This window comes from Massilia sp. Root418 (assembly GCF_001425265.1).
Taxonomy (GTDB): Bacteria; Pseudomonadota; Gammaproteobacteria; order Burkholderiales; family Burkholderiaceae_D; genus Rugamonas.
This window is the reverse complement of record NZ_LMEC01000024.1, coordinates 1-383,187: the sequence shown is the minus strand read 5'-3', so window position 1 is coordinate 383,187 and position 383,187 is coordinate 1. Positions and strand designations below refer to the sequence as shown.

The window sequence follows — 383,187 nt, the reverse complement described above, 5'->3', positions numbered from 1 at the left end:
CCTGGAAAAGATGCGCGCAAGACTCATCGATCGCAGCGCGCAGCTTTACCTGATCCACGCCCAGCACAACGCCACCGCGTTTGCGCACGCGCCCGCCGATGATGACAGTATCGATATTGCTGCGCTCAGCCGCGTGCACCACAGTCCCGATGGCGTTATTGACAGGGTACAAATTGAGATCGCCAGTGCGGATCAATACCAGGTCAGCCTGCTTGCCCGGTGTCAGGCTTCCGATGCGCTCCTCCAGTCCTGCGCATGCAGCGCCGTCGATCGTCGCTGCCTCCAGCAAGCGGAACGCATCGGTTGGCGCTGCGGCATGGTGATGACCATGGAGGCGCTGGCTCTGCGCCATCACCCGTTGCAGGTAAAAGGCCACGCGCATTTCCATGAACATGTCGCCGCTATACGAGGTCTCGTTGTCGACACTAAGCCCAGGCCGAATGCCATGGTGAAGTGCCGCTTGCCAGGCGTACATGCCATCCTCGATACCGTAGTGGGCATCCGAACGCGGGCATACGTTGACGCGCACACCTGCCTTGCGCAAAATTTTCCAACCAGAGTCCGGCAGGCAGGTGCAGTGGTTGAAGATGTTGTCGCTGCCGAGCATCCCCTGTTGGTGCAGGTGTTCGAGCTCGACTGCCATGGCACCGCCAAAAAACTCGGTCACGATGGGAACACCCAGTTCCCGCGCGACTGCCCACTGCTCGGGTTCAAGCTGCGCCATCATGGCCAGCGTCACCAGGCTGTCAGGATTGGTGAAATATTTGGCCTGCAGGCGTGCCAGGTTGCCCGGCCAATGCGCCTCGTCCCATACGCCCGACACGGGCGCCCCGGCTGCGTGCACCGCGCGGATGCCAGTATCCAGCAGTGCTTCGACTGCCGCGTCCGAGTGCGCTGCAGTGCGGCTGTTGTGGGAGTTGTCGATGACGGTCGTGATGCCGGCGTCGATGCAGCCCAATGCCGTGAGCAGGTTGCCAACATAGATGTCGCGCGGCCGGTAGTATTTGGCAAACGAGAAATGCGTGGCGTTGCAATAGTCTTCCAGCGTTGCCGCGTTCGGATTGATGCGGCGAAGCTGGCCTTCCCAGGAGTGGCGATGGGTATCGACCATGCCCGGAATGGCAATCATATCGGCTGCATCGATCACTTCGGCGCCGTCTGCCTGCAGATGTAATCCGATGGCGGCAATGGCGCCATCGGCTATCAGGATGTCGCCCTTGGGCAAGTTACCAACATCGCCATCCATGCTGATAATGGTCGCGCCGCGAATGAGAATCTGGTGTGGGGCCGGCGCCAGCGGCGCGAGCAGACGGTCTTGATCGGACATTCGTGATTCCTGCTGTAGTGATGGACTGCGCGCAGTCTAGTGCAGGCAAGCACGTGGAAAAAGTAGCGCCGGACGTTTTCATCATGCAGAAAATCCGAACAATGTTACGTTATAGTGCGGTTTCCTTTAGCCTCGCCCGGACAAGACATGGATCGCGTACAAGCAATGCAAGTATTCCTTCGCGTGGTCGAGAGCAGGAGTTTTGTTCGCGCGGCAGAGACGCTGGGCTTACCGGCATCGTCGGTCACCGGCATCATCAAGCGGCTGGAACAACATCTGCAGACGCGCCTGCTGAACCGTTCCACCAGAAATCTCAGCCTGACACCCGAAGGCGAGCGCTACTTCCACCGATGCCGCGACATACTCGACCTGATAGACGACACCGAATCCAGCCTGCAAGGTTCTGTCGAGCGCCCGCAAGGACGCCTGCGGGTGGATATGCCTGGCGGCATAGCCCATGCCCTGGTCCTGCCGCAGTTGTGGCAGTTCCAGCAGCGGTATCCGGACATCTATCTGATGATTGGCGTAAATGACCGCCAGGTGGACTTGATCCAGGAGAGCGTCGATTGCGTTATCCGCACCGGCAACCTGAACGACTCGACGCTGGTGGCGCGCCGCTTGGGCGAACTGCGCTGGATCACCTGCGCGGCGCCGTCCTACCTGGCCAAACAAGGGGTGCCCGAGGTCCTGGAGGATTTGCAACGGCACCGGGCGGTCCATTACTTTTCCAGCGCCACGCGGCGGGGGAGCGATCTGCATTTTGTGGAAGAGGGCGCCGGCATCGCTGTGCCGGTCTCTGGCGCGGTAGCGGTGAACGAGACTGAGCTGTACATCAAGCTTTGCCTCGACGGCCACGGCTTGATGCAGTTGGCCGAAGTGCTGGTGACCCAGCATTTGCAGACCGGGGCCTTGGTCGAGGTGCTGGCTGACAAGCGGCCGGCGCCGGTGCCGGTATCACTGCTTTACCCGCATCACCGGTATCTCTCTCCGGCGATGCGGGCGTTTACCGACTGGACTACTGAGCTGTTCAGCAGCGCCGGGTTGGCGCGGTCCCCCGATAAAATCAAGGCCCCTTCAACTGACCGATAACACTCGCCACCTTGGTGGTAATCATGTCAACAGCCGGGCCGTTGGCGCCATGGGGAATAATGACATCCGCGTTGCGCTTGGTCGGTTCGATGAACTGCTTGTGCATCGGCCGTACCGTTTCCAGATACTGGCTGATGACGCTCTCCACCGAGCGGCCGCGTTCGGTGATATCGCGCTGCATGCGGCGGATGAAGCGAATGTCGGATGCGGTGTCGACGAAGATCTTCAGCGACATCATGTCGCACAGCTCCGTGTCGTACAGCGCAAACAGGCCCTCGATCACGATGACGGGCGCCGGCTTGACCGGAATGGTGCGGTCGGAGCGGTTGTGGAGCGTGAAGTCGTACTCCGGCATTTCGATCGCCTCGCCATTGCGCAAGGCCTGCACATGCTGCACCAGCAAGGGCCATTCGAAGGCCTGCGGATGGTCGTAATTCTTCTGGCTGCGGACTTCGGGGCTGAGATGGGTTTGGTCGCAGTAGTAATCGTCCTGCATCACGACCGAAACCATCTCGGTGCCGAACGCAGCGAGGACTTTCTGGGACACAGTGGACTTGCCACTGCCGCTACCGCCTGCGACGCCAATAATAAACGGTTGGAAGGAATTCGTGTTCATACCGAATGATACCGGAACCGCGTCCACCCCGGCCAGGAAGCGGCCTGCAACGGCATGAACAAGCCCTTACCGTTCCTTCGCCACCGCCGGCAATTGTTCAGCCCACAAGCGCCCCGACGCATCCAGCGCCTGCCTGCGCTCCGCCGCCACCAGCGGCATCAGCCGAGCCCGCGCGCTGCGGGCGGACGCGCAGCCGGCCTTGCTGTCGCGCCGTCCAAACTGCCGTTTCAGCACGCAGTCAAACTCATACACTGCCGCCGCGTCCCCGTACGCCGTTTCCAGCTGCTGCGGCAGATCCGACGCATACCGCACCACCAGCTCGGCCGCCGCGCCCCTTAGTCCCACATCGAAAGCGCCAGCCTGATGCCCATACTTTACGGCCTGGTTCAGCGCCCGCCATGCCGCCGGCTGCTTGCGGATATCGGTGATGCCGGGAGGCAGATGCGTCTCCGACGTGCCGTCCGACGCGGTCATGGTCATGCCCCAGCCGGCATCGCCGGTGAGCTTTTCCTCGTGACAGGCGAGGCGGTTGTGCGCCTCGATTGCGCGCAGGCGGATCGCCTCGCGGACGCCCGCTTCGGCTTGCGCGTGGTTGTCCTTGAGCCAGCCCTTGTAGGCGGCATTGGATTTTTTACCGATCAGGATATCGCAATCGCTCAGCTCCAGACTGGCGGCGTGCGCGCCGGCGCAGCCCAGCGCGGACAGAAGCAGGGCGCACAACAAACGGCGGGTGCTTTTCATCGTAGTCATTTATCGTCTTCTAAACAGTCAGTGTTCAATCAGTGTTTTTCAAACTGCATTTCGCGGCCGCCGCGCTCCAGTATCAGGCTGCCGTCCTGCACGTCGAGCGTAAAGTTGAAGCCTGCCTGCGCATCGGCCGGCGGCTGGAAGTCCAGCCGGTAGCTGCCGCGCTGCGCGTCCGCCGGGGGCACGGCGTACACCATCCATTTGCTCCGATTGACTTCCGGATGGCTCACGGCGATGTGCCGCACCGGCCCGCTGAACGCCGTTCGCCAGCCTTCGGCACCGGTGCGGCCTTCGGACTTGAGCGGCGCATCGCCCAGGACAGCGACCTTGAAGCCCGGGATGCTTTTGCCCTGGTAGCGCAGGTCCACCAGCACCTGTCCCACCGGCAGGCTCACAGCCTGCGCGCCGGCCGCCGGCTGCAGCGGCGCGGCAGGCGCCGGGGCGGTCTCGGAGCGGAACACCACCTGCTGGTTCCAGACCGTCCAGCTACCTTTGGCAAATTCATCTACCGCGCCATAAGCCATCGAGTATTCGAACGTGCCATCCGGCCGCAGTAGGATTTCGGCGCCCACCTCCCGCACCCCGGTCAGGTAGTAGTGACCGGGCAGTTTGGCTTGCAGCGCCAGATCGGCTGCCTTGTCCTGTTGCGGTTCCGCTTCCTCCACCACGTGCCGGCCGGCCGGGGCCTGCCAGCCGGCCTTGGCAAGCAGTGCCACCAGCGGCTCGTTCCCGCCGGCGGCAATAGCCGCCCACGTCCCGGCGCCGAAGCTTTCGCGGCCCGGCCCAAGCTGCGGCAGGCGTTCCGCCAGCTGCTGGCCTACCCATCCTTCCAGCAGTTGGCCGCGCGTCTCGGCCAGGTGAAGCGCCAGCCGTTCCTGTATGCCGGCGCAGGTGCTGCCGGTGGCGAAGCGGTGCTCCCGCAACAAGGACCAATAGCTGGCTGGCGATTCCAGCACTACCCTGGCCAGCTGGGCAGAGGCCTTGAGGCAGGCCTGCTGCAAGGGCAGGGTGAAGTCCTTGCTCACCATGCGCAGCATATCGGCGTTGAGGGAAGCGACAGCGCGGTCTAGCGCCGTCCCCCAGGGCTGCACGGTGGACGTGTCGATCACGCCGCCATGCGCCAGCAGCACGGCGAGGGCTTCCGTCCTCCCCTGCGAAATGGCGTAGTCCACTGCGCTGGGCTGCGCGCTACCGTCACGCAGTGCGGTGCGCTGATTCGGATCTTCGCCGCGCGCCAGTATGGACGGCAGCAGATCCGTGCGGCCCGTGCGTATGGCGAAGAACAGGAAGCGCGGCTCGCCGGCTTCGGCCGGCGCGCTGCGCTGGACCAGCAATGCCGCCAAGCTGCGGTCCGGCGCGGCGAACGCGGCATCGATGGCGTCCCTGCTCAAGTGTTCCAGGGACGCGCCGGCATCGAGCAGCTTGCGCACGCGCGGCATGCTGATTGCGTCCGGCTGGGTCAGCGCGGCTTCCAGCGGCGAGGGACGGATCTCCACCAGCGATTTCTTCTGCACCTGCACGATGTGATGGAGCAGCAGGTCCAGCATGGCATCCTTTCCTGCGGGGTCCTTGAGCGCCTGTTCCAGTGCCGACTCGTTGCCGTCCAGCGGATCGGCGCCTTGCGCCAGCAGGGCTTGCGCGCTGTCGATATCGTTGTCGCGCACGGCGCCGACCAGCTGGCCCACGCTGCCGCCTGTATTGACGGGCGCGCCCAGGGCGGCCAGTTTCGGTATCCATTCCAGGCGGCGCGCGCCGGTGGCGTGATTGAGCAGCGTGCCAGTGCCAACACGCGCGCTGCCGCCGTAGAGCGTGCGGTGGCTGCGGCTGAAGCTTGCTTCCTGAGGCCCCTGCTGGCTCCAGTCCATGCCCTTGACCAGCAACTGCGCCAGCACCTTGTCGCGTCCGGGGGCGCTGCTGTGCATGGCCAGCATGGCCGCATCGAGCCAGTGGTCGCGTTTTTGCTTGCCGTAGCGCGGCAGGCGCTGCTTGAGCCAGGCGATGGCGTCGGCATTGCCCGCTTCGGCCGCGTAGTCGAAACAGGTTTTGCCTTCGCCGTCTTCGGCGGGAGCGGTGCCGGTCTTCAGCAGCGCGTCCAGCACCGCCGTGCCGCGCGTCAGGGCCAGCGCGTTGGGCCACATCATGTAGTCGGCAAATGGGCGCTCGATTTTCGGTTCGCCATCCTTCTTGCTGCGCTTGCGCTCATCGTAGCGGATGTAGGGACGCAGCGCGCCAGCCTGCAGCAGCGCCAGGATATTCCCGGTGCGCTGCTCCGGCGTGATCAGCTCCGGCAAGCCCTGCCCGTACTCTTGCTGCTCCAGTGCGAATTCGAGCGGCGCCAGCGACTTGTTCTGGCCGCCGTACTGGCGCGGATCGGCGCCATGCTTGAGCAGCAGCCGCACCATCTCGGGCGTGCCGAACATGGCGGCCAGGTGCAGCGGCGCGGCGTGGTCGCGTTCAGTGCCTTCGTTGACGCCGGCGCCGCGTTTCAGGGCCAGGGCCAGCATGCGGGTCTTGGCGGGCAGCAGGGCCGCGTGGCGGGCCTGCTGCGCGTGCCAGTGGGCGGTGTCGCGGGTGTCTTTGCGCGCCTCGCGCCACGTGCCGGCTTCCTCGCGCAGGCTGAAGGCAGGCCGCAACAACGCGTGCAGCAGCTTTTCGTTTTCCACCAGGTAGTCATCGACGTGGTCCACCCTGGCCAGCAGGCGGGTGAATTCCGCTTCCTCGCCTTCGCTGGCGGCCTTGAACAGGGCCAGCACCTCCGGCGTCGGCGTGAGCTTGCCCTGTGCATCGTCGACGTAGTTAACCTTGCGCTGCATGCCGTAGCGGGTCGCCTCAGGGAAGGCCTCGCCCTTTTTCCAGCTGGCCACCAGCGCATTTCTTTCGCCCAGCTGTTGCGCGGTCAAGGCCTCGTCCCAGCCATCCTCGCGCGCGGCCGCTTCCTTGCTGCCTCCCTTCACGGCCAGCCGGTACAGGGCAGACGCCAGCACATAGTCCTTCGGCACGCCGTATCCCATCGTGTACAACTGGCTGAGCTGGTATTGCGCATCGGCGATGCCGCCTTGCGCGGCTTTGCGCAGCCAGAACGCGGCCTGCTCGGGCTGCGGTTTCAGGCCGTAGCCGAACTTCCAGTACAGCGTGCCGGCCTTGTGGGCGGCCTGGATATCGCCCGCTTCGGCGGCAGCCTTGTACCAGTCGCGCGGGTCGCGCTGTCCGGTCGTGGAAACTTCCGGCAGCGGCGTGCCGGCCTTCCACGCCGACGCCAGGGCTGCGGCCTCGGCCAGCTGTTCGGGCGACATCTCCGCCGCGTTGCGCTCGATGGCCTTGGCCAGTTCTCCGCCGTCGTCCTTGGTCACACGCTGGCTGGCCAGCAGATTAAAGGCGTGGGCCAGCACGCGGTCGTGCGGCACGCCTTCGGCGCGCTCATGCCGCGTGGCCAGCCGGGACAGGTCGCTGGCGCCGCCCAGCGCCGCCACCCTGGCTATCCAGAACGTGGCCTGCACCGGGTTGCTGGTCTTGTAGCTGTACTCGTAGAAGTCGATCAGCTGGCGCTGCGCGGCCACGTTCCCCGCACGGGCGGCAAGCACGTACCAGGTTTCCGCTGCCGGCACATTGCGCCCTTTGTCCCGGCAGCGCTCCTCGTCATTCAGATAAAGATCGCCCAGCGCCTTCTGCGCGGCCGCGTCGCCCGCTTCCGCAACCGGCGTGAGGGTCTTGATGGCCTCTTCGCAGCGGCCCGCCTTGTAGGCAGACAGGCCGCCGGCGAGATCGGCGTGGGCGGGGCTTGCCAGGCCGATTCCGATGCCCAGCAGGGCCAGCGCGAGGGCGTTTTGCTTCATGTCTGCTTTCAGCGTGCTGCGGCAAGGCCGCGAAGGCCGCATGATAATCTGAAAACATACATTTATGGCAACACTATTGAAACCTACTGGAAACATTGCCGGACGCGTCGAGGGCGCCGCGCCTACTTGCGGGACTGCGGGAAGCGCGCTTCGAAGCCGCATCCCTTGCCTTGCAGGCCAGGCACGAGCCGGACGCTGCCGCCAAGGCGTGCGGCGGCTTGCCTGACGATGGCCAGGCCCAGGCCGGAACCCGGCGCGTCGTGGCCGCGGCCCCGGTAGAAGCGGTCGAAGATATGCTCGCGCTGGTCTTCCGGAATGCCGGGGCCGTCGTCGGCGAAGGTCAGGGTCAAAGCGCTGTCGTCGCCCCGCAAGGATACCTGCACGCAGCCGCCTGCCTGCACATAGCGCAGGCTGTTGTCGAGCAGGTTGCCGGCGATGGACTGGAAGGCGGCCACCTCCAGCGGCCAGTGCAGCGCGTCCGGCGCGTCGAGCGACAGGTCCAGGCGGCGCGCCAGCGCACGCGGCATGTGCTGTGCCAGCAACTGGCGCACCAGGCCTGCGGCGTCGGCCTGCTCGCAGCCGGCCGGCGCCGTTTCATCCAGCGTGGCAAGGTCGAGCAGCTGCTGCGTCAGGTGCGAGGCGCGCGCGATGGCCTGGTTCAGGCTGTCTTGCGCCTGCTGGCGCTCGGCCGCGTTTTCCGTGCGCGCAATCACGTGCGCCTGCGTGGAGATCACCGCCATTGGCGTGCGCAGTTCGTGCGCTGCATCCTGCACAAAGGCGCGCTCGCGCTGCGCCCGGCTGCGCAATTTGGCCAGCATGTCCTCGAACGCGGCCACCAGCGGCCGCAGCTCGGCATATTGGGGATCCATCCCTATCGGCGACAGGTCCTCGCGCGGCCGCGCCGCGATGCGCTCGGCCAGCAGCCGCAGCGGCCGCAATCCCTGGCGCACGGCGATCCACAACGGCACCAGCACGCAAGGCAGGGCAATCAGCAGATAGGGCAGCAGTCCCCGTCCCAGCCCGCCCAGCGTGGCCGAGCTTGCGGGCTTGGGTTCCGCGATGCGCAGCGACCACGCCGCCGTGTCTTGCCGGTACACCCAGAAATCGCCGCCGCTGGCGGTCCAAGCCTGCGCCGCTGCGCCATCCTTCGCTGCGCGCGAGGAATACAGGATTTTCCCGTGGCGGTCCCACAGCTCGAACACCAGGTCGCCAGGGAGCTGGTTCGCGTCATGGCGCAGCGTGTTGAGCCATGCGGCGGTGGTGGCGACGGCCGCCGTCACCTGGTCCGGCCGCTCCAGCTTGAGCAGCGCGCCAGACAAGGCCGTGCCGAGTTTCTGCACGCCTGAGTGCTGTTCCGTTTCCTGTTGCAGCTGAATGAATTCATACGCCAGCAGCATGAGCCAGACCAGCAGGAATGCCATGCCAAGCGCGGCAAGCACGCGCCGCGCAAGGGTGGGGCGCAGCCAGCGCGTCATGGCAGCAGCACGTAGCCGATGCCGCGCGCGGTGTGGATACGCTCCGCGCCTATCTTGCGGCGCAAATTGGAGATGTGCACTTCGATGGCGGCAAAGTCGACCGGCTCACCCAGCGGCTCCAGCCGCTGCGACAGGGCGCCCTTGGCCACCACGGCGCCCGGTTCGCGCGCCAGTTCCACCAGCAGCTGGAATTCGCGCGGCGACAATTTGACTGGCTGCTCGCCGAGCCGCGCCAGATGCCGGCGCGGCTCTATCGTCAGCTCGCCGATCACCCACTGCTCGCTGGACTGGCGCGCACAGCGCCGCAACACCGCCCGGATGCGCGAGATCAGTTCCTCGGTCGCGAAAGGCTTGACGATGAAATCGTCCGCGCCGCCGTCCAGGCCTGCGAGCCGGTGCTCCAGTCCGGCGCGCGCCGTCATCACGATGACCGGCACCGCGTCGGCGGTGCGCCGCCAGCGCGCCAGCAAGTCCAGGCCGCAGCCGTCCGGCAGCGACAGGTCCAGCAGCACGCAGCTGAACGCCGTGCCGTGAAAGTTCTGCGGGGCGTCGCTGGCGCGGCGCAGCCATTCGCTGCTGATGCCCTCGGTCCGCAGCGCGCCTTGCAGGGCGCGTCCGAAATCCAGGTCATCTTCAATGAGTAGTAGGTGCATGGGCCGATTATACCGAGCCCTACCTTAACGCCAGCCAAAGGCCGCCGGCGCCGGTCTTTGGCAAGCGAAAAGGTTGGCCTTCGCATAATGCGCAGGCTGCTCCCGCCTGCGTCGGCATGCGGCCGGCGGCAATCCAGCCCTTTCACTACCTACCGGAGACACCATGCGCCACGCAATCCCATCCTCACTATCCCCGGCCCTGGCGGCCGCCTTGACGGGCTTCCTCGCCAGCGTGCTGGCCGGCTGCGGCGGCTCGTCCTCCGGCCAGGGGACGGCCGAACCGCCTGCCGGACGCGGCACGCTGCTGGGCAATACATCGTCGCGCCTGCTGTCGCTGGATGCGGCCGGTGTTGAATCGCAGCTCAAGAAAAGCGGCCCCCATTGGCTGGCGATCGCCGGCACGCCCAAATGCGGCATCGACTTCCACCACATCCAGTACAGCACGGTGGGTGCGGCAGGCGAAGCGGCCACCGCCTCGGCGGCGCTGCTGGTGCCCACCGGCGCCGATGCGGCCTGCAGCGGCAAGCGCCCAGCGCTGCTTTATGGCCACGGCAGCTCTTTCCAGCGCAAGCTGAACATGGCCAACATCACCGATCTGGACAACGAGGGGGCGGGCAGAATCAGCGCACCGGCGGCCCTGTACGCCGCGCAGGGATATATCGTGGTCGCGCCGAACTACGCCGGCTACGACACTTCCAGCCTGGGCTACCACCCGCACCATATCGCCGAGCAGCAGTCGAAGGACATGATCGACGCGCTCAGCGCCGCGCGCACCGCGCTGGCGCGGCTGCCCCGGCCGGTCAGCGAGAACGGCAAGCTGTTCATTACCGGCTATTCGGAAGGCGGCTACGCCGCGATGGCCACGCACCGCGCCATGCAGGCGGCAGGCATCAGCGTCACCGCCTCGGCGCCGCTGAGCGGCAGCTATGCCGAGAGCCTGAGCTTCGAAGCGCTGGGCAGTCCTGGCGCACTGGATGACCCGCGCGCCTTCCCGCTGGACCTGCAGCTGCAGCTGGTAATGCAGATCACCGCCTGGCAGAAGGCATACGGCAATCTGTACCGAGCACCGGATGAGGTCTATTCCAGCGCATTCGCGGGCGCGATGGAGTCGCTTTTGCCGACAAACACGGCCCCCGGCACGCTGGTGGGCGCCGGAAAATTCCCGCAATACTTCCTCAGCAGGGACATGGCCAACTACGCCGGGCTGAGCGCCGAGCAACAGCGCTACTTCGGCACCCCGTCGCAAAGCCTGATGAACGCCGCCTACCTGGACAGGCTACTGGCCGATGTCGCCGCCCATCCCTGTCCGGTGACGTCGGCGCTGGCGCCGCTGGCCTGCGCGCCGTCCCATCCCATGCGCGCCGCCTGGCTGAAAAACGACTTGCGCACCTGGGCGCCGAGTGCGCCGATGCTCATGTGCGGCGGCAACGGCGACCCGGAGGTGGCTTTCGACAATGCCCGCCTGACGCAGGCCTACTTCCAGGCCCACGGCGCCGCTGCGCAGCTGCTCGATGTGGACTCGCCTGTCGCGCCGAACGATCCGTATGCGCAGCCGAAAGCAGTATTTGCCGCGATCAGGCAGGCCGTGGTCAACGCAGGCGGCGACCCCGCCACGGCTGAGAATTACCATGGTGCCATGGCCAACGTGGCGTGCGAGATGGCCGCGCGCGATTTCTTCAGCCGGTTCTGAGGGCGCCGCTCCGGCATGCGGCGCCGGTCCGATATGGTTGCCGGCGCCGCCATTGCTGTGCTATTTTTCTGCGACCAACTTTGCACACTGAGAGCCATGCCGACCGCGCCATTATTTTTTTCCGATCCCAGCAAATTCCGCGCGTGGCTGCAAGCCAACGCCGCCACCGCGCCCGAGCTGCTGGTGGGATTCCACAAGGTGGGCAGCGGCAAGCCCAGCATGTCGTGGTCCGAGTCGGTGGATGAGGCGCTGTGCTTCGGCTGGATCGACGGCGTGCGCCGCCGCATAGACGACAACACGTATTCCATCCGCTTTACGCCCCGCCGTGCCACCTCCATCTGGAGCGCGGTCAATATCGAGAAGATGGCCAAGCTGCGCGCGGAAGGGCGCATGACGCCGGCCGGTGAGCAGGCCTTCGCGCTGCGCTCGGAAAAGAAGTCTGTCGTGTATTCCCACGAACAGGCTGAATCGGCAGAACTGTCACCGGCTGAGCGCAAATTGTTCAAGGCCCGGCCGCAGGCATGGCAGTTCTTCGACGCCACGCCGCCCAGCTACAAGAAGCGCCTGCTGCATTGGGTGACCGGCGCCAAGAAAGAAGAGACGCGCGCATCGCGTCTCGCCAAACTGATCGAAGCTTGCGCCGCCGGCGTGCGCCTGGACTGGTCCAGCAAGCCTGAAAAATAAGGGAAGAACAGCATGCCAGCATACACGCCAGCGGAATTTGTCAAAGAAGAGAATGTCGCCGACGGCGCCGCCGCCCCCAACCAGACCTTGTGGATTTCCGAAGCGGGCGGCCTGACGCAGTTCGGCGCATTCGTGGAAGTGCTCCAGCCGGGCACCCGGTCATCGATCAAGCACTGGCACAGCGCGGAAGATGAAATGGTGTACGTGCTGGAAGGGCAGGTCACGCTGGTCGAAGGCGACAGCGAGACCTTGCTGCACCCCGGCGACGCCGCTACCTTCCGCGCCGGCGCGCCCGTCGGCCACTGCCTCTGGAACCGCAGCGCCGCGCCAACGCGCTGCCTGGTGGTGGGCACCCGCGCGCCGGTGGACAACATCACCTATCCCGACCACGACCGCGTATGCCACCGCGACCGGTCTTTGCCCGATGACATCTGGCTGAACGGCGCCGGCGAGCCGGCTTCGAGCCCCTACTAAGCCGGGAAAGCGAGCGCTTACTTGCTGGAGAAGTGAGAAATTGCATACTGCTGAGTGAGGTTTCCTCGCGCAAACGTGCAGAGGGCCGCGCATTGCTGCCGCTATAGTGATCGGTGTCCAATACATCCCGTTCCAGATACACTGAATGCGCGCTCATATTTACCGTGGTTTTGAAATTAACTGTGTGGTAGCAAAAGCAGAGACCGGCAAGCCCAGCGCCCGATGGCATTGCGCGCTCACAATAAGAGCGCTTGATGAGCCGGAGCCCCTGCATTACGAAATCGACTTGAACGCATGGACGCCCGCCGGGGCGCGCAATCTGTGCATCCAGTACGCCAAGCAGCACGTGGATGAGTCCAAGGGGCCGGAACATTACGCCGGCCCGCCGCAGCAATGTCCACCCAGTTCGCCCCTGCGCAAGAAGAGCGGGTAAGGGATTGACGCCGGAGTTGAAGCCGGGTTAAAAGCCGAGGCCGCGGCAAGCGCCGGGACGGCAGATCGCGCCTTGGCCAATCACGTTGAACAGCGCCACCGAGGCCAGCGCCGCCAGCAGCGCCCAGGCCGCCACCTTGGCGCCCTGCAGCGGCACGTGCCGCCGGCTCTGCTTTACCAGCAGCACAAGCAGCAGCACGCTGCTCAGCAGTAGCGCGATGGACATCATCAGCATGCGCAGCATCACGCCACCTACCGACAGTTCGTAGCCCTGCGCCGGCAGAATCTGGGAAACGAAAAACAGGTCCAGCAGCGGGCTGGCGGCGCAGTAGATCAGCGCGCCGAGCAGGGCGTCGCGCCGCGTCAGGGAGTTGTTGGTTTGGCTGTGCATGGGGCGATTCTAGCGCAATGCTGCGGCAGAGCAAGGCACGCTAACGTGCTACCATGCAACGTATGAAGCATAGACTCTTTCTTTTCGACTTAGACGACACGCTGCTCGACTTCAAGGCTTCCGAAAAGCTTTCGTTCACGCGCACCATGCACGAGCTTGGGCTGCGCGACGGCCTGGACGCGCTGTTCACGCAGTACCAGGTGATCAACGTGGGGTTGTGGCGCAGCTTCGAAGCCGGCGCCGTTTCCAAGGATTTCCTGAAGGTGGAGCGCTTCCGCAAGACCTTTGCGGACAACGGCATCGAGCTCGATTCCGAACTGGCCAGCCGCCTCTATCTCGACTCCCTGCCGGACACGGTGGTGCTGGTCGACGGCGCCAGGCAGCTGTGCGAGACCTTGTCCGGCATCGGCGAAGTGGGCATCATTACCAACGGCATGGAGCAGATCCAGAAGCGCCGCATCGCCAGTTCCGGGCTGCGCGATTACATCTCCTTCGTGTCCACCTCGGAGGCAAGCGGCTACGCCAAGCCGGATGTGCGCTTCTTTGAGTATGCGTCGAAGATGGCGCGCTCGTTCAGCAAACCCGATTCGATCATCGTCGGCGACCGGCTCGATGCCGACATCCTCGGTGCCAACCGCTACGGGATTGAAAGCTGCTGGTTCAACCCGGAGCGCGTGGCCAACGAGTCCGAAGCCATCCCTAGCTACGAAGTGGGCAGCCTGCACGACATCGTGCCGGCGCTCGCGGCCTAGGCCAATTCGGCGCGGCGCTGTTCGGTAAAGCGCACCAGGTCCGGGAAGAAGCGCTCGAAGCCGTCGGCGATGGCGGCGTAGTGCAGGCGCAGGTCCAGCAGGCCTTCGCGCATCAGGTGGCCGTTGCGGCTCAGGCGCGTGGAGATGCGGTTGACCGCCATTTCCACGCCCGCCAATTCCTCATAGCCCGCCAGCCATTGCTGCTCGATGATGCGCGGCGCGATGGCTTGCAGTTTCTCGGGCAGGATGTCCATGTGGGCGCGCAGGGCGCGGTGGAAACGGGCGATCAGCTCGTGGCGGGGCAGCTCGCTGTACTGGTCCCAGCGCTGCGTGAGCAGGTGGTCGTAGAACACATCGAGCACGATGCCGCCGTAGCGGCGGCGCGGCCCTTGGAACAGCTGCACGGCTTCCTTCACCACGGGGTGGCTGTCGGTGTAGCTGTCGATATAGCGGTGCAGCATGATCTCGCGCTCGATCTCCGGCGTGTACACGCCGCTCACATTGGCCTTGGCGAAATCGCCCAGTATGGCGCCTATCATGGCGGCGTCGCTCTGGCGGGCGAGGAAGATGTGCGCAAGGTAGTTCATGGCGCCCATTGTAGCCCGGGGCTATACTTTCACGCGCGGGCCATCCGCGCGGACCACATTGATCAAGGAGCGGGGCACTATGCGGATAGCGGCAATTTCGGACATACATGGCAACCTGTGGGCGCTGGAGGCGGTGCTGGCGGATATCGCGCGGCGCGGGGCGGACATGACGGTGAATCTGGGCGATATCCTTTCCGGGCCGCTGCTGCCGCGCGAGACGGCGCAGCGGCTGATGGCGCTGCAGCTGCCCACCATCGCCGGCAACCACGAGCGCCAGGTGCTGACCCATGATCCGGCGCGCATGGGCGCATCGGACCTGTATGCGCACCAGCAGCTGGACGAGGACCAGCGCGCGTGGATAGGCGCGCTGCCGGCCGAGCTGCGGCTGGTGCACGAGGTGCTGCTGGTGCACGGCATTCCGGGTAATGACCTGGTGTATTTCATGGAGACGGTGACGGAGCAGGGGCAGCGGCCGGCCACGCACGGCGAAGTGCTGGAGCGGGCGGGGGATGTGCGCGCGTCGCTGATCTTGTGCGGGCATACGCACGTGCCGCGCAGCGTGCAGCTTGATGATGGGCGGCTGATCGTGAATCCGGGCAGCGTGGGGCTGCAGGCGTATGACGATGCGCATCCGTTTCCGCACAAGGCGGAGAATTACACACCGCACGCGCGCTATGCGCTGGTGGAGCGCACGGCGCTGGGCTGGCAGGTGGAGCAGGTGGCGGTGCCGTATGATTGGGACGCGGCCAGCGCGCTGGCGGCGCGCAATGGCAGGGCGGATTGGGCGTTTGCTTTGAGGACGGGGCGTATGCCGGTTTAACGTTGGCGGGTTTGGCGGCGCTGTTGGCGGCGCTGTTGGCGGGTTACGCGCTGCGCGCTAACCCGCCCTACGGTCTGGCGGTTTGAGCTGCGGGTGAGGGGGCGTAGGGCGGGTTAGGCGGGCGGGCCCGCCGTAACCCGCCGTTCAGGCGCTGGCGATTTCCGCGCCTGCCAGGAAGCCGGCCAGCAGCGCATTGACCACCGCGGCGTGCGTGATGGGCGCCATGTGGCCGCCCTTGGTCTGCATGGCCGCGCCGTTGGGCAGCGCGGCGGCCAGGCACTCGGCCACGCGGCGCGTCGATTGCGGGCTGCGTTCGCCGGACAGCACCAGCGCCGGCATGTCCAGCGCCGCCATGTCGGCCAGCGTGGCCGCTTCGCCCAGCAGCGCCTGGAAGTCCAGCTTCACCTTGGCGATCTGCGCGGCGAAGCGCTGCTGCTGCGCTTCCGGCAGCGCGTCGAAGGCGCCGGCGCGGTTCCAGTAGTCGATGAAGGTGCGCGCCGCGTCCTGCGCGCCAGCGGCGCAGTGGATGTCCGCCACCACGTTTTCAATCTCCAGCCGCGCCGCGTCGTCCTCCGGCAGCAGGTGGAACGCCACCGGCTCGAACACCGCCAGCGACAGCACGCGCGCGCGCAGCTGGCGCGCCATGCGCAGCGCGGTGGCGCCGCCGTAGGAATGGCCGATCAGGTGGAAGCACTCGTCCGGCGCCAGCTTGCCGGCGATGGCGGCGTTCACAGCATCCACCTCGTGCCCCAGCGAGAAGTCCGCTTCGGCGCCGGCCGGGAAGGGCGATTTGCCGTAGCCGAGCAGGTCGACGGCGATGAAGCGGTAGCTGCTGTCGTGCTGCGCCATCAGCTCGGCCCACTGGCCCTTGGAACTCATGGAACTGTGCAGCAGAACGACTGCCGGACGGGTGTCCGGCACGGTGTTAAATGTGGTCATGTCGACTTACGCAAACGGCAAAACCCGCGATTATAGCGCGCGCACCGGGATGCAGATGTCGCAGATCATGTCGCCGGTGGCCGGATCGAAGCTGCCGGCCGGGTCGAAGCGCTCGAAGCTGGGGCGGTCGTCGCACTGCAGGCCGCTCGACGCCAGCCATTCGCGGGTGAGCCACATCCACGCATTGCCGATGGTCTGCGGCTGGCCCTTGAAGCGGGCCACCGCGTAGCGTCCGCCCGGCAGCGTGGCGAGGCTCACCGGCCCGGTCGGAAGAAAGCCTTCCGGTACGGTGACGCAGGCGTCGTAGCGGCATTTGTCGGGCGGCGTGACGCTGGGGTCGTCGTGGCCGACGCCGTAGCACAGCTGGCCGTCCAGGCCGTGCGACTGCATCCAGGGCGCCATGGTCTGGCGCCAGAACACGCCAATCTGCGGGCCGTAGGGCCCGATCAGGCGCTGGTAGGCCACGCGCACGGCGGGCAGGTCGGCAATGTGTACGTCCATTTCGGTTTCTCCGTAAAGGGTTAAGGAGCCGTCATGGTCGCCCGGCGGGCGCGGACGCGCCTGACCGGCGTTGCTGTGGACCTGATCAGGATTGCTATGCAGCGCCGCCAGCAGGGCCGCTGCGCGCTGCGGGGCGCCGGCGCGCCATTCGCTGGGAGTGCAGCCGAACTGCTGCTTGAAGGCGCGCGCGAACGCTTCGCCGGAGCCGAAGCCGCAGGCCAGCGCGATCTCCAGCACCGGTTCGCCGCTGCCGCGCGCCAGCCGCGAAGCGGCCGTTTCGAGGCGCCGCCGGCGCGCATAGTCGCCCAGGGTTTCGCCCATCCAGGCGGCGAAGATGCGGTGGAAGTGGAAGCGCGAGAAATTGGCCACGTCGGCCAGCTGCGCCAGGTCGAGCGCCTGGTCCAGGTGCTGGTCAATGTAGTCCAGCACCCGGTTCATGCGGCGCGCATATTCCGCGCGGCTGGCGCGCATGCGCGCGTCGGGCGGCAGTTCTCCGGCCATGTTTCGCTTTAGAGATACAGAGCGCCGCTGTCGGCTACGCCGACCAAGCCAACCGGCGGCAGCGGGCCGGTGTTGCCGTCCAGCTTGTCGATCAGCGCCGGCAGCGCGGCCATGGCGCTGGCCAGGCTGGCGTCGTCCTTCACACTATCGATCCAGGCGCGCACCATAGGCCAGTTGAACTGGCTCTGGCTGTAGGCCGCTTCCAACGCGGGCGTGTTCAGCGCCGCCGTGAATTCGGCTGCCGCTACGGCCTTGTCGGCGAGCGCCAGCATGTCGTTGCCCTGGGCGCCGCGCGTCATGCCCAGCGCCATGCTGGCCACCGTCAGCTTGCCGCTGTCCAGCGCAGATGACCAGTACTCCAGGCCGGCCGGCTCGGGCGCGCGGCCGAACAGATTCTGGTACAGCTCGGCGGTGATCTGATGGCTGTCCTTGCCCGCGAACTGCTCGCTGAATTCGCGCGCCAGTCCAATGGCGTTCGCCAGCACGTCGATGCTGCCGGTGTGCTGCCAGAAGGTCTCGCCCTGTGGCTCGGCGGGACGGTGCAGGAAGGCGAGGTAGAGTTTGGCGATCTCCAGCGCACTGACGTCCGGCACGTTGGCGCCGCTGTTGGCGGCGTCGATGGCGGCCTGGTCCGAGGCGGTGGCGGGATCGATGTCGCCGAGGTGGATGGCGGGCGTGCTATCGGCCAGCGCCGCACCCAGGTAGGACGACAGCAGCGTTTCCGGGTGGCCGCTGGCCATGGCCGTTGCCAGCTTGGGGGACAGCGTGCCTTGCAGGAGCGAGCTGGCCTGGCCGATATGGGCCAGACCGCCGTAGATGCCGCCGCTGTCCGCAACGCCCGCTTCGATATTGTCCACGGCCGCTTCCAGCAGCAGGCCGAATACGGCCTTGGCCTGGGCACTGATGGCCGCTGCCGCCGCGGTCAGCCCGGTGTTGGCGGCCTTGACGACGCTGCTGTCGAACAGGGCGTTGATGAAATCTGCACTGCCCAGGTCGCTCACACCGCTGGCGTGCGCCAGGGTATCGGCCAGCGCGCCCGAGACGGCGCGCAGCGCCTGGGCCTCGTTCAGTTTGGCGCTGCCGCCAGCCAGGCTGACCAGCGTCTGGGCGATGGCCAGCTGCAGGCTGTCCACGCTGGCCACGGCTGCCTGCTGTTGCAGCGCGGACTTGATGGCAGCCGGCGACAGGGCGTCGGCGTCGAAGGCGGCGAACAGCGGATTGTTCTTGCCCACGTCGGCGCCGTTCAGGGTCAGCGCCTGGTCCAGGCGCGCGCTCGCCTGGCTGGCGCTCAGGCCTTGCTGCACCAGCAGCGCATGCAGCGACGACAGGGCGTTGACGGCCTTGGTTTCCAGGCCGACCGTATAGCTGCCGTGGTGCGCCAGTCCGGTAGTGGCGTCGGTGCCGCCGGTGGCCACCAGCTGCCGCGCGGACGGCCCGCTGGATGGGTAGTCGCCCAGGCCGTCGATCAGCACGTAGCGGCCCTGGTTGTCGGTGAGCACGCCCAGTTCGTTCTGGTCCTGCACGCCGTTGCCGTTGGCATCGCGGAATACCGTGGCGCCTTGCAGGTAGCCGGCCGCTTGCAGCTGGCCGGAGCGCACCAGGCCGCTGTGGCCGTCGGCGACATAGGACACCATTTCAGGAATGAGTGCTTTGAAGGCGATGAGCGAGGCCGCGTCGCTCACGCGGTCAAAATACGGCACCAGGGCCGTACCCAGCGGGGATTGATAGCCGAGGATTTCGGCTGGCGTGTCCAGCTCGTTGGTGAAGGCCAGCGCGGCGGCGGCCTTGTATTCCAGTGAGTCGATGTCGCCGCCTTGCGCGCCGAGCGCGAGCCGGGCCGGCAGAGCATCGCGGGAGACGGCACCGCTGTCGAGCAGGCCGCTCCAGTATTTCACGCCTGCGGTTTCCGCTGCGCGGCCAAACACGCTGTGATAGATAGACTGCACCAGCTGCGCATTGCTCTGGCTGGCGTGCAGGCTCTTGAATTCGGAGGAGGCGCCGAACGCGGCGGCAATCTCGCTGCTGTCGCGTTCGGACCAGAAGATCAGGCCGGCACTGTCGGGCGCCCGGTTGAAATACGCGATATAGAGTTTAACGACGTCGAGCGGCGAAGTAGCCATGGATGGACCCCCTTGTAGTGGAGTTTTAAGATTAGCAACATTGCTAACTTTAAAATGTGTCGGCCGTCACATTTTGGTCCATCCAGGCCTGCGGTCTAGAACTTATATTTCAGGTTCAGGTAGAACTGGCGTCCGGACACGTCCAGTTTCTGCGGCTCCTCTTCGCTGTAGCGGTACTGCGCGCGCACCTGGTTCAGCAGGTTGGTGGCGTCGAAGGTCACCTGCCAGTTCTTGGCGAAGGTGTAGTTGGCCGAGAATGCCAGGGTGGTCACGCCGGCCGCCATGGTGGGGGCGGTCGGCATGGCCACGCCGTTGATGACGGACTGGCCCTGGCTGTTGGCGGTGGGCGAGGGCGCGGTGCTGCTGTTGACGTATTTGCCGCGGTAGTTGGCCACCAGGCGGGTGCTGAACACGTCGTTCTCGAAATAGGCGCCCAGGTTGCCCGCCCATTCGGACGCGCCCACCATCGGCCGGCCGTCGTCGACCTTGGTCTTGGCGCGGCTGACGTTGCTCTGGAAGCCGAAGCCGCCCCAGATCGGCTGCTCGTAGGACAGCTCGATGCCGCTGATCTTGGCGCCCTGCTGGCCGGACGAGTTGATGGAGAAGGTCTTCACCTGCGAGTCGCGCGGGTCGATCAGCTGCACGGTGGCGCCGGTGGGGTTGCCGCCGGTTTTCACGTAGCCGTCGATTTTCGAGTGGAACAGGTTGACCGCCACCAGCGAGCGCGGCTTGAAGTACCAGGCCCAGGACAGGTCCACATTGTCCGAGGTGAGCGGCTTCAGGTCCGGGTTGGGGCCGGTCACGGCGCAGCCGCTGGCGTCGCAGGTCGGCGTGCCGAAGCCGGTGCCCAGCACGTTGTAGTTCTGGCGGCCGATGGTGCGGCTGGCGCCGAAGCGGGCGATCATGTCCTTCTGCAGCTCGTAGCGCAGGTTCAGGCTGGGCAGCAGGTTGTTGAAGCTGCGGTCGGTGGCGGTCTTGTAGTACAGGATGCCGCTCTTCGGATTGAAGGGCACGCCGTCGTAGTAGGCCTGCGCTTCGCCGGCGGTGGTGATGGCGCCGGGGAAGGCGGCGCAGGTGGTGGCCGGCTTGCCGGGCTCGGTGCGGTCGCAGGCGCCGGCCGGGATCGGGGTCGGGATCTGCGCATTGATCCGGGTGCGCACCCAGCGCAGGCCGAGATTGCCGGACCAGCGTTCGCCTTCCAGGTTGCCCATCAGGTAGGCCGCCGTCTGGCGCTCGCGCATGTCGATCTCGGTGGCCACGCGGCGCTCCCACTCGGGCGTGGTGGTCTTGGTGTTGGCCGCCATGTAGGCTTGCAGCGCTTGCGGGGTGAAGCTGAAGCCGGTGTTGTCCCAGTTGCCGCCGCCCAGGTCGTTGCCGAAGTCGCCCGGGTAGGGCACGATGCCGCTGCCGGACGGCTCGGCCACCGAGGCACCCTTGAAGGCCGGGTTCCAGCGCCCGCTCTTGCGTTTGTGGTCGGCAAAGCGCACGCCGCTTTCCAGCGATTGCAGGATGCCTTTGTCCACCTTGTATTCGGCGTCCAGCGCGCCGCTGCTTTCTTTGTCCACGGTGCGGATGCCGGAAATGGTGCGGCCTACCAGCTTGTAGCCGCTGCCGTCCGGGTTCAGGCCCACGGTGTTGCTGCCGGCGCCGATGTAGTGCGAGTCCGGTGCGTCCTTCAGGCCGTTGAGGCTGTAGGAAATGCCGGTGCCGTAGCGGGCGTAGGTCAGGCCCTGGTCGGCCTGGGTGGTGCCCACGCCGCGGGTGATGCTCAGCAGGGTCTTCAGGGTCAGGGCGCTGCTGGCGCGGTATTTGGCGTCCAGGTCCAGGAAGCCGCTGGTGGCCTTGGCGCCTTCGCGGAAGAAGCCCTCCGAGTTGCCCACGTACTGGGGCGTGGTGCCGTCCGGGAACACGATGTCCGCGCTCTTCAGCACGCGCAGCGGGTGGCCGTACATGGTGGTTTCGTTGACGATGACCGGGTTGCGGATCTGCGCGTACACGCGCTGGCCGTTGGAGCTGGTGTTGGCGCTGGTGGCGGCCACGCCGCCCAGCGGATCGTTCTTGCCCAGCAGCATGCTGTACATGGCGCCGGAGGTCAGGCGGCCGTTGTTGTTGGCCTTCATTTCCGAGTAGAAGCCGGTGGCGGTCACGTCCAGGTCGGCGTTCGGCTTGTACTGCAGCGACAGCAGGCCGCCCGAGCGGTCGCGCACGCCTTCCACGAATTCCGAGCTCATCGAGCCGGGCATGCGCACGCCGTTCAGGTCGGCCGCCTTGAGGCCGGTGCCGGCCAGCGAGGCGTCGGTGATGCCCAGCATGGTGCTGGTGTTGATCACGTCCCAGCCGCTGCTGGCGCCGTAGGCGAAGCGCGACACCGAGTCGCGCCGGCTGTAGCGCTTTTCCTTGAAGCCCTGCACGATCACGCCCAGGGTGCCGTCGGCGTTTTTCCAGTTGAAGGTGGCGTTCAGGTCGGGCGAGGTCTTGTCCGGCAGCTGGGCGTAGGTCAGGCCGGCGCTGATCACGCCGCCGAAGTTCGCTTTTTGCTGCAGCGGCTTGCGGGTGGTGACGTTGATGGTGCCGGCCATGCCGCCGTCCACGATGTTGGCTTGCGAGGTCTTGTAGACGATGGCCTGGTTCAGCACCGAGGACGGCATGAGCGACAGGCTGGTGCTGCGGCTGCTGGAGCCCTGGTCGGCCACGTACCAGTCGCCGCCGGAGACGGTGTGGCCGTTGAACAGGATGAGCGACATGTCCGGATTGGTGCCGCGCATGGACACTTTTTCCGCTTCGTCGTAGTCGGTGCGCACGGCCACGCCGGCCAGGCGCTGCAGGGAGTCGGCCAGGTTCTTGTCCGGCATCTTGCCCACGTCCTCGGCGGTGATGACCTCCACGTTGGCCGTGGCGTCCTTCTTCACGCCCAGCGACTTGGCCAGCGAGGCGCGGATGCCGGAAACCTCGACCTTCTGCATGGCTGGCTCTTCGGCCTGCTGTGCCCAGGCCGGCGCCGCCATGGCGCCCAGCGCGATAGAAATGGCTGCCGCCACCGGTGTCTTCTTCACGTTCATGCCTTGCTCTCCCTGTTATTAATTGGTATGCAAGTGGCAGTATTGATGAACAGGGCCGGGCTGAACAATGAGTTCTGTTGTTGGAACTATAACCTTGAGGAATGAGCAGGCGAATCGGGCCGTGGCTCAGCGCCGCAGCCAGCGGCTGAACGGCGCCAGGTCGGTACCCGGTTCCACGTACCACGCCTTGCGCGTCCAGTCGAATCTGGCGCCAAGGGCCTTGACCTGCTGCGCTTCATGGATGGTGGCGCTCAGGTAATAGCGCTCGGGCTGCTGCAGCGACTGTTGTTGCGCAGCCTCAGTATTGCGCGCGATGGCCTGTTCGGCCGCAGCGGCGGTGGGGCCGAGCCGCATGCGGGCCAGGTAGGCGCTGCGCTGGCCGGCCTCCGCAGGCGACAGCAGCGTGAGGCGGACCTTGGCGCGCGTGGCGGCCACGTAGAACAGGTTTTCCTCTTCGCTGGCGGCGAACATGGGGTTGGGGAATTCGCCCGCTTCCAGGAAGGGCAGGATCACGTGCTCGAATTCCTTGCCCTTGGCGTTGGCCGCGCAGTCCAGGGTCACGTAGTCCTTGTCCCGCTTGCGGCTGGCGAAGGCCTCGGCCGCGTTCAGCGTCTGCCAGAATTCGGCCAGGGTCTGGCCGGTCTGTTCGGCGAAGGCCAGGAAACCGGCCACCGACTTGGACACCACGCTGGCCTCGTAGGGGCGCACGAAGATGCGCTTGGCGGACTGCTCCAGGTTCATCTGGCCGCAGATGGCGCGCAGCGCTTCGGCCGCGCTGGTGGCGGGATCGAGCGCGGCGGCGTAGTCGATGGCGGCGGCGATCACGCCGCGCATGGCGCTGGTGCCGCTGCTGCCGTAGTTGCCGCCGTCGCCCTCGATGTACAAGGTGTAGAAGTCGCCCAGCAGCGAGGGCGTGCGCGCCACTTCGCGCTTGGCCATCTCCAGCCGCTGCGGGGACAGGGTCACTTCGCCGAACACGGCCAGCGCCTCGACGATGGCGGCGCGCACCTCCAGCGATTTCACCGCTTCCAGGTCGCGCAGCGCGATCGCCACCATGCCGCGCAGGAAGAGGATCTCGTCGCGCTGCAGGTAGCCTGCCATGGCGGGCGTGCGGTAGCCGATTTTCGCCTTCAGCAGCGCGTTTTCCACGGCGATGGACTGGTGCCGGTCGCGCAGCAGGATGGCGCAGCCTTCCAGCGGATATCCGTCGCGTTTCCAGGCCTTGATGGCGGCCACCACCTGCTCGCCGCAGGCATCGGCGTCAGCGTAGTGCGCCTGCCGGATTTCCGTGTGCAGCGGCAGGCTCGATTCCACCGGCTTGTTCTTGAACTCCTTCATCGCGTAGGCCAGGTGCGGCCCGTGGCGGTAGGTGTAGGTCAGCGGGTAATGCTTCAGGCCGGGGTAGTTGCGGGCGAAGCGGTGCTCCAGGAATTCCTGGCTGGCGCCCAGCTTGGAGTAGATCACCTGGTCCTTGTCGCCGGCGCCGACGAAATAGCAGTCCGGCCGCGCCAGCAGCGCGTTCAGGATGCGGAAGGCCGCTTCGTTCAGGTCGTGCAGCTCGTCGCACACCACCACCCGGTAGGCCGGCAGCGCCTGCGCATTCTCGGATGATTGCGACAGCATGCAGGCCAGGTCGTAGGTGGCGTCGAACGGTCCCCGGAACTCGGCGCCCTCGTCGCCGCCCAGGCGCATGGTTTCGTATTCGCAGGTGGTCAGGTAGTCGGTCAGCGGCACCTTGAGCAGGTCGGCCGCTTCCTCCAGTTCCATGAACTCCAGGTCCGCGTCCAGCGCCATGGTGGCCTTGAGCGTGAGCTGGATGTCGAGGAATTGCGACAGCGCGATATTGTGGGTGCGGATGTCGAGATAGTCCACCTGGCCGGTATAGCGTTCGCTCACCCGTTCCAGCGCGTGCAGCACATAGGGCTTGAGCTGGCGCGCCTGCGCCAGCCGTTCGGCGCCGCCGCTGCCGCTCTGGGCCAGCATGCGCGCCGAGAAGTCCTCGAAGGTGGCCACGTCCACCCGCGCCGCGCTGGCGTAGGGGATGCCGATGTCCAGCAGGCGCTGGCGCATCACGTCGCGCGCTTCGGGCGTGAACACCAGCGCCAGGATCTGCTCGGGCGCCAGCTTGCGCGCCAGCGCCTCGCCGATGCGCAGGGCCAGCGTGGTGGTCTTGGCGGCGCCTGCGTTGGCGTCGATCAGCACCACCTTGTTCTGGGCCAGCTGGATGGCGGTCTGCTCAGGGGTGCGTATCAGGCCTTGCGGGGTGAAGCGGGGCGTATTGGATTCGGTCATCCCGCCAGTATACATCGTGGCTTGCGGCCGGCTTGCCTTCATTCCTAGCGCACGGTCTCCACCTCGGCCGTGAATACGTAGCCGGCGCCGCGCTCGGTGCGGATGAAGGGCTGGGCGCCGTCCGGCTCCAGCTTCCTGCGCAGGCGGCCCACCTGCACGTCGATGGCGCGGTCGTACACTTCGTCGTTGTGCAGGCGCGACATGTCCAGCAGCTGCTCGCGCGAGAGCACGCGCTGCGGCGCGGCCAGGAAGGCGGCCAGCAGGTTGAATTCGTTGTTGGTGAGCGCCACGGGGGCGCCGGCGGGCGTGCTCAGGCGGCGCTGCCGCACATTCAGCACCCAGCCGGCAAAGCGGTAGGCGCGCACCCGCGCCAGGCCCTCGGCCACCGACTGCTGGGCGCGCGCGCGGCGCAGCAGGGCGCGGATGCGGGCCAGCAGCTCGCGCGGCGAGAAGGGTTTGGTCAGGTAGTCGTCGGCGCCCAGCTCAAGGCCCATCACGCGGTCCGCCTCGTCCTTGCGGCCGGTAAGGATGATGATGGGCAGGTTGGAATGGTCGCGCAGGCGGCGGGCGATGTGCATGCCATCCTCGCCGGGCAGTTTCAGGTCCAGGATCAGCAGGTCGATCACTTCCTCGGCCATCACGCGGTCCACCCCGCTGCCGTCCGGCAGGGCGGTGGTGCTGATGTCATGGTCGCCCAGGTAGTCGGCTATCATCTGGCGTATGCCAGCGTCGTCATCCACTACCAGCACGTGCGCTTCGCCTGCCATGGTGGGCGGTTCCTGTTGGAAGAACGGCATGTCGCCGCCACAGGATTGTAACAGGATAGTTACCGGCGTCTTCCATGTCAATTGACACATTCCCTGGCCGCCGCAGCATACTACTGCTTTGACCGCAGTGCATAACTGTGACACAGTTTCGTCTACTTCCGCCGCCACGCCATGGACCGTCCAACCGCCAGCAAACCTGTCCCGCTCTCCGGCCCCGGCCCCAGTCCCGGCCCCAGTTCCGCCCCGGCGCGGGCGGAGGCGGACGTGCCGGCGCTGCTGCTGGCCGGCGAAAAGCGCCTGCTGGAGATGATTGCGCGCGCCCAGCCGCTGGCCGGCATCCTGGACGCCTGCTGCCGGCTGTTCGACGACCTGGCCGACGATGCCGTCAGCTCGGTGCTGCTGCTGGACGAAGGCGGCACGCTGCTGCGCCCGGGCGCGGCGCCCAACCTGCCGCCGGGCTTCATGCTGGCGCTGGAAGGCTCGGCGCTGATCGGGCCGGCCGAGGGCTCCTGCGGCACCGCCGCCTGGCGCCGCGAGCCGGTATTCGTGGCCGACATCGCCAGCGACCCGCTGTGGGACAAATACCGCCGCCTGCCGCTGGAATATGGCTGGCGGGCTTGCTGGTCCATGCCCATCCTGTCCAGCAGCGGCAAGGTGCTGGGCACCTTCGGCGTGTACGCGCGCCGCGCCCGTGCGCCCACCGCCCTGCAGTGCAACGTGATCGCGCGCTTTTCCGACCTGGCCAGCATCGCCATTGAACGCAGCAGCTCGATGGCGGCCCTGCGCCGTTCCGAGGAGCGCTACGAACTGGCCGTCGATGCCGCCGGCGACGGCCATACCGACTGGATCGTGGCCAGCGACACCTTCTACGCGTCGCCGCGCTTTCTTGCGCTGTGCGGCATGCCGCCCGAGACGGTGTTCGCCAACCGCGCCGATTTCACCGCGCGCTTTCCCTTCCATCCGGAAGAGCGGCAGCGCGTGATCGACCAGCTGGGCGAGCACTTCGCCGGCAGCACCATCCGCTTCCAGCTGGAGCTGCGCATCCTCGTGCGCGGGGAAGTGCGCTGGCTGCAGCTCACCGGCCTGTGTTCGCGCGACGCGCAGGGGCGGCTGGTGCGCTGGAACGCGGCCACCACCGACGTCACCGACCGGGTGCGCAGCGAGACAGCGCTGCGCGCCTCCGAGCAGCGCTATGCGCTGGCCATGAGCGCGGCCGAGGAAGGCCACTGGGACTGGGACATCCAGCGGGACGAGTTCTACGGCTCGCCGCGCATGCTGGAGATGTACGGCTTCCCGCCCGACACCGTGTTCGCCGGCCGTGCCGATTTCCTGGCGCGCTTCCCCTTCCACCCGGAGGACAAGCCGAAGTGGGAGAAGGCGGCGGCCGAGCACTTCGCCGGCCGCAGCGCGCGCTTCGACCTGGAGATCCGCATGATGCCGCGCGGCGAAGTGCGCTGGATCCACCTGACCGGCATCTGCCAGCGCGACGCGGCCGGCACTCCGGTGCGCTGGACCGGCGCTGTCAGCGACGTCACCGAGCGCCGCCGCCTGGAGGAGCAGCTGCGGCTGGCGCAGCGGCTGGAGGCGATGGGCACGCTGGCGGGCGGCATCGCGCACGACTTCAACAACATCCTGGCTTCGATCCTGGGCTACGGCGAAATGGCGCTGCGCGATGCGCCCGAGGGCAGCCGGCTGCGGCGCGACGTGGGCCAGATCGTGGCGGCCGGCGAGCGCGGGCGGGCGCTGGTGGACCGCATCCTGGCGTTCAGCCGCAGCGGCATGGGCGAGCGGGTGGCGGTGCACGTGGAGGCGGTGGCGCGCGAGGCGCTGGACCAGCTGGCGTCCCAGCTGCCGGACGGCGTGCAAGTGAGCGCCCGCTTGCAGGCCGGGCGCGCGGCCATGCTGGGCGACTGCACCCAGGTGCACCAGGTGCTGAGCAACCTGATGCTCAACGGCGCGCAGGCCATGGAGCACGGCGGCCTGCTGCGGGTGGCGCTGGAGACGCGCAGCTATCGCGAGCGCTCGCTGGCCACCATCGGCAGTATCGCGGCGGCGGACTACATCGTGCTCACCGTCAGCGACAGCGGCGCCGGCATCCCGCCGGCCATCCTGGGACGCATCTTCGATCCCTTCTTCACCACCAAGCAGGTGGGCGTGGGCACCGGGCTGGGGCTGTCGATGGTGCACGCCATCGTGACGGAACTAGGCGGGGCGGTCAGCGTGGCCAGCACCGAGGGCCAGGGCAGCACCTTCACGGTATTCCTGCCGCGCAGCGGCGACGCGCCGGCCGACGGCGCCGCCGGCACGCAGCCCGCCGCGCCGCGCGGCCGTGGCCAGCGCGTGCTGGTGGTGGACGACGAGGAAGCGCTGGCGCGGCTGGCCGGCGCCATGCTGGACGACCTGGGCTACGGGCATGACGCCTTCACTTCCCCGGCGCTGGCGCTGGCCGCGTTCTCGGCGGCGCCGGAGCGGTACGACGCGGTGATCACCGACGAGCGCATGCCGGGCATGTCCGGCTCGGAGCTGATCCGTGCGCTGCGCGCGCTGCGCGCCGGCATTCCCGTGGTGCTGGCCAGCGGCTACTCGGGGGCGGCATTGGCCCGGCAGGGCGGCGCCGGCGGCGTGCTGCGCAAGCCGTATTCCGTGATGGAGCTGGCATTGGCGCTGGAGCAGATTTTCGGGCCGCATGTCAATTGACACAATTGGAGGGGTTCGCGTCATGCCGGGGACACGCTTAGCTGGCATACTGCAAGTTCGAACGCGCATTGCATTACAAGAGGACAGCATGTTTTACGACGCCACAGACGCTAGCGAGCCGGTGTTGGCCTTTCATTCCTTCCGTTTTTTTCCGGCACGCCGCACGCTTTACGAGGACGACCGCCCGCTGCGGCTGGGCAGCCGCGCCATCGATATCCTGCACGTGCTGCTTGAGCGCGCCGGCGAAACCGTGACCAAGGACCAGCTGATCGCGCGCGCCTGGCCCAACACCGTGGTCGAGGAAGGCAATCTGCGTGTGCACGTGGCCGCGCTGCGCAAGATGCTGGGCGAGCGCCATATTGAAAACGTGGTCGGGCGGGGCTATTGCTTCATTACGCCGGTGGTGCGCAGCGACGCGGGGGCCATTCCCCACGCCTCCGCCACCGGGCCCGACGCCGCCAGCGCGGCCGCCGGCGGGCAGTCCAGCACCGTCTATCTGCCGCAAAGCGACGGCTTGCCGCCCTGCGCCACGCGCATCTTCGGGCGCGACCAGACCGTGGAAGCGCTGCGGGAGCAATTGGCGGAGCGGCGCTTCGTGACCATCGTCGGCACCGGCGGCATGGGCAAGACCACGGCCGCGCTGGCGGCTGCCGAACGCATGCAAGGCCATTGGCGGCAAGGCACGGTCTTCGTCGACCTGGCCTCGCTGACGCATCCCGGGCAAGTGCCGCAGGCGCTGGCCGCCGCGCTGGTGATGGAGCATCCGGCCGCCATGAGCGCGGCCGACATCACGGCCGCGCTGCGCAGCCACCACATGCTGCTGATACTGGACAGCTGCGAACACGTGCTGGAAGCGGTGTCGCTGCTGGCTGAACAGATCCTGCACGGCGCGCCCGGCGTGCGCCTGCTGGCCACCAGCCGCGAACCGCTGCGGGCCGAAGGCGAGTGGGTGCACCGCTTGCCGGCATTGGAACTGCCGCCCGAGCCGGCCCCGGACGCGCCGCCGCTGACCATGGCGCAAGCCCTGTCCTATGCCTCGGTGCAGCTGTTCGCCGAGCGGGTGCAGGCCAGCGCCGCCGGGCTGGCGCTGGGCGACGCGGAAGCGCCGCAGATCGCCGACATCTGCCGCCGCCTGGACGGCATTCCGCTGGCGATCGAACTGGCCGCCGCGCGCGTGGAACTGCTGGGCATACGCGGCCTGGTGGCGCGCCTGGACGACTGCTGCTACCTGCTCAAGGGCGGGCGGCGCACGGCCAAGGTGCGGCACCGCACGCTGGAGGCAACGCTGGACTGGAGCTACGCGCTGCTGGGCGAACGGGAGCGCAACCTGCTACACCGGCTGTCGGTGTTCCGGCGCCGCTTCTCGCTGGAGGAGGCGCTGTCCATCGGCGCGGACAGCCGGGAGGGCCTGGAGGAGGCGATGGATGCGCTATCGAGCCTGGTGAGCAAATCGATGCTGGCCACCGTGGCCGATACCGGCGCGGCGCGCTACCGCATGCTGGAGACCACGCGCAGCTACGCGGCGGCCAAGCTGGCCGAGAGCGGCGAGCACGACGTGATCCTGGCGCATTATGTGGCGCTCAGCGGTCCGCCGCGCTGAGGGCCGTTCCGAGGTCCGATCCAAGGCCGCTCCAAGGCCGGCTCTAAGGCACGCTCAAAGGCCCGCTCCGGGACGCCCCTGCGCCTGCCTGCGCGCGCGTCTCCAGCAGCCGGGCCCATGCCGGCACCGCCTCGTGCCAGAACGCCTGCACGCTGCCGGCCTGGATATCCAGGCCCAGGAAGCGGGCCGCCGGCAGCAGGGCGGACTGCAGCAGCTCATCCAGCGGCGCGCCGTTGTCGAAGGCTTGCGCGCCGGTCTGCTTGGACAGCTTCTCGCCGTCCGCATTGGCCACTACCGGCACGTGCAGATACCTCGGCTGCGCCAATCCCAGCAGCTCCTGCAGGTAGATCTGGCGCGGCGTCGAGTCCAGCAAGTCCGCGCCGCGCACGATGTCCGTGATGCCTTGGGCGCCGTCGTCCACCACCACCGCCAGCTGGTAAGCCCAGAAACCGTCGGCTCGCCGTATCACGAAGTCGCCCACCTCGGCGGTCAGGTCCTGGCATACCTGGCCGTGCCAGCGGTCCTGGAAGCAGATCACGCGGTGCGGCTCCTGCGGCGTGCGCAGCCGCAGCGCGCGCGCCACCTTGCCCGGCGCCAGGCCGTTGCGGCAGGTGCCCGGGTACACCAGCGCCGATGAGGCATGCCCCATGCGCAGCTGCGAGTCCTGGATCTCCTTGCGCGAGCAGGCGCAGGGATAGACCGCGCCCGCGTGGCCCAGCTGCGCCAGGGCCGCCTCGTACAGGTCCGTGCGCAGGGTTTGCCACGTCACTTCGCCGTCCCACTGCATGCCGCAGCGCTGCAGCGAGGCCAGGATGTGCTGGTCCACGCCGGCCACGTTGCGGTCGCGGTCCAGGTCCTCGATGCGCACCAGCCACTGGCCGCGGTGCGCCTTGGCGTCCAGATAGCTGGCCATGGCGGCCACCAGCGAACCGAGGTGCAGGGGGCCGGTGGGGGAGGGCGCGAATCGGCCGATGTAGGGAGGGCGGGCTGACGTCATGTGAAAAGTATCCCCGACCGGTGCAGTGCCCGTCAACCGCCGCTTGCTGCAGCGCGCAACGGACCTGTGGGAAAGTTCGCATACAATGCTCGGCGCGGCGATGTGGCCGCCTTCACGACTTCCCATAAGAACACCATGCAGAAACTGATCCCGTCCGTTCTCGCCGCCGCCCTCTCCGCATCGCTGGCGCTCACCATCCCGGCGCATGCCGCCGCGCCCAATGCCGCCAACGCCGCGCAGCAGAAGCAGCCCAAGGTGCAGGAAGCGCCGCTGCGTGCGCACCTGGCTTTCCTGTCCAGCGACCTGCTGGAAGGGCGCGGCACCGGCCAGCGCGGCGGGGACCTGACGGTGGCCTACCTGGAAACGCAGGCGCTGGCCGCAGGCCTGAAACCGGTGTTGGGCAAGAGCTTCCGCCAGGCGGTGCAGATCGCGGGCGTGAAGTCGCTGCCCGCCGACAGTTCGCTGCGCCTTGAAGTGAACGGTGCGGCGCTGCCGGCCGCTTTCGGCAAGGACTGGGTGTGGGCGCCGGGCGATGCCCAAGCTGCGCATGCGCTGGACGCGGAACTGGTCTTTGTTGGCTACGGCACGGTCGCGCCGGAAGAAGGCTGGAACGATTTCAAGGGCCAGGACATGAAAGGCAAAGTGCTGGTGATGATGGTGAACGACCCGCAGCCGAGCGCCGGGCAGCCCGGCCGCTTTGGCGGCCAGGCGCTGACCTACTACGGACGCTGGACCTACAAGTTCGAGGAAGCCGCGCGCCAGGGCGCCGCCGGGGTGCTGCTGATCCACACCACGCCCAGCGCGTCGTACGGCTGGAGCGTGATCCGGAACAGCTGGGACAACGTGGAGCGCTTCCAGCTGGCGCAAGGCGCCACCGGCACCGGCCTGCAAGGCTGGCTGACGGACGACACCGCGCGCAGCCTGTTCAAGGCCGCCGGCCAGGACCTGGACGCGCTCCGTGCCGCCGCCGAAAGCAAGGACTTCCGGCCGGTGCCGCTGAAAGCCCGCGTGGCAGGCGAGATGAAGGCCGCCGTGCGCCGCCTGGAACAGTTCAATGTGGCCGGCGTGGTGCCGGGCACCGATCCCAAGCTGAAGGATGAGGTGGTGATCTACAGCGCCCACTGGGACCATCTGGGCAGGCAGGGCAGCGATGGCGGCGGTGAGGGCCACGCCGCGACCGATACCATCTTCAACGGCGCCGTCGACAATGCCTCCGGCAGCGCCGCGCTGCTGGCCATGGCGCAGGAGGCGTCGCAGCATCCGGCCCGGCGCAGCCAGATGTTCCTGTGGGTGGCAGCCGAAGAGCAGGGCCTGCTGGGCAGCGAAGCCTACGCGACGGCGCCCCTGTGGCCGCTGGCCAAGACCGCTGCCAACCTGAACCTGGACAGCCTGAATTTCATCGGCGTCACGCGCGACATCGGTGCGGCGGGCAGCGAGCGCACCGAGCTGGGCAAGATGGCGCAGGCCGCCGCCAAGGCGATGCGGATGGTGGTCTCGGAAGCCAAGCCGGACCTGAGCGGCGGCTACTTCCGCAGCGATCACTTCAGCTTTGCCAAGGTGGGCGTGCCGGCCTTTTCCATCACCGGCGGCCGCGACTACCTGGGCGACAAGGCGGCCGCCAAGGCCAAGGCCGAGGCTTACAGCAAGCGTTACCACCAGGTGTCGGACGAATACGATCCCGCATGGGACATGGCCGGCATGGTGCAGCATGCGCAGTTCGCGCTCAATCTGGGCCGAATGGTGGCGGACGCGCCCCGCATGCCCGAGTGGCAAGCGGGCGACGCCTTCGGCAAAGCCCGCGCCAAATAAATGGCAGCGGCGCGCCTGACGTCCCTGGACGCGTTCCGGGGCTTCACCATCGCCAGCATGCTGCTGGTGAATAATCCCGGCGACTGGAGCCACCTGTATTCGCAGCTGGCGCACGCGCACTGGAACGGCTGGACCTTCACCGACTGGATCTTTCCCTTCTTCCTGTTCATCGGCGGCATCTCGATGGCCTTCTCGCTGGGGCGCGCGGCGGACGCGGGCGCGGACAAGGGCGCCTTGCTGCGCAAACTGTTCAAGCGCGCGCTGCTGATCTTCCTGATCGGCTTCCTGCTCAACTACATTCCGCGCTTCGACCTGTCCACGGTGCGCATTCCCGGCGTGCTGCAGCGGATCGCGCTGTGCACCTTGCTGGCCGCGCCGCTTGTGGTGTACTTCAACTGGCGCCAGCTCATCGCTTGGATTGCCGGCCTGCTGGCCTTCTACAGCGCGGTGATGCTGCTGGTGCCGGTGCCGGACGTGAACGGCGTGGTGGGCGCCGGCGTGCTGGAACCTGGCCGCGACTTCGGCGCCTGGCTGGACCGCCAGTTCCTGGACGGCCACATGTGGGTGCAGTCGAAAACCTGGGACCCGGAAGGCCTGTTCACCACCGTCCCCGCCTTGTGCAGCCAGCTGATCGGCGTGCTGGCCGGGCGCTGGCTGATGTCGGGCGTCGAGCGCGCCGCCAAGACCGCGTGGATGATGCTGGCCGGCCTGGCGCTGCTGCTGGCCGGCGCCATGCTGGACGTGGTGCTCATGCCGATCAATAAGAGCTTGTGGACCACGTCCTACTGCCTGTTCATCAGCGGCTGGGCGCTGCTGATGTTCTCGGCCTTCTACTGGCTGCTGGACGCCAACCCCTCGCAGCGGCTGCGCGCCAGGGCGCAGGGCGCGGCCACGTTCTTCGTCATATACGGCATGAACGCGCTGTTCATCTTCGCCTTGTCCGGCCTGGTGGCCAAGATGCTGGGCTTTATCAAGTTCGCGCAGGAGGACGGCACGCAGCGTTCGCTGGGCGCCATGCTATACGCGCCCATCAAGGCCCTGCCGCTGCAGCCGGAAGCAGCTTCGCTGCTGCACGCGCTGCTGTTCAATGCCGCCATGTTCGCCGTGGCCTGGTTCATGTGGCGCCGGCGCTGGTTCGTGAAAGTGTGACGGTTGTCAAATTGAGATATATAAAAGATAATCTTCGTTCCTCAACTTCCGGCCCCGGCTCCCATGGAAAGCAGCAATCCCTACCAGACACCGCAAACCGTTTTCAATGGCAGCGAGGCCGCCGCGCGGCCGGGTGAGCTGCAGTATGCGGGCTTCTGGCGCCGCTTCGGTGCGTTCTGGCTCGATGCGCTGTGCCTGGCGCCGCTGACCGGTATTGTGCTTTTCCTCAGCACCACCACGCGCTACTTCCACGCGCTATGGCTGGTGCCCGGGCTGCTGTTCGCCTTGTGGTTCAACGTCTACCTGGTGAAACGCTACGGCGGCACGCCGGGCAAGCTGATGCTGAAGATCCGGATCGCCATGGTGGACGGCGCGGCGGTCACCGGCAAGGCGGCCATGCTGCGCTATTCAGTCATGTTCATCTTGAGCGCCCTGGTGTCGCTGGCGCTGGTGATGGCCAGCCTGGCCATGAGCGACGATTTGTACCTCTCGCAGGGTTTCATGCGCATGAATATGACGCTGGTGCAGCACACGCCGGGCTGGTATCCGGGCGTGAACACCGCCATGCAGATCTGGATCTGGAGCGAGTTCATCTCCATGCTGTTCAACAAGCGCCGCCGCGCCGTGCATGACTACATGGCCGGTACGGTGGTGGTGCGCACCTTGAAGGCCTGAACCTTATTGCGCGCGGCGCTGCGCCTCGCCGCGCAGCGCTTCCAGGGTGGCGGGCAGGCTGCGCTTGCTCATGATGTCGACGATCCAGCCCAGGCCGAAGGGCACGGGGCCGGGATCGGCGTAGACCACATACTCCACCAGCGACGCGGCCTCGTTCGCGGGCTGCGCGCTGAACCGCCAATAGCCGGTGGTATCGGCGATGGTGTCTTCCGGCTTCAGGTCGTCGCGCGGCACCAGCTTCCAGGACAACTGGCAGGCGGCGGCGCTGGCCTTGCTGTCCAGCTGCAGGCGGTAGCGCTTCACTTTTCCCAGGGGCAGATCCAGCGTCATGTCGACCAGGGCCTGGCCGGGCTGCGGCGCGGCCACCAGCACGGCGCTGCGCGTGTTGGGCATGTAGCGGCCGTAGGAGGCGTAGTCCTGCACGATGGCGCACAGCCTGTGCGGCGGGGCGTCCATGGCGGTGGTGGCCGAGAAGGTCTTGCCGGTGAGGGCAGCCTGCGGTAGTTCGTTTACCACGACGACCGGCTCCCCATGGGAGGGCGCTGCCGCCAGCAGCATGGCTGCGCCCAGCATGGCCGCGCGCAGCGTAGCGGTGTGGGCGCGCATCAGTGCCGGAACGCCAGCGAGATGACCGTACCCGTCAGGTCGATGCCCTTGATGCTGATGCTGCCGAAGCTCGGCCCTTCCGACCCTCGCACGCGGATGTTCTGGAAGCTGATCTCGCCAATGGAAGTTGGCAGGTTCAAGGTCAGCGAGCCGTCCTTGGCGATGGTGGCGGCAGCCTTGCCGGGATCGTAGACCACGTTCTTCATGCTGGTATCCGATTCGAGGAAACCCAGCACGGGATTGAGCGCCTTGGCCAGGTCGCCGATCACTTCCACGCCGTTGCTGTTGATCTGCTGCTTCACGTGCTGCACCAGTTCCTCGTTCAGGCCCTGCGCCGAGGTGGCGCCCAGTTCCTCCTCCGTCAGCGGCTGCATCAGCGGCGCCGTCGCCGCCACGGCGGGCAGCGCAGCGGCGGCGTAGGACTCCAGCGGCGCCAGCAGGGCGGCGACCACCGCCGCAGCCATGCGCAGGTGGCGTTGCCTGCGCAGCGCTTCCTGCACGTGCTGCTGCGTGACCAGGTTCCATTCCGCGAAAATGTCGCCCAGGCGCTGGCCGGTGGCGCGCTGGTGTTCGATTGCCCGCGCCAGCTGCTCTTGCGAAATCAGCTTCTGCTTCACCAGCAGCTGGCCGAGCAGCGCCTTGTTGTGATCCTGTTTGAACCAGGCCATGCAGTTCTCCTTTCAGGTGGACGACGCCGGCCCGCGCGGCGGCGCGTGGTTGACGATGTCGGACGGGGTCATGCCGAACCAGCGCTTGCAGGCACGGTAGAAGGCGCTGGGTTCCGAGAAGCCGAGCTGGAAACTGAGCATCTTCAGCGACAGCTCGCCGGTGGACAGCGACTGCCGCGCCAGTTCGCGCCGGGTGTCATCCACCAGGGTGGTGAAGCTGGTGCCTTCCTCGGCCAGCCGCCGCTGCAGGGTGCGTTCGCTCATCATCATGTGCGCGGCCACGTCCTCGCGGTGCGGCGGGCCTTTCGGCAGCATCACCGCCACCATGGCCTGCACCCGCGCGGTGATGGTGGGCGGCTGCGCGTGCGCCAGGCCGGCCAGCACGCCGTTGCCGCCCCGGTAGTCGGGCAGCGCCGCCACCAGGTCGGTGTCGGCGAACTCCATCACGTTGCCGGGACGGCCGAAATGCACCGGGCAGCCGAAGGTCTGCGCGTACAGTTCGGCGTTGGCCGGTTCCGGGAAGGCGTATTCCACCAGTACCGGGGCGGCGTCGTCGCGGCCGGCCGCGCTGCGCAGGCTGCGCAGCAGCACGCACCAGACGAAGTCGTAGCGCTGCTGCGGCACCACGCGCTGCGAACCGGGCAGCACCAGGCCTACCCGCGTGTGGCCGTGGCAGCGCTCGATGGTGCTCTGCACCGTGGGCGACACCAGCATGATGTGGCCCATCACGCCCAGCCAGCCCAGACGGTGCGGCGTGGATACCTTGAGGCCGATCAGCGGGTCGCCCGAATGCTCCACCAGCAGCGACCACAGGTGGCTCAGTTTGTCGGACAGCGTGAGCGCGTCGCATGCCAGGCCGTCGCCTTCGTCCAGGCCGGCCTGCTGGAACAGCGCTTCGGCCTGGACGCCGGAGTGGGCCAGGCGCGACTTCACGCCGCGCACCAGATGCAGGGCAGAGGAGTAAGCCATGCCGCCTCCTGCGCTCACGGCGTAACCGCGCTGCGCAGGCGCAGGCCGATGCGCTGTTTCAGGTCCTGCAGCTTGGGGTTGATGACCGGGCCGGTGTCGGCCGCCACTCCCTCGCCCAGGCTCTTTTGCAGCTCGGGCAGCAGCTTCTCGAACTTCTGCTTGACCGGCGATTCGAGAATGGCCACCATCTGCCGCAGCTCGTCTTCCGTGAAGCGCTCCGCCAGCAGCGGCGCCACTTTGGACGGGATCAGCTTCTGCGCGCTGGCGCGCACGGTGGGCGTGGCCTCGTCCATGAACTTCTGCGCTTCGCCCACGATCTCGGTCATGGCGGCGTCGCGCCGGTCGGCCGAGGCGCGGCCTTGCAGCATGGCGCGCGCCTGGGCCACTGCGTCGCTGACGGGGGCCTGCAGCATGGACTGGCCGATGCTGTCCATGTGCCACAGCGACAGCATCCTGTCGATCAGCGCCTGCTTGGCGGGAGGGATGGCGGATGCGGCCGCCGGGGCGGATGCCGCCGCCAGCGCAGGCCCGCCCGCGCACAGGGCCATCATGAATACGGTGTTGCGTAGTACAGACATGATTGATCTCCTAAAAACGCTTGTTGAGATTGAATCCGACATAGCGGACGTGGATGTCGCCGGCCACATCGAGCCCGGCGTAAGGGTTGTAGATCACGTTGAGGAAGGTGTTGCAGTTCAAATTGCAGTCGCTGTTGGCCGGCGCGCTGAAACGGCCCTTCATGTAGGAGCCGGTCAGGCTCACGTCGATGTTGTTGCTGAACTTGTAGGCCAGGCCCAGGCCATACAGCCTTGTGTCCGGCAGCGGCGCGATCAGGTCCAGCTTGTCCGCCGGGACCGAAGACTTGCGCGGCTCGTAGCCGAAGCGCAGCGTCAGTTTGTCGGTGGGGAAGAGCTGCAGGCCGTAGCCGAAATTGACCAGGCTCTTATAGCCGCGCGGGATCTTCAGCTTGCCCGAATCCGGAATGCCGTACAGGCGCGCCACCTCCAGCAGCTTCACGCTCTGGTCGAATTCGAAGGTGAGCGAATTCCAGTCGCCCCAGGTGGCGTAGCTGGCGTCCACATTGAGCTGCACGTATTTGACGGGGCGCAGCTTGATGCCCAGCTGGACGTGGGTGGGGAAGGGAATGGTGGCGCTCAGGTTGCCCTTCTGCTGCACCGGGATCTCGCTGGGAAAACCGAGCACCGCGCCGGCGATGGGGCCGAGCAGGCCGGAGTTCAGGCCCTTGATGAAGTTGCGCAGCATCGGCTCGGTGTTGAACTCGTAGGTGCCGGAGTAGCGCGTCTTGGCGCCGCCCTGGTAGACCGCGCCCAGCGCCAACCATTTGGTGGGTTCCCACAGCACGCCCAGGTTGATGGTGGGATCGAACGGCGCCGTCATCGACAGGCGCATGTTGGCGGCCTGCTTGAAGGGATTGACCATGCCCTCCTTGCCGCCGCCGCACAGGCCGAAGCCGAAGGTGTCCAGGATGTTGCCGCCGCTTTCGGGGCACCAGCCCTGCTGCAGCTTGCCGAACACGCCCAGCAGCTCGTTGGGGAAGCGCATGTGCGTGTCCACCACGAAGGCCGAGTGGGCGATGGGCACGGCCACGCCGAAGCTCAGCGTGTCCGAGTATTTGTAGCCGACCGAGGGCGAGGCGTACACCAGGCGCTGCAGCTGGATCTGGCGGCCGTCGAAGCGGCCGGGATCGTTCACGTCGGTGCTGCGGTCGATGCTGATGGCTTGCGCCATGTAGACTCCGGTGCCGAAGGTGAATTTCGAGTCCGGCTTGTTGAACGCGAAGCCCAGGCCGGGGATGACCACGCCCGGCAGGCGCCAGCCCGGCATGCCGTAGCCGGGAATGTACATGGCCTGGCGCACTGGCCCGGTGCGGGTGCCGGCTACCGGGTCCTGGGTCCAGCCGCCCACGTCGAAGCCGTCCGGCTGGTGGAAGCTGGCGGCGGTGCGGATCGAGGCGCCGAAGGCGTTGTGGCTTTCCATGTCGCCCCGGATGCGCGCCAGGCCGGCCGGGTTGAAGTGAATGGAATCGATGCCCGGCGGGTCGGCCGTGACGGCGTTCCCCAACGCCATGGCGGTGACGCTGGTGGTAAGGTTCTCCACCAGCGCCGCGTGCGCGGGCAAGCCGGCGGCGAGGCCGGCGCAGGCCAGCAAGGTGGCGGGAGCGCTGCGCCGCATGTCAGAACGCCAGCGGCAGGTTCATGCCCACCGACAGGTTGGGCGAGTCCGGCGTGACGCCGATGCCTACCGAGAGGTTGACCGTGGTCTTGGGCGACACGCGGTAGCCCAGGCCCAGGTTCAGCATGCCCGACGTCTGCATGCTGGTCTTGGCGTTCAGGCCGTCGGCGAAGCGCAGCTTGGAGCCGGCCGATATCGCTTCCTGGAAGGAGATGGTGGTGGAGATGCCGTAGGACAGAGCGTAGGCGAAGCCGATGCCGAAGCCCACGCTGTGGCCGGGCGCCACGCGCGTCAGCGTGCGGCTGCCGTTCAGCTGGTAGAGGTCCTTGGCGGGCAGGCTGGCCGTCACGCTCAGGGAGCCGAATAGCGCCACCGGGTCGACGATGCGGTTGATGTTCAGGCCCGCCGAGAAGGCGGTGACGCCGCCGCCGGTGGCCTGGCCGCTGCCGGCGATGATCTTGAACGGGCTGCGGCCGGTGGGCAGGCGCACGTTGCCGGTGACCGTCATGTTCGGCTTGTCGCGGCGCGCCTCCATCGGCTGCCAGCGCGCGCCCAGCGCGATGTCGCCGATGGAGTTGGACACGCCGCTGTGGCCCTTGGCTTCGGCGTACTTGGAGATCAGGGGCAACGTGATATTGCCGGTCAGGTTGTTGAGCAGGCCGTAGTCGGCCGACAGCGTGTTGGTGACGGTGTGCGAACTGACGTTCTCGATCTCGAACAAGGTGAGCCCGCCGGCGCCGATGTCGGTGACGATCTTTTCCTGGCCGATGTAGCTGTAATTCAGGTCATAGCTCACCTGCACCTGGCCGCGCCGTATCAGGCTGTATTGCTTGTCGACGGCGGTCAGCGTCTGCTTCAGCAGGGCGCTCTGGTCTCCTTCGCCTTCCTTCTTGGCCAGCGCGTCGCGCGCGGCCTCGGCGCTGGCCGGCGTGCTCTGCGCCAGCGCCGGCAGTGCATGCGACAGGAATGCGGCAGCCAGCATGGCGGGCAGGGTACATACTTTCATGGGCAAGTCCTTAGCTAGGTTTCAGAAATCAGTGGCGGTGCATCCAGGTGCCGGAGACGCCGGAGTTGAGCGCGCGTTCGAGCAGCTGGGCGCTGTTGTTGATGCCGCCCAGGCGGCCGCGGTCGGTGATGCGGTCCATGTCGGCCACGCCCAGTTCACGGTCGGTCAGGGCCAGCAGCGCCAGGGCCGGTTTGTCCTTGGGCGGCGACAGGATGAAGAGGGTGTTCTTGTCCCACAGGGTGGCGAATTCCTCGACCGAAAAGGCGATGTTGCCGGCCGAGGGATCGGCGATGTAGACCACGCCGTCGCGTATGCCGCGCAGTACCACGAAGTGCTTGGCGCCGGCGTAGTCGATCGGCACGATGGCCGGTTCGGCCAGCGCCATCAGGTCCTTCACCTCGGCGCGGAAGCCGGCGCCGTTCACGCCAAGCGAGGCCGCGTAGCGCTTCATGTCCAGCAGCGAGAAGCCGCGCCGTTCGATGATCTTTTCCTTCTCGCCCTTTTCCAGCATGCCTTCCATGGCCTGCTGCTCGTTCACGTCCAGGCCGATGTGGTAGTTCAGGATGGTCACCAGCGCGGCCGAACCGCAGCTGTAGTCGTAAGCCTGGCGCACGATGTGGCGGTACTTGAGCTGCGAGTGCGGCTCCATGGCGACCGCCTGGCTGTAGCTGCCGCCGCCGAGCAGCGCTTGCGGCATCTCGTATTGGCCCTGCGGACGGTCTTGCGGTGCGTGGCGCGACACCATGCCGGTGCCGCCGATCAGGACGGCCACCACGCCGAGCAGTAGCATCAGCATGGCTGCACCTGTCCCTGGGGCGTCCCGCGCCCCAACAGTGATTTCTTCATTGGCCCATGTCTCCGTTGCGAACGACCGTGCTTATTTTTGACGGTTCGCTCTTTGTCTTTTTTGTAATTTATTAACGCATGAAAGTTCCCGGCTCGGCAGTAAAAAAATTAGATTTGTTCCTCTATCGTGCAGGGAAGACGGTGGTGCTAAGGGCATCCTAGCGCATGCGGCACGCTTGCAACACAGCGCTCATTGGGAGTGGCTCTCCAGGCCCGGCGGTTGGCTTTTTCGGTCAACACGTTGCGATGGACCGCGGCACGGCGCGGCCCATATCATAAATTTAATTAATATTCGCACAATATTAAGAGCACCCGCAGCGCATCCATCCATACCAACCACAATACTGGAGATACACCATGAAACTGATCCAAACCGCTGTTGCAGCTGCCCTGGCTACCCTGGCTTTCTCGGCTTCCGCCATGACCCCGATCCAGGACGCTGAACTGAGCGCCGTGACCGGCCAGGACGGCGTGTCGATTGCCGCCAACCTGAACGTGAAAATCGATTCCTTCGTGTACACCGACACGGACGCGGTCGACACCACCACCGGCCTGGGCGGCGGCTCGGTCAGCTTCAACGGCATCAAGGTCAACGGCCTGATCGCCGCCAGCATCGACATCCTGTCGAAAGCGTCTTTCCTGCAAGCGGCGGGCGCCGCCGGCGTGACCAACCCCGGCACCTTCTACAACCCTGCCACCGGCGGCGACGTGGTGCAGATCGCCATCCCGGCCGACGTGCAGGTAGCCGCCGGCAAATTCCTGAACGTGTCGGTTGACGCGATCAAGATGGGCAACAACGCAGCGTCCTACGGTTCGATGGCCATGAACCAGATCGACCTGCGCGGTACCCAAGTCTGGATCTGGGCGCACTAATCCCCAGCCATCCCGGCCAGCGGCGGACGCGCTACCCGCGTGTCCGTCCGCCTGTTCCCACCTTGCAGGACATCCCATGACCATCACGTTTCCGGCGCGCCGCGCCGCAGCCTTGCTGCTTGCCTCGTCCGTCTTCCTTGCGCTGGACTGCCGCGCGCAGATGCAGCCGCTGACGGAAGACGAACTGTCGCGCACGCGCGGCCAGGGCCTGATCGCCATGAGCAACACCAGCCTGGGCGGCTACGACTTCTCGCGCATCGCACTCGATGCCGACGTCACGCTCAGCGCCAATTTCCGCACCATGCGCCTGGGCGAATACAGCTACGCCGCGCGCAACGGCCTGGGCGCCGACATCGACATGCCGCTGCTGCAGTTCGGCCGCAGCGACGGCACCGACGCGCAGCGCCTGGTGCGCATCACCAATCCCTACATGGAGTTCGTCTACAAGCCCAACGTGGACGGCGGCGCGCGCGAAGTGGTCGGCATGCGGTTCGGCTTCGATGGCATCAGCGGCGATGTGGGCCTGAAGATCAACAGCCTGTCCGGCTCCCTGCGCGTGGCCGCCAATGCGCCCGACGGCAGCGGCCTGCTGCTGGACTCGCGCAGCGACGCGCTGGGCGGCAAGCGCTGGGACGGCGCCTGCACCGCGCCCTGTCTGCCGATGGTGCAGCTGGGCGGCGTGACGGCCGGCGACGCTTCCGGTCCCAGCCGCGACTTCTGGATCTCGATCCTGAAAACCGGCGTGCAGTTTGCCGCCCCCGCCGGCGGCACGGCGCCGGACATGGCGCAGGCCGGCGTGTGGCTGAACTGGCGCGACAAGCTGACCGCGCTGTCCACCAACGGCATGGCGCCGCCCAACCTGCCGAAGGGGCGCTGAATGGCCGCCCGCAGCAGGCCAGGCCGCGCCGCGGCGGGCCCGGCGCCGGCGCGCGCCGCAGGCCGCATCGGCAAGCCTGCGCTGGCGTTGGGTCTGAGCCAGTGCCTGAGCTTGTGCCTGAGCTTGGGCGTCTGCGCGCAGGCGATGGAACCGCTGCCGGACGCCGCGCTGTCCGCCGTGCGCGGGCGCGACGGCGTGAGCTTCGACCTGTCCGGTTTCGCCATGAGCGGCGACGTGCGCATGCGCTACACCACGGCCAACGGCGCCAGCATCTACAAGGAAAAGCTGTCCGCATCGCGCAGCGACAGCAGCAGCGCATTCGCCGATCCCTACAAGCTCGACATCGTGTCCGGTGCCGCCGGCCTGGCCGACGTGATCCAGCTGGCCTTTCCCGTGAACGCACTGGGCGAGCAGAAGTGGCAGCTGGCGTACGACTGGGGCGTGAACGCGGACGGCATGGCACTGAACAACGGCAGCGTGGCCATCCGCGACCTGGCCTGGTACGGCGGCGGCCTGCAATTCTCCACGCCGCAAGGCTACGACGGCATCGCTTTCGGCGTCGGCCTGCGCATGGACATCGGCCAGCTCGCGTTCCGCCCCAATGGGCGTGCGGACACGGGCGAGCAGATGGCCCTGAGCGGCATCCGCATCGGCGCGGTGGACGCGGACGGCAATATCACCAGCCGCCCGTGGCAGCTGGCCGACGTGGCGGCGCAGCCGGGCGTGCTCAATGCGCTGAACGACGACAGCGGGCCGCGCCTGCACATCGGCATCGGCTGGCCGGACGCGCGCAACGGCAGCGGCATGGCGCCGGCGGGCGGCCTCCAGATCGACAACATCGCGTTCACCAGTCCGGGCAAACCGGTGGTGGACCTGGGCTCGTCGCGCATCGGCGCGATCGAGATCCAGTACCTCGACATCAAGTTCCGCCGATGAAGAAGACCTTATTCCCTTTGCTGCTGTGCTGTGGACTGGCGCAGGCCGCACCGCCGCTGCGGGCGCTGGATGACCAGGAACTGGGGCAGGTATCGGCGCGCGACGGCATCGCGTTCGCGGCGCACATTGTCATCAACGACCCGGCGCTGGTGGGCGCGGTGGCGGACAGCCGCTTGTCGCTGGGTTTCGGGGGAGATGGGCCGAACCGCTACGTCGTCATCAAGAACGTGCGCGGCGTGATCGACATGTTCGGCGTGGGCCTGAGCGTGGAGCGCAAGCCCGACGGCGGAGACTACGTGGCGCTGACCCTGCCGGGCTACGTGAAATACACCAACTTCGGCTTCGAATCGCTTAGCGTGCAGAACGACCCGCAAGCGCCGGTGACCAGCAGCATGGGCAGCGTCAACATCAACGGCAGCATGTGGATGCAGGGCCAGTTGCGCATCTGGGCGCATTGAGGCCGGCGGGTTACGTGCTGCGCACTAACCCGCCCTACGGCGGCGCGCGCAGGCGCGGCATAACGCACCCAAAACATCGTAGGGCGGGTTAGGCGCAGCCGTAACCCGCCACTGCATTACTTGCCGCCTTCGTTCGCGTGCTCGCCCAGGATCTGCTTGGCGTAGCGTACACCGATGCCGTACGCCGAGTGGGCCTTGAAGATCTCCATGCAGCCGTCATAGGTCTCACCGCGCGCCCAGTCGCGCTGCAGTTCGCACATCCATTGCAGCGAGTTGGTCGGCGTGGCGCCGGCCTGGATCATGCGCTGCACGGCGCGCTCGTGCGCCTCCACGGTGGTGTCGCCGCAGGCGTCGGTCGGCACGAAGATCTCGTAGCCTTCAGCCAGCATCTGCAGCGTGGGGAAAGTCACGCACACTTCGGTCCACAGGCCGGCGATGATCACGCGCTTGCGGCCGGTGGCCTTGATGGCGTCCTTGAAGTTCTGGTCTTCCCACGAGTTCATGGAGGTGCGGTCGATCGGCTTCTGGTCCGGGAACACGGACTGGATTTCAGGGACCAGGTGGCCGCTGAAGGTTTCGGAAGCGATGGTGGTGAGAATGGTCGGCACGCCGAACAGCTTGGCCGTCTTGGCCAGGATCTGCGCATTGTGCAAGAGGGCGGTGCGTTCGTGCGACATGGTGCCGAACAGCATCTGCGGCTGGTGGTCGATCAGGGCCAGCACGCAGTCTTGCGGGTTGAGCAGGGTGTTGTAGGACATGGTTCTCTCCTTGAAAAGTAGGGGTGGCAAAGTACGTTCGCACTTTGCCAGCTTTGCCCTGTCCGCACGTCTGCTATAAGGACTGCCCTTGCTCTTGCTTAGGGGAGAGCGCTATTCCTTGCCGAGAAACTCGGTGGCGTAGACCAGCGACGCGGCCAGCGGAAAAGCGAGGCCGGTCAGCAGCACGCCGTGCCAGCCGTGGTGCGCATACATCCACGCGCCCAGCGAGGAGCCGATGGCGCCGCCGCAAAAGAAGATGGCCATGTACAAGCCGTTCAGGCGGCTGCGCACGTCTTCGCCCAGCGCGAAGATGGCGCGCTGGCCGGTGACCAGGCTGGCCGATACGCCCGCGTCCAGCACAATGGAGGCGGCCACCAGCAGGCCCAGCTCGAACACGCGGCCGCCCTCCATCAGCAGCGGCGCGCCAAAGGCGACCAGCGCGGCGGCCAGCGCCATGACGGTGGTGGAGCGGCTCTTGCCGTGGTCGGCGCGCCGGCCCGCATAGGGCGAGGCGACCGCGCCGGCCACGCCGGCCAGCGCGAAGACCGCGATGCCGGTCTGCGACAGGTTGAACTGGCGGGCCAGCACCAGCGGCACGGTGGTCCAGAACAGGCTGAAGGCGCCGAACATGCAGGCTTGGTAGGCCGCGCGGCGGCGCAAAATGGGGGTACTTTTCAGCAGCTGCCACAGCGAGGCCAGCAGCGCGCCGTAGCGCATCGACGACACCGGCTGGCGGCGCGGCAGCTTGTAGTGCAGCAGCACCGCCAGCAGCGCGGTGCCGATGGCCGACAGCACGAAGATGGCGTGCCAGTTCAATGCGTCCGTGACCAGGCTGGACACCGGCCGCGCCAGCATGATGCCCAGCAGCAGGCCGGACACCACCTTGCCCACGATCTGGCCGCGCATGTGCGGCGGCGCCAGGTGGGAGGCGAACGGCACCACCACTTGCGCGGCCACCGAGCCGAGGCCGATGCACAGCGCGGCGGCCAGGAACAGTCCGGCGTTGCTGGTGCTGGCGGCCACCAGCAGCGCGGCCGAAGTGGCGGCCAGGCAGGTGACAATGAGGCGGCGGTTCTCCAGCAGGTCGCCCAGCGGCACCACGAACAGCATGCCGAGGCAATAGCCGATTTGCGTGAGGGTGACAATCAGCCCGGCGGCGCCGGGCGACAAGCCGGTGGCCTGGCTGATGGGGCCGACCAGCGGCTGGGCGTAATACAGGTTGGCGACGATGAGGCCGGTGGCGCTGGCCAGCAGCAGTACCATGCCCGAAGAAATGCCGGGCGCGGCGACGGTGGGATTGGTGGTCAAAAGGACTCCTGGATGCGGGACGACAAGTGCCTGCGCCCTGCTTGAAAAATGGCGGGCGCGGCCGGACAAACATTGTAGTGTGGAATCTCGATCCCTGCTGGCGGCGGCCGGATATAGGCGCTATATCCGGCGGCTGCACCCGGAGCTGCCCGGCGGCTATACCGGGCCATACATGCGGGTGGGCTTACAGCGTGCGCAGGAAGGCGGTGAGGTCGGACTTTTCGGCGTCGCTGAGCCGGGTCTCGAGGATGAGGTTGAAGAACTCCACGGTGTCCTCCAGGGTCAGCAGGCGGCCGTCGTGCAGGTAGGGCGGCGATTCCTTGATGCCGCGCAGCGGGAAGGTCTTGATGGGGCCGTCGGCGGTGGCCATCATGCCGTTGACCATGCGCGGCTTGTAGAAGCGCTCCGCCTTCAGGTTGTGCATCAGGTTGTCGGTGTAGTAGGGCGCCGCGTGGCAGCTTGCGCATTGCGCCTTGCCGAAGAACAGCGCCTGGCCCCGCAACTCGCTCTCGCTTGCCATTTTCGGGATGAGCTTGCCGGTGATGCCCAGCTTGGGTGCGGGCGGGAAGTCCAGCAATTCCTGGAACTCGGCCATGAAGTGCACCTGGCTGCCGCGTTCGAGCGGGTTGACACCCTTCTTGGTGGCGATCACCGGGTCGCCGTCGAAGTAGGCGGCGCGCTGCTCGAATTCGGTGAAGTCTTCCACGGTTTTCAGCGCGCGCTGGGAACCGAACAGGCGCTGGATATTGAGGCCGCGCAAGGTGGGCGTATCGATGCGGTGACGGAAGATCTGCGGGCGGATGTCGCCCACCAGGTGGGTGGCGCCGTTGCTGTGGCCGTTGGCGTGGCAGTCCAGGCAGGCCACGCCGCGGCTGGGACGCTCCGAGCGGCGGTCTTCGGTCTGGTTGAACTGCTGCTGCGGGAAGGGCGTGAGCAGCAGGCGCAGGCCTTCGAGCTGCTTGGGATTGAGCAGGCCGTTGAACATGCCGTGAAAGTTGTCGATGGTGAGCAGCTTGCCGCCGGAGACGTCGCCCAGGTCGGGCCGGGTGGTGAGGAAAATGGGGGCGGGGAACTCGGGCAGGAAATGGTCGGGCAGGTCGAAGTCGAGGTCGAAGCGGGTCAGGTCGCGCTGTTCCTGGCGCTTCAGTTCATCGATCTCGAACTGCGGGAACAGCATGCCGCCCTCGGCGTGGTTGGGGTGCGGCAGCGGCAGGAAGCCGGCCGGGAACAGGTCGCGCGCGCGGATCTCGTCGGGGCCGAGCTCGGCCAGGCGCTGCCAGCTGAGGCCTGCGGGCAGCCTGACGCGCACGCCGCCCTGCACCGGCTTGCCCCGGAACATGCTGGCGCCGCTGGGCCGGTTGCCCAGGTCGTAGCGCTGGGCCAGCAGCGAGCGCTGGCGCTGCATCAGCCCGGCGCGCGCGGCGCGCATGCGCGCCAGGGTGACGCTGAAGTCCTCGGTGATGTCCACCTTCATGTAGCTGGTGGGATGTTCCGCCGGCGGGCCCGGCGGATGGCCCGGCGTTTCCCCGGGCGGCTGGGTCGGCGGCGCGGCGGGAGCGCCGGCGTTCGCGCCGAAGGCGGCCGCCGCGACGGCTGCGGCGGCGGCCAGCGTGGCGGTGCGGATGGCAAATGCTGTAAAGGCGGCAAAGCTGCCGCCGCTGGTGGTGGGGCTGTTCATGGCGCTCTCCTGCTGCGTGGCCGGGCAGATTGCCCTGTTCCAGTTAAGCAGGCAGGAGCGCTACCGCTATGCTTACGGCGTGCCCGCTTGCGCTGGCTCAAGCCGCTTGTGTATCTCCGCCGTGATCTCGTAGGAGCGCAGCCGCTTGGCGTGCTCGAAGATCTGCGAGGTGATCATCAGCTCGTCCGGGCGGGCGCTGTTGATGAAACCCTGCAGCTGCCGCGCCACGGTGTCGGGCGAGCCGATCGCCGAGCAGGACAGCACCGAGTCGAGCATGGCGTTTTCCTGCTGGCCCAGCGTGCCGCGGTAGTTGGCCAGCGGCGGCGGCAGCTGCGACGGCCGGCCGGTGCGCAGGTTGACGAAAGCTTGCTGCATCGACGTGGCCAGCAGCTGCGCTTCCTCGTCGCTGTCGGCGGCGAACACGTTAAAGCCCAGCATCACGTACGGCTGGGCCAGCTGCGCCGAGGGCTTGAAGTTGGCGCGGTACAGCGCCACTGCCTGCATCATTTGCGCCGGCGCGAAATGGGAGGCGAAGGCGTAGGGCAGGCCGAGGTGGGCCGCCAGCTGCGCGCCAAACAGGCTGGAGCCCAGTATCCACAGCGGCACCTTGGCGCCCTTGCCGGGCACGGCCAGCACCTGCTGGCGTGGCGCGTCGGACAGGTAATCCTGCAGTTCCAGCACGTCCTGCGGGAACTCGTCCGCGTCCGACGCCAGGCTGCGGCGCAGGGCGCGCGCGGTGGTCTGGTCGGAGCCGGGCGCGCGGCCCAGGCCGAGGTCGATACGGCCCGGATGCAGCGCTTCGAGCGTGCCGAACTGTTCGGCGATCACCAGCGGCGAGTGGTTGGGCAGCATGATGCCGCCGGCCCCCACGCGGATGGTGCTGGTGCCGGCAGCCACGTGCGCCATCACCACCGAGGTGGCGGCGCTGGCGATGCCGGGCATGCCGTGGTGTTCCGCCAGCCAGTAGCGGTTGTAGCCCCAGCGTTCGCCGTGCTGCGCCAGGTCCAGCGTGTTGCGCAGGGACGCCGTAGCATTGCTGCCCTGGGCGATGGGGGAGAGGTCGAGTATGGAAAATGGAGTCATGGTCGGGATATGGCGGCGGCAAGCCGGGTTTCAATGAAGGCCCTGACGCGTGCATGGCCTTTCCGCTACACTTGCAAAACCATAACACAGGGGACACCAGAGACGTCATGCTTAAAAAAATTGCCTTGATGACCATGCTGGCGCAGGCCGCGCTTTATCCGAGCGCCCGGGCCGCTGCGCTGAGCGACGCGGCCACCACTACCGCGCGTTACGCCGTTGAAACGTATCCGCAGCAAATGACTGCCGCGCTGGCCGCCATGGTCAGCTACAACACGGTGGCCGACCCGGCCGTTCCGGCCGACAAAAACCCGCAGCACATCGCCTTTAAGCAACTGCTGAAGGAGGAGGCCGCGCGCCTGGGCCTGGACTATGCGGACCACGGCTACGTGGCGGTGATCGGCCTGGGCGAGAGCGCCGACCGGGTCGGCATCATCACGCACGGCGACGTGCAGCCGGTGAACCCGGCCAAGTGGGCCAAGTCGCCGTTCGAGCTGGACAGCACCAGCGAACCGGGCCGCCTGATCGCACGCGGCGCCGAGGACGACAAGGGCCCGATCGCCACCGCGATGTATGCGATGAAGGCCATCAAGGACCAGAAGGTGGTGCTGAAAAAACGCCTGGAGCTGTACGTCTACATGGCCGAGGAATCGGACTGGGCGCCGCTGGAAGCTTTCCTGAAAGACCACACGCCGCCGCAGATGAACATCACGCTGGACGCCGAGTATCCGGTGGTGACTGCCGAGAAGGGCTGGGGTGCGGTGAAGGTGACCATGCCTGCCTTGCCGGCGCCGGCGGCTGCGGCCAAGGGGCCGCTGCTGCGCGAATTCGCGGGCGGCTTTTTCGGCAGCCAGATTCCCGAGGACGCCAGCGCCGTGATCGCCAACGCCACGCCGGCCTTGGAAAAGCAGATCCGCGCGCGCGCCGCCGCCCAGAAGGGCATGCGCTACCAGTACGCCTGGCAGGGCCGCGAACTGAAGATCACCGCGCTGGGCGTGTCGGCGCACTCGTCCAAGCCTGAAGACGGCGTCAACGCCATCAGCATGCTGGCCGACGCGCTCAAGGTGCAGCCATGGAAAGCCACGGCCGCCGCCGGCATGGTGACCATGCTGAACGACCTGGTCGGCACCGGCATCCACGGCGGGCGCTTCGGCAAGGTGGCCTACAGCGACGACTTCATGGGCCCGATGACGGTGGCGCCCACCGTGCTCAAGCAGAATGATGGCGCGATCGAACTGAACATCAATATCCGCCGGCCGAAAGGCAAGCCCGGTGCCCAGCTGCAGGCCGAGTTCCAGCAGGCCTTCGACGAGTGGAAACGCACCCATGTGCCGCAAGCATCCATCGCCATGCAGATCGGCGAGCCGTGGGTGCAGGCCGACGCGCCGCAAGTGCCCGTGTTGCTGGACGTGTTCTCGCACTACACCGGCATCCGGGATGCCAAACCGACATCGATCGGCGGCGGCACCAACTCGCGCCTGTTCCCGAAAGCCGTGGCCTTCGGTCCCGCCATGCCGGGCACGCCCTACACCGGGCATTCCGAGCATGAGTTCATCACCACCAAACAATTGCTGCTGAACCTGCAGATGTACACGGCTGTGCTGGTCGAACTGGCACGTTAACCCGCTTTTAGTATCACCTTGTTATCGGCGCGGCGCCCCTTTGTTGGTGCGCCGCGCTTTTTTTGCTCAGTACGCCGCACTGGGTATTCCCTCGCGGAAAAATAAACCTTACTATCAGCAGCAATAAGGCTTACTTTCACGCCGCTCCTTACCGAAATCTCATCTTTTCAACCTCGCTACCAGGGATGCCGGATCGTCAACGATCCCGGCAGGGGACTTTGCATGCCACGTAAATTATTGTCTGTTTGTGCACTGCTGTTTGCTGTTTGCCAGCCCGCTTTCCAGTCCGTGTATGCGGCCGACATGGAGCTGAGCGCGCACGCGCAGCCGGTGGGCGCCATCGCCGCTTCCATGGAAGAGGCCGCGCCGCGCCGTGGCGCGCTGTTCAAGGTGCAGCATGACGGCCGTACCAGCTATCTGTTCGGCACGGTGCATGCGGGCAAGCAGGCCTTCTTCCCCCTGGAGCCGCAGGTCACGCGCGCGCTGGCCGACTCCAACGCGCTGGTGCTGGAACTGGACGTGCGCGCCAGCGAACCGTTCCAGCTGGCGCTGACGGCCCACGGCCGTTATCCCAAGGGCGATTCCATCCGTAACCACCTGTCGCGCGACACGCTGGCCGTGCTGCAGCAGGCGCTGGCCCGGGCCGGCATGTCGCTGGACAACCTGGAGCAATACCGGCCGTGGCTGGTGGCCAATCTGCTGATCGGCGCGGAAATCGAGCGCAACGGCTATATGCGCAGCCAGGGCGTGGAGCAGTTCCTGTTGAAGGAAGCCGCGCAGCACGACAAGCCGCTGCGCGAACTGGAGAGCGCGGATTATCAGCTGGGCCTGTTCGCCGCGATGAGCGACGCGCAGCAGGAAACCTATCTGCGCGAGAACCTGGCCGAGCTGGCCAGCGGCGTGTCGCTGAAAAAGACGGCCAGCCTGATCGACGCCTGGAGCAAGGCGGACGCGCCCGGCATCAACGCGGCCTGGCAGTCCATGGTCAGCGGCGACAGCGTGTCCGCCGCCTTCATGGACCGCACGCTGCTGGGCAAGCGCAATCCCGAGATGGCGGCCTCGATCGAAAACATCATGAAGGCGGACCAGACCGCGTTCGTGGGTGTCGGCTTGCTGCATCTGCTCGGCGAGCAGGGCGTGCCCGAACTGCTGCGCCAGCGCGGCTACCAGGTGGAACAGATCTACTGACCCTGCCTTACCGGGACTCGCGCGCGACCGTACCGTTGGCGTAGCGCACGCGGTCGCCGCTCTTGTAGCTCGGCATGCTCTCGGCCAGCACGGTTTGCATGGTGCCGTCGTCCATGCGCACCGTTACCCGGTAGACCTTGTCGCTGGGTGAGCCCAGGCTGCCGCCCGCCGCTGCTGCGCCGGTGGACAAGCCCATCGAGGTGGCGTCCTGCCGCGTGATCTGGTCGATGGACTGGATCACGCCGCTGCCCGAGGTGCCGGCCTGGGCGCTGCTGCCGGTTCCCATGCTGCCGGTACTGCGGCTGTCCTGCGCCCCGGCCGTGGAGGAGGACTGGCTGCCGCTGCCGGCACTTGTGCCACTGCTGCCCAGGCTGCTGCTCGCGCTGGTGCTGCCGACGTTGCTGCCGGTGCCGGTACTGCCGCTGCCGGTACTGCCCAGGCTGCTGCCGCTGCTGCCCATGCTGCTGCCACTGCCGCTGCCGCCGGTCCCCATGGTGCCGGTGTCGGATGCGCAGCCTGCCAGCGATAGCAGGGCGCAGGCCAATAAAGTGCTCTTTATCTTCATGATGATCTCCGTTATGACGAGCGACCGCTCGAATAGCTTTGAGCGCCGCTGAGCCTTGCCGTTCCGGCTGAAGCGCGCACACTTGACGCAAATCAAACGATTACCTGAATTGCGTGGCCATAATTGCGTGTCAGAAACTCATAGGAAATGGCTATGTTTAAGCGCAGGACGGACAAGGTAATTGAGGATTTGGTGGCAGCTACCTGCGGGCTGCAATCGGGCAAGCGCCAGCGCCATGTGTATGCGCAGGCGCTGTATGGTTTGGTGCGCCTGGCGAAAGCCGAGCAACTGCTGGAGATGCGGCTGGACTCGGAACGCGCCACCGGCAGCCTGGCCAGCGTGAGCCGCAGGCGGCAGACGCGCGCCATCCTGCGCAAGATCGGCATGGACGTGCGCAACCGCCAGAGCGAGCTGGAATTCGGCCAGCAGTACCCGGAAGGGAAAGACGATAACGCCTAGGCGGCAACCTTGTTGCGGCTCCACAGCAGCCACATGATGCTGGCAGTAAGGAGGGCGGCGGCGGTATCCACCGCCCAATCCGCCACCGCGCCGTGGCGGTAGGGCAGGAAGCTCTGCACCACTTCATCGAGCGCGCCCATGGACATGATGGTCAGCACCGCCTTGATGGCGCGTGCTGCCGCGCTGCCGGTGCTGCCGGTGAACAGCAGGAACGTCAGGCCGGCGTAGGCGCAGGAATGCAGCACCACGCCCGGCGCCACCGCGCCGATGTCGCTGCGGGCGCCGGGGATCGAGCCAAGCACCAGTATCATCAGGTAGAGCACCAGGGCCGTGCGGTAGCGCAGGTTGGCGTGGACGGAGGTCAGGACGACTTGCTGGAATAAGGAACGCATGGCGCAAGGATAGCATGAGGCAAAAAAAATGCCCGCTGGTTAAAGCGGGCCGAAAAACCCATATCCGGGTCAAGAGAGCAGAGAATTCGGGTGGTGCGCACTGGGCGCACCTTCTGCACGCCACGCATATCGGTTGCATGTGCCGCAGATGAAGCAAAGTTTATAGGCACCATGTGACGACACCATGACATATCACAAGAGGGCGGATAAAAATTTTGGGCAAAAAAATAGCCCGCTGGTAAAAGCGGGCTTTAAAACTATTATCTTGGAGGAGAATAGTGGAGACAGGTGTAATTATGCTGCGCTACAGCATATATGTCTAATTTTCATTTTCGATATCAGTAATAAGTTTTCGGTATAACTCACTCCTGCACTGGCACGGTGTAGTTCAGCGCGAGGCGGCCGCCGTCCACGAACAGGGTCTGGCCCGTCATATAGCTGGCGTCGTCGCTGGCCAGGAACGCGGCGATGGCGGCCACCTCCTCCGGCTCGCCGCAGCGGCCCATCGGCGTGCGCGACAAAATGGTATGGCGCGCTTCCGGGCTGCCCAGCACGGCCTTCTTGGCCAGTTCGGTCAGGATGGTGCCGGGGCCGATGCCGTTCACGCGCACGCCGTGCGGCGCCAGGTTCAGCGCCATCACCTTGGTCAGCTGATTGATGCCGCCCTTGGATACCACGTAAGGTACCTGGTCGGGAATGGCCAGTTCCGAGTTCACGCTGGACATATTGATGATGCAGCCGCTGTGCTGCTTGACCATCTCGCGCGCCACGGCCTGGCTGCACAGGAACATGGATTTCAGGTTGATGCGCATGACGCGGTCGAAGTCGTCTTCACTCAGGTCCAGGAAAGCGGCCTTGTGCGTCACGCCGGCGTTGTTGATCAGGATGTCGATGCGGCCGAACACGGCCATGGTCTCGGCCACCAGCGCGTCCACATCGGCCTTCTGGCTCACGTCGGCCGTGTAGAACCGGGCCTGGTCGCCCAGCGCTTCGGCCGCCTGCGCGCCTTCCGGCTTGATGTCCACCAGCATGACCTGGGCGCCCTCGGCGATCAGCCGCTGGGCGCAGGCCAGCCCGATGCCCTGGGTGGCGCCGGTGACGATGGCTACTTTTTGGGAGAGTTTCATGGTGTGGTTCCTGGGGGAGATCGATGGAGCGAATTTTACTTCACGTTATAATGGCGGGTTTGCATTTTATTAGGAGGGGCCGCCATGAATTTTATTAACAAGCTCAATGCCGCATGGACGGCCAACGACTCCCTGCTGTGCGTGGGCCTCGATCCCGACATGGCCAAGCTGCCGGCCCAGTTCCAGCAAGACCCGAACGGCATCTTCAACTTCTGCAAAGAAATCATCGACGCGACGGCCGACCTGGCCTGCTCCTTCAAGCCGCAGATCGCCTACTTCGCGGCCCTGAGCGCCGAGCGCCAGCTGGAAGAGATCTGCGCCTACGTGCGCCAGCATTACCCGCACATCCCGCTGATCCTCGATTCCAAGCGCGGCGACATCGGCGCCACGGCGCGCCAGTACGCGCGCGAAGCGTATGACCGCTACGGTGCGGACGCGGTGACCGTCAGCCCGTACATGGGTTCGGATTCGGTGGAGCCGTACATGGAGTGGGCGGACCGCGGCGTTATCGTGCTGTGCCGCACGTCGAACGCGGGCGGCTCGGACCTGCAGTTCCTGAACGTGGACGGCAAACCGCTGTACCAGCACGTGGCGCGCCTGGTGGCCGAGAAGTGGAACGCCAATGGCCAGTGCGCGCTGGTGGTGGGCGCCACCTTCCCTGAAGAGCTGGCGCAGGTGCGCGCGATTGTGGGCGACATGCCGCTGCTGGTGCCGGGTGTCGGCGCGCAGGGCGGCGACGTGGCAGCGACCGTGAAATCGGGCCGCAGCGCGAACGGCACCGGCATGATGATCAATTCCTCGCGCGCCATTCTGTACGCGGCGCCGCAGGCGGGCGAAGATTTCGCCATGGCTGCGCGCCGCGTGGCCCAGGAAACCCGCGACGCGATCAACGCGCACCGCGCGGGCTGAGCGCGGCGGGTTACGGCGCGCCGCGCCTAACCCGCCCTACGCACCGGGCCGTCTCCGGCCCGCCGGCACCACGCACCGGGCGGACGCCGGCCCGCCGGCACCACGCACGGGGCCGACACCGGCCCGCYGGCACCACGCACCGGGCGGACGCCGGCCCGCCGGCACCACGCACCGGGCGGACGCCGGCCCGCCGGCACCACGCACCGGGCCGTCTCCGGCCCGCCGGCACCACGCACCACGCCGACACCGGCCCGTAGGGCGGGTTAGCACGCAGTGCGTAACCCGCCAGCACCGCCGCCAGCCTCGTTAGTACCGCTGCGGCGCCACCATCTCCGCATAGTCATACAGCGCCCCGAGTATCTCCTCACCCCGCTCGTCCGCGGTTTCCGACAACTGATCGATCTCGCCGAACAGCTGTTCCACCGTCCGCGCGCCTGCCGCGCCGTCGAACAGGCGCGCGGCGCGGTGCGCCTCCCAATGCTCGGCTTCCTGCTCGCTCAAGGTCTGCGGGAAGTTGCGCGCGCGGTAGCGGAACACCAGCTCGCCCAGGCGCGCGTCGTCGAACGGCGGCGTCATCATGGCCAGCTTGGCCGGCGTTTCCTTGCGCATGGCGTCCAGCAGGCGGCGGTCGTCCTTGCCCACGAAGCCGCCATACAGATCCTCATCCACGTCCGTTTCCTCGGCCGCGCCGGGACGGTGATACACCTGCGCCCACAGCGCGCCCAGGTCCGGCCCGGCTGCGGCGGTCTGCGCATGGCGCTTCGCCTCCTCCACGTCAATGCCCCAGCGCGCCGCCATGGCCGGCGACAGGGTCTTCAGGTTGGACACCAGCATGGGCGACTTGTTCAGGTGCACGCTCTTGATCGGCAGCCGCGTCATGCCTTCCGGCAGTTCGCTGCTGCGGGTGAACATGCGCATGCGCACGGTGTCCGCATCCAGCCCGTACAGCTCGCTCGGGTCGTAGGCGCAGTCCCAGACGATGATTTCGTTCTTGTTGGTGGGATGCGTGCCCAGCGGCCACACCAGGCCGATGCAGCCGCGCTCGGCCGGGAACATGCCCGACACGTGCAGGAATGGCTGGCGCAAATGCGGCAGCAGGTGCATGCCGATCTCGTCGGCCACGCGGTCCTTCTTGTGCAGCGCGAAGCAGAAGTCCCACAGCTTGGGCTGCTTCTGCTTGATCAGGCGCGCCAGCGCGATGGTGGCGCGCACGTCCGACAGCGCGTCGTGCGCGGACTCGTGCAGCAGGCCGTTGGCGGCCGCCAGGTGCTCCAGCCGGAAGCTGGGCTTGCCGTCCTCCCGCGCCGGCCACTCGATGCCTTCCGGGCGCAAGGCGTAGGTCATGCGCACCACGTCCAGCAGATCCCAGCGGCCGCACTGGTTTTGCCATTCGCGCGCATACGGGTCGATCAGGTTGCGCCAGAACAGGAAGCGTGTCACCTCGTCATCGAAACGGATGGTGTTGTAGCCCACGCCCACCGTGCCCGGCTGCGAAAACGCCTGCTCGATGGTGGCGGCGAACTTGTGCTCCGGCACGCCCCATTCCAGGCATTGCTGGGGCGTGATGCCGGTGATCAGGCAGGACTGCGGGTCGGGCAGGAAGTCGGGCGCCGGCTGGCAGTACAGCATGATAGGCTCGCCTATCTCGTTCAGGTCGGCATCGGTGCGGATGGCGGCAAACTGGGCTGGGCGGTCACGGCGCGGCTGCGCGCCGAAGGTTTCATAGTCATGCCAAAGAAAAGTTTGCTGGCTCATGGATTTGTTCTATCGGTGGGAAGGTTTGGCTACTGTCGGGCTACAGTTCGCCGCTTTCTGGCCGATATGATAAAGGGGAATGGCGCAAACAAGGAGAGTGATTATGGTAAATCCTACTTCGCTGAAGTCCGGCGGCAAGGCTGCCGACTTGCCGGGCGCGGGCGACACGGCGCGCAGCGGGGCGGTTGCCGCGCCGCCGCGCGTGCAGGCCAGGCAGCAGCTCAACACGGCAATCGTGCAGGCGTCCATGTCGGTGGCCATCAGTTCCGGCAACGAACCGCTGGCGCTGCTGTACAAATCGGCATTGACCGGCATAAACGAGGCGCTGGCGCCGGATTTCGGCCCGGACGCCATCCAGAACGCGATGGGGCAGGACAATACGCCGGAAGGGACGGCAGGCCGCATCGTGTCGCTCAGCACGGCGTTTTTCGACGCCTTCAAGGCGCAGAACAAGGGCATGGACGAGGAAGCCGCGCTGCAGAAGTTCATGGACACCATCCAGGGCGGTGTCGAGCAGGGCTTCAAGGAAGCGCGCGGCATACTGGAAGGCCTGCAAGTCCTGAAGGGCGACATCGCCGGCAACATCGACAAGACCTACGAGCTGGTGCAGCAAGGCTTGCAGCAGTTTGCCGACAGCAAGCGGGCCCCGCCCGCCGCCGCCAACGACACCAACAACACCAACGACATCGCGTAGGGCGGGTTAGGCGGCACGCCGTAACCCGCCGCTGCGGGCATCAAGAAAACAGCATCTCCTGCACCGCCACCCGGTCGCGGCCGCCATCCTTGGCGCGGTACAGCGCCGCGTCGGCGGTGGCGATCAGGCCGTGGTCGTCCTGGCCCGGCAGCAGGCTGGCCACGCCCAGCGACGCGGTCAGGTGCGGCAGCGGCAGCCGCATGTCGCGGAACACCACTGCCTGGCGGATGCGTTCGCACAGGCGCTCGGCCACCACCACGGCTACCTTGTCGCTGGTGTCCGGCAGCAGCACCATCATTTCCTCGCCGCCATAGCGCACCGCGCAGTCGGAGGGCCGCAAGGCCCCGCTCAGCACTTGCGCCGCCGCGCGCAGCGCCTGGTCCCCGGCCAGGTGGCCGTGGGTGTCGTTGAATTGCTTGAAATGGTCCAGGTCGATCATGATCAGCGACAGCGGCTTGCCCGCGCCGTGCGCACTGGCCACCATTTCCGGCAGCAGATCGTTCAGCCAGGCGCGGTTGTACAGGCCGGTGAGCCCGTCTATCATCGACATCTGGCGGTAGAACTCGCCCAGCTTCTGGCGCCGGCGCAGCTGCGCGTTGGCGGCGCGGATGCGGAAGGACAGCAGGCGCAGCAGGTTGCGCGCAACGCCGTTCGATTCGTCGATCAAACGCCACACAATCTCCGCTTCCACCACCAGCAGTTCACTGGACTCCAGCGCCGTCATGGCCGACAGGTTGGCTTCCTCGTCCAGCACCGACTGCTCGCCCACGCTTTCGCCGGGCAGCACCTTGCTGACGGTGCCGTCGGCCATGCCGGTGCGGGTGTCGGCGGTGACCGACAGCGCGCCGCTCAGCACAATGTACAGGCGCGCGCGGCTGGTGTCGGTGACGGATTCGCCTTGCTGCAACTGCACCACGGGGCAGTGCGCCAGCGAGCGCGCCGCCAGGGCGGCGTCGGAATCGCGGAACAGCTGCAAGTCGTCGACCCGGTAGATGGACTCGGCAAAGGTGGTGATCTGCTTCAAGTTAAGATCCGAAAAAAAAGATTAAGTACCGTGAGGCAAATCATAGCGCAAACGGTGCGCGCGCTAGCACTGCACGGGCGGCTGTGTTTCAATACTGCGACGAACCAACTGCCAACATAGACAAATGATTTACACCGACGCCCTTGGGCAAGCGCATCCCGCCGATCCCGGCGCCCGCATCGTGTCGCTGGTGCCGTCCATTACCGAGCTGCTGTGCGAGCTGGGACTGGCGGCACAGCTGGTGGGCCGAACCGGATTTTGCATCCACCCGGCCGACACGGTGCGCGCGATTGCCAAGGTGGGCGGCACCAAGGACGTCAACCTGGGCAAGATCCGGGCCCTGGCGCCGACCCATGTGATCGCCAACATTGACGAAAACGAAAAGCCTACCGCCGATGCGCTGGCCGAGTTCGTGCCGCACGTGGTGGTGACCCATCCGCTGGCGCCGCGCGACAACCTGGCGCTGGCGCGGCTGATGGGCGGCATCTTTTGCACGCAGGAAAAAGCCGAGGCCTGGTGCGCTGCTTTCGAGGCCGAATACGCGGCGCTGCAGGCGCTGCGCCAGGCCGCGCCGGCGCCCGGGCAGACCGTGCTGTACTGCATCTGGCAAGACCCGTGGATGAGCATCTCCAGCGACACCTATATCGCGCGCATGCTGGCGGAAATCGGCTGGCGCGTGCCGCAACTGGGCGGCGGGCGCTACCCGCGTTTCGACTGGACGCCGGAACTGCTGGCGCAGGTCGACCAGGTGCTGCTGTCGTCCGAACCCTACCGTTTCACGGAGGCGCACGTGGACGCGCTGGAGCGCCAGATCGGCAAGCCGGTGCAGCTGGTGGATGGGGAACTGCTGTCGTGGTATGGCAGCCGTGCGCTGCAAGGCCTGGGCTACCTGCGCCGGCTGGCGCAACAGTAGGCGGTGCGCTGCCTGCTGTCGGCGGGCCGGCGGCCTATGCTGGGTTTATTCCGTGGTTTCTTCGTCGGCGGCTTCCGACACCGCTTGCGACAGCGGCACGTTGCGCTTGTCGTACAGGCGGCCCAGGGCGCTGTCGATGGCGCGCTTGAGCTTGTCGGCCGCGCCGTTGATGGCCTGGTGCAGGCTGGCCGCATGATCGCTCACGGCGATTGGCTGGTAACCAGTGATGCGCGCTTCCATGAGGCAACGATTGTCGCCGTCTACCGATTTCTGGCTGTTGTTGTCGCTCAGGTGGACTTCGACGCGGGTGATGTGTTCGGCAAAGCGGCTAATGGCTGCGGTGACGACGGTTTGAACATGGTCATCCAGGCCCGCATGACGTTCGATGGTCTTATCGGTGTTGACATTGATCTGCATATACTGCTCCCGTTTGTTCATCAAAGCGTACCGGGGTACGCGATTTCATCTTACTCCTTTTGCCGGGGCTTGCCAGTCTATTGCCGCCCGGAATATATTTATTTTCAGTTATTCATCAAGCCTGCTGCAATATTGACGGACAGCCCCAATATGAAGAGGTTGAAGAAGAAGCTCAGCACCGACTGACCCAGCACCAGCTTGCGCAGCGCCGCGCTGCGCACCACCACGTCCGAGGTCTGCGCGGCCACCGCGATGGTGAAGGAGAAGTACAGGAAGTCCCAGTAATCGGGCTCGTGGTGCTGGCCGGGAAACTGCAGCGGGCGGGCGTTGGGCGTGGCCTGGTAGTACAGGTGCGCGTAGTGGAAGCAGAACAGCGTGCCGACCAGGAACCAGGAGCCGATCAAGGTCAGGCCCACCAGCGCGTATTCCAGCACATGGCCTTCGAGCGGCTGGCCGTGCAGCGCGGCCAGTTCCGAGACGATGGCCAAGAGGCTCACCATCGCCGCCACGCACAGCACGGCCAGGATCACGGGACCGCGCTCGTCCTCTTTGGCCGCCACGCGCTTGACCTTGCGGTGGTCGGCCCGCATCATCATCCAGCCCATGGTCACCAGGTAGGCCCACACCGCCACGTCCCAGCCGGCCAGGATGCGGGTCACGGTGCGCCAGCCGTCCGGCAGGAAGGGGCCGCTCAGCGCGCCCAGCGCGATGGCCAGGGCGAGGTGGGGGCGGCGGTGTATCAGGTCCGGAAATATTTTCATCCGGACATGATATCAAGCGGCCTTGTCTTGTGCTTCGCGATCCGCGTGCGGGAAACGGTCCATGCGCGACAGTACCGGGAACAGCACGCTCCACAGGCCCGTCACGGCCAGGGTGGCCGCGCCGCCGAATACCACCGCGCGGGTCAGGCCGAACCAGCCGGCGGTGACGCCGGATTCGAACTCGCCCAGTTCGTTGGAGGCGCCGATGAACACTGCATTCACGGCGCTCACGCGGCCGCGGATGGCGTCCGGCGTTTCATACTGCACCAGCAGGTGGCGTACGTAAACGCTGATCATGTCGCCCGCGCCCATCAGCAGCAGGGCCAGCAGCGCCAGCACGAAGCTGGTGGTCGAGCCCAGCAGCACGGTGCAGGCGCCGAACAGCGCCACGCCGCCGAACATCCACAGCCCCACGCGGCGCGTGATAGGGAAGAAGGCCAGCGCCACCGAGCACAGCGCGGCACCGACGCCGGGCGCGGAACGCAGCAGGCCCAGGCCGCTCGGGCCCACGTGCAGCACGTCGGCCGCCAGCGCCGGCAGCAGGGCGGTGGCGCCGCCGAACAGCACGGCGAACAGGTCCAGCGACATGGCGCCCAGCACTACCGGGCGCGACATCACGAAGCGCAAGCCTTCCAATACGCTGTGCCAGCTGGCCGGCTCCTTGTTCACCGCCTGCGGCGCGGCCTTGGTCATGCACATCAGCACCACCGCCACCACCAGCAGCGCGGACGCGGCCAGGAATACCGTGGTGGCGCCGTAGAAATACAGCAGGCCGCCCAGGGAGGGGCCCACGATGACGGCGATGTGGAAAGTGGACGAGCTGAGCGCGACGGCCTTGCTGAAGTCCCCGGCCGGCACCATGTTTACCAGCACCGCCTGCGTGGCCGGCATCATGAAGGCGCGCGCGCTGCCGAACAGCGTGAGGATGAGGAACACGGGCCAGACGATGCCGGTCCCGGCCAGGGTAAAGCCCAGCAGCAGCAAGCCGCACAGCAGCTGCGCGGCGAGGCAGAGGGCGATGATGTTGCGGCGGTTGTAGCGGTCGGCCACGTGGCCGGCGGGCAGGATCAGCAGCAGGAAGGGCGCGAACTGCGCCAGGCCGATCAGGCCCAGGTCGTACAAGTTGCCCGTCAGCGCATAGACATGCCAGCCGATGGCCACGTGCTGCATTTGCACGGCCAGCGTGCCGAGCACGCGGGCGGACAGGTAAAAGGCGAAATTGCGGTGCTTGAGGACGGAAAAACCGTTGGCTGCGGAGGAGGACATGGGCACGATGACAGGCTGGCGTAGCCCGACATTGTGCCAGATGCCGGGCCGGTCCGCAGACCAGCCCGCAGGCCGGCCCGCAGCCGCGGCCCAGGCCGTCAGGATTTGGCGAGGTCGGCTTCGGAAGTGAAAGCGTCCGCGTAGAACTCGTCTTCCGGCAGGCCGCAGCGCGCCACGAAGTCTTTCTTTGCCGATTCCACCATGACGGGGGCGCCGCAGGAGTACACCTGGTAGCCGGACAGGTCGGGCAGGTCGGCCATCACGGCATGGTGCACAAAGCCGCTGCGGCCGTTCCAGTTGTCTTCCGCCTCGGCGTTGGACACGACGGGCACGTACTGGAAATTGGGCAGGCTGGCGGCCCACTCGCGGCACAGTGCGTCCATGTACAGGTCCTGCGGGCGGCGGCCGCCCCAGTACAGCACCATCTTGCGCTGCGAGCCGGTCTGCACCAGGTGCTCGACGATGGCCTTGATCGGCGCGAAGCCGGTGCCCGAGGCCAGCAGCACCATGGGCTTGTCGCTGTCGTCGCGCACGAAGAAGGTGCCCAGCGGCCCTTCGAAGCGCAGGATGTCACGTTCCTTCATGGTGGAAAACACCTGGTCCGTGAACAGGCCGCCCGGCATGTGGCGGATGTGCAGCGTCAGCGGGCCGTTGTCCGGCGCGGTGGCGATGCTGTAGCTGCGGCGCTTGCCGTCGCGCAGCAGGAATTCGATGTACTGGCCGGCGCGGTATTGCAGCGTTTCATTGGCGGGCAGCTGCAGCGAGATCACCACCACGTCCGGCGCCACTTTTTCGATGGTGGACACGCGCGAGGGCATCTTCTTGATCGGGTAGTCGCCGCTGCCGGCCACTTCGCGCGCCTCGATCACCAGGTCGGCGTGCGGCACGGCGCAGCAGAACAGCGACATGCCGGCCGCTTCCTCCTCCGGCGTGAGCGCGCGCGCCTGGTGCGGCTTGTGCGTCACGCTGCCGGAAACCACCTTGCCCTTGCACGAGCTGCAGGCGCCGTTCTTGCAGCCGTACGGCAGCCCGACGCCCGCGCGCATGGCCGCCGCCAGGACGGTTTCGTCCGCATCACAGGCAAACTGGTGGCCGCTGGGCTGAACAGTAATCTGGAAAGTCATACAATCCTTCAAATGAATATCTTGGAAACCACTATCTTGCACACTAAAAAAATCTCCCGCCCGCGCTTGCTGGTGCTCGGCTGCGGCGACGTCGGCATGCGCCTGCTGCCCCTGCTGCGCGACCGTTTCCGCGTGTTTGCCGTCACCAGCCAGCCGGATCGCCGCGCCGAGCTGCGCGCAGCCGGCGCGGTGCCGCTGGTGGCCGACCTGGACGATCCAGCCAGCCTGCGCCGCTTGCGGGGGCTGGCACAGTACGTGGTGCACCTGGCGCCGCCGCCCGCCGAGGGCCTGCTGGACCGCCGCACCCGCCGCGTGGCCGCCATTTTACCCGAGGCCGGACGCGTGGTTTACATTAGCACCACCGGCGTTTATGGGGATTGCGGCGGCGCGTGGTTCGACGAAAGCCGTCCGGTGGCGCCGCACAATGCACGCGCGCGGCGCCGGGTGGACGCGGAACAGGCGCTGCGGCGCTGGGCCGTGCGCAGCGGCGGCACCTTGTCCATCCTGCGCGTGCCCGGCATTTACGCGGCCGACCGGCTGCCGCTCAAGCGCCTGGAGCTGGGCACGCCGGCACTGCTGGAACAGGACGATGTATACACCAACCATATCCACGCGGACGACCTGGCCCGCATCATCGCGCGCACGCTGAGCAAGGGCAGGGCTAACCGGGTGTACCACGCGGTGGATGATAGCGACATGAAGATGGCAGCCTATTTCGACGCCGTGGCGGACGCATTCGAGCTGCCGCGCCCGCCGCGCCTGCCGCGCGCCGAACTGGCGGCGGTGGTCACGCCGGCGCTGCTGTCGTTCATGTCGGAATCGCGCCGCATGCGCAACACGCGGCTCAAGCGCGAACTGGGCGTGCGCTTGCGTTATGCGCGCGTTGTGGACTGCCTACAACAGCTGCGCACCGTAGGCGCCAACTGAAAGCCAGTCGTAAGAAAAAACGGACATAATAAATAGATAAGGTTTCAGCAGGAGACACCATGCATGCCCGTCCGCACCCCAGCAAGGAACAAGTTCGCGCTTACATGATGCAGCGTTGCCGGGCCCAGCTGCCACCGCCGCCGCCCGATGAAATCCAACGGCAGGTGGGCTGGCGTTGTCAATGCAGCCACTGCCAGCCCTGCCTCGCCTTCCCCTCCCCGCAGTTCACCTTCGACCTCCCCGGAAACCTGGCCCAGCTCAGCGCCCTGCTGACAGTGGAATGGCTGTTCCTTGCAGCCGGCTACAGCGTTGCTCATTAACTATGTCTTTGTCGGGAAAGCATGTTTAACATTTCCTAGCACATGATGTAGTCGAGAAATCTATCTAATTCTCACTTTTTTCGTGTCCAATTGGCCTTTGGGCAATAAAAGCGTGTATCATACGGCTTAGATGCTATAAAACATAGCAATCGCTCTATGTACGCTAGTGTCATTCTTGTACTTTTCCGGTAAATATTTTGTCAATGTGTCGTTTTTTCACTACGAAGACGACCCGAACCTGAACGAATCCGATGACGTCTCTCAAAGAAATTACTGCTTCGGCAACTTACAACCCGAACCGGGTCCTCGACGCAATTATCGAAAAATTGCAATTGAAGAACGATGCGGCCCTGTCGCGCGCGCTCGAGGTGGCCCCTCCCGTGATCAGCAAGATCCGCCACAACACGCTCCCGATCGGCGCCACCATCCTGATCCGCATGCATGAAATCAGCGATTTCAGCATCCGCGAACTGCGCGAAATGATGGCAGCCTGATCAGTGGATGCCAAACGCAATGGCCCCCGCCTGTCGCCAGGAGGGGGCCATTTTCGTTTGCGCCGGGTGATGTCGGCGGCAGGCTTCTGAGCTTACGCTTCAGGCGTCAGGCGGGGCCGGACCGTGTACATGGCCGACGGGGCTGCTTGCTGCTGCTGCGCTGCGCCCGAGTAGGCTACCTGGGCGCCGGAGTAGGCGGTTTTGCCCGTGGCCGCGCCGGAGTAGGCGGTTTTCGCTTGCACGGCGGCGCCGGAGTACGCGGTCTGCCCTGCGGTTGCACCCGAATAGGCGGTCTTCGCCTGCACGGCGGCGCCGGAATAGGCGGTCTTGGCTTGCACGGCCGCGCCGGAGTACGCGGTCTTGGCTTGCACGGCCGCGCCCGAGTAGGCTGTCTGGCCTGCGGTCGCACCCGAATAGGCGGTCTTGGCCTGCACGGCCGCGCCCGAATACGCCACGGCGGCGCCCGAGTAGGCGGTCTGGCCGGCCGTTGCGCCGGAGTAAGCAGTCTGCGCCTGCTTGGCGGCGGCGCCCGAGTAGGCTACCGCAGCGCCTGAGTAGGCGGTGTCGGCGCGCAGATAGTCTTCGCCAAAGGTGGCTTCATACAATTCCTTCATGCGCTCGCCCACGCGGTGGTGGGCCGCCTCGTCGTCCTCGCCGCGCAGGCCGATGTAAGGGAAATGGTGCAGGAAGTAGCCGAATACGGCGTCGCAGTCGGCCGCGTATTTCATGGTGTCCAGGATGTGGTAGTGCCAGAACGTGTCGACGTCCATCAGCGGCGCCGTCTGCTCCTGGGGGAAAGTCTTCATCAGGTACAGGAAGCGGCGGTATTCGAATTCCACGGCGTTGGCTTTTTGCAGCGACCAGCCTTCCCCGGATTCTTCATGCATCAATTTGACTTTGATGGGTTCCAGGTCGAGGTCGGCAATAGCTTGGAAGCTTTCAGCAGAAATCATGAGTGACATCCCTTTACTGAGTGGCGGAGTTATGTTGAGACACGCTATGTTTGGGCCAGGGGCGGCGGGCTTGATCGTTCGGAGTTGGGAACGAGTGTTGATTCGGATCAACGAAGCCAAGTATATGCAAGCTACTGCTGATTGCAAGTTAAGTTTTTCTATCGTGCGCGGCTTGAAGCTTAAAAGAAGCAGGGGCCGCGCGGCCCCTGTTGTTACTATTAAAACGCAAGTAAATCAGGTACTTGCGGCCAGGCGGGGGCGTGCAGTGTAGAACTCGGCGATAGCGTTCTTGCTGGCAGCGGCGCCGGAGAAGGCCGTGCTGGCGGGACTGGCGGCCACGCCCGAGAAGGCGGTGCCGGCAGTGGCGGCCACGCCCGAGAACGCTGTCGTGGCTGCAGCGCCCGGGAATGCCTTCTTTGCCGTAACGCCGGAGAAGGCGGTCTTGGCAGCGGCGGCACCCGAGAACGCAGGCTTGGCCGTGACACCGGAGAACGCGGTCTTGGCGGCAATGCCGGAGAAGGCGGTCTGGGCGGCCACGCCGGAAAACGCGGCTTCGTTCGCGGCGCCGCGCAGGTAGTCTTCGCCGAAGGTGGCTTCGTACAACTCCTTCATGCGCTCGCCCACGCGGTGGTGGGCGGCGGCATCGTCCTCGCCGCGCAGGCCGATGTAGGGGAAGTGGTGCAGGAAGTAGCCGAACACGGCCTCACAGTCGGCTGCGTACTTCATGGTGTCCAGGATGTGGTAGTGCCAGAAGGTGTCCACGTCCATCAGGGGCGCGGTCTGTTCGTGCGGGAATTTCTTCATCAGGATCAGGAAGCGGCGGTATTCAAACTCGATGGCATTGGCGCGTTCCAGCGACCAGCCCTCGCCGGATTCCTCGTGCATCAGCTTAACCTTGATCGGTTCCAGGTCCAGTTCAGCAATAGCCTTGAAGTCGTCGTTCGAATTCATGGGGTCGTTCCTTTCTTAGGTGGAAGGGGTGTTGCAGGAACGATTTTTGATCAGTTGCATGGCCTTGCTGTTGAGAAATCTCAAGCTTTTGTACGGAAATTCCTATTCACAACAGTAATGTCCTAGACGAATGTTCAGACAGTTCCTAACCGGTGCGGAAAGGCCGGTGCGCTGTGGCTGACCGGCACGGTGACCAGGATGGTAGTGCCGGCATTGGGCGCGCCGCTGATGGTGCAAGTGCCGCCCAGGATGCTGACGCGCTCTTCGATGCCGACCAGGCCAAAGGAGCCGAATTTGTTGCGGCTGCGGTCGTGCAGGCCGACGCCGTTGTCGCTGATGCTCATGCTCAGGTTGCCTTCCTGGCGCCGCAGCTCCACCCGCACCAGGCTGGCGTGCGCGTGCTGCAGGATGTTGCTCAGCGATTCCTGCAGGATGCGGAAGTAGGCGATGGCGCATTTGTCGTCGATGCCCAGGTCGATGTCGGCGCCGGTTTCGATCAGTTCGCATACGATGCCGCTGCGCTGGCGGAACTGGGCGATCTGCCATTCCACCGCCGCGCTCAGGCCGAGGTCCAGCACGTTGGGCCGCAGGTCGTTGATGATCTGGCGCACGCTCTTGATGGTGTTATCGATCTGCGCCAGCGTGCAGCGCGCGCGCTCGTGCAGGCGCGAATGGCGGTGGCTGGTGCGGGTAGTGAGCACGTCGGCCTCGATGCGCAGCGCCAGCAGGTTCTGGCCCAGGTCGTCATGGATTTCACGCGCGATGCGCTTGCGCTCTTCCTCCTTGATCTGCTCGGCGTGCGCGGCCAGCCGGCGCAGCTTGTGGTGCGACAGTTGCAGCTTGGCCTGGCTCTCGCGCAGTTCGCGCGTCATGGCCTTGGCCATGCGGATGGCGCGCAGGCGCGACGACGACAGCGTGTGGAACAGCGCGTAGATCAGCATGGTGCCGGCGAAGCCGGTGAGCAGCGCCAGCCAGGGCAGGAACACGTCCACCCGCGAGTAAAGCGAACTCATGGGCGCGGTGAAGCGCGCCTGCCACTGGCGGCCGTTGAAGTCGATCGGCAGCAGGCAGGTGATCAGGCGTTCGCCGCCGGCGGCGGCGGCCTCGGTGTCGGCACTGTCGTACAGCAGCGCGCCGCTGGCCGGCGTACCTTCGCTCACGTCCTGCAGGGTCAGGCGCGCGTTGCGCACCGGTATTTCTGCCAGCGCCTCGGAGACCAGGCGGTGCACGCTGAAGCCGATGCCGACCGAGCCCACATAGGCGGCGCGGCGCTCGGCCACGGTGGAGGTGGGCATGTCCGGCCGGTACACGGGCAGGCGCATGGCCAGCGCCTGGCGGTTGGGCAGGGTGTCGAAGCCGATCGGCAAGCCGGACGCGCTCAGCATGCCGGTGTCGCGCGACAGCGCCAGTGACTCGGCCACCGCCGGCCGGGCCGCGATGTCGACCCCGAATTTCTGCTCCAGGCCGGCCATGGGCTCGATCAGCGACAGGATGGCCGCGTCGGACGGGTTGGCGCTGGGCTTGAGCACCAGCTCCGGATAGCCGTCCACGCCCGGCCGGGCAGTGCGGCGCATGTGCTGCTCGAACGCGGCGCGCTCGCCGGCCGGTACGTGCTGGGCAAAATTGATGCTGACAATGGCGGGGAAGTTGTGGTGCAGGTCCAGCCCCTGCACGTAGCGGTGGAAATTCTCGCGCGTGATGCTGTCCACCGACTGGAAGAAGCTGGCGCTGCCGCGCAGCACGTCGGTATAGGCCTTGATGCCGGTGGCAATGTTGAACTGGCTGCTGCGCGCCTGCGTGCGGAAGCGCTCGCTGGCTTCGGCCTCCAGGGAATTGGAGGTGAACGCGTGCAGCGCCACGCCCACGCCGAGCGACAGCAGCAGTCCTGTCCACCACAAAGGCTGGGTTGGGGAAAACAGTTTTTTTCTGGCGATCAAAGCGCGCATTTCCCCAGGCTGCCACATGAAAAAGTTAATTAAATATATAGATCGCTAATTGATTCCGTCAAGTATCTTTTCTTGCTTTTCGGGCCGTTTGTTCTCCGACGCAACAAAAAAAACCGCCCGAAGGCGGTTATTTTTAAACAGGTATGCAGTTGGTATCTATTTTGCGGACCAGCTGTCTTTCAAGGTCACAATCCGGTTGAACACCGGTTTGCCCGGCTGGAAATCGACCCTGTCCGCGACAAAGTAGCCGTGGCGCTCGAACTGGAAGCGCTGGTCGGCCACCGCGTCCTGCATGCCAGGCTCCAGGTAGGCGGTAACGGTTTCCAGCGCGTTCGGGTTCAGCGCGGCCATGAAATCCTTGCCGCCGGCGTCGGGCTGCGGGTCGGTGAACAGGCGGTCGTACAGGCGCACTTCGGCTTCCAGCGCGGTGGCGGCGGACACCCAGTGGATGTTGCCCTTGACCTTGTAGGTGTCCGACCCCGGGGTGCCGGACTTGCTGTCCTCGAAGTACTTCACGCGCACGGCGGTGACCTTGCCGTTCTCGTCCTTGTCGTAGCCGGTGCACTCGGTCACGAAGCCGTGGCGCAGGCGCACGCGCGAGCCGGGCTGGTCGCCCACCGGCGGGTAGTAGCGGAAGTAGCCCTTGCTTGGCGCTTCCAGGAAGTCCTCTTCCTCGATCCACAGTTCGCGGGTGAACGGGAAGGTGCGCACGCCCATTTCCGGGTGGTGCGGGTGGACCGGCGAGGTGCATTCTTCGCTCTGCCCCTCAGGATAGTTCTCGACGATCAGCTTGAGCGGGCGCAGCACGGCGGTGGCGCGCGGCGCTTTCGGGTCCAGGTCTTCGCGCAGGCAGCCTTCCAGCGTGCTCATGTCGATCCAGCCGTCCGACTTGGTCACGCCGATGCGTTCGCAGAACAGCTGGATGGCTTCCGGCGTGTAGCCGCGGCGGCGCAGGCCGACTATGGTGGGCATGCGCGGGTCGTCCCAGCCGGTCACCACTTTTTCGTCCACCAGCTGGCGCAGCTTGCGCTTGGACGTGATCACATAAGTCAGGTTCAGGCGCGAGAATTCGTACTGCTTCGGCACCGGCAGCTTGAAGAAGCCGCCTTTGGACAGGGTTTCCAGCAGCCAGTCGTAGAACGGGCGGTGGTCCTGGAATTCCAGCGTGCAGACCGAATGGGTGATGTTTTCCAGCGCGTCCGAAATCGGGTGCGTGTAGTCGTACATCGGGTAGATGCACCAGGCGTCGCCGGTGCGCACGTGGTGCTCGTGGCGGATGCGGTAGATCGCCGGGTCGCGCATGTTCATGTTCGGCGAGGACATCGCGTCTTCGCTGATCTTGGCGCGCAGGATGTGCTCGCCGTTTGCGTACTTGCCGGCCTTCATGTCGCGGAACAGCTGCAGCGATTCCTCGCGCGGGCGGTCGCGGAACGGCGAGTTCTTGCCGGGGGTGTTGAAATTGCCCCGGTTGGCCGCCATGTCCTCGGCGCTCTGGCTGTCCACGTAGGCGTAGCCTTGCTGGATCAGGTACTCGGCCATTTCATAGAGCTGGTCGAAGTAGTCGGACGCGTGGTGCAGGTGGTGCTCCACGCCGGACGGGCCCTGCCAGTCCCAGGAAAAGCCCAGCCATTGCACGCTGTCCTTGATGGTGTCGACGTATTCCTGTTCTTCTTTTTCCGGATTGGTGTCGTCGAAGCGCAGGTGGCAGCGGCCGTTATAGTCGCGCGCCAGGCCGAAGTTCAGGCAGATGGACTTGGCGTGGCCCACGTGCAGGTAGCCGTTCGGCTCCGGCGGGAAGCGGGTGATCACGCCGGGCAGGCCTTCGCGGGCGTGCGCGCCGGAAGCCAGGTCGGATTCGATGATGGCGCGCAGGAAATTGGACGGCAGCGCCGGTGCAGCAGGGGCGGTATTTTTTTTGTCGTTGCTCATGTAAGAGGCGGAGAAAAGGAGGCTGATTTTGGGCATTTTACCGTACCGCAGCGGCCCGGCGGGACGGCGAGTGCTTTTCTATAGGATAATTCGTCTTTACAGCTCGGCATACAACCCTACGGAGTTTCCCATATGGAAAATTTATACAACGTGCTGGGTGTGGCGCCTAACGCCTCTGACGAGGAAATCAAGAAGGTTTACCGGTCGCTGGCCATGCGCTACCACCCGGACCGCAACCCCGCCCCCGGCGCGGAAGTGCGCTTCAAGGCCATTACCAAGGCGTATGAAATCCTGTCTGACCCGGTCAAGCGCGAGGAATACAACCAGAGCGTAAACCACCGCATCATTATCGACCCGGAAGCTGAAGCTTACCAGCTATGGCGTTCCGTGTTCGGCCTGCACGGCGTGACCCTGCCGGCAGCGTAGTTTAGAAAAGAGAACAACATGAGCAGAAGAGTACATCCCGAATTCGCCTACCAGTCGCGTGAGCTGGAAGGCCAGATCGAGGGCATCCTGGGCGACCCGCCCGACCACAAGAACTACAAGATGATGCTGAACGCGCTGATGTCGGAATACGCCGGCGGCGGCGGCATCGAGGACGTGAACATGATGGCGTTCGCGCTGGTGGACGTGATCAAGTTCGACAACCCGAAGGCGCTGCTGGCCGAGGCCCAGGACTACGAAGACGGCGACCCGGCGCGCGTGTTCGCGCTGGTGTCGGCGCCGGACGGCGAACCGGCCAAGATGCTGGCCGCCATTGAACAGAAATTCCCGGACATCGGGCGCCAGGCCATCATCACGGCCTGCCTGCACAAGCACCCGCGCCTGTGGGACGACGACGACACCTCGCTGGAGCAGCTGGCAGCCGGCGACGACGGCGACGATGAAGACGAGTACGACGAAGCAGGCGAGGCAACCGACGACTTCGCCCAGATGTTCGACCAGGAAGGAGAACACTAATGTCAGAAAAAAATCTGCCCGCCCTCAGCAAGCAGGTCACCGAGCTGGTGCTGGCCGGCTCGCTGGGCCATGCCGAACAGGCTTTCGCCGAAGCGGCCGACCAGTTCGGCGACTACGCGGTGGCCGAAGTACTCAACACCATCCCGCCGCAAGTGACGGCGCTGCACCTGGCCGGCTTCGACGGGGGCAAGATGTCGCTGGCCACCCTGCTGGTGCCGCCCAAGGCCTGGGCCGACAGCCTGGCCTTCTTCGCCGCCACCTTCCCGGACGACCTGATCGAGGACGACCCGGAGCGCCTGGCCGAGCAGCTGTTCGCCCACATCCATGGCGTGGTGTTTTCCACCGAGGATGAAGCGAGGCGCGAAGAGCTGCTGCAGGCGGCCTCGGCCACCGACCATGGCTGCACCGCCTTTGCCGTGCTGTTCTCGATGGCGCCCAAGGAAATCCTGGAAGTGGCCGGCGAGATCATCTCGAAAGGCCCGTACGTGAGCGGCCTGACCTCGTCCGACAACGACATCGTGCCGCTGGCCGTGGCCCTGGCGCAAGCCAGCGAAGACGGCTGGGACCGCGCGCTGTTTGAGCTGTTCCCGGACTTCCGCCACAGCGCCGACCTGGCCGACGCCGAGTTCAGCGACGACCCGGACGAGGAACCGAAATTCCTGCAGCGCAGCACCAAGGAGCTGCTGTACCGCCTGCGCAAGCAAGTGCCGAGCACCCGCAGCGCGCCGAAGGCGGCCAGCACGCGCCGTTCCATCGGCACGGGGATCTTCTCCTGATGCTGCCGGCTTTAGTCAAGGAAAGCCTGCCGCGCCTGGTGCGCGCCATCAAACTGCTGCCGGGCGACGAGCGCCCGGACGCAGCCGTGATCCTGGCCGACGAGCTGACCGGCATCACCGCCATGGTGGCCGAGAAGTTCACCAACGACCGCACCGCCGACGGCATCGCGCGCGCGCTGCAGCTGGCGGTGGGCGGCGTGTCGCTGGGGCTGGAGCAGGTGCTGACGGTGGACAGCGACCAGGCGGCGCTGGATTTCCTGGTCGATAACGGCGCCGAGGCGGCCTTCCAGGCCGGTTTCCGCCTGATCAAGGACTTGTCGGCCATGCCGGAAGACTCGCTGGTGGGCGAATACGACCAGGACCCGGTGTACGCCCAAAGGCGCTTGCGCGACTTGTTTGTCGATATCTGCCTGGCCGACCCGAACCAGAACTGGAACGGGCACGAGCGCTACCAGGTGCTGCTCAAGCAGCGCAAGGAAGTGCAGGCCATCGTGCGCCTGGCGGGCTGGCTGCGCCGCCACCATGACGCCGGCCCGATCGCCGACACGGACCTGAACGCCGAAGGCGTGATCGCGCTGGCCATCATCTTTGCGGTGGAAGGCGGCGGGCGCATCGTGGCGCGCACCGGGCAGAAAGAGTTCGAGCGCTTCGTGAAGGCGGTGCGCAAGACCAAGCCGGACTTTGAAGCGGGCTGGGCCGCCCTGGTGGCCAAGGTGCCGGTCCAGCACCACGCGGTGCTGCTGGACCGCATCGCCGCCTACCGCAGCAGTTGCACGGTGCTGCAGCACATCCCCGGCCGCACCGCCATGAAGACGCTGTTCGCCGAACTGGAGAACTACGCCGGTTCCGAACTCGAAGCCGACTACGGCTGAACCATGAACCGTGGCCTGGGCCGTGCGCGCCTGTTGCCGAGCTTGCTGCTCATGGCTGGCCTGGCGGCCCCGGCCGGACCCGCATGGGCAGCCGTGGCAACCATGGGCACCGTGCCAGCCGGGGCGGCGCAAACCGTGCGGCACCAGACGCCGCAGAACACTTTCGACGCCGGCTTCGTGCGCATCCTCGCGCTGGCGCTGCAAAAGGCGCCCGGCGCCTATGCGCTGGAGGAATGGGGCGGCAGGATGGAGCGCGGCCGTTCGGTGCAGGAAGTCATGCGCGGCACCAACCTGGACGTGCTGTGGGCGGTCACCACGCGCGAGCGCGAGCGGCAGATGCTGCCGATCCGCATACCGCTCGACAAAGGCCTGTCCGGCTGGCGCATCGCCCTCATCATGCGGCAAAACAGCGCCAAATTCGCTGCCGTGCGCCAGCTGAGCGACCTGGCTGCCTTCACGGCGGGGCAGGGCTACGGCTGGGCGGAAGGCCCCATCCTGCGCGCCAACGGTTTGCGCGTAGTGACCGGCAACAGCAGCGAAAGCCTGCACGCCATGCTGGGCGCCGGCCGCTTCGATTATTTCCCGCGCGCGCTGGGCGAGGCGGTGCGCGAGTCCGACCAGTTCGCCGCGCGCGGCATCGTGGCCGCGCCGGGCTTCGTGCTGCACATGCAGTCGGCGGTCTACTTCTTCGTCAACACCAGCAACCGCGCGTTGGCGGCAGCCATCGAGCAGGGCTTGCGCGCCGCGCTGCAGGATGGTTCCTTCGACAAGCTGTTCCGCGAGCTGAACGAGAGCAGCATCGAGCGCGCCCGGCTGGACCAGCGGCGCGTGATCGAACTGGCCAATCCCGACTTGCCGCCCGAAACGCTGCTGGCCGAGAAAAACCTGTGGTTCGTCCCCGAGCGCCCGGCGCGCGAGGCGGTTAACGAGGTTCGGCCTCCTCGGCAGCGGCCCGCGCCAGCGCAATAAACCCTTCCACCAGCGCGCTGTGCGCGTCCTTGCGCTGCGCCAGGGAGAGCACGGTGTTGGCGTCCGGATCGGCCAGCGGCCGGTAGCAGGCACCCTCCATGTGGATGCTGTCGAACGAGCCCGGCAGCACGGTAATGCCGCAGCCGGCTGCCACCAGGCCGATCATGGTGGACGCTTCGCCCGCCTCCATGGCGATGTCCGGCACGAAGCCGGCTTCCTTGCACAGCCTGAAAATCTGCGGATAGATGCCGGTGCCGGCCGTTTTCGGATACATGATGAAGGGCTGGTCGCGCAGGTCGCGGATGGCCACTTTTTCCTGGCGCGCCAGCGGCGAGCCCGCCGGCAGCACGGCAATCAGCGGATCGTGCCGCAGGACGGTCAGGCTGACCGCATCCGGGATGGCGGTCTCGGGCGGGCGCACGAAGCCCAGGTCCAATTCCCGGTTTTCCAGCATGGTAATTTGCGGCAGCGTGGCCAGTTCGCGCAGGGTCAGCAGCACGTCCGGGTAGCGCGCGCGGTAGCGGTTGATGACGGTGGCGAACAGGGGCGTAAACGGCGTGGAAAAAGTGAAGCCGATGCGCAATTCGCCCGCCTCGCCGCGCTGCGCCCGGCGCGCGGTCAGCTTGGCCTGCTCGGACAGCGCCAGCACGCGCCGCGCGTCGTCCAGGAACAAGCTTCCGGCAGCCGTCAGCCGCACCCAGCGCTTGGAGCGCTCCAGCAGCTGCGCGCCGACTTCCGCTTCCAGTGCCTGGATTTGCTGGCTCAGCGGCGGCTGGCCGATGTGCAGCCGTTCGGCCGCGCGCGTGAAGCTTAGTTCTTCGGCGACGGCGACGAAGTAACGCAGGTGGCGCAGTTCCATGTTATCTGTTCTAAGTATTACTAACGCCTTAAATATATATTGGACAGTAATACTGCGCAATCCTAAGATGAGGCCATCATTCACCAGCCAGGCCGTCATCATGGGCATCGCAGCAGGTATTTCGGCACATTCGCCGTCCTTCAAACGCACCAACCGCGCCCTGTTCTTCAGCGGTTTTTCCTGCTTCGCGCTGCTCTACAGCGTGCAACCGCTGATGCCGCTGCTGGGCCGCGAGTTCGCGCTGACGGCGGCGCAGAGCAGCCTGGCGCTATCGGTGTCGACGGCGGCGCTGGCCGTCTCGCTGCTCTTGTCCAGCCTGTTATCCGACCGCATCGGCCGCAAGCCGCTGATGGGGGCCGCCCTCACCATTGCCGCGCTGATGACCCTGCTGTGCGCGGCGGCGCAGAATTACGGCCAGTTCCTGGTCATGCGGGCGCTGCTGGGCTTCGCACTGGGCGGCATGCCGGCCGTGGCCATGACGTACCTGAGCGAGGAAGTGGAGCCGGGTTCGCTGGGCCTGTCGATGGGTTTGCTGATCAGCGGCAACGCCTTCGGCGGCATGGCCGGGCGCATCCTGGTGTCCTTCATGAGCGACTTCTTTTCCTGGCGCGTGGCCATGGCAGCCATGGGCGTGGCCGGGCTGCTGGCGGCCGCCGAGTTCTACCGCAGCCTGCCGCGCTCGCGCAATTTCCGGCCGGCCGAAGGCGGCTTGAGCGAACTGGGCAACGGCCTGCGCCGCCAGTTCACCGACGACGGCATGCCCTGGCTGTTCGGCATGGGCCTGCTGCTGATGGGCTGCATGGTCAGCGCCTACAACTTCATCGGTTTCCGCTTGCTGGGGGAGCCTTTCGGCTTGCGCCAGAGCGTGGTGGGGGCGATTTCCCTGCTTTATCTGCTGGGCATTTATAGCTCGGTGTGGGCTGGCCGCCTGGCCGACAAGCTGGGCCGCCGCCGCGTACTGTGGTGGCTGCTGCTGGCCATGCTGGCCGGCATGCTGGCCACGCTGAGCGGCAAGCTGGTGCTGATCTTTGCCGGCCTGGCTCTGTTCACTTTCTGCTTCTTCGCCTCGCATTCCGTCACCAGCAGCTGGGTGGGGCGGCGCGCGCAATCGGCTTCGGCGCTGGCGTCCGCGCTGTACCTGTTTTTCTATTACCTGGGCTCGGCCGTGATCGGCTGGCTGGCCGGGGTGGCTTGGGGCTTTGCGGGCTGGACCGGCGTGGTGGCACTGCTGGGCAGCGCGCTGGCGGGCGCCTTGCTGATCGCCCTGCGCCTGCGCAATCTGGCCCCGGCCGCGCCCGCCGAACCGGCGCGGCTGGCGGCGGCCTGACTGCTCAGGGGCAGTTGCTGTAAAGCGGGCCGCGCTGGGTGCCGCTACCGCCACTGCGGCTGGCGTCCGCCACCGTGATGCAATACGTCCCCAGTGCCGTGCGGATCTTGTAGACACGGGTGAGCGAACCCGGTGCTGAAATCTCCGAGACCTTGGCGGCCTCGTACCACTTGGGTTTGACGGCCTGGTGCGCCGCTTCGAATGCGGCGTCGATTTTACCGCGTAGCGTGTCCTTGGCCGGCGGCAGCGGCGCCAGCTTGCCCTGGCGCAGTTCATTGTCGACCTTGCCGGCGTTGTACAGGGTCAGGCGCAGCAGGTCGGCAGCCGGCATCGGCGGCGCTGCAGGCTGGGCCGACAGGTCTCCAATGACGGGTTCGCCGCTTGTCTCTGCCGTATGCGGCGTGTCTGCCGGGGCGGCGGCTGCGGTGGCTTGCTGCGGCGGCAGCGCCGCCGGGGAAGGGGCTGTGCTGGCGGCAGGACGCGGCAGGGTAATAGCCGCCGCTGTCCGGCCAGCGGCAGGTGGCGCAGGTGGGCGAGGTGCGGGCGCTGCAGCCTGCGTGCGGGCGGCCTTGGGTGCTGCCGGCAATATCCACGCGATGGAAGACCTGTCCGCACTGCGGGCCGGCACGGCGGCATGCTGGCGCGAGAGCAGGGCGGCGAGCAGTGCCACGTGCAACAGCGTGGTCAGCAGCAGGGCGGGGCGGGAGCGCGTCATGCTTGATGCGTCATGCTTTATTTCTCACGGGGGCATTCCTTGCTGTGGTACGGCGAGCCGTCCGCCGGGTAGTAGATGCAGTAGCGGCCGCCGGCATGCCTGACTTCATACACCCGCGCTCCACCCATGCTGGTCACGGGCACGGCCAGTTCGCGTATTTGCGGCGCGTTATACCACTTGTGGGAGGCGATGCTTGCCCTGTCGAAGGTCTGGTCCAGCTTGTTTTGGCGGCGCTCGTCCGGCTGCAGCGCGGGTGTTTTTCCCTGGCGCAGCTCGCGGTCGGCGCGCGCGGCGTCCTGCCGTGCCAGGCGCAGCAATTCATCGGCGCCGCGCGCGGCCTGGAGCGGGGCGGGCGCTTCGTCCTCGGCGCCCGGCGTACCTGCGCTGCCCGGCGGCGTGCGCGGCGCGGCCGAAGCATCGTGCGGGGGGACGGCGTCGGCCGTTTCGCCCGGGCTGGCGGCCTGCGTTCGAGGCGCAGAGTAGTGTACGACCGGGGCTGCCTGCAGGGGCTGCGCCGCCTTTTCGGCCAACGGCGCGGCCTGCGCGAGCGGCTGGGTCGCGTGCGGGAGCGTGACCGCTGGAATGTCGGCCCGCGTTGCGAATGGCTGCAGCCAGACCATGGCCGGGCGGCCGTCGTCCGGCGCCTCCGTGCTGTGCTGAAGGGGCGCTGCCGGCCGTGCGAGCACGGCCCACAACAGTGCCAGATGAAGCGACAGGGTCAGCAACAAGCCAGACTTGTCGCGCGGTAATCTTATCATTTACAAAATGTAGCGTGGCCAGCCGCGACCTTACCATATTTGTAACATGTGCTTACACCTTGACCGGGAGCGGCGGCTTGAGGCCGCTCAAGCGGCGGGCGGCAACTTTAGGCTGAGATCGCTGTCCAAAGCGGACAGGCACGCCGTGCCTGCTCACCGCAAGGAGGAGACCATGCTGCAAGAGTACGAAATACGGCAACGAGTGATACGGGTGGGGCGCGCCATCGGCGAGGCTGCGCAAGCGTGCTCGGCGGAGCGTAATCTGCCGGGCGAATTGCGTGATTGCATCCACAAACTGGACCGGCAGGCCGATTCCGCCCAGCAGGTGCTGGAACCGTATGACGTGGCGCGGTTGCGCAAGCTCGTCGACGATCTGGGGGTGCTGGGCGAGCGCGCGCAGCGCGTATGCCGCAATATGCCCGCGTTGACGGCGCAGATGCGCAGCGCGGTCCAGCATGTGCACGACGAGCTGGCGGAGCTGAAGCACGATTTGCGGTGAGGGCCGCTGATGCGGCGGGTTACGCTGGCGCTGGCGCGCCATCTAACCCGCCCTACGCGCCGCCGCTAAGCAGAGCGTGGCTGGCTTACAGCACGCCCTTGGCTTTGAGCGCGCCGATTTCCTCGGCGCTGCGGCCCAGCAGGCCGCGCAGCACTTCCTCGGTGTGCTGGCCCAGCAGCGGCGGGGCGCTGCCGCCGCCGGTGGGCGTGGCGGACAGCCGCATCGGGCTGCGCACCAGTTTCACCTTTCCCGCCGTGGGATGCGGCGCTTCGGTCACCATGCCGCGCGCCTGCACTTGCGGGTTGCGGTACACGTCGCCGATGTCGTTGATCGGCCCGCAGGGCACGCCCACCGCCTCCAGCTGTTCTATCCATTCCGCGCGCGACCTGGTCTTCACCATCCCGGCCAGGATGGGCACCAGCTCGTCGCGGTTCTGTACCCGCAGCGGATTGGTGGCGTAGCGTTCGTGGAAAGCCAGGTCCGGGCGCCCGCCGGCCTCGACGAATTTCTGGTACTGCCCGTCGTTGCCGGTGGCGACGATGATGTAGCCGTCGCTGCAGGCGAAGGTCTGGTAGGGCACGATGTTGGGATGGGCGTTGCCCCAGCGCTTGGGGGGCTTGCCGCTGTTCAGGTAGTTGCTGCCCATATTGGCCAGCATGGCCACCTGCACGTCGAGCAGCGCCATGTCGATGTACTGCCCTTCGCCGCTGCGGTCGCGGTGCATCAGCGCGGCCTGGATGGCGATGGTGGCGTACATGCCGGTCATCAGGTCCACCAGCGCCACGCCGGCCTTCTGCGGGCCGCCGCCGGGCAGGTCGTCGCGCTCGCCGGTGACCGACATCAGCCCGCCCATGCCCTGGATCAGGAAGTCATAGCCCGCGCGGTGCGCATAGGGACCGTCCTGGCCGAAGCCGGTCACCGAGCAGTACACCAGGTCCGGCTTGACCGCCTTCAGCGATTCATAATCCAGGCCGTAGCGCTTGAGCTGGCCCACCTTGTAATTTTCCAGCACCACGTCCGACTGCGCCGCCAGTTCGCGGATCAGCTGCTGGCCCTCGGGGCTGGCGATGTCCACCGTCACCGAACGCTTGCCCCGGTTGGCCGCGAGGTAGTAGGCCGCTTCGGTGGTGTCGCGGCCGTCCGCGTCGCGCGCATAGGGCGGGCCCCAGGCGCGGGTGTCGTCGCCGCTGCCGGGGCGTTCGATCTTGATCACGTCCGCGCCCAGGTCGGCCAGGTTCTGCGAGCACCACGGGCCGGCCAGCACGCGGCTCAGGTCCAGTACGCGGATGTGGCCCAGGGCCTTGGTCACAGTCATCACTTCACCTCGTGGCAGTTAGCAAGAGCGCCAGCTTAACGTCTTGTGGTATGTTTTGAATACAAGAGAAGCGACATGCGTTTTCAACATCAACCGAGGCTTTCATCATTCACTTATCATCCATGTGGCCCTATCCCAAAGTTCTCGCCCACCGGGGCGGCGGCACGCTGGCGCCGGAAAACACCATCGCCGCGCTGCGCTGCGGCCTGGCCTACGGCTACAAGGCCGTGGAATTCGACGTGATGCTGTCGAAAGACGGCATCGGCGTCATCATGCATGACCCGGATTTCGGCCGCACGGTGGCGGGCGAGGGCAATGTGGCGCGCACGCCGGCCTCGGACCTGGTGCGCAAGGACGCGGGTGCCTGGTTCGGGCCGCAGTTCGCGGGCGAAACCGTGCCGCTGTTTACCGAGTACATCGACTATTGCCGCTCGCAGGGCATCTGGATGAATATCGAGATCAAGCCGGTGCCGGGCTTCGAGGCCGAGACCGGGCGCTGTGTGGCGCAGAAGACGCGCGCGCGCTTCAGCCAGGAGCTGCGCGCGGGGCAGACGGCGGCGGTGCCGCTGCTGTCCTCGTTCAGCATGGCGGCGCTGGCGGCCGCGCGCGAGGCCGCGCCCGAGGTGCCGCGCGCCTGCCTGTTCGACACGCTGCCGGAAGACTGGCGCGCGCAGGCTGCCGCGCTGGAGGCGGTGGCCATCCACACCAACCAGAAGCACCTGGGCCCCGAGCAAGCGCAGGCCGTAAAGGCGGCCGGCTTTGGGCTGTTCTGCTATACCGTCAACACGCCGGAGCGCGCCGCCGAGATCCTGGCCTGGGGCGTGGACGGCTTTTGCACCGACCGCATCGACCTGATCGGGGCGGGGTTTGCGGAGCACGGCGGGTTACGCGCTGCGCGCTAGCCCGCCCTACGTCCAAACGTCCAAACGTTCAAACGTCCAAACGTTCGGCCGCGCTGCACCGATCTTCGTAGGGCGGGTTAGCGCGACGCGCGTAACCCGCCGCCTCGTCGCCGCCCTCAGAACCGCTCAAAGCTGCCCTGGTCCGGTTCCCAGTCCGCCTCCTGCATGGCCGCCGTCGCGCGGCGCGGCGTCGGCACATGCTGCGGCTGGCGCGCCGGCTTGCGTGCGGGCTTGCCGCTGCCGGTATTGAAGAAGCCCATGGTGCTTTGCAAGTCTTCCGCCTGCGCGCTCATTTCCTCCGCGGTGGCGGCCAGCTGCTCGGAGCCGGCGGCGTTCTGCTGGGTGGCCTGGCTGAGCTGGCTGATCGCGGAATTGATCTGCGCCAGCCCGGTCGACTGCTCTTCCGATGCCGCGCTGATTTCCTGCACCAGGCCGGAGGTGCGCTGGATATTGGGCACCATCTGGTTGAGCAGCTTGCCGGCCCGTTCGGCCAGGTCCACGCTGCTGCCGGCCACCTCGCCGATTTCCTGGGCCGCCACCTGCGAGCGCTCGGCCAGCTTGCGCACCTCGGCCGCCACCACGGCGAACCCTTTCCCGTGTTCGCCCGCGCGCGCCGCTTCGATGGCCGCGTTCAGCGCCAGCAGATTGGTCTGGTAGGCGATGTCGTCGATGATGACGATCTTTTTAGCGATCTGGCGCATGGCGTCCACCGTGCCGCCCACGGCGTTGCCGCCTTCCACCGCCTCGGCCGCCGCCTGGCTGGCCATGCCGTCGGTGACGCGTGCGTTCTCCGTGTTTTGCGCCACCGACGCGGTCATCTGCTCGACCGAGGCGCTGGTTTCTTCCACGCTGGCGGCCTGCTCGGTGGCGGCCTGCGACAGCGACTGCGCCGTGCCGCTCACCTGTTCCGAAGCGCTGGCCAGCGCGTCGGCGCTGCTGTTGACGCGGCCCACCACGTCAGCCAGGCGCTCGACCATGTTCTTCATGCTGTACAGCAGGCTGCCGTGGTCGCTGGCGCTGGTTTCGATCTGCACCGTGAGGTCCCCCTGCGCCACCCGGTTGACGATGCCAGCCGCGTAGCCGGGGTCGCCGCCCAGCTGTTTCAGGGTGTTGCGCAGGATCAGCGTGCCCAGTGCCAGCACCACCAGCGCGGCCGCGCCAAAAATGATGGCCATATTGCGCTGGGACGCGGCGATGGCTTCGCCGGCCTCGGCGTTGGCCTGCTCGGCCACCTTCACGTTCAGGGTGATCACCTTGTCCAGCGCGACCTGCACTGCGGCCACGTGCGGCGCCACGTCGGCAGCGGCCTGCGTGAATTCGTCGGCAGCCGATTTGACGGCGGCCGCGTCGCCGCCGCGCGCCAGCCGCTCGGCCGCCGCCAGCACGCGTTCGCCGCCTTTCAGGCGCAAGTCCCAGGCCGCCAGGAATTCCTTGTACAGCACGGCTTCCTCGGCGGTCTGCGGCAGCGGGTCGTAAATCTTGCGGCCGGCCGCCACTTCGGCGAAGCCGGCCCGCATCACGTCGGCCTGGCCGGCGATCTTGGGCACGGTGGCGGGATTTTCCATCAGGCGGAACACGGTTAGCGCGCCCAGCCGCACTTCGCGGTTGCCCAGTTTCATCTGGTACAGGCCCACCAGCGAGGGCAGGCGCACGTCGGCCACTTCGGCGAAGCCGGCGCGCGCGCTGCGCAGGCCGCTCAGGCCGGCCGCCCCCACCAGGGCCACCGCGAGGATGGCGAGCACCAGCAGCAAAATCAACTTGGTCCGAAGCAGGAGATTGTTCAGCATGGCGGCCTTTCGCAGAGGGGGGAGGGCATGGGTGGACGGAATTCAGTATAAGGACTATTGGCCGCGGGGAGCGGCCGCTTTGTTGCTGTTGTCGCAAGGCGGCAACGCCTGGCCACCCGTCCGCCGGTCCGCCACATCACGTATAATCAACCCTTTGCACCAGCCAGCAACCTAACCAATACGACATGAAATCATCTGAAATCCGCGAGAAGTTCCTTAAATTCTTCGAGTCCAAGGGTCACACGATCGTCCGTTCCAGCCCGCTGGTGCCAGGCAATGACCCAACCATGCTGCTGACCAACTCCGGCATGGTCCAATTCAAGGACGTGTTCCTGGGCCTGGACACGCGTCCGTACTCGCGCGCCACCACCGTGCAGCGCTGCGTGCGCGCCGGCGGCAAGCACAACGACCTGGAAAACGTCGGCTACACCGCGCGCCACCACACCTTCTTCGAAATGCTGGGCAACTTCAGCTTCGGCGACTACTTCAAGCGCGACGCCATCCAGTACGCCTGGGAACTGCTGACCAAGGTCTACCTGCTGCCGGCCGACAAGCTGACCGTCACCGTCTACATCGAGGACGACGAAGCCTACGACATCTGGGCCAATGAAATCGGCGTGCCGAAAGAGCGCATCATCCGCATCGGCGACAACAAGGGCGCACGCTACGCCTCGGACAATTTCTGGCAGATGGCCGACGTCGGCCCATGCGGTCCGTGCACCGAGATCTTCTACGACCACGGCGCCGACATCTGGGGCGGCCCGCCCGGCTCGCCCGACGAAGACGGCGACCGCTTCATCGAAATCTGGAACCTGGTGTTCATGCAGTTCAACCGCGACGAAGCGGGCGTGATGCACAAGCTGCCGAAGCCGTGCGTCGACACGGGCATGGGCATGGAGCGCCTGGCCGCCGTGCTGCAGCACGTGCACAGCAACTACGAGATCGACCTGTTCCAGAACCTGATCAAGGCCGCCGCGCGCGAAACCGGCGCCACCGACCTGGAATCGAAGTCGCTGCGCGTGATCGCCGACCACATCCGCGCCGCCTCCTTCCTGATCGTCGACGGCATCATCCCCGGCTCGGAAGGCCACGGCTACGTGCTGCGCCGCATTATCCGCCGCGCGCTGCGCCACGGCCACAAGCTGGGCCAGACCAAGCCATTCTTCTACAAGCTGGTGGCCGACCTGAACGCCGAGATGGGCACTGCCTATCCCGAGCTGAACGAGGCCGCCGCCCGCGTGGCGCAGGTGCTCAAGGCCGAGGAAGAGCGTTTCGGCGAAACGCTGGAACACGGCATGAAGATCCTGGAAGCGCAGCTGGCCAAGGACGCCAAGAACCTGGACGGCGCCACCGCCTTCACGCTGTACGACACCTACGGCTTCCCGCTGGACCTGACCGCCGACATCTGCCGCGAACGCGAAGTGACGCTGGACGAGGCCGGCTTCCACGCTGCCATGGAGCAGCAGAAGAAAACCGCGCGCGCGGCCGGCAAGTTCAAGATGGCCGCCAACGTGGAGTACACCGGCGAGAAGACCAAATTCGTCGGCTACGAGCAGCTGGCATTCGACGCGAAAGTGATCGCCCTGTACGCCAACGGCGCGCCGGTGCAGGAACTGAAAGCGGGCGAGCAGGGCATCGTGGTGCTGGACACCACGCCGTTCTACGCCGAGTCCGGCGGCCAGGTGGGCGACCAGGGCGTGATCCAGAGCGCTTCCGCGAAGTTTGAAGTGGAAGACACGCTGAAGATCCAGGCCGACGTGTTCGGCCAGCACGGCGTGCTGGCCACCGGCACCCTGAAAGTGGGCGATGCCGTATCGGCGCAAGTGGACGAAGAGAAGCGCGGCCGCACCATCCGCAACCACTCGGCCACCCACCTGATGCACAAGGCCCTGCGCGAAGTGCTGGGTTCGCACGTGGCACAGAAGGGCTCGCTGGTCGACCCGGACAAGACCCGCTTCGACTTCAGCCACAATGCCCCGCTGACGGCGGAAGAGATCGCCAAGATCGAAACCATCGTCAACAAGGAGATCCTGGAAAACCACGCCACGCAGGCGCACAACATGTCGTTTGACGACGCGGTCAAGCATGGCGCCATGGCGCTGTTCGGCGAGAAGTACGGCGACGAAGTGCGGGTGCTGGACATCGGCTCGTCCAAGGAACTGTGCGGCGGCGTACACGTGCACAGCACCGGCGACATCGGCCTGTTCAAGATCATCGGCGAAGGCGGCGTGGCCGCCGGCATCCGCCGCGTGGAAGCGGTGACGGGCGAGGGCGCGCTGGCGCTGGTGCAAGGCATGGCGCGCAAGCTGAATGAAGCTGCCGCCGCGCTGAAGGCCAATCCGGAAGAGCTGACCGCCAAGATCGTGCAGGTGCAGGACCACGTGAAGGCGCTGGAGAAGGAACTGGCCGCGCTGAAATCGAAGCTGGCATCCGGCCAGGGCGACGAACTGGCCACCCAGGCCGTAGAAATCAAGGGCATCAAGGTGCTGGCGGCAACGCTGGAAGGCGCCGACGTGGCCACCCTGCGCGAGACCATGGACAAGCTGAAAGACAAGCTGAAAACAGCCGCCATCGTGCTGGCCAGCGTGGCCGACGGCAAGGTTTCCCTGATCGCCGGCGTGACTGCGGATGCCACGTCCAAGGTCAAGGCAGGCGAGCTGGTGAACTTTGTTGCACAGCAAGTGGGCGGAAAAGGCGGCGGACGCCCCGATATGGCGCAGGCCGGCGGCACCGATGCTGCGGCCCTGCCGGGCGCTTTGGCTGGCGTTGCAGCATGGGTTGAGCAGCGCGCCTAAGAGCGAAAAGCAAGCAGGCATGCGGCCCGCGCGCGAGCGCGGGCCGTTAATTTAATGACTTCCCTCGTTGTGAACTTGCAACGAGAGAGGAACTATTTTGGTGCACCGCGTCACGACAGCCGAATTGGAGTAGACTGTGCAGAACTGGTCAACCAATTTGCGGGATTTTGATGAGCGACACACTAGTTGAAACCGAAATCATGGAATTTCAAAAAGAACTCGACGCGCGGGGCTTGAACTGCCCGCTGCCGATTCTGAAGGCCAAAAAGGCCCTGGCCGAACTGCAGAGCGGAGAAGTGCTGCGCATCATGGCGACCGATCCGGGCTCCGTGCGCGACTTCCAGGCCTTTGCCAAGCAAACCGGTAATGCGCTGCTGTCGCATGCGCAGTACGGTACGGAATTTGTCTTTCTGATGCAACGCAAGTAAGCTGTACTCTTTCAATGCGGGGAGCCGGGCTGGCTCCCCTGTCGCAGGCTCTTTCCTCGATTGTGGGTGCAAGATGAAAATTAGACGTTTTCTACTACCAAAAAAACGCACGATCGTGCTTTAATTCAGCCTGGTGATTGAATTTCTCATATAATCTAGCCCACATATCAGTTCACACTTTATTAATTTTTCCAAAGGCAGAGCTATGAAAGTCTTGGTACCCGTCAAACGCGTGGTCGACTACAACGTCAAGGTGCGCGTCAAATCCGACGGCACTGGCGTGGATATCGCCAATGTCAAAATGTCGATGAACCCGTTCGATGAGATCGCTCTGGAAGAAGCGACCCGCCTGAAAGAAGCGGGCAAGGTCACCGAAGTGGTGGCTGTCTCCTGCGGCGTGGCTCAGTGCCAGGAAACCCTGCGCACCGGCATGGCCATCGGCGCCGACCGCGGCATCCTGGTGGAAACCGCCACCGAACTGGAACCGCTGGCCGTGGCCAAGCTGCTGAAGGCGCTGGTCGACAAGGAACAGCCGCAGCTGGTCATCCTGGGCAAGCAGGCAATCGACGACGACTCCAACCAGACCGGCCAGATGCTGGCTGCCCTGCTGGGCTGGCCGCAAGCGACCTTCGCCTCGAAAGTGGTGCTGGAAGACGGCAAAGCCACCGTGACCCGCGAAGTGGACGGCGGCCTGGAAACCCTGGCCCTGACCCTGCCTGCCATCATCACCACCGACCTGCGCCTGAACGAGCCGCGCTATGTGACCTTGCCAAACATCATGAAGGCCAAGAAGAAGCCGCTGGACACCGTCAAGCCGGAAGACCTGGGCGTCGACGTGACCCCGCGCCTGAAGACCTTGAAAGTGGCCGAGCCAGCCAAGCGCTCCGCCGGCATCAAGGTACCGGACGTTGCCACCCTGGTCGCAAAACTGCGTACTGAAGCCAAAGTCATCTAATTAATAGCGCGCCAGGCGGCCGTAGGGCGGGTTAGCGCGGAGCGCGTAACCCGCCTGAGCCGCCGGCATGCACACAAAGGAATAATCATGGTCGCATTAGTTATCGCTGAACACGACAACGCCAGCCTGAAGGGCAGCACCCACCACACCGTGACCGCGGCCGCCCAGTGCGGCGGCGAGGTGCACGTGCTGGTGGCCGGTTCCAACGCCGCCGCCGCCGCTGCGCAAGCCGCGCAGATCGCCGGCGTATCGAAAGTGCTGCTGGCCGACGCCGCCCACTTCGCCGACGGCCTGGCCGAGAACGTGGCCGAGCAGGTGCTGGCGGTTGCCGCTGCCTACTCGCACATCCTGGCGCCAGCCACCGCCTACGGCAAGAACATCCTGCCGCGCGTGGCCGCCAAGCTGGACGTGGCCCAGATCTCGGAAATCACCAAGGTCGATTCGCCCGACACCTTCGAGCGTCCCATCTACGCCGGCAACGCCATCGCCACCGTGCAGTCGTCCGATAAAGTCAAAGTCATCACCGTGCGCACCACCGGTTTCGACTCGGCCGCATCGGCCGGCGGTTCGGCTGCCACCGAAACCATCGCCGCTGTCGGCGACAACGGCAAGTCGGCTTTCGTCGGCCGCGAGCTGGCCAAGTCCGACCGTCCTGAACTGACCGCCGCCAAGATCATCGTGTCCGGCGGCCGCGGCATGGGTTCGGGCGAAGCGTTCAAGATCCTGGAACCGCTGGCAGACAAGCTGGGCGCCGCCATGGGCGCCTCGCGCGCCGCCGTGGACGCGGGCTACGTGCCGAACGACTGGCAGGTTGGCCAGACCGGCAAGATCGTGGCGCCGTCGCTGTACATCGCCGTCGGTATCTCCGGCGCGATCCAGCACCTGGCCGGCATGAAGGATTCGAAGACCATCGTCGCCATCAACAAGGATCCGGAAGCGCCGATCTTCTCCGTGGCCGACTACGGCATCGTGGGCGATCTGTTCGACATCGTGCCTGAACTGGTCAAAGAACTGGGTTAATCCACACGTTTAGTATTAGAGGCCACGCTGGCGAGGCATCGCGCCGCCGCGTGGCCTTTTTCTTGGAGAGAAGAAGATGAGCTATCAAGCCCCCCTGAAAGACATGCTGTTCGTGATGAACGAACTGGCGAACCTGCAAGCCGTGAGCCAGCTGCCGGGCTGCGAGGACGCCACGCCTGAAACCGCCGAAGCCGTGCTGGAAGAGAGCGCCAAATTCGTGGCCGGAGAAATCGCGCCGCTGAACCATGCCGGCGACAAGGAGCCGAGCTACTGGAAGGACGGCAACGTCTTCACCTCCAAGGGGTTCAAGGAAGCGTTCAAGCAGTTCGCCGAAGCAGGCTGGCAAGGCTTGCAGCATCCGACCGACTTCGGCGGCCAGGGCCTGCCCAAGCTGGTCGGCACGCCATGCGTGGAAATGCTGCACGGCGCCAACCTGGCGTTCGCGCTGGTGGCGCTGCTGTCGGACGGCGCGATCGAAGCGCTGCTGACCGCCGGCAGCGACGAGCAGAAAGCCACGTTCCTGGAGCCGCTGGTGACGGGCAAGTGGACCGGCACCATGAACCTGACCGAGCCGCAAGCCGGCTCCGACCTGGCCGCCGTGCGCACCCGCGCCGTGCCGCAGGAAGACGGCACCTACAAGATTTTCGGCACCAAGATCTTCATCACCTACGGTGAGCACGACATGGCCGAGAACATCATCCACCTGGTGCTGGCGCGCACGCCGAACGCACCGGAAGGCGTGAAGGGCATTTCGCTGTTCATCGTGCCCAAGTTCATGGTCAACGCGGACGGCTCCCTGGGCGCGCGCAACGACGCGCACTGCGTGTCGATCGAACACAAGCTGGGCATCAAGGCCAGTCCGACCGCCGTGCTGCAGTTCGGCGACAACGGCGGCGCCATCGGCACGCTGGTGGGCGAAGAGAACCGCGGCCTGGAGTATATGTTCATCATGATGAACGCGGCCCGCTTCGGCGTCGGCATGCAGGGCATCGGCCTGTCCGAGAACGCCTACCAGCAGGCCGTGGCCTTCGCCAAGGACCGCGTGCAGTCGCGCGACCTGGCCGGTTCCGCCGGTCCGGTGTCCATCATCCACCATCCGGACGTGCGCCGCCTGTTGATGAATATGCGTTCGCAGACCGAGGCGGCGCGCGCGCTGGCCTACGTCGGCGCCTCGCTCTACGACGCGGCCCATCACCATGCGGACGCGGCCACCCGCGCCGAGAACCAGGCCGTGTATGAATACCTGGTGCCCATCATCAAGGGCTGGTCCACCGAGCTGTCGCAGGACGTGGCGCGCGACGGCGTGCAGGTGCACGGCGGCATGGGCTTCATCGAAGAAACCGGCGCCGCGCAGCACTACCGCGACGCCAAGATCCTGACCATCTACGAAGGCACCACCGCCATCCAGGCTAACGACCTGGTGGGCCGCAAGACCGTGCGCGACGGCGGCAAGGTGGCCAAAGGCCTGATCGCGCAAGTGCGCGCGACCGAAGCCGAACTGGCCAAGCTGGACGGCGCCGACTTCGCGGCCATCCGCAAGCACCTGGCGCAAGGCGCGGCCGACCTGGAAGCAGTGGTGGAATACGTGGCCGGCAATATGAAGACCGACATCAAGGCCGTGTTCTCGGGCAGCGTCACCTATCTGAAGCTGGCCGGCATCGTGCTGGGCGGCTGGCAGATGGCGCGCGCCGCCGTGATCTCGCAGCAGAAGCTGGGCGCCGGCGGCGGCGACGCCAGCTTCTACAAGGCCAAGATCGCCACCGCGCGCTTCTTCGCCGACCACTTCCTGACGCAATCGTCCGGCATGCGCGCTTCCATCATCGACGGCAGCGCCGGCGTGCTGGCGCTGAGCGAAGACCAGTTCTAAGCGGACGGCGGCCCCGCGCGGGGCAGCGCATCCAGGGGCAGCTTCGGCTGCCTTTTTTTCGCCTCGTTGACCCAGCCCAAACATCCCGCGCATCGCGGGCGTGGCCGGCGCGCGCCGCTACTACACTGTGCGGATGCGCGCCGACCACGACACTGGATACAAGCAGCTGTTTTCCCATCCCGAGATGATGCGCGACCTGCTGCGCGCCTTCATGCCGCAGCCGTGGGCGCAGGCCCTGGAGCTTGCGGCCTTCGAACGCGTCAATGCCAGCTATGTCGGCGGCGCCGGCGTGCAGCGCCATGACGATATGGTGTGGCGCTTGCAGGTCGGCGGCGAATGCGTCTACGTATACCTGCTGCTGGAATTCCAGTCTTACGACGACCGCTGGATGGCGCTGCGCATGCAGGTTTACGTCGGCCTGCTATACCAGGACCTGGTCAAGCAAGGCAAGCTCGGGCGGCGCGGCAAGTTGCCGCCGGTGCTGCCCGTCGTGCTGTATGCCGGCGGGCGGCCATGGCGCGCCAGCAGGTCTGTGTCGGGCCTGGCGCTGGTGCCGCCGGAAGGGCTGGAGTTGCTGCAGCCCGAGCAGCAGTACCTGCTGATCGACCAGAATCGCAGCGCCGTGTCTGCCTCCGGCCGCAATCTGGTGGCGGCGCTGTTTGGCCTGCAGCATAGCCGTTCCCGTCAAGCCTGCTCACACCTTGTCAACTTGCTGACGGAGTGGCTGATGGAAGAACGAAATCAGCTATTGCGCGACAGCCTGTCGAGCTGGATTTCGCGCACCATGCAGCATAAGCTGGGAAGGACGCATGGCGCGGATAGAAAGGGGAAGGCCATGAAAGCCGAGGTATTAGAGGATAAAGAATTCGACTCGTGGGAAGAGTGCTTGTATGACTTGCTCGTTAATCACAAGGAGCTGCTGCGCGAGGATGCGCGAAAGCTGTGGATTTCAAAGGGCCTCGAAGAAGGTCGAGCGGAAGGTATAAAAAGCGGCTTGGAAGAGGGAAGGGAGCAGGGCAGGGAGGAGGGGCGGAAGCAAGCTGCTCGGGATCTGCTGCGCCGCTTGCTTGCCCGCCGGGCGGTGGAGGTCCCGCCGGAATGGGTGCGGCGGATAGGCGAAGCGGACGAGGCTGAGCTGGAGCGGTGGCTCGAACAGTTGTACGACGGTGTGCCGCCATCGGAATTATTTTCGGCGTCCACATCCGATGATTGAGCCGTGGGACAGGACGTGGTTAGAATAGGGATCGAATTCAAGGAGCCGGTCCCATGGAACTTTCCACGCTTGCGCTGTTTGTCCCCGCCTGCTTCGCGCTGAACATGGCGCCCGGGCCGAACAATCTGCTTTCCATCAGCAACGCCACCCGCTACGGCTTTCGCCAGGCATGCACCGCCGGGGCGGGCCGCCTGCTCGCGTTCGGCGGCATGATCGCGCTGGCGTCGGCCGGGCTGGCGGCGGTGCTGCACACCTCGGAGCTGCTGTTCTACGGCATCAAGACGGTGGGCGCAGCGTACCTGTTCTACCTGGCGTTCCAGCTGTGGCGCGCGGCGCCGGGCGCGGAAGCCGAGTCTGCAATGCCTTCAGTGGGCTTGATGCAGCTGGCGCGCCAGGAGTTCCTGGTGGCGGCCGGCAATCCCAAGGCCATCCTCATCTTCACTGCGTTCCTGCCGCAGTTCGTCAATCCGGCCCAGCCCATGGCGTTGCAGTTCGCCGTGCTGGGCGCGCTGTTCCTGGCGCTGGAGATGGCCGCCATTGCCATCTACGCGTGGATGGGCACGCGTTTGCGCGGCTGGTTTGCGCAGCCGCGCGGCAAACGCATCTTCAACCGCAGCTGCGCCGGCCTGCTGGCCAGCGCGGGACTGGGCCTGCTGCTGTCGCGCCGGACCTAGTACTTCAGTTCGTCCGGCACGTTATAGCTGTAGCTCTTGGTGTCGAACATGAGTTTCCAGCTTTTCGCTTCCACCGCGCTGCCGTTCATGCTGCCGCTGACGCTCACCGTGAACGGCACCGGCACATTGCCGCTGACGGTCGCCGTGCGGTAGCTCCAGCGCCGCTTCTCGCAGCGCAGCGGCTCTTCGTATTCCGCTTCGGTGTGCGGGTCGTCGGCATCGGTGGCGGCGGCTGCCGCCGCGGTTTGCTCGGCCTGGTAGCGGTCGTAGCGGGCCTGCGCCTCGGCGCAGCCGTCGGGTGGCGTGTGTTCTGCGGCGGCCAGGAATTCGGCCAGGGTGGCGATCTGGTCGCCGTGCGGCGCCAGCACCACGTTGCGCGTCACGGCGCGCACGTCGGCGGGGTTTTCGCCGTCGCGGGTCTTGACCACCCAGCCCCACAGATTTTCACTGAGCGCTTCGAAACGCACATCCTCCGGCTGCACGGCGCGCGTGCCGGCGTGGATGGCAGGGTTGCTGATCTCCGACAGGCCGTCGCCGGCGGCGTTGGGGCGGACATAGAACACGCCGTACAGGCCGACTTCGTCGCCCTCGGTGGTGGAGGCGCCGCTGGCAATGAAATACAGCTCGTCGCCGTCGGCGCCGTCCTGCAGGCGGGCCTGCTGCACCACCCGCATCAGATAGGTGCGGTTGTCCTCGCCGACGTAGAGCCAGCCCTTCTTGGCGATGGAGTATTTACCGTAATTGCTGGCCATCACGCTGTCGATCACAGCGGCTTCGTCGATGGTGATGCGTTCCTTGGGCGCGGGTGCCTTGAACATGGCGTAGCCGACGATGCCAGGAAGAGCAGGCCGCAGGTGGCCAGCAGGTAGAGCAGCGCGCTGACCCAGCGCTTGCGGCGCGGCGGCGTGGCAGTGGGCGGGCTTTCGGCAGTGGTGACTGCGGCGGGGACGGCAGGGGAGGGAGCAGAGGCTGCGTTGGCCTCGGAGTCTTTCAGGTCTTCCATGATTACCTTGTCTTGTGGAAATTATCAAATCGTACACAAGACAAGGGATTCCCGGCGCGCAATTGCGCGCGCGGGAGAGACTGCGGAAATGCGGGGGTAGCTTAGCGGCGTACGATGGTGCCGTTGGCGCTCTTGACCAGGTCGCCGTTCGCGTAGCCAGGGTCTTTGTCGAAGGTGAATTCGCCCTGGGTGCCGTTGTCGTACTGGACTTTCACGTGCCATACCTTGCTGGACTTGACGTGTTCCTCCACCTTGTTGCCGGCGTAGGCGCCGCCGGCCGCGCCGGCGATGGTGGCCAGCTTGCGGCCGCCGCCGCTGCCCACCTGGTTGCCCAGCAGCGCGCCTGCCACGCCGCCGGCGATCACGCCCACCGCGCTGCCTTCGCCTTTTTTGTCTTCCACGTTGACTGCGATCACGCGGCCGCAGTCATTGCAGGCGGCCGGCTTGGCGTTGACGTTCTTCAGATCGGCCTTGGCGGCGGCGAGCGCCTTGTCGTATTCGGCCTTGGCATCGCGCTGGCATTGCATGCGGGCGCTGGAGCTGCTTTCCTCGGCGCACAGCTTCTTGTCTTCCGCGTAGCGGGAGGCGGCCTGCTTGGTGTCGGCCGCGTATTGCGCCTTGGTGTACGGCTGGGCGGACACCGCACTGGCCATGCCGGCCAGCATCAGTGACAGGGCGATGGTGCGGACGTTCGTGCGGACTTTCATGTGGTTCTCCGGTGACTGGGTTATTTCTCCAGTATAACCGGTGGAAATGGCTTTACAGCAATTGTTCGTTTGAATCGTGCTCAACCGCATTGCGGCCGGCCTGCTTGGCGCGGTACAGGGCGGCGTCGGCGCGCGCCACCAGGGTGGCCAGGGTTTCCTCCGGGCCCAGCGCCGCCACGCCGAAGGAGCAGGTTTTGCGGCCCACCTCGGGGAAGTCGGCGGCGGCGATGCGCAGGCGCAGCATCTCGGCCAGGGCGCGCGCGCCGTCCAGCTCGGTCTGCGGACAGATCACCATGAATTCCTCGCCGCCCCAGCGGCCCACGCTGTCGATGCTGCGCGCGCCGCTGCGCAGGATGGCGGCCACCGCCGCCAGCACCCGGTCGCCGGCGGGGTGGCCGTAGCTGTCGTTGGTGTGCTTGAAATGGTCGATGTCGAGCAGGATCACGGACAGGCCGCCGCCGTAGCGGTGCACCCGTTCCACTTCGTAGCCCAGCACCTCGTCCAGCTTGCGCCGGTTGTGCAGGCCGGTGAGCATGTCGGTGCTGGCCACGCGCTGCAGTTCGCTGGTGCGCTCGGCCACCTGCGATTCCAGGGTGCGGTTCATTTCCTTCAGCTCGGCGTACAGCGTGGCGTTTTCGGCCACCGACTTGCGCAGGGTATCGGCCATCTGGTTCAGCTTGTCGGTCAGCTGGTGCAGCTCGTGCTTGCCCTTGTCCTTGAGCACGAAGTGACGGTCGCCGATGTTGTCGATGTTGAGCTGGCCGACGAAGTCGCTCATCTGGCGCAGCGGCTGGCCCAGGGTGCGCTTGATGACGTACAGGAAGATGAACCACAGCGCCAGCGTCTTGATGACGGAGTTCACCAGGATAAGGAAGAAGCCGTACGCCACCTGGCGCACCACCACCTGCTGGCTGGAATACACGGTCCAGCGGCCCACCGGGTGGCGCTCGCCGGCTTCGTCCACGTAGACGGCGGGGAAGCTGCGGCTGAAGATGTGGTCGAACAGCAGGGCCGGCGCGGCGGCCGGCACCAGGGCGCCGTTCGCGCCGGCTTCCAGGCGGCGCCCGGCTGCGTCGTCCACCGTGCCGATGGCGCGCAGCAGCTTGCCCTGTTCGTCCTCGACCTTGACGCCGATGACAATGGGCAACGCCTTCACGCCGGTGACGATGCTGGCCAGCACCTCGCCGTTGAAGCGCCACAGCGCGCCGGTGATGCCGGGGCCGAAAGTGTGCTGCATGGCGCCGATTTCCTCGCTCAGGCGCTCCTGCGTGTGGCGGTATTCGGCCGCCAGCTGCACGCAGGTGACCACCAGCGTGACGATGAAGTAGCAGCCGAAAATGATGCGCAGCAGGCGCGCCGCCAGGTTGCTCTTCATTCGGATTTCAGGATCTGGGTGGGGTAGATGGCGCGGATCACGCGCAGCGATTCCTCGTCGGACCAGCGCTCGACGATGGCGCGGTAGCGCGCCGTGCCGCGCTGCGCCTGCAGCACCGCGTTGACCTTGCCGATCACTTGCCTGCCCCATTCGGTGCGCGGGCACATCACGCGGTTCACCGTGGGGTCGGCGTGCTCGCGGATGGTGAGCGCGGCCAGTTCGCCGTCGCGGCCCAGCTGGCGCGCGGAGTAGGTGCTGATGATGGGCAGTTCCAGCAGGTAGTCCAGGCGCCGCGCCAGCAGCATCTGCAGCGCTTCGTTGAATTCCGAGTGGTACTGGCGGTTGGGATGCTGCTCCAGCAGCGCGTTGATCTGCGGCGAGAACGAGCGTCCGCGCAGATAGCTGGTGCGCACGCCGTCCTTGGCCATCAGCTCGGCCAGCGAAATGCTGGCGCCGGGGCCCGCACTGCCGCTGAATTCGGCCAGCCGGTCGCGCCGCACCACCACTTTAAAGGGCAGGAACACCGCCACCGGGACCGAAAAATAGGCCAGCGCCTCGCGCTCCGGATTCTTCACGCCGCCCACGAAGCACCACGGGTTGCCGTTCCTGATCTCCTGGAAGATGCGCGGAAACGGCGCCTGCACGTCCTTGTGCTCATAGCCGGGCAGCTCGTCCTTGAGCAGGGTGCGGATCTGGTCGAAGATACCCATGCCCTTGTCCGGCCCCTCGGCAATCATGTAGGGGGCGGCGTTGAACCAGCCCCAGTTCAGGCGGTCGGTGGCGTGGGCCTGGAGGGCGGCAGCGGCCAGGGTGGCGGCGAGGGCGCCGCGCAGCAGGGCGGAAAGGCGAAACGTCATCTGGTCGTTGCGGTGGGAAAGCGGGGGTCAGCCGTAAGCGCCCCCAGTGTACAGCAAGTCAAACAGCCGGGATATCGTGGCGATCAGGCTGGCGCAGCCCACCAGCATGGTCGCCACCAGGATCACGGCCAGCGGCCAGCGGGTTTCCGAGCGGCGGCCCGAGCCGGCATTGAAAGTGGCGTCCCACTTCTCGTCGGACATCAAACCCAGCACCAGCGCCTGCAAGAAGCCGGCCAGCATGGACAGGAACAGCGGCAGCAGCTTGAAATAGATGTCGGCGTCCGGGGCGGCGGCCATCACCAGGCCGATAGCCGGCACGCTGGCCGCGTGCACCCAGCCCCATGTGTCGTTTACGCCACGCAGGTAGAAGCTGTGGGCGCCGATGCCGCCCAACAGGAAGGCCAGCAGGGCGGCGAAAGTCTTGTTCTTATGCTTAGAAGTCATGTAGTGGCGGCAAAAACGGGGGAGCGGCCAGTATCGGTCAAAATGGGCGCGCGGCCCAGCCCTTTTTGCAGACAATGCTTGCCCTGCTGGACAGAGTGGGGGATAATCTTCGATTGCCCCAAACCCACCCCAATTGTTATTAATGCTTGCTGGCGGAAGAGAAAGCGCGCTATAATTTGCGGCTTTTTCCGTCTCAGCACACTTTTTGGAAATATTATGGTCGTTATTCGTTTAGCTCGTGGAGGCGCCAAGAAGCGCCCATTCTTCAACATCGTTGCAACCGACTCGCGCAATCGCCGCGACGGCCGTTTCATCGAGCGCGTTGGCTTCTACAACCCGATGGCTTCCGGCCAGGAAGTGCCGTTCAAGATCACCGAAGACCGTCTGGCTCACTGGATCGGCGTAGGCGCACAGCTGTCCCCAGCCGTTGCTCGCCTGGTCGCGTCGAACAAGAAAGCAGCCTAATTCGGCGTTCAGGTTTTGGCAGATAAATTGGCATCCGGGGTGCAACTCCCCGACGATCTGGTGCAAGTGGGCTTTGTGTCCGGCGCTTACGGCGTAGCAGGTGGAATCCGGGTTCGCCCCTTTTCCGACGATGCGGATGCCTTGTTGCATGTTAAGACCTGGTGGCTGGATAAACCCAGCCTGCACGAAGTGCATGTGCGCCGTGCGAAGCTGCACGGCGGCGACGTCGTGACCCAGCTGGACGACCTGACGGACCGGGATCTCGCGGAGGCGCTGAAAGGCACCGGCGTGTATATCCCGCGCAGCCAGTTCCCCACGCTGGACGACGGCGAGTTTTACTGGTCCGACCTGATCGGACTGGTAGTAGAGAATCTGCAGGGTGAAAGCCTGGGTACTGTCGCCGACATGATGAGCAATGGCCCGCAGTCGATACTGCGCGTTACCGCTCCGGTCAGCGCCGAATCCGGCGATGCCGAGTCCGCGGCGCAAGAGCGCCTGATTCCATTTGTGGACCAGTTCATCATTACGGTGGACAAGGAAGCGAAAAAGATCACGGTGGACTGGGGCCTGGATTACTGATCCGGGAGCCTGTATGCAATTCGACGTAGTCACGCTGTTCCCTGAAATGTTTGCCGCGCTGACGCAATCGGGCGTGACCCGCCGTGCGTTCGAGCAGCAGAAGTGGAATTTGTCGCTGTGGAATCCACGCGAGTTCACCACCGACAATCACCGCACCGTGGATGACCGCCCCTATGGCGGCGGCCCCGGCATGGTGATGCTGGCCAAACCGCTGGAGGCAGCCATCGCTGCCGCCAAGCAGCGCCAGGTCGATGCCGGCTTGCCGGCGCCGCGCGTGGTGTTCATGTCGCCGCAAGGCAGGCAGCTGACGCACGAACGCGTGATGCAGCTGAAAGCCGAGCCCGGCCTGGTGATCCTGTGCGGCCGCTACGAAGCGGTGGACCAGCGCCTGATCGACCGTTGCGTCGATGAGGAAATCAGCCTGGGCGACTTCGTGCTGTCGGGCGGCGAATTGCCGGCCATGGCACTGATGGACGCCGTGGTGCGCCTGCTGCCGGGCGTGCTCAACACCGAGGCGTCGGCGGTCGAAGACAGCTTTGTCAACGGCCTGCTCGATTCGCCGCACTACACGCGGCCGGTGACGTATGAAGGCGAGGATGTGCCTGCCGTGCTGATGGGCGGCAACCACGCCGAGATAGAAAAATGGCGCCGCCAGCGCATGCTGGAAGCGACTGCGCGCAAGCGCCCGGATTTATTGCCCAAGGCGCGCGAAGCAGGTTTGCTCACGCGCCAGGACGAGAAATTTTTGGCCGGTTTAGAAAAACCGGCGCTGTAGCAAAGCAGTAAAGACGAGAGGCATGTCGCCTCTTTGTTCAACCCCATCCTCTACCGGGTTTCGTACGCGCCGGCATGATGGTAATTGGAGTCATCAAATGAACCTGATTCAACAACTCGAGCAAGAAGAAATTGCTCGCCTGGGCAAAAACATCCCTGAATTTGCACCTGGCGACACCGTGATCGTCAACGTTAACGTAGTCGAAGGCACCCGCAAGCGCGCCCAGGCTTACGAAGGCGTGGTCATCTCCCGTCGTAACCGTGGCCTGAACTCGAACTTCATCGTTCGCAAGATCTCGTCCGGCGAAGGCGTTGAGCGTACCTTCCAGCTGTACTCCCCGCTGATCGCTTCGATCGAAGTGAAACGCCGCGGTGACGTACGTCGCGCCAAGCTGTACTACCTGCGCGACCGTTCGGGCAAATCGGCACGTATCAAAGAAAAACTGCCAAACCGTCGCCCAGCAGCGGCAAAAGCAAGCGCTTAATCGCGTTTGGGTTTGGGGCAGGGGCGCCTGGGTGGCGTCCCTTCAAAAGGGCGCCGCTGGCGCCCTTTCGCTATTTGGAGATGGTATGGCCAAGCTTTTATTCGACCCGCAGCAACTCCCGATCGACGCCATTGCCGGCGAGCCGGCCGTCCCGGCCGAGCGCCTGGCGGCGGACTGGCTGCGCGCGCGCTTTGCCGCGCCGCCCGCCTGGCAGCCGGAAGACTCCGAAACCAGTTTCACGCCGCAGCTCTCGCCCAAGCCGGCCGCCGTGCTGGTGCCGCTGGTGCAGCGCCCCGAAGGACTGAGCCTGCTGCTCACGCAACGCACGGACCACCTGAGCAGCCATGCCGGCCAGATCAGCTTCCCCGGCGGCCGCGCCGAGCCCTACGATGCCGGCCCGGCCGACACCGCGCTGCGCGAAGCGGAGGAAGAGATCGGCCTGGACCGCCGCCACGCCGAGATCATCGGCACCCTGCCGGTCTACTACACCGGCACCAACTACAGCGTGACCCCGGTGGTGGCCCTGCTGCACCCGCCGTTCGAGCTGCGCGCCGACCCGGGCGAAGTGGCCGAGATTTTCGAAGTGCCGCTGGCCTTCCTGATGGACGGCTTGAACCACCAGCGCCTGTCGGCCGAACTGGCCAGCGGGCGGCGCAGCTTCTACGCCATGCCCTACCAGGGCTATTACATCTGGGGCGCTACCGCCGGCATGCTGCGCAATCTGTTCCATTTTTTAAGAGCGGAATAAGTTTGATTCCAGAGCGCTGCTGCGCTATCGTAGCGGGCATTGCGGCAATGCCAATCTTAAGGACGTTTAATGACTTTTCTTTCCATTCTTTGCGCACTGCTGATCGAGCAGATGAAGCCCCTGCGGGCGGATAATCCCATCTACGCCGAGATCAAGAGTCTGGCGGTGCGCATGGAAGCATGGTTCAACGCGGGCGATTCCCGGCATGGCCGCATGGGCTGGTTCCTGATGATGTTCGCGCTGATGGCGCCCACCATGCTGATCTACTGGGTGCTGATCCGCTATGACTGGTTCCTGGCCGCCTTCGCATGGAATGTGCTGATCGTCTACCTCACGCTGGGCTTCCGCCACTACAGCCACTATTTCACCTCCATCCAGCTGGCCCTGAACGCGGGCGACGAAGCGGCCGCGCGCGCGCTGCTGGCCGAATGGACCAAGCTTGATACCGTGGGCATGGAGGCCGGCGAAATCTCCCGCATCGCCGTCGAAAAAGCCCTGATCACCACGCACCGCAACGTGTTCGGCGTGTTCTTCTGGTTCCTGATGCCGCTCGGCCCGGCCGGCGCGGTGCTGTACCGCGTGTCCGAATACCTGGCGCGCGCCTGGAACGAACCCGAGCACATGCGCAACGAGGCTTTCGGCGAATTCGCCACCAGGGCCTTCTACTGGATAGACTGGATTCCCGTGCGCCTGACCGCCGTGGCCTTCGCCGTGGTGGGCAATTTCGAGGACGCCATCTATGCCTGGCGCAATTTCGCCCACCGCTGGGCGGACGAGGCGCGCGGCATCATCCTGGCCGCCGGCGGCGGCGCCATGGGCGTACGCCTGGGCACGCCGCACGAAAACGCGGCCCGCGTGCTGCCGGCCGATGCGGGCGTGGTCGACAGCGGCGACATGGAATCGGAAGCGATGCCGGGCGAGGAGCCGGGCGTGCGCGCACTGCAGAGCACGGTGGGCCTGGTATGGCGCGCGCTGCTGCTGTGGATGATGCTGCTGCTGTTGCTTTCCGGCGCTGTCTGGCTCGGCTGAAAGAAATCCGACAGGCGGAACGCGTTACAATATCGGGATTGGCGGCTGCGAACCAGACAGCGCAGCCGCCAATGCGTGTTTCAAATCAAGTACTTACCTCCTTAGGTCTTCTATAAGATATAATACCTAGGATTTTTCACGCATCCAGGTCCCGCGAGTCATCTATGGCCGAGTCAGCTCAATCCCCCAAAGAACTGGCCAACGAGTTCTTTATCCTTGGCATCACTGCCGATGGCAGGCAATTCCGTCCCAGCGACTGGGCCGACCGCCTGTGCGGCGTCATGTCGTGCTTCCGTCCGGAAGGCACCAGCGGCCGAGATTCCCACCTCGGTTATTCCACCTTTGTGCGCCCGACCCATATCAATGGCGTCAAGGCAGTGGTGGTGAACGAAGCGCTGCGCGATTTCGAACCCATGGCCTACCATTTCGTCCTCAACTTCGCCAAAGACAACGGCTTGCAAGTGGTGGACGCCTGCTTCCTGCCGCTGCCCGGAGAAAAATAGGGGTAGGATAGGGCTCTCATCAATCTTGCGAGCCCTGCCAGTGCCTATGAATTTTTCCAAGCCCGGTTTTGTCGTCACGCTGCTGCTGTGCAGCGCCTCATTTCTTCCCGCCGCCGCCGCCCCCACGGTCCCGGCCATGCCCATGCCGGCCGGCGTCGTCAAAGGCCCTTCGGTGGAGGGCATCACCGAGTACCGGCTGCCGAACGGCCTGAAAGTGCTGCTGTTCCCGGACGCCTCCAAGCCCACCGTCACCGTCAACGTCACCTACCTGGTCGGCTCGCGCCACGAGAACTACGGCGAAACCGGCATGGCCCACCTGCTGGAGCACATGCTGTTCAAGGGGGCGCCGAAGAACCGCAGCATTCCCCAGCAGTTCGCCGACCGCGGCATGGAGTACAACGGCACCACCTCGTACGACCGCACCAACTACTACGAAGTATTCCAGGCCGGCGGCGACAACCTGAAATGGGCGCTCGACATGGAGGCCGACCGCATGGTCCATTCCTTCGTGGCGAAGAAGGACCTGGACTCGGAAATGACGGTGGTGCGCAACGAATACGAGAGCGGCGAGAACAGCCCCTTCGAAGTGCTGCTCAAGCGCATGCAGAGCGTGGCCTACGACTGGCACAGCTACGGCCGCTCCACCATCGGCAACCGCAGCGACATCGAAAACGTCAAGATCGAGAACCTGCAGGCCTTCTACCGCACCTACTACCAGCCGGACAACGCGGTGCTGCTGGTGGCCGGCAAATTCGAACCGGCGCAGACGCTGGCCTGGATCTCCAAGTCCTTCGGCGCCATCCCGAAACCGAAGCGCAAGCTGCCGCCTTTCTGGACCGTGGAGCCGACTCAGGACGGCGAGCGTTCCTTCATCGTGCGCCGCAAGGGCGATATCCAGATTGTCGCGCTGGGCTACAAGATCCCGGCCGCCCTGCATGACGACAGCGATCCGCTTGCCTTCATGTCCGAAATCCTGAACGACACCCCGAACGGCCGCCTGCACAAGGCGCTGGTGGAAACCGGCAAGGCTGCGCAGGTGTTCAGCTTCGCCCAGACCGGCTATGCGCCGGGCTTGCAGCTGATCGGCGCCGTGGTGAAGGCCGGCCAGCCGATCGAACCGGTGCGCGACGAACTGATCGCCGCCGTCGAGGGCTTCGCGAAAACGCCGCCCACCGAGGAGGAAATGGAGCGGGTGCGGCGCAATATCGGCAACAGCATCGAGAAAGCGCTCAACGACCCGCAGAAGGTGGGCGTGGCGCTGTCCGAGCAGATCGCGCTGGGCGACTGGCGCCTGCTGTTCCTGGGCCGCGACAGCCTGGCCAAGGTGACGCCGCAGCAGGTGGCCAAGGCCGCCGCGCATTACCTCAAGCGCGACAACCGCACCGTCGGCAGCTTCGTGCCGGAGGACAGCGTGCAGCGCGCCGAGATCACCGCCGCGCCTTCGATCGAAAAGGTGATGCAGGACTTCAAGGGCAAGGAGGATACGCTCAAATCCGAGGTGTTCGACCCGAGCCAGGCCAACATCCTCAAGCGCACCGAACTCAAAACCATCGGCGGCCTGAAGGTGGCGCTGCTGCCGAAGCAGAACCGGGGCGAAACCGTGTCGGTGGACCTGCGCCTGCACTGGGGCGACGAGAAGAACCAGTTCGGCAAATCCGTGGTGGCTGCCGCCGTCAATCACATGCTCACGCGCGGCACCGGCAAATACAGCCGCGCGCAGCTGGCGGACGCGATGGAAAAGCTGAAGATGTCCGGCAGCGTGTACCGTTTCGATACCACGCGTAGCAACCTCGCTGCGGCGCTGCGCTTGGCCGCGCACGTGCTCAAGGAGCCGGCTTTCGACGCTGCCGAATTCGAGCAGCTGCGCCAGCAATGGCTGGTGGGCGTGGAAGCGTCGCGCAACGAGCCGCAGGTGCTGGCCACCAACGCGCTGGCCAAGCACTACAACAATTACCCGAAAGGCGACGTGCGCTATGCCATGAGTACGGATGAACAGATCGAAGCCATCAAGGCCTTGACGCTGGACCAGCTGAAGGCCTACCACCGTGACTTCTACGGTGCTTCGCACGGCGAACTGGCCATCGTCGGCGACTTCGATTCGCCGGCCGTGCAGGCGGTGGTGGCGGAGGAATTCGGCAACTGGGCCAGCAAAGAGAAGTACGCGCGCATCCTGAACGTGAACGTGGAGCGCCCGCCGCTGCACGCGGTGCTCAACACGCCGGACAAGGAGAATGGCTTCTATGCGGCACAGGTGAACATCGACATGAACACGGAAGACCCGGACTACGTGGCGCTGGAGCTGGCCAACTACATCCTCGGCGAGGGCGGACTGAAGTCGCGCCTGATGGACCGCATCCGGCAGAAGGACGGCCTGTCCTACGGCGGCAGTTCCAGCCTGTCGGTGAGTGACGTGGACCGCGCCAGCAACCTGTCGATTTCGGCCATCGCGGCGCCGCAGAATTTGAAGAAACTGGAGGCGGCCATCCACGAGGAGGTGGCGCGCGCGCTGAAGGACGGCTTCACTGCGGCCGAAGTGGCGGGTGCCAGGTCCGGCATGCTGCAGCAGCGCATCCAGAACCGTTCGCAGGACAATGTGCTGGCCGGGGGCTGGGCCAATTTCCTGTACCTGAACCGTACCTATGCGTGGAGCCAGGCTTACGAGGACAAGCTCAAGGCGCTCACGCCGGCACAGGTGAACGCGGCCTTCCGCAAGGCGGTGGATATTAGTAAGCTCAGTGTCGTCGTCGCGGGCGACCAGGCCAAGGTTAAGTAAGCGGCGGAGCATGGCGGGTTACGCTTCGCTAACCCGCCCTACGAATGACGAATCCCAAGTGGCCGTGGGCCGTGGGCCGTAGGGCGGGTTAGGCGCCGGGGCGCCGTAACCCGCCAGCGTCACGGCGTACTCAGTTCGGCCACGAAATCATACATGTCGCCCCTGAAGTAAGAGCGGCAGAACTCCACCGCCCGCCCATCGCGCAGAAACCCGAGCCGCTCGACCGCCAGCCCGGCGTCGCCCTCTTTGGCCTGCAGCAGCGCGGCCTGCTCGCCCGTGAGCAGCAGCGCGCTCAATCGCTGCAGCGCGCGCACCGGCCGGTTGCCGGCCTGCTCCAGCGCCTCGTACATCGACACGTCCACCGCCTCCAGCGAGGGCAGGGCGCCCGCCACGATGGTGGCGTATTCCAGGCACATCGGTATGTCGTCCGCATAGCGGATGCGGTTGAAGCGGTACACCGGCGCACCGGGGCTGAGCCGCAGCCGCAGCGCTTCCTCCGGCGTCACCGTCCCCTCCGAACGCTTCAGCCACACGCTGCGCGGCGTGCGGCCGCGCGCCCGCATGTCCTCCGAAAAAGAGGTCAGCTTGGCGAAGTTCTTCTCTATCCGCGTGTTGATGAAATTGCCCGAGCCGGCGCGGCGCACCAGCAAGCCTTCATCCACCAGGCCGTCGATGGCCTTGCGCACGGTGATGCGGGAAATCGACAGGTCGTTGGCCAGCTGGCGCTCGGCCGGCAGTGCCTCGTCCGGGCCGAAAATGCGCTTGTCGATCGCTTCGCGCAGCGCCCGCTGCAACTGCTGGTAAAGGGGCTGGCTGCTGGTCTGCCCCAGGTGCTGCATGATCTGTGCAAGCGATGTCATGTCTCGTCCCCTGTCAATTTTTATGTGCCGCGTGGCGCGGCTTTATGCGATCCGATAATACCAAAAAAAGACCGGCACGCTAGCGGTTTGCATGCCCCAGGACCAGCCACAGAGGGAGGTAGCGCTAACGGGCGTGAAATATTGGCAAAGTGGTCTGTGTGGTGCAAACAACATGTGAAAAAAATACGAAAATTGGTAGTGTTCTGGTATTGGATGGGAGTATATTGGCGTTGAATTGGTTTTGTTAGTGGTTGTATAGATGGATCGGTGGGGCGTTGCGGGGAGCGCGGCGGTCTGCAAGAGGATCTACTTAAAACGGACGGGCCTTCGACGAAGGCCACAATCAAGGGGGAGTACATGAAGCGCAATTTGACACCGATCGCCACTGCGGTCGCCATCCTGGTTACCAGCACCGCCGCCATGGCGCAGGATGCATCCAAGACGCCCGACGCGGTCGTGACCGTGACCGGCGTGCGTGCCGCATTGGCGCAGTCGATCAACCAGAAGCGTAACGCCGATTCGCTGGTGGAGGTGATCACCGCCGAAGACGTGGGCAAGATGCCGGACAAGAGCGTCGCCGACTCGCTGCAGCGCGTGCCAGGCGTGTCCGTCGCCACGGCCGGCGGCGCCGAAGGCGGCTTCGGTGAGAACGACCGCGTGAGCCTGAAGGGCACGCCCTCCAACCTGACCCTGACCACGCTGAACGGCCACACCGTCTCGAGCGGCGACTGGTACATCTCCAACATCACCGGCGGCGGCCGCTCGGTCAGCTACTCCATGTTCCCGTCCGAACTGATCGGCCGCGTGACCGTGCATAAGAGCTCGCAGGCCAACCTGACCGAGGGCGGCGCGGCCGGCAACGTGGACATCGAAACCCGCAAGCCGCTCAGCTTCAAGAAGCCACTGACCCTGATGGGTTCCATCGAAGGCGCCTACGGCGACGCGGCCAAGAAGACCGACCTGCAGGTGAGCGCGCTGGCCAACTGGAAGAACCAGGAGAACAACCTGGGCGTGCTGGTGCAGGTATTCGACGAGAAGCGCACGCTGCGCCGCATGGGCCAGGAATTCCTGTGGTGGGACAAGCTGACCAAGGGCTTCGCGCCTGACTGGATCGCCAAGAATCCGGAAGTGGAAAACAAATACCTGTCGATGCTGACCGGCTCCTCGCTGTTCCAGCAGAAGCGCGAGCGCAAGGGCGGCATGGTGGACGTGGAAGTGAAAGTCAACAATGACTTCAGCTTCGACGTGAGCGGCCTGTACACCCGCCTGGACGCGGACAACATCAACGCCAACTTCATGCTGGCGCCGTACCAGCCACTGTCCAACAACTGGTCCGGCGTGGGCGGTGTGGTGCCGTCGGCCTATACCATCACCGGCAACCAGATCACTTCGATCACCTTCCCGAAAACCTGCCCGGTGGCCAGTTGCGCCAACATGGGCCCCTCGGTACAGGACATCATCGCCCGTCCGGGTTCGTACAGCGATTCCAAGTTCGTCAACGTGGACTTCAAATACCGCGTCAACGACGACCTGAAATTCACCGGCCAGGTGGGCACCACGCGCGGCACCGGCTATGCGCGCGACTATGGCTACGAAGCCTGGCTGGCCTATGCCGGCAACAGCCTGACCATGAACGGCATGTCGCCGGCCACCGTCACCGTGGACAACGCGGGCACCTTCAATCCGCGCACCGGCGCCGACTTCTTCGGCGGCTGGGCGTCGGATACCACCGCCAAGGACAAGGAAACCTACGGCCAGGTGGATGGCACCTACAAGACCCCATGGGACCTGGTGCCCACCATCCGCATGGGCCTGCGCACCGCCAAGCATGACCGCCAGCTGACCTGGCTGGCCGGTACCGTGGCGCCCGCCGGTTCGCTGCTGGCCAACCGTCCCACCGGCCTGACGACCTACCCGACCAGCCCGCTGGACAACGTGCTGCAGAACCCATGGACCTTCACCGCCGGCTCGATGAAGGAATGGGGCGACAAGTACGTGGCCTTCGACAGCCACGCCTACCAGAACGAGTTCCAGATCGCCGAGAAGGCGCATGCCGCCTACGCGATGGCGGACCTGAACGTGGGCGCGGTCAGCGGTAACTTCGGCGTGCGTTTCGTGAAGACCGAGATCAACGTGGCCAACGGCTCGCCGAACACGGTATGGAACCCGGTCTACACCTCGAAGACCTATAACGACTTCCTGCCCAGCCTGAACCTGCGCACCGACCTTGCCAGCAACGTGGTGCTGCGCGGCGCGGCCAGCCGCACCCTGGCGCGTCCGGACTTCGGCGCACTCGGTTCGCTGAGCCTGAACGACCTGACCTTCTCGGGCACCGGCGGCAATCCGAACCTGAAGCCGATCTACTCGAACAACGTCGACGCCGGCATCGAGTGGTACTTCATGCCGAAGTCGCTGATCGCGATGAGCGTGTACGACATGCACCTGGGCTCCTACGTCACCTTCGGTTCCTCGGTGGCGCAGTTCTTCAACCAGTCCACGCACTCGATCACCAACTACAACATGAGCTCGGCCCTCAACACCAAGGCCCGCGTGAAGGGCGTAGAGTTGCAGTACTCGCAGGACCTGGGCAACGGCTTCGGCGCCAGCGTGAACTACACCTACGCGGACGGCAAGGAAACCGGCAAGGCGCCAAAATCGGCCTGCGCGGACCTGGGCGATTGCAGCATGATCGGCACCTCGAAGAACTCGTACAACGCCAGCGTGTTCTACGAGAACGACAAGTTCAGCGCGCGCGTGAACTACAGCTTCCGCTCGGCCTTCCTGAATGGCCTGGACCGCAACAGCGCGATCTACCAGGACGACGTGGGCACCGTGTCGCTGGCGCTGAACTACAACCTGACCGAGAACCTGACGCTGTCGTTCGAAGGCAAGGACCTCAACGATCCGCTGCTGAAGTCCTACGCCACCACCCGCGAGCAGCCGCGCGCCTTCTACAAGAACGGCAAGCAGTTCTTCCTGGGCGTGCGCGGCAAGATGTAATGCCCGCTGAAGTCTGACGCAACACAGGGCAGGGCTTCTTCGGAGGTCCTGCCTTTTTCTTTTTGGAGCGGGAATGCACTATCTGATGAAAACGGCGCTGCTGGCGGGCGCCATCTTCGGCTCGGCCCACCCGGCCAAGGCGGCCGACGCGGCCGGCGCGGCAGGGGCTGCGCCGCGCGTGGTCTACAGTCCTTACAAGCACCTGGCCCTGCACAACGACCCGGCCAGCAACGTCATTACCGTAGCACCGCAGGGCAAGCGCCTGCCCTACCTGGAGCACAGCAGGCAGCCCCTGACCTGGGCCTTCGCCAGCGGAGAATGCGGCGAGGAAAACTGGGGCGGGCAGCCGGCGCAGGCAGTGGCGGACGCCAACGTGGCGGCGTTTGCTTCGGCCGGCGTGGATTACATCATCTCCACCGGCGGGCAGGGCAATGTGTTCACCTGCGGCAGCGAAGAAGGCATGGAGCGCTTTATCCAGCGCTACGCGTCGCCGCAGCTGATCGGCATCGACTTCGACATCGAAGCCGGGCAGACGCCGGAACAGGTGGACTCGCTGGTGCAGCGCATTGTTGCGGCGCAGGCGAAGCATCCGCGGCTGCGCATGAGCTTTACGGTGGCCACGCATGCAGCCTCGGACGGCAGCCGCCGCAGCCTGAACGGCATGGCGGAGACGGTGCTGGAATCCGTACGCCGCAACGGCCTGCAGGACTATGTGCTGAATATCATGGTGATGGACTACGGCCCTGCCGCGAAAGCCGTGTGCGTGCTGCGCAAGGGCCGCTGCGACATGGGCGCCTCGGCGCTGCAGGCCGCGCGCAACGTGCACGAGAAGTACCGGGTGCCATACCGGCAGATCGAGCTGACCGCCATGATAGGCGTGAACGACGTGGTGGAAAACATCTTCACCCTGGCCGACATGGAGGCCATGGCGCGCGGCGCCCGCAAGCTGGGGCTGGGCGGCCTGCATTTCTGGTCGGTGGACCGCGACACGCCGTGCCGCACCGACGTGAAGGGCGCCGACGCCGCCTGCAGCGGTATGCGCGGCGTGCCCCCCGGCGCCTATGCGCGCGCGCTGGCCCGGGCTGCCCGGGCTGCGGAGGCGGGCAGGTGAGGGCGGCGGCAAGCCGCTACCTGTCGCTGGACGTGCTGCGCGGCCTGACGGTCGCGCTGATGATCGTGGTGAACACCCCGGGCGACTGGAACGCCGTGTTCGCGCCGCTGCTGCACGCCCAGTGGCACGGCTTCACCCCCACCGACTGGGTCTTTCCCACCTTCCTGTTCGTGGTCGGCAACGCGCTCAGTTTCGCGCTGCCCAAGTATGCGCGGATGGGCAACGGCGCCGTGCTGGCCAAGGTCGGCAAGCGCAGCGCCATCATCTTCCTGCTTGGCTTCCTGCTGTTCTGGTTCCCCTTCGTGGCGCAGGACGGTGCCGGCAACTGGGGCCTGATTCCGCTGTCCGGCACGCGCATCCCCGGCGTGCTGCAGCGCATTGCCCTATGCTTCGGCCTGGCCTCGCTGATCCTGCACTTCTGGAAGGAACGGGGCGCGCTGGCCTATAGCGTGCTGGCGCTGCTGGGCTACTGGCTGGTGCTGGCGCTGGGCGGCGACTATACGCTGGCCGGCAATGCCCCCGCCAGGTTCGACCTGTGGCTGCTGGGAGAACGCCACCTGTACCACGGCGAGGGCCTGCCGTTCGACCCTGAAGGGCTGCTCGGCACCATCCCCGCCACCGTCAACGTCATCGCCGGCTACTTCGCCGGCAGGCTGATACTGGCGCAGGGCGCCAACTACGAAACGCTGGCGAAACTGATGATGGCGGGCGTGCTCTGCCTCGGCGCCGCGCTGTGCTGGGACCTGGCCTTCCCGATCAACAAGAAGCTGTGGACCAGCTCCTACGTGCTCTACACGACAGGGCTGGACCTGCTGGTGCTGCCGCTGCTGATCTACGTGATCGAGATGCGCGGACAGCGCGGCTGGACATACTTCTTCGAAGTGTTCGGCAAGAACACCCTGTTCATCTATTTGCTGTCCGAGCTGGCGGTGGTGATCCTGGTGAAGACGCCGGCCGCAGCAGGCAACGGCTACGACTGGCTCTACGCGCACACCTTCCAGTCCCTGGCGCCGCCGAAGGTGGCCTCGCTGCTGTTCGCGGTGTGCTTCATGCTGGCCTGCTGGGCGGTCGGCTACGCAATGGACCGCCGCAGGGTCTATATCAAGGTGTAATCAGAACTTGAGGCGCAGGCCGGCACGGTTGGCCAGCGCCGTCAGTCCCATCATGGCCACGGCCAGCACGGCGGCGTTCAGCAAGCCCGGGACGCCGCCCGATTCCAGGCAGGGCCACCACCAGCGCGGCAGATGCAGCACCGCCGCCAGCTGCTCCCACAGGTCCGGCGCGATATAGGCGAACAGCGCGTTCGCCCCGGCCGGCATCAGCAGCGCGCTCCACGCGCGCCATTGCAACACGTCGATCAGCACGTAGAACAGCAGGAACAATGCCAGCACCAGTCCGGAGCACACCAGCGTGTAGGACTCGGTGGCCTGGATCTTGTTAATGCCGTGCAGTGGGCGCAGCAGCATGCCGGCGCCGAACAGTGCAAGCGCGAAGGCACCCATCAGCACAATGCGGCGGCGGTGGAGGGCGGCCGGCGGGGCGGCGGCGGCGTCGGGCGGCAGGCCGGCGTCCGCGCGCGGCGTGCGGCGCAGGAACAGCGTGCCGGCCAGTGCCCCCGCCAGCACGTTGGCCGACGTGGAGCCCAGCACCTGCGGCACGTTGACCAGCGCATTCAAGGCCGGGGGCAGCGGCAGCACGCCGGCCGTGCCGGCCAGGTAGAGCACGATCAGCAGCACCAGCGCCGCCAGCAGGGCAGGCTGCAGCGGCACACGCTTGTTGTCCACCGCCACGTAGATCACGCTGCACAGCAGATAAGCCCAGCCTATCATGCCGAGGATGCCCCACCAGGTGTGCTGCAGGTAGACGCTGCTGAATTCCGCATTGAGCTGCCCCCGGAACGACAGCAGCAGGAAGGCCATCAGCGCCAGCCCGGCCCAGAAGGCCGCGCCGCGCTGCGCCGTCTGCCGCCACAGCAGAATCATCGCCACGTAAAACAGCACAAAGTAGACCGCGCGCGGCAGCAGGGCGGCGGTGGCGTCGTAGCGGTAGGCATTGGCCAGCACCACGCCGGCCACCATCAGGCTGCCGGCGCGCCACAGAAAGCGGCCAAGCAAGGCCGCGCTGAAGCGCCCGCCTTCCTTGTTCAGCGCCAGCGGAATGGCGATGCCCACGATGAACAGGAAAGCGGGGAACACCAGGTCGGGCACGGTAATGCCGTCCGCCTTCGGCCCCGTGTGCTCCAGCCAATACGGAATGCCCGGCATGCCGGCAATATAGTTCACCCAGATCATGGCCAGGATGACGAAACCGCGGAACGCGTCGAGACTGAGGAGACGTGGCATGGATAAAAAATGGGGTCAGGGTTAATTAAATAATTAACCCTGACCCCATTTAGCAGTGGAGCGGCTTACTTGGCGGCGGATGCGGCGGCTGCCGAGGTGCTTGGGCGGTTAACCCACAGGATCCAGTAGCGGGCCAGGTCGGCGCGGCCGTCGGCGCCTTGCACGGTTTCCAGTACCTTGATGGCTTCTTCCTTCTTGCCGGCCATGGCGTAGGAGTAGCCCAGGCGCAGCTTGGCGTCGTCGGCGTTTTTCAGGCCGCCCTTGGCGATACCTTGCTGGATCAGGTCGATACCCTTGTCGAACTGTTCCAGCGTCACGTAGGCGTAGCCCAGGTTGACCAGGCCGGTGCCGTCCTTCGATTTCTTGGCCGACGCTTCGCCGCTGGCGATGTTTTTCACGTCGTCCGCAGCCTGCTTGTCGGCTTGCGCCTTAATCTTCTTGTGCTTGTCCGCGTTGCCGCCGGTGCCCAGCACGCCGGCTGCATAGCCCGCGTCCATGGCTTTCTTGGCTTCGATCGGCTGGCCGGCCAGCAGCGCCAGTTCAGCCATCTCCATGTAGTCTTCCTGGGACATTTTCGAGACGGCGGCTTTCTCCAGGCGGTACACGTCCAGCGCGAAGCGGGTCGAGTAGGTGGCCTTGCCCTGGGTGCGGCTCAGCAGGTCGATCCAGTAGTCGTCGGTCGGGTAGAACTGCACCAGCTTCTCGACGGCAATCAGGTAGGTGGCGGTGTCCTTGGACTTGGCGCCGGTGTTGGCCAGCAGTTGCAGCTCTTCCAGCGCGGGCGTCTTGCCGGCCTTGGTGTTCGCTTCCAGGTCTTTCAGCAGCTCGGCTTTCGCGGTGGCGAAGTCGTTGTTGAAGTAGTAGGCGCGCAGCACGTAAGGGCGCAGCTTGGTGGCGTCGCCGGTCACTTCGGCGTATTTATTGAAGGTGGCGATGGCCTTCGGATAGTCTTTGGTGTTGTAGTACAGATTGCCCAGCGCCTGGATGAAGTCGCCCTGGTCGGCGGCCGGCAGCTTGCCGGAGGCCAGTACGGCTTCCAGGCCCTGGATGGTCATGGCGTTGTTCTGGGTGACGGAGCCCAGCGATACTTTCATGCGGTTCAGCACGAATACTTCGTACGGCGTCAGGTTCGGCAGCGCTTCGGCCTGGGTGATGCGGCTCTGGACTTCGGCGTAGTTCTTGGCCGTCATCAGTTCCTTGATCTGGGCCGGGTCCATCAATTTGAAGAGTTCAGGACGCACGCTGTCAGGCTTCGGTGCTTCCGGGGCGGGCGCCGCTTTTTCAGCGGCGTGCACGCCAGCCAGCAGGGCCGGTGCGAAATTCAGGCCGAGTGCGGCAACGATCAGGCTGGTACGTGCGAAACGAAACTTGGACATGGATAATCCTTCAATCTAGATAAAGACAAACGCATATTCTCCCATAAAAAGGGACGCGCGCCGGGTTTCAAAAGTGCGTGAATTGTAACCGCAGTTACATGGCACGTGCGTAAGCTTGACCGTCGGAATCAAATAGCAGGCAGCGCCCGGCCGGCAGGTGCAGGCGCACCGCGCTGCCGGGTGCCGGCTGCAGGCCCTCGGCCGCCTGCTTGACGGCCACCATGTCGTCCACGCCCGGCAGGGCCGCGTAGACGATGGACAGGTCGCCCAGGTACTCCACGTGGCCCACCGTGGCCTGCAGCAGGTTGTCCTCCTGCGGCTTGAGCTGGTCTTCCAGCACGGCAGCCGGGCGCAGCGCCATGTGCTCGGCGCGGATGCCGATGGTGACGCGCTCGCCGCGCTGCGCTTCGCCGCCCTGGGCCGCCACTTCGATGACCGCGCCGCCGGCCGCCATCACCGCCACGAAGTGCGGCCCGGCCGCCATCACTTCGCCGGGGATGAAGTTCATCTTCGGCGAGCCGAGGAAGCCCGCCACGAACAGATTGGCCGGATTGTTGTACAGCGCCAGCGGCGCGCCGACCTGTTCGATGCGGCCGCCGTTGAACACGGCGATGCGCTCGCCCAGCGTCATCGCCTCCACCTGGTCGTGCGTCACGTAGATCATGGTGGTGTTCAGTTCCTGGTGCAGGCGGCTGATCTCCACCCGCATCTGCACGCGCAGGCTGGCGTCGAGGTTGGACAGCGGTTCGTCGAACAGGAACACTTCCGGCTTGCGCACGATGGCGCGGCCGATGGCCACGCGCTGGCGCTGGCCGCCGGACAGCTCTTTCGGTTTGCGCTTGAGCAGGGGCGTGAGCTGCAGGATGGCGGCGGCGCGCTCCACCATCTGCCTCACCTCGTCCGGCTTGTGACCGGCCAGCTTGAGGGCGAAGGCCATGTTGTCGTACACCGTCATGTGCGGGTACAGCGCATAGGACTGGAACACCATGGCGATGCGGCGCTCGGCCGGCGCCACGTCGTTGGCCAGGCGCTCGCCGATATGCAGCTGGCCGGCGGTGAGGTCCTCCAGCCCCGCGATCATGCGCAGCAGCGTGGATTTGCCGCAGCCGGACGGGCCGACGAAGACCATGAACTCGCCGTCGCGGATGTCGAGGTCCACGCCGTGGATGACGGGGTGCTTGGCGCCGTAATGCTTGACGACGCCTTTCAGGCTGACACTGGACATGGACTTAGCTCGCGGTGGCCGGTGCTTGCGCCGGGGCAGCCGGTCCCGCCTTGGCGGCGCGCGAGGTCATGGGGATGAGCTGCGACAGCACCAGCACGGGAATGGCAGAGAGCAGCACCCAGATGAAGAACTTCTGGTAGCCGAGCGCCAGCTGGATATTGCCGCTCACGTATTTGAACAGCACGAAGCCCAGCTGCATCACGCCGGTGGAGAAGGCGTAGTGCGCGGTCTGGTATTTGCCGGGGGCGACCACCTGCATCATGTAGAGGATGATGCCGACGAAGCCGAAGCCGTAGCCGAACATCTCGGCGCTCAGGGCCGCGCCGATCACGGTGAGGTCGGTGGGCTGGTAGGTGGACAGGAAATAGAACGCCAGGTTGGGCAGGTTGACCGCCAGGATCAGCCACAGCATGGCGCGCTTGAGGCTCAGCCAGGAAGTGAAGTAGCCGCCCGCGATGGAGCCGATGATGAAGGCGATGGTGCCGGTGGTGCCGTACACGGCGCCCACTTCGGACGTGGTGAGCCCCAGGCCGCCGAGGTGGCGCGCTTCGCGCAGGAACAGCGGGCCGATGGTCTGGATCTGCGCCTCGCCTGCGCGGAACAGGATGATGAACAGGATGGAGACCCAGATGCCAGGCTTGTTGACATAGTCGATGATGACGTCCTTGAGCGTGCGGGCGATGCCGGCCGCCGTGGTGTCCGGCGTCACCACGTTCCAGGCCGGCGGCAGCGCCCAGCTGTGGTACAGGCCCAGCGCCACCATGGTGGCGGCCAGGATGCAGAAGATGATGGTCCAGGCGGGCACCACGCCCTGCGATTTTTCCAGGTAGCCGGCCAGGATCACCAGCCCGCCCAGCGAGATGAAGCGGCCGGCGTTGAAGAAGGTGCCGGTCCAGCCGGCATATTCGGCCTGCTGCTTTTCAGTCAGGCTGGCGATGTACAGGCCGTCGCAGGCGATGTCGTGGGTGGCCGAGCAGACCGCCACCAGGGCCAGCACGGCCACGCAGGCGGACAGCCAGAACGGCAGCTGCAGCGCCAGCGCCACCAGGCCGAGGCACACGCCGCCGGCCAGCTGGAAACCGACCACGATGAGTTTTTTGCTGCCTGCCAGTTCCAGGAAGGGACTCCACAGCGGCTTGAACACCCAGGCGAAGCCGATGTAGGCGGTCCAGTGCGCGATGTCGTCGTTCGGCACGCCCATTGACTTGAGCATCAGGCTGGCGATCAGCGCCACGGCGAAGAAGGGCAGGCCCTGCGCAAAGTACAGCGTGGGGACCCAGGCCATGGGGCTGCGGGTGGTGGTCTTTTCCATTATTGCGTCATCCTGTTGTTATATGTGTGCGCGTCGGTCTGGCGGGTTACGCGCTGCGCGCTAACCCGCCCTACGGGATGCGGCGGCCGGCGCCGTCTGTTGCTTCGTCAATCGAAACCCGGCACCGGGCAGCGGCCCTGCGCTTCCAGTTCGCCGGACAGCCAGGCGTTGACCGCCTCCAGCGCGGGCGCGGCGAAGCCGTAGGTCATCAGCGCGGGCGCGGCGATGTCCAGCGCCTGGTAGGGATTCCACAGCGCCAGGTGCAGGTCCGGTGTCCACGTGGCGCGCGGCCCGGCGCCGTAGCGCAGGCGCGAGGTGGAGGCCAGCACCGTGTAGCGGCCGTCCTGCGGCAGCGCGGACCAGTCGAAGGCGTCGGCGTCCGAATAGGTCACCAGCTCCACGTCGTATAGCCGGCCCAGCGAGGCCGCCACCGCGGCGGCCGGCACGCCCGCTTCGGATACGCCGTCGCTCACCACGTCCTGCCGCGCCACCAGGCGCACCCTGGCGCCGGCAGCCGGGCGCTGCGGGTCGCCGCGCGCGGTGAGGGCGCGGCGCCAGCCTTCGGCCATCACTTCGCGGTCGGCCGCGTCTTCCTTGTAGGAGCGCGGCTTGCACGGGTAGGCTTGCGCCAGCGCCGTCAGGCGCGCCAGGCGCTGGTCCACGCCGGCCTGCGGCAGCGAGCCTTCGGCCAGCGCGGCCGCGATGGCGTTCAGGGTCTCGTCCTGCGTTTCCGGGGTGCCCAGCGCCATCACCATGTCGGCGCCGGCCATCAGCGCGCGCACGGCGGCGTTGCCCACGCCGTAGCGGCCGGCGATGGCGTGCATGTCCATGCCGTCGGTGATGATCACGCCACGGTAGTGCCACTGCTTGCGCAGCAGGCCGTCCAGGATGGCGGGCGACATGGTGGCCGGGTTGCCGGCGTCGATGGACGGGTAGACGATGTGCGCCGTCATCATCGCGGGCGCCGTGGGCGCGGCCAGCTTGAAGGGCTTGAACTCGAAGTTCTCCAGTTCGGACAAGGGCTTGTCCACGGTGGGCAGGTCGCGGTGCGAATCGACGTGGGTGTCGCCGTGGCCGGGGAAATGCTTCACGCAGCAGGCCACGCCTTCTGCGTGGCTGCCCGCCATCCAGGCCATCGCCAGCTCGGCGGCGCGCTGCGGCTCGGCGCCGAAGGAGCGCTCGGCGATCACCGGGTTGTTGGGGTTGTTGTTCAGGTCCAGCACCGGCGCGAAGTTCCAGTTGAAGCCCAGCGACTTGACCGCGCGCGCCACGGCGGCGCCGGTGCGGTAGGCCAGGTCGGTGTCGTCGGCCGCGCCCAGGCCCATGGCGGCGGGCGGCGCCGGCACCCAGGTGGAACGCACCACGGCGCCGCCTTCCTGGTCGATGGCGATCAGCGCGTCCGGGCCCATCACGGCGCGCAGGTCGGCGGTCAGCCTGGCCAGCTGTTCGGAATCGCTCATGTTCCCTCGGAACAGGCACACGCCGCGGATGCTGTTGGTGCGGATGAAATCGGCGGTGGCCTCGTCCAGCACGGTGCCGGGGAAGCGGATCATGATCAGCTGGCCGGCGATTTTTCGAAGTTCCTGGTGGTTCATTTGACTGCTCCGTCCATGCCGCGCATGAAGTAACGTTGGGTGAAAAGGAAAGCTGCCAGCGTGGGCAGGATGGTGAGCACCGTGCCGGCGGCGATCACCCGGGTGCTGCTGCCGAAGGTGCCGCGCAGGTACAGCACGCCCACCGACAGCGGAAACTCGTCCGGCTTGCTCATCACGATGGAAGGCCAGATGTATTCGTTCCACGCCTCCACCGCCGTCAGGATGCCCACCGTGGCCAGCCAGGGCGCGATCAGCGGCAGCATGATGCGGGTGAAGATGATCCATTCGGAAGCGCCGTCCACGCGCGCCGCGTCGATCAGGTCCTGCGGCACTTCCTCGAAGGCCTGCTTGAGCAGCAGGATGGCGACCGCGGTCACCACGTTGGGCAATATCACGCCGGCGTAGGTGTCCACCAGGCTCAGTTTTGTCACGGTGATGAAGTTGACCAGGAAGTTCACCTCGGAGGGCAGCACCAGGGTGGCCAGGATCAGCCCGAACACCAGCTGGCGTCCCTTGAACTGCATGCGCGCCAGCGGGTAGGCGGCCATGGAGCACAGCGCCAGCTTCCAGAACACCGTGAACGCGGCGATCAGGATGGAGTTCTTGAAGAAGGCCAGGAAGGGAATCACGCGGAACGCTTCCTCAAAGTTCGCCAGCGAAGGCGACTTGGGCCAGAAGGTGGGCGGGAAGGCGAAGATGTTGCCTTCGGTGGAAACGGCCGTCACCACCGTCCACCAGAACGGGAACACGCACACCAGTGCGATGGCGCACAGCACGGCGTAGTGCAGGGCGGTGCGCGCTTTCAATTTTGCCTCGGCTTCAGGTAGCGCAGGCACAGCATGGCGATGCCGACGCAAAATACGGAGACCACGAAACTGGCGGCCAGCGCGCGCGGCAGCTTCAAATGCTTCAGCCCCTGGTCGTACGAGTAGTACAGCGCGGTGAAGGTGGAGTTCATCGGTCCGCCCTGTGTTAGCACGTCCACCTCCTGGTAGGCCTTCAGCGCGGCCAGCACGGACAGGATGGTGCACACCATGATGGTGGGGCGCAGCATGGGCACGGTGATTTTCCAGAAACGCTGCCAGCGGCTGGCGCCGTCGAGGATGGCGGCTTCCTGCATGTCCGCCGGTACGGCCTGCAGCGCGGCCAGGTACATCACCATATACCAGCCCAGGCCGCGCCACAGCGTGACGAACATGATGCAGAACAGCGCCAGGGTATCGTTCGACAGCCAGCCGATGGGGGCATCGGCGAAGCGCATCGCCATCAGCACATAATTGAGCGCACCCTGCTCGTGGAACATGAAGCCCCACATGATGCCGACCACGGACACGGTGGTCACCACCGGCACGTAGAAGGCGGCGCGGAACAGGCGAATGCCCGGCAGGCGGTTATTCACCAGCACCGCCAGGCCCAGCGCGCCGACCTGCACGAAGGGCACCATCAGCAGGAATACCAGCGAATTTTTCAAGCCGGTGACGAACATCTCGTTATCGAAGATGTAGCGGAAGTTATCCAGCCCCACCCATGAGGTAGGCCGGATCAGGCTGTAATCGGTGAAGGCCAGGTAAGAGCCGAAGCCGACCGGCCAGAACGAAAACGCCGCCAGCAAAACCAGCGCAGGCGCCAGGAACAGCCACGCCGCCAAAGTGGTCCGCCGCGTGCTCACAGCACCGCCCCCGCAGTCGTTGCCTGCGCCGGCTGTAGCGTCAAGTAGGGCGGGTTAGCCGCAGGCGTAAGCCGCCAAGCGCTGCGCGGCTGCCGGCCCAGCTTCTTGTTCCAGACAGCGGCAGCCGCATCCAGCGCCTGCTTGATATCCTGCCGTCCGGTCACGCCGGCTTCGACCGCCTTCACCAGCGAGCGCCGCAACTCGTCATAATCCGTCACCCCCGACACGTACAGCGTATGCGAATGCGGCATCGACACCGCCCCGGCCGACACCGCCTTCTCCGCAGCGCCCGCATTGGCCGGCACCGCCAGGAAAAACGGATCGCGCGACGCTTCGGCCGCCGCCGGGTACACGCTGGCCTGTTTGGCGAAAGCCAGCTGGTTCGCATCGTTGGTCAGATAGCGGGCGAACTCGCCGATCTGCGGCAGCAGCTTTTTGTCCACCCCGGCAGGCACGGCAAAGTGCACCAGCCAGCCGCCGTCGGCAATGCCGGTCGGGCCGAGCGGCGCGGGCGCCACGTCGGTCTTTGCATAGATGTCCCTGGCGTCCGTTTCGATGCGCTTGACGGCGGTCGGCGGCGCCAGCAGCATGCCGAGCCGGCCGCCCTTGTAGGCGTCGATCGCGGCGGGGAAGTTGTCCTCGGCGAACAGGCTGTCCTTTAGCAGGCCGCCGGCCTTGTAGGTCTCGGCCAGCTTGGCAATCAGCGCCACGTGCGCCGGCGAGTTGAAGGCTGCGCGGCCGTCCTTGATCACCGGCAGGCCTTGCTGCATCATCAGGCCGTCGATCTTGGCCAGCGCGGGGCACAGGCCGGCCTTGCCGGTGCGCTGGGCGATCTGGCGCGCGAACGCGAGCTGCTCGTCCAGGCTGCGCGGCGCGCGCGCCAGGCCGGCGGCCTTGAAGATCTCGGTGTTGTAGCTGATGACCGCGACGTTGCTGTACATGGGGAAGCCGTACGTCTTGCCGCTGAAGGTGAGGTCTTCCAGCGCGCTGGCCAGGTAGCGCTGGCGGGCGCCCTGCAGCAGCGCATCGACCGGCGTGAGCAGGCCGTCGCGTGCGAATTCATCGGCCCAGGGCACATTCAGGTTGACCAGCGCGGGCGGCGTGCCGGCCACGATGCGGGTGACCAGCTTGGTCTGGATGATGTCCCATGGGAAGTCGACCCATTCGACCTTCACGCCGGGGTGGCTGGCTTCGTAGTTGCGCGCCAGGCCCTCGAAGTAGGGTGTGAATTTGGGTTTCATGCTGAAAGTCCAGAATTCGATTTTCTGGACCGGCGGCGCGGCGAAGGCGCACGTTGCGGCGCCCAGGGCCATCAATGCTGTCAGTAGTGATGTGATGTTCATCGATGGGTCCTGGGACGGCGGGTTACGCTGCGCTAACCCGCCCTACACAGCGTATCGCTGCAACGTAGGGCGGGTTAGGCGCAGCCGTAACCCGCCGGCATTTAGTTGGTCTTGGTGACTTTGCTCAAGTGGCGCGGACGGTCCGGGTCCAGCCCGCGCGCGGCGGACAGCTTCGCCGCCATCACGTAGAAGGCCTGGATGGCGACGATAGGGTCGAGGTCCGGCGTGGCCGCCACCGGCAGCGTGAGGTCGCGCTGGGCCACATCGTCCGGCGCCGCCAGCAGCACGCGCGCGCCGCGCCCGCGCATCTCGTCGGCCAGCGCCAGCAGGCCTGCCTGGGTGGGGCCGCGCGTGGCGAAGATCAGCAGCGGATAGCCTTCTTCGATCAGCGCCATCGGGCCATGCTTGATCTCGGCCCCGCTGAACGCTTCGGCTTGCAGCGCCGATGTTTCCTTGAATTTCAGCGCGGACTCCAGCGCCACCGGGAAGCTGATGCCGCGTCCCACCACCATGATGTTCTTGGCCGGCGCCAGCACGTCCAGCGCGGGCGACCAGTCGGCTTCGGTGGCTGTCCGCAGCGATTCGGGCAGGGCTTGCAGGCCGTCCAGCAGCTCGGGGTCGTTCTGCCATTGCGCCACCAGGCGTGCGCCGGCCACCAGCGAGGTGATGAAGCTCTTGGTGGCGGCCACGCTCTGCTCTTTGCCTGCGCGCAGCGGCATGGACCACTCGGCCGCTTGCGCCAGCGGGGAATCGATGTCGTTCACCAGCGCCACGGTGGTGGCGCCGCCGTCGCGGAAGTAGCGGATCGGTTCCACCACGTCCGGGCTCTGGCCCGATTGCGACACCGCGATGGTCAGCGTGTCCCGGGTGATCAGCGGCGACTTGTGCAGGGTCACCAGCGACATCGGCAGCGAGGCCACCACGCGCCCCAGGCGCGCCATGATCAGGTAGGCGATGTAGTTGCAGGCGTGGTCCGAGCTGCCGCGCGCCACCGTCAGCGCGGTCGAGAAGGGCGTGCTCCTCAATTTGCGTCCCAGGTCCGCGTAGCGGTCCGCGTCGTTCGCCAGTTGCAGCGCGACGCATTCCGCAGCGGACAGGGCTTCTTTAAGCATCATTGAGGTCACAACGTTCTCCTTCGATATAAACGGCTTTGAGTTTGAGATCGCGATCCAGTACCACCAGATCGGCATACGCGCCCGGCGCAAGGCGGCCGCGTTCCTGCAGGCCGAGGTAGTCGGCCGCGTTGGTTGAGACGCGGGCCGAGGCGTCCGCCAGGTCCAGTCCGAGTCCGACCAGGTTGCGCAGCGCCTGGTCCAGTGTGAGGGTGCTGCCGGCCAAGGTGCCGTCGGGTAGCCGCACGCCGCCCATGCATTTGTGGACCACGTGCCGGCCCAGCATGTATTCGCCGTCCGGCATGCCGGTGGCGGCGGTGGAGTCGGTGACGCAGTACAGGCGCGGGATGGCGCGCAGGGCGGTCTTGATGGCGCCCGGGTGCACGTGCAGCAGGTCCGGTATCAGCTCGGCGTATTCGGCATGCGCCAGCGCGGCGCCCACCATGCCGGGCTCGCGGTGGTGCAGGCCGCTCATGGCGTTGAACAGGTGGGTGAAGCCGGCCGCGCCGTGCTCCAGCGCGGCCACGCCGTCTTCGTATGAGCCCAGCGTGTGGCCGATCTGTACCCGCATGCCTTCGTTGGCCAGTTCGCGCACCAGGCCAAGGTGGCCGGCGATTTCCGGCGCCACGGTGATCACGCGCAGCGGCGCCATCGCTTCCAGGCGCTGCACTTCGGCCAGCGTGGCGGCGCGCGCGAAGTTGGGCTGCGCGCCGAGCTTGCCGGAGTTGATGTAAGGGCCTTCGAGGTGGGCGCCCAGCACCCGCGCTTCGTTCTTGCCGCGCTGGCGCACCGCCTTGCCGATGGCGGTGAGCGCGATGTCGATGTCTTCCGGCGGCGCGGTCATGGTGGTGGCCAGCAGGCTGGTGGTGCCGTGCTGCGCGTGGATGCGCGCGATGGTGTGGATTGCGTCGCCGCCTTCCATCACGTCCTTGCCGGCGCCGCCGTGCACGTGCAGGTCGATAAAGCCGGGGATGACGTAATCGTCGCCGTTCTGCCGCGGGTCCACCGCGGCGCCGTCGATGCCGGCGATGCGTTCGCCGAAGGAGATTGCGCCGCCCAGCCAGCCGGCCGGGGTCAGGATATTGCCTTGGATCGTTACACCGCTCATCTGCGCGACTCCGCTACAAATTCATAATAATCGCTGCGGCAGTAGGAGTGCGTAAGCTCCACCGCTGCGCCGTTTTCGAGATAACTCACGCGCGTGATATGCAGCATGGCTTCGCCGGGCTGGATGTTCGCCAGTTTGGCTTGTTCCGTGGTGGCGTTGACCGCGCGGATGTGCTGCAGCGCGCGCATCGGCACCGTGCCGTTGGCTTCCAGGAAGCCGTACAGGGATCCGGTTACGCTATGCGGGTTCGGCATATAGCTGGCCGGGATGGTGGTGGTTTCGATGGCCATCACCACGTCGTCGGCGGTGCGCAGGCGCTTCAGGCGTGCCACCGGCATATTGGGCGACAGGCCCAGCGACAGCAGCTCCAGCGGCGCCGCTATGCCGATCTCGCGCTGCAGCCAGCGCGAACCTGCCGTGAAGCCGCGCTGGCGCAGCTCTTCGGAGAAGCTGGTCAGGCGCGACAGCGGCTGTTCCAGTTTCGGCGTGATGTAGGTGCCGGAGCCGCGCTTGCGGGTCAGCATGCCGCGGTCGCACAGCATGTCGATGGCCTTGCGCGCGGTGACCCGCGAGATGTCGAGCATTTCCGAGAGCACGCGCTCGGACGGCAGCGCCTCATTGGCGCGCCAGTCGCCGCTGGCGATGCCGTCGGACAGCTTGTTCGCCAGCTGCATGTACAGCGGCGTGTCGCTTTCATGGTCTGGCCTGAAATCGCTCAACTGGTCTAGCACGGGTGGCTCCTTGCTCAGGGTTGGGAGAGGTCTTGATTCTGCTGCTGCGCATGCAGCATCTGCTGCAGATGCTGCTGGATCAGCCGCAGGCCGCCGGCCGCCGAATCGCCTTGCGGCGCGACGATGCGGCGCAGCAGCTCGGACGGCAGGTAGGCGCGCAAGGGCTCGCCCAGGCCGCCACACAGCGCGATCGGCAGCTTGCCGGAGGCGTCCAGCGCCTGCGCGATCAGGGCCACCTGGCGGCCCGCTTCAAGCAGGATGGAACGCGCCACCTCGTCCGTGTCCGCATGCTGGAGCACGATGCGCGCCAGGTGCGCGTAATGGGTCTGCGTGGCGTTGGCCAGCCAGACCTGGATGGCGTTGCGTTCGCCGCCGCAGGCGTTGATGACGGTGGCCGCGAAGGCGCCGCCTTCCGCGCGCCCGTCGATCACCTGCTGGATATGGTTGATGGCGCGCAGGCCGATCCAGGCACCGCCCGCTTCGTCGCCGGCCGGGAAGCCCCAGCCGCCCACTTCCTTACGGCTGCCGTCGGCCAGCAGGATTTCGCCCACGCTGCCGGTGCCCAGCGCGATGATTGCGCCCGGCTGGCCCTGGTGCGCGCCCAGCACCGTGGTGTAGGCGTCCGTTTCCAGCGCCACCGCCGCGTAGCCGGGATTGGCCGCCACGAAGTTGGCTGCCCATTGGCGGTTGTGCACGCCCGCCAGGCCGAGGCCGATGGCGATGCGCTCGCGCGCCGGGACGTCCAGGCCGCTGGCCTTGAAGGCCTTGGCCGCTGCATCCTCCACCGAGGACCAGGCGTTCTTGATGCCGTGCAGCAGGCCGGACGGGCCGCTGTCGCCTTCGCCCAGCGCTGCGCCGTTGCTGCGCATCAGGCGCACCCGGGTGCCGCTGCCGCCGCCGTCGACGCCGATTAAGAATTCGATCATGTTCATGTGTGTGTGAGGAGCTGTGGGGCACTATATGGTTGCCCAACCAGCTTGTCAACAGGTATTTAACTGGTATTGTATTTGGGTGAAGTGGACTTGCTTTCCAGTGCGACAATCGATTGCTAAGTCTTTGTTTGTGAAGAGAAAAATATTTGCGGGCCTTGGTATGGGATCTGGTCTGGCATAAGGCCAATTTTTGCCGGCGCAGCGTGCCTGCGGACGTCACGCAAAAGCAAAACGCCCGGCTCGGGGCCGGGCGTTCGGGTAAGTCTGGCTGGGCGGACCCGCGGGCCCGCCCCCACCGTCAATTGTCGCGGCTTGGTTTCACGCCGCTGCGATCGATCATCACCATGCGCGAGCCCTCGACGCTGGACGGTTTGCCTTCCGCGTTCAGCTTGCCTTGCACATGGACCCAGGCGGCGCCCGGACCGCGCACCACCACGTCGGCCTGCTTGGCCACCAGGCCGCGCGCTTCCAGGTTGCCGGAGCCGGACAGGCGCGCATTCAGGTTGGCGGTGTTGCCGTCCAGGTGGACCTGGCCGGGACCGGTCATGGTCACTTTCACATCCTTGCATTCGGCCCAGGTCTTGAGCTCGCCCGAACCGCGCACTTCGGCGTCCAGCGTGTCGCTCACCTTTTTCAGGTAGATGTTGCCGGGGCCGCGGTTGCGGGTGACGGCGCGCGCCACCACCAGGCCTTTGGCGTCCAGGTCGCCCGAGCCGTTCACCTCGGCGCTCAGCGTATTGCTGGTGCCGGACAGTTCCACGTTGCCCGAACTGTCCAGGATCACGCGCACATTGTTGCTGGCCAGGCCGCGCGCGCTCAGGTCGCCCGAGCCGTGCACTTCGGCGTCGAATTTCCTGATGTTGCCGGCGATGCAGGCGTTGCCCGAACTGCGCAGCATGGCGCTGGCGTTTTCCACCGCCAGGCCGCACGCCGCCAGGTCGCCCGAGCCGGTGATCTCAGCGCGGATTTCCTTGCTGCTGCCGCCCAGCGTCACGCTGCCGGAGCTGTGCATCAGCGCGTTGACGGTGTTGGTGTGCAGCTCGTGTGCTTCCAGGTCGCCCGAGCCGCTCAGTTCGGCGTTCAGGTCCATGCTGATGGCGCCGGCCTGCACGTCGCCGGAACCGTTCATCTGCAGGTTCACGCTGCCGCTTTTCAGCTGGCGCATGTCCAGGTCGCCGCTGCCGCCGGAGCGCACCACCAGGTTGCCGACGGCGCCGCTGGCTTCCACGTCGCCGGAACCGCTGGCGGTGAGGGCGAACTGCGGACCCTTGAGCTGGTCGGCGCGCACGTCGCCGCTGCCGCCGGCCAGCAGGCTTTTCAGGCCGGCCGCGCTGATGCGCACCGTGGGCCGCTCGGCGGTCTTGCCGAAATGGAAGGAGAAGCCGTTGCGTTTGACGGGGCGCACGATCAGCGTGCCGTTTTCCACCACGGTTTCCAAATTGTCCAGCTGCTTGCGCGTGCCGCGCACTTCCACTGCGCGGCCGCCGTCGTCCTTGATCACCACGTCGTAGGGACCGGCCAGCTCGATGGCCGTGAAGGCCGCCACGGGACGCGATTCCGTGGCCAAGGCATTGGCCGGGGCCGGTTCTGCGAAGCTTGCCTGGGAGATGGCGCCGCCTGCCAGCAGCAGGGAGGCGAGGGCCGTATGTTTGATCAGCTTATTCATATAGTTTTCACACTGTGGTTTTGCCCGGGCGGGCGGGAAGTGTGTGAACGATATGATAAAAAATAAGCGGCGGTGGGCGGAAAGGGACGAAACTGCAAAATCACGGGATCAACTGCAAAATCGCGGCGCTGAAATGCAGGCGGCCCGCACGCGGGCCGCACAGGCCAGGCCGGCCGCTTACCTGGCGCTTATTTGGCTTACTTGGTATAGAAGCTCAGGTCCTGGGACAGCGTGCTTTCATGGTTGCGCACCGCTTCCACGGCTTCGCGCCGTACGTCCGCGCGGGAGCGGCCGGCGTCCTTCTTCGGGGCGGCGGCGACTGCCGCGACTGCGGCACCAGCGGCACCAGCGGCAGCCGGCGTGGCAGCGCTGGCCAGCAGCACCGGTGCCGGCTTGGCGTCGGCAGGCGCATCGGCCTTGGGCGCATCGGCCGCGAATGCAGAGGTAGTGGTCAGGACCGCGAGGGCGGCGATCAGTTTCAGGGTTTTCATGGTCTGGCTCCTAGATGGAAGAGGGATAAAGTGTTTCCACATCAATATGAAGCCAGTGTATACAGCGGCATTGGGCTGAAAAAGACGCATAATCGCAATGCACAATTTCAGAGTCGGCAATTATGATCGCCCTACAGGATGCGCTCTTCATGCCGTTAACTTGTGTAGCGGCATAGCCACGGCGAAATAGCGATGCCCGGGCGTAGAGCTGTCATAATGGTTGCAGAGCGACGCCGGCAGAGCCAACGCCAAGCCGGGAAGGAGGAACAGGATGATTAAATACATAGGGACCAAGAAAACCAGCGAAGGCGGCACCCTCTATGTTTTCCTGATTAATGGCTTGCAGAAAGAGGTGCGCGAGAGCGCGCTCAAGCAGTATCCCGGCTGCTACGATGCCTTGCCCGCTGCGGCCAAGGCCAAGATCAGCGCCAACCGCGCCTGGATGTCCAAGATCTAGCAATGCGGTCTTATATTCCCCGTTTGCCGGCTGCCCTGGCGCTGAGCATGCTGCTGGCTGCCCCGGCCGCGCAAGCCGCGCCCCCCACCACCTTCGGCACCGTCATCGGCGGCGGCCTGCTGTGCCGCGACGAAACCAGCAACCGTTACTACTACGACTACATGGTCAAGTTTTTCGGGCCGCCATACAAGCGCGAAGGCGGCGCATGGTGGTTCCGCACGCAGGACGCGCGCCTGTGGGGCACCGAGATCGTGGAAGTGATCGTCAGCGACGACAGCTGGCCCATGGTGTTCGTCGGCGCGGTGGCCGAAAGCACGCCGGAAAAGCTGGAGGAAGCCATCATCGCCCAGGATGGGCTGCGGTATGCGAAAATTGACAGTTCGCGCTATCCGGTGCGGGAGGCCAAGCCTGGCAGCCGCATCGTGTATGCCGACCGCAGGGCCAAGATATACTGCGCCAAGTTCAAGCCCCTGCCGCCCGCCTTGCGCTGACGGCGCGGCCGCATCGCGGGCTTGGCCGGGCGTTCATCCAGGGACTACATGTACACGCAATTTTTCAACCTGAAACAGCCGCCGTTCTCCATCGCGCCCGACCCGCGCTATCTGTATATGAGCGAACGCCACCGCGAAGCGCTGGCGCATTTGCTGTATGGCGTGAACAGCGGCGGCGGCTTCGTGCTGCTGACGGGAGAAATCGGCGCGGGCAAGACCACCGTGTGCCGCTGCTTCATGGAGCAGATTCCGGAGAATTGCCAGCTGGGCTATATCTTCAATCCCAAGCTGACCGTGGAAGAGCTGCTGCTGTCGGTGTGCGATGAATTCCGCATCACGCTGGCGCCGCAGGGCGCGGGCGCGGTCAGCGTCAAGGGCTATGTGGACGCCATCAACCGGCACCTGCTGGAGAGCCACGCGCAGGGGCGCAACAACGTGCTGATCATCGACGAGGCGCAAAACCTGTCGGCTGACGTATTGGAGCAGCTGCGCCTGCTCACCAACCTGGAAACCAGTGAACGCAAGCTGCTGCAGATCATCCTCATCGGCCAGCCGGAGCTGCGCGCCATGCTGGCGCGGCCCGAGCTGGAGCAGCTGGCGCAGCGCGTGATCGCGCGCTACCACCTGGGATCGCTTTCGGTGGAAGAGACCGGCAGCTATATCGGCCATCGCCTGGCGGTGGCGGGCGCGGCTGGGCCGGCGCCGTTTCCGCGCGGCCTGATGCAGCAGGTGCACCAGCTAACCAAGGGCGTGCCGCGCCGCATCAACCTGCTGTGCGACCGCGCCATGCTGGGCGCTTACGTTGAAAATGCGCAGCAAGTCACGCGCACCATCCTGCGCCGTGCGGCTGCCGAGGTATTCGCCGGCGAGGCTGGCCCGGCGGCCGGACGGCGCGTGTGGCCCGCCATTGCCGCCGGCGTGCTGGCTGGCGCCGCCGTCACCGCGACCGCCGCCTGGCAGCTGATGCCGCGTTCCGCGCCCCCGGCCGTGCCAGCGGTGCCAGCCCTGGCGCTCGCCGGGCCGGCGGCCGACAAGATCCGCCCTGGTGCTGCTGTTGCTGTGGTGGGCGCCAGCGATGCCCGGCTTGCCGGTGCCGCAGGCGCTGCAGCTATTGGCACGCCTGCGTCCGCTGCGCCCGGCGCGGCGGGCGGCGCTGCGGCGCAGCCGGCTGTGGCTGCGACATCGGACGCCGCCTTGCGGCAAATGGCGTTGTTGTGGGGACAGACGGTGGCGGCGGGCGATTTCTGCCCGGCGGCGGCGAAACAGAACTTGCGCTGCCTGTTCGGCAAGGGCGGCCTGGACGACTTGCGCCTGCTGGACCGCCCGGCGGTGCTGAAGCTGATCGACGATCCGGTGGCGCCGCGCTTCGCGGTGCTCACGGCAATGGACGGGCAGGGCGCCACGCTGGAGCTGGCCGGCAGGCGCGAGACGGTGGGGCTGCAGGCCCTGGCGAGCCGGTTCGACGGCAGCTTCATCACACTGTGGCGCACGCCGCGCGGCTGGCGCGACGAGATTTCCGCAGGGGATCACGGGCCGGACGTGGACTGGCTGGCCAAGCGCCTGGCCGCGCTCAGCGGTGCCTCGAAACCGCAGGAAAACCGCCCCATGGACGCGCAGACCCAGCGCCTGCTGCGCGAATTCCAGCTCAGCCAGAATCTAAAGGCGGACGGCGTGGCGGGACCGAAAACTTTTATCAGGCTGAACCAGTTGGGCGGGGTAAACGAGCCGCGTCTGCTGGCGGCCAAGCCCGGCGTGGCCGTGGCGGGGAAATAAGATGTCCTACATACTTGAAGCGCTCAAGAAGGCGCAGGCGGAACGCCAGCTTGGCGCCACGCCCACCATCCATGCGCCCACGCTCGATGTGGCCAGTGCGCGCAGCACGGCTGGCAAGCCATGGAAGCCCATGGCGCTGGCCGCCGGCGCGGTGCTCATCGCCGGCGCCGCCGCGCTCGCGTGGCGCCAGCAAGCCGCGCCCGCAGCGCCTGCCACGCCTGCTGACACGCTCCCGGCTGCCGTCTCCGCATCCGGACCAGCGGCATTGGCCGCGCCCGGCGCGCCTGCGCCCCAGGCCGTGGCGCCTGCCGCCCCCGCCGGCCCCGCCGTAGCTGCTGCCGCAGTCGCCGGACCAGGCGTGGCCGCCGGATCCGCCGCTGGAGCCGCCGCCGCTCCGGCCCCCGCCCGCGCTGCACCTGCGCCTGCTTTGCCAGCCATGGCAGCCGCGCCCGCTGGCCACGCTGCGCCGCTTGCCGGTTCCAAGCCCACGCCTGCCGAGCCGTCCCCGACGCGCGCCGCGCCCCAGGCGCCTTCGATGCAAGCGGCCGGCGATCCTGCCAAACCTGCGCCGCAGCCAGCGAAAGCCGCGCCAGCCCCTGCCGCCGAGCTTGCAGAAGAACCCGTGCAGTTGCTGCGGGAACTACCCGAGCCCATCCAGCGCAGCATTCCCCCCATCACCACGGGCGGTTATATGTACTCCAAGAATCCCGCCGACCGCCTGGTGCTGATCGACAAAATATTGCGCCGCGAAGGGGAGGAGGTGGCACCCGGCCTGGTGCTGGAAAAACTCCTGCCCAAAGCAGCTATTTTCACCTTCAAGGGCTACCGCTACCGCGTGCCATACTGAAAGACATCCCGATGGACCACGATCTCCCCGTCTTGCCCCGCAACGTCATCGGCATCGTCGGCACCTCCGGCAGCGGCAAGACCACGCTGCTGGAAGTGCTGGTGACGCAGCTGGCCGCGCTGAATTTGCGGGTCAATATCATCAAGCACAGCCACCACGACCTGGAACTGGAACCGCCGCGCAAGGATTCCGCTCGCCTGCGCCTGGCCGGCGCGGCCGAGGTGCTGGTGGCGTCGCCTTACCGCTTTGCCATCGTCCACGAACTGCGCGGCGCCCCCGAACCCACGCTGGACGAGCAGCTGGCCCGCATGGGCCCGGCCGACCTGACCCTGGTGGAAGGCTTCAAATCCTACCCTTACGACAAGCTGGAAGTGTACCGCCTGGAAAACGGCCGTCCGCCCCTGTATCCGGACGACCCGCGTATCGTGGCGGTCGCCTCCGATCTGCCGCCGCCGGCCGCGCTGCGCGACGGCCTGGCCTGGCTGGACCTGAATAATCGCCCGGCCATCCTGGACTGGCTGCGCCAGCGCGTGAAAATAAATTCGCCCCAGCCCTAAAGCCGGCAAAAAAACGTCCGTAAACAGGGGATAGCCCAGAGTGGAGGAAGTCATGGACGTTTCAGCAATTGCACGCGCAGCAACTAGCATCGCCGACACCGGCCTCAAACAGGACGTGGCCCTGGCGGTGCAGAAAAAAGCCCAGGATGTCCAGGCCTCCAGTGCACAAGCGCTGATCGAAGCCATTCCTCCTGTGCCCAAGGCATCGAACCTGCCTTCCAATCTCGGCAACAACATCAACACCACGGCTTAAGCTGTTTCTCAGCAAATTGCGTCAACTCAACTGAGGCCGCGGGCGTTAATGCCCTACGTAGGGAGTTCTTACGGACAACATCGAGGGAAACGCCAAATGAAGAAACTGATCGCTGCCGCTATCGCCGCCACCTTCGCCATGGGTACCGCATTCGCCCAGGCTCCAGTCGCCGCCGCCGAACACGCCACCCCAGTGCACAAGAAGGCCGTGCACAAAAAGGCTGCGCACAAGAAAGTTGCGAGCAAGAAGGTTAAGAAGGCAGCGCCTGCCGCCTGATGTTCAGATGCGCTTGACTGCGCACCCGCCAGCCCGGAACCACTGCCTCGGTGAATCCGGGCTTTTTCTTTTGTAAATTCAAAAAAGATATGTAAGGATGCGAACGCGGTGCGCGACTATGCTTCAGTCGCAGGTTTCTGCGCACCAAGAGCGAACTTACTTAACCTTAGGAGATAGTCATGAACAAACGTCAAGCCCTGATCGCCGCCGCCCTGGCAACCGTCTGCAGCGCCGCCACTGTATCGGCCTCGGCCATGGAGGCGGCCGCCGACAAGGAAAAATGCTTTGGCATCGCCAAGGCCGGCCAGAACGATTGCGCCTCCGCCAATGGTTCGCACTCGTGCGCCGGCCAGGCCAAGGCCGACAACGCGCCTACCGAATGGAAGTATGTAGCCAAGGGGACTTGCGAAAAAGCCGGCGGCAAAACCAGCGCGCCAGCCAAGTAATCGCCATCCTCCCGAGGCCGCGACCATGCAACCCGACGCTCATTCCGCTCCTGCGCTGGGCGTCGGCGTTGGCCTGAGGGCGCCCCATTATCGCCAGTTCCTGGCACAGCGGCCCAGCGCCGGCTGGCTGGAAGTCCACACCGAGAACTATCTCGACCAGGGCGGATGGGACTGGCACGTGCTGCAAGCCTTGCGGCGCGACTATCCGGTGAGCCTGCATGGCGTGGGGCTGGGGCTGGGTTCCGCGCGCGGCTTTTCCGAGCAGCACCTTGAACGCGTGCGGGAGCTGGTGCAGGCGGTGCAGCCGGCACTGGTGTCCGAGCATTTGTGCTGGGGCGCGGTGTTTGGACGCCACCTGAACGACTTGCTGCCGCTGGCGCTGAATGCCGCCGCGCTGGACCTGTTGAGCGAGCGCGTGCAGCGTGTGCAGGACAGGCTGCAGCGCAGGATATTGCTGGAAAACGTCTCCACCTACGTGCGGTTCCGGGACGACGCCATGAGCGAAGCCGCGTTCCTGGCCGCGCTGGCGCAGCGCACCGGCTGCGGCCTGCTGCTGGACGTGAACAACCTGTACGTGAACCAGCTAAACCATGGCGAAGACGCGCTGGCCGCCATGGCCGCCATGACGCCGGGCACTGTGGGGGAAATTCACCTGGCCGGCCACCTGGTGACGCCGGACGCGGTCATCGATCACCACGGCGCCGTGGTGGCCGAGCCAGTATGGAAATTGTACGAAGCCGCCTTGCGCCGCTTCGGCCCCGTGCCCACCCTGATCGAGTGGGACACAGATATCCCCGGGCTGGATGTGCTGCTGGGCGAGGCCGCCAAGGCGCGCGCGATAGTGGACAGGCTGGCTATCACTTTTGCGGACGCGGCGGCTGCCTCTGCCAGCGGTAACGCCCCGGCCGACCCGGCCGCCGTACAGCGTGCGCAAGCGCCGGCAGACGCGGCCCGGGCCGCACTGGCCGACAGCCAGCAAGCGTTCGCCGCCGGGCTGCTCGATATCGCCGCATCCGCAACTGCGCTGGAGACATTCCGGGGCGAGGCCAATGCGCACCGCTATGCGCTGTATCGCGGCAACATGTCCGTTACCTGGAACAAGACCCTGGCCGCCGCCTATCCCGTCATCCGGCAACTGGTGGGAGATGATTTCTTCAGCGGCCTGAGCGGTGAATACGGCCGCGCGCATCCGTCGCAAAGCGGCGACCTGAACCGGTTTGGCGCCGATTTCGCCGCCTTCCTGGCGGGCTTCCCGCACACGGCGGAGCTGCCCTATCTGCCGGACATGGCCAGGCTGGAGTGGGCGCTGCACCGCGCCCACTACGCAGCCGACTCGCCAGCCCTGTCCGCAGCCGACCTGGCGGCCATGCCGCCCGAGTTACTGGAAGAGGCCCGGTTGCCCTTGCGTCCCGCGTGCAGCCTGTTTGCCTCCGCCTGGAACGTGGTGCAGCTGTGGCTGGCCCATCAGCCCGACGGCCCGCCATTCCCGGACCGCATGGACTTGCCCAATCATGCACTTATTACCCGCGCGCGCTGGAAAACCGGGGTGCTGCCGCTTATCCCAGCCGCCTACGCGGCACTGGCCGAGTTGCACGCTGGCGGCCCGGCCGGCACCGCGCTGGACGCCGCCTTCGACATCGACGAAGCCTTCGACGTGGCCGCGCACTTGCAGCAATGGCTGGAGCACGCCGTGTTCCTCCCGGCCGGCACACCGCACTGACCGCAGCCTCCCGCTGCCCAACCTGAAACGAGATCGACATGAAAAATCTGTCTGCATTGCATCGCCTGTCCACCTTCTGCGACGCTGCGCTGAGCGACTGGGGCGGTTCCCTGGCCAGCCTGGCGATCCGCCTGTACGTCGGCTGGCAGTTCCTCAAAGCCGGCCTGGCCAAGCTGAACGACTGGAGCGCCACGCTGGCGCTGTTCCACGACGAATACAAGGTGCCGCTGCTGCCGCCGGACCTGGCGGCTTACCTGGGAGCGGGCGGCGAACTGGTGTTCCCGCTGCTGCTGTTCGTGGGGCTGTTTTCGCGCCCGGCCGCGCTGGCGCTGTTTTTCGTCAACGCGATGGCGGTGATTTCCTACCCGCAGCTGTTCAGTTTTGAATGCCCGGCAGCAGTCAACGACCACTTCTACTGGGGCGTGCTGCTGCTGGTGGTGGTGGCGTTCGGCCCGGGCCGCTTCTCGCTCGATGCCTTGATCGGCAAGCAACGGCCGGATTGAGGAGCGGCTACCGGAAGGCCCGCATCAGCTTGGCCTCGCCGCTGCGGTCGCGGTACTGCAGGTTGGCGGCGTGGGTGGCGGCGATCATGCGCGCCAGCTGCGCGTCTTCGAAACGCGCCAGTTCTTCGGTGGCGGCCTGCAGCGCCTGGGTGAGCTTGGCGCGCGCGTTCTGGTAGAGCGCGCTCGTGTGCTGGTCGGTATTTTTCAGGAGTTCTTCCGCGTTTTCGATTACTTGCCGCAAATCGCCGATCAGGCGCTCCTGGGTTTGCAGCTTGTGTTCAGGGCCGTCCATGGCGATCCCCCTCCTGCTGGTTGAGCAAAATCACTGCATGAAGCGAACACGGTCCGCCCCACCACCAGCTTAGCGATCGATTGCTCAAATGCAAGAATTATTGCAACTTCGATTCCTGCCTTGCCACTGCCCAATCAAGCGCCGTCGGCGCCGCTGTCGCCTTCGACGCTGATGCGCACATCGCCTACGCTGACTTGCTGACCTGCGCGTATCTTGCAGGTCTTGCGCAATTCCTGCTTGCCGTCGACTTTCACCTGGCCGCTGGCCACCAGCACCTTGCCTGCGCCGCCGCTGTCGCACAGCCCGACGTTCTTCAAAAGCTGGTTCAATTCGATGAATTCCGACGTCAATTCAAAACTAACCTTTTGCATTTATTTTATCCTTTGTCGCGATGACGTGTTGTTCAGTTATCAAAAAATTCACCCAAAGCGCACAGGCTAACTTTTGGCGTTGGGCTGCGTCATCTCCAGCGGCACGATCCACTGATCGAACTGTTCCGCGCTGACAAAACCCAGTGCCAGCGCCGCTTCCTTCAACGTCGTGCCTTCGTGCTGCGCCTTCTTGGCGATTTGCGCGGCGCGATCATAGCCGATATGCGGCGCCAGCGCAGTGACCAGCATCAGCGAGCGTTCCATCAGCTCCCCGATGCGGTCCAGGTTGGCTTCGATGCCCTGCGCGCAATGGTGGTCGAAGCTGCGCATGCCGTCCGCCAGCAGGCGCGCGCTTTGCAGGAAGTTGTGCGCGATCAGCGGCTTGTAGACGTTCAGCTCGAAATTGCCGGAGGCGCCGCCGACGGTGATGGCGACGTCGTTGCCGAACACCTGGCAGCACAGCATGGTAACGGCTTCGCATTGGGTCGGGTTGACCTTGCCCGGCATGATGGAGCTGCCCGGCTCGTTTTCGGGGATGGTGATTTCGCCCAGGCCGGAACGCGGGCCGGACGCCATCCAGCGCACGTCGTTGGCGATTTTCATCAGCGCCGTGGCCAGGGTTTTCAGGGCACCGTGCGCAGCCACCAGCGCGTCGTGCGCGGCCAGGGCGGCAAACTTGTTGTCGGCGGTTTCGAACGGCAGCTGCAGGCGCGCCGCCAGCTCGGCGGCGATGCGGGTGGCATATTCCGGGTGCGCGTTCAGGCCGGTCCCCACCGCCGTGCCGCCGGCTGCCAGTTCCAGCAGCGGGGGCAGGGCGGCGGTGATCATCAGGTCCGCGTAGTCCAGCTGGGCCACATAGCCGGAGAATTCCTGGCCCAGGGTCAGCGGCGTGGCGTCCTGCAGGTGGGTGCGGCCGATCTTGACGATGTGGGCGAAAGCCTTGGCCTTGGCGTCCAGGGTTGCGCGCAGGTCGCGCAATGCCGGCAGCACGTTGTGGGCGACCGCGTGGGCCGAGGCCACGTGGATGGCGGTGGGGAAGATGTCGTTGGAGGACTGGCCCATGTTCACGTGGTCGTTCGGGTGCAGCAGGCGCTTCTCGCCGCGCTCGCCGCCCAGGATCTCGGAGCCGCGGTTGGCCAGCACTTCGTTCATATTCATGTTGGACTGGGTGCCGGAGCCGGTCTGCCACACCGCCAGCGGGAATTCGGCGGCGTGCTTGCCTGCCAATACTTCGTCGGCCGCCTGGGTGATGGCGGATGCCTTGGCCTCGTCCAGCAGGCCGAGGTCGAAATTGACGCGCGCGGCGGCGCGTTTGACGTTGGCCAGCGCATTGATCAGCTCGGGCGGCATGCGTTCGGTGGAGATGGCGAAGTGTTCCAGCGAGCGCTGGGTTTGCGCACCCCACAGCTTGTCTGCGGGGACGTCGATGGGGCCAAAACTGTCGCGCTCGGAACGGGTGCTCATGGATGCCTCTCGTGATGGAATATGCAATTAGTGTAGCGCAGAGTCCAATTTCCGGCGCAGGACTTCAAAAGCGGGAAATCCAGCCGTTAAGACTGTTACACTTCAGAAATTCGCACCCACGCGACCCGAATACATGCAGCGTAGTCCTTACCGTTTTCTTGCCCTCCGCAACGCCGGCGCCGTGCTGGCGGCGGCCCTGTCGGCTGGCCTATTGCCGTCTGCAGCGCGCGCGGCCGAGCTGGGCGACGTGGCAGTGCGTTCCTATCTCGGGCAGCAGTTATCGGCGGACATAGAGCTGGTGATGCTCACGCCGGAAGACCAGGCGGGCGTGCAGGTCCGCCTGGCCGGGCCGAATATCTACCAGGGCGCGAATGTGCGCATGCATCCGGCGCTGTCGTCGCTGCGCCTGTCGGTGGTCAAGCGCGACAACCGGCAGTTTCTGCATTTAACTACCTTGCAGCCCGTGGACGCGGAGGTGGTGCATCTCTACCTGGAACTGGGCACCGGCAACCGTGCCAGCGTGCGCTCTGCCACGCTGTGGCTGACGCCGGATCCGGCGCCGGTGCGCCCCGCCGCGCCCGAAGCCGCAGCCGGCGCAAACGCGAACGCAGCCGGCGCAAACGCGAGCGCAGCCGGCGCCGAGGCTGGCACTGGCCTGCTGGCAGGCCCCGCAGCCGGGCCGTCCGCCGCCGAGCGTGCTGCTCAGGAAGCCCAGGCGGCGGCCAACCGCACCGCAGCGATACGCGCCGCAAGGATGCGCGCGGCCGCAAACGCGGCGCGCGATACAGCGAACGAGCGGACCACCAGCGCTGCCGTCGCCGCTCCAGCCGCACCAGTTACCCCAGTCACCCCAGCCGCCGCCCGTGCCGCCGCATCTGCTGCCTCCGCTCCTGCTGCCTCCGCTCCCGCCGCCGCCGAGGTGAATCCCGGCCCGCCTGCCGTGCCGATCAGGCTCGGCCCTGAGCCGCGCGTGGCCAAAAGCAAAACCGGCCCGGCCAAGGCTGCCGTCTGCGCGCCCGGGCAGGCTGACGGCGAGGCCCAGCAATGCGTGGCGCTGGACCAGGCCAACGCCGAACTGAAGACCAAGCTGGTTGACCTCGAAGGCAAGGTCAAGCAACTGCAAGCCGCGCTGGGGCAGGGCGCCGGCGCATCGGCCCCCGCAACCGCCCCGGACAGCCATGCTGCCGCATCCGCATCCGCCGCCGGCATCCCGGCCGCTTCGGCCGCCGCAAGCGCGCCGGAAGCGGCCAACAAGGCCGGCACCGTCATCCCGCCGTCCGCGCCGCCCAAGGCCAACGGCAAGAAAAAGAAGGAACCCGGCGGCCTCAATACCACCGCTCTCGTCGCCGGCAGCGTCGTGCTGCTGGCGCTGCTGGGCGGCCTGGGTGCCTACCTGATCCGCCGCAAGAAGATCACATTCTCCACCGCCCCGCTGAAGGTCTGGCAAGGCTGGCGCAAGGACAAAAAGCCCGCCGGGCCGGAGGCGGCAATCGCCGAAGAAGCTATACCCGATAAGGAATAAGCAGCATGCCAGCGGCGCGGGCGGCTGGACGCAAAACGCGATATACTCATGAGCTTGTCATCTCGGCATGAACAACCATGCCGAACCCCGGCCCCGGATGTGAACCGGCCGCCGCGCATCGCACTGCTCTCCTTCCCGATCCAGCACCGCCAGCGCTCCCGCCTGGCGACCGGCGCTGGGTGGTGCCCGCGCACTGCGCACCCGCTTTCAATCAAAGGAAAGGCATCATGAGTACCGTATCAATACAGTCGCAATACGACGCATTCAAGCAACTTGGCCTGAAACTCGACATGTCCCGCGGCAAGCCCGCGCCTGAACAGCTGGACCTGTCCAACGCGCTGATGGCCGCGCTGGACGGCTACACCGCCAACGACGGCACCGACACCCGCAACTACGGCGGCGGCGTCGGCCTGCCCGAAGCGCGTGCCCTGTTCGCCGAGCTGCTGGACGTGCCCGCCGCGCAAGTGGTGGTCGACAGCAGCGCCAGCCTGTCCCTCATGCATGACGTGATCGTCTACAGCCTGCTGCTGGGCGTGCCCGGCCACGCGCCGTGGATGAGCTCCCAGCCGGTCACCTTCCTGTGCCCGGTGCCGGGCTACGACCGCCACTTCGCCATCTGCGAACAGCGCGGCATCAAGATGATCAACGTGCCGATGACCGAAGACGGCCTGGACATGGACCTGGTCGAGCGCCTGGTGGCTGAGGACGCCAGCATCAAAGGCATGTGGTGCGTGCCGAAATACAGCAACCCGGGCGGCGTGGTGTACTCGGATGACACGGTGCGCCGCCTGGCCGCCATGAAAACCGCCGCTCCCGATTTCCGCCTGATGTGGGACGACGCCTACCGCTTCCACCACCTTGGCGACGAAAAAATCGGCATGGCCAACATCCTGGACGAGTGCGCCAAGGCGGGCAACCCCGACCGCGCCATCGTGTTCGCCTCCAGCTCCAAGGTCAGCTGGGCCGGTTCCGGCGTGGCCGCGCTGGCCGCATCGCCAGCCAACATCGCCTGGTGGACCAGGCATGCAGGCATCCGCAGCATCGGCCCGGACAAGGTCAACCAGCTGCGCCACGTGCGTTTCCTGAAAGACAAAGCCACTGTCGAAGCGCTGATGGAACAGCACCGCGCGCTGCTCAAGCCCAAGTTCGACATCGTGCTGGCGCAGCTCGAAGAATACCTGGGGCAGGTGGAAGGCGTGAGCTGGACCCGTCCGAAGGGCGGCTACTTCATCGACCTGGTGACCCCGCCCGGCGCCGCCAAGCGCACCGTCGCCCTGGCCAAGGAAGCCGGCATCACGCTGACTCCGGCCGGCGCCGCCTATCCCTACGGCGTGGACCCGGACGACAGCCACATCCGCATCGCCCCCAGCTTCCCCTCGCTGGACGAAATCCGCCAGGCCGCCAAGGGCATCGCCCTGTGCCTGCGCGTGGCAATTGGTAAATAAGCAATCAGTATTCCCCCGAAAAATGGGGTCAGGCTCGATTTTCGGGCAACCGAAAATGGGGTCAGGCTCGATTTTTCGGGCAACAAAAAAGCGCCGTGAGGCGCTTTTGTCGTTTGGAGCGGGGACGGCTTACTGGGCCATGCCGGGCGTGCGGTTCAGCCAAGGCTCGGTTACGTCGCGGATGGCGCGGTCGTTGGCCAGGATTTGCTTGAGCAGGTCAATCTTGCGCTGGCGGGCGGCGCCGTCCAGCGGGGCCACGGTGGCGCCGGCTGCAACCGTGGCGGTCGCCACGGCAGTCTGCTTCTCCAGGCGGCCCAGGCTCTCCCAGTCGCTCGCGCGCGCTGCCATGGCCATGTTATTGGTCAGGCTGGCAACATTTTCGTACATCGAGAGGACTTCGTTGGAGGTCATGGCGCATCCTGAAAAGTAAAAATGGATTACTGCTTGTCTGGATTAACGTCATGCGTTTCGGGAACTTTAGGGTTTTGGAAAAATAATTTGAAAATATTTTTGGGATAGAAAAAAAGACAAGGCCGGCGCGGCCCAGAAGGGCGGCGCCGGCCGGCGTGGGGGGGGGTGGGATTACTTGACCAGCTCTTCCAGGCCCGCGCTCAGTTCGCTAGGCGGCGGCATGTCGTCGATCAGCGCGTTCGGCTCCAGGCCCAGCTCCGCCGCGATCTCGGTGGGGTAGCAGGCCTCGATTTCCTCGTCCGTCAGCTTGTTCTCTTCCACCCGCGCGCGCCAGGCCGCGAGATGGATTATGCCGGCCAGGCGGGTGCCGTGCTCGTGGTTCATCGGGTCGGGGAAGGCCACGATGGTTTCCGAGAACGCTTCCGGGAACTTCCAGCGGCGGGCCAGTTCCGCGCCCACGTCGGCGAAGGTGTAGGCCAGCGTGGCCTGCTCGGCATCCAGGCGGCGCGAATCCAGCGGGCCGGCGACCTTGTCCAGCTGCATCGCCTGTTCCGGCATGGCCGCGTGCATCACCAGCTGGCCGATGGCGTGCATCATGCCGATGGTGAAGGCGAGGTCCGTGTTTTCCTTGGTCTTTTTGGCAATCCACTTGGCAGACACGGCGGTGTACAGGCTGTAGCGCCAGAACTGTTTCAGATCCAGGCCCGGCACGGTCTTGAAGCCGCTCACCAGGCCGGAGCTGATCACCAGCGTGCGCACGGTGACAAAGCCCAGCATCAGCACGGCGTCTTCGACGGTGCCGATGCTGCGCGAGACGTGGTAGTAGGCGGAATTGGCGAGGCGCAGCAGCTTGGCGCTCAGTACCGGATCGGCGGACAATTTTTTCGCGATTTCTTCAGTGGAAACGCTGGCCTTGTCGAAGCTGCTGATCAATTCTTCAACAACTTTGGGAGCCGTGGGCAACGCAGTCGGGTTCTGGAAAAGGGCTTCAAGTTTCATAGGGGGCTCTCCTTGTTTTATGTGCGTTGCTGTAGGTGAACTATATAGCGATTCGCCGCAAGTTTGTGGCCTTTTTGTGCCGGGCGTAGCTTAGATGCACAGTCGATGCACAGTCCATGCACAGTCGATGCACGGCATGCCCCGCATTCTGCAGCGCATCCCTCGAATCCGCAGTCTGTCGCACCGCGCTCGCTTTGGCCGGCGCGCTTGCTTAGAGTGGATACTGGCGTACCACGCCGACCAAAAACACAACAACAGGAACAGGACATGCACGCACCCATCAAGACCGTACTCAGCTTTGCGCTGGCCGGCGCCCTCCAGGCAGTCGCACTGCCGTGCGCGGCCCAGGCCCCGGCCCCGGTCCCGGCCCCCCAAGCACATGCCGCCAGCGCCGCCACCGTGCTGCCCGGCGACGACTTCTTCGAGTACGCCAACGCGGACTGGCTGAAAGCCACATCCATCCCCGCCGACCGCGGCAGCTGGAGCGCCATGGCGCAGCTGGCCGAGGAAACCAACCAGCGCATCGTCAAGCTGATCGAAGCCGTGCCGGGCGACAAGCACGCCGGCGCCGAAGCGCAAAAAGTGAGCGACTACTACCGCGCCTTCATGGACGAAGCCGGAATCGAGGCCAAAGGCATCACGCCCATGCAGCCGGCGCTGAAGCGCATCGCCGCCATCAAGGACAAGACCGAGCTGACCCGCGCCCTGGCCGCCACCGTGCGCGCTGACGTCGACCCGTTGAACGCCACCGAATTTCATACCGAGAACATCCTCGGCCTGTGGGTGTCGCAGGGCATGAACGAGCCCAAACGCAATATGCCCTATCTGCTGCAAGGCGGGCTGGGCCTGCCGGACCGCGTGTACTACCTGGAGGACGACGAGCGCATGCACAAGCTGCGCACCGCCTACCAGGCCCACGTCGCCGCCATGTTCAAGCTGGCCGGCTACAGCGACCCCGAAACCCGCGCCGCCCGCGTCTACGAACTGGAGCGCAAGCTGGCGCTGACCCACGCCAGCCGCGAAGACTCGGCCGACGTACTCAAGGCCAACAACACCTGGAGCGCGGCCGACTTCGCCAGGAAGGCGCCGGGCATGGACTGGAAGCTGTTCTTCCAAACCGCCGGGCTGGGCCGTCAGCAGCACTTCATGCTGTGGCATCCCGGCGCTGTGGTGGGCGTGGCCGCGCTGCTCAAGGAATGTTCGCTGGACGCCTGGAAGGATTTCCTCGCCTTCCATGCCATCAACACCAACGCCGCCTACCTGCCGCAAGCGTTCACCGAACAGCATTTCGACTTCTACGGCCGCACCCTGGGCGGCACGCCGCAGATCGCCGTGCGCTGGAAGCGCGCGCTGGACGCGGTGAACGCCGGCATGCCGGATGCGGTCGGCAAACTGTATGTCGCGACCTACTTCCCGCCGGAAGCGAAGACCAAGCTGCAGCAGATGGTGACCAACATCGTGCACGCGTTCCACGGCCGCATCGACCGGCTGGCGTGGATGGCGCCGGCGACCCGCAAGGAAGCGCACGCCAAGCTGGACGCGCTGTATGTCGGCGTCGGCTACCCGGACAGATTCACGTCCTATGCCCAGCTGGCGGTCAAGCCGGACGATGCCTACGGCAACGCCGAACGGGCGTCCCGCCTGCACTACGCCCAGCAGCTGGCCAAGCTGCAGCAGCCGGTGGACGGCAAGGAATGGTGCATGCCGCCGCAGCTGGTGAACGCGGTCAACATGCCGATGCAGAACGCGCTCAACTTCCCGGCCGCCATCTTGCAGCCGCCGTTCTTCGATCCGAAAGGGCCGGACGCGCTGAACTACGGCGCCATCGGCGCCGTCATCGGCCACGAGATCAGCCACAGTTTTGACGATTCCGGCGCCCAGTTCGACTCGGAAGGCCGCCTGCGCGACTGGTGGACCCCGGCCGACGCGGCGCACTTCAAGAGCGCCTCCGCTGCGCTGGCGGCGCAATACAGCAGCTACAAGCCGTTCCCGGACCTGGCCATCAACGGCCAGCTGACCCTGAGCGAAAACCTGTCCGACCTGGCCGGCCTGGCGGCGTCCTATGACGCGTTCAAGGCGGCCAGCCCGCAAGGCGACGACCGCGCCTTCTTCCTCGGCTACGCGCAAAGCTGGCGCAGCGTGGCGCGCGAACCGTCGCTGCGCCGCCAGGTGATGACGGACGGCCACGCGCCGGCCCGCTGGCGCACCTACACCGTGCGCAACCTGGACGCGTGGTACAAGGCGTTCAACGTCCAGCCCGGCCAGCAGCTGTACCTGGCGCCACAGGAGCGCGTGCGGGTCTGGTAAAGTAGGGGCATGGAACCGGACAACGATATCGAGCGCATTACGCACATCACGCAGGCCACGCTGCAGCACTATGAACACAGCGCGCAGCAGTTTTTCGAAGGCACGCGCGACCACGACGTGAGCCAGAACGTGGGCGCACTGCTGGGCGCGATACGCTCCGCCGCGCCATACCGCATCCTGGACCTGGGCTGCGGACCGGGGCGGGATCTGAAGACTTTCAGCGAGCTGGGCCATAGCGCAGTCGGCGTGGACGGCTCGGCCGAGTTCGTGCGCATGGCGCGCGCATGGAGCGGCTGCGAAGTGTGGCAGCAGGATTTCGTCCAGCTCGATTTGCCGGCCGCTGCCTTCGATGGCATCTTCGCCAACGCCTCCCTGTTCCACGTCCCCAGCGCGGCCTTGCCGGACGTGCTGCGGCGGCTGTACGCGGCGCTCAAGCCGGACGGCGTACTGTTCAGTTCCAACCCGCGCGGCGACAACCGCGAAGGCTGGAACGGCCCGCGTTACGGCAGCTACTACGATTACGAAACCTGGGAACGCTATCTCACCGCCGCCGGCTTCGAAGCGCTGGGCCACTACTACCGTCCGCCAGGTCTGCCGCGCGAACAGCAGCCCTGGCTGGCCAGCCTGTGGCGCAAGCCAATGTCCAGTTAGTGTGCGCGAGCGTACAGAAGCGTAAGGGGTCCGGGGCTACGATGCTTTCCAGCACACCGCATCTGCGTGTGAGCCTAACCAACCAAGGAGAGCATCATGAACAAGGACCAAGTCAAAGGTAAAGCCAAGGACATCGCTGGTAAAGTTCAGCAGGAAGTTGGCGAACTGGTCGGCAGCTCCGAGCAGCAGGCCAAGGGCCTTGCCAAGCAATCCGAAGGCAAACTGCAGAAGGGCGTAGGCGACGCCAAGGAAACGATCAAGGACGCCATCGACCGCGGCAACCGCTAAGTGCTTGCGGCCAGAAAAAAAGCCCGCTTGCGCGGGCTTTTTTTTGTTTGCTCGAAATAGTTGCCCGAATAATTAACCCTGACCCCATTTTCGGGGGTGTTACTGGATGGTGTCGGGCTTGAGGTTTTTCTTGAAGAAGGCTTCGATGTTGCCGTACACGTGGCGCTGGCTGGTGGTGCCGGAAATGCCGTGCTTGGCGCCCGGGTAGGTCATCAGCTCGAAGTGCACATTGCGCTTGACCAGCGCGTCGATCATGCGCGTGGTGTTGGTGAACAGCACGTTGTCGTCGGCCATGCCGTGCACCAGCAGCAGCGGCGATTTCAGGCCGTCCACGTGGGCATAGATGCTGCTCTGCTTGTAGCCTTCGGGGTTGTCCTTCGGCGTGCTCATGAACTGCTCGGTGTAGTGGGTGTCGTACAGCTTCCAGTCCGTCACCGGCGCCACCGACACGCCCATGGCGATCTTGTCCGACGCTTGCGACAGCAGGCGCAGGGTCATGAAGCCGCCGTAGCTCCAGCCGAATACGCCGATGCGCTTGGCGTCCACGTAGCTTTGCTTGCCCAGCCATTCAATGCCGGCCAGCTGGTCTTCCACTTCCACCGTGCCCAGTCGCTTGTAGTTGGCGTCGGTGAACGCGCGCTCGCGGCGCGAGGAGCCGCGGTTGTCCAGGCGGAAGACCACGAAGCCTTGCTGCGCCATGTACTGGTCGAAGTAGTTGCCCCATTTGCGCGCCACGTGCTGCGAGTGCGGGCCGCCGTAGGTGGACAGGTAGACCGGGTAGCGCTTGCTGGCATCGAACTTGTACGGCTTGATGATGGAGTAGTGCAGCGTCTGGCCGTCTTTCGCTGGCAGGGTGCCGAATTCGGTGGGCAGGTGGTCGGCCTGGTACTTCGCGTAGGGGTGCTTGTCGTTCAGCTCGTTGTGTTCGAGCCAGTCCACCATGCTGCCGTCCGGACGGCGGATGCTGACCTGCGGCGGGGTGCTGGGGTTGGAATAGGTGTCGACGAATACTTCGCCGTTGCGCGAGAAGGAGGCGTCGTGCCAGCCGTCGCCTTGGGTGATGCGCTTGGGCTTGTCGGCCGTGCTGCCGTTCAGGGCCAGCACGTAGGTCTGCTTGTCGACCACCGCGTCGCGGTTGGAGGAGATGTACACCTTGCCGGCCTTTTCGTCCACCGCCAGCACGTTGTCGATGCCCCAGTCGCCCTTGCTGATGGCGTGCAGCAGCTTGCCGTCCAGGCTGTACAGGTAGAGATGGTTGCGGCCGCTGCGCTCGGACGACCAGATGAAGGCGTCGCGGTTCTTCAGGAAGCGCAGGTCGTCGTGGATGGTGGTCCAGGTGTCGGACGTTTCGGTGATCAGCACGCGCTGCTTCAGGCTGGCGGCGTCCACCGACACCAGTTCCAGGGTCTTCTGGTCGCGGCTTTGGCGCTGGAACAGCAGGGCCTTGCTGTTGGCGCTCCAGTCAGCGCGCACCAGGTAGATGTCCGGGTTGCTGCCCAGGTCGACATCGCGCGTGTCGCCGCTGACCGGCGAGACGATCTTCAGCTGCACCGTCACGTTCGGGTCGCCGGCTGCCGGGTAGCGCTGCTCGACCACGTCGGTGCGGTCGGCGTAGATTTCAAAGCGGCGCGCCACCGGCACCGGGCTTTCGTCGTAGCGCTTGTAGGCGATGGCGCTGTCGTCCGGTGCCCAGTAGTAGCCGGTGCGCTGGCCCATCTCTTCCTGGGCGATGAACTCGGCTTCGCCGTTGTGGACCAGGCCGCCGCCGTCGGTGGTGAGCTGGCGCTCCTTGCCGGTGGACAGGTCGATCACGAACAGGTTCTGGTTGCGCACGAAGGACACGTAGCGGCCCTGCGGCGAAATTTTCGGGTCCAGCACGGCGCCGGAGGCCACCAGGCGCGCAGAGTCCGGCTTGGCGGTGTCGATCAGGTACAGGTTGCCGGCGATCGGCACCAGCAGCTGCTTGCCGTCCGGCGACCAGCTGTAGCTCAGGATGCCTTTCAGGCTGGCAGTGCGCTCGCGCTCGCGCTTGGCTTTCTCCGCGTCCGACAGGTTCTCTTCCGGCACCAGGGTTTTCGAGTCCACCAGGCGGTGCTGGGTCTTGTCCTTCATGTTGAATTCCCACAGGTCCAGCTGGTACTGGTTGTCGTCGCGGCCGCGCAGGAAGGTCACGCGGGCGCCGTCGGGCGACACCTTGAGGCTGCGCACGCCGGCGCCAGCCAGGGCCTGGTCGCCGTAGATGCGGTCCAGCGTCAAACGTTCAGCGGAGGCGGGCAGGACGGCCGCCAGTGCCAGTAAGGAGAGAATCAAGCGCATGAAAAGTTCCGAAATGTTCAAGTGGGCAAGACAATACCAGAGTGCCGCATTGCTGGGATTTGGAAAACGCGCCGAAAAACCGTGGTTCATTCGGCGCCCGGTGGCGGCGCGTGGCGGTCAGGCCGACGCGTGCAGGCGCTGCAGCGACAGCCGGTTCAGGAAGGCCGCCAGCAGCACGGCGGCGATGGTCAGCCCGAGCACCAGGCCGATCCAGAAGCCGCTGGCGGCCATGGGCGCAGCCGGCGCCAGGGGCAGCCAGCGCATGCCCTGCGCCCATTGCGGCGCCAGGCCCAGCAGGCACCCGACCGGCAGCGCGAATACCCAGAACGCCAGCAGCTGGATCAGCATGGGCTGGCGCGTGACCTTGTAGCCGCGGATCGCGCAGGAGGTGGCCACCTGGGTGGCGTCGGACAGCTGGAACAGCGCCGCGAACAGCAGCAGGTGCGCGCACAGGGCCTGCACCGCCGCGTCCGAGGTGTAGGCGGCCGCGATCTGGTGCCGGAACACGGCAATGAAAATCGCCGACAGCAGCGCGAACAGGAGCGACATCCACACGCCCACCCAGGACGCGAAGCGGGCCCGCGCCGCGTTGCCTTCGCCCATGGCCTGGCCCACCCGCGTGATCAGGCCGATGCCGAAGCTGAGCGGCACCATGAACACCAGCGAGGCGAAGTTCAGCGCGATCTGGTGCGCCGACACTTCCACCACGCCGAAGCGCGCCACCAGCAGGCTGACCGCGCCGAAGGCGCTGACCTCGGCGAAATAGGTGACGCCGATCGGCAGGCCCAGCTTGAGCATGCTGCGGATTTCCGGCCAGTGCGGCCACTCCCAGTGCGTGAACGGATAGGTTTGGCGGTAGGCCGGCGCATGGCGTACCCACAGCAGCATGGCGGCCAGCATCAGCCACATGCAGCCGGCGGTGGCCACGGCGCAGCCGATACCACCCAGCCTGGGCAGGCCGAAGCGGCCGAAGATCAGCAGCCAGTTCACCACCACGTTGAACAGCAGGCCCAGGATGGCGATCACCATCACCGGCTTGGTCTGGTTGATGGAGGTGCTGTAGCCGTACAGCGCGCGGTAGGCCGCGAACGGCGGCAGGCCGAGGCTGATGATGTGCACGAACAGCGAGGCGCGCGCATTGATCTCGGGCGCCAGGTACAGGTGGTTGAACAGCAAGGTGGCCAGGTTGGCCAGCAGCGCGGCGGCCAGTCCCACGCCCAGCGCCTTCCACAGCGCCTGGCGCACCGAATGCGGGATGGTGCCGAAGGCGCCGGCGCCCACTTCGTGCGCCACCACGCTGTTGATGGCCATCATGGTGCCGCTGACGGTGACCAGGATGATGGACCAGATCGACGCGCCCAGCGACACGGCCGCCAGCTCGTCCGCGCTGGCGTGGCCCGTCATGGCCACGTCCGCCACGGCCATGCCCACCGTGGCCAGCTGTCCCACCAGCACGGGCCAGGCCAGCTTCCACAGGGCGGCGGCTTCGGTACGGACGTTGGACAGGGTGAAGGTGGTTGGCATGGATGGGAAATCTTAGGACTAAAGCAACGATTCTACTAGGTACAGTAGGAATTTGTTACACAGTCGTGTAGGCTGATGCTCCAGCTAAATCGTTGATAGAAAGCATCGAGCGCTGGATGAGAAGAACTAACGGAGCATAGACCATGAAACGCACTACCATCAAAACCCTGGCCTTCGCGGCCGCCCTGCTGAGCCAGTTCGCCGCCGCCCAGGCCGGCGAAGTGACGCTGTTTTCGCGCGATAACTTCCGCGGCGAGGAAGTGACCATCCGCGACGGTTCGCGCGATTTGCGCGAGGCCGGCTTCAACGACCGGGCGTCCAGCCTGGTCGTGCACTCGGGCGTGTGGGAAGTGTGCGAACACAAGGACTTCGGCGGCTACTGCGCGGTGTTCGAGCGCGGCGAGCACAACGACCTGCGCCGCTTCAATAACAGCATCTCCTCGCTGCGCCAGGTGGAGCGCGGCGGGCGCGGCAACGGCTACGGCGCCGGCGGCTTCCGCGACCGCGACCGTGACGGCCGCGACGACCGCGAGGAGCGCCGTGAAGAACGCCGCGAAGAGCGCCGCGAGGAGTGGCGCGACCGCCGCGACGACCGCCAGGGCGGCGGCTACAACCGTCCCGACCCGATCGAGCTGTTCGAGCACGCCCGCTTCGAAGGCCGCCGCGTGTCCTTCCAGGGCGAAATACGCAGCCTGCGCACGGCAGCCGACTTCAACGACCGCGCCAGTTCCATGGTCATCTACGAAGGCCAGTGGCAGCTGTGCGAGCACGACAATTTCGGCGGCCAGTGCGCCGTCTACGGCCCCGGCCGCTACGACAACCTGGGCCCGATGAACGACAAACCGTCTTCGCTGCGCCGGGTTCGCTAAGCGGGGGAGCGGCAAGCCGCAAACGCGCGCTGGCAGCGCGCGTTTGCTTGTAATCTTGGCATGACGGATTACCCTGGAGAGCCTCCACCGTGGAATACAAGGACTACTATCAGGCGCTGGGCGTACCCAAGACCGCCAGCGCGGACGAGATCAAGAAGGCGTACCGCAAGCTGGTGCGCAAATACCATCCGGACGTCAGCAAGGAAGCGGACGCGGACAAGAAAACCAAGGAACTGAACGAAGCCTACGGCGTGCTGGGCGACGCGGAGAAGCGCGCGGCCTACGATGCGCTGGGCAACAACGGCCAGTACCGCGCGGGCCAGGAATTCCGGCCGCCGCCCGACTGGGGCAATATGGGCGGCGGCATGGGCGGCAACGCCGGCGGCTTCGACAGCGACTTTTTTGCCGACCTGTTCGCCAACATCGGCGGCGCGCGCGGCCGCCGTGGCCGGCCTGCGCAGCAGCGCGGCGAGGACAGCCACGCCGCGCTGGAAATCGACCTGGCCGACGCCTACCACGGCGCCAGCCGCACCGTCAGCATCCGCCTGCAGGAAGAGGATGCGCACGGCCGCGCCGTGACGCGCGAGCGCACCCTGGACGTAAACATCCCGCAAGGCATCACCGCCGGACAGCAGCTGCGCCTGTCGGGCCAGGGCCATCCCGGCAGCGGGGGCGCGCCGGCCGGCGACCTGTACCTGGAAATCCGCTTCCGCGCCAACCCGCGCTACCGCGTCGAGGGGCGCGACGTCTACGAGACCGTGCCGGTGGCGCCCTGGGAGGCGGCGCTGGGCGCCGAGATCGACGTGCCCACGCCCTCGGGCCGGGTGACGGTGACGGTGCCGCCCAAGTCGCAGGGCGGGCGCAAGCTGCGGCTCAAGGGCCGCGGCATCCCGCCCTCGCGCGCGCAGGCGCAGTCCGGCGCGCAGGGCGGCGACCTCTATCTACTGCTGGAGCTGGTGCTGCCGCCCGCCGACAGCGCGCGCGCGCGCCAGCTGTACGAAACCATGGCGCGCGAGCTGAACTTCAATCCGCGCGCCGGCATGGGAGCTTGAATGATGCAGATCGTTTATGGCGAGATACTGGACGATTCGGCGTTGACGCTGGAAGAACTGGCGCGCGCCTGTGCGGTGGAGCCGGACTGGGTGGTGCGCCATGTCAGCAGCGGCGCCTTGCTGTGCAGCGTAGAGCAGGCCGCCATTGTGGTCGACGCCTCGGGCGCGGCCACGGCGGCGCCGCCGCACGCGTGGCGCTTTGCCAGCGGCGAACTGCGCCGCGCGCTCAGCCTGCTGCGCGTGGAACGCGATTTCGAGGCCGACGAGGACCTCGCCGCGCTGGTGGTGGACTTGTGCGAGGAAGTGCGGCGGCTCAGGTCAAGGCTGCACAGCGCAGGGGCGCCTTAACGTTGGCGGCGCCGGCGGCCGCCGGTGCGCAAGCCGCCTCGTCCAGCGGCGCCTGGCGGCTCCACACGTGGCCGCTGCTCACGTCGAAAATGATGTTGCGGTGGCCGACGCCGTACAGGCTCTCGGACACCAGGGGAATGCCGTGCGCGCGCAGCAGGCGCAGCGCTACTTCGCCGTTCCGGCGGCCGATATTGCCGGCTTTCCTGTCTTCCAGTCCCGGGAACATCCTGCTGCCCCCGAAGATCTTGGCCTGGCATTCCGCCGGGTCCACCGCCATGGCGCGCAGCTCGGCCAGCATCAGCGTCAGCGCCTCTTCCCCGTAGCGGCTGTTCAAGCCGTCTTCCCCGGCCGAGTTGCGCGCCGACAACAAAAAATGCGACATGGTGCCGATGCGCCGCCCCGGATGCCACAGCGTCATGGACACGCATGAGCCCAGCAGGGTGCGGATGCGGTATTCCGGCCCGCCGACGAAGTATTCGCCGGGCAGCAGGAAGATGTCGATGATGTCGGAATGCGGGGTCATGGCCCACCTTAACGGCCCGCGCGGCCGCTGGCACTTGTACTTTGGTGCAAGGCGGCAGGCCGCACTGTACCAAAGTACAGGTTACACCGACTTGCTTGGTGGATACAGTTTGCTGGCGCATCCGGCCCACCGGCCGGGACGGCGCATCCATTGGAGAATCCCGGCAGTGAAAAATATTGTGCGCAGCCATTCGTGTTTGCTCCTTCCGCTGGGGTTGGCGGTGCTGGCTGCGGTAGCGGTACTGGCGTTCAGCGGCTTCAGTCTGGCCGGATTGCTCACTGTACTGTTGCTGGTGGGCTGCGGCTACGCCAGCGGGCTGTACTTCCAGTCCATGCAGCGCGTATTTCAGCAGTCGGTGGACCAGTACCTGGACGGCCAGCGCGCGCTGGGCGCCTCGGTGGCGCCGATCTGGTCGCGCCATATCGAAAATTCCATCGCGCAGATGGACGAGGCGGTGGCGGCGCTGGCCGGCCGCTTCGGCGGCATCGTCGAGCGCCTGGACCAGGCGGTGGGCGCCTCCAGCGTGGCCACCGCCTCCATGGACGGCGGCGACGGCCTGGTGACGGTGTTCGCCAACAGCGAGCGCGAACTGCAGGGCGTGGTCGCCTCGCTGCGCTCCGCCACCGAAAGCAAGGCCGCCATGCTGGACAAGGTGAACGGCCTGGGCCAGTTTGTGCGCGAGCTCAAGGAGATGGCGGCCGACGTGGCCAGCATCGCCGCGCAAACCAACCTGCTGGCCCTGAACGCGGCCATTGAAGCGGCGCGCGCCGGCGAGCGCGGACGCGGCTTCGCCGTGGTCGCCAAGGAGGTGCGCATGCTGTCGAACCAGTCTGCCGATACCGGCCGCCGCATCGCCGAGAAAGTGGCGCTGGTGAGCAACGCGATCGTCGCCACCACCCAGGCGGCCCGGCAGTCGGGCGTGCTGGAAGAGGAATCGATGCGCCTGTCCGAAGCAGCCATCTCCAGCGTGCTGGGCGGCTTTCGCGGCGTGACCGACGCGCTGGTCCAGTCCAGCAACCTGCTGAAGCAGGAAAGCGTCGGCATCCAGTACGAAGTGGGCGAGGCCCTCGTGCAGCTGCAGTTCCAGGACCGCGTGACCCAGATCATGAGCCACGTGAAGCAGAACATCGACCTGCTGCGCGCCGCGCTGGAACACAATTGCGACAGTTTCGAGCAGGACCGCCGGCTGCAGCCGCTGGACTCGGCCGGCCTGCTGGCTGCGCTGGAAAAGACCTACGCCATGGCCGAGGAATACGCGCTGGACCGCGGCGCAGACAAGCCGGCCGTGCTGGCGGCGCCGGCCGAAGAAGTCACTTTTTTTTAAGGAGTAAGTATGGCCAAGACCATTATGGTGGTAGACGACTCGGCTTCGCTGCGGCAGGTCGTGGGCATCGCGCTCAAGAGCGCGGGCTATGACGTGATTGAAGCGGCGGACGGCCAGATCGCACTGAGCAAGCTGGGCGATAAGAAAATCAACCTCATCGTGTGCGACGTGAACATGCCGAATATGGACGGCATCAGCTTCGTGCGCGAGCTGAAGCAGCAGGCGAACCACAAGTTCACGCCGGTCATCATGCTCACCACCGAATCGCAGGAAGCCAAGAAGCGCGAAGGCCAGGCGGCCGGCGCGCGCGCCTGGGTGGTCAAGCCGTTCAAGCCGGAAGTGCTGCTGGGCGCCGTGCAAAAACTCTGCCTGCCCTGAGCGCACCGGGAGCCGCCATGCCACACACCACCGCCCAGGGTCTGCCGTCTGCCGAAGGCGCGCTGCCGATGCGCCGCGCTGCCGGGCCGGTAGCGGCCTGCGGCGGCGCGGGAGGCGGGACATGAACCTTGACGAAGCGCGGCAAACCTTCATTGCCGAGAGCCGCGAGCTGCTGGACGACATGGAGAACGCCCTGCTGTCGCTGGACCGGCAAGGGCCCGCCGCAGGCGGCCAGCCCGAAGCGGTGAACGCCATTTTCCGCGCGGCGCACACCATCAAGGGATCGGCGGGGCTGTTCAGCCTGGACCACATCGTCGCCTTCACCCATGTGCTGGAAAGCGTGCTGGATGAAGTGCGCGCCGGCGCGGTGGCAACGGACGGTGGGCTGGTGAGCCTGCTGCTATCCTGCTGCGACCATATCGGCGGCATGACCGATGCGCTGGAAGCCGGGCAGACCGCCGGCGACGCCGCCACCCGGCAGCGTGGCGCGCCCTTGCTGCAGCAGCTGTCCGCCTACCTGGACGGCGGCGCGGCGCACGCGGGCCCGCGCAACGGAGACGGCGCCGGCGGCGGCGTCGACGCGGCTCCCGCTGCCGTCGCCAGCGCGCAGTGGCACCTTTCGCTGCGCATCGATCCGCCCGGCGGCGCGCCGGCGAGCCAGGCGGTGCTGGCCCCGGCGGCGCTCCAGGCCGCGGTGCCGCCGCCAGCGGACCCGGGCCGGGATCTGCTCCCGTGCCAGGGCCAGGGCCCGGCGAAGCCCGCCGAGGCGCGCACCGTGCGGGTGGATGCGGACAAGCTGGACCACCTGATCAACCTGGTAGGAGAACTGATCATCGCAGGCGCCTCGGCCGGCCTGATCGCGCGGCGCGTGCAAAACGCCGAACTGCAGGAAAGCACCTCGCGCCTGTCCACGCTGGTGGAAGAAGTGCGCGACAGCGCGCTGCAGCTGCGCATGGTGAAAATCGGCGCCACCTTCAACCGCTTCCAGCGCGTGGTGCACGACGTGTCGCGCGAGCTGGGCAAGGACATCGGCCTGCTGGTCAACGGCGAGGACGCGGAACTGGACAAGACCGTGGTGGAAAAGATCGGCGATCCGCTCATGCACCTGGTGCGCAACGCCATCGACCACGGCATCGAGCCGGCCGGCCGGCGCCGCGCGGCGGGCAAGCCGGAACGCGGCACCGTCAGCCTGAATGCCTATCACGACTCCGGCAGCATCGTCATCGAAGTGAGCGACGATGGCGGCGGCTTGAAGAAGGAACGCATCTTCGCCAAGGCCGTCGAGCGCGGACTGGTCGAAGCGGACCGCAAGCTGAGCGACGGCGACATCTACGCGCTCATTTTCGAACCCGGTTTCTCCACCGCCGAACAGGTCACCAGCCTGTCCGGACGCGGCGTGGGCATGGACGTGGTCAAGCGCAACATCAACGCGCTGCGCGGCAGCGTGGGCATCGACAGCGCGGAAGGGCGCGGCACCACCGTCACGGTGCGCCTGCCGCTGACGCTGGCCATCATCGACGGCTTCCTGGTCGGCCTGGGCAAGTCCACCTACGTGATTCCGCTCGACGCGATCGAAGAGTGCATCGAATTCGCAGCCGATCCCCGACAGGACTGCACCAACTTGCGCGGCCGGGTGCTGCCTTTTGTGCGCCTGCGCGAACTGTTCGGCGTGCAGGGGCAGGCCGGGCTGCGCGAATCCATCGTGGTGCTCAAGCACGCCGGCCAGCGCGCCGGCCTGGTGGTCGATTCCCTGCTGGGTGAATTCCAGACCGTAATCAAGCCGCTCAGCCCCGTATTCAGCGCGGTGCGCTGCATCAGCGGTTCCACCATCCTGGGCAGCGGCGAAGTTGCGCTGATCCTGGACGTGGCGGCCCTGCTGCAGCAGTCGGCGCCCAGTCCCCCCCAGCAGCAAGCGGCATAATTATTTTGGTCTTCTTTGGAGGTAAGCATGTTCAATAAACTTAAGGTAGGCACCCGCCTCGGCATCCTGGTCGCGCTGCTGTCCATCATCGTCATGGCGGTGGGCTACGCTGGCATGCGCGGCATGAGCTTCAGCAACGACAAGCTCAAGACCGTGTACGAGGACCGCACCATTGCCCTGGGCCAGCTGGCCAAGATCGGCGACGCCATGCTGCGCATGCGCCACCGCAGCGTGCAGGCGTCGCTGGCCAACAGCCCCGCCGAGGTCGACAGCGCGCTGGCGCAGGCCGAGAAGAACGATGCCGCCCTGAAGAAGAACCTGGCCGACTATCTGGGCACGGTGCTGACGGCCGATGAGAAAAAGCTGGTCGACGAGTTCACGCCCGGCTGGAACGCCTACAACGACAAGCGCCAGGCCGCCATGGCGCTGGCCAAGGCCGGCGACTACAAGGGGGCCGCCGAAGCCATGCGCGCGATCGAAAAAGACTTCTACCTGCCGCTGGAACTGCTCACCAAGCTGCGCACCCTGCAGGAAGACGTGGCCAGGCAGGAGTACGAAGACGCGGTGAAGCAATTCGACGCCACCACGCGCCTGAACGCAGGCCTGATCGGCGGCGGCCTGCTGATCGGCGTGCTGCTGTCCTGGGCGCTGATCCGCAGCCTGCTGCGCCAGCTCGGCGGCGAGCCCGATTACGCGGCGCAGATCGTCGGCGAGGTCGCCAGCGGCAACCTGGCGATGGAGATCCGCATCCGCGAAGGCGACCGCAGCAGCCTGCTGTATTCCATGAAGCAGATGGTGGACAAGCTGTCGCAAGTGGTGGCCGAAGTCACCAACGGCGCCCAGGTGCTGGCGGGCGCCTCGGAAGAGGTGAGCGCGACCGCGCAGTCGCTGTCGCAGGCCGCCAGCGAGCAGGCCGCCGGCGTGGAGCAGACCAGCGCCTCGGTAGAGCAGATGACCGCCTCCATCGCCCAGAACACGGAGAACGCCAAGGTAACGGACGCCATGGCCAGCAAGGCCGCGATCGAAGCCACCGAAGGCGGCGCGGCGGTGAAGGAAACCGTGGCGGCGATGAAGCAGATCGCCAACAAGATTGTCATCATCGACGACATCGCCTACCAGACCAACCTGCTGGCGCTGAACGCAGCCATCGAAGCGGCGCGTGCCGGCGAACACGGCAAAGGCTTTGCCGTGGTGGCGGCCGAAGTGCGCAAGCTGGCCGAACGCTCGCAGGTGGCCGCGCAGGAAATCGGCGAAGTGGCGGCCAGCAGCGTGAGCCTGGCCGAGCGCGCTGGCGAGCTGCTCAACTCCATGGTCCCCAACATCCGCAAGACCTCCGACCTGGTGCAGGAAATCACGGCGGCGTCCGAAGAGCAATCCTCCGGCGTGGGCCAGATCAACGCAGCCGTCGGCCAGCTCTCCAGCACCACGCAGCAGAACGCGGCCGGCTCCGAAGAGTTGGCCTCCACCGCCGAAGAGATGAGCAGCCAGGCCGAGGAACTGCAGGCCGCCATCGCCTTCTTCCGCGTGGCCGGCGCGGCGCCGGTGCAGCAGCGCGCCGGCGTGCAGCCGCTGCGCAAGCCCGGCGCGCGCAACGGCGGCAATAGCGGCGGCGCCGGCCGCAAGCTGGCCGCGCCCGCAGGCGCTCATGCCGGCACTGCGCACTTCCCGGACGGCGAGCCGGATGAAGCGTTCTTCACCAAGTTCTGAGCGGGAGGCCAGCTTATGAACGCACTGGCACACGCATCGGCCGAGCCGGGTCAGTACCTGACCTTCATGCTGGGCGGCGAGCTCTACGCGGTCGGCATTCTCGCGGTGAAGGAGATCATCGAATACGCGGGCCTGACGCCGGTGCCGATGATGCCGGAAGCGATACGCGGCGTCATCAACCTGCGCGGCGCCGTGGTGCCGGTGATGGACCTGTCGGCGCGCCTGGGCCGCATGGCCAGCGCCATCACCAAGCGCACCTGCATCATCATTGTGGAGGTGGAGCAGGGCGGCGAACAGCAGGTGATCGGCGCCATGGTGGACGCCGTCAACGCCGTGCTGGAGATCGCCCATGCCGACATCGAACCGGCGCCTTCCTTTGGTGCCCGCATCCGCAGCGACTTCATCGCCGGCATGGGCAAGGTCAACGGCAAGTTCGTGATCCTGCTCGACGCCGCGCACGTGCTGTCGGTGGACGAAATCAGCGCACTGGCCGCATCGCGCGAACGCGAGCTGGTGGCCGAATGACGCCGGCCGCCATCAGCGACCGCGAGTTCGCCCAGTTCCAGCGCTTCATCTTCGAGGCGGCCGGCATCACGATGGCGCCAACCAAGAAGGCCCTGGTCAGCGGCCGCCTGTCGAAGCGGCTGCAGCACCACCGCGTGCAGTCCTTCGGCGCGTATTTCGAACTGCTCTGCAGCGGCCGGGAACCCGGCGAAACCCGGATCGCCGTGGACCTGCTGACCACCAACGAAACCTACTTCTTCCGCGAGAATAAGCACTTCGAGCTGTTGCGCAGCGTGGCGCAGGAAGCGCGCGCGCGTGGCCAGGGCATGCGCGTGTGGAGCGCGGCCTGCTCCACCGGCGAAGAGCCGTACAGCATTGCCATGGTGCTGGCCGACGTGCTGGAAGAGCGGCCTTGGGAGATCACCGCCTCCGACATCAGCAGCCGCGTGCTGCACAAGGCCCGCTTCGGTCACTACCCGATGGAACGTACCGGCAATATCCCGCCCAGCTACCTGCAGCGCTTCTGCCTCAAGGGGCTGGACCAGTACGCAGGCACGCTGCTGGTGCAGCGCCCGCTGCGCAAGCGCGTGCAGTTCACTGAAGTGAATTTGAACACGGCGTTGCCGCAGCTGGGCAGCTTCGACGTGATTTTCCTGCGCAACGTGATGATCTACTTCAGCGCCGAGACCAAGCGCCAGGTGGTGGCGCGCGTGGCGCAGCAGCTCAAGCCCGGCGGCTACCTGTTCATCGGCCACTCGGAAAGCCTGAACGACGTCAGCGACGACGTGGAGATGGTGTCGCCGTCGGTCTACCGCAAGCCCTGAGCCGGGCGCGGCGTCAGTAGGCGCCGTGCGGCAGCTGGTGGTCCAGGTCCAGGAACTGCTGCATCAGCCAGCGGCCGGCGGGGCCGGGTTCCTCGTCGCCGCGGTGGATCAGGAACAGCGGGTACTGGAAGGCCTTGCCGTCGGCGATATCGAGCTGCACCAGGCGGCCGTTGGCCAGGTCGTCGAAAATCATCGCATGCGGCATGCTGCCCCAGCCCAGGCCGCCGCGCAGCAGCGCGTGCTTGGACGCCAGGTCGCCCAGGCGCCAGTTGCGCAGCCCGAGCACGCCGAAATCCTTGCCGGCGGTGAGCGCGCTGCGGTCCGTGAGCACCAGTTGCATGTGGTCGCGCAGCGCGGACACCGGGATCTTGCCCTGGATCCTGGCCAGCGGATGGTCCGGCGAGCACACCGGCATCATGGTCACTTCGCCCGCCGCGCGGCGCTCGATCGCGTCCGGCGTCGCCAGCACGCCGCCGCAGATGCCGATGTGGCAGACCCGCTCCAGCACCAGCTGCGTTACCGCGCCCAGCGCCTCGGTGCGCAGGCGCATCGCCACGGTGGGGTACTGCTGCTGGAAGTCGTTCAGGATGCGCACCAGCAGGCAGGTGGGAAACATCACGTCCACCACCAGCGACACCTCCGCCTCCAGCCCGGCCGACAGCGCCTTGGCGCGCGAGCGCATGCTGTCCACCTTCATCGACACCGCGCGCGCGTCCGCCAGCAGGGCGGTGCCGGCCTCGGTAAGCGTGGGCTTGCGCTTGCTGCGGTCCAGCAGCGCGATGTTGAGCTGCTCCTCCAGGTTGGCGATGGTATAGCTGATGACGGACTGCGTGCGGTGCAGCGCGCGCGCCGCGTGCGCGAAGCCGCCATGGTCGATGACGGCGATGAAGACGCGCAGCTGGTCGAGGGAGGGCAGGCCGGGATCTCTCATGATCTAAAAAATCGATGCTATCGATAGAAAATTACTGTATTCCATCGATACTAAACCCGTTCTATGATGCATGCAATCCCAACCGGGTCCCACTCGTTCCAATACTGAAGGAGCATCATCATGGCAAACGTACTTTATATCAACAGCAGCGTGCGTAATTCCGGTTCCCTGTCGCGCCAGCTGTCGGCTGAATTCATCGCCAAGTGGAAAGCCGCCAACCCGGCCGACACCATCGTCGAGCGCGACCTGGCCGCCAATCCCGTGCCGCACCTGACCGAGCAGATGATGGGCGCCTTCTTCACCCCGGCCGAAGCGCGCAACGCCGACCAGGCCTACACCGTGAAGACCTCCGACACCCTGGTGGCCGAAGTGCAGGCGGCCGACGTGATCGTGATCGGCGCGCCGATGTACAACTTCTCGGTCAGCTCCACGCTGAAAGCCTGGATCGACCATATCGCCCGCGCCGGCGTCACTTTCAAGTACACCGAAACCGGCCCGGTCGGCCAGCTCACCGGCAAGAAAGTCTACGTCTTCACCGCCACCGGCGGCGTGTACAGCGAAGGTCCCGGCGCCGCCTACGACCACCTGAGCACCTACCTGCGTGCGGTGCTCGGCTTCCTGGGCCTGACCGACATCACCTTCGTGCAAGCCGAAGGCGTGGCGCTGGGCGAGCAAGCCGTGGCCGACACCCTGGCCAAGAGCCGCCAGTCGATCGACCAGCTGGTCGCCGCCTAAGCGAGCTGAGCCGCATTTTCCGCACTTCGGGGTCAGACCCCGAAGTAGGGGAAATGCGGCTCAGGTCGTTTGTAGGAATTCCTTACGTTAGGTAGGAATTCTTGACAGCAGGTATCATGGGACCATCGTGCCACGGAGCCTGCCCATGAAACGCAAACTGCATCTGCTTGTCATCGATCCGCAAAACGATTTTTGCGATCTGCCTACGGCTTACCTGCCTGAGAATCCCGCTACCAAGGGCTTGCATGCGCCCGCGCTGCCGGTGCCGGGGGCGCATCAGGATATGCTGCGCCTGGCTGGCCTGATCAACCGCGGCCGGCACGGCCTGACGGCCATCAGCGTCACCCTCGATTCCCACCACCGCTACGATATCGCGCATCCCACTTTCTGGCTGACCGCCGAAGGCGCCGCGCCCGAGCCGTTTACCCAGATCACCGCCGCCGACGTGCGCGCGAAAAAATACCTGCCGCGCGACGCCGCCGCCTTGCCGCGTGCATTGGCTTACCTCGACGCGCTGGAGCAGGCCGACCGCTACCGCCTCATGGTCTGGCCCGTGCATTGCGAGATCGGCTCCTGGGGCCACAATGTGCACGAGGACGTGCGCTCGGCCTACAACCGCTGGGAAGACGCCGCGCTGGGCACCGTCACCAAGATCGCCAAGGGGTCCAATCCATGGACCGAGCATTATTCGGCCGTGATGGCCGAGGTGCCGGACGATGCGGACCCCGACACGCAGCTGAACCGCGCCCTGATCGACCACCTGGCCGAGGCGGAGCTGGTCTACATTGCCGGCGAGGCGGGCAGCCACTGCGTGAAGGCCACCACCGAGCACATCGCCGCGCAGTTCTCGGCGCGCTTCGGCGAGGACGGCTTGCGCCGCCTGGTGCTGATCACCGACTGCATGAGCCCCGTGGCCGGTTTCTGCGACCAGTACCAGGACTTCCTGGAAGAGATGGAAGAGAGCGGCGTGCGCCTGGCCCAGTCGGGCGATGTGCTGCAGGAGTTGCTGGTCAATGCCGGCCGTTGAAGAACAGGAGAACGAATTGATGATCCCCGTGGTACGCAGCCTGCTTGAAACCGATCTGTATAAATTCAGCATGTGGCAGGCGCTGTTGCACGGCCATCCCGGCGCGCACGCCGAGTACGAGTTCCTGTGCCGGAACAGCACCGTGTTCCCGCTGGCCGAACTGGCCGATGAAGTGAACGCGCAGCTGGACCACCTGTGCGCCATGTCCTTCGCCGACGACGAGCTCGATTACCTGCGCTCGCTGCGCTACATGAAGGCCGACTTCGTGGACTTCCTGGCGGTGTTCCGCTTCCAGCGCAAGTTCATCCGCGTGGAAGTGAAGGGCGACTCGCTGGCCATCACCGCGGCCGGGCCCCAGGTGCACGTGATGGGCTTCGAGATCTTCGTGCTCTACATCGTCAACGAACTGTATTTCCGCCGCTTCGACCAGGAGGCCGCGCTGGCCGAGGGGCGCGAGCGCCTGATCGACAAGATCGCATCGCTCAAGGCCTTCGGCCTGCAGCCCGGCCTCCGCCATCCCTTCGAGTTTTCCGATTTCGGCCTGCGCCGCCGCTTCTCCGCCGCCTGGCACGACGAGGTGGTGCTGCGCCTGGCGGCCGAGGTGCCGCAGTACTTCAAGGGCAGTTCCAACGTCTACCTGGCCAAGCGCCTCGGCATGGTGCCCATCGGGACCATGGCGCACGAGTACATGCAGTCCTTCCAGGCTTTCGGCGTGCGCCTGCGCGACTTCCAGAAGGCTGCGCTGGAGGACTGGGTGCAGGAATACCGGGGCGACCTGGGCGTGGCGCTGACCGACGTGGTGGGCATGGACGCCTTCCTGGACGATTTCGACCTGTACTTCGCCAAGCTGTTCGACGGCTTGCGGCATGACTCGGGCGATCCGGTGCTGTGGGGCGAGAAGGCCCTGGCGCACTACGCCGCGCTGCGCATCGACGCCAACACCAAGCGCCTGGTGTTCTCGGACGGCCTGGACCTGCCGACCGCCTTCAGCCTGTACCGCCATTTCGCGGGCCGCATCATGACCGGCTTCGGCATCGGCACCAACCTCACCAACGACGTCGGCCTGACGCCGCTGAACATCGTCATGAAGCTGGTGCGCTGCAACGGCCAGTCGGTGGCCAAGCTGTCCGATTCGCCGGGCAAGACCATGTGCAAGGACGAGACCTTCCTCGCTTACCTGCGCCAAGTATTCCACCACCCGGCATCGTCTTCCTAGCTCGCGGCTTTCTGGAAGCGCGTGCGGTAGTCGCCGGGCGTCACGCCCAGGCGGCGCTGGAAGGCGCGCCGCAGGCCGTTCGGATTGCCGAAGCCGCTCCTCGCGGCCACCCGCTTGAGCGGATTGGTGGTGTCCTCCAGTAGGCGCCGCGCGGCGTCGATGCGGGCGCCTTCCACGAGGTCGGCCGGCGGCATGCCGGCCGGCACGCGCGGCCATGTCGTCCACCGTGAGCGGCTCGGCCAGGCTGGCCAGCACCGCGTCCGGGTGGCGCACCGCCTTGACCAGGTAGCCCGCGCCGACGACGAGGAAGACCAGCACGGCCAGCATGCCGTTGCCGTTCGCGATGGCGATGTCGGCGCCCAAGGTGTTGACCGCGAGCCGCCAGGCCAGGACCAGGCCGGACAGTCCCATCACCGCGGCGGACAGGTTGACGGGCAGGTGCCGTTAAGCGTCGATCGCGTTGTGGCGGCGCAGGATGGCGTCGGCCTGCTCGCGCTGCTCGTCGTCCAGCACGTCCACGCTGAGCAGGGCCACGGGGCGCGGGCGCGGCTCGTCGGTGCGGTCGGCGTCGTCGGGCGTGAGGGAGTTGAAGATGTTTTCAACGGCCGTGACGGTGGTGCTTTGCGCCAGCGAGCGGTGCGGCGCCAGGTTTAGGGCGGTGGCCGGGAAACCGGCGGCGAGCAGGGCGCTGCGGGCGGCCTCGGCGTCGTCTTGCGACATGAAGTTGCGGTGGATGGTATTGGCCATGACGGCGTGCTCCTTGAAACGATGCGTGATGGCTTATTGTGTGCGAAAGCGGCGCGCGGCGTCGCCGCCTTCGGCAGGCGCGGCCTAGAAGCCGGTGACCACGGTTTCGGTGTGCTCAACCTTCGGCGGCTGGGCGAAGAAGCCGCCCACCAGGGCACGCCAGGCCTGGAAGTCCTCGCTACCGCGGAAGTCGACAGTATGGTTCTCCAGCGTGGCCCAGTTGATCACCAGGTGATAGGTGTCCGGGCGCTCGATGATGCGCTCCAGGCGCATCGCCTCGCAACCCTTGGCGCGCTTGAACAGCGGCACCGCCTCTTTGACGGCGGCTTCAAAGGCGGCGTTGGTGTCGGGTTTGATCTGGATTTCGGCGACTTCGTAAATCATGGTCAGGTCCTCTCGTTGGCAATCCAACCATTTTGCCCGAAAGCACAAAACCATGCACGCGTACCGCCGTGATATCCACTATCTGCCGGGCCCGTTTATTGCCTGTTTCCGTTGTTTGCCTGTTTCGGCCTATTGCCTGTTTCCGCCGCTGCGCGGAGGCGTGGGCTTTTCCAGGCCCTGGCGCAGGGCGTCGGCGTTGCAGTCGCGCTGGAAGCCTTCGGCGCGCTGGTCGTCGGTGCAGCCGCCGGACAGCAGATCGTCTGTGCGGCCGGCCGATTGGCTGTTGCCGGGTACGGCTGCGTCGCGGATGCCGGGCTGACCGGTTTGGCTGGACCCGCCGGTGCCGCCGGCTCCCATGCTGCCGGCGCTGCTGGTGCCCGAGTGGGTCTGCTGCTCGAATTTGCGGCGCCGCGGTTCGTATGCGTCCATGATGGTCTCCTTCTGGTTATGCGGGGGTATGAGGAGTATAGGACTCGCACCGGCGATGTCCAGCTAAAGCTAGATGTCCAGCTCCACCCACGTCGGCGCGTGGTCGCTGGGTTTTTCCCTGCCGCGCACGTCGCGATCCACGTTGGCCGCTTTCAGCTTGCCGGCCAGCGCCGGGCTGAGCAGCAAGTGGTCGATGCGCAGGCCGGCGTCGCGCCCGTAGGCGTTGCGGAAATAGTCCCAGAAGGTATAGATGCGCTCGCCCGGATGCATGGTGCGCAGCGCGTCGCACCAGCCTTGCTCCAGCAGCCGGTGGAAGGCGGCGCGTGTTTCCGGGCGGAACAACGCGTCGTCCACCCAGCGCTCGGGCTTGTACACGTCCAGCTCGGTGGGCATGACGTTGAAGTCGCCCGCCAGCACCACCGGGGCGCCGGTATCGAGCAGCTCGGCGGCGCGCACGATCAGGCGATCGAACCATTTCAGCTTGTAGTCGAACTTGGGGCCGGGCGCGGGGTTGCCGTTGGGCAGGTAAAGGCAGGCGATCACCACGCCGTCCACCACCGCCTCGATGTAGCGGCTTTGCTCGTCTTCCGGGTCGCCCGCCAAGCCGCGCCCCACTTCCAGCGGCGCCTTGCCGCGTGCCAGGATCGCCACGCCGTTCCAGCTCTTCTGGCCGTGCCAGATGCACTGGTAGCCGGCCTGGTTCAGTGCCGCCTCGGGAAACTTCTCCTGCGGCGCTTTCAGCTCCTGCAGGCAGGCGACGTCGGGCCTGGTTTCAGCCAGCCATTGCAGCAGGGCAGGCAGGCGGCTGGTGATGCCGTTGACGTTGAACGTGGCGATGCGCATGGCGCCTCCGTGGTCATAAGGATGGCCTATTGTGACCGCAAGCGGCCAGTTCTGCCGCACGCTTTCACTGTTGCTTCGGATCGGTACAGTACGGCCGTTCGCGGTAGTCGAAATAGTCGAAGTCCGCGTGCACGCCGCTGCCGGCCATGTCCTGGCAGGCCATGCCGACAAAGGTACCGGTGAAGTTGGGCTGGCCAGGCGCGTTGGCTTCGTCGGACAGGATGCTGGCGTCGAATTGCTGCGGCAGCCATTGCCAGTCGCCGCCGTCACTGCCCACTCTGTAGCCGAACAGCAGGCGCTCTTCGTCCACTTCCACGCGCAGCTGCACCGGCACGCCAGTCGGCAGCGGGATCGGCGCGGTGAAGGCATCGGTCTGCACGTGGTTGGGCAGGCTGCTCATCACGCGCAGGTGCTTGCCTACGGTCTCGTCGTGCGTGATGTACAGGTAGTGGAACTTGGCGCCGCCGTAGTAGCAGGCCAGGCCGGCCTGCTGCTGATAATGCTCGGGCTCGAACTCCACCACGGTGGCCGCACTGTAGCAGTGCGATTGCTGGCGGCGCGCCACCAGCGCCTGGCGGAACTGGCTGCCCATGGTTTCGCGGCCGTACAGGCGCACATGGCCCGGCCTTGCAGTCAGGCTGAACAGCTCTTCCGGCCACGGCGTGCGCAGCCACTGGAATGCCAGCGGCAGCTCGGGCGCGTCGAACTCTTCGCGCGCGGGGGCGATGGGGAAGCGGTGCTCCGGCAGGCCGGGCGCGGCGGCTTGCAGCTGGGGCGTTGCCTGCCCGTCCAGGGTGCGCAACCAGCCGTCCTCGCCCCACACCATGGGCTGGATAGCAGTCTCGCGCCCCAGCGTGCAAGTGCCGCGGTTGCGCAGCGGGCGGCCGCACAGGTACACCATATAGGTCCGGCCGTCCTGGGTTTCCACCAGGTCGCCGTGGCCGGCGCGCTGGAGCGCGGCGTCCGGACGGTGGCGCGCGCTGAGGATGGTCTGGTCGGGATGCAGCTCGTAGGGCCCGTGCAGATTGCGCGAGCGCGCCATCGTCACGCCATGGTTCCAGCCCGTGCCGCCTTCGGCGGTCAGCAGGTAGTAGTAGCCTCCGCGCTGGTAGATGTGGGGGCCTTCGGTGAGCCCGTGCGGCGTGCCCTGGAAAATGTTCTCGCGCCGGCCGACCAGGCGGCCTTCCTGCACCGAGTATTCCTGCATCACGATGCCGGCGAAGCGGTTGCTGCCGGGACGGTGATCCCACAGCTGGTTCAGCAGGTATTTGCGGCCGTCTTCGTCGTGGAACAGCGAGGGATCGAAGCCGCTGCTGTTGAGGTAGACCGGGTCGGACCACGGACCTTCTATCGCCGGGCTGGTGACGAGATAATTGTGGAAGTCGCGCAGGGACGCGCCGCCGCTCGCAGCGCCGGTGGAGGTGCGGCCGTAGCGTTTCACGTCGGTGTAGATCAGCCAGAACAAGCCATCCGCATAGGTCAGGCAGGGCGCCCACACGCCGCAGGAATCCGGCGCGCCCAGCATGTTGAGCTGGCTGGCGCGCGTGAGTGGACGGGTGAGCAGGTGCCAGTTCACCAGGTCGCGCGAGTGGTGGATCTGCACGCCCGGATACCATTCAAAGGTGGAGGTGGCGATGTAGTAGTCGTCGCCCACCCGGACGATGGACGGATCGGGATTGAAGCCGGGGAGGATGGGGTTCTGTATCATGGTTTATTTCGTGATGAGGGCAGGCTGCAGGGGCTCGCGCACCAGCACCCACAGCAGCAGGGCCGCCAGCAAATCCAGCACCGCCAGGCTGACAAAGAACGGCGTGTAGCCGACAGTGGAGATCAGGCCGCCGATCAGCAGCGAGAACAGCAGCAGCCCCAGGTTGCCGAAGGTGCCGCACATGCCCGCCACGGTGGCCACTTCATTGCGCCGGAACAGGTCCGACGACATGGTGATGACGGTGACGGACAAAGTCTGGTGCGCGAAGCCGGCCAGGCTCAGCAGGGCAATCGCGGCGTAAGGGCTGTCCACGAAGCCGACGAAGGCCACGCCCATCATCATGACCGCGCCGAGCGTGAATGCGCTGCGGCGTGCGTTGATCAGCCGTATGCCGCGCTTTTGCAGCGCCAGCACCACCACGGGGCCAAACAGGCAGCCCAGGTCGGCCGCGAGAAAGGGCAGCCAGGCAAACATGGCGATCTGCATGAGGTCGAAATGGCGCACGGTGGTCAGGTACAGCGGCACCCAGAACGACAGCGTGCCCCAGGTGGGATCGGCCAGGAAACGGGGCAGGGCGATGCCCCAGAAGTTGCGCATCTTCAGAATGCTCGCGATGGAAGGCCGCGTGCCGTCGCCCTGCAGGTGCTGCTCCTGCCCGTCGGCGATATGTTTGGCTTCCTCGGCCGACAGGCGGCGGTGGCGCGCGGGCGCGTCGTATAGCAGCAGCCAGGCCGCCACCCACACCAGCCCCAGCGCGCCGGTGATCACGAAGGCGGACTGCCAGTTGTAGTGCAATATCGCCCACACCACCAGCGGCGGCGCCAGCATGGAGCCGAACGAGGCCCCGATGTTGAAGATGCCGCCAGCCAGCCCGCGTTCCTTGGCCGGGAACCATTCGGATACGGCCTTCATGCCGGCGGGGTTGGCCGAGCCTTCGGCCAGTCCGAGCAGGCCGCGCAGCGCGGCCAGCGCCTGCCAGCTGGTGGCCATGCCGTGCGCCATGCAGATGACGGACCATGCGGTGGCGAAGATGGCGAAGCCGAATTTCAGGCCGATCACGTCCAGCACGTAGCCGCACAGCGGCTGCAGCATGATGGCGCCTTGGAACGCCGCCGTGATGTATGAGTATTCCTGGGTGCTGATGTGCAGGTCAGTGAGCAGCGTCGGCGCCGAGACGGCCAGGGTGCTGCGTGTCAGGTAGTTGATGACCGCGCCCAGCATGATCAAGCTTATCATCCACCAGCGGAGTCCTTTGATCTTCGGGATAGGCATGTTTGCGCAACCATAAATGTGACAGGAATGGTACGATACCATAAACCCGGCGCGCGGCGCTCAGGAATGATTGCGCAAACTTACAACAGCACAGCGAGGCGATCAGGGCCGTCATGGCCAGCATGGCTGCGGTGTGGACGCACACGGCGGCCAGCGCCAGCGCCAGCGAGCCGGATGCCGTGATCTCCCTTCCCGGGCCGCCGCTGAGGCAAAGCGGGACCAGCGCGGGCACCAGCATCAGCCCGGCACCGTGGAGGGTGGACATCATGCAAGACCACAGGGCCAGCGCCGCATGGCCGGCCGCCAAGCGCGCCAATGCCGCCAGGGCCAGCAGCCCGCCCGCCAGCGCCAGCAGCGTGGCGCGGTCCATCGCCATGCCAAGCATCGCCACCGCGGCCACCAGCGCCACCGATGCGGCGTGCCCCGCCGCGATCGGCAGCAGGGCGCCCAGTGCTTGCCTGCGGTCGCGCGAGCGCACGCCATGGGCTGCGGCGAACAGCCAGCCGGTGGCAGGATTCAGCCCGTGCAGGGCGCCTGCCGCCGCCACCGCCACCCATGGCCATACGCTCGACATGGCACGCTCCCCCGCTCAGGCCTGCACGTGGCAGCAGGCGGGGGTGGCAGAGGCGGAGACGGCCGCAGGCGCCTTCTCGTACAGGTCGTGGTGGCGCACCCAGGACATGCCGTCGGCCGGGCCCTCCTCCTGCCGGCCCTTGGGTGTCAGGTCCAGCAAGGCGTAGGTGTGCATCATCACTTCCACGCCGCGCCCGTAGGTGGAGTAGGTGCGGTAGATCTGGCCGTCGTCGTCCTTATAGAACACGCTGATGCCGGGCGCGTCCGGGAGCGGGAAGGGCTGCATGGTGAAGTTGTAGTCCACCGCGCCCTGCGCCATTTCTTCCGGCGTGAAGCTCACCCTGAAGTCGTCGTTGAAATCGCTGTCGCCGGACGACACCCACTTGAACTGCCAGCCCATGCGCTGTCGGAAGCGTTCGATGTCGGCGACCGGTGCGCGCGAAATCGCCACGAAGGCCAGGTCGCGCTGGGCTAGGTGGGGCAGTGCGCCGTCCGTATGGTCCGCCATGTAGGAACAGCTGCGGCAGCCTTGCTCCTTGCCGGGGGTGAACATGAAGTGCTGCACCATTAACTGGTGCTTGCCTTCGAACAGGTCGGCCAGCGTGCGCCGGCCTTGCGGTGTATCGAACACGTAGTTCTTTTCCACGCGTTGCCACGGCAGCGCACGGCGCTCGCGGGCGATTTCGTCGTGCTGGCGCATGAGATCCTTCTCGCGCGCCAGCAGGGCCTTGCGTGCGCTGATCCATTGCTCGTTGCTGACAACCGGATGGGTGACGATATCTTTCATGATGGGCTCCTTAGTTTTTGGGACGGCGCACGGCGCGGACTTTGCCGCTGCCGCCACCGCCTGCGTAGAAAAGATCGGCCCCGTCGGATTCGAGGCCGCTGACGTTCACGCCGGCCGGCAGCGCCAGGCGTTCCAGCACCGCGCCGCTGTGCGGGTTGATGCGGCGGAGTTCACTCTCGTCACCTTCCCAGGTGGCGTGCCACAGCTCGCCTTCCACCCAGGTGACGCCGGTAACGAAACGGTCGGAGCTGATGCTGCGGATGACCGCGCCTGTGGCCGGGTCGACCTGATGGATTTTGCGGTCGCGGTACTGGCCCACCCACAGGCTGCCTTCGGCCCACGTCAGGCCGGAGTCAAAGCCGTGGCCTGGCGCGGGGATGGTGGCCAGCACCTCGCCGGTGGCGGGATCGATCTTGTCGATGCGCTCCTCGGCGATCTGGTACAGATAGGTGCCGTCGAAGGCGGTGCCCGCGTCGCAGGCCCGGTCCAGGGTGCGGGTGGTTTCGCCGCTGGCGGGATCGAAGGCGATCAGCCGGTTGCCGGTGGCGGCCCACACGCGCTGGCCGTCATGGGTGACGCCGGCGATGCTGTTGGCGCCGTCGAAGGGGCCATACTCGCGCACGATTTCGGCCGGGGTGGGGCTGGGGCCTGGCTGGTTCTTGCTGGTCATTGTTGTTCTCCTGTGTCGCGCCACGGATCGGCGCCGCAAGAGAACTTTATGCCATTGCCAGCGCGGTAGGGAGTAACAAGATTGTCGTGTATCCGGCCAGCGGGGGCGCAAGCCAGCGGCAGGTGCGCGCTTTGCCGATCGAACGCGCGCGCCCGGCCATTTCCAGCTCGGCCAGCGCGCGCTGCACGGTGCGCTGGCTGGCGCCCAGGGCCAGCGCCAGCGCTGAGGTGGACCATGCCGCGCCGTCGGAGAGCAGGGCAAGCAGCGAAGCTTGTTCGCCGTCGATGGGCGGTGCCAGCACGGCCACCGTGCGCTCGCCGTGCGGAAGGAGGATGAAGCCGCGTGGCGTGGCGTCGATGCGCGCCACGCCCTTGACCAGCGCGCGCAGGCGGCCGATTTCCACGCGCAGGCGTGCGCGGTGGGTTTCGTCGGGGGCATGCATATTGAAAGCGGCGGCAATCAGGGCTTCCCGGTCCACGCCTGCGGGCCAGGCTTCCGCCAGCGCGCGGGCCAGCGAGAACAGGATGGGGCGGCGCGCCAGGGATTGCCAGCCGGCGTTGGTGCCGGTGCCGCTGCCGCTGCCGATGCCGCGTCGGCAGGCATCCACCACCAGTGTGTCCGACGCGAGCAGGGCGGCCACCTGGTCCAGCCGCAGCAACTGTGCGCTGCCTGCGGAGATGCGGCGGGCAGCGGGGCGCTCCAGTGCCGCCTGTGCTTCGGCCACTTCGGCCATCAGTGCCGGGACGCGGGCGCGTTCGGCCGCCTGGCCAGCGCGCGCCAGCGCCGTGCGGGCCGGCTCCATGCTGAGCGAGCGCAGCGCCAGCTCCGCCATGGCCAGCTCCGCCACGGCCGCCAGCGCAGGCGGCAGCCCTGCCGTGTCCAGCTTTGCCAATGCGGCGCCCGCATCGTCCAGGCGGCCCAGCAGCAGAAGCTTGCGCGCGGCGACCAGGCGCGCCTGTAGGGCGTTGGCGTGGTCGGCGTGCGCTTCAAGCGTGGCAATCGCCGCCGCCAGCACGCGCGGCGGGCCGCTGAAGTCGCGCACCGCCATGGCCACTTCCGCCTCCGCCACCACGCAGCGCGCGCGTGACAGTTCCTCGTGTGCGCCGAAGCCGCGTGCGGCCAGCCGCAGCAGTTCGCGCGCCCGGGTGTGCTCGCCCAGCTGCGCCATGGCGATGCCGCGCAAGGCCAGCGCGGGCGGATCGTCGCGCAGGGCGACACGTTTGAGCGCGCCGAGCGCGTCTCCGGCAGCGAGGGCACGCGCTGAGGCGGCGATCAGGGAGTCCATGCCGAGAGCATACACTGCGCGCAGGCGTCTAGCGCAGCACGCTTTCCGCCATCTGCCGTATCGCGCCCATGGCGTGCAGGTAGGAACCGGGACCGTGGCTGATGCGCGCCACGCCCGCAGCGGCAAGGCTGGCGGCAGCCGGCAGCCCCGGCATCGTCATCACGTTGACGGGCAGCGGCGTTGCGGCGCAAACCTTCGCGATCATGTCCCCGTCAACCAGGCCGGGCACAAACAGTCCGGATGCCCCGGCCTTGGCGTAAGCATTGGCGCGTGCGCGGACATCCGCCAGCGCCTCCTCGGGACGGATGTCCGCGCCGAAGAATACGTCGGTGCGCGCGTTGATGAAGAGCGGCACGCCGCGCGCGTCCGCCATGTGCCGGATGGCGGCGATGCGCTTGCTTTGCGTGGCAATGTCGTGCAGCCCTGTGCCATGGATGACGCGGTCTTCGATATTTATGCCAACCACGCCGGCGTCGATCAGGCGGGCCACGTGGGCGGCGCAAGTCTCCGGGTCGGCGCTGTACCCGCCTTCCACGTCGACCGTGACCGGCACCGATACTGACTGCGCAATGCGGCCGACGATTTTCTCGACGAGGTCGAACGGGATCGATTCGCCGTCCTCGTATCCGTGCGCGGCAGCCACGGCCCAGCTGCTTGTTGCGATGGCCTGCGCGCCGGCTTCGGCAATGGCCTTGGCGCTGCCGGCATCCCATGCGTTGTAGAGGACCAGCGGATTGCCTTTGATGTGCAGGGCGGCCAGGCGTTGGGCGAGTGTGGTTTGCATTGTTCTGTTCCTTTTGAGATTGAAATTATTCACTGGCGAGCTGAATGGCCAGGTGCGAAGAGGCGAGGGCGTCGAGAAAGGCCTTGGGCTCGAACGCTTGTCCCAGCGATAGCGCGCCGCGCTGCTGGAACGATGGCTGCAGCATACGGGCGGCAGCTTCAACGATGATGGGGGCCGAGATGGCGTAGATGTCCTGGCCGGTGGCGCGTGCCCGGCGCGTTTCGGTGCCGGTGCGCGCCACGACCTCCATCATGAAGCGCTGAGCAGAGCGCCCATCGGCATCCACCGCCGCTGGCTCCGGGGTGGTGGCGCTCCTGACTTCTTCGAGCGGCCCCAGGCTGAAATAGCTGTGCAGGCTGTCCACCGCGATGTGGTGCGAAATCGTGGTGACTTCGCTGAAGCTCAGTTCCACCATGCGCTGGGTGTTGAAGGGCTGCGCGAAGGTCCAGTCGATCTCTTGCGCCGGCAGGGCGATCGGCGTCAAGTGCCCCTGCTCGACCATCATGCGCGGGCTCTTGTTGCGCTCGCCGGTGATACGGGTGCCTTCGGTCGGCCACCAGTGGTCCAGTGCCACGGCGGTTGTGATCTCGTCCGCATGGCCGTCGCCCACCAGGGCGCTTGCCATGAGGTCGGCCAGGCCGCCATAAAAGCCGGCTGCCGGGATGATGGCGATGCCCACTTCGCGCGCCCGTTCATGGTAGCCATCGAACAGCGCGCGCGCGGCAGGCTGCTCTGCGGTGACGTCGAGGTAGGATGCTTTTGCGCGCAGTGCGGCCTCCACGATGGGCGCGGCTGTATCAAGGAAAGGGCCGGCGCAATTGATCACGATGGCGCAGCCGGCGAATGCAGCATCCAGCGCGGCGGGATTGTCGATGCCGGCAGCCACGGCTGGAATGCCCTCGGCGATGCGGCTGATGTCCCGCGCCACGGCAAGCACCGCGATGCCACGACGGCGCAGTTCGTTGACCACGAAAGTGCCGGTATGTCCGGCCGCGCCATACACCGCGACCAAGTTTTTATGCGCCATTGTTTTCTCCAAAGTGACTGCAGGTTGAATTCAGAAATGCGATACAGACCTGTCTGTACTTCAAATGCTACAGAAAGGTCTGTATCATGTCAACTTCTTATCCGCGAAAGAGTTTTCCATGGCTACCTCAACTACCGCGACATCTCCACGACGCAGGCGTTCGGCCGATTCGACCGACCTTCAGCAGCACATCCTGGCGGTAGCATCCTCGCTGTTTTATCAGCGGGGAGTGCGGGCGGTGGGCATTGATCTGGTGATCGAACAGGCAGGCGTGGCCAAGACCAGCCTGTACCGCTACTTCCCAACCAAAGATGACTTGATCGTGGCCTTCCTGCAGCGCGAGGACGTCGATTTCTGGGCGGTATGGGACGCGGTCGCCGCCAAGCATGCGGACGATCCGGAAGGCGAGCTCGACGCGCACATGGGCTGGATAGGCGAACGCCTGGCGCGCTCCAACTATCGCGGCTGCCCGCAGATCAACGTCGCCGCAGAATTCGCGGAGCACGACCATCCCGCCCGTTTCGTGGCCCGCGCCCACATGCACGCCATGCGTGAGCGGCTGGCCGCCATCACCCGCAGGATGAGTGTCGGCAACGCGGACAGGCTGGCAGGGCAGCTGGCCGTGCTGATCAACGGCGCCTTAGTCAGTTCCGAACTGCTCGCGCCGGATGAGGCAACGGATCTGCTGCAGAACGCCGTGCATGCACTGGTCAATGCAGCGCGGCCAAAAGTAATTTAGGGTAGTGGAGCCTCACGCCGACAGCGCGTGCTGCCCCTGCAAAATAGACTCAAATGCCTGCACCGGCATCGGGCGGCCGAACCAGTAGCCTTGGTAGCCGTTGCAGCCCAGTTCCGCCAGCAAGGCGAACTGCTCGGGCGTTTCCACCCCCTCGGCAACCGCCGCCAGCCCCATGATATGGGCCAGGCTGATGATGGTCCGGGTAATGGCGGCGTCGCCGGTGCTGTTCAGGATGTCGCGCACGAAGCTGCGGTCGATCTTCAGCTGGCTGATGGGCAGGCGCTGCAGATAAGACAGCGAGGAGTAGCCGGTGCCGAAATCGTCCAGCGCGAAGTTTACGCCCCGCACCTTCAGGGCCGCCATCTTGCTGATGGCCTGCTCCACGTCGTCGAGCAGCATGGTTTCGGTCAGCTCCAGTTTCAGCCGGCGCGGATCGGCGCCGCTGGCAACGAGCACCGCGTTCACCTGCTCGACGAAATCGGGCTGACGGAACTGCAGCGGGCTGACGTTCACAGCCACCGTCAAGTGGGCCATCTCCGGCTGGACCGCCCATGCCGCCAATTGCGCGCACGCCGTTTCCATCACCCAGCGCCCGAGCGGCAGTATCAGGCCGGATTCCTCGGCGGCGGCGATGAAGTCCAGCGGATGCACCAGGCCGCGCTGCGGGTGCAGCCAGCGCAGCAGCACTTCCGCACCGGTGACGCGTTCCGCCGCGTCCACCTGCGGCTGGTAGTACAGCCGGAACTGGCCATGCTGCAAAGCGAGGCGCAGGTCCGCGTCCAGCGTGGCGCGTATGGTCACCACCTCCTGCATGCTGGGTTCGAAGAAGCGCATGGCGTTGCGGCCTGCAGCCTTGGCCTGATACATCGCCAGGTCGGTTTGCTTGAGCAGGACGGCAACGCTGTGACCGTGGCCCTGGAACACGGTTACGCCGATGCTGGCGCTGCAGGTGAAATCGTGGTCGCCCAAGGCGTAGGCATCGTTCAGGCGGCGCAGGATTTTCTCGCCCGTTTCGCGTGCGTGGGCCACCGCCTCCCTCTGGCAGGTGCCCAGGTCTTCCAGCATCACGATGAACTCGTCGCCGCCCAGGCGCGCCACGGTGTCGCTGGAGCGCACGCTGGATACGAAGCGCTGCGCCGTTTGCTGCAGCAGCAGGTCGCCCATGTTGTGGCCCAGCGTGTCGTTCAGGTCCTTGAAATTATCCAGGTCGATGAAGAGTAGGGCGCCGTATTGACCGCTGCGCTCGCTGCCGCGGATGGCGTGTTCCAGGCGCTCCATCAGGCAGCGCCGGTTGGGCAGGGTGGTCAGGCAGTCGTACAGCGCCAGGTTGCGGATTTCCTCTTCATCGGCCTTGCGGCGAGTGATGTCGGTCAAGGTGCACACATAGTGCGTGGCCTGGCCGCCGGCGTCGCGCACGGCCGTGATGGTCAGCCATTCGGGGAAGGATTCGCCGGACTTGCGCCGGTTCCAGATTTCGCCCTGCCAGGCGCCTGTGCTGCGCACGGCTTGCCAGACTCCGGCGCAGAACTGCGCGTCGTGGCGGCCGGGGTCGGCCAGGTCCAGCTGGCGGTCCACCGCGTCCGCATCGGTGTAGCCGGTGATGTCGGTGAAAGCACGGTTGATGCGCAGGATGGTGCCTTCGGCGTCGGTAATGACCATGCCTTCCTGGGCCTCGAACGCGGTAGCGGCCACGCGCAGGTCGGCTTCCACCTTATGCGAGGCGCGCAGGTACAGCACGATGGCCGAGGCGGCAACGATCAGCATGCTGCCGGCAAGCGCAATCAGCAGGAACAGGCACAGGCGCTCGGTGCCCAGGCGGGCCAGCTCCGGCAGCGGGCGCGCCACATGCAGCGCCATGGCGTCCTTGGCCAAAGGCACGGAAGTAATCAGCACCGGCGCCTGGTCGTCGCCAATGCGGACAGCGGCCGGGAACAGGGCCTCGCCCCAGGAAGTTACCTGCAGGGCGTCGAAACGCTCGCGCCGGTACTGCGACAGGCGCTGCTGCGGCGTCATGGCATGCACCGCCGCCTGCGGCAGCGTGCGGAATTCCAGGCGCGTATCGGCCGCCTGCACGATGACGCCGTTGGCGTCGGAGATGAAGGCGCGGGCCGGGCCGGTCCACGCCGCCAGCCGCGAGACATTGCGCTTGACCACCACCGCGCCGGTGAACGCGGTGCCGTCGAAAACGGGGGCGGAGTAGTACAGGCCGGCGACATTGCTGGTGCGCCCGATGGCGTACTGCTGGCCGTTGCCGCCCGCCCTGGCTTGCTTGAAGTAGGTGCGGTCGGCGTAATTGGTGCCGACAAAGGTGGCCGCCGTGTCCGCGTTGCTGGAAGCAATGCACAGGCCGTTTGCGTCGACGATCCACAGGGCGTCGGCATCCAGGTCTTGTGCCGTCAGCTTGAGTTCCTGGTTCAGTGCTTGCGGCACGGGGGCAGGCCGGCGCAGCGCGCTGCGCACCGCCTCATTGCGGCTGAGCATTAAGGGTATGCCTTTCAGCCGCTGCAGATGGGCGGTGATATTGTCCGCAGCGTCGCTCGCTTGCTCTCTGGCCTGGGCCGATTCCTGCGTTTCCAGTTCGCGCATTGTGCGCTCGTGAAAATAGTTCGCGCTCAGCCACGCCACCATGATCCAGCCGGCCGTCACTATGCCCACCAGCTTGTAGGATCGTTCGAAGGAAAACAGCTTGTGCTTGCCGACGTAGGTGGCCACGATGGTGATCACAATGATCAGGCTGGTGGCGAACAGCACGATGGTGGCCAGGAAGCTAGCGCCGATTTCTGATTCCGCAGCGGGATTCTCGCCGGCGCGGATGAAGTAGGCAGCCGCCATGGCCGTGTAGTGCATGCCGGCCACCGCCAGGCCCATCACGCCGGCGCCGATCAGCGTCGCATGCTGGCGCCAGCCGGCGCGCAGCGACATCAGGCGGAACTTGGTCCACAGCGCCAGCATGGCAAGCGCCACCGCCACCACGATGGAGAGCAGGAACAGTTGCAGGTCGTACTGGATAAAGCCGTCCAGCCGCATGGCGGCCATGCCGGAGTAGTGCATAGCGCCGATGCCGGCGCCCAGCAGCAGGCCGCCGGCTGCCAGCTCGCGGCCGGTGATGTCGCGGTGGCTGATCTGGCTCAGGGCCATGGTGCTGGCCAGGATGCCGGGCAGCGTGGAGAGCAGGGTGATGCGGTAATCGTAGCTGCTGGTGCAGGGCAGGGTGAAGGCCAGCATGCCGACGAAATGCATGGCCCAGATGCCCAGGCCCAGGCATAGTCCGCCCACCAGCAGCCAGCTGCGCCGCCGCGCGCCGCTGGCAATGCCGGACGCGTGCTGCGACACCAGCAGCGCGGCATAAGAGGCGAAGATGGCCACCACCACCGATAGCATCACCAGCAAGGTGTCGTAACGCCCTTCGTACAGCAGGCTGCTGGACGGCACGGCTGTGATCAGATTGAGGTAGTTAGGCATGGATGGCTTAATGCGGCGGTTGATCCGGCGATGGGATACCAATGTGCGACATTAAATATAGACCAATAATCAGCTTGCAGGACGATTGTTGCTCAATTACAACTTCGCGGAACAGATGAACTGCTGGCCGTCGTGTGCTTCGACGAAAGCGGCCTGCGCTTGAGGGAAATATAGGGTGACTTCGCTCATCTGCCCGGCAACGAAGGCAAGCGCTCCGCGTGCGCCGGGCCGGGCTGACTTGGCGGTTTGCCGTTTGACCCTGATTAGAGGGTAGCATGTTGCCGGAGCGAAAAATGCGCACATTGTCACAGCGGGGGACTTGTTAGAGAAGCGGCTGGACGGGCATCGCTGCGGCCAGCAGGATAGATGACGCACGCGGAAAATCGCCAAATGCGATTTTCGGAATGGGCGAATCGGAGAGGGTTGCGCTTGCAAGCGCAATTCGCTTTTGCGGCGGCGAGCACGCTCGCCGAATTCCCGCAAAAGCCCCGTGCCCGTGCCGGACGCGGATTCGATTCCCGCCCGTCGAACACCCCAAATAAAAAAACCACCCCGAGGGGTGGTTTTTGTATTTGGTGGTGGAGACGGCGGGAATCGAACCCGCGTCCGCAAGCACTCTACAGACAGTTCTACATACTTAGCACTATCATTTAATTTAACCGGTACGGCACGGATGTGCACGTTACGTACCAGCGATTCACCTTAGATTTAGCGCTACTTCAAGTGACCCGTTATAGCGCGATTCCCTGTAAATGACTCCTCAGCTTTTAACGGCCCGCCCCAGGGAAGAAGCGTTGAGGAGCTAACAGCAATTAAGCTGCCAGTGCGTACGAGTTATCGTTTGCAGTTATTGATTTCTGGGTGTATTTACGAGGTAACCAGCCCTCGGTATGCCCTGTTCTGCTTTGCAACCCACGTCGAAGCCAGGTCGTCCCCACAGACTTGTGATTGTACTCCATTCTTCACCCCCGTGCATCACGCTTTGCCTGCCGTCGCGAACAGTATCTAGTTGGCAACCCGGAAAGCAAAACTGCCGCTTGTTGCGGTAGCTTACGACCCGCGGACGATGGACGCCCCGGACAGGTTTCACGGGGAAGCTGGGTTCGGTCGAATTTCCTGCTTTTCATGACGTCAGTCATGCTGCTGACGCGGCGTGCTGGCACGCGCCGCGCGGGGAATCACACCTTGCCCGGCACCCGGAACAGCGGCTCGCTGCCCTTGAACGTGACTTCGAACAAGTGCCGGTCGGAGGTTTTCACCTTGTCCGAATACAGGTTCTGGAACGCGTCGGGCGCTTCCAGGGCGAGGTCCACTTGCAGGCGCTGCAGCATGTGCGCCTGGTACAGGCTGGCTACCCGCGCTTCGCGGGCCTGCACTTCGCGCGGACCGCGCATCTTCTCGTCGTCCTTCTCGAAATACTTGATCAGGATGCACTCAAGCAGGTCCATCTGGTCCTTGAGGATCAGGTCATGCAGCTCGTCGGACGCGTCGTCGGCCACCAGCGGCGCGCCGGTGCTGAAGTCCATGCGCTGGATCAGCAGGAAGTTGTCGTTGTCCGGGCCGCTGTTGTCGCAGGCGCGGTTCACGCCGCTGATGCGGCCCTTGATCAGGCGCCCGGCCGGATCGCGCGTCTGACCGACGTAGTGCACCTTGGTCGGATACTCGTGCTTGGTGTTGAAGTTCTGCAGCAGGTCGTGCACGGAGTAGGTCTCGATCAGCGAGCCCCAGTTGAGTGTGATGAAACGCTCGAACACCTGCACCGTGGGCTTCTTTAAGGTGGCGTCCTCCGGCGTGTTGAGCTCGATCGTGACGGCGTCGCGTTTCTGGTCGGCGCCCACCAGGATGGGGATGGTCAGCTTCAGGCCGAAAAAGCCCCAGCTGGTCGAGCGCGACGTGTCAAAGCGCAGCTTGGGCCGGCTCACCAGCATGTACATCAGCCGCTTTTCCATGGTCGCCTCCACCGCGAACTGCATGCGGCGCAGGTAGCGCCCCAGCGGGTCGCGGAAGTCGGGGATGGGCGGGAAGTCGGTCAGCAGGTCGTACCAGTAAAACTTCGACTCGGACACCGTCACATCCCAGCTCTGCGGCGTATGGCTGCGCGCAGCGGCGTCGGCGATTAGTTCATCGCTAGTCATGTGCGTACTCCGGCTTTCACTATGTTGGGTTACCTGTTTATCTTACGCGCAGAATTTCCGTACGGCAATGGTCGTGTGACAATCTATCAGGCTGCGAGCGCGCTGGCGGCGCGTGCAGCCAACACTGTTTGCACAAGTTGCAACAAAGCTTGAGGTGTCGCCAATACATGGTCGGCGTTCCAGTCGGCCGGTTCGGTGGCGCCGCAATAGCCCCAGGCGCACGCCACGGTAAGCATGCCGGCGGCCTGGCCGGCCTGGATGTCGCGCAGGTCGTCGCCCACGTACCAGCACGCCTCGGGCGGCAGGGCCAGGCGGCGCGCCGCTTCCAGCAGCGGCGCCGGATGCGGCTTGGCGTGCGCGGTGGTGTCGCCGGAAATGACGCAGCCGGCGTGCCCCAGGCCGATCTGCGGCAGCAGCGGGTCGGTGAAACGGGACGGCTTGTTGGTGACGATGCCCCAGGCCACGCCGGCCGCTTCCAGCCCGGCCAGCAATGCCGGCACGCCGTCGAACAGCGTGCTGTGGACGGCGATGGCGGCTTCGTAGTTGTCGAAGAAGCCGTTTTTCAGTTCATCGAAGCCGGTGTCCTGCGGCGTCAGGCCGAAGGACGCACCTATCATGCCGCGCGCGCCGGCCGAGGCCGTGGGACGCAGCAGCTCGTAGGGCGTGGCGTCCAGCCCGCGCGCGCTGCGCAGCAGGTTGACGGCGGCGGCCAGGTCGGGCGCGGTATCGGCCAGCGTGCCGTCCAGGTCGAACAGGACGGCGCGCGGAACGGACAAGGGGGCAGGGTGGCTCATGAATGGGGCGGTCAGATGGCGGCCGCAGCCGCCTGTGGTTGGAGTGTCAGTCGACCCGGCTGGTGGCGACCATGTAGTTGACGCTGGTGTCGTCGTTCAGCGAATAGATCTTGCTGAGCGGGTTGTAGCCCAGGCCCTTCAGGCCGTCTACCTGCAGGCCGGCGCTGCGCACGTACTGCGACAGTTCGGCCGGCGTGATGAACTTGGCGTAATCGTGCGTGCCGCGCGGCAGCATGCGCAGCACGTACTCGGCGCCGATCACGGCAAACAGGTAGGACTTCGGGTTGCGGTTCAGCGTGGAGAAGAACACGTGGCCGCCCGGCTTCACCAGGGTGGCGGCGGCGCGCACGATGGCGCCCGGGTCGGGCACGTGCTCCAGCATTTCCATGCAGGTCACCACGTCGTACTGTCCAGCTTCCTGCGCGGCCATGTCCTCGGCGGCAATCAGCTTGTAGCGCACCTGCACGCCGGTTTCCAGGCTGTGCAGGTCGGCTACCTTGAGGGCCTTTTCCGACAGGTCGATGCCGGTTACCTTGGCACCTTTACGCGCCATGGATTCGGCCAGGATGCCGCCGCCGCAGCCGATGTCGATCACGTTCTTGCCCGCCAGCGGGGCGCGCGCGTTGATCCATTCCAGGCGCAGCGGATTGATCTCGTGCAGGGGGCGGAATTCGGACGTGGGGTCCCACCAGCGGTGGGCCAGTTCGCTAAATTTTTGGATTTCTAGAGGGTCGGCATTCATATCCGCATGATAGCGGGATTTTGCCCGGCGCCAAAGCGCGCGCGCAACAATTTGCGGGGCCAAGCCCCTGCAGGGAGCAGCCTACCCCATCAACTGTGCCGCACAATTCACTGAATGTCACAAAAGTGCAAATAATAAAATATAGTTTAAAAGGCAATTATGCGGTTTAGCATGGAGGCCCTTTAACCTCCCATGGAGATCCATGATGTTGCACAAAGCTTTGCTCCTGTTGCCCCTGCTGGCCGCGCCGCTGCTGGCGCAGGCCGAAATCAAGTACAAGGTCACCGACATTGGCGTGACCACCTCTTATAACTTCAACACCGGTCCTTATCTGAACAATAGGGGCGAGGTGGCCGGCACGGTGGGCTACGACGCGGGCTACGCGTGGACGTCCTTCCTTTACACGGGCGGCGCTGCCAGCACGGTGGCGCAGCCTGGCAGCTCAGTGTATTTCGCCGGCCTGAACGACAATGGCGTGGTGGCCGGCAGTCTGGGCGGTAAGGCGGCGCTGTGGCAAAACGGCGTGGCCACGGAAATCGGCGCAGCTGGCAGCGCTGCGGCCGGGGTCAACAACCACGGCGTGGCGGTAGGCTCGGTCAACAACGGCGGCCGCTCCAACGCGGCCATCTTCAGCAACGGCCAGACGCAAGTGCTGTCCACCCGGTCTGGCTCCGCCAGCGCCATCAACGACAGCGGCGTGGTGGCCGGCACAGTGGACGTGACGGATGAAGAGGGGCACGTCACCCGCGACGGCTTCGTCTACCAGAACGGCGCGATGACGACCTTCGGCGCCGGCCCGGCCCATGAGGGCGTGTTCGTGGAAGATATCAGCGAGCAGGGCACGGTGGTCGGCATGGCCGGCATGGACGGGGGCGACCACATCTATGCCTACACCTGGAACAACGGCCAGATGACCGACCTGGGCGCGCTGTACACATCGGGCGGCGGCCGAAGCTGGAGTTCGGCCAAGGCCATCAACAGCCTGAACCAGGTGGTGGGCTTTTCTGCCGCCAACAGAAACTTCCAGTTCCACGCCTTCCTGTACGAGAACGGCGCCATGGTGGACCTGAACTCGCTGATTGACCCCAGCCTGGGCCTGCTGCTCGACAGCGCCAACGGCATCAACGACCAGGGCCAGATCCTGGCCACTGCCTGCGACGACATGTTCACCTTCACCTGCAAGGTGGTGCTGCTCGATCCGCTGTCGCCGGTGCCGGAGCCGGCCACCTACGGCATGCTGCTGGGCGGCCTGGGCCTGATTGGCCTGATTGCGCGCCGCCGCCGCAGCGCATAGCAAAGCGCGGGCGAAAAAAACCGCCCGGTGCGAACCGGGCGGCTTGAGCGATGTTGCTTAGTACGAATTACTTGCTGCGGGTGCCCACAACTTCGATTTCCACGCGGCGGTTTTTAGCGCGGCCGGCGGCGGTCTTGTTGTCGTCCACTGGCTGCTTCTCGCCTTTACCTTCGGTGTACACGCGGTTCGCTTCCACGCCTTTGGACACCAGGTAAGCTTTCACGGCTTCCGAACGCTTGATCGACAGCTTCTGGTTGTATTCATCGGTGCCCACGGAGTCGGTGTGGCCCACGGCGATGATGACTTCCAGGTTGATCGCGCCCAGTTTCGAGCTCAGGTCGTCCAGCTTGGCTTTGCCTTCAGGCTTCAGCACGGCTTTGTCGAAGTCGAAGAAGGCGTCGGCTGCGAAGCTGACTTTTTCCGACGTCGGCGCAGGCGCTGGGGCCGGTGCCGGGGTGGCTGCTGGTGCTGGGGTAGGCGCTGGGGCCGCTGGTGGCGGCGGTGCGACGCACTTGCCGTTTTCCAGCTTCTCCGGTTCTACGCAGATCGGCAGATCGCAGCCTGGCACGGCGTCAGCCGGGGTCCAGTAGCCGGTGCGCCAGCACAGGCCGAACGGGTCACGGGCGATCACGCCGCGTGCGTCTTGCACGTAGGCGCTCTTTGGCGTGGGGGCTTTGATGTCCTGGGTCACTGGCGCGAAAGGCGGGGTGGTTGGCTGCTGGGCCATGGCAGAACCAGCAAACACTGCCGACGCAGCAAAAATCGATGCAACATATTTATTCATATTTTTTCTTCCTTTCGGGGTGATATCCGCAGAAAAACTGCGCGACGTTGGTACGTGGGGCGCATCCTACCATATGCCCCTATGTCGCGCCGGTTCCCGATTGCGAAACAAGCAATTAACTTCTCGTCCATTTTGCCATAGGCATCGGAACGGAATACGAACAGCGCAAACTGAATCCGGGCCGCAATCGACCAAAATGTTGTTTTTGCGCAACGTCGGCCGAAATAATAACGTTTCATTATTTCATCCCAATGACATGGATGAGGTCCGCCGCCGGCCGCGCTCTGCCGGCCCGGCGCCGGAATTGCGCAGCAGCCATGGCGCGCATGCTAAAATCGTACGCTTGTCTGCGGACAGCGGGTAATCACGGTCAGCGTGCGTAACAGATAAGTCAACCTCAGTAAAGAACAGACGAACCCACCCATGGATCAATTCGCAAAAGAAACAATCCCAATTTCCCTCGAAGAAGAGATGCGCAAGAGCTACCTCGATTACGCCATGAGCGTGATCGTAGGCCGTGCCTTGCCGGATGCGCGCGACGGCCTGAAGCCGGTACACCGCCGCGTCCTGTTCGGGATGCACGAACTGAACAATGTCTGGAACCGCCCTTACGTCAAATGCGCGCGCGTGGTCGGCGAAGTCATGGGTAAATACCACCCGCACGGCGACGCCTCGATTTACGACACGCTGGTGCGCATGGCGCAGGACTTCTCGCTGCGCTACATGCTGGTCGACGGCCAGGGCAACTTCGGTTCGGTCGACGGCGACAACGCCGCCGCGATGCGTTACACCGAGTGCCGCCTGGACAAGATCGCCGGCGAAATGCTGGCCGACATCGACAAGGACACGGTCGACTTCGCACCGAACTACGACGGCAAGGAAAAAGAGCCGACCGTCCTGCCGACCCGCATCCCCAACCTGCTGATCAACGGTTCGTCCGGTATCGCGGTGGGCATGGCGACCAACATCCCGCCGCACAACCTGACCGAAGTGATCAACGGCGCGCTGCACGTGCTGCGCAACCCGGATTGCTCGATCGACGAGCTGATCGAACTCATCCCGGCGCCGGACTTCCCGACCGCCGGCATCATCTACGGCGTGTCCGGCGTGCGCGACGGCTACCGCACCGGCCGCGGCCGCGTGGTGATGCGCGCCAAGACCCACTACGAAGAGTACGGCAAGGACGGCGGCCGCACCGCCATCATCGTTGACGAGCTGCCGTACCAAGTGAACAAGAAGTCGCTGCTGGAACGCATCGCGGAAAACGTGCGCGACAAGAAGCTGGAAGGCATTTCCGACATCCGCGACGAGTCGGACAAGTCGGGCATGCGCGTGGTGATCGAGCTGAAGCGCGGCGAAGTGCCGGAAGTGGTGCTGAACAACCTGTACAAGCAGACCCAGCTGCAAGACACCTTCGGCATGAACATGGTGGCGCTGGTCGATGGCCAGCCGAAGCTGCTGAACCTGAAAGAGATGCTGCAGTGCTTCCTGTCGCACCGCCGCGAAGTGGTCACGCGCCGCACCGTGTTCGAGCTGCGCAAGGCGCGCGAACGCGGCCACGTGCTGGAAGGCCTGGCCGTTGCGCTGGCCAATATCGACGATTTCATCGCCATCATCAAGGCCGCGCCAACGCCGCCGGTGGCGAAAACCGCCCTGATGGAACGCGGCTGGGATTCGTCCATCGTGCGCGAGATGCTGGCGCGCACCGGCGACGAAGGCCAGGCCGGTATTGAGGCCTTCCGTCCCGAGCACCTGCCGAGGCACTACGGCTTGCAGCCGGACGGCCTGTACAAGCTGTCCGACGACCAGGCGCAGGAAATCCTGCAGATGCGCCTGCAGCGCCTGACCGGCCTGGAACAGGACAAGATCGTCAACGAATACAAAGACGTGATGGCGCTGATCGCCGACCTGCTGGACATCCTGTCCAAGCCGTCCCGCGTGACCACCATCATCACCGACGAGATGACCGCCGCGCAGCTGGAATACGGCAGCAAGGACGAGCGCCGCTCCACCATCGAGCACAACGCCACCGACCTGGGCACCGAAGACCTGATCACGCCGCAGGACATGGTGGTGACCCTGTCCCACCTGGGCTACATGAAGTCGCAGCCGATCTCCGAATACCGCGCGCAAAAGCGCGGCGGGCGCGGCAAGCAGGCCATGGCCACCAAGGACGAGGACTGGATCGACCAGCTGTTCATCGCCAATACGCACGACTATATCCTGTGCTTCTCCAACCGCGGCCGCATGTACTGGCTGAAGGTGTGGGAAGTGCCGCAAGGCTCGCGCGCCTCGCGCGGCAAGCCTATCGTGAACATGTTCCCGCTGCAGGACGACGAGAAGATCACCGTGGTGCTGCCGCTGTCGGGCGAAAACCGCACCTTCCCGGAAGACCACTACGTCTTCATGTCCACCAGCCTGGGCACCGTGAAGAAGACCCCGCTGAAGGACTTCAGCAACCCGCGCAAGGCCGGCATCATCGCGGTCGACCTGGACGAGGGCGACTTCCTGATCGGCGCCGCGCTGACCGACGGCCAGCACGACGTGATGCTGTTCTCCGACGCCGGCAAGGCCGTGCGTTTCGACGAGAACGACGTGCGCCCGATGGGCCGCACGGCGCGCGGCGTGCGCGGCATGAACCTGGAAGAAGGCCAGAACGTGATCGCGCTGCTGGTGGCCGAGAACGAGCAGCAGTCCGTGCTCACGGCCACCGAGAACGGTTTCGGCAAGCGTACCCCGATCACCGAGTACACCCGCCACGGCCGCGGCACCAAGGGCATGATCGCCATCCAGACTTCCGAGCGTAACGGCAAGGTGGTGGCGGCGACCCTGGTTGAGCCGACCGACGAGATCATGCTGATCACCACCGGCGGCGTGCTGATCCGCACCCGCGTGGCGGAGATCCGCGAAATGGGCCGCGCCACGCAAGGCGTGACCCTGATCGCGGTGGAAGACGGCACCAAGCTGTCCGGCCTGCAGCGCATCGTGGAAACCGACATCGACGAGGTGGAACTGGAACCATCCGGCGGCGCGGTTGCCGATGCCCCGGCTGCACCGGACGAGCCGGAAGCGGCACCGGAGTAAGCAGCAGCGTAGGGCGGGTTAGGCGCAAGCCGTCACCTGCCGCAGCGGGGGCAGTGTCGTGTTCGCAGAATAATGCGACAATGACATTGCCCCCGTTTTACATTTCAAAAGGAATTCTGTGAAGAAAATCGTTGCACTGCTGGCCGCCGCCCTGGCGTTTTCCCAAGTCCCCGCCGCCGCGCAGAGCGCCGCGCCGGCCGACACCGCCACCGCTGAATCCACGGCCGCAGCCAAGCAGCTGATGGACGCGATCAACGCGCGCAGCCTGATGCAGGCCTCCATGCAGCACATGTCGGCGCAGCTGCCGCAGATGCTGCGCGCCATGACCGATTCCATGCTGGAAAACAAAGGCAAGAACATGAGCGCGGCCGAGAAAAAAGCCGCCCAGGCCGACCTGGAAAAAGCCATTCCCGGCATGATGGCAGCGATCCAGAAGCTGTTCAGCGATCCGGCCCTGCTGGACGACTTCGAACGCGAAACCGCCGCCATCTACGCGCGCAACTACACCGCCGATGAAATGCGCCAGCTGCTGGCCTTCTACCGCAGCCCGGTGGGCGCCAAGACGCTGGCCACCATGCCGAAGGTCATGCAGGAGTCCATGGCGCTCAGCCAGAAAATCATCGTGCCGCGCATGGGCAAGGTGATCGAGGAAGTGACTGCCAACATCGCCAAGAAATAAGGAACGAAACGTGACGAATATCTACAATTTCTCCGCCGGCCCGGCCGTGCTGCCGAAAGAAGTGCTGGCCCAGGCTGCCGCTGAAATGCTGGACTGGAACGGCAGTGGAATGTCCGTCATGGAAATGAGCCACCGGGGCCCCGAGTTCATTTCGATCTACCGCGCCGCCGAGCGCGACCTGCGCGAGCTGCTGGCGGTGCCGGACAACTACAAGATCCTGTTCATGCAGGGCGGCGGCTTGTCGCAGAACGCCGTCATCCCGATGAACCTGGCCGGCAGCGCCGACGCCACCATCGACTTCGTGCAGACCGGCTCCTGGTCCAGCAAGTCCATCAAGGAAGCGGCGCGCTACGCCAGGGTGAACGTGGCCGCCAGCGCCAGCGACAACCACTACAGCTTCGTGCCGCCGCAGTCCGAGTGGCAGCTCACGCCGGGCGCGGCCTATCTGCACCTGTGCACCAACGAGACCATCGACGGCGTGGAAATCGACTTCGTGCCGACCGCGCAGGGCGATACGACTTTGGTGGCCGACATGTCCTCGCACATCCTGTCGCGTCCCGTGGACGTGGCCAAGTACGGCCTGATATTCGGCGGCGCGCAAAAGAACATCGGCCCGGCCGGCGTCACCGTGGTGATCGTGCGCGAAGACCTGATCGGCAAGGCCTTGCCGTTCTGCCCGTCCGCGTTCGACTTCAAGAACGTGGCCGACAACGAATCCATGTACAACACGCCGCCCACCTACGGCATCTACATTGCCGGCCTGGTGTTCCAGTGGCTCAAGCGCCAGGGCGGCGTGGCCGAGATGGAACGCCGCAACAAAGAAAAAGCAGCGCTGCTGTACGCCGCGCTCGATGCGGACGACTTCTACCAGAATCGCGTCCAGCCGCAATACCGTTCGCGCATGAACGTACCGTTCTACCTGCGCGACGAAAGCAGGAACGAAGCATTCCTGGCCGGCGCCAAAGCGCGCGGCCTGTTGCAGCTGAAGGGCCACAAGTCCGTCGGCGGCATGCGTGCATCCATTTACAACGCCATGCCTATCGAGGGCGTGCAAGCCCTCGTCGACTACTTGAACGAATTCGCCGGCCGCTGAGTGCCGGCCGCTAAGGCAACCTTCATGAACGATAAACTCAAACCCCTGCGCGAGCAGATCGACGCGATCGACGCCCAGATCCTCGCATTGTTGAACCAGCGCGCCAAGGTGGCGCAGGAAGTCGGCCACGTCAAGGCCGAGACCAACGCGCCGGTGTTCCGCCCCGAGCGCGAAGCCCAGGTGCTGCGCGGCGTGGCCGACCGCAACCCCGGCCCCATGGTCGCCACCGACGTGCAGACCATCTTCCGCGAAATCATGTCGGCCTGCCGCGCGCTGGAAAAGCGCGTCACCGTGGCCTACCTGGGCCCGGTGGGCACCTTCAGCGAGCAGGCCGTGTACCAGCAGTTCGGCAGCGCCGTCGAAGGCTTGCCGTGCGCCTCGATCGACGAAGTGTTCCGCGCCACCGAAGCCGGCACCGCCGATTTCGGCGTGGTGCCGGTGGAGAACTCCTCCGAAGGCGCCATCAACCGCACGCTGGACCTGATGCTGGGCACCACCACCCTGATCAGCGGCGAAGTGGCCATCGCCGTGCACCACAGCCTGATGACCAAGACCGGCAATATGGACGGGGTGCAGGTGATCTGCGCCCATTCGCAGGCACTGGCGCAGTGCCAGGTGTGGCTGAACCAGAACTACCCCAACATCGAACGGCGCGCAGTCGCCTCCAACGCCGAAGCGGCGCGCATGGCCGGCGAGGACGCGAGCGTAGCGGCCATCGCCAGCGAAATGGCGGGCACGCAGTACAAGCTGGGCGTGGTCAAGGGTCACATCCAGGACGACCCGCACAACCGCACCCGTTTCGCCGTCATTGGCCATCTGCAGACGCTGCCTTCCGGTAAGGACCACACCTCGCTGGTGCTGGCCGTGCCGAACAAGGCCGGTGCGGTGTACCAACTGCTGGCGCCGTTGGCCAAACACGGCGTGTCGATGACGCGCTTCGAATCCCGCCCGGCCCGCATCGGCACCTGGGAGTACTACTTCTATGTCGACGTGGACGGCCATGTGAACGACGCGGCGGTCGCACAGGCCCTGGCGGAATTGAAAGACCAGGCCGCATTCTTCAAGGTGCTGGGTTCTTACCCGGTGAGTCTGACCTGACCTTTGACCTGACCTTTGACCTGAACTTTACTTCACACGAGAATTACTATGTCCAAGAATTTCGGTCCTGAATACGTCCGCGCCATCGCCCCCTACCAGGCCGGCAAACCCATCTCCGAAGTGGCGCGCGAGTTCGGCCTCGACGAAGCGTCCATCGTCAAACTCGCGTCCAACGAAAACCCGTTCGGCGTACCGGAATCGGCCAAGGCCGCCATGGCCGCCGCCGCTGCGGACCTGGGCCGCTACCCGGACGCTAACGGCTTCGAACTGAAGGCCGCGCTGGCCGAGCGCTACGACGTGCCGGCCGACTGGATCACCCTGGGCAACGGCAGCAACGACATCCTGGAAATCGCCGCCCACGCTTTCGTGGAAAAAGGCCAGGCCATTGTCTACTCGCAGTACTCGTTCGCGGTGTACGCGCTGGCCACGCAAGGCCTGGGCGCGCGCGCCATCGTGGTGCCAGCCAAGGACTACGGCCATGACCTGGACGCCATGGCGGCCGCCATCGACGCGGACACCCGCTTGGTTTTCATCGCCAACCCGAACAACCCGACCGGCACGTTCATCGGCGCCGCCGACATCGAAGCCTTCCTGAAGAAGGTTCCGGTCAGCGTGGTGGTGGTGCTGGACGAGGCCTACAACGAATACCTGTCGCCCGAAAACCAGTACGAGTCCGCAGCGTGGGTGAAGCAGTACCCGAACCTGCTGGTCTCGCGCACCTTCTCCAAGGCTTACGGCCTGGCCGGCCTGCGCGTGGGCTTCGCCATCGCCCAGCCGGCGCTGACCGACCTGATGAACCGTATCCGCCAGCCGTTCAACGTGAATTCGCTGGCGCAGGCGGCCGCCGTCGCGGCGCTGAACGACAAGGAGTTCCTGGAGCAGGGCGCGCGCAACAACGCCGCCGGCTATCAGCAATTCGTGGAAGCGTTCGAGCAAATGGGCCTGGAGTACGTGCCGTCCTACGGCAATTTCGTGCTGGTGAAAGTGGGCAAGGACCTGGCCGCCGGCGCGCGCGTCAACCTGGCGCTGCTCAAGCAGGGCGTGATCGTGCGCCCGGTGGGCAACTACGGCCTGCCGGAGTGGCTGCGCATTTCCATCGGCCTGCCGCAGGAAAACGCCATCCTGATCTCGGCTTTGCAGAAAGCGCTGGCGTCGGACCGTGAATAAGGCAGTAAACAAAGTCGTTATTTTCGGCGTCGGCCTGATCGGCGGCTCGTTTGCGCGGGCCCTGAAGCAGGCCGGCGCCGCGCGCAGCATTGTCGGCATGGACCGTTCGCCGGCCTCGCTGCAGCGGGCGCTGGAGCTGGGCATCATCGACGAGGCTGGCGCCGACCTGGCCAGCGCCATGCGGGACGCCGACCTGGTGCTGCTGGCCGCCCCGGTGGCGCAGACCGGCGCCATCCTGGCGGCCCTGCTGCCGCACCTGGGCCCGCGCACCGTGGTCACTGATGCGGGCAGCACCAAGGCCGACGTGGCAGCCGCCGCGCGCGCCGTGCTGGGCGACAAGCTGGGCCGCTTCGTGCCCGGCCACCCCATCGCGGGACGCGAAACCAATGGCCCGGACGCGGCCATACCGAATCTGTATCAAGGCAAGAAAGTAGTGCTCACGCCGCTGGCCGAAAACGCCGACGCGGACGTGGAGCTGGTGGCCGCCGCCTGGCGTGCCTGTGGCGCTGTGATCCATCGCCTCTCGCCGGAGGAACACGACAAGGTGTTCGCCGCCGTCAGCCATTTGCCCCATTTGCTGGCTTACGCACTGGTGGACGACATCGCCCACAAGCCGCACGCCGATCTGCTGTTCCAGTACGCCGCCAGCGGCTTCCGCGATTTCACGCGCATTGCCGGCTCGTCGCCGGAAATGTGGCGCGACATCAGCCTGGCCAACCAGGCCGCGCTGCTGACGGAACTGGACGCCTATCTGGCACAATTGACCACGCTGCGCGCGCAGCTGGCCGCCGGCGACGGCGCCGCCCTGGAGGCGGTGTACGGCAACGCGCGCCATGCGCGCGAACGCTGGATTGCGACGATCGAGGCGGCCGAAGCGCCGCCCGCACAAGACAAGGCTGAATAAGCGAGTCACAGGCAAAACAAAGGACAGGCATGACGCAGCATCAATCCCAATACCCCGAACACATCGACCTGGCGCCGGTCGCCCACGCTGAAGGCGTGGTGCGCCTGCCGGGGTCGAAATCGATCTCCAACCGCATCTTGCTGCTGGCCGCGCTGGCCGAAGGCGAAACCCGCATCGGCGGCCTGCTGGCTTCCGACGACACGCACGTGATGCTGAACGCGCTGCGGTCGCTGGGCGTGCAGTGGAGCGAGCAGCCCACCATGGACGGCTACCCCATGCACACCGTGCAGGGAGCGGGCGGCGCGGCGGGCGTCACGCTGGCGCCGTCGGCCGACCTCTTCATGGGCAACGCCGGCACCGCCATCCGTCCGCTGACGGCGGCGCTGGCCGTGATCGGCGGCGACTACACGCTGCACGGCGTGCCGCGCATGCACGAGCGCCCGATCGGCGACCTGGTGGACGCGCTGAACGCCATCGGCGCCCGTATCGACTACACCGCCAACCCCGGCTTCCCGCCGCTGCACATCCGCAAGGGCAGTCTGACGGCCCAGCGCCTGTCGGTGCGCGGCGACGTGTCCAGCCAGTTCCTGACCGCGCTGCTGATGGTGGCGCCGCTGATGGCGCAGGGCCACGCCGTGACCATAGACGTGGCGGGCGAGCTCATTTCCAAGCCCTACATCCAGATTACCCTGAACCTGATGCGCCGCTTCGGCGTGACGGTGGAGCAGGACGGCTGGGCATCGTTCACCGTGCAGGCCGGCCAGCGTTACCAGAGCCCGGGCCTGATCCACGTGGAAGGCGACGCCTCGTCCGCATCCTACTTCCTGGCTGCCGGCGCCATCGGCGGCGGTCCGGTGCGCGTGGAAGGCGTGGGCCGCGACTCGATCCAGGGCGACGTGCGTTTTGCCGAAGCGCTGGAGCAGATGGGCGTGCAGATCACCATGGGCGACAACTGGATCGAAGCCAGGGGCAACGGCCCGCTGAAGGCGGTCGACATGGACTTCAACCATATCCCGGACGCGGCCATGACCATCGCCGTGGCCGCGCTGTACGCGGACGGCACCACCACCTTGCGCAATATCGCCAGCTGGCGCGTGAAGGAAACCGACCGCATCGCCGCCATGGCCACCGAGCTGCGCAAGCTGGGCGCCGAGGTGGAGGAGGGTGCCGACTACCTGAAGGTGACGCCGCCGGCCGTGATCGGCACGGCCGCCATCGACACCTACGACGACCACCGCATGGCCATGTGCTTCTCGCTGGCTGCGCTGGACGGCGTGTTGCGAAAGGGCAATACTATCCGTATTAACGACCCGAAATGCGTGGCCAAGACATTCCCTGATTATTTCGCCGCATTCGCCGCAATTGCAAAGTAACTATGCCGACCACCCACATCCCTGTCATCACCATCGACGGTCCTACCGCATCCGGCAAGGGCACTGTCGCACACAAGGTTGCCGACCACCTCGGCTTCCATCTGCTGGACTCGGGCGCGCTCTACCGTTTGACCGCGCTGCAGGCTATCCGCCGCGACACCAGCCTGACCGACGAGCACGCGCTGGCCAAGCTGGCCGAACACCTGCACATCAGTTTCACGGGCGAGGCAGTGTTCCTGTCGCATGAAAACGTCACCGACGCGATCCGGCAGGAAGAAGTGGGCAACACGGCGTCAAAAATCGCGGCATTCCCCGCCGTCCGGCAGGCGCTGTACAGCCTGCAACTGGGCTTTCGCAAGACTCCCGGCCTGGTGGCGGACGGGCGCGACATGGGCACGGTGATCTTCCCCGGCGCCCAATTGAAGGTGTTTTTGACCGCCAGCGTGCAGGCGCGTGCGGAGCGCCGATATAAGCAATTGATAGCTAAGGGATTTTCTGCTAATATGGAAGACCTCCTGATGGATTTGAAGGCAAGGGATGACCGGGATACAAACCGGGCCATCGCGCCGCTGGTCCCCGCAGAGGGGGCGCATGTCCTCGATACCTCGCAGATGACCGTCGATGAGGCGGTTTCGCAGGTGTTGCAGTGGTATGCGGCCATCGGGAAATAGTTGGTTGCCGGGCAAGCTCTGAGTGCCCTGGCAGTTTATTAACCCTAACCCAGTTGAAGCCGCATGGTGCGGGTCTTACTGGCTAACCTGGAAGTACTATGTCTAATATGGAAAGTTTCGCAGCCCTCTTCGAGGAATCCCTGTCCCGTCAGGACATGCGTTCCGGCGAAGTGATCTCCGCTGAAGTCGTTCGTCTGGATCACAACTTCGTGATCGTAAACGCCGGCCTGAAATCGGAAGCTTTCATCCCTGTTGAAGAATTCAAGAATGACCAAGGCGAACTGGAAGTCAAAGTAGGCGACTTCGTTTCCGTGGCCATCGAATCGCTGGAAAACGGTTTCGGCGATACCATCCTGTCGCGCGACAAAGCCAAGCGTCTGGCTTCGTGGCTGGCTCTGGAAAAAGCAATGGAATCCGGCGAAATCGTCGTCGGTACCGTCAATGGCAAAGTCAAGGGCGGCCTGACCGTTCTGACCAACGGCATCCGCGCGTTCCTGCCAGGTTCGCTGGTGGACACCCGTCCTGTCAAAGACACCACCCCATTCGAAGGCAAGACCCTCGAATTCAAGGTTATCAAACTGGACCGCAAGCGTAACAACGTCGTTCTGTCCCGCCGCGCCGTCATCGAAGCTTCGATGGGCGAAGAGCGTCAGAAACTGATGGAAACGCTGAAAGAAGGCACCGTGGTGACCGGCGTTGTGAAAAACATCACCGACTACGGCGCGTTCGTGGACCTGGGCGGCATCGACGGCCTGCTGCACATCACCGACCTGGCATGGCGTCGTGTGCGTCACCCATCGGAAGTGCTGACCGTTGGCCAAGAGATCACCGCGAAAGTCCTGAAGTACGATCAGGAAAAGAACCGCGTGTCCCTGGGCGTGAAACAGCTGGGCGACGATCCTTGGACCGGTCTGTCCCGTCGTTACCCGCAAGGCACCCGCCTGTTCGGTAAAGTAACGAACCTGACCGACTACGGCGCGTTCGTTGAAGTGGAACAGGGCATCGAAGGCCTGGTACACGTTTCCGAAATGGACTGGACCAACAAGAACGTTGCTCCTAACAAAGTTGTCCAGCTGGGCGACGAAGTAGAAGTGATGGTTCTGGAAATCGACGAAGAGCGTCGTCGTATTTCGCTGGGCATGAAGCAGTGCAAAGCCAACCCATGGGATGACTTCGGCGTAACCCACAAGAAGGGCGATAAAGTCCGTGGCGCCATCAAGTCGATCACCGACTTCGGCGTGTTCATCGGCCTGGCCGGCAACATCGACGGCCTGGTGCACCTGTCCGACCTGTCGTGGACCGAGTCCGGCGAAGAAGCCGTACGCAAGTTCAAGAAGGGTGACGAACTGGAAGCCGTGGTTCTGGCCATCGACGTTGAGCGCGAGCGCGTGTCCCTGGGCGTCAAGCAACTGGAAGGCGACCCGTTCAACAACTTCGCAGCCATCAACGACAAGGGCGCACTGGTTACCGGTACCGTCAAGTCGGTTGAGCCTAAGGGCGCTGTCATCCAGCTGTCCGAAGAAGTTGAAGGCTACCTGCGCGCATCCGAAATCTCCCGCGACCGCGTGGAAGATGCCGGTACGCACCTGAAGGTGGGCGATTCCGTGGAAGCGCTGGTCATCAACATCGACCGCAAAGCACGTTCGATCCAGCTGTCGATCAAAGCTAAAGACAATGCTGAAACTGCAGAAGCCATGCAGAAGATGGCATCGGTCGACAGCAGCGCCGCTTCGGGCACCACCAGCCTGGGCGCACTGCTGAAAGCCAAGTTCGACAACAAGAACTAATTAGCGTCAGTCTACGTAGATGACCAAGTCCGAGTTGATCAACCGCCTGGCTGAGCGCTATTCTCAGCTGGTGGCCAAGGATGCGGAGTACGCCGTCAAGACGATACTCGATGCCATGACCGGCGCGCTTGCGAGCGGCCAGCGCATCGAGATCCGCGGCTTCGGCAGCTTTGCTTTGAATAGCAGGCCGCCCCGCATCGGCCGCAATCCGAAGTCCGGCGACAAGGTGATGGTGCCCGAAAAACGGGTGCCGCACTTCAAGCCGGGCAAGCAGTTGCGCGAGCGTGTCGATGCGATGGTGGGGCAACCCATCATCGAGGACTGAAGCGTCTACATGACGGTAGCCGGGGCGGGTGCAAGCCTGTTCCGGCTGATGTAAAAGAGCGGCGTCCCTGGATGCCGTTTTTTTTTGAAACGGGAAGCTGACGAATGAAAATTGTTTCCACTGTTTTTGGTTTTATCCTGTTTGTGCTGTTTTTCGGCTTCGCCTTGAAAAACACCCAGGAAGTGAATCTGGTCCTGTTCCTGAATTACGAATTACGCGGCCCCCTGGTGCTGATGCTGCTCGGCTTCTTTGCCGCCGGCGCCTTCCTCGGCGTGCTCGCGCTCACCCCTACCGTGTTCCGCCACCGGCGCGAAGCGACCAAACAAAAATCCACGATCCAGACGCTGCAAACCTCGGCCCTGCAGGTCAATGCCCAGCCGCAGCCGGACAGTATCAACTCGCAACAATAATCCTAAGAAAAGCATGGAATTCGAACTCTGGTGGTTATTGGGCATGCCCATTTTCTTCGGCCTGGGCTGGGTCGCCGCGCGGGTGGACATCCGCCAGCTGGTGTCCGAGTCGCGCAGCCTGCCGCGCGGCTATTTCAAGGGCCTGAACTTCCTGCTGAACGACCAGCCGGACAAGGCCATCGACGCCTTCATCGAGATCGTGCGCCTGGACCCGGAGACAGCCGATATGCACTTCGCGCTGGGCAACCTGTTCCGCCGCCGCGGCGAAACCGAGCGCGCCATCCGCGTGCACCAGAACCTGCTGGCGCGCCCGGACTTGCCGCCCGAGCAAAAGGCGCACGCCGAATACGAGCTGGGCATGGACTACCTGAAGGCCGGCCTGCTGGACCGCGCCGAGGAAACCTTCAAACGCCTGGTGGACACCTCCTATGGCGTGCAGGCGCGCCGCTCGCTGCTGGAGATCTTCCAGCGCGAGAAGGAGTGGCCGCGCGCGATCGAGGCCGCCACCGGCCTGCAGGACACGGGCGCCGGCGTGCGCCAGAAGGAAATTTCGCAGTTCTACTGCGAAATGGCGCAGGATGCACTGGTCCACATCCATCCCGACGAGGCGCTGCAGCTGCTGGAGCAGGCCTTGCAGGCCGACCGCACCAGCGTGCGCGCCACCATCCTGGTGGGCGACGCGCAGCTGATGCAGGGCGACGTGGAAGCAGCGCTGAACACCTGGCGCCGCGTGGAGCAGCAAAGCGTGCCGCACGTGGCCCTGGTGGCGCAGCGCCTGATGGACGGCTACAGGAAGGTCGGCCGGCCGCAGGAAGGCGTGTCGCTGCTCAAGTCCTACCTGGAGCAGGCCTCGTCGATCGACCTGCTGGAAGTGGTGTTCAAGGCGGTGATCGAGCTGGACGGCGTGGGCGCGGCCAAGCAGCTGGTGAGCGACGAACTGCGCCGCACGCCGACCCTGCTGGGCCTGGACAAGCTGCTGGAAGCGCGCATGATGGACGCGCCGGCCGAGCTGCTGTCGGAACTGTCGATGGTGAAGGGCCTGGTGCATGGCTACACGCAGAAGCTGGCGCGCTACCAGTGCGGCCATTGCGGCTTCAAGGCACGCCAGTACTACTGGCATTGCCCGGGCTGCAGCAAGTGGGAATCCTACCCGCCGCGCCGCACGGAAGAACTGAACGTAATGAATTGATGCGCTGGCGGGTTACGCTGCGCTAACCCGCCCTACGGCCCTGCCACGGAGCATCGTAGGGCGGGTTAGGCCAAAGGCCGTAACCCGCCGAGCGTGCCGCGACCCTGAGAGACCGCCATGAGCACTGCTGTAACGACTTTCCAATCCCCCGCGCTGGACAAAGTGCGCATCCTCGTGGTCGGCGACGTCATGCTGGACCGCTACTGGTTCGGCGACGTCAGCCGCATTTCCCCCGAAGCGCCGGTGCCCATCGTGCGCGTGGACAAGCGCGAAGCGCGCCTGGGCGGCGCCGCCAACGTGGCGCGCAACGCGGCCGCCCTGGGCGCGCACGCCGGCCTGCTGGGCGTGGTGGGCGCCGACGAGGCGGGCGACCAGGTCGAGCAGCTGCTGCACGGCGGCGGCATCCACAGCTACCTCAAGCGCGACGAAGCCATCTCCACCATCATCAAGCTGCGCGTCATCGGCCGCCAGCAGCAGATGCTGCGCATCGACTTCGAAGAGCCGCCCAGCGACACCGTGCTGCGCAACAAGCTGATGCAGTACAAGGCGCTGCTGGCCGACTACGACGTGATCATCCTGTCCGACTATGCCAAGGGCAGCCTGGTCAACGTGGCCGACATGGTGGCGGCAGGCCGCGCGGCCGGCAAGGTGGTGATGGTGGACCCGAAAGGCGACGACTTCACGCGCTACGCCGGCGCCACCGTGCTGACCCCGAACAAATCCGAGTTCCGCCACATTGCCGGCGGCTGGAGCAGCGAAGAGCAGCTCACGGCCAAGGCGCAGAACCTGCGCCGCGAGCTGCGCCTGGACGCGCTGCTGCTGACCCGTTCCGAAGAAGGCATGACCCTGTACACCGAGCAGGACGTGTTCCACACCCCGGCCGACGCGCGCGAAGTGTTCGACGTGTCCGGCGCCGGCGACACCGTGATCGCCACCATGGCGGCCATGCTGGGCGCGGGCGCGGGCTGGAACGAGGCGGTGCAGACCGCCAACCGCGCGGGCGGCATCGTGGTCGGCAAGCTGGGCACGGCCACCGTCACGCGCGAGGAACTGTTCGGCTAAGGGCGGCGCCATGCAGGCCATGTTCACCGTCGAATTCCAGGCCATGGCCAGCCCGTGCCAGGTGCTGCTGCCCGCCGCCGGGGAAGCCGAGGCGCGCGCGCTGGCCGCGCCGGCCATTGCCGAAGTGCGCCGCATCGAAACCAAGTATTCGCGCTACCGGCCCGACAGCGTGACCAGCACCATCAACGCCGCGGCCGGCGGCCCGGTGGTGGAGCTGGACAGCGAAACGCTTGCCCTGCTGCACTACGCCGGCCAGCTGTACGAGCTGAGCGGCGGTCTGTTCGACATCACCACCGGCGTGCTGCGCAAGGCCTGGAACTTCCGGGTGCCGCGCGTGCCCAAAGCGGACGAACTGGCCCCGCTGCTGGCCCTGACGGGCTGGCTCCGCGTGGAACGGCCGGGTAGCGGCGTGCGCCTGCCGCTGGCCGGCATGGAACTCGATTTCGGCGGCTTCGGCAAGGAATACGCGGCCGACCGTGCCGCCGCCATCCTGCAGACGCTGGGCGTGCGCCACGGCTATGTGAACCTGGGCGGCGACATGCGCGTGCTGGGCCCGCAGCCGGACGGCAGCCCGTGGTCCATCGGCATCCAGGACCCGCGCCGGGAAGAGCGCACCATGGCGTCCATCGCCGTCAGCAGCGGCGCGCTGGCCACCTCCGGCGACTACGAGCGCTATATCGTGGTGGACCGCAAGCGCTATTGCCACATCCTCGATCCCGCCACCGGCTACCCGGTAACGGCCTGGCGCTCGGTCAGCGTGCTGGCGCCGCTGGCGGTGGCCGCCGGTGCCTGCGCCACCATCGCCATGCTCAAGGGCGCCGAGGCGCCGGCCTTCCTGGCCAACAGCGGCAACGCCTGGCTGGCGCAGGACGCAACCGGCGCCATGCACGGCAGCGGGATTTGATTTTTATCTAACATTGTCATGTCAACCACATCGGCCAGCCTGCGTTAACGGCTGGCGTGGCGGAACCCCGCTGCGCTATCCCACCTGATGGAGAAAAACATGATGAAGAAACTGTTGATGGCAGTCGCCGCGCTGGTGGCGACGATGGGTTTCGCATTCGCACAGGTAGACGTCAACAAGGCCGACGCGGCCGCGCTGGACGCCGTCAAGGGCATCGGCCCGGCCAAGTCCAAGGCCATACTGGAGGAGCGCAGCAAAGGCGGCGAGTTCAAGGACTGGGCCGATTTTGAAAAGCGCGTGAAGGGCGTGGGCGAGAAAAACGCGGTCAAGCTGTCCGAAGCCGGCCTGCAGGTGAACGGCAAGCCGCGCGACGGTGCCGCCGCCAAGCCCGCTGGCAAGGCTGAAAAAGCCGACAAGGCGGCCGGCGCGCCCGCCGCTGCGCAGTCCGCCAAGAAATAAGCATTACGCCTGACCAGGCCCCGCCGTGCCATGGCGGGGCTTGCGCCCGCTGTACTTTGCGATACAAAATTCCAGTCCGCCGCGCCGGCGCTTCATGAGAAGATCGCAGCCTGTCACCCTACAGGACCTGCACCCATGGCTCATCTGCCCCTCGTTTTGCTGGCTGCCGCCACCATCGGCACCACGCCCGACACCGCCCGCCACCATCCGGATATCGACAAGATCGTGCGTGAAATCTCGCCGCAGCGCATCGAAGCGACGGTGCGCAAGCTGGTCTCCTTCCAGACCCGCCACACCATGTCCGCCACCGAATCCGACACCGTGGGCATCGGTGCCGCGCGGCGCTGGATCAAGAGCGAGTTCGAGCGCTGCAACGCGCAGAACGGCGGCCGGCTGCAGGTCGCGTTCGACAGCCACGTGGCGCCCGTGTCGCGCCGCATCAGCCGCCCGACCGAGATCGTCAACGTGGTGGCCACCTTGCCCGGCACGCAGGACGCCGCGAAAGAGCGCATCTACGTGGTCAGCGGCCACTATGACTCGCGCAACACCGACGTGATGGACGCCACCGGCGCCGCGCCCGGCGCCAACGACGACGCTTCCGGCACGGCGGCCGTGATGGAGATGGCTTGCGTGATGTCGAAGTACCAGTTCGATGCCACCCTGGTGTTCATGACGGTGGCAGCCGAAGAGCAGGGCTTGCTGGGCGCGGCGCACTGGGCCGAGCAGGCCAGGCAGAAGAAGCTCAACATCGCCGGCATGTTCACCAACGACATCATCGGCAGCTCGCGCGACGAGCACGGCAAGGTGGACGACAAATCGGTGCGCCTGTTTGCCGAGGGCTTGCCGGTGGAGAAGGAAGCGAGCGAGGCGAACCGGACGCTGATCCAGACCGGCGGCGAGAACGATTCCATTTCGCGCCAGCTGGCGCGCCACGTGAAAGAGCAGGGCGAGCGCTACGTGCAGGACTTCAAGGTCAATGTGATCCAGCGCCGGGACCGTTACCTGCGCGGCGGCGACCACATGCCTTTTCTGGAGCGCGGCTATGCGGCGCTGCGTTTCACCGAGCCGGCGGAAGACTTCAACCACCAGCACCAGAACGTGCGCACGGAAAACGGCGTGGTGATCGGCGACATGCCGGAGTATAACGACTACAACTATATCGCCAGGGTGGCGCGCGTGAACGCGGCCGCGCTGGCCACGCTGGCGCTGGCGCCGGCCGCGCCGCAGCAGGTACAGGTGCGCACGGCGCAACTGGAGAACGACACGGCGCTGGTGTGGAAGGCGAACGGCGAGCCGGACCTGGCCGGCTACCGCATCGTGTGGCGCGCGACGGACGCGGCAACCTGGCAGGGCAGCCGGTTCGTCGGCAACGTCACCGAGGCGCGGGTGCCGCTGTCGAAGGATAATTATTACTTTGGGGTGCAGGCGGTCGACAAGGATGGCAATGTGAGCCCGGCAACGTACCCTGTGCCGCTGCGCTGAGCGGCTTTGGCGGGTTACGTGCCTGCGGCACTAACCCGCCCTACGGTCCCTCGGCTGTTTCGTAGGGCGGGTTAGGCGCGACGCGCCGTAACCCGCCGCAGCCGACGGTCCCTCGGCAGTTTCGTAGGGCGGGTTAGGCGCGACGCGCCGTAACCCGCCGTAGCCGACGGTCCCTCGGCAGTTTCGTAGGGCGGGTTAGGCGCAACGCGCCGTAACCCGCCGTAGCCGCCTACAGCTCAGCCGGCAAATTGGCCAGGAAGGCGTGGATCTGCGACACCACCGCCGCGCCTTCGCCCACCGCCGCCGCCACCCGCTTGGTGGAGTTGGCGCGCACGTCGCCGATGGCGAACACGCCCGGCACGCTGGTCTCCAGCGCGGCGCGCGCCGGCAGGTCGGCAGGGTACACGCCTTTGGCGAAGTTGGCGCGGCATTGCGCCTTGGTGACGTCGAAGCCGGTGCGGATGAATCCCTTGGCGTCCACGTCCACGCCGCAGTCGCTCAGCCAGCCGGTGTTCGGGTCGGCGCCGATGAACAGGAAGACGCGGCAGATATCGTAGTCGGTCTCGGTGTCGGTCTTGCTGCAGCGCACGCGCACCTGCTGCAGGCCCTGCTCGTCGTCGCCTTCCAGCGCCACGATCTCACTGTGGGTGTGCAGCACGATGTTGGGCGTGGCCTCGATGCGTTCGATCAGGTAGCTCGACATGGTGGCCGCCAGGCCGGGGCCGCGCACCAGCATGTGCACCTTGGACGCGTGCCCGGCCAGGAACACCGCCGCCTGGCCGGCAGAGTTGCCGCCGCCTACCAGCACCACTTCCTCCGTCTTGCACAGCTTGGCCTCGATGGGCGAGGCCCAGTAGTACACGCCCCGTCCCTCGAACTGCTTCAGGTTGGCCAGCGATGGACGGCGGTAGCGCGCGCCGCAGGACAGCACCACGGTCTTCGCCTGCAGGCGCGTCAAGCTGCCGCACATTTCCACTTGCAGCGGGTAGGTGTCGCAGATGAGCCGCCCGGCCGGCGCCGGAATGGCGATCTCCACGCCGAATTTTTGCGACTGCACGTAGGCGCGCCCGGCCAGGGCGCCGCCGGAAATGCCGGTCGGGAAGCCCAGGTAGTTTTCAATGCGCGCGCTGGCGGCCGCCTGGCCGCCAAACGCGCGCGTTTCCAGCGCCAGCACCGACAGGCCTTCGGAGGCGGCGTACACCGCCGTCGCCAGCCCGGCGGGACCGGCCCCCACCACGATCACGTCCCACACCTTGTCGCTGCTCAGCTCGGGCAGCATGCCCAGGCAGCGGCCCAGTTCCACATTGGTCGGGTTCTTTTTCACGCTGCCGTCCGGACACACCACCAGCGGCATGTCCTCCGGCGCCGGCTGGTAGTGCTCGCACAGCGCGCGCGCCTGGGCGTCGAACTTCGGGTCCAGTACGGTATAGGGATGGCCATTGCTTTGCAGCCAGGTCTGCAGATTGTGCAGGCGCGGGTGGCTGGGCGCGCCCACCAGGACCGGGCCGCCGGACGGTGCTTCGATCAGGCCCACGCGGCGCAGGATCAGCGCGCGTACGATGCGCTCGCCCAGTTCGGCCTCGGCCACCACCAGCGCGCGCAGCGATTCGGACGGGATCACCAGCACTTCCACGTCGCCCACCGCGTCGCCGTTCACCAGCGAGGGCCGGTCCGACAGCTGGCCCACTTCGGCGCAGAACTGGCCCGCGCCGTGCTCGATGATCAGCGAGGTGTTGCCCAGGCCGTCGTAGCGGGTGATGGCTACCCGGCCTTTCAATATCACCAGCATGCCGAAAGTGGTGCGGCCAGCTTCGAACAGGCGCTCGCCGTGGCGGAAATGGCGCAGCGTGCCGAAGCGCTCCATGCGCTTGATCTCCGCTTCGGTGAGGGACGGGAACATCTGGTGGCGGCGCGATTCGAGCGAGCTCGGCAAACCGGCGATCACTTCGCTCGCGTTGGCTTCTGCCTGGAATGGGGTGTCTTCGTTGGCCATGGTGGAATTCGTCAAAAAATGGGCTGCAATGGGTGACAACAGTCTAGCGCATGGCGTCGCTTTCAGGCCAACATCTTATTGGGGAGCCGGGCTGGTACAATCTTCATTATTCTTTCTGACAACTCACTCATGCCTGTTGTTCCTGCCATCCGCGCGCTCGATCCGCGCGAGACCGACCAGTTCTTCGTTTACCTGAACGATCATTTGCAGGACAACGGCGCGGGCAGCAATCCGCTGTTCCAGCCCATGCCGCGCAGCCGCTCGGTGTTTCCTGAAGAAAAAGCCGCCGCCTTCGTCAAGGGCATGGGCATTGCCGTGGGCCAGGCGGGCTGGCGCCGCGCCTGGGTCGCCACCGGCCAGGATGGCATCCTTGGCCATGTGGACCTGCGCAGCCGGCCGGAACAGGCCAGCAGCCACCGCGCCCTGCTGGGCATGGGCGTGCACCGCCTGGCGCGGCGCCAGGGCCTGGGCCGGGTGCTGGTGGCCTCCGCCATGGACTGGGCCCGCAGGCAGGGCCTGGCATGGGTGGACCTGGAAGTGCTGAGCTCCAACCAGCCGGCGTGTGCGCTGTACCGCGCTTGCGGTTTCCGCCAGACCGGCGAAATTGCCGACATGTTCCGCATCGACGGCGAGCAGCTGGCTTACACGCTGATGAGCCTGAAGCTCTAGCGTGGCCGGCTTTGGCCCCTGCCGGGCGCGCTTTTGCGTCCCGGATTAAAATGAACTCTTTTGCTGAACGAAAACAGAACACGATGGCTTATATGACTATTGCCGATACGATCGGCAACACGCCCCTGGTGCAGCTGAAGCGCATCCCCGGCGCCGATGCCGACGCGCGCGGCAACATCATCCTCGGCAAGCTCGAAGGCAATAATCCGGCCGGATCCGTCAAGGACCGCGCCGCCATGTCCATGCTGCGCCGTGCCGAGGAGCGCGGCGACATCAAGCCGGGCGACACCCTGATCGAAGCGACCTCCGGCAACACCGGCATCGCGCTGGCGATGGCGGCCGCCATCCGCGGCTACAAGATGCTGCTGCTGATGCCGGAAAACCAGAGCGAGGAACGGCGCCAGGCCATGGCGGCCTACGGCGCGCAGATCATGCTCACGCCGAAGACCGGCGGCATGGAGTACGCGCGCGACATGGCCGAGCAGATGCAGAAGGACGGCAAGGGCATCATCCTGGACCAGTTTGCCAACGGCGACAATCCGCGCGCCCACTACGAAGGCACGGGCCCGGAAATCTGGCGCGACACCGGCGGCCGCATCACCCATTTCGTCAGCGCCATGGGCACCACCGGCACCATCATGGGCGTGTCGCAGTACCTGAAGGAACAGAGCGAGGCGGTGCGCATCGTCGGCGCGCAGCCGGAAGAGGGCTCGCAGATCGCGGGCATCCGCAAATGGCCGGAAGCCTACCTGCCGAAAATCTACGACAAGGCGCGCGTGGACCAGGTGGAATACGTGACGCAGGCGGCAGCCGAACGCATGGCACGCCGGCTGGCGGCGGAAGAGGGCATATTCTGCGGGATTTCGGCGGCGGGCGCCTGCGAGATCGCATTGCGGATTTCGCAGACCGTGGAGAACGCAACCATCGTGTTCATCGTCTGCGACCGCGGCGACCGTTACCTGTCCACCGGGGTGTTCCCGGCTTAAGGTTTTCGGAGCAACTTTATCCCTCCTCCCGGGTGAGGGGAGGGAGGTGAACCAGGCTGCTGTCAGCCCTGGTTCGGGGTTTCGCCTTCTTTAGGCTTGAACTGCTTGTCGCTGATGCGGAACTTGTTGCGGCGGTCGCCCATCAAGTAGCGCAGGTCACGAATGCTCAGGTCGCTCACTTCGTGCATGCGGATCAGCAGCGAAGCGCCCACCGGCAAGCGGTGGTGACGGATTTTGCTGATCACGGGCGGCGCCACTTCCAATGCGCGCGACAGGGCGGCATCGTTTTTCAGGCGCAGATTCTCGATCAGCGTGTCGAGCAGCCGGTTCGGATTGTATTGCAGCAGGTCGTCGCCTTCCGAATCGCTGTTCATATCAATACCCACTTGGTTAGTCATGATTCGTCTGTTCCTTCTGTAAAGTTTGTCCTGCAAAGTGAAACACTCGGAGCCTAGCCATGTTCATCCTTACTCGGGAACGAATTCACCACACGGACGGAATTCCGAAATAACAAGTTTCATAATATATACACAATTGTACAACATCACGCAATGTAATACTTAGGAGCAATAGAAAATACTGTCCGCCGCCCGTTCTTGTTGTCGGTCCGCAACAATGTGTGAGAATTCGCGCTGGTTGCGTGTGCTACCATGCCTCTGCGGATGCCGACACATTCTTTGTCTTTTGAACAAAGTTGAGTATAGGGCAAAACCCCCTCGCATTGCCGCACGATATGATTCCTGTCGTGTTTCCAACTATCAATTATACAATAGCTGCCGCGAGGCAAGTTTTCAAGGGGCTTTACGCTTCCTTACAACTCCCGCCGCGATAATTTCACGGCGCGGCCCAGTTCCAGCACCGACATCGCATAGAAGTAGCTGCGGTTGTATTGGGTGATCGCAAAGAAATTGTTGGTGCCCAGCCAGAACTCGGTCGGCTCGGAGCCGTTCTGCAGGTCCACCAGGCCGAACGTCATTCCCTCGGGCAAGGTGGATGTGGTGACGACGCCGGCCGACATCAAGTCCTCCTGTCGGAATTTCGCTTCCAGGCCCTGGTTGATGAAACGCTCCCACTGGCGGCTGGGCGACACGGTGGCCGAGTACACCAGCGGACCCGGATCGTCGCGGCGCCAGCCGTGCGCGACCAGGAAGGCCGCCACGCTGCCGATGGCGTCGGTGGGCGAGTTGCGCAGGTCGATGCGGCCGTCGCCGTCGAAATCGACCGCATACTTGACGATATTGCTCGGCATGAACTGCGGCAGGCCCACCGCGCCGGCGTAGGAGCCCAGCAGCGCAAACGGGTCGATGCCGGTCTGGCGCGCGTACAGCAGCGTGCTTTCCAGTTCGCCCCGGAAGAAGGTCATGCGCGCCTCGCGCGAAGGCGCCAGCGGGTAGGCGAAAGCCAGCGTGGTGAGCGCGTCCATCACGCGGAAGCGGCCGGTGTTGGCGCCGTACACGGTCTCCACGCCGATGATGCCGACGATGATTTCCGCCGGCACGCCGTACAGCGATTCGGCGCGCGCCAGCGCCTCGCGGTTCTCGTTCCAGAATTTCACGCCGCCGTTGATGCGCACCGGCTCGATGAACAGCTTGCTGTACGCTTGCCAGTTTTTCGGCTTGCCGGGCGGGGCCGGCTTCATCAGCTGCACGGCCGAATCCACGTAGCGCACCTGCATCATGATCGCTTCCAGTTCCTTGCGGTCGAAGCCGTGCCTGGCGGCCATGTCGTCCAGGAAGGCGCCCACTTCCTTCCACTGCCCGAAGTTGACGAACTCGCCTTCGTAGTCGGTCTTTTTGGCGGCGGCCTTGGCCTTGGCTTTCTTGGCGGCGGCGGCCTTGGCTTTGGCCTTGCCGCCCTGGGCGGCTTGTGCGGCCACTGCCGCGGCGGGGGCCAGGGCGGTGCCGGCCAGTGCCAGCGCCAGCAGGGCGGAAGAGAGGATGTTGGTGCGCAAAGACAGTTTCATTGTGATCGTTTCAGCAAAATGGCCAGCCGTTTGGCGGGCGCCGTTATCTCTTCATTGGGCGCGGCGTATTTCAGCGCGCCATACAATTCCAAAAAGGCCAGCATGGCCTTCTTCTTGTCATCCTGCAGTTGCTGCGTCTGCGGCATCGCCTGCAAACGCCGAGCATAACTGTGCGGCCCCTCGTGCGGCGCACGCGGCATGCCGCGCCTGGCCATGAGGCGGCAGAAAGCGGCATACACCGCGTCCACCGGCTCCTCCGCCACCCGCGCGCGCACGGCGCGCCCCAGCATCAGCAGCGCAGCCACCGCCAGCAGCGCGGCGCCCGTGCGCCAGGTGCCGAGTGCTGCACTTAGTTCCTCAAGGAAACTGCTCTGCCTGTCTGGATTGTAATCCAGGACCCATTGATTCCATGCATTATTCATGGCGTGCAGGCGGAATCTGAGCTGTGCCAGCCACGAATTGCTGTCATTGCGGAAATTCATCAGCTGGCCCAGGCCAGCCAGGCCGAACGGCGCCTGTTGCGGCAGTGCCCGCCCCAGGCCCAGGTTGACCCGGTCCGGGGCCACGGCGGCGGTGGGATCGACCCGCAGCCAGCCCTCGCCTTCGACCCAGATTTCGGCCCAGGCGTGGGCGTCGGACTGGCGCACGGTGAGGTAGTCGTCCACCGGGTTCAGCTCGCCGCCCTGGTAGCCGGTGACCACGCGCGCCGGCACGCCCATGGCGCGCATCAGCACCACGAAAGCGCCCGCGTAGTGCTCGCAGAAGCCGGCCTTGCTGCCGAACAGGAAATCGTCCACCGCATGGCGGCCCAGCAGGGGCGGCTCCAGCGTGTAGCTGAATTGCTGGGTGCGGAACATGCGCAGCACGGCGCGGGCCGACGCGGCCGGGCCGTCCGGCTGGCGCAGGGTGGCCGCCAGCGCCGCCGTGCGCGGGTTGTAGCCCTGCGGCAGGCGCAGCGCACGCGCCTGCTGCGCCGGGTCCAGTTGGGGCTGCAGGCGGTAGCTGAGGTGGGCGCTGGCCTGGTAGCGCAGGCGCTGCTGCACCGGTTCGCGGCTGACGAACTCGAACTCGTCGCTCAGGCTGGCGCCCAGGCCCGGCATGGGCAGCCTGGGGTTGGTCAGTTCCAGCGCGAACAGCCAGCGCTTGCCGGTCGGCTCCATGGTCACTTCGTGGCGCAGCGCGGGGCCGCCGACCGAGGCGCTGGTGCTGGCGTCGCCGGCGCGCAGGCGGCGCCGCTCGGTGCGGGTCCAGGTGGTGCCGTCGTAGTCGCTCAGCACGATGCCGCGCCAGTACAGCTGGTTCTGGGCCGGCAGGGCGCCGAAGAAGCGCACCCGGAAGGCCACCTCGTCCGACAGCGCCAGGCCGGTCATGCTGCCGGGCGACATGGTGTCCGAGATGCCGCTGCGGGCGCTGCGCGCGTCGCCGGGCAGGCCCCACAGCGGGCCCTGGATGCGCGGAAAGGCGAAGAACAGCACCACGGCCAGCGGGGCGGCCGCCAGGAAGATCTTCGCCGCCACCAGCAGGCGCTGGCGCAACGGCGGCACCGCGCCGGTGTACTGGAAAGTCATCAGGGTAGCCAGCAGCACGATGATGGTGGCCACCATGGCCAGCCCCGTCAGGATGGACTGGGAGTAGAAGAAATTGGTCAGCAGCAGGAAGAAGCTGAGGAAGATCACCACGAACAGGTCGCGCCGGGCGTGCATTTCCAGCAGCTTGAACGCCAGCAGCAGGGCCAGCATGGCCACGCCAGCGTCGCGGCCCAGCAGGGTGCGGAAGGACAGGTAGACCCCGCCCATGGCCAGCAGCGATACCGGCAGGAGCAGCCACAGCGGCGGCATGCGCCGGCCCAGCAGGGTGATGGCGCCGCGCCACAGCAGCACGCAGCAGATCACCGCGCTGGTCCACAGCGGCAAGTGGCTGAAATGCGGCGCCAGCACCAGCAGGGCGGCGCCGATCAGCAGCAGGGTGTCGGCCTTGTCGCGCGTGAGCCGCTGGGCCCAGCGCGCCGGCGCGCCGGGCGGCCGTGACAGGGCGGCGCCGCGCGCGCTCACGCGGCGCTCCGGTGGCGGGCGCGCAGGCGGGGCCGTGGCATGGCTGCGGGCGGCGCGGTCACGCGTAGGCCTCCTGGCCGTACAGGGCCAGCGCGCGCAGGCAGGCCGCGCGGTGGGCGTCGCCCAGGCCGGGCGGCAGGTCGTGGTGGCCGATGCGGAATGCGTAGGGCAGGGCGCGCTGCTCGGCTTCCAGCACCCAGCGCGTCATGCGCGAGAGCCGCTGTTCCAGGTCCATGGCGATGGGCAGCAGCGCGAAATCGAGCGCCATCTCGGCCACCGCGCCACCCTCGAAGTGCTTGGTGCTGAGCTGTCCGCCCAGCGCGGGGTCGTGGCGCGCGATCTGGCGCCAGGCCAGGTGGCGCAGCGGGTCGCCCGGCTGGTAGCTGCGGATGCCGGCGAAATTATCCAGCCCCACCTGGCCGTGGCCGTCCTCGCTGGCCGCGCCGCTCATGGGCAAAGGCGGCGCATTGTTTTCCGGCGCCGGGTACACCAGCACGCGCAAGTCCGGCTCCCAGTAAGCCCAGGCGCGGAACAGGCCGAGCGGAAAGCGCGTCACCAGGCGGACGCGCGGCGCCGTCAGCCAGCCACGGCCCTCGGTGGGCGCGGAAAGCACCAGCGCCGCGCCGCCCCCGGCCGGCACGTCCAGCGCATGGCGCGGCTCGCCGTCGTGCTGGAAGCCGAACCAGATGGCGTAGCGGCTGCGCGGCGTGCCGTTGCGCACCTGCAGCTCGAACTGCGCCTCCTGCCCGGAGAACACCGGCTGTGCGCGCCCCGGAGCCAGGCGCAGCAGGGCCAGGTTACGGGCTGTCATCACCATGTCGGCCACGGCGCAGGCGCCGGTGAAAAAGGTCAGCGCGAAGCCCAGGCCCAGGGTGTAGTTGATGGAACCGATCAGCATGATCAGCAGCAGCCCGCAGAAGGCCATGCCGGGCCGCGTGGGCACGATGAACACGCGCCGCATCACCAGCAGCACTTCGCCCGGCTCGCGCCCGCGCAGCTGGAACAGCCAGCTGTTGAGCCAGCGCCGCAGCGCGGCCGGCAGGGGCAGGGTGAAGGAATGGCGCGGACGCGGCGGCATTGGGGGCACAGGCGGTACGGGCGGTGCAGGCGGCACGGGAGGCACGGGAGGCACGGGAGGCTGGGGTGGCACGGGCGGCATGGGCGGCATGGGGCTGCGTCGGCTGCGTGGGGTAGCGGCGGCTAGACCGGCACCGACGCCTGCAATTGCAGCACCAGGTCGCGGCTGGCCAGCGCCACGCCGTGCGCCGCCTTCAGCGGCCGCAGGCGGTGCGCGCAGACCGGCACCAGCACCGCCTGCACGTCCTCTGGCAGCACATGGTCGCGGCCCTCCAGGGCGGCCCAGGCGCGCGCCGCCTGCAGCAGCGCCAGCGCCGCGCGCGGACTCAGGCCCTCGGCGAAGGCGCCGTTCTGGCGCGAGGCCTGCGCCAGCGCCTGCACATAGGTGGCCAGCGCCGGCGACACGTGGATCTGGCGCAGGCTGCGCTGCGCTTCCAGCAGTTCGGCCGCCGTCATGGCCGGGGCCAGCGACTTGAGCATGGCACGGCGGTCGTCGCCCAGCAGCAGGGCGCGTTCGGCGGCCGCGTCCGGGTAGCCGAGGGACAAGCACATCAGGAAGCGGTCCAGCTGCGATTCGGGCAGCGGGAAGGTGCCCACCTGGTGCAGCGGGTTCTGGGTGGCGATCACGAAGAACGGCTCCGGCAGGGCGCGCGTGACGCCGTCGGCCGACACCTGGCGCTCTTCCATGGCTTCCAGCAGGCCGGACTGGGTCTTGGGCGTGGCGCGGTTGATCTCGTCGGCCAGCAGCACTTGCGTGAAGATGGGGCCGGGATGGAACACGAAGCCGTTCTTCTCGCGCTCGTAGATCGAGATGCCGGACACGTCGGCCGGCAGCAGGTCGCTGGTGAACTGGATGCGGTTGAACTGCAGGCCCAGGGAAATGGCCAGCGCGTGCGCCAGCGTGGTCTTGCCCACGCCCGGCACGTCCTCCACCAGCAAATGGCCGCCTGCCAGCATGCAAGTGAGCGCCAGGCGCACTTGCGGGTCCTTGCCGACGATGACCTGGCTTACCTGGCGGGCTACCGCGTGCAGTTTGGTATACATGGTTCCTGTTATGATCCCGTGGTAGATTACAACTTGATTCTACGGCAAAGAAATGAGACATGAGTACAGCAATTTATAGCCACCCAGACTGCCAGCGCCATGAAATGGGAGAATGGCATCCCGAATCGCCCGCGCGGCTGCAAGCGATTGCCGACCAGCTCATCAACGCACACATCGATGGCCTGCTGGAGCACCGCGATGCACCGCTGGCCGAGTTGTCCGACATCGAGCGCAACCACAGCCGCAACGCCATCGGCATCGTGCGCGACAACGTGCCCGGGGCGGGCGACTACTACCCGATCGACGGCGACACCTCGCTCAATGCCCACAGCTGGAAAGCGGCCCTGCGCGCCGCCGGCGCCGCCGTGGCGGCCACCGATGCCGTGATCGCAGGCGACATCGCCAACGCCTTCTGCGCCATCCGTCCGCCCGGCCACCACGCGCGGCCCAGCGAGCCGATGGGCTTCTGCCTGTTCAACAACGTCGCCATCGCGGCCAAGCACGCGCTGGACGTGCACGGCCTGCAGCGCGTGGCCGTGGTCGATTTCGACGTCCACCACGGCAACGGCACCGAAGAGGCCCTGCGCGGCGAACCGCGCGCGCTGATGGTGAGCTTTTACCAGCATCCCTTCTATCCCTACAGCGAAGTGGGTCCGGAAACGCCGAACCAGGTGAACGTTGCGGTGCCGGCGCACTCCAAGGGCGACGTGGTGCGCCAGCTGGTGCTCGACAAATGGCTGCCCGCGCTGCACGCCTTCAAGCCTGAGATGATTTTCATCTCGGCCGGCTTCGACGCCCACCGCGAGGACGACATCGGCGGCATGGGCCTGGTGGAGGCGGACTACGCGTGGATGACCCAGCAGGTGATGGCGGTGGCCAAGCTGTACGCCAAGGGACGCATCGTGAGCTGCCTGGAGGGCGGCTACAACCTGTCCGCGCTGGGGCGCAGCGTGGTGGCGCACGTGAAGGTGCTGGCGGAACTGTGATTTTGAGCGTGGGAGGACGGCATGGCGATACAGCTGGACCATTTCATCGTACCGACGCGCGACCAGGTGGCGGCCGCGCAATTGCTGGCGGAATTGCTGGACGTGCCGTGGGCCGAGACTGCGCTGGGGCCGTTCTCGCCGGTGTTCATCAATGAGGGCCTGACCCTGGACTTCCTCACCACCGACGAAGCCTTCCCCGTGCATCACTACTGCTTCCGCGTGGGGGAAGAGGAGTTCGACGCCATCCTGGCGCGGCTGAAGGGGCGCAACATCGCGTTCCGGGGCAGCGTGCGCGGGCCGAACGACGGCCGCATCAACACCGACTACGGCGGGCGCATGGTCTACTGGAACGAGCCGGACGGCCACCAGTGGGAGATGCTGACGGTAAGCTACGCGCGCCGGAGGTAGGCGGTGGGACGGCGGGTTACGGCCTGCCGGCCTAACCCGCCCTACGGGCCGTGCTCCGTAGGCCATGTCACCTAATGTGCACGCGATGTCCACGCGATGTCACGTAGGGCGGGTTAGCGGCTTGCCGCGTAACCCGCCAGCAGCGCCGCCACTTCCTCCACCACCGGCGGCAGCGCCGCCAGCACCGTAGCGATGCCGGTGCGGCACGCCTCCGGCCCGGCATTGCCCCCATGCTGGCGGATAGTCTGTTCGGCCAGCGCAGACAGTTGGCTGAGCTGGTCCGCGCCTATGGTGCCGGCCAGTCCCTTGAGCACGTGCAGCGCGGCGCGCGCGGCGGTAAAGTCCTGCGTGTCGGCAGCGCTGCGCAACTGGCCGCCCAGGTCCTCCGCCTCGGCGCCGAAGCTGCGCAGGGCGATCAGGTAGACCGGCATCAGCCCGCCCATGCGCCTCAGCGCGCCTGCGCTGTCCAGCAGCGGGCTTGCGGGCGCTGCCGATGCTGCCGCTGCTGCTGCCGCTGCTGCTGCCGCTGCTGCTGGCGCCGCCGCCGGCGCTGCTACCGCCGCCGGCACTTCAGCCGCCGCCGGCACTTCAGCCGCCGCCGGTGGTTCCGCCGCCGGCACCGAAGGCGCCAGGGCTGCGGGCGCCGTGGTTCCGGCGGGCGGCGCGGCGTGCAGCAGGATCACGGCAATCAGCTGCCGCAGGTCGAAAGGCTTGCCGATGTGGTCCACCATGCCCGCCGCCAGCGCCAGCTCGCGGTCCGACTGCATGGCATTGGCCGTTATGGCAATGATGGGCGGCGTGCGGCTGCCCAGCAGGGCGAGAATGGCGCGCGTGGCCGCGTAGCCGTCCATGTCCGGCATCTGGATATCCATCAGGATCGCGTCCGGCAGCGGGCCCTCGCGGCGCAGCGCGGCGATCGCATCCTGCCCGCACGGCGCCACCTCCACCAGCGCCCCCTCGTGGCCCAGCAGCTCGCCCGCCACCTGCTGGTTGGTGGGATTGTCCTCCACCAGCAAGATGCGCATCCCGTCCAGCAGGCGTTGCGATTGCGCCGGCTCGTTCAGCAGGGCGGGGCGATGGCCTGAGCGCGCGTCGGCTACCGCGTCGAACAGCATGGACGGCGTCACCGGCTTCACCAGCACCCCGTCCAGCACCGGCATGGCCGCGCTACCCTGCTGCGCCTGGCGCTGCGCCAGCATTTCCCGGTCATGCGCGGTCACCATGATGATCACTGGCGTGCTGGCGGCAGGCATCAGCCCGCGCACCTGCAGGCTGGTTTCCCAGCCGTCCATGAGCGGCATGCGCCAGTCCACCAGCAGCACGTCGTAAGGCCGGCCTGCGCTGCGGCCCATCACCATCTGCAGCGCATCAATGCCGCTCGGCGCCGTCTCCACGCGCCAGCCGAAAGACGCGGCCATGCCGGCCAGCACCTGGCGCGCGCTCGGATTGTCGTCCACCACCAGGCAGTCCAGGCCGCGCAGCAGCGCCGGATCGCAGGACTGCGGCTGCTGCTGCGGCGCCGCCTCGGGCAGTGCGACGAGGAGGCGGAAGGTGCTGCCCTGGCCTGGTATGCTGTCCACTTCCAGCGTGCCGCCCATCAGGTGCGCCAGGCGCTGCGAAATGGCCAGCCCCAGGCCCGAGCCGCCGAAGCGGCGCGCGGTGGAGGCTTCGCCCTGCGAAAAGCCGTCGAAGATGCGTGCGCGCTGCTCGGGCGTGATGCCGATGCCCGTGTCGCGGATGGCGAACACGATGCGGGTGCCTTCACCCGCCCCCTGCCCAGCGGACTGCACGGACAGCACCACTTCCCCCTGTTCCGTAAACTTAATGGCGTTGCCCGCCAGGTTCAGCAGGATCTGCTGCAGGCGCAGCGAGTCGCCCATCAGCCACGGCGGCAGCGCCGGGTCGACCTCGAACAGCACCTCCACCGGCTTGCCGCCCACGCAGGCGGACACGATCACGGACAGGTCGCGCAGCAGGCGGTCCAGGCTGAAGGGATGCAGGTCCAGCGCCAGCTTGCCCGCCTCCACCTTGGAATAATCGAGAATGTCGTTGAGCAGGCCCAGCAGCGAGCGCGCGGCCGATTCGGCCTTGGCCGCATAGTCGCGCTGGCGGCCGTTCATCGGCGTCTGCTGCAGCAGTTGCAGCATGCCCAGCACCGCGTTCATCGGCGTGCGGATCTCGTGGCTCATATTGGCCACGAAGGCCGACTTGGCGCGGCCAGCCTCCAGCGCCAGATCCCTCGCCTCGGACAGCTTGTCCACCGTGCGGGCCTGCTGGCTCAGGGCATAGTGCGCCCCCAGCAGGGACGTGCTGGCCATGATCAGCAGCACCGCCAGGAATATCGTGTCGTTGAAGGCTTCCCTGCGCCAAGGCGCGAGGAAATCGTCGCTGGACAGCCCAACCAGGACGAACACCGGATACTGGCCGATGCGTTCGATGCTCACCACGCGCTGCAAGCCGTCGCGCGCGCTCACGGTGGTATAGGTGGCGTGCTGGCGCTGGCTGGAGAGCACCGCCATGGTGGGCGGCGACATCGGCGCCTGGCTGCCGATCGGCGTATCGGCCACTTCCGGATAGCGGTGCAGCAGGCGGCGCTCGTTGTCGATCAGCGTGATCACCCCATTCGGCCCCACGTTGAGGGACTTGAGCACACCGGTGACGGTATCGGTGGTCATCAGCACATAGGCCGTGCCGCCGAAACTGCCGTCGTCCCGGGTGAGGGGGTAAATCATCGGCAGTACCCGCTCGCCCGTGATGCGCGACGTCACCGGCACCCCGAACACCAGCTCGCGGCCCTGTTTCGCGCGCGCGTAGAATTCGCGCACGGTCAGGTCCTGGATCTTGGCCGGGTCGATATCCTCGCCGTAGACCACGCGGCCATCGTGGTCCGACCCGCGCACCGAGCGCGCGTGCGGAATGCGCTCCTTGAGCGAGCGCAGGAAGGCGCTGAAATCGTCCTCGTTGAAGCGGCCCTGCGCGTGGGCGGTGCGGAACTCCAGCGCCGCGCGCCGCATGGCCAGGTCCACCTCGTAGAAGTGGCCCCGCAGGAAGTGCTCCAGCGTGATGGCCAGGTTGCGCGAAGTCTCCTCCGCGTTGGCGTAATAGCGCTGGCGGCTCTCGTGCAGCGTGTGCAGCACAAAGCCGGTGACGATCAGGAACGCCGCAGCCACTGTCGCCACCAGCACGGCGAACAGCTTGCGCAGTCTGCTCAGGGTCTCGAATCTCATGGTTGTTGTATGCCGGGCGCCCAGTCATTGCTACATTAACACCGGTGGACGCCGCAAGCAAACCGGCCGCCGTGTCCGAAGGGACAGGGCGGCCGGCTTGGGGGAGGGCGGGCCGATGGCCCTGGAAGCGTTTAAGCCGACACGCGCTGCGCGCTGCGGCTGGACCAGCGGTACAAGCCCACCACCACCGCCGCGCCCACCACGAGCGAGATCAGCATGGTGGTGTGCTCGCCCAGCGAGTTGGCGATGGCCAGCGGCTCGCCCTCGCCCGAGAGCACGATCAGGCCGGCCAGCGCCACGTTGAACAGGCTCTCGCCGACAATGAAGCCGGACATGATCAGCACGCCCAGGCGCTTGGCCACTTCACCCCAGGTCTGGTGGTGCACGGCGCGCTCGAACAGGTAGCCCGCAACTGCGCCCACCACCACCGGCGCAGTCACCGCGCTTGGCAGGTAGATGGCCAGGCCCACGCCCAGCGGCGGCAGGCTGTATTTGTTGTTGGACGCTTTTTTCAGGATGAAGTTGAGCACCACCAGGCCCAGGCCCAGCGCGGCGCCCCAGCCGATCAGGTGCCACGGCAGGTTGCCGCCGATGACGCCCTTGGCCAGCGTGGAGATCAGCGTGGCCTGCGGCGCGGCCAGCGGCTGCGAGGAAATCGCCTGCAGGTTGGGCGCGCCGGCAAAGCCGTTGGCGCGGTTCAGCAGCTCCAGCACCGGCGGCACCACGCAGGAACCGGCGAACACGCCGATCAACAGGGCGACCTGCTGCTTCCACGGGGTGGCGTCGACCAGCTGGCCGGTCTTCAGGTCCTGCAGGTTGTCGTTGCCGATCACGGCCACGGCCAGCACCACGGTGGTGACGAACAGCGCGTAAGCGATCAAGGCATGCGCCACCTCCGGACCCATCATGTGCTTGCCCACCGCGCCCACCGACAGGGCGGCGCCCAGCACGGTCAGGATGGCGATGCCGGACACCGGCGAATTCGAAGAGCCGATCAGGCCGGCCATGTAGCCGCAGACGGCGGCGGCGAAGATGCCGGCCACCAGGATGTAGCCCACGCCGACTGCGATCAGCGCCGGCGCCACGCTGGACAGCACGCCGCCCTGCAGGAAGGTGGCCAGCAGCCAGCCGGCAGGGACCATGGCGATCAGGGTCACCAGGCCGACGATAAAGATCGGCATGTCCTGCTCGGTGCGCGGCAGCACGCCGCCATTGAGCTTGGACTGGCGCGACGCCTCCATGGCCGACTTCAGGCCGCCGATGACAGGCTTGGCCAGGCCGGCCAGGGTCACGATGGCGGCTGCGCCGATGGCGCCTGCGCCTATCATGCGCACGTCGGTTTTCCATACCTTGAGGGCCCAGTCGGCGGCCGACAGGTCCGGCATCGGCTGGGCGGCCGTCAGGATCGGCACCAGTACGCCCCAGGCGATGGCCAGGCCGGCCAGCATGGCGATGCCGACGGTAATGCCCATCAGGTGGCCGGCGCCGATCAGCGCCAGCGAGCTGGAAGCGCCGATGCCGGTGGCGCCGCTGCTGGTGCGGAAGTACACGGCCATCTCGCCGGCCATCACCTTCACGGCGGCGCCGGCGGCGTACAGCGCGGAGGCCACGCTGCCGAGAATAACGGCCATCAGGCCGGCCTTGCCCTCATCGGCGCCGGCGCGCGAGGACGTGCCTACTTTCAGCACTTCCGCCGCCGCCACGCCTTCCGGGTATGGCAGGTCCGAGGTCGACACCAGCGCGCGGCGCAGCGGCACCGTGTACATCACGCCCAGCACGCCGCCGATGGCGCAGGCGCCGAAGGTCGGCCAGAACGGCACATTGGCCCACCAGCCTATCATCAGCAGGCCGGGCAGCACGAAAATCACCGAAGCGAGCGTGCCGGCGGCCGACGCGATGGTCTGCACGATGTTGTTTTCTTGAATAGTGGCGTTCTTGAAAGCGCTCAGCAGCGCCATCGAAATCACCGCGGCCGGGATCGAGGTGGCGAAGGTCAGGCCCACTTTCAGGCCCAGATACACCTGCGCCGCCGTGAATACCAGCGTGATCAAGATACCGAGGATCACGCCGCGTACTGTGATTTCGCCGGGCGTGGACGGGGGAGCTTTAGTCATGTTTCACGACTCCATGTATATATAAATATTTATAAAATGGAAAAAATTTTGTGCCCCATCATAGCCGACCTTGACGTAAACGGGAACCAGACCGGGAACCAGACCGGCACCAAACTCCCGGAGGGTGCCGGGGAGCAGGTAAAATAGCGGATTACACCAAAGTAGCAGAAGGCAACAGCATGGCAATTCAATGGTATCCGGGGCACATGAACGCCGCCAAGAAGAAGGCGGCCGAGCAGATGGAGAACACCGACCTGGTGATCGAGGTGGTCGACGCGCGCTTGCCCGAAGCCAGCTGCAACCCCATGGTGGAAGAGCTGCGCCTGTTCCGCCAGCGGCCCTGCCTGAAGATCCTCAACAAGGTCGACCTGGCCGACCCGGACGCCACGGCTGCCTGGGTGGAATACTACGACCGCCAGGAAGGCGTGACCGCCTACGCGATGACCACCAAGAAGCCGGGCGACGTGGCGCGCATCCCGGACATCGCCAAATCGCTGGCGCCGCACCGCGGCGTGCCGACCAAGCCGCTGCGCATCATGATCATGGGCATCCCCAACGTCGGCAAATCGACCTTGATGAATGCGCTGCTGAAAAAGCGCGTGGCCAAGGTGGGCGACGAACCGGCGGTGACGAAGGTGCAGCAAAAGCTGTACCTGGACAAGAACACCGTGCTGGTGGACACGCCCGGCATGCTGTGGCCCAAGATCGCCATGCCGAGCGACGGCCTGATGCTGGCCGCCAGCCACGCCATCGGCTCGAACGCGCTGATCGAAGAAGAAGTGGCCGAATTCCTGGCTGGCGAAATGCTGCGCCGCTACCCCGAGCTGCTGGTGGCGCGCTACGGCTACAAGAATATTGACGAGATGGACGCCATCGCCGTGGTCGAAGGCATAGCCGCCAAGCGCGGCTACCGCCAGAAAGGCGGCGACTACGACTACGAAAAAGCGTCCCACATCTTCCTGCAAGACTACCGCACCGGCGCGCTGGGCCGCATCTCGCTGGAGACGCCCGCCACGCGCCAGGCCGCGCTGGCCGTGTTCGCCGAAGAGCAGCGTGTGAAAGCCGAGCTCGCCGCCGCCAAGGCCGCCGCCAAAGAAGCCGAACGCATGAAAGGCAAGCGCGGCACCTGACCGAATAAACAATGGGGTCAGAACAATGGGGTCAGGGTTAATTAATTTGGAAATATTTCCAGATTAATTAACCCTGACCCCATTTTTTTTAGCCGAAGCGGAAGCTGGAGACGGCGAGGCTGCCCATGAAGGCGTCTTCGTGGTAGACCGTGGCGGCGGCGTCGGCGCTGGCGGCGCCGTGGGCGACCATCAGCGGCAGCAGGTGCTCTTCGCGCGGGTGGGCGGCGCGCGCGGCCGGGGCGCGCTCCCAGGCCAGCAGCCGCGCTTCGCGCTCGGCCGGCGGCAACGCCATCGATGCGCGCAGCCAGGCGTCGAATTCATGCGAGGCAGCCGCGCCAGCCGCGCCGAACTGGCGCAAATTGTGGTAGCTCAGGCCGCTTCCCACGATCAGCACGCCTTCTGCCCGCAGCGGCGCCAGCGCGCGGCCGATGGCGATGTGCTCGGCCGGGTCCAGCCCCTGTTTCAACGAGAGCTGCACGATGGGCACGTCCGCCGCCGGGTAGATGGGCTGCATGGCCGAGAAGGTGCCGTGGTCGAAGCCGCGCTGGGCGTCGAGGTGGGCGGCAATGCCGGCGCCGGCCAGCAGCTGCTGCACGCGCGCGGCCACGTCGGGCGAGCCGGGGGCGCTGTACTGGATCTCGTAAGTGTAGTCGGGGAAGCCGCCGTAGTCGTAGATCATCGGCGGCCGTGGGCTGGACGAGATCAGAGGTTGGCGCGCTTCCCAGTGCGCCGTCACCACCAGCACGGCCTTGGGCCGCAGCCCGCCGAGCTGGCGCGGGATGTCTTCCAGCGAGGCTTTCAGCGCGTCGTAGCGGCCGCCGTACTGGTCGAGCATCCACGGCCAGGGGCCGCCGCCGTGCGAGAGGAAATAAGTGGGAAGGGCAGTGCCGGACATGGAATTCTCCTGATTGTCGATGCACTGACTATAGGCTTGCCGGCCTTGTTCATCAATCGTGTTTTTATGGATGGATCGTTCAGGATTTGTTAATAATCCCGATGAGCGCAAACAGCCGCGCGCTGCGCATCCAGGCCAGCAGCACGGCGATCGTCTGCGTCAGCAGCAGGGCGAACGCGAAGCCCACCACGCCGACGTGGGGCAGGTGCACGCGCGCCAGGCCCAGCGCGGCCGCTGCCGCCAACCCGATGAGGCTGATGGCGGCATAGCTGCCCAGCATGGCGCCGGGGTGGCGCGCCAGCAGGCGCAGGCCGTGCCACCAGGCCACGACGGCCGAGCGGCGCCGGCGGTCGGCCGCCAATACGGCGCGGCCCGCGTCCAGCGTGGCCAGCGCCAGTGCCAGCAGCAGTGCGGCGATGGCATCGGCCGTGCCGCGCAGGTACTGGCCGTCGGCGGGCGTGATGGCGGTGTCGGCGCCGCTGCCCGCCAGGTGCTGCGCGGCGCTGCCGAGGCCGAGCGCGGCGCCCAGCGGCACCGCGGCCCACAGCAGCATGCGCAGCATGCGCGGGTATTCGGCCACGGCGCCTGCCAGCAGCTCGCGCAGCACGGGCGTGCCGCCGAAGCGCGCGGCGGTGGCCACCGCGCCGGTCAGCAGCGGGGAGAGCAGCAGCGTGACCAGCAGCGCCGTGCCTGCGCCCAGTTTCAGGGCCAGCGGATTGCGTCCCTGTTCGGCCATGAGGTCGGCGATGTTGGACAGGTCCAGCCGCTGCGCCAGCTCGGCCGCATGCACCGAGTGGTCGAAGGCGGCGCTGAAGTGGCTCCAGAACGGCAGCGCCAGCGCGAGCGTGGGCAGCAGCAGGGCGATGGTCCACAGCGCCAGCAGCCGCCATTGCAGGGCGGCGCGCGTGGCGCGCAAACAGGTGTCGGTCAATGTCATATCGTTGCAATCAGGGTCAGGATGGCTTGCGCGAGCGCGGCCAGGTCGAAGGTCCAGCGGCGCGAGGCGGTGCCGTCGGCTTCCACGGTGCGGCTGTCGTCGAGTTTGTTGGTGTCGAGCAGGTGCTTGCGCTCCGGGTCCAGTTCGGCCGATACGGCCTTGACGGGTTTCTGCCAGACGAAACGCTCCCAGCGCTCGCCGTTTTGCGGGTCCCACTTGACGGTTTCGCTGCTGCCGTCGGCGAAGCGCACCCGCAGCGTCTGCGGCACGGCCTCGCCGCGCCGGCGCACCACTACTTCGGTGCGGAAGGGGTAGGGCGCGGCGGATTTTGCGCGCGCCGCTTCGATCTGCCTGTCCACCTGTTCTTGCGTGAGCGTGACGCGCTTGCCGTTGACGATGCGGCTGCCCGGCTGCGGCAGCACTTCCTCGCTGTCGATGGACTGCACGCGGTCGTCCACTTTGCCGGTGCTGTAGATCTGCTGCGCGAACACGCGCTCCACCAGCGCGCGCTGGCCGCTGGCCTGGGCCAGCGTTTCGCGCAGGTCGGCAATGCTGGGATGGCGGAAGCGCCAGCGCTTGTAGTATTCCTTGAATGCCTGTTCGGTGGCTTCCTTGCCCAGTTGCGCTTCCAGGTCGTGGAAGATGATGGCGCTGCGGTTGTAGGCCGGGCCGACGCCCTGCAGACGTGAATACGCGTTCTGGCCGGCCGGGTCGGCCGGGTTTTCGCGCACCGCGCCGCCCAGCTCATAGTGGAAGCCGTCAAAGCCCGGCGAAACGCCGATCGCGCGCAACCACCACGGCGCCGGATGGACCTGCTGGCCGCGCTCGCGCGCCATGCGCATGTTCCAGTATTCGTTCAGGCCTTCGTCCAGCAGCGGCTCTTCGAATTCGTTGGAAGCGAGGATGCCGTAGAAGTAGCCATGGCCGAATTCGTGGATGTTGACCAGGTCGAGGTCGAATTCCTCCATCGAGCCTTTCGGCACCTTGGTGAAGCTGTCCGCCGTGTAGAAGGTGGGGTACTCCATGCCTGCCGCCGCCCCGGCGTTATGCGGCGGCAGCACCACGGTCAGGGTCTTGTAGGGGTAGGGCCCCAGCGTTTGCGAGTAGTAGGTGAGCGCGTCCTGCGCGGCCTTCAGGGACGGCGCGGCGCTGGCCGCGAACTCCGGCGCGTACAGCACCTTGATGCTGACGGGCGGGCTGCCGGCGCCGCTCCAGCTGCCGGTAAGCGGCGGCGCGTAGCGGCTGTCGGCGGTCCAGGCGAAATCGTGCACGTCGCCCTGCACGTAGTGGTGCGTGAGCATGCCGTCCTTTTCCACAGGCGCGCCTTGCAGTTCGCCGGTGGCGCCCACGGTATATCCCTTGGGGACGGTGAGCTTGACATCGTAGCTACCGAAGTCCGCGTAGAACTCGGACTCGGCGTGGTATTCATGCACGTTCCAGCGTGGCTTGGTGGCGCCGCGCTCGCCCGCCAGTTCCAGCACGCCGATCTTGGGGAACCATTGCGCCACCAGGTGGAAGCTGCCGAAGTAGCCGCTGCGCGAGAGCAGCCGTGGCAGCTGGCTGTGGAAGTCGATGGCGAGCGTGGTGCTGGCGCCGGCCGGCACCGGCTGCGGCAGGTCCAGGCGCAGCACGGTGCGGTCGCCGGCCGGGCCGCCGTCCGGCTGCACGAAGGACTGCTCCACCCTGGCGCCGCCCTGCGTTACGCTGCGCAGGTCGATGTGGCCCCATTCGCCGTCCTTGGGATCGGCGCTGAACAGGCCCTTGCCGCCCATGGCGCGGTGCTCGGTGAAGAAGGTGGTGCCGGCGTGTTCGAAGGCATTCAGGTAGAGGTGCAGGTAGACCGTGCGCACTGGGTGCGCGCTGCGGTTGCGCCAGGTGAGCTGCTGCTTGCCGTCCACCGTGTGCTTGACCGGGTCCAGCGTGGCCTCGATCTTGTAGTCCACCACGCGGTCCGACAGGGTGGGCTCGCTGCCGGTGCGCGGTTCGCCCCAGGCGTCCGGCGCGCTGGGCGTGGCCACGGCGGCCGCTTGCGCCGGGGCGAAGGGGATGCCGGTGTCCGTGTAGGGCTCGGGGATGGCGATGACCTGGACTTGTGCCAGGGCCAGCGCGGCCAGGGTGGCGGCGGCTGCGGCGCACAGGGCGGTTGCCAGTTTGCGGTAGGGATGTGCGTTCATGCACGCCACTATAAACCAAGCCCGTAATTAATTACCAACATTATCAAGTTTGTGCCGAGGAGTATAATGGCCGCGTTTTGGTGCCCGCGCCCATGTCCATGGACGCAGTTAAACGGGAAACACAAGGCAGCCAGCGCTCACCGGCAGCGCGGCGGCCAAGGTGTGCTGCCCCCGCAACGGTACGCAAGCGCCGCGCTGTCAGCTGTCAGCTGTCAGCTGTCAGCTGTTAGTTGTCAGCTGTTAGTTGTCAGCTTTTGTTTGCGCGGCAGGCTGGATCGACAACCACTGTGCAGGCTTGCCCTGCGCCGGAAGGTGATCCCGTCCCGTCTTGCCAGCCCGGATACCGGCCAATCCAGGTGGAAGCGCGTCCAGCCTTCCGTTGAATCCGGCCTGCGGGGACGCAGGCGGATGCTCACTACGCGTAAAGAACACAATGAACCACTCGAACTCCCGCCGCTCGCCGGCACCGCTGGCGCTTGCCCTTGCCCTGTGCTTCGGCGCAGCCGCCCCTGCCTTCGCACAAACCCCGGCCCAGGCGCTGGCCCCCGTCGTCGTCACCGGCGCCCGCTTCGACAGCGACCCCTCGCTGCTGCCCATCGGCGCCACCGTCATCAGCGCGGCCGAGATCCGCCGCTCGGGCGCGAGCGACGTGAACCAGGCTATCCGCAAGATCGGCGGCGTGCTGGGCCACCAGAGCCTGGACGGCAGTCCCGACTTTGCGCTGGACCTGCGCGGCTTCGGCACCAACAGCAGCCAGAACATGGTCGTCATGCTGGACGGCGTGCGCCTGTCCGAGAACGAGCTGAGCTCGGCCATCCTGTCCACCATCCCGGTCGATTCGGTTGAGCGCATCGAGATCACGCGCGGCGGCAGCAGCGTGCTGTTCGGCGACGGCGCCACCGGCGGCGTGATCCAGATCATCACCAAGCGCCCCGGCGCGCGCAGTGCCGGCACCCACGGCAGCGTGTTCGGCGAAGTGGGCCAGTTCGGCCTGCGCGAAGGCCGCGCATCCATGATGCACAGCACGGACAGCTGGGCCTTCGACCTGTCCGGCGGCGCGCTCGATACCGACAACTACCGCGACAACAATGCCTTCAAATCGCGCAGCGTGAACGCCGGCGCGCAAGTAGCTTTCCCGGACGGCCGCGCCGGCGTGCGCCTGTCCGGCACGCGCCAGGATTCGCGCTTCGCCGGCTCGCTGACCCAGGGCCAGTTCGACACCAACCCGCGCCAGGCCAGCACCAAGCATGACTTCGGCTCGCTCGACAGCGACCGTTTCACCGCCTTCATCGAAGCCAAGGTGGCGGGCTACGACCTGGCAGCGGAGCTGTCGCACCGCCGCAAGGAGCTGGAAGCGGCTTACTTCTACGGCACCGGCTCGTCCGTGCTGGACTACGAAAGCAAGCAGACCCAGTTCTCGCCGCGCGTGCGCAAGCTGGGCCAGTTCGGCGGCGTGCTGAACGAAGCGGTGGCCGGCATCGATTTCATCGACTGGACCCGCGACCAGAAGGGTTCCTCGCCGGCCAAGGCGACGCAGAAATCGAAAGCGCTGTACCTGCGCGACGAAGTCAAGTGGGACGCTTTCCGCCTGGCCGCCGGCGTGCGCCGTGAACTGTTCGACAAGGCCAACACCGATCCCGCGCCATGGGCAAGTGCCAATTACGACGTGACCCAGGCCTTGAACGCCTGGGACGTGCAGGGCAGCTATGCGCTGTCGCCGAAGGCCACGCTGCACGCCAAGATCGGCCACAGCTACCGCGTTGCCAACGCCGACGAGAATGGCTACACCCCGGTGCCTAACGCCGTGCTGCAGCCGCAGACCTCGCACGACCTGGAGCTGGGCACCAGCTACTCCGACGGCAGCGCCAAGCTGTCGGCGCGCGTGTTCCGCCACGAGCTGCGCAACGAGATCTTCTACGATCCGACCGCCGGCGCGTTCGGCTTCGGCGCCAACACCAACCTGGCACCGACCAAGCGCCAGGGCTTCGAGCTGGATGCGAGCACCGAGCTGGCGCGCGACTGGACCCTGAGCGGCCATTACCAGCGCGTGAAAGCCACCTTCACGGAAGGTGCCATCGCCGGCCGCGAAATGGTGCTGGTGCCGAAGAACGTGCTGAGCGCGCGCCTGTCCTGGACCCCGGCCGACGGCCAGAGTGCCGACATCGGCGCGCAGTGGGTGGATAGCCAGCGTTTCGGTTCCGACTTTGACAACAGCTGCGCCGCGCGCATCCCGTCCTACACCACGCTGGACGCCCGCTACGCGCGCAAGTTCGGCGCCTGGGAAGTGGCGCTGTCCGGCCTGAACCTGACGGACAAGAATTACTACGGCATGGCGTTCCAGTGCAAAGGCGGCATTTACACCTCGGACGGGCGCCAGCTGAAGCTGTCCGCGCGCTACGAGTTCTGAAGCGTGCTTGCACAAAGCATAATTAAGTGAAGCTTAAAATCCCCGCCAGCCGGGGATTTTTACCTTCCGGCCTGATGGCGTGGGCAAAAAAATGGTAATCTCGCGGCGTTTGCCACTCTTACTCTAGAAGGACCACTATGCGATTTCTGCGCCTGATCATTGCCGCCGCCGCCCTGTCGTTCACCGCAGCCGGCGCTTCCGCCGCTGAACCGAAGGAAGGCGTGGACTTCACGACGCTGGCTTCGCCGGTGCGCACCGACACCGGCAAAAAAGTGGAAGTGATTGAATTCTTCATGTATTCCTGCCCGCATTGCAACGCGTTCGAGCCCGCGCTGCACGACTGGGTGAAGAAGCAGGGCGACAAGATCGCCTTCCGCCGCGTGCACTTCCCGGCCGGCGGCCCGAACGACGCGCAGGCGCACGCCTACCTGACGCTGGAAGCGATGGGCAAGCTGGACGAGTTCCACAACAAGATCTTCCGCGCCATCCACGTGGAGCGCAACCGCCTCAACAAGGATGACGCCATGACCGATTTCCTGGTCAAGAACGGCATGGACAAGGCGAAGTACCTGGAATACTTTAATTCCTTCGCCGTGCAGACTAAAATGAAGCGTGCGGCCCAGGTGGTCAACGCTTACAAGGTGGAGAGCGCACCGACCATCGTGATCGATGGCCGCTTCGTCACGTCGCCTTCGCAGGCAGGCCGTCCGGGCCAGTCGGAGCTGGCGTCCCAGCAGGCGACGCTGGAAGTGATGGATTACCTGGTGGCCAAGGCCGCCAAGAAATAAAGACGGGAACAATGAGCGATACCGAAAAAGAAGTGATGGCGATGTACCGCGAGTCCGCGCCGGATGAGAACAAGCTGTTCTGGCGCAGCCACATCAACCATGTTGCATGGAGCTTGCTGCTGGTGGTGCTCGCCTTTTCGGTATGGCTGATGATCGCGCTGGCCAACGCGGAGAACCAGCGCAACGCCTACGCCGGCAAGAAGTGCGAGGACCGCATGTTCAAGGGCGAAACCGACATGCAGTGCATGAAAACGGTGCGCACCCGCGACCATTGGTGGGAGCACGTGGGCTACGCGCTCACGCACACCAAGCCTTGACGACCAACCCGCCACGGCGGGTTTTTTTACGTCCGGGGCACGGCGGGCCCCGCTAACCCGCCCTACGACCCGTGTGGTAGCGTAGGGCGGGTTAGCGCCGCGGCGCGTAACCCGCCGTCCACGCGGACCGTGCAGGTGGTACCCGCCACCAGCATGAGATCCGTGGGAACGGCATCCAGCAGGATGCGCACCGGCACGCGCTGCGCCAGGCGCACCCAGTTGAAAGTGGGGTTGACGTCGGCCAGCAGTTCGCGGCCGGTGCCCGCGTCGCGGTCGGTGATGCCGCGCGCGATGCTGTCGACGTGGCCGTGCAGTACGGCGCCGCCGCCCATCAGGCTCAGTTCCACCGGCGCGCCGCCTTGCAGCAGCGGCAGCTTGGTTTCCTCGAAATAGCCCACCGCGTAGTACGACGCGCTGTCGATGATGGCCAGCTTGGCGGCGCCCACGGCGGCGAAGTCGCCGGCGTGCACGTTCAGGTTGGTCACGTAGCCGGACACCGGTGCGCGCACCACGGTGCGCTCCAGGTTCAGCTGCGCCAGTGAGCGCGCGGCCTGCGCGGCGCGCAGTTGGGCACCGGCGCTGTCGGCGGCGAAGCCGGCGCTTTCGCGGTTCTCGGCCGAGATGACGGCGTCGTCCAGCGCGGCGCGGCGCTGGGCCTCCTTGCTGCGGCGGCCGCGCTCCACCTGCTGGGCTGCCAGCAGCGCGTCGGACTGCGCCAGCGCGGCGCCGTAGCGCGATTTGTCGATCACAAACAGCACGTCGCCCTGCTGCACCAGCTGGTTGTCCTTCACCAGTACGCTGGTGACGGTGCCGGCCACGTCGGCGCTGATGTTCACGACGTCGGCCTTGATGCGGCCGTCGCGCGTCCAGGCCGACTCCATGTAGCGGTCCCAGGCCGACTTGGCCAGCCAGAGGGCGCCGCACAGCAGCAGGGCGGTAAAAAGGAAGCGGAAGATCTTGGCGGTCATGGTTGCTTGGGTAGTCAGGAATAGAAGGCCAGCGTGAGCGCGCTGAAGATGCAGGCGAGCAGGCACAGGCGCGCTAGCGCCGGGTGCCACACGCGGCGGTACAGGCCGGCGTGGCCGAGCACCCGGTCCAGCGCGGCTTGCAGCAGCAGGCTGGCCAGGAACAGGAGCAGCAGGGTGGGGATCAGGATGCCGAAGACGGCGAGTTCACGAGGCATGGGGGGCTCCGGTGCTGGACTGTGGCAGCTGGTCCAGCAGGCAGGTGTGGATGGAATGCAGGTCGGTCAGCGCCGTGCGCAGCCGGGCCGCGCGGCTGGACGCGGCTGGACCGGAGGCGGCTGGCCGGGGCGCGGCTGGCGCGGCGCCCTGAAGCGCGGCGGCGGGCAGTGGGCTCGGTTCCGGCTGGGCGGCAGGCAGCGCGGCGCGTACGGTGGCGCCGGCGCGCAGCACGGCGGCGACTGCGGTGGCGCAGCGCTGCTGCGTGGGTGCCCTGAAGTAGGCCGCCAATGCGGACACGCAGTCCCGCAGCGCGCTGCGGGCCAGCGGGTCGGCAGCGTGGCCGGCATCGTCGATCAGCGCGCGCAGTTCCAGCACCGAGTGGCCCAGCTCCAGCAAGGTCAGTCCCTGCCGCACCACGGCGCGCTCGGCCTCGCTCGGCGTGGGGCCGGCGGCTGCGTTGAGCTGGCTGAGCAGGTCGCGCACGCGGTTGTCGAAGCGGTGGCGCACGGCGGCGACGCGCGGCGTTCCGCAGCGCCATGGCAGCGGCAATTTCGCCAGCGGCACCGGGGCCACGCTTGCCAGCGGCAGCTTGGTCAGCCTGGCCAGCGGCCAGTGCAGGGGCGCGGTGCAGGTCGCCAGTGCTTCCCGCCACAGCGCGGCCGCTACGTGGTCCTTGTGGCCCATGGTGTGCCCGGGCAGTACCACGGCAAAGATGGCCCAGGCCAGCGCCACGCCCAGCGGCATGGCCAGCGTAGTATTGAGGAAAGCCGCTACGTCGTAGTGCGCCAGGTTGGCTGGCGCAATCACCTGCGCGCTGAACAGGCAGATGCCTATGCCCACGCCGGCGCGCCTGGGATCGCTGATCAGCCAGGCGCCGCCGGCAAACAGCGGCGCGGCGGCCAGCACCAGCATGGGGTAGCCGCCGGACGGCATGACGAGGAAAAACTCGGTGATGAAAGACAGCGGCCAGGCGATCAGGAAGCCCGTCATGACCTGCTTGATCATGGCGGTGGGCCGCGGAGAGGACGAGGCCAGCGCGCAGAAGATCGCGGTCATCAGCACCGCGTTGACGGCGTAGGGCCAGGCCATCCAGTACCACACAGCGGCCACCGTCAGCAGCGCCGTGGCGGCGCGGAAGCCGCTGGCCAGCACGATGGCGGGCGGCGTCTTCGGCGTGTAGGCCCGCGGTTCATTGATCTGCATGCGCTTGCGCTGCGCCAGGCCGTGGTAGACGGCGGCGAATTCGCCGAGCTGGCGCGCAAAGCGTTCCAGCAGCTCGATGGCCGTTTCGACGTCTACGCGGTGCGGTGAGGCGCTGCTGCCGTCGTGCACGGACGCGCGCGCAGTGGCGATATCGGCGGCCAGGGCGCTTTGCAAGTCGTCCGGCGCGGCGCCTTGCAGGGCTTCGCCGTGTGCCGGCGTATATGCCAAGGGCTGCGCCAGGGCTTGCGTCAAGGCTTGCGCCAGCCGGGCCAGCAGCGGTTCGATCAGCATGGGGACCGGCGAGGCGGCGTCCTGGCGCAGGCGGTGCGTGAGGCGGTGCAGGGTATAGAAGGTAGTGAGCGCAGCCATGAAGGCGGTATTGAAGGCGTGCAGCTGGCGCGTGTGGGCGCGCGCATGCGCCGCTTCGAAGAAGGCGGCGGCGCGGCCGGATTCCAGCGCGGCGATGTCGGCGGCGAAGCGCAGGTGGGCCAGCTCGGTTTCGGCGGGCGCCGTCTTGTGCTCCAGCGCGCCGCGGCAAAAGTCCAGGAAGTGCAGGTAGCGCGCCTGCACGGTGCGCATCACCTGCGCACTCTGGTGGCGCGGCAGCAGCGCATCGTGCACGACGGTGGCGCAGATCACGCCCAGGCTCACCTCCACCACGCGCGTGACGGCCAGCGCGAATACGGCCGCAGGGTGGTCCAGCGCGGGAATGGCGATCATGGCGGCGGTGTAGCCGGCCAGGACGAAGCTGTAGGATTGCTGGTTGCGGTACATGGCCGCACCGCAGGTGCAGGCTGCGATCCACAGCGCCAGGCCGATGAACGTCAGCGGCGCCTGTTGCGGGAAAGCCGCCACCAGCAGCAGGGCGCTGGCGCAGCCAATCACGGTGCCCAGCAGGCGGTAGAAAGCTTTTTCCAGCACCATGCCGCTGCTGGGCAGGGCCAGGATAAAGGTGGTGGTCATCGCCGTGGTGGGCGAATCGAGGCCGAGCCGGAAGGCCAGCCACAGCGCGCTGAAGGCCGCCAGCAGCGCCTTGGCGACGAATAGCCAGCGTTCGCCCCCGCTGCCGGCCCAGCTCCCGGCCATGCCGGCCAGGTGAGCCATCCGGGACAGCCCGGCCAGCCGCGCCTTGGTGTGTGTCAGTTTGTAGGGGGCTGGGTCCGGGGTCATAGTTCAGGTCAGGGTCAACTGACGTTTTCCAAGTTTTCCAGCTGTCGCTTGAACAGCTGCTCCAGTAGCTTGCGGTCTTCGGCGCTGTAGCCGTCATACGCGCGGGTGGTGCGGGCCCAGACTTCGGGCATCACCTGTTCGATCAGCGCGCGGCCGCTGTCGGTCAGCGAAATCATCACGCAGCGGCGGTCGCCAGGGCGGTTGCCGCGCGTGATCAGGCCCTGCGTCTCCAGGTCGTTGCACACGCGCGTCAGGTTGGCCGGCTTTTCCATGCAGGCTTCACCCAGTGTAGAGGCGGTGGATGTCTCGTCGTCCGAGCCGTACAGCACCGCAAGCACCATGTAGCTGGCGTCCACCAGGTCATACTTGCGCAGCGCCGCGTTGGACAAGTCCTTCATGCGCTTCTGCACGTGGTACGTCAGCCGCATCAGGCGCATCATCTCCTCCGGAAACTCCGGCATGCGCGCGTGGATGTTCTTAAGGCGCTTGTTTGTAGCGTCGAAACTGCTCATTGCGCTCTCCTCTCCCTTACGAAAGTCTTGATTGTACTATCGTTGTATCAAGGGAAATCTTGTTTCACTCCTCTTCCCGTCCCCCTCCCAGTGCCGCCATCAGTGCCGCGTAGCTCTCCAGGCGCCGGGTTTGCACCTGCACCAGCTGGCGCTGCTCCTCCAGCAGGGTGAGGCGCGCCTGCAACACGCTGAGCGCATCGGTCATGCCGGCGCGGAAGGCGCGGTCGGCCAGGGCGCACGCCTTGCTGGCCGAGGCCAGCGCCTGTTCGGCCAGTTGCCGCTGCTGCTCCGCCGAGCGTGCCTGCGTGACGGCGTTGGCCACGTCGGCCAGCGCTTGCACCAGCGTGGCGTTGTACTGTTCCACGGCGATGTCGTACAGCGCGTTCTGGCTGCCCAGCTGGCTGCGCAGCCGGCCGCCCTCGAATATCGGCAGGCTGGCGGCGGGCGCCACGCCGCGCGTGGCCGAGTGCGCGTCCAGCAGGCGGCTGAAGCCCAGCGCCTGGAAGCCCGCGAACGCGACCAGGTTGATATTGGGGTAGAAGTCGGCGCGCGCCGCGCCGATGCGCCGTGCCGCCGCTTCCACCCGCCAGCGCTGCGCCGCCAGGTCCGGCCGGCGCGCCACCAGTTCGGCGGGCAGGGCGCTGGGCAGCACGGCGGCGCTGCCTAATACCGGCACTGGCCGGGCGATGGCGTCGCCCTCGCCCGGTCCCTGGCCGATCAGGGCCGCCAGCTGGTTGCGCAGCAGGGCGACGGATTCTGCCGCCTGTTCCCGCTCGCGCCGCCCGGCCGGCAGCGTTGTCTCGATGGTGGCCACGTCGATGCCGCTGGCCAGGCCGGCGTCGCGGCGGCGCCGGGTCAGGTCCAGGATCTGCTGGCGCTGCTGCAGGCTGGCGGCCACCGCGTCCTGCATGGCCCAGGCGCTGGCCAGCTGGATGTAGCTGTGCACCACGGCTGTTTGCAGCGCCAGCTTCACCATCCGCGCTTCGGCGGCGGCCATCTGCGCATCGTGCAGCGCGGCTGCCAGGACATCGCGGTTGCGGCCCCACAGGTCCAGGTCATAAGACGCAGTGATGTTGATAGTGGTTTTGGTAGCGTAATTGCCGGCCAGCGGCGCGGGCACGGTGCTGTGCGCGGAATACCGTTCGCGGTCTGTCACGGCGCTGCCGTCCACGCGCGGCAGGGTGGCCGCTTCCGCAGCGCCAGCCAGGGCTTGCGCCTGGCGCACGCGCGCCTGGCTGGCCTTCAGGCTGGGATTGCCCTCCAGCGCACGTGCCAGCAGGCGGTCCAGCTGCGGGTCGTTCAGGTCGCGCCACCACGCTTGCTTCGGCCATGCCATCCGCGCTGCCTCGCCTTCGGCTGCTGCGGCCCGGATGGCGGCACCGGCGTTCAGCTCCAGCGGGTTCACCTTGCGGGCCTGGGGCGGTGCCACGTTGCCCATACCGGCGCAGGCGGCCAGCAGCAAGGCCATCGGCAGGGCCGTGGCGAGCAGGGGGAGGGAGCGCGGGGTGCTCATCGGCGCGGGCACGGCGGACTTACTTTGCAGCCTGCTTGCGCGTCTGGGCCACGTCCATGTCCGCTTCGGTTTCGATCAGCGTGCCGTTCTTGCGCGCTTCGATCACTTCGGCGATGACTTCGGCGCGGGTGCGGCCGCTGCTGGCCTGGGGCTGCCTGGCGTCCGGCGCGGGCGTGGCGGTTTGTGCGGAGGCGATGCCTGCTATAGCAAGGGCGAGTGCGGTGATCAAGGTTTTCATGGTGTTTCTCCTGATTGAGTCAAACCATTATATCACTGAATAGTACACTTATGAAATAAGTGCTAACCACAAGACTGCGCACTGTTCCGGTGCAGAAACGGCAATAAAATAATGTTTATGCGTGGAACGAAAATTGCATGAAGGCAGGACTTTCTTATTCGGAAAACGAACGACATGCGCCTAACCACAAGTGCGGTGACTCATCAGCTTCGAACCCTGCAGCCCTATATGCTGCATGTATCGGACAACCGCGAGACCTTGAAGTCCCTGGAATCCGTCTGGGATGTATTGAATTTGCTGGGCCAGTTGTCCGGCACCACCACGGAGATGGGCGACACCAAGGCCGCTTTCGCCGCCCTCAGCGCCAGCCTGCTGGACAACCTGGCCCGCACCACGCTGGAGAAGCGGGTGCAGGAGCTGTGCGCGCCGAGCCAGGTGGCGATCGACATCCTGGTGCGCAACCTCTATGAGCGCACGGCGGACATCGGCTTCCTGGCGATGGACGACGCGCTGCGCGCGTACGCGGCCGATGGCGGGCGCACCAAAGCGGAGCGCGCGGCCATGGAGGTGCGCCTGCAGGCCTATGTGGCGCGCTATTCGGTGTACCGCGACGTGATCCTGCTGTCGCCGTCGGGCGAGGTGCTGGCGCGGCTGGCCGGACAGCCGGAGGTGGCGGTGTCGCGCGACCCGCTGCTGCGCCAGGTGCTGGAGAGCGCCGCCCCCTACACCGAGGCGGCGGTGCGCAGCGACTTGTTCCCCGGCGAGTCGCGCAATCTGTTTTACGCGGTCCGGGTGCGGGACGGGCACGGCACCGTGCTGGGGGCGCTGTTCCTGTGCTTCGATTTCGAGAACGAGGTGAAGCGCATCTTCGCCAGCCTGCAGCGGCGCGGCGACTGGAGCGTGATCACGCTGCTGGACGAGACGGGCATGGTCATCGCCAGCAGCGATGCAAGCCAGGTGGCGCCCGGCGCGGTGGTGGATGTAGCGCCCGGCGACGGCCACCTGGTGCGCTTCGCGGGCCGAAAATACCTCGCCTCGCGGCGGCTGCCGCAGGGATTCCAGGGCTATACGGGCCCGGGCTGGAGTGCGCTGGTGCTGGTGCCGCTCGACGCGGCATTCGAAGAGGAGCCGCACAGCGAGACCGGCGGCGGGGCGCCGCACGGCGAGGTAGGCGGGGCCCTGCTGGGCGCGGTACTGGCGGACGGCTCGGCCTTTCCGGCCGAGCTGCAGCGCATTCCGCCGCAGGCCGAGGCCATCCAGCGCGAGTTGAGCCGCTCGGTGTGGAACGCGAATATCCGGCAGGGGCAGTCGCGCCAGGCCGCGCTGAATCCCGCCTTCTCGCGCGTGCTGCTGGGCGAGATCGTGCGCACTGGCACCCGCATGAAGGAAGTGTTTACGCGCTCGATCGGCAGGCTGCAGGCGATGGCGGTGGCCGCGCATCTGGACGACTGCCGCTTCCACGCGGCGCTGGCAATCGATATCCTGGACCGCAACCTGTATGAGCGCAGCAATGACTGCCGCTGGTGGGCGCTGGATCCGCTGCTGTGCGGCCTGCTGGCGCGGCCGGACGGCAAGCAGGAGGAGATGTCGGCGCGCCTGCGCGCCATCAACGACCTGTACACGGTGTACGACAGCCTGCTGCTGTTCGACGCCGAGGGTGTGGTGGTGGCGGTGTCGCGGCCGCACGCGGCGGCGTGGCTGGGACGGCGCCTGGATGCGCCGTGGCGGCAGCAGGCCCTGGCGCTGCGCGATGCCGGGCGCGACGCCGGGCGCTACGTGGTGTCTGAATTCGTGGCCGACGACGTGTACGGTGCGCGGCCCACCTGGATTTATGCGACCGCGCTGCAAGGCGGCGACGGCGCGGCCGCCGGCGGCATCGCGCTGGTGTTCGACAGCGCCCCGCAGCTGGCGGCGATACTGGAGGCGGCCCGTCCGCCAAAAGTGGCGAAGGCCTTCACGCTGTTTGCCGACGCGTCCGGCGGCGTGATCGCATCGAGCGATGCGCGCTGGCAGCCGGGCGCCCGCATCGCGCTGCCGGCGGACTTGCTGGCCGAAGCGGTTGCGGCGCCGGCCGCCGCCGCTGGCGTGGCGCGGCTGGTGCAGCTGGACGGGCAGGTGATGGCGGTGGGCGCGCGTGCGTCCGCCGGCTACCGCGAGTACCGTGGCACCAGCGGCGCGGCGGGACAGGCCGCGCTGGCGCTGGTGTGCGTGCCGCTGGGCGCCTGGCCGGATGGCGCGGCGGGGCAGCAGAACGGGCCCGCTCCCGAGGCCACCGCGCAGCTGCCGGGCGCGCAAAGGGTGCAGGGGCCGGAGGGGGCGGAGCACCTGGAGATCGCGGGTTTCCACGTCGGGAACTACCTGCTGGGCGTGGCCGCGGCCTCGGTGGTGGAGGCGATACCATTTGCCGGCTGCGTGCAGCTCCCCGGCGCGCCGCCCGCCGTCTGCGGCGCCGCTATCTACCAGGGCGCCACCATGCTGATCTACGACTTGCCGCGCGCGCTGGGCGTGGCCGGCTCGCGGCCGCGCAGCGAGATGCTGACCGTGGTGCTGGCCGGCGCCAGCGGCCAGCGTTTTGGCGTGCTGGTGGAGCGGCTGGGCGAGATTGCTGTGGTGCCGGTGGCCGACATCGCGCCGGTGGACCAGGTGTTCGTCGGCATCACGCCGGTGCTGGCCTCCATCGTGAAATCGGCCGGCGCGGAGGGGCAGATGCTGACCCTGCTGGCGGTGGAGCAGATGGCGGCCGTGCTGCGCCAGGCGTCAACGGCTGAGCAGGGAATGCGCGCCGTGCCGTGAAGCGCGCCGCTTCCGCTGCTGCTTTGCTAAAGTCGCTGCATCCGCAACCGGCTTATGGAGGCTATCATGACAGGCAGCAGCACACTCGATCCCGACAACTTCCCGCGCGCACCCGACCGCAGCCTGGGGCGCGGCCACGGCACCGGCGCGCTGGGCCCGAGCGACCGCTCGGACACCGGCAGCGACGTGGCGGGCGGCACCGCCGCCGCTGACCTGGGCGACGCGGACCTGGACAGCGACACCGATTCCGGCGGCACCGGCGAGCGCGCCGAAGTGGGACGCGAGTCGGTGGAGCAGGACGGCGCCGACATCGGCGTGGACCATATCGAAACGCTCCCGCTGGTGGATCTGGATGAGGATCTGGATGAGGATGGCGGGGCCAATGGCGGAGGCAGGCGCTGAGCGCCGGCCGGCTTCAGGCGGCGGCGGACATCACGTCCGCCACCCAGTCCACGAACACCCGCACGCGCGGCGAGAGCTGGCGCTGGTGCGGGTACAGCACGGACACCGGCTTGGCCGGTGGGCGGAACTGCCCCAGCACTTCGCGGAAGCTGCCGTCGCGCAGCTGCGCGGTCACGTGGTAGCGCGGCAGCTGTATCAGGCCCAGGTCGTTGGCGCAGCACAGCACATAGGCTTCCGCATCGCTGACTGAGACGGCGCCCGGCAGCATCACGCTGCGCGCCTGGCCGTCCACCATGAAATCGAAGGGGAAGGGCTTGCCGGTGGCGGTGGAGTAGAAATTCACCGCTCGGTGCTGCGCCAGCTCGTCCAGCGTGCGCGGGGTGCCGTGGCGGTCCAGATAGGCCGCGCTGGCGCAGGTGACTTGCGCCAGGCTGGCCACGCGCCGCGCCACCATGCTGGAGTCGCGCAGCTCGCCGCCGCGCAGCACGCAGTCCACGCCTTCGCGCACCAGGTCCACCAGGCGGTCGCCTACGCCGATGTCGAGTTCGATGTCCGGATAGCGCGACAGGAACTCGGACAGGCGGGGCAGCACGAAGTGGCGCGCCAGCGTACCTTGCAAATCCACCCGCAGTTTCCCGCGCGGCGGCGTGCCGCTGTTGCCGAAGCCGGCCTCGGTCTCGTCCACGTCCGCCAGGATGCGCACGCAGCGCTGGTAGTAGGCCTGGCCGTCCGGGGTGGCGCTCACGTGGCGCGTGGTGCGCTGCAGCAGGCGCACGCCGAGGCGCGCCTCCAGCTGCTTGATGGTGTGGGTGGCGGTGGCGGCGGGCAGCTGCAGGGCGTCCGCCGCGCGGCTGAAGCTTTCCAGTTCCACGATGCGCGTGAACAGGCGCATGGCGTCGAGTCGGTCCATGATGTGGGTGATTATTGGCGGTTATTGAATTGTGACTGCGATTTTAGTGCATTTATTGATAGGTTTGGATAAGTGATACTGCTTGCACTGATCCATTACCTTCAAAGGAGCCACAGATGAACAGCAGCCAACAACAAGTCGCCATCGTTACCGGCGCATCGCGCGGCATCGGCGCCGCGATTGCCCAGCGCCTGGCGCGGGACGGGTATGCGGTGGTTGTCAACTACGCCGGCAACGCGGCCGAAGCGCACGAGGTGGTGCGCGCCATTGAAGGGCAGGGCGGCGCGGCGCTCGCCGTGCAGGCCGACGTGGCCGACCCGGCTGCCGTGCAAGCCCTGTTCGACAGTGCCGTCGCGCGCTTCGGCCGGGTGGACGTGCTGGTGAATAACGCCGGCATCATGCCATCGTCGCTGCCCACGGTGGCCGAAACCGACGACCAGACCTTCGACCGCCTGTTTGCCGTGAACGTGAAGGGCACGTTCAACACGCTGCGCGCGGCGGCCGGGTGCCTGCAGCACGGCGGGCGCATCGTCAATTTCTCCACCAGCGTGATCGGCCTGGGCCTGCCGGGGTATGCCGTGTACGGCGCCACCAAGGGCGCGGTGGAAGTGCTCACCAACATCATGGCCAAGGAACTGCGCGGCAAGAACATCACCGTCAACGCCATCGCGCCCGGCCCCACGGCCACCGATCTCTTCCTGAACGGCAAGACCGAGGAAACCGTCCAGCGCATGGCCAAGATGGCGCCGCTGGAACGGCTGGGTACGCCGGACGACATTGCCGCCGCCGTGGCCTTCCTGGCCGGGCCCGACGGCGGCTGGATCAATGGCCAGACCCTGCGCGCCAACGGCGGCGTTGTGTGAGCCAGATTGGCACAATTGGCCTGACCACTAATTAACCCTGACCCCATTTTTTTATCCTGTACCAAGGGACAGGATACAATCTGGGCCCGGTGAGCTAGCATCGCTGGCAATGGGACAAGTCCGGGGATGAGGGGTATGGGGGCATATTTGGCGGATCGCTGCAAACCGGCGGCGCGGCGTTTCGCTGCGCTGCTGCAGCGCGTCGCCAGGCGGCGCGTGTCGATCGCGCTCATCGTCAGCCTGGCGCTGGCGGCGCTGGTAACGCTGGTGCTGCTGGCCTTCGCCGTGCTGTCGTATAACCAGGAGCGCGACGAGCGCTGGCGCGGCTTGCACCGCGAGCTCGACGCCAGCGCCGACCAGCTGACCGCCGCCATCGCGCTGCCGGCCTGGAACTTCGACGACCGCCAGATCATCGCCATCGTGCAGGCCAGCCTGAATAACCGCGACCTGTACGGTTGCACCGTCACCCTCAGCAACAAGATGCAGTTCGTTTTCCTGCGCAATGCGCAGGGCGTGCTGGAGCAGGTGGCGCAGCCGCCGGAGATTCCCGCCCTGCGCACCGCGCAGCGCCAGATCCGGGTGGCGGGCCGCGAGATCGGCGTGGTGAAGATGTATGTCACCCCGCAGTACGTGCTGGAGACCTTGCGCGAGCGCCGCATCGCGCTCGCTTTCGCCATCGTGGCGCTGGATGTGACCCTGGTGCTGGGCGTGTACCTGCTGCTGTGGTATCTGATGCTCAAGCCGCTCAAGTCGGTGGGCCAGTACGCGGCCAGCGTGAAGGCGGGCGGCGCGGCCGGCGAGCCGCCGCAGCGGTCGCTGTTCCTGGGCGAGCTGAAAACGCTGAACGAATCCATCGTGGAGATGGTGGCGCTGCTGGACCAGCGCTACAGCGCCATGCAGGCCAGCGAGGAGCGCCTGGCCATCGCCACCGATGCGGCCCATATCGGCATCTGGGACTGGGACGTGGACACCAACCAGCTGCTGTGGGACCGCGAGATGCACCGCCAGTACGCGGTGCCGCAGGGCAGCTTCGGGAATACGCTCACCGCGTGGGAGCAGCGCCTGCTGCCGGAGGACCTGCTGCGGGTGAAGCGGCTGCTGGCGGATGTCCAGCGCGGCGAGCGGCATTACACCACGGAGTTCCGCATCCGCTGGCCGGACGGCCAGCTGCGCCATATCAAGGCGGCCGGCAAGGCCTTCCGCGACCCCGGCGGCGCGCTGCGGCGCCTGGTGGGCGTCAATTACGACATCACCGACATCAAGCTGGCGGAGGAGGAGCTGCGGCGCCACCGCAACCACCTGGAGGAACTGGTGGCCGAGCGCACCGAGGCGCTGTCGGTGGCGGTGACCGAGGCCAAGGCGGCCAACCGCGCCAAGAGCGTGTTCCTGGCCACCATGAGCCACGAGTTGCGTACGCCGCTGCATTCGGTGATCGGTTTTTCGCGCCTGCTGGCCGATTCGCAGTCCATGACGGAGGAGGAGAAGCGCAACCTGGGCGTGATCAACCGCTCCGGCCAGCATCTGCTCACGCTGATCAACGATCTGCTGGAACTGTCCAAGATCGAGGCCGGCCGCATTACCCTGCAATCGACGGTGGTGGCGGTGGAGGCGGTGCTGCGCGAGGTGATGGAGATGCTGGGCGCGCGCGCACGCCAGGCCGGCCTGCACATGACGCTCGATTGCCATGGCCTGCCGGCCGCCGTGCGGATGGACGGCGCCCGGCTGCGCCAGGTGCTGCTTAACCTGGTGTCGAACGCGGTGAAGTTCGCGCAGCAGGGCAGCGTAATGCTGATCGCGCGCGCCGAGCCGCTGGAGGGCGGGCGCCATCTGCTGTCGTTCTCGGTGCGCGATACCGGCAAGGGCATCGCCAAGGCGGACCAGCAGCGCATCTTCGAGCCTTTCGTCCAGGCCGACAACAGCGGCGCCCAGGAGGGCACCGGCCTGGGGCTGACCATTTCGCGCGAGTTCGTGCGCATGATGGGCGGTTCGCTGGAGGTGGAGTCGGAACTGGGCCGGGGCGCGGAGTTCCGTTTCACCGTCGAGGTGACGGGGGCGGACCATGTGCCGGGCGAGGCGGCGGACGTGGTGGCGGCGCTGGACCCGTCGCAGCGCGGGCGCCGCATCCTGGTGGTGGACGACAACGCCGACAGCCGCCACCTGATCGACAGCCTGCTCTCGCCGCTGGGCTTTGAGGTGGAACTGGCGGCGGACGGCGCGTCCGGCCTGGCCGCGCTGCGCCGCGCGCAGCCGGCGCTGGTGTTCATGGACTGGCGCATGCCGGGCCTGGACGGGCTGTCGGTGATACGGCAGCTGCGCGCCGAGGCGGCGCTGGTCCAGCCGCGCGTGGTGATGATGACCGCGCACGCTTTCGAGGAGGAGCGGCGCGAGGCGCTGGCGGCCGGCGCCGACGAATTCCTGTGCAAGCCCATCGAGCAGGACCGGCTGTTCCAGGTGCTGGAGCAGCAGCTGGGCGTGCGTTTCCGGCGCGTGCCGCGGCTGCCGTCCGCGCCGCGCGCGCAGCTGACGGCGGCGCGCCTGGCGCAGCTGCCCTACGAGGTGCTGGTGGAGATGCGCGAGGCGCTGCACCTGCTGTACCCGGCGCGCGCCCTGCAGCTGCTGGAGGAATTCCGCGCCGGCGATGGCGAGATCGTGCTGGCGGTGGAGGCGATGGTGGAGCAGCACCAGTATCCGCAGCTGTGCAGCCTGATCGATGCGGCATGCGTGGAGCGGGCGGGATAGCGGGGATAGCGGGGATAGCGGGCCGGGTGGCGGGCCGGGTAGCGGGCCGGATGGCGGGCTGGCCGTCCGTCGGCGCTGCCGTCGATTCATCGCACGGCTGCTGCGCTGCGCCGCGCCACCGGCTACACTGCGGCCATGGAGAACAACACAACGATGACGCGCGCCTGGCAGGGCCTGTGGAGCCTGCGCAAGCGCCATGACGCGCCGCTGCCGCACCGGCTGCTGGCTGCGGGCGCGGTGGCGCTCGCGGCCGGGCTGCTGCTGATGACGGTGTCCGGCGTGCTGACCGGGCGCGAGTCGGACCCCGGCTGGTGGCGGGCTTCCTTCCTCTTCAATATGGTCACCTCGGTCTGCATCGCGGCGGGCATGCTGGCGGTGTGCCGCGTGGCGGAATGGGGCCTGCCGGAAGCCTGGCTGGCGCGCCTGTCGGCGCCGCAGGATGCGCGCGCCATGGCGGCGCTCAATCTGCTGCTGGCGCTGGGCATCACGCTGGGGGCGTTCACGGGCCTGTTCGCCGCGGCCGCATTTTATGGCTTCGACGCGGCGCGCGCCATTGGTCATCCGCTGGCGCAGGCGCGCTTTTACATGCTGCTGGCGGTGCTGTCGCTGGCAGCGTGGTTCTGGTGGCTGGTGCGCATGCGCCAGCTGGCGCGCCAGCGCGCCTTGCAGCATGAGGCCAGCGAGGCGCAGCTGCGGCTGCTGCAAGGGCAGATCGAGCCGCACTTCCTGTTCAACACCCTGGCCAACGTTGAAAGCCTGATGGATGCCGATCCGCCCCGCGCGCGGCGCATGCTGGAGGCATTCACCGATTATCTGCGCGCGGGCCTGGTGCAGTTGCGCCATGCCGACAGTACGCTGGAGGCCGAGTTGGCCATGGGCCAGCGCTACCTGGAGCTGATGCAGATCCGCATGGGCGAACGGCTGTCGTTCCGCATCGAGGCCGATGCGGAGGCGCGCGCCGCAGCCTTGCCCACGCTGCTGCTGCAACCGCTGATCGAGAACGCCATCCAGCACGGCGTGGAGCCGAAGGTGGCGGGCGGCTGCGTGCGCGTGCTGGCGCGCGTGTCGGCCGGCCGGCTGGCACTGCGCGTGGAGGACGATGGCCTGGGCAGCGAGGCGCCGCGCCATGCGCACCGGCGCGGCAACGGCATGGCCCTGGCCAACATCCGCAGCCGCTTGCAGACGCGCTATGGCGGCACCGCCGCGCTGGCGCTGGAACTGCAGCAGTCCGGCGCTTGCGCGCTGCTGGAACTGCCTTATACTGCGCAGCCATGACCACTGCCCTGATCGCGGACGACGAGCCGCACCTTGCCCTGTATCTGCGCGAGCAGTTGCTGCTGCTGTGGCCCGGCCTGGAGATCGTGCACGTGGCGCCGAACGGCGTGGATGCCGCCGACGCCATCGCGCGCCTGCAGCCCGATGTGGCTTTCCTGGATATCCAGATGCCGGGGCTGACGGGGCTGGAGGTGGCCCAGGGCATAGAAGGGCGGACGCGCGTGGTGTTCGTGACCGCTTACGACGAGTACGCACTGCAGGCTTTCGACGAGGCGGCGCTGGATTACCTGCTCAAGCCGCTTCGCCAGGAGCGTCTGATCCTGTCCGTCAGGCGCATCCGGGCGGCCCTGGCGCCGCAGCCTGTGCCGCCGGATGCGGACCTGTCCGACGCGCGCCTGGCCGAGGCACTGCGGCGGCTGCTGTCGCCTCCTTCAGTTGCCAGCGCCGCTGCCGGTGCTGCTGCCGGGGCGGTGCCGCAGGCGCCCCTGCGCTACGTGCGCGCGGCACAGGGCGCCGTAACGCAGCAGATCGTGGTTGAAGACGTGCTGTTTTTCCAGGCCGACGACAAGTACACCACCGTCCGCACCGCCGCTGGCGAATACCTGATCCGCACCAGCATTGCCGAACTGGCCGGCCAGCTCGATCCGGCCCATTTCTGCCAGGTGCACCGCGCCACCCTGGTCAACCTGGCCCACCTTGACAGCACCCGGCGCGATGAAACCAGCCGGCTGTTCCTGCGCATGCGCGGCCACGAGGCTGAGCTGCCGGTCAGCCGCGCCTACGTGCACCACTTCAAGGCAATGTAGCGCCGCGCCTGGCCTCGGCTCTGCCATTCATCGCACGTATTGTCGATTCGTCGCAAATTCCTGCGCGGCCGTTGGCCGATTGATAAGCTGGCATCTTGTTCGGGATTCGAGGGATGCGATGCTGGGATTGACGCTCAAGATGACGGCGCGCGATTGGCGTGCGGGGGAGCTGCACCTGCTGCTGGCGGCGCTGGTGGTGTCGGTCGCCGCGCTGTCGGCGGTGGGGTTCTTTACGGACCGTGTCCGCAGCGGCATGCAGCGCGACGCCAGGCAGTCGCTGGCGGCTGATCTGCTGGTGACGTCGGACGCGCCGCCCGACGCGGGCTGGCAGGCCGACGCCCAAGCGCGCGGCCTGCACACTGCCATCACCGTGTCCATGATCAGCATGGCCGTGGCGGGGCAGGGCGATGCGGCGCGCTCGCACCTCATTTCGCTCAAGGGCGTCTCCAGCAGCTATCCGCTGCGCGGCGCGCTCGCTTTCGCGGCCGATCCCGCCGCCGCCCGGCAGAGTGCGCCCGCCGCGCCCGTCGCCGCCACGCCCGGCAGGCCCGCCGTCGCCGCCGCGCCCGCCTCCGCCACGCCCGGCATGCCCGCCGCCGGCGCCGCCGCGCCTGTCGCCGCCATGTCCGGCATGCCCGCCGCCCCGGCAGCGGCGGCACTGCGGGTGCCAGCGCCCCCACCCCCATCCGCCACCGCACCCGCGCCCGGCACCGCCTGGATCGACCCGGCGCTTGCCAGCCAGCTCGACGTCGGCGTGGGCGGCAAGCTGCGCGTGGGCGATGCGGAATTCACCGTCACGCGGCTGATCGCCGTCGAGCCGGACCGCCGCTTTTCGCCGGTCAACCTGTCGCCCCGCGTGATGCTCTCCGTGCAGGACCTGCCCGCCACCGGCCTGCTCGCGCCAGGCGTGCGGGCCACCTACGGCTTGCTGCTGGCCGGCGAACCCGCCGCCGTAGCATCCTTCCACGCCGCGCTGCAGGAACGCCTGGCCGCCGCAAGGACGCGCAACGTTCGCATCCAGACCGCGCAGGACAGCAGCGCCGCCCTGGGCCGGACGCTGGAGCGCGCCAGCGCCTTCCTGTCGCTGGTCAGCCTGATGACCGCAATGCTGGCCGCTGTCGCCATCGCCATGGCCGCGCGCCGCTACATGCTGCGCCACGTTGATGCCTGCGCCATGCTGCGCTGCCTCGGCCTGCGCCAGTCCCAGGTGCTGCAGCTCCACCTGGCCGAATTCCTGCTGCTGGGCGTAGCCGGCAGCGCCGCCGGCGTTGCGGCAGGCTATGGCAGCCATCTCCTGCTGCTGCAATGGCTGGACAAGCTGCTGCCGGCCGCGCTGCCGGCCGCCGGCTGGATGCCTGCCGCGCAGGGCATGGCCGCCGGCCTGATCCTGCTGGCCGGCTTTGCGCTGCCGCCGCTGCTCCAGCTGCGCAACCTGCCGCACGCGCAGCTGCTGCGCCGCGTACCGCACGCGCCGAACGGCCTCACGCTGGCCGCGTCCGCGCTGGGTGCCGCCATGTTCTGCGGCCTGATGCTGTGGATCACCGGCGACCCTGCGCTCGGCGCCGCCAGCGCCGCCGGCTTCCTGCTGGCCGGTCTGCTGTTTGCCGGCATCGCCTGGCTGGCCCTGAAAGCGCTTGGCCGCCTGCGCGGCGCGTTCAGCAACCCGGCCTGGCGTTTCGCCATCACCGCGCTGCAGCGCCAGCCCGGCGCTACGGTGGCGCAGACGGTGGCGCTGGCCATCGGCCTGGCCGCGCTGCTGCTCCTGACCGTGGTGCGCGGCGACCTGCTGAGCGCCTGGCAGGCCGCCACGCCGGTCAATGCGCCCAACCACTTCATCATCAATGTGCAGCCGGACCAGGAAAGGGACATCGCCGCGCGCCTTGAACACTACGGCAGTCCGGAACTGCGTCCCAGCATCCGCGCCCGCCTGCTGGAAGTCAACGGCAAGGCGGTGCGCGGCAAGGACAATACCGACGCACTGGGTCACGCCGACATCGACCTGTCCACGTCGGCCGCGCTGCCCCCGTCCGAGAGCATCATGGCGGGCCGCTGGTTCGATCCCGCCTCGTCCCGGCCGGAAGTGTCGCCGGACGAAGGGATGGCGCTGGAATTCAACCTCAAAGTCGGCGACATGCTGAGTTTCGACGCCGGCGGCCTGCCGCTGCAGGCGGCCGTCACCAGTGTGCGCAAGGTGGACCGCCGCGCACGCGCGCCGGGTTTCGACTTCATGCTCAACAGCGTGGCTGCCCAAGGCTTGCCGCACACCTACAGCACCACCTTTTACGTGCCCGAAGGCGACCGCAAAGTGGCGGACCGCCTGGCGCCGGACTTCCCCAACGTGTCCGTATTCGATTTCGGCTTCCTGGTGCGCCAGATGCAGGCCGTGCTGGCGCAGGTGAGCGTGGCGGTGGAATTCCTGTTCTTCTTCACGCTCGCCGCCGGCCTGCTGGTGCTGTACGCCGCGCTGGCCGGATCGCATGACGCGCGCATGCGCCAGGCGGCCCTGCTGCGGGCGCTGGGCGCCACGCGCCGGCAGCTTGCGCGTGCCCAGTGGATGGAGCATTTGCTTACCGGCGCGCTGGCCGGCTTGCTGGCGGCGGCGGGCGCCACGCTGTGCAGCTGGGCGCTGGCGCGCTTCGTTTTCGAGCTGCCCTGGACCTGGCCGGCGCTGCTGTGGACGGCGGGCCTGGCGGCCGGCGCCGCCTGTGCCATGGCAGGCGGCTGGCTGGGGCTGCGCAATGTACTGAATCAACCGCCGCTGCTCACGCTGCGGCAAGCATAAGGAGGAAGCAATGCAATCCATCATAGAAGTGCGCGGCCTGGGCAAGCGCGTGGCCGACGCGACAGGCGAACTGACCATACTCGACGACGTGAATTTCAGCGCGCAGGCGGGAGAGACGCTGGCGATTGTCGGCGCGTCCGGTTCCGGCAAGTCCACGCTGCTGGGCATCCTGGCCGGGCTCGATACGCCCAGCACCGGCACCGTGCGGCTGGACGACACCGACCTCTTCGCGCTCGATGAAGACGGCCGTGCCGTCTTCCGCCAGGCCAAGCTGGGCTTCGTGTTCCAGTCCTTCCAGCTGCTGGCGCACTTGACGGCGGTGGAGAACGTCATGCTGCCGCTGGAACTGCGCGGCGAACCGAACGCGCGCGCGAAAGCGCAGGCGCAGGCCATGCTGGAGCGGGTGGGCCTGGCCAGCCGTCTGAAGCACTATCCGAAATACCTGTCCGGTGGTGAGCAGCAGCGCGTGGCGCTGGCGCGCGCCTTCGTCACCGAGCCGCCGCTGCTGTTTGCCGACGAGCCGACCGGCAGCCTGGATGCGGCCACCGGCGAGGCGGTAATGCAGCTGATGTTCGCCCTGAACCGCGAACGCGGCTCCACGCTGGTCCTGGTGACGCACGACGGCAAGATCGCCGCGCGCTGCGGGCGCACGGTGACCATGGCTGCGGGCCGCTTGACCGAGCAGCTTTCGCGGGAGGCCTTATGCGCATGATGTCCCGTCTCGGCCGGCCGGTGCAGGCCGCAGTCGCCAGGGCGGCCCTGGCCGCCGCCTTCATCGCGCCGTGCGCCGCGCATGCCGACGGCCTGGCCGACCTGAAGGGCGCGCTGGCGCGCCTGCAGGCGCAAACGCCGCTCAAGGCCACGCTGGAGACAAAGACCTGGCGCCGCATCGGCGAGGGCAAGGCAGCGGAGGAACTGTCGGGCCAGGCCGCCATTGCGCTGGAGGACGGCAGCCAGGGCATGCGCCTGCAATACAGCCGCGAGCTGCTGTCGCGCATGGACGCCGAGCAGCAGGCCGCCGCCAAAAATCCCAACGCCAAGACGCCGACGCTGTACGCCATGCGCGAGCTGGGGCCGGAAGAGCTGCGGCCCATGGTGTCGGCCGCTGAAGGGCTGGCGCGCCAGCTGGAGCGGGGCGCTTTCAAGAGCGAGAAGGCGGTTAGCTATAACGGCAAGGCCGCGCGCCAGCTGAGCTTCACCCTGCCTGTCACCACGCTCAGCGACCGTGACCGCAAGTACATCAAGGACTTCAACGGCACCCTGGAGGTGTGGATAGGCGCGGACGGCACGCCGATGGCGAGCAGCATGAATGTGCACGCCACCGGGCGCGCCTTCGTGGTGGTGAGTTTCGAGTTCAAGCAGGAAGAGCAGAGCGTCTACCAGCTGGCGGGGGACCGCCTGGTGGTGGCACGCAAGGAAAGCAAATCGAGCAACGCGGGCGCCGGCGAGCGCACCGAGGACCGCGTGATCAAGACGTTGCAGGCGGGGTGAAGCCGGCGCCGGCCGGTTGGCTGGCGCCGGCTTTTCGTCACTTGCTCACTTGTACAGCACGCCGGGCAGCCACAGGCCGATGGCGGGGAACATATACAGCAGGACTACGCCCAGCACCTGCAGCGCCATGAAGGGCATCATGCCGAGGAAGATCTGGTTCAGCGTCACGTGCGGCGGCGCCACGCCCTTCAGGTAGAACGCCGACATGGCCACCGGCGGGGACAGGAAGGCGGTCTGCAGGTTCATCGCCACCAGCAGGCCGAAGAACAGCGGGTCGATGTTGAAATGGCCCAGCAGCGGTATGAAGATGGGCATGAAGATCACGATGATCTCGGTCCATTCCAGCGGCCAGCCGAGCAGGAAGATGATCACCTGGGCCAGCAGCATGAACTGCACCGGCGTCAGGTCCATGCCCAGCACCCAGCTATTGATCAGCTCCTGGCCGCCTAGCAGCGCGAACGCGGCCGAGAAGATGCTGGAGCCGACGAACAGCCAGCACACCATGGCACTGGTCTTGGCGGTGAGGTGGGCCGACTCGCGCAGCATGCCGATGTTGAAGCGGCGGTAGGCGACGGCCAGCAGCATGCCGCCGAAGGCGCCCATGGCCGCCGCTTCGGTGGGCGTGGCGAAACCGAACACGATGCTGCCCAACACCGCCAGGATCATGAACGCCAGCGGGAACAGGGAACCCATCAGCATTTTCAGGATCTCCAGGCGGGCAAAGGAGAACCAGGCGTAGAACAGCAGCAGCGCTGCCGCGCCGATTCCCAGCGCAATCCAGAAGCCGTCGGGGACGGGCTTGGCGGGCTGTGGCGCCGGCGCGCCGGCGGCGGCGGTGGGACTGGCGGACGTGCCGGCGCCCTGCCGGCCTGCGGTTTGCCCTGCGGCGGCCGGCGTGCTGGCAGGGACTGCGTTCCCGCCGGCGCTTGCCGAACCGCTGCCAGCGGGTTTCGGCGCTTCTGCACCGGGCGGTTCGGCCAGGTCGTTGTTGGCGGGCGGCTCTTCCAGGCCGCCTTCAACCGGCGGCTCGGCCAGCCCGCCGGCATCGCTGCCCGAGGCGCCCAAGTCCTGCGTGCTGCCCAGCTCCACCAGCTCGGTCGGTGCGGCGGCGGGCGCGGTGACGATGCGGTAGCCCACGCCCATGACGGCGGCAAACGCCAGCGCCGGCAGCAAGGCAATCAGCAACTGCTGCAGCAGCGTACCCTTGCTCACGCCGGCCGGCGCGGGCGAGGCCTGCGCCAGCGCACCGGCCAGGCCCGGCACCGCCATGGTCTTTTTCGCCGCTGTGATGGCCAGCGCGTGCGGCGGCAGGGCCACCTTGCGCTCCTCGGCCGACAGCGGCGGCGCCGCAGCCGGCTTGAGCTTGGCCACCAGCATGACGTAGCCCACGTACAGCACCGCCAGCATAATGCCCGGGAACAGCGCGCCCGCATACAGCTTCACGACCGATACGCCGGCCGTGGCGCCGTACACGATCAGCAGCACCGACGGCGGGATCAGGATGCCCAGGCAGCCGCCGGCCGTGATGGCACCGGCCGAGAGCTGCGTGCTGTAGCCTGCCTTCAGCATGGCCGGCAAGGCCAGCAATCCCATCAGCGTGACCACCGCGCCGACGATGCCGGTGGCCGTGGCGAAGATGGCGCAGGTGACGATGGTGGCCACCGCCAGCGAGCCGGGCACGCGCGCCATGGCGATGTGCAGGCTCTTGAACAGCTTCTCGATCAGGTTGGCGCGCTCCACCAGGTAGCCCATGAAGACGAACAGCGGGATCGAGATCAGTACGTCGTTCGCCATCACCGAGTAGGCGCGCTGCACCATCAGGTCCAGCGTCAGCTGGATGGCCTGGTTGGGATCGCGGCTGTGGAAGGCGTACCAGGCGAACAGCACCCCCATGCCCATCAGCGTGAACGCGGTGGGAAAGCCCAGCATGATGGCCACCACCACCAGGGCCAGCATCAGCAGGCCGACGTGGCCGTTGGTCATGTCGGCCGGGGCGGGCATCAGCGCGAACAGCGCGATCACGATCCCGAGCAGCATGGACAGGCCGAACCAGATTTCCTTCCTCATCGCTGTTCTCCCAGGTCTTCGCTGTGTACCATTTCCTTGAGCTTGTCCACGTCGACTTCTTCCACGTCAGGCTCGCGCGAGGGCCAGACGCCGTCGCGCAGGCACAGCACGCAGCGCACGATTTCCACCGCGCCCTGCATCAGCAGCAGCGCGCCGGATACCGGGATCACCATTTTGAAGGGATACAGCGGCGGCCCGTTCGCCGTCAGCGTGGAATGCTCGTTGATGGCCAGGGACTCGGCCGCGTAGGTGTAGCCGGCCCACACCAGGGCCACCACGCCGGGAATGAAGAACACCAGGTACAGCACCAGGTCCAGTCCGGCCTGCAGGCGCGGCGGGAAAAAGCTGTACAGCACGTCGCCGCGCACGTGGCCGTTCTTGGCCAGCGTGTAGGCGCCCGCCATCATGAAGGCGGCGCCGTACATCATGATCATCAGGTCGAAAGCCCAGGGATTGGGGCGGTTCAGCGCGTAGCGCGCGAACACTTCCCAGGAAATGAGGAAGGTGAGGGCGACGATCAGCCAGGAAAATGCCTGGCCGATCCAGCTGCTCACCCGGTCGATGAAAAACAATACGTTTTGCATGCGGGGACTCCGGAACAGTGTGTGGACGGGCTGGCGCGCGGCTGCCTGCGCCGCACGCCGGAAGCTGCTGGTCCCGGAATCAGGCTTTCTTGCCGAAGTAGTGGTTGTAAGCCATGCGGCGCGGATTGTTGGTGTCCATGTCCCACTTCATGGCGCGTGCCGCGAAAGCGCGCTGCGACTTCTCCACTTCGCGGAACAGCGGATTGTCCGCGCCCTTCTTTGCCACCACCTCGTCCCATACCTTGAGCTGTTCCTGCAGCAGGGTGTCCGGCGTCTTGTAGAACTTCACGCCGTCCTTCGACTGCAGCTCGCCGTAGTCCTTGGAGTAGCGGTCGATCGCCTTCCACGACATGTCCGCCGACGCCGCCTCGACGGCATTGTCGATGATGGCCTTCATCTTGGCCGGCAGCGCATCGTACTTGTTCTTGTTGAAGGTGATTTCGAACTGCTCCGAGCTTTGATGGAAGCTTTGCAGCATGCACACCTTGGACACGTCCGGGAAGCCGAGCATGCGGTCGGACGAGGCGTTGTTGAACTCCGCGCCGTCCAGCAGGCCGCGGTCCATGGCGGGCACGATCTCGCCGCCGGGCAGTGCGTTGACCGCCGCGCCCATGGCGGTGAACAGGTCGATGGCCAGGCCGTTGGTGCGGAACTTCAGCCCTTTCAGGTCCTCCTTCTTGGTGATCGGCTTCTTGAACCAGCCCAGCGGCTGCGTGGGCATGGGGCCGGTGAGGAAGGACACCACGTTGGCGCCAATGGACGCATAGAGCTTGGCCAGCAGCTCCTTGCCGCCGCCGTATTTGTGCCAGGCCAGCACCATGTTGGCATCCATGCCGAACACCGGGCCCGAGGTCCACAGCGCGATGGCGCTCTGCTTGCCGTAGTTATAGCCCATCACGCCGTGGCCGCCGTCCAGCGTGCCTTTCGACACCGCGTCCAGCAGGCCGAACGCGGGCACCACCGAGCCGGCGGGCAGCACTTCGATTTTCAGTTCGCCGCCGGTCATGTCGTTGACCTTCTTGGCGAAGTCGCCCGCGTATTCGTGGAAGATGTCCTTGCTGGGCCAGGTGCTCTGGAAGCGCAGCTGCGTGGGCGCTTGGGCGGTGGCGATCATGGGCAGGGCGAGGGCGGTGCCGGCAGCGGCGTTGCCGAGGAATTTGCGGCGGGTGCTGAGGGGCTGCTTGGCTGGGGTGTCGATCTTCTTCATCGTGTGTCTCCTGTTGTAGTTTTGTACATGGAACAAAGCGATAAATCTTGATGCGATGCTGCGGTGCTGCAGGCAAGGGTGGGGCGGCTGTCCTCCTGTGGGCGTTGTCGTTGATAACTGAATTGCAAGAATGTTCCAGCTTGCTTACAGATTGCTTACACGGGGCTTACAGCTTGCAGGGAATGGCAAAGTCGACGTGGTAGTGCTCATCGTGCCGCACCCAGGGGGTGTTCTTCATGAAGCGCAGGTGGCGGCGCAGGTAGGGGCCGCGCGGCGTGGCAAGCAGTGGCGGCAGGTAGCGCGGATCGACGATGACCAGCGCCAGGCCGGCCTTTTCCGCCAGCGCCGCGCGGTGCAGCGCGTAAAGATGGTCCGCCATGGCGGCGAAATCGATGCGGTATTGGCCGTAGCGGCCCTGGGCGTCGAACTCGATGTCGTAGCCGAAGTGGTTCTGCGGTGTGGACGGCAGCACGGCCGGCTTGCCTTGTGCGTCCAGCACCGGCACGAAGAAATCCACCGAGGTGCCGTTCTGGTGCGTCTTGTGCGGCTTGAACGGCCCGCCGTTCTTCAGCCCCGTTTCGCCGTACACATAGCGCGTGGCGGGACGCGAGGCCGCCAGCGCTGCGTACGATGCGCCGATGATGCGCACCACCGCCGAATGCGCGTAAGTGCGTCCAGCCGACGCGCCCAGCGCGCTGTAGGCAGAGAAATTGACGCCGCTGCCGGGCAGCTGCACGCTGTTCTCGATCCGCCCGTCCGCGGTACGGCCGTGGCACTGGCTCTCCGCCGCCGGGGCGCTGCCGGCCACGCAGGCCGCCAGGACAAGCACATTCAGATTTTTCATAGGCTCAAAATAAAAAAACCTGCGCCGCAGCACAGGTTTTTGGAGGAAGCGGACGCCTCGCGATTACGCGAAGTTGGCGGCCGCGAAGTCCCAGTTCACCAGGTTGAAGAAGTTTTCAACATACTTCGGACGCAGGTTGCGGGTGTCGATGTAGTAAGCGTGTTCCCACAGGTCGCAAGTCAGCAGCGCCTTGTTTTCGGTGGTCAGCGGGGTGGCGGCGTTGGAGGTGTTGACGATGTCCACGGTGCCGTCCGGCTTCTTCACCAGCCAGGTCCAGCTCGAACCGAAGTTGCCGATGCAGGACTTGGTGAATTCTTCCTTGAACTTGGCGAACGAACCCCACTTGGCGTTGATCGCGTCTGCCAGCGCGCCGGTAGGCTCGCCGCCGCCGTTTGGCTTCAGGCCGTTCCAGTAGAAGGTGTGGTTCCATACCTGGGCCGAGTTGTTGAAGATGCCGCCCGAGGACTTCTTGATGATGTCTTCCAGCGACAGGGCTTCGAATTCGGTGCCCTTGATCAGGTTGTTCAGGTTGGTCACATACGCTTGGTGGTGCTTACCGTAGTGGTATTCCAGCGTTTCTTGCGAGATGTGCGGCGCCAGGGCGTCCATTGCATACGGCAGAGGTGGCAGGGTATGTTCCATGTGTCTATCCTTTTAGTTAAGTCTGAAAAGTCATTTTTGCTGAAACGACCATCATTGTAAACCTTCATGCGCCAACCCGCTGAATTGCCCCCAACAGCGTGGGGGCAAGGTCAGCGGCGGCGCGTGGTTTCGCGCACCACCAGCTCCAGCGGCGGCACTTCCGCCTGCACCGGCTCGCCGTGGATCAGGCGCAGCAGCGCATTGGTGGCCACCAGCCCCATGTCGTATAGCGGCTGGCGTATGGTGGTCAGCGGCGGCGTCGTATAAGAGGAGCCGGGCAGGTCATCGAAGCCGACCAGGGACACGTCGTCCGGCACGCGGATGCCCTTGCGGTACAGGCACAGGCGCACGCCGTAGGCGCTCTGGTCGTTGGCGGCAAACACGGCGGTGAACTGCTGGCCGGTGTCGAACAGGTGGTTGACGGCCAGCAGGCCGCTGTTTTCGTGGAAATTACCCTCGACCATCAGCTTGGGATCGACCGGGATGCCGGCCTCGCTCAGCGCGCGCTGGTAGCCGGCGGCGCGTTCCACCGCGTCGATATTGTCGGCCGGGCCGGACACGAAGGCGATGCGGCGGTGACCCAGTTCGATCAGGTGGCGCACCGCCATCCAGGCGCCGTGCGCGTTGTCCAGCTTGAATCCCACCGCGCTGCGCGTGTTCAGCGCGCGGCCGGTGGAGACGATCGGTCTCTGGCTGGAGAACTGCAGCACGGTCTCGTCCGACATGCGGCCCGACAGCAGGATGATGCCGTCCACCTTGCGCGCCAGGAGCAGGCGGATGCGGTCCGCTTCCTCTTCGGCGTTCCAGTGGCCGGACACGATCACCGAGGCGTAGCCGGTGCCTTTCAGGCCGTCGTCCACGCCGCGCAGGGTTTCGTCGAAGTAGGGCGAGGAAATGTCCTGCACCACGATGCCGATGGTCTGCGAGCGGCCGCGCTTGAGGCCTTGCGCCATCAGGTTGGGGGCGAACTTGGTGCGGGCGATGGCGGCCATGACGGCCTGGCGCTTGTCGTCCGACACCTTGGCGGTGCCGTTCAGGATGCGCGACACGGTGCTGGGCGACACTCCCGCTTCGCGCGCGACGTCCAGCAAAGTCGAAGGGGAGGTGTGTACGTCGTCGCTCAAGGTCGGTCCTGTCGTTGTTTTATGAAACCCTTTTCACGGGGCAGCATAGCACAGTTTTTTGCCGTTTTTGCCCTGATTCCCGCTCTGGCACGGGCGGTCTGCCGGGTAAAAAAGTGCACAGTTGTTCAAAATATTATGATTGACTTCATTTTTCAGCCGGTGTTAAATGCTCACATCTTCTGAAAACGTTTTCAAACACCGAACGAGCATATGACCACACCTGACGCAGTTCCCACCACCGTGCCGGCTTTCCCGTCGACCTTCACCTGGGGCGTGGCGACCAGTGCCTACCAGATCGAAGGCGGCGCCAGCGCCGATGGCCGTGGTCCATCCATCTGGGACACCTTCACCCACACTCCCGGCAAGATCACCGACGCCAGTACCGGCGACGTGGCCTGCGACCATTACCACCGCTATGCCGAAGACGTGGACATCATTGCCTCGCTCAACGTGGACGCCTACCGCTTCTCCATCGCCTGGCCGCGCGTGCAGCCGGACGGCAGCGGCGCATGGAATGAAGCCGGCTTCGATTTTTACTCGCGCCTGCTGGACCAGCTGGCCGAGAAAAACATCGCCGCCCACGTTACCCTGTACCACTGGGATTTGCCGCAAGCCCTTGAAGACAAAGGCGGTTGGCTCAACCGCGACACCGCGAAACACTTCGCCGCCTACGCCGCCGAAGTGGCGCGCCGCTTCGGCAACCGGGTCGCCACCATCGCCACCCACAACGAGCCGTGGTGCACCGCCAACCTGGGCTACGGCATCGGCCAGTTCGCGCCCGGCATCGCCAATCCGGCCGCCGCCGTCAGCGCCTCGCACCAGCTGCTGCTGTCGCACGGCCTGGCCATGCAGGCCATGCGCGCGCAGAACGTGTCGGCCAAGCTGGGCATCGTGCTGAACCAGTGGACCGCCGATCCCGCCACCGATTCCGCCGCCGACATCAAGGCCGCCGAAGTGGAGTGGGCGCGCTCGGTGGAATGGTTCATGGACCCGATTTTCAAAGGCAGCTACCCGCAGCTGGCGCTGGACAATATCGACCGCTCTTTGCTGTCCATTCATGAAAACGATTTCAATGATATCCGGCAGCCGATCGACTTCCTCGGCGTGAACTACTACTTCCGCGCCTTTGTCAGCACCGAGACGCCGCCGCGCAAGCCGCCGTGCGCGCTGGGCACCACCGACATGGGCTGGGAAATCTACCCGCAAGGCCTGACCGAACTGCTGGTCAAGCTGCACGGCCAGTACGCGCTGCCGCCCATCTACATCACCGAGAACGGCATGGCCGTGCCGGACCAGGTGCAGGCGGGCGCGGTGCACGACCAGCCGCGCATCGACTACCTGAAGATGCACCTGGGCGCGCTGCACCAGGCGATGGACGAGGGTGTCGACGTGCAGGGCTATTTCTACTGGAGCCTGCTGGACAACTTCGAATGGAATTCCGGCTACCTGCGCCGTTTCGGCCTGGTGCACGTGGACTACGACACCCAGCAGCGCACCTTGAAAGACAGCGCCCACTGGTACCGCAACTTCATCAAGGAGCAATGACATGAATTCGAGCTGAAGTCAGCTGGAGTGCGGTAGTAGCCGGTAGAGCTATGCAACACCATTAATATCAACGGACAATAGAGGAAAGACAAATGAAGAACTCGCACACCCACGCGATGTGGAAACTCGCGCCACTCGCCCTTCTGACCGCCAACGCCTTCGCGCAGGAAGGCGCCGCCGTGGCCACGGCCATGCCGGCCGCCGCTGCCGCCCCGGTGGAAGCAGCCGCCCCGGCGCGCAACGGCGAGATGGAAAAGATCATCGTCACCGCCACCCGCCGCAACACCTTTGTGCAGGAAACCCCGCTGGCGATCACCGCCTACAGCCAGGACACGCTGGCCAACAACCAGGTGAAAGACCTGGCCTCGCTCACCACCATGGTGCCCAGCCTGGTGGTGGAGCAGCACGGCGACTCGGGCGGCGTGCACGTCTACATGCGCGGCGTCGGCTCGGCCAACCACACGGAGCTGGGCGACCCGGCCGTGGCCTTCTACATCGACGGCATCTACTCGCCGCGTCCGCAGGGCGCCACCGCGCTGATGTACGACTTGAGCCACGTTGAAGTGGCGCGCGGCCCGCAGGGCACCCTGAACGGCCGCAACTCCACCGCCGGCGCGGTGAACCTGGTGTCCGGCGCGCCCAGCACCGAGAAAGTGTTCGGCTCGGCCGGCATCACCATCGGCGACTACCACCGCCTGCAGACGCAAGGCATGATTAATATCCCGCTGGCCGACGACATTGCGCTGCGCATCGCCGCCATCAAGGACAGCCATGACGGCACCGTGGACTTCCGCAAGGGTTCCAACGTGCTGCCCGGTGCGAAGAAATACGGCGCCGAAGACAAGATGGGCGCGCGCGCCTCGCTGCTGTGGCGCTTCACGCCGGACCTGAAAGCCACCGTCATCGCCGACTACTACAAGGACCAGGGCGCCGGCAACGTCTACCTGGCGGCCGAACCGGCAGCCGGCACCGAACTGCGCTCGGCGCTGATCGACAGCCCGGGCAACCTGGACCAGTCCATCACCACCTTCAAGGGCAAGCTGAACTACCACCCGAGCGACGCGCTGGACCTGACCTACCTGGGTAGCTGGAGCCGCTACAAGCGCGCCAACGTGAACGACGCCGACGCCGGCCTGTTCCCCGGCTTCAAATCCGAGAACCGCACCGAATGGGCCAAGTTCGATAGCTACTCGCACGAGCTGCAGGCGCGCTCGGACAACGACGCGCCGTTCCAGTGGGTGGGCGGGCTGTTCTTCTTCGGCGAGAAAAACAAGGTGCGCTTCGACATCGACCGCAGCCAGATCTCGCAAGCGACCGTGCAGCAGGACATCGCCGCCGGCAACGTGATCTTCGTGCGTCCCACCGTGGGCCAGTACGCATCGGCCATGTCCTTCATCCAGGGCAATCGCCAGCTGAAATCGAAAGCCGTGTTTGCGCAGGGCAGCCTGCAAATCAGCGACGACCTGAAAGCCACCGTCGGCGGACGCTACACCAAGGACCACAAGTTCGACATCGGCGGCCAGAACTGGGCCTGCCCGAACTGGCCGGCCAACGTCCCGCTGGGCACCACCGTGCTGACGCCGGACCAGGCCAGGCAGCTGGTCACGCCGGGCACCGGCACCATCAACACCCACAACATCGGCCCCGGCGGCGTGGTGAGCGCAGCCACCTGCGGCAACACCTTCGGCGACAACACCGCCGACCTGCGCTACGGCCAGGCCACCTGGCTGGGCCGCGTGGAGTACAAGCTGCGTCCGGAGATCCTGCTGTACGGTTCCGTCACCACCGGCTTCCACTCGCCGGCGATCGGCGACGGCGGCGCCACCACCAAGCCGGAAAAACTGACCAGCTATGAGCTGGGCATGAAGTCCGACCTGCTGGACCGCATGCTGACCCTGAACCTGGCTGCCTTCCACATGAAGTACAAGGACAAGCTGGAATCGCAGGTGGTGAACAGCGTGCTGGCCAACTTCAACGCGGCAGGCGCCACGGTGAACGGCGTGGAAGGTGAATGGACCTGGCGTCCGACCAAGGTGGACCGCTTCACCGGCAATGCCACCTGGCTCGACGCTACCTACGACAGCTTCATCTCCTGCGACGTGGACTCCGCGCGTGCCAAGGGCCTGTCCTGCGGCTCCACCGCGCCCAACGTGGACGTGGGCGGCAGCGTCATGAAGCACGCGCCGAAGTTCTCCACCACGCTGCAGTACGAACATGACTTCGCCACCAGCAAAGGCCTGTTCACGCCGCGCATCTCGGCCCACTACGAAGGCGAAACCTTCGTCGGCGCCGGCGCCTTCAGCAACGACGTGCCGGGCCACCCTGGCGTGAAGAAGCAGAAAGCCTATTCGACGCTGGACCTGAGCCTGCGCTTCCAGCCGCTGAACAAGGCCTACACGGCGGAGCTGTTCGTGCAGAACGCCACCGACCGCGAAGTGAAGCTGGACGTGGTGGAACTGTGCACCGACACCGGCATGCCATGCCAGCCTACCCAGCAGATCTACGGCGCGTTCTATAATGCGCCGCGTACGATAGGCGCGCGCGTGTCGATGAAGTTCTAAACCAACCCCGCAGGGCCGGGGCCGGGTTCCCCAGGGAGTCCGGCCCCAGGTTGTGCCGTGGTGTTAGAGGTGGCAACCATGAAAATCGAGAACATCCCCCAGCATTCCCTGGCCTTCTTCGACGAAGGCAAGGAAGAAGACGGCGGCGGCGGCGCGCGCTACGAGCGGCCCTGGCTGCTGGCCGACATCGGCGGCACCAGCGCGCGTTTTGGCCTGCAGACGGCGGCCGGGCGCATAGACGCCATCTGGGTGGCACAATGCGCCGCCTATCCGACACTGGGCGCGGCCATCGTGCAGTACCTGTCCCAGCCCGCCACGGTGGCGGCCGGCGGCTACCAGGCGCGCCAGGCCGGCATCGCCATCGCCAACCCCATCGACGGCGACGCGGTGCGCATGACCAACCACCACTGGTCCTTCTCCATCGAAGCAATCTGCTCCCAATTCAGCCTGACCTCGCTGCACGTGGTGAACGACTTCGCCGCGCTGGCGCGCGCCGTGCCCTTCCTGTCGGCGCAGCACCGCGTGCAGGTGGGCGGCGGCGAGGCGCGCGCACGCGGCGTGATCGGCCTGGTCGGCGCGGGCACGGGGCTGGGCGTATCCGGCCTGGTCCCGGCGGGCAGGGAATGGATCGCGCTGGACAGCGAAGGAGGGCACAGCACCTTCGCCGCAGTCAGCGAGCGCGAGATCCACATCCTGCGCAAGGCCAGCGAGCGCTTTGGCCATGTGTCGGCCGAGCGCGTGGTGTCCGGGCCGGGAATCCGGCTGATTTATGAAGTGCTGGCCGAGCGGTCCGGGGCCGCGCCCCAGGCCATCGACACGCCCGCCATCATCGAGCGCGGCCTGCGCGGCGAATGCCTGGTGTGCGTGGAAACGCTGGAGACCTTCTGCGAGATGCTCGGCACCATCGCCGGCAATGTCGCCATCACGCTGGGCGCGCGCGGCGGCATCTACATCGGCGGCGGCATCGTGCCGCGCCTGGGCGGCTTCTTCGGGCGTTCGGGCTTCCGCGCTCGCTTTGAGCAGAAAGGACGCCTGAGCAGTTACAACGCGCAGATTCCGACCTATGTGATCACGGCCGATTATCCGGCGCTGATCGGCATGTCGGTTATATTGGCCGAGCTGGCGTAGCGCGGCGGGTTACGTGCCTGTGGCACTAACCCGCCCTACGTTCATGCGGCGCGCAGCGCGCGTCGGTCGTGCGTCCGTCGTTCGGCGGGTGTGCGGCCGGTGTGCGGCGGTTGAACGGCGGTCGTGCGGCGGTTGTGCGGCGGTGCGTAGGGCGGGTTAGCGGCGCAGCCGCGTAACCCGCCGGCTCAGCCAGCGGCCTGCTTCACATCCGCAATCCCGATCTCCGCGCTGCCCTCGGCCAGCCGCACCGTCACGCTGTCGCGCGCGCGCAGCTGCGACGGCGCGCGCAGGATGGCGCCGTCCTGCCCCGTCACGATGGCATAGCCCCGTTCCAGCGTGCGTTGCGGATTCAGCATTTCCAGCTGCGCCGCCAGCGCATTGAGCGCGTCGCGCTTCTGCGTCTGCTGGTTGCCGATGCTGATTGCCGCGCGGTGCTGCAAGCCTTCCACCTGCGCCCTCAGCGCGCGCACGTCCGGCCGCAGCGCCGACCAGCGCGACTGCAACTTGTCGAACCCCACGCGCGCATAAGCCAGCGGCGCACGGTTGGCGTGCGTGAGCGCCGTGGCATGCGCCTGCAGCTTGGCGCGCTGCTGCGCGATCTGGGCCGAAGGGCTGAGCAGGCGGCGAGTGTAGCCGTCCAGGGTCTGTGCCGCGTCGCCCAGCGCGCGCTGCATGGCGCGCCGTAAATCGGTGGCGTCGGCACGCAGGGAAGCCAGCCAGTCCGCGCGCGGCGTGGCGGCCAGTTCGGCGGCGGCGGTGGGCGTGGCCGCGCGCAAGTCGGCCGCAAAATCGGCGATGGTGAAATCGGTCTCGTGGCCCACGCCGGAAATCACCGGCACGTTGCAGTTGGCCACCGCATACGCCACCGCTTCGTCGTTGAACGCCCACAAATCCTCGATGCTGCCGCCGCCCCGGCACACGATCAGCACCTCGCACTCGGCCCGTGCCGACGCGGTATTGATGGCGGCTGCGATCTGCTCCGGCGCCTGCTGGCCTTGCACCAGGGTGGGGTAGAGCACCACGCGCACGTGCGGCGCGCGCCGTTTCAGGGCCGTCAGCACGTCGCGCAGGGCGGCGCCCGTGGGACTGGTCACCACGCCGATGGTGCGCGCAAACATGGGCACGGCGCGCTTGCGGTCCTGGTCGAACAGGCCGGCCGCGCCCAGGCGCTCCTTCATGCGCAGGAAGGCCTCGAACAGCGCGCCCACGCCCGCCCGGCGGATCGCCTCCACGTTGATCTGATAGTCGCCGCGCGGCCCGTACAGCGTGACCAGGGCCCGCACTTCCACCTTGTCGCCCTCGCGCGGCACGAAGCCCGCATACTGCGCGCGGCCCCGGAACATCACCGCCCGCACCTGGGCCGCATCGTCCTTCAGGGTGAAATACCAATGGCCTGAACTGGCGCGCGTGAAATTGGAAATCTCGCCGGATATCCACGTCAGTGGAAAACTGCGCTCCAGCAGGCGGCTCACCGCCTGGTTGAGCGCGCTGACCGAAATCACGGCGGCTTGCGGAGTGCTGCTGTCGGGTGGAAGGCTGGTGTTCATCGTTCAGGAAAAGGGAAACTGTCCACAAAATCGTGCGGAGGTCATGCTTATGTCACACATCAGAATTCAAGGCAAGTATTTTTTCTAAATACTTGATTTTAAAAGGTAAACAAGCATGCTTCATTAACGTGCATTTCATAAAAATCCTTATGGATCAAGCACTTTGCCGATACGGGCCCCGGTTACGCACAAAGTTATCCACAAAAATTGTGCGGAACTTTTTGGTGGCCAGCCGGCTTTTTTGTGGACAAGAACATGCGTGCTAAAAATTTACGCATAGAAATAATTACTTTATAAATCAAGCACTTGATCCCCGCCGCAGCGGCTTGCTCACAATTTTATCCACAGAAGATGTGCAGAACTCCAACCGCATACCAATTTCACAAATCTGCGGCGCGGCGCAAAGTTGCCCTGTGACGCCACTGTTTAAAATTTAAGCAGTGAAACATAAGTATTACAAATCAATGACATAGAGCTTGCCCGGCAGCCTTGCGCACAATCTTATCCACATATTGTGTGCAGAAGTGCACAGTTGTACACCTGCTCTGCGGAAAGTGACCTGCGGTATCTGGCCTGCATCTTGCTGCCCGTTTTTTAATCGGAGAGCGTTTTCGCTTTGAAATCATGGTCTTAGCATGCAATGTGCAGCCTTGCTAACAATTTTGTCCACAGTTTTTGTGCAGAATGAAGCAGTTGTCCCCAAACACTTCAGGAAACCCGGTTTTTGATGTCATTCACCATACAAAACACTGGTGTTTGGGTTGTATGCGGAATTTTTACGCATGGCAAGAAAGTGCTTTGGAATCAAGGACTTTGCTATCCATCAATGTCCTTGCTAACAATCTTATCAACAGAATATGGGGAGAAGTGTGGACGGTTGTGCCGCAGCGTGCCGAAGGCGGGCTGCGCTTTTTTTACGCATGGAAAATTAGTCCTTAACAATCAATGGCTTGAGGGTTTGCAAGCTGCCTTGCTAACAATCTTGTCCACAGAAAGTGTGCAGAAGAGTGGACCGGCCCGCTTGTGGCGAACTACTTGCCGATCAGGCCTCAACAAGATACATTGCGCGTCTAGGCATTCCTGCCTGCGCAGTTCCCAAACACAGGAGTTCGTTTTGCTCGCCATCATCCAAGCCGCAGGCTGGCCCATCTGGCCTCTGCTGATCGCCTCCATCGTTGCCACCGCCCTCATCATCGAACGTTTGCTGTTCCTGCGCCGCGCCAAGATCATTCCGCGCCAGTTGCTGGACGAGGTGGTGGGCGTCTACCGCAGCGGCAACATCACGCCGGACGTGATCCAGAAACTGGAACAGAGCTCGCCGCTGGGCGTGGTGCTGTCGGCCGCGCTGCGCAACATCGACTCGCCGCGCGACGTGATGAAGGAAACCATTGAAGAAGCCGGCAGCGGCGTGGCCCACATGCTGGACCGCTTCCTCACCACCCTGGGCACCATCGCTACGTTGGCGCCGCTGATGGGCCTGTTCGGCACGGTGGTCGGCATGATCGAGATCTTCGGCGCGCAGAACGCCACCGGCACCAATCCCGCCCAGCTGGCGCACGGCATTTCGGTCGCGCTGTACAACACCGGATTCGGCCTGGCCATCGCCATGCCGACGCTGGTGTTCTACCGCCACTTCCGCGCGCTGGTGGACAGCTTCATCATCGAGATGGAACAGCAGGCCATCAAATTCGTCGACGTGGTGCACTGCTCGCGGAAGACCTGACCATGGGCATGAACTTCCGCCGCGGCCAGCACCGCGAAGACCCGGAGATCAACCTGATCCCGTTTATCGACGTGCTGCTGGTGATCCTGATCTTCCTGATGGTGACCACCACCTACAGCAAGTTCACCGAACTGCAGATCACGCTGCCGACCGCCGAAGCCGAGAAAGCGCACGAGCGGCCCAACGAGATCAACGTGACGGTGGACGCCAAGGGCAACTACACGGTGAACAATGTGCCGGTATCGTTCCAGAACGTGGCCGGGCTGGCCGAGTCGCTGAAGAGCGCGGCCAAGGCGGGTGGCGCGGACAGCAAATCGCCGGTGGTGATCATCAACGCCGACCAGTTCGCCATGCACCAGATGGTCATCAACGTGATGGAAGCCGCGCGCCTGGCCGGCTACGACAAGCTCACCTTCGCCGCCCAGACCGGCGCCGCCAAATAAGAATCCCGGAACCAGCCTGTCAAGCGACCTGAGCCGCATTTCCCCTTACTTCGGGGTCAGACCCCGAAGTAGGGGGAAATGCGGCTCAGGCTGTTGGGGCTGAAGCTGCCCACTTTGTTCGTATGCCTAAAACTTCCTCGCTTGAATCGACGTTGACGCGCAATTGGCTGCGCAGGGGGCCGCTTGCTTGCGCGCTGTGGCCGCTGTCGCTGCTGTTTGGCGGACTGTCCGGACTGCGGGCCGGACTGTTCCGGGCGGGCGTGCTGAAGTCGGAGCGCCTGCCGGTGCCGGTGGTGGTGGTGGGGAATATCTTCATCGGCGGCACGGGCAAGACCCCGCTGACCATCTGGCTGGTGCAGGCCTTGCAGGAGGCCGGCTTCACGCCGGGCGTGATTTCGCGCGGTTTCGGCAGCAAGGATAGCGCGCCGCGCCTGGTCACGGCCGCGTCCACCCCGCAGCAGGTGGGCGACGAGCCGCTGCTGATCGCCCAGCGCACCGGCTGCCCGGTGATGGTGGGGCGCGACCGCGCGGCGGCGGGCAGGGCGCTGCTGGCGGCCCTGCCGGCGGTGGATATCCTGGTGGCCGACGACGGCCTGCAGCATTACAAGCTGCAGCGCGACGTGGAAATCGTGCTGTTCGACGCGCGCGGCGTGGGCAATGGCTGGCTGCTGCCGGCCGGACCGCTGCGCGAGCGGCCGACCCGCCGGCGCGATTTCACCGTGGTGAACACGCCGTCGCTGACGGCCGAGCTGGCCCGCAGCGTGGCGCCGCTCTCCAGCATGGCGCAGCGCGAGCTGGGCCGCGCGGCCGCCACCGGCCAGGCTTCGGTGCCGGTGCAGATGACCCTGGCCGGCGACGTGGCCGAGCGCCTGGCCGACCGCAGCGAGCGCGTGACCCTGGCCGAGCTGGCCGCCCGCTCGCGGGGCGGCTTGCGGATCGCGGCGGCGGCCGGCATCGGCAACCCGGCGCGCTTTTTCGGCATGCTGCGCGGCGCCGGCCTGGATGTCGCCGAGCTGCCTTTGCCGGACCACCACGATTTCCTCGACCGCCCCTTCGATGGCCTGGACGCCGACATCGTCTTGATGACGGAGAAGGATGCAGTAAAATGTGCCCAAATTGAAGAACTGAGGGACGATCCGCGCTTGTGGGTGGTTCCGGTGACAGCGCGCATCGATGCCGCGCTGGCCGAATACATTGTGGAGAAATGTCGTGGATGCTCGTCTGCTTGATATCCTGGTCTGCCCCGTTTGCAAGGGCCCGCTGGAGTACGATAAAAAAGCCCAGGAAATGATTTGCCGTGGCGACCGCCTGGCCTACCCGATCCGCGATGGCATTCCCATCATGTGGGCCGACGAGGCCCGTACGCTGCAGGATGCGGTGGAATAGGGAGCGCCGGCCGTGAGCTTCATCGTCATCATCCCGGCGCGCCTGGCGTCGACCCGCCTGCCGAACAAGCCGCTGGCCGACCTGGGCGGCAAGCCCATGGTGGTGCGCGTGGCCGAGCGCGCGGCCGAGGCGGGCGCTGCCCGCATCATCGTCGCCACCGACCATGAGGACATCCGCGCAGCCTGCGAACGGCACGGCGTGGAGGTGTGCATGACACGCGCCGACCATCCTTCAGGCACCGACCGCATCGCCGAAGTGGCGCGCGCGCTGTCGCTGGCGCCGGACGCGGTGGTGGTTAACCTGCAGGGCGACGAGCCGCTGATCGATCCCGCGCTGCTGGCCGCCGCCGCCGGCCGTATCGGTCCGGACGTGCCCATGTCCACTTGCGCCCATCCGCTGCACGACGCGGCCGACGCCTTCAATCCCAACGTGGTCAAGGTGGTGCTGGACCAGGCCGGCCGCGCGCTGTACTTCTCGCGCGCCACCATCCCGTGGCACCGCGACGGCTTTGCCCAGGATAAAACTGCGCTGCCGGCCGGCTATGTGCCGCTGCGCCATATCGGCCTGTACGCTTACCGCAACGATTTCCTGCAGGCTTATCCGCAGCTGGCGGTGTCGCCGCTGGAGGGCATCGAGGCGCTGGAGCAGTTGCGCGTGCTGTGGCACGGCTACCCGATCGCCGTCCACGTAACGGACGCGGCACCGGCGGCCGGCGTCGATACGCCGGAAGACCTGGAACGCGTGCGGCGCCATTTCGCCAATTAGCCACTAACTGCGCGCCAAGCCCCCACCAAACCATGCCTAATCGTCCACAAACTGGCGTCAAGCGCCGGTTTTGTGGTAAGTTTCGTACGAAGGTAGCAGAGCGGCAGCATTTCCAACCATACCACCAGATTCTTATAATCGTTTTAGGACTTTTTCATGCGTCTCATTCTGTTAGGAGCACCCGGTGCCGGCAAGGGCACCCAGGCGAACTACATCAAGGAAAAATACAATATTCCGCAGATCTCCACCGGCGACATGCTGCGCGCGGCCATCAAGGCCGGCACGGAAATGGGCCTGGCCGCCAAGAAGGTCATGGACGCTGGCCAGCTGGTGTCGGATGACATCATCATCGGCCTGGTGAAAGAGCGCCTGAAGGAATGCGATTGCGAGAACGGCTACCTGTTCGACGGTTTCCCGCGCACCATCGCGCAGGCCGACGCCATGAAGGAAGCCGGCGTCAAGGTGGACTACGTGCTGGAAATCGCCGTGCCGGATGAGGCCATCATCGAGCGCATGAGCGGCCGCCGCTCGCACCCGGCCTCGGGCCGCGTGTACCACGTGAAGTTCAACCCGCCCAAGGTCGAAGGCAAGGACGATGTCACCGGCGAAGACCTGGTGCAGCGCGACGACGACAAGGCCGAGACCGTGAAGAAGCGCCTGGATGTGTACCACAACCAGACCGAAGTCCTGCTGGGCTATTACAACAACTGGGCCCAGTCCGGTGACCCGGTAGCGCCGAAGTACCGCAAGATCGAGGGCATCGGCCCGGTGGAAGAAATCCGCGACCGCGCGTTCGCAGCCCTGTCGAACTAAGCCGGCCGGCTTAGCTTCCCCCGCAGCATCCTCCGCAGGCGGACCGACCGGTCCGCCTCGTCGTTTCTACCCCCCACACTGCACCAAAGTACAACATCGAATTTGCCGTCGCGCCACTACACTAGGCGTGAGGATTCCGATCACCTTTTGGGGACACGCTATGAATATGAGGGACTGGAGCATAGGCCGCCGCCTGGCGCTGGGTTTCGCCGTGCTGTTGGCGGGCATGATTTTCAACACCGGCTTTGGCATCTACCGCCTGCAGGGCAGCGCCGACGCCACCCGCGCCATGATGGAAGTGCCGCTGGCAAAGGAGCGCCTGATCTCCGAGTGGTACCGCATCGTGTTCGCCGGGATCCGCCGCACCACCGCCATCGCCAAGAGCAGCGACACCTCGCTGGCGCCATTCTTCGCGGAGGACATCGCCAATTCCACCAAGCGGGCGCAGGACCTGATCAAGAAGATCGAGGCCTTGTCGACCGACGAGGACAAGCGCCTGATGACCGAGCTGGGCGGCGTGCGCAAGGCCTATGTGGATTCGCGCGACGGCATCAACAAGGCCAAGGCGGCCGGCAATATGGAGGAGGCGGCGCGGCTGATGGAGAAGGATTACCAGCCGGCGGCCAAGGGCTACGAGGCCATGCTGCAAAAGCTGCTGGAACACCAGAACAAGGAAATCGACGACGCTGCGCGCCAGATCGATGACATTGCCGCGCGTAGCCGCAATCTGCAGCTGGTGCTGGCCGTGCTGACGGCGGCCTTCAGCGTGGCATTCGCCTGGTGGCTGGCCACCGGCATCACGCGCCCGATGCGCCAGGCGGTGGACATGGCGCGCCGCGTGGCGGACGGCGATTTGACCGCCGCCGCCACCGGTGCCGGCGGCACCCACGGCGCGGCAGCCCATGCCAAGGACGAAACCGGCCAGCTGCTGCAGGCGCTGCAGGACATGCACCAGGGCCTGGTGCGCATCGTGAGCCAGGTGCGCAGCGGCACCGACGCCATCACGGCGGCTTCCAGCGAGATTGCCAGCGGCAACCTGGACCTGTCTTCGCGCACCGAGCAGCAGGCCAGCGCGCTGGAAGAGACCGCTTCGTCGATGGAGGAGCTCACGTCCACCGTGCGCCAGAATGCCGACAACGCGCGCGAGGCCAACCAGATGGCGATGGCCGCGTCCGACGTGGCCCGCAAGGGCGGCGAAGCAGTGTCGGACGTGGTGGGCACCATGCAGTCGATCGACGAATCTTCGCGCAAGATCGTGGACATTATCGGCGTGATCGACGGTATCGCCTTCCAGACCAATATCCTGGCGCTGAACGCGGCGGTGGAGGCGGCGCGCGCGGGAGAGCAGGGCAGGGGCTTTGCGGTGGTCGCTTCCGAGGTGCGCAACCTGGCGCAGCGCTCGGCCGCCGCCGCGCGCGACATCAAGACCCTGATCGGCGACTCGGTCGAGAAGGTCGGCGCGGGGACCCGGCAGGTGGCGCAGGCCGGGGCCACGATGCAGGAGGTAGTGGCCAGCATTGAACGCGTTACCGCCATCATGGGCGACATTACGCATGCCAGCCAAGAGCAGAGCGCCGGCATCGACCAGGTCAACGGCGCCATCACCGAAATGGACGACGCCACGCAGCAGAACGCCGCACTGGTGGAGCAGGCCGCCGCTGCCGCGCAGTCCATGCAGGACCAGGCCGGCGAGCTGGCGCTGGCAGTCAGCGTGTTCAAGCTCGATGGCATGATGCATGGCACCGGCGCCGGTGCCGGTGCCGGTGCAGCTGCGGCGCGGCGGCCCGCCGCGCCGGCCGGTGCGTCGGCGGCGCGTCCCGCGCTCGCCAAGGCCCGGGCCCCGGCCAAGCCTGGCGCGCGCGCTGCGGGGGCGCACGGTAGCGACCGGACACCGCTGATCGCGCGCGCGGCGGCGCCGGCCGCGCCCCGCAAGGCGGCCCCGGCGGCCGGCGACGATTGGGAGGAATTCTAAGCGTGTTCACAAAATCCCCACATTAGGCAAAAATCAATTCAAAGGTGAATTGCTTAATTTTCCACGTTTGTTGTAGACTCGACCTCAACTTCTGTTTTCAGCCCGCCGTCCCGCGGCGGGCGCATCAGCGCAGTGCAGTACGCGGTTGGCAGCGGGTCCAAAAGACCGGCTTTCGAATTCGTAGTGGTCGAGCTTGATAACAAACGAAGGGGACAATATGACAGCAAGCCTTTGGTTCGCAGTGGCGTGCGGCGTGATCGCCGTAGTGTACGGTTTATGGGCGCGAAGCTGGATCTTGAAGCAGGACGCCGGCAATCCCCGCATGCAGGAAATCGCAACTGCGATCCAGGAGGGCGCTGCCGCTTATCTTGGCCGGCAATACAAGACCATCGCGCTGGTGGGCGTGGTGCTGCTGATCGCCATCGGCGCCTTGCTCGACATTAAAACCGCGCTGGGCTTCCTGATCGGCGCCGTGCTCTCCGGCGCCTGCGGCTTCATCGGCATGAACGTCTCGGTGCGCGCCAATGTGCGCACCGCGCAGGCGGCCACCAAGGGCATGAACGAGGCGCTTGACGTGGCCTTCAAGGGCGGCGCCATCACCGGCATGCTGGTGGTGGGCCTGGGCCTGCTGGGCGTGGTGCTGTTCTACGCCATGCTGACCAGCCTGGCCTCCAACGGCTACCCCAATCCCCAGCTCACCCCGCACGACGTGATCAAGCCGCTGATCGGCCTGGCCTTCGGCGCCTCGCTGATCTCCATCTTCGCCCGCCTGGGCGGCGGCATCTTCACCAAGGGCGCGGACGTGGGCGCCGACCTGGTGGGCAAGGTGGAAGCCGGCATCCCCGAGGACGACCCGCGCAACCCGGCCGTCATCGCCGACAACGTGGGCGACAACGTGGGCGACTGCGCCGGCATGGCGGCCGACCTGTTTGAAACCTATGTGGTGACCCTGATCGCCACCATGCTGCTGGGCGCGCTGATGATCGCCAACGCGCCGACCCAGGCCATCGTCTACCCGCTGCTGCTGGGCGCGGTGTCCATCCTGGCGTCCATCGTCGGCTGCTCCATGGTCAAGGCCAAGCCGGGCAAGAAGATCATGTCGGCGCTGTACACCGGGCTGTGGTGGGCCGCCGGGCTGTCGCTGGTGGGCTTTGCCGCCGTCACCTGGCAGGTCTGGCCGGACGACACCATGCGCTACCGCATGATGGGCTCGACCGTGGTCGGCATCGTGCTGACCGGGCTGATGGTCTACATCACCGAGTATTACACCGGCACCGACTTCCATCCGGTGCGCCATATCGCCGAAGCGTCCACCACGGGCCACGGCACCAACATCATTGCCGGCCTGGGCGTGTCGATGAAGTCGACCGCGTATCCGGTACTGGCGGTGTGCGCGGCCATCCTGGTGTCTTACCAGCTGTCCGGCCTGTACGGCATCGCCATCGCGGCCACCGCCATGCTGTCGATGGCCGGCATCATCGTGGCGCTGGACGCCTACGGACCGATTACCGATAACGCCGGCGGCATCGCCGAAATGTCCGGCATGCCCGAATCGGTGCGCGCCATCACCGATCCGCTGGACGCGGTGGGCAACACCACCAAGGCCGTCACCAAGGGCTACGCCATCGGTTCGGCCGGCCTGGCCGCGCTGGTGCTGTTCGCCGACTACACGCACGCGCTGGAATCGGTGGGCAAGAGCGTCACCTTCGACCTGTCCAACCCCATGGTGATCGTGGGCCTGGTGATCGGCGGCCTGATCCCCTACCTGTTCGGCGCCATGGCCATGGAAGCGGTGGGCCGCGCGGCCGGCGCGGTGGTGGTGGAAGTGCGGCGCCAGTTCCGCGACATCAAGGGCATCATGGACGGCAGCGGCAAGCCGGAGTACGACAAGGCGGTCGACATGCTGACCGCGTCGGCCATCAAGGAAATGATCTTGCCGTCGCTGCTGCCGGTGCTGGTGCCCATCCTGGTGGGCATGCTGCTGGGACCGGCGGCGCTGGGCGGGCTGCTGATGGGGACCATCGTCACGGGCCTGTTCGTGGCCATTTCCATGACCACCGGCGGCGGCGCCTGGGACAACGCCAAGAAATACATCGAGGACGGCAATTTCGGCGGCAAGGGGTCGGATGCGCACAAGGCCGCCGTCACCGGCGACACCGTGGGCGACCCGTACAAGGACACGGCCGGTCCGGCGGTGAACCCGCTGATCAAGATCATTAACATCGTGGCGCTGCTGCTGGTGCCGCTGCTGCCGGCCGCCGGCTGGCTGGCCGTCACGCCGCAAGCGCCGGCGCACGCGCTGATGGCGCCCGCCGCGCCGGTCGTCACGTCACCGGCTCCCGCGCCGGCGCCGAAGTAAACCCGTAGGGCGGGTTAGCCCCGCGTAACCCGCCGGAGCCGTCGCGACGCATGGCGGGTTACGCGGGGCCGTGCCCCGCTAACCCGCCCTACGCGCCCCGCACGGCCCGCATCGTCCACATGCGCGCGTGGCCGGCGTGGCCCCGCCGCCGGGCCGCGTGCGACAGCCCCGGCCTGGCGGCGGTATCATATCCGCATCACCGCGCCGCGGGAGGATGCCATGAAAACTCTGCCTTTCACCGGGCTGCTCCTTTGCCAGCTCATATTCCCCGCCGCCCACGCCCAGCCGCAGCAGCCCTCGCTGCCGCGCGTGGTGCCGGACGCCTCGGGCGGCGAAGCGGCCGCCGAAGCGTTCCGCAAGCTGCCGGTCTGCTCCCTCGCCCCCGATGGCAAGAAGCTGCTGGTGGAGCCGTGCCGCCCCGCGCCATCGCGCAACTTCACCCAGCGCCGTTCGGTGCCGCAAACCGTGCTGACCATGCCGCCGTCCCAGCAGTCCCAGCAGCCGCTGCCCCAGCTTTCCCGTCCGCCCGCCACCGCCTACATGCCCGCCCCGGCACCGGCACCGGTCCCGGCCCCCGCCATCCGCCCGCTGGGCACCTGCGACGCCGCCGGCTGCCGCGACGCCAGCGGCACCCGCTACCAGGGCACCGGCCCGGTACTGCTCGACCCCGCCGGCCGCCCTTGCCGAACCGATGGCCAATGGGTGCAGTGTTGAGCTACAATCGGACATTACGTTTACGTAAGCGTAAGGTAAGCGCAAGCCAAGATTGATCCAGCCGAATTCAGAACAGGGGAAGACATGCAAATCAAGGACAACGTATTCATCATCACCGGCGGCGCGTCGGGCCTGGGCGCCTCGACCGCGCGCATGATCGTGGAAGCGGGCGGCAGGGTGGTGCTGGCGGACGTGCAGGCGGAAGCCGGCCAGGCGCTGGCGGCTGAACTGAAGGGCGTATTCGTCAAGTGCGACGTGACCTCGGAAGCGGACGGCAAGGCCGTGGTGGACGCGGCCACCGCGCTGGGCACCCTGCGCGGCCTGGTCAACTGCGCCGGCGTGGCGCCGGCCGTGAAAACCGTGGGCAAGGACGGCCCGCACCCGCTGGAAGTGTTCCAGCGCACCGTGAACATCAACCTGGTGGGCACCTTCAATATGTGCCGCCTGGCTGCCGACGCCATGGGCAAGACCGAGGCCGCCGAGCACGGCGAGCGCGGCGTCATCATCAATACCGCGTCGGTTGCCGCCTACGACGGCCAGATCGGCCAGGCCGCGTACGGCGCCTCGAAAGCCGCCGTGGTCGGCCTGACCCTGCCGATGGCGCGCGACCTGTCGCGCAGCGGCATCCGCGTCATGACCATTGCGCCCGGCATCTTCGAAACGCCCATGCTGCTGGGCATGCCGGCCGAGGTGCAGGACGCGCTGGGCAAGATGGTGCCGTTCCCGCCGCGCCTGGGCAAGCCGTCCGAATACGCCATGCTGGCCAGGTCCATCATCGAGAACGTCATGCTGAACGGCGAAACCATCCGCCTGGACGGGGCAATCCGGATGCAACCGAAGTAATCTTGCGGTAGGATGCGAAAGTCATCGGGCGCGCAGCCTTGGTTGCGCGCCCGATTCATTTTTGGAGCCTACATGATCAAGTTGCACGCGCTGGCCCTGGCCGCGCAGTTCGCCGCCGTACTGGCGTCTTCCGCCCACGCGCAGGACCGCGCCCCCGAAATCGCCACCGGTTATGCCGAGAAAACCGGCGTCATTGCCGAGAAATTCATGGTGGCGGCTGCCAATCCGCACGCCACCAGCGCCGGCTACGAGATGCTCAAGCAGGGCGGCAGCGCGATCGACGCCGCCATCGCCACCCAGCTGGTGCTGACCCTGGTGGAGCCGCAATCGTCCGGCATCGGCGGCGGCGCCTTCCTGATGCATTTCGACGGCAAGCGCGTGCAGGCATACGACGGCCGCGAAACCGCGCCCTCGGCCGCCACCGAAAAGCTGTTCCAGGACGCGAACGGCAAGCCGCTCTCGCGCGAAGCGGGCGTGGTGGGCGGGCGCTCCACCGGCGCGCCCGGCGTGCTGCGCATGCTGGAAATGGCGCACAAGGAGCACGGCAAGCTGCCGTGGGCCACGCTGTTCGGCCCCGCCATCAAGCTGGCTGAGAACGGCTTTGCCGTCAGCCCGCGCCTGAACGGCCTGCTCAGCTGGGACAAATACATTGTCCGCGACCCGGTGGCTGCCGCCTATTTCTACGACAAGGACAAGCGCCCCTGGCCGGTGGGCCACGTGTTGAAGAACCCCGACCTGGCGCGTACCCTGCGCGACATCGCCAAGGGCGGGGCGGACGCCTTCTACCAGGGCCGCATCGCGGCCGACGTGGCCGCCAAGGTGGCTTCGCACCCGACCAACCCCGGCCTGCTGACGGCGGCCGACATCGCAAATTATCGCCCCAAGCTGCGCGACCCGGTGTGCGCGGACTACAAGGCGTGGACCGTGTGCGGCATGCCGCCGCCGTCGTCGGGCGGCATCGCCATCGCCCAGATGCTGGGCGTGCTGGAGACCAAGGGCATCGAGCGCTACGCGCCCGTGAACGGCCGGCTGGGCGTGGAGGCCATCCATCTGTTTACCGAAGCGGGCCGCCTGGCCTACGCCGACCGCGCGCGCTACGTGGCCGACACCGACTTCGTGCCGCTGCCCGGCAAGGGCGTGGCGGCGCTGCTGGACAAGCATTACCTGCGGCAGCGCGCCGCGCTGATCGGCGAGCGCTCCATGGGCCGCGCCGCCTTCGGCGTGCCGGACACCGTGAACGTGGCCTGGGGCGCGGACAACGCCATCGAAAGCCCGGCCACCTCGCACCTGTCGGTGGCGGACGCCTACGGCAACGTGATTTCCATGACCACCTCGGTGGAGGACGCATTCGGCTCGCGCCAGATGGTGGACGGCTTCATCCTGAACAACCAGCTGACCGACTTTTCCTTCGACTCGGTGGACGAGAACGGGCCGGTGGCCAACCGCGTCCAGGCCGGCAAGCGGCCGCGCAGCGCCATGTCGCCCACGCTGGTGTTCGACAAGGCCAGCGGCAAGCTGGTGCTGTCGACCGGTTCGCCGGGCGGCTCGGCCATCATCAACTACGTGGCCAAGGTGCTGGTGGGCACGCTGGACTGGAAGCTGGACGTGCAGCAGGCCATCAGCCTGCCCAACTTCGGCAGCCGCAACGGGCCCACCGAGCTGGAGGGCGCGCGCGTGGCGCCGGACGTGGTGGAGGCGCTCAGGGCACGCGGCCACGAGGTGCGCCAGTACGAGCAGAACTCAGGCCTGCAGGGCATCATGCGCGTCACCCGCAACGGCAGGGAAGTGTGGTTCGGCGGCGCCGATCCGCGCCGCGAAGGCGTTGTGCGCGGCGACTGACCCTGCTAATCTTGACAAATGGGAATTAAAAAGAAAACAGGCCTGATCCTTTCGGGGGGCGGCGCCCGCGCCGCCTACCAGGTGGGCGTGCTGCAAGCGATTAACGAGATCCTGTGGGAAGAAGGCTGGCCGCCCTCGCGCAATCCGTTCAATATCATTTGCGGCACCTCGGCCGGGGCCATCAACGCCACCGCGCTGGCCTGCCGCGCCGACAATTTCAGCGAGGGCGTGCAGAAGCTGCTCGACGTCTGGCTCAATTTCTCGGTCGAGCAGGTGTACCGCGCCGATTCGCTGGGCGTGATCCGTTCCGGCGCGCGCTGGCTCTCGCTGCTGTCCTTCGGCTGGCTGCTGCGCAAGTGGCACGCGGCGCCGCCACGTTCCCTGCTCGACAATACGCCCCTGGTCAGCCTGCTGCACCGCATGCTGGACCTGCCGCGCCTGGACATGGTGCTGCAGGAAGGCCTGCTGCACGCGCTGGCCGTCACCGCCTCGTCCTACACCGGCGGCCAGCACGTGACGTTTTTCCAGACCGCCGCCGAGATCGCGCCCTGGGTGCGCACCCAGCGCGTGGCCATGCAGGACCAGATCGGCGTGGAGCACCTGCTGGCGTCGTCGGCGATTCCCTTCATCTTCCCGGCCACGCCGCTGTACCTGGGTGGCCAGCACGAATACTGCGGCGACGGCTCCATGCGCCAGCTGGCGCCGATCTCGCCGGCCATCCACCTGGGCGCCGACAAGGTGCTGGTGATCGGGGCCGGGCGCCTGCACGAGCCGGCCGCGCAAAGGAAGGAGGCGGCGCGCTATCCCAGCCTGGCGCAGATTGCCGGCCATGCGCTGTCCTCCATCTTCCTCGACAGCCTGGCGGTGGACATCGAGCGCCTGGAGCGCATCAACAAGACGCTGTCGCTGCTGCCGCAGGAGTACCTGGCGCAGACGCCGCTGAAACCGGTGCAGCTGCTGGTGATCGCGCCGTCGGAGCGGCTGGACGACATCGCCAGCCGCCACATCGGCAGCCTGCCGGCGCCGATCCGCACCATGCTGTCGGGCATAGGCGCCACCGAAACGCGCGGTTCCTCGCTTGCTTCCTACCTGTTGTTCGAATCGACGTATACTTGCGAGTTAATCCGGCTAGGCCAGCGCGACACGCATGCGCGCAAGGCCGATGTGCTGGCCTTCTTCAATAGCTAGGTCTGGTCTGTGCTGCCTGTCCGCCGTCTCCTTCTCCGCGCGCTGCTCCCTGCCGCCATCCTGGCAGGCGGCCTGCTGCCGTGCGCGCCGGCCGGCGCGGCCGCGCCGCCGCGCACCCTGCGCTTCGAGCAGCTGGACGTGGAGGACGGCCTGGCCCAGGAATCGGTGCTGGCGGTGGCGCAGGACCAGCAGGGCTTCATGTGGTTCGGCAGCCAGGCCGGCTTGAGCCGCTACGACGGCGCCCGCATCATCACTTACCGCAACGCGGTGTCCGACCCGCGCAGCCTGGCCGACAACTGGGTGCGCGTGCTGCACGTGGACCGCAGCGGCCGCATGTGGATAGGCACGGACGGGGGCCTGGACCGCTACGAGCCGCTGACCCAGGGCTTCACCCATTTCCCGCCCAACGAGCCGGCCAAGCGCGGCAACGGCAACCGCCACGTGCGCGCCATTGTCGACGACGGCAAGGGCGGCCTGTGGATCGGCACCTCGGACGGCCTGCAGCACTTCGACCCGGCCTCCGGGCGCTACACCTACTGGCACCACGACGCGGACTTGCCGGGCAGCCTGGGCAGCGACCAGGTGAACGCGCTGGCGCGCGACGCCGGCGGGCGCCTGTGGGTGGGCACGGCGGCCGGGCTGGACCTGCTGGAGCCAGGCGCGCAGTCCTTCCGCCACTTCAAGGTGGAGGCGGCGCCGGACACCCGCTTCGAGGCCGTGCTCTCGCTGTTCGCGGACAAGGACCAGACGCTCTGGATAGGCACCATGGCCGGCATCGAGCAGTGGAAGCTGGCGGCAGGCGCCGCGGCGCCGCAGCGCCGCCGCCTGGGCGAGAAGGAAGGGCTGAAGCCGGGCGTGGTGACCGTGATCTACCAGGACGTGGAAGGCACGCTGTGGGCCGGCAGCCAGACCGAGGGCCTGTTCCGCTGGCGTCCCGCCGAGGGCCGCTTCGTGCAGTACCGCCACCAGGTGACGGACCCGCACAGCCTGGCCGACAACTACGTGTCGGCACTGTTCAGGGACCGCCTGGGCACCATGTGGGTGGGCACCTGGTACAACGGCGTGAGCCGGGTGGACCTGGGCAGCGGCGGCTTCGCGCGCCTGGTGCACGACGCCGAGCGTCCCCGTTCGCTGAGCGACAACAAGGTGCGCGCCATCGTCGACGCCGGCGGCGGCAAGCTCTGGCTGGGCAACAACGACGGCCTGACCCTGTACGATCCGATCGGCGCGGAAGGCCAGGTGTTCCGCGACCCGGCGCCCGATTTCGCCGACGTGCGCGACCCGCAGGTGATCTCGCTGTGGAAGGACAGGAACGGCAGCGCGCTGTGGGTGGGCGGGCGCAACGGCCTGCGCCGCTTCGACACCGCCACCCGCCGCTACCAGCGGGTGCGCGCCTGGCCCAGCGATCCGGACGGCGACAACGTGCGCAACATCGTCGGCGACCGCAGCGGCGCGCTGTGGGTGGCCACGCGCGGCGGCCTGCACCACTACGATCCGAAAACCGGCGCCAGCCACACTTACCGCCACGACCCGGCCGACAGCAACAGCCTGGCCGACAACGTGGTGCGCCCCATCCTGGAGGACAGGCGCGGCGCGCTGTGGGTCGGCACCTTCAACGGCCTGGACCTGCTGGACCGGCAGAGCGGCCGCTTCCGCCACTTCCACCACAACCCGAAAGACCCCACTTCGCTCAGCCACGACGAGGTGCACTATCTGTACGAGGACAAGCAGGGCGTGATCTGGGTCGGCACGGCGGGCGGCTTGAACCGCATGGAAATGGCGGCCGACGGCACCGTGCGCTTCAAGCGCTACCAGCGCAAGGACGGCATGGCCGACGACGCGGTGGCCGCCATCCTGGACGACGAGCAGGGCAACCTGTGGCTGAGCACCAATACCGGCATCACGCGCCTGACGGTGCAGACCGGCCAGATGCGCAACTACGCCGGCGCCGACGGCACCATCGAAGGCGCCTACTTCGACGGCGCCGCGCTGCGCGCGCCGGACGGCACCATGTACTTCGGCGGCTTCAATGGCGTGACCGCCTTTGCGCCGTCCGAGATCCGCGAGAACAGCGTGGCGCCCACCGTGGCCATCACCGACTTCCAGATCTTCAACAAGTCGGTCAAGGCGGGGCAGGACGGCGAGGCCAGCGTGCTGAAAAGCGCCATCGAGCACACCGCCGCGCTCACCCTGCGCGAGGAGGATTCGGTGTTCTCGCTGGAATTCGCCGCGCTGCATTACGCGGCCCCGCAGCGCAACCGCTACGCCTACCAGCTGCTGGGCTTCGACCACGACTGGGTGGTGACCGACGCGGCCAAGCGCTTCGCCACCTACACCAACCTCGATCCGGGCCGCTACGTGTTCCGCGTGAAGGCCGCCAACAAGGACGGCATCTGGAACGACAACGCGGCCACGCTGGAGATCACCATCCTGCCGCCGCCCTGGAAAACGTGGTGGTTCCGCGGCGGCGTGGCCCTGCTGCTGCTGGGCAGCGCCTACGGCGTGTACCGGGTGCGCATGCGCCAGCTGCGCGGGCAGAAGACGCGCCTGGAGCAGCAGGTGGGCTTGCGCACGGCCGAGGTGGAGCTGAAGAACCAGCTGCTGCAGCAGCAGAAGACGGAACTGGAGCGGCGCCGCGTGGAGGCCGAGGGCCAGCGCGCCGAGGCCGAGCAGCGCCGCATGGACGCCGAGCGCCAGAAGCAGGAAGTGGAATTGCAGAAGGAGGCGGTGGAGCAGGCGCACCGCAACATCTCGGTGCTGAGCGAGATCGGGCGCGAGATGAGCGCCACGCTGGACATCGAGAAAGCCATGCGCACCCTGTACCGCCACGTGCGCCACCTGATGGACACGCATATGTTCGGGGTGGGCTTTTACCGCGAGGACGAGGGCGTGCTGGAGTTCCCGTTCTCGATGGAGCGCGGGGTGCGCAGCCTGCCCTACAGCCGCGACGTGAACGACATGGACCAGCTGGCAGTGTGGTGCTTGTACCACCGCCACGACATCTTCATCAACGACTTCTTCGCCGAATACAGCCGCTACATGGGCCCGGCCGGCCTGGAAAAGCTCAAGCCGGTGCCGCTGGCCGATGGCACCGAGCCGGAATACGCGCAGTCCATGCTGTACACGCCGCTGATCGTCAACGACCGCGTGGTGGGCGTGCTGTCGGTGCAGAGCAAGGAAAAGAACGCCTACCGCCAGGTGCACCTGGACATGCTGCAGACCCTGGCCGCGCACGCCGCCGTGTCGCTCGATAACGCGCTGGCTTACCAGCGCCTGGAAGAGACGCTGCAGGAATTGCGCGAGACGCAGGGCGAATTGATGCAGCAGCAGGCCAAGGTGCGCCTGCATACCGAGGAGCTGGCGCTGGCCAACCGCGCCTTGCAGGACAACGAGGAACGCCTGCGCTACGCCAAGCAGAAGGCGGAAGACGCCACCCGCCAGAAGTCCGAGTTCCTGGCCAATATGAGCCACGAGATGCGTACCCCGCTGGCCGGCGTGATCGGCATGCAGGGCTTCGCGCTGCGCGACGCCACCCTGCAGGATGCCACGCGCGAACAGATCGAACGGGCCCAGGTGAACGCGCAGGCGCTGCTGGGCATCATCAACGACTTGCTGGACTTCTCCAAGATCGAGGCGGGCAAGCTCACCATCGAGAACATTGATTTCGCGCTGGGCGGCATGGTGCAGAACGTGGCCGCGCTGTTCGACGAGCAGGCTGCCGCCTACAGCGTGGGCTTCGAGGTGGAGCTGGACGACGACCTGCCGCTGTACGTGCTGGGCGACCCGACGCGTCTGCGCCAGGTGCTGGTGAACCTGGTGGGCAACGCCTTCAAGTTCACCCAGCGCGGCGAAGTGCGGCTGCGCGTTGAGCGGCTGCCGGTGCCGGCCGCGCCGGGCGGCGGCGTCCCCGCCGCCGGGGCGAACCTGATCCGCTTCACGGTGGAGGACACCGGCATCGGCATTCCGGCCGACGCCATGCCGCGCCTGTTCCAGAAGTTCGAGCAGGCCGACACCACCACCACGCGCCGCTACGGCGGCACCGGCCTGGGGCTGGCGATCTGCCGCCAGCTGGTGGAGCTGATGGGCGGCGAGATCCGCGTGGCCAGCACGCCGGGCGTGGGCAGCGTGTTTACCTTCGAGCTGCCGCTGGCCGACGGCGTGGCGCCGCCGGTGGTGGCGCACGTGCCGCGCGAGCCGCACAGCCACCAGCTGCGGGTGCTGTGCGCGGAGGACTTCCCCACCAACCAGATCATCATCCGCATGATGCTGGAGGAGCTGGGCCACAAGGTGGACATCGCCGCCAACGGCCTGCTGGCGGTGGCCGCCTGTGCGCGCACGCGCTACGACCTGATCCTGATGGACGGGCGCATGCCGGAGATGGACGGCCCCACCGCCACGCGCCTGATCCGAGAGGGCGGTCCGGACGGCGCGCCGGTGCGCGACCAGGAATTGATGATCATTGCGCTCACCGCCAACGCCAGCGAGGAAGACCGCAGCCGCTACCTGGCGGCCGGCATGGACGACTTCCTCACCAAGCCGATCGACGAGGCGGCGCTGCACTACCAGTTGAGCCGCGCCATCGAGCGCCAGCTGCAGCGCGGCGTGGCGCTGCCGCGCATGGCGCCGCGCGCGCCCAGCGTCGATGAGCTGGACGCCATGTTCGGCGTGCCGGCGGCGCCGGTGGCGCCGGTTGTCGCTGCCATGCAGGGCGCGCCGCGCGGGCAGGACGACGATCCCCTGAAAGCGCGCCTGCGCGCGGCCTTCCTGGCCGACTTGCCGGCGCGCCTCGCGGAGCTGGACGAAGCCGGCGCGGCCGGCGACGCCGACTGCGCGGCGCGCCTGTTCCACGGCATGAAGGGCAGCGCAGCCTATCTGGACGAACCGGAACTGCGCGACCTGTGCGGCGAACTGGAACGCTGCGCCGACCGCGCCGCGTGGGACGAAGTGGGCGCGCACATGCCGCGCCTGCGCGCGCTGCTGGCCGGCCTGGCGGGGCTGGCTGGCATCCCCGGCCTGGTGCAGCCAGACTGACAGCTGCGGCCTTATCGGGTATATTCACGTTAGTGCCACGGAACGGCCACAACTGACTGAAAGCCGGTGTCTGGACAGACGCGGCGGGGCACTGGAGAGTTACATGAAAGTTTTGGTAGTGGATGATGACGTGGTGTCGCGCATGGTGCTGATGCACCTGATCGACAGCTGCGGGAAATTCGACATCGTGGAAGCCGAAGACGGGGCGGACGCCTGGCAGCAGCTGGAAAACGGGCTGCGGCCCGCGATTGTCTTTTGCGACCTGCGCATGCCACGCCTGTCCGGCATGGAATTGCTGCAGCGCGTCAAGGGCGACCACGCGCTCACCGCCATGCCTTTCGTCTTGGTATCCTCGGCCACCGACAAGGAAACCGTGCAGCAGGCCACCAAGGCCGGCGCGGCGGGCTACATCGTCAAGCCCTTCCAGGCCGACCAGGTGCGCATCCATCTCACTGCTTTCCTCGACCAGGCCGCCAGCGGCTACGAGCACCTGGCCGAAGCGCCGGCGGCCACCCAGCTGCGCCTCGGCATCAATGCGGACCGCCTGCTGGTCTACCTGACCGGCTTCCAGAACCAACTCACGGTGGCCAGCGGCGAACTCGATGCGCTGTTTGCGCGCGGCGAGCAGCAGGAAGCCCAGGCGCGCATTGACCGCCTGCATGCGGGCTGCGTCACGCTCGGCCTGAACGGCGCGGCTGCCGCGCTGAAGAGTTTTGCCCCCGGCTTCCTGTCCAGCGACGCGGTGCAGGCGGTGCTGTCGGACGTGATCCGCGCCGTCATCCACCAGTCCGCACTGGTGCGCAAGTCCATCGGTGGCAACTGAATTCTCCTTGTACCCAGGATAGTTTAGATTTAAAGTAAAGCCAGCAGGCTGACTTGAACCGACCACCATCCAGGGCGACCATGAACAGACCACATGCCGCAGCCTTACCGGGGCTGACCGCCAGCGCGCACGAGGACCCTTTCGCACGCAACCATCTGCCTGCACCCGAGCTGTGGCCCGAGCTGCGCTTCGACCTGCCCGAACTGCAGTACCCGGCGCGCCTGAACTGCGTGGCCGAACTGCTGGACCGCGCCGTCGCGGCCGGGGAGGGCGGCCGCACCGCCATCCGCTACGCCGCCGGGGCGGCGGGCAAGGCGGACAGCGGTTGCTGGACCTATGCCCACCTACTGGAGCAGGTGGACCGCATCGCGCACGTGCTGCGCGGCCCGATGGGCCTGAAGACGGGCAACCGGGTGCTGCTGCGTGGCGCCAATACGCCCATGATGGCGGCGGCCGTGCTGGCCGTGCTGAAGGCTGGGCTGGTGGCAGTGCCGACCATGCCGCTGCTGCGCGCGCGCGAGCTGGGCGCCATCATGGCCAAGGCCGAAGTGAACGCCGTACTGTGCGAGGACAGCCTGCGCGCCGAGCTGGAAGCGGCCGACGGCGTGCCCGCCAGCGTCGCCTGGTTCAACGCCGCCGATGCCTCTGCGTCATCGCCTTCATCGCCCCCATCGCCTACATCGCCCCCATCGCCTGCGTCGCTGGAAGCGCTGATGGCGCGGCAGCCGGCCAGCTTCGCGCCCTGCGACACGGCCGCCGACGACGTCTGCCTGATCAGCTTCACCTCCGGCACCACCGGCGTCCCCAAAGGCACCATGCACTTCCACCGCGACCTGCTGGCCATTTGCGACAGCTTCCCGCGCTCGGTGCTGCGCTCCGAACGCAGCGACATCTTCATCGGCACGCCGCCCCTGGCCTTTACCTTCGGCCTGGGCGGCCTGCTGCTGTTCCCGCTGCGCGTGGGCGCCGCCACCGTGCTGCTGGAAAAACTCACGCCCGACACGCTGCTGCGGGCGATCCAGGACTACCGCGCCACCGTGTGCTTCACCGCGCCCACCTTCTACCGCCAGATGGCGCCGCTGGCCGCCGGCTATGACCTGGCCAGCCTGAAGAAGACGGTATCGGCCGGCGAGGCGCTGCCGCTGGCCACGCGCGAAGCCTGGCAGCAGGCCACCGGCCTGCGCATGATAGACGGCATCGGCGCCACCGAGATGCTGCACATCTTCATCTCGGCGGCCGGCGACGACATCCGCCCCGGCGCCACCGGCAAGCCGGTGCCCGGCTACCAGGCCTGCGTGCTGGACCACGACGGAAAGCCGGCCGGCCCCGGCGTGGTCGGGCGGCTGGCGGTGAAGGGACCGACCGGCTGCCGCTACTTGGCCGACGACCGCCAGCGCGTGTACGTGTACAACGGCTGGAACCTCACGGGCGACGCCTACGAAATGGACGCGGACGGCTATTTCTACTACCGTTCCCGCACCGACGACATGATCATCTCGGCGGGCTACAACATCGCCGGTGCCGAGGTGGAGGATGCGCTGCTGCGCCACCCCGCGGTGGCAGAATGCGGCGTGGTCGGCAAACCGGACGAGGAGCGCGGCCAGATCGTGGAGGCGCACGTGGTGCTCAAGCCGGGCCACGCGCCGTCGCCGCAGCTGGCCGCCGAGCTGCAGGAATTCGTGAAGGGCCAGATCGCACCGTACAAATATCCGCGCGCGGTCCGCTTCCTGGCAGCGCTGCCGCGCACGGAAACGGGCAAGCTGCAGCGCTTCAAGCTGCGCGCAAACTGAGAACAAGGAGTGTTATGCCACCATCGGAACACCAGGACCTGGACCTGGCCAGCCGCCTGACGCAGGATCATCACCAGTCGCTCAAGCTGTGGCTGCGCATGCTCTCTTGCACGGTGAAGATAGAAAACGAAATCCGCAGCCGCCTGCGCGCCACCTTCGGCATCACCCTGCCGCGCTTCGACCTGATGGCGCAGCTGGAGCGCCACCCGGACGGGCTGCGCATGGGGGAACTGTCCAAGCGCATGATGGTCACTGGCGGCAACATCACCGGCATCACCGACCAGCTGGAGCAGGAGGGGCTAGTGGTGCGCGTGCCGGATCCGAAAGACGGCCGCGCCTACAGCGTCAAGCTCACGCCGGAAGGGCGCAGCGCCTTTGCCGGCATGGCGCAGGTGCACGAAGGCTGGGTGGCGGAGCTGCTGCAGCCCATGCCGGCCGACGAGAAGGGACAGCTGATTGATCTGCTGTCGCAGATGAAGCGGCACCTGAACGCGAGTTGAGCGCGAATTCATCGCGCCTTCTCAGCCGCCGCACGGCGTGCGCGCGTACAGCTCCTCCATCGTGCTGTCCGGCGCGCCGACGTGGATGAAGTCCGCGTACAGGTGGCGCGACGCCAGGTGCATGGTGCCCGGCTGGTAGATGCCGGTCTTGGGGAAGTTGCCCAGCTCGGTGGCGTAGTGGCTGCTCAGATTGGCGGTGGCATACGCCGGCTCGCCGTTCATCCAGAGCTGCAGCGAGCCGTTGCCCAGCCGGTGCTGCCAGTCCGCGCGCACCACGAAGCAGTACCACTGGCCGAGTCGCAGCTTGTCCAGCACCACGGTCTTCATGGCGGCATTGGCGCGGGTGGGCGCCGTGGCGTCCTTGGGGGTGCGGTGGTTGGCCGTGGTGTGCAGGCGCAGCAGGCCGTCGCTCGCTTCCACCGCCAGCGGCGGCGGTCCGGCGAACACGCCCTTGGCGCTGTTGAGCTGAAATACCACAACCGGCCGGCCGGGGTCGGATTCCGTTACCCAGTCCGAAGGAAAATACACGCTGGCAGCGTACCAGCGCACGCCTTGGCGCATATACTCGTAGGTGGGCGACACCTCGGTGCGTTTGGCGCCTGCGCTGTCGGGGTCGCTATTTCGCAGCACCATGTGGAACACATTGCGGCGGCCGTTGGCCGGGTCCGGCACCAGGGTCACGTTGGCGGGATCGCCCGCGTTGAGCGTGTAGAAGCGGTCGAAGCGGCGCAGGCTGGCGTCAGCATTGCGCTGAATTTCATCCAGTACGCCGCCTTTGGGCGGAAGCGGCAGCGGGGTCGCTTCCATGGTGTCGATCTCTCCGCCGACTCCGGCAACAAGCTGGGCAGAGGCGGGCAGGGCGGCGCTGAGCAGCAGCGCGACGGCAGTAAAACGCATGCGTCGGTTCTCCGTATGGATGGGCCGGGCATGATAAGCCAATCGTGGCGACAGGCGCGCACCGTTGTGATAATGTTAAACCTTTTGCAATGATCGATGGAGGCTGGAATGTTGAACGCTGTGAGAACCGCCGCAATGGCGGGCCTGCTCTGGTGTCTGGGGGCGGGGCCGGCGCTGGCCACACCCATCATGACGTCCGAATTGAAGACCCAGCTGCTCGGCTGGCTAGGCAAGCCCAACTCGCAGCTGGACCAGCTGTTCGTGCGCAAGGACGGCGACACCGCCAAGGACTTCCACGCAGCGGCCGACGGCAAGGGCGCCACCTTTACCCTGCTGATGGCGCGCGACAGCGCCGGCAACAGCTGGCTGATCGGCGGCTACAATCCGCAAAGCTGGAGCTCCACCGACGGCGACCACGTGACCCTGCCCGAGTCGGAGCGCACCGCCTTCATCTTCAACGCCACCGCCGGCCATATGTACCGCCAGGTGCCCACGCCGCCGGACCAGGGCGTGCCCGACTACGGCTCGCACCAGACCTACAACTGCGAACAGTGCGGTCCCTCGTTCGGCAGCGGCGCCGACCTGCTGGTGACCGACGACCTGACCACCGGCGGCAGTTCCTACCTGACCTCCTACTACAGCTTTGAGCCGGGCGCCGAACCGTTCGGCGGCAGCCTGGCCGGCACCGGCCAGTTCACCTACACCGCCATGGAAGTCTACGCCGTGCGGCCGGTGCCCGAGCCGGGCACGCTGGCCCTGTTGGTGGCCGGCCTGGGCGTGATGGCCTACGCGTGCCGTAAAGCCCACTGAGCAGCAAATTTTCCGCAGAGCGCGCTGCCCATGATGATATACTGCACTCGTCATTGTCATTTGGAAATATATATTTCCCATGGGTAACATAAATAAAGACGAGATCCTGCTCATGCTGGAGCGGATGGAGGACGAGCTGATGCTCGCCGAAATGGACCGCATGGCCTGCATGGCCGAGGCCGGCGCCGCGCGGGAAGCGCTGGCGCGCCGTGCCGACGCGGCAATGCGCAGCTGCCGTGCGGTGGTCGCGCGTGCCTTCGGCGGCAGCCTGCTGTGCGACGGCACCCGCAAGCTGTTCGACACCCATGCCGGCATTACACTGGACGTGCGCCCGCGCGGTGCGGACGACAGCTTGCTGACGGTCAGCCTGCGCATTCCGCGCGACGGCGATGCCACCCTGGTGGCCGAGCGCCCCAGCGGCGGCCTGCGCTACTTCAGCGGCAGGCTGGCGCTGGCTGGCGGTGGCGAGCCACAGCTGGCGGCCATGCTGTCGCAGGCGCTGGAGCGCGCCCTGCAGCCGGCCTGAGGCGGATCGCGTTCGGCGTCGGCCGGCGCAATGCTTGCCGGCGCATGCGCATGCACGCACGGCCAGCTCCGCACATGGAGCGGCAGGAGAGTGAGCGGATGGAGTTTCCCGTGAGCGGGATGGCGTATGACATGCCGGGCTACACTGATGCCGGCATGCCGAGGCGAGCCCAGGCTTGAAGCCGGCGCCGTCGACAACAGGCGAGGGCTGAGGGCGCTATGGTCCCCCCGACTGGAATCGAACCAGTATCCCACGCTTAGGAGGCATGTGCACTATCCATTGTGCTACGGGGAGGACGTCAAGCGAGCGCAATTATAGCCGATGGCAAGGCAAAAAATAGTCCCGCCCCCGCGATGTCGGTACAATGCTGGCTTCATTCATCTTTTCAGCGGCTTTTTCAGCACGCCGCGCGCAGGCTTACTCACTATGGCAGTCATCTCTCTCTCTTCCGCGCAACTGGCGTTCGGCCACTTTGCGCTCCTTGATCACGCTGAATTTTCGCTGGAAACGGGCGAACGCGTCGGCCTGATCGGCCGCAACGGCACGGGCAAGTCGTCCCTGCTGAAAATCATCTCGGGCCGCTTCAAGCTGGACGACGGCCTGCTGGTGATGCAGCAGGGCCTGAAGATTGCCTACGTGGAGCAGGAGCCGGTATTCGAGCCGGAGATGAGCGTGTACCAGGCGGTGGCGTCGGGCATGGGCGATCTGCAGGACCTGCTGAAGGAATACGACGACCTGACCGGCCAGTTCGGCCAGGGCGACGACGACGCGCTGATGGAGCGCATGCACGACATCCAGGTCAAGCTGGACGCGGCCGACGCGTGGAACCTGAAGAACAAGGTGGAGGCCACGCTGGACCGCCTGAACCTGGGCGCGGACGCGCTGATGAAGACGCTGTCGGGCGGCATGCAGAAGCGCGTGGCGCTGGCGCGCGCGCTGGTGTCGGCGCCGGACGTGCTGCTGCTGGACGAACCGACCAACCACCTGGACTTCACCTCCATCATGTGGCTGGAAGGCTTGCTGAAGGATTTCAAGGGCTCCGTGCTGTTCATCACCCACGACCGCTCCTTCCTGGACAACGTGGCCACCCGCATCATCGAGCTGGACCGCGGCCGCCTGCAGTCCTACCCGGGCAACTTCACCACCTACCAGGTGCGCAAGGCCGAACAGCTGGAGATCGAGGAAATCGAGAACGCCAAGTTCGACAAATTCCTGGCGCAGGAGGAGGTCTGGATACGCAAGGGCGTGAAGGCGCGCCGCACCCGCGACGAGGGCCGCGTGCGCCGCCTGGAGCGCCTGCGCGAGCAGCGCGCCGTGCGCCGCGACCAGCAGGGCCAGGTGACCCTGCAAGTGTCGGCCGGCGACCGCTCGGGCAAGATCGTGGCCGAGCTGGAGAACGTGTCCAAGTCCTATAACCGCCCCATCGTGAGCAATTTCAGCGCCACCATCCTGCGTGGCGACAAGGTCGGCCTGATCGGCGCCAACGGCGCCGGCAAGACCACCTTGCTGAAACTGATCCTGGGCGAAGAAAAGCCGGACAGCGGCACCGTCAAGCAGGGCACCAAGCTGCAAGTGGCGTACTTCGACCAGATGCGCACCCAGCTGAACGAAGAAGCCAGCTTGCTGGAAACCATCGCGCCCGGCAGCGACTGGGTGGAAGTGAACGGCCAGCGCAAGCACGCCATGAGCTACCTGAGCGACTTCCTGTTCGCGCCCGAGCGCGCCCGTTCGCCGGTCAAGACCCTGTCGGGCGGCGAACGCAACCGCCTGCTGCTGGCGCGCCTGTTCGCCAAGCCGGCCAATGTGCTGGTGCTCGATGAACCGACCAACGACCTGGACATCGACACGCTGGAACTGCTGGAGGAACTGCTGGAAGACTATCCGGGCACCGTGTTCCTGGTCAGCCACGACCGCATGTTCCTCGACAACGTGGTGACCCAGGTGATTGTTGCTGAAGGGCAGGGCCACTGGCGCGAATTCGTGGGCGGCTACACGGACTGGGAGCGCGTGCGCGACACCACCGCCAGCGCCAAGGCTGCCGCCGCCAAGGCCGCGCCCAAGGCCGAGGCTGCGCCTGCCGCCGCTGCTACGGCAGCGCCTGCTACTAGCAAGAAAAAACTTTCCTACAAAGAGCAGCGCGAGCTGGACGAGCTGCCGAAATTGATTGCCGCATTGGAAGATGAGCAGACTGCACTCAATGTGCAGCTGTCGGATCCGGACTTTTACAAGAAAAATGCGGCGGAAGCGAAGCGCGTCAACGCACGTATTGAGCAAATCGAGGGCGAACTGCTGGAAGCACTGGAAAAATGGGAAGCGATCGAGTCCCGCACTAAGGGCTAGCAGACGCTGCGCAGCCGTGCGCTGCTGCTGAGCGGAAAATTGTAAGATCTGCAAAGTTGCCTAGCGGCCCGATCGGGCTGCGGCAGCAATGCAGATTTTTAATTTGGCCGAGGCGCACGACTGTGAAACCCTACATCTCTACCGCCGAACCCGCAGGTTCAGCCCCCGCCCTGGCACGGATTGTTCCGTTCGCCGTCTACCTCTTCTTCATCTTTATCGCCGATGTGCTGTCCCGCATGGGTTACAGCGCGGACGATACCCGCTGGCTGTACGCCGTCAAGATCCTGGCCGTAACGGCCGCGCTGGTGCTGTACTGGCGCCATTACGCCGAGCTGGCGTGGCAGCCCATGCGCGCCTCCCTGGTCCTGGCCAGTACGGCGGTCGGCCTGGCCGTGTTCGTGCTGTGGATCAGCCTGGACGCCGGCTGGATGCAGATCGGCAGCGCTGCGGGCTTCGATCCGCGCCAGCCGGGCGGGGCCATCAACTGGGGCCTGGTCGCGCTGCGCATTGCCGGCGCCGCGTTGGTGGTGCCTGTCATGGAGGAGCTGTTCTGGCGCTCCTTCCTGCTGCGCTGGCTTCAATCTCCCGATTTTCTCACCGTGCGCGCCGCGGCCGTGTCGCTGAAGGCGCTCGCCATCACCGTGGTCCTGTTCGGTTTTGAGCACAACTTGTGGCTGGCCGGCATGGTTGCCGGCTTGGCTTACGGCCTGCTGTATATGCGCAGCGGCAACCTCTGGACCGCCATCGTGGCGCACGGCGTCACCAATGGGGTGCTGGGCGCGTGGATCGTGGTCACAGGCAATTGGCACTACTGGTAAATTCCCATGCGACCTATATTCAAACCCCACCCATTGGCGCTGCTGATCGGCGCGCTAGGCGCGGCCGCATCGGCCCCGGCCGGCGCCGGCATCAGCGACACCGTCCATCCCTATCTGGCGGTCACGCGCTCGCACGACGCCAACCTGTTCCGGCTGGACGACAACACGCCCGGCTTCGTCGGCCCGCGCGACGACACGCTTACCCAAACGCAGTACGGCTTGCTGGTCGACATGCCCATCAGCCGCCAGAAGCTGACCGGGCAGTTCAAGCAGTCGCGCGTGAAGTTCGACCATTACAGCGAACTCGATTACAGCGGCAAGGATTACCTGGCCGACCTGGAATGGCACATCGGCAACCACCTGGAAGGCCACATCGGCGGCCTGTATGCGCAAACGCTGACCTCCTTCAGCGACTTCCACAGCAACCAGCGCAACCTGCGCGTGCAAAAGCGCGAATACGTGGACGGGGCCTGGCGCTTCCACCCCAGCTACCGCGTGCGCGCGGCCGCCAGCAGCCAGAAATTCACCTACGACCTGCCGCAGCAGCAGTTCAACAACCGCACCGAGGACCAGGCCGATATCGGCTTCGACTACCTGCCGCCCAGCGGCAGCCGTTTCGGCTTGCAGGTCAGCCAGCTCAAGGGCAAATACCCGAACCACCGCATCCTGGGCGGCACCGCGATTGACGACGGCTACACCCAGAACGAGCTGAAGGCCAATATTTACTGGCTCTTCAGTGCCACCTCGCAATTCACCATGCTGGCCGGCTGGGCCGAGCGCAAGCACAGCTACTTCGGGGAACGCGATAGCAGCGGCCTGAACGGGCGCGCCAGGATGAATTGGTCCATGCTGCGCAAGCTGCGCATGGATGCCTCCGTGTGGCGCGAGTTCGCGCCGGTGGAAAGCAACTTCGTGAATAATAGTTTGAACAAGGGCGCCAGCTTCAGCACCACCTGGGACGTGAGCGCCAAGGTGAACGTGAATGCTGCGGTGCGTCGTGAAAAGCGCGATTTTAGTACCCTAGAGGGCCGGATCGCGCCGCCCAACCTGCACGACAAAAGCCGCAACGCGTCCCTGGGCGTGAATTATGCGCCGCTGCAGTCGGTACGGCTGTCCGCCAATGTGTTTCATGAAGTTCGTAGCGGAAACGCCTCCACCAACTACCGCACTCACGGCGCCGCCGTGAGTGCCAGCATACAGTTTTGAGAATGGCCATGACGGTTAACGATATACCCCTGATCTCCTTCTTCCAGCGCGTGCTGGACCCGCTCATCATTATGGGCACGCTATACCTGTTTTCCATGCTGTTCGCAGAACCGTTCACCGGCTATTCGCTGGTGCTGATGATCCTGGCCTTCTTCATTTCGTCTTCGGTGTACCAGTACGTCGATCCCTACCGCACTTGGCGCAGCGGCCGCATGATGGCCTATGCGCGCGACATCGTGGTGGGCTGGGTGGTCACGGCGCTGATCCTGGTATTCCTGGGCTCGGTCAGCGGCCTGTCCTACCACTACGACGAGAACGTGGTGCTGGTGTGGTTCGCCGCCACGCCCTTCGTGCTGCTGGCCAGCCACATGGCGGCGCGCAAGCTGGGCTCGGACCCCAACAAGGACAGCGAAGTGCGCTCCGTGCTCATCATCGGTGCCAACGACGTGGGCGTGAAGTTCGCCAACACCATCGACCGCTTCCCCAATCTCTACATGAAGGTGTGCGGCTTCTTCGACGACCGCACCGATGAGCGCCTGCCGCGCAATGTGCGCCATCCGGTGCTGGGCACCATGGATGACATCGCCGCCTATGTGCGGCAGCACCAGATCAAGATGATCTTCATCAGCCAGCCCATCTCGGCCCAGCCGCGCATCCGCCGTTTGCTCGATGAACTGCAGGACACCACGGCCTCGGTCTATTTCCTGCCCGATATCTACGTGTTCGACCTGATGCAGGCCCGCTTCGACAACGTGGGCGGCATGCCGGTGATCGCCATCTGCGAAAGCCCGTTCACCGGCTTCAACAGCCTGGTCAAGCGCAGCAGCGACATCGTGCTGGCGTCGCTGATCACGCTGGCGCTGGTGCCGGTGATGGCGGTGATTGCCGCGGCCGTGCGCATCAGTTCCCCCGGCCCGGTGATCTTCCGCCAGCGCCGCTACGGTTTGTACGGCGAGGAAATCATCGTCTACAAATTCCGCTCGATGACGGTGGCCGAGGATGGCGCCCAGGTGGTGCAGGCCAAGAAGAACGACCAGCGCGTCACGCGCATCGGCGCCTTCCTGCGCAAGTCCTCGCTCGATGAATTGCCACAGTTCATCAACGTGCTGCAAGGGCGCATGAGCATAGTCGGCCCGCGTCCGCACGCGGTGGCGCACAACGAGCAGTACCGCAAGCTGATCAAGGGCTACATGCTGCGCCACAAGGTCAAGCCCGGCATCACCGGCTGGGCCCAGGTCAACGGCTTGCGGGGCGAAACGGAAACGCTGGACAAGATGGAAGCCCGCATCCGTTACGACCTCGACTATCTGCGCAACTGGTCGCTCTGGATGGACCTGTGGATCGTCGTGCGCACCCTGAAAGTGGTGGCTGCCCGGGAGAATGCGCACTAAGCGCGCCGTTTGCCCCCACCGTCCCGCCTGCTCTGCCATTCGTGCGTCACGGTTGGCATTGTTTGGTTAAGATGTTTGTCTAATGACAATGTTGTACAGAAAAGTTTTCACAAAGGAACGATCATGAAAAATGCATCCCCATCCAGTCGTTCGGTTGCCGCCCTGATGCTGCTGGCGGCGCTTACCCTGTCCGCGTGCGGCGAGAAAGCCAAGAAAAATGGCCAGGCGCTGGCCAGCGTCAATGGCGAGGAGATTACCGTGTTGCAGCTCAACGAGGAGATGCAACGCTCCGGCGTGCAGGCGGCGCAGCAGGAAACGGCCCGCAAGCAGTTGCTGGAAGGCCTGATCGACCGCCAGCTGCTGCAAAACGAGGCCGCCAAGGACAAGCTGGAGCGCGACCCGCAGGTGATGCAGGCCATCGAACGGGCCAAGGCCATGATCGTGGCGCAGGCCTATATGCAAAAGCGCATCGGCAACCAGGCCCGCCCCGCCAAGACCGAGGTGGAGCAGTACTACCAGCAGCATCCGGAATTCTTTGCCAACCGCAAGCAGTTCGACATGCGCCAGCTGGTGCTGGCCACCAAGGATGTCAGCGAGCCGCTCAAGGCCCAGCTTGACAGCGCCAAGTCGCTGGAGGACGCCGCTGCCTGGCTGGACCAGCACCAGATCAAATACGTGCGCGCCGGCCTGACCCGCACCAGCACCGATTTGCCGCCGGAACTGGGCGCGCGCCTGGCGTCCATGCCCAAGGGCCAGCTGTTCATCATCCGCGAAGGCGAACGCAGCATGCTGATCCAGATCGCCGAGATCAAGGACAGCCCGCTGAGCCTGGAAGCGGCCACCAGCCAGATCGAGCAGTTCCTGTTCAACAAGAAGAACAAGGAAGCGGCCGAAGCAGAAATCAAGCGCCTGCGCTCGACCGCCAAGATCGAGTACTTCAACAAGCCGGCCGACGGCGCACCGGCCAGCCCGGCCGCCGCCACCGCGGCTGCCGCGCCTGCGCCTGCCGCGCCTGCCGCTACAGCGCCGGTGCCGGTGCCGCCGGCGCAAGCCGCCGCCTCGCAGTCCGTGGCCGACGATGCCGCCGCGCGCGGCGTGGCCGGCCTGAAATAATCGTCCCCGCATCCACCTGATAATAAGTGAGCTCATCATGAAAAAACTCATCCTGTGGCTGGCCATGGCCCTGTCCATGGTCATGGCGCTGGCCGTGCGTCCCGCGCTGGCGGCCGACATTGTGCTCGGCTCGGGCGACATCCTGAAGATTTCCGTCTACGGCAGTCCCGACCTGGCGCTGGAAACCCGCGTCAGCGACAGCGGCAGCATCACCTTCCCGCTGATCGGCCAGGTGGTCGTGGGCGGCCTGACCGTGCCCGCTGCTGAAAAGAAAATCGGCAGCGCGCTGGAAAGCGGCGGCTATGTGAAGCGCGCCCAGGTCAACATCCTGGTCACGCAGATCCTGAGCCAGCAGGTGTCCGTGCTGGGCCAGGTGAACCGTCCGGGCCGCTACCCGGTGGACGGCAAGCGCAGCCTGATGGACATGCTGGCGCAGGCCGGCGGCATCGGCCCCGAAGGCGGCGATACCGTGACCCTGATCCGCACCCGCGACGGCAAGACCACGCGCGAAGTGATCGACGTGGTGCAGATGGTGCAGGCGGCCGATTTCGGCCGCGACTATCCGCTGCAGCCGAACGACGTCATCTTCGTCGAGCGCGCGCCGCGCTTCTACATCTACGGCGAAGTGCAGCATCCCGGTCCGGTACGCCTGGAGCGCGGCATGACGGTGCTGCAGGCGCTGTCGGCCGGCGGCGGCCTGACCCCGCGCGGCACCGAGCGCGGCATGCGCATCAAGCGCAAGGACGCCAACGGCCAGCTGCAGGTGCTGAGCGTGAAGCACGACGATCCGATCCAGGTTGACGACATTGTGTACGTCAAGGAAAGCCTGTTCTAAGGAAATACCATGAATTTCGCCCAATTTTTACTGATACTGCAGGCACGCAAGAAAATCGTGCTGGGCACCCTGATCGCCACGGTGGCCATCACGGTGCTGGTCAGCCTGCTCCTGCCGGCCACCTACAAGGGTTCCTCCTCGGTGCTGCTGAACACCAAGGGCGTGGACCCGGTCACCGGCATGACCATGCCGGGCCAGCTCATGCCCAGCTACGTGGCCACCCAGATCGACCTGATCTCCAGCAAGAACGTGGCGCTGCGCGTGGTGGACCAGCTCAAGCTGGCCACCAACCCGGCAGTGCAGCAGCAGTTCCGCGAGGATACCGGCGGCAAGGGCACGGTGCGCGACTGGCTGGCCGACCTGCTGCTCAAGAAGCTGGACGTGGTGCCCTCGCGCGAGAGCAGCGTCATCGAAATCAATTTTAAGGGCTCCGACCCGACCTTCGTGGCGGCGGTGGCCAATGCCTTCGCCGATGAGTACCAGAAGCTCAGCGTGCAGCTCAAGGCCGATCCGATGAAGAAGGCCACCGGCTACTTCACCGAGCAGATCAAGGGCTTGCGCGACCAGCTGGAAGCGGCCCAGAGCCGGCTCTCGAAATACCAGCAGGAAAACGGCATCGTCAGCCTGGACAACCGCCTGGACGTGGAATCGAACCGCCTGAACGACCTGTCGGCCCAGCTGGTGGTGGCGCAGGCGCAGCAGATGGAAGCCAGTTCGCGGCGCAGCGTGGCCAGCGGCCGCGCGCTTGATTCGCCGGACGTGGCAGCCAGCCCGCTGGTGCAGAACCTGCGCGCCCAGCTGAGCATGGCCGACACCAAGCTGGCCGAGATCGGCCAGCGCCTGGGCCGCAACCATCCGCAATACCAGAGCGCCAAGGCGGAAGCGGACCAGCTGCGCGCCAGCCTGAACTCGGCGGTGGCCTCCACCTCCAACAGCGTGGGCAACAACGCCCAGATCCTGGGCGCACGCGAATCGGCGCTGCGCGAGGCGCTGGCCGAGCAGAAGACCAAGATCCTGGAGATCAACCGTTCGCGCGACGAACTCAATGTGCTGCAGCGCGACGTCGAAGCGGCCCAGCGCGCCATGGACGCGGCCTCGCTGCGCCTGTCGCAGACGCGCATGGAAGGCCAGTCCGACCAGACCGACATCGCCGTGCTGAATCCGGCTGTGCCGCCGGTCGAACCGTCCTCGCCGCGCCTGGTGCTCAACACCGTGCTGGCCCTGTTCATGGGCACCTTGCTGGGCGTGGGCTTCGGCATGCTGGCCGAGATGCTGGACCGCCGCGTACGTTCGCGCAGCGACCTCGCCGACCTGGTGCAGATTCCTGTGCTGGGCGAAATTCACTGGGGCCCGGCCCGTGCCCGCTCCAAGCTGGGCATGGCGCTGATGCCGCGCCGCGTGCGCCTGACCTGATATGGGATTGATTATGAACCACCCTGCCATGACTCCTGCGGCGCTGCCGCCCGCCGTCGACTCCAGCATCGGCGGCCTGTTGCTGGCCTCCGGCAAGCTGAGCCCTGAAAACGCCGAGCGCGTGCTGCGCATGCAGCAGGAACTGGGCATCCGCTTCGGTGAGGCGGCCCAGCGCCTGGGCCTGATCTCCGAGGCCGACATCCAGCAAGTGCTGGCGCGCCAGTTCGACTACCCCTACCTGACCCCGGGCGACGGCGGCATGTCGCCGCAGCTGGTGGCGGCCTACCATCCCTTCTCGCCGCAGGTGGAAGTGCTGCGCGCCGTGCGCAGCCAGCTGATGCTGCGCTGGTTCGGACGCGGCCGCAAGGCGCTGGCCGTGGCCGGCGTGGAGCCGGGCGACGGCGCCAGCCTGTTTGCCGCCAACCTGGCGGTGGTGTTCTCGCAGCTGGGCGAACAGACCCTGCTGGTGGACGCCAATCTGCGCACCCCGCGCCAGCAGGACATCTTCGGCCTCAAGCAGCGCGCCGGCCTGTCCGATGTGCTGGCCGGCCGCGCCGAGCTGAGCGTGGTGGAAAAGATCGACGAGCTGGTCGACCTGTCGGTGCTGGTATCGGGCACCTTGCCGCCCAACCCGCAGGAATTGCTGGCGCGCGCCGCGTTCGCCGGCCTGAACCTCAATTTCGAATCGCGCTACGACGTGGTGCTGTACGATGCGCCGGCCTGCGTGCTGGGCTCGGACACCCTGGCCCTGGCTTCCCGCGTGGGCGGGGTGCTGCTGGTGGCGCGCAAGAACCGCACCTCGCTGGGCGCCATCAGCGCCTGCGTGGACCAGCTGCAGCACGCTGGCATCGCCGTGGTCGGTTCCGTGATGGTGGAGCACTAAATGCTTTCCGCCAGCACTCCTATGCCGCCGGCGCGCGAATCCGCCGCCGGCCCCCTGCCGGTCGCCTGGCTGCTGGCGCTGGCCGGGCTGCTGGCCCTCTACCTGCCCACGTTCTACGACGCGCTGCAGGAAGTGTGGGGCAGGGAAGAGCAGGCGCATGGCCCCATCATCCTGGGGGTGTCGCTGTGGCTGCTGTACCGCAACTGGCCAGCCATGCTGGCTGTGTCGGCCAAGCAGGCCAATCCCGGTTCGGCCTGGGGCTGGCCGGTGCTGGTGCTGGGCCTGTTGTGCTACCTGCTGGGGCGGGTGCTCAACATCCAGGTGATCGAGATGTTCTCCTTCCCGTGCACGGTGGTGGCGGTGCTGCTGCTGCTGCAGGGGGCGGCCGCGCTACGGGTGCAGTGGTTCCCGCTGTTCTTCATGCTGTTCATGCTGCCGCTGCCGGGCCCGTTTGTTGACACGGTGACCATGCCGATGAAGATGGCGGTGTCCTGGTGCGCCGAGCACATCCTGTTTGCCTTCGGATACCCGATCGCGCGCAGCGGGGTGGTACTGCAAGTGGGCCAGTATCAACTTTTGGTCGCTGACGCGTGCGCCGGCCTGCACACCCTGTTCACCCTGGAAGCGCTCGGCCTGCTGTACCTGAATATCGTGCGGCACGGCTCCTTCCTGCGCAATGTGGGGCTGGCCTTATTGATCGTGCCGATTTCCTTTACCGCCAATATTATCCGCGTCATTACGCTGACTTTGATTACCTATCATTTTGGCGATGCCGCAGGTCAGGGTTTCTTGCACGGCTTTGCCGGCATGGTGCTATTTATTAGCGCGCTATTGCTCATCATCGGCGTCGATACGCTGTTGCGCGGTGCCGTGCGCACCCGCGCCCATGTGCAGAACAGGAGTGCAAAATGAACCGCAGAACCGCCGCCGGCGCCGTGCTGGCCGCCCTGATGGGCGGAACCAGCGCGGCCGCCGCCTTGCTCAAGCCGAAAAAACACGATGCGCCCGAGATGGAAAAGCTGGGCCTGGACACCCTGATCCCGGCCGAGTTCGCCGGCTGGCGCATCGACCGCACCGTGGTGCCGGTGCTGCCCCCGCCCGAGGTGGAAGAAGTGATCGGCAAGCTGTACGACGAAACCCTGGCGCGCACCTACATCAACGGGCGCGGCCAGCGGGTGATGCTGTCGATCGCCTATGGCGGCGACCAGACCGGTCGGCTGCGCGTGCACCGCCCGGAGAAATGCTATTCGGCCCAGGGCTTCAGGGTCGACAAGGTGTCGCAGCAGCAGCAGCAGATCGGCGGCGCCAACGTCACCGTCAACCGCCTGTATGCGGCGCTGGGCGCGCGCCAGGAGCCGATCAGCTACTGGGTGCGGGTGGGCGACGAAACCGTGGACGGGGCGCTGGCCCAGCGCCTGACCCAGCTGCGCTTCAGCCTGAACGGGCAGATCCCGGACGGCCTGCTGTTCCGCGTGTCCAACATCGGCGCCGACCGCGAGGCCGGCTACGCGCTGCAGGATAGTTTCATCGCCGACCTGGTGCGCAGCCTGCCGCCGGCCGACGCGGCCAAGCTGGTTGGCCACCCCGCAAGGAAGTCATAAAAAGAAGATTATGTCTGAAAATTATTCGGGCCGTGCTTTTAATAAAAGCATAGGCTATTACGTAGGCGGCCGTTTTTTAAATGCGTTGGCCGCTTTTTTTATTCTTATCTGGATTGCGCGCCAGCTCCCCGAGAATCAATATATTAATTATGTGGCTGCCTATTCGATTATCGAAATGGGCATCGTCTTATCCGGTTTCGGCATGGAATGGGTGACCGGCATCTATATTCCCCAGATCCGCATGCACGCCAGCGGGCGCGCGCTGTACCGCTTCGTGTGGCAGAGCGCCGGCCTGCAGGCGCTGCTGCTGGCGGGCGGGTCCTTGATACTGTTTTTTACAGCGCCGCTGCTGACGCACTGGCTGGGCCTGCGCGACGCGGACGGCGTGCTGCGCCTGTATGCGGGCGTGATGCTGATCGAAGGCGTGAGCCGGGTGTTCCGCGACCAGCTGCTGTCCAGCCTGCTATTGCAAAAAGCCGGCCAGGCCAGCCAGCTGCTGCGCAACGTGGCGCTGGCCGGCTACGCCGTGCTGGCCTTTTCGCATGAGGAATGGCGCAATGCGCACGCGCTGGCGGTGGGCGAACTGATCGCCAGCAGCTGCAGCCTGCTGGTGGCGGCCTGGTGTTTGCAGCGCCATCTGCTGCAGGTGCGCCTGCAGGCAGCCGCGGCGCCCGCCGGCCAGGCGCCCGGCGCAGCGGCCCAGGCCCCGTGGCGCATGCCGGCCTGGCGCGACATGCTGCGCGTGGGCCGCAACGCCTGGCTGAGCAATATTGCCAACCTGACCTGGAGCTGGCAGGCCGTGATCCTGCTGGCCACCCGCACCCTGGGGCCGGACGCCGCCGCGCCGCTGGGCTTTGCCCGCAATCTCGCCGAGCAGGTGCGCAAATACCTGCCCAGTGAATTCCTGCTGGGCATCGTGCGCACCCTGCTGGTGGTGCGCTATGCCGCCGAGCAGGACAAGGACAAGCTGGGCCTGCGTGCCGGCCTGATCTACAAGGTCAATCTGCTGTGCCTGCTGCCCTTGCTGGTGCTGTGCGCGGTGCGCGGCGCCGACCTGGCCGCCTTCCTCAGCAATGGCCGCTACCCGGATGCGCACTGGCTGCTGACTGGCTGGCTGGCCGTACTGGTGATCCTGGCCCATCGCCGACTGACCGACCTGATGGCCCATACCCTGGGCCGCTCCTCGGCCACCACGCGCGCCAATTTCGCCTTGCTGGTGACGCCGCTGGCGCTGCTGCTGGCGGCACCGCAACAGCGCTGGAGCCTGCTCTTTGCGGTGCTGGTGGTGGCCGAGACCGTCTATTCGGCGCTGGTGCTGCGCCAGCTGCGCACGCCGCACTGGCATTACCGCCTGCACTGGAGCGGGCTGGCCAAGTACCTGCTGGCCGGCCTGCTGGCTGCCATGGTGCTGGCCGGCTTGCCGGGCGGGGCGGATGCCTTCCACCTGGCGCTGGCATTGTGCGCGGCCACGGGCGTGAGTTGGGGCGCGCTTTTACTGCTGCGTCCGCTGTCGGCCGCCGAACTGGGCCTGCTGCCTGCGCGCGCCTTGCGTCTGCTGCGCCAGAGGCCGGCTGTTTCAAGTTAATATAAATGAACTCACCATTCTCAATTTGATATTAACGGAAATAAATAATCGTGATGCCTTTATCAATTGGCGATATTTCATTCTAATTTTGCACGCGTCGATTAATAAGCGAATCGCATAGAATTGTTGGCTCGTGGCAACGCTTAATTCGCTCGTTTTATGCTATCGTAATTAAATAACGAAACACGGAGGAACGCCGTTATGCAATTACCGAAACTTGGTTTTATTATTATGAGCGCATTGGCTAGCGCAACTGCCTGGAGCCAGATCGATCCCAGCGTGGGCGGCGCGGTGCCGCAGGCCGATTTCAGCAAGCGCTACGCGCTGTATTCGGCCTGGAGCGGCAACCTGACCTACGCCACCGATCCGTCGGGCAGCGGGCGCACGGTGTTGCGCACCCGCGTGCGCAGCACGGACGCCAAGGTGAGCGGCGTGCTGCGCACCGATTTTCTGCCGAAGGGCGAGGGCACCATGACCGGCCCGCGCTGGTATGGCCTGAGCGTCTACTTCCCCACCACCTGGGTGGCGCACCCAAACCCGGCTGTCGTGGCGCAGGTGGGCCCGGTGGTGCCGGTGGGCGGCTTGCCGGCACCGCTGGCCATCGTGGTGCGCGGCACCTCGATCGAACTGAACCTGGGCTTCAACCACCGCCCCCTGAGCGGCACCACGGACGTGGCCACGGTGGCCAATTCGGCGGTCAAGGCCGTCAAGCTGGGCACGCTGCAGACCGGTAAATGGTATTGCTTCGCCGTACGCTCCGAGTGGTCGCCCACGCTGGGCAATGGCGCGCTGACGATTTACCAGAACCGCGACAAGATTTTCGACGCGCAGCGCGACATCAATTCCTATCCCGGCAGCGCCAGCAATGTGCCGCGCGTGGGCTTGTCCTTCCCCGGTTTGCTGGGCGTGGCCGAGCGCGTGCTGTACACGGACTTCATCCGCCTGGGCGGCCCGGACACCACCCTGGAAAAACTATTGGCGGAAACGCCATGCAAAACCACCACCGCGACCACGGCGCTGGTGAAATAAACCCGAGAGAGGTTAAGCATGCAACTGACGAAAAAACTTATCGCGCTGGCAGCCCTGTGCGGCACCATGGCGGGCGCCCACGCCCAGATCGACCCGGCGCGCGGCGGTCCGGTCACCACCATGGCCACCAACCCTAAGACCTACCAGTACATTTCCTGGCTGCTGGCGGCCAACGCCACCGCCACCATCCGCTATTTCCCGGATTTCTACACCATCAACAGTGGTTCGCCCAGCAACGTGACGCTGGAGGACGATCCGGCCGGCAGCGGCAGGAAGGTGTTCCACATGAAAGTGGCGAAGACCGATCCGCTGGTGTTGGGCGGCTCGCGCACCGAGATTTCGCCGCGCAACGAATACGTGAAGGAAGGGCTGCGCTGGTACACCTTCAGCATGTATTTCCCGGGCGACTGGGTGTTCAGCAACACGCCCACCCTGGTGGCGCAGCTGCACACCAGCCAGAACACGGCCGTGGTGTCGCCGCCGGCCTCGCTGACCGTGCTGGACCGCACGCTGTCGCTGGACTTCAATTACAACCACCGCAGCACCAGCGGCGGCACCGACCCGGCCACGCGCGCCAATTCGGTGGCCGAGTCGATCCGGCTCGGCACCATCGAGCTGAACAAGTGGTATTGCTTCGTGGTGCGCGCCGACTGGTCGTACAAGCCCGGTGTGGGCCAGATCCAGGTATGGATGAACGGCACCGAGGTGTTCAGCGCCAAGAACACCTACAACAGCTATGAAACCTGGCTGGGCAACTACGCCAAGGTGGGCCTGTACCTGCCGGGCACCATGATGGTGCCGTCGCGCCATCTGTACGCCGACTTCATCCATCTGGGCGGCCCCACCAGCACCTACGACCTGATGTATTCGCAGACCCCCTGCGCGCCGAAGTAAGCCGCTGTAAACCGAAGACCGCTTGCGCAATCGCGTGGGCGGTTTTTTGACTATATGATAAGTTACCTGGACTACAGATTTCCACGGTAACCATCATGAAGTTCCCCACCGCGCCGCGCATGCCCGGCAAGCTGCGCTCCAGCCTGTCCGCGCTCCCCCTGGTCCTGGTCGGCCTGCTCAGCGTGCTGCTGTTCGGCGGCCTGGTCGGCCTTGGCGCCGGCCTGTTCGCCTTGATCCTGATTGCACCGGTGCTGGTGTTCGGCGTGCTGCTGTTCACCGGTTCGTTTTCCAGTTTCCGCTTCGGCGGCGAGGGCGTATTCTGGCTGATGCTGGGATTGACCCTGCTGACGGCGCTGGCCGACACCGTGTCCCCGGTGCGTACGCGCGGCGTCATGTCCATCGTGCTGATCCCGCTGGCCATCTACGCCTTGCGCGGCCTGTTCATCTTTGCCGGCAATTCCTGGCTCGGCAAGCTGATGGTGGCCGTGTTCGCCCTGTTCTTCGCGCTGGGCGCGGCCAGCTCCATCAGTGCCGGCCGCATCCACTGGCATCCCTTCTTCTACCAGATCGGCTACGACCTGAAACTGCCCATCATGCTGCTGCTGGGCTTTAGCGTCACCTTGGGCGAGCGCAGCGAACAGCGCTTCTGGCTGCTGGTCAAGGTGGTGCTGGTGCTGTGCCTGGCCGCGCTGGCGGTGGAATTCGCCGCCCCGTCGGTGCACCACCTGATTGCGCGCAACGCGGGCGGGGGCCAGAACGGCAATCCGCTGGTGCCCGGCCTGCACCTGGCCACCGGCCCGTTTGTCCACCCCAGCGTGCTCGCATCGGTGGGCTCGCTGTTCCTGTGCTGTGTCTTCGTGCGGCGGCTGGGCGGGCAGGGCAGCACCATCGGCAACTACCTGCTGCTGTGCGGCTTCATGCTGGTGCTGCTGCTGGCCGGCGAGCGCCAGGAAATCTTCGACGCCCTGGCGGCCTGCGCCATCCTGCTGTTCGCGGCAAAGATGAAGCCGAGGATCAGCGCGGTGCTGCTGGCCGTGGCCGCTGTGGCGCTGCTGCTGGGCGCCTTGCTGCTGATGCTGGGGCCGGTGCACCGCGCCGAGCTGGGGCTGCAGTGGGGCATCCTGCCGTCCTACCAGGCGCTGGGCAATCCACGTACCGTGCTCTACCTGGATGGTTTCCACCTCGCGAATACCTACTTCCCGTTCGGCACGGGCTTTGGCAAATTCGGCGGCGACGCCGCCCGCATGTACGACCGTTCGGTGTACGAAATGCTGGGCTACAGCACGCGCTACTGGTGGTATCGCCAGGACTTGTACCTGCTGGATACCTACTGGCCCAACCTGTTCGCTGAAACCGGCTGGATAGGCGGCAGCGTGGTGTTCCTGTTTGGCGGCGTGATGACCTTGTTCGCGCTGCAGCGCGCCTGGACCGTGCAGCATCCGCGCGAGCGCATGCTGTGGCGCCTGGCTTTCGTGGGCCACTTCCTGGCCTTCACCGGCTCGCTGACGGCGCCAATCTACGGCGACCCGAACGCGGTGGCGGTCCCGTTCATGTTCTTCGGCATGGCGTTCGCGTATTCGCTGCAGCTGCGCCGCGCGGAAGCGGCCGAGCGCGCCAAGCGCGGCGGCGAGTTCTCCGCGCATGCGGCCAGGCCGGCAGCGGTGCCGGCCACGCCCTGGGCGGCCTGAGGGCGGCGGGGCCCGCGGTCGGGCATCGGCGCAAGCCCGCCTGGCCGCGGCGATGCCGCGCGGAAGAGATGCAGGGAAGTGCGGGGAGAAGTGCGCCGCGCTCAGCGGCGCGCAGGGGGAGACGGATCAGCGGTACCAGACCAGTTTTTCGTACTGGTGCACCAGCAGGATGCCCCAGCAGCGCGGGCTGGTCAGCAGCAGCTGCGCCAGTTCCAGCCAGCGCTTGCCGCGCACGGCGGGCTTGAGGCGTGCCTTGGCGTCCAGGCCGCCGATCAGCCAGCCGCGCAGGCGCGCGGCCATGCGGGCCGCTTGCGGCCAGCGCGCGCCATATTGCTGCAGGATGTCGCGGTGCAGCCGCAACGGCGACACCGTGTCCACCTTGGTCTGGCTGAAATTTTTTTCCGCCAGCCGCATGGTGTAGCGGTAGCCTGCGAACGGCAGCAGCGCGGTGCGGGCACCGGCCATCACGGCATCCACCAGCAGGCGCCAGTCCTCGCCGAAGCGCAGCGCCGGCTGGTAGCGCAAGCCGTGCTGGTTGAGCCAGGCGCGGCGGAACAGCGGCTTGGTCCAGCCCAGCGGCGCGCGCTGGCCCGGCAGATCCCACAGCAGCAGTTCCTGCATGCCGATGCGGCGCGCCGTGCGCACCCAGGGCCAGCTGGACGCCACCACCTTGTCCTGCGCCGCGTTGTACAGCGCCAGACGGTCGCACAGCAGGTCGTGCTGGTCCGCCTGCAAGTAGGGCAGGAAGCTGGCCAGCCTGTCCTCGGTCCAGGCATCGTCGGCATCGAGCAGTGCGATCCACTCGCCGCGCGCGGCGTCGAAGCCGGCGTTGCGGGCCACCGCCGGGCCGCCGTTCTGCGGCTGCTCGATCAGGCGGATGCGGTCGTCGGCCAGCGCCCAGCGCCGCACCAGCTCGCGCGTGTCGTCGCGCGAACAGTCGTCCACCACGATGATTTCCCAGTCGCGGTAGCTTTGTTTCTGGACGGATTCCAGCGCCGTGGCGATGCAGGAAGCGGCGTTATAGGCGGGGATGACGATGCTGATTTTCATGCTCTGATTCTAGCATGGCACTTTGTCAAACTTGCTCTAAACATATCTCGTATCGTGCGCACCGAGCACGATAGAATTGTCGTGCATTACTGCTATGATTGTCTTGCTTACTTTCATTTTAGTCATTGATCAGTCATGAGTTCAGCCAGCACAGCAGTTTCTGGCCCGCGCCGCATTTTGATGGTCGGCACCGGCCTGGAGGCCCACGGCGGCATCACCGCCGTGATCCGCTCCTATATGGACGTGCGCCTGTTCGAACAGTGGGGCGTGCGCTACATCTCGACCTACGAAGGCAAGGGCAAGCTGACCCAGCTGCGCACCATGGCCTCCGCGCTGTGGCGCGTTGTGTGGCTGCTGGCCGCGCGCCGGGTGGATGTGGTGCACGTGCACAGCGCTTCGCGCGGCAGTTTCTGGCGCAAGTCGCTGGTGGCGGCGCTGGCCTTCGCCTTCCGCGTGCCCTATGTGTTCCATATCCATAGCGGTGAATTCCCCGATTTTTATGCGCACAGCTGCGGCGCGGCCGCGCGCGCCTGGGTGCGCCTGGTGCTGCGCCGCGCCGCGCGCGTGGTGGTGGTGGCGCCACGCTGGCGGGCAGACGTGCTGCGCATCGAACCGGCCGCGCGCGTGGCGGTGGTGGGCAATCCGGTGCGCGTGCCGCCGCTGCTGGCGCCGCTGCGCAGCCCGGCCGTGGCCGGTGCGCCGGGCGCCACCGTGCTGTTCCTGGGCCGCCTGCACGAGAAAAAGGGCATCTTCGACCTGGTGCGCGCCATCCCCGCCGTGCTGGCCGCGCTGCCCGGCACCACCTTTGTCTTTGCCGGCGACGGCGAAATCGAAGGCGTGCGCAAGCTGGCCGAAGAGCTGGGCGTGGCGCACGCGGTGCGCCTGCCGGGCTGGGTCGACGGCGCGGCCAAGCAGCAGCACCTGGAGCAGGCCGACCTGTTCGTGCTGCCCACGTATTTCGAAGCGCTCGGCGTGGCGCTGCTGGAAGCCATGTCCTGCGGCGTGCCGGTGATTGCCACCCCGGTCGGCGGCATTCCGGATTTTATCGACGACGGCGTGGAAGCGCTGCTGGTGCCGCCCGGACCGGGCACGGCGCTGGCCGCTGCCATTATCGCCGCCCTGCAAGACCCGGCGCTGCGCGCCCGCCTGCGCGAGCGCGCCTTCGCGCGCGTCGGCCGCGACTATTCGTTCGACGCCGTGCTGGCGCAGCTGCGCGCGATCTATACCGAATTGGGCGTGCCGCTCAGCCCTGCCATCGTGGCGAACGGGCTGGCGCGCGCAGCCTGACTCAGCCGTGCGACAGGATTTGCTGCACTGCGATTAAGATGTTGTCTCTTTGATCTTTTTTATGCTTAGGAATGTTATGGCTATGATTTATCTGGTCGCCGGTGCGCGTCCGAACTTCATGAAAATCGCTCCCATCGTGCGCGCGCTGCAGGCGCACGGCGGGCTGTCGTTCAAGATCATTCATACCGGCCAGCACTATGACCGCGAGATGAACGACGTCTTCTTCGAAGAGCTCGGCATCCCCCAGCCCGACCTGTTCATGGCCGCCGGCGGCGGCAGCCACGCCCAGCAGACTGCCAAGATCATGCTGGCCTTCGAGGAATTGTGCATTGCACAGCGCCCGGACGCGGTGCTGGTGGTGGGCGACGTCAACTCCACGCTGGCCTGCTCCATTGTCGCCAAGAAGCTGACCATTCCGGTGGCCCACGTGGAAGCGGGGCTGCGCAGCGGCGACATGAGCATGCCCGAAGAGATCAACCGGCTGGTGACCGACAGCATCAGCGACTGGTTCTTCGTCACCGAGCCGAGCGCGGTGGAGCACCTGCGCCGCGAAGGCAAGCCTGAAGCGGCCGTGCACTACGTGGGCCACGTGATGGTGGACAACGTGCTGTTCCAGGCCAACAAGCTGGCCGCCAGCGGCGGCGCCGGCCTGGACAGCGCAGCCATCAAGGCGGACCTCGGCCTGTCCGGCGGCAAGCGCTACGGCGTGGTCACCCTGCACCGTCCCAGCAACGTGGACGATGCGGCCATGCTGGGCCAGCTGGCCGGCGCGCTGCGCGAGATCGCGCGCGAGCTGCCGCTGGTGTTCCCGGTGCACCCGCGCACCCGCGCCAACCTGGAAAAATTCGACATCAGCCTGGGCCCGGACATCACCCTGGTCGGCCCGCAAGGCTACATGGCCTTCCTCGACCTGTGGAAGGATGCCGCCCTGGTGTTGACCGACAGCGGCGGCCTGCAGGAAGAAACCACGGCGCTGGGCGTGCCCTGCGTCACCTTGCGCGAGAACACCGAGCGCCCGGTCACGGTGGAGGAGGGCACCAATGTGCTCGCCGGCACTTCGCCGCAAGCGATCACCGCCGCGGCCGCGCAAATCCTGCGCGGCGAGGGCAAGCAGGGCCGCCGCCCCCACCTGTGGGACGGCAAGGCCGCCGAGCGCATTGTCGCCGTGCTCGACAAGGAACTGACAAAGGAGCGAACGGTATGAGCCAACGCATCTCCATGATGGGCTGCCAGGTCGATAATCTGACGATGGAAGAGACCCTGCAGACAATCGACGGTTTCATCCAGAGCGGCAAGCCGCACCAGCACGTGGTGGTCAATGTCGACAAGCTGGTCAAGGCCGCGCACGACGCCGAGCTGCGCCGCATCATCAATGAATGCGCGCTGATCAACGTGGACGGCATGCCGGTGGTGTGGGCTTCGCGCCTGCTGGGCAAGCCGCTCAAGGAGCGCGTAGCCGGCGTGGACCTGTTCGAGGCGCTGATGCAGCGCTCGTCCAAGACTGGCTGGCGTGTGTTCCTGCTGGGGGCGCGCGAAGAAGTGGTGTCCGAGGTGAAGCGCCAGTACGAGATCAAATACCCGGGCCTGACCGTGTGCGGCTACCGCAACGGCTACTGGAAGCCCGAAGAGGAAGCCGGCGTGGTCGAGCAGATCCGCGCCGCCAAGGCCGACCTGCTGTTCGTTGCCATCAGCTCGCCCAAGAAAGAACACTTCCTGGGCCAGTACCAGGAACACATGAAGATCCCGTTCGCCATGGGCGTGGGCGGCACCTTCGACGTGGCGGTCGGCCGCGTCAAGCGCGCCCCGCTGTGGATGCAAAAGTCCGGGCTGGAATGGTTCTACCGTTTTCTGCAGGAACCGCGCCGTATGTTCCGGCGCTATTTTATCGAGGACATGGCCTTTGTCTGGCTGTTCCTCAAAGAAGCGGCACGCCGCTGATCAGCACCTCCAAACACTAGGATGAAGAATATGACGACAGTTGCAGTAATTGGCCTGGGCTACGTGGGCCTGCCTCTGGTGATCGAGTTCGGCAAGCATGGCCGCACCATCGGTTTTGATATCTCGCAAGCCAAGGTGGACGCTTGCCGCCACGGCACCGACCCATCGCGCGAACTGAGCGACGAACAGATGGCCGCCTCCGAACACGCCGAGTACACCGCCGATCCGGCCATGCTGGCCGAGGCCGACATCATCGTGGTGGCCGTGCCGACCCCGGTCGACAATGCGCACAATCCCGACTTCACCCCGCTGGTGGGCGCCAGCAAGAGCGTGGGCAAGCACATGAAGGACGGCGCCATCGTGGTCTACGAGTCCACCGTGTACCCGGGCGCCACCGAAGAAGTGTGCATCCCCGTGCTGGAGCAGGCCTCCGGCAAGAAATGGAAGGAAGGCTTCAACGTCGGCTACTCGCCCGAGCGCATCAACCCGGGCGACAAGCACCACACCCTGACCACCATCCTGAAAGTGGTGGCCGGCGACACGCCGGAGACGCTGGAAAAAGTGGCCCAGCTGTACGAGCGCATCGTGGTGCCCGGCGTGCACCGCTGCACCAGCATCAAGGCGGCCGAAGCGTGCAAGGTCATCGAGAACACCCAGCGCGACCTGAACATCGCCCTGATGAACGAGCTTGCCATCATCTTCGACAAGATCGGCATCGACACCTCGGAAGTGCTGCAGGCCGCCGGCACCAAGTGGAACTTCCTGAAATTCAGCCCCGGCCTGGTGGGCGGCCACTGCATCGGCGTCGATCCCTACTACCTGACCCACAAGGCCGAGCAGCTGGGCTACAACCCGCAGGTCATCCTGGCCGGCCGCCGCATCAACGACGGCATGGGTAAATATATTGCCGAGCAGACCGTCAAGAACATGATTGCCGCCGGCAGCTACATCAAGGGCGCGCGCGTGAACGTGCTGGGCCTGACCTTCAAGGAAAACTGCGCCGACCTGCGCAACTCCAAGGTGGGCGACGTGATCAACGAACTGCGCGACTTCGGCATCGAAGTATTCGTGCACGACCCGTATGCGGATGCCGACGAGGCCATGCACGAATACGGCGTGCGCCTGCACAGCTGGGACCAGCTGCCGCGCGCGGACGCGGTGGTGGCGGCGGTGTCGCATGCCGAGCTGCTGGCGCGCCCGGTCGAGGACATCCAGAAAAAACTCATCAAGGGCGGCTGCTTCATCGACGTCAAGGCGGCGTTCGATACGGCCGCGCTGAAAGACGCCGGACTGTGCGTCTGGCGCCTGTAAGCAACTGCACGGGGCCGCTTGCGGCCCTTTTTTAATTAAGGAGTGTACGCATGAAAGCAATGATATTGGCAGCCGGCAAGGGAACGCGCGTGCGCCCACTGACCTATGATTTACCGAAGCCCATGATTCCCATTCTGGGCAAGCCCGTCATGGCCTACCTGGTGGAGCACCTGGCCCGCTACGGCATCACGGAAATCATGGTCAACGTCAGCTATCTGCACGAGAAAATCGAGGAGTACTTCGGCGAGGGGCACCAGTTCGGCGTGCAGATCGGCTATTCCTTCGAGGGCTACACCAATAACGACGGCGAAGTGGTGCCTGAACCGCTGGGTTCGGCCGGCGGCATCAAGAAGATCCAGGAATTCGGCGGCTTCTTCGACGACACCACCATCGTGCTGTGCGGCGACGCCATCATCGACCTGGACATCAAGTCGGCCCTGTTCGAGCACCGCCGCAAGGGCGCCCTGGCCTCCGTCATCACGCGCGAAGTACCATGGGACAAGGTGCCCAGCTACGGCGTGGTGGTCACCGACGCCGACGGCCGCATCCGCGCCTTCCAGGAAAAGCCCACGCAGGAAGAGGCGCTGTCGAACTTCGCCAGCACCGGCATCTACATCTTCGAGCCGGAAGTGATCGACCTGATCCCGACCGACCGGCCGTTCGACATCGGCTCCGAACTGTTCCCGCTGCTGGCTGAAAAAGGCTTGCCTTTCTTCGCGCAGCAGCGCAAATTCAACTGGATCGACATCGGCAGCGTCAAGGATTACTGGGAAGTGCTGCAAAGCGTGCTGCTGGGCGAGGTGGAAAACATGAAAGTGCCCGGCATCCAGGTAGACGAGGGCCTGTGGGTCGGCCTGAACACCAGCATCGACTGGAGCGGCGGCACCAGGATCGAGGGGCCGGTCTACATCGGCTCCGGCGCCAAGGTGGACGCCGGGGCCCACATCGTGGGACCGACGTGGATAGGCCACGGCAGCCACGTCTGCAGCGGCGCGGAGGTGGTGCGAAGTGTGTTGTTCGAATATACTCGCGTGTTACCGGATGTTACCTTGGAAGAATTGATTGTCTTCAAGGATTATAGTGTCGACCGAGCAGGTGAAATGAAGCACGTTTCAGAATATGAAACGGGCGAATGGGCCAACGCCCGTGACCGCCGTCGCCGCCGCAGGCAAGAAGAATTACTCTATAAATAAAATTGGATCGTTACTGAATGAAAATTTATCCCGTCATACTGTCCGGCGGCGCCGGCACCCGTTTGTGGCCGCTGTCGCGCGCCGTGCTGCCCAAGCAGCTGTTGCCGCTGGTGGCCGACAAGACCATGCTGCAGGAAACCGCGCTGCGCGTGGCCGGCCGCGCGCCCAGCGCCACCGTGGAACTGATGCAGCCGCTGATCGTGTGCGGCAACGAGCACCGTTTCCTGGTCGCCGAACAGATGCGGGAAATCAACATCAAGCCGCTGGGCATCTTGCTGGAGCCGGTGGGCCGCAACACCGCGCCGGCCGTGGCTGCCGCCGCCCACTACCTGAAGGGCATCGACGCCGACGCCATCATGCTGGTGTTGCCGGCCGACCACGTCATCAATGACGTGGCCGCCTTCCACCAGGCGGTGGAACGCGCGCTGATGCTGGTCAAGGACGGCTCGCTGGCCACCTTCGGCATCGTGCCGACCGCGCCGGAAACCGGCTATGGCTACATTCAGAGCGGCGCCGGCGCCGGCGCCGAGCAATGCTACAAGGTGGACCGCTTTGTCGAGAAGCCGAACCGCGAAACCGCCGAAGCCTTCGTTGCTGCCGGCAATTACTACTGGAACAGCGGCATGTTCCTGTTCCGCGCCGACGCCTACATCGCCGAACTGGCCAAGTTCCAGCCGGCCATCGCCGCTGCCGCCGAGGCGGCCGTGCAGAAGGATTACCGCGACCTGGACTTCTGCCGCCTGGACGAAGCCGCCTTCACGGCTTGCCCGTCGGACTCGATCGACTACGCCGTGATGGAAAAGACCCAGCACGCCGTGGTGGTGCCGGCCGACATCGGCTGGAACGACGTCGGTTCCTGGTCCGCGCTGCATGACGTGCTGCCGAAGGACGCGAACGGCAACGTCACCCGCGGCGACGTCTACCTGGACGACGTGCAGGGCACCCTGGTGCGCGCCGAGAGCCGCATCGTGGCGGTGGTGGGCGTCAAGGACCTGGTGGTGGTGGAGACCAATGACGCCGTGCTGGTGGCCCACAAGAACCAGGTGCAGCGCGTCAAGCAGATCGTCGACCACCTGAAGACCAAGGACCGCACCGAACACCTGCACCACACCAAGGTGTACCGTCCGTGGGGCTGCTACGAGGGCATCGACATCGGCGAGCGCTTCCAGGTCAAGCGCATCACGGTCAATCCGGGCGGCAAGCTGTCGCTGCAGATGCACCACCATCGCGCTGAACACTGGATCGTGGTGAGCGGCACCGCGCGTGTCACCTGCGGCGAGAAAGTCACGCTGCTGACTGAAAACGAATCGACCTACATTCCAATCGGTATGAACCACCGCCTGGAAAATCCAGGCAAACTGCCGCTGCACCTGATCGAAGTGCAGTCCGGCAGCTACCTGGGCGAAGACGACATCGTGCGCTTCGAAGACGTGTATCAGCGCACCTGAACTGGCGGGTGAACAACAGAAAAAGGGGCTGCGGCCCCTTTTTTTCGTCCGCACGCCGGACCGGGCCCTTCAACTATGGCTTGCATTTTTGTAGGCTCAATCCTACCCCGTTGCGCGTACCGGCCGCGAAGCCCCTAACTGTCGGGCTTGCAAGCCACTTTGCGCCCAAAATTTACGTAAGGCATTGTTTTTGAACGGAAATTTTTTAGTGATTCCTGATTAATGTTTCGTTTTCATCATGCTAGGATGGTGATGCAGTCTTGTGCGCACTCGACAGCTTTTCGAGCCACCCATCTTTTTAAACGGGGTTACATATGACCAAAACCAAAACCATCCTGGCCGCGCTGGCCCTGGTTGGCGCCACTGCCGGCGGCAGCCTGGCGCACGCCGCCGACATCAGTCAAACCACCGCTGCCTCGCTGACCGGCAACACGGCGCACTTCGGCCGTGACCTGACCGCCTACAGCGTTGGCGACCTGTTCACCGACCGCTTCACCTTCACCAGCGGCAACCTCAGCAACTTCGTGGGCGGCGTCATTTCCGTCTCGCCAGGTGCCGGTCCGGCCAAGAACCTCGATATCACCGGCCTGAGCCTGTACAACGCGCTGGGCGAAGTGGTTGCCGGCACCAACCATGGCAACGGCGCAGCCGACGTCTGGACCATCAAATCGATGGGCCCGCTGACTGCGGACAGCTACTACCTGCAAGTGAGCGGCACCGTGCTGTCGACCAATGACGCCAGCTACGCCGGCCACCTGACCCTGGCGCCGGTACCGGAGCCAGCGACCTACGGCATGATGCTGGGCGGCCTGGGCGTACTGGGCTTCCTGGCCCGCCGCCGCAAGAACCAGGCTTGAGAAGATCAAGCTTGATCCATCAGGCTTGATGCATCAGGCTTGATCCAGGCGAATGATGCGGCGCCCGAGGGCGCTATAATCGGAACGGAAGCTGCGGCTTCCGTTTTTTCGTCAGGAGATCCTTATTCGCTTATTGTCCCCCCTCGCGGCCACTGCCGCCGCGCTCTGCCTTGCCGGCGTTCCGGCGCAGGCCGCCATCCTGCCAGCCCAGCTGGCCGTGGTCGTCAACGACGACGATCCCAACAGCGTGCAGGTGGCCGAGTTCTACCGCCAGAAGCGCGGCATCCCGGCCGGCAACATGGTGCACGTGCACATTCCGGACAAGCCGCGCAAGCTCAGCGCCGCGCAATTCCGCCAGCTCAAGGACGACATCGACGCCAAACTCGGCCCCGAAATCCAGGCCGTGCTGATGGTGTGGACGGCCCCCTACGCGGTCGAGTGCAACGGCATCACTGCCGCCTATGCGCTGGGCCTGGACAGCGGCCTGTGCGCCAAGACCTGCCAGCCCAGCAAGCCCAGTCCGTATTTCAACGCGTCCGGGCCCGCCATGGCCCAGCCTTTCAGTGCGCTTGGCATGCGCCTGGCCATGCTGCTGCCCGCCGATTCGGTGGAGGAGGCCAAGGAACTGATAGGGCGGGGCGTGGCCAGCGGCTTCCGCGTGCCGGCCGCAGGCGCCTACTACCTGGCCACCAGCGAAGCGCAGCGCAACAGCCGCGTGCCGTTCTATCCGCGCGCCGGCGTGCTGGCGCAGCGCAAGCTCACCATCCACAACCAGAAAGCGGACGCGCTGGAAGGCGCGCGCGACATCATGGTCTACCAGACCGGCATGGCCAAAGTGGACAAGCTCGACACGCTGGCGTTCCTGCCCGGCGCGCTGGCCGACCACCTGACTTCCTTCGGCGGCGACCTGTACGGCACCACCCAGATGAGCAGCCTGCGCTGGCTGGAGGCGGGCGCCACGGCCAGTTACGGCACCGTCAGCGAACCCTGCAATTACTGGCAGAAATTCCCGCATCCGGCCGTGCTGCTGCGCCATTACCTGAACGGCGACAGCGCCATCGAGGCGTACTGGAAAAGCGTGTCCTGGCCGGCGCAGGGCGTGTTCATCGGTGAGCCGCTGGCGGCGCCGTACCGCAAGCCCTGAACCGCTCGCGGGACATTTGTTGGGTCATTACAACTTTAGTCCGTTCGGACTAATGACAAGTCATCAATCCGTCATGTGATTATATTAATATGCGGATAGCAACTATAAAGTCATTTTGTTAATACCCTCCAGATCAGGACCGCATATGAACCTTTCCGCTCCCGCCGTGCCAGGCCGCCTCACCGTCCTGGCCGCCTTGTTGGCCAGCCTGTCCGCACCCGCCCTGGCCGATTCGGCCGTCGTCATCAGCCAGGTGTACGGCGCGGGCGGCAACGGCACCGGCACCACCGCCGCGCTGCTGAAGCACGACTTCATCGAACTGTACAACCGCAGCACGTCGGCGGTGTCGCTGAACGGCTGGAGTGTGCAGTATGCCTCGGCCAGCGGCAGCAGCTGGCAGGTTACGCCGCTGACCAACGTCATGCTGCAGCCGGGCCAGTACTACATGGTCCAGCAGGGCGCAGGCGCGGGCGGCACGCCCACCACCGTCACCGCCGACAAGGTCGGCACCACCCTGATGGCGGCCGGCGCCGGCAAGGTTGCGCTGAGCAGCAGCACCACCGCCTTCACGGTGACCAACCCGAGCGGCGCGGCGCTGGTCGACCTGGTCGGCTACGGCAGCAGCGCCAACTTCGCCGAAGGCGGCACGCCTACCGGTACGCTGGGCAACCTGACCGCCGCGCTGCGCAAGGGCAACGGCTGCACCGACAGCGACAACAACGGCGCCGACTTTGAAGTGCTGCCGCCGAATCCGCGCAACAGCGCCGTGATCCAGGCCTGCGGCGCCACGGTGGTCAAGCCCATCGTGCCCACCTGCCCATCGACGCTCTCCGTGGCCCAGGGCTACAGCGGCAGCGTGCCGCTCACCGCCACCGATGAAGACAGCATCGTTACCGCCGCCAGCATCACGGCCGGCGCCACCACCGGCATCAGCCTGGACGGCTTCAGCGCCGCCGGCGCCATCGGCGGCACCGCCAGCGTGAACCTGAGCGCGGCGGCCAGCCTGGCCGTGGGCAGCTACCCGGTCACCATCCAGTTCGCCAACGACGGCAACCAGTTCGCCACCTGCCCGGTCACCGTGAAAGTGACGGGCCTGGCCAACGTGTCCATGACCATCCCGCAAATCCAGGGCGCCAACCCGGGCGACGGGCCCAGCCCGGTTGCCAACACCGTGCAGACCGCCGAAGGCGTGGTCACGCTGAAAGTGTCGAACGGCTTCTTCATGCAGGACGCCGCTGGCGACAACGATCCCACCAGCTCGGACGGCATCTTCGTGTACACCGTCACCGCGCCCACGGTGCAGGTGGGGCAGATCGCCCGCGTTACCGGCCTGGTGTTCGAATACACGCCGACCGGCGCCAAGCGCTCCTACACCGAGTTCAAGGACGTGACCGCCGTGGTGCCGATGGGCGACGGCCCGGCCATCACGCCCGCCAACGTGGAGCTGGGCGCCAACCTGGCACAGTACGAAGGCATGCTGGTGCGCTTCACCCGTCCGCTCACCGTCAACCAGGCTGAATTCCTGGGCGACCGGGGCGAGCTGACCCTGGCCAACGGCCGCCTGGAAGTGCCGACCAACCGCTACCCCGCGCGCACGCCGGAAGCGTACGCGCTGGCCGCGTCCAACGCGGCCGGCATGATAGTGCTGGACGACGGCCTGTTCGTCACCCCTGCCACCATTCCCTACATCGGCCAGGACGGCACCGTGCGCGTGGGCGACACGGTCACCGACCTGGTGGGCGTGATCGACTTCGGCGCCGTGGGCGGCAGCACCACCGCCTTCAAGCTGCAGCCGACCGCCGCGCCGGTCTTCTCGCGCAGCAATCCGCGCGAAGACGCGCCCGCGCTGGCTGCCGGCAACGTGAAAGTAGCCAGCGCCAACGTGCTCAACTTCTTCACCACCTTCACCAACGGCCGCAATGTGGAAGGCCAGACCGGGCAGGGCTGCAAGATCGGCAATACGACCACGGCGGGCAACTGCCGCGGCGCCGACAATATGGAAGAGTTCGTGCGCCAGCGCGACAAGATCGTGGCCGAACTGAAAGCCATCGACGCCGACGTCTATGGCCTGATGGAAATCCAGAACAACGGCGAATACGCGGTCACCTACCTGACCAATGCGCTGAACGCCGCGGTCGGTTCCAACGCCTACGCCGTGGTGCCGGCGCCAGCGGCCACCGGCACCGACGCCATCCGCGTCGCGATGATCTACAAGCCCTCCAAACTGACCCTGGTGGGCGGCGCGCTGTCCGATGCCGACGCCGTCAACAACCGTCCGCCGATGGCGCAAACCTTCCAGGCCGCCAACGGCGAGAAGTTCTCGCTGGTGGTGAACCACCTGAAGTCGAAGGGCAGCTGCCCCTCCGGCAGCGGGCTGGACGCGGACCAGGGCGACAGCCAGGGCTGCTGGAACAACACCCGCAAGCTGCAGGCCGCGCGCCTGGTGAACACCTTCGTGCCGCAAGTGGCCGCAGCCGCCGGCGACCCGGACGTGCTGCTGATCGGCGACATGAACTCCTACGGCATGGAAGACCCGGTGTTCGTGATGACCAACGCCGGTTTCGTCAACCAGCTGGAGCGCTACGTGCGCCCGAACGGCACGCCGTACTCCTACGTATTCGGCAGCAACAGCGGCTACCTGGACCACGCGCTGGCCAGCGGCTCGCTGAGCCCGCAGGTGGCCGGCGCCGCCGAATGGCACGTCAACGCGGACGAACCGACCGTGATCGACTACAACAAGGACGGCAAGCCGCAAGACCTGTACAACGCGCTGGCCTACCGCGCGTCCGACCATGATCCGGTGGTGGTGAGCCTGAACCTGCAGCCGAAGTTCATCGATATGAGCGGCAGCGTCAAGTTCGTGCAGCAGGGCACGGTTTACAACCGCTTTACCCAGAAGTCCTCCGGCGTGATTACCGTGACCAACAACGGCAGCACGCCGCTGAACGGCCCGTTCCAGTTGCAGCTGAACGGACTGGCCAACGGCTTGGTGCTGGACAACGCCAGCGGCAGTTTCCGCGGCGCGCCTTACATCACGCTGGGCGGCACCCTGGCGCCCGGCGCCACCATGACGGTCGCGCTGACCTTCAGCAATCCGAACAAAGCGGTCGTGACCTACACGCCCAAGTTTTACACCGGCACTTTTTAAGGACATCCAGCCATGAGCAACTTCTTCAACAAAACCCTGCGCCGCGCCGCGCTGACCCTGGTGCTGGCAGCCGTCAGTACCCTGGCTTCGGCCGGCGTAATGGTGTCGATCGACACGAAAACCTTCGGCGTTGCCAACGGCTACCTGGACTTCCAGTTCAGCTCGCCCGGCAACGGCGTGGAGGCAACCGCGCTGATGTCCAATCTGGCTGGCTTCGGCAGCGCCACCGTTGATTACATCGAGAACGTGACGCCGCAGGCGGGCGGCTATCTGTTCAGCAACCTGGCATTTAACGAGCTGGCTTTCGCGCTTGATTTCAACTCAGTGCTGTCGTTCGATCTGAGCTTTGCTGGCGCGGCCGATCCGGTGTCCGGCTACATCTCCAACTTCAGCATCACCGCCTTCGACAACCTGGGCAATTGGGTCGGCAATTACGACCCTGTGACCGGCGCCATCGCGCAGTACCTGTGGACCCCGCCGACCGTGCCGGGCGGCAGCGGTTCAATCGGCAATGGCCCTGGCGATCCAGGCGCCGTCACCACGGTGCCGGAGCCGTCCGACTGGCTGCTCAGCGGTACCGGCCTGGCGCTGATGGCGCTGGTGCTGCGCCGCCGCCGCAGCAGCGCGCGCTAAAGCGCTGTTGTGCCCGCGCACCGGCGGTGCGCGCGAGCCTGCTGGCACCCGAGGCGCCGTTCCGCAAGGGGCGGCGCCTTTTTCCATGGTGCAGCAGGTATTTAGTCGGAAAAACTATGAATTGCGCAATTAAATTGTATTAGTGCGTGCCATCGGGGCTGATGCATAGTGAAGTTTATGCCGCCGCCCATCCTGATCATCGACTGCGACCCACAGGTCCAGCAACTGCTGGCGCTGAATTTGCGCCAGGCCGGCCACCAGCCGCTGTGCGCGCTCGATGCCGAGAGCGCGCTGCTGATGCTGGAGTCGCTTGCGCCGGAACTGCTGCTGCTCGAATGGGACTTGCCCGGCCAGTCCGGCCTGGCCTTGCTGCGCCGCCTGCGCGCCACGCCGCGCAGCGCCGGCCTGCCCGTGATCATGCTCACCGCCCGCAGCGCCGAGGCCGACAAGATCCTGGCGCTGGAAAGCGGCGCCGACGACTACATCACCAAGCCCTTCAGCCCGCGCGAAACGCTGGCCCGCATGCATGCCGTGCTGCGCCGCCAGGCGCATGCGGCAGCGCAGCTGGCGGCGCAGGCCGCGCACGCCGGGGCAGGGGCCGGGACGATACAGCTGGCCGCGCTGCGGCTGGAAGCGGCCACCCAGCGCGTGGTGGCGGCCGGCCGGCAGCTCAGCCTGGGGCGGGTGGACTTCCGCCTGCTGCAGTTCCTGATGCAGCATCCTGAGCGCGTCTACAGCCGGGCGCAATTGCTGGACCTGGTGTGGGGCGCCGACGCGTGCGTCGACGAGCGCACCGTGGACGCCCACGTCGGCCGCCTGCGCAGCGCCCTGCAGCCCAGCGGCCACCACGACCACATCGAAACCGTGCGCGGCAGCGGCTACCGCTTCACCGCTTGCACCGCCGCCGGCAGCGCCGCCGTGCCGGCCTGATGAGCCGGCCACCCGCCATGCAGCAGGCCGTCATCCTGAGCAAGCTGGAGCAAGAGTATCTGCTGGGCGCCGTCGACGCATCGCTGTCGGTGCGCGAGCTGCGCAGCTATTTCCTGTGGGCGCAGGGCCAGCTGCAGGCGCTGCTGCCGCATCAGGTCATGGTCTGCATGCAGTTCGCGCCAGTGGGCGGCAGGCATGGCGCCCTGAGCCGCATCGAGTGCCTGCACGGCACCGTGCTCGATAATGACGTGCTGGCGCACCTGGCCGATCCGGCCCGGGGACTGGCGCTGCGCCTGGCCCGCCACGCCTGTATCCACGGCGCGCACGCCCGGCCGGCCGCACTGGAGGCGGCGCCGCCGCGCGGCACCAGTGCGGACCCCTGGGATGCATTCGCGCCAGAACTGCTGCGGCTCGGCTTCGCCAATGTGCTGCTGCACGGCAGTGGCGCGCTGCCCGGCGGCAGCACCTGCTTTGCGCTGTTCGGCATGCCGCAGCGGCCGGGGCCGCGCCAGGCATACTTCATTGAACTGCTGCTGCCCCATCTGCATCTGGCGCTGTTGCGGCTGGAGAGCCAATCGCCGGCCGCACCTGCCGAGCGCGCTGTCAGCCGGCGCGAAATGGAAATCCTGCATTGGGTCAGGGAAGGCAAGAGCAACACCGAAGTCGGCCAGATCCTGGGCATCAGCGGCCTCACGGTGAAGAACCACCTGCAGCGCATCTACAAGACGCTGGGCGTGAGCAACCGTACCCAGGCGGTGGCGCGCGGCATGGCACTGAGCCTGCTGGACGGAGGCGCGCGGCGCGCTTGACGCGGCGGCCGCACAAGCACATGATGGCACATCCCAACCTGGCCGGCCTCTTGCCGCCACCGCCATGCGACCAACCCTGCTTCTTGCACTAGCCGCCGCCAGCGTCTTGCTGGGCTGCGCCGCCTCGGCCGGCAGCGGCGCCGGCACAGCCGCCGCCAACGGCGCGCAGCCCGTGCCGCCAGTGCCCGTGACGGCGCCGGCTACAGTGGCTGGCTCAGTGGCTGGCTCAGCGGCCGGTACGGCGGGCGCGCCGGAATTGCTGCAGCGCCTGCGCGCCCTGGAAACTGCATCCGCCTGCCGCGCTGCGAGCGATTGCCGCGCGGTGCCGGTCGGTGCCCGCCTGTGCGGCGGGCCGTCCGCATGGCTGGCCGTTTCCGCTGCGCGCCTGCCCGAAGCTGCACCGCTTGCCGAGCGCTACACCGCGTTGCGCAAGGCGGCCAACGCAGACGCCGAAAAACAGGGCAGGGTGTCCACCTGCCAGGTTATTGTCGAACCTGCCGTCGGCTGCGCCGGCGGCTTGTGCCGCACCTTGCCCAGCGCGCCGTCCGGCCGCGCTGACTGATCTCCCCGCCCGAGCCGCAGCGTGAACCTGCTTCACGCGGCTGGCTTTTTTGTCGGAAAATCTTACAGTTTGACTTCCTTGCAATCATGATGTCTCGGCAACTTCCTGATTCTTTTGAAAATATTTCATGGGCACGTTTAATGCTTGTACGAGCAGACTCAACTAGGGGAGTGGTTGGGGCGGGCAAGTTGTCTATCCATAAGACAAGACAACTTTCTAAAAATTAATAGACCATTTATATCCAGGGGATTCCGTGGCTAAATTTATGACAAGCGGTACGAGCAAACTGTTCAAAAAAGCGGCATGCGTTGCGGCGCTAGCAGCAAGCAGCTTTGCCCAAGCGGGAGTAATCAATTTTGAAAGCGGCTTTGAAGACTCGCCGCTGCTGTACGCAGGCGGCGTGGTGCAAACCGGCGATTTCTGGATCGAGACCTATGCCTACGGCAACACACAGACCACCGACCTGGCTGGCGTGATCATCGACGGTTCCGACAACGGCCTGTGCTTCTCCGGCGGCTGCCCGGTCAACAACCCGACCAACTACTACGCCGGCCTGAACGACGGCTACCTGTACTTCGGCCTGAACAGCGGCAACAATTTCCGCCTGGGCAGCCTGCAGGCGAGCTACATCGGCGCCGACGGCACCACCTTCCCCGGCACCGCCGGCGCGCTGCTGATCCAGGGCTTCAACGCACTCAACCAGGCCGTGGGCAGCGCCCAGACCATCTTCCTGCCGGGCCCGACCGGCGGCGCCTTCAATTTCGCCACCTACGACCTGTCGCCCCTGTCGGGCTATGAGTTTAACTACGTGCGCATTTACGGCTACGGCTGCGACTTCAGCGGCAATTGCAGCCGCACCACCGGCATCGGCAACATTGCGCTCGATAACATCACCACCATCCCGGAACCCACCAGCATCGCCTTGTTCGGCCTCGGCCTCGGCGTGATCGGCCTGCGCGCGCTGTCGCGCCGCCGCCGTTCGGCTTGAGCCTGCGCTGTTCCATTCTTAATTCATTCCGGGAAAAACCATGAACCTGAACCTGCGTCCAATTTCCATGGCCGTGCTGGCATTGCTGTCCAGCCTGACCATCACCGCCACCGCGCAAGAACAACGCCGCACCTACATCGTGCAGCTGCAAGACCAGCCTGCCGCCACCTATAGCGGCGGCGTCACCGGCCTGGCCGCCACCCAGCCGGCACCCGGCGAGGTGTTCGACTTCCGCGCCCCCAGCGTGCAGGAATACATCCGCTACCTGGGCGAGCGCAAGACCGAGGTGCTGGCCAGCGTCGGCAACCCGACCGTGGTCGCCAACTTCGACGTGGTGATGAACGGCTTTGCCGTGCAGCTGACCGATGCCGAGGTGCTGGCGCTGAAATCGAATCCTGCCGTGGCCGACGTGCAGGCCGACGCCGCCCGCCGCGTCGACACCATTTCCACCGCGCGTTTCCTGGGCCTGAGCACGGCCGGCGGCCTGTGGTCCAAATTCACCGGCGGCCAGCTGGTGAAGGGCGAGAACATGGTGATCGGCGTGGTCGACAGCGGCATCTGGCCGGAAAACCCGGCCTTCGCCGACCGCGTCGACGCCGACGGCAACCCGACCTTCGACGGCTCGGGCACCCTGGCTTACCTCAGCCCGCCGGCCACCTTCAAGGGCGGCTGCCAGAGCGGCGAGGGCTTTGACGCCGGTCTGCATTGCAACAACAAGCTGATCGGCGCCAAGTACTACAACGCCGGCTTCCTGGCCTCGCCCAACGGTTCCAAGAAGAACTGGAGCGAATTCTATTCGCCGCGCGACTCCAACATCGGCAGCAATGGCGTGTCCACCGGGCATGGCGGCCACGGCAGCCACACGGCGTCCACCGCCGCCGGCAACTCGGGCGCCTTTGCCACCGTGAACGGCGTGCCGATGGGCCCGAGCACCGGCATGGCGCCGCGCGCGCGCATCGCCGCCTACAAAGTGTGCTGGACCTTCGACGATCCCACCGCCGACGACGGCACCAACGCCAGCAACACCTGCTACAACTCGGACTCGGTGCTGGCCATCGACGACGCCGTCAAGGATGGCGTGAACGTCATCAACTACTCGATCAGCGGCTCGCAGACCTCGGTCAACGATCCGGTCGAACAGGCTTTCTACCGCGCATCGCTGGCGGGCGTGTTCGTGGCCGCGTCGGCCGGCAACAGCGGTCCCGCGCAGGCGGTGGCCCACGTCAGCCCATGGCTGACCACGGTAGCCGCCTCCACCCATGACCGCAGCACCCGCGCCGACGTCACCCTGGGCAGCGGCACCAAGTACAGCGGCGCATCGCTGAACGTGAACCCGCTGTCGTCCGCGCCGCTGGTCCGCGCGGAAGACGCAGGCCTGGGCGGCGGCGACGCCAGCCTGTGCTTCAGCGACGGCGGCGCTGCCGCCGGCTTCAACCAGGTCAAGCTGGACCCGGCCAAGGTGGGCGGTAAGGTGGTGATCTGCACGCGCGGCGAAAACGCCCGCGTCGACAAGAGCCTGGCCGTGCAGCAAGCCGGCGGTATCGGCATGGTCCTGGCCGACAACGGCGGCGGCCTGGTGTCGGAAGCGCATTCCGTGCCGAGCGTGCACGTGTCGGCTGCCGACGGTGCGGCCATCAAGGCTTACGCGGCAGCGCAGGCGGCCAACGCCAGCGCGGCCATCAGCGCCTTTGCCATCAAGACCGCGCCGGCGCCCATCATGGCCGGCTTCTCCTCGCGCGGCCCGAACGCGGGTGACAGCAATATGCTCAAGCCCGACCTGACCGCGCCCGGCGTGGACGTGATCGCCAGCGTCACCGCCGCGCTGACCCCGGCCGAGCACGCGCTGGTTGCGGCCGGCACCATGGTGCCGCCGCCTGCTTACGCGTCCTACCAGGGCACCTCGATGTCCAGCCCGCACGTTGCCGGCCTCGGCCTGCTGCTGCGCCAGCTGCATCCGGACTGGTCGCCTGCCGCCATCAAGTCGGCGCTGATGACCACCGCCTTCACCACCCTGAACGACGGCCTGGCCGGCGCGCAGAACGGCCTGCTGCCGTGGGCGCAGGGCGCCGGCCACGTCGACCCCAACAAGGCCGCCGATCCGGGCCTGGTGTACGACGCCAAGAAGGCCGATTACGTGGCCTACCAGTGCAAGGTGAACAAGGCCGCCGTGCAGCCGCAAAGCGACTGCATCACCTACGGCACGCTGGACGAGACCTACAACCTGAACCTGCCTTCGATCACCGTGGGCGGCGTGCAGACCTCGGTCACGGTGCGCCGTTCGGTGACCAATGTGGGCGGCGCCAGCGCCACCTACAACGCCACCGCCGCGGTGCCCGGCTTCACCACCGTGGTGACCCCGTCCACCCTGACGCTGGCGCCGGGCGAAACCGCCGCCTTCACCGTCAAGCTGACCCCGGCCGGCGCCGCCAGCGGCGTCTGGAACTTCGGCAGCCTGAGCTGGACCGACGGCAGCCACGTGGTGCGCAGCCCGATCCAGGCCCGCACCGGCAAGTCCATCGCGTCGCCGGCGCAGCTGAGCGGCGACAAACCGTCGGGCACCCGCCTGTTCCCGGTCAAAGCCACCTTCAACGGCCGCATGACGGCGCTCAAGGGCGGTCTGAAAGCGCCGACCGTGGGCGAGGCGGTCACGCTGGCGCCAGCCGCGATGAGCTCGGCCAACCTGAAGGCGGCCTGTGCTGCCGGCACCGACCTGCCGAACGTCAAGGTGTACAACGTGGCGGTGCCGGCCGGCACCGTGGCGGCCCGCTTCGCGCTGCGCGACCAGGACACCAGCACGGCAGGCGACGACAACGACATGGGCGTGCTGACCCCGTCCGGCGCCTGGGGCTACTCGGGCAATAACGGCAGCAACGAATCGGTGCAGCTTGCCTCGCCGGACGCGGGCAACTACAAGGTCTGCGTGGTGGCCTACGGCGGCGGCGACAGCATGACGCACAAGCTGCTCTCCACCGTGGTGACCACCGCCGACCTGGGCGGCAAGTTCACCGTGGCGCTGCCAGGCAAAGTGGTGGCCAATACCGCCGCCACCGTGGCCGTCACCTGGTCCGGCCTGGCCAACGACACCGCTTACCTGGGCGGTGTGCAGTTCCAGGATCTGAGCGGCAACGTGCAGACCACCACCGTCATCAACGTGAACACCGGCACCGCCTCCATCCCTGTGGCGGAAACGGAACGCACGCGCAGCAAGCTGGTCGACTGATCGCCCGGCTGATCACCGCCAGCCTGCCGTAAGCAGCCGCACAGGCCCAGCCTGTGCGGCTTTTTTATTGCGGAAAACGTTGTCGAAAGCTTAAACCGCGTGGTAGGCTAGGCGGTTTCAGGCTTCCGCCGCAAAAAAGGAGTTGTTCGGATGCACGCAGCACTGCTACAAGGCAATAAAGCGCCACGCCGCGCCCCCGGTTTCACCTTGCTGGAACTGCTGGTGGTGATTGTCATCATCGGTTTGCTGGCGGCCTATGTCGGTCCCAAATACTTCTCCCAGCTGGGCAAGTCGGAAGTGACGATCGCCAAGGCGCAGATCGAAGCGTTTGAAAAATCGCTCGACACCTACCGCCTGGACGTGGGCCGCTACCCGAGCGCGGAAGAGGGCCTGGGCGCGCTGCTGGCGGCGCCCGCCTCGGCCGGCGCCAAGTGGAACGGCCCCTACCTGAAAAAGGGCGTGCCGCCCGATCCGTGGGGCAAGCCTTACCAATACCGCGCCCCCGGCACCAAGGGCGAATATGAAATCCTTTCCCTGGGCAAGGATGGCCAGCCCGGCGGCACCGGCGAAGACGCCGACATCACGTCGCAATAACGCCACTGCCCGCAACCCTCAGCACACCGGCTCCTCCCATGCAGTTCGAAGTACGTACTCTGTCGCCGGACATGGTGATCGGCCGCCAGGTGGTCGACGGCCGCGATGAAGCGGATGCGCGCCGCCAGGTGGAGGCGCGCGGCCTGTTCGTGAGCGCCATCGCACCGGTGCGCGGCGGCCTTGGCCTGCCCATCGGCCGCGCCAAGGGCAGGTCGCTCTCGCTGGTGCTGTTCAGCCAGGAACTGCTGGCCCTGCTCACCGCCGGCCTGGGCGTGGTGGAGGCGCTGGAGGCGCTGCTGGAGAAGGAAGCCGGCCCGGCCACGCGCGGCGTGCTGGAACGGCTGCTGGGCGGCCTGCGCGAAGGGCAGCGCTTCTCGGCCGTGCTGGCCGACCAGCCGGAACTGTTCCCGCCGCTGTACGTGGGCATCGTCAAGGCCGCCGAAGGCACCAGCGACCTGCCGCGCGCGCTGTCCCGCTTCATCGACTACCAGCAGCGCATCGACACCGTGCGCGCCAAGATCGTCAGCGCCGCCATCTACCCGTCCATCCTGCTGCTGGTGGGCGGCGGCGTGAGCCTGTTCCTGATCGCCTACGTGGTGCCGCGCTTCGCCGAGGTGTACCAGGGCGCCGGGCGCAACCTGCCGTGGATGTCGCAGCTCATGCTCAGCTGGGGACAGTTCGCCGCCGCCCACACCACCGCCTTGCTGGCCGGCGTGGCGCTGGCGCTGGGCATCCTGGTGTTCGGCCTGCGCCGCCTGATGACCAACGGCGGCCTGCTGCGCCTCATGTCGCGCCTGCCGGGCATTGGCGAGCGCGTGCGCATCTATGAACTGTCGCGCCTCTACCTCACGCTGGGCATGCTGAGCGAGGGCGGCATCACCATCCTGCACGCCATCGACACGGTGCAGGGCATGGTCTCGCCCTCGGTGCGGCAGGGCTTGCAGGCCGCGCGCGCCCACGTCGAATCGGGCCTGCCGCTGTCGTCCGCCTTCGAAGCCAACGGCCTGACCACCCCGATTTCGCTGCGCATGCTGCGCGTGGGCGAGCGCACCGGCGACATGGGCCCCATGCTGACCCAGTCGGCCGCTTTCTACGACGGCGAAATCAGCCGCTGGATCGACCGGTTCACGCGCACCTTCGAGCCGCTGCTGATGGCGTGCATCGGACTGGTGGTGGGCGCCATCGTGGTGTTACTCTACATGCCTATTTTCGACCTCGCTGGAGACATGTCATGACGCCCGACCTTGCCGCCGCAACCGCACCGGCGATCGACCATGCCATGCTGCTGCGGGCCCGCGCGCGCGCCGAACAGAGCAAGCGCAGCCTGGTGGAAGAGCTGGAAGCGCTGGCCGGCATCGAGCCGCGCCTGGCGGTGCATGCGCTGGCCCGTCCCTTCGGGCTGGCCGTGCTGGAAACGATGGACATGCTGGAGTTCACGCCCGCCTTCGACCTGCTGCCGCTGTCGCAGGCCATGGCGCGCCGCTGCGTGCTGCTGCGCGGCCACGACGGCCTGCTGGTGGGCGTGATCGCCGACCCGTTCGACCTCGACCTGCAAACCTGGCTCGGCGCCCAGGCGCGCGCCACGCCGCACGCGCCCTTGCAGCTGCGCCTGGCGCTGCAGGCCGACATCCAGGCCTATCTGTCCAAGCAGGAGGAATCGGCGCGCGCGGTGGACAACCTGCTGCCCGGCGCCAGCGAGGGCAGGCGCGACGGCAAGACGGCCGCCGTGCTGTCCTTCGCCTCCGTCTCCGAGGCGGCCAGCCCGGCGGTGCGGCTGGTCAATTCCACGCTGTACGACGCGCTGAAAGCCGGCGCCTCCGACATCCACCTGGAGAGCACCGCCGGCGGCCTGGCCGTGAAATACCGGGTGGACGGCGTGCTCGACCACGCCACGGCGGTCAACGGCATCGAGGTGGCCGAGCAGATCATCTCGCGCCTGAAAGTGCTGGCCGAACTGGACATCTCGGAGCGCCGCATTCCGCAGGACGGCAGCTTCCGCGTCGAGTCGGGCGGGCGCGAGATCGACCTGCGCGTGTCCATCATGCCCAGCATCCACGGCGAGGACGCGGTGATCCGTATCCTCGACAAGCGCGCCATGATCGAAGCCTACGGCTCGCTCACGCTGGAAGCGCTGGGCTTCGACGCGCCCTCGCTGGCCACCCTGCGCGTGCTGGCGCAGGAAGCCTACGGCATGCTGCTGGTGACCGGCCCCACCGGCTCGGGCAAGACGACCACCCTGTACGCCGCGCTCACCGAGATCCACAACGGGCGCGAAAAGATCATCACCATCGAAGACCCGGTGGAGTACCAGCTGCCCGGCATCTTGCAGATCCCGGTCAACGAAAAGAAGGGCCTGACCTTTGCCAAGGGCCTGCGCTCCATCCTGCGCCACGACCCGGACAAGATCATGGTGGGCGAGATCCGCGACCGCGAGACCGCCGAAATCGCGGTGCAGTCCGCGCTCACGGGCCACCTCGTGCTCACCACCGTGCACGCCAACAATGTGTTCGATGTGTTCGGCCGCTTCACCCACATGGGCATCGATCCCTACGCCTTCGTGTCGGCCCTGAACGGCATCTGGGCGCAGCGCCTGGTGCGCATCAACTGCCCGCACTGCGCGGCCGAATACACGCCATCGGACCAGGAGCTGGCCAGCGTCAACCTGAGCCGCGCCGACGCGTTCGACTACCGCTTCATGGAAGGCAAGGGCTGCGGCGACTGCCGCGGCACCGGCTACAAGGGGCGCCGCTCGATCGCCGAGATCCTCACCCTGAACGACGAGATACGGGAACTGATCGTGGACAAAAGACCCATCCGCCAGATCAAGGCTGCGGCCTACAAGAACGGCACGCGCAGCCTGCGCCTGGCGGCGCTGGAACTGGTCAAGCGGGGCGGCACCACGCTGGCCGAAATCAAGCGGGTGACGCTGCATGCCTAGACTGCTGAACAGATTGCCCGGCCAGGCGCTGCGCATCGGCGTGTCGGGCTTTGCCGTGAGCCTGCTGAAGGTCAGCCGCTGGTTCGGTCCGAAGGCCGAGCTGCTGGCCGAGCAGCCGTTCTCGCCGGAAGGCGTGAGCGCGCTGCACGCCCACCACGCCATCGGCCTGGCGCTGCGCGAGCTGCTGGCGGGGCAGGACGTGCAGGGCTGGCCCGCCAGCTTCGTGCTGGCCGACGACCTGGCGCGCATGTGGCAGGTGACGCCGCCGGCGCAGGCCGCGCGCATGGCCGACCTGGAGGCGGCGGCCGCGCTGCGCTTCCACAGCCTGTACGGCGAGCCGGCCTCCGGCTGGCACATCACCGCCGACTGGGACACCAGGCAGCCATTCTTTGCCGCCGCCATGCCGCAGCCATTGCTGGCCACGCTGGAGCAGTGCGCCGCGGACCACGGCATGGCGGTGGTGGAAGTGCAGCCGCACTTCGTCACCGCGTGGAACCGCTGGCAGGGCGCGCTGAAGGCGGACGCCTGGTTCGGCCAGGTGCACGACAATCTGCTGACCCTGGCCATCATCGGCGGCGGGCGCCTGCACGCGATCCGCGCGCTGCCGCTGCCGCGCGGGGCCGACCAGTACTGGTTGGCGCAGACGCTGAAGCGCGAAGCGCTGCTGGCCGGCCTGGACGCGCCGCAGCTGGTGCAGCTGTGCGGGCAGGTGCCGGCGCCGCTGGCCAAGCCTGCCGCAACGGCCGGCCAGATCTCCTGCAGCGTGCTGGGCGCCGCCTTGCCGGGCGAAGAAAAATGGTCGCTGGCCAGCGTGCTGGCGCGCGGAGGGTTGGCGGCATGAGGACCATGCGCATCGATTTCGCCGCGCCGGGCTGGCGCCGCGCCTGGTACAGGCTGCAGCCGGCCGCGCTGGCTGGCTGCGTGCTGGGACTGGCGCTGTGCGCCGGCGCCGGCTGGTACGGCTACCAGATGGTGCAGCAGCAGCGCGCCCGCGCGGCCCTGCTGCGTGAACAGGACCGCCAGCAGCGGCGCCTGCTGCAACAGCAGCAGCTGCAGCAGGTCCAGCAGCGCCAGGGTGCGCAGGGCGCCGCCGCGCTGCAGGCGGCCAAGGTGCAGATCCCGGAAGCGCAGGCGAAAGCCATCAACGCCGCCGTGCTGCAGCTGAACCTGCCGTGGCGCGACATGCAGGAAGCCGTGGGGGCGGCCACGCCGGCCAACATCGCCCTGCTGGCGCTGGAACCGGACCCCGGCAAGCAGATGCTGAAGATCAGCGCCGAGGCCAAAAACGCGGACGACATGATCGCCTACATCGAACAGCTCAAGCAGCAGGAATTCTTCGCCGGCGCGGCCTTGTCGCGGCACGAAATCAGCGACACCGATCCGAACCGCCCGATCCGCTTCCAGGTTGAAGCAACGTGGGGCGCGCGATGACGGCGCCGCGTGCCAAGCCGCTGCGCATGCAGCCCGTGTCCGTGCCGGCCCTGCTGCTGCGCGCGCGCCTGGCCGCCGCGCGTGCCGGCGCGGGCACCTGCGCGGCGGTCGTGCTGTGCGTGGCCGGCGCCGCCGCGTGGGCCTGGCTGATACCGCAGCGCGCCGAGCAGCGGCAGGCGCTGGCCCGTCCGCTGCCTGCGCCCAGCGCGCTGGTGGTGGCCGCGCCGCCGCCGTCGGCCAATGAGAACCTGGCGCTGTTCCAGGAGACGCTGGGCGAGAAGCAGTACGCCGAGCAGCACGTCAAGGCCCTGTTTGCCCTGGCCGCAAAGGCCGGCCTGAACCTGCAGCAGGGCGAGTACAAAACCGGCTACGACAAGGCCAGCCGCGTCGCCACGTACCAGATCACGCTGCCGGTGAAAGGCAGCTACCAGGCCATCTGGCAATTCGTCCTGGGCGCCTTGCGCGAGCTGCCGTTTGCCGCGCTGGACGACATCGGCTTCCGCCGCGAGAACATCGGCGACGCGCAGGTGGAAGCGCGCCTGCGGTTCACGCTGTACCTGAAGGACGGCGCCATGCCGGTGCAGCCATGACGCCGCGCCACATGCTGATGGCCGCCGCGCTGGTCGCCGCTGCCGGCCTGGTGATTTTCGGCGACAGGACGCCGGCCGGCAGCGAGCTTGCCGAGGCGGTGGACCGCCGCGCGCCTGCCGCGCGCCCCTTGGCCGCCGGGCCGGCGCCGGCGGCTGCGCCCGCGCCGACGCCGGCCCCGTCCGCCGGCACAGGCGGCGCCAAGCAGGTGCAGGTCCTGCGCCTGCTGCCGCGCGCCGAACTGATAGGCGAAACCGGCGAAGGCAGCTTCGGCGGAGCGGGAAGCGTGTTCGGCAGCCAGAACTGGACGCCGCCGCCCCCGCCGCCGCAAGCCCCGCCGCCGCCCCCGCCGCCGCAGGCGCCGCCGCTGCCGTTCACCTACATCGGCAAGGCCGCCAGCGACGGCGCCTGGGAAGTCTTCCTGGCCCGCGCCGACAAGACCTACGTGGTGCGCGCGCAAACGGTGATCGACGGCGTCTACCGCGTCGACGCGGTCGCGCCGCCCACGCTGAAGCTTACCTATCTGCCGCTGAATCAATCCCAGCAGCTCAATATTGGAGTTCCCGACTAATGGCCCGCATCCCACACCGCATGTTCAAAACCACGGCCATGGCCGCGCTGGTGGCGCTGGCCCTGGCCGGCTGCGCAGGCGAGATGGCCTACCGCGAAGGCCGCACGCTGGTTGAGCAGAACAACCCCGAAGCGGGCCTGGCCAAGTTCCAGGAAGCCATCTCCAAAGACCCGAACAACGCGCAGTTCCGCTCCGCCTACCTGCTGACGCGCGACCGCGCCGCCGTGCGCTACCTGGAGCAGGCCGACCGCGACCTGGCCGACGGGCGCCGCGCGCCTGCGCTGCAGGGCTACCAGCGCGTGCTGGCCATGGACCCGGTAAACGAGCGCGCCCGCGCCGGCCTGCGCGCGGTGGAATCGGCCGAGCGGCTGGAAAAAATGGTGGCCTCGGCCGCCGAACTGGCCGCGAAAAAGGACTACGACGGCGCCAAGCAGAAACTGGGCGCGGTACTGGCGGAAAAACCGTCCTACGAAGCAGCGCGCCTGATGCTGCGCGACGTGAACGAGAAGAGCGCCCAGCCAACTGCGGAATCGGGGCTGTCGAAAGCCTTCAAGCAGCCCATCACCATCGAGTTCCGCGACGCGCCGCTCAAGCAGGTGTTCGAGATCATCGCGCGCCGCTCCGGCCTGAACTTCGTGTTCGACAAGGACGTGAAGACCGACCAGAAGGCGTCCATCTTCCTGAAGAACAGCACCGTGGAGGCGGCGGTCTACTATCTGCTGATGACCAACCAGCTGGAGCAGCAGGTCCTGGACGGCAACACCATCCTGATCTACCCCAACGTGGCGGCCAAGCTCAAGGAATACCAGGAGATGGTGGTCAAGACTTTCTTCCTGGCCAACGCGGAAGCCAAGTCGGTGGCCAATACGCTCAAGACCATCCTCAAGTCGCGCGACGTGGTGGTGGATGAAAAACTGAACCTGCTGATCGTGCGCGACAACGCCGAGGCGATCCGCCTGGCCGAGCGCCTGGTGGCGCTGCAGGACGTGGCCGAGCCGGAAGTGATGCTGGAAGTGGAGATCCTGGAAGTGAAGCGCACGCGCCTGATGGAGCTGGGCGTGGCGTGGCCCACCACGGTCACGTTCGGCCCGCTGATCTCGTCCGGCGGCACCGTGCTCACGGTCAACGACCTGAACCACCTGAACCAGCGCAGCATCGGCGTGTCCGCGCTCAATGTGACGGCCAAGGTCAACAAGACCGACGGCGACAGCAACCTGCTGGCCAATCCGCGCATCCGCGTGCGCAACAAGGAAAAGGCCAAGATCCTGATCGGCGACAAGGTGCCGGTGATCACCACCACCATCTCGCCGGGCACGGGCGGCTTCGCCAGCGAATCGGTCAGCTACGTGGACGTGGGCCTGACGCTGAACGCCGAACCGACCATCTACCTGAACAACGAAGTGGCGATCCGCGTGGCCCTCGAAGTGAGCAACCTGGTGAGCCAGGTGGAGACCAAGTCCGGCACCAAGGCCTACCAGATCGGCACGCGCCAGGCCACCACCATGCTGCAGCTGAAGGATGGCGAGAACCAGGTGCTGGCCGGACTGATCAACAATGAAGACCGCAGCAACGGCAGCAAGGTGCCGCTGTTCGGCGACGTGCCCATCCTGGGCCGCCTGTTCGGCAGCACCACGGACGACAAGCAGAAGACAGAAATCGTGCTGTCCATCACGCCGCACCTGATCCGCAACGTGCAGCGCCCGGAAGCGTCCGCGGCCGAATTCTCGGCCGGCACCGAGGGCAATTTCCGCCGCCGTCCCGACCCGGCCGTGCGCACCCCCGTGGCGCTGCCGCTGGGCGCGCCCAGCGTTCCGGCGGCGCCGGTCCGCCCCTCCGCGCCGCAGCTGCCGCCGGGACAGCCGCAGGGGCAGGGCGCCCAGCCCGTGACCGTGCCCGCGCCCGGCCAGCCGGCCGACGCGGTGCCGGCCGCGCCGCCGTCCGCCCCGGCCGGCGTGCCGCTGTCCACCTCGCAGCCCGGTCCCGCCACCAGCGTGGCCCAGCCCGAGCCGGCGCCGCCGATCCCGGCCCCGCCGCAGCCGCCCGCAAAATGAACCTGCGGCGCCGCGGCTTCACGCTGATCGAACTGCTGGTGACGCTGGCCATCCTTGGCCTGCTGGGCACGCTCGTGGCGCCGGTGGCCCAGGTCACCATCCAGCGCCGCAACGAGCAGGAGCTGCGCCGTTCGCTGCACGAGATCCGCCAGGCCATCGACGCCTATAAACAGGCCTACGACGACGGCCGCGTTGCCAAGAGCACCGTCAGCACCGGCTATCCCAAGAACCTGGAGTTGCTGGTGGAAGGCGTGCAAGACCTGAAGAATCCCAAGCGCAGCAAGATCTACTTCCTGCGCCGCATCCCGCGCGACCCGTTCAGCGCCGAGCCGGACGCCTCCGACGCGCAAACCTGGGGCAAGCGCAGCTACGCCAGCGATGCCGACCAACCGCGCGAAGGGGAGGACGTGTACGATGTCTACTCCCTGTCCGAGAAGACCGGCCTGAACGGCGTCCCTTATAAGAAGTGGTGAGAAGAAGTGCTGAGCATGAGGAAATTCAACAAGGGCTTCACGCTGATCGAGCTGCTGGTGGTGCTGGGCATCATCGCGCTGCTGCTCACGCTGGCGGTGCCGCGCTATTTCCCTAGCGTCGACAGCGCGAAGGAAACCATCCTGGCCGACAATCTGCGCAATACCCGCGCCACCATCGACCAGTACTACGGCGACACCGGCCGCTACCCGGACACCCTGGAACAGCTGGTGGAGAAAAAATACCTGCGCGCCGCGCCCATCGACCCCATCACCGAGAGCAGCACCACCTGGATCCTGGTGCCGCCGGAAGACGGCAAGGGCGGCGTGGCCGACCTGAAGAGCGGAGCGCCCGGCAATGACCGCCATGGCAAGCCCTACGCGGACTGGTAGCGCGGGCGCCGCCGCCCGCCGGGCGGCCGGCTTCACCTACATCAGCCTGATCATCCTGGTGGCCATCATCGGCCTGGTGGGCGCCACGTCCGTCAAGCTGGGCGCGGTCATGCAGCGCAGCGCCGCCGAGCGTGAACTGCTCAACATCGGCGCCCAGTTCAGCGATGCGCTGCAAAGCTACGCCAAGGCGACCCCGCCCGGCCAGCCGACCCAGCCGCCGTCGCTCAAGGAACTGCTGCTGGACCCGCGCTTTCCCGGCGTGCGGCGCCACCTGCGCAAAATCTTCGTCGACCCCATGACCGGCAAGGCGGAGTGGGGCATCACTTATCTGGCCGGCAGCACCGGCGTGGTGGCGGTGTTCAGCTTGTCCACCGCCAAGCCTGTCAAGATCGGCAACTTCCCCGCCCGCTTCCAGGGCTTCGACGGCAAGCAGCGCATCTCGGACTGGAAATTCGTCAGCGCCGGCGATGCGCCGCCCATCCCGGGGCAGGTGCAGGCCAACAAGCCGCAGGCGGGCCAGCCGCAGCCCGGCGCCACGCCGGCGCCCGATCCGGCCACCGGCATGCCGCCGGCCACCCCGGCGCCGCCGGCCGAGCCGCCAGCCGAACCGCCGCAGCCGCCGCAGCCGCCCGATTCGCCCGAGCCCGGCGAGCCGGCCACGCGGCCCGAGCCGCCCGCCGACGAGGCCAGGACGGACGACGCGAAACCCGATCCCGACCCGCCGCCCGAACCGCAAAAATAGTAATAAGCAAGCCCGGAATGCTCACGCAAACCGGGCTTTTTATTTACTGAAATATTGCTGTGCAACATAAGAAATATATTTGCATAAATTACTTTATTGACGGAAATTAAATATAATCAAAAGAACAAGACTTCCGATATTTTTATGCTATGCTGTTTTCGCAGTCCCGATCAATGTTGGTTAGCTCATCAACCAATGACATCAACTTTTTAAGGATAACCTATGAAAATGAAACTTATTGTTGCGAGCCTGCTGGCCGCAGCATCGTTCGGCGCCTCGGCGGCTGATCAGCTGGTCATTCTGGATGACAACCCACTGGCCAATAACTTCTTCCAATCCGTCAAATCCCCGACTGACGATGTCCTGTCGGGCGGCTCCGACGTGATCACTTTTGGCGGTCTGGCACCAGGCCTGTACGAGATCGTTGTTACGATCAGCGGCCAAAACCTGACCTTCGACGGCACCCTGTCGAACCTGAATGGCACTACCGGCAGCGTCTTCAACGACGGCAAACTGCGCTTCTTCGGCGTTGAGCACAGCGGCGCAGCACCATTCGTGCTGAACCTGTTCGGCACCGGTGCGGTTGGCGCCAAGTACAGCGGTGAAGTGACCGTGACGGCAGTGCCGGAACCAGCAACCTACGGCATGCTGCTGGGCGGCCTGGGTATTCTGGCCATGCTGTCGCGCCGCAAAAAAAATACCGACGCCTGAGGCGGGATCAAGCTTAAAAAAAACCCGCGTAAGCGGGTTTTTTCATTTGGGAAAGCATTATCTACTTGGCGCGGCGTTTAAAGTCGCGGAAGCGGAAGCCCATTATAAATAACGATAGGAAATAAATTGCTGCGCAGATAGTTATTAATAGAAACAGCGCCCCTGCCCGCAGGAAAGGTTCATTCCGCATTGCAAGCCAGTCGACTTTTGCTGCACCGAACCATGCGGCCGCGCCCATCAAACCGACAGCTACCAAAAGTTTCAAATAGAAGCTTCCCCAGCCGGCTTTGGGCTGGTACACGCCGCGCCGGCGCAAGCCCCGGTACAGGAAAGCGGCGTTGATGCAGGCCCCGAGTCCGATTGAAAGTGCGAGCCCGGACACAGCGATGTAGGGAACAAACAACAGATTCATCAGCTGCGTGGCGACCAGCACCCCGACGGCGATTTTCACCGGCGTGCGGATGTCTTGCTTGGCGTAAAAAGCCGGCGCCAGGGTCTTCACCAGGATGATGCCGATCAGGCCGGCGCTGTAAGCCATCAGCGGCTGGGCCGACATGACGGCTGCCTCGGCCGTGAATTTCCCGTAATGGAACAGGGTGCTGATCAGCGGCACCGCCAGCGTTGCCATGCCCACTGCCGCCGGCAAGGCCAGCAGGAAGGTCAGGCGCAGGCCCCAGTCCAGCAGGTCCGAGTATTCCTGGTGGTCGGCGTCGGCGTTGGCCTTGGCCAGGCTGGGCAGCAGGATGGTGCCCAGCGCCACGCCCAGCATGGCGGTCGGGAACTCCATCAGGCGGTCGGCGTAGGACAGCCAGGAAATGCTGCCTTCGGCCAGGCGCGAGGCGATGCTGGTGTTGATCATCAGGCTGATTTGCGCCGCCGATACGGCAAACACGGCCGGCCCCATCTTTTTCAGCACGCGCCGCACGCCGCCGTCGCGCAAGCCCACCAGGGGATTCAGATACAGGCGCGGCAGCATGCCGATGCGGATCAGCGCCGGCACCTGGATTGCCACCTGCAGGACGCCGCCCACGAACACGGCAATGGCCATGGCGTAGATCGGCTGCGCCAGGTGCTGGGCCAGCAGCAGTGAGGCGGCGATGAAGCTCAGGTTCAGCAGCACCGGGGTGAAAGCGGGGATCTTGAACTGGCGCCAGGTGTTCAATATGCCGCCGGACAGCGCCACGAAGGACATGAACGCTATATAAGGAAACATCAGCCGCGTCATCCACACCGAGGCGTCGAACGCGTCTGGCGTGGTGCGCAGGCCGGTGGCAATCAGGTAGACGAACAGCGGCGCGCCTATAATGCCGGCTGCGCTCACCAGCACGGTGGCCCATACCAGCGTGGTGGCCACGTGGTCGGCCAGGTCCTTGCTGGCTTGCTGGCCGTGCTGGTTCTTGTATTCGGCCAGGATGGGCACGAAAGCCTGCGAGAACGCGCCCTCGGCAAACAGCCGGCGCAGCAGGTTAGGGATGCGGAAGGCGACAATGAAGGCGTCCGTGTAGGCGCCCGCGCCGAAAGCGCGCGCAAACAGGCTTTCGCGCAGCAGGCCGGTGACGCGGGACAGCATGGTCATGCTGGAGATGGCGGCGAGGGTTTTGAGCAGGTTCATGGGCCGCGATTATAGCGGGCGCGTCCGCTGCGCAGGCTTAAGGACCCGTGAAAGTGCTGCATAAAGAGCAATTTGCCATTTTGGGAATTGCCCTGCCGCCAAAAGCCCGCTATAATTTAAGGCTGTACAGATTTCAGTATCGCAGACACTAATGTTTTGCCAGCGTCCCTTGGCTTACATGGTTAGGCAGACAGACTGAACAAACACCTGTTTGGCAAACGCTATTGTTTGCAAACGAACTTTGACAACGATTAGGAACCACCATGGCAAATACCGCACAAGCGCGCAAACGCGCTCGTCAAGCAGTCAAGCAAAACGCTCACAACTCGGCTCAGCGTTCGACCCTGCGCACCGCGATCAAAGCGGTACGTAAAGCGATCCAGGGCGGCGACAAAGCTGCTGCTACCGCAATCTTCCAGGCATCCGTGTCGACCATCGACAGCATCGCCGACAAGAAAATCATCCACAAGAACAAGGCAGCTCGCCACAAGAGCCGTCTGGCCGCTGCCCTGAAAGCACTGGCAGCTTAATTGCGCTGGCGTTGCGGCGGCGTTCGCGCCGCTGTGTAGCAGGCAGGATAGAGTGAAGAAAACCCGCATGGCGCAAGCCATGGCGGGTTTTTGTGCTTTCGCGCCTCAGCGCGTGCGCAGATCCTGTGGGGCGACCTCCATCCACTCGCCGGGCATCAGGGGGTGGCTGGCCAGGGAGATGCCGCCGATGGCGCTGCGCACCAGGCGCAGGGTAGGGTGGCCGATGGCGGCCGTCATGCGCCGCACCTGGCGGTTTTTACCTTCCTGCAGCGTGATGGCCAGCCACGCGGTGGGTGCGTCGGCGCGGCTGCGGATGGGCGGATTGCGCGGCCACAGCCAGCCCGGCTCGGCGATGCGCACCGCCTGGCAGGGCTTGGTGGTGAAATCCCCCAGGTCGAGCGGGGCCTGCAGGCGCGCCATCGCGGCCGCGTCCGGCACGCCTTCCACCTGCACCAGGTAGACCTTGGCCTCCTTGCGCTCCGGGTGGGCGATCTCGTGCTGCAGCTTGCCGTCGTCCGTGAGCAGCAGCAGGCCTTCGCTGTCGGCGTCCAGCCGGCCGGCGGGGTAGACGTTGGGCACCTTGACGTAGTCCGCCAGCGTTTCGCGCTCCGGCTGCGGGGAAAACTGGCACAATACCTGGAATGGCTTATTGAATAATATTAGCGGCATACACGAATTGTACCGTGCGCCAGCCAAAATACTGGTGCATAATGTGAAACACACGTCTTATGTCTTATAGAAGACTTGCTTACCTAGGCTTGCCTACCATTTCGGAGATTACGATGTTTCAACATATCAAAGTTCCAGCTGACGGCCAGAAAATCACCGTCAACGCCGATTTTTCCCTGACCGTACCGGACAATCCCATCATCCCCTTCATCGAAGGCGACGGCACCGGCGTGGACATCAGCCCGGTGATGATCAAGGTGGTGGACGCAGCGGTGGCCAAGGCCTACGGCGGCAAGCGCAAGATCAGCTGGATGGAAATCTACGCCGGCGAAAAGTCGACCAGCGTGTACGGCCCGGACGTGTGGCTTCCGGAAGAAACCCTGAAAGTGCTGAAGGACTACGTGGTGTCCATCAAGGGCCCGCTGACCACGCCGGTCGGCGGCGGCATCCGTTCGCTCAACGTGGCGCTGCGCCAGGAGCTGGACCTGTACGTCTGCCTGCGTCCGGTGCGCTACTTCGCCGGCGTGCCGTCGCCGGTGCGCGAGCCTGAGAAGACCGACATGGTGATCTTCCGCGAAAACTCCGAGGACATCTACGCCGGCATCGAATACCAGGAGGGCAGCGAAGGCGTGAAGAAGCTGATCGACTTCCTGGTCAAGGAAATGGGCGTGAAGAAGATCCGTTTCCCGGACACCTCGGGCATCGGCATCAAGCCGGTGTCGCGCGAAGGCACCGAGCGCCTGGTGCGCAAGGCCATCCAGTACGCCATCGACAATGACAAGCCTTCCGTGACCATCGTCCACAAGGGTAACATCATGAAGTACACCGAAGGCGGCTTCCGCGACTGGGCCTACGCCCTGGCGCAGAAGGAATTCGGCGCCCAGCTGATCGACGGCGGCCCGTGGTGCAAGTTCAAGAATCCCAAGACCGGCCGCGAGATCACCATCAAGGACTCGATCGCCGACGCCTTCCTGCAGCAGATCCTGCTGCGCCCGGCCGAGTACAGCGTGATTGCCACCCTGAACCTGAACGGCGACTACATCTCCGACGCGCTGGCCGCGCAAGTGGGCGGCATCGGCATCGCGCCGGGCGCCAACCTGTCGGACTCGGTGGCCATGTTCGAAGCCACCCACGGCACCGCGCCCAAGTACGCCGGCAAGGACTACGTGAATCCGGGTTCGCTGATCCTGTCCGCTGAAATGATGCTGCGCCACATGGGCTGGACCGAAGCGGCCGACCTGATCATCTCGTCCACCGAGAAAGCCATCGCCTCGAAGAAAGTCACCTACGACTTCGCCCGCCTGATGGAAGGCGCGACCCAGGTGTCGTGCTCGGGCTTCGGCGATGTAATGATCGAAAACATGTAATTTGCAAGCCGGACGGCGGCGCTGCCAGCCCGGCTGCAAGGCCCTGCGCTCCTCGCGAGTGCGGGGCCTTTTTCATTGGTGTATGCTGATGCTATAAGACAACAGAGGAGCAGCTATGCAGTGTCCATTTTGCGGCGAAGGGCCGCTGGTGCACGAGACCCGGGACATGCCGTACACCTACGAAGGCCAGTCGACCGTGATACCCAACGTGACGGGCGACTTTTGCAGCGCCTGCGGCGAATGCGTGTTCACCGACAGGGAAAGCAAGCGCATCGGCGATGCCATGCTGGCCTTCAACAAGGAAGTGAACGCAAGGAACGCGGCGGCGTAGCCGGCCCGCAACAGGCGAAAAAAAACCCCACAGCAGCGGGGTTTCTCACTTCCAGCAAAGCTATTGCTTACATCGACTGGATGTTGGAAGCTTGCTTGCCTTTAGGGCCTTGGGTGACTTCGAACTGAACTTTTTGACCTTCTTTCAGGGTCTTGAAGCCATTCATGTTGATCGCGGAGAAGTGTGCGAACAAATCCTCGCCGCCATCATCAGGAGTGATGAAGCCAAAGCCTTTGGAGTCATTGAACCACTTAACGGTACCAGTTGCCATAAAAAAAACTTTCAATAAAAACGAATCACACGAGCCATAAAAGCAAGAAGCTTCCTGCCCCCTCCTCGACGCCTCACTTCTTATCAACATGTACATTTCTGCACAAGTCGATATCGCATTGTTGGCGGAACAATTTTTAATGTCAAGCGCTTTCGCAGGGCTATTAGTATTTTTCTTGCAACAGCAGCACAGCCCGTATGAAAAGCAACTCTTGATTTTGCCGGCACGGTCGCCATCTGCGCCAAGTCGGGAAAACGCGTAAGATGGAATACAAATGGATTTACATCCATAAAGCACGTTGCAACAACACCGAAAGCATTAGAATATAAGCGTATGGCAACCAAGCATGATACCGAACAGCTGCTGGAACGGCAGACGCTAAAACCGCCTCCCCTGTATCAGGTGGCGTTGCTGAATGACGACTACACACCGATGGAGTTCGTGGTGGCCATCATTCAGGAGTACTTCAACAAGGACCGTGAGACGGCCACCCAGATCATGCTCAGCGTGCACCGCTACGGCAAGGGGGTGTGCGGCGTCTTCTCGAAGGATATCGCGAGTACCAAAGTGGAGTTTGTATTAACGCATGCACGCAAGGCAGGCCACCCCCTGCAATGTGTGATGGAGGAAGTATGATTGCGCAGGAACTGGAAGTAAGTTTGCACATGGCGTTTGTCGAAGCACGGCAGGCACGGCATGAATTCATCACGGTAGAGCACCTGCTGCTGGCGTTGCTGGACAACCCGTCGGCGGCCGAAGTGTTGCGTGCTTGCGCAGTCAACATCGAGGACCTGCGGAAAACCCTGACCAACTTCATCGGCGACAATACGCCGACCGTGCCTGGCACGGGCGAAGTGGATACCCAGCCGACGCTGGGCTTCCAGCGGGTGATCCAGCGCGCCATCATGCACGTGCAGTCCGCTTCCAACGGCAAGAAGGAAGTTACCGGCGCCAATGTGCTGGTGGCCATCTTCGGCGAGAAGGACTCGCACGCGGTCTATTACCTGCACCAGCAGGGCGTGACGCGCCTGGACGTGGTCAACTTCATCTCGCACGGCGTGCGCAAGGACCAGCAATCCGATGCCGCCAAGGCCTCGGAAGGCGTGGAGGAGGGCGCTCCGGGCGCCGAGGGCCAGCAGAAGGAAAGCCCGCTGGACCAGTTCACGCAAAACCTGAACAAGGCCGCTGCCGACGGCAAGATCGATCCGCTGATCGGCCGCGAAGAGGAAGTGGACCGCGTGATCCAGATCCTGTGCCGCCGCCGCAAGAACAATCCGCTGCTGGTGGGCGAAGCCGGCGTGGGCAAGACCGCCATTGCCGAAGGCCTGGCCTACCGCATCACGCAAAGCGACGTGCCAGAGATCCTGCAGAACGCCGTGGTCTACTCGCTGGACATGGGCGCGCTGCTGGCCGGCACCAAGTACCGTGGCGACTTCGAGCAGCGCCTGAAGGCGGTGCTCAAGCAGCTCAAGGACAATCCGAACGGCATCCTGTTCATCGACGAGATCCACACCATCATCGGTGCCGGTTCCGCGTCGGGCGGCACGCTGGACGCGTCCAACCTGCTGAAGCCGGCCCTGGCCAACGGCCAGCTGAAATGCGTCGGTGCGACCACCTACACGGAATTCCGCGGCGTGTTTGAGAAGGACCACGCACTGAGCCGCCGCTTCCAGAAAGTGGACGTGAACGAGCCTACCGTGGAACAGACCGTGCAGATCCTGCGCGGCCTGAAGTCGCGCTTCGAGGAACACCACGGCGTGAAGTACTCCGCGTCCGCGCTGTCCACCGCAGCCGAACTGGCGGCCCGCTTCATCAACGACCGCCACCTGCCGGACAAGGCCATCGACGTGATCGATGAAGCCGGTGCCGCGCAGCGCATCCTGCCGAAGTCCAAGCAGAAGAAAACCATCGGCAAGACCGAGATCGAGGAAATTATTTCCAAGATCGCGCGCATCCCGCCGCAAACCGTCAACCAGGACGACCGCAGCAAGCTGCAGACCATCGACCGCGACTTGCGCAACGTGGTGTTCGGCCAGGATCCTGCCATCGACGCGCTGTCGTCCGCCATCAAGATGGCGCGCGCCGGCCTGGGCAAGACCGACAAGCCGATCGGCTCCTTCCTGTTCTCCGGTCCGACCGGCGTGGGCAAGACCGAGGTGGCCAAGCAGCTGGCCTTCATCCTGGGCATTGAGCTGATCCGCTTCGACATGTCCGAGTACATGGAGCGCCATGCCGTGTCGCGCCTGATCGGCGCGCCGCCGGGCTACGTCGGCTTCGACCAGGGCGGTTTGCTGACCGAGGCCATCACCAAGAAGCCGCACGCGGTGCTGCTGCTGGACGAGATCGAGAAAGCGCATCCGGACATCTTCAACATCCTGCTGCAGGTGATGGACCATGGCACGCTGACCGACAACAACGGACGCAAGGCCGACTTCCGCAACGTGATCATCATCATGACTACAAACGCGGGCGCCGAGAGCCTGCAGAAGACGTCGATCGGTTTCACCACCACCAAGCAGGCTGGCGACGAGATGGCCGACATCAAGCGCATGTTCACGCCGGAGTTCCGCAACCGCATCGACGCCACCATCAGCTTCCGCGCGCTGGACGAGGAAATCATCCTGCGCGTGGTGGACAAGTTCCTGATGCAGCTGGAAGAGCAGCTGCACGAGAAGAAGGTGGAAGCGATCTTCACCGAGGCACTGCGCAAGTTCCTCGGCAAGAAAGGCTTCGATCCGCTGATGGGCGCGCGCCCGATGTCGCGCCTGATCCAGGACATGATCCGCAAGGCGCTGGCCGACGAACTGCTGTTCGGCCGCCTGGTGGCCGGCGGCCGCGTCACGGTGGACCTGGACGAGAAAGACCAGGTCAAGCTGGAGTTCCCGGAATCGGATGCGGCGCCAAGCCCGCCGCCCGAAACGGTCGAAGTCGAGTAAGCCGCAAGGCAAGCAAAAAAACCGCCCCCGTGGCGGTTTTTTTACGCCCCGTAGGGCGGGTTAGCGCAGCGTAACCCGCCGCATCAATGCCGCCAGCATCGCCGGCTGCTCCAGCGGAACCAGATGTCCGCTGCGCTCCACCACTTCCAGCTGCGCGCCCCGAATCCCGTCCCGCAGCTCCTGGGCCTCCGCCAGCGAGCGCAGTTGATCCTGCGCGGCGGCGACCACCAGCGTAGGGCAAACGACTTCCCCCAGCCGCTCCAGATCCCCGCGCTCAAGCAGCGACTGGCGCAGGAACACGTCCGGCCCCAGCCGCTCGCCCATGGCGCGCACGCGCGCAATCAGCTGCGCGTCGCCCGCCCGGTCCGGGTGCAGCGAGGTGGCGATGGCGCCCCTGCTCAGACCCCGGAACGGCCCTGGCGGCGTATTCAGCGCCGCCTTGGCGCGCTGCTCGCGCGTGGCCTGCGAATCGGGCCGGGCGGAGGTGGCGATCAGGATCAGCGACAGCACGCGCTGCGGCGCCAGCCGCGCCATCTCGCGGGCGATATAGCCGCCCATGGAAAAGCCGGCCAGCGCAAAGCGCGGCGGGCTGGCGTCCAGGATCCGCTGCGCCATCTCCTGCACCGTGGCGCCTTCGCGCAGGCTGCCGTGGAAGCACGGCGTGTCTTCGCCAAGCACGGGCAGCACATCGTCCCACAGGGTTTCATCCAGCATGTAGCCGGGAATCAGGACCAGCGGCGTCATAAGCTGGAGAGGGTTTTGAACTGCGCCGCGCGCCGGCGCGACACTTCCACCGCCGGGCCGTCCCGCAGCGCCAGATCGAGGCCGCCCGCGTCGTTTGGCGCCACGCTGCGCACGTGGTCCAGGTTGACGATGTGGCGCCGGCTGGCGCGGAAGAAGCGCTGCGGGTCGAGCTTCTCTTCCAGCTGCGTCAGGGTGCGCAGCATCAGCGGCTGCTGGCCCTCGAAATAGACGCGGGTGTAATTGCCTTCGGACTCGAACAGGCGGATATCGTGCAGGCCGACGAACCAGCAGCGTTCCCCGTCCTTGATGAACAGCTTCTGCGGCACGGCGCGCGCATTGGTGTCATTGGCCGCTGCCTTGGCCGGCAACTCTGCTCCCGTTCCTGGCGCTCCTGCTGCTCCTGCTGCCCCCGCCGCACCGGGCACGGCGCCGGCCAGCGCGGCGGCGGCCCGCCTGCGCTGCGCCGCGCGCGCCAGCGCGGCTGCCAAGCGCGCCGGCTGGATCGGTTTTTGCAGGTAGTCGAGGGCATTCACCTCGAACGCTTGCAGCGCGTAGCGGTCGAAGGCGGTGGTGAAGATCACGTCCGGCACGTTGTCGAGCGAGGCAAGCAGGTCGAAGCCGCTGCCGCCGGGCATTTGCACGTCCAGCAGCAGCAGGTCCGGCTGCAAGGCGGCGATTTGCGAGAGCGCGTCGGCGGCGCTGACCGCCTCGCCGACAACTTCCATGTCCGGATGCGCCGCCAGCAGGCGCCGCAGCTCGGCGCGCGCCAGACGCTCGTCATCGACCAGCAGCACGCGCATCACGCAGCCTCCGGCAAGGTCAGCGTGGCGCGCACCCAGCCGCCGGTTTCCGCCAGTTCCAGGCTGGCGCCACGGCCCACCGCCAGCGAGAGCCGCTTGCGCGCATTGTTCAGCCCCACCTGCGTGGAGTTGCTGAACTGGCGCAGCGCGCCCGTGTTGGCGATCTCGATGCGCACACAGCCAGCTTCGCGCCGCGCGGTGATGGTGATGTCGCTGCCGGTGACGCTGCTCTCCACGCCATACTTCACGGCGTTTTCCACCAGCGTTTGCAAGGACATCGGCGGCACCCGCACCGTCTCCACGCCGGCTTCGACATGCAGGCTGGCGCGCAGCCGCTCTTCGAAGCGGATCTGCTCGATCGCCAGGTAGGCTTGCACCGCTTCCAGCTCGGCGGCCAGCGGCACCGTATCGGACTGGCCGGATTGCAGCGCATAGCGCATCAGGCTTGCCAGCTGGTCTATCATCTGGGCCGCCGCGTCGCGGTCCTCGTACATCAGGCCGCGCACGCTGTTCAGGCTATTGAAGAAGAAGTGCGGGTTCACCTGTGCCTGCAGGGCGCGCAGTTCGGCGTCCTTGGCGCTCACTTCCAGCCGCAGTGTCTCGGCCTCGAAACGCGCCGCGCGGCCGATGGCTTTCACCATCAGGTAGAACACGGTCCAGCTGACGAAGACCAGCGCCCAGAAAATCAGCGCCATGGGCAGGTAGCCATAAGTCCCCGGCCACGAGTTCTGGATCAGCTTGATGCCCAGCGTGACGCTGGCTGCCTGCAAGGGCGACAGGACCAGCGCCGGCACCGCAAACATTTGCCAGCGGATGCGCGGCGCATGCCAGCCCTGGCGCTTGAACAGCCAGCGCCAGGCGTGCGACAGCAGCAGCCCGGTGCCGGCCGACCACGCGGTGGTCAGCGCCACGCCTTTCATGTGCAGCGCCCAGCTGTAGGTGGCCAGCACGAACAGCAGGATGCAGAGCCAGCCGGCCAGCTGCAAGATCCAATACCAGCGCAGGCGCGCGATCCAGGGGTGGGCGGTGTGGTCCATTACATTTGATTCAAAAATTGGTCGATGCGAGCATACATCCATTCCGGATCGTCGTACATGATGAAATGGCGCGCGGTGTCGGTCAGCTCCAGTTGCAGCTTGGGCAGCAGGCGGTACTGGCCCCGGTACATGCCCTCGATTGCGCTCTGCGGCAGCATGCCTTTATGGGCTGCCCAGCCGGCCAGCACCAGCGTCGGCGCCGTCACGCGTGCCAGGTCCGGGCGCAGGTCGTGCGACAGCATCTGGTACAGCGAGGTGGCCATGGCCTTGCGGTCGGACTTCTGGCCCCAGCCCACGATGCGCTCGACATCTGCGGCGGAACTTACCATGGTGCCCGCCGTGCGGCGCTGCTGCGTTGCGAAGGATGCCTCGTCGGCTTGCAGGGTGCGGTCGCGCATTTGCGCTGCCGCTGCCTCCAGCTGCTCCTGGGTCATGTTTGGCATCTGCGTGGCCGCCAGCGCGGGCAGCATATCGACCACCACCACGCGGCCCACCTGCGCCGGATGGTCCGCCGCCAGCTTGAGTGCCAGGTAGGCGCCCATGCTGTGACCGATCAGCACCGGCTGCGCCATCTTGTGTTCGGCGATATAGTCCGACAGCTGCTGTTCCGCCGCAGGCAGCAATGGCGCCTCGATGGCGGACGTGCCCGCGAAGCCGGCCAGCGTCAGCACATGGCACTGGCGCTTGGCGCAGAAGCGCTGCACGGTGCCATCCCACACTTCGCCCGGCGATGCCAGGCCGGGGATCAGGATCACCGGCGCGCCGCTGCCGGTCACCTTCACGTTGAACGCGGGATGGCCGCCGGCTGCCGATGCGGGGGCAGGGGCTGCGGCGGCGCACAGCAGGGCGGCGCCGGCGAACAGGGTGCGGGAGATCAGGCGTTTGAACATGGTGCTTTTCCTCTTGATTGGTTGCGATGGAGACCATGCTACCGGCGCGCACCGGCTGCGGCCACGGCCTTGGGATGAGCGGTGAAAATTGAGGATGAACGGCGCCGCATGGTGGTGTATATTTGCCAACCAGGTATTGCCACGTCCCCAACCACCGAGCGAGCCACCCTTGAAAAGACCCCGCCTGAGAACCACCATCGCCCCGCTGGCCGCCGCCAGCGCCATGCTCCTGGCCCAGACCGCCGCAGCGCTACCCAATACCAGCGACACTCGCATGCTGAGCGAGCCCGCCGTCTCGGCGCGCCACCTGGCCTTCATGTATGCGGGCGACCTGTGGCTGGCCAACCTGGACGGCAGCGCGCCGCGCCGCCTGACCTCCGACCTGGGCGAGAAATCCAACCCCGTCTTTTCGCCGGACGGCAAACTGCTGGCTTACACCGCCCAGCTGGACGGCAATGCCGATGTCTACGTGCTGCCGGTGGAAGGCGGGGTGCCCAAGCGCCTGACCTACCATCCCGGTCCCGACATCGCGCAAGGCTTCGCGCCCGATGGCAAGGCTGTGTTGTTCACTTCCCCGCGCGCGGCCTTCAACAACCGCTACCGCAAGCTGTTCACGGTGCCGGTGAACGGCGGCGTGGAGACTGAACTGGAGATCCCCAATGCCGCGCGCGCGGCCTATTCGCCGGATGGCAAGCGCGTGGCCTACAACCCGTTCTCGCCCGCGTTCACGCAATGGAAGCGCTATCGCGGCGGCACCCATTCCATCCTGTGGCTGTACAGCTTCGGCGACAAGTCGGTGGAAAAAATCCCGCAGCCGGCCACCCACGCGAACGACGCCGACCCGGTCTGGATCGGCGACACCGTCTACTTCCGCTCGGACCGCAGCGGCGAATTCAACCTGCACGCCTACGACCTGAAGACCAAGGCCGTGCGCCAGGTCACCAATCACCGCGACTTCCCGGTACTGAACATCGCCGCCGCCGGCAATACGCTGGTGTACGAGCAGGCCGGCTACCTGCACACGCTGGACCTGGGCGCTGCACAGGCGAGCGCGCAGGCCCGCAAGCTCACCATCGGCATCAGCACGGACCTGGGCCTGTCGCGCGAGCGCTGGGTGCGCGGCGCCAAATACATCCGCAACGCCTCCATTTCGCCGTCCGGCGCGCGCGTGGCGTATGAGTTCCGGGGCGAGATCGTCACCATCCCGGCCGACAAGGGCGACGTGCGCAACCTGACGCAAACCGCCTCCGCGCACGAGCGCAGCCCGGCCTGGTCGCCGGACGGCCGCTCGGTGGCCTACGTCTCCGACGAATCGGGCGAGTACGCGCTGCACATCCGGGCCCAGGACGGCAAGGGCGCGGTGAAAAAATTCAAGCTCGCCGGCGCCGGCTACTACGACAACCTGGTGTGGTCGCCCGACTGCAAGAAGATCGCCTACACCGACAACGCCTGGACCCTGTATGTGCTGGACGTGGCCACCGGCGCCACCAGCAAGGTGGCCGCCGAGCCGCTGTACGGCGTGAACAAGACCCTGCGGGCGGCCTGGGCGCCGGACTCGCGCTGGCTGGCCTACACGCTCAATTCCATGAGCTACACGCGCAGCGCCTACATCTATTCGCTGGAACAGCACAAATCGTATGCGGTGACGGACGGCCTGTCGGACGTGGCCAACCCCGTGTTCGACAAAAGCGGCAAATACCTGTACTTCTTCGCCTCCACCAACGCCGGCCCAAGCAACAACTGGTTCTCGCAGCAGAACGAGGACAACCTGGTAACGCGCACCATCTGGATGGCCGTGCTGCGGCGCGACCTGCCGTCGCCGCTGATCAAGGAAAGCGACGAAGAGAAGGGCGCGCCGCCGTCCGCGCCGAAAGAGCCGGAGAAAAAAGACGCCGCCAAGGTGGCCAAGGCCGAAGCGGAAGCGGCCGAGCCGCCCAAGGTCGATCCGAAGACCGGCCGCGACGACCCGAAAGTTCCGCTGGCCGTGGTGGCGCCGATTGCCATCGATTTCGACGGCATCGAGAACCGCATCATCGACCTGCCGGTGCCCGCCGCGCAGATCTCCGACCTGGAAGCCGGCGCCGCCGGGCAGATCTTCTTCATGCGCGAGGCGGACGGCAAGAAGGCGGTGCAGCGCTTCGACCTGAAGGACCGCAAGACAGAAACCCTGGTGGCCGAAGCGGACGGCTACGACATCTCGGCCGATGGCAAGAAGCTGCTCTTCAAACAGAAGGACAATTGGGTGATGGGCTCGGCCACCGGCAAGCTGCTGCCGGCCGGTGAAGGCCGCATCAAGATCGACAATATTGAAGTGAAGGCCGAGCCGCGCGCCGAGTGGGTGCAGATCTTCAACGAGGTGTGGCGCATCAACCGCGATTTCTTCTACGACCCCGGCATGCACGGCGTGGACTGGAACAAGATGCGCGCAAAGTACGCCGCCTTCCTGCCCGAGCTGTCCAGCCGCGCGGACCTGAACCGCTTGATCCAGTGGATGTGCAGCGAGCTGGCGGTGGGCCACCACCGCGGCGGCGGCGGCGACAACTTCGTCGAAAGCCGCCCTGTGCCGGGCGGCCTGTTGGGCGCGGACTACGAGATCGCCAACGGCCACTACCGCTTCAAGAAGGTGTACGGCGGCCTGAACTGGAACCCCACGCTGCGCGCGCCGCTCACCGAGCCTGGCCTGAACGTGAAGGCGGGCGAATACCTGCTGGCGGTGGAAAGCCGGCCGCTGCTGCCGCCCACCAATCTGTACAGCGCGTTCGAGAATACCGCCAACAAGGCCATCGACATCACGGTAGGCCCCAACCCGGACGGCAGCAAGTCGCGCACCATCACGGTGGTGCCGGTGGCGAGTGAAGACGCGCTGCGCAACCGCGACTGGGTGGAAGGCAACATCCGCAAGGTGAACGCCGCCACCAACGGCCGCGTGGCCTATGTCTATGTGCCCAACACGGCGGGCCTGGGGCACACCTACTTCAAGCGCTACTTCTTCCCGCAGGCCGACAAGGATGCCGTCATCATCGACGAGCGCTTCAACGGCGGCGGCAGCGTGGCGGACTACTACATCGAGATCCTGCAGAAAAAAGAGATCGCGTGGTGGACCATGCGCTACGGCGCCGACATGAAGACGCCGTCCGCCTCCATCCAGGGCCCGCGCGCCATGCTGATCGACGAGACGGCCGGCTCCGGCGGCGACCTGCTGCCGTGGATGTTCCGCAAAAACCAGATGGGTCCGCTGATCGGCAAGCGCACCTGGGGCGGGCTGGTCGGCGTGCTGGGCTTCCCGGTGCTGATGGACGGCGGCTTCATCACCGCGCCCAACCTGGCCTTCTGGACGCGCGACGGCGGCTGGGGCGTGGAGAACGAGGGTGTGGCGCCGGACATCGAGGTCGAGCAGACCCCGGCACTGGTGATCGCGGGGCGCGACCCGCAGCTGGAAAAGGCCATCGAGGTGATCAAGGCCGAGCTGGCGAAGAACCCGCCGGCGCGTCCCGCCCGTCCGGCCTTCCCGGACAAGAGCAAATAGGCCGCTGTGGCCAGCTGCTAGCTGCTAGCTGTTAGCTGCTAGCTGCTGCGGGCCAGTTTGTACCGCATCAGCTGCGGATAGCCGAACCATACTGAAATGAGCAGCACGAAGGCACTGCCCCCGCCGATGGCGGCGAGGGTGGTGTCCCCGGTCACCATCTGCAGCACCACGAACACGTCCAGCGAAATGGCGGCCGCCAGCGGTGCCAGCGCGTAGCAAATGCAGCGCGACGACAGCGAGGTGGCGCGGCGCGAGACGTGGAAAGGCTCCGCCTGGCGGTGATACGCGGCCGGCAGCATCACCAGCGCGATCGCCACCACCACCAGCGCCAGGGCGGCCACGTGGCAGTCCTGCACCAGCATCGGCAGCTTCTTGAACGGTTCATTGAACACGGCGATGGTTTGAAAACCGAACAGCGCCTGAATACCCGGCAACAGCATGCGCGCCTCTTCGATGATGCGCCCCATCTGTTCCTTCAGCGACTCCTTCTCCACCTGCTCCTGCATAGCGCCTCCATTGATGAGGCGATTCTAGCGCCACCCCCGCTGGCGTGGCGCGCCCTAGTCTTCAGGAGGCGGCTTGTTCGGCGCGCAGGCGGCGCCAGAGCGTGGTGCGGCTGATGCCCAGGTAGCCGGCCGCAGCGTCGCGCCGCCCGCCAAAGCGGGCCAGCACGGCGGCGGCGCTTTCCTGGCTGGCAGCGCCGGCAGGCAAGGCGGGCAGCGCCGGCACGGCCGGCTGCGGGGGAGGGTTGCCCGTGCTGGCGCTGGCCTGCAGCTCGGGCGCAACGCTGAGCACGAAGCCCGGGGTGAGCGCCTGCAGGGGCTCGGCGGCCAGGAACAAAGCCAGCCGCTCAGTGAGGTTGCGCAGCTCGCGCACGTTGCCGGGCCAGCCGTAGCGCAGCAGCAGCGGGGCACAGGCGTTGATCTCGGCGTGCAGGTTGGGGTGCGGCCGCGCGCCCAGTGCCGCCAGCGCGTTCTTGAGCGACCATTCGGCCAGCGGCACGATGTCTTCGCCGCGCTCGCGCAATGGCGGCAGCGCCAGGCGCAGCACCGCCAGCCGGTAGAACAGGTCGGCGCGGAAGCGGCCTTCGCGCACGCGCTGCTCCAGGTCGCAGTGCGTAGCGCTGATGATGCGCACGCTGATGGCAATCGGGCGTGTGCCGCCCACCCGCACCACCTCGCGCTCTTCCAGCACCCGCAGCAGGCGCGTTTGCAGCGCCAGCGGCATTTCGCCTATCTCGTCCAGGAACAGCGTGCCCCGGTTGGCCGCCTCGAACAATCCCGCGTGCCCGCCGCGCCGCGCGCCGGTGAACGCGCCTTCCTCGTGCCCGAACAGCTCGGACTCCAGCAGCGACTCGGCGATGGCGCCGCAATTGACGGCCACGAACGGCCGGTTGGCGCCCAGGCTGCGCGGCGCCTCGCGGTGGATGGCTTGCGCCACCAGCTCCTTGCCGCAGCCGGTCTCGCCCTGGATCAGCACCGTGGCGGGGGACTTCGCGTACAGCACCACGGCCTGCCGCGTCTTTTCCATGGCGGCCGAGTCGCCGCGCAGGTCGTTCAGGCCATGGCGCGCGCGCAGCGTGTCCGCCACCACGCCCACGCGGGCGCGGGCGCGGTTCGATTCGAGCTGCGTCAGGCGCGCCATTTCCAGCGCGTCGTCGAAGGCGCGCCGTATCGAGGCGGCGGAGTAGACGAATACCGCCGTCAGTCCGGCTTCCTCGGCCAGGTCGGTGATCAGTCCGGCGCCGACGATGGCGCGCACGCCCGAGGCTTTCAGTTCATTGATCTGGGCCCGCGCGTCCTCCTCGGTGGCGTAGGTGCGCTGCGCCACGTCGAAGCCGAAGGTGGCGGCAAACTCGCTCAGCTCCGGCATCTTCTCCTGGTAGGTAACCACGGCGATACGCTCGGACACGCGCCGCGCCCGCGCCAGCGCCTGCATCACATCGAAGCCGCTGGCCTTGGCGATCACCACCGGCACCGACAGCCGTCCCTTCAGGTAGGCCGCGTTGGAGCCGGCCGCGATCACCGCGTCGCAGCGCTCCGTCGCCATGCGTTCGCGGATGTGGCGGGCCGCCTCGTCGAAGCCCAGGTTGATCGGCTCGATGGTGGCCAGCTCGTCGTATTCCAGGGTGATGTCGCGGAACAGCTCGGACAGGCGCGACACCGCCACCGTCCAGATCACGGGTTTATCGGCGGCGTCGAAGGGCGGGGGCGTGGCGGATCGCATGCCGCAATTATAGTGCAAGGCGGTTTCATCGTTTCAGGGCGTTTCAATATGAAACATCAGTGAATCATGTGTACGCGCCGTCATAGCGCCAAGTGCTTGATTTTGCAGTGTTTCACGGGCTGGCACGCCACTTGCAATGGTGGCTGCAACCTAACTTGAAAGGGCATCACATGAGCCAATACTCCGCAGGCGCCGCGTTCCGCAAAGCCGTCCAGGAAGAATCCCCGCTGCAGGTGGTCGGCGCCATCAACGCCAACCACGCCCTGCTGGCCAAGCGCGCCGGCTTCAAGGCCATCTACCTGTCCGGCGGCGGCGTCGCTGCCGGCTCGCTGGGCCTGCCGGACCTGGGCATCTCGAACCTGGACGACGTGCTCACCGACGTGCGCCGCATCACCGACGTGTGCGACCTGCCGCTGCTGGTGGACGTGGACACCGGCTTCGGCGCCTCCGCCTTCAACGTGGCCCGCACCGTCAAGTCCATGATCAAGTTCGGCGCCGCCGCCATGCACATCGAAGACCAGGTGGGCGCCAAGCGCTGCGGCCACCGTCCGGGCAAGGAGATCGTCTCCAAGGCTGAAATGGTGGACCGCATCAAGGCCGCCGTGGACGCGCGCACCGACGAGAACTTCGTCATCATGGCGCGCACCGACGCGCTGGCCGTGGAAGGCCTGGACGCCGCCATCGAACGCGCCGTGGCGTGCGTGGAGGCAGGCGCTGACATGATCTTCCCGGAAGCGATGATCTCGCTGGACATGTACAAGCAGTTCGCCAAGGCGGTGGGTGTGCCCATCCTGGCCAACATCACCGAGTTCGGCTCCACGCCGCTGTTTACGGTGGACGAACTGCGCACGGCCGACGTCGGCCTGGTGCTGTACCCGCTGTCCGCCTTCCGCGCCATGAACAAGGCTGCCGAAAACGTCTACGGCGCGATCCGCCGCGACGGCACCCAGCAGGCAGTGCTGGACACCATGCAGACCCGCGCCGAACTGTACGTGCGCATCAACTACCACGATTTCGAGCAGAAGCTGGACGCGCTGTTCGCCGCCCAGAAAAAATAAGCCGCGATTCATCAGGCGCGATACGCCCCGACAAAGAAACCGTAGGGCGGGTTAGCGCGCAGCGCGTAACCCGCCAGCCCCCGAGGAGACCCGAAATGACCGAACAAACCCCAACTTTCAAGCCTAAAAAATCCGTCGCCCTGTCCGGCGTCACCGCCGGCAACACCGCCCTGTGCTCGGTCGGCAAGACCGGCAACGACTTGCACTACCGCGGCTACGACATCCTGGACGTGGCCACCACCAGCGAGTTCGAAGAAATTGCCTACCTGCTGGTGCACGGCAAGCTGCCCACCGAGTCCGAGCTGCGCGGCTACAAGGCCAAGCTGAAATCGCTGCGCGGCCTGCCGCAGGCGGTCAAATCCGCGCTGGAGGCGCTGCCCGCTTCGGCCCACCCGATGGACGTCATGCGCACCGGCTGTTCCGTGCTGGGCTGCGTGCTGCCGGAGAAGGACGACCACAACGTGCCGGGCGCGCGCGACATCGCTGACCGTCTGATGGCCTCCTTCGGCTCCATGCTGCTGTACTGGTACCACTACAGCCACAACGGCAAGCGCATTGAAGTGGAAACCGACGACGACTCCATCGGCGGCCACTTCCTGCACCTGCTGCACGGCGAGAAGCCGCGCGAATCGTGGGTGAAAGCCATGCACGTGTCGCTGATCCTGTACGCGGAACACGAGTTCAACGCGTCCACCTTCACCAGCCGCGTCATCTCCGGCACCGGCTCCGACATCCACTCGGCCATCACCGGCGCCATCGGCGCGCTGCGCGGCCCGAAACACGGCGGCGCCAACGAATTCGCCTTCGAGATCCAGAAGCGCTACGAGAACGCCGACGAAGCCGAAGCGGACATCCGCAAGCGCGTGGAAAACAAGGAAGTGGTGATCGGCTTCGGCCATCCTGTCTACACCATCTCCGATCCGCGCAACGTGGTCATCAAGGAAGTGGCACGCAAGCTGTCCGAAGAAGCCGGTTCGACCAAGATGTTCGACATCGCCGAGCGGCTGGAATCGGTGATGTGGGAGATCAAGAAGATGTTCCCCAACCTGGACTGGTTCTCGGCCGTGTCGTACCACATGATGGGGGTGCCGACCGCCATGTTCACGCCGCTGTTCGTCATCTCGCGCACGTCCGGCTGGGCCGCGCACATCATCGAGCAGCGCATCGACAACAAGATCATCCGCCCGAGCGCGAACTACGTCGGCCCGGACGACCTGAAGTTCGTGCCGATCAAGGACCGGATTTGATGGACACTTCCATGAGCACCTCCATGAGCACCCCCATGAACACCGCATTCCGCAAAGCCCTCCCGGGCACCAAGCTCGATTTCTTCGACGCGCGCGCCGCCGTCGATGCGATCCAGCCGGGCGCCTACGACAAGCTGCCCTACACCTCGCGCGTACTGGCGGAAAACCTGGTGCGCCGCTGCGATCCGGCCACCCTGAACGCATCGCTGTCCCAGCTGATCGAGCGCAAGCGCGAGCTGGACTTCCCGTGGTTCCCCGCGCGCGTGGTCTGCCACGACATCCTGGGCCAGACCGCGCTGGTGGACCTGGCCGGCCTGCGCGACGCCATCGCCCTGCAAGGCGGCGACCCCGCGCTGGTCAATCCCGTGGTGCCGACCCAGCTGGTGGTGGACCACTCGCTGGCGGTGGAGTGCGGCGGCTTCGATCCGGACGCCTTCGAGAAGAACCGCGCCATCGAGGAGCGCCGCAACGAAGACCGCTTTGATTTCATCAACTGGACCAAGAAGGCGTTCAAGAACGTCGACGTGATCCCGCCGGGTAACGGCATCCTGCACCAGATCAACCTGGAGCGCATGTCGCCGGTGGTGCAGGTGCAGGACGGCGTGGCCTATCCGGACACGCTGGTGGGCACCGATTCGCACACCCCGATGGTGGACGCGCTGGGCGTGATCGCCATCGGCGTGGGCGGCCTGGAGGCGGAAAGCGTGATGCTGGGCCGCGCATCCTGGATGCGCCTGCCGGACATCATCGGGGTGGAACTGACCGGCAAGCCGCAGCCGGGCATCACCGCCACCGACACGGTGCTGGCGCTGACCGAATTCCTGCGCAAGGAAAAGGTGGTGTCGTCCTACCTGGAGTTCTTCGGCGCCGGTGCATCGCACCTGACGCTGGGCGACCGCGCCACCATCTCCAATATGGCGCCGGAATTCGGCTCCACCGCCGCCATGTTCTACATCGACGAGCAGACCATCAAATACCTGAAGCTGACCGGCCGCGACGCCGCGCTGGTGGACCTGGTTGAAGTCTACGCCAAGGAAACCGGCCTGTGGGCCGATGCGCTGAAGCACGCCGAGTACGAGCGCGTGATCCGCTTCGACCTGTCCACGGTGGTGCGCAACATCGCCGGCCCGTCGAATCCGCACAAGCGCGTGCCGACTTCCGAGCTGGCCGCGCGCGGCATTGCCGGCGTGGTGGAAAACGAACCGGGCCTGATGCCGGACGGCGCCGTCATCATCGCCGCCATCACCAGCTGCACCAACACCAACAACCCGCGCAACATGATCGCGGCCGGCCTGCTGGCGCGCAACGCGAACAAGCTGGGCCTGACCCGCAAGCCGTGGGTGAAAAGCTCCCTGGCACCCGGCTCCAAGGCCGTGACGCTGTACCTCGAAGAAGCGCACCTGATGCCTGAGCTGGAGCAGCTGGGCTTCGGCGTGGTGGCCTATGCCTGCACCACCTGCAACGGCATGTCCGGCGCGCTGGACCCGGCGATCCAGAAGGAGGTCATCGAACGCGACCTGTACGCCACCGCCGTCCTGTCGGGCAACCGCAACTTCGACGGCCGCATCCACCCCTACGCCAAGCAGGCCTTCCTGGCCTCGCCCCCGCTGGTGGTGGCCTACGCCATCGCCGGCACCATCCGCTTCGATATCGAGAAGGACGTGCTGGGCGTGACTCCCGATGGCAAGGAAATCCGCCTGGCCGACATCTGGCCGAGCGACGAGGACATCGATGCGCTGGTGGCTGCCAGCGTCAAGCCCGAGCACTTCCACAAGGTCTACATCCCGATGTTCGCCAAGCAGGCGGACGACGGCCTGAAAGTGAGCCCGCTGTACGCCTGGCGCCCGCAGACCACTTACATCCGCCGTCCGCCGTACTGGGAAGGCGCGCTGGCCGGCGCGCGCAGCCTGTCGGGCATGCGCCCGCTCGCGGTCCTGGGCGACAACATCACCACCGACCACCTGTCGCCGTCCAACGCCATCATGCTCGATAGCGCGGCCGGCGAGTACCTGGCGAAAATGGGCTTGCCGGAAGAGGACTTCAACTCCTACGCCACGCACCGCGGCGACCACCTGACCGCGCAGCGCGCCACCTTCGCCAACCCCACGCTGAAGAACGAGATGGTGCTCGAAGACGGCAAGGTGAAAGCCGGTTCGCTGGCCCGCATCGAGCCCGAAGGCAAGGTCACGCGCATGTGGGAAGCCATCGAGACCTACATGGAACGCAAGCAGCCGCTGATCGTGATCGCCGGCGCGGATTACGGCCAGGGTTCTTCGCGCGACTGGGCCGCCAAGGGCGTGCGCCTGGCCGGCGTGGAGGCGATCGTGGCGGAAGGCTTCGAGCGCATCCACCGCACCAACCTGGTGGGCATGGGCGTGCTGCCGCTGGAGTTCATGCCGGACGTGAACCGCCTGACGCTGGGCATCGACGGCACCGAGACTTTCGACGTGCAGGGCGAGCGTACGCCGCGCGCCACGCTCACGCTGGTCATCCACCGCAGGAACGGCGGCCAGCTCAACGTTCCCGTGATCTGCCGCCTGGACACCGCCGAGGAAGTGTCGATCTACGAAGCGGGCGGCGTGCTGCAGCGCTTCGCGCAGGACTTCCTTGAATCGGCAAAGGCGGCGTGAATTTAAAGGCATATCCATGGCACACAAACCTCAAACCAAAATCGCCGCCACCTATATGCGCGGCGGCACCAGCAAGGGCGTGTTCTTCCGGCTGCAGGACCTGCCGCAGGATGCGCAGGTCCCCGGCAAGGCGCGCGACGCCTTGCTGCTGCGCGTGATCGGCAGCCCGGACCCGTACGGCAAGCAGATCGACGGCATGGGCGGCGCCACATCGAGCACCAGCAAGGCGGTGATCCTGTCCAAGTCCGCGAAAGCCGGCCATGACGTGGACTACCTGTTCGGCCAGGTCTCCATCGACCAGCCCTTCGTCGACTGGAGCGGCAACTGCGGCAACCTGTCCGCCGCAGTGGGCGCCTTCGCCATCAGCGGAGGCCTGGTGGATGCTGGCCGCGTTCCGCGCGACGGCGTGGCCGTGGTGCGCATCTGGCAGGCCAACATCGGCAAGACCATCATCGCCCACATCCCAGTGGCCAATGGCGAAGTGCAGGAAACCGGCGACTTCGAACTGGACGGCGTGACCTTCCCGGCCGCCGAAGTGCAGCTTGAATTCATGGACCCGGCAGCGGACGAGGAGGGCGCCGGCGCCGGCGCCAGCAAGTCCATGTTCCCGACCGGGAACCTGGTGGACGAACTGGACGTACCGGGTGTCGGCAGCTTCAAGGCCACCATGATCAACGCTGGCATCCCCACCATCTTCGTCAACGCGGCGGACATCGGCTACACCGGCACCGAACTGCAGGACGCCATCAACGGCGACGCCAAGGCGCTGGCGCGCTTTGAAACCATCCGCGCGCACGGCGCGCTGCGCATGGGCCTCATCAAGCATATCGACGAAGCGGCGCAGCGGCAGCACACGCCCAAGGTGGCCTTCGTTGCGCCGCCTGCGGCTTACGTGTCTTCCAGCGGCAAGCCGGTGGCGGCGGGCGATATCGACCTGCTGGTGCGCGCGCTCTCGATGGGCAAGCTGCACCACGCCATGATGGGCACGGCCGCAGTGGCCATCGGCACTGCCGCTGCGGTGCCGGGCACGCTGGTCAACCTGGCGGCCGGCGGTGGCGCGCGCAACGCCGTGCGCTTCGGCCATCCCTCCGGCACGCTGCGCGTTGGCGCGGAAGCGGTGCAGGAAAATGGCGAGTGGAGCGTGACCAAGGCCATCATGAGCCGCAGCGCGCGCGTGCTGATGGAAGGCTGGGTGCGCGTGCCGTAAGGGGACGGTAAGGCTGGCGGTTTATTGTGGATGCAAGCTCGCGAACAACAGAGCACAAGCTGCATATCAATTCACAGGAGACACGCCATGCACGACGATCTGGTTCAAAAAATCAAGCGCGACCCCAGCTACCATCAGCTGGTCCGGTCGCGCTCCCGCTACGGCTGGGCGCTCACCGCGCTCATGATGCTGGTCTACTACGGCTACATCCTGCTGATCGCCTTCAACAAGGAATTCCTGGCAACGAAGACCGGCCTGGGCGTGATGACCTGGGGCATGCCGATCGGCCTGTTCGTGATCGTGTTCACCGTGGTGGTCACCGCAGTCTACGTGCGCCGCGCCAACGGCCAGTTCGATGAACTGACCGAAGCCATTCACAAGCGGGTGCACGCATGAGCGCCGCCAAACGCAGCCTTTCCCTGCTTGGCGCGCTGCTGCTGGCAGGCGCCAGCGGCGCCGTGCTGGCCGGGGGCGTGGACCTGGGCCAGGCCGAGCGCCAGCCGACCAACTGGACCGCCATCGTCATGTTCGGCGCCTTCGTGGTGTTTACGCTGTTCGTCACCAAGTGGGCGGCCGCCAAGACCCGCTCCGCGTCCGACTTCTACACCGCAGGCGGCGGCATCACCGGCTTCCAGAACGGCCTGGCCATCGCCGGCGACTATATGTCGGCCGCGTCCTTCCTCGGCATTTCCGCCGCCGTGTTCCTGAACGGCTACGATGGCCTGATCTACGCCATCGGCTTCCTGGTCGGCTGGCCCGTGATCACCTTCCTGATGGCGGAGCGCTTGCGCAACCTGGGCCGCTTCACCTTCGCCGACGTGGCGGCCTACCGCTTCAAGCAGGCGCCGATCCGCATCTTCTCCGCCTCCGGCACGCTGGTGGTGGTGGCCTTCTACCTGATCGCGCAGATGGTGGGCGCGGGCCAGCTGATCAAGCTGCTGTTCGGCCTGGAGTACTGGATCGCCGTGGTGCTGGTCGGCTCGCTGATGATGATCTACGTGCTGTTCGGCGGCATGACCGCCACCACCTGGGTGCAGATCATCAAGGCGGTGATGCTGCTGGGCGGCGCCAGCTTCATGGCCATCGTGGTGCTGGCGCAGTTCAATTTCAGCCCGGAGGCGCTGTTCGCCAAGTCGGTTGAAGTGCACGCCAAGGGCGACGCCATCATGGGCCCCGGCACCTTCATCAAGGACCCGGTGTCGGCCATTTCCTTCGGCATGGCGCTGATGTTCGGCACCGCCGGCCTGCCGCACATCCTGATGCGCTTCTTCACCGTGCCAAGCGCCAAGGAGGCGCGCAAATCGGTATTCTGGGCCACCACCTGGATCGCCTATTTCTACGTGCTGACCTTCATCATCGGCTTCGGCGCCATCGTCCTGGTGAGCACCAATCCCGAGTTCAAGGACGCCGCCGGCAAACTGCTGGGCGGGAACAACATGGCGGCCATCCACCTGGCCAAGGCGGTGGGCGGCAACGTCTTCCTCGGCTTCATCTCGGCGGTGGCTTTCGCCACCATCCTCGCGGTGGTGGCCGGCTTGACGCTGTCCGGCGCATCGGCCGTGTCGCACGACCTGTACGCCACCGTCATCAAAAAGGGCCAGGCCACCGGCGCCAGCGAACTGCGCGTCTCGCGCCTGACCACCATCGCGCTGGGCGTGGTGGCCGTGGTGCTGGGCATCGTGTTCGAGAAGCAGAACATCGCGTTCATGGTCTCGCTGGCCTTCGCCATCGCCGCCTCGGCCAACTTCCCGGTGCTGTTCATGTCGGTGCTGTGGAAGGACTGCACCACGCGCGGCGCCACCGTGGGCGGCTTCATCGGCCTGACGTCCGCCGTGGTGCTGACGGTGCTGTCGAAATCGGTGTGGGTTGATGTGCTGGGCTACACCGATGCGCTGTTCCCTTACGCCTCGCCCGCCATCTTCTCGATGCCGGCCGGCTTCGCCGCCATCTGGCTGGTCTCCATGCTGGACCGCAGTGCGCGTGCGCGCATCGACCGCGCCGGCTATGAGGCGCAGGAAATGCGTTCCGAGACCGGCATCGGTGCGGCCGGCGCCAGCGCCCACTGAGGCAAGCGGCCGCGGCCGCGCTGTGCTGTTGTAACTACGCCCGGTCCTGCCGGGCGTAGCCGCTTTTAGAGGGGATAGTCTGGCCGCGCAGTGGCTACATTGGCAGTTGTGGTTTATGATCTGCCCACTACGCTGCCGCAAGGAGACAGGCATCGTCACTTACAAGGTGCCCAGGTGTACATGAGTCATGTTCCGCCCCATCCGGATTCCGTGGCCGAGGCTTTGCTGCTGATCGGGCTGCCCGCCTGCGCGTGCGGCAGCGGCGGCCGCGTGCTGGCATCGAGCCCGGAACTGGACCAGCTGCTTGGTTTTCCTGCCCAGGGCCGTCCCGCCGCCGACATCTTTGCGCGCCATGTGCGCGGCGACAGCGCGGCGCGGCTCAGCGAGGCCATGGCCGGTGCGGCGGGGACGGGCGATGCGGCGCGGCAGTGGGACAGCTGCCTGGCGCGTGCTGACGGCCAGTACATCCCGGTGCAGGTCGCGCTCAAGCCGCTGGCCAGCGGCGGGGCGGGCGGCGCCTTTATCGTATTCCACGACACCAGCGCCTTCCAGCGCGACCAGCGCGCGCTGCGCAAGACCTTGCTGGAACAGCAGGCCATCCTGGAAAACGCCGCCGTCGGCATCCTGTTCGGCAAGTCCGGCGCCATCATCGAGTGCAATATCCGCGCGGCGGAAATGTTCGGCTATGCGCGCGACGAGCTGGAAGGCGCCAGCGGCAATATGCTCTACGCCACGGACGAGATCCGCCAGCGCGTGGCTGATCAATCCCGGCCTTTGCTGCTCCAGGGGCAGTCCTACAAATCCGAAGTGCAGCTGCGCCGCAAGGACGGCACCCTGTTCTGGGGCCGCATCTACGGCCGCTCCCTGGATCCGTCGGACATCGGCGAAGGCACGGTGTGGATCGTGGAGGACATCAGCGAGCAGCGCGCGGCCGAGGAAAGCATGCGCAAGCTGCTGATGGAGCAGAAGGCCATCCTCGACAACGCCTCGGTCGGCATCCTGTTCACCAAGGCGCAAACGCTGTTGAGCTGCAATCCCCGCATGGCCGAAATGTTCGGCTACACGCGCGAAGAGATGTACGGCCGCCCGTCGGTGGAAGTGTTCCCGTCTCCGGAAGCGTACGCGGCGTTCGGGCGCGAAGCCGGCCCGCTGCTGGGCAGCGGCCAGCCGTTCGAGAAGAAGGAATTCCAGTTCAAGCGCAAGGATGGCAGCCTGCTGTGGTGCCGGGTGCGGGCCCAGGCCATCAGCCACGAAAGCGGCGACGGCGGCACCATCTGGATCCTGGAAGACATCACCCGCTCGCGCCAGACGCAGATGGAAGTCGAAGCCATCATGACCAATGCGTCGATCAGTATCCTGTTCACCAAGCACCGCGTCATCACGCGCTACAACCGCGGCTTCGCCGACATGTTCCGCTACGACGGCGAGGAAGGCCTGGGCTTGCCCGGCATGTCGCTGTACCCCTCGCAGGCGGCCTACGAGCGCCTTGGCGCGGCCGCCACGCCCTTCCTGATGGTGGGCAAGCCCTTCCAGACCGAGGTGGAAATGCGGCGCAAGGACGACAGCACCTTCTGGGCCCAGCTGATCGCCTACGTGGTCAATCCGGAAGACCCCAACCAGGGCACCATCTGGATAGTCGAAGACCGCACCGAGCAGAAGTTGGCCGAGGAGTCGCTGCGCAATGCGCTGCTGGAAAACCAGGCCATCCTCGACAGCGCCGTGCTGGGCATCTCGGTATGCGAGGGCGGCTACAACCTGCGCTGCAACGCTAAGATGGAAGAGCTGTTCGGCTACGCGCAGGGCGAGATGGACAACCTGAGCGTGCAGGCCTTCTACCCGGACCTGCAGTCGTGGGACGCGGCGCGCAAGGAAACCGCGCGCGACTTCCAGGCCGGCCACGTGAACACCTCCGAGCACCAGCTGGTGCGCAAGGACGGCAGCCGTTTCTGGGCGCGCCTGTCCGGGCGTCCGTTCGACATGGCGCAGCCCAACGGCCGCTCGGTGTGGCTGGTGGACGACATCACCGCGCGCCGCGCCGACGCCGAGGCGGTGCGCCGCGCGCGCGACGAGTTGGAGGTGCGGGTACTGGAACGCACCGCCGAACTGGCCGGCGCCAACGCCCAGCTGCAAGGCGAGATCGTCGAGCGGCGCCAGGCCGAGGCGCGTGTGCACCACATGGCCTACCACGACAGCCTGACCGGCCTGCCCAACCGCGCGCTGCTGGCCGACCGCCTGGACCGCGCCATGCTGGCCGCGCAACGCTCGGACCGGCGCCTGGCCGTGATGTTCCTGGACCTGGACCGCTTCAAGACCATCAACGATTCGCTCGGCCACCTGACCGGCGACCAGCTGCTCAAGGAAGTGGCCAGCCGGCTGTGCCGCGCGGTGCGCGCCAGCGACACCGTGGCGCGCCTGGGCGGAGACGAATTCGTGGTGCTGGTGCCGGGCATCCGTTCCACCGACGAGGCCAGCCGCGTGGCCGAAAAGATCATCGAGGCGCTGGCCGTGCCCTTCCCGCTGGAAGGGCGCATGCTGCACATTACGCCGTCGATCGGCATCTGCGTCTACCCGGACGACGGCGAGGACGTGGAAACGCTGATGCGCCACGCCGACGGCGCCATGTACCACGCCAAGGCGTCGGGCCGCAACAACTACCAGTTCTTCACGCAGAAGATGAACGTCACGGCGGCCCAGCACTTCGAGCTGGAGAATAGCCTGCGCAGCGCCCTGGCGCTGGGTCAGTTCGAACCGCACTTCCAGCCCATCATGGACATCGCCACGCGCCGCGTGCACGCCATGGAGGTGCTGCTGCGCTGGCGCCGTCCCGGCCAGGGCCTGGTGATGCCGGACAGCTTCATCCCGCTGATCGAGGAAAACGGCATGATTGTGCCGATCGGCGAATGGGTAATGCGGCGCGCCTGCGAGCAGAGCATGGAATGGCTGAGAATGGGCCTGCAGCCGGTGCCGCTGGCGGTGAACCTGTCGGCGCGCCAGTTCATGCACCGTGGCCTGGTCGATTCGATCCGCCTGATCCTGGACGAAACCGGCATCGACCCGTCCATGATCGAATTCGAGATCACCGAAACGGCGCTGATGCAGCACGGCGAGCACACCATGGAAATCCTGGGCCAGATCAACGCCATGGGCATCCGCCTGTCGATCGACGATTTCGGCACCGGCTATTCCAGCCTGGCCTACCTGAAGCGCTTCCCGGTGAAAAAGATCAAGATCGACCGCGCCTTCATCAAGGACCTGGAAGCCAGTTCGGAAGACCGCGCTATCGTGGCGGCCATCATTGCGCTGTCGGACAGCCTGCAAATGCCGGTGGTGGCCGAAGGGGTGGAGACGGAAGGGCAGTTCGCCCTGCTGCAGCGCCAGGGCTGCCAGTACGCGCAGGGCTACCTGTTCTCGCAGCCGGTGCCGCACGAAAACGCACAGCACATGCTGGAGCGCCAGGCGTCCGCGTGACGCGCGCGGCGTAGGGGATAGGGCGTAGGGCGTAGGGCGTAGGGCGTAGGGCGGGTTAGCGCGCTGGCGCGCGTAACCCGCCAGCTCAGTCGCGCAAGGTCGCGATCACCGGCGCATGATCCGACGGCTGCTCCCACTTGCGCGGTGCGCGGTCCACCACGCAGGCGGTGCAGCGCGCGGCCAGCGGCGGCGACAGCAGGATATGGTCGATGCGCACGCCCTTGTTCTTCTGGAAACCCAGCATGCGGTAATCCCACCAGCTGAACGTCTTCTCGGCCTGCTCGAACAGGCGGAAGGAGTCCGCCAGGCCCAGCGTAAAGAGCGCCTGCAGCGCGCTGCGTTCCGGCTCCGAGCACAGCACCTGGCCGGCCCACAGCACCGGATCGTGCACGTCGCGGTCGTCCGGGGCGATGTTGTAGTCGCCCAGCACGGCCAGGTTGGGGTGCAGCGCCGCTTCCAGTTCCAGCCAGTGGCGGAACGACGCCAGCCAGCCCAGTTTGTACTCGTATTTGTCGGTGCCCACCGCCTGGCCGTTCGGCACGTAGGCGCACACCACGCGCACGCCGTCGATGGTGGCCGCCAGGATGCGCTGCTGCGCGTCCTCGTAATGCGGATTGTTGCGCACCACGTCCGTCATCGGCAGCTTGGACAGGATGGCCACACCGTTGTAGGTCTTCTGGCCGCTGAACACCACCTGGTAGCCGGCCGCTTCGATGGCCGCGACCGGGAACTTGTCATCGGTCAGCTTGGTCTCCTGAATGCACAGCACATCGACCGGATTGTCCTCCAGCCACTTCAAAACATGGGGCAGGCGGACATTCAGCGAGTTGACATTCCAAGTTGCGAGTTTCATAATATTATAAGGTCTTTTTAAATCAATAGCTTGGGTTTGAATTTTCAGGAATTCTCAATTTAGCTACCCAGCTAGCTACCCGATTTCGGTGCGGCATATGTGGCTTTGTGTCGTTGCATCGGCGCAAATCATCGGCGCAAATTGTACCCTAGTTTGAGGTGGCCTCATCAGGAGCTTTAGGCCAAAGCGCCAGTGCATTTGCGGTTGGGCGATGGCAAGGGATCAGTCACGAGCGAGTGACGGCCCCCCGTTCTTTGCGACCCAACAAGGCAGGGCAACCAAGACGCTTTGCGCCTTGGTCAAGATGAAATTACCGAAAGATAGAGTAGGCCGCTTCTACCTACTTATAAATCTCATCGGCATCGCTTTGGCACTGCCGTTTTCCCTCCACCATTCTTTCTATGGCGTCAGAATAACAAAGAGCGCGCCGCTCCCGATCAATCTGCGTATCTCGTGGATAGGCCCTTTGGCACGCAGGTACGTGCACATCGTAATAGATCTGCTCGGTTGCTGCAAAGCAACGCCTAAGATACTCTTCTTTTGTGGCGGGGCACGATCCGGCTGCGGCGGTGGTGGCGGATTGTGCAGTCGGGGTGCTACCTGGGGTGGAACTGCAACCGGGGCCGTCACCAGGGTCGGTGCCGGAGCCGCCGCCGTTATCCGAGCCGCCGCCGCCCCATATTGGTATGTCAACGGTGCCCGGGGGTGAGCCAGGCGAAGGAGGTAAAGGGGTACCTGGAACATCGACAATATTTTCTTCAGACAGCGGCGACATTCCTGGGTCATCAGTCTCCGGTTCCGCTTGCATAGCCTTTTCAAGTTTGGCGGTAATATATTCTATTTCAGTAGTCACTGCTTTTGCATAAGAGATTAAATCCAAGCTTCCAATAGTGTTGGAAGTGAATCTAAGTCGCGGTGATACGCCTGCACGAGCAAAGCCGATTTTAATATCGCCACTCATCTTTACTCGGGTTGGCAAGCAGTTTGCCGCTTTCGCTCCGATTGCGACATAGCAGATCGAAATTCTGTCCTTTGACAATGCAAGCCAGCTAGCATGGGAATTTTTTACAAATGGGCCTGCAACTACACGGATTGTGGTTGCAAGTTCGTTCGGCATCGTGATGGTTTTGCAGCCGGCAGGATTTGCTGAGCATACGACGACGTTACCTAACGGCACAAGCATTACAGTGCGTTGCTCAGTGGCTGAGAACGGAAAGTATTGTTCATAAGCATCGCCGCCCTGGGGGGGAGACGTTGCAGCAGTGCTGAAACCAACGACGCAGCTTGCAAGAACAGCTGCAAGCGACGCGCGCGTTAATAAATTGTTTAAATCCATCGTCATCCTTCGAGAGGTCTATAATGTGTACTGCATCCGAAATTTAGCATGTGCTGCACATTGGAAAACTATCGAAATGTCACTAGGATATACTATGAATTTCACTCGAAAGTGGATTGCTTATTCTCCTGACGGTAGAGAGGAGACTTTTATTATTGATGTTTCCCCCTCAATCGCTTATGGGAGCGATGTATATTGCAATGTAACGATTGGTCAGAAAACGAATCGAATTTTCGGGATTGACTCTTGGCAAGCCATTCAGCTCTCCTTCAAATTCGTACGCAGCGAGATTGAACTTCTCGAAAGGGCGAACTGGAGGTTCGCCCATCCGGATGGGCACCCAACAGGGGCCTCCGACTTGTAAGTGATCGGGCTTGCCACGGATCCCACTCCGGCGACGGATGATACTCAGCCGACCGGCTATGCTCCAGTTCTGGGCGGCGAATTACTTGGCATGGGCGATGAGATCTTGGCGCTCCAGGTGCCGGGTCAGTCCATCGGAGGTGATGCCATTTGCCATCAAGACGCGGCTCAACTGCTGCTTCTGCTGCAGCGTCAGTTCGCGCGTCATGGCGCCGATGATCTGGTGCGCCAGCTGCAGTTCGGCAGTCAGGTCCGTTGCAGCGCGGTCGATGTGCTGGATTTTTTCTGCCGGCGTGGCGGCGGCTTTGCGGAAGTGAATGTTTACTTGGCTCATAATTGATTCCTGTTATTCGGAAAATTCCATGCCTGCCAGCAGGGCGCCGTTATGTGGCACCGCGAGAGCGCGGTTCTTCTTCCTTTTTGATGGTGGGCCCGGCTGCTGCATTAGCCGGTTGCTTCTCCTTCAGCTGCAGCTTTGGGCGTTGTGCTGTTGCCAGCTGCGGGGCCGCGTCGTCCAGCACCTGGTCGGCGTCGGTAGCGTCCTCTGCCTTGCTCCAGCCGTTGTTGTAGAAATAACCCAGCTTTTTGGCGGCCTCGACGTTGCCAGTGCGGTGCTTTGCCAACGATATGGCGCGCATCCTCGGCCAGATATTCAATGTTCGCGGCAAGGACTTCGTGCACGTCGCTGGGGTTCTGCAGTTCGCTGATGTCAATCCGTGCGATTGCGATTTCGCTGGCGCGTGCGCTGAGGCCTTCGATCTTAACCAGTACAGCCTGCCGGGCGATCTCCTTGTAATCGCGGACAATGAGCTTTGCCAATTCGCGGAGCATGGGGAGGGGCATGCCGCTCTTCGCGCGCTCCTGCCGCTTGCGATATATCACCGTGCGCTCCAGGGTGACGCGCTTGGCGCGTTCCTCATCTTCCTGCTGCTGCTTGAAGCGAGCCTGTTGAGCTTCCTCCTGCTTAGTCAGGGCTGGCGCCTTCGACGGGGTCGGCAGCCTCTTCCGCGAGGCATGCCGCACGGACCTCCGGCGTCTCGCAAATGCCTTGCTTTTCAAATGCCGCTTGGACATCACTACGCTTAAAGACGGGTGACACTCCACGTTTGCTGTCTTTTAAATAGCTGGCAGGGGGGGGCGGCACCAAGGCGGACGACAGAAGCTCTTTGATATGGCCGCTCATGCCGGTGGCGGGCGCTAGGGAGACGCTGATCAATTGAGCTTTTCGGCGTCACTGGCCGTGTTTAGCGTCCCAATGTGGTCACGAAAACTCATTGAAGGGCCTAAAAAACGGCGAATTCGCCCCCGAACTTGCCTGCTGCTACGCTCGAGACGGAGTTCGGGCGTTGGGTAATTTAAAGCGGCGGCCAGCGAGTACCAGGTTGGCCAAGGCAAACAGGGAAAACAACTGGGCAGTGTTCTTTGCCCAGCCCCGATACCGCGTCTTGCGATGACGGAAGAGGTTCTTCAACACATGAAACGGATGCTCGACTTTCGCCCGCACGCTGGCCTTGAGCACGTACAGCTTTTCGCGCTGGCGTCCAAGCTTATTGTTCGGAAGAGCCTTGCGTGCAGCGCGCTTCATGGCGGCAAACCAGGTCACCGATTTGCCCTGATTATCTTCGCGCTTTTCAACGCCCTGGTAGCCCGCATCGCCGAGCGCAGCGATCTCGTCGCCGTGCAGGAGCGCGTGTGCTTGCGTGACGTCGGCCACGTTGCCGGCCGTGCCGAGTCCGGTGTGCACCAAGCCAGACGTGGCGTCCACGCCGATATGCGCTTTCATCCCGAAGTGCCAGTCGTTGCCCTTCCTGGACTGGTGCATTTCCGGATCGCGCTGCTTGTCCCGGTTCTTTGTCGACGGCGGCGCGGCGATCAAGGTGGCATCGACGATGGCCCCTTCGCGCATCATCAAACCTTTCTCGGCCAAGTGCCCATTGATGGTGTCGAAGATCTGGCGCGTCAGCCCGTTCGCTTCGAGCAGACGGCGAAACTTGAGCAACGTCGTCGCGTCCGGCGCCGACTCGCGGTTCAAGTCAATGCCGACGAAACCACGGATTGCCTGGCTGTCGTAGATCGCGTCCTCAATACCTTCATCGGACGGTCCGAAGCATTGCTGGGCCACGTACATGCGCAGCATGCCCGCCAAGCCAATCGGCGGATGCGCAAGTCAGCTATTGCGCTGTTAACATTGAAAGTATTACGTGATGACAGGAGCTTGATTACCGAGTTGCCGGCCGCGCCGACGCGCGACGATCCGGACAAATTCAGCGAGCGCGGCGACGCGCTGATGATAGCGTTGCCGCCGATGATGCAGCAGATCAACGCATTGATCCCGGCGATTATAGATGCGGCCGCAGCGGGCACGCTGGCCCCCGCAGCGCAGCCGCTGCGGCCGCTGCAGCAAGTGCCGCGACTGCACTCACCGCTCCAGCCACGAGCGCGACGTCGACGAGCGCTATCGCCATCGGCGTAGGAATGAAGGCCTTTACGTTGGCGCATGCTGGCAAAGGATTTCTGCGTGGACAGTGGTTGCTCATCGCATCATCGGCCGCGCCCGATGTCAACCGGATGGCGGGGCCGCTCGCGACCTTTGACCCTGCCACAGGCGCCGCCACGGTCAACGTGAAGGCGCTTGGCGGCGACAGCGGCAGTTTCTCTGCTTGCAAGTTTCATCAGGGCAGTCCTATTGTGTTGGCGGTAATTTAGTCAAGGCGGCATTATACGGCCTGGCCAGAAAAGCCCCGCAACCGCCCGAATGCGGCACTATTGATCAGCAAGCTGTTTGCAAAATGTAACAATATAAAAAATAATTGCCGATAGTGCTTCATTGTTATCAAATTGGTACTAAGATTCCATAAACGGCTGCCGAAAACAGAAATATACTGAAAGAACTTGGGATGACACTGAATTTTCCATGAAGCAACACATGTGATGCAAAAAAGCTTAGAATTGTGTTGGAACGCATCAATAAATGGTACTATTGGGAAATAGTTGTTGTTTAAACAGTGAGATATGCGCGAAGCATTTGTAAAGGACTGAAATGCGATCTGCATTTGAAGCATGGGCGCAGCGCGATGGGCACATCGTGCGCCGCCGCGAGGACAAACCAGAAGAGTACCTGGTATTCGAAACGCAACGCCGCTGGGTGATCTGGCAGGCGGCGCTGGAGCACGGCAAAACGCCGGCGGGGCGAAAGACGGCAGCGCAGAAGGAAGCAGCTGCCGCCGAGAAAGCCGCTGCCGCGCGTTCGCCGGCCTTGCAGCGCGCGCCAGCCTTGAGCCAGGACGAGGCTGTGGTTCGCAACCAGGTGCTCAACGAGGTACTGGACGCGTTTTCGCGGCTGAACGGCGAATCGGGCATGGAAGACATTCTCCAGGTGATACAAAGCCTGAAGCAGCCTGCCAAACCGCAAGCCGCCGAGCGCGCAACAGAGACCGGCAAGGCGCTGCAGCGTTAACACGCCGCGCGCGGGGCCACGGATAGGCAGCACCGCCTGGTGCTGCCTCGGGGCTCTGCCGCCTAGTCTAAAGGGCTGATATGTCCCGGATAGCCATTTGCGCTGCGGTTGCTGCGCTGGCCGCGCTGGCCGGCTGCGGCACCCTGACCGAATCTCCCAGCCAGCGCGTGCTGGTGCAGACTGTGCTCGACCACCGTGCCGTGGCCGGCGCCGGCTGCATCCTGCAGAACGACGCCGGCAAGTGGTTCGTCACCACGCCGGCGCGCGTGTCGATCCGCAGGAGCGTGGGCCAGCTGCGCGTGGACTGCCGCCTGGACAATGCCGCCTGGGCCTACGAGAAGATCAATTCAAAACAGAACAGTACGCTGTGGGGCAACGTCGCCCTGACGGCGGGTATCGGCATTATGGTCGACCGCAATACCGGGCAGGGTTTCGACTATCCGGACGTGCTGACCGTGGAAATGAAGCGCTACGATGGCGAGGCTGGGCAGCCGCCGCCGGATGCGGGGCGCACTGTGTACTAATAAAAAAACGGGCCTTGCGGCCCGTTTGTTTTTTATGCCCTGTTAATCAGGAAGTTCGCCAGCAGCGGCACCGGACGGCCGGTGGCGCCCTTGGCGCCGCCCGACTTCCAGGCGGTGCCGGCGATGTCCAGGTGGGCCCAGTTGTACTTGCGGGTGAAGTTTTCCAGGAAGGCCGCCGCTGTGCACGAGGCGCCGCCCGGCGTGCCGATGTTGGCCAGGTCGGCGAAATTGGACTTCAGCTGCTCGTTGTACTGCTCGCCGATCGGCAGGCGCCAGGCGGTGTCGCCGGCGGCCTTGCCTGCAGCCAGCAGCTCGGCCGCCAGCGCGTTGTGGACGTCGTCGTCGCGCGTGAACAGGCCGCTGTTGTGGTGGCCCAGGGCCACGATGCAGGCGCCGGTCAGGGTGGCGATGTCGATCACCGCGGCCGGGTTGAAGCGCTCGGCGTAGGTCAGCGCGTCGCACAGCACCAGGCGGCCTTCGGCGTCGGTGTTCAGGATTTCGATGGTCAGGCCGTTCATGGAGGTGACGATGTCGCCCGGCTTGGTGGCGCGGCCGGAAGGCATGTTTTCGCAGGCGGCGATAATGCCCACCACATTGGACTTCAGGCCCATCTCGCCGATGGCGCGGAAGGTGCCCAGCACCGAGGCGGCGCCGCACATGTCGTACTTCATCTCGTCCATGCCGGGGCCGGCCTTGATCGAGATGCCGCCGGTGTCGAAGGTGATGCCTTTACCGACCAGCACCACCGGCGCATCCTTGGCCTTGCCGCCCTTGTGCTTCAGGACGATGAACTTGGGCGGCTGCTCGCTGCCGTTGGTCACTGACAGGAAGCTGCCCATCTTCAGTGCTTCGAGCTGCTTGCGGTCCAGGACTTCCACGTCGAAGCCGAACTCCTTGGCCAGCTTCCTGGCGGTGTCGGCCAGGTAGGTCGGGGTGCAGACGTTGGCCGACAGGTTGCCCAGGTCCTTGGTCAGTTCCATGCCGTTGGCGATCGCGACCGCCTGCGACAGCGCCAGCTTGTTGGCGGCGCTGTTGGCCACGGCCAGTGCCACTTTCTTCACGCCGGCCGGAGCCGGATCCTTCTTGCTCTTCTGGCTGTCGGTGCGGTAGATGCTTTCGCGGCCGGCCTGCACCACGGCGCGGATGGCCCACGCTGCGTCGCGCTCTTTCACTTCTTCCAGCGGTAGTGCGATAATGGCGTCCGCCGCGCCCAGGGTGGAGAACGCCTTGACTGCAGCCTGTACGCCGGAGGCGAAGCTTTTCTCGCCGACGGCTTCGTCGGCGCCCAGGCCGATCAGCAGCACGCGCTCGGCGGCGGCGCCTTTCAGGCCGCGCAGCAGCAGGGCCGTACCTGGCTTGCCGGTGATGTCGCCGGACTTCAGCGCAGCCGTGATTTCACCCGCACTGTCGAGGGCCTTGGCCGCTTGCGAAAGCTTCTTGTTTTCGAATACCGCGACGGCGATGCAGCCGGTCTTGGCGGACGCAATGGTGTTTTTTGCGTCGAATGCTTTTATGCTAAAGTCCATTAGATTTCTCCGTGTAGGCTTGGTTCTTACTTAACTTGACGACCGAATTATAAACTTCGAATGATTTTTCAACGTGCCCTTCAACGCGAGTTGGCCAGTGCTGCCGGGGCAACCTTCACGGTGCTGTTTTCCCTCATTGTCACCTGGACCCTGATTTCCATCCTGGGCAAAGCCGCAGGCGGCAAGGTCGCATCGAGCGACGTAATCGCGCTGATAGCGTTCGCGGCCCTGAATTATCTGCCAACTGTCCTGATCCTCACCAGCTTTATTTCAGTGCTGATGGTGGTCACGCGCAGCTACCGCGACTCGGAGATGGTGGTGTGGTTCGCTTCCGGCCTGAGCCTGGCGCGCTGGATACGTCCTGTGCTGACCTTCATCCTGCCCATCGTGCTGCTGACCGGCGTGCTCAGTTTCTACGCCACGCCCTGGGCCAAGCAGAAAAGCGGCGAGTACGCCGAACGCTTCCAGAAGCGCGAAGACCTGCAGCAGGTGTCGCCCGGCCAGTTCCGCGAATCGGCGTCGGCCAACCGCATCTTCTTTGTTGAAGGCGTGTCCGGCCAGAGCGCGGTGGTGCACAACGTGTTCGTCAACACGGTGGACGACAAGGGCACGGCCACCGTGGTGGCCAAGGAAGGCGTGATCACCACCACGCCCGAGGGCGACCGCTACCTGGTGCTGAAGAACGGCCGCCGCTACCAGGGCATGCCCGGCAGCGCCGACGTGCAGACCATGGAATTCGAACGCTACAGCATGCGCGTGGCCAGCAAGGCGCAGGAGCTGGGCGGCACGCTGGGCGTGGACGCCATGCCGAGTCCGGAACTGTTCCGCGGCACGGGCCCCATCATCCACGGCGAAATCCTGTGGCGCATCGCGCTGCCCATCACCTGCCTGCTGCTGCCGCTGCTGGCCATTCCGCTCGGCTTCGTCAATCCGCGCGCGGGCAGTTCGTCCAACCTGATCGTGGCCTTGCTGATCTTCTTCAGCTATAACAACCTGGTCAAGGTATTCGAGGGCAGCGTGCGCCAGGGGCGCATGAACTTTGCGCTGTCCTGGTGGCCGCTGCACCTGGCCCTGGCCACCGTCATCGTGCTGATGTTTGCGTGGCGCCTGAACGTGAACCACCGTTATCATCCGCGCGTGCTGTGGGCCGCGTTCAAGCGCGGCAAGGGCCCGGCCAAGGAAGTGAAGTAATGAGTATTCTGCAACGCTATTTCGCCACCTCGATCGCGCAGGCGGTGGCCTTCGTGCTGCTGGCGCTGCTGGGCCTGATGGCCTTCATGGACCTGACCGGTGAACTGCCGTCGGTGGGCAAGAACGGCTACAGCCTGCAGCACGCGGTGCTGTACGTGGCCATCATGGTGCCGGAGCGGATCTACCGCGTGCTGCCGGTTGCCACGCTGATCGGCACCATCTACACCATGGCGCAGCTGGCCTCGTCGTCCGAATTCACCATCATGCGCGCGGCCAGCCTGTCCACCCGCATGGCGATCGGCATGCTGTTCAAGATCGGCCTGGTGATCGTGGCGGTGGCCTTCATCTTCGGCGAACTGATCGTGCCGCGCACCTCGCCGCTGGCGGACAAGGTGCGCCTCACGGCGCAGGGCGCGGCCATATCGGCCGAGTTCCGCTCCGGCCTGTGGACCAAGGACATCATCAAGAGCGAAGGGCTGACCGGCACCGTGCTCGGTTCGCGCTTCTTCAATGTGCGTGAAGTGCGGCCTGACGGCCAGCTGCTCGACCTGAAGCTCTACGAGTTCGACAACAGCTTCCGCCTGCGCGCCCTGATCCAGGCCAAGCGCGCCACCTTCCAGGGCAAGAGCGTGTGGCGCCTGGAAGAGGTGACCGAGAGCCGCTTCAGCAATCCGGCGCTGCTGGTGGCAGGCGCCACGGCCACGGCGCAGAACCACTTTGCGCAGGAAACCAGCCAGGTGGAAGTCGTCAAGCTGGCCTCGCGCGACCTGGTGTCCGAGATCACGCCGAAGATCCTGTCGGTGTCGCGCCGCGACCCGGAACGCATGTCGGCCAACGAGCTGGCGGTCTACACCCGCCACCTGCAGGAGAACAGGCAGGAGTCCAAGCTGTTCAAGGTGGCGTTCTGGAAGAAGCTGCTCGATCCGCTGGCCATTTTCGTGCTGATGGCGCTGGCGCTGCCCTTTGCCTACCTGCATGCGCGCAGCGGCGGCGTCAGCCTGAAAGTCTTCGTCGGCATCATGATCGGTGTAAGCTTCCTGCTGGTGAACACCCTGTTCTCGCACGTGGGCATGCTGAGCACCTGGCCGGCCTTCCTGACGGCTGCAGCGCCCAGCGTCATTTATCTGGTGCTGGCCATGGGCGCGCTATGGTGGGTGGAGAGACACTGATGACCGCAAAAAATGCACTGATCCTGTTCGCGCACGGTGCGCGCGCCGCCAGCTGGGCTGCGCCATTCGAGCGCTTGCGCGGCCTCACCCAGGCGCGCCTGCCCGGCGTGGACGTGTCGCTGGCGTTTTTGGAGCTGATGTCGCCGCGCTTGCCTGAGAAGGTCGCCGAGCTGGCGGCCGCCGGGGTGGCGGACGTGGCGGTGGTGCCGGTGTTTCTTGGCCAGGGTGGCCACGTGCTGCGCGACCTGCCGCTGATGCTCGACGAGCTGCGTGCGGCCTATCCCGCCATCCGCTTCAGCGTGGCCGAAGCGGTGGGGGAAAATCCGGCGGTGCTGGATGCCATCGCCGATTACTGTGTCGGCGCGGTGAACACGGGCGGCTGACCGCCCGCTTGCGGAAGGCTTATTCTTCGCCGTCCGCTTCCGACTGCGCGGCCATGGCCGCCAGCGTGGAGCCGGGCTGCTCCAGTTCGCGCTGGATGATGGCGCGCAGGCCGTCCGAACGGATCTCGTCCAGTGCCAGTTTCTGCATATTGTCCGCTTCGCCTTTTTCTTCCAGCCCGTTCAGCACGGCCAGCACCAGGCGCACTTCCTTGGCATAGTTCAGTACATAGGCCAGCAGCGTTGGCGCGGCCGACGCGGGCTGGCTCGCCAGCGCGTCTGCGCCATCGTTCAGGCGCGCGGCCAGCGCTTCGATGCGGCCGGAAGGCGAGGGCAGGAAGCGGCGCGCCAGCTGGAAGTCTTCGCACTTCACCAGTGCCGTCATGGCCAGTTCGGCGCACTGCTCGGCCAGGGCAGAGTCGATCTCATCCAGTTTCAGGAACAGCTGGTGGGTGGCGCCCACTTCGCGCAGGGCCTCGTTGATGGCGGCCACCTCGCGGAAACGCTCCACGGTGGCGGCGCCCAGCAGCATGCGCGAGGATTCGCGGTCGCGGATGCTCTGCAGCGCGGCGCGCGCGGGCGGGAAGGCGTCGGCCAGGTAGATCCAGTCGCGCAGGGCGAAGGACAGGCGCACGCCGCGCCACTCGGGCGACACCTCCAGCGCGTGCTCGTGCAGCCAGAGGTGGTCCTTCAGCGCGTCCTGGTAACGGCCGGCGAGGCGGGCTTCGCGGGCGCGTTCAAATACTTCATTCGGCTGCTGCATATCACCTCCTAGAAAATCGAAGGCGACATTTTAACAGGCGCCGGGCCGGCCATCACCATACCCGGCACAGCTTCTCCTTGGGCTTGACCATGGCCTGGCCCGGCTTGCAGGCGAATGCCTTGGCAAATTCCGGCATATTCACCACCACCCCGTTGATGCGGTACTTGCCCGGCGAATGCGGGTCGGTCATGGCGTGCAGGCGCAGGCTTTCGGGGCGCTCGTTCTGGCAGGTCCATTGGGCGGTGCCGACGAAGAAGCGCTGCTCGGGCGTCATGCCTTCGCGGTTCTCCAGCACCTTGTCCGCAATTTCCGTCTTCCACGCCATCCAGGCCAGGATCAGGCCGCCCAGGTCGGCCGCATCCTCGCCCAGGGTCAGCTTGCTGTTGATCTTGATGTCGTCCACCACCGTGTATTGCGCGTACTGGTCCACGATGCACTGCGCGCGCTGCTTGAACGCCTTGGCGTCCTGCCTGGCCCACCAGTCCTTCAGGTTGCCCTTGGCGTCGAACTGGCGGCCCTCGTCGTCGAAGCCGTGGATCAGTTCATGGCCGATGGTGCCGCCGGTGTTGCCGTAGTTCGGCGCGTCGTCCATTTTTCCGTCGAACAGCGGCGGCTGCAGCACGCCGGCGGGGAAGTTGATGTCGTTCATCTGCGGGTTGTAGTACGCGTTCACGGTGGGCGGCGTCATGCCCCACTCGGAGCGGTCCAGCGGCTTGCCGATCTTGTCCAGCTGGCGCCGCACCTCGAAGGCGGTGCCGCGCACCACGTTGCCGGCGAAGTCGCCGCGGCTGACGCTGTAGGCGCTGTAATCGCGCCAGCTGTCCGGGTAGCCCACCTTGTTGGCCACCGCGTGCAGCTTTTCGCGCGCCTTGGCCTTGGTGGGCTCGCTCATCCATGTCAGCGCGTTGATGTCCTGTTCCATGGCCGCCTCGATCTGGCGCGTCATGTGCAGCGTTTTCTCCTTCAGCTCCGGGCTGAAGGCGCGGCTGACGAATTCCTGCCCCAGCGCCTCGCCCAGCTGCTGGTCCACCAGTTGCACGCAGCGCTTCCAGCGCGGCTTCTGCTCCGGCGTGCCCAGCAGGGTCTTTTGATAGAAGGCGAAGTTTTCGTCGACGAAGTCCTGCGACAGGAAAGGCGCCAGGGCGCGTGTGGTGTGCCAGCGCAGATAGGTCTTGATGTCGTCCAGGCTCAATTGCTGCAGGCCCTTGTTCAGCGCGCGCAGATAGGCTGGTTCGTTGACGTTGAAGCTGGCGGCGCCGGGCTGTCCGGCCGCCTGCAGGTACGCGCGCCAGTCGAAGGCCGGCGTCATGGCCTGCAGGCCTTTCAAGTCCGTCTTGTGGAACATCTTGTACGGGTCGCGCTGGTCCACGCGCGACAGCGAGGCTTTCGCCAGCGCGGTTTCGAAGCGCAGGATGCCGGCTGCGGCACGCTTGGCCGCTTGCGGCGTGTCGCCCGCCAGCTCCAGCGAGCGGGCGATGTGCGCCACGTATTGGGCGCGGATGGTCTTGGACTTGGCGTCGGTCTTCAGGTAGTAGTCACGGTCCGGCAGGCCGGCATCTGCGGTGGCGGCGAAGGCGATCACCTGGGAGGAGTCGCCCAGGTCCTGGTTGGACGAAAAGCCGAACAGCATGCTGTTGGCGATCTCGATGTGCAGCCTGGCCAGCACGCGCGGCAGGTCGCGCTTGGAGGCCATGCCGGCGATCAGGGCCAGGTATTCCTGCAGCGGCGCGGCGCCGCGCGCGTTCACGGCCTGCTCGTCCATGCAGGCGGCGAAGTAGTCGCCGATCTTTTGCTGGGCAGGGTTGCGGCCGCTTTCCTGCGCGGCCAGCGTGGTCAGGATGCCCCACAGGAAGCGCTGGTTGTCCTGCGCGGCCTTGCCGTACACGCTCCACGCGCTCTGGTCGGGGGGGATGGGATTGTTTTTCATCCAGCCGCCGCAGCTGTACTGGTAGAAGTCTTCGCAGGGATCCGCGCTCTTGTCCATGGCGCTGACGTCCAGCCCGGGAGTGTAGGGGAGGGCGGACAGCGGGGCTTCCGCGGCGGGCGGTTGGGCGTAGGCGGCGCTGACGGCGAATGCCAGCAGGACGGGGGCGAGATTGCGCATGGAGTGCTCCGGTGGTCGAAGCAGCTATTCTACGGCGGGAATTGTTGAAATGGCAATCGCGGCGGCGCTGGCGGGTTACGGCGCACGCGCCTAACCCGCCCTACGGGAGCAGGCCTGCGCATTTGCGCGGCGGTATGGATGCGTAGGGCGGGTTAGGCGGGACGCCGTAACCCGCCGGGCTCAGTCTGCGGCCTGGTGCGGCCGGCGCGCCATGGCGTGGCCGAGCATCACCAGCACCGGGCCGTGCGACGGCGCCAGGCCGTGCGCCAGCGTGTCCAGCGTCAGGCGCAAGATGCGCTGATCGGCGCGGCTCACGTTTTCAATCACCACCACCGGCGTCTCGCCCAGCCGCCCCTGGTCCAGCAGGCGCTGCGCCGTGATGATGGCCTCGCGCCCGCCCATGTACTGCACCAGCGTGTCGCTGTCCGGCATGTCCACGTCGGCCGGATGCTCGGGCGCCGTGCTGGAAGTGAAGAAGGCCACGCTGCGCGCGACGCCGCGCTTGGTGAGCGGCTGCCTGGTGGCCGCCGCCGCCGCGACGGCGGTGGTGATACCCGGGACGATCTCCACCTCGATGCCGGCTTCCTCCAGCGCGCGCAGTTCTTCGTCCGCGCGCCCGAACAGCATCGGATCGCCACCCTTGAGCCGCACCACCAGTTTGTGGCGCCCGGCGTTGTCCACCAGCTGCGCGTTGATGGCATGCTGCGCGGTGGAGCGCTGGCCCGAGCGCTTGCCCACCGAAATCTTCTCGGCCTGCGGGCACAGCTCCAGCATCTCCTCGGTCACCAGCGCATCGTGCAGCACCACGTCGGCTTGCGCCAGCAGGCGCGCGCCGCGCAGGGTGATGAGGTCCTGCGCTCCGGGGCCGGCGCCGATGAGATAGACCTTGCCGAACACGGGCTCGGGCGCCGTCATGGTCAGGCCAGGCGGATCATGCCGGCCGCCACGGTCTGGTGGGTCACTTCATCGATCAGGATGAAGGCGCCCGTCGCGCGGCTATCGGTATAGTCGTCGGCTGCCAGCGGCTGCTGCACGGTCAGCGCGATGCGCGCCACGTCGTTCAGTTTCAGCGCGTCGGCTTCGCGGCGCTCCTGGGTGTTAATGTCCAGCAGCGACTCGATCTTGGTGATCTTGGCGGCGGTCTGCTTGGTGCCGTGCTTGATCCAGTACTTGCGGCGCAGGTCCAGCGCATCTTCCGACAGCCAGCACACGTCCGCGTTCAGGGTCTTCAGCAGGGTGGCCGGCTGCTCGCTGCTGGCCAGCAGGTCGCCGCGCGAGATGTCCAGGTACTCGTTCAGCAGCAGCGTCACCGACTTGCCGGCCGACGCAGACTGGTGCGAGCCTTCCAGCGTCAGGATATCCTTGACGGTGGCGCTCTGGCCCGAAGGCTGCACCACCAGCTTGTCGCCCACCGAGACCTTGCCCGACTCGATACGGCCCATGTAGCCGCGGAAGTCATTCGCCTCGTGGCCGTTGTGGCGCGCCACCAGCTGCACCGGGAAGCGGAACGGCGCGTTGTGCGACTCGTCGTACACGGACAGCGATTCAAGCAGCTCGATCAGGGTCGGGCCTTGATACCAGGGCATGTTCTCGCCCGCGTCCACCACGTTGTCGCCGCTCAGGGCCGACAGCGGGATGGGCGTGATGTCCTTCAGGCCCAGCGTCTGCGCGAATTCCTGGTAAGCCTTGACGATGCGGTCGTAGATCGCCTGGTCGTAGTTCACCAGGTCCATCTTGTTCACGGCCACCACCACGTGCTCGATCTGCAGCAGGTGGGCGATAGTGGAGTGGCGCTTGGTCTGGATCAGCAGGTCCACGCCGCCGTCTTCGCGCAGCTTCACTTTCGACACGTCGATCAGGATGATGACGGCGTCGGCGGTGGAAGCGCCGGTCACCATGTTGCGGGTGTACTGCTCGTGGCCCGGGGTGTCGGCGATGATGAACTTGCGCTTCGGCGTGGCGAAGTAGCGGTAGGCCACGTCGATGGTGATGCCTTGCTCGCGTTCAGCTTCCAGGCCGTCCGTCAGCAGCGACAGGTCGATGGTGTCGCCCACGGTGCGTTTGTTCTTGGCGCGCGACACGGCGGCCAGCTGGTCGGCGAAGATGCCTTTGCTGTCGAACAGCAGGCGGCCGATCAGCGTGCTCTTGCCGTCGTCCACCGAACCGGCGGTGATGAAGCGCAGCAGGCCGGCCTGGTTTTCAGTGTTTTCAATGCGAGCGTTCATCAGAAGTAACCTGCTTTCTTGCGTTTTTCCATGGAGGCTTCGGAGGTCTGGTCGTCCATCCGGGTGGCGCCGCGTTCAGTGATCTGGGTAACGGCCGTTTCGGCGATGATGGCTTCCACCGTTTCCGCGTCCGAGGACACGGGGCAGGTGCAGGAGATATCGCCCACGGTGCGGAAGCGCACCACTTGCGTCTCCACGGTTTCGCCTTCGCGCGCCGGGGTGAGGTCGGTCAGCGGCACCAGCAGGCCGTTGCGCGGGATTACCTGGCGCTCGTGCGCGAAGTAGATCGGCGGCAGCGCCAGCTTTTCGCGGGCGATGTACTGCCACACATCGAGCTCGGTCCAGTTCGAGATCGGGAACACGCGCATGTTCTCGCCCGGATGCACGCGGGTGTTATACAGGTCCCACAGTTCCGGGCGCTGTGCTTTCGGGTCCCACTGGCCGAATTCGTCGCGGAATGAGAAGATGCGCTCTTTCGCGCGGGCCTTCTCTTCATCGCGGCGGGCGCCGCCGATGCAGGCGTCGAAGCCGTGTTCGGCGATGGTTTCCAGCAGCGTCACCGCCTGCGCGGCGTTGCGCGAATCGGTCTGCGGATTACGCAGGCGCACGGTGCCCTTTTTGATCGAGTCTTCCACCGAACCCACGATCAGGCGCTCGCCCAGTTCGGCCACGCGCTGGTCGCGGAAGGTGATGACTTCCTGGAAGTTGTGGCCGGTATCGATGTGCACCAGCGGGAAGGGGAATTTACCGGGACGGAAAGCCTTCTCGGCCAGGCGCAGCAGCACCACGGAATCCTTACCGCCCGAGAACAGCAGGGCGGGGTTGCTGCACTCGGCGGCCACTTCGCGCAGGATGTGGATGGCTTCCGATTCCAGCGCGTCCAGGTGGCGCGCGTTCACGTCGCTCAGGCCTATGGTGGAGGCGTAACGGTCAACTACTGTGTTCATGGCTTTGCCTATTCTATTGAGTATCGATGCATGGCGGGTTACGCGCATGCGCTAACCCGCCCTACGGTGCAGCGGTGCGGCGGTGTGCGCAGGGCGGGTTAGCGCATGCGCGTAACCCGCCGGCGCTCACGCGGCCACGGATTTGATGCGTATCAGCTTGCCGTCTACCACGTGCAGGCCGCATTCCTTCGATTCCGGATTCTCCCACCACCAGCGCCCGGCGCGCACGTCCTCGCCCGGCTCGATGGCGCGGGTGCAGGGTTCGCAGCCGATCGACGGGTAGCCCTTGTCGTGCAAGGCGTTGTACGGCACCTTATTGTCGCGCAAATAGGTCCACACGTCTTGCTCCGACCAGTCGGCCAGCGGGTTGAACTTGGTCATGAAGTGGGCCGGATCGTCTTCCTCGATCATCAGCGAGGTGCGGGTGGCCGACTGCGCGCGGCGCTGGCCGGTGATCCAGGCCTGGTTGCCGGCCAGGGCGCGGCCCAGCGGCTCCACCTTGCGGATGCGGCAGCATTCCTTGCGCATCTCCACGCTGTCGTAGAACGCGTTCAGGCCGTTCTGCGCCACGTAGGCTTCCACCGCCTCGGGTTGCGGGCGGTACAGGGCGATCTCGTAGCCGTAGGTTTCCTTCACCTTGTCCAGCATGGCCAGCGTTTCAGCATGCAAGCGGCCGGTCTCCAGCGAGAAGATGGTGATGGGCAGCTTGGCCTTCAGGATCAGATCGGTCAGCACCATGTCTTCGGCGGCCAGGCTGGACGCGAACACGGCGGGCGTGAAATCACGCACGATGCGCTCCAGGGTCTGCTGCGTGGACTGGATCAGGGTATTCAGCTCGCTCATGCCGGCTCCGCGCGTCAGATGCCGTAGCCGGCGTCGCCGGTTTCGGAAGGCGCGGGGCGGGCGGCGCGGCGGAACAGCGGCACTTTCTGGTCCACGGAAGCCTGGTAGGTCTCCGAGAAGTCCGACAGGCCCTTGAGCGCATCTTCGATGCTGCGGTCGCCGCGCACGTCGTAGGCGTTGAAGCCCACGCGCTGCATGGAGAACAGCTGGTCGCGCAGCACGTCGCCGATGGCGCGCAGTTCGCCGGCGTAGCCCAGGCGGGTGCGCAGGTTGTAGGCGATCGAATAGCCACGGCCGTCGGTGAATTTGGGGAAGTCCACAGCCACCACGGCGAAGGCATCCAGTTCGCCCTTCAGCGTTTCGGGGCGCTCGTCCGGAGCGAACCACACGCCGATTTCGCCGGCGGCGCGGCGCGCGGCCAGGGCGCCGGCCTGCGCCTGCCAGGTGGCCAGCGGCACGATGGCCTTGCCGGCCGGGGCGGCCAGTGCCGCCGCGTCCTCGCCTTCGGCCGCGCGCAGCACGGTCCAGTCGTTGCCGGTGATTTCGCGGCCCTTGATGATCAGTTTATCTTCACGCATATTCGTCTTCTCCAACCAGGCGGCCCGCATCGGCAATCGGCGTGGCGTATACATATTCCTTGAACGGCGCGACGCCCAGGCGCTGTGCGGTGTCCACAAAGCGTTCGTTCTCGAAGCGCTCGCGCACATACACTTCCAGCAGGCGGCCGATCACTTCCGGCATCTGCAGCGCGGAGAACGACGGACCGATGATCTTGCCGATGGCCGAATCGTTGCCTTGCGCGCCGCCGATCGACACCTGATACCACTCGCTGCCGTCCTTGTCCACGCCCAGCACGCCGATGTTGCCCACGTGATGGTGCCCGCAGGCGTTGATGCAGCCCGAGATGTTCAGTTCGATCTCGCCGATGTCGTGCTGGAAGTCCAGGTTGTCGAAGCGCTCCGCGATGGCGGCGGCGATCGGCAGCGACTTGGCGTTGGCCAGCGAGCAGAAGTCGCCGCCCGGGCAGCAGATCATGTCGGTCAGCAGGCCGATGTTCGGCGTGGCCAGGCCGTGTGCCTTGGCTTCCTGCCACAGCGCGAACAACTGCGACTGTTCCACGTCGGCCAGCACGATGTTCTGCTCGTGCGTCACGCGCAGTTCGCCGAAGCTGTAGCGGTCCGACAGGTCGGCCATGAAGTCCATCTGTTCTGCGGTGGCGTCGCCCGGCGGCACGCCGGTCTTCTTCAGCGACAGCACCACGGATGCGTAGCCAGGCTGCTTGTGCGCCTTCACATTGCGCTTGAGCCAGTTGGCAAAGGCCTTGTTGTCGGCGTGCGCGGCCAGCGGATCGATCGCGTCCAGCTGCTTGTACGGGTGCGGCTGGAAGTAGGCGATCACGCGCTCCATTTCCTCCAGCGTCAGCGTCTCCTCGCTGTTCTTCAGGTCTTCCCACTCGGCTTCCACCTGGCGTGCGAATTCCTCGGCGCCGATGGCCTTCAGCAGGATCTTGATGCGGGCCTTGTACTTGTTGTCGCGGCGGCCATGCAGGTTGTACACGCGCATGATGGCTTCGACGTAGGTTAGCAGGTGCTCGCGCGGCAGGAACTCGCGGATCACGCTGCCCAGGATGGGAGTGCGGCCCATGCCGCCGCCGACCATCACCTTGAAGCCGATCTCGCCGGCCTCGTTGTAGACCACGGTCAGGCCGATGTCGTGCACGGCGATGGCCGCGCGGTCCTGCACGGCGCCATTCACGGCCACCTTGAACTTGCGCGGCAGGGCGATGAATTCAGGGTGGAAGGTGGACCACTGGCGCAGGATCTCGCAGTAGGGGCGCGGATCGATGATCTCGTCGGCCGCCACGCCGGCGAACTCGTCGGTGGTGGTGTTGCGGATGCAGTTGCCCGAGGTCTGGATGGCATGCATTTCCACCGAGGCCAGGTCGGTCAGGATGTCCGGCGTCTGTTCCAGTTCGATCCAGTTGAACTGGATGTTCTGGCGCGTGGTGAAGTGGCCGTAGCCGCGGTCGTACTTGCGGGCGATGTGCGCGAACATGCGCATCTGCTTGCTTGCCAGCAGGCCGTAGGGCACAGCGATGCGCAGCATGTAGGCATGGCGCTGGTAGTACAGGCCATTCTGCAGGCGCAGGGGCAGGAATTCGGCTTCCGTCAGCTCATCGGCCAGGCGGCGGCGCACCTGGTCGCGGTATTGCGCGATGCGTTCGCGGACGATGAGGTGGTCGTATTGATCGTATTGATACATGTCATTCCTAAAAAAATCGCTTGCCGGCGGGGCTGGCTCTTTCAAAGTATCCCAAACTGGCGTCAATGGTAATAAACTTCATCTTTATTCCAAACGACTTAGTCTTTATTTGCTTATATACGTATTGGGTATAAGCATGAGCGTAAAATAGAGCTAGAGCAGCCCCCACCGAGAGAACAATGAATCTTCATCAACTGCGCTTTGTCCGTGAAGCAGTACGCCAGAACTACAACCTGACAGACGCCGCCAAGGCCCTGTTTACCTCCCAGCCCGGCGTGTCCAAGGCCATTATCGAGCTGGAAGAGGAGCTGGGCGTGGACATTTTCACGCGGCACGGCAAGCGCATCCGGGGGCTGACCGAGCCCGGGCGGCTGGTGTTGTCCTCGGTGGAACTGATCATGCAGGAGATCGATAGCCTCAAGCGCATCGGCAAAGAATACGCGGCCCAGGACAGCGGCAGTTTCACCATTGCCACCACCCACACCCAGGCGCGCTACACGCTGCCCAAGGTGGTGCAGGCCTTCATGCTGAAGTTTCCCAAGGTGCGCTTGTCTTTATTGCAAGGCAATCCGCGCCAGATTGCGGAGATGGTGCAGCGCGACCAGGCCGACCTGGCCATCGCCACTGAATCGATTGCCGGAGTTGATAATCTGATCACCTTGCCGTGTTATCAATGGGAACACGTGGTGGTGGTACCGCCGGACCATCCGCTGCTCAAATCCAAGGCGCTGACGCTGGAGGAGATTGCCGCATTCCCGCTCATCACCTATGATGGCGCCTTCGCCGGCCGCAGCAAGATCGACCACGCGTTCTCGCTGCGCGGCCTGAAGCCGGACGTGCTGCTGGAAGCCATCGACGCGGACGTCATCAAAACCTATGTCGAGCTGGGCATGGGCATCGGCGTCATTGCCGGCATGGCCTTCGATCCCGAGCGCGACCGCAGCCTGCGCGCCATCCCGGCCGGCCACCTGTTCGGCATGAACGTGTCGCGCGTGGCGGTCAAGCAGGGCGCCTACCTGCGCAGCTATATCTACACCTTCATCGAACTGTTGGCGCCCACGCTCAACCGCAAGTTGATCGAGCAAGCCATGAACGGTGAAAAAGACAATTACGAGTTGTAAGACTATGAAGACCCAACAAGAATATTACGCGGCCGTCGCCGCCACCTACGACCTGCAATACGAGCGCCCGGAAGTGGAAGACGACCTGGAAGAACTGCACGAGGCGCTGACCGAGCTGCTGCACGGCCACAAGGTGCTGGAACTGGCCTGCGGCAGCGGCTACTGGACCGAGATCATCGCCGACGCGGCCGAGTCCGTGCGCGCCATCGACAACAGCCCGCAGATGCTGGCGGCGGCGCGCGAGCGCGGCCTGGACGAGGACTTCGTGCAATTCACCGAGGGCGATGCCTTCTCGCTGCCGGACGACATCGCCCCGGGCCAGTTCACGGCCTGTTTCGCTGCCGGCCTATGGTCGCAAGTGCCGCGATCCAGCCAGGACAAATACCTTGCCCACCTGCGCGCCAAGCTGGGCAAGGAAGTGCTGCTGGTCCTGCTCGACAACAACTATGTCGAAGGCTACAGCGAGCCCATCGCGCGTACCGACCTGGACGGCAACAGCTTCCACATCCTCACCGACACCAAGGGCGAGCGCTACGAAGTGGCGCAAAGCTACCCATCCGACAGCTGGCTGCGCAAGCGCCTGTCCGGCGCCGCCAAGGAAGTGCGCGTCGAGCGCCTGGAGCACTACTGGCTCGCCACCTGCCGCCTGAAATAATTGCCCTGAAAACGGGGTCAGGGTTAATTATGCGATCCGTATATGGTTCGTGTAATTAACCCTGACCCCATTTTTATTGTTGCGAAAGAACAACAATTGTTGATGTCATATTGTTGAAGCATTTGTTAGGCAAGATTCGTCCCGTCAAGTTGCAAGCGACGCTTTCCTTAACGAACAATATGGATCATCAAGTGAAAAAACTTACTCTGGCAGCACTGGTTATCGGCGCCTTCTCGGCAAGCGCACAAGCACAATCCAACGTGACCATCTACGGTCTGGTGGACGCGGGCCTGGTGAAAGAAAGCGGCGGCGCTGCCGGCAGCGTGACCAAGGTCACCAGCGGCATCGGCGGCCAGTCGCGCATCGGCTTCCGCGGCGTGGAAGACCTGGGCAACGGCCTGTCGGCCGTGTTCGCCATGGAAACCGGCTTCAAGGCCGACGACGGCGCGCTGGACAACACGTCCAGCACCCTGTTCAACCGCCAGGCCTATGTTGGCCTGAAAAGCAAGGAGCTGGGTTCCTTCACCCTGGGCCGCCAGTACACCATGCTGTACAACGCCATGAGCCAGGTGGCCGACCCGTTCGGAGCAGGCTACGCCGGTTCCATCAAGAACTTGTTCGCCACCTCGGGCGCCAACACCCGCGTCAGCAATGCCATGGTGTACGCCTCGCCAGTAGTGTCGGGCTTCTCGGCTGAACTGCTGTACGCGCTGGGCGAACAGGCTGGCGACAGCACCGCCGGCCGCCAGATCGGTTTCGGCCTGAACTACGCCCAGGGCCCGCTGAACGCGCGCCTGGTGTATAACAACCGCAACCAGGACATCGCTGCCGTCGGCACCACCCCGGCCAAGAACCAGGACGAAGCCAAGAACACCCTGCTGGCCGTGAACTATGACTTCACCGTGGTGAAGGCTTACTTCGCTTACGCCACCGACAAGGGCCTGAACAGCTCGCCGATCCCGGTCGCCAACGCGTTCGGCTTCAAGACCGCACCGAAGCCATCGATCGACGCGCGCGATATCCTGGTTGGCGTGTCCGTACCTGCCGGTCCAGGCAACGTGCTGGCTTCCTACACCAGCAAGGACGACAAGACCATCAACAACCAGGATGCCACCCAGATCGCCGTGGGCTACATCTACCCGCTGTCGAAGCGTACCAGCACCTACGTTGCTTACGCCAAGATCAAGAACAAGAACGGCGCCGGCTACACCGTTGGTAACAACAACGAGCCAGGCAGCGGCGACAAGGCCTTCAATATCGGCCTGCGCCACGCCTTCTAAGCTGTTCTTTCTGTAGCGGGAAAGCGCCCTCCGGGGCGCTTTTTGCGTTCAGGGCAGCGGCAGTTCCACGGTGATGCGGGTGCCGCCGTCGCCGTTGGCCTCGCGGCCCCGGATCTGGATCTCGCCGTCAAGCGCCCACACGCGCTCGCGCATGCCCAGCAGGCCGAAGGAGTGTGCCTTGTTCAAATCGTCCGGCGCGATGCCGCGTCCGTTGTCCCTGATTTGGAGGTGCAGCAGCCCGTCGCGGCGGTGCACCGAGATCCATACCTGGCTGGCGTGGGCATGGCGCGCGATATTGGTCAGCGATTCCTGCACGATGCGGAAGGCGGCGGTACTGTAGCGGTCGTCCAGGATCAGCTCGCTTTCCTGCGCCTCCAGCTGGCAACTGATGCCGTGCCGCTGGATGAACTCCTGGCGCAGCGTTTGTAAGGCGTAGTACAGGCCGCCTTCATCGAGCGCGTGCGGGCGCAGATTGGTGGCGATGCGGCGCAGCGAGGTGATGGCGCGCTGGAGCAGCTTGTCCATCGAGCGCATCTGGCGCGTGGTCTGCGCCGAGCTGTCGGCTTGCTGCTGCAGCAGGCTCAGGTCCACGCGCAGCGTGGCCAGCAGCTGGCCGAGGTCGTCGTGCAGTTCCCGCGCGATGTGGGCGCGTTCTTCTTCACGCGTGGTTTGCAGCGCGGCGGAAAGGTCGCGCAGCTGGTCGTAGGAGATGGCGCGGTCGGTGGCGCGCCGGCCGGGCGCCTGGCAATCGCGGCGCGAGCGGATGTCCGCCTGCTTGCTGCGCCGCCGCGCCGATTTGCCGAGCTTTTCCATATGCGCATCCCCGTGGCCGGGAGCCGGCCTAAGGCTACACAATAGGATAGCAGCTGAGCCGGGATTTTGATCTGGCGCAGGGTGGAGAAGATTACATTTGCTTGAACAGGTGCAGGAAACTGCGCGACACTTCCAGCTTGTCGGAGCGGTCCTTGATCAGCACTAGGTGGCGGCCGCGGATGTCGCGCGTCACGCCTTCGATGGCGTTGACGTTGACCAGGGTCGCGCGGTGGATCTGCCAGAACAGGTCGGGATCGAGCTCTTCCGCCAGGTCGCGCACCGGCTTGCGGATCAGCGCTTCGTACTTGGCCGTCTGCACGCAGGTGTATTTCTCATCCGAGCGGAAGAACAGGATTTCTTCCACCGGGATCATGCGCAGGTCCTGGCCGATACTGGCCTGTATCCACTGCAGATAGGTTTTCTTGGGCGCGGCGATTTTCTCGGCCAGCTGGGACAGCATGGCGGTCACGCTGGCGTTCACGTCGGCGCCGCCGGCAGACCCGGCCGGCGCGTTCATGCGGTTCTTCAGGCGCTCCACCGTGATCTGCAGGCGCTCCGGCTCGGCCGGCTTCAGCACATAGTCGACCGCGCCGCGCTCGAACGCTTCCACCGCGTGCACATCGTAGGCGGTGACGAACACCACGTTGCTCTTGTTGCCGATGGCGGCGGCCGCCTCCATACCGCTCTTGCCGGGCATGCGGATATCGAGGAAGGCGAAGTCGGGCTTGAGCTGGTCGACCAGGTCGATTGCTTCCTCGCCGTTCTTGGCTTCGCCGACAATGTCCAGTTCGGGCCATACCTGGCCCAGGCGCATGCGCAGCTGGTCGCGCATCAGTCTTTCGTCATCGGCAAGAATTGCAGTTGGCATATTCGGTAACAGTGTTAAAAGTGAGTGCTAATTATTCAACGAATCGGCGGCAGGCGCAATCGATTACTTGGCCATTTATTGGCCTTTACTTGGCGGCCAGGGCGTACGGCACTTCGATGGTGGCAATCACGCCGCTCGGCTGGTTGGGCTGGATGTTCAGCGACCCCTCGTTGCCGTGCAGTAGTTTCAGGCGTTCGCGGATATTGCTCAACCCCAGGCCGGTGCCGTCGCTGGGCTTGGCGCCGAAGCCCAGCCCGTCGTCCGCCACAATCACGCGCAGCTTGTTGTGCGCCACCTCGGCGCGCACCCGCAAGGTGCCGCCTTCGGGCTTGCCTTCCAGGCCGTGCTTGATGGCGTTTTCCACCATGGACTGCAGCATCATGGGCGGAAAGGCGGCGGTGCGCAGGCCGTCCGGCACCTCGAACTCGATGGTCAGGCGCTCTTCCATGCGCATCTTCAGCAGCGCCAGGTAGGCTGCCACCATGTCGGCTTCGCGGCCCAGGTTGGTGATCAGGTTGCTGTCGCGCATTTGCGGCAGGACCGCGCGCAGGTATTTGATCAGGCTGCGCTGCATGGCCGAGGCGCGCGGCGGATCGGTTTCGATCAGGTGCTCGACCGATGCCAGCGTGTTGAACAGGAAATGCGGTTCCACTTGCGCCTGCATCATCTGCATCTTGGCTTCACTCAGCTGGCGCTGCATGGATTCGCGCTCGGCCGCAGCGTTGGCGGATTGGGTTTGCGCTTCGGCGCGCTTCTTCCCGCCCATCAGCGCCTTGGTGGCGAACAGGGCCAGTACTAACAGGGACACGAAGCTCTTGAACCAGGTCGACGCCTGCTTGTGGTAGCGCGACACCTTCTGCTCGGCGGCATCGTCCACCGCTTCCTCGATGGCATTGGAAAGTTCTTCGCCGATTTGCGGCGGCAGTTCAATGTGGACTTCTTCGCCGGGCAGGGCAGGGGCGGCCGGCGCGGCTGGTGCGCGGGCGGCGCGCCCAGCCTTGCCGGCTGGCGCTGCCGGGGCGGCCGGTGCCGCTGGCGCTGCGGGTGCGGCGGGCGCCTCGCCGTGTTCCGGGGGCTCGGGCAAGGCCGGGGCGGAAGCGTCGGCGCTGTCCTCGCTTCCGGCTGGAGGCGCCTCCTTGCGGATTTTGCTGCCGCGTGGATTGAAGTGGATGCCGCTATCGTCGATCAGGATGTTGGTGTCGCTGCCCGGGCGGGAACGCTTGCGCTCCTTGGTTACGTATTCCTCGTCCGGCCGTGAAGAGAACAGCTCGTCCTGGAGGATGGAGCCGGCGATCAGGGCCAGTGCCGCAAACAGGAAGAATTTCCACCAGGACAGCTGGGTGACCCAGGTGGCGGTCGCGTCGAAGCCTTTGTGCAGCCAGGCGAGGATGGTCTTCAGCGTGTCTTGGGCTTTGGGTTGGGGAAACATGTAATGCCTTCAATTTCTCGGATGGTGCAACTGTACGCAAAGTGGACCCGATCCGCCACGGGCTTGCGACAGTCTGCGCAAATCGGGGACTGGACGGCAGGGACTTGCGGATTTGAAGGGCCTCGGTTATAGTTCTGTCCCCGCGCTGCTGAGCACTGCTTGCAGCGAGGAGTAGGAAAAGAAGGGGTTGACGAGCTGCACGAAACACCGCATAATCTCGCCTCTCTGCTGCTGAACAAAACGCTTCAGCAACAATGCAGAATTCTTTAAAAATTTACAATCGATAAGTGTGGGCGTTTGATGATGAGGCCCGCAGCGCAAGCTGCGAAGCTCAAATTATTTAAACGCTCAACAAAAAACAAACGTGACCTCGCAAGAGGAATCGTCAGTTAATTGAAGAGCGATTTCATGCCAGTGGCATGAAATCGACACGAGGCCATTTATGGCTTTGGAAACAGAGATTGAACTGAAGAGTTTGATCCTGGCTCAGATTGAACGCTGGCGGCATGCTTTACACATGCAAGTCGAACGGTAACAGGGAGCTTGCTCC

The 383,187-nt window shown here is 65.9% G+C and carries 342 protein-coding genes, 1 tRNA gene, 1 rRNA gene, 1 other RNA gene, 1 pseudogene and 1 riboswitch; of the genes and pseudogenes, 200 read left to right on the top strand and 146 right to left on the bottom strand.

Translation table 11 applies throughout. The annotated features are described in order from the left end of the window. Positions 1 to 1,327, bottom strand: a 1,327-nt coding sequence (locus ASC94_RS26830) for an amidohydrolase family protein (RefSeq protein ID WP_056403444.1), incomplete at its 3' end; no start/stop codon positions are given. Positions 1,328 to 1,474: 147 nt separating this feature from the next. Here ASC94_RS26830 and ASC94_RS26825 point away from each other — a divergent pair. After that, complete coding sequence (locus ASC94_RS26825) at positions 1,475 to 2,416, top strand: LysR family transcriptional regulator (protein WP_056403441.1); 942 nt, start codon at positions 1,475 to 1,477, stop codon at positions 2,414 to 2,416. On the opposite strand, the gene udk is transcribed toward ASC94_RS26825, so the two are convergent. The 5 genes from udk to ASC94_RS26800 all read right to left on the bottom strand — a co-directional run bounded on the left by udk (position 2,391) and on the right by ASC94_RS26800 (position 9,740). Then, entirely contained in the window at positions 2,391 to 3,032 is a 642-nt protein-coding gene (gene udk, locus ASC94_RS26820; RefSeq protein ID WP_056403438.1) for a uridine kinase, read from the bottom strand. The two genes, ASC94_RS26825 and udk, sit on opposite strands and share 26 nt — an antisense overlap. A 66-nt stretch (positions 3,033 to 3,098) precedes the next feature. Then, on the bottom strand, positions 3,099 to 3,782 hold the full coding sequence (locus ASC94_RS26815; protein ID WP_157201603.1) for a hypothetical protein: 684 nt from the start codon (positions 3,780 to 3,782) through the stop codon (positions 3,099 to 3,101). Between the two features lie 29 nt (positions 3,783 to 3,811). Further along, a complete protein-coding gene (locus tag ASC94_RS26810; RefSeq protein WP_056403432.1) occupies positions 3,812 to 7,612 on the bottom strand; it encodes an SEL1-like repeat protein in 3,801 nt (1,266 codons plus the stop codon). Positions 7,613 to 7,734: 122 nt separating this feature from the next. Then, positions 7,735 to 9,087 (bottom strand): HAMP domain-containing sensor histidine kinase, encoded by a 1,353-nt coding sequence (locus ASC94_RS26805; RefSeq protein ID WP_056403429.1) that lies wholly within the window; start codon positions 9,085 to 9,087, stop codon positions 7,735 to 7,737. Next, positions 9,084 to 9,740, bottom strand: a complete 657-nt coding sequence (locus ASC94_RS26800) for a response regulator transcription factor (protein ID WP_056403427.1) — start codon at positions 9,738 to 9,740, stop codon at positions 9,084 to 9,086. The genes ASC94_RS26805 and ASC94_RS26800 overlap by 4 nt, the downstream gene beginning before the upstream one ends. A 163-nt stretch (positions 9,741 to 9,903) precedes the next feature. On the opposite strand from ASC94_RS26800, the gene ASC94_RS26795 reads away from it, so the two are divergent. The 4 genes from ASC94_RS26795 (at position 9,904) to ASC94_RS33915 (ending at position 13,021) form a co-directional block, all read left to right on the top strand. Next, complete coding sequence (locus ASC94_RS26795; protein WP_056403423.1) at positions 9,904 to 11,430, top strand: S9 family peptidase; 1,527 nt, start codon at positions 9,904 to 9,906, stop codon at positions 11,428 to 11,430. Positions 11,431 to 11,526: 96 nt separating this feature from the next. Next, a complete protein-coding gene (locus ASC94_RS26790; protein WP_056403420.1) occupies positions 11,527 to 12,114 on the top strand; it encodes a YdeI family protein in 588 nt (195 codons plus the stop codon). A 12-nt stretch (positions 12,115 to 12,126) separates the two neighbouring features. After that, on the top strand, positions 12,127 to 12,588 hold the full coding sequence (locus ASC94_RS26785; RefSeq protein ID WP_056403417.1) for a cupin domain-containing protein: 462 nt from the start codon (positions 12,127 to 12,129) through the stop codon (positions 12,586 to 12,588). 145 nt (positions 12,589 to 12,733) lie between these two features. After that, positions 12,734 to 13,021 carry a hypothetical protein gene (locus ASC94_RS33915; protein ID WP_229417422.1) on the top strand — a complete coding sequence of 96 codons (288 nt, stop codon included), beginning with the start codon at positions 12,734 to 12,736 and terminating at the stop codon, positions 13,019 to 13,021. 27 nt (positions 13,022 to 13,048) lie between these two features. Here ASC94_RS33915 and ASC94_RS26780 read toward each other — a convergent pair whose 3' ends face one another. Next, positions 13,049 to 13,411 carry a hypothetical protein gene (locus ASC94_RS26780; protein WP_056403414.1) on the bottom strand — a complete coding sequence of 121 codons (363 nt, stop codon included), beginning with the start codon at positions 13,409 to 13,411 and terminating at the stop codon, positions 13,049 to 13,051. A 62-nt stretch (positions 13,412 to 13,473) separates the two neighbouring features. Between ASC94_RS26780 and ASC94_RS26775 the strand changes: the two genes are divergently transcribed. Further along, positions 13,474 to 14,163, top strand: coding sequence for a YjjG family noncanonical pyrimidine nucleotidase (locus ASC94_RS26775; protein ID WP_056403411.1), 690 nt, complete (start codon positions 13,474 to 13,476; stop codon positions 14,161 to 14,163). Here the strand turns inward: ASC94_RS26775 and ASC94_RS26770 are convergent. Continuing rightward, on the bottom strand, positions 14,160 to 14,750 hold the full coding sequence (locus tag ASC94_RS26770; RefSeq protein WP_056403571.1) for an ACP phosphodiesterase: 591 nt from the start codon (positions 14,748 to 14,750) through the stop codon (positions 14,160 to 14,162). The two genes, ASC94_RS26775 and ASC94_RS26770, sit on opposite strands and share 4 nt — an antisense overlap. 79 nt (positions 14,751 to 14,829) lie before the next feature. Between ASC94_RS26770 and ASC94_RS26765 the strand changes: the two genes are divergently transcribed. Beyond that, positions 14,830 to 15,570, top strand: a complete 741-nt coding sequence (locus tag ASC94_RS26765; protein ID WP_056403408.1) for a metallophosphoesterase — start codon at positions 14,830 to 14,832, stop codon at positions 15,568 to 15,570. A 144-nt stretch (positions 15,571 to 15,714) separates the two neighbouring features. Here ASC94_RS26765 and ASC94_RS26760 read toward each other — a convergent pair whose 3' ends face one another. From ASC94_RS26760 to ASC94_RS26735, 6 genes are all read right to left on the bottom strand, one after another. Beyond that, positions 15,715 to 16,509 (bottom strand): alpha/beta fold hydrolase, encoded by a 795-nt coding sequence (locus ASC94_RS26760; protein ID WP_082616859.1) that lies wholly within the window; start codon positions 16,507 to 16,509, stop codon positions 15,715 to 15,717. A gap of 30 nt (positions 16,510 to 16,539) precedes the next feature. Next, positions 16,540 to 17,511, bottom strand: a complete 972-nt coding sequence (locus ASC94_RS26755) for a GyrI-like domain-containing protein (protein WP_229417421.1) — start codon at positions 17,509 to 17,511, stop codon at positions 16,540 to 16,542. A gap of 8 nt (positions 17,512 to 17,519) precedes the next feature. Next, complete coding sequence (locus ASC94_RS26750; RefSeq protein WP_056403405.1) at positions 17,520 to 19,631, bottom strand: DUF4214 domain-containing protein; 2,112 nt, start codon at positions 19,629 to 19,631, stop codon at positions 17,520 to 17,522. A gap of 95 nt (positions 19,632 to 19,726) precedes the next feature. Then, positions 19,727 to 22,690: a TonB-dependent receptor gene (locus ASC94_RS26745; protein WP_056403402.1), complete on the bottom strand. Its 2,964-nt coding sequence runs from the start codon at positions 22,688 to 22,690 to the stop codon at positions 19,727 to 19,729. A gap of 126 nt (positions 22,691 to 22,816) precedes the next feature. Next, positions 22,817 to 24,982: an ATP-dependent helicase gene (locus tag ASC94_RS26740; RefSeq protein ID WP_056403399.1), complete on the bottom strand. Its 2,166-nt coding sequence runs from the start codon at positions 24,980 to 24,982 to the stop codon at positions 22,817 to 22,819. 44 nt (positions 24,983 to 25,026) lie between these two features. After that, on the bottom strand, positions 25,027 to 25,779 hold the full coding sequence (locus tag ASC94_RS26735; protein ID WP_229417420.1) for a response regulator: 753 nt from the start codon (positions 25,777 to 25,779) through the stop codon (positions 25,027 to 25,029). Positions 25,780 to 25,920: 141 nt separating this feature from the next. Here ASC94_RS26735 and ASC94_RS26730 point away from each other — a divergent pair, with 141 nt between their 5' ends. Beyond that, on the top strand, positions 25,921 to 28,446 hold the full coding sequence (locus ASC94_RS26730; protein ID WP_082616858.1) for an ATP-binding protein: 2,526 nt from the start codon (positions 25,921 to 25,923) through the stop codon (positions 28,444 to 28,446). Positions 28,447 to 28,534: 88 nt separating this feature from the next. After that, complete coding sequence (locus tag ASC94_RS26725; protein ID WP_056403393.1) at positions 28,535 to 30,046, top strand: winged helix-turn-helix domain-containing protein; 1,512 nt, start codon at positions 28,535 to 28,537, stop codon at positions 30,044 to 30,046. 43 nt (positions 30,047 to 30,089) lie between these two features. Here the strand turns inward: ASC94_RS26725 and gluQRS are convergent, their stop codons facing one another. Beyond that, positions 30,090 to 31,043 carry a tRNA glutamyl-Q(34) synthetase GluQRS gene (gluQRS, locus tag ASC94_RS26720; protein WP_056403391.1) on the bottom strand — a complete coding sequence of 318 codons (954 nt, stop codon included), beginning with the start codon at positions 31,041 to 31,043 and terminating at the stop codon, positions 30,090 to 30,092. 135 nt (positions 31,044 to 31,178) lie between these two features. Between gluQRS and ASC94_RS26715 the strand changes: the two genes are divergently transcribed. The 3 genes from ASC94_RS26715 to ASC94_RS26705 all read left to right on the top strand — a co-directional run bounded on the left by ASC94_RS26715 (position 31,179) and on the right by ASC94_RS26705 (position 34,676). Then, on the top strand, positions 31,179 to 32,852 hold the full coding sequence (locus tag ASC94_RS26715; protein WP_056403387.1) for a M28 family peptidase: 1,674 nt from the start codon (positions 31,179 to 31,181) through the stop codon (positions 32,850 to 32,852). Continuing rightward, on the top strand, positions 32,853 to 34,001 hold the full coding sequence (locus ASC94_RS26710; protein WP_056403384.1) for an acyltransferase family protein: 1,149 nt from the start codon (positions 32,853 to 32,855) through the stop codon (positions 33,999 to 34,001). Positions 34,002 to 34,064: 63 nt separating this feature from the next. Then, on the top strand, positions 34,065 to 34,676 hold the full coding sequence (locus tag ASC94_RS26705) for an RDD family protein (RefSeq protein ID WP_056403381.1): 612 nt from the start codon (positions 34,065 to 34,067) through the stop codon (positions 34,674 to 34,676). 3 nt (positions 34,677 to 34,679) lie between these two features. Here ASC94_RS26705 and ASC94_RS26700 read toward each other — a convergent pair whose 3' ends face one another. From ASC94_RS26700 to ASC94_RS26670, 7 genes are read right to left on the bottom strand one after another with little or no spacing between them, the layout of a single operon-like run. Then, positions 34,680 to 35,282: an SRPBCC family protein gene (locus ASC94_RS26700; RefSeq protein ID WP_056403378.1), complete on the bottom strand. Its 603-nt coding sequence runs from the start codon at positions 35,280 to 35,282 to the stop codon at positions 34,680 to 34,682. Next, positions 35,282 to 35,950: a hypothetical protein gene (locus ASC94_RS26695; RefSeq protein ID WP_056403373.1), complete on the bottom strand. Its 669-nt coding sequence runs from the start codon at positions 35,948 to 35,950 to the stop codon at positions 35,282 to 35,284. The genes ASC94_RS26700 and ASC94_RS26695 overlap by 1 nt, the downstream gene beginning before the upstream one ends. A 12-nt stretch (positions 35,951 to 35,962) precedes the next feature. Continuing rightward, a complete protein-coding gene (locus tag ASC94_RS26690; protein WP_056403370.1) occupies positions 35,963 to 36,919 on the bottom strand; it encodes an AraC family transcriptional regulator in 957 nt (318 codons plus the stop codon). A gap of 14 nt (positions 36,920 to 36,933) precedes the next feature. After that, complete coding sequence (locus ASC94_RS26685) at positions 36,934 to 37,497, bottom strand: DUF2059 domain-containing protein (RefSeq protein ID WP_056403367.1); 564 nt, start codon at positions 37,495 to 37,497, stop codon at positions 36,934 to 36,936. A 10-nt stretch (positions 37,498 to 37,507) separates the two neighbouring features. Next, positions 37,508 to 39,112: an OmpP1/FadL family transporter gene (locus ASC94_RS26680; RefSeq protein ID WP_056403364.1), complete on the bottom strand. Its 1,605-nt coding sequence runs from the start codon at positions 39,110 to 39,112 to the stop codon at positions 37,508 to 37,510. A 1-nt stretch (position 39,113) separates the two neighbouring features. Continuing rightward, positions 39,114 to 40,118 (bottom strand): transporter, encoded by a 1,005-nt coding sequence (locus ASC94_RS26675; protein WP_056403359.1) that lies wholly within the window; start codon positions 40,116 to 40,118, stop codon positions 39,114 to 39,116. Positions 40,119 to 40,146: 28 nt separating this feature from the next. Further along, entirely contained in the window at positions 40,147 to 40,914 is a 768-nt protein-coding gene (locus tag ASC94_RS26670; RefSeq protein WP_056403357.1) for a C39 family peptidase, read from the bottom strand. Between the two features lie 407 nt (positions 40,915 to 41,321). Here ASC94_RS26670 and ASC94_RS26665 point away from each other — a divergent pair, with 407 nt between their 5' ends. From ASC94_RS26665 to ASC94_RS26650, 4 genes are all read left to right on the top strand, one after another. Beyond that, entirely contained in the window at positions 41,322 to 41,837 is a 516-nt protein-coding gene (locus ASC94_RS26665; protein ID WP_056403355.1) for a DUF6160 family protein, read from the top strand. Between the two features lie 76 nt (positions 41,838 to 41,913). Further along, the gene (locus tag ASC94_RS26660; RefSeq protein WP_056403352.1) at positions 41,914 to 42,714 is read left to right on the top strand and encodes a hypothetical protein; all 801 of its coding nucleotides are present in this window, start codon (positions 41,914 to 41,916) and stop codon (positions 42,712 to 42,714) included. Continuing rightward, on the top strand, positions 42,715 to 43,650 hold the full coding sequence (locus ASC94_RS26655) for a hypothetical protein (RefSeq protein WP_229417419.1): 936 nt from the start codon (positions 42,715 to 42,717) through the stop codon (positions 43,648 to 43,650). Further along, complete coding sequence (locus tag ASC94_RS26650; RefSeq protein WP_056403349.1) at positions 43,647 to 44,108, top strand: hypothetical protein; 462 nt, start codon at positions 43,647 to 43,649, stop codon at positions 44,106 to 44,108. Before ASC94_RS26655 ends, ASC94_RS26650 begins: the two co-directional genes overlap by 4 nt. A gap of 116 nt (positions 44,109 to 44,224) precedes the next feature. Here ASC94_RS26650 and ASC94_RS26645 read toward each other — a convergent pair whose 3' ends face one another. The 4 genes from ASC94_RS26645 to ASC94_RS26630 form a co-directional block, all read right to left on the bottom strand. Then, positions 44,225 to 44,866 (bottom strand): hydrolase, encoded by a 642-nt coding sequence (locus ASC94_RS26645; protein ID WP_056403346.1) that lies wholly within the window; start codon positions 44,864 to 44,866, stop codon positions 44,225 to 44,227. A 111-nt stretch (positions 44,867 to 44,977) separates the two neighbouring features. Beyond that, on the bottom strand, positions 44,978 to 46,129 hold the full coding sequence (locus ASC94_RS26640; RefSeq protein WP_056403556.1) for an MFS transporter: 1,152 nt from the start codon (positions 46,127 to 46,129) through the stop codon (positions 44,978 to 44,980). A gap of 229 nt (positions 46,130 to 46,358) precedes the next feature. Then, positions 46,359 to 47,852 carry a hypothetical protein gene (locus ASC94_RS26635; RefSeq protein WP_200955830.1) on the bottom strand — a complete coding sequence of 498 codons (1,494 nt, stop codon included), beginning with the start codon at positions 47,850 to 47,852 and terminating at the stop codon, positions 46,359 to 46,361. Between the two features lie 72 nt (positions 47,853 to 47,924). Beyond that, positions 47,925 to 48,935, bottom strand: a complete 1,011-nt coding sequence (locus ASC94_RS26630; protein ID WP_056403343.1) for an LLM class flavin-dependent oxidoreductase — start codon at positions 48,933 to 48,935, stop codon at positions 47,925 to 47,927. A 107-nt stretch (positions 48,936 to 49,042) separates the two neighbouring features. Here ASC94_RS26630 and ASC94_RS26625 point away from each other — a divergent pair, with 107 nt between their 5' ends. Continuing rightward, entirely contained in the window at positions 49,043 to 50,554 is a 1,512-nt protein-coding gene (locus ASC94_RS26625) for a dipeptidase (protein ID WP_056403340.1), read from the top strand. A 222-nt stretch (positions 50,555 to 50,776) separates the two neighbouring features. Continuing rightward, a complete protein-coding gene (locus tag ASC94_RS26620; protein ID WP_056403337.1) occupies positions 50,777 to 51,742 on the top strand; it encodes a TraB/GumN family protein in 966 nt (321 codons plus the stop codon). 7 nt (positions 51,743 to 51,749) lie between these two features. Here the strand turns inward: ASC94_RS26620 and ASC94_RS32825 are convergent, their stop codons facing one another. Then, positions 51,750 to 52,307 carry a hypothetical protein gene (locus ASC94_RS32825; protein ID WP_157201602.1) on the bottom strand — a complete coding sequence of 186 codons (558 nt, stop codon included), beginning with the start codon at positions 52,305 to 52,307 and terminating at the stop codon, positions 51,750 to 51,752. A 153-nt stretch (positions 52,308 to 52,460) separates the two neighbouring features. Between ASC94_RS32825 and ASC94_RS26605 the strand changes: the two genes are divergently transcribed. Next, entirely contained in the window at positions 52,461 to 52,766 is a 306-nt protein-coding gene (locus tag ASC94_RS26605) for a hypothetical protein (RefSeq protein ID WP_056403328.1), read from the top strand. Here the strand turns inward: ASC94_RS26605 and ASC94_RS26600 are convergent. Both ASC94_RS26600 and ASC94_RS26595 read right to left on the bottom strand, forming a co-directional pair. Continuing rightward, on the bottom strand, positions 52,763 to 53,158 hold the full coding sequence (locus ASC94_RS26600; RefSeq protein ID WP_056403325.1) for a VanZ family protein: 396 nt from the start codon (positions 53,156 to 53,158) through the stop codon (positions 52,763 to 52,765). The genes ASC94_RS26605 and ASC94_RS26600 overlap by 4 nt on opposite strands. A 362-nt stretch (positions 53,159 to 53,520) precedes the next feature. Next, a complete protein-coding gene (locus tag ASC94_RS26595; protein WP_056403321.1) occupies positions 53,521 to 54,285 on the bottom strand; it encodes an SDR family NAD(P)-dependent oxidoreductase in 765 nt (254 codons plus the stop codon). Positions 54,286 to 54,369: 84 nt separating this feature from the next. Here ASC94_RS26595 and pyrF point away from each other — a divergent pair, with 84 nt between their 5' ends. Beyond that, on the top strand, positions 54,370 to 55,194 hold the full coding sequence (gene pyrF / locus ASC94_RS26590; protein WP_056403318.1) for an orotidine-5'-phosphate decarboxylase: 825 nt from the start codon (positions 54,370 to 54,372) through the stop codon (positions 55,192 to 55,194). A 306-nt stretch (positions 55,195 to 55,500) separates the two neighbouring features. Here the strand turns inward: pyrF and sbcB are convergent, their stop codons facing one another. Beyond that, the gene (sbcB, locus tag ASC94_RS26585; protein WP_056403315.1) at positions 55,501 to 56,949 is read right to left on the bottom strand and encodes an exodeoxyribonuclease I; all 1,449 of its coding nucleotides are present in this window, start codon (positions 56,947 to 56,949) and stop codon (positions 55,501 to 55,503) included. A 103-nt stretch (positions 56,950 to 57,052) separates the two neighbouring features. Here sbcB and ASC94_RS26580 point away from each other — a divergent pair, with 103 nt between their 5' ends. Continuing rightward, positions 57,053 to 57,643, top strand: coding sequence for a DUF5610 domain-containing protein (locus ASC94_RS26580; RefSeq protein WP_056403312.1), 591 nt, complete (start codon positions 57,053 to 57,055; stop codon positions 57,641 to 57,643). A 40-nt stretch (positions 57,644 to 57,683) separates the two neighbouring features. On the opposite strand, the gene ASC94_RS26575 is transcribed toward ASC94_RS26580, so the two are convergent. Continuing rightward, positions 57,684 to 58,667 (bottom strand): GGDEF domain-containing protein, encoded by a 984-nt coding sequence (locus tag ASC94_RS26575; RefSeq protein ID WP_056403309.1) that lies wholly within the window; start codon positions 58,665 to 58,667, stop codon positions 57,684 to 57,686. A 124-nt stretch (positions 58,668 to 58,791) separates the two neighbouring features. On the opposite strand from ASC94_RS26575, the gene ASC94_RS26570 reads away from it, so the two are divergent. Beyond that, positions 58,792 to 59,580, top strand: a complete 789-nt coding sequence (locus ASC94_RS26570; protein ID WP_056403305.1) for a helical backbone metal receptor — start codon at positions 58,792 to 58,794, stop codon at positions 59,578 to 59,580. Between the two features lie 45 nt (positions 59,581 to 59,625). Here the strand turns inward: ASC94_RS26570 and ASC94_RS26565 are convergent, their stop codons facing one another. From ASC94_RS26565 to ASC94_RS26550, 4 genes are all read right to left on the bottom strand, one after another. After that, positions 59,626 to 59,997, bottom strand: coding sequence for an HPF/RaiA family ribosome-associated protein (locus ASC94_RS26565; protein ID WP_056403553.1), 372 nt, complete (start codon positions 59,995 to 59,997; stop codon positions 59,626 to 59,628). A 104-nt stretch (positions 59,998 to 60,101) separates the two neighbouring features. Continuing rightward, complete coding sequence (locus tag ASC94_RS26560; protein ID WP_056403302.1) at positions 60,102 to 60,758, bottom strand: DUF1345 domain-containing protein; 657 nt, start codon at positions 60,756 to 60,758, stop codon at positions 60,102 to 60,104. A gap of 12 nt (positions 60,759 to 60,770) precedes the next feature. Further along, a complete protein-coding gene (locus ASC94_RS26555; protein WP_056403300.1) occupies positions 60,771 to 62,024 on the bottom strand; it encodes an MFS transporter in 1,254 nt (417 codons plus the stop codon). Positions 62,025 to 62,122: 98 nt separating this feature from the next. Next, the gene (locus ASC94_RS26550; RefSeq protein WP_056403296.1) at positions 62,123 to 63,148 is read right to left on the bottom strand and encodes a CDP-6-deoxy-delta-3,4-glucoseen reductase; all 1,026 of its coding nucleotides are present in this window, start codon (positions 63,146 to 63,148) and stop codon (positions 62,123 to 62,125) included. Between the two features lie 12 nt (positions 63,149 to 63,160). Between ASC94_RS26550 and ASC94_RS26545 the strand changes: the two genes are divergently transcribed. The 3 genes from ASC94_RS26545 (at position 63,161) to ASC94_RS26535 (ending at position 64,889) form a co-directional block, all read left to right on the top strand. After that, positions 63,161 to 64,075, top strand: coding sequence for an SDR family oxidoreductase (locus ASC94_RS26545; RefSeq protein WP_056403293.1), 915 nt, complete (start codon positions 63,161 to 63,163; stop codon positions 64,073 to 64,075). Positions 64,076 to 64,134: 59 nt separating this feature from the next. Further along, a complete protein-coding gene (locus tag ASC94_RS26540) occupies positions 64,135 to 64,395 on the top strand; it encodes a hypothetical protein (protein WP_056403292.1) in 261 nt (86 codons plus the stop codon). Between the two features lie 251 nt (positions 64,396 to 64,646). Further along, a complete protein-coding gene (locus ASC94_RS26535; protein WP_056403290.1) occupies positions 64,647 to 64,889 on the top strand; it encodes a hypothetical protein in 243 nt (80 codons plus the stop codon). Positions 64,890 to 64,981: 92 nt separating this feature from the next. On the opposite strand, the gene ASC94_RS26530 is transcribed toward ASC94_RS26535, so the two are convergent. The 4 genes from ASC94_RS26530 to ASC94_RS26515 form a co-directional block, all read right to left on the bottom strand. Further along, entirely contained in the window at positions 64,982 to 65,842 is an 861-nt protein-coding gene (locus ASC94_RS26530) for a glycine-rich domain-containing protein-like (protein WP_056403287.1), read from the bottom strand. Positions 65,843 to 66,076: 234 nt separating this feature from the next. Next, a complete protein-coding gene (locus tag ASC94_RS26525; protein ID WP_056403284.1) occupies positions 66,077 to 66,793 on the bottom strand; it encodes a glycine-rich domain-containing protein-like in 717 nt (238 codons plus the stop codon). A 134-nt stretch (positions 66,794 to 66,927) separates the two neighbouring features. Beyond that, complete coding sequence (locus ASC94_RS26520) at positions 66,928 to 68,739, bottom strand: CHASE domain-containing protein (protein WP_056403280.1); 1,812 nt, start codon at positions 68,737 to 68,739, stop codon at positions 66,928 to 66,930. Positions 68,740 to 68,895: 156 nt separating this feature from the next. Continuing rightward, positions 68,896 to 70,668 carry a glutamine--tRNA ligase/YqeY domain fusion protein gene (locus ASC94_RS26515; protein ID WP_056403277.1) on the bottom strand — a complete coding sequence of 591 codons (1,773 nt, stop codon included), beginning with the start codon at positions 70,666 to 70,668 and terminating at the stop codon, positions 68,896 to 68,898. 132 nt (positions 70,669 to 70,800) lie between these two features. On the opposite strand from ASC94_RS26515, the gene ASC94_RS26510 reads away from it, so the two are divergent. From ASC94_RS26510 to ASC94_RS26490, 5 genes are read left to right on the top strand one after another with little or no spacing between them, the layout of a single operon-like run. Beyond that, entirely contained in the window at positions 70,801 to 71,094 is a 294-nt protein-coding gene (locus ASC94_RS26510) for a DnaJ domain-containing protein (protein WP_056403275.1), read from the top strand. 18 nt (positions 71,095 to 71,112) lie between these two features. Beyond that, the gene (locus ASC94_RS26505; protein ID WP_056403272.1) at positions 71,113 to 71,628 is read left to right on the top strand and encodes a hypothetical protein; all 516 of its coding nucleotides are present in this window, start codon (positions 71,113 to 71,115) and stop codon (positions 71,626 to 71,628) included. Beyond that, positions 71,628 to 72,404, top strand: a complete 777-nt coding sequence (locus tag ASC94_RS26500; RefSeq protein WP_056403268.1) for a hypothetical protein — start codon at positions 71,628 to 71,630, stop codon at positions 72,402 to 72,404. Before ASC94_RS26505 ends, ASC94_RS26500 begins: the two co-directional genes overlap by 1 nt. After that, positions 72,404 to 73,276 (top strand): hypothetical protein, encoded by an 873-nt coding sequence (locus ASC94_RS26495; RefSeq protein ID WP_056403265.1) that lies wholly within the window; start codon positions 72,404 to 72,406, stop codon positions 73,274 to 73,276. The genes ASC94_RS26500 and ASC94_RS26495 overlap by 1 nt, the downstream gene beginning before the upstream one ends. 3 nt (positions 73,277 to 73,279) lie before the next feature. Continuing rightward, positions 73,280 to 74,245, top strand: a complete 966-nt coding sequence (locus tag ASC94_RS26490) for a hypothetical protein (RefSeq protein ID WP_056403263.1) — start codon at positions 73,280 to 73,282, stop codon at positions 74,243 to 74,245. On the opposite strand, the gene ASC94_RS26485 is transcribed toward ASC94_RS26490, so the two are convergent. Next, entirely contained in the window at positions 74,199 to 75,104 is a 906-nt protein-coding gene (locus tag ASC94_RS26485; RefSeq protein WP_056403260.1) for a LysR substrate-binding domain-containing protein, read from the bottom strand. The two genes, ASC94_RS26490 and ASC94_RS26485, sit on opposite strands and share 47 nt — an antisense overlap. A 67-nt stretch (positions 75,105 to 75,171) precedes the next feature. Between ASC94_RS26485 and ASC94_RS26480 the strand changes: the two genes are divergently transcribed. After that, positions 75,172 to 76,431, top strand: coding sequence for an MFS transporter (locus ASC94_RS26480; RefSeq protein WP_229417418.1), 1,260 nt, complete (start codon positions 75,172 to 75,174; stop codon positions 76,429 to 76,431). Positions 76,432 to 76,435: 4 nt separating this feature from the next. Here the strand turns inward: ASC94_RS26480 and ASC94_RS32820 are convergent, their stop codons facing one another. Both ASC94_RS32820 and ASC94_RS26470 read right to left on the bottom strand, forming a co-directional pair. Further along, positions 76,436 to 77,146, bottom strand: coding sequence for a hypothetical protein (locus ASC94_RS32820; protein ID WP_157201601.1), 711 nt, complete (start codon positions 77,144 to 77,146; stop codon positions 76,436 to 76,438). A gap of 17 nt (positions 77,147 to 77,163) precedes the next feature. Continuing rightward, positions 77,164 to 77,904 (bottom strand): hypothetical protein, encoded by a 741-nt coding sequence (locus tag ASC94_RS26470; RefSeq protein WP_157201600.1) that lies wholly within the window; start codon positions 77,902 to 77,904, stop codon positions 77,164 to 77,166. A gap of 172 nt (positions 77,905 to 78,076) precedes the next feature. Here ASC94_RS26470 and ASC94_RS26465 point away from each other — a divergent pair, with 172 nt between their 5' ends. Beyond that, a complete protein-coding gene (locus ASC94_RS26465; RefSeq protein ID WP_056403547.1) occupies positions 78,077 to 78,403 on the top strand; it encodes a hypothetical protein in 327 nt (108 codons plus the stop codon). Positions 78,404 to 78,488: 85 nt separating this feature from the next. Here the strand turns inward: ASC94_RS26465 and ASC94_RS26460 are convergent, their stop codons facing one another. Next, the gene (locus tag ASC94_RS26460) at positions 78,489 to 79,718 is read right to left on the bottom strand and encodes a CaiB/BaiF CoA-transferase family protein (RefSeq protein WP_056403249.1); all 1,230 of its coding nucleotides are present in this window, start codon (positions 79,716 to 79,718) and stop codon (positions 78,489 to 78,491) included. Positions 79,719 to 79,840: 122 nt separating this feature from the next. Between ASC94_RS26460 and ugpQ the strand changes: the two genes are divergently transcribed. Then, a complete protein-coding gene (gene ugpQ / locus ASC94_RS26455) occupies positions 79,841 to 80,620 on the top strand; it encodes a glycerophosphodiester phosphodiesterase (RefSeq protein WP_056403247.1) in 780 nt (259 codons plus the stop codon). A 116-nt stretch (positions 80,621 to 80,736) separates the two neighbouring features. Here ugpQ and ASC94_RS26450 read toward each other — a convergent pair whose 3' ends face one another. Continuing rightward, on the bottom strand, positions 80,737 to 82,407 hold the full coding sequence (locus ASC94_RS26450; RefSeq protein ID WP_082616856.1) for a methyl-accepting chemotaxis protein: 1,671 nt from the start codon (positions 82,405 to 82,407) through the stop codon (positions 80,737 to 80,739). A gap of 185 nt (positions 82,408 to 82,592) precedes the next feature. Between ASC94_RS26450 and alaS the strand changes: the two genes are divergently transcribed. From alaS to ASC94_RS26415, 7 genes are all read left to right on the top strand, one after another. Continuing rightward, positions 82,593 to 85,202 (top strand): alanine--tRNA ligase, encoded by a 2,610-nt coding sequence (alaS, locus tag ASC94_RS26445; protein WP_056403244.1) that lies wholly within the window; start codon positions 82,593 to 82,595, stop codon positions 85,200 to 85,202. Between the two features lie 200 nt (positions 85,203 to 85,402). Next, on the top strand, positions 85,403 to 85,630 hold the full coding sequence (locus ASC94_RS26440) for a sulfurtransferase TusA family protein (protein WP_056403241.1): 228 nt from the start codon (positions 85,403 to 85,405) through the stop codon (positions 85,628 to 85,630). Between the two features lie 205 nt (positions 85,631 to 85,835). After that, positions 85,836 to 86,585, top strand: a complete 750-nt coding sequence (locus ASC94_RS26435; RefSeq protein WP_056403237.1) for an electron transfer flavoprotein subunit beta/FixA family protein — start codon at positions 85,836 to 85,838, stop codon at positions 86,583 to 86,585. A gap of 87 nt (positions 86,586 to 86,672) precedes the next feature. Further along, positions 86,673 to 87,605: an electron transfer flavoprotein subunit alpha/FixB family protein gene (locus ASC94_RS26430; RefSeq protein WP_056403234.1), complete on the top strand. Its 933-nt coding sequence runs from the start codon at positions 86,673 to 86,675 to the stop codon at positions 87,603 to 87,605. Between the two features lie 76 nt (positions 87,606 to 87,681). Next, on the top strand, positions 87,682 to 89,472 hold the full coding sequence (locus ASC94_RS26425; RefSeq protein WP_056403232.1) for an acyl-CoA dehydrogenase: 1,791 nt from the start codon (positions 87,682 to 87,684) through the stop codon (positions 89,470 to 89,472). Between the two features lie 100 nt (positions 89,473 to 89,572). After that, positions 89,573 to 90,685: an Rpn family recombination-promoting nuclease/putative transposase gene (locus tag ASC94_RS26420; RefSeq protein WP_157201599.1), complete on the top strand. Its 1,113-nt coding sequence runs from the start codon at positions 89,573 to 89,575 to the stop codon at positions 90,683 to 90,685. Positions 90,686 to 90,738: 53 nt separating this feature from the next. Beyond that, complete coding sequence (locus tag ASC94_RS26415; protein WP_056403226.1) at positions 90,739 to 91,359, top strand: LysE family translocator; 621 nt, start codon at positions 90,739 to 90,741, stop codon at positions 91,357 to 91,359. Here the strand turns inward: ASC94_RS26415 and ASC94_RS26410 are convergent. The 5 genes from ASC94_RS26410 to ASC94_RS26390 form a co-directional block, all read right to left on the bottom strand. Further along, entirely contained in the window at positions 91,356 to 92,177 is an 822-nt protein-coding gene (locus ASC94_RS26410) for a hypothetical protein (protein WP_056403224.1), read from the bottom strand. The genes ASC94_RS26415 and ASC94_RS26410 overlap by 4 nt on opposite strands. Before the next feature lie 286 nt (positions 92,178 to 92,463). Next, entirely contained in the window at positions 92,464 to 93,069 is a 606-nt protein-coding gene (locus tag ASC94_RS26405) for a glycine zipper 2TM domain-containing protein (protein WP_056403221.1), read from the bottom strand. 52 nt (positions 93,070 to 93,121) lie between these two features. Beyond that, the gene (locus tag ASC94_RS26400) at positions 93,122 to 94,444 is read right to left on the bottom strand and encodes a GGDEF domain-containing protein (protein ID WP_162251455.1); all 1,323 of its coding nucleotides are present in this window, start codon (positions 94,442 to 94,444) and stop codon (positions 93,122 to 93,124) included. Continuing rightward, positions 94,441 to 95,301 carry a TIGR02285 family protein gene (locus tag ASC94_RS26395; protein ID WP_056403219.1) on the bottom strand — a complete coding sequence of 287 codons (861 nt, stop codon included), beginning with the start codon at positions 95,299 to 95,301 and terminating at the stop codon, positions 94,441 to 94,443. The genes ASC94_RS26400 and ASC94_RS26395 overlap by 4 nt, the downstream gene beginning before the upstream one ends. A gap of 27 nt (positions 95,302 to 95,328) precedes the next feature. Further along, the gene (locus ASC94_RS26390) at positions 95,329 to 95,745 is read right to left on the bottom strand and encodes an NINE protein (protein WP_056403215.1); all 417 of its coding nucleotides are present in this window, start codon (positions 95,743 to 95,745) and stop codon (positions 95,329 to 95,331) included. Between the two features lie 216 nt (positions 95,746 to 95,961). Here ASC94_RS26390 and rpsP point away from each other — a divergent pair, with 216 nt between their 5' ends. The 8 genes from rpsP to ASC94_RS26350 all read left to right on the top strand — a co-directional run bounded on the left by rpsP (position 95,962) and on the right by ASC94_RS26350 (position 103,101). Continuing rightward, positions 95,962 to 96,210, top strand: a complete 249-nt coding sequence (gene rpsP, locus ASC94_RS26385; protein WP_056403210.1) for a 30S ribosomal protein S16 — start codon at positions 95,962 to 95,964, stop codon at positions 96,208 to 96,210. A gap of 39 nt (positions 96,211 to 96,249) precedes the next feature. After that, positions 96,250 to 96,789, top strand: coding sequence for a ribosome maturation factor RimM (rimM, locus tag ASC94_RS26380; protein ID WP_200955829.1), 540 nt, complete (start codon positions 96,250 to 96,252; stop codon positions 96,787 to 96,789). 13 nt (positions 96,790 to 96,802) lie between these two features. Continuing rightward, positions 96,803 to 97,564, top strand: a complete 762-nt coding sequence (gene trmD / locus ASC94_RS26375) for a tRNA (guanosine(37)-N1)-methyltransferase TrmD (protein ID WP_056403204.1) — start codon at positions 96,803 to 96,805, stop codon at positions 97,562 to 97,564. A gap of 97 nt (positions 97,565 to 97,661) precedes the next feature. After that, positions 97,662 to 98,048 (top strand): 50S ribosomal protein L19, encoded by a 387-nt coding sequence (rplS, locus tag ASC94_RS26370; RefSeq protein ID WP_056403202.1) that lies wholly within the window; start codon positions 97,662 to 97,664, stop codon positions 98,046 to 98,048. 85 nt (positions 98,049 to 98,133) lie between these two features. After that, the gene (locus ASC94_RS26365; protein WP_056403199.1) at positions 98,134 to 98,796 is read left to right on the top strand and encodes a CoA pyrophosphatase; all 663 of its coding nucleotides are present in this window, start codon (positions 98,134 to 98,136) and stop codon (positions 98,794 to 98,796) included. A 69-nt stretch (positions 98,797 to 98,865) separates the two neighbouring features. Continuing rightward, entirely contained in the window at positions 98,866 to 99,825 is a 960-nt protein-coding gene (locus tag ASC94_RS26360) for a CobD/CbiB family protein (protein ID WP_056403196.1), read from the top strand. Between the two features lie 164 nt (positions 99,826 to 99,989). Continuing rightward, a complete protein-coding gene (locus ASC94_RS26355) occupies positions 99,990 to 100,328 on the top strand; it encodes a DUF3579 domain-containing protein (protein ID WP_056403193.1) in 339 nt (112 codons plus the stop codon). A gap of 46 nt (positions 100,329 to 100,374) precedes the next feature. Beyond that, positions 100,375 to 103,101, top strand: a complete 2,727-nt coding sequence (locus ASC94_RS26350) for a pitrilysin family protein (RefSeq protein WP_056403190.1) — start codon at positions 100,375 to 100,377, stop codon at positions 103,099 to 103,101. Positions 103,102 to 103,220: 119 nt separating this feature from the next. Here ASC94_RS26350 and ASC94_RS26345 read toward each other — a convergent pair whose 3' ends face one another. Next, the gene (locus ASC94_RS26345; protein ID WP_056403187.1) at positions 103,221 to 103,961 is read right to left on the bottom strand and encodes a GntR family transcriptional regulator; all 741 of its coding nucleotides are present in this window, start codon (positions 103,959 to 103,961) and stop codon (positions 103,221 to 103,223) included. 357 nt (positions 103,962 to 104,318) lie between these two features. On the opposite strand from ASC94_RS26345, the gene ASC94_RS26340 reads away from it, so the two are divergent. From ASC94_RS26340 to ASC94_RS33905, 3 genes are all read left to right on the top strand, one after another. Next, a complete protein-coding gene (locus ASC94_RS26340; protein ID WP_056403184.1) occupies positions 104,319 to 106,961 on the top strand; it encodes a TonB-dependent receptor in 2,643 nt (880 codons plus the stop codon). Between the two features lie 73 nt (positions 106,962 to 107,034). Next, on the top strand, positions 107,035 to 108,072 hold the full coding sequence (locus tag ASC94_RS33910; RefSeq protein ID WP_056403181.1) for a hypothetical protein: 1,038 nt from the start codon (positions 107,035 to 107,037) through the stop codon (positions 108,070 to 108,072). Further along, complete coding sequence (locus tag ASC94_RS33905; protein ID WP_056403180.1) at positions 108,069 to 109,184, top strand: acyltransferase family protein; 1,116 nt, start codon at positions 108,069 to 108,071, stop codon at positions 109,182 to 109,184. The genes ASC94_RS33910 and ASC94_RS33905 overlap by 4 nt, the downstream gene beginning before the upstream one ends. Here ASC94_RS33905 and ASC94_RS26325 read toward each other — a convergent pair whose 3' ends face one another. The 14 genes from ASC94_RS26325 to ASC94_RS26260 all read right to left on the bottom strand — a co-directional run bounded on the left by ASC94_RS26325 (position 109,185) and on the right by ASC94_RS26260 (position 124,974). Next, a complete protein-coding gene (locus ASC94_RS26325) occupies positions 109,185 to 110,414 on the bottom strand; it encodes a DUF5009 domain-containing protein (protein ID WP_082616854.1) in 1,230 nt (409 codons plus the stop codon). A 65-nt stretch (positions 110,415 to 110,479) separates the two neighbouring features. Next, a complete protein-coding gene (locus ASC94_RS26320; RefSeq protein WP_056403175.1) occupies positions 110,480 to 111,790 on the bottom strand; it encodes a lipopolysaccharide assembly protein LapB in 1,311 nt (436 codons plus the stop codon). 94 nt (positions 111,791 to 111,884) lie between these two features. Then, the gene (locus ASC94_RS26315; RefSeq protein WP_056403172.1) at positions 111,885 to 113,015 is read right to left on the bottom strand and encodes an ABC transporter ATP-binding protein; all 1,131 of its coding nucleotides are present in this window, start codon (positions 113,013 to 113,015) and stop codon (positions 111,885 to 111,887) included. A gap of 4 nt (positions 113,016 to 113,019) precedes the next feature. Next, positions 113,020 to 114,327 (bottom strand): MFS transporter, encoded by a 1,308-nt coding sequence (locus ASC94_RS26310; protein WP_056403169.1) that lies wholly within the window; start codon positions 114,325 to 114,327, stop codon positions 113,020 to 113,022. Positions 114,328 to 114,434: 107 nt separating this feature from the next. Further along, on the bottom strand, positions 114,435 to 115,922 hold the full coding sequence (gene nagZ / locus ASC94_RS26305; RefSeq protein ID WP_056403166.1) for a beta-N-acetylhexosaminidase: 1,488 nt from the start codon (positions 115,920 to 115,922) through the stop codon (positions 114,435 to 114,437). Then, a complete protein-coding gene (locus ASC94_RS26300; protein WP_157201598.1) occupies positions 115,919 to 116,728 on the bottom strand; it encodes a carbohydrate ABC transporter permease in 810 nt (269 codons plus the stop codon). Before ASC94_RS26300 ends, nagZ begins: the two co-directional genes overlap by 4 nt. Next, the gene (locus ASC94_RS26295) at positions 116,725 to 117,591 is read right to left on the bottom strand and encodes a carbohydrate ABC transporter permease (RefSeq protein ID WP_056403160.1); all 867 of its coding nucleotides are present in this window, start codon (positions 117,589 to 117,591) and stop codon (positions 116,725 to 116,727) included. The genes ASC94_RS26300 and ASC94_RS26295 overlap by 4 nt, the downstream gene beginning before the upstream one ends. Continuing rightward, on the bottom strand, positions 117,588 to 118,832 hold the full coding sequence (locus tag ASC94_RS26290; RefSeq protein ID WP_229417417.1) for an ABC transporter substrate-binding protein: 1,245 nt from the start codon (positions 118,830 to 118,832) through the stop codon (positions 117,588 to 117,590). The genes ASC94_RS26295 and ASC94_RS26290 overlap by 4 nt, the downstream gene beginning before the upstream one ends. A gap of 203 nt (positions 118,833 to 119,035) precedes the next feature. Further along, positions 119,036 to 120,049 (bottom strand): SIS domain-containing protein, encoded by a 1,014-nt coding sequence (locus ASC94_RS26285; protein ID WP_056403157.1) that lies wholly within the window; start codon positions 120,047 to 120,049, stop codon positions 119,036 to 119,038. After that, on the bottom strand, positions 120,039 to 121,154 hold the full coding sequence (gene nagA / locus ASC94_RS26280) for an N-acetylglucosamine-6-phosphate deacetylase (protein WP_056403154.1): 1,116 nt from the start codon (positions 121,152 to 121,154) through the stop codon (positions 120,039 to 120,041). The genes ASC94_RS26285 and nagA overlap by 11 nt, the downstream gene beginning before the upstream one ends. Further along, a complete protein-coding gene (locus tag ASC94_RS26275; RefSeq protein ID WP_056403537.1) occupies positions 121,151 to 121,828 on the bottom strand; it encodes a GntR family transcriptional regulator in 678 nt (225 codons plus the stop codon). Before ASC94_RS26275 ends, nagA begins: the two co-directional genes overlap by 4 nt. Positions 121,829 to 121,899: 71 nt before the next feature. After that, on the bottom strand, positions 121,900 to 122,811 hold the full coding sequence (locus tag ASC94_RS26270; RefSeq protein WP_056403532.1) for a BadF/BadG/BcrA/BcrD ATPase family protein: 912 nt from the start codon (positions 122,809 to 122,811) through the stop codon (positions 121,900 to 121,902). A gap of 304 nt (positions 122,812 to 123,115) precedes the next feature. After that, the gene (locus ASC94_RS26265) at positions 123,116 to 124,483 is read right to left on the bottom strand and encodes a GIN domain-containing protein (RefSeq protein ID WP_082616853.1); all 1,368 of its coding nucleotides are present in this window, start codon (positions 124,481 to 124,483) and stop codon (positions 123,116 to 123,118) included. 197 nt (positions 124,484 to 124,680) lie between these two features. Next, positions 124,681 to 124,974: a hypothetical protein gene (locus ASC94_RS26260; protein WP_056403152.1), complete on the bottom strand. Its 294-nt coding sequence runs from the start codon at positions 124,972 to 124,974 to the stop codon at positions 124,681 to 124,683. A 271-nt stretch (positions 124,975 to 125,245) separates the two neighbouring features. On the opposite strand from ASC94_RS26260, the gene ASC94_RS26255 reads away from it, so the two are divergent. The 10 genes from ASC94_RS26255 (at position 125,246) to ASC94_RS26210 (ending at position 132,297) form a co-directional block, all read left to right on the top strand. Next, entirely contained in the window at positions 125,246 to 125,431 is a 186-nt protein-coding gene (locus ASC94_RS26255) for a hypothetical protein (protein ID WP_056403149.1), read from the top strand. A gap of 2 nt (positions 125,432 to 125,433) precedes the next feature. After that, positions 125,434 to 125,922, top strand: coding sequence for a hypothetical protein (locus ASC94_RS26250; RefSeq protein ID WP_056403146.1), 489 nt, complete (start codon positions 125,434 to 125,436; stop codon positions 125,920 to 125,922). 48 nt (positions 125,923 to 125,970) lie between these two features. Next, positions 125,971 to 127,695: an ExeA family protein gene (locus ASC94_RS26245; protein ID WP_056403143.1), complete on the top strand. Its 1,725-nt coding sequence runs from the start codon at positions 125,971 to 125,973 to the stop codon at positions 127,693 to 127,695. Position 127,696: 1 nt separating this feature from the next. Further along, on the top strand, positions 127,697 to 128,542 hold the full coding sequence (locus ASC94_RS26240; protein ID WP_056403140.1) for a general secretion pathway protein GspB: 846 nt from the start codon (positions 127,697 to 127,699) through the stop codon (positions 128,540 to 128,542). Between the two features lie 11 nt (positions 128,543 to 128,553). Next, positions 128,554 to 129,099: a molybdopterin-guanine dinucleotide biosynthesis protein B gene (mobB, locus tag ASC94_RS26235; protein WP_056403137.1), complete on the top strand. Its 546-nt coding sequence runs from the start codon at positions 128,554 to 128,556 to the stop codon at positions 129,097 to 129,099. 52 nt (positions 129,100 to 129,151) lie between these two features. Further along, positions 129,152 to 129,352 carry a YjfB family protein gene (locus ASC94_RS26230; protein ID WP_056403134.1) on the top strand — a complete coding sequence of 67 codons (201 nt, stop codon included), beginning with the start codon at positions 129,152 to 129,154 and terminating at the stop codon, positions 129,350 to 129,352. A gap of 96 nt (positions 129,353 to 129,448) precedes the next feature. Continuing rightward, entirely contained in the window at positions 129,449 to 129,628 is a 180-nt protein-coding gene (locus tag ASC94_RS26225) for a hypothetical protein (RefSeq protein WP_056403128.1), read from the top strand. Positions 129,629 to 129,807: 179 nt separating this feature from the next. Continuing rightward, positions 129,808 to 130,074 carry a DUF2282 domain-containing protein gene (locus ASC94_RS26220; protein ID WP_056403125.1) on the top strand — a complete coding sequence of 89 codons (267 nt, stop codon included), beginning with the start codon at positions 129,808 to 129,810 and terminating at the stop codon, positions 130,072 to 130,074. Positions 130,075 to 130,099: 25 nt separating this feature from the next. Continuing rightward, positions 130,100 to 131,794, top strand: coding sequence for a DUF692 family multinuclear iron-containing protein (locus ASC94_RS26215; RefSeq protein WP_056403122.1), 1,695 nt, complete (start codon positions 130,100 to 130,102; stop codon positions 131,792 to 131,794). Between the two features lie 38 nt (positions 131,795 to 131,832). Then, positions 131,833 to 132,297 carry a DoxX family protein gene (locus ASC94_RS26210; protein ID WP_056403120.1) on the top strand — a complete coding sequence of 155 codons (465 nt, stop codon included), beginning with the start codon at positions 131,833 to 131,835 and terminating at the stop codon, positions 132,295 to 132,297. A 7-nt stretch (positions 132,298 to 132,304) separates the two neighbouring features. Here ASC94_RS26210 and ASC94_RS26205 read toward each other — a convergent pair whose 3' ends face one another. The 3 genes from ASC94_RS26205 to fumC all read right to left on the bottom strand — a co-directional run bounded on the left by ASC94_RS26205 (position 132,305) and on the right by fumC (position 134,424). After that, positions 132,305 to 132,589 carry a DUF883 domain-containing protein gene (locus ASC94_RS26205; RefSeq protein ID WP_056403117.1) on the bottom strand — a complete coding sequence of 95 codons (285 nt, stop codon included), beginning with the start codon at positions 132,587 to 132,589 and terminating at the stop codon, positions 132,305 to 132,307. Between the two features lie 134 nt (positions 132,590 to 132,723). Further along, positions 132,724 to 132,960, bottom strand: coding sequence for an RNA-binding S4 domain-containing protein (locus tag ASC94_RS26200; protein WP_056403114.1), 237 nt, complete (start codon positions 132,958 to 132,960; stop codon positions 132,724 to 132,726). Positions 132,961 to 133,026: 66 nt separating this feature from the next. Then, entirely contained in the window at positions 133,027 to 134,424 is a 1,398-nt protein-coding gene (fumC, locus tag ASC94_RS26195) for a class II fumarate hydratase (protein ID WP_056403112.1), read from the bottom strand. Positions 134,425 to 134,557: 133 nt separating this feature from the next. On the opposite strand from fumC, the gene ASC94_RS26190 reads away from it, so the two are divergent. Both ASC94_RS26190 and ASC94_RS26185 read left to right on the top strand, forming a co-directional pair. Next, entirely contained in the window at positions 134,558 to 135,946 is a 1,389-nt protein-coding gene (locus ASC94_RS26190; protein ID WP_056403109.1) for a FimV family protein, read from the top strand. A 227-nt stretch (positions 135,947 to 136,173) separates the two neighbouring features. After that, positions 136,174 to 137,391 (top strand): aminotransferase class I/II-fold pyridoxal phosphate-dependent enzyme, encoded by a 1,218-nt coding sequence (locus tag ASC94_RS26185; protein ID WP_056403104.1) that lies wholly within the window; start codon positions 136,174 to 136,176, stop codon positions 137,389 to 137,391. A 129-nt stretch (positions 137,392 to 137,520) separates the two neighbouring features. Here the strand turns inward: ASC94_RS26185 and ASC94_RS26180 are convergent, their stop codons facing one another. Together ASC94_RS26180 and ASC94_RS26175 are read right to left on the bottom strand one after the other, a co-directional pair. Further along, on the bottom strand, positions 137,521 to 137,802 hold the full coding sequence (locus ASC94_RS26180) for a flagellar protein FliT (RefSeq protein ID WP_056403101.1): 282 nt from the start codon (positions 137,800 to 137,802) through the stop codon (positions 137,521 to 137,523). A gap of 171 nt (positions 137,803 to 137,973) precedes the next feature. Then, complete coding sequence (locus ASC94_RS26175) at positions 137,974 to 138,801, bottom strand: HDOD domain-containing protein (protein WP_056403098.1); 828 nt, start codon at positions 138,799 to 138,801, stop codon at positions 137,974 to 137,976. Between the two features lie 267 nt (positions 138,802 to 139,068). Here ASC94_RS26175 and ASC94_RS26170 point away from each other — a divergent pair, with 267 nt between their 5' ends. The 3 genes from ASC94_RS26170 (at position 139,069) to ASC94_RS26160 (ending at position 142,047) form a co-directional block, all read left to right on the top strand. Then, complete coding sequence (locus tag ASC94_RS26170) at positions 139,069 to 141,108, top strand: M13 family metallopeptidase (RefSeq protein ID WP_056403096.1); 2,040 nt, start codon at positions 139,069 to 139,071, stop codon at positions 141,106 to 141,108. 9 nt (positions 141,109 to 141,117) lie between these two features. After that, positions 141,118 to 141,759 carry a bifunctional 2-polyprenyl-6-hydroxyphenol methylase/3-demethylubiquinol 3-O-methyltransferase UbiG gene (locus tag ASC94_RS26165; protein WP_056403093.1) on the top strand — a complete coding sequence of 214 codons (642 nt, stop codon included), beginning with the start codon at positions 141,118 to 141,120 and terminating at the stop codon, positions 141,757 to 141,759. 96 nt (positions 141,760 to 141,855) lie between these two features. Then, positions 141,856 to 142,047, top strand: a complete 192-nt coding sequence (locus ASC94_RS26160) for a CsbD family protein (protein ID WP_056403088.1) — start codon at positions 141,856 to 141,858, stop codon at positions 142,045 to 142,047. A gap of 99 nt (positions 142,048 to 142,146) precedes the next feature. Here ASC94_RS26160 and ASC94_RS26155 read toward each other — a convergent pair whose 3' ends face one another. After that, positions 142,147 to 144,363, bottom strand: coding sequence for a S9 family peptidase (locus ASC94_RS26155; protein ID WP_056403529.1), 2,217 nt, complete (start codon positions 144,361 to 144,363; stop codon positions 142,147 to 142,149). A gap of 117 nt (positions 144,364 to 144,480) precedes the next feature. Further along, positions 144,481 to 145,887: an MATE family efflux transporter gene (locus ASC94_RS26150; RefSeq protein ID WP_056403086.1), complete on the bottom strand. Its 1,407-nt coding sequence runs from the start codon at positions 145,885 to 145,887 to the stop codon at positions 144,481 to 144,483. A 143-nt stretch (positions 145,888 to 146,030) separates the two neighbouring features. On the opposite strand from ASC94_RS26150, the gene ASC94_RS26145 reads away from it, so the two are divergent. The 3 genes from ASC94_RS26145 to ASC94_RS26135 all read left to right on the top strand — a co-directional run bounded on the left by ASC94_RS26145 (position 146,031) and on the right by ASC94_RS26135 (position 148,156). Next, complete coding sequence (locus ASC94_RS26145; RefSeq protein WP_056403083.1) at positions 146,031 to 146,756, top strand: beta/gamma crystallin-related protein; 726 nt, start codon at positions 146,031 to 146,033, stop codon at positions 146,754 to 146,756. 89 nt (positions 146,757 to 146,845) lie between these two features. After that, positions 146,846 to 147,808 (top strand): DnaJ C-terminal domain-containing protein, encoded by a 963-nt coding sequence (locus ASC94_RS26140; protein WP_056403080.1) that lies wholly within the window; start codon positions 146,846 to 146,848, stop codon positions 147,806 to 147,808. After that, positions 147,809 to 148,156, top strand: a complete 348-nt coding sequence (locus ASC94_RS26135; protein WP_082616852.1) for a hypothetical protein — start codon at positions 147,809 to 147,811, stop codon at positions 148,154 to 148,156. It abuts the gene before it with no gap. Here the strand turns inward: ASC94_RS26135 and ASC94_RS26130 are convergent. Further along, on the bottom strand, positions 148,122 to 148,679 hold the full coding sequence (locus ASC94_RS26130; RefSeq protein ID WP_056403077.1) for a chemotaxis protein CheD: 558 nt from the start codon (positions 148,677 to 148,679) through the stop codon (positions 148,122 to 148,124). The two genes, ASC94_RS26135 and ASC94_RS26130, sit on opposite strands and share 35 nt — an antisense overlap. A gap of 166 nt (positions 148,680 to 148,845) precedes the next feature. On the opposite strand from ASC94_RS26130, the gene ASC94_RS26125 reads away from it, so the two are divergent. From ASC94_RS26125 to ASC94_RS26100, 6 genes are all read left to right on the top strand, one after another. After that, the gene (locus tag ASC94_RS26125; protein WP_229417416.1) at positions 148,846 to 150,003 is read left to right on the top strand and encodes a methyl-accepting chemotaxis protein; all 1,158 of its coding nucleotides are present in this window, start codon (positions 148,846 to 148,848) and stop codon (positions 150,001 to 150,003) included. 9 nt (positions 150,004 to 150,012) lie between these two features. Next, entirely contained in the window at positions 150,013 to 150,381 is a 369-nt protein-coding gene (locus ASC94_RS26120) for a response regulator (protein WP_056403074.1), read from the top strand. Between the two features lie 121 nt (positions 150,382 to 150,502). Further along, positions 150,503 to 152,302, top strand: coding sequence for a chemotaxis protein CheA (locus ASC94_RS26115; protein WP_056403072.1), 1,800 nt, complete (start codon positions 150,503 to 150,505; stop codon positions 152,300 to 152,302). Between the two features lie 27 nt (positions 152,303 to 152,329). Next, on the top strand, positions 152,330 to 154,009 hold the full coding sequence (locus ASC94_RS26110) for a methyl-accepting chemotaxis protein (protein WP_082616850.1): 1,680 nt from the start codon (positions 152,330 to 152,332) through the stop codon (positions 154,007 to 154,009). A gap of 15 nt (positions 154,010 to 154,024) precedes the next feature. Further along, on the top strand, positions 154,025 to 154,534 hold the full coding sequence (locus ASC94_RS26105) for a chemotaxis protein CheW (protein WP_056403069.1): 510 nt from the start codon (positions 154,025 to 154,027) through the stop codon (positions 154,532 to 154,534). Then, positions 154,531 to 155,337: a protein-glutamate O-methyltransferase CheR gene (locus tag ASC94_RS26100; RefSeq protein WP_056403065.1), complete on the top strand. Its 807-nt coding sequence runs from the start codon at positions 154,531 to 154,533 to the stop codon at positions 155,335 to 155,337. The genes ASC94_RS26105 and ASC94_RS26100 overlap by 4 nt, the downstream gene beginning before the upstream one ends. A 13-nt stretch (positions 155,338 to 155,350) precedes the next feature. On the opposite strand, the gene ASC94_RS26095 is transcribed toward ASC94_RS26100, so the two are convergent. Next, positions 155,351 to 156,268: a LysR family transcriptional regulator gene (locus ASC94_RS26095; RefSeq protein ID WP_056403060.1), complete on the bottom strand. Its 918-nt coding sequence runs from the start codon at positions 156,266 to 156,268 to the stop codon at positions 155,351 to 155,353. 120 nt (positions 156,269 to 156,388) lie between these two features. On the opposite strand from ASC94_RS26095, the gene ASC94_RS26090 reads away from it, so the two are divergent. The 3 genes from ASC94_RS26090 (at position 156,389) to pncB (ending at position 159,246) form a co-directional block, all read left to right on the top strand. Beyond that, positions 156,389 to 157,003 carry an FMN-dependent NADH-azoreductase gene (locus ASC94_RS26090; RefSeq protein WP_056403057.1) on the top strand — a complete coding sequence of 205 codons (615 nt, stop codon included), beginning with the start codon at positions 156,389 to 156,391 and terminating at the stop codon, positions 157,001 to 157,003. Positions 157,004 to 157,148: 145 nt separating this feature from the next. Beyond that, positions 157,149 to 158,030 (top strand): hypothetical protein, encoded by an 882-nt coding sequence (locus ASC94_RS26085; RefSeq protein ID WP_056403053.1) that lies wholly within the window; start codon positions 157,149 to 157,151, stop codon positions 158,028 to 158,030. 19 nt (positions 158,031 to 158,049) lie between these two features. Next, on the top strand, positions 158,050 to 159,246 hold the full coding sequence (pncB, locus tag ASC94_RS26080) for a nicotinate phosphoribosyltransferase (protein WP_056403519.1): 1,197 nt from the start codon (positions 158,050 to 158,052) through the stop codon (positions 159,244 to 159,246). Here the strand turns inward: pncB and ASC94_RS33310 are convergent. From ASC94_RS33310 to ASC94_RS26015, 13 genes are all read right to left on the bottom strand, one after another. Continuing rightward, the gene (locus ASC94_RS33310) at positions 159,243 to 159,440 is read right to left on the bottom strand and encodes a helix-turn-helix domain-containing protein (protein ID WP_056403051.1); all 198 of its coding nucleotides are present in this window, start codon (positions 159,438 to 159,440) and stop codon (positions 159,243 to 159,245) included. The two genes, pncB and ASC94_RS33310, sit on opposite strands and share 4 nt — an antisense overlap. A 250-nt stretch (positions 159,441 to 159,690) precedes the next feature. Then, positions 159,691 to 159,993 carry a hypothetical protein gene (locus tag ASC94_RS26070; protein ID WP_056403047.1) on the bottom strand — a complete coding sequence of 101 codons (303 nt, stop codon included), beginning with the start codon at positions 159,991 to 159,993 and terminating at the stop codon, positions 159,691 to 159,693. 84 nt (positions 159,994 to 160,077) lie between these two features. Continuing rightward, on the bottom strand, positions 160,078 to 160,377 hold the full coding sequence (locus ASC94_RS26065) for an antibiotic biosynthesis monooxygenase (RefSeq protein ID WP_056403044.1): 300 nt from the start codon (positions 160,375 to 160,377) through the stop codon (positions 160,078 to 160,080). Positions 160,378 to 160,506: 129 nt separating this feature from the next. After that, the gene (locus ASC94_RS26060) at positions 160,507 to 160,806 is read right to left on the bottom strand and encodes a hypothetical protein (RefSeq protein WP_056403042.1); all 300 of its coding nucleotides are present in this window, start codon (positions 160,804 to 160,806) and stop codon (positions 160,507 to 160,509) included. A gap of 69 nt (positions 160,807 to 160,875) precedes the next feature. Then, positions 160,876 to 161,649, bottom strand: a complete 774-nt coding sequence (gene xth / locus ASC94_RS26055; RefSeq protein ID WP_056403040.1) for an exodeoxyribonuclease III — start codon at positions 161,647 to 161,649, stop codon at positions 160,876 to 160,878. Positions 161,650 to 161,713: 64 nt separating this feature from the next. Further along, a complete protein-coding gene (locus ASC94_RS26050) occupies positions 161,714 to 163,357 on the bottom strand; it encodes a glycoside hydrolase family 43 protein (protein ID WP_056403037.1) in 1,644 nt (547 codons plus the stop codon). A 3-nt stretch (positions 163,358 to 163,360) separates the two neighbouring features. Next, on the bottom strand, positions 163,361 to 164,593 hold the full coding sequence (locus ASC94_RS26045; protein ID WP_307718854.1) for an MFS transporter: 1,233 nt from the start codon (positions 164,591 to 164,593) through the stop codon (positions 163,361 to 163,363). Next, a complete protein-coding gene (locus ASC94_RS26040; RefSeq protein WP_229417415.1) occupies positions 164,508 to 165,203 on the bottom strand; it encodes a hypothetical protein in 696 nt (231 codons plus the stop codon). Before ASC94_RS26040 ends, ASC94_RS26045 begins: the two co-directional genes overlap by 86 nt. Positions 165,204 to 165,218: 15 nt before the next feature. Next, positions 165,219 to 165,989 carry a thioredoxin family protein gene (locus tag ASC94_RS26035; RefSeq protein WP_056403030.1) on the bottom strand — a complete coding sequence of 257 codons (771 nt, stop codon included), beginning with the start codon at positions 165,987 to 165,989 and terminating at the stop codon, positions 165,219 to 165,221. Between the two features lie 10 nt (positions 165,990 to 165,999). Next, the gene (locus tag ASC94_RS26030; protein WP_056403027.1) at positions 166,000 to 166,659 is read right to left on the bottom strand and encodes a PQQ-binding-like beta-propeller repeat protein; all 660 of its coding nucleotides are present in this window, start codon (positions 166,657 to 166,659) and stop codon (positions 166,000 to 166,002) included. 46 nt (positions 166,660 to 166,705) lie between these two features. Further along, entirely contained in the window at positions 166,706 to 167,944 is a 1,239-nt protein-coding gene (locus ASC94_RS26025; RefSeq protein ID WP_056403024.1) for a hypothetical protein, read from the bottom strand. Positions 167,945 to 167,972: 28 nt separating this feature from the next. Further along, positions 167,973 to 168,728 carry an isocitrate lyase/phosphoenolpyruvate mutase family protein gene (locus tag ASC94_RS26020; protein ID WP_056403021.1) on the bottom strand — a complete coding sequence of 252 codons (756 nt, stop codon included), beginning with the start codon at positions 168,726 to 168,728 and terminating at the stop codon, positions 167,973 to 167,975. Positions 168,729 to 168,753: 25 nt separating this feature from the next. Continuing rightward, positions 168,754 to 169,755, bottom strand: a complete 1,002-nt coding sequence (locus ASC94_RS26015; RefSeq protein WP_056403015.1) for a saccharopine dehydrogenase NADP-binding domain-containing protein — start codon at positions 169,753 to 169,755, stop codon at positions 168,754 to 168,756. A gap of 118 nt (positions 169,756 to 169,873) precedes the next feature. Here ASC94_RS26015 and ASC94_RS26010 point away from each other — a divergent pair, with 118 nt between their 5' ends. Continuing rightward, positions 169,874 to 170,494: a TetR/AcrR family transcriptional regulator gene (locus ASC94_RS26010; protein ID WP_056403518.1), complete on the top strand. Its 621-nt coding sequence runs from the start codon at positions 169,874 to 169,876 to the stop codon at positions 170,492 to 170,494. 12 nt (positions 170,495 to 170,506) lie between these two features. Here the strand turns inward: ASC94_RS26010 and ASC94_RS26005 are convergent, their stop codons facing one another. The 5 genes from ASC94_RS26005 to ubiG all read right to left on the bottom strand — a co-directional run bounded on the left by ASC94_RS26005 (position 170,507) and on the right by ubiG (position 177,627). After that, positions 170,507 to 173,956, bottom strand: coding sequence for an EAL domain-containing protein (locus tag ASC94_RS26005; RefSeq protein WP_056403013.1), 3,450 nt, complete (start codon positions 173,954 to 173,956; stop codon positions 170,507 to 170,509). A 576-nt stretch (positions 173,957 to 174,532) separates the two neighbouring features. Further along, positions 174,533 to 174,892, bottom strand: a transfer-messenger RNA (tmRNA) gene (ssrA, locus tag ASC94_RS32110). Positions 174,893 to 175,134: 242 nt separating this feature from the next. Next, positions 175,135 to 176,091, bottom strand: coding sequence for a hypothetical protein (locus ASC94_RS26000; RefSeq protein WP_056403008.1), 957 nt, complete (start codon positions 176,089 to 176,091; stop codon positions 175,135 to 175,137). Positions 176,092 to 176,177: 86 nt separating this feature from the next. Then, positions 176,178 to 176,885 carry an HAD family hydrolase gene (locus tag ASC94_RS25995; protein ID WP_056403005.1) on the bottom strand — a complete coding sequence of 236 codons (708 nt, stop codon included), beginning with the start codon at positions 176,883 to 176,885 and terminating at the stop codon, positions 176,178 to 176,180. 46 nt (positions 176,886 to 176,931) lie between these two features. Further along, entirely contained in the window at positions 176,932 to 177,627 is a 696-nt protein-coding gene (gene ubiG / locus ASC94_RS25990) for a bifunctional 2-polyprenyl-6-hydroxyphenol methylase/3-demethylubiquinol 3-O-methyltransferase UbiG (protein WP_056403002.1), read from the bottom strand. Between the two features lie 202 nt (positions 177,628 to 177,829). Between ubiG and ASC94_RS25985 the strand changes: the two genes are divergently transcribed. Then, positions 177,830 to 178,921, top strand: coding sequence for a PEP-CTERM sorting domain-containing protein (locus ASC94_RS25985; RefSeq protein WP_056402999.1), 1,092 nt, complete (start codon positions 177,830 to 177,832; stop codon positions 178,919 to 178,921). Positions 178,922 to 178,988: 67 nt separating this feature from the next. Here ASC94_RS25985 and ompA read toward each other — a convergent pair whose 3' ends face one another. Next, positions 178,989 to 179,705: an outer membrane protein OmpA gene (gene ompA, locus ASC94_RS25980; protein ID WP_056402997.1), complete on the bottom strand. Its 717-nt coding sequence runs from the start codon at positions 179,703 to 179,705 to the stop codon at positions 178,989 to 178,991. On the opposite strand from ompA, the gene ASC94_RS33045 reads away from it, so the two are divergent. The 17 genes from ASC94_RS33045 to ASC94_RS25900 all read left to right on the top strand — a co-directional run bounded on the left by ASC94_RS33045 (position 179,647) and on the right by ASC94_RS25900 (position 197,392). Next, positions 179,647 to 180,069 (top strand): hypothetical protein, encoded by a 423-nt coding sequence (locus ASC94_RS33045; protein WP_162251452.1) that lies wholly within the window; start codon positions 179,647 to 179,649, stop codon positions 180,067 to 180,069. The genes ompA and ASC94_RS33045 overlap by 59 nt on opposite strands. A 59-nt stretch (positions 180,070 to 180,128) precedes the next feature. Beyond that, positions 180,129 to 182,789, top strand: a complete 2,661-nt coding sequence (gene gyrA, locus ASC94_RS25975; protein WP_056402992.1) for a DNA gyrase subunit A — start codon at positions 180,129 to 180,131, stop codon at positions 182,787 to 182,789. Between the two features lie 118 nt (positions 182,790 to 182,907). Next, positions 182,908 to 183,468, top strand: coding sequence for a DUF2059 domain-containing protein (locus tag ASC94_RS25970; protein ID WP_056402988.1), 561 nt, complete (start codon positions 182,908 to 182,910; stop codon positions 183,466 to 183,468). A gap of 10 nt (positions 183,469 to 183,478) precedes the next feature. Further along, the gene (gene serC, locus ASC94_RS25965; RefSeq protein WP_056402985.1) at positions 183,479 to 184,561 is read left to right on the top strand and encodes a 3-phosphoserine/phosphohydroxythreonine transaminase; all 1,083 of its coding nucleotides are present in this window, start codon (positions 183,479 to 183,481) and stop codon (positions 184,559 to 184,561) included. 24 nt (positions 184,562 to 184,585) lie between these two features. Next, the gene (pheA, locus tag ASC94_RS25960) at positions 184,586 to 185,659 is read left to right on the top strand and encodes a prephenate dehydratase (RefSeq protein WP_056402981.1); all 1,074 of its coding nucleotides are present in this window, start codon (positions 184,586 to 184,588) and stop codon (positions 185,657 to 185,659) included. Positions 185,660 to 185,707: 48 nt separating this feature from the next. Next, a complete protein-coding gene (gene hisC / locus ASC94_RS25955) occupies positions 185,708 to 186,826 on the top strand; it encodes a histidinol-phosphate transaminase (RefSeq protein WP_056402975.1) in 1,119 nt (372 codons plus the stop codon). Then, on the top strand, positions 186,819 to 187,730 hold the full coding sequence (locus ASC94_RS25950; RefSeq protein WP_056402973.1) for a prephenate dehydrogenase/arogenate dehydrogenase family protein: 912 nt from the start codon (positions 186,819 to 186,821) through the stop codon (positions 187,728 to 187,730). The genes hisC and ASC94_RS25950 overlap by 8 nt, the downstream gene beginning before the upstream one ends. A gap of 29 nt (positions 187,731 to 187,759) precedes the next feature. Next, positions 187,760 to 189,103: a 3-phosphoshikimate 1-carboxyvinyltransferase gene (aroA, locus tag ASC94_RS25945; protein WP_056402970.1), complete on the top strand. Its 1,344-nt coding sequence runs from the start codon at positions 187,760 to 187,762 to the stop codon at positions 189,101 to 189,103. 2 nt (positions 189,104 to 189,105) lie between these two features. Next, positions 189,106 to 189,774: a (d)CMP kinase gene (gene cmk, locus ASC94_RS25940; RefSeq protein WP_056402967.1), complete on the top strand. Its 669-nt coding sequence runs from the start codon at positions 189,106 to 189,108 to the stop codon at positions 189,772 to 189,774. A 107-nt stretch (positions 189,775 to 189,881) separates the two neighbouring features. Then, the gene (gene rpsA, locus ASC94_RS25935) at positions 189,882 to 191,561 is read left to right on the top strand and encodes a 30S ribosomal protein S1 (protein WP_056402965.1); all 1,680 of its coding nucleotides are present in this window, start codon (positions 189,882 to 189,884) and stop codon (positions 191,559 to 191,561) included. 19 nt (positions 191,562 to 191,580) lie between these two features. Further along, entirely contained in the window at positions 191,581 to 191,886 is a 306-nt protein-coding gene (locus ASC94_RS25930; protein ID WP_050408958.1) for an integration host factor subunit beta, read from the top strand. A 104-nt stretch (positions 191,887 to 191,990) separates the two neighbouring features. Further along, positions 191,991 to 192,296 (top strand): lipopolysaccharide assembly LapA domain-containing protein, encoded by a 306-nt coding sequence (locus ASC94_RS25925; protein ID WP_056402963.1) that lies wholly within the window; start codon positions 191,991 to 191,993, stop codon positions 192,294 to 192,296. A 13-nt stretch (positions 192,297 to 192,309) separates the two neighbouring features. Beyond that, positions 192,310 to 193,485, top strand: coding sequence for a lipopolysaccharide assembly protein LapB (gene lapB, locus ASC94_RS25920; RefSeq protein WP_056402960.1), 1,176 nt, complete (start codon positions 192,310 to 192,312; stop codon positions 193,483 to 193,485). 117 nt (positions 193,486 to 193,602) lie between these two features. Beyond that, on the top strand, positions 193,603 to 194,547 hold the full coding sequence (rfaE1, locus tag ASC94_RS25915; protein ID WP_056402957.1) for a D-glycero-beta-D-manno-heptose-7-phosphate kinase: 945 nt from the start codon (positions 193,603 to 193,605) through the stop codon (positions 194,545 to 194,547). A 10-nt stretch (positions 194,548 to 194,557) separates the two neighbouring features. Next, positions 194,558 to 195,451 (top strand): FAD:protein FMN transferase, encoded by an 894-nt coding sequence (locus ASC94_RS25910; RefSeq protein WP_200955827.1) that lies wholly within the window; start codon positions 194,558 to 194,560, stop codon positions 195,449 to 195,451. A gap of 99 nt (positions 195,452 to 195,550) precedes the next feature. Next, complete coding sequence (locus tag ASC94_RS25905) at positions 195,551 to 195,910, top strand: helix-hairpin-helix domain-containing protein (protein WP_056402954.1); 360 nt, start codon at positions 195,551 to 195,553, stop codon at positions 195,908 to 195,910. Between the two features lie 135 nt (positions 195,911 to 196,045). Next, positions 196,046 to 197,392 carry a M28 family peptidase gene (locus ASC94_RS25900; RefSeq protein WP_056402951.1) on the top strand — a complete coding sequence of 449 codons (1,347 nt, stop codon included), beginning with the start codon at positions 196,046 to 196,048 and terminating at the stop codon, positions 197,390 to 197,392. Between the two features lie 229 nt (positions 197,393 to 197,621). Here the strand turns inward: ASC94_RS25900 and ASC94_RS25895 are convergent, their stop codons facing one another. After that, positions 197,622 to 199,385 carry a cyclic nucleotide-binding domain-containing thioredoxin-disulfide reductase gene (locus ASC94_RS25895; protein WP_056403510.1) on the bottom strand — a complete coding sequence of 588 codons (1,764 nt, stop codon included), beginning with the start codon at positions 199,383 to 199,385 and terminating at the stop codon, positions 197,622 to 197,624. 129 nt (positions 199,386 to 199,514) lie between these two features. On the opposite strand from ASC94_RS25895, the gene ASC94_RS25890 reads away from it, so the two are divergent. Next, positions 199,515 to 200,054, top strand: a complete 540-nt coding sequence (locus ASC94_RS25890; RefSeq protein WP_056402948.1) for a GNAT family N-acetyltransferase — start codon at positions 199,515 to 199,517, stop codon at positions 200,052 to 200,054. An 83-nt stretch (positions 200,055 to 200,137) separates the two neighbouring features. Further along, entirely contained in the window at positions 200,138 to 201,040 is a 903-nt protein-coding gene (gene cysM / locus ASC94_RS25885) for a cysteine synthase CysM (protein ID WP_056402945.1), read from the top strand. Between the two features lie 62 nt (positions 201,041 to 201,102). Here cysM and ASC94_RS25880 read toward each other — a convergent pair whose 3' ends face one another. The 5 genes from ASC94_RS25880 to ASC94_RS25860 form a co-directional block, all read right to left on the bottom strand. Next, positions 201,103 to 201,438 carry a hypothetical protein gene (locus ASC94_RS25880; RefSeq protein ID WP_082552264.1) on the bottom strand — a complete coding sequence of 112 codons (336 nt, stop codon included), beginning with the start codon at positions 201,436 to 201,438 and terminating at the stop codon, positions 201,103 to 201,105. A 413-nt stretch (positions 201,439 to 201,851) separates the two neighbouring features. Continuing rightward, entirely contained in the window at positions 201,852 to 203,003 is a 1,152-nt protein-coding gene (gene mltB / locus ASC94_RS25875) for a lytic murein transglycosylase B (protein ID WP_056402940.1), read from the bottom strand. Next, positions 203,000 to 205,054, bottom strand: coding sequence for a DUF3488 and transglutaminase-like domain-containing protein (locus tag ASC94_RS25870; protein ID WP_229417413.1), 2,055 nt, complete (start codon positions 205,052 to 205,054; stop codon positions 203,000 to 203,002). Before ASC94_RS25870 ends, mltB begins: the two co-directional genes overlap by 4 nt. Before the next feature lie 58 nt (positions 205,055 to 205,112). Beyond that, the gene (locus ASC94_RS25865; protein ID WP_056402938.1) at positions 205,113 to 206,132 is read right to left on the bottom strand and encodes a DUF58 domain-containing protein; all 1,020 of its coding nucleotides are present in this window, start codon (positions 206,130 to 206,132) and stop codon (positions 205,113 to 205,115) included. A 122-nt stretch (positions 206,133 to 206,254) separates the two neighbouring features. Then, positions 206,255 to 207,175, bottom strand: coding sequence for a MoxR family ATPase (locus tag ASC94_RS25860; RefSeq protein WP_056402934.1), 921 nt, complete (start codon positions 207,173 to 207,175; stop codon positions 206,255 to 206,257). Positions 207,176 to 207,234: 59 nt separating this feature from the next. On the opposite strand from ASC94_RS25860, the gene ASC94_RS25855 reads away from it, so the two are divergent. Together ASC94_RS25855 and ASC94_RS25850 are read left to right on the top strand one after the other, a co-directional pair. After that, positions 207,235 to 208,161, top strand: a complete 927-nt coding sequence (locus ASC94_RS25855) for a histone deacetylase family protein (RefSeq protein ID WP_056402931.1) — start codon at positions 207,235 to 207,237, stop codon at positions 208,159 to 208,161. A 21-nt stretch (positions 208,162 to 208,182) separates the two neighbouring features. Further along, positions 208,183 to 208,569, top strand: a complete 387-nt coding sequence (locus tag ASC94_RS25850) for a glyoxalase/bleomycin resistance/extradiol dioxygenase family protein (RefSeq protein ID WP_056402929.1) — start codon at positions 208,183 to 208,185, stop codon at positions 208,567 to 208,569. A 113-nt stretch (positions 208,570 to 208,682) separates the two neighbouring features. Here ASC94_RS25850 and ASC94_RS25845 read toward each other — a convergent pair whose 3' ends face one another. Next, on the bottom strand, positions 208,683 to 211,796 hold the full coding sequence (locus ASC94_RS25845) for a response regulator (protein ID WP_056402926.1): 3,114 nt from the start codon (positions 211,794 to 211,796) through the stop codon (positions 208,683 to 208,685). 131 nt (positions 211,797 to 211,927) lie between these two features. Then, a complete protein-coding gene (locus tag ASC94_RS25840; protein WP_056402924.1) occupies positions 211,928 to 213,910 on the bottom strand; it encodes an OPT family oligopeptide transporter in 1,983 nt (660 codons plus the stop codon). 179 nt (positions 213,911 to 214,089) lie between these two features. Between ASC94_RS25840 and ylqF the strand changes: the two genes are divergently transcribed. Beyond that, complete coding sequence (ylqF, locus tag ASC94_RS25835) at positions 214,090 to 215,040, top strand: ribosome biogenesis GTPase YlqF (protein ID WP_082616849.1); 951 nt, start codon at positions 214,090 to 214,092, stop codon at positions 215,038 to 215,040. 88 nt (positions 215,041 to 215,128) lie between these two features. On the opposite strand, the gene ASC94_RS25830 is transcribed toward ylqF, so the two are convergent. From ASC94_RS25830 to ASC94_RS25820, 3 genes are all read right to left on the bottom strand, one after another. Beyond that, entirely contained in the window at positions 215,129 to 215,935 is an 807-nt protein-coding gene (locus ASC94_RS25830) for a class III extradiol ring-cleavage dioxygenase (RefSeq protein ID WP_056402918.1), read from the bottom strand. A 79-nt stretch (positions 215,936 to 216,014) separates the two neighbouring features. Further along, positions 216,015 to 216,872 carry a hypothetical protein gene (locus ASC94_RS25825; RefSeq protein ID WP_157201594.1) on the bottom strand — a complete coding sequence of 286 codons (858 nt, stop codon included), beginning with the start codon at positions 216,870 to 216,872 and terminating at the stop codon, positions 216,015 to 216,017. Further along, positions 216,869 to 219,046 (bottom strand): M1 family metallopeptidase, encoded by a 2,178-nt coding sequence (locus tag ASC94_RS25820; RefSeq protein WP_056402911.1) that lies wholly within the window; start codon positions 219,044 to 219,046, stop codon positions 216,869 to 216,871. The genes ASC94_RS25825 and ASC94_RS25820 overlap by 4 nt, the downstream gene beginning before the upstream one ends. 61 nt (positions 219,047 to 219,107) lie before the next feature. Beyond that, a riboswitch (cobalamin riboswitch) is annotated at positions 219,108 to 219,413 on the top strand. Between the two features lie 66 nt (positions 219,414 to 219,479). Between ASC94_RS25820 and ASC94_RS25815 the strand changes: the two genes are divergently transcribed. The 3 genes from ASC94_RS25815 (at position 219,480) to ASC94_RS25805 (ending at position 222,558) form a co-directional block, all read left to right on the top strand. After that, positions 219,480 to 221,453: a TonB-dependent receptor gene (locus ASC94_RS25815; RefSeq protein WP_056402908.1), complete on the top strand. Its 1,974-nt coding sequence runs from the start codon at positions 219,480 to 219,482 to the stop codon at positions 221,451 to 221,453. Positions 221,454 to 221,590: 137 nt separating this feature from the next. Further along, positions 221,591 to 222,241, top strand: a complete 651-nt coding sequence (locus tag ASC94_RS25810; RefSeq protein ID WP_056402905.1) for a thiol:disulfide interchange protein DsbA/DsbL — start codon at positions 221,591 to 221,593, stop codon at positions 222,239 to 222,241. A gap of 11 nt (positions 222,242 to 222,252) precedes the next feature. Beyond that, the gene (locus ASC94_RS25805) at positions 222,253 to 222,558 is read left to right on the top strand and encodes a hypothetical protein (RefSeq protein WP_082616848.1); all 306 of its coding nucleotides are present in this window, start codon (positions 222,253 to 222,255) and stop codon (positions 222,556 to 222,558) included. Positions 222,559 to 222,620: 62 nt separating this feature from the next. Here the strand turns inward: ASC94_RS25805 and ASC94_RS25800 are convergent, their stop codons facing one another. The 6 genes from ASC94_RS25800 to ASC94_RS25775 all read right to left on the bottom strand — a co-directional run bounded on the left by ASC94_RS25800 (position 222,621) and on the right by ASC94_RS25775 (position 228,378). Beyond that, on the bottom strand, positions 222,621 to 223,526 hold the full coding sequence (locus tag ASC94_RS25800) for an efflux RND transporter periplasmic adaptor subunit (protein ID WP_056402902.1): 906 nt from the start codon (positions 223,524 to 223,526) through the stop codon (positions 222,621 to 222,623). A 14-nt stretch (positions 223,527 to 223,540) separates the two neighbouring features. Next, a complete protein-coding gene (locus tag ASC94_RS25795; protein ID WP_056402899.1) occupies positions 223,541 to 223,741 on the bottom strand; it encodes a DUF1656 domain-containing protein in 201 nt (66 codons plus the stop codon). Next, the gene (locus ASC94_RS25790) at positions 223,731 to 226,115 is read right to left on the bottom strand and encodes an FUSC family protein (RefSeq protein WP_229417412.1); all 2,385 of its coding nucleotides are present in this window, start codon (positions 226,113 to 226,115) and stop codon (positions 223,731 to 223,733) included. Before ASC94_RS25790 ends, ASC94_RS25795 begins: the two co-directional genes overlap by 11 nt. Before the next feature lie 14 nt (positions 226,116 to 226,129). Further along, on the bottom strand, positions 226,130 to 226,627 hold the full coding sequence (locus tag ASC94_RS25785; RefSeq protein ID WP_056402896.1) for a MarR family winged helix-turn-helix transcriptional regulator: 498 nt from the start codon (positions 226,625 to 226,627) through the stop codon (positions 226,130 to 226,132). Between the two features lie 64 nt (positions 226,628 to 226,691). Next, entirely contained in the window at positions 226,692 to 228,140 is a 1,449-nt protein-coding gene (locus ASC94_RS25780) for an efflux transporter outer membrane subunit (RefSeq protein WP_056402893.1), read from the bottom strand. Positions 228,141 to 228,159: 19 nt separating this feature from the next. Next, on the bottom strand, positions 228,160 to 228,378 hold the full coding sequence (locus ASC94_RS25775) for a DUF4148 domain-containing protein (RefSeq protein ID WP_056402889.1): 219 nt from the start codon (positions 228,376 to 228,378) through the stop codon (positions 228,160 to 228,162). 228 nt (positions 228,379 to 228,606) lie between these two features. On the opposite strand from ASC94_RS25775, the gene ASC94_RS25770 reads away from it, so the two are divergent. Together ASC94_RS25770 and ASC94_RS25765 are read left to right on the top strand one after the other, a co-directional pair. Next, on the top strand, positions 228,607 to 231,171 hold the full coding sequence (locus tag ASC94_RS25770; RefSeq protein WP_056402886.1) for a chemotaxis protein CheW: 2,565 nt from the start codon (positions 228,607 to 228,609) through the stop codon (positions 231,169 to 231,171). Between the two features lie 66 nt (positions 231,172 to 231,237). Then, positions 231,238 to 231,573: a hypothetical protein gene (locus ASC94_RS25765; protein WP_056402883.1), complete on the top strand. Its 336-nt coding sequence runs from the start codon at positions 231,238 to 231,240 to the stop codon at positions 231,571 to 231,573. Between the two features lie 13 nt (positions 231,574 to 231,586). Here ASC94_RS25765 and ASC94_RS25760 read toward each other — a convergent pair whose 3' ends face one another. Continuing rightward, positions 231,587 to 232,483 carry a LysR family transcriptional regulator gene (locus ASC94_RS25760; protein ID WP_056402880.1) on the bottom strand — a complete coding sequence of 299 codons (897 nt, stop codon included), beginning with the start codon at positions 232,481 to 232,483 and terminating at the stop codon, positions 231,587 to 231,589. A gap of 116 nt (positions 232,484 to 232,599) precedes the next feature. Here ASC94_RS25760 and ASC94_RS25755 point away from each other — a divergent pair, with 116 nt between their 5' ends. From ASC94_RS25755 to ASC94_RS25725, 7 genes are all read left to right on the top strand, one after another. Next, positions 232,600 to 233,346, top strand: a complete 747-nt coding sequence (locus tag ASC94_RS25755; protein WP_056402878.1) for an SDR family oxidoreductase — start codon at positions 232,600 to 232,602, stop codon at positions 233,344 to 233,346. 135 nt (positions 233,347 to 233,481) lie between these two features. Continuing rightward, positions 233,482 to 236,085 carry an ATP-binding protein gene (locus ASC94_RS25750; protein ID WP_157201593.1) on the top strand — a complete coding sequence of 868 codons (2,604 nt, stop codon included), beginning with the start codon at positions 233,482 to 233,484 and terminating at the stop codon, positions 236,083 to 236,085. A gap of 135 nt (positions 236,086 to 236,220) precedes the next feature. Beyond that, the gene (locus ASC94_RS25745) at positions 236,221 to 237,360 is read left to right on the top strand and encodes a sensor histidine kinase (RefSeq protein WP_056402876.1); all 1,140 of its coding nucleotides are present in this window, start codon (positions 236,221 to 236,223) and stop codon (positions 237,358 to 237,360) included. Beyond that, on the top strand, positions 237,357 to 238,166 hold the full coding sequence (locus ASC94_RS25740; RefSeq protein WP_056402871.1) for a LytTR family DNA-binding domain-containing protein: 810 nt from the start codon (positions 237,357 to 237,359) through the stop codon (positions 238,164 to 238,166). The genes ASC94_RS25745 and ASC94_RS25740 overlap by 4 nt, the downstream gene beginning before the upstream one ends. A 118-nt stretch (positions 238,167 to 238,284) precedes the next feature. Further along, on the top strand, positions 238,285 to 240,948 hold the full coding sequence (locus ASC94_RS34080) for an ABC transporter permease (RefSeq protein WP_056402869.1): 2,664 nt from the start codon (positions 238,285 to 238,287) through the stop codon (positions 240,946 to 240,948). Positions 240,949 to 240,958: 10 nt separating this feature from the next. Further along, complete coding sequence (locus ASC94_RS25730; RefSeq protein ID WP_056402866.1) at positions 240,959 to 241,660, top strand: ABC transporter ATP-binding protein; 702 nt, start codon at positions 240,959 to 240,961, stop codon at positions 241,658 to 241,660. Further along, on the top strand, positions 241,657 to 242,439 hold the full coding sequence (locus ASC94_RS25725; protein WP_229417411.1) for a hypothetical protein: 783 nt from the start codon (positions 241,657 to 241,659) through the stop codon (positions 242,437 to 242,439). Before ASC94_RS25730 ends, ASC94_RS25725 begins: the two co-directional genes overlap by 4 nt. 45 nt (positions 242,440 to 242,484) lie before the next feature. Here ASC94_RS25725 and ASC94_RS25720 read toward each other — a convergent pair whose 3' ends face one another. From ASC94_RS25720 to ASC94_RS25695, 6 genes are all read right to left on the bottom strand, one after another. Beyond that, positions 242,485 to 244,506 carry a TRAP transporter large permease subunit gene (locus ASC94_RS25720; RefSeq protein WP_056402863.1) on the bottom strand — a complete coding sequence of 674 codons (2,022 nt, stop codon included), beginning with the start codon at positions 244,504 to 244,506 and terminating at the stop codon, positions 242,485 to 242,487. After that, positions 244,503 to 245,090, bottom strand: a complete 588-nt coding sequence (locus tag ASC94_RS25715; protein ID WP_056402860.1) for a TRAP transporter small permease subunit — start codon at positions 245,088 to 245,090, stop codon at positions 244,503 to 244,505. The genes ASC94_RS25720 and ASC94_RS25715 overlap by 4 nt, the downstream gene beginning before the upstream one ends. A 79-nt stretch (positions 245,091 to 245,169) precedes the next feature. Further along, entirely contained in the window at positions 245,170 to 246,297 is a 1,128-nt protein-coding gene (locus ASC94_RS25710; RefSeq protein ID WP_056402858.1) for a TRAP transporter substrate-binding protein, read from the bottom strand. Between the two features lie 166 nt (positions 246,298 to 246,463). Beyond that, a complete protein-coding gene (locus ASC94_RS25705; RefSeq protein WP_056402855.1) occupies positions 246,464 to 247,141 on the bottom strand; it encodes a penicillin-insensitive murein endopeptidase in 678 nt (225 codons plus the stop codon). 63 nt (positions 247,142 to 247,204) lie between these two features. Beyond that, positions 247,205 to 247,783, bottom strand: a complete 579-nt coding sequence (sodB, locus tag ASC94_RS25700; protein WP_056402852.1) for a superoxide dismutase [Fe] — start codon at positions 247,781 to 247,783, stop codon at positions 247,205 to 247,207. A gap of 110 nt (positions 247,784 to 247,893) precedes the next feature. Further along, positions 247,894 to 248,907 (bottom strand): LacI family DNA-binding transcriptional regulator, encoded by a 1,014-nt coding sequence (locus tag ASC94_RS25695; RefSeq protein WP_056402849.1) that lies wholly within the window; start codon positions 248,905 to 248,907, stop codon positions 247,894 to 247,896. Between the two features lie 210 nt (positions 248,908 to 249,117). Here ASC94_RS25695 and ASC94_RS25690 point away from each other — a divergent pair, with 210 nt between their 5' ends. The 3 genes from ASC94_RS25690 (at position 249,118) to ASC94_RS25680 (ending at position 254,141) form a co-directional block, all read left to right on the top strand. Further along, entirely contained in the window at positions 249,118 to 250,452 is a 1,335-nt protein-coding gene (locus ASC94_RS25690) for a GH1 family beta-glucosidase (protein WP_056402845.1), read from the top strand. Positions 250,453 to 250,544: 92 nt separating this feature from the next. Further along, complete coding sequence (locus ASC94_RS25685) at positions 250,545 to 253,013, top strand: TonB-dependent receptor (protein WP_056402842.1); 2,469 nt, start codon at positions 250,545 to 250,547, stop codon at positions 253,011 to 253,013. Between the two features lie 78 nt (positions 253,014 to 253,091). Continuing rightward, positions 253,092 to 254,141 (top strand): glucokinase, encoded by a 1,050-nt coding sequence (locus ASC94_RS25680; RefSeq protein WP_082616846.1) that lies wholly within the window; start codon positions 253,092 to 253,094, stop codon positions 254,139 to 254,141. A 185-nt stretch (positions 254,142 to 254,326) separates the two neighbouring features. Here ASC94_RS25680 and xseA read toward each other — a convergent pair whose 3' ends face one another. Further along, a complete protein-coding gene (xseA, locus tag ASC94_RS25675; RefSeq protein WP_056402836.1) occupies positions 254,327 to 255,688 on the bottom strand; it encodes an exodeoxyribonuclease VII large subunit in 1,362 nt (453 codons plus the stop codon). 1,114 nt (positions 255,689 to 256,802) lie between these two features. Between xseA and ASC94_RS25670 the strand changes: the two genes are divergently transcribed. The 16 genes from ASC94_RS25670 (at position 256,803) to ASC94_RS25600 (ending at position 277,877) form a co-directional block, all read left to right on the top strand. Further along, the gene (locus tag ASC94_RS25670) at positions 256,803 to 257,411 is read left to right on the top strand and encodes a MotA/TolQ/ExbB proton channel family protein (RefSeq protein ID WP_056402834.1); all 609 of its coding nucleotides are present in this window, start codon (positions 256,803 to 256,805) and stop codon (positions 257,409 to 257,411) included. A gap of 8 nt (positions 257,412 to 257,419) precedes the next feature. Further along, positions 257,420 to 257,854 (top strand): biopolymer transporter ExbD, encoded by a 435-nt coding sequence (locus ASC94_RS25665; protein WP_056403488.1) that lies wholly within the window; start codon positions 257,420 to 257,422, stop codon positions 257,852 to 257,854. 122 nt (positions 257,855 to 257,976) lie between these two features. Then, positions 257,977 to 259,083, top strand: a complete 1,107-nt coding sequence (gene lpxK, locus ASC94_RS25660) for a tetraacyldisaccharide 4'-kinase (RefSeq protein WP_056402832.1) — start codon at positions 257,977 to 257,979, stop codon at positions 259,081 to 259,083. After that, positions 259,064 to 259,240, top strand: a complete 177-nt coding sequence (locus ASC94_RS32100) for a Trm112 family protein (protein WP_082219489.1) — start codon at positions 259,064 to 259,066, stop codon at positions 259,238 to 259,240. The genes lpxK and ASC94_RS32100 overlap by 20 nt, the downstream gene beginning before the upstream one ends. A 12-nt stretch (positions 259,241 to 259,252) precedes the next feature. Beyond that, on the top strand, positions 259,253 to 260,005 hold the full coding sequence (kdsB, locus tag ASC94_RS25655) for a 3-deoxy-manno-octulosonate cytidylyltransferase (RefSeq protein ID WP_056402830.1): 753 nt from the start codon (positions 259,253 to 259,255) through the stop codon (positions 260,003 to 260,005). Between the two features lie 156 nt (positions 260,006 to 260,161). Next, a complete protein-coding gene (gene adk / locus ASC94_RS25650) occupies positions 260,162 to 260,818 on the top strand; it encodes an adenylate kinase (RefSeq protein ID WP_056402827.1) in 657 nt (218 codons plus the stop codon). Between the two features lie 160 nt (positions 260,819 to 260,978). Then, positions 260,979 to 262,790 carry a methyl-accepting chemotaxis protein gene (locus tag ASC94_RS25645; RefSeq protein ID WP_056402825.1) on the top strand — a complete coding sequence of 604 codons (1,812 nt, stop codon included), beginning with the start codon at positions 260,979 to 260,981 and terminating at the stop codon, positions 262,788 to 262,790. Between the two features lie 217 nt (positions 262,791 to 263,007). Continuing rightward, positions 263,008 to 265,149, top strand: coding sequence for a sodium-translocating pyrophosphatase (locus ASC94_RS25640; RefSeq protein ID WP_056402823.1), 2,142 nt, complete (start codon positions 263,008 to 263,010; stop codon positions 265,147 to 265,149). A gap of 219 nt (positions 265,150 to 265,368) precedes the next feature. Further along, the gene (locus ASC94_RS25635; protein ID WP_056402820.1) at positions 265,369 to 265,863 is read left to right on the top strand and encodes a hypothetical protein; all 495 of its coding nucleotides are present in this window, start codon (positions 265,369 to 265,371) and stop codon (positions 265,861 to 265,863) included. Between the two features lie 84 nt (positions 265,864 to 265,947). Next, the gene (locus ASC94_RS25630) at positions 265,948 to 266,706 is read left to right on the top strand and encodes a 3-hydroxyacyl-CoA dehydrogenase (protein WP_056402812.1); all 759 of its coding nucleotides are present in this window, start codon (positions 265,948 to 265,950) and stop codon (positions 266,704 to 266,706) included. A 72-nt stretch (positions 266,707 to 266,778) separates the two neighbouring features. Continuing rightward, on the top strand, positions 266,779 to 268,545 hold the full coding sequence (gene ggt, locus ASC94_RS25625; protein WP_056402809.1) for a gamma-glutamyltransferase: 1,767 nt from the start codon (positions 266,779 to 266,781) through the stop codon (positions 268,543 to 268,545). Positions 268,546 to 268,563: 18 nt separating this feature from the next. Next, entirely contained in the window at positions 268,564 to 269,733 is a 1,170-nt protein-coding gene (locus ASC94_RS25620; RefSeq protein WP_056402806.1) for a patatin-like phospholipase family protein, read from the top strand. A 9-nt stretch (positions 269,734 to 269,742) separates the two neighbouring features. Next, the gene (locus ASC94_RS25615) at positions 269,743 to 274,764 is read left to right on the top strand and encodes a two-component regulator propeller domain-containing protein (RefSeq protein WP_229417410.1); all 5,022 of its coding nucleotides are present in this window, start codon (positions 269,743 to 269,745) and stop codon (positions 274,762 to 274,764) included. A gap of 103 nt (positions 274,765 to 274,867) precedes the next feature. Next, on the top strand, positions 274,868 to 275,587 hold the full coding sequence (locus ASC94_RS25610) for a response regulator (RefSeq protein WP_056402803.1): 720 nt from the start codon (positions 274,868 to 274,870) through the stop codon (positions 275,585 to 275,587). Positions 275,588 to 275,667: 80 nt separating this feature from the next. After that, the gene (locus ASC94_RS25605) at positions 275,668 to 277,377 is read left to right on the top strand and encodes an AMP-binding protein (protein ID WP_056402800.1); all 1,710 of its coding nucleotides are present in this window, start codon (positions 275,668 to 275,670) and stop codon (positions 277,375 to 277,377) included. 14 nt (positions 277,378 to 277,391) lie between these two features. Then, entirely contained in the window at positions 277,392 to 277,877 is a 486-nt protein-coding gene (locus ASC94_RS25600; RefSeq protein ID WP_056402793.1) for a MarR family winged helix-turn-helix transcriptional regulator, read from the top strand. A 21-nt stretch (positions 277,878 to 277,898) separates the two neighbouring features. Here ASC94_RS25600 and ASC94_RS25595 read toward each other — a convergent pair whose 3' ends face one another. Then, positions 277,899 to 278,774 (bottom strand): heparin lyase I family protein, encoded by an 876-nt coding sequence (locus tag ASC94_RS25595; RefSeq protein ID WP_056402791.1) that lies wholly within the window; start codon positions 278,772 to 278,774, stop codon positions 277,899 to 277,901. A 96-nt stretch (positions 278,775 to 278,870) separates the two neighbouring features. Between ASC94_RS25595 and ASC94_RS25590 the strand changes: the two genes are divergently transcribed. Both ASC94_RS25590 and ASC94_RS25585 read left to right on the top strand, forming a co-directional pair. Beyond that, positions 278,871 to 279,584, top strand: a complete 714-nt coding sequence (locus tag ASC94_RS25590; RefSeq protein ID WP_082616863.1) for a PEP_CTERM-anchored TLD domain-containing protein — start codon at positions 278,871 to 278,873, stop codon at positions 279,582 to 279,584. Between the two features lie 79 nt (positions 279,585 to 279,663). After that, entirely contained in the window at positions 279,664 to 280,110 is a 447-nt protein-coding gene (locus tag ASC94_RS25585) for a hypothetical protein (protein ID WP_056402784.1), read from the top strand. Between the two features lie 219 nt (positions 280,111 to 280,329). Here ASC94_RS25585 and ASC94_RS25580 read toward each other — a convergent pair. Next, positions 280,330 to 280,404, bottom strand: a tRNA-Arg gene (locus tag ASC94_RS25580). A gap of 132 nt (positions 280,405 to 280,536) precedes the next feature. Between ASC94_RS25580 and ASC94_RS25575 the strand changes: the two genes are divergently transcribed. The 14 genes from ASC94_RS25575 (at position 280,537) to ASC94_RS25510 (ending at position 296,906) form a co-directional block, all read left to right on the top strand. After that, positions 280,537 to 282,450 (top strand): ATP-binding cassette domain-containing protein, encoded by a 1,914-nt coding sequence (locus ASC94_RS25575; protein WP_056402781.1) that lies wholly within the window; start codon positions 280,537 to 280,539, stop codon positions 282,448 to 282,450. Positions 282,451 to 282,572: 122 nt separating this feature from the next. Then, the gene (locus tag ASC94_RS25570; RefSeq protein ID WP_229417409.1) at positions 282,573 to 283,268 is read left to right on the top strand and encodes a CAAX prenyl protease-related protein; all 696 of its coding nucleotides are present in this window, start codon (positions 282,573 to 282,575) and stop codon (positions 283,266 to 283,268) included. A gap of 6 nt (positions 283,269 to 283,274) precedes the next feature. Continuing rightward, positions 283,275 to 284,474, top strand: a complete 1,200-nt coding sequence (gene epsL, locus ASC94_RS25565; protein WP_157201592.1) for an XrtB/PEP-CTERM-associated polysaccharide biosynthesis outer membrane protein EpsL — start codon at positions 283,275 to 283,277, stop codon at positions 284,472 to 284,474. Positions 284,475 to 284,482: 8 nt separating this feature from the next. Further along, a complete protein-coding gene (locus ASC94_RS25560) occupies positions 284,483 to 285,865 on the top strand; it encodes an undecaprenyl-phosphate glucose phosphotransferase (protein WP_056403478.1) in 1,383 nt (460 codons plus the stop codon). 123 nt (positions 285,866 to 285,988) lie between these two features. Continuing rightward, positions 285,989 to 286,978: an EpsD family peptidyl-prolyl cis-trans isomerase gene (locus tag ASC94_RS25555; protein ID WP_056402777.1), complete on the top strand. Its 990-nt coding sequence runs from the start codon at positions 285,989 to 285,991 to the stop codon at positions 286,976 to 286,978. A 37-nt stretch (positions 286,979 to 287,015) separates the two neighbouring features. Beyond that, the gene (gene epsE, locus ASC94_RS25550) at positions 287,016 to 287,813 is read left to right on the top strand and encodes a polysaccharide export protein EpsE (RefSeq protein WP_056402774.1); all 798 of its coding nucleotides are present in this window, start codon (positions 287,016 to 287,018) and stop codon (positions 287,811 to 287,813) included. A 9-nt stretch (positions 287,814 to 287,822) separates the two neighbouring features. Further along, positions 287,823 to 289,226: a chain length determinant protein EpsF gene (gene epsF, locus ASC94_RS25545; protein ID WP_056402770.1), complete on the top strand. Its 1,404-nt coding sequence runs from the start codon at positions 287,823 to 287,825 to the stop codon at positions 289,224 to 289,226. A gap of 13 nt (positions 289,227 to 289,239) precedes the next feature. Further along, the gene (gene epsG, locus ASC94_RS25540) at positions 289,240 to 290,109 is read left to right on the top strand and encodes a chain length determinant protein tyrosine kinase EpsG (RefSeq protein WP_056403474.1); all 870 of its coding nucleotides are present in this window, start codon (positions 289,240 to 289,242) and stop codon (positions 290,107 to 290,109) included. Next, positions 290,110 to 291,021, top strand: coding sequence for an exosortase B (xrtB, locus tag ASC94_RS25535; protein ID WP_200955825.1), 912 nt, complete (start codon positions 290,110 to 290,112; stop codon positions 291,019 to 291,021). Next, positions 291,018 to 291,710 carry an exosortase-associated protein EpsI, B-type gene (gene epsI, locus ASC94_RS25530; RefSeq protein ID WP_056402763.1) on the top strand — a complete coding sequence of 231 codons (693 nt, stop codon included), beginning with the start codon at positions 291,018 to 291,020 and terminating at the stop codon, positions 291,708 to 291,710. The genes xrtB and epsI overlap by 4 nt, the downstream gene beginning before the upstream one ends. Before the next feature lie 10 nt (positions 291,711 to 291,720). Continuing rightward, on the top strand, positions 291,721 to 293,295 hold the full coding sequence (locus ASC94_RS25525) for a lipopolysaccharide biosynthesis protein (protein WP_082616845.1): 1,575 nt from the start codon (positions 291,721 to 291,723) through the stop codon (positions 293,293 to 293,295). Positions 293,296 to 293,535: 240 nt separating this feature from the next. Beyond that, on the top strand, positions 293,536 to 294,324 hold the full coding sequence (locus tag ASC94_RS25520; protein ID WP_162251453.1) for a heparin lyase I family protein: 789 nt from the start codon (positions 293,536 to 293,538) through the stop codon (positions 294,322 to 294,324). 18 nt (positions 294,325 to 294,342) lie between these two features. Then, a complete protein-coding gene (locus tag ASC94_RS25515) occupies positions 294,343 to 295,218 on the top strand; it encodes a polysaccharide lyase (protein ID WP_056402752.1) in 876 nt (291 codons plus the stop codon). A 95-nt stretch (positions 295,219 to 295,313) separates the two neighbouring features. Continuing rightward, positions 295,314 to 296,906: a hypothetical protein gene (locus ASC94_RS25510; protein ID WP_056402747.1), complete on the top strand. Its 1,593-nt coding sequence runs from the start codon at positions 295,314 to 295,316 to the stop codon at positions 296,904 to 296,906. Between the two features lie 126 nt (positions 296,907 to 297,032). On the opposite strand, the gene ASC94_RS25505 is transcribed toward ASC94_RS25510, so the two are convergent. After that, positions 297,033 to 297,956, bottom strand: coding sequence for a glycosyltransferase family 2 protein (locus tag ASC94_RS25505; protein WP_056402744.1), 924 nt, complete (start codon positions 297,954 to 297,956; stop codon positions 297,033 to 297,035). A 135-nt stretch (positions 297,957 to 298,091) separates the two neighbouring features. Between ASC94_RS25505 and ASC94_RS25500 the strand changes: the two genes are divergently transcribed. From ASC94_RS25500 to ASC94_RS25370, 27 genes are all read left to right on the top strand, one after another. Beyond that, a complete protein-coding gene (locus ASC94_RS25500) occupies positions 298,092 to 299,243 on the top strand; it encodes a glycosyltransferase family 4 protein (protein WP_200955824.1) in 1,152 nt (383 codons plus the stop codon). A gap of 76 nt (positions 299,244 to 299,319) precedes the next feature. Then, positions 299,320 to 300,447 (top strand): non-hydrolyzing UDP-N-acetylglucosamine 2-epimerase, encoded by a 1,128-nt coding sequence (gene wecB / locus ASC94_RS25495; protein ID WP_056402741.1) that lies wholly within the window; start codon positions 299,320 to 299,322, stop codon positions 300,445 to 300,447. Then, positions 300,444 to 301,181: a WecB/TagA/CpsF family glycosyltransferase gene (locus ASC94_RS25490; protein WP_056402738.1), complete on the top strand. Its 738-nt coding sequence runs from the start codon at positions 300,444 to 300,446 to the stop codon at positions 301,179 to 301,181. The genes wecB and ASC94_RS25490 overlap by 4 nt, the downstream gene beginning before the upstream one ends. 30 nt (positions 301,182 to 301,211) lie before the next feature. Further along, on the top strand, positions 301,212 to 302,492 hold the full coding sequence (locus tag ASC94_RS25485; protein ID WP_056402737.1) for a nucleotide sugar dehydrogenase: 1,281 nt from the start codon (positions 301,212 to 301,214) through the stop codon (positions 302,490 to 302,492). A gap of 50 nt (positions 302,493 to 302,542) precedes the next feature. Continuing rightward, positions 302,543 to 303,685 (top strand): sugar phosphate nucleotidyltransferase, encoded by a 1,143-nt coding sequence (locus ASC94_RS25480; RefSeq protein ID WP_056402734.1) that lies wholly within the window; start codon positions 302,543 to 302,545, stop codon positions 303,683 to 303,685. A 17-nt stretch (positions 303,686 to 303,702) separates the two neighbouring features. Continuing rightward, entirely contained in the window at positions 303,703 to 305,133 is a 1,431-nt protein-coding gene (locus ASC94_RS25475; protein ID WP_056402731.1) for a mannose-1-phosphate guanylyltransferase/mannose-6-phosphate isomerase, read from the top strand. A 314-nt stretch (positions 305,134 to 305,447) separates the two neighbouring features. Beyond that, positions 305,448 to 305,990, top strand: a complete 543-nt coding sequence (locus ASC94_RS25470) for an FxDxF family PEP-CTERM protein (RefSeq protein ID WP_082616842.1) — start codon at positions 305,448 to 305,450, stop codon at positions 305,988 to 305,990. A 133-nt stretch (positions 305,991 to 306,123) separates the two neighbouring features. Continuing rightward, entirely contained in the window at positions 306,124 to 307,134 is a 1,011-nt protein-coding gene (locus tag ASC94_RS25465) for a TIGR03790 family protein (protein WP_229417408.1), read from the top strand. 145 nt (positions 307,135 to 307,279) lie between these two features. After that, a complete protein-coding gene (locus tag ASC94_RS25460) occupies positions 307,280 to 310,282 on the top strand; it encodes an ExeM/NucH family extracellular endonuclease (protein WP_056402725.1) in 3,003 nt (1,000 codons plus the stop codon). Positions 310,283 to 310,294: 12 nt separating this feature from the next. Continuing rightward, the gene (locus ASC94_RS25455) at positions 310,295 to 310,915 is read left to right on the top strand and encodes an NF038129 family PEP-CTERM protein (protein ID WP_056402721.1); all 621 of its coding nucleotides are present in this window, start codon (positions 310,295 to 310,297) and stop codon (positions 310,913 to 310,915) included. A 177-nt stretch (positions 310,916 to 311,092) separates the two neighbouring features. Further along, on the top strand, positions 311,093 to 311,845 hold the full coding sequence (locus tag ASC94_RS25450) for a winged helix-turn-helix domain-containing protein (RefSeq protein WP_056402717.1): 753 nt from the start codon (positions 311,093 to 311,095) through the stop codon (positions 311,843 to 311,845). Continuing rightward, positions 311,845 to 312,654, top strand: coding sequence for a LuxR C-terminal-related transcriptional regulator (locus ASC94_RS25445; protein WP_229417407.1), 810 nt, complete (start codon positions 311,845 to 311,847; stop codon positions 312,652 to 312,654). The genes ASC94_RS25450 and ASC94_RS25445 overlap by 1 nt, the downstream gene beginning before the upstream one ends. A 64-nt stretch (positions 312,655 to 312,718) precedes the next feature. Next, positions 312,719 to 313,216: a hypothetical protein gene (locus tag ASC94_RS25440; protein WP_157201591.1), complete on the top strand. Its 498-nt coding sequence runs from the start codon at positions 312,719 to 312,721 to the stop codon at positions 313,214 to 313,216. Positions 313,217 to 313,481: 265 nt separating this feature from the next. Next, entirely contained in the window at positions 313,482 to 314,204 is a 723-nt protein-coding gene (locus ASC94_RS25435; protein ID WP_056402715.1) for an NF038120 family PEP-CTERM protein, read from the top strand. 40 nt (positions 314,205 to 314,244) lie between these two features. Beyond that, on the top strand, positions 314,245 to 317,424 hold the full coding sequence (locus ASC94_RS25430; RefSeq protein ID WP_056402714.1) for a S8 family serine peptidase: 3,180 nt from the start codon (positions 314,245 to 314,247) through the stop codon (positions 317,422 to 317,424). Positions 317,425 to 317,574: 150 nt separating this feature from the next. Further along, positions 317,575 to 318,018, top strand: coding sequence for a type II secretion system major pseudopilin GspG (gene gspG / locus ASC94_RS25425; protein WP_056402711.1), 444 nt, complete (start codon positions 317,575 to 317,577; stop codon positions 318,016 to 318,018). A gap of 38 nt (positions 318,019 to 318,056) precedes the next feature. Continuing rightward, entirely contained in the window at positions 318,057 to 319,253 is a 1,197-nt protein-coding gene (locus tag ASC94_RS25420) for a type II secretion system F family protein (RefSeq protein WP_056402708.1), read from the top strand. Beyond that, on the top strand, positions 319,250 to 320,956 hold the full coding sequence (locus ASC94_RS25415; protein ID WP_056402704.1) for a GspE/PulE family protein: 1,707 nt from the start codon (positions 319,250 to 319,252) through the stop codon (positions 320,954 to 320,956). Before ASC94_RS25420 ends, ASC94_RS25415 begins: the two co-directional genes overlap by 4 nt. Then, positions 320,949 to 321,797 (top strand): hypothetical protein, encoded by an 849-nt coding sequence (locus tag ASC94_RS25410; RefSeq protein ID WP_157201590.1) that lies wholly within the window; start codon positions 320,949 to 320,951, stop codon positions 321,795 to 321,797. The genes ASC94_RS25415 and ASC94_RS25410 overlap by 8 nt, the downstream gene beginning before the upstream one ends. Next, entirely contained in the window at positions 321,794 to 322,387 is a 594-nt protein-coding gene (locus ASC94_RS25405; RefSeq protein WP_056402699.1) for a hypothetical protein, read from the top strand. Before ASC94_RS25410 ends, ASC94_RS25405 begins: the two co-directional genes overlap by 4 nt. Beyond that, on the top strand, positions 322,384 to 322,977 hold the full coding sequence (locus tag ASC94_RS25400) for a hypothetical protein (RefSeq protein WP_229417406.1): 594 nt from the start codon (positions 322,384 to 322,386) through the stop codon (positions 322,975 to 322,977). The genes ASC94_RS25405 and ASC94_RS25400 overlap by 4 nt, the downstream gene beginning before the upstream one ends. Further along, positions 322,974 to 323,546 (top strand): hypothetical protein, encoded by a 573-nt coding sequence (locus ASC94_RS25395; RefSeq protein ID WP_056402696.1) that lies wholly within the window; start codon positions 322,974 to 322,976, stop codon positions 323,544 to 323,546. The genes ASC94_RS25400 and ASC94_RS25395 overlap by 4 nt, the downstream gene beginning before the upstream one ends. Continuing rightward, entirely contained in the window at positions 323,546 to 325,597 is a 2,052-nt protein-coding gene (locus ASC94_RS25390; RefSeq protein ID WP_229417405.1) for a secretin N-terminal domain-containing protein, read from the top strand. The genes ASC94_RS25395 and ASC94_RS25390 overlap by 1 nt, the downstream gene beginning before the upstream one ends. Next, positions 325,594 to 326,070, top strand: a complete 477-nt coding sequence (locus ASC94_RS25385; RefSeq protein ID WP_056402693.1) for a type II secretion system protein — start codon at positions 325,594 to 325,596, stop codon at positions 326,068 to 326,070. Before ASC94_RS25390 ends, ASC94_RS25385 begins: the two co-directional genes overlap by 4 nt. Positions 326,071 to 326,085: 15 nt before the next feature. Then, positions 326,086 to 326,460: a type II secretion system protein gene (locus ASC94_RS25380; RefSeq protein ID WP_056403460.1), complete on the top strand. Its 375-nt coding sequence runs from the start codon at positions 326,086 to 326,088 to the stop codon at positions 326,458 to 326,460. Further along, positions 326,435 to 327,202, top strand: a complete 768-nt coding sequence (locus ASC94_RS25375; RefSeq protein ID WP_056403456.1) for a type II secretion system protein — start codon at positions 326,435 to 326,437, stop codon at positions 327,200 to 327,202. Before ASC94_RS25380 ends, ASC94_RS25375 begins: the two co-directional genes overlap by 26 nt. A 222-nt stretch (positions 327,203 to 327,424) precedes the next feature. Continuing rightward, positions 327,425 to 327,913, top strand: a complete 489-nt coding sequence (locus ASC94_RS25370) for an FxDxF family PEP-CTERM protein (RefSeq protein WP_056402690.1) — start codon at positions 327,425 to 327,427, stop codon at positions 327,911 to 327,913. A gap of 61 nt (positions 327,914 to 327,974) precedes the next feature. Here the strand turns inward: ASC94_RS25370 and murJ are convergent, their stop codons facing one another. Further along, positions 327,975 to 329,525, bottom strand: coding sequence for a murein biosynthesis integral membrane protein MurJ (murJ, locus tag ASC94_RS25365; protein WP_056402687.1), 1,551 nt, complete (start codon positions 329,523 to 329,525; stop codon positions 327,975 to 327,977). 263 nt (positions 329,526 to 329,788) lie between these two features. Here murJ and rpsT point away from each other — a divergent pair, with 263 nt between their 5' ends. Continuing rightward, a complete protein-coding gene (gene rpsT / locus ASC94_RS25360; protein ID WP_056402684.1) occupies positions 329,789 to 330,055 on the top strand; it encodes a 30S ribosomal protein S20 in 267 nt (88 codons plus the stop codon). Between the two features lie 105 nt (positions 330,056 to 330,160). Here the strand turns inward: rpsT and ASC94_RS25355 are convergent, their stop codons facing one another. Further along, entirely contained in the window at positions 330,161 to 330,724 is a 564-nt protein-coding gene (locus ASC94_RS25355; protein ID WP_056402679.1) for a pseudouridine synthase, read from the bottom strand. A gap of 113 nt (positions 330,725 to 330,837) precedes the next feature. Between ASC94_RS25355 and icd the strand changes: the two genes are divergently transcribed. Both icd and ASC94_RS25345 read left to right on the top strand, forming a co-directional pair. Further along, entirely contained in the window at positions 330,838 to 332,091 is a 1,254-nt protein-coding gene (gene icd, locus ASC94_RS25350) for an NADP-dependent isocitrate dehydrogenase (protein WP_056402676.1), read from the top strand. 115 nt (positions 332,092 to 332,206) lie between these two features. Beyond that, positions 332,207 to 332,422: a type II toxin-antitoxin system MqsA family antitoxin gene (locus ASC94_RS25345; RefSeq protein ID WP_056402672.1), complete on the top strand. Its 216-nt coding sequence runs from the start codon at positions 332,207 to 332,209 to the stop codon at positions 332,420 to 332,422. 67 nt (positions 332,423 to 332,489) lie between these two features. Here ASC94_RS25345 and ASC94_RS25340 read toward each other — a convergent pair whose 3' ends face one another. Continuing rightward, positions 332,490 to 332,693, bottom strand: a complete 204-nt coding sequence (locus ASC94_RS25340) for a cold-shock protein (RefSeq protein ID WP_056403455.1) — start codon at positions 332,691 to 332,693, stop codon at positions 332,490 to 332,492. 333 nt (positions 332,694 to 333,026) lie between these two features. On the opposite strand from ASC94_RS25340, the gene clpS reads away from it, so the two are divergent. Beyond that, a complete protein-coding gene (gene clpS / locus ASC94_RS25335) occupies positions 333,027 to 333,329 on the top strand; it encodes an ATP-dependent Clp protease adapter ClpS (protein ID WP_056402670.1) in 303 nt (100 codons plus the stop codon). Next, a complete protein-coding gene (gene clpA, locus ASC94_RS25330) occupies positions 333,326 to 335,629 on the top strand; it encodes an ATP-dependent Clp protease ATP-binding subunit ClpA (RefSeq protein ID WP_056402668.1) in 2,304 nt (767 codons plus the stop codon). Before clpS ends, clpA begins: the two co-directional genes overlap by 4 nt. Before the next feature lie 60 nt (positions 335,630 to 335,689). Here the strand turns inward: clpA and ASC94_RS25325 are convergent, their stop codons facing one another. From ASC94_RS25325 to ASC94_RS25310, 4 genes are read right to left on the bottom strand one after another with little or no spacing between them, the layout of a single operon-like run. Next, the gene (locus ASC94_RS25325) at positions 335,690 to 336,373 is read right to left on the bottom strand and encodes an alpha/beta fold hydrolase (protein ID WP_056402664.1); all 684 of its coding nucleotides are present in this window, start codon (positions 336,371 to 336,373) and stop codon (positions 335,690 to 335,692) included. Next, a complete protein-coding gene (locus tag ASC94_RS25320; RefSeq protein ID WP_056402661.1) occupies positions 336,370 to 337,173 on the bottom strand; it encodes a LytTR family DNA-binding domain-containing protein in 804 nt (267 codons plus the stop codon). The genes ASC94_RS25325 and ASC94_RS25320 overlap by 4 nt, the downstream gene beginning before the upstream one ends. After that, a complete protein-coding gene (locus ASC94_RS25315) occupies positions 337,173 to 338,210 on the bottom strand; it encodes a sensor histidine kinase (RefSeq protein WP_056402658.1) in 1,038 nt (345 codons plus the stop codon). The genes ASC94_RS25320 and ASC94_RS25315 overlap by 1 nt, the downstream gene beginning before the upstream one ends. After that, a complete protein-coding gene (locus ASC94_RS25310; protein ID WP_056402656.1) occupies positions 338,210 to 339,100 on the bottom strand; it encodes an alpha/beta fold hydrolase in 891 nt (296 codons plus the stop codon). Before ASC94_RS25310 ends, ASC94_RS25315 begins: the two co-directional genes overlap by 1 nt. A 169-nt stretch (positions 339,101 to 339,269) precedes the next feature. Between ASC94_RS25310 and ASC94_RS25305 the strand changes: the two genes are divergently transcribed. Continuing rightward, a complete protein-coding gene (locus ASC94_RS25305; protein WP_200955823.1) occupies positions 339,270 to 342,626 on the top strand; it encodes a S41 family peptidase in 3,357 nt (1,118 codons plus the stop codon). A 38-nt stretch (positions 342,627 to 342,664) separates the two neighbouring features. Here ASC94_RS25305 and ASC94_RS25300 read toward each other — a convergent pair whose 3' ends face one another. After that, a complete protein-coding gene (locus ASC94_RS25300; protein ID WP_157201588.1) occupies positions 342,665 to 343,132 on the bottom strand; it encodes a DUF6328 family protein in 468 nt (155 codons plus the stop codon). 61 nt (positions 343,133 to 343,193) lie between these two features. Beyond that, positions 343,194 to 344,852 carry a propionate catabolism operon regulatory protein PrpR gene (gene prpR, locus ASC94_RS25295; protein WP_056402648.1) on the bottom strand — a complete coding sequence of 553 codons (1,659 nt, stop codon included), beginning with the start codon at positions 344,850 to 344,852 and terminating at the stop codon, positions 343,194 to 343,196. Between the two features lie 170 nt (positions 344,853 to 345,022). Between prpR and prpB the strand changes: the two genes are divergently transcribed. The 7 genes from prpB (at position 345,023) to ASC94_RS25260 (ending at position 356,528) form a co-directional block, all read left to right on the top strand. Further along, positions 345,023 to 345,910 carry a methylisocitrate lyase gene (gene prpB, locus ASC94_RS25290; RefSeq protein ID WP_056402645.1) on the top strand — a complete coding sequence of 296 codons (888 nt, stop codon included), beginning with the start codon at positions 345,023 to 345,025 and terminating at the stop codon, positions 345,908 to 345,910. A 95-nt stretch (positions 345,911 to 346,005) separates the two neighbouring features. Then, positions 346,006 to 347,157, top strand: coding sequence for a 2-methylcitrate synthase (gene prpC / locus ASC94_RS25285; RefSeq protein ID WP_056402642.1), 1,152 nt, complete (start codon positions 346,006 to 346,008; stop codon positions 347,155 to 347,157). Between the two features lie 35 nt (positions 347,158 to 347,192). Beyond that, positions 347,193 to 349,787 carry a Fe/S-dependent 2-methylisocitrate dehydratase AcnD gene (acnD, locus tag ASC94_RS25280; RefSeq protein ID WP_056403448.1) on the top strand — a complete coding sequence of 865 codons (2,595 nt, stop codon included), beginning with the start codon at positions 347,193 to 347,195 and terminating at the stop codon, positions 349,785 to 349,787. Between the two features lie 16 nt (positions 349,788 to 349,803). Continuing rightward, positions 349,804 to 350,994 (top strand): 2-methylaconitate cis-trans isomerase PrpF, encoded by a 1,191-nt coding sequence (gene prpF / locus ASC94_RS25275; protein ID WP_056402641.1) that lies wholly within the window; start codon positions 349,804 to 349,806, stop codon positions 350,992 to 350,994. Between the two features lie 87 nt (positions 350,995 to 351,081). Beyond that, complete coding sequence (locus ASC94_RS25270) at positions 351,082 to 351,390, top strand: DUF485 domain-containing protein (RefSeq protein WP_056402638.1); 309 nt, start codon at positions 351,082 to 351,084, stop codon at positions 351,388 to 351,390. Next, the gene (locus tag ASC94_RS25265) at positions 351,387 to 353,060 is read left to right on the top strand and encodes a cation acetate symporter (RefSeq protein ID WP_056402635.1); all 1,674 of its coding nucleotides are present in this window, start codon (positions 351,387 to 351,389) and stop codon (positions 353,058 to 353,060) included. The genes ASC94_RS25270 and ASC94_RS25265 overlap by 4 nt, the downstream gene beginning before the upstream one ends. A gap of 180 nt (positions 353,061 to 353,240) precedes the next feature. Continuing rightward, on the top strand, positions 353,241 to 356,528 hold the full coding sequence (locus ASC94_RS25260; protein WP_056402632.1) for a bifunctional diguanylate cyclase/phosphodiesterase: 3,288 nt from the start codon (positions 353,241 to 353,243) through the stop codon (positions 356,526 to 356,528). Between the two features lie 85 nt (positions 356,529 to 356,613). On the opposite strand, the gene xth (ASC94_RS25255) is transcribed toward ASC94_RS25260, so the two are convergent. From xth (ASC94_RS25255) to ASC94_RS25235, 5 genes and pseudogenes are all read right to left on the bottom strand, one after another. After that, positions 356,614 to 357,381 (bottom strand): exodeoxyribonuclease III, encoded by a 768-nt coding sequence (xth, locus tag ASC94_RS25255; protein WP_056402629.1) that lies wholly within the window; start codon positions 357,379 to 357,381, stop codon positions 356,614 to 356,616. A 340-nt stretch (positions 357,382 to 357,721) separates the two neighbouring features. After that, positions 357,722 to 358,717: a hypothetical protein gene (locus ASC94_RS32815; RefSeq protein WP_157201587.1), complete on the bottom strand. Its 996-nt coding sequence runs from the start codon at positions 358,715 to 358,717 to the stop codon at positions 357,722 to 357,724. Between the two features lie 445 nt (positions 358,718 to 359,162). Further along, on the bottom strand, positions 359,163 to 359,414 hold the full coding sequence (locus ASC94_RS25250; protein ID WP_056402626.1) for a hypothetical protein: 252 nt from the start codon (positions 359,412 to 359,414) through the stop codon (positions 359,163 to 359,165). A 110-nt stretch (positions 359,415 to 359,524) separates the two neighbouring features. Then, the gene (locus ASC94_RS32810; RefSeq protein ID WP_157201586.1) at positions 359,525 to 360,154 is read right to left on the bottom strand and encodes a hypothetical protein; all 630 of its coding nucleotides are present in this window, start codon (positions 360,152 to 360,154) and stop codon (positions 359,525 to 359,527) included. 247 nt (positions 360,155 to 360,401) lie between these two features. Next, positions 360,402 to 361,238: pseudogene (locus tag ASC94_RS25235) on the bottom strand (IS5 family transposase); the annotation flags it as partial. On the opposite strand from ASC94_RS25235, the gene ASC94_RS25230 reads away from it, so the two are divergent. The 4 genes from ASC94_RS25230 (at position 361,239) to ASC94_RS25215 (ending at position 363,061) form a co-directional block, all read left to right on the top strand. Continuing rightward, positions 361,239 to 361,553, top strand: a complete 315-nt coding sequence (locus ASC94_RS25230; RefSeq protein ID WP_157201585.1) for a hypothetical protein — start codon at positions 361,239 to 361,241, stop codon at positions 361,551 to 361,553. A gap of 2 nt (positions 361,554 to 361,555) precedes the next feature. Then, positions 361,556 to 361,786 carry a hypothetical protein gene (locus ASC94_RS25225; protein ID WP_056402616.1) on the top strand — a complete coding sequence of 77 codons (231 nt, stop codon included), beginning with the start codon at positions 361,556 to 361,558 and terminating at the stop codon, positions 361,784 to 361,786. Positions 361,787 to 362,120: 334 nt separating this feature from the next. Then, a complete protein-coding gene (locus ASC94_RS25220; protein WP_056402613.1) occupies positions 362,121 to 362,537 on the top strand; it encodes a hypothetical protein in 417 nt (138 codons plus the stop codon). Between the two features lie 80 nt (positions 362,538 to 362,617). Next, a complete protein-coding gene (locus tag ASC94_RS25215; protein ID WP_056402609.1) occupies positions 362,618 to 363,061 on the top strand; it encodes a hypothetical protein in 444 nt (147 codons plus the stop codon). A 32-nt stretch (positions 363,062 to 363,093) separates the two neighbouring features. Here ASC94_RS25215 and ASC94_RS25210 read toward each other — a convergent pair whose 3' ends face one another. Then, a complete protein-coding gene (locus tag ASC94_RS25210) occupies positions 363,094 to 364,587 on the bottom strand; it encodes a leucyl aminopeptidase (protein WP_056402606.1) in 1,494 nt (497 codons plus the stop codon). 60 nt (positions 364,588 to 364,647) lie between these two features. On the opposite strand from ASC94_RS25210, the gene lptF reads away from it, so the two are divergent. Genes lptF through ASC94_RS25195 form a run of 3 tightly spaced genes read left to right on the top strand, consistent with a single transcriptional unit; the run spans position 364,648 to position 367,330 of the window. Next, entirely contained in the window at positions 364,648 to 365,778 is a 1,131-nt protein-coding gene (gene lptF, locus ASC94_RS25205) for an LPS export ABC transporter permease LptF (protein ID WP_056402602.1), read from the top strand. Further along, positions 365,778 to 366,947 carry an LPS export ABC transporter permease LptG gene (lptG, locus tag ASC94_RS25200; protein ID WP_056402598.1) on the top strand — a complete coding sequence of 390 codons (1,170 nt, stop codon included), beginning with the start codon at positions 365,778 to 365,780 and terminating at the stop codon, positions 366,945 to 366,947. The genes lptF and lptG overlap by 1 nt, the downstream gene beginning before the upstream one ends. Then, the gene (locus ASC94_RS25195) at positions 366,947 to 367,330 is read left to right on the top strand and encodes a sirohydrochlorin chelatase (RefSeq protein ID WP_056402593.1); all 384 of its coding nucleotides are present in this window, start codon (positions 366,947 to 366,949) and stop codon (positions 367,328 to 367,330) included. Before lptG ends, ASC94_RS25195 begins: the two co-directional genes overlap by 1 nt. A gap of 19 nt (positions 367,331 to 367,349) precedes the next feature. Here the strand turns inward: ASC94_RS25195 and ASC94_RS25190 are convergent, their stop codons facing one another. The 8 genes from ASC94_RS25190 to ASC94_RS25155 form a co-directional block, all read right to left on the bottom strand. Further along, positions 367,350 to 368,090 (bottom strand): hypothetical protein, encoded by a 741-nt coding sequence (locus ASC94_RS25190; RefSeq protein ID WP_056402589.1) that lies wholly within the window; start codon positions 368,088 to 368,090, stop codon positions 367,350 to 367,352. A gap of 52 nt (positions 368,091 to 368,142) precedes the next feature. Continuing rightward, positions 368,143 to 370,194, bottom strand: coding sequence for a M13 family metallopeptidase (locus ASC94_RS25185; RefSeq protein WP_056402587.1), 2,052 nt, complete (start codon positions 370,192 to 370,194; stop codon positions 368,143 to 368,145). A gap of 180 nt (positions 370,195 to 370,374) precedes the next feature. Then, complete coding sequence (cobA, locus tag ASC94_RS25180; protein ID WP_056402584.1) at positions 370,375 to 371,109, bottom strand: uroporphyrinogen-III C-methyltransferase; 735 nt, start codon at positions 371,107 to 371,109, stop codon at positions 370,375 to 370,377. Between the two features lie 2 nt (positions 371,110 to 371,111). Then, positions 371,112 to 372,419: a sulfate adenylyltransferase subunit 1 gene (locus ASC94_RS25175; RefSeq protein WP_056402581.1), complete on the bottom strand. Its 1,308-nt coding sequence runs from the start codon at positions 372,417 to 372,419 to the stop codon at positions 371,112 to 371,114. Further along, positions 372,419 to 373,366, bottom strand: a complete 948-nt coding sequence (gene cysD, locus ASC94_RS25170; RefSeq protein ID WP_056402577.1) for a sulfate adenylyltransferase subunit CysD — start codon at positions 373,364 to 373,366, stop codon at positions 372,419 to 372,421. Before cysD ends, ASC94_RS25175 begins: the two co-directional genes overlap by 1 nt. Positions 373,367 to 373,492: 126 nt before the next feature. Further along, positions 373,493 to 374,209, bottom strand: a complete 717-nt coding sequence (locus tag ASC94_RS25165) for a phosphoadenylyl-sulfate reductase (RefSeq protein ID WP_056402574.1) — start codon at positions 374,207 to 374,209, stop codon at positions 373,493 to 373,495. A 14-nt stretch (positions 374,210 to 374,223) separates the two neighbouring features. Beyond that, complete coding sequence (locus tag ASC94_RS25160; RefSeq protein WP_056402570.1) at positions 374,224 to 374,787, bottom strand: DUF934 domain-containing protein; 564 nt, start codon at positions 374,785 to 374,787, stop codon at positions 374,224 to 374,226. Next, entirely contained in the window at positions 374,780 to 376,471 is a 1,692-nt protein-coding gene (locus ASC94_RS25155; RefSeq protein WP_056402568.1) for a nitrite/sulfite reductase, read from the bottom strand. The genes ASC94_RS25160 and ASC94_RS25155 overlap by 8 nt, the downstream gene beginning before the upstream one ends. Positions 376,472 to 376,650: 179 nt before the next feature. On the opposite strand from ASC94_RS25155, the gene ASC94_RS25150 reads away from it, so the two are divergent. The 3 genes from ASC94_RS25150 to ASC94_RS25140 all read left to right on the top strand — a co-directional run bounded on the left by ASC94_RS25150 (position 376,651) and on the right by ASC94_RS25140 (position 379,527). Next, positions 376,651 to 377,592: a CysB family HTH-type transcriptional regulator gene (locus ASC94_RS25150; RefSeq protein WP_056402564.1), complete on the top strand. Its 942-nt coding sequence runs from the start codon at positions 376,651 to 376,653 to the stop codon at positions 377,590 to 377,592. A 4-nt stretch (positions 377,593 to 377,596) separates the two neighbouring features. Then, positions 377,597 to 378,247, top strand: a complete 651-nt coding sequence (locus ASC94_RS25145) for a class I SAM-dependent methyltransferase (protein WP_056402560.1) — start codon at positions 377,597 to 377,599, stop codon at positions 378,245 to 378,247. A 191-nt stretch (positions 378,248 to 378,438) separates the two neighbouring features. Continuing rightward, a complete protein-coding gene (locus ASC94_RS25140) occupies positions 378,439 to 379,527 on the top strand; it encodes a porin (RefSeq protein ID WP_229417404.1) in 1,089 nt (362 codons plus the stop codon). A gap of 48 nt (positions 379,528 to 379,575) precedes the next feature. On the opposite strand, the gene ASC94_RS25135 is transcribed toward ASC94_RS25140, so the two are convergent. The 3 genes from ASC94_RS25135 to ASC94_RS25125 form a co-directional block, all read right to left on the bottom strand. After that, complete coding sequence (locus ASC94_RS25135; protein ID WP_056402553.1) at positions 379,576 to 380,340, bottom strand: sensor histidine kinase; 765 nt, start codon at positions 380,338 to 380,340, stop codon at positions 379,576 to 379,578. A 91-nt stretch (positions 380,341 to 380,431) separates the two neighbouring features. Continuing rightward, positions 380,432 to 381,208 carry a LytTR family DNA-binding domain-containing protein gene (locus ASC94_RS25130; protein WP_056402549.1) on the bottom strand — a complete coding sequence of 259 codons (777 nt, stop codon included), beginning with the start codon at positions 381,206 to 381,208 and terminating at the stop codon, positions 380,432 to 380,434. A gap of 85 nt (positions 381,209 to 381,293) precedes the next feature. Then, the gene (locus tag ASC94_RS25125; RefSeq protein ID WP_056402546.1) at positions 381,294 to 382,637 is read right to left on the bottom strand and encodes a sensor histidine kinase; all 1,344 of its coding nucleotides are present in this window, start codon (positions 382,635 to 382,637) and stop codon (positions 381,294 to 381,296) included. A 463-nt stretch (positions 382,638 to 383,100) separates the two neighbouring features. On the opposite strand from ASC94_RS25125, the gene ASC94_RS25120 reads away from it, so the two are divergent. After that, positions 383,101 to 383,187 (top strand): 16S ribosomal RNA (locus ASC94_RS25120); the annotation flags it as partial.

Coding starts and splice junctions, on each gene's coding strand:
- ASC94_RS32820 (WP_157201601.1), bottom strand. CDS start 77,146: ATGACGCGCTCCCGCCCCGCCCTGCTGCTGACCACGCTGTTGCACGTG.
- ASC94_RS33310 (WP_056403051.1), bottom strand. CDS start 159,440: ATGCCGCCGGCCGACCTCGTGGAAGGCGCCCGCATCGACGCCGCGCGG.
- ASC94_RS26315 (WP_056403172.1), bottom strand. CDS start 113,015: ATGTCCAGTGTCAGCCTGAAAGGCGTCGTCAAGCATTACGGCGCCAAG.
- ASC94_RS25125 (WP_056402546.1), bottom strand. CDS start 382,637: ATGTTTCCCCAACCCAAAGCCCAAGACACGCTGAAGACCATCCTCGCC.
- pncB (WP_056403519.1), top strand. CDS start 158,050: ATGATCCCCGTGGTACGCAGCCTGCTTGAAACCGATCTGTATAAATTC.
- wecB (WP_056402741.1), top strand. CDS start 299,320: ATGGCTATGATTTATCTGGTCGCCGGTGCGCGTCCGAACTTCATGAAA.
- ASC94_RS25510 (WP_056402747.1), top strand. CDS start 295,314: ATGAAGTTCCCCACCGCGCCGCGCATGCCCGGCAAGCTGCGCTCCAGC.
- ASC94_RS25890 (WP_056402948.1), top strand. CDS start 199,515: ATGCCTGTTGTTCCTGCCATCCGCGCGCTCGATCCGCGCGAGACCGAC.
- ASC94_RS26470 (WP_157201600.1), bottom strand. CDS start 77,904: ATGATAAGATTACCGCGCGACAAGTCTGGCTTGTTGCTGACCCTGTCG.
- ASC94_RS26150 (WP_056403086.1), bottom strand. CDS start 145,887: ATGCCAACCACCTTCACCCTGTCCAACGTCCGTACCGAAGCCGCCGCC.
- ASC94_RS26320 (WP_056403175.1), bottom strand. CDS start 111,790: ATGTCCAAGTTTCGTTTCGCACGTACCAGCCTGATCGTTGCCGCACTC.
- ASC94_RS25480 (WP_056402734.1), top strand. CDS start 302,543: ATGAAAGCAATGATATTGGCAGCCGGCAAGGGAACGCGCGTGCGCCCA.
- ompA (WP_056402997.1), bottom strand. CDS start 179,705: ATGAATAAATATGTTGCATCGATTTTTGCTGCGTCGGCAGTGTTTGCT.
- ASC94_RS25805 (WP_082616848.1), top strand. CDS start 222,253: ATGAGCGATACCGAAAAAGAAGTGATGGCGATGTACCGCGAGTCCGCG.
- prpB (WP_056402645.1), top strand. CDS start 345,023: ATGAGCCAATACTCCGCAGGCGCCGCGTTCCGCAAAGCCGTCCAGGAA.
- prpC (WP_056402642.1), top strand. CDS start 346,006: ATGACCGAACAAACCCCAACTTTCAAGCCTAAAAAATCCGTCGCCCTG.
- ASC94_RS25390 (WP_229417405.1), top strand. CDS start 323,546: ATGGCCCGCATCCCACACCGCATGTTCAAAACCACGGCCATGGCCGCG.
- ASC94_RS26045 (WP_307718854.1), bottom strand. CDS start 164,593: ATGATAAGCTTGATCATGCTGGGCGCGGTCATCAACTACCTGACACGC.
- ASC94_RS26345 (WP_056403187.1), bottom strand. CDS start 103,961: ATGACATCGCTTGCACAGATCATGCAGCACCTGGGGCAGACCAGCAGC.
- ASC94_RS25250 (WP_056402626.1), bottom strand. CDS start 359,414: ATGAGCCAAGTAAACATTCACTTCCGCAAAGCCGCCGCCACGCCGGCA.
- ASC94_RS26225 (WP_056403128.1), top strand. CDS start 129,449: ATGAAGAAACTGATCGCTGCCGCTATCGCCGCCACCTTCGCCATGGGT.
- ASC94_RS26460 (WP_056403249.1), bottom strand. CDS start 79,718: ATGACTGTGACCAAGGCCCTGGGCCACATCCGCGTACTGGACCTGAGC.
- ASC94_RS26750 (WP_056403405.1), bottom strand. CDS start 19,631: ATGGCTACTTCGCCGCTCGACGTCGTTAAACTCTATATCGCGTATTTC.
- ASC94_RS25635 (WP_056402820.1), top strand. CDS start 265,369: ATGAAAACTCTGCCTTTCACCGGGCTGCTCCTTTGCCAGCTCATATTC.
- ASC94_RS26745 (WP_056403402.1), bottom strand. CDS start 22,690: ATGAACGTGAAGAAGACACCGGTGGCGGCAGCCATTTCTATCGCGCTG.
- lapB (WP_056402960.1), top strand. CDS start 192,310: ATGGAATTCGAACTCTGGTGGTTATTGGGCATGCCCATTTTCTTCGGC.
- ASC94_RS26660 (WP_056403352.1), top strand. CDS start 41,914: ATGACCATCACGTTTCCGGCGCGCCGCGCCGCAGCCTTGCTGCTTGCC.
- sodB (WP_056402852.1), bottom strand. CDS start 247,783: ATGGAACATACCCTGCCACCTCTGCCGTATGCAATGGACGCCCTGGCG.
- ASC94_RS25135 (WP_056402553.1), bottom strand. CDS start 380,340: ATGGAAAAGCTCGGCAAATCGGCGCGGCGGCGCAGCAAGCAGGCGGAC.
- ASC94_RS26810 (WP_056403432.1), bottom strand. CDS start 7,612: ATGAAGCAAAACGCCCTCGCGCTGGCCCTGCTGGGCATCGGAATCGGC.
- ASC94_RS25585 (WP_056402784.1), top strand. CDS start 279,664: ATGGGTAACATAAATAAAGACGAGATCCTGCTCATGCTGGAGCGGATG.
- ASC94_RS25895 (WP_056403510.1), bottom strand. CDS start 199,385: ATGGCCAACGAAGACACCCCATTCCAGGCAGAAGCCAACGCGAGCGAA.
- ASC94_RS25325 (WP_056402664.1), bottom strand. CDS start 336,373: ATGACGCCGCTGGTCCTGATTCCCGGCTACATGCTGGATGAAACCCTG.
- ASC94_RS25215 (WP_056402609.1), top strand. CDS start 362,618: ATGTCCCGGATAGCCATTTGCGCTGCGGTTGCTGCGCTGGCCGCGCTG.
- ASC94_RS26405 (WP_056403221.1), bottom strand. CDS start 93,069: ATGAAAGTCCGCACGAACGTCCGCACCATCGCCCTGTCACTGATGCTG.
- ASC94_RS25515 (WP_056402752.1), top strand. CDS start 294,343: ATGCAACTGACGAAAAAACTTATCGCGCTGGCAGCCCTGTGCGGCACC.
- ASC94_RS26365 (WP_056403199.1), top strand. CDS start 98,134: ATGGCCAAGCTTTTATTCGACCCGCAGCAACTCCCGATCGACGCCATT.
- ASC94_RS25190 (WP_056402589.1), bottom strand. CDS start 368,090: ATGCAGCAGCCGAATGAAGTATTTGAACGCGCCCGCGAAGCCCGCCTC.
- ASC94_RS26230 (WP_056403134.1), top strand. CDS start 129,152: ATGGACGTTTCAGCAATTGCACGCGCAGCAACTAGCATCGCCGACACC.
- ASC94_RS25435 (WP_056402715.1), top strand. CDS start 313,482: ATGACAAGCGGTACGAGCAAACTGTTCAAAAAAGCGGCATGCGTTGCG.
- ASC94_RS26340 (WP_056403184.1), top strand. CDS start 104,319: ATGAAGCGCAATTTGACACCGATCGCCACTGCGGTCGCCATCCTGGTT.
- epsE (WP_056402774.1), top strand. CDS start 287,016: ATGAAAAAACTCATCCTGTGGCTGGCCATGGCCCTGTCCATGGTCATG.
- ASC94_RS26765 (WP_056403408.1), top strand. CDS start 14,830: ATGCGGATAGCGGCAATTTCGGACATACATGGCAACCTGTGGGCGCTG.
- ASC94_RS25600 (WP_056402793.1), top strand. CDS start 277,392: ATGCCACCATCGGAACACCAGGACCTGGACCTGGCCAGCCGCCTGACG.
- ggt (WP_056402809.1), top strand. CDS start 266,779: ATGATCAAGTTGCACGCGCTGGCCCTGGCCGCGCAGTTCGCCGCCGTA.
- ASC94_RS26580 (WP_056403312.1), top strand. CDS start 57,053: ATGGTAAATCCTACTTCGCTGAAGTCCGGCGGCAAGGCTGCCGACTTG.
- trmD (WP_056403204.1), top strand. CDS start 96,803: ATGCAATTCGACGTAGTCACGCTGTTCCCTGAAATGTTTGCCGCGCTG.
- lptG (WP_056402598.1), top strand. CDS start 365,778: ATGAGTATTCTGCAACGCTATTTCGCCACCTCGATCGCGCAGGCGGTG.
- ASC94_RS26795 (WP_056403423.1), top strand. CDS start 9,904: ATGCGCCACGCAATCCCATCCTCACTATCCCCGGCCCTGGCGGCCGCC.
- ASC94_RS25680 (WP_082616846.1), top strand. CDS start 253,092: ATGAAAATCGAGAACATCCCCCAGCATTCCCTGGCCTTCTTCGACGAA.
- ASC94_RS26130 (WP_056403077.1), bottom strand. CDS start 148,679: ATGACCCCGCATTCCGACATCATCGACATCTTCCTGCTGCCCGGCGAA.
- ASC94_RS26250 (WP_056403146.1), top strand. CDS start 125,434: ATGCGGTCTTATATTCCCCGTTTGCCGGCTGCCCTGGCGCTGAGCATG.
- acnD (WP_056403448.1), top strand. CDS start 347,193: ATGAACACCGCATTCCGCAAAGCCCTCCCGGGCACCAAGCTCGATTTC.
- ASC94_RS26465 (WP_056403547.1), top strand. CDS start 78,077: ATGCTGCAAGAGTACGAAATACGGCAACGAGTGATACGGGTGGGGCGC.
- ASC94_RS25405 (WP_056402699.1), top strand. CDS start 321,794: ATGAGGACCATGCGCATCGATTTCGCCGCGCCGGGCTGGCGCCGCGCC.
- ASC94_RS26505 (WP_056403272.1), top strand. CDS start 71,113: ATGAGCAGAAGAGTACATCCCGAATTCGCCTACCAGTCGCGTGAGCTG.
- epsF (WP_056402770.1), top strand. CDS start 287,823: ATGAATTTCGCCCAATTTTTACTGATACTGCAGGCACGCAAGAAAATC.
- clpA (WP_056402668.1), top strand. CDS start 333,326: ATGATTGCGCAGGAACTGGAAGTAAGTTTGCACATGGCGTTTGTCGAA.
- ASC94_RS26040 (WP_229417415.1), bottom strand. CDS start 165,203: ATGTCGAGCGTATGGCCATGGGTGGCGGTGGCGGCGGCAGGCGCCCTG.
- ASC94_RS26530 (WP_056403287.1), bottom strand. CDS start 65,842: ATGATTTCTGCTGAAAGCTTCCAAGCTATTGCCGACCTCGACCTGGAA.
- ASC94_RS25665 (WP_056403488.1), top strand. CDS start 257,420: ATGAACTTCCGCCGCGGCCAGCACCGCGAAGACCCGGAGATCAACCTG.
- ASC94_RS26100 (WP_056403065.1), top strand. CDS start 154,531: ATGACGCCGGCCGCCATCAGCGACCGCGAGTTCGCCCAGTTCCAGCGC.
- ASC94_RS25995 (WP_056403005.1), bottom strand. CDS start 176,885: ATGAGCCACCCTGCCCCCTTGTCCGTTCCGCGCGCCGTCCTGTTCGAC.
- ASC94_RS26180 (WP_056403101.1), bottom strand. CDS start 137,802: ATGACCTCCAACGAAGTCCTCTCGATGTACGAAAATGTTGCCAGCCTG.
- ASC94_RS26265 (WP_082616853.1), bottom strand. CDS start 124,483: ATGAATAAGCTGATCAAACATACGGCCCTCGCCTCCCTGCTGCTGGCA.
- ASC94_RS26735 (WP_229417420.1), bottom strand. CDS start 25,779: ATGCCGTTCTTCCAACAGGAACCGCCCACCATGGCAGGCGAAGCGCAC.
- ASC94_RS25900 (WP_056402951.1), top strand. CDS start 196,046: ATGGCTCATCTGCCCCTCGTTTTGCTGGCTGCCGCCACCATCGGCACC.
- ASC94_RS26450 (WP_082616856.1), bottom strand. CDS start 82,407: ATGCTGAACAATCTCCTGCTTCGGACCAAGTTGATTTTGCTGCTGGTG.
- ASC94_RS26325 (WP_082616854.1), bottom strand. CDS start 110,414: ATGCCACGTCTCCTCAGTCTCGACGCGTTCCGCGGTTTCGTCATCCTG.
- ASC94_RS25185 (WP_056402587.1), bottom strand. CDS start 370,194: ATGCGCAATCTCGCCCCCGTCCTGCTGGCATTCGCCGTCAGCGCCGCC.
- ASC94_RS26805 (WP_056403429.1), bottom strand. CDS start 9,087: ATGACGCGCTGGCTGCGCCCCACCCTTGCGCGGCGCGTGCTTGCCGCG.
- ASC94_RS26010 (WP_056403518.1), top strand. CDS start 169,874: ATGGCTACCTCAACTACCGCGACATCTCCACGACGCAGGCGTTCGGCC.
- ASC94_RS26090 (WP_056403057.1), top strand. CDS start 156,389: ATGGCAAACGTACTTTATATCAACAGCAGCGTGCGTAATTCCGGTTCC.
- ASC94_RS25355 (WP_056402679.1), bottom strand. CDS start 330,724: ATGCCGCTAATATTATTCAATAAGCCATTCCAGGTATTGTGCCAGTTT.
- xth (WP_056402629.1), bottom strand. CDS start 357,381: ATGAAACTCGCAACTTGGAATGTCAACTCGCTGAATGTCCGCCTGCCC.
- prpF (WP_056402641.1), top strand. CDS start 349,804: ATGGCACACAAACCTCAAACCAAAATCGCCGCCACCTATATGCGCGGC.
- ASC94_RS26515 (WP_056403277.1), bottom strand. CDS start 70,668: ATGAGCAACGACAAAAAAAATACCGCCCCTGCTGCACCGGCGCTGCCG.
- ASC94_RS25270 (WP_056402638.1), top strand. CDS start 351,082: ATGCACGACGATCTGGTTCAAAAAATCAAGCGCGACCCCAGCTACCAT.
- ASC94_RS25460 (WP_056402725.1), top strand. CDS start 307,280: ATGAACCTTTCCGCTCCCGCCGTGCCAGGCCGCCTCACCGTCCTGGCC.
- ASC94_RS26550 (WP_056403296.1), bottom strand. CDS start 63,148: ATGACTTTCCAGATTACTGTTCAGCCCAGCGGCCACCAGTTTGCCTGT.
- gluQRS (WP_056403391.1), bottom strand. CDS start 31,043: ATGACGTCAGCCCGCCCTCCCTACATCGGCCGATTCGCGCCCTCCCCC.
- ASC94_RS26070 (WP_056403047.1), bottom strand. CDS start 159,993: ATGGCCAATACCATCCACCGCAACTTCATGTCGCAAGACGACGCCGAG.
- ASC94_RS25760 (WP_056402880.1), bottom strand. CDS start 232,483: ATGGACCGACTCGACGCCATGCGCCTGTTCACGCGCATCGTGGAACTG.
- ASC94_RS25555 (WP_056402777.1), top strand. CDS start 285,989: ATGAAAAATGCATCCCCATCCAGTCGTTCGGTTGCCGCCCTGATGCTG.
- ASC94_RS26110 (WP_082616850.1), top strand. CDS start 152,330: ATGTTCAATAAACTTAAGGTAGGCACCCGCCTCGGCATCCTGGTCGCG.
- ASC94_RS25175 (WP_056402581.1), bottom strand. CDS start 372,419: ATGAACGCTCGCATTGAAAACACTGAAAACCAGGCCGGCCTGCTGCGC.
- ASC94_RS25825 (WP_157201594.1), bottom strand. CDS start 216,872: ATGACATTGACCGACACCTGTTTGCGCGCCACGCGCGCCGCCCTGCAA.
- ASC94_RS25865 (WP_056402938.1), bottom strand. CDS start 206,132: ATGCCGCCGCGTCCGCGCCATTCCTTCACCCTGCCCCTGCCGGCCGCG.
- ASC94_RS26220 (WP_056403125.1), top strand. CDS start 129,808: ATGAACAAACGTCAAGCCCTGATCGCCGCCGCCCTGGCAACCGTCTGC.
- ASC94_RS25845 (WP_056402926.1), bottom strand. CDS start 211,796: ATGAGATTCGAGACCCTGAGCAGACTGCGCAAGCTGTTCGCCGTGCTG.
- ASC94_RS25340 (WP_056403455.1), bottom strand. CDS start 332,693: ATGGCAACTGGTACCGTTAAGTGGTTCAATGACTCCAAAGGCTTTGGC.
- ASC94_RS25850 (WP_056402929.1), top strand. CDS start 208,183: ATGGCGATACAGCTGGACCATTTCATCGTACCGACGCGCGACCAGGTG.
- ASC94_RS26740 (WP_056403399.1), bottom strand. CDS start 24,982: ATGACCGAATCCAATACGCCCCGCTTCACCCCGCAAGGCCTGATACGC.
- gyrA (WP_056402992.1), top strand. CDS start 180,129: ATGGATCAATTCGCAAAAGAAACAATCCCAATTTCCCTCGAAGAAGAG.
- cobA (WP_056402584.1), bottom strand. CDS start 371,109: ATGACGGCGCCCGAGCCCGTGTTCGGCAAGGTCTATCTCATCGGCGCC.
- ASC94_RS26145 (WP_056403083.1), top strand. CDS start 146,031: ATGAAACGCACTACCATCAAAACCCTGGCCTTCGCGGCCGCCCTGCTG.
- ASC94_RS26480 (WP_229417418.1), top strand. CDS start 75,172: ATGAGGCCATCATTCACCAGCCAGGCCGTCATCATGGGCATCGCAGCA.
- alaS (WP_056403244.1), top strand. CDS start 82,593: ATGAAATCATCTGAAATCCGCGAGAAGTTCCTTAAATTCTTCGAGTCC.
- ASC94_RS26200 (WP_056403114.1), bottom strand. CDS start 132,960: ATGCAAAAGGTTAGTTTTGAATTGACGTCGGAATTCATCGAATTGAAC.
- ASC94_RS25745 (WP_056402876.1), top strand. CDS start 236,221: ATGGAGAACAACACAACGATGACGCGCGCCTGGCAGGGCCTGTGGAGC.
- ASC94_RS25725 (WP_229417411.1), top strand. CDS start 241,657: ATGATGTCCCGTCTCGGCCGGCCGGTGCAGGCCGCAGTCGCCAGGGCG.
- cysD (WP_056402577.1), bottom strand. CDS start 373,366: ATGAACACAGTAGTTGACCGTTACGCCTCCACCATAGGCCTGAGCGAC.
- ASC94_RS26670 (WP_056403357.1), bottom strand. CDS start 40,914: ATGCTGATGCTACTGCTCGGCGTGGTGGCCGTCCTGATCGGCGGCACC.
- ASC94_RS26440 (WP_056403241.1), top strand. CDS start 85,403: ATGGAATTTCAAAAAGAACTCGACGCGCGGGGCTTGAACTGCCCGCTG.
- ASC94_RS26205 (WP_056403117.1), bottom strand. CDS start 132,589: ATGGACGGCCCTGAACACAAGCTGCAAACCCAGGAGCGCCTGATCGGC.
- ASC94_RS26065 (WP_056403044.1), bottom strand. CDS start 160,377: ATGATTTACGAAGTCGCCGAAATCCAGATCAAACCCGACACCAACGCC.
- ASC94_RS25195 (WP_056402593.1), top strand. CDS start 366,947: ATGACCGCAAAAAATGCACTGATCCTGTTCGCGCACGGTGCGCGCGCC.
- ASC94_RS26400 (WP_162251455.1), bottom strand. CDS start 94,444: ATGAAGAGCAACCTGGCGGCGCGCCTGCTGCGCATCATTTTCGGCTGC.
- fumC (WP_056403112.1), bottom strand. CDS start 134,424: ATGAGCACCCGTTCCGAGCGCGACAGTTTTGGCCCCATCGACGTCCCC.
- ASC94_RS26095 (WP_056403060.1), bottom strand. CDS start 156,268: ATGAGAGATCCCGGCCTGCCCTCCCTCGACCAGCTGCGCGTCTTCATC.
- ASC94_RS25500 (WP_200955824.1), top strand. CDS start 298,092: ATGAGTTCAGCCAGCACAGCAGTTTCTGGCCCGCGCCGCATTTTGATG.
- ASC94_RS25310 (WP_056402656.1), bottom strand. CDS start 339,100: ATGTTCAAACGCCTGATCTCCCGCACCCTGTTCGCCGGCGCCGCCCTG.
- ASC94_RS26410 (WP_056403224.1), bottom strand. CDS start 92,177: ATGTTCAAGGCACCCGCGCCCAAGGAACGCATCACCATCGACGAAGCC.
- ASC94_RS26290 (WP_229417417.1), bottom strand. CDS start 118,832: ATGAAACCCAAATTCACACCCTACTTCGAGGGCCTGGCGCGCAACTAC.
- ASC94_RS26645 (WP_056403346.1), bottom strand. CDS start 44,866: ATGTCCTACAACACCCTGCTCAACCCGCAAGACTGCGTGCTGGCCCTG.
- mobB (WP_056403137.1), top strand. CDS start 128,554: ATGGACCACGATCTCCCCGTCTTGCCCCGCAACGTCATCGGCATCGTC.
- xrtB (WP_200955825.1), top strand. CDS start 290,110: ATGCTTTCCGCCAGCACTCCTATGCCGCCGGCGCGCGAATCCGCCGCC.
- ASC94_RS26270 (WP_056403532.1), bottom strand. CDS start 122,811: ATGATCGAATTCTTAATCGGCGTCGACGGCGGCGGCAGCGGCACCCGG.
- ASC94_RS26255 (WP_056403149.1), top strand. CDS start 125,246: ATGATTAAATACATAGGGACCAAGAAAACCAGCGAAGGCGGCACCCTC.
- mltB (WP_056402940.1), bottom strand. CDS start 203,003: ATGAAACTGTCTTTGCGCACCAACATCCTCTCTTCCGCCCTGCTGGCG.
- ASC94_RS25715 (WP_056402860.1), bottom strand. CDS start 245,090: ATGCAAAACGTATTGTTTTTCATCGACCGGGTGAGCAGCTGGATCGGC.
- ASC94_RS25910 (WP_200955827.1), top strand. CDS start 194,558: ATGCAGGCCATGTTCACCGTCGAATTCCAGGCCATGGCCAGCCCGTGC.
- ASC94_RS25790 (WP_229417412.1), bottom strand. CDS start 226,115: ATGACCCCGGACCCAGCCCCCTACAAACTGACACACACCAAGGCGCGG.
- lpxK (WP_056402832.1), top strand. CDS start 257,977: ATGCCTAAAACTTCCTCGCTTGAATCGACGTTGACGCGCAATTGGCTG.
- ASC94_RS26760 (WP_082616859.1), bottom strand. CDS start 16,509: ATGACCACATTTAACACCGTGCCGGACACCCGTCCGGCAGTCGTTCTG.
- ASC94_RS26105 (WP_056403069.1), top strand. CDS start 154,025: ATGAACGCACTGGCACACGCATCGGCCGAGCCGGGTCAGTACCTGACC.
- ASC94_RS25605 (WP_056402800.1), top strand. CDS start 275,668: ATGAACAGACCACATGCCGCAGCCTTACCGGGGCTGACCGCCAGCGCG.
- ASC94_RS26395 (WP_056403219.1), bottom strand. CDS start 95,301: ATGACGTTTCGCCTTTCCGCCCTGCTGCGCGGCGCCCTCGCCGCCACC.
- ASC94_RS26190 (WP_056403109.1), top strand. CDS start 134,558: ATGCAGCGTAGTCCTTACCGTTTTCTTGCCCTCCGCAACGCCGGCGCC.
- ASC94_RS26700 (WP_056403378.1), bottom strand. CDS start 35,282: ATGCGCGCCCACACCGCTACGCTGCGCGCGGCCATGCTGGGCGCAGCC.
- ASC94_RS25490 (WP_056402738.1), top strand. CDS start 300,444: ATGAGCCAACGCATCTCCATGATGGGCTGCCAGGTCGATAATCTGACG.
- ASC94_RS25300 (WP_157201588.1), bottom strand. CDS start 343,132: ATGCAGGAGCAGGTGGAGAAGGAGTCGCTGAAGGAACAGATGGGGCGC.
- ASC94_RS32825 (WP_157201602.1), bottom strand. CDS start 52,307: ATGAAGATAAAGAGCACTTTATTGGCCTGCGCCCTGCTATCGCTGGCA.
- ASC94_RS26680 (WP_056403364.1), bottom strand. CDS start 39,112: ATGCGGCGCAGCGCTCCCGCCACCTTGCTGGCCTGCGCCGGCCTCGCC.
- pheA (WP_056402981.1), top strand. CDS start 184,586: ATGAACGATAAACTCAAACCCCTGCGCGAGCAGATCGACGCGATCGAC.
- ASC94_RS26710 (WP_056403384.1), top strand. CDS start 32,853: ATGGCAGCGGCGCGCCTGACGTCCCTGGACGCGTTCCGGGGCTTCACC.
- ASC94_RS25840 (WP_056402924.1), bottom strand. CDS start 213,910: ATGACTAAAGCTCCCCCGTCCACGCCCGGCGAAATCACAGTACGCGGC.
- ASC94_RS26785 (WP_056403417.1), top strand. CDS start 12,127: ATGCCAGCATACACGCCAGCGGAATTTGTCAAAGAAGAGAATGTCGCC.
- ASC94_RS26000 (WP_056403008.1), bottom strand. CDS start 176,091: ATGACTAGCGATGAACTAATCGCCGACGCCGCTGCGCGCAGCCATACG.
- ASC94_RS25375 (WP_056403456.1), top strand. CDS start 326,435: ATGGCAAGCCCTACGCGGACTGGTAGCGCGGGCGCCGCCGCCCGCCGG.
- ASC94_RS26730 (WP_082616858.1), top strand. CDS start 25,921: ATGGACCGTCCAACCGCCAGCAAACCTGTCCCGCTCTCCGGCCCCGGC.
- ASC94_RS26435 (WP_056403237.1), top strand. CDS start 85,836: ATGAAAGTCTTGGTACCCGTCAAACGCGTGGTCGACTACAACGTCAAG.
- ASC94_RS26185 (WP_056403104.1), top strand. CDS start 136,174: ATGAGTACCGTATCAATACAGTCGCAATACGACGCATTCAAGCAACTT.
- udk (WP_056403438.1), bottom strand. CDS start 3,032: ATGAACACGAATTCCTTCCAACCGTTTATTATTGGCGTCGCAGGCGGT.
- ASC94_RS26490 (WP_056403263.1), top strand. CDS start 73,280: ATGAACCGTGGCCTGGGCCGTGCGCGCCTGTTGCCGAGCTTGCTGCTC.
- ASC94_RS25905 (WP_056402954.1), top strand. CDS start 195,551: ATGATGAAGAAACTGTTGATGGCAGTCGCCGCGCTGGTGGCGACGATG.
- ASC94_RS25855 (WP_056402931.1), top strand. CDS start 207,235: ATGAGTACAGCAATTTATAGCCACCCAGACTGCCAGCGCCATGAAATG.
- ASC94_RS26430 (WP_056403234.1), top strand. CDS start 86,673: ATGGTCGCATTAGTTATCGCTGAACACGACAACGCCAGCCTGAAGGGC.
- ASC94_RS26425 (WP_056403232.1), top strand. CDS start 87,682: ATGAGCTATCAAGCCCCCCTGAAAGACATGCTGTTCGTGATGAACGAA.
- ASC94_RS25470 (WP_082616842.1), top strand. CDS start 305,448: ATGACCAAAACCAAAACCATCCTGGCCGCGCTGGCCCTGGTTGGCGCC.
- ASC94_RS25750 (WP_157201593.1), top strand. CDS start 233,482: ATGGGGGCATATTTGGCGGATCGCTGCAAACCGGCGGCGCGGCGTTTC.
- ASC94_RS25800 (WP_056402902.1), bottom strand. CDS start 223,526: ATGACCGCCAAGATCTTCCGCTTCCTTTTTACCGCCCTGCTGCTGTGC.
- ASC94_RS25560 (WP_056403478.1), top strand. CDS start 284,483: ATGACGGTTAACGATATACCCCTGATCTCCTTCTTCCAGCGCGTGCTG.
- ASC94_RS26675 (WP_056403359.1), bottom strand. CDS start 40,118: ATGAAAGTATGTACCCTGCCCGCCATGCTGGCTGCCGCATTCCTGTCG.
- ASC94_RS26060 (WP_056403042.1), bottom strand. CDS start 160,806: ATGGACGCATACGAACCGCGGCGCCGCAAATTCGAGCAGCAGACCCAC.
- ASC94_RS26600 (WP_056403325.1), bottom strand. CDS start 53,158: ATGCGTTCCTTATTCCAGCAAGTCGTCCTGACCTCCGTCCACGCCAAC.
- ASC94_RS25455 (WP_056402721.1), top strand. CDS start 310,295: ATGAGCAACTTCTTCAACAAAACCCTGCGCCGCGCCGCGCTGACCCTG.
- ASC94_RS26215 (WP_056403122.1), top strand. CDS start 130,100: ATGCAACCCGACGCTCATTCCGCTCCTGCGCTGGGCGTCGGCGTTGGC.
- ASC94_RS25265 (WP_056402635.1), top strand. CDS start 351,387: ATGAGCGCCGCCAAACGCAGCCTTTCCCTGCTTGGCGCGCTGCTGCTG.
- ASC94_RS25925 (WP_056402963.1), top strand. CDS start 191,991: ATGAAAATTGTTTCCACTGTTTTTGGTTTTATCCTGTTTGTGCTGTTT.
- ASC94_RS26540 (WP_056403292.1), top strand. CDS start 64,135: ATGCATGCCCGTCCGCACCCCAGCAAGGAACAAGTTCGCGCTTACATG.
- ASC94_RS26605 (WP_056403328.1), top strand. CDS start 52,461: ATGTTTAAGCGCAGGACGGACAAGGTAATTGAGGATTTGGTGGCAGCT.
- ASC94_RS26390 (WP_056403215.1), bottom strand. CDS start 95,745: ATGACTTCTAAGCATAAGAACAAGACTTTCGCCGCCCTGCTGGCCTTC.
- ASC94_RS25400 (WP_229417406.1), top strand. CDS start 322,384: ATGACGGCGCCGCGTGCCAAGCCGCTGCGCATGCAGCCCGTGTCCGTG.
- sbcB (WP_056403315.1), bottom strand. CDS start 56,949: ATGAGCCAGCAAACTTTTCTTTGGCATGACTATGAAACCTTCGGCGCG.
- ASC94_RS26020 (WP_056403021.1), bottom strand. CDS start 168,728: ATGCAAACCACACTCGCCCAACGCCTGGCCGCCCTGCACATCAAAGGC.
- ASC94_RS25385 (WP_056402693.1), top strand. CDS start 325,594: ATGAACCTGCGGCGCCGCGGCTTCACGCTGATCGAACTGCTGGTGACG.
- ASC94_RS26415 (WP_056403226.1), top strand. CDS start 90,739: ATGGAACTTTCCACGCTTGCGCTGTTTGTCCCCGCCTGCTTCGCGCTG.
- ASC94_RS26560 (WP_056403302.1), bottom strand. CDS start 60,758: ATGAAAATATTTCCGGACCTGATACACCGCCGCCCCCACCTCGCCCTG.
- murJ (WP_056402687.1), bottom strand. CDS start 329,525: ATGAACCTGCTCAAAACCCTCGCCGCCATCTCCAGCATGACCATGCTG.
- ugpQ (WP_056403247.1), top strand. CDS start 79,841: ATGTGGCCCTATCCCAAAGTTCTCGCCCACCGGGGCGGCGGCACGCTG.
- ASC94_RS25755 (WP_056402878.1), top strand. CDS start 232,600: ATGAACAGCAGCCAACAACAAGTCGCCATCGTTACCGGCGCATCGCGC.
- ASC94_RS25830 (WP_056402918.1), bottom strand. CDS start 215,935: ATGTCCGGCACTGCCCTTCCCACTTATTTCCTCTCGCACGGCGGCGGC.
- ASC94_RS25260 (WP_056402632.1), top strand. CDS start 353,241: ATGAGTCATGTTCCGCCCCATCCGGATTCCGTGGCCGAGGCTTTGCTG.
- ASC94_RS25395 (WP_056402696.1), top strand. CDS start 322,974: ATGACGCCGCGCCACATGCTGATGGCCGCCGCGCTGGTCGCCGCTGCC.
- ASC94_RS26520 (WP_056403280.1), bottom strand. CDS start 68,739: ATGCGCGCTTTGATCGCCAGAAAAAAACTGTTTTCCCCAACCCAGCCT.
- ASC94_RS26035 (WP_056403030.1), bottom strand. CDS start 165,989: ATGAAAGATATCGTCACCCATCCGGTTGTCAGCAACGAGCAATGGATC.
- ASC94_RS26650 (WP_056403349.1), top strand. CDS start 43,647: ATGAAGAAGACCTTATTCCCTTTGCTGCTGTGCTGTGGACTGGCGCAG.
- ASC94_RS25475 (WP_056402731.1), top strand. CDS start 303,703: ATGAAAATTTATCCCGTCATACTGTCCGGCGGCGCCGGCACCCGTTTG.
- icd (WP_056402676.1), top strand. CDS start 330,838: ATGTTTCAACATATCAAAGTTCCAGCTGACGGCCAGAAAATCACCGTC.
- gspG (WP_056402711.1), top strand. CDS start 317,575: ATGCACGCAGCACTGCTACAAGGCAATAAAGCGCCACGCCGCGCCCCC.
- ASC94_RS26690 (WP_056403370.1), bottom strand. CDS start 36,919: ATGGCTTACTCCTCTGCCCTGCATCTGGTGCGCGGCGTGAAGTCGCGC.
- ASC94_RS26115 (WP_056403072.1), top strand. CDS start 150,503: ATGAACCTTGACGAAGCGCGGCAAACCTTCATTGCCGAGAGCCGCGAG.
- ASC94_RS26715 (WP_056403387.1), top strand. CDS start 31,179: ATGCAGAAACTGATCCCGTCCGTTCTCGCCGCCGCCCTCTCCGCATCG.
- ASC94_RS25165 (WP_056402574.1), bottom strand. CDS start 374,209: ATGAGCGAGCTGAATACCCTGATCCAGTCCACGCAGCAGACCCTGGAG.
- ASC94_RS26310 (WP_056403169.1), bottom strand. CDS start 114,327: ATGGAAAAGACCACCACCCGCAGCCCCATGGCCTGGGTCCCCACGCTG.
- ASC94_RS25770 (WP_056402886.1), top strand. CDS start 228,607: ATGCTGCATGTATCGGACAACCGCGAGACCTTGAAGTCCCTGGAATCC.
- ASC94_RS26030 (WP_056403027.1), bottom strand. CDS start 166,659: ATGACCAGCAAGAACCAGCCAGGCCCCAGCCCCACCCCGGCCGAAATC.
- ASC94_RS26285 (WP_056403157.1), bottom strand. CDS start 120,049: ATGATGCTTAAAGAAGCCCTGTCCGCTGCGGAATGCGTCGCGCTGCAA.
- ASC94_RS34080 (WP_056402869.1), top strand. CDS start 238,285: ATGCTGGGATTGACGCTCAAGATGACGGCGCGCGATTGGCGTGCGGGG.
- ASC94_RS25775 (WP_056402889.1), bottom strand. CDS start 228,378: ATGAAAACCTTGATCACCGCACTCGCCCTTGCTATAGCAGGCATCGCC.
- epsI (WP_056402763.1), top strand. CDS start 291,018: ATGAACCGCAGAACCGCCGCCGGCGCCGTGCTGGCCGCCCTGATGGGC.
- ASC94_RS25370 (WP_056402690.1), top strand. CDS start 327,425: ATGAAAATGAAACTTATTGTTGCGAGCCTGCTGGCCGCAGCATCGTTC.
- aroA (WP_056402970.1), top strand. CDS start 187,760: ATGACGCAGCATCAATCCCAATACCCCGAACACATCGACCTGGCGCCG.
- ASC94_RS25220 (WP_056402613.1), top strand. CDS start 362,121: ATGCGATCTGCATTTGAAGCATGGGCGCAGCGCGATGGGCACATCGTG.
- ASC94_RS26025 (WP_056403024.1), bottom strand. CDS start 167,944: ATGGACTCCCTGATCGCCGCCTCAGCGCGTGCCCTCGCTGCCGGAGAC.
- ASC94_RS26260 (WP_056403152.1), bottom strand. CDS start 124,974: ATGAAAACCCTGAAACTGATCGCCGCCCTCGCGGTCCTGACCACTACC.
- ASC94_RS26770 (WP_056403571.1), bottom strand. CDS start 14,750: ATGAACTACCTTGCGCACATCTTCCTCGCCCGCCAGAGCGACGCCGCC.
- ASC94_RS26665 (WP_056403355.1), top strand. CDS start 41,322: ATGAAACTGATCCAAACCGCTGTTGCAGCTGCCCTGGCTACCCTGGCT.
- ASC94_RS26160 (WP_056403088.1), top strand. CDS start 141,856: ATGAACAAGGACCAAGTCAAAGGTAAAGCCAAGGACATCGCTGGTAAA.
- ASC94_RS26790 (WP_056403420.1), top strand. CDS start 11,527: ATGCCGACCGCGCCATTATTTTTTTCCGATCCCAGCAAATTCCGCGCG.
- ASC94_RS26085 (WP_056403053.1), top strand. CDS start 157,149: ATGAAACGCAAACTGCATCTGCTTGTCATCGATCCGCAAAACGATTTT.
- ASC94_RS26800 (WP_056403427.1), bottom strand. CDS start 9,740: ATGCACCTACTACTCATTGAAGATGACCTGGATTTCGGACGCGCCCTG.
- ASC94_RS26595 (WP_056403321.1), bottom strand. CDS start 54,285: ATGAAACTCTCCCAAAAAGTAGCCATCGTCACCGGCGCCACCCAGGGC.
- ASC94_RS26775 (WP_056403411.1), top strand. CDS start 13,474: ATGAAGCATAGACTCTTTCTTTTCGACTTAGACGACACGCTGCTCGAC.
- ASC94_RS25985 (WP_056402999.1), top strand. CDS start 177,830: ATGATGTTGCACAAAGCTTTGCTCCTGTTGCCCCTGCTGGCCGCGCCG.
- ASC94_RS26725 (WP_056403393.1), top strand. CDS start 28,535: ATGTTTTACGACGCCACAGACGCTAGCGAGCCGGTGTTGGCCTTTCAT.
- ASC94_RS26135 (WP_082616852.1), top strand. CDS start 147,809: ATGATGCAGATCGTTTATGGCGAGATACTGGACGATTCGGCGTTGACG.
- ASC94_RS25785 (WP_056402896.1), bottom strand. CDS start 226,627: ATGAGCAGTTTCGACGCTACAAACAAGCGCCTTAAGAACATCCACGCG.
- lptF (WP_056402602.1), top strand. CDS start 364,648: ATGATTTTTCAACGTGCCCTTCAACGCGAGTTGGCCAGTGCTGCCGGG.
- ASC94_RS32815 (WP_157201587.1), bottom strand. CDS start 358,717: ATGGATTTAAACAATTTATTAACGCGCGCGTCGCTTGCAGCTGTTCTT.
- ASC94_RS25210 (WP_056402606.1), bottom strand. CDS start 364,587: ATGGACTTTAGCATAAAAGCATTCGACGCAAAAAACACCATTGCGTCC.
- ASC94_RS25595 (WP_056402791.1), bottom strand. CDS start 278,774: ATGCGTTTTACTGCCGTCGCGCTGCTGCTCAGCGCCGCCCTGCCCGCC.
- ASC94_RS25930 (WP_050408958.1), top strand. CDS start 191,581: ATGACCAAGTCCGAGTTGATCAACCGCCTGGCTGAGCGCTATTCTCAG.
- ASC94_RS25810 (WP_056402905.1), top strand. CDS start 221,591: ATGCGATTTCTGCGCCTGATCATTGCCGCCGCCGCCCTGTCGTTCACC.
- adk (WP_056402827.1), top strand. CDS start 260,162: ATGCGTCTCATTCTGTTAGGAGCACCCGGTGCCGGCAAGGGCACCCAG.
- ASC94_RS25440 (WP_157201591.1), top strand. CDS start 312,719: ATGCGACCAACCCTGCTTCTTGCACTAGCCGCCGCCAGCGTCTTGCTG.
- ASC94_RS26545 (WP_056403293.1), top strand. CDS start 63,161: ATGAATATCTTGGAAACCACTATCTTGCACACTAAAAAAATCTCCCGC.
- ASC94_RS26005 (WP_056403013.1), bottom strand. CDS start 173,956: ATGCCTAACTACCTCAATCTGATCACAGCCGTGCCGTCCAGCAGCCTG.
- ASC94_RS26500 (WP_056403268.1), top strand. CDS start 71,628: ATGTCAGAAAAAAATCTGCCCGCCCTCAGCAAGCAGGTCACCGAGCTG.
- ASC94_RS26705 (WP_056403381.1), top strand. CDS start 34,065: ATGGAAAGCAGCAATCCCTACCAGACACCGCAAACCGTTTTCAATGGC.
- ASC94_RS25380 (WP_056403460.1), top strand. CDS start 326,086: ATGAGGAAATTCAACAAGGGCTTCACGCTGATCGAGCTGCTGGTGGTG.
- ASC94_RS25740 (WP_056402871.1), top strand. CDS start 237,357: ATGACCACTGCCCTGATCGCGGACGACGAGCCGCACCTTGCCCTGTAT.
- ASC94_RS25415 (WP_056402704.1), top strand. CDS start 319,250: ATGACGCCCGACCTTGCCGCCGCAACCGCACCGGCGATCGACCATGCC.
- ASC94_RS25525 (WP_082616845.1), top strand. CDS start 291,721: ATGTCTGAAAATTATTCGGGCCGTGCTTTTAATAAAAGCATAGGCTAT.
- ASC94_RS26120 (WP_056403074.1), top strand. CDS start 150,013: ATGGCCAAGACCATTATGGTGGTAGACGACTCGGCTTCGCTGCGGCAG.
- ASC94_RS25410 (WP_157201590.1), top strand. CDS start 320,949: ATGCCTAGACTGCTGAACAGATTGCCCGGCCAGGCGCTGCGCATCGGC.
- rfaE1 (WP_056402957.1), top strand. CDS start 193,603: ATGAGCACTGCTGTAACGACTTTCCAATCCCCCGCGCTGGACAAAGTG.
- ASC94_RS33915 (WP_229417422.1), top strand. CDS start 12,734: ATGCGCGCTCATATTTACCGTGGTTTTGAAATTAACTGTGTGGTAGCA.
- ASC94_RS25645 (WP_056402825.1), top strand. CDS start 260,979: ATGAATATGAGGGACTGGAGCATAGGCCGCCGCCTGGCGCTGGGTTTC.
- hisC (WP_056402975.1), top strand. CDS start 185,708: ATGTCCAAGAATTTCGGTCCTGAATACGTCCGCGCCATCGCCCCCTAC.
- clpS (WP_056402670.1), top strand. CDS start 333,027: ATGGCAACCAAGCATGATACCGAACAGCTGCTGGAACGGCAGACGCTA.
- ASC94_RS25155 (WP_056402568.1), bottom strand. CDS start 376,471: ATGTATCAATACGATCAATACGACCACCTCATCGTCCGCGAACGCATC.
- epsG (WP_056403474.1), top strand. CDS start 289,240: ATGAACCACCCTGCCATGACTCCTGCGGCGCTGCCGCCCGCCGTCGAC.
- ASC94_RS25160 (WP_056402570.1), bottom strand. CDS start 374,787: ATGCGTGAAGATAAACTGATCATCAAGGGCCGCGAAATCACCGGCAAC.
- ASC94_RS25730 (WP_056402866.1), top strand. CDS start 240,959: ATGCAATCCATCATAGAAGTGCGCGGCCTGGGCAAGCGCGTGGCCGAC.
- ubiG (WP_056403002.1), bottom strand. CDS start 177,627: ATGAATGCCGACCCTCTAGAAATCCAAAAATTTAGCGAACTGGCCCAC.
- ASC94_RS26050 (WP_056403037.1), bottom strand. CDS start 163,357: ATGATACAGAACCCCATCCTCCCCGGCTTCAATCCCGATCCGTCCATC.
- rpsP (WP_056403210.1), top strand. CDS start 95,962: ATGGTCGTTATTCGTTTAGCTCGTGGAGGCGCCAAGAAGCGCCCATTC.
- ASC94_RS33045 (WP_162251452.1), top strand. CDS start 179,647: ATGGCAGAACCAGCAAACACTGCCGACGCAGCAAAAATCGATGCAACA.
- ASC94_RS26825 (WP_056403441.1), top strand. CDS start 1,475: ATGGATCGCGTACAAGCAATGCAAGTATTCCTTCGCGTGGTCGAGAGC.
- ASC94_RS26495 (WP_056403265.1), top strand. CDS start 72,404: ATGCTGCCGGCTTTAGTCAAGGAAAGCCTGCCGCGCCTGGTGCGCGCC.
- ASC94_RS25860 (WP_056402934.1), bottom strand. CDS start 207,175: ATGTATACCAAACTGCACGCGGTAGCCCGCCAGGTAAGCCAGGTCATC.
- epsL (WP_157201592.1), top strand. CDS start 283,275: ATGCGACCTATATTCAAACCCCACCCATTGGCGCTGCTGATCGGCGCG.
- ASC94_RS25815 (WP_056402908.1), top strand. CDS start 219,480: ATGAACCACTCGAACTCCCGCCGCTCGCCGGCACCGCTGGCGCTTGCC.
- ASC94_RS25320 (WP_056402661.1), bottom strand. CDS start 337,173: ATGCGCGTGCTGCTGGTCGATGACGAGCGTCTGGCGCGCGCCGAGCTG.
- ASC94_RS25230 (WP_157201585.1), top strand. CDS start 361,239: ATGCGCAAGTCAGCTATTGCGCTGTTAACATTGAAAGTATTACGTGAT.
- nagZ (WP_056403166.1), bottom strand. CDS start 115,922: ATGAACCACCAGGAACTTCGAAAAATCGCCGGCCAGCTGATCATGATC.
- ASC94_RS25795 (WP_056402899.1), bottom strand. CDS start 223,741: ATGCCTCGTGAACTCGCCGTCTTCGGCATCCTGATCCCCACCCTGCTG.
- ASC94_RS25620 (WP_056402806.1), top strand. CDS start 268,564: ATGGGAATTAAAAAGAAAACAGGCCTGATCCTTTCGGGGGGCGGCGCC.
- ASC94_RS33910 (WP_056403181.1), top strand. CDS start 107,035: ATGCACTATCTGATGAAAACGGCGCTGCTGGCGGGCGCCATCTTCGGC.
- rplS (WP_056403202.1), top strand. CDS start 97,662: ATGAACCTGATTCAACAACTCGAGCAAGAAGAAATTGCTCGCCTGGGC.
- ASC94_RS26570 (WP_056403305.1), top strand. CDS start 58,792: ATGATTTACACCGACGCCCTTGGGCAAGCGCATCCCGCCGATCCCGGC.
- ASC94_RS26815 (WP_157201603.1), bottom strand. CDS start 3,782: ATGACTACGATGAAAAGCACCCGCCGTTTGTTGTGCGCCCTGCTTCTG.
- ASC94_RS26350 (WP_056403190.1), top strand. CDS start 100,375: ATGAATTTTTCCAAGCCCGGTTTTGTCGTCACGCTGCTGCTGTGCAGC.
- ASC94_RS26640 (WP_056403556.1), bottom strand. CDS start 46,129: ATGGTACTGCTGCTGGCCAGCGCCACCGGCCTCATCGTCGCCAACCTG.
- xth (WP_056403040.1), bottom strand. CDS start 161,649: ATGCGCATCGCCACGTTCAACGTCAACGGCATCACCAGCCGCCTGCCT.
- ASC94_RS25710 (WP_056402858.1), bottom strand. CDS start 246,297: ATGAAGAAGATCGACACCCCAGCCAAGCAGCCCCTCAGCACCCGCCGC.
- ASC94_RS25630 (WP_056402812.1), top strand. CDS start 265,948: ATGCAAATCAAGGACAACGTATTCATCATCACCGGCGGCGCGTCGGGC.
- ASC94_RS25780 (WP_056402893.1), bottom strand. CDS start 228,140: ATGAGCACCCCGCGCTCCCTCCCCCTGCTCGCCACGGCCCTGCCGATG.
- ASC94_RS26655 (WP_229417419.1), top strand. CDS start 42,715: ATGGCCGCCCGCAGCAGGCCAGGCCGCGCCGCGGCGGGCCCGGCGCCG.
- ASC94_RS25420 (WP_056402708.1), top strand. CDS start 318,057: ATGCAGTTCGAAGTACGTACTCTGTCGCCGGACATGGTGATCGGCCGC.
- ylqF (WP_082616849.1), top strand. CDS start 214,090: ATGGCAATTCAATGGTATCCGGGGCACATGAACGCCGCCAAGAAGAAG.
- ASC94_RS26625 (WP_056403340.1), top strand. CDS start 49,043: ATGCTTAAAAAAATTGCCTTGATGACCATGCTGGCGCAGGCCGCGCTT.
- ASC94_RS25430 (WP_056402714.1), top strand. CDS start 314,245: ATGAACCTGAACCTGCGTCCAATTTCCATGGCCGTGCTGGCATTGCTG.
- ASC94_RS26565 (WP_056403553.1), bottom strand. CDS start 59,997: ATGCAGATCAATGTCAACACCGATAAGACCATCGAACGTCATGCGGGC.
- ASC94_RS26620 (WP_056403337.1), top strand. CDS start 50,777: ATGCCACGTAAATTATTGTCTGTTTGTGCACTGCTGTTTGCTGTTTGC.
- ASC94_RS26360 (WP_056403196.1), top strand. CDS start 98,866: ATGACTTTTCTTTCCATTCTTTGCGCACTGCTGATCGAGCAGATGAAG.
- ASC94_RS25820 (WP_056402911.1), bottom strand. CDS start 219,046: ATGAACGCACATCCCTACCGCAAACTGGCAACCGCCCTGTGCGCCGCA.
- ASC94_RS26170 (WP_056403096.1), top strand. CDS start 139,069: ATGCACGCACCCATCAAGACCGTACTCAGCTTTGCGCTGGCCGGCGCC.
- rpsT (WP_056402684.1), top strand. CDS start 329,789: ATGGCAAATACCGCACAAGCGCGCAAACGCGCTCGTCAAGCAGTCAAG.
- ASC94_RS26635 (WP_200955830.1), bottom strand. CDS start 47,852: ATGAACAGCCCCACCACCAGCGGCGGCAGCTTTGCCGCCTTTACAGCA.
- ASC94_RS25315 (WP_056402658.1), bottom strand. CDS start 338,210: ATGGACCACACCGCCCACCCCTGGATCGCGCGCCTGCGCTGGTATTGG.
- ASC94_RS25610 (WP_056402803.1), top strand. CDS start 274,868: ATGAAAGTTTTGGTAGTGGATGATGACGTGGTGTCGCGCATGGTGCTG.
- rpsA (WP_056402965.1), top strand. CDS start 189,882: ATGGAAAGTTTCGCAGCCCTCTTCGAGGAATCCCTGTCCCGTCAGGAC.
- ASC94_RS25685 (WP_056402842.1), top strand. CDS start 250,545: ATGAAGAACTCGCACACCCACGCGATGTGGAAACTCGCGCCACTCGCC.
- ASC94_RS26165 (WP_056403093.1), top strand. CDS start 141,118: ATGGAACCGGACAACGATATCGAGCGCATTACGCACATCACGCAGGCC.
- ASC94_RS25130 (WP_056402549.1), bottom strand. CDS start 381,208: ATGCCAACTGCAATTCTTGCCGATGACGAAAGACTGATGCGCGACCAG.
- ASC94_RS26485 (WP_056403260.1), bottom strand. CDS start 75,104: ATGGAACTGCGCCACCTGCGTTACTTCGTCGCCGTCGCCGAAGAACTA.
- ASC94_RS32810 (WP_157201586.1), bottom strand. CDS start 360,154: ATGTCCAAGCGGCATTTGAAAAGCAAGGCATTTGCGAGACGCCGGAGG.
- ASC94_RS25705 (WP_056402855.1), bottom strand. CDS start 247,141: ATGAAAAATCTGAATGTGCTTGTCCTGGCGGCCTGCGTGGCCGGCAGC.
- ASC94_RS26275 (WP_056403537.1), bottom strand. CDS start 121,828: ATGCAGCTGGCGAACAAGCTGTCCGACGGCATCGCCAGCGGCGACTGG.
- ASC94_RS25150 (WP_056402564.1), top strand. CDS start 376,651: ATGAATCTTCATCAACTGCGCTTTGTCCGTGAAGCAGTACGCCAGAAC.
- ASC94_RS26510 (WP_056403275.1), top strand. CDS start 70,801: ATGGAAAATTTATACAACGTGCTGGGTGTGGCGCCTAACGCCTCTGAC.
- ASC94_RS26155 (WP_056403529.1), bottom strand. CDS start 144,363: ATGCGCTTGATTCTCTCCTTACTGGCACTGGCGGCCGTCCTGCCCGCC.
- prpR (WP_056402648.1), bottom strand. CDS start 344,852: ATGCGATCCGCCACGCCCCCGCCCTTCGACGCCGCCGATAAACCCGTG.
- ASC94_RS25225 (WP_056402616.1), top strand. CDS start 361,556: ATGAAGGCCTTTACGTTGGCGCATGCTGGCAAAGGATTTCTGCGTGGA.
- ASC94_RS25590 (WP_082616863.1), top strand. CDS start 278,871: ATGGAGGCTGGAATGTTGAACGCTGTGAGAACCGCCGCAATGGCGGGC.
- ASC94_RS25640 (WP_056402823.1), top strand. CDS start 263,008: ATGACAGCAAGCCTTTGGTTCGCAGTGGCGTGCGGCGTGATCGCCGTA.
- cmk (WP_056402967.1), top strand. CDS start 189,106: ATGCCGACCACCCACATCCCTGTCATCACCATCGACGGTCCTACCGCA.
- ASC94_RS26535 (WP_056403290.1), top strand. CDS start 64,647: ATGACGTCTCTCAAAGAAATTACTGCTTCGGCAACTTACAACCCGAAC.
- ASC94_RS26555 (WP_056403300.1), bottom strand. CDS start 62,024: ATGTCCTCCTCCGCAGCCAACGGTTTTTCCGTCCTCAAGCACCGCAAT.
- ASC94_RS26685 (WP_056403367.1), bottom strand. CDS start 37,497: ATGTCTGTACTACGCAACACCGTATTCATGATGGCCCTGTGCGCGGGC.
- ASC94_RS25690 (WP_056402845.1), top strand. CDS start 249,118: ATGACCACACCTGACGCAGTTCCCACCACCGTGCCGGCTTTCCCGTCG.
- ASC94_RS26695 (WP_056403373.1), bottom strand. CDS start 35,950: ATGGCCTGGTTCAAACAGGATCACAACAAGGCGCTGCTCGGCCAGCTG.
- ASC94_RS26240 (WP_056403140.1), top strand. CDS start 127,697: ATGTCCTACATACTTGAAGCGCTCAAGAAGGCGCAGGCGGAACGCCAG.
- cysM (WP_056402945.1), top strand. CDS start 200,138: ATGGCTTATATGACTATTGCCGATACGATCGGCAACACGCCCCTGGTG.
- ASC94_RS25485 (WP_056402737.1), top strand. CDS start 301,212: ATGACGACAGTTGCAGTAATTGGCCTGGGCTACGTGGGCCTGCCTCTG.
- ASC94_RS25145 (WP_056402560.1), top strand. CDS start 377,597: ATGAAGACCCAACAAGAATATTACGCGGCCGTCGCCGCCACCTACGAC.
- ASC94_RS25575 (WP_056402781.1), top strand. CDS start 280,537: ATGGCAGTCATCTCTCTCTCTTCCGCGCAACTGGCGTTCGGCCACTTT.
- ASC94_RS26630 (WP_056403343.1), bottom strand. CDS start 48,935: ATGACTCCATTTTCCATACTCGACCTCTCCCCCATCGCCCAGGGCAGC.
- xseA (WP_056402836.1), bottom strand. CDS start 255,688: ATGAACACCAGCCTTCCACCCGACAGCAGCACTCCGCAAGCCGCCGTG.
- ASC94_RS26245 (WP_056403143.1), top strand. CDS start 125,971: ATGTACACGCAATTTTTCAACCTGAAACAGCCGCCGTTCTCCATCGCG.
- pyrF (WP_056403318.1), top strand. CDS start 54,370: ATGAATTTTATTAACAAGCTCAATGCCGCATGGACGGCCAACGACTCC.
- ASC94_RS25505 (WP_056402744.1), bottom strand. CDS start 297,956: ATGAAAATCAGCATCGTCATCCCCGCCTATAACGCCGCTTCCTGCATC.
- ASC94_RS25880 (WP_082552264.1), bottom strand. CDS start 201,438: ATGACTAACCAAGTGGGTATTGATATGAACAGCGATTCGGAAGGCGAC.
- ASC94_RS26015 (WP_056403015.1), bottom strand. CDS start 169,755: ATGGCGCATAAAAACTTGGTCGCGGTGTATGGCGCGGCCGGACATACC.
- ASC94_RS25720 (WP_056402863.1), bottom strand. CDS start 244,506: ATGAGGAAGGAAATCTGGTTCGGCCTGTCCATGCTGCTCGGGATCGTG.
- ASC94_RS26525 (WP_056403284.1), bottom strand. CDS start 66,793: ATGAATTCGAACGACGACTTCAAGGCTATTGCTGAACTGGACCTGGAA.
- nagA (WP_056403154.1), bottom strand. CDS start 121,154: ATGAGCGGTGTAACGATCCAAGGCAATATCCTGACCCCGGCCGGCTGG.
- ASC94_RS26355 (WP_056403193.1), top strand. CDS start 99,990: ATGGCCGAGTCAGCTCAATCCCCCAAAGAACTGGCCAACGAGTTCTTT.
- ASC94_RS26755 (WP_229417421.1), bottom strand. CDS start 17,511: ATGGCCGGAGAACTGCCGCCCGACGCGCGCATGCGCGCCAGCCGCGCG.
- ASC94_RS25765 (WP_056402883.1), top strand. CDS start 231,238: ATGACAGGCAGCAGCACACTCGATCCCGACAACTTCCCGCGCGCACCC.
- ASC94_RS26175 (WP_056403098.1), bottom strand. CDS start 138,801: ATGAAACTTGAAGCCCTTTTCCAGAACCCGACTGCGTTGCCCACGGCT.
- ASC94_RS26210 (WP_056403120.1), top strand. CDS start 131,833: ATGAAAAATCTGTCTGCATTGCATCGCCTGTCCACCTTCTGCGACGCT.
- ASC94_RS25450 (WP_056402717.1), top strand. CDS start 311,093: ATGCCGCCGCCCATCCTGATCATCGACTGCGACCCACAGGTCCAGCAA.
- ASC94_RS26780 (WP_056403414.1), bottom strand. CDS start 13,411: ATGCACAGCCAAACCAACAACTCCCTGACGCGGCGCGACGCCCTGCTC.
- ASC94_RS25345 (WP_056402672.1), top strand. CDS start 332,207: ATGCAGTGTCCATTTTGCGGCGAAGGGCCGCTGGTGCACGAGACCCGG.
- ASC94_RS25445 (WP_229417407.1), top strand. CDS start 311,845: ATGAGCCGGCCACCCGCCATGCAGCAGGCCGTCATCCTGAGCAAGCTG.